The organism is Pseudofrankia saprophytica, assembly GCF_000235425.2.
GTDB classification, from domain to species: Bacteria; Actinomycetota; Actinomycetes; order Frankiales; family Frankiaceae; genus Pseudofrankia; species Pseudofrankia saprophytica.
On the sequence record NZ_KI912266.1, the window covers coordinates 7,122,720 to 7,578,323 of the forward strand.

The 455,604-nt window shown below is 71.4% G+C and carries 386 protein-coding genes and 4 pseudogenes (1 of these 390 cut by a window edge); 182 read left to right on the forward strand and 208 right to left on the reverse strand.

Annotated features, from left to right (window positions below):
• Both FRCN3DRAFT_RS47030 and FRCN3DRAFT_RS0229990 read left to right on the forward strand, forming a co-directional pair.
• Positions 1–1,268 (forward strand): amidohydrolase family protein (locus FRCN3DRAFT_RS47030; RefSeq protein WP_007520855.1); only part of this gene is annotated, 1,268 nt, incomplete at its 5' end.
• Positions 1,269–1,461: 193 nt separating this feature from the next.
• The gene (locus FRCN3DRAFT_RS0229990; RefSeq protein WP_027141066.1) at positions 1,462–2,349 is read left to right on the forward strand and encodes a sterol desaturase family protein; all 888 of its coding nucleotides are present in this window, start codon (positions 1,462–1,464) and stop codon (positions 2,347–2,349) included.
• Between the two features lie 4 nt (positions 2,350–2,353).
• Here the strand turns inward: FRCN3DRAFT_RS0229990 and FRCN3DRAFT_RS0229995 are convergent, their stop codons facing one another.
• The 4 genes from FRCN3DRAFT_RS0229995 to FRCN3DRAFT_RS0230010 form a co-directional block, all read right to left on the reverse strand.
• On the reverse strand, positions 2,354–2,863 hold the full coding sequence (locus tag FRCN3DRAFT_RS0229995; RefSeq protein ID WP_007509688.1) for a pyridoxamine 5'-phosphate oxidase family protein: 510 nt from the start codon (positions 2,861–2,863) through the stop codon (positions 2,354–2,356).
• Positions 2,864–3,024: 161 nt separating this feature from the next.
• Entirely contained in the window at positions 3,025–4,740 is a 1,716-nt protein-coding gene (locus tag FRCN3DRAFT_RS0230000) for an AMP-binding protein (RefSeq protein ID WP_007509691.1), read from the reverse strand.
• A 4-nt stretch (positions 4,741–4,744) separates the two neighbouring features.
• A complete protein-coding gene (locus tag FRCN3DRAFT_RS0230005) occupies positions 4,745–5,614 on the reverse strand; it encodes an SDR family oxidoreductase (protein ID WP_035925390.1) in 870 nt (289 codons plus the stop codon).
• 112 nt (positions 5,615–5,726) lie between these two features.
• Positions 5,727–6,842: an NDMA-dependent alcohol dehydrogenase gene (locus tag FRCN3DRAFT_RS0230010; RefSeq protein ID WP_007509695.1), complete on the reverse strand. Its 1,116-nt coding sequence runs from the start codon at positions 6,840–6,842 to the stop codon at positions 5,727–5,729.
• 346 nt (positions 6,843–7,188) lie between these two features.
• On the opposite strand from FRCN3DRAFT_RS0230010, the gene FRCN3DRAFT_RS0230015 reads away from it, so the two are divergent.
• Positions 7,189–8,052 (forward strand): enoyl-CoA hydratase/isomerase family protein, encoded by an 864-nt coding sequence (locus tag FRCN3DRAFT_RS0230015; RefSeq protein ID WP_007509696.1) that lies wholly within the window; start codon positions 7,189–7,191, stop codon positions 8,050–8,052.
• On the opposite strand, the gene FRCN3DRAFT_RS47035 is transcribed toward FRCN3DRAFT_RS0230015, so the two are convergent.
• Positions 8,049–9,425: an IS630 family transposase gene (locus FRCN3DRAFT_RS47035; RefSeq protein ID WP_007509700.1), complete on the reverse strand. Its 1,377-nt coding sequence runs from the start codon at positions 9,423–9,425 to the stop codon at positions 8,049–8,051. The two genes, FRCN3DRAFT_RS0230015 and FRCN3DRAFT_RS47035, sit on opposite strands and share 4 nt — an antisense overlap.
• A gap of 231 nt (positions 9,426–9,656) precedes the next feature.
• The gene (locus FRCN3DRAFT_RS0230025) at positions 9,657–9,884 is read right to left on the reverse strand and encodes a hypothetical protein (protein ID WP_007509702.1); all 228 of its coding nucleotides are present in this window, start codon (positions 9,882–9,884) and stop codon (positions 9,657–9,659) included.
• Between the two features lie 70 nt (positions 9,885–9,954).
• Here FRCN3DRAFT_RS0230025 and FRCN3DRAFT_RS54425 point away from each other — a divergent pair, with 70 nt between their 5' ends.
• Together FRCN3DRAFT_RS54425 and FRCN3DRAFT_RS0230035 are read left to right on the forward strand one after the other, a co-directional pair.
• The gene (locus FRCN3DRAFT_RS54425; RefSeq protein ID WP_007509704.1) at positions 9,955–10,473 is read left to right on the forward strand and encodes a hypothetical protein; all 519 of its coding nucleotides are present in this window, start codon (positions 9,955–9,957) and stop codon (positions 10,471–10,473) included.
• 38 nt (positions 10,474–10,511) lie between these two features.
• Entirely contained in the window at positions 10,512–11,108 is a 597-nt protein-coding gene (locus FRCN3DRAFT_RS0230035; protein ID WP_007509707.1) for a hypothetical protein, read from the forward strand.
• Positions 11,109–11,377: 269 nt separating this feature from the next.
• Here the strand turns inward: FRCN3DRAFT_RS0230035 and FRCN3DRAFT_RS0230045 are convergent, their stop codons facing one another.
• Positions 11,378–11,821 (reverse strand): hypothetical protein, encoded by a 444-nt coding sequence (locus tag FRCN3DRAFT_RS0230045; protein WP_232794199.1) that lies wholly within the window; start codon positions 11,819–11,821, stop codon positions 11,378–11,380.
• A 268-nt stretch (positions 11,822–12,089) separates the two neighbouring features.
• On the opposite strand from FRCN3DRAFT_RS0230045, the gene FRCN3DRAFT_RS47040 reads away from it, so the two are divergent.
• Positions 12,090–12,287 (forward strand): hypothetical protein, encoded by a 198-nt coding sequence (locus FRCN3DRAFT_RS47040; RefSeq protein ID WP_007509710.1) that lies wholly within the window; start codon positions 12,090–12,092, stop codon positions 12,285–12,287.
• Positions 12,288–12,399: 112 nt separating this feature from the next.
• Here FRCN3DRAFT_RS47040 and FRCN3DRAFT_RS0230050 read toward each other — a convergent pair whose 3' ends face one another.
• On the reverse strand, positions 12,400–15,243 hold the full coding sequence (locus tag FRCN3DRAFT_RS0230050) for a DUF7507 domain-containing protein (RefSeq protein ID WP_007509712.1): 2,844 nt from the start codon (positions 15,241–15,243) through the stop codon (positions 12,400–12,402).
• A 382-nt stretch (positions 15,244–15,625) separates the two neighbouring features.
• Here FRCN3DRAFT_RS0230050 and FRCN3DRAFT_RS47045 point away from each other — a divergent pair, with 382 nt between their 5' ends.
• A complete protein-coding gene (locus FRCN3DRAFT_RS47045) occupies positions 15,626–16,180 on the forward strand; it encodes a hypothetical protein (protein ID WP_007509714.1) in 555 nt (184 codons plus the stop codon).
• Positions 16,181–16,340: 160 nt separating this feature from the next.
• On the opposite strand, the gene FRCN3DRAFT_RS0230060 is transcribed toward FRCN3DRAFT_RS47045, so the two are convergent.
• Complete coding sequence (locus FRCN3DRAFT_RS0230060; RefSeq protein ID WP_007509716.1) at positions 16,341–17,885, reverse strand: class I adenylate-forming enzyme family protein; 1,545 nt, start codon at positions 17,883–17,885, stop codon at positions 16,341–16,343.
• Between the two features lie 592 nt (positions 17,886–18,477).
• Here FRCN3DRAFT_RS0230060 and FRCN3DRAFT_RS0230065 point away from each other — a divergent pair.
• Both FRCN3DRAFT_RS0230065 and FRCN3DRAFT_RS0230070 read left to right on the forward strand, forming a co-directional pair.
• Positions 18,478–19,227 (forward strand): enoyl-CoA hydratase-related protein, encoded by a 750-nt coding sequence (locus FRCN3DRAFT_RS0230065; RefSeq protein WP_007509718.1) that lies wholly within the window; start codon positions 18,478–18,480, stop codon positions 19,225–19,227.
• 107 nt (positions 19,228–19,334) lie between these two features.
• Positions 19,335–20,270: an aldose 1-epimerase family protein gene (locus tag FRCN3DRAFT_RS0230070; RefSeq protein ID WP_007509719.1), complete on the forward strand. Its 936-nt coding sequence runs from the start codon at positions 19,335–19,337 to the stop codon at positions 20,268–20,270.
• Here the strand turns inward: FRCN3DRAFT_RS0230070 and FRCN3DRAFT_RS0230075 are convergent.
• Positions 20,208–21,167: a type II CAAX endopeptidase family protein gene (locus tag FRCN3DRAFT_RS0230075; protein WP_007509721.1), complete on the reverse strand. Its 960-nt coding sequence runs from the start codon at positions 21,165–21,167 to the stop codon at positions 20,208–20,210. The two genes, FRCN3DRAFT_RS0230070 and FRCN3DRAFT_RS0230075, sit on opposite strands and share 63 nt — an antisense overlap.
• 188 nt (positions 21,168–21,355) lie before the next feature.
• On the opposite strand from FRCN3DRAFT_RS0230075, the gene FRCN3DRAFT_RS0230080 reads away from it, so the two are divergent.
• Both FRCN3DRAFT_RS0230080 and FRCN3DRAFT_RS0230085 read left to right on the forward strand, forming a co-directional pair.
• A complete protein-coding gene (locus FRCN3DRAFT_RS0230080; protein WP_007509722.1) occupies positions 21,356–22,663 on the forward strand; it encodes a sensor histidine kinase in 1,308 nt (435 codons plus the stop codon).
• Positions 22,660–23,346, forward strand: a complete 687-nt coding sequence (locus FRCN3DRAFT_RS0230085) for a response regulator (protein ID WP_007509724.1) — start codon at positions 22,660–22,662, stop codon at positions 23,344–23,346. The genes FRCN3DRAFT_RS0230080 and FRCN3DRAFT_RS0230085 overlap by 4 nt, the downstream gene beginning before the upstream one ends.
• Before the next feature lie 18 nt (positions 23,347–23,364).
• On the opposite strand, the gene FRCN3DRAFT_RS0230090 is transcribed toward FRCN3DRAFT_RS0230085, so the two are convergent.
• Positions 23,365–24,174 (reverse strand): SDR family NAD(P)-dependent oxidoreductase, encoded by an 810-nt coding sequence (locus tag FRCN3DRAFT_RS0230090; protein WP_007509727.1) that lies wholly within the window; start codon positions 24,172–24,174, stop codon positions 23,365–23,367.
• Positions 24,175–24,234: 60 nt separating this feature from the next.
• On the reverse strand, positions 24,235–25,446 hold the full coding sequence (locus FRCN3DRAFT_RS0230095) for an acetyl-CoA C-acetyltransferase (protein ID WP_007509729.1): 1,212 nt from the start codon (positions 25,444–25,446) through the stop codon (positions 24,235–24,237).
• A 541-nt stretch (positions 25,447–25,987) separates the two neighbouring features.
• On the opposite strand from FRCN3DRAFT_RS0230095, the gene FRCN3DRAFT_RS0230100 reads away from it, so the two are divergent.
• Both FRCN3DRAFT_RS0230100 and FRCN3DRAFT_RS0230105 read left to right on the forward strand, forming a co-directional pair.
• Positions 25,988–27,214 (forward strand): DUF418 domain-containing protein, encoded by a 1,227-nt coding sequence (locus FRCN3DRAFT_RS0230100; RefSeq protein ID WP_198536051.1) that lies wholly within the window; start codon positions 25,988–25,990, stop codon positions 27,212–27,214.
• Positions 27,215–27,449: 235 nt separating this feature from the next.
• A complete protein-coding gene (locus tag FRCN3DRAFT_RS0230105; RefSeq protein WP_027141071.1) occupies positions 27,450–29,084 on the forward strand; it encodes an AMP-binding protein in 1,635 nt (544 codons plus the stop codon).
• A gap of 349 nt (positions 29,085–29,433) precedes the next feature.
• Here FRCN3DRAFT_RS0230105 and FRCN3DRAFT_RS0230110 read toward each other — a convergent pair whose 3' ends face one another.
• From FRCN3DRAFT_RS0230110 to FRCN3DRAFT_RS0230125, 4 genes are all read right to left on the reverse strand, one after another.
• The gene (locus tag FRCN3DRAFT_RS0230110) at positions 29,434–30,129 is read right to left on the reverse strand and encodes a GntR family transcriptional regulator (RefSeq protein WP_007509734.1); all 696 of its coding nucleotides are present in this window, start codon (positions 30,127–30,129) and stop codon (positions 29,434–29,436) included.
• Positions 30,130–30,638: 509 nt separating this feature from the next.
• Positions 30,639–33,422, reverse strand: coding sequence for an ABC transporter permease subunit (locus FRCN3DRAFT_RS0230115; RefSeq protein ID WP_007509736.1), 2,784 nt, complete (start codon positions 33,420–33,422; stop codon positions 30,639–30,641).
• Positions 33,423–33,749: 327 nt separating this feature from the next.
• Positions 33,750–34,628 carry an ABC transporter ATP-binding protein gene (locus FRCN3DRAFT_RS0230120; RefSeq protein ID WP_007509738.1) on the reverse strand — a complete coding sequence of 293 codons (879 nt, stop codon included), beginning with the start codon at positions 34,626–34,628 and terminating at the stop codon, positions 33,750–33,752.
• 193 nt (positions 34,629–34,821) lie between these two features.
• Complete coding sequence (locus FRCN3DRAFT_RS0230125) at positions 34,822–35,967, reverse strand: thiolase C-terminal domain-containing protein (protein ID WP_007509740.1); 1,146 nt, start codon at positions 35,965–35,967, stop codon at positions 34,822–34,824.
• A gap of 353 nt (positions 35,968–36,320) precedes the next feature.
• Between FRCN3DRAFT_RS0230125 and FRCN3DRAFT_RS0230130 the strand changes: the two genes are divergently transcribed.
• The 4 genes from FRCN3DRAFT_RS0230130 (at position 36,321) to FRCN3DRAFT_RS0230145 (ending at position 39,415) form a co-directional block, all read left to right on the forward strand.
• Complete coding sequence (locus FRCN3DRAFT_RS0230130) at positions 36,321–36,809, forward strand: MaoC family dehydratase (RefSeq protein ID WP_007509742.1); 489 nt, start codon at positions 36,321–36,323, stop codon at positions 36,807–36,809.
• Between the two features lie 165 nt (positions 36,810–36,974).
• Complete coding sequence (locus FRCN3DRAFT_RS0230135; protein WP_007509743.1) at positions 36,975–37,385, forward strand: Zn-ribbon domain-containing OB-fold protein; 411 nt, start codon at positions 36,975–36,977, stop codon at positions 37,383–37,385.
• A gap of 75 nt (positions 37,386–37,460) precedes the next feature.
• Complete coding sequence (locus tag FRCN3DRAFT_RS0230140; RefSeq protein ID WP_007509745.1) at positions 37,461–37,949, forward strand: FAS1-like dehydratase domain-containing protein; 489 nt, start codon at positions 37,461–37,463, stop codon at positions 37,947–37,949.
• Positions 37,950–38,173: 224 nt separating this feature from the next.
• Positions 38,174–39,415, forward strand: coding sequence for a CaiB/BaiF CoA transferase family protein (locus FRCN3DRAFT_RS0230145; protein WP_007509748.1), 1,242 nt, complete (start codon positions 38,174–38,176; stop codon positions 39,413–39,415).
• A gap of 20 nt (positions 39,416–39,435) precedes the next feature.
• Here FRCN3DRAFT_RS0230145 and gad read toward each other — a convergent pair whose 3' ends face one another.
• The gene (gene gad, locus FRCN3DRAFT_RS0230150; protein WP_027141074.1) at positions 39,436–40,893 is read right to left on the reverse strand and encodes a glutamate decarboxylase; all 1,458 of its coding nucleotides are present in this window, start codon (positions 40,891–40,893) and stop codon (positions 39,436–39,438) included.
• 104 nt (positions 40,894–40,997) lie between these two features.
• A complete protein-coding gene (locus tag FRCN3DRAFT_RS0230155; protein WP_007509751.1) occupies positions 40,998–42,341 on the reverse strand; it encodes an ABC transporter substrate-binding protein in 1,344 nt (447 codons plus the stop codon).
• Positions 42,342–42,665: 324 nt separating this feature from the next.
• On the opposite strand from FRCN3DRAFT_RS0230155, the gene FRCN3DRAFT_RS0230160 reads away from it, so the two are divergent.
• Positions 42,666–43,361, forward strand: a complete 696-nt coding sequence (locus tag FRCN3DRAFT_RS0230160; RefSeq protein WP_007509752.1) for a TetR/AcrR family transcriptional regulator — start codon at positions 42,666–42,668, stop codon at positions 43,359–43,361.
• Between the two features lie 90 nt (positions 43,362–43,451).
• Here FRCN3DRAFT_RS0230160 and FRCN3DRAFT_RS0230165 read toward each other — a convergent pair whose 3' ends face one another.
• The 4 genes from FRCN3DRAFT_RS0230165 to FRCN3DRAFT_RS0230180 are packed head-to-tail and all read right to left on the reverse strand — an operon-like array spanning position 43,452 to position 48,855.
• A complete protein-coding gene (locus tag FRCN3DRAFT_RS0230165; protein ID WP_007509754.1) occupies positions 43,452–45,632 on the reverse strand; it encodes an acetate--CoA ligase family protein in 2,181 nt (726 codons plus the stop codon).
• Positions 45,633–45,677: 45 nt separating this feature from the next.
• Positions 45,678–46,532 (reverse strand): enoyl-CoA hydratase/isomerase family protein, encoded by an 855-nt coding sequence (locus FRCN3DRAFT_RS0230170; protein ID WP_007509756.1) that lies wholly within the window; start codon positions 46,530–46,532, stop codon positions 45,678–45,680.
• 49 nt (positions 46,533–46,581) lie between these two features.
• On the reverse strand, positions 46,582–47,643 hold the full coding sequence (locus tag FRCN3DRAFT_RS0230175) for an acyl-CoA dehydrogenase family protein (RefSeq protein WP_007509758.1): 1,062 nt from the start codon (positions 47,641–47,643) through the stop codon (positions 46,582–46,584).
• Positions 47,644–47,646: 3 nt separating this feature from the next.
• Positions 47,647–48,855 (reverse strand): acyl-CoA dehydrogenase family protein, encoded by a 1,209-nt coding sequence (locus tag FRCN3DRAFT_RS0230180; protein WP_007509759.1) that lies wholly within the window; start codon positions 48,853–48,855, stop codon positions 47,647–47,649.
• A gap of 396 nt (positions 48,856–49,251) precedes the next feature.
• On the opposite strand from FRCN3DRAFT_RS0230180, the gene FRCN3DRAFT_RS0230185 reads away from it, so the two are divergent.
• The 8 genes from FRCN3DRAFT_RS0230185 (at position 49,252) to FRCN3DRAFT_RS0230220 (ending at position 59,312) form a co-directional block, all read left to right on the forward strand.
• Positions 49,252–50,499, forward strand: a complete 1,248-nt coding sequence (locus FRCN3DRAFT_RS0230185) for an amidohydrolase family protein (RefSeq protein ID WP_051466413.1) — start codon at positions 49,252–49,254, stop codon at positions 50,497–50,499.
• 120 nt (positions 50,500–50,619) lie between these two features.
• Entirely contained in the window at positions 50,620–51,963 is a 1,344-nt protein-coding gene (locus tag FRCN3DRAFT_RS0230190) for a hotdog family protein (RefSeq protein WP_007509762.1), read from the forward strand.
• Complete coding sequence (locus tag FRCN3DRAFT_RS0230195) at positions 51,960–52,802, forward strand: enoyl-CoA hydratase/isomerase family protein (protein ID WP_106410304.1); 843 nt, start codon at positions 51,960–51,962, stop codon at positions 52,800–52,802. The genes FRCN3DRAFT_RS0230190 and FRCN3DRAFT_RS0230195 overlap by 4 nt, the downstream gene beginning before the upstream one ends.
• Before the next feature lie 4 nt (positions 52,803–52,806).
• Positions 52,807–54,219 (forward strand): acyl-CoA dehydrogenase family protein, encoded by a 1,413-nt coding sequence (locus FRCN3DRAFT_RS0230200; RefSeq protein WP_007509766.1) that lies wholly within the window; start codon positions 52,807–52,809, stop codon positions 54,217–54,219.
• A 56-nt stretch (positions 54,220–54,275) separates the two neighbouring features.
• On the forward strand, positions 54,276–55,139 hold the full coding sequence (locus FRCN3DRAFT_RS0230205) for an enoyl-CoA hydratase/isomerase family protein (RefSeq protein WP_007509768.1): 864 nt from the start codon (positions 54,276–54,278) through the stop codon (positions 55,137–55,139).
• Between the two features lie 276 nt (positions 55,140–55,415).
• Positions 55,416–56,486: an enoyl-CoA hydratase/isomerase family protein gene (locus FRCN3DRAFT_RS47050; protein WP_483414352.1), complete on the forward strand. Its 1,071-nt coding sequence runs from the start codon at positions 55,416–55,418 to the stop codon at positions 56,484–56,486.
• Entirely contained in the window at positions 56,483–58,018 is a 1,536-nt protein-coding gene (locus FRCN3DRAFT_RS0230215) for a class I adenylate-forming enzyme family protein (RefSeq protein ID WP_007509772.1), read from the forward strand. The genes FRCN3DRAFT_RS47050 and FRCN3DRAFT_RS0230215 overlap by 4 nt, the downstream gene beginning before the upstream one ends.
• Positions 58,019–58,247: 229 nt before the next feature.
• The gene (locus tag FRCN3DRAFT_RS0230220; RefSeq protein ID WP_007509774.1) at positions 58,248–59,312 is read left to right on the forward strand and encodes an NAD(P)H-dependent amine dehydrogenase family protein; all 1,065 of its coding nucleotides are present in this window, start codon (positions 58,248–58,250) and stop codon (positions 59,310–59,312) included.
• A 182-nt stretch (positions 59,313–59,494) separates the two neighbouring features.
• On the opposite strand, the gene FRCN3DRAFT_RS0230225 is transcribed toward FRCN3DRAFT_RS0230220, so the two are convergent.
• From FRCN3DRAFT_RS0230225 to FRCN3DRAFT_RS0230235, 3 genes are all read right to left on the reverse strand, one after another.
• Complete coding sequence (locus tag FRCN3DRAFT_RS0230225; RefSeq protein ID WP_007509776.1) at positions 59,495–60,751, reverse strand: ABC transporter substrate-binding protein; 1,257 nt, start codon at positions 60,749–60,751, stop codon at positions 59,495–59,497.
• 89 nt (positions 60,752–60,840) lie between these two features.
• Positions 60,841–62,043 carry a thiolase family protein gene (locus tag FRCN3DRAFT_RS0230230; protein ID WP_007509778.1) on the reverse strand — a complete coding sequence of 401 codons (1,203 nt, stop codon included), beginning with the start codon at positions 62,041–62,043 and terminating at the stop codon, positions 60,841–60,843.
• A gap of 32 nt (positions 62,044–62,075) precedes the next feature.
• Positions 62,076–62,468: a Zn-ribbon domain-containing OB-fold protein gene (locus FRCN3DRAFT_RS0230235; RefSeq protein WP_007509781.1), complete on the reverse strand. Its 393-nt coding sequence runs from the start codon at positions 62,466–62,468 to the stop codon at positions 62,076–62,078.
• A gap of 311 nt (positions 62,469–62,779) precedes the next feature.
• Between FRCN3DRAFT_RS0230235 and FRCN3DRAFT_RS0230240 the strand changes: the two genes are divergently transcribed.
• Positions 62,780–63,391 (forward strand): TetR/AcrR family transcriptional regulator, encoded by a 612-nt coding sequence (locus FRCN3DRAFT_RS0230240; RefSeq protein WP_007509782.1) that lies wholly within the window; start codon positions 62,780–62,782, stop codon positions 63,389–63,391.
• Between the two features lie 41 nt (positions 63,392–63,432).
• Here FRCN3DRAFT_RS0230240 and FRCN3DRAFT_RS0230245 read toward each other — a convergent pair whose 3' ends face one another.
• The 6 genes from FRCN3DRAFT_RS0230245 to FRCN3DRAFT_RS0230270 all read right to left on the reverse strand — a co-directional run bounded on the left by FRCN3DRAFT_RS0230245 (position 63,433) and on the right by FRCN3DRAFT_RS0230270 (position 70,900).
• Entirely contained in the window at positions 63,433–63,756 is a 324-nt protein-coding gene (locus FRCN3DRAFT_RS0230245; RefSeq protein ID WP_007509784.1) for a Rieske (2Fe-2S) protein, read from the reverse strand.
• A gap of 93 nt (positions 63,757–63,849) precedes the next feature.
• Positions 63,850–64,635 (reverse strand): SDR family oxidoreductase, encoded by a 786-nt coding sequence (locus FRCN3DRAFT_RS0230250; RefSeq protein WP_007509786.1) that lies wholly within the window; start codon positions 64,633–64,635, stop codon positions 63,850–63,852.
• The gene (locus FRCN3DRAFT_RS0230255; RefSeq protein WP_007509788.1) at positions 64,632–65,909 is read right to left on the reverse strand and encodes an amidohydrolase family protein; all 1,278 of its coding nucleotides are present in this window, start codon (positions 65,907–65,909) and stop codon (positions 64,632–64,634) included. The genes FRCN3DRAFT_RS0230250 and FRCN3DRAFT_RS0230255 overlap by 4 nt, the downstream gene beginning before the upstream one ends.
• A 105-nt stretch (positions 65,910–66,014) precedes the next feature.
• Positions 66,015–66,722, reverse strand: coding sequence for an ABC transporter ATP-binding protein (locus FRCN3DRAFT_RS0230260; RefSeq protein WP_007509790.1), 708 nt, complete (start codon positions 66,720–66,722; stop codon positions 66,015–66,017).
• A complete protein-coding gene (locus FRCN3DRAFT_RS0230265; protein ID WP_007509792.1) occupies positions 66,712–69,615 on the reverse strand; it encodes a branched-chain amino acid ABC transporter permease/ATP-binding protein in 2,904 nt (967 codons plus the stop codon). Before FRCN3DRAFT_RS0230265 ends, FRCN3DRAFT_RS0230260 begins: the two co-directional genes overlap by 11 nt.
• A 67-nt stretch (positions 69,616–69,682) precedes the next feature.
• Positions 69,683–70,900: an ABC transporter substrate-binding protein gene (locus tag FRCN3DRAFT_RS0230270; RefSeq protein ID WP_007509794.1), complete on the reverse strand. Its 1,218-nt coding sequence runs from the start codon at positions 70,898–70,900 to the stop codon at positions 69,683–69,685.
• Positions 70,901–71,595: 695 nt separating this feature from the next.
• On the opposite strand from FRCN3DRAFT_RS0230270, the gene FRCN3DRAFT_RS0230275 reads away from it, so the two are divergent.
• The 4 genes from FRCN3DRAFT_RS0230275 to FRCN3DRAFT_RS0230290 all read left to right on the forward strand — a co-directional run bounded on the left by FRCN3DRAFT_RS0230275 (position 71,596) and on the right by FRCN3DRAFT_RS0230290 (position 75,696).
• The gene (locus FRCN3DRAFT_RS0230275; protein WP_007509796.1) at positions 71,596–72,816 is read left to right on the forward strand and encodes a CaiB/BaiF CoA transferase family protein; all 1,221 of its coding nucleotides are present in this window, start codon (positions 71,596–71,598) and stop codon (positions 72,814–72,816) included.
• A gap of 254 nt (positions 72,817–73,070) precedes the next feature.
• Positions 73,071–73,889 carry an SDR family NAD(P)-dependent oxidoreductase gene (locus FRCN3DRAFT_RS0230280; protein ID WP_007509798.1) on the forward strand — a complete coding sequence of 273 codons (819 nt, stop codon included), beginning with the start codon at positions 73,071–73,073 and terminating at the stop codon, positions 73,887–73,889.
• A 353-nt stretch (positions 73,890–74,242) separates the two neighbouring features.
• Positions 74,243–74,626, forward strand: coding sequence for a hypothetical protein (locus tag FRCN3DRAFT_RS56665; RefSeq protein ID WP_007509802.1), 384 nt, complete (start codon positions 74,243–74,245; stop codon positions 74,624–74,626).
• Between the two features lie 101 nt (positions 74,627–74,727).
• Complete coding sequence (locus tag FRCN3DRAFT_RS0230290) at positions 74,728–75,696, forward strand: TIGR03621 family F420-dependent LLM class oxidoreductase (RefSeq protein ID WP_027141080.1); 969 nt, start codon at positions 74,728–74,730, stop codon at positions 75,694–75,696.
• A 147-nt stretch (positions 75,697–75,843) separates the two neighbouring features.
• On the opposite strand, the gene FRCN3DRAFT_RS0230295 is transcribed toward FRCN3DRAFT_RS0230290, so the two are convergent.
• Complete coding sequence (locus tag FRCN3DRAFT_RS0230295) at positions 75,844–76,599, reverse strand: SDR family NAD(P)-dependent oxidoreductase (RefSeq protein ID WP_035925402.1); 756 nt, start codon at positions 76,597–76,599, stop codon at positions 75,844–75,846.
• 52 nt (positions 76,600–76,651) lie between these two features.
• Here FRCN3DRAFT_RS0230295 and FRCN3DRAFT_RS0230300 point away from each other — a divergent pair, with 52 nt between their 5' ends.
• Positions 76,652–77,413 carry a sugar phosphate isomerase/epimerase family protein gene (locus tag FRCN3DRAFT_RS0230300; protein ID WP_007509808.1) on the forward strand — a complete coding sequence of 254 codons (762 nt, stop codon included), beginning with the start codon at positions 76,652–76,654 and terminating at the stop codon, positions 77,411–77,413.
• 11 nt (positions 77,414–77,424) lie between these two features.
• Here the strand turns inward: FRCN3DRAFT_RS0230300 and FRCN3DRAFT_RS0230305 are convergent, their stop codons facing one another.
• Entirely contained in the window at positions 77,425–78,972 is a 1,548-nt protein-coding gene (locus FRCN3DRAFT_RS0230305; protein WP_007509809.1) for a class I adenylate-forming enzyme family protein, read from the reverse strand.
• On the reverse strand, positions 78,969–79,763 hold the full coding sequence (locus tag FRCN3DRAFT_RS0230310) for a class II aldolase/adducin family protein (RefSeq protein WP_007509810.1): 795 nt from the start codon (positions 79,761–79,763) through the stop codon (positions 78,969–78,971). The genes FRCN3DRAFT_RS0230305 and FRCN3DRAFT_RS0230310 overlap by 4 nt, the downstream gene beginning before the upstream one ends.
• A 147-nt stretch (positions 79,764–79,910) precedes the next feature.
• On the opposite strand from FRCN3DRAFT_RS0230310, the gene FRCN3DRAFT_RS0230315 reads away from it, so the two are divergent.
• Positions 79,911–80,459, forward strand: a complete 549-nt coding sequence (locus FRCN3DRAFT_RS0230315) for a TetR/AcrR family transcriptional regulator (RefSeq protein ID WP_007509811.1) — start codon at positions 79,911–79,913, stop codon at positions 80,457–80,459.
• A gap of 146 nt (positions 80,460–80,605) precedes the next feature.
• Here the strand turns inward: FRCN3DRAFT_RS0230315 and FRCN3DRAFT_RS0230320 are convergent, their stop codons facing one another.
• On the reverse strand, positions 80,606–81,433 hold the full coding sequence (locus tag FRCN3DRAFT_RS0230320) for an SDR family oxidoreductase (protein WP_007509812.1): 828 nt from the start codon (positions 81,431–81,433) through the stop codon (positions 80,606–80,608).
• A 135-nt stretch (positions 81,434–81,568) separates the two neighbouring features.
• On the opposite strand from FRCN3DRAFT_RS0230320, the gene FRCN3DRAFT_RS0230325 reads away from it, so the two are divergent.
• The 4 genes from FRCN3DRAFT_RS0230325 to FRCN3DRAFT_RS0230340 all read left to right on the forward strand — a co-directional run bounded on the left by FRCN3DRAFT_RS0230325 (position 81,569) and on the right by FRCN3DRAFT_RS0230340 (position 86,887).
• Entirely contained in the window at positions 81,569–82,693 is a 1,125-nt protein-coding gene (locus FRCN3DRAFT_RS0230325; RefSeq protein WP_007509813.1) for an acyl-CoA dehydrogenase family protein, read from the forward strand.
• A gap of 83 nt (positions 82,694–82,776) precedes the next feature.
• Positions 82,777–84,039: an acyl-CoA dehydrogenase family protein gene (locus tag FRCN3DRAFT_RS0230330; protein ID WP_007509814.1), complete on the forward strand. Its 1,263-nt coding sequence runs from the start codon at positions 82,777–82,779 to the stop codon at positions 84,037–84,039.
• Positions 84,040–84,304: 265 nt separating this feature from the next.
• A complete protein-coding gene (locus FRCN3DRAFT_RS0230335) occupies positions 84,305–85,621 on the forward strand; it encodes an amidohydrolase family protein (protein ID WP_007509815.1) in 1,317 nt (438 codons plus the stop codon).
• A 141-nt stretch (positions 85,622–85,762) separates the two neighbouring features.
• Positions 85,763–86,887 carry a CaiB/BaiF CoA transferase family protein gene (locus FRCN3DRAFT_RS0230340; RefSeq protein WP_007509816.1) on the forward strand — a complete coding sequence of 375 codons (1,125 nt, stop codon included), beginning with the start codon at positions 85,763–85,765 and terminating at the stop codon, positions 86,885–86,887.
• 126 nt (positions 86,888–87,013) lie between these two features.
• Here FRCN3DRAFT_RS0230340 and FRCN3DRAFT_RS0230345 read toward each other — a convergent pair whose 3' ends face one another.
• The 4 genes from FRCN3DRAFT_RS0230345 to FRCN3DRAFT_RS0230360 all read right to left on the reverse strand — a co-directional run bounded on the left by FRCN3DRAFT_RS0230345 (position 87,014) and on the right by FRCN3DRAFT_RS0230360 (position 91,039).
• Positions 87,014–87,820 carry an SDR family NAD(P)-dependent oxidoreductase gene (locus FRCN3DRAFT_RS0230345; protein WP_007509817.1) on the reverse strand — a complete coding sequence of 269 codons (807 nt, stop codon included), beginning with the start codon at positions 87,818–87,820 and terminating at the stop codon, positions 87,014–87,016.
• 147 nt (positions 87,821–87,967) lie between these two features.
• Complete coding sequence (locus FRCN3DRAFT_RS0230350; RefSeq protein WP_007509818.1) at positions 87,968–88,960, reverse strand: aldo/keto reductase; 993 nt, start codon at positions 88,958–88,960, stop codon at positions 87,968–87,970.
• Positions 88,957–89,775, reverse strand: coding sequence for a sugar phosphate isomerase/epimerase family protein (locus tag FRCN3DRAFT_RS0230355; protein ID WP_035925406.1), 819 nt, complete (start codon positions 89,773–89,775; stop codon positions 88,957–88,959). Before FRCN3DRAFT_RS0230355 ends, FRCN3DRAFT_RS0230350 begins: the two co-directional genes overlap by 4 nt.
• A gap of 226 nt (positions 89,776–90,001) precedes the next feature.
• Positions 90,002–91,039 carry a zinc-dependent alcohol dehydrogenase gene (locus FRCN3DRAFT_RS0230360; RefSeq protein ID WP_007509820.1) on the reverse strand — a complete coding sequence of 346 codons (1,038 nt, stop codon included), beginning with the start codon at positions 91,037–91,039 and terminating at the stop codon, positions 90,002–90,004.
• Between the two features lie 98 nt (positions 91,040–91,137).
• On the opposite strand from FRCN3DRAFT_RS0230360, the gene FRCN3DRAFT_RS0230365 reads away from it, so the two are divergent.
• A complete protein-coding gene (locus FRCN3DRAFT_RS0230365; protein WP_007509821.1) occupies positions 91,138–91,857 on the forward strand; it encodes a TetR/AcrR family transcriptional regulator in 720 nt (239 codons plus the stop codon).
• Here the strand turns inward: FRCN3DRAFT_RS0230365 and FRCN3DRAFT_RS0230370 are convergent.
• Both FRCN3DRAFT_RS0230370 and FRCN3DRAFT_RS0230375 read right to left on the reverse strand, forming a co-directional pair.
• Positions 91,819–94,296, reverse strand: coding sequence for a CaiB/BaiF CoA-transferase family protein (locus FRCN3DRAFT_RS0230370; protein WP_007509822.1), 2,478 nt, complete (start codon positions 94,294–94,296; stop codon positions 91,819–91,821). The two genes, FRCN3DRAFT_RS0230365 and FRCN3DRAFT_RS0230370, sit on opposite strands and share 39 nt — an antisense overlap.
• Complete coding sequence (locus FRCN3DRAFT_RS0230375) at positions 94,283–95,830, reverse strand: AMP-binding protein (protein ID WP_007509823.1); 1,548 nt, start codon at positions 95,828–95,830, stop codon at positions 94,283–94,285. Before FRCN3DRAFT_RS0230375 ends, FRCN3DRAFT_RS0230370 begins: the two co-directional genes overlap by 14 nt.
• A gap of 211 nt (positions 95,831–96,041) precedes the next feature.
• Between FRCN3DRAFT_RS0230375 and FRCN3DRAFT_RS0230380 the strand changes: the two genes are divergently transcribed.
• The 5 genes from FRCN3DRAFT_RS0230380 to FRCN3DRAFT_RS0230400 all read left to right on the forward strand — a co-directional run bounded on the left by FRCN3DRAFT_RS0230380 (position 96,042) and on the right by FRCN3DRAFT_RS0230400 (position 101,437).
• On the forward strand, positions 96,042–96,968 hold the full coding sequence (locus FRCN3DRAFT_RS0230380) for an enoyl-CoA hydratase (protein WP_007509824.1): 927 nt from the start codon (positions 96,042–96,044) through the stop codon (positions 96,966–96,968).
• A 4-nt stretch (positions 96,969–96,972) separates the two neighbouring features.
• Complete coding sequence (locus FRCN3DRAFT_RS0230385) at positions 96,973–97,923, forward strand: sucrase ferredoxin (protein WP_007509825.1); 951 nt, start codon at positions 96,973–96,975, stop codon at positions 97,921–97,923.
• Between the two features lie 133 nt (positions 97,924–98,056).
• The gene (locus FRCN3DRAFT_RS0230390; protein ID WP_007509826.1) at positions 98,057–99,523 is read left to right on the forward strand and encodes an aldehyde dehydrogenase family protein; all 1,467 of its coding nucleotides are present in this window, start codon (positions 98,057–98,059) and stop codon (positions 99,521–99,523) included.
• 178 nt (positions 99,524–99,701) lie between these two features.
• Positions 99,702–100,892 (forward strand): cytochrome P450, encoded by a 1,191-nt coding sequence (locus tag FRCN3DRAFT_RS0230395; protein ID WP_007509827.1) that lies wholly within the window; start codon positions 99,702–99,704, stop codon positions 100,890–100,892.
• Positions 100,893–101,128: 236 nt separating this feature from the next.
• Positions 101,129–101,437 carry a hypothetical protein gene (locus tag FRCN3DRAFT_RS0230400; protein WP_007509828.1) on the forward strand — a complete coding sequence of 103 codons (309 nt, stop codon included), beginning with the start codon at positions 101,129–101,131 and terminating at the stop codon, positions 101,435–101,437.
• A gap of 95 nt (positions 101,438–101,532) precedes the next feature.
• Here the strand turns inward: FRCN3DRAFT_RS0230400 and FRCN3DRAFT_RS0230405 are convergent, their stop codons facing one another.
• The 5 genes from FRCN3DRAFT_RS0230405 to FRCN3DRAFT_RS0230425 form a co-directional block, all read right to left on the reverse strand.
• Positions 101,533–102,075 (reverse strand): PIN domain-containing protein, encoded by a 543-nt coding sequence (locus tag FRCN3DRAFT_RS0230405; RefSeq protein WP_007509829.1) that lies wholly within the window; start codon positions 102,073–102,075, stop codon positions 101,533–101,535.
• Positions 102,076–102,078: 3 nt separating this feature from the next.
• Positions 102,079–103,167 carry an ImmA/IrrE family metallo-endopeptidase gene (locus tag FRCN3DRAFT_RS47055; protein WP_007509830.1) on the reverse strand — a complete coding sequence of 363 codons (1,089 nt, stop codon included), beginning with the start codon at positions 103,165–103,167 and terminating at the stop codon, positions 102,079–102,081.
• Between the two features lie 70 nt (positions 103,168–103,237).
• Entirely contained in the window at positions 103,238–104,173 is a 936-nt protein-coding gene (locus FRCN3DRAFT_RS0230415) for a zinc-dependent alcohol dehydrogenase (RefSeq protein ID WP_007509831.1), read from the reverse strand.
• The gene (locus FRCN3DRAFT_RS47060; RefSeq protein ID WP_007509832.1) at positions 104,170–104,766 is read right to left on the reverse strand and encodes a VOC family protein; all 597 of its coding nucleotides are present in this window, start codon (positions 104,764–104,766) and stop codon (positions 104,170–104,172) included. The genes FRCN3DRAFT_RS0230415 and FRCN3DRAFT_RS47060 overlap by 4 nt, the downstream gene beginning before the upstream one ends.
• The gene (locus tag FRCN3DRAFT_RS0230425) at positions 104,767–106,479 is read right to left on the reverse strand and encodes a thiolase C-terminal domain-containing protein (protein ID WP_007509834.1); all 1,713 of its coding nucleotides are present in this window, start codon (positions 106,477–106,479) and stop codon (positions 104,767–104,769) included. It lies immediately after the preceding gene.
• A gap of 66 nt (positions 106,480–106,545) precedes the next feature.
• Between FRCN3DRAFT_RS0230425 and FRCN3DRAFT_RS0230430 the strand changes: the two genes are divergently transcribed.
• Genes FRCN3DRAFT_RS0230430 through FRCN3DRAFT_RS0230440 form a run of 3 tightly spaced genes read left to right on the forward strand, consistent with a single transcriptional unit; the run spans position 106,546 to position 109,689 of the window.
• Positions 106,546–107,886, forward strand: coding sequence for an acyl-CoA dehydrogenase family protein (locus FRCN3DRAFT_RS0230430; protein ID WP_007509836.1), 1,341 nt, complete (start codon positions 106,546–106,548; stop codon positions 107,884–107,886).
• 53 nt (positions 107,887–107,939) lie between these two features.
• Positions 107,940–108,926, forward strand: a complete 987-nt coding sequence (locus FRCN3DRAFT_RS0230435) for a phosphotransferase family protein (protein WP_198536182.1) — start codon at positions 107,940–107,942, stop codon at positions 108,924–108,926.
• Between the two features lie 58 nt (positions 108,927–108,984).
• Positions 108,985–109,689, forward strand: coding sequence for a GntR family transcriptional regulator (locus FRCN3DRAFT_RS0230440; RefSeq protein ID WP_007509839.1), 705 nt, complete (start codon positions 108,985–108,987; stop codon positions 109,687–109,689).
• 44 nt (positions 109,690–109,733) lie between these two features.
• On the opposite strand, the gene FRCN3DRAFT_RS0230445 is transcribed toward FRCN3DRAFT_RS0230440, so the two are convergent.
• Positions 109,734–111,257 carry a class I adenylate-forming enzyme family protein gene (locus FRCN3DRAFT_RS0230445; RefSeq protein ID WP_007509841.1) on the reverse strand — a complete coding sequence of 508 codons (1,524 nt, stop codon included), beginning with the start codon at positions 111,255–111,257 and terminating at the stop codon, positions 109,734–109,736.
• 575 nt (positions 111,258–111,832) lie between these two features.
• On the opposite strand from FRCN3DRAFT_RS0230445, the gene FRCN3DRAFT_RS47065 reads away from it, so the two are divergent.
• Positions 111,833–112,051 carry a hypothetical protein gene (locus FRCN3DRAFT_RS47065; RefSeq protein ID WP_007509845.1) on the forward strand — a complete coding sequence of 73 codons (219 nt, stop codon included), beginning with the start codon at positions 111,833–111,835 and terminating at the stop codon, positions 112,049–112,051.
• 41 nt (positions 112,052–112,092) lie between these two features.
• A complete protein-coding gene (locus FRCN3DRAFT_RS50000) occupies positions 112,093–112,473 on the forward strand; it encodes a PIN domain-containing protein (protein ID WP_157845277.1) in 381 nt (126 codons plus the stop codon).
• 111 nt (positions 112,474–112,584) lie between these two features.
• Here FRCN3DRAFT_RS50000 and FRCN3DRAFT_RS0230460 read toward each other — a convergent pair whose 3' ends face one another.
• From FRCN3DRAFT_RS0230460 to FRCN3DRAFT_RS0230470, 3 genes are all read right to left on the reverse strand, one after another.
• Entirely contained in the window at positions 112,585–113,772 is a 1,188-nt protein-coding gene (locus FRCN3DRAFT_RS0230460; protein WP_007509850.1) for a cytochrome P450, read from the reverse strand.
• Between the two features lie 484 nt (positions 113,773–114,256).
• Positions 114,257–115,366 carry a phosphotransferase family protein gene (locus FRCN3DRAFT_RS0230465; protein WP_007509852.1) on the reverse strand — a complete coding sequence of 370 codons (1,110 nt, stop codon included), beginning with the start codon at positions 115,364–115,366 and terminating at the stop codon, positions 114,257–114,259.
• On the reverse strand, positions 115,359–116,657 hold the full coding sequence (locus tag FRCN3DRAFT_RS0230470; RefSeq protein WP_007509854.1) for an acyl-CoA dehydrogenase family protein: 1,299 nt from the start codon (positions 116,655–116,657) through the stop codon (positions 115,359–115,361). The genes FRCN3DRAFT_RS0230465 and FRCN3DRAFT_RS0230470 overlap by 8 nt, the downstream gene beginning before the upstream one ends.
• 173 nt (positions 116,658–116,830) lie before the next feature.
• On the opposite strand from FRCN3DRAFT_RS0230470, the gene FRCN3DRAFT_RS0230475 reads away from it, so the two are divergent.
• Positions 116,831–118,237, forward strand: a complete 1,407-nt coding sequence (locus tag FRCN3DRAFT_RS0230475; RefSeq protein WP_007509856.1) for an aldehyde dehydrogenase family protein — start codon at positions 116,831–116,833, stop codon at positions 118,235–118,237.
• A gap of 325 nt (positions 118,238–118,562) precedes the next feature.
• Here FRCN3DRAFT_RS0230475 and FRCN3DRAFT_RS0230480 read toward each other — a convergent pair whose 3' ends face one another.
• The 8 genes from FRCN3DRAFT_RS0230480 to FRCN3DRAFT_RS0230515 form a co-directional block, all read right to left on the reverse strand.
• The gene (locus FRCN3DRAFT_RS0230480) at positions 118,563–119,984 is read right to left on the reverse strand and encodes a carboxylesterase/lipase family protein (protein ID WP_007509857.1); all 1,422 of its coding nucleotides are present in this window, start codon (positions 119,982–119,984) and stop codon (positions 118,563–118,565) included.
• A gap of 166 nt (positions 119,985–120,150) precedes the next feature.
• Positions 120,151–120,906: an SDR family NAD(P)-dependent oxidoreductase gene (locus FRCN3DRAFT_RS0230485; protein WP_007509859.1), complete on the reverse strand. Its 756-nt coding sequence runs from the start codon at positions 120,904–120,906 to the stop codon at positions 120,151–120,153.
• A gap of 106 nt (positions 120,907–121,012) precedes the next feature.
• Positions 121,013–121,753 carry an SDR family NAD(P)-dependent oxidoreductase gene (locus FRCN3DRAFT_RS0230490; RefSeq protein ID WP_007509861.1) on the reverse strand — a complete coding sequence of 247 codons (741 nt, stop codon included), beginning with the start codon at positions 121,751–121,753 and terminating at the stop codon, positions 121,013–121,015.
• Positions 121,754–121,852: 99 nt separating this feature from the next.
• Positions 121,853–122,608 (reverse strand): SDR family NAD(P)-dependent oxidoreductase, encoded by a 756-nt coding sequence (locus FRCN3DRAFT_RS0230495; protein WP_007509863.1) that lies wholly within the window; start codon positions 122,606–122,608, stop codon positions 121,853–121,855.
• 127 nt (positions 122,609–122,735) lie between these two features.
• Positions 122,736–123,572, reverse strand: a complete 837-nt coding sequence (locus FRCN3DRAFT_RS0230500; protein WP_007509865.1) for a TauD/TfdA dioxygenase family protein — start codon at positions 123,570–123,572, stop codon at positions 122,736–122,738.
• 22 nt (positions 123,573–123,594) lie between these two features.
• Entirely contained in the window at positions 123,595–123,936 is a 342-nt protein-coding gene (locus tag FRCN3DRAFT_RS0230505) for a hypothetical protein (RefSeq protein WP_007509867.1), read from the reverse strand.
• Positions 123,937–123,950: 14 nt separating this feature from the next.
• A complete protein-coding gene (locus FRCN3DRAFT_RS0230510; RefSeq protein WP_007509870.1) occupies positions 123,951–125,246 on the reverse strand; it encodes an aromatic ring-hydroxylating oxygenase subunit alpha in 1,296 nt (431 codons plus the stop codon).
• A 176-nt stretch (positions 125,247–125,422) separates the two neighbouring features.
• Positions 125,423–126,613 (reverse strand): CaiB/BaiF CoA transferase family protein, encoded by a 1,191-nt coding sequence (locus FRCN3DRAFT_RS0230515; RefSeq protein ID WP_007509872.1) that lies wholly within the window; start codon positions 126,611–126,613, stop codon positions 125,423–125,425.
• Between the two features lie 312 nt (positions 126,614–126,925).
• Between FRCN3DRAFT_RS0230515 and FRCN3DRAFT_RS0230520 the strand changes: the two genes are divergently transcribed.
• The 5 genes from FRCN3DRAFT_RS0230520 (at position 126,926) to FRCN3DRAFT_RS0230540 (ending at position 132,206) form a co-directional block, all read left to right on the forward strand.
• Positions 126,926–127,894: a TIGR03621 family F420-dependent LLM class oxidoreductase gene (locus tag FRCN3DRAFT_RS0230520; protein WP_027141084.1), complete on the forward strand. Its 969-nt coding sequence runs from the start codon at positions 126,926–126,928 to the stop codon at positions 127,892–127,894.
• Between the two features lie 58 nt (positions 127,895–127,952).
• Positions 127,953–128,873 carry an HpcH/HpaI aldolase/citrate lyase family protein gene (locus tag FRCN3DRAFT_RS0230525; protein ID WP_007509876.1) on the forward strand — a complete coding sequence of 307 codons (921 nt, stop codon included), beginning with the start codon at positions 127,953–127,955 and terminating at the stop codon, positions 128,871–128,873.
• A 160-nt stretch (positions 128,874–129,033) separates the two neighbouring features.
• On the forward strand, positions 129,034–130,485 hold the full coding sequence (locus FRCN3DRAFT_RS0230530; RefSeq protein WP_007509878.1) for an aldehyde dehydrogenase: 1,452 nt from the start codon (positions 129,034–129,036) through the stop codon (positions 130,483–130,485).
• 237 nt (positions 130,486–130,722) lie between these two features.
• The gene (locus FRCN3DRAFT_RS0230535; protein ID WP_007509880.1) at positions 130,723–132,018 is read left to right on the forward strand and encodes a cytochrome P450; all 1,296 of its coding nucleotides are present in this window, start codon (positions 130,723–130,725) and stop codon (positions 132,016–132,018) included.
• The gene (locus FRCN3DRAFT_RS0230540) at positions 132,018–132,206 is read left to right on the forward strand and encodes a ferredoxin (protein WP_027141085.1); all 189 of its coding nucleotides are present in this window, start codon (positions 132,018–132,020) and stop codon (positions 132,204–132,206) included. Before FRCN3DRAFT_RS0230535 ends, FRCN3DRAFT_RS0230540 begins: the two co-directional genes overlap by 1 nt.
• Positions 132,207–132,379: 173 nt before the next feature.
• On the opposite strand, the gene FRCN3DRAFT_RS0230545 is transcribed toward FRCN3DRAFT_RS0230540, so the two are convergent.
• The 3 genes from FRCN3DRAFT_RS0230545 to FRCN3DRAFT_RS0230555 form a co-directional block, all read right to left on the reverse strand.
• Complete coding sequence (locus FRCN3DRAFT_RS0230545; RefSeq protein ID WP_007509884.1) at positions 132,380–132,670, reverse strand: DUF1330 domain-containing protein; 291 nt, start codon at positions 132,668–132,670, stop codon at positions 132,380–132,382.
• 104 nt (positions 132,671–132,774) lie between these two features.
• Complete coding sequence (locus tag FRCN3DRAFT_RS0230550; protein WP_007509886.1) at positions 132,775–133,680, reverse strand: LLM class F420-dependent oxidoreductase; 906 nt, start codon at positions 133,678–133,680, stop codon at positions 132,775–132,777.
• Between the two features lie 9 nt (positions 133,681–133,689).
• Positions 133,690–134,904 carry a cytochrome P450 gene (locus FRCN3DRAFT_RS0230555; protein WP_007509888.1) on the reverse strand — a complete coding sequence of 405 codons (1,215 nt, stop codon included), beginning with the start codon at positions 134,902–134,904 and terminating at the stop codon, positions 133,690–133,692.
• A gap of 294 nt (positions 134,905–135,198) precedes the next feature.
• Between FRCN3DRAFT_RS0230555 and FRCN3DRAFT_RS0230560 the strand changes: the two genes are divergently transcribed.
• The gene (locus FRCN3DRAFT_RS0230560; protein ID WP_007509890.1) at positions 135,199–137,685 is read left to right on the forward strand and encodes a CoA transferase; all 2,487 of its coding nucleotides are present in this window, start codon (positions 135,199–135,201) and stop codon (positions 137,683–137,685) included.
• Between the two features lie 262 nt (positions 137,686–137,947).
• Positions 137,948–139,333, forward strand: a complete 1,386-nt coding sequence (locus tag FRCN3DRAFT_RS0230570; RefSeq protein WP_007509892.1) for a TetR/AcrR family transcriptional regulator — start codon at positions 137,948–137,950, stop codon at positions 139,331–139,333.
• Between the two features lie 246 nt (positions 139,334–139,579).
• Here FRCN3DRAFT_RS0230570 and FRCN3DRAFT_RS0230575 read toward each other — a convergent pair whose 3' ends face one another.
• Together FRCN3DRAFT_RS0230575 and FRCN3DRAFT_RS0230580 are read right to left on the reverse strand one after the other, a co-directional pair.
• Positions 139,580–140,788, reverse strand: coding sequence for an amidohydrolase family protein (locus FRCN3DRAFT_RS0230575; RefSeq protein ID WP_027141087.1), 1,209 nt, complete (start codon positions 140,786–140,788; stop codon positions 139,580–139,582).
• 168 nt (positions 140,789–140,956) lie between these two features.
• Positions 140,957–141,490 carry a nuclear transport factor 2 family protein gene (locus FRCN3DRAFT_RS0230580; protein ID WP_007509896.1) on the reverse strand — a complete coding sequence of 178 codons (534 nt, stop codon included), beginning with the start codon at positions 141,488–141,490 and terminating at the stop codon, positions 140,957–140,959.
• A gap of 147 nt (positions 141,491–141,637) precedes the next feature.
• Between FRCN3DRAFT_RS0230580 and FRCN3DRAFT_RS0230585 the strand changes: the two genes are divergently transcribed.
• Positions 141,638–142,525, forward strand: coding sequence for an LLM class F420-dependent oxidoreductase (locus FRCN3DRAFT_RS0230585; RefSeq protein ID WP_007509898.1), 888 nt, complete (start codon positions 141,638–141,640; stop codon positions 142,523–142,525).
• A gap of 166 nt (positions 142,526–142,691) precedes the next feature.
• Here FRCN3DRAFT_RS0230585 and FRCN3DRAFT_RS0230590 read toward each other — a convergent pair whose 3' ends face one another.
• Positions 142,692–143,723 carry an SDR family NAD(P)-dependent oxidoreductase gene (locus tag FRCN3DRAFT_RS0230590; protein WP_027141088.1) on the reverse strand — a complete coding sequence of 344 codons (1,032 nt, stop codon included), beginning with the start codon at positions 143,721–143,723 and terminating at the stop codon, positions 142,692–142,694.
• Positions 143,724–143,824: 101 nt separating this feature from the next.
• Here FRCN3DRAFT_RS0230590 and FRCN3DRAFT_RS0230595 point away from each other — a divergent pair, with 101 nt between their 5' ends.
• Entirely contained in the window at positions 143,825–144,217 is a 393-nt protein-coding gene (locus FRCN3DRAFT_RS0230595) for a nuclear transport factor 2 family protein (protein ID WP_007509901.1), read from the forward strand.
• A gap of 80 nt (positions 144,218–144,297) precedes the next feature.
• Here the strand turns inward: FRCN3DRAFT_RS0230595 and FRCN3DRAFT_RS0230600 are convergent, their stop codons facing one another.
• Positions 144,298–145,881: a flavin-containing monooxygenase gene (locus tag FRCN3DRAFT_RS0230600; RefSeq protein WP_027141089.1), complete on the reverse strand. Its 1,584-nt coding sequence runs from the start codon at positions 145,879–145,881 to the stop codon at positions 144,298–144,300.
• A gap of 347 nt (positions 145,882–146,228) precedes the next feature.
• Here FRCN3DRAFT_RS0230600 and FRCN3DRAFT_RS0230605 point away from each other — a divergent pair, with 347 nt between their 5' ends.
• The 3 genes from FRCN3DRAFT_RS0230605 (at position 146,229) to FRCN3DRAFT_RS0230620 (ending at position 149,597) form a co-directional block, all read left to right on the forward strand.
• The gene (locus FRCN3DRAFT_RS0230605) at positions 146,229–147,755 is read left to right on the forward strand and encodes an acyl-CoA synthetase (protein ID WP_007509905.1); all 1,527 of its coding nucleotides are present in this window, start codon (positions 146,229–146,231) and stop codon (positions 147,753–147,755) included.
• A 148-nt stretch (positions 147,756–147,903) separates the two neighbouring features.
• Positions 147,904–148,404, forward strand: coding sequence for a DinB family protein (locus FRCN3DRAFT_RS0230610; protein ID WP_007509907.1), 501 nt, complete (start codon positions 147,904–147,906; stop codon positions 148,402–148,404).
• Positions 148,405–148,814: 410 nt separating this feature from the next.
• Positions 148,815–149,597, forward strand: a complete 783-nt coding sequence (locus FRCN3DRAFT_RS0230620) for a hypothetical protein (RefSeq protein WP_131803431.1) — start codon at positions 148,815–148,817, stop codon at positions 149,595–149,597.
• 953 nt (positions 149,598–150,550) lie between these two features.
• Here FRCN3DRAFT_RS0230620 and FRCN3DRAFT_RS0230625 read toward each other — a convergent pair.
• The 3 genes from FRCN3DRAFT_RS0230625 to FRCN3DRAFT_RS52065 all read right to left on the reverse strand — a co-directional run bounded on the left by FRCN3DRAFT_RS0230625 (position 150,551) and on the right by FRCN3DRAFT_RS52065 (position 152,096).
• Positions 150,551–151,153, reverse strand: a complete 603-nt coding sequence (locus FRCN3DRAFT_RS0230625; protein ID WP_007509911.1) for a DUF3885 domain-containing protein — start codon at positions 151,151–151,153, stop codon at positions 150,551–150,553.
• Positions 151,153–151,716: a hypothetical protein gene (locus tag FRCN3DRAFT_RS47075; RefSeq protein ID WP_007509913.1), complete on the reverse strand. Its 564-nt coding sequence runs from the start codon at positions 151,714–151,716 to the stop codon at positions 151,153–151,155. Before FRCN3DRAFT_RS47075 ends, FRCN3DRAFT_RS0230625 begins: the two co-directional genes overlap by 1 nt.
• A gap of 113 nt (positions 151,717–151,829) precedes the next feature.
• The gene (locus FRCN3DRAFT_RS52065) at positions 151,830–152,096 is read right to left on the reverse strand and encodes a tetratricopeptide repeat protein (protein ID WP_342435387.1); all 267 of its coding nucleotides are present in this window, start codon (positions 152,094–152,096) and stop codon (positions 151,830–151,832) included.
• A gap of 99 nt (positions 152,097–152,195) precedes the next feature.
• Here FRCN3DRAFT_RS52065 and FRCN3DRAFT_RS0230635 point away from each other — a divergent pair, with 99 nt between their 5' ends.
• Entirely contained in the window at positions 152,196–152,819 is a 624-nt protein-coding gene (locus tag FRCN3DRAFT_RS0230635) for a SigE family RNA polymerase sigma factor (protein ID WP_007509914.1), read from the forward strand.
• Positions 152,816–153,979, forward strand: coding sequence for an MTB12 C-terminal domain-containing protein (locus FRCN3DRAFT_RS0230640; RefSeq protein ID WP_007509916.1), 1,164 nt, complete (start codon positions 152,816–152,818; stop codon positions 153,977–153,979). Before FRCN3DRAFT_RS0230635 ends, FRCN3DRAFT_RS0230640 begins: the two co-directional genes overlap by 4 nt.
• On the opposite strand, the gene FRCN3DRAFT_RS47080 is transcribed toward FRCN3DRAFT_RS0230640, so the two are convergent.
• Together FRCN3DRAFT_RS47080 and FRCN3DRAFT_RS0230655 are read right to left on the reverse strand one after the other, a co-directional pair.
• Entirely contained in the window at positions 153,954–155,342 is a 1,389-nt protein-coding gene (locus FRCN3DRAFT_RS47080; protein ID WP_232794332.1) for an HNH endonuclease signature motif containing protein, read from the reverse strand. The two genes, FRCN3DRAFT_RS0230640 and FRCN3DRAFT_RS47080, sit on opposite strands and share 26 nt — an antisense overlap.
• A gap of 897 nt (positions 155,343–156,239) precedes the next feature.
• Positions 156,240–157,289: a cyclase family protein gene (locus tag FRCN3DRAFT_RS0230655; protein WP_007509919.1), complete on the reverse strand. Its 1,050-nt coding sequence runs from the start codon at positions 157,287–157,289 to the stop codon at positions 156,240–156,242.
• Between the two features lie 251 nt (positions 157,290–157,540).
• Here FRCN3DRAFT_RS0230655 and FRCN3DRAFT_RS47085 point away from each other — a divergent pair, with 251 nt between their 5' ends.
• Complete coding sequence (locus FRCN3DRAFT_RS47085; RefSeq protein WP_007509921.1) at positions 157,541–158,254, forward strand: TetR/AcrR family transcriptional regulator; 714 nt, start codon at positions 157,541–157,543, stop codon at positions 158,252–158,254.
• 48 nt (positions 158,255–158,302) lie between these two features.
• Here the strand turns inward: FRCN3DRAFT_RS47085 and FRCN3DRAFT_RS0230665 are convergent, their stop codons facing one another.
• From FRCN3DRAFT_RS0230665 to FRCN3DRAFT_RS0230690, 6 genes are all read right to left on the reverse strand, one after another.
• A complete protein-coding gene (locus FRCN3DRAFT_RS0230665; RefSeq protein ID WP_007509923.1) occupies positions 158,303–159,076 on the reverse strand; it encodes an SDR family NAD(P)-dependent oxidoreductase in 774 nt (257 codons plus the stop codon).
• Between the two features lie 13 nt (positions 159,077–159,089).
• On the reverse strand, positions 159,090–159,869 hold the full coding sequence (locus FRCN3DRAFT_RS0230670) for an SDR family NAD(P)-dependent oxidoreductase (RefSeq protein ID WP_007509925.1): 780 nt from the start codon (positions 159,867–159,869) through the stop codon (positions 159,090–159,092).
• Positions 159,866–160,723, reverse strand: coding sequence for an enoyl-CoA hydratase-related protein (locus FRCN3DRAFT_RS0230675; protein ID WP_007509927.1), 858 nt, complete (start codon positions 160,721–160,723; stop codon positions 159,866–159,868). Before FRCN3DRAFT_RS0230675 ends, FRCN3DRAFT_RS0230670 begins: the two co-directional genes overlap by 4 nt.
• Complete coding sequence (locus tag FRCN3DRAFT_RS0230680) at positions 160,716–160,910, reverse strand: ferredoxin (protein ID WP_007509929.1); 195 nt, start codon at positions 160,908–160,910, stop codon at positions 160,716–160,718. Before FRCN3DRAFT_RS0230680 ends, FRCN3DRAFT_RS0230675 begins: the two co-directional genes overlap by 8 nt.
• 39 nt (positions 160,911–160,949) lie before the next feature.
• On the reverse strand, positions 160,950–162,236 hold the full coding sequence (locus FRCN3DRAFT_RS0230685; RefSeq protein WP_007509931.1) for a cytochrome P450: 1,287 nt from the start codon (positions 162,234–162,236) through the stop codon (positions 160,950–160,952).
• A 157-nt stretch (positions 162,237–162,393) separates the two neighbouring features.
• Positions 162,394–164,412 (reverse strand): alpha-ketoacid dehydrogenase subunit alpha/beta, encoded by a 2,019-nt coding sequence (locus FRCN3DRAFT_RS0230690; protein WP_027141092.1) that lies wholly within the window; start codon positions 164,410–164,412, stop codon positions 162,394–162,396.
• A 196-nt stretch (positions 164,413–164,608) separates the two neighbouring features.
• Between FRCN3DRAFT_RS0230690 and FRCN3DRAFT_RS0230695 the strand changes: the two genes are divergently transcribed.
• The 9 genes from FRCN3DRAFT_RS0230695 to FRCN3DRAFT_RS0230735 all read left to right on the forward strand — a co-directional run bounded on the left by FRCN3DRAFT_RS0230695 (position 164,609) and on the right by FRCN3DRAFT_RS0230735 (position 174,891).
• Positions 164,609–165,766, forward strand: a complete 1,158-nt coding sequence (locus FRCN3DRAFT_RS0230695) for an acyl-CoA dehydrogenase family protein (protein ID WP_007509934.1) — start codon at positions 164,609–164,611, stop codon at positions 165,764–165,766.
• A gap of 37 nt (positions 165,767–165,803) precedes the next feature.
• On the forward strand, positions 165,804–166,163 hold the full coding sequence (locus tag FRCN3DRAFT_RS0230700) for an EthD domain-containing protein (protein ID WP_007509936.1): 360 nt from the start codon (positions 165,804–165,806) through the stop codon (positions 166,161–166,163).
• Complete coding sequence (locus tag FRCN3DRAFT_RS0230705) at positions 166,163–167,131, forward strand: quinone oxidoreductase family protein (RefSeq protein WP_007509937.1); 969 nt, start codon at positions 166,163–166,165, stop codon at positions 167,129–167,131. Before FRCN3DRAFT_RS0230700 ends, FRCN3DRAFT_RS0230705 begins: the two co-directional genes overlap by 1 nt.
• A 121-nt stretch (positions 167,132–167,252) precedes the next feature.
• Positions 167,253–168,503: an amidohydrolase family protein gene (locus tag FRCN3DRAFT_RS0230710; RefSeq protein ID WP_007509939.1), complete on the forward strand. Its 1,251-nt coding sequence runs from the start codon at positions 167,253–167,255 to the stop codon at positions 168,501–168,503.
• A gap of 21 nt (positions 168,504–168,524) precedes the next feature.
• Positions 168,525–169,082: a MarR family winged helix-turn-helix transcriptional regulator gene (locus FRCN3DRAFT_RS47090; RefSeq protein WP_007509941.1), complete on the forward strand. Its 558-nt coding sequence runs from the start codon at positions 168,525–168,527 to the stop codon at positions 169,080–169,082.
• Positions 169,039–169,977: a 3-carboxyethylcatechol 2,3-dioxygenase gene (locus FRCN3DRAFT_RS0230720; protein ID WP_007509947.1), complete on the forward strand. Its 939-nt coding sequence runs from the start codon at positions 169,039–169,041 to the stop codon at positions 169,975–169,977. Before FRCN3DRAFT_RS47090 ends, FRCN3DRAFT_RS0230720 begins: the two co-directional genes overlap by 44 nt.
• 164 nt (positions 169,978–170,141) lie before the next feature.
• Positions 170,142–171,827: an FAD-dependent oxidoreductase gene (locus FRCN3DRAFT_RS0230725; RefSeq protein WP_007509949.1), complete on the forward strand. Its 1,686-nt coding sequence runs from the start codon at positions 170,142–170,144 to the stop codon at positions 171,825–171,827.
• Between the two features lie 28 nt (positions 171,828–171,855).
• The gene (locus FRCN3DRAFT_RS47095) at positions 171,856–173,676 is read left to right on the forward strand and encodes a flavin-containing monooxygenase (protein WP_007509951.1); all 1,821 of its coding nucleotides are present in this window, start codon (positions 171,856–171,858) and stop codon (positions 173,674–173,676) included.
• A gap of 186 nt (positions 173,677–173,862) precedes the next feature.
• On the forward strand, positions 173,863–174,891 hold the full coding sequence (locus FRCN3DRAFT_RS0230735; RefSeq protein WP_007509953.1) for an alpha/beta hydrolase: 1,029 nt from the start codon (positions 173,863–173,865) through the stop codon (positions 174,889–174,891).
• A gap of 275 nt (positions 174,892–175,166) precedes the next feature.
• On the opposite strand, the gene FRCN3DRAFT_RS0230745 is transcribed toward FRCN3DRAFT_RS0230735, so the two are convergent.
• A complete protein-coding gene (locus tag FRCN3DRAFT_RS0230745) occupies positions 175,167–175,571 on the reverse strand; it encodes a hypothetical protein (RefSeq protein ID WP_007509957.1) in 405 nt (134 codons plus the stop codon).
• Between the two features lie 330 nt (positions 175,572–175,901).
• Here FRCN3DRAFT_RS0230745 and FRCN3DRAFT_RS0230750 point away from each other — a divergent pair, with 330 nt between their 5' ends.
• The gene (locus tag FRCN3DRAFT_RS0230750) at positions 175,902–176,120 is read left to right on the forward strand and encodes an SAM-dependent methyltransferase (protein WP_007509959.1); all 219 of its coding nucleotides are present in this window, start codon (positions 175,902–175,904) and stop codon (positions 176,118–176,120) included.
• Positions 176,121–176,251: 131 nt separating this feature from the next.
• Here FRCN3DRAFT_RS0230750 and FRCN3DRAFT_RS0230755 read toward each other — a convergent pair.
• The 3 genes and pseudogenes from FRCN3DRAFT_RS0230755 to FRCN3DRAFT_RS0230770 all read right to left on the reverse strand — a co-directional run bounded on the left by FRCN3DRAFT_RS0230755 (position 176,252) and on the right by FRCN3DRAFT_RS0230770 (position 181,519).
• Positions 176,252–177,145 (reverse strand): annotated as a pseudogene (locus FRCN3DRAFT_RS0230755) (IS982 family transposase).
• Positions 177,146–177,351: 206 nt separating this feature from the next.
• Positions 177,352–180,678, reverse strand: a complete 3,327-nt coding sequence (locus FRCN3DRAFT_RS0230765; protein WP_007509963.1) for an AAA family ATPase — start codon at positions 180,676–180,678, stop codon at positions 177,352–177,354.
• Between the two features lie 400 nt (positions 180,679–181,078).
• The gene (locus tag FRCN3DRAFT_RS0230770; RefSeq protein ID WP_007509964.1) at positions 181,079–181,519 is read right to left on the reverse strand and encodes a hypothetical protein; all 441 of its coding nucleotides are present in this window, start codon (positions 181,517–181,519) and stop codon (positions 181,079–181,081) included.
• A 244-nt stretch (positions 181,520–181,763) separates the two neighbouring features.
• Here FRCN3DRAFT_RS0230770 and FRCN3DRAFT_RS54430 point away from each other — a divergent pair, with 244 nt between their 5' ends.
• From FRCN3DRAFT_RS54430 to FRCN3DRAFT_RS54435, 3 genes are all read left to right on the forward strand, one after another.
• The gene (locus FRCN3DRAFT_RS54430) at positions 181,764–181,922 is read left to right on the forward strand and encodes a hypothetical protein (protein WP_157845278.1); all 159 of its coding nucleotides are present in this window, start codon (positions 181,764–181,766) and stop codon (positions 181,920–181,922) included.
• Between the two features lie 54 nt (positions 181,923–181,976).
• Positions 181,977–182,192, forward strand: a complete 216-nt coding sequence (locus FRCN3DRAFT_RS0230780) for a hypothetical protein (RefSeq protein WP_007509966.1) — start codon at positions 181,977–181,979, stop codon at positions 182,190–182,192.
• Positions 182,193–183,807: 1,615 nt separating this feature from the next.
• Positions 183,808–183,972 (forward strand): hypothetical protein, encoded by a 165-nt coding sequence (locus FRCN3DRAFT_RS54435; RefSeq protein ID WP_007509968.1) that lies wholly within the window; start codon positions 183,808–183,810, stop codon positions 183,970–183,972.
• 118 nt (positions 183,973–184,090) lie between these two features.
• Here the strand turns inward: FRCN3DRAFT_RS54435 and FRCN3DRAFT_RS0230790 are convergent, their stop codons facing one another.
• From FRCN3DRAFT_RS0230790 to FRCN3DRAFT_RS47100, 6 genes are all read right to left on the reverse strand, one after another.
• Positions 184,091–184,801: an IclR family transcriptional regulator gene (locus FRCN3DRAFT_RS0230790; protein ID WP_232794204.1), complete on the reverse strand. Its 711-nt coding sequence runs from the start codon at positions 184,799–184,801 to the stop codon at positions 184,091–184,093.
• Positions 184,802–184,865: 64 nt separating this feature from the next.
• Positions 184,866–185,918, reverse strand: a complete 1,053-nt coding sequence (gene dmpG / locus FRCN3DRAFT_RS0230795; protein WP_007509972.1) for a 4-hydroxy-2-oxovalerate aldolase — start codon at positions 185,916–185,918, stop codon at positions 184,866–184,868.
• Positions 185,918–186,856: an acetaldehyde dehydrogenase (acetylating) gene (locus FRCN3DRAFT_RS0230800; RefSeq protein WP_007509974.1), complete on the reverse strand. Its 939-nt coding sequence runs from the start codon at positions 186,854–186,856 to the stop codon at positions 185,918–185,920. Before FRCN3DRAFT_RS0230800 ends, dmpG begins: the two co-directional genes overlap by 1 nt.
• On the reverse strand, positions 186,853–187,653 hold the full coding sequence (locus FRCN3DRAFT_RS0230805; protein ID WP_007509976.1) for a 2-keto-4-pentenoate hydratase: 801 nt from the start codon (positions 187,651–187,653) through the stop codon (positions 186,853–186,855). Before FRCN3DRAFT_RS0230805 ends, FRCN3DRAFT_RS0230800 begins: the two co-directional genes overlap by 4 nt.
• Positions 187,650–188,519 (reverse strand): alpha/beta fold hydrolase, encoded by an 870-nt coding sequence (locus FRCN3DRAFT_RS0230810; RefSeq protein ID WP_007509977.1) that lies wholly within the window; start codon positions 188,517–188,519, stop codon positions 187,650–187,652. The genes FRCN3DRAFT_RS0230805 and FRCN3DRAFT_RS0230810 overlap by 4 nt, the downstream gene beginning before the upstream one ends.
• Positions 188,516–190,315: a bifunctional 3-(3-hydroxy-phenyl)propionate/3-hydroxycinnamic acid hydroxylase gene (locus tag FRCN3DRAFT_RS47100; RefSeq protein WP_007509980.1), complete on the reverse strand. Its 1,800-nt coding sequence runs from the start codon at positions 190,313–190,315 to the stop codon at positions 188,516–188,518. The genes FRCN3DRAFT_RS0230810 and FRCN3DRAFT_RS47100 overlap by 4 nt, the downstream gene beginning before the upstream one ends.
• A 367-nt stretch (positions 190,316–190,682) precedes the next feature.
• Between FRCN3DRAFT_RS47100 and FRCN3DRAFT_RS0230820 the strand changes: the two genes are divergently transcribed.
• The 6 genes from FRCN3DRAFT_RS0230820 (at position 190,683) to FRCN3DRAFT_RS0230845 (ending at position 197,824) form a co-directional block, all read left to right on the forward strand.
• Entirely contained in the window at positions 190,683–192,359 is a 1,677-nt protein-coding gene (locus FRCN3DRAFT_RS0230820) for a class I adenylate-forming enzyme family protein (protein WP_007509981.1), read from the forward strand.
• A gap of 125 nt (positions 192,360–192,484) precedes the next feature.
• Positions 192,485–193,600 (forward strand): acyl-CoA dehydrogenase family protein, encoded by a 1,116-nt coding sequence (locus FRCN3DRAFT_RS47105; protein WP_007509982.1) that lies wholly within the window; start codon positions 192,485–192,487, stop codon positions 193,598–193,600.
• Positions 193,584–194,759, forward strand: a complete 1,176-nt coding sequence (locus FRCN3DRAFT_RS0230830) for an acyl-CoA dehydrogenase family protein (protein ID WP_007509983.1) — start codon at positions 193,584–193,586, stop codon at positions 194,757–194,759. Before FRCN3DRAFT_RS47105 ends, FRCN3DRAFT_RS0230830 begins: the two co-directional genes overlap by 17 nt.
• A gap of 76 nt (positions 194,760–194,835) precedes the next feature.
• Positions 194,836–196,029, forward strand: a complete 1,194-nt coding sequence (locus tag FRCN3DRAFT_RS0230835; RefSeq protein WP_007509984.1) for an acyl-CoA dehydrogenase family protein — start codon at positions 194,836–194,838, stop codon at positions 196,027–196,029.
• The gene (locus tag FRCN3DRAFT_RS0230840; protein ID WP_007509985.1) at positions 196,026–197,060 is read left to right on the forward strand and encodes a phosphotransferase family protein; all 1,035 of its coding nucleotides are present in this window, start codon (positions 196,026–196,028) and stop codon (positions 197,058–197,060) included. The genes FRCN3DRAFT_RS0230835 and FRCN3DRAFT_RS0230840 overlap by 4 nt, the downstream gene beginning before the upstream one ends.
• A complete protein-coding gene (locus tag FRCN3DRAFT_RS0230845) occupies positions 197,057–197,824 on the forward strand; it encodes an SDR family NAD(P)-dependent oxidoreductase (protein WP_007509987.1) in 768 nt (255 codons plus the stop codon). The genes FRCN3DRAFT_RS0230840 and FRCN3DRAFT_RS0230845 overlap by 4 nt, the downstream gene beginning before the upstream one ends.
• Positions 197,825–197,851: 27 nt before the next feature.
• Here FRCN3DRAFT_RS0230845 and FRCN3DRAFT_RS0230850 read toward each other — a convergent pair whose 3' ends face one another.
• Together FRCN3DRAFT_RS0230850 and FRCN3DRAFT_RS0230855 are read right to left on the reverse strand one after the other, a co-directional pair.
• A complete protein-coding gene (locus FRCN3DRAFT_RS0230850; protein WP_007509989.1) occupies positions 197,852–198,286 on the reverse strand; it encodes a nuclear transport factor 2 family protein in 435 nt (144 codons plus the stop codon).
• Between the two features lie 75 nt (positions 198,287–198,361).
• Entirely contained in the window at positions 198,362–199,108 is a 747-nt protein-coding gene (locus FRCN3DRAFT_RS0230855) for an SDR family NAD(P)-dependent oxidoreductase (RefSeq protein ID WP_007509991.1), read from the reverse strand.
• Positions 199,109–199,257: 149 nt separating this feature from the next.
• Here FRCN3DRAFT_RS0230855 and FRCN3DRAFT_RS0230860 point away from each other — a divergent pair, with 149 nt between their 5' ends.
• A complete protein-coding gene (locus tag FRCN3DRAFT_RS0230860; protein ID WP_007509993.1) occupies positions 199,258–200,403 on the forward strand; it encodes an acyl-CoA dehydrogenase family protein in 1,146 nt (381 codons plus the stop codon).
• A complete protein-coding gene (locus tag FRCN3DRAFT_RS0230865; RefSeq protein WP_007509994.1) occupies positions 200,400–201,701 on the forward strand; it encodes an acyl-CoA dehydrogenase family protein in 1,302 nt (433 codons plus the stop codon). The genes FRCN3DRAFT_RS0230860 and FRCN3DRAFT_RS0230865 overlap by 4 nt, the downstream gene beginning before the upstream one ends.
• Before the next feature lie 88 nt (positions 201,702–201,789).
• Here FRCN3DRAFT_RS0230865 and FRCN3DRAFT_RS0230870 read toward each other — a convergent pair whose 3' ends face one another.
• Positions 201,790–203,349: an MFS transporter gene (locus FRCN3DRAFT_RS0230870; RefSeq protein WP_007509995.1), complete on the reverse strand. Its 1,560-nt coding sequence runs from the start codon at positions 203,347–203,349 to the stop codon at positions 201,790–201,792.
• Between the two features lie 136 nt (positions 203,350–203,485).
• Between FRCN3DRAFT_RS0230870 and FRCN3DRAFT_RS0230875 the strand changes: the two genes are divergently transcribed.
• From FRCN3DRAFT_RS0230875 to FRCN3DRAFT_RS0230935, 13 genes are all read left to right on the forward strand, one after another.
• Entirely contained in the window at positions 203,486–204,256 is a 771-nt protein-coding gene (locus tag FRCN3DRAFT_RS0230875) for a TetR/AcrR family transcriptional regulator (RefSeq protein WP_007509996.1), read from the forward strand.
• Complete coding sequence (locus tag FRCN3DRAFT_RS0230880) at positions 204,253–205,206, forward strand: zinc-dependent alcohol dehydrogenase (protein WP_007509997.1); 954 nt, start codon at positions 204,253–204,255, stop codon at positions 205,204–205,206. The genes FRCN3DRAFT_RS0230875 and FRCN3DRAFT_RS0230880 overlap by 4 nt, the downstream gene beginning before the upstream one ends.
• Positions 205,203–205,679: a VOC family protein gene (locus FRCN3DRAFT_RS0230885; RefSeq protein ID WP_007509999.1), complete on the forward strand. Its 477-nt coding sequence runs from the start codon at positions 205,203–205,205 to the stop codon at positions 205,677–205,679. The genes FRCN3DRAFT_RS0230880 and FRCN3DRAFT_RS0230885 overlap by 4 nt, the downstream gene beginning before the upstream one ends.
• Positions 205,676–207,028, forward strand: coding sequence for an alpha/beta hydrolase domain-containing protein (locus FRCN3DRAFT_RS0230890; RefSeq protein ID WP_007510001.1), 1,353 nt, complete (start codon positions 205,676–205,678; stop codon positions 207,026–207,028). Before FRCN3DRAFT_RS0230885 ends, FRCN3DRAFT_RS0230890 begins: the two co-directional genes overlap by 4 nt.
• 44 nt (positions 207,029–207,072) lie before the next feature.
• Positions 207,073–208,092 (forward strand): DUF2889 domain-containing protein, encoded by a 1,020-nt coding sequence (locus FRCN3DRAFT_RS0230895; protein WP_007510002.1) that lies wholly within the window; start codon positions 207,073–207,075, stop codon positions 208,090–208,092.
• A gap of 119 nt (positions 208,093–208,211) precedes the next feature.
• Positions 208,212–209,513 (forward strand): acyl-CoA dehydrogenase family protein, encoded by a 1,302-nt coding sequence (locus FRCN3DRAFT_RS0230900; protein WP_007510004.1) that lies wholly within the window; start codon positions 208,212–208,214, stop codon positions 209,511–209,513.
• Positions 209,514–209,566: 53 nt separating this feature from the next.
• Complete coding sequence (locus tag FRCN3DRAFT_RS0230905) at positions 209,567–210,562, forward strand: phosphotransferase family protein (protein WP_051467297.1); 996 nt, start codon at positions 209,567–209,569, stop codon at positions 210,560–210,562.
• 1 nt (position 210,563) lies between these two features.
• Positions 210,564–211,541 (forward strand): NADPH:quinone oxidoreductase family protein, encoded by a 978-nt coding sequence (locus tag FRCN3DRAFT_RS0230910; RefSeq protein ID WP_007510008.1) that lies wholly within the window; start codon positions 210,564–210,566, stop codon positions 211,539–211,541.
• Between the two features lie 418 nt (positions 211,542–211,959).
• Entirely contained in the window at positions 211,960–213,252 is a 1,293-nt protein-coding gene (locus FRCN3DRAFT_RS0230915) for an ABC transporter substrate-binding protein (protein ID WP_007510011.1), read from the forward strand.
• A 296-nt stretch (positions 213,253–213,548) separates the two neighbouring features.
• Positions 213,549–214,841: an ABC transporter substrate-binding protein gene (locus FRCN3DRAFT_RS0230920; protein ID WP_007510013.1), complete on the forward strand. Its 1,293-nt coding sequence runs from the start codon at positions 213,549–213,551 to the stop codon at positions 214,839–214,841.
• Positions 214,842–215,131: 290 nt separating this feature from the next.
• A complete protein-coding gene (locus FRCN3DRAFT_RS0230925) occupies positions 215,132–216,421 on the forward strand; it encodes an ABC transporter substrate-binding protein (RefSeq protein ID WP_007510015.1) in 1,290 nt (429 codons plus the stop codon).
• A gap of 343 nt (positions 216,422–216,764) precedes the next feature.
• The gene (locus tag FRCN3DRAFT_RS0230930; protein ID WP_007510017.1) at positions 216,765–218,060 is read left to right on the forward strand and encodes an ABC transporter substrate-binding protein; all 1,296 of its coding nucleotides are present in this window, start codon (positions 216,765–216,767) and stop codon (positions 218,058–218,060) included.
• Between the two features lie 353 nt (positions 218,061–218,413).
• Positions 218,414–219,676 (forward strand): ABC transporter substrate-binding protein, encoded by a 1,263-nt coding sequence (locus FRCN3DRAFT_RS0230935; protein ID WP_007510019.1) that lies wholly within the window; start codon positions 218,414–218,416, stop codon positions 219,674–219,676.
• Positions 219,677–219,708: 32 nt separating this feature from the next.
• On the opposite strand, the gene FRCN3DRAFT_RS0230940 is transcribed toward FRCN3DRAFT_RS0230935, so the two are convergent.
• Entirely contained in the window at positions 219,709–220,398 is a 690-nt protein-coding gene (locus FRCN3DRAFT_RS0230940) for a TetR/AcrR family transcriptional regulator (protein ID WP_063630185.1), read from the reverse strand.
• 178 nt (positions 220,399–220,576) lie between these two features.
• Between FRCN3DRAFT_RS0230940 and FRCN3DRAFT_RS0230945 the strand changes: the two genes are divergently transcribed.
• The 4 genes and pseudogenes from FRCN3DRAFT_RS0230945 to FRCN3DRAFT_RS57945 form a co-directional block, all read left to right on the forward strand.
• Complete coding sequence (locus FRCN3DRAFT_RS0230945) at positions 220,577–221,635, forward strand: acyl-CoA dehydrogenase family protein (protein WP_007510023.1); 1,059 nt, start codon at positions 220,577–220,579, stop codon at positions 221,633–221,635.
• Complete coding sequence (locus FRCN3DRAFT_RS0230950) at positions 221,619–222,794, forward strand: acyl-CoA dehydrogenase family protein (RefSeq protein ID WP_007510025.1); 1,176 nt, start codon at positions 221,619–221,621, stop codon at positions 222,792–222,794. Before FRCN3DRAFT_RS0230945 ends, FRCN3DRAFT_RS0230950 begins: the two co-directional genes overlap by 17 nt.
• Positions 222,795–222,906: 112 nt before the next feature.
• Positions 222,907–223,704, forward strand: coding sequence for an enoyl-CoA hydratase (locus FRCN3DRAFT_RS0230955; RefSeq protein ID WP_007510027.1), 798 nt, complete (start codon positions 222,907–222,909; stop codon positions 223,702–223,704).
• A 176-nt stretch (positions 223,705–223,880) separates the two neighbouring features.
• Positions 223,881–224,111 (forward strand): annotated as a pseudogene (locus tag FRCN3DRAFT_RS57945) (DUF2784 domain-containing protein); the annotation flags it as partial.
• 279 nt (positions 224,112–224,390) lie between these two features.
• Here the strand turns inward: FRCN3DRAFT_RS57945 and FRCN3DRAFT_RS0230965 are convergent.
• The 7 genes from FRCN3DRAFT_RS0230965 to FRCN3DRAFT_RS0230995 form a co-directional block, all read right to left on the reverse strand.
• Positions 224,391–225,950: an alpha/beta fold hydrolase gene (locus tag FRCN3DRAFT_RS0230965; protein WP_007510032.1), complete on the reverse strand. Its 1,560-nt coding sequence runs from the start codon at positions 225,948–225,950 to the stop codon at positions 224,391–224,393.
• A 298-nt stretch (positions 225,951–226,248) separates the two neighbouring features.
• A complete protein-coding gene (locus FRCN3DRAFT_RS0230970; RefSeq protein WP_007510033.1) occupies positions 226,249–226,917 on the reverse strand; it encodes a response regulator in 669 nt (222 codons plus the stop codon).
• A complete protein-coding gene (locus FRCN3DRAFT_RS47110; RefSeq protein ID WP_007510035.1) occupies positions 226,914–228,227 on the reverse strand; it encodes a sensor histidine kinase in 1,314 nt (437 codons plus the stop codon). The genes FRCN3DRAFT_RS0230970 and FRCN3DRAFT_RS47110 overlap by 4 nt, the downstream gene beginning before the upstream one ends.
• A gap of 195 nt (positions 228,228–228,422) precedes the next feature.
• Positions 228,423–229,241, reverse strand: a complete 819-nt coding sequence (locus FRCN3DRAFT_RS0230980) for an acyl-CoA dehydrogenase family protein (RefSeq protein WP_007510037.1) — start codon at positions 229,239–229,241, stop codon at positions 228,423–228,425.
• A gap of 2 nt (positions 229,242–229,243) precedes the next feature.
• Entirely contained in the window at positions 229,244–230,419 is a 1,176-nt protein-coding gene (locus tag FRCN3DRAFT_RS0230985) for an acyl-CoA dehydrogenase family protein (protein WP_007510039.1), read from the reverse strand.
• Positions 230,416–230,967, reverse strand: coding sequence for a nuclear transport factor 2 family protein (locus FRCN3DRAFT_RS0230990; protein WP_007510040.1), 552 nt, complete (start codon positions 230,965–230,967; stop codon positions 230,416–230,418). The genes FRCN3DRAFT_RS0230985 and FRCN3DRAFT_RS0230990 overlap by 4 nt, the downstream gene beginning before the upstream one ends.
• Before the next feature lie 28 nt (positions 230,968–230,995).
• Positions 230,996–232,207, reverse strand: a complete 1,212-nt coding sequence (locus FRCN3DRAFT_RS0230995) for a metal-dependent hydrolase family protein (RefSeq protein ID WP_007510041.1) — start codon at positions 232,205–232,207, stop codon at positions 230,996–230,998.
• A gap of 476 nt (positions 232,208–232,683) precedes the next feature.
• On the opposite strand from FRCN3DRAFT_RS0230995, the gene FRCN3DRAFT_RS0231000 reads away from it, so the two are divergent.
• From FRCN3DRAFT_RS0231000 to FRCN3DRAFT_RS0231020, 5 genes are all read left to right on the forward strand, one after another.
• Complete coding sequence (locus tag FRCN3DRAFT_RS0231000; RefSeq protein ID WP_083401367.1) at positions 232,684–234,171, forward strand: aldehyde dehydrogenase family protein; 1,488 nt, start codon at positions 232,684–232,686, stop codon at positions 234,169–234,171.
• An 18-nt stretch (positions 234,172–234,189) separates the two neighbouring features.
• A complete protein-coding gene (locus FRCN3DRAFT_RS0231005) occupies positions 234,190–234,627 on the forward strand; it encodes a carboxymuconolactone decarboxylase family protein (protein WP_007508052.1) in 438 nt (145 codons plus the stop codon).
• A gap of 2 nt (positions 234,628–234,629) precedes the next feature.
• The gene (locus tag FRCN3DRAFT_RS0231010) at positions 234,630–235,493 is read left to right on the forward strand and encodes an NAD(P)-dependent oxidoreductase (RefSeq protein WP_007508053.1); all 864 of its coding nucleotides are present in this window, start codon (positions 234,630–234,632) and stop codon (positions 235,491–235,493) included.
• Between the two features lie 219 nt (positions 235,494–235,712).
• Positions 235,713–237,221 (forward strand): tetratricopeptide repeat protein, encoded by a 1,509-nt coding sequence (locus FRCN3DRAFT_RS0231015; protein ID WP_007508054.1) that lies wholly within the window; start codon positions 235,713–235,715, stop codon positions 237,219–237,221.
• A 41-nt stretch (positions 237,222–237,262) separates the two neighbouring features.
• Positions 237,263–238,654: a tetratricopeptide repeat protein gene (locus FRCN3DRAFT_RS0231020; RefSeq protein WP_051466417.1), complete on the forward strand. Its 1,392-nt coding sequence runs from the start codon at positions 237,263–237,265 to the stop codon at positions 238,652–238,654.
• Positions 238,655–238,733: 79 nt separating this feature from the next.
• Here the strand turns inward: FRCN3DRAFT_RS0231020 and FRCN3DRAFT_RS0231025 are convergent, their stop codons facing one another.
• From FRCN3DRAFT_RS0231025 to FRCN3DRAFT_RS0231045, 5 genes are all read right to left on the reverse strand, one after another.
• On the reverse strand, positions 238,734–239,873 hold the full coding sequence (locus FRCN3DRAFT_RS0231025) for an acyl-CoA dehydrogenase family protein (RefSeq protein ID WP_007508056.1): 1,140 nt from the start codon (positions 239,871–239,873) through the stop codon (positions 238,734–238,736).
• Between the two features lie 21 nt (positions 239,874–239,894).
• On the reverse strand, positions 239,895–240,671 hold the full coding sequence (locus tag FRCN3DRAFT_RS0231030) for an enoyl-CoA hydratase/isomerase family protein (protein WP_007508057.1): 777 nt from the start codon (positions 240,669–240,671) through the stop codon (positions 239,895–239,897).
• A gap of 92 nt (positions 240,672–240,763) precedes the next feature.
• Complete coding sequence (locus tag FRCN3DRAFT_RS0231035; RefSeq protein ID WP_007508058.1) at positions 240,764–241,864, reverse strand: acyl-CoA dehydrogenase family protein; 1,101 nt, start codon at positions 241,862–241,864, stop codon at positions 240,764–240,766.
• Positions 241,851–242,792, reverse strand: a complete 942-nt coding sequence (locus FRCN3DRAFT_RS0231040) for an acyl-CoA dehydrogenase family protein (protein ID WP_007508059.1) — start codon at positions 242,790–242,792, stop codon at positions 241,851–241,853. Before FRCN3DRAFT_RS0231040 ends, FRCN3DRAFT_RS0231035 begins: the two co-directional genes overlap by 14 nt.
• Positions 242,793–243,216: 424 nt before the next feature.
• The gene (locus FRCN3DRAFT_RS0231045; protein ID WP_007508061.1) at positions 243,217–244,812 is read right to left on the reverse strand and encodes a class I adenylate-forming enzyme family protein; all 1,596 of its coding nucleotides are present in this window, start codon (positions 244,810–244,812) and stop codon (positions 243,217–243,219) included.
• Positions 244,813–244,887: 75 nt separating this feature from the next.
• Between FRCN3DRAFT_RS0231045 and FRCN3DRAFT_RS0231050 the strand changes: the two genes are divergently transcribed.
• Positions 244,888–245,931, forward strand: a complete 1,044-nt coding sequence (locus FRCN3DRAFT_RS0231050; protein ID WP_007508063.1) for a ferredoxin--NADP reductase — start codon at positions 244,888–244,890, stop codon at positions 245,929–245,931.
• A 74-nt stretch (positions 245,932–246,005) separates the two neighbouring features.
• On the opposite strand, the gene FRCN3DRAFT_RS0231055 is transcribed toward FRCN3DRAFT_RS0231050, so the two are convergent.
• The 5 genes from FRCN3DRAFT_RS0231055 to FRCN3DRAFT_RS0231075 all read right to left on the reverse strand — a co-directional run bounded on the left by FRCN3DRAFT_RS0231055 (position 246,006) and on the right by FRCN3DRAFT_RS0231075 (position 252,538).
• Positions 246,006–247,070, reverse strand: coding sequence for a CaiB/BaiF CoA transferase family protein (locus FRCN3DRAFT_RS0231055; protein WP_027141100.1), 1,065 nt, complete (start codon positions 247,068–247,070; stop codon positions 246,006–246,008).
• A gap of 131 nt (positions 247,071–247,201) precedes the next feature.
• Positions 247,202–248,164, reverse strand: coding sequence for an LLM class F420-dependent oxidoreductase (locus tag FRCN3DRAFT_RS0231060; RefSeq protein ID WP_007508066.1), 963 nt, complete (start codon positions 248,162–248,164; stop codon positions 247,202–247,204).
• Positions 248,165–248,193: 29 nt separating this feature from the next.
• Entirely contained in the window at positions 248,194–249,699 is a 1,506-nt protein-coding gene (locus FRCN3DRAFT_RS0231065; protein ID WP_007508067.1) for a FadD3 family acyl-CoA ligase, read from the reverse strand.
• Between the two features lie 62 nt (positions 249,700–249,761).
• The gene (locus tag FRCN3DRAFT_RS0231070) at positions 249,762–250,937 is read right to left on the reverse strand and encodes an amidohydrolase family protein (protein ID WP_007508069.1); all 1,176 of its coding nucleotides are present in this window, start codon (positions 250,935–250,937) and stop codon (positions 249,762–249,764) included.
• 29 nt (positions 250,938–250,966) lie between these two features.
• Positions 250,967–252,538, reverse strand: coding sequence for an AMP-binding protein (locus tag FRCN3DRAFT_RS0231075; protein WP_007508071.1), 1,572 nt, complete (start codon positions 252,536–252,538; stop codon positions 250,967–250,969).
• A 79-nt stretch (positions 252,539–252,617) separates the two neighbouring features.
• On the opposite strand from FRCN3DRAFT_RS0231075, the gene FRCN3DRAFT_RS0231080 reads away from it, so the two are divergent.
• Positions 252,618–253,349, forward strand: a complete 732-nt coding sequence (locus FRCN3DRAFT_RS0231080; RefSeq protein WP_007508073.1) for an enoyl-CoA hydratase/isomerase family protein — start codon at positions 252,618–252,620, stop codon at positions 253,347–253,349.
• A 102-nt stretch (positions 253,350–253,451) separates the two neighbouring features.
• Here the strand turns inward: FRCN3DRAFT_RS0231080 and FRCN3DRAFT_RS0231085 are convergent, their stop codons facing one another.
• The 3 genes from FRCN3DRAFT_RS0231085 to FRCN3DRAFT_RS0231095 all read right to left on the reverse strand — a co-directional run bounded on the left by FRCN3DRAFT_RS0231085 (position 253,452) and on the right by FRCN3DRAFT_RS0231095 (position 257,641).
• On the reverse strand, positions 253,452–254,666 hold the full coding sequence (locus tag FRCN3DRAFT_RS0231085) for a CaiB/BaiF CoA transferase family protein (RefSeq protein WP_007508075.1): 1,215 nt from the start codon (positions 254,664–254,666) through the stop codon (positions 253,452–253,454).
• Between the two features lie 31 nt (positions 254,667–254,697).
• Positions 254,698–256,137, reverse strand: coding sequence for an aldehyde dehydrogenase family protein (locus tag FRCN3DRAFT_RS0231090; RefSeq protein WP_007508076.1), 1,440 nt, complete (start codon positions 256,135–256,137; stop codon positions 254,698–254,700).
• Positions 256,138–256,435: 298 nt separating this feature from the next.
• On the reverse strand, positions 256,436–257,641 hold the full coding sequence (locus FRCN3DRAFT_RS0231095) for an amidohydrolase family protein (protein WP_007508079.1): 1,206 nt from the start codon (positions 257,639–257,641) through the stop codon (positions 256,436–256,438).
• 731 nt (positions 257,642–258,372) lie between these two features.
• Between FRCN3DRAFT_RS0231095 and FRCN3DRAFT_RS0231100 the strand changes: the two genes are divergently transcribed.
• From FRCN3DRAFT_RS0231100 to FRCN3DRAFT_RS0231115, 4 genes are all read left to right on the forward strand, one after another.
• Positions 258,373–258,747, forward strand: a complete 375-nt coding sequence (locus FRCN3DRAFT_RS0231100; RefSeq protein ID WP_007508083.1) for a hypothetical protein — start codon at positions 258,373–258,375, stop codon at positions 258,745–258,747.
• A gap of 240 nt (positions 258,748–258,987) precedes the next feature.
• Positions 258,988–261,891, forward strand: coding sequence for a branched-chain amino acid ABC transporter permease/ATP-binding protein (locus FRCN3DRAFT_RS0231105; RefSeq protein WP_007508085.1), 2,904 nt, complete (start codon positions 258,988–258,990; stop codon positions 261,889–261,891).
• Positions 261,888–262,652, forward strand: a complete 765-nt coding sequence (locus tag FRCN3DRAFT_RS0231110; protein WP_007508087.1) for an ABC transporter ATP-binding protein — start codon at positions 261,888–261,890, stop codon at positions 262,650–262,652. Before FRCN3DRAFT_RS0231105 ends, FRCN3DRAFT_RS0231110 begins: the two co-directional genes overlap by 4 nt.
• A 127-nt stretch (positions 262,653–262,779) precedes the next feature.
• Complete coding sequence (locus FRCN3DRAFT_RS0231115) at positions 262,780–263,703, forward strand: TIGR03619 family F420-dependent LLM class oxidoreductase (RefSeq protein ID WP_007508090.1); 924 nt, start codon at positions 262,780–262,782, stop codon at positions 263,701–263,703.
• 36 nt (positions 263,704–263,739) lie between these two features.
• Here the strand turns inward: FRCN3DRAFT_RS0231115 and FRCN3DRAFT_RS0231120 are convergent, their stop codons facing one another.
• Both FRCN3DRAFT_RS0231120 and FRCN3DRAFT_RS57950 read right to left on the reverse strand, forming a co-directional pair.
• On the reverse strand, positions 263,740–264,483 hold the full coding sequence (locus FRCN3DRAFT_RS0231120) for an SDR family oxidoreductase (RefSeq protein WP_007508092.1): 744 nt from the start codon (positions 264,481–264,483) through the stop codon (positions 263,740–263,742).
• Between the two features lie 48 nt (positions 264,484–264,531).
• Positions 264,532–267,024 (reverse strand): acyl-CoA dehydrogenase family protein, encoded by a 2,493-nt coding sequence (locus FRCN3DRAFT_RS57950; protein ID WP_007508094.1) that lies wholly within the window; start codon positions 267,022–267,024, stop codon positions 264,532–264,534.
• Between the two features lie 276 nt (positions 267,025–267,300).
• On the opposite strand from FRCN3DRAFT_RS57950, the gene FRCN3DRAFT_RS0231130 reads away from it, so the two are divergent.
• Positions 267,301–267,957: a GntR family transcriptional regulator gene (locus FRCN3DRAFT_RS0231130; protein WP_007508096.1), complete on the forward strand. Its 657-nt coding sequence runs from the start codon at positions 267,301–267,303 to the stop codon at positions 267,955–267,957.
• 58 nt (positions 267,958–268,015) lie between these two features.
• On the opposite strand, the gene FRCN3DRAFT_RS0231135 is transcribed toward FRCN3DRAFT_RS0231130, so the two are convergent.
• The 6 genes from FRCN3DRAFT_RS0231135 to FRCN3DRAFT_RS0231160 form a co-directional block, all read right to left on the reverse strand.
• The gene (locus FRCN3DRAFT_RS0231135; protein WP_007508098.1) at positions 268,016–268,798 is read right to left on the reverse strand and encodes an SDR family NAD(P)-dependent oxidoreductase; all 783 of its coding nucleotides are present in this window, start codon (positions 268,796–268,798) and stop codon (positions 268,016–268,018) included.
• 58 nt (positions 268,799–268,856) lie between these two features.
• Entirely contained in the window at positions 268,857–269,615 is a 759-nt protein-coding gene (locus FRCN3DRAFT_RS0231140; RefSeq protein ID WP_007508099.1) for a sugar phosphate isomerase/epimerase family protein, read from the reverse strand.
• A 20-nt stretch (positions 269,616–269,635) separates the two neighbouring features.
• The gene (locus tag FRCN3DRAFT_RS0231145) at positions 269,636–270,376 is read right to left on the reverse strand and encodes an SDR family oxidoreductase (protein ID WP_007508101.1); all 741 of its coding nucleotides are present in this window, start codon (positions 270,374–270,376) and stop codon (positions 269,636–269,638) included.
• A 137-nt stretch (positions 270,377–270,513) separates the two neighbouring features.
• Positions 270,514–271,713 (reverse strand): cytochrome P450, encoded by a 1,200-nt coding sequence (locus tag FRCN3DRAFT_RS0231150; protein ID WP_007508104.1) that lies wholly within the window; start codon positions 271,711–271,713, stop codon positions 270,514–270,516.
• A gap of 310 nt (positions 271,714–272,023) precedes the next feature.
• A complete protein-coding gene (locus tag FRCN3DRAFT_RS0231155; RefSeq protein WP_007508106.1) occupies positions 272,024–273,097 on the reverse strand; it encodes an NAD(P)H-dependent amine dehydrogenase family protein in 1,074 nt (357 codons plus the stop codon).
• Entirely contained in the window at positions 273,094–274,722 is a 1,629-nt protein-coding gene (locus tag FRCN3DRAFT_RS0231160) for a thiolase C-terminal domain-containing protein (protein ID WP_007508108.1), read from the reverse strand. The genes FRCN3DRAFT_RS0231155 and FRCN3DRAFT_RS0231160 overlap by 4 nt, the downstream gene beginning before the upstream one ends.
• A gap of 387 nt (positions 274,723–275,109) precedes the next feature.
• On the opposite strand from FRCN3DRAFT_RS0231160, the gene FRCN3DRAFT_RS0231165 reads away from it, so the two are divergent.
• Both FRCN3DRAFT_RS0231165 and FRCN3DRAFT_RS0231170 read left to right on the forward strand, forming a co-directional pair.
• Complete coding sequence (locus tag FRCN3DRAFT_RS0231165; RefSeq protein WP_007508109.1) at positions 275,110–275,778, forward strand: TetR/AcrR family transcriptional regulator; 669 nt, start codon at positions 275,110–275,112, stop codon at positions 275,776–275,778.
• 380 nt (positions 275,779–276,158) lie between these two features.
• The gene (locus FRCN3DRAFT_RS0231170) at positions 276,159–276,938 is read left to right on the forward strand and encodes an SDR family oxidoreductase (protein WP_007508111.1); all 780 of its coding nucleotides are present in this window, start codon (positions 276,159–276,161) and stop codon (positions 276,936–276,938) included.
• A gap of 90 nt (positions 276,939–277,028) precedes the next feature.
• On the opposite strand, the gene FRCN3DRAFT_RS0231175 is transcribed toward FRCN3DRAFT_RS0231170, so the two are convergent.
• The 3 genes from FRCN3DRAFT_RS0231175 to FRCN3DRAFT_RS0231185 all read right to left on the reverse strand — a co-directional run bounded on the left by FRCN3DRAFT_RS0231175 (position 277,029) and on the right by FRCN3DRAFT_RS0231185 (position 279,971).
• The gene (locus FRCN3DRAFT_RS0231175; protein ID WP_007508113.1) at positions 277,029–278,207 is read right to left on the reverse strand and encodes a thiolase family protein; all 1,179 of its coding nucleotides are present in this window, start codon (positions 278,205–278,207) and stop codon (positions 277,029–277,031) included.
• A gap of 116 nt (positions 278,208–278,323) precedes the next feature.
• Positions 278,324–279,187 (reverse strand): acyl-CoA thioesterase, encoded by an 864-nt coding sequence (locus tag FRCN3DRAFT_RS0231180; protein ID WP_007508115.1) that lies wholly within the window; start codon positions 279,185–279,187, stop codon positions 278,324–278,326.
• A 7-nt stretch (positions 279,188–279,194) separates the two neighbouring features.
• On the reverse strand, positions 279,195–279,971 hold the full coding sequence (locus FRCN3DRAFT_RS0231185; RefSeq protein ID WP_007508117.1) for an SDR family NAD(P)-dependent oxidoreductase: 777 nt from the start codon (positions 279,969–279,971) through the stop codon (positions 279,195–279,197).
• 191 nt (positions 279,972–280,162) lie between these two features.
• Between FRCN3DRAFT_RS0231185 and FRCN3DRAFT_RS0231190 the strand changes: the two genes are divergently transcribed.
• Complete coding sequence (locus FRCN3DRAFT_RS0231190; RefSeq protein WP_007508119.1) at positions 280,163–281,149, forward strand: LLM class flavin-dependent oxidoreductase; 987 nt, start codon at positions 280,163–280,165, stop codon at positions 281,147–281,149.
• A 178-nt stretch (positions 281,150–281,327) separates the two neighbouring features.
• Complete coding sequence (locus FRCN3DRAFT_RS0231195) at positions 281,328–282,512, forward strand: cytochrome P450 (protein ID WP_027141104.1); 1,185 nt, start codon at positions 281,328–281,330, stop codon at positions 282,510–282,512.
• Between the two features lie 106 nt (positions 282,513–282,618).
• Here FRCN3DRAFT_RS0231195 and FRCN3DRAFT_RS0231200 read toward each other — a convergent pair whose 3' ends face one another.
• Entirely contained in the window at positions 282,619–283,005 is a 387-nt protein-coding gene (locus FRCN3DRAFT_RS0231200) for a cupin domain-containing protein (RefSeq protein ID WP_007508122.1), read from the reverse strand.
• A gap of 127 nt (positions 283,006–283,132) precedes the next feature.
• Here FRCN3DRAFT_RS0231200 and FRCN3DRAFT_RS47115 point away from each other — a divergent pair, with 127 nt between their 5' ends.
• The 3 genes from FRCN3DRAFT_RS47115 to FRCN3DRAFT_RS0231215 all read left to right on the forward strand — a co-directional run bounded on the left by FRCN3DRAFT_RS47115 (position 283,133) and on the right by FRCN3DRAFT_RS0231215 (position 285,344).
• On the forward strand, positions 283,133–283,588 hold the full coding sequence (locus FRCN3DRAFT_RS47115; RefSeq protein ID WP_007508125.1) for a Zn-ribbon domain-containing OB-fold protein: 456 nt from the start codon (positions 283,133–283,135) through the stop codon (positions 283,586–283,588).
• 10 nt (positions 283,589–283,598) lie between these two features.
• A complete protein-coding gene (locus FRCN3DRAFT_RS0231210; RefSeq protein ID WP_007508127.1) occupies positions 283,599–284,744 on the forward strand; it encodes a thiolase family protein in 1,146 nt (381 codons plus the stop codon).
• A gap of 123 nt (positions 284,745–284,867) precedes the next feature.
• Entirely contained in the window at positions 284,868–285,344 is a 477-nt protein-coding gene (locus FRCN3DRAFT_RS0231215) for a hypothetical protein (protein ID WP_007508129.1), read from the forward strand.
• A gap of 15 nt (positions 285,345–285,359) precedes the next feature.
• On the opposite strand, the pseudogene FRCN3DRAFT_RS0231220 reads toward FRCN3DRAFT_RS0231215, so the two are convergent.
• The 3 genes and pseudogenes from FRCN3DRAFT_RS0231220 to FRCN3DRAFT_RS0231230 form a co-directional block, all read right to left on the reverse strand.
• Positions 285,360–286,926, reverse strand: a pseudogene (locus FRCN3DRAFT_RS0231220) (class I adenylate-forming enzyme family protein).
• On the reverse strand, positions 286,923–288,137 hold the full coding sequence (locus FRCN3DRAFT_RS0231225) for a CaiB/BaiF CoA transferase family protein (protein WP_007508133.1): 1,215 nt from the start codon (positions 288,135–288,137) through the stop codon (positions 286,923–286,925). The pseudogene FRCN3DRAFT_RS0231220 and the gene FRCN3DRAFT_RS0231225 overlap by 4 nt, the downstream one beginning before the upstream one ends.
• A gap of 186 nt (positions 288,138–288,323) precedes the next feature.
• Positions 288,324–289,337, reverse strand: coding sequence for an NAD(P)-dependent oxidoreductase (locus FRCN3DRAFT_RS0231230; protein ID WP_007508135.1), 1,014 nt, complete (start codon positions 289,335–289,337; stop codon positions 288,324–288,326).
• Positions 289,338–289,661: 324 nt separating this feature from the next.
• On the opposite strand from FRCN3DRAFT_RS0231230, the gene FRCN3DRAFT_RS0231235 reads away from it, so the two are divergent.
• The 3 genes from FRCN3DRAFT_RS0231235 (at position 289,662) to FRCN3DRAFT_RS0231245 (ending at position 293,610) form a co-directional block, all read left to right on the forward strand.
• Positions 289,662–290,816, forward strand: a complete 1,155-nt coding sequence (locus tag FRCN3DRAFT_RS0231235; RefSeq protein WP_007508137.1) for a thiolase family protein — start codon at positions 289,662–289,664, stop codon at positions 290,814–290,816.
• Positions 290,817–291,327: 511 nt separating this feature from the next.
• Positions 291,328–291,960, forward strand: a complete 633-nt coding sequence (locus FRCN3DRAFT_RS0231240; RefSeq protein WP_007508139.1) for a TetR/AcrR family transcriptional regulator — start codon at positions 291,328–291,330, stop codon at positions 291,958–291,960.
• 180 nt (positions 291,961–292,140) lie between these two features.
• Entirely contained in the window at positions 292,141–293,610 is a 1,470-nt protein-coding gene (locus FRCN3DRAFT_RS0231245; protein ID WP_035925430.1) for a DHA2 family efflux MFS transporter permease subunit, read from the forward strand.
• A 251-nt stretch (positions 293,611–293,861) separates the two neighbouring features.
• On the opposite strand, the gene FRCN3DRAFT_RS0231250 is transcribed toward FRCN3DRAFT_RS0231245, so the two are convergent.
• On the reverse strand, positions 293,862–295,469 hold the full coding sequence (locus FRCN3DRAFT_RS0231250; RefSeq protein ID WP_007508142.1) for a FadR/GntR family transcriptional regulator: 1,608 nt from the start codon (positions 295,467–295,469) through the stop codon (positions 293,862–293,864).
• 573 nt (positions 295,470–296,042) lie between these two features.
• On the opposite strand from FRCN3DRAFT_RS0231250, the gene FRCN3DRAFT_RS47120 reads away from it, so the two are divergent.
• From FRCN3DRAFT_RS47120 to FRCN3DRAFT_RS0231300, 10 genes are all read left to right on the forward strand, one after another.
• Positions 296,043–297,254, forward strand: coding sequence for a cytochrome P450 (locus FRCN3DRAFT_RS47120; protein ID WP_051466421.1), 1,212 nt, complete (start codon positions 296,043–296,045; stop codon positions 297,252–297,254).
• The gene (locus FRCN3DRAFT_RS0231260; protein ID WP_007508146.1) at positions 297,251–297,448 is read left to right on the forward strand and encodes a ferredoxin; all 198 of its coding nucleotides are present in this window, start codon (positions 297,251–297,253) and stop codon (positions 297,446–297,448) included. The genes FRCN3DRAFT_RS47120 and FRCN3DRAFT_RS0231260 overlap by 4 nt, the downstream gene beginning before the upstream one ends.
• Before the next feature lie 63 nt (positions 297,449–297,511).
• A complete protein-coding gene (locus FRCN3DRAFT_RS0231265) occupies positions 297,512–298,828 on the forward strand; it encodes a cytochrome P450 (RefSeq protein ID WP_007508148.1) in 1,317 nt (438 codons plus the stop codon).
• Complete coding sequence (locus tag FRCN3DRAFT_RS0231270; protein ID WP_007508150.1) at positions 298,825–299,715, forward strand: LLM class F420-dependent oxidoreductase; 891 nt, start codon at positions 298,825–298,827, stop codon at positions 299,713–299,715. Before FRCN3DRAFT_RS0231265 ends, FRCN3DRAFT_RS0231270 begins: the two co-directional genes overlap by 4 nt.
• A complete protein-coding gene (locus FRCN3DRAFT_RS0231275; protein WP_007508152.1) occupies positions 299,712–299,921 on the forward strand; it encodes a ferredoxin in 210 nt (69 codons plus the stop codon). Before FRCN3DRAFT_RS0231270 ends, FRCN3DRAFT_RS0231275 begins: the two co-directional genes overlap by 4 nt.
• Positions 299,914–300,750 (forward strand): SDR family NAD(P)-dependent oxidoreductase, encoded by an 837-nt coding sequence (locus FRCN3DRAFT_RS47125; protein ID WP_007508155.1) that lies wholly within the window; start codon positions 299,914–299,916, stop codon positions 300,748–300,750. Before FRCN3DRAFT_RS0231275 ends, FRCN3DRAFT_RS47125 begins: the two co-directional genes overlap by 8 nt.
• Positions 300,747–301,679 (forward strand): alpha/beta hydrolase, encoded by a 933-nt coding sequence (locus FRCN3DRAFT_RS0231285; protein ID WP_007508157.1) that lies wholly within the window; start codon positions 300,747–300,749, stop codon positions 301,677–301,679. Before FRCN3DRAFT_RS47125 ends, FRCN3DRAFT_RS0231285 begins: the two co-directional genes overlap by 4 nt.
• Entirely contained in the window at positions 301,676–302,554 is an 879-nt protein-coding gene (locus FRCN3DRAFT_RS0231290; protein ID WP_007508159.1) for a TIGR03619 family F420-dependent LLM class oxidoreductase, read from the forward strand. The genes FRCN3DRAFT_RS0231285 and FRCN3DRAFT_RS0231290 overlap by 4 nt, the downstream gene beginning before the upstream one ends.
• A 122-nt stretch (positions 302,555–302,676) precedes the next feature.
• The gene (locus tag FRCN3DRAFT_RS0231295; protein ID WP_007508161.1) at positions 302,677–303,924 is read left to right on the forward strand and encodes an amidohydrolase family protein; all 1,248 of its coding nucleotides are present in this window, start codon (positions 302,677–302,679) and stop codon (positions 303,922–303,924) included.
• Positions 303,925–304,122: 198 nt separating this feature from the next.
• Complete coding sequence (locus FRCN3DRAFT_RS0231300; RefSeq protein ID WP_232794205.1) at positions 304,123–305,373, forward strand: ABC transporter substrate-binding protein; 1,251 nt, start codon at positions 304,123–304,125, stop codon at positions 305,371–305,373.
• Between the two features lie 88 nt (positions 305,374–305,461).
• Here the strand turns inward: FRCN3DRAFT_RS0231300 and FRCN3DRAFT_RS0231305 are convergent, their stop codons facing one another.
• From FRCN3DRAFT_RS0231305 to FRCN3DRAFT_RS0231315, 3 genes are all read right to left on the reverse strand, one after another.
• On the reverse strand, positions 305,462–306,280 hold the full coding sequence (locus FRCN3DRAFT_RS0231305; protein WP_007508164.1) for an SDR family NAD(P)-dependent oxidoreductase: 819 nt from the start codon (positions 306,278–306,280) through the stop codon (positions 305,462–305,464).
• Between the two features lie 89 nt (positions 306,281–306,369).
• Positions 306,370–307,554: a thiolase family protein gene (locus tag FRCN3DRAFT_RS0231310; protein ID WP_007508166.1), complete on the reverse strand. Its 1,185-nt coding sequence runs from the start codon at positions 307,552–307,554 to the stop codon at positions 306,370–306,372.
• Positions 307,555–307,559: 5 nt separating this feature from the next.
• Entirely contained in the window at positions 307,560–308,006 is a 447-nt protein-coding gene (locus tag FRCN3DRAFT_RS0231315; protein WP_007508167.1) for a Zn-ribbon domain-containing OB-fold protein, read from the reverse strand.
• A gap of 285 nt (positions 308,007–308,291) precedes the next feature.
• Here FRCN3DRAFT_RS0231315 and FRCN3DRAFT_RS0231320 point away from each other — a divergent pair, with 285 nt between their 5' ends.
• Positions 308,292–309,317, forward strand: a complete 1,026-nt coding sequence (locus tag FRCN3DRAFT_RS0231320; RefSeq protein WP_007508169.1) for an LLM class flavin-dependent oxidoreductase — start codon at positions 308,292–308,294, stop codon at positions 309,315–309,317.
• Positions 309,314–311,770 carry a CoA transferase gene (locus FRCN3DRAFT_RS0231325; RefSeq protein WP_007508171.1) on the forward strand — a complete coding sequence of 819 codons (2,457 nt, stop codon included), beginning with the start codon at positions 309,314–309,316 and terminating at the stop codon, positions 311,768–311,770. Before FRCN3DRAFT_RS0231320 ends, FRCN3DRAFT_RS0231325 begins: the two co-directional genes overlap by 4 nt.
• A 173-nt stretch (positions 311,771–311,943) precedes the next feature.
• Here FRCN3DRAFT_RS0231325 and FRCN3DRAFT_RS47130 read toward each other — a convergent pair whose 3' ends face one another.
• Together FRCN3DRAFT_RS47130 and FRCN3DRAFT_RS54440 are read right to left on the reverse strand one after the other, a co-directional pair.
• Positions 311,944–313,107: a cytochrome P450 gene (locus tag FRCN3DRAFT_RS47130; RefSeq protein WP_007508173.1), complete on the reverse strand. Its 1,164-nt coding sequence runs from the start codon at positions 313,105–313,107 to the stop codon at positions 311,944–311,946.
• Between the two features lie 326 nt (positions 313,108–313,433).
• The gene (locus tag FRCN3DRAFT_RS54440) at positions 313,434–313,586 is read right to left on the reverse strand and encodes a hypothetical protein (RefSeq protein WP_157845280.1); all 153 of its coding nucleotides are present in this window, start codon (positions 313,584–313,586) and stop codon (positions 313,434–313,436) included.
• Between the two features lie 789 nt (positions 313,587–314,375).
• Here FRCN3DRAFT_RS54440 and FRCN3DRAFT_RS0231340 point away from each other — a divergent pair.
• Entirely contained in the window at positions 314,376–315,683 is a 1,308-nt protein-coding gene (locus FRCN3DRAFT_RS0231340; protein WP_007508177.1) for an MFS transporter, read from the forward strand.
• Between the two features lie 133 nt (positions 315,684–315,816).
• Here the strand turns inward: FRCN3DRAFT_RS0231340 and FRCN3DRAFT_RS50010 are convergent, their stop codons facing one another.
• Positions 315,817–316,473 carry a Rieske (2Fe-2S) protein gene (locus FRCN3DRAFT_RS50010; protein ID WP_007508180.1) on the reverse strand — a complete coding sequence of 219 codons (657 nt, stop codon included), beginning with the start codon at positions 316,471–316,473 and terminating at the stop codon, positions 315,817–315,819.
• A gap of 247 nt (positions 316,474–316,720) precedes the next feature.
• Between FRCN3DRAFT_RS50010 and FRCN3DRAFT_RS0231355 the strand changes: the two genes are divergently transcribed.
• On the forward strand, positions 316,721–318,361 hold the full coding sequence (locus tag FRCN3DRAFT_RS0231355; protein WP_007508182.1) for an amidohydrolase family protein: 1,641 nt from the start codon (positions 316,721–316,723) through the stop codon (positions 318,359–318,361).
• Between the two features lie 33 nt (positions 318,362–318,394).
• On the opposite strand, the gene pepN is transcribed toward FRCN3DRAFT_RS0231355, so the two are convergent.
• From pepN to FRCN3DRAFT_RS0231385, 6 genes are all read right to left on the reverse strand, one after another.
• Positions 318,395–320,914 (reverse strand): aminopeptidase N, encoded by a 2,520-nt coding sequence (gene pepN, locus FRCN3DRAFT_RS0231360; RefSeq protein WP_007508184.1) that lies wholly within the window; start codon positions 320,912–320,914, stop codon positions 318,395–318,397.
• A 9-nt stretch (positions 320,915–320,923) separates the two neighbouring features.
• The gene (gene hsaB, locus FRCN3DRAFT_RS0231365; protein WP_007508187.1) at positions 320,924–321,487 is read right to left on the reverse strand and encodes a 3-hydroxy-9,10-secoandrosta-1,3,5(10)-triene-9,17-dione monooxygenase reductase subunit; all 564 of its coding nucleotides are present in this window, start codon (positions 321,485–321,487) and stop codon (positions 320,924–320,926) included.
• Positions 321,466–322,356, reverse strand: a complete 891-nt coding sequence (locus tag FRCN3DRAFT_RS0231370; protein WP_007508189.1) for an SDR family NAD(P)-dependent oxidoreductase — start codon at positions 322,354–322,356, stop codon at positions 321,466–321,468. The genes hsaB and FRCN3DRAFT_RS0231370 overlap by 22 nt, the downstream gene beginning before the upstream one ends.
• Before the next feature lie 12 nt (positions 322,357–322,368).
• Complete coding sequence (locus FRCN3DRAFT_RS0231375) at positions 322,369–323,484, reverse strand: LLM class flavin-dependent oxidoreductase (RefSeq protein WP_007508191.1); 1,116 nt, start codon at positions 323,482–323,484, stop codon at positions 322,369–322,371.
• A 51-nt stretch (positions 323,485–323,535) separates the two neighbouring features.
• Positions 323,536–324,660 carry a CaiB/BaiF CoA transferase family protein gene (locus FRCN3DRAFT_RS0231380; protein WP_007508192.1) on the reverse strand — a complete coding sequence of 375 codons (1,125 nt, stop codon included), beginning with the start codon at positions 324,658–324,660 and terminating at the stop codon, positions 323,536–323,538.
• Positions 324,661–324,757: 97 nt separating this feature from the next.
• Entirely contained in the window at positions 324,758–325,960 is a 1,203-nt protein-coding gene (locus FRCN3DRAFT_RS0231385; RefSeq protein ID WP_007508194.1) for a thiolase family protein, read from the reverse strand.
• A 287-nt stretch (positions 325,961–326,247) separates the two neighbouring features.
• Here FRCN3DRAFT_RS0231385 and FRCN3DRAFT_RS0231390 point away from each other — a divergent pair, with 287 nt between their 5' ends.
• Complete coding sequence (locus tag FRCN3DRAFT_RS0231390; RefSeq protein ID WP_007508195.1) at positions 326,248–327,441, forward strand: amidohydrolase family protein; 1,194 nt, start codon at positions 326,248–326,250, stop codon at positions 327,439–327,441.
• Positions 327,442–327,710: 269 nt separating this feature from the next.
• Here the strand turns inward: FRCN3DRAFT_RS0231390 and FRCN3DRAFT_RS0231395 are convergent, their stop codons facing one another.
• The 5 genes from FRCN3DRAFT_RS0231395 to FRCN3DRAFT_RS0231415 form a co-directional block, all read right to left on the reverse strand.
• A complete protein-coding gene (locus FRCN3DRAFT_RS0231395; RefSeq protein ID WP_007508197.1) occupies positions 327,711–328,424 on the reverse strand; it encodes an ABC transporter ATP-binding protein in 714 nt (237 codons plus the stop codon).
• Between the two features lie 143 nt (positions 328,425–328,567).
• The gene (locus FRCN3DRAFT_RS0231400; RefSeq protein ID WP_007508199.1) at positions 328,568–329,350 is read right to left on the reverse strand and encodes an EthD domain-containing protein; all 783 of its coding nucleotides are present in this window, start codon (positions 329,348–329,350) and stop codon (positions 328,568–328,570) included.
• Positions 329,347–333,282: an indolepyruvate ferredoxin oxidoreductase family protein gene (locus tag FRCN3DRAFT_RS0231405; RefSeq protein WP_007508201.1), complete on the reverse strand. Its 3,936-nt coding sequence runs from the start codon at positions 333,280–333,282 to the stop codon at positions 329,347–329,349. Before FRCN3DRAFT_RS0231405 ends, FRCN3DRAFT_RS0231400 begins: the two co-directional genes overlap by 4 nt.
• On the reverse strand, positions 333,279–334,529 hold the full coding sequence (locus FRCN3DRAFT_RS0231410) for a metal-dependent hydrolase family protein (RefSeq protein ID WP_007508203.1): 1,251 nt from the start codon (positions 334,527–334,529) through the stop codon (positions 333,279–333,281). The genes FRCN3DRAFT_RS0231405 and FRCN3DRAFT_RS0231410 overlap by 4 nt, the downstream gene beginning before the upstream one ends.
• Before the next feature lie 169 nt (positions 334,530–334,698).
• Complete coding sequence (locus FRCN3DRAFT_RS0231415) at positions 334,699–335,775, reverse strand: Zn-dependent alcohol dehydrogenase (RefSeq protein ID WP_007508205.1); 1,077 nt, start codon at positions 335,773–335,775, stop codon at positions 334,699–334,701.
• A gap of 424 nt (positions 335,776–336,199) precedes the next feature.
• Here FRCN3DRAFT_RS0231415 and FRCN3DRAFT_RS0231420 point away from each other — a divergent pair, with 424 nt between their 5' ends.
• Entirely contained in the window at positions 336,200–337,015 is an 816-nt protein-coding gene (locus FRCN3DRAFT_RS0231420) for an SDR family NAD(P)-dependent oxidoreductase (RefSeq protein ID WP_007508207.1), read from the forward strand.
• A 72-nt stretch (positions 337,016–337,087) separates the two neighbouring features.
• Entirely contained in the window at positions 337,088–337,276 is a 189-nt protein-coding gene (locus tag FRCN3DRAFT_RS0231425; protein ID WP_007508209.1) for a ferredoxin, read from the forward strand.
• A gap of 249 nt (positions 337,277–337,525) precedes the next feature.
• On the opposite strand, the gene FRCN3DRAFT_RS50015 is transcribed toward FRCN3DRAFT_RS0231425, so the two are convergent.
• Both FRCN3DRAFT_RS50015 and FRCN3DRAFT_RS0231435 read right to left on the reverse strand, forming a co-directional pair.
• Positions 337,526–338,185 carry a TetR/AcrR family transcriptional regulator gene (locus FRCN3DRAFT_RS50015; protein ID WP_232794208.1) on the reverse strand — a complete coding sequence of 220 codons (660 nt, stop codon included), beginning with the start codon at positions 338,183–338,185 and terminating at the stop codon, positions 337,526–337,528.
• Between the two features lie 146 nt (positions 338,186–338,331).
• On the reverse strand, positions 338,332–339,519 hold the full coding sequence (locus FRCN3DRAFT_RS0231435; protein WP_007508213.1) for a cytochrome P450: 1,188 nt from the start codon (positions 339,517–339,519) through the stop codon (positions 338,332–338,334).
• 164 nt (positions 339,520–339,683) lie between these two features.
• Between FRCN3DRAFT_RS0231435 and FRCN3DRAFT_RS0231440 the strand changes: the two genes are divergently transcribed.
• Positions 339,684–340,160, forward strand: a complete 477-nt coding sequence (locus tag FRCN3DRAFT_RS0231440) for a VOC family protein (protein WP_007508215.1) — start codon at positions 339,684–339,686, stop codon at positions 340,158–340,160.
• A 3-nt stretch (positions 340,161–340,163) separates the two neighbouring features.
• On the opposite strand, the gene FRCN3DRAFT_RS0231445 is transcribed toward FRCN3DRAFT_RS0231440, so the two are convergent.
• A complete protein-coding gene (locus FRCN3DRAFT_RS0231445; protein WP_007508216.1) occupies positions 340,164–340,604 on the reverse strand; it encodes a cupin domain-containing protein in 441 nt (146 codons plus the stop codon).
• A gap of 268 nt (positions 340,605–340,872) precedes the next feature.
• On the opposite strand from FRCN3DRAFT_RS0231445, the gene FRCN3DRAFT_RS47145 reads away from it, so the two are divergent.
• Positions 340,873–342,009: a phosphotransferase family protein gene (locus tag FRCN3DRAFT_RS47145; protein WP_007508218.1), complete on the forward strand. Its 1,137-nt coding sequence runs from the start codon at positions 340,873–340,875 to the stop codon at positions 342,007–342,009.
• A 61-nt stretch (positions 342,010–342,070) separates the two neighbouring features.
• Here the strand turns inward: FRCN3DRAFT_RS47145 and FRCN3DRAFT_RS0231455 are convergent, their stop codons facing one another.
• The 10 genes from FRCN3DRAFT_RS0231455 to FRCN3DRAFT_RS0231500 form a co-directional block, all read right to left on the reverse strand.
• A complete protein-coding gene (locus tag FRCN3DRAFT_RS0231455) occupies positions 342,071–343,312 on the reverse strand; it encodes a cytochrome P450 (protein WP_007508220.1) in 1,242 nt (413 codons plus the stop codon).
• A 142-nt stretch (positions 343,313–343,454) separates the two neighbouring features.
• Complete coding sequence (locus tag FRCN3DRAFT_RS0231460) at positions 343,455–343,868, reverse strand: nuclear transport factor 2 family protein (RefSeq protein ID WP_007508222.1); 414 nt, start codon at positions 343,866–343,868, stop codon at positions 343,455–343,457.
• 12 nt (positions 343,869–343,880) lie between these two features.
• Positions 343,881–344,672 carry an SDR family NAD(P)-dependent oxidoreductase gene (locus FRCN3DRAFT_RS0231465; protein WP_007508224.1) on the reverse strand — a complete coding sequence of 264 codons (792 nt, stop codon included), beginning with the start codon at positions 344,670–344,672 and terminating at the stop codon, positions 343,881–343,883.
• Positions 344,669–345,847 carry an aromatic ring-hydroxylating oxygenase subunit alpha gene (locus tag FRCN3DRAFT_RS0231470; protein WP_007508225.1) on the reverse strand — a complete coding sequence of 393 codons (1,179 nt, stop codon included), beginning with the start codon at positions 345,845–345,847 and terminating at the stop codon, positions 344,669–344,671. The genes FRCN3DRAFT_RS0231465 and FRCN3DRAFT_RS0231470 overlap by 4 nt, the downstream gene beginning before the upstream one ends.
• The gene (locus FRCN3DRAFT_RS0231475) at positions 345,844–347,319 is read right to left on the reverse strand and encodes an amidohydrolase family protein (protein ID WP_007508227.1); all 1,476 of its coding nucleotides are present in this window, start codon (positions 347,317–347,319) and stop codon (positions 345,844–345,846) included. Before FRCN3DRAFT_RS0231475 ends, FRCN3DRAFT_RS0231470 begins: the two co-directional genes overlap by 4 nt.
• Positions 347,316–347,675 carry a nuclear transport factor 2 family protein gene (locus FRCN3DRAFT_RS0231480; RefSeq protein ID WP_007508229.1) on the reverse strand — a complete coding sequence of 120 codons (360 nt, stop codon included), beginning with the start codon at positions 347,673–347,675 and terminating at the stop codon, positions 347,316–347,318. The genes FRCN3DRAFT_RS0231475 and FRCN3DRAFT_RS0231480 overlap by 4 nt, the downstream gene beginning before the upstream one ends.
• Positions 347,672–348,547 carry an SDR family NAD(P)-dependent oxidoreductase gene (locus FRCN3DRAFT_RS0231485; RefSeq protein WP_007508231.1) on the reverse strand — a complete coding sequence of 292 codons (876 nt, stop codon included), beginning with the start codon at positions 348,545–348,547 and terminating at the stop codon, positions 347,672–347,674. The genes FRCN3DRAFT_RS0231480 and FRCN3DRAFT_RS0231485 overlap by 4 nt, the downstream gene beginning before the upstream one ends.
• Positions 348,544–348,825 carry a lipoyl domain-containing protein gene (locus FRCN3DRAFT_RS0231490; RefSeq protein ID WP_007508232.1) on the reverse strand — a complete coding sequence of 94 codons (282 nt, stop codon included), beginning with the start codon at positions 348,823–348,825 and terminating at the stop codon, positions 348,544–348,546. Before FRCN3DRAFT_RS0231490 ends, FRCN3DRAFT_RS0231485 begins: the two co-directional genes overlap by 4 nt.
• Positions 348,822–349,811 carry an alpha-ketoacid dehydrogenase subunit beta gene (locus FRCN3DRAFT_RS0231495; RefSeq protein ID WP_007508234.1) on the reverse strand — a complete coding sequence of 330 codons (990 nt, stop codon included), beginning with the start codon at positions 349,809–349,811 and terminating at the stop codon, positions 348,822–348,824. The genes FRCN3DRAFT_RS0231490 and FRCN3DRAFT_RS0231495 overlap by 4 nt, the downstream gene beginning before the upstream one ends.
• A complete protein-coding gene (locus FRCN3DRAFT_RS0231500; protein ID WP_007508236.1) occupies positions 349,808–350,836 on the reverse strand; it encodes a thiamine pyrophosphate-dependent dehydrogenase E1 component subunit alpha in 1,029 nt (342 codons plus the stop codon). The genes FRCN3DRAFT_RS0231495 and FRCN3DRAFT_RS0231500 overlap by 4 nt, the downstream gene beginning before the upstream one ends.
• A 124-nt stretch (positions 350,837–350,960) precedes the next feature.
• On the opposite strand from FRCN3DRAFT_RS0231500, the gene FRCN3DRAFT_RS0231505 reads away from it, so the two are divergent.
• The 4 genes from FRCN3DRAFT_RS0231505 to FRCN3DRAFT_RS0231520 are packed head-to-tail and all read left to right on the forward strand — an operon-like array spanning position 350,961 to position 355,220.
• Positions 350,961–351,722 carry an SDR family NAD(P)-dependent oxidoreductase gene (locus FRCN3DRAFT_RS0231505; protein ID WP_007508238.1) on the forward strand — a complete coding sequence of 254 codons (762 nt, stop codon included), beginning with the start codon at positions 350,961–350,963 and terminating at the stop codon, positions 351,720–351,722.
• Positions 351,723–351,782: 60 nt separating this feature from the next.
• On the forward strand, positions 351,783–353,264 hold the full coding sequence (locus FRCN3DRAFT_RS0231510) for an aldehyde dehydrogenase (RefSeq protein ID WP_027141112.1): 1,482 nt from the start codon (positions 351,783–351,785) through the stop codon (positions 353,262–353,264).
• Positions 353,261–354,226 carry a TIGR03619 family F420-dependent LLM class oxidoreductase gene (locus FRCN3DRAFT_RS0231515; RefSeq protein ID WP_007508242.1) on the forward strand — a complete coding sequence of 322 codons (966 nt, stop codon included), beginning with the start codon at positions 353,261–353,263 and terminating at the stop codon, positions 354,224–354,226. The genes FRCN3DRAFT_RS0231510 and FRCN3DRAFT_RS0231515 overlap by 4 nt, the downstream gene beginning before the upstream one ends.
• A gap of 16 nt (positions 354,227–354,242) precedes the next feature.
• Complete coding sequence (locus FRCN3DRAFT_RS0231520) at positions 354,243–355,220, forward strand: sucrase ferredoxin (RefSeq protein WP_007508244.1); 978 nt, start codon at positions 354,243–354,245, stop codon at positions 355,218–355,220.
• 34 nt (positions 355,221–355,254) lie between these two features.
• Here FRCN3DRAFT_RS0231520 and FRCN3DRAFT_RS0231525 read toward each other — a convergent pair whose 3' ends face one another.
• The 3 genes from FRCN3DRAFT_RS0231525 to FRCN3DRAFT_RS55490 form a co-directional block, all read right to left on the reverse strand.
• Positions 355,255–355,929 carry a response regulator gene (locus tag FRCN3DRAFT_RS0231525; protein ID WP_007508246.1) on the reverse strand — a complete coding sequence of 225 codons (675 nt, stop codon included), beginning with the start codon at positions 355,927–355,929 and terminating at the stop codon, positions 355,255–355,257.
• Entirely contained in the window at positions 355,926–357,296 is a 1,371-nt protein-coding gene (locus tag FRCN3DRAFT_RS0231530; protein ID WP_007508249.1) for a sensor histidine kinase, read from the reverse strand. Before FRCN3DRAFT_RS0231530 ends, FRCN3DRAFT_RS0231525 begins: the two co-directional genes overlap by 4 nt.
• 75 nt (positions 357,297–357,371) lie before the next feature.
• Positions 357,372–357,623, reverse strand: a complete 252-nt coding sequence (locus tag FRCN3DRAFT_RS55490; protein WP_198536054.1) for a hypothetical protein — start codon at positions 357,621–357,623, stop codon at positions 357,372–357,374.
• On the opposite strand from FRCN3DRAFT_RS55490, the gene FRCN3DRAFT_RS0231535 reads away from it, so the two are divergent.
• Positions 357,616–358,272 carry a CPBP family intramembrane glutamic endopeptidase gene (locus tag FRCN3DRAFT_RS0231535; protein ID WP_198536055.1) on the forward strand — a complete coding sequence of 219 codons (657 nt, stop codon included), beginning with the start codon at positions 357,616–357,618 and terminating at the stop codon, positions 358,270–358,272. The genes FRCN3DRAFT_RS55490 and FRCN3DRAFT_RS0231535 overlap by 8 nt on opposite strands.
• A gap of 386 nt (positions 358,273–358,658) precedes the next feature.
• Here the strand turns inward: FRCN3DRAFT_RS0231535 and FRCN3DRAFT_RS0231540 are convergent, their stop codons facing one another.
• Both FRCN3DRAFT_RS0231540 and FRCN3DRAFT_RS47150 read right to left on the reverse strand, forming a co-directional pair.
• The gene (locus FRCN3DRAFT_RS0231540) at positions 358,659–359,510 is read right to left on the reverse strand and encodes a class I SAM-dependent methyltransferase (protein ID WP_007508254.1); all 852 of its coding nucleotides are present in this window, start codon (positions 359,508–359,510) and stop codon (positions 358,659–358,661) included.
• Positions 359,485–360,228 carry a helix-turn-helix domain-containing protein gene (locus tag FRCN3DRAFT_RS47150; RefSeq protein WP_007508256.1) on the reverse strand — a complete coding sequence of 248 codons (744 nt, stop codon included), beginning with the start codon at positions 360,226–360,228 and terminating at the stop codon, positions 359,485–359,487. The genes FRCN3DRAFT_RS0231540 and FRCN3DRAFT_RS47150 overlap by 26 nt, the downstream gene beginning before the upstream one ends.
• A gap of 141 nt (positions 360,229–360,369) precedes the next feature.
• Here FRCN3DRAFT_RS47150 and FRCN3DRAFT_RS0231555 point away from each other — a divergent pair, with 141 nt between their 5' ends.
• Positions 360,370–363,093: a VIT domain-containing protein gene (locus FRCN3DRAFT_RS0231555; protein ID WP_007508258.1), complete on the forward strand. Its 2,724-nt coding sequence runs from the start codon at positions 360,370–360,372 to the stop codon at positions 363,091–363,093.
• A 95-nt stretch (positions 363,094–363,188) separates the two neighbouring features.
• Here the strand turns inward: FRCN3DRAFT_RS0231555 and FRCN3DRAFT_RS47155 are convergent, their stop codons facing one another.
• The 9 genes from FRCN3DRAFT_RS47155 to FRCN3DRAFT_RS0231595 form a co-directional block, all read right to left on the reverse strand.
• Positions 363,189–363,623 carry a nuclear transport factor 2 family protein gene (locus tag FRCN3DRAFT_RS47155; protein WP_232794209.1) on the reverse strand — a complete coding sequence of 145 codons (435 nt, stop codon included), beginning with the start codon at positions 363,621–363,623 and terminating at the stop codon, positions 363,189–363,191.
• A gap of 74 nt (positions 363,624–363,697) precedes the next feature.
• Positions 363,698–364,879, reverse strand: a complete 1,182-nt coding sequence (locus tag FRCN3DRAFT_RS0231565; protein ID WP_007508261.1) for an aromatic ring-hydroxylating oxygenase subunit alpha — start codon at positions 364,877–364,879, stop codon at positions 363,698–363,700.
• A gap of 139 nt (positions 364,880–365,018) precedes the next feature.
• The gene (locus FRCN3DRAFT_RS0231570) at positions 365,019–366,194 is read right to left on the reverse strand and encodes an ABC transporter substrate-binding protein (protein ID WP_232794210.1); all 1,176 of its coding nucleotides are present in this window, start codon (positions 366,192–366,194) and stop codon (positions 365,019–365,021) included.
• A 359-nt stretch (positions 366,195–366,553) separates the two neighbouring features.
• The gene (locus FRCN3DRAFT_RS0231575; protein WP_007508263.1) at positions 366,554–367,756 is read right to left on the reverse strand and encodes an amidohydrolase family protein; all 1,203 of its coding nucleotides are present in this window, start codon (positions 367,754–367,756) and stop codon (positions 366,554–366,556) included.
• Positions 367,757–368,071: 315 nt separating this feature from the next.
• Positions 368,072–369,316: an acyl-CoA dehydrogenase family protein gene (locus FRCN3DRAFT_RS0231580; RefSeq protein ID WP_007508264.1), complete on the reverse strand. Its 1,245-nt coding sequence runs from the start codon at positions 369,314–369,316 to the stop codon at positions 368,072–368,074.
• A gap of 4 nt (positions 369,317–369,320) precedes the next feature.
• A complete protein-coding gene (locus tag FRCN3DRAFT_RS0231585; protein WP_007508265.1) occupies positions 369,321–370,526 on the reverse strand; it encodes an acyl-CoA dehydrogenase family protein in 1,206 nt (401 codons plus the stop codon).
• The gene (locus FRCN3DRAFT_RS58315) at positions 370,523–370,957 is read right to left on the reverse strand and encodes an acyl-CoA dehydrogenase family protein (protein ID WP_232794211.1); all 435 of its coding nucleotides are present in this window, start codon (positions 370,955–370,957) and stop codon (positions 370,523–370,525) included. The genes FRCN3DRAFT_RS0231585 and FRCN3DRAFT_RS58315 overlap by 4 nt, the downstream gene beginning before the upstream one ends.
• Complete coding sequence (locus FRCN3DRAFT_RS58320; protein WP_232794212.1) at positions 370,933–371,556, reverse strand: hypothetical protein; 624 nt, start codon at positions 371,554–371,556, stop codon at positions 370,933–370,935. Before FRCN3DRAFT_RS58320 ends, FRCN3DRAFT_RS58315 begins: the two co-directional genes overlap by 25 nt.
• Positions 371,553–372,806 carry an acyl-CoA dehydrogenase family protein gene (locus FRCN3DRAFT_RS0231595; RefSeq protein ID WP_007508269.1) on the reverse strand — a complete coding sequence of 418 codons (1,254 nt, stop codon included), beginning with the start codon at positions 372,804–372,806 and terminating at the stop codon, positions 371,553–371,555. The genes FRCN3DRAFT_RS58320 and FRCN3DRAFT_RS0231595 overlap by 4 nt, the downstream gene beginning before the upstream one ends.
• A 66-nt stretch (positions 372,807–372,872) precedes the next feature.
• On the opposite strand from FRCN3DRAFT_RS0231595, the gene FRCN3DRAFT_RS0231600 reads away from it, so the two are divergent.
• The gene (locus tag FRCN3DRAFT_RS0231600; RefSeq protein ID WP_007508270.1) at positions 372,873–373,724 is read left to right on the forward strand and encodes a FadR/GntR family transcriptional regulator; all 852 of its coding nucleotides are present in this window, start codon (positions 372,873–372,875) and stop codon (positions 373,722–373,724) included.
• 50 nt (positions 373,725–373,774) lie between these two features.
• On the opposite strand, the gene FRCN3DRAFT_RS0231605 is transcribed toward FRCN3DRAFT_RS0231600, so the two are convergent.
• The 3 genes from FRCN3DRAFT_RS0231605 to FRCN3DRAFT_RS0231615 form a co-directional block, all read right to left on the reverse strand.
• Entirely contained in the window at positions 373,775–375,214 is a 1,440-nt protein-coding gene (locus tag FRCN3DRAFT_RS0231605) for an aldehyde dehydrogenase family protein (RefSeq protein WP_007508272.1), read from the reverse strand.
• Positions 375,215–375,354: 140 nt separating this feature from the next.
• A complete protein-coding gene (locus FRCN3DRAFT_RS0231610) occupies positions 375,355–376,197 on the reverse strand; it encodes an SDR family oxidoreductase (protein ID WP_007508274.1) in 843 nt (280 codons plus the stop codon).
• A gap of 43 nt (positions 376,198–376,240) precedes the next feature.
• Positions 376,241–377,947 carry an N-acyl-D-amino-acid deacylase family protein gene (locus FRCN3DRAFT_RS0231615; protein WP_007508276.1) on the reverse strand — a complete coding sequence of 569 codons (1,707 nt, stop codon included), beginning with the start codon at positions 377,945–377,947 and terminating at the stop codon, positions 376,241–376,243.
• A gap of 239 nt (positions 377,948–378,186) precedes the next feature.
• Between FRCN3DRAFT_RS0231615 and FRCN3DRAFT_RS0231620 the strand changes: the two genes are divergently transcribed.
• A complete protein-coding gene (locus FRCN3DRAFT_RS0231620) occupies positions 378,187–378,897 on the forward strand; it encodes a TetR/AcrR family transcriptional regulator (RefSeq protein ID WP_007508278.1) in 711 nt (236 codons plus the stop codon).
• 178 nt (positions 378,898–379,075) lie between these two features.
• Here the strand turns inward: FRCN3DRAFT_RS0231620 and FRCN3DRAFT_RS0231625 are convergent, their stop codons facing one another.
• The gene (locus FRCN3DRAFT_RS0231625) at positions 379,076–381,982 is read right to left on the reverse strand and encodes a branched-chain amino acid ABC transporter permease/ATP-binding protein (protein ID WP_007508280.1); all 2,907 of its coding nucleotides are present in this window, start codon (positions 381,980–381,982) and stop codon (positions 379,076–379,078) included.
• A 339-nt stretch (positions 381,983–382,321) separates the two neighbouring features.
• Between FRCN3DRAFT_RS0231625 and FRCN3DRAFT_RS0231630 the strand changes: the two genes are divergently transcribed.
• The 4 genes from FRCN3DRAFT_RS0231630 to FRCN3DRAFT_RS0231645 all read left to right on the forward strand — a co-directional run bounded on the left by FRCN3DRAFT_RS0231630 (position 382,322) and on the right by FRCN3DRAFT_RS0231645 (position 387,087).
• Positions 382,322–383,797, forward strand: a complete 1,476-nt coding sequence (locus FRCN3DRAFT_RS0231630) for an aldehyde dehydrogenase (RefSeq protein WP_007508283.1) — start codon at positions 382,322–382,324, stop codon at positions 383,795–383,797.
• A gap of 48 nt (positions 383,798–383,845) precedes the next feature.
• Entirely contained in the window at positions 383,846–384,202 is a 357-nt protein-coding gene (locus FRCN3DRAFT_RS0231635) for a DUF4286 family protein (protein ID WP_007508285.1), read from the forward strand.
• The gene (locus FRCN3DRAFT_RS0231640) at positions 384,199–385,707 is read left to right on the forward strand and encodes an aldehyde dehydrogenase family protein (RefSeq protein ID WP_007508287.1); all 1,509 of its coding nucleotides are present in this window, start codon (positions 384,199–384,201) and stop codon (positions 385,705–385,707) included. The genes FRCN3DRAFT_RS0231635 and FRCN3DRAFT_RS0231640 overlap by 4 nt, the downstream gene beginning before the upstream one ends.
• Before the next feature lie 108 nt (positions 385,708–385,815).
• Complete coding sequence (locus tag FRCN3DRAFT_RS0231645) at positions 385,816–387,087, forward strand: cytochrome P450 (protein WP_007508289.1); 1,272 nt, start codon at positions 385,816–385,818, stop codon at positions 387,085–387,087.
• Between the two features lie 144 nt (positions 387,088–387,231).
• Here the strand turns inward: FRCN3DRAFT_RS0231645 and FRCN3DRAFT_RS57960 are convergent.
• A pseudogene (locus tag FRCN3DRAFT_RS57960) lies at positions 387,232–387,366 on the reverse strand (alpha/beta hydrolase fold domain-containing protein); the annotation flags it as partial.
• A gap of 917 nt (positions 387,367–388,283) precedes the next feature.
• Here FRCN3DRAFT_RS57960 and FRCN3DRAFT_RS0231655 point away from each other — a divergent pair.
• The 3 genes from FRCN3DRAFT_RS0231655 to FRCN3DRAFT_RS0231665 all read left to right on the forward strand — a co-directional run bounded on the left by FRCN3DRAFT_RS0231655 (position 388,284) and on the right by FRCN3DRAFT_RS0231665 (position 390,367).
• Positions 388,284–388,907 carry a GNAT family N-acetyltransferase gene (locus tag FRCN3DRAFT_RS0231655; RefSeq protein ID WP_007508292.1) on the forward strand — a complete coding sequence of 208 codons (624 nt, stop codon included), beginning with the start codon at positions 388,284–388,286 and terminating at the stop codon, positions 388,905–388,907.
• A gap of 316 nt (positions 388,908–389,223) precedes the next feature.
• The gene (locus FRCN3DRAFT_RS47165; protein ID WP_198536056.1) at positions 389,224–389,790 is read left to right on the forward strand and encodes an RNA polymerase sigma factor; all 567 of its coding nucleotides are present in this window, start codon (positions 389,224–389,226) and stop codon (positions 389,788–389,790) included.
• Positions 389,783–390,367, forward strand: coding sequence for a hypothetical protein (locus FRCN3DRAFT_RS0231665; RefSeq protein WP_007508296.1), 585 nt, complete (start codon positions 389,783–389,785; stop codon positions 390,365–390,367). The genes FRCN3DRAFT_RS47165 and FRCN3DRAFT_RS0231665 overlap by 8 nt, the downstream gene beginning before the upstream one ends.
• A gap of 50 nt (positions 390,368–390,417) precedes the next feature.
• Here FRCN3DRAFT_RS0231665 and FRCN3DRAFT_RS0231670 read toward each other — a convergent pair whose 3' ends face one another.
• Together FRCN3DRAFT_RS0231670 and FRCN3DRAFT_RS54445 are read right to left on the reverse strand one after the other, a co-directional pair.
• Positions 390,418–393,042, reverse strand: a complete 2,625-nt coding sequence (locus tag FRCN3DRAFT_RS0231670; RefSeq protein WP_007508298.1) for a CHAT domain-containing protein — start codon at positions 393,040–393,042, stop codon at positions 390,418–390,420.
• A 124-nt stretch (positions 393,043–393,166) separates the two neighbouring features.
• A complete protein-coding gene (locus FRCN3DRAFT_RS54445; RefSeq protein WP_157845281.1) occupies positions 393,167–393,337 on the reverse strand; it encodes a hypothetical protein in 171 nt (56 codons plus the stop codon).
• Between the two features lie 42 nt (positions 393,338–393,379).
• Here FRCN3DRAFT_RS54445 and FRCN3DRAFT_RS0231680 point away from each other — a divergent pair, with 42 nt between their 5' ends.
• Both FRCN3DRAFT_RS0231680 and FRCN3DRAFT_RS0231685 read left to right on the forward strand, forming a co-directional pair.
• Positions 393,380–394,510: a S8/S53 family peptidase gene (locus FRCN3DRAFT_RS0231680; RefSeq protein WP_027141117.1), complete on the forward strand. Its 1,131-nt coding sequence runs from the start codon at positions 393,380–393,382 to the stop codon at positions 394,508–394,510.
• A 116-nt stretch (positions 394,511–394,626) separates the two neighbouring features.
• Positions 394,627–395,058, forward strand: coding sequence for a hypothetical protein (locus tag FRCN3DRAFT_RS0231685; RefSeq protein ID WP_007508302.1), 432 nt, complete (start codon positions 394,627–394,629; stop codon positions 395,056–395,058).
• Positions 395,059–395,229: 171 nt separating this feature from the next.
• Here FRCN3DRAFT_RS0231685 and FRCN3DRAFT_RS0231690 read toward each other — a convergent pair whose 3' ends face one another.
• Positions 395,230–395,868, reverse strand: coding sequence for a helix-turn-helix domain-containing protein (locus tag FRCN3DRAFT_RS0231690; protein WP_051466425.1), 639 nt, complete (start codon positions 395,866–395,868; stop codon positions 395,230–395,232).
• A 272-nt stretch (positions 395,869–396,140) separates the two neighbouring features.
• Here FRCN3DRAFT_RS0231690 and FRCN3DRAFT_RS0231695 point away from each other — a divergent pair, with 272 nt between their 5' ends.
• A complete protein-coding gene (locus FRCN3DRAFT_RS0231695; protein ID WP_007508306.1) occupies positions 396,141–397,889 on the forward strand; it encodes a bifunctional NAD(P)/FAD-dependent oxidoreductase/class I SAM-dependent methyltransferase in 1,749 nt (582 codons plus the stop codon).
• A gap of 98 nt (positions 397,890–397,987) precedes the next feature.
• Here FRCN3DRAFT_RS0231695 and FRCN3DRAFT_RS0231700 read toward each other — a convergent pair whose 3' ends face one another.
• Complete coding sequence (locus tag FRCN3DRAFT_RS0231700; protein WP_007508307.1) at positions 397,988–398,812, reverse strand: class I SAM-dependent methyltransferase; 825 nt, start codon at positions 398,810–398,812, stop codon at positions 397,988–397,990.
• Positions 398,813–398,930: 118 nt separating this feature from the next.
• On the opposite strand from FRCN3DRAFT_RS0231700, the gene FRCN3DRAFT_RS47170 reads away from it, so the two are divergent.
• The 3 genes from FRCN3DRAFT_RS47170 (at position 398,931) to FRCN3DRAFT_RS47175 (ending at position 401,520) form a co-directional block, all read left to right on the forward strand.
• Positions 398,931–400,094: a serine hydrolase domain-containing protein gene (locus FRCN3DRAFT_RS47170; RefSeq protein ID WP_007508309.1), complete on the forward strand. Its 1,164-nt coding sequence runs from the start codon at positions 398,931–398,933 to the stop codon at positions 400,092–400,094.
• Positions 400,087–400,599, forward strand: a complete 513-nt coding sequence (locus tag FRCN3DRAFT_RS0231710) for a pyridoxamine 5'-phosphate oxidase family protein (protein WP_007508311.1) — start codon at positions 400,087–400,089, stop codon at positions 400,597–400,599. Before FRCN3DRAFT_RS47170 ends, FRCN3DRAFT_RS0231710 begins: the two co-directional genes overlap by 8 nt.
• 627 nt (positions 400,600–401,226) lie before the next feature.
• Positions 401,227–401,520 (forward strand): YdeI/OmpD-associated family protein, encoded by a 294-nt coding sequence (locus FRCN3DRAFT_RS47175; RefSeq protein ID WP_007508313.1) that lies wholly within the window; start codon positions 401,227–401,229, stop codon positions 401,518–401,520.
• A 245-nt stretch (positions 401,521–401,765) separates the two neighbouring features.
• On the opposite strand, the gene FRCN3DRAFT_RS0231720 is transcribed toward FRCN3DRAFT_RS47175, so the two are convergent.
• Both FRCN3DRAFT_RS0231720 and FRCN3DRAFT_RS0231725 read right to left on the reverse strand, forming a co-directional pair.
• Complete coding sequence (locus tag FRCN3DRAFT_RS0231720; protein WP_035930381.1) at positions 401,766–402,887, reverse strand: glycerophosphodiester phosphodiesterase; 1,122 nt, start codon at positions 402,885–402,887, stop codon at positions 401,766–401,768.
• 409 nt (positions 402,888–403,296) lie between these two features.
• Entirely contained in the window at positions 403,297–403,725 is a 429-nt protein-coding gene (locus tag FRCN3DRAFT_RS0231725) for a hypothetical protein (protein WP_007508317.1), read from the reverse strand.
• 91 nt (positions 403,726–403,816) lie between these two features.
• Between FRCN3DRAFT_RS0231725 and FRCN3DRAFT_RS0231730 the strand changes: the two genes are divergently transcribed.
• The gene (locus FRCN3DRAFT_RS0231730; RefSeq protein ID WP_007508319.1) at positions 403,817–404,395 is read left to right on the forward strand and encodes a TetR/AcrR family transcriptional regulator; all 579 of its coding nucleotides are present in this window, start codon (positions 403,817–403,819) and stop codon (positions 404,393–404,395) included.
• A gap of 66 nt (positions 404,396–404,461) precedes the next feature.
• Here the strand turns inward: FRCN3DRAFT_RS0231730 and FRCN3DRAFT_RS0231735 are convergent, their stop codons facing one another.
• Complete coding sequence (locus FRCN3DRAFT_RS0231735) at positions 404,462–405,508, reverse strand: ABC transporter substrate-binding protein (protein WP_007508321.1); 1,047 nt, start codon at positions 405,506–405,508, stop codon at positions 404,462–404,464.
• A gap of 158 nt (positions 405,509–405,666) precedes the next feature.
• On the reverse strand, positions 405,667–406,536 hold the full coding sequence (locus FRCN3DRAFT_RS0231740) for an alpha/beta fold hydrolase (RefSeq protein WP_007508323.1): 870 nt from the start codon (positions 406,534–406,536) through the stop codon (positions 405,667–405,669).
• A gap of 24 nt (positions 406,537–406,560) precedes the next feature.
• Here FRCN3DRAFT_RS0231740 and FRCN3DRAFT_RS0231745 point away from each other — a divergent pair, with 24 nt between their 5' ends.
• Positions 406,561–407,724 carry an amidohydrolase family protein gene (locus FRCN3DRAFT_RS0231745; protein WP_007508325.1) on the forward strand — a complete coding sequence of 388 codons (1,164 nt, stop codon included), beginning with the start codon at positions 406,561–406,563 and terminating at the stop codon, positions 407,722–407,724.
• 59 nt (positions 407,725–407,783) lie between these two features.
• Here the strand turns inward: FRCN3DRAFT_RS0231745 and FRCN3DRAFT_RS0231750 are convergent, their stop codons facing one another.
• Positions 407,784–408,710 (reverse strand): hotdog family protein, encoded by a 927-nt coding sequence (locus tag FRCN3DRAFT_RS0231750; RefSeq protein ID WP_007508326.1) that lies wholly within the window; start codon positions 408,708–408,710, stop codon positions 407,784–407,786.
• Positions 408,707–409,534 carry an SDR family oxidoreductase gene (locus FRCN3DRAFT_RS0231755; protein WP_007508328.1) on the reverse strand — a complete coding sequence of 276 codons (828 nt, stop codon included), beginning with the start codon at positions 409,532–409,534 and terminating at the stop codon, positions 408,707–408,709. Before FRCN3DRAFT_RS0231755 ends, FRCN3DRAFT_RS0231750 begins: the two co-directional genes overlap by 4 nt.
• A gap of 295 nt (positions 409,535–409,829) precedes the next feature.
• On the opposite strand from FRCN3DRAFT_RS0231755, the gene FRCN3DRAFT_RS0231760 reads away from it, so the two are divergent.
• A complete protein-coding gene (locus tag FRCN3DRAFT_RS0231760) occupies positions 409,830–410,519 on the forward strand; it encodes a TetR/AcrR family transcriptional regulator (RefSeq protein ID WP_007508330.1) in 690 nt (229 codons plus the stop codon).
• 55 nt (positions 410,520–410,574) lie between these two features.
• Here the strand turns inward: FRCN3DRAFT_RS0231760 and FRCN3DRAFT_RS0231765 are convergent, their stop codons facing one another.
• The 4 genes from FRCN3DRAFT_RS0231765 to FRCN3DRAFT_RS0231780 form a co-directional block, all read right to left on the reverse strand.
• Entirely contained in the window at positions 410,575–410,823 is a 249-nt protein-coding gene (locus FRCN3DRAFT_RS0231765) for a hypothetical protein (protein WP_007508331.1), read from the reverse strand.
• A 133-nt stretch (positions 410,824–410,956) separates the two neighbouring features.
• Positions 410,957–411,592: a cysteine hydrolase family protein gene (locus FRCN3DRAFT_RS0231770; protein ID WP_007508334.1), complete on the reverse strand. Its 636-nt coding sequence runs from the start codon at positions 411,590–411,592 to the stop codon at positions 410,957–410,959.
• Between the two features lie 4 nt (positions 411,593–411,596).
• Positions 411,597–412,520, reverse strand: coding sequence for an SDR family NAD(P)-dependent oxidoreductase (locus tag FRCN3DRAFT_RS0231775; RefSeq protein ID WP_007508336.1), 924 nt, complete (start codon positions 412,518–412,520; stop codon positions 411,597–411,599).
• Between the two features lie 76 nt (positions 412,521–412,596).
• A complete protein-coding gene (locus FRCN3DRAFT_RS0231780) occupies positions 412,597–413,880 on the reverse strand; it encodes a CaiB/BaiF CoA transferase family protein (RefSeq protein ID WP_007508338.1) in 1,284 nt (427 codons plus the stop codon).
• Between the two features lie 246 nt (positions 413,881–414,126).
• Here FRCN3DRAFT_RS0231780 and FRCN3DRAFT_RS0231785 point away from each other — a divergent pair, with 246 nt between their 5' ends.
• On the forward strand, positions 414,127–415,758 hold the full coding sequence (locus FRCN3DRAFT_RS0231785; RefSeq protein WP_051466427.1) for a FadD3 family acyl-CoA ligase: 1,632 nt from the start codon (positions 414,127–414,129) through the stop codon (positions 415,756–415,758).
• A gap of 243 nt (positions 415,759–416,001) precedes the next feature.
• The gene (locus tag FRCN3DRAFT_RS0231790; protein ID WP_007508341.1) at positions 416,002–417,075 is read left to right on the forward strand and encodes an Hsp70 family protein; all 1,074 of its coding nucleotides are present in this window, start codon (positions 416,002–416,004) and stop codon (positions 417,073–417,075) included.
• Positions 417,076–417,108: 33 nt separating this feature from the next.
• Here the strand turns inward: FRCN3DRAFT_RS0231790 and FRCN3DRAFT_RS0231795 are convergent, their stop codons facing one another.
• A complete protein-coding gene (locus tag FRCN3DRAFT_RS0231795; protein ID WP_007508343.1) occupies positions 417,109–417,774 on the reverse strand; it encodes a TetR/AcrR family transcriptional regulator in 666 nt (221 codons plus the stop codon).
• Positions 417,775–417,900: 126 nt separating this feature from the next.
• On the opposite strand from FRCN3DRAFT_RS0231795, the gene FRCN3DRAFT_RS0231800 reads away from it, so the two are divergent.
• The gene (locus tag FRCN3DRAFT_RS0231800) at positions 417,901–419,244 is read left to right on the forward strand and encodes a hypothetical protein (protein ID WP_007508346.1); all 1,344 of its coding nucleotides are present in this window, start codon (positions 417,901–417,903) and stop codon (positions 419,242–419,244) included.
• Positions 419,245–419,255: 11 nt separating this feature from the next.
• On the forward strand, positions 419,256–420,779 hold the full coding sequence (locus tag FRCN3DRAFT_RS0231805) for an acyl-CoA reductase (RefSeq protein ID WP_007508351.1): 1,524 nt from the start codon (positions 419,256–419,258) through the stop codon (positions 420,777–420,779).
• A gap of 242 nt (positions 420,780–421,021) precedes the next feature.
• Here FRCN3DRAFT_RS0231805 and FRCN3DRAFT_RS0231810 read toward each other — a convergent pair whose 3' ends face one another.
• The 6 genes from FRCN3DRAFT_RS0231810 to FRCN3DRAFT_RS56695 all read right to left on the reverse strand — a co-directional run bounded on the left by FRCN3DRAFT_RS0231810 (position 421,022) and on the right by FRCN3DRAFT_RS56695 (position 424,549).
• On the reverse strand, positions 421,022–421,402 hold the full coding sequence (locus tag FRCN3DRAFT_RS0231810; protein WP_007508352.1) for a PIN domain-containing protein: 381 nt from the start codon (positions 421,400–421,402) through the stop codon (positions 421,022–421,024).
• On the reverse strand, positions 421,402–421,662 hold the full coding sequence (locus FRCN3DRAFT_RS0231815; protein ID WP_027141120.1) for a hypothetical protein: 261 nt from the start codon (positions 421,660–421,662) through the stop codon (positions 421,402–421,404). Before FRCN3DRAFT_RS0231815 ends, FRCN3DRAFT_RS0231810 begins: the two co-directional genes overlap by 1 nt.
• A gap of 222 nt (positions 421,663–421,884) precedes the next feature.
• A complete protein-coding gene (locus FRCN3DRAFT_RS0231820) occupies positions 421,885–422,184 on the reverse strand; it encodes an Rdx family protein (RefSeq protein ID WP_007508356.1) in 300 nt (99 codons plus the stop codon).
• The gene (locus tag FRCN3DRAFT_RS0231825) at positions 422,171–423,046 is read right to left on the reverse strand and encodes an SDR family NAD(P)-dependent oxidoreductase (RefSeq protein WP_007508360.1); all 876 of its coding nucleotides are present in this window, start codon (positions 423,044–423,046) and stop codon (positions 422,171–422,173) included. Before FRCN3DRAFT_RS0231825 ends, FRCN3DRAFT_RS0231820 begins: the two co-directional genes overlap by 14 nt.
• 151 nt (positions 423,047–423,197) lie before the next feature.
• Positions 423,198–424,127 carry a cytochrome P450 gene (locus FRCN3DRAFT_RS47180; RefSeq protein ID WP_232794215.1) on the reverse strand — a complete coding sequence of 310 codons (930 nt, stop codon included), beginning with the start codon at positions 424,125–424,127 and terminating at the stop codon, positions 423,198–423,200.
• Entirely contained in the window at positions 424,043–424,549 is a 507-nt protein-coding gene (locus FRCN3DRAFT_RS56695) for a hypothetical protein (RefSeq protein WP_007508364.1), read from the reverse strand. The genes FRCN3DRAFT_RS47180 and FRCN3DRAFT_RS56695 overlap by 85 nt, the downstream gene beginning before the upstream one ends.
• 628 nt (positions 424,550–425,177) lie before the next feature.
• Between FRCN3DRAFT_RS56695 and FRCN3DRAFT_RS47185 the strand changes: the two genes are divergently transcribed.
• The 7 genes from FRCN3DRAFT_RS47185 to FRCN3DRAFT_RS47205 all read left to right on the forward strand — a co-directional run bounded on the left by FRCN3DRAFT_RS47185 (position 425,178) and on the right by FRCN3DRAFT_RS47205 (position 436,932).
• Positions 425,178–425,972: a peptidylprolyl isomerase gene (locus FRCN3DRAFT_RS47185; protein ID WP_007508365.1), complete on the forward strand. Its 795-nt coding sequence runs from the start codon at positions 425,178–425,180 to the stop codon at positions 425,970–425,972.
• 624 nt (positions 425,973–426,596) lie between these two features.
• Entirely contained in the window at positions 426,597–427,751 is a 1,155-nt protein-coding gene (locus FRCN3DRAFT_RS50020; protein ID WP_007508367.1) for a Gmad2 immunoglobulin-like domain-containing protein, read from the forward strand.
• Between the two features lie 201 nt (positions 427,752–427,952).
• Positions 427,953–428,738, forward strand: coding sequence for a sugar phosphate isomerase/epimerase family protein (locus FRCN3DRAFT_RS47195; RefSeq protein WP_051466428.1), 786 nt, complete (start codon positions 427,953–427,955; stop codon positions 428,736–428,738).
• A 196-nt stretch (positions 428,739–428,934) separates the two neighbouring features.
• Positions 428,935–430,866, forward strand: a complete 1,932-nt coding sequence (locus FRCN3DRAFT_RS53575) for a DUF6884 domain-containing protein (RefSeq protein WP_157845282.1) — start codon at positions 428,935–428,937, stop codon at positions 430,864–430,866.
• A 405-nt stretch (positions 430,867–431,271) separates the two neighbouring features.
• The gene (locus FRCN3DRAFT_RS0231865; RefSeq protein WP_007508373.1) at positions 431,272–433,833 is read left to right on the forward strand and encodes a tetratricopeptide repeat protein; all 2,562 of its coding nucleotides are present in this window, start codon (positions 431,272–431,274) and stop codon (positions 433,831–433,833) included.
• A gap of 86 nt (positions 433,834–433,919) precedes the next feature.
• The gene (locus FRCN3DRAFT_RS0231870) at positions 433,920–434,933 is read left to right on the forward strand and encodes a phosphotransferase family protein (protein ID WP_027141122.1); all 1,014 of its coding nucleotides are present in this window, start codon (positions 433,920–433,922) and stop codon (positions 434,931–434,933) included.
• Positions 434,934–435,639: 706 nt separating this feature from the next.
• Positions 435,640–436,932: a helicase-related protein gene (locus FRCN3DRAFT_RS47205; protein WP_232794216.1), complete on the forward strand. Its 1,293-nt coding sequence runs from the start codon at positions 435,640–435,642 to the stop codon at positions 436,930–436,932.
• A gap of 161 nt (positions 436,933–437,093) precedes the next feature.
• Here FRCN3DRAFT_RS47205 and FRCN3DRAFT_RS55500 read toward each other — a convergent pair whose 3' ends face one another.
• Complete coding sequence (locus tag FRCN3DRAFT_RS55500; RefSeq protein WP_116439376.1) at positions 437,094–437,735, reverse strand: hypothetical protein; 642 nt, start codon at positions 437,733–437,735, stop codon at positions 437,094–437,096.
• A gap of 133 nt (positions 437,736–437,868) precedes the next feature.
• Between FRCN3DRAFT_RS55500 and FRCN3DRAFT_RS0231885 the strand changes: the two genes are divergently transcribed.
• From FRCN3DRAFT_RS0231885 to FRCN3DRAFT_RS0231895, 3 genes are all read left to right on the forward strand, one after another.
• Positions 437,869–439,932, forward strand: coding sequence for a sensor histidine kinase (locus FRCN3DRAFT_RS0231885; RefSeq protein WP_198536057.1), 2,064 nt, complete (start codon positions 437,869–437,871; stop codon positions 439,930–439,932).
• Positions 439,929–440,648 (forward strand): response regulator transcription factor, encoded by a 720-nt coding sequence (locus tag FRCN3DRAFT_RS0231890; protein ID WP_007508384.1) that lies wholly within the window; start codon positions 439,929–439,931, stop codon positions 440,646–440,648. Before FRCN3DRAFT_RS0231885 ends, FRCN3DRAFT_RS0231890 begins: the two co-directional genes overlap by 4 nt.
• An 85-nt stretch (positions 440,649–440,733) precedes the next feature.
• Positions 440,734–441,969: an MFS transporter gene (locus tag FRCN3DRAFT_RS0231895; protein ID WP_083401360.1), complete on the forward strand. Its 1,236-nt coding sequence runs from the start codon at positions 440,734–440,736 to the stop codon at positions 441,967–441,969.
• Positions 441,970–442,175: 206 nt separating this feature from the next.
• Here the strand turns inward: FRCN3DRAFT_RS0231895 and FRCN3DRAFT_RS0231900 are convergent, their stop codons facing one another.
• From FRCN3DRAFT_RS0231900 to FRCN3DRAFT_RS0231945, 10 genes are all read right to left on the reverse strand, one after another.
• A complete protein-coding gene (locus FRCN3DRAFT_RS0231900) occupies positions 442,176–442,967 on the reverse strand; it encodes an SDR family NAD(P)-dependent oxidoreductase (protein ID WP_007508387.1) in 792 nt (263 codons plus the stop codon).
• A gap of 85 nt (positions 442,968–443,052) precedes the next feature.
• A complete protein-coding gene (locus FRCN3DRAFT_RS0231905) occupies positions 443,053–443,886 on the reverse strand; it encodes a TauD/TfdA dioxygenase family protein (protein ID WP_007508389.1) in 834 nt (277 codons plus the stop codon).
• A 45-nt stretch (positions 443,887–443,931) separates the two neighbouring features.
• Complete coding sequence (locus tag FRCN3DRAFT_RS0231910; protein ID WP_007508391.1) at positions 443,932–444,537, reverse strand: carboxymuconolactone decarboxylase family protein; 606 nt, start codon at positions 444,535–444,537, stop codon at positions 443,932–443,934.
• 287 nt (positions 444,538–444,824) lie between these two features.
• Positions 444,825–445,151, reverse strand: coding sequence for a hypothetical protein (locus FRCN3DRAFT_RS0231915; protein WP_007508393.1), 327 nt, complete (start codon positions 445,149–445,151; stop codon positions 444,825–444,827).
• 39 nt (positions 445,152–445,190) lie between these two features.
• Positions 445,191–446,474 carry an aromatic ring-hydroxylating oxygenase subunit alpha gene (locus tag FRCN3DRAFT_RS0231920; protein ID WP_007508395.1) on the reverse strand — a complete coding sequence of 428 codons (1,284 nt, stop codon included), beginning with the start codon at positions 446,472–446,474 and terminating at the stop codon, positions 445,191–445,193.
• Positions 446,475–447,082: 608 nt separating this feature from the next.
• The gene (locus FRCN3DRAFT_RS0231925; RefSeq protein WP_007508397.1) at positions 447,083–447,553 is read right to left on the reverse strand and encodes a (2Fe-2S)-binding protein; all 471 of its coding nucleotides are present in this window, start codon (positions 447,551–447,553) and stop codon (positions 447,083–447,085) included.
• A complete protein-coding gene (locus tag FRCN3DRAFT_RS0231930) occupies positions 447,546–448,469 on the reverse strand; it encodes an FAD binding domain-containing protein (protein ID WP_007508400.1) in 924 nt (307 codons plus the stop codon). Before FRCN3DRAFT_RS0231930 ends, FRCN3DRAFT_RS0231925 begins: the two co-directional genes overlap by 8 nt.
• Positions 448,469–449,680 (reverse strand): cytochrome P450, encoded by a 1,212-nt coding sequence (locus FRCN3DRAFT_RS0231935; RefSeq protein ID WP_007508401.1) that lies wholly within the window; start codon positions 449,678–449,680, stop codon positions 448,469–448,471. Before FRCN3DRAFT_RS0231935 ends, FRCN3DRAFT_RS0231930 begins: the two co-directional genes overlap by 1 nt.
• Positions 449,681–449,876: 196 nt before the next feature.
• Positions 449,877–450,830, reverse strand: a complete 954-nt coding sequence (locus FRCN3DRAFT_RS0231940; RefSeq protein ID WP_007508403.1) for an SRPBCC family protein — start codon at positions 450,828–450,830, stop codon at positions 449,877–449,879.
• Positions 450,830–453,139, reverse strand: coding sequence for a xanthine dehydrogenase family protein molybdopterin-binding subunit (locus tag FRCN3DRAFT_RS0231945; RefSeq protein ID WP_007508405.1), 2,310 nt, complete (start codon positions 453,137–453,139; stop codon positions 450,830–450,832). Before FRCN3DRAFT_RS0231945 ends, FRCN3DRAFT_RS0231940 begins: the two co-directional genes overlap by 1 nt.
• A 263-nt stretch (positions 453,140–453,402) precedes the next feature.
• Here FRCN3DRAFT_RS0231945 and FRCN3DRAFT_RS0231950 point away from each other — a divergent pair, with 263 nt between their 5' ends.
• Positions 453,403–454,014: a TetR/AcrR family transcriptional regulator gene (locus tag FRCN3DRAFT_RS0231950; RefSeq protein ID WP_007508408.1), complete on the forward strand. Its 612-nt coding sequence runs from the start codon at positions 453,403–453,405 to the stop codon at positions 454,012–454,014.
• Here FRCN3DRAFT_RS0231950 and FRCN3DRAFT_RS0231955 read toward each other — a convergent pair.
• Positions 453,947–455,604 carry the 3' portion of a FadR/GntR family transcriptional regulator gene (locus tag FRCN3DRAFT_RS0231955; RefSeq protein WP_007508410.1) on the reverse strand. Its footprint extends 79 nt past the window's final position, so 1,658 of the gene's 1,737 nt are visible here — the last part of the coding sequence; its start codon lies beyond the right edge, outside the window; it ends in the stop codon at positions 453,947–453,949. The two genes, FRCN3DRAFT_RS0231950 and FRCN3DRAFT_RS0231955, sit on opposite strands and share 68 nt — an antisense overlap.

Sequence of the window (455,604 nt, forward strand, 5' to 3'; positions counted from 1 at the left end):
CGGTCGCCGGCGACCTCGACCGCCACACGCTCGACCGGATCGTCGCCGACGTGCCCGTACGCGTGCAGCACCGCTCCGGCGCGCTGTGGGTCCTCAACTCGGCCGCCCTCGCGGCGCTGCGCGTGCCCACCGGGCACCCGGCCGGCGGACGCGCGGCCGGCGGGCACACGGCCGGCACGCGTCTGGCCCGCGGGCGCACCGCCGGTGATGACGCCGCGGCCGGCCTGCCGGCAGACGGCCGCTTCTTCCGGGAGGACGACCGGCTCGGCCGGCTGCTGGCCGCGGCGGGCGTCGGCGGCGTGGTGGAACGGGCGGACCTCGCCGCCGTCGGCGCCCGGCTGGCCGGCCATGGCGTCACCGGCGTCACCGACGCGACCGCCACCACCGGCCCGGCCCAGGTCGCGACGCTGCGGGCCGCCGTCGGGGATGGGTCGATCCCGCAGCGCCTGGTGCTGACCGGTCCGCCCGACCTGACCGCGTCGCCGCTCCCTCCCGGCGGGGACGCGCCCCGCCGCCCCATGATCTGGTGGGATCCTCGGAGCTCTGGCACGGAGAAATCCACCAGATCATGGAACAGCGGGGCCACCCGGATCGGGTTCGGCCCGGTGAAGATCGTGTTGGACGACGGGCAGCCGGTCGACCTGGACGAGCTCGCGGCGACGGTGCGGGCGGCGCGCGCGCGGGGGCGGCGGATCGCGGTCCACTGCGTGACCCGGCTGCAGCTCGCGCTCGCGCTCGCCGCGCTGGACGCGGGTGGCGGCGCGCTGCCCGGCGACCGGATCGAGCACGCGGCGGTGCTACCGCCCGACCTCGCCAGGCCGGTCGCCGACGCCGGCCTGACCGTGGTCACCCAGCCGCACTTCCTCGCCGAGCGCGGGGACGCCTACCTGCGCGACGTCGAGCCGGACGACCTGCCCTGGCTGTACCGGTGCGCCGGCCTGCTCGCCGCCGGCATCCCGCTGGCCGCCGGCACGGACGCCCCGTTCGGCGGCGCCGACCCGTGGGCCTCGATGCGGGCCGCCGTGCGCCGCCGGGCACCATCCGGGCAGGTCATGGGCCCGGACGAGGCGCTGTCCCCGGCCCGGGCGCTCGCCCTCTACCTCGGCGACCCGGCCGACCCGGGCGGTCCGCCGCGCCGGGTCGTCCCCGGCGCGCCAGCCGACCTGTGCCTGCTCGCCCAGCCCACCAGGGCGGTGCTCGCCGACCTCGACCCCGGCCCGGCCGTCCTCACCCTGGTCGCCGGCGCCGTCGTCCACCACGCCGACTGACCTCCTGCCGGCTGGCCCCCTGCCGACCGCCGACTGATCGCCGGCCGGCCGCCGGGTGGTCGGTGACTGGCCGCTGACCGGCCGCCAAGCCGGCCCGATGTCCGACACCTCCCGGCGTCGCATACCGGTTGTTCTGCGGCGTTCCCAGACAGGTCGGCTGCCGGACACCAGTAGGACACGTAAAGTCCATGTCATGGTCAACGGCTTCCCGCTGCACGGCCCACGATCGGCCGCGCGGCGGCTGGGCCCCGCCGGCGCCATCCTCCTCGAGGCGGGCGGGCGCGCTGCCCGGCCGGGCGCCGCCCCCGCGCGGCGGGCTCGGGCCGCTGTGCGCGCGCGCCACCACCGGTTCGTGCGCCTCCTCGACCCGCCGGGGCCGCATGGCCGCGCGACCGAGGTCAGCACCCTGCCCGGCGCGCTGCGTCGCTTCCTGGAGCATCCGCGCCCGCCGGTGCTGATCGGCGTCGTCGCGACGCTCGGGGCCGCGCGCGCCGCGCGCGGTGACTTCCGCCGGTCCGACGCGGTGGTCGCGGTCGGTGCCGTGGCGGTGCAGCCCTTCGTGGAGTGGGCGATCCACCGCTTCGTGCTGCACGCGCAGGCGCAGGGGCGGTACGGCCGTGCCGCCTACCGGGCAGCCGGCTGGGGACACGCCCAGCACCACCGCGACCCGGCGAACCTGAACTCGATGTTCATGCGGGGGCAGGACATGCTCGGCGCCGGCGCGGTCGCGCTCGCGGCCGGCGCCGTCGGCTCACCGCGGCTGGCCACCGGGATGTTCTGCGTCGGCGCGGCGGTGCTCGCCTACGACTGGACGCACTTCCTGATCCACACCCGCTACCAGCCCCGCTCGGAGTTCTACCGGCGGGCGTGGCGCAACCACCGGCTGCACCACTACCGCAACGAGCGCTACTGGCTGGGCGTCACGTCCCCGGTCGCCGACGCGGTGCTGCGCACCAACCCGGCGCGGGACGCCGTCGCCGTCTCCCCCGCCGCCGCCAGCCCGGAGGTCCATCCCCCGGACGGCGGCCGGCCGCGCGCCGGCGCCTCGCCGAGGACCGCCGGCGCCGCCGGTCAGGGGTAGCTAGCTACATCCCGGTCTTGCGGAAGTCCCAGCTAACGATCTTCTCTGGGACGAGCTTCAGCCAGGCGTGCCGGCCGTCGTAGTGGAACTTTCCGTTGCCGTACTTGTCACCGAACAGCCGCTCGGGCTCGGCGAGCAGGTCGGCGGCGGCCGCGTCGCCGGTGCGGGGAACCTCGCCGACGACGCCTACGTGGCCGATCAGCTCGACACCGCGTAGCTCACCGAAGCCGTGGCCGGTGTCGATGATGACCGACACCCGCGGGTCACGGTTGAGATCCGTCCAGCGCTGGCTCTTGACGATGCTGTTCAGCCACAACGCCGACCCGTCCCACACGAACCACAGCGCCGAGGTGTGCGGGGCGCCGTCGGCCCCGACCGTCGAGACCCGACAGGTCCGCTCCTCGGCCAGAAACGCGTCGATCTCGGCGGGCGTCATCGCTATCCGCCGCCCACGCCGCTGCTGACGCGGGGCGGTCCCGGGCGCCGAGCCTTCCGCCGTGGTGTCGACACTCATCGTCGTCCCATCCCTTCGTCGACCGCCGGCCGGTGCCACCGGCGCGTGGGAGGTTTCGTTCCCATTGGCGAGAATAGTGCTCTCACCAGCGCGGGCGCGCGGCGCGGCGCCCCGCGGACGCCCCGCGGGGCTGGGCCGGCAGGGACCCGAATCACGACGTCCTAACGCGCGGGGGCGGGCTCCTGGGCGGCTGGCAGTGTCGGCGGCGGTGCGGGCGTCGATGTCATCCGCTCGAGCGCCCACTGGCGCAGGGTCGCCTTGGCGACCTTCTCGAGGGTGGCGCGGGGCAGCGCGTCGACGACATGGACCGCGCGCGGCACCTTGAAGTCGGCGAGCGAGGCCTGGCAGCACGCGACGATCTCGGCCGCCAGCGCGTCGTGGTCGTCGCCGGCCGCGTCGGTGACGGTCACGAACGCGACCGGGACCTCCTGGCGGACGGGATCCGGCCGGGCGACGACGGCGGACTCGCGCACCCTGGGCACGGTGTTGATGACCCGCTCGATCTCGGCGGCGGCCACGTTCTCGCCGCTGACCTTGAGCATGTCCTTCGACCGGCTCGAGAAGCGGATCGCGCCGCTCGGCAGCAGCGTCACCTCGTCGCCGGTCCGGAAGTAGCCGTCCTCGTCGAAGGCGGCGGCGGTGGCGGCCGGGTCGCCGAGGTAGCCGGCGAACAGCGACAGGCCGCGCACCCCGCCGACGCGCAGCTCACCGGTCTCGCCGCCGGCGGCGTCCCGGCCGTCGGCGAGCCGGATCCGCACGTCGTAGCCGGGGGCCGGGCGCCCGATCGTCCGGGGTTCCGGCTCGGGTGCGTCCGGCTCCCCGATGACGACGGTGGTGACGACCTCGGTCATGCCCCAGGCGCTGAACAGCCGCAGGCCGAACAGCCGCTCCAGCTCGGGCATCTCGAGGCCGAAGATCCAGCTGCGGTAGGTGTGCTCCGCCGGCACCGGCATCCGCGGCAGAACCTGGATCATGATGCCGACCAGGCCGGTGACCGTGCAGGCGTTGCGGATCGAGGTGTCCCAGAACCGGCTGGTGGAGAACTTCGGCACCAACACGACCGTCCCGCCGACCCACAGCGTCGGCAGCATCTGCCAGGTCAGGGCGTGGGTGTGGAACAGCGGCGCGAAGACGAGCATCCGGTCGTCGTCGCGCAGCTTCCAGTGCGCGGCACCGGTGCGCGCCGCCCACAGCGCGTTGGCGTGCGTGTAGAGGACGGCCTTCGGCCGGGCGGTGGTGCCGGAGGTCAGCTGGACCGACAGCGGCGTCGCCGGGTCCGGCGGGCGGGCCACCGGCAGCGCGGCCGGGTCGCCGCGCAGGTCCGGGACGAGGCCGGTGGCCGGGTCGAGCAGGACGCGCCAGCGAAGGCCGGCGGCCGTGGGGCCGTCGGCGAGGCCGAGGCGCGGGTCGGTGACGATGCCGACGGCGCCGACCAGGCCGGCGGCGTGCGCCAGCTCGTCCTCGACGTAGCGGGTGTTCACGTCGACGGCGATCGCGCCGAGGCGGGCGCAGGCGAACCAGACGTGCAGGAAGGCCGGGCTGTTGTCCAGGTGCAGGATGACGGCGTCGCCGGGCCCGACACCGCGGGCGGCGAGCCCGGCGGCGGTCGCCTCGACGTCGTGGGCGAACTCGGCGTAGGTCCAGGTCGCCCCGACGCCGTCCGGCGGGTCCCAGACCAGGAACGGGTGGTCGCCGCGGCGGGCGGCCCGGTCCGCCAGCAGCGCGGGGACGTCCATCGCGACGAACGGGTGCAGCGGCGGCAGCACGATGTTCCGGGCGTCGATGTTCTGGGCGTCGACGTTCCGGGCGTCGATCCCGGTCTCCCGCCCGTCCGTTCGCGCGCCGGTGATCGCCTCCGGGGTGTCGCCGCTCGCCACCAGTTCAGCCCTCCTCTGGGACGACGCCGCGTAACCCGTCGGCGCCGAACACCGAGCCGAGCAGCGGGGAGAAGTCCGGCCCGCGGCGCAGGCAGTGCCCGCCGTCGATGTTGATCACCTGACCGGTGAGCCAGGTCGACTCCGGGCCGACGAGGAAGCGGATCAGGTCCGCGACGTCCTCCGGCTCGCCGGGCCGGCCCAGCGGCGTGCAGCGCATGTAGTCGTCGAGCACCTCCGGCATGGCGAAGATCGTCTCGACGAGGTCGGTGCGGATAAGGCCGGGGCGCACGCAGTTGACCCGGACGCCGCTCGCGCCGAGCTCGTCGGCGGCGAGCTGGCACAGGTGGTCGACACCGGCCTTGGAGACGCCGTACGGGCCGAACCAGCGATGGGTGTTGCTGGCGGCGATCGAGGACACCCCGACGATCGAGCCGCGCCCGGCGCGGGCCATCGGGCGGGCACCGTACTTGATGGCCAGCAGCGTGCCGGTGATGTTGAGATCCACCGTCTCGCGCCACTTGGCGACGTCGACCTGGGTGAGCGGGCTGATGACGTTGTTGCCGCCGGCCACGGCGACGACGGCGTCCAGCCCGCCGGTGATCTCGCAGGCGGCCGCGACGGCGGCCGCGACGTCCTCCTCGACGGTGACGTCCGCGACCAGGCGGCGGATCTCGGCGCCCGGGGCGGCGGCCGGCTCGATCTGCTTCACCGCGTCGTCGAGCCGGCTCGCGGTCCGCCCGCAGATCAGCACGTTCGACCCGTCGGCCGCGAGGCGGCGGGCGACCGCGAGGCCGATCCCGCCGCCACCGCCCGTGACCAGCGCCGTCGTGCCTTCCAGCGGTCGGGCGCCTTCCAGCGGTCGCGTGCCTTCCATGGGCCCGGGCGCAGCCATCGGCGTTCTCACGTCTCCCGTCGTCACAGTTGGTTTGTCGGCGATGGCGATGCCCGCGGACGGCCTGGAAGCGGACGGCCCGGAAGTGAACGGCCTAGAAGACCAGCGCGCCGCGCAGGATGCGGCCGGCCTCCAGGTCGGCGTAGCCCTCGTTGACCTGGTCGAGGGAGTACGTCTTCGTGACCAGCTCGTCGAGCTTCAGGATCCCGGCCCGGTACAGGTCGAACAGCTTCGGGATCTGCACCCGCGGGCTCACCGAGCCGTACACGGTGCCGCGGAGCTGCTTGTTCATCATCGCCATCATGAACAGGTTCATGTCGACCTGACCCTGCGCCATCGGCGCAACCGACGTGACCACGCAGGTGCCGCCCTTGGCGGTGAGCGTCAGCGCCGGCTCGAGCAGGCTGCCGAGCATGACGCCGAACGTGCAGATGACGACGTCGCACATCGCGCCGCCGGTGAGCGGACCCGTCCCGGCGATCGCCTCGTCCAGCGACGAGAAGGTATGGGTCGCGCCGAAGCGCAGCGCCTGCTCTCGCTTGAACTCCACCGGATCGACGCCAATGATCTTGGCCGCTCCGGCGATCTTCGCGCCCTGCACGGCGTTGATGCCGATGCCACCGACGCCGAGAACGGCGACGGTGTCGCCCGGGCGGACCTCGCCGCGGTTGACGGCGGAACCGAACCCGGTCGCCACGCCGCAGGAGACCAGCGCGACGGCGGTCCACGGGATGTCCCGGTCGACCTTGATGACGGACGACTCGGCGAGCAGCTGGTACTCGGCGAACGCGCCGAGCTGCGTGTAGCGGGCGACGGGCGTGTCACCGTACCGGTGGGCCACCCGGCCATCGGTGATCATTCCGAGGTCGAACAGCTTCGCCCCCACGTCGCACAGGTAGGCCCGCCCGGACCGGCAGGGCTGGCACTGCCCGCACGACGGGACGAACGACATCGCGACATGGTCACCGGGGGCGACCGACGTGACCCCCTCGCCGACGGCGACGACCTCACCGGCACCCTCGTGGCCACAGACGACCGGATAGTGCGGCATCGGCATGTCGCCGGTGCGGGCGTGCTCGTCGGAATGACACAGGCCGGTCGCGCGCAGCTGGATGAGAACCTCGCCGGCCCGTGGGTCGTCCAGCTCGATGGTCTCGATCTTGTAGTCCTGACCGGGGCCGAACAACAGCGCCGCTCGTGTGCTGACCATGCCAGCCGTCCTCTCATGAGCCGTCCGACCGCGCGTGTCACCGGCGCGGCTTCCCGCACTCCCGCGCGGCCCGTTCCGGCGCCCGGCCTGGTCCGGCGGGGCAGTTGGTCTCATACCCCGGAGCGCGATCGGGTAGATCATTGCGCGGTCGGAAACCCGGTGCCGTGGGAGTCTGACGGTTAGTCAGAATGACGCACCCCGCCATCAGGCGCGACCAATCTCCTCAGACGGGCTCACGCGGGCTCGCCGACCGCACGCGCCATGCCAACCAGCACCTCCCGACAAGTTCACATATTGTCTTCAATATCCAATCTTAGTTTGGGATCCGCGGCAAGGAGACATCCCGATGGACGGCAACGCGGGCAACGTGGGGGGTGCGGCTACCGGCGCCGCTGGGCGGGCTGGCGCGGCACGCCCGCCGGAGGGCGACTGGCTCGGCACCCCCTACCTGCGGTTCGAACGCCGGGGCAGCCTCGCCGTCTGCGCCGTGGACCGGCCGAAGGCGCGCAACGCGATGACCGCGTCGATGTACTTCGGCGTCCGCTACGCCGTCGACCTGGTCAACCGTGACCCGGACCTCGCCGGCCTGCTGATCACCGGTACTGGCGACGTCTTCATCCCCGGCGGCGACCTCGGCCACAACGCGCCGGACGACTGGGGCGGTCCGATGCTCTTCGGCATGGACAACACGCCGTTCGACGCGGTCCGCCACTCCCGCAAGCCGGTGGTCAGCGCCGTCAACGGCATCGCCCAGGGCGGCGGCCTGCTCATCGCGATCATGTCCGACCTCGCCGTCGCCAGCGACCGGGCCACCTTCCGCGCCCCGGAGGTCTACCGCGGCATCGCCGACACCGGCTACGCGCAGTATCTGCCCGCCCAGATCGGCCCAGCCCGGGCGAAGGACATGCTTTACACGGGCCGCGTCGTTACCGCCGCCGAGGCGCTCGACTGGGGCCTGGTCGCCCGGGTCGTTCCGCACGACGAGGTCATGGACGCCGCGCTGGAAGGCCTACGGGCCTGCTGCCGAGGCGGCCCGGAGGCCCGCGCCGACGTCAAGCGCGTCATCGGCACCCACTACGGGACCTACGACCGCATGACCATGGACAAGAGCGTTTTCGGGTCCGAGGCCCGCGAGGGCTGGCTCGCCTTCTCCGAACGCCGCGACCCCGCCTGGGTCCCAGCGGACCTCCGCACCGGCGGCCGTCTCTAGTGTTCCCCGTCAGAAATCTCGCTGGCCAGGTTTGCCTTGTTGTTGGCTGCCGATGGGTTGATCTTGGTGAGGTAGTCGGCGAGGGAGGCGAGGATCTCGTCGGCGGTCTTGGTCCAGGTGAAGGGCCGGGGGTCGCGGTTCCAGGTGTCGATCCAGGTGCGGATGTCGGTCTCGAGGGCCTGGACGGAGGTGTGGACGCCTCGGCGGATGAGCTTGTCGGTGAGCAGGCCGAACCAGCGTTCGACCTGGTTGATCCAGGAGGAACCGGTCGGGGTGAAGTGGACGTGGAAGCGGGGATGGCGTTCCAGCCAGATCCTGATCTCGGGGGTGTTGTGGGTGGCGTAGTTGTCGCAGACCAGGTGCACGTCCAGGCCTGCCGGGACGGCCTTGTCGATCGAGACCAGGAATTTGCGGAACTCGATGGCGCGGTGGCGGCGGTGCAGTTCCCCGATGACGGTGCCGTCGGCGATGTTGAAGGCGGCGAACAGGCTGGTGATGCCGTGGCGCAGGTAGTCGTGGGTGCGCCGCTCGGGCATGCCGGGCATCATCGGCAGGACCGGCTGGGAGCGGTCGAGCGCCTGGATCTGGCTTTTCTCGTCGACGCAGAGCACGACCGCCTTCTCCGGCGGGTTGTGGTAAAGGCCGACGACGTCGACGACCTTGGCCACGAACTGCGGGTCGGTCGAGAGCTTGAAGCTGTCCTGCAGATGCGGTTTGAGGTCGAAGCGTTTCCAGATCCGCCCGATCGTCGAGGGCGACAGGCCGGTGCGTTTCGCCATCGACGCCCGCGACCAGTGCGTGTCCGCCCCGGGCGTCGTTTCCAGCGTCGCGACGATCACGTCCTCGACCTGGTCGAGCAGAATCGACGGGGGCCGGCCCACCCGCGGCTCGTCGGACAGCCCGTCGAGGCGACGTTCGGTGAACCGGGTCCGCCATCGCAGCACCGTCGACTCGTCGACGCCGAGCTCGGCGGCGACCCGCCGATCAGTCCCGCCCTCAGCGGCGCGCAGCACGATCCGTGCCCGCAACGCGAGGAACTGGGCCGTCTTCGCCCGCCGCGCCCAGCGTTCCAACTGGACCCGCTCGGGCTCGGACAGCACAAGCTCCGCGGCCTTCGACCGACCCGACGGAGCAGCATCCTCCAGACCAGCCAACCGGCCACGGGCGAACGACCGCCGCCAGCGGCCCGCCGTCCGCAACGACACCCCGACCGACGCGGCCACTTCCGGGTTCGACAGGCCCTCCGCCGCCGCCAACACGATCCGCGCCCGCTCCACGACCCGGCGATCCACATCGCCCAGCCGCCGGACCAACTCGCCACGCTCGTCCTCAGACAGGACGACCTCAACCGCAGCAGAGCCGGAACGCACCATAGCGACAGAGTAGTACTTACCCGCCTAATTTCTGACGGGGCACACTAGTGCTGTGACCGCCAAGGTCAGCCCGTCGCCTTGATCGGCGCTGGCGCCCCCTGGTGGCTACGAAACCGGCCCGGTTACGACCACCACAGGGCTCAAATAGCGATCATGGGGACGCCAGGACCGGGCGAACCCTGTCGGAGGCGGCACTAGCCGGCAGATCGGCGCCGACGTCAGCCGCTGCCGCTAGGCGCCTTTGCCGCCGTCATCGTCATCGTCGGTGGTCTCCTCGGGGACGGCGTCGGGGCGATGAGCGGTCAGCCACGCGTCCACGTCGGCCTTGAGCCAGATGCGCATGTGGTCGGCCGTGCCTGCGGGCGCGGGGTAGGACGGGCGCCGGGTGAGCTGGTACGCGCGCGTACGGCCCACCTTTAGGCGCTTCATCAGGTAGCCGATGGTTACGAAGCGCTCCACCTTGCGGACGGTAGGACTGATGGGTGCGACACTGTCGGGTACGACAGAGCCGGGAGCGTCAGGAGGAGCCGTGCCCAAGCAGGACTGGACGTCCAACCAAGACCAGGCAGCAGAACACGAGCCAGCCGGGAGACTCACATCGACCGGAGCCGACGAGCCGGCCGCGCCAGCGACCGCGCCGCACGACACGAGGGGACCCCGGACCCGCCGTGCCGGGCTGGCCACCCGTCTCGGCCCGCACGGCGCTCGTCCGGCCAGCCCGGCTCGGGTGGGTGCGGCGCCCGAGGCGGAGGAGATCCCGTGGGCGGACGAGGTGGCGGCGGCGGTCGCCACGGTCGGCCTCGCACTGTCGCCCCCCGGGGAGCGAACCGACGACGACCAGCGGCCGGACACCGACCGCCAGCCGGATCCCGCGACGGCCCCGGCCGCCGAGGACGGCGCCGCCGCGACGACCGCCACGACCGCCACGACCGACGAGGCCGACGAGGCCGACGACGAAATCGAGCCGGAGGACTTCGCCGAGTCCTTCTTCTGGCGCTCGGCGGTCCACGACGGCCCGGCGACGCCGTGGCGCTCCCTGTTCAGCTGACGGGCGGGCGACCAGTGGTGGCGACGGAGGGCGCACACGTGTTCATCACCAGGCACGACACCAGTGAGGACGGGGAGACGGTCGTGGGTAGCGCGGCACGGGTCGTCGTGCCGGACACCGAGAGCATCAGGAGCGCGGGAAACACGGAAGACGCCGGGCGGGCGGGGCGGTCCCAGCTGGTCAGCCTGGCGCTGCCCGACCGGGCCGGCCTGCTGCTGCGGCGAGCCCCCGGGCCCGCGACCCCGGAGCACGCCGGCCGCCTGGTCGAGCGGCGGTCCCGGGCGGTCGTCGGGGACGCGTGGGCCGACCTGCACTTCGTCGAGCTGGCGCGGGGCGAGCTCGTCCGGGTGGCGCTGAGCATGGCGAGGCTCGCGCATGTCCGAACCGTCGTCGTGTGCCCGGCGGGGGTCTCGCCGGGGCGGACCGCGCTGGCGCTGGCGGTCGCCGGCATGCTGCAACAGCGGCGGGCGAGCCAGGCGCCGGTCGTGACGTGCGCGGTGTGCCCGCCCCTCGGTGACGGCAGGACGGCCATTCCGCACGAGGTCCGGGTCGCGGCCGCCGGCCAGGTCCAGGAACGCCTCGTCTGGGAGATCGTCACCTGGGACGACCTAAAATCAACTACCCTGGTGAACTAGCAGGTATGACCGACACGCAAGCACTGCGGGTGGTGCTGTATTGCTGCCGTACCACCGCGTGGAGGCTTAGCGATCCCTTCGGTACGGCCTCGGACGAGGATTTTGCGGAGGCTCTTAGCGCCAAGCGGGAGTCGTAGCCCGCAGTCAGGTCACAGTGGGACCAGGGAAACCTGATCCCACTGGCGACCCGACTGGAGTACGACGACGTTGGACACCGTCGCTCCTTGTTCGCTGGCCTTCTCAACGGTCCAGTCGGCAACCGAAAATCTTTAGCAGGACATATAGCCTCCGTCGGGATCCGCGGACACGTCCAGGCTAAAGTCGCGGGGATCCGGCCCGAGCACATCGTCCGGTCCATCGTCGAAGTCACCTGGAAACATCACAGACAGAAACACGGCGACACCGTCGACGGACTTAGAGAAGCACAGTCTCGCGCCGTACCAGACCCGTTGACCGGGATAGATGTCGTCGGCGTCCTTCAGCGTCCAGCCTGCTGCGGGCGCAGCGTGACGGTAGAACTCCGCCACCTCAGTGACCGTGTTGTCCGCGGGGCGGTAGGTCCGGCTCGCATACGGGGTGCCCGAGCTGTCGCCACAGCCGTAGCCGGCACCCCGATCCGCAAGAGTCGCACCGACGGGACGCACTCCAAGCACTGAAAGGTTGTTCAGGCTCTTGGCAAGGCGCATATCCTCGGCCGTGCATTCGTCCTCCACGTCGGGCAGCGTCAGGCAGCCCGGCCATCAAGAGTGCTCCCACCGGCAAACAGAACATCATCACGGCCGACGTCGTCCGACCACGGCCTCTGTTCGTCACGACGTAAGGATAGGCGGCAGCGCAAGTGAGCACGAGGCCATCCGACCACAGCGCTGCCGAGCGACTACTCCTCAAACCGCTCCTGGTAGATGGCGTCTGCGCCTTTATAGAAGCCGGAGCGGTAGGACGGTGTATCGCGACCGGTGTGACGCAGGGGAGTGCGTAGCCATGGCCGATGCAGCGCCACAGGCCGTCCTGGACGAGAAGGTCGACGTCGAGTACCGGCAGTTCTTCGTCAAGGACGAGGGCTTCTACGAAGCCTGCGTAGACGGACGGTTCGAGACCCCGTCGTGGCTTGCGGCGGGGTCCCGACCTTCTTGGCCCCATCCCACCACGCCCGGGGCTCGACAGGAAGTGATCACATAGCCCTGCGCCCGCAGGTCGGCTAGCTCGCGGTCGATCGGCTGACAACTCGGCCTGCCCGGAAGGCGCCCGTCGCCGGGCAGCCTGGCCGGGCCGCGACGTCGTTCACCGCGGGCTACCCGAAGAGGGGCGGGATCCGGATCTTCCCGATGTCGATCTTCCATTCCCGGTCGCCAGATGGTCCGGGTGGACCTGGCGGTCCGGGAGGTCCGGAAGGTCCGACCGGCCCTGCCGGTCCGGCGGGCCCAGCCGGTCCGGCAGGCCCGGCAGGCCCGGCAGGCCCAGGCGGCCCGGCAGGCCCGGCAGGCCCAGGCGGCCCGGCAGGCCCGGCAGGCCCAGGCGGTCCGGCGGGGCCGGTGCCGGAGCGCAGCAGAACCGACGTGGTTGAAGGCTTCGAGGTCACCGTGGCACCGAACGGTGGTGTCGCGCTCGCGGTCGCCACGTTCTCGACTTTCCGCGCGTCGACGTCGGCCTGCGTGGTCACGTAGTTCGCCGTGCAGATCGTCGTCGCGGTGACGGCCAGTGTCGTCACCGGGCAGTCCACGGCCGACAGGCCGGACATCGGGTCGTTCACCACGAGGCCGGTGAGTGCGACCGGGCCGCGGTTGGTGATGATGTAGAGGTAGGTCAGCCGCTCACCCGCGGCGGTGAAGGACGTGGCGTTGACGGTCTTCACCAGCGACAGGACCGGTACCGACAGCGTCACGATCGACGGCTCGGAGACGACCGGCGGACCCGACGGCGGCGTGCCCGCCGCCCAGGCGCTGTTGCTGAACCCGCCCCGGTCGGCGTCGGCCTGCGTCGTGACATAGCTGGCGGTGCAGGTCGTCGACTGGCCCGGAGCGAGGCTCGTCGCGGCGCAGCGCACCGGTGACACACCTGCCAGAGCGTCGTACACGACCACGTTGGTCAGCGGCTGGCTGCTGGTGTTCGTCGCGACGTAGGTGAGGTCGATCGGCTCACCCGGGCCGGTGAACGACGTCTGGACGATGGACTTTCCCAGCGAGATCGTCGCCCTCGGCAGCAGGGTCGCGGACGTCTCCGCGGGCGCCGAGATTGCCGGGGGCCCGGACGGGGACTGCCCGGTCACTATCGACGGGGACTGCCCGGTCACTACCGCCTGGCTGTCCACCGAGCCCCGGGCGACGTCCTGGTTCGTGATGCTGTAGTCGGCGGTGCAGGACATCGTCACGCCGGGCAGCAGCCCGTCGACGGGGCAGGAGATCGACCCGGTTTTCAGAGCCTCGGTGATTCTGATCTTCCCCAAGGGGAGATTGCCGGTGTTCGTCACCAGGTAGGTGTAGTGCAGGACCTGCTGTGTGACGGGGACGGTGGCTGGCGCCACCTGCGCCACGAGGGCGATGGCGGGATTCGGCTGCTGCGCGGGCCGGCCCGGTGTCGTCGTGACCGCCGGGGCGGAGGTCACCGGCGGCGAGCCGGCCGCCGCTCCGTAGGCGAACGCGTCGTTGCGGACCTGGCCGACGTTCGCGGCCGCGTCGGTGGTGAGGTAGGAGGCGGTGCAGGTCATCGCCGCGCCCGGGGCCAGCGTCGTCGCCGGGCAGGCGACCGGGGTCAGCCCGGGCAGGCCGTCCACGACGCGGACGCCGGACAGCCCGACGGGACCGGTGTTCGTCACCTGGTAGGAGTAGTCCAGCCGCTGGCCCGCGCCGACGAACTCGGCCGGCGCGGCGGACTTGGCCAGGGAGATCGCGCCGGCCGTGGGGGGGATGGGCCCGGCGCCCTCTCGTCGCCCGGTGGCGACCGCCGGCGGCAGGGTGGTCAGCTCGCCCGTCGGCGTGGTGGCGACGAGGCGGGCCACGTCCGAGATGAAGCCGGCGTCGACGTCGGCCTGGGTCGCGACGGTCTTGACCGTGCAGAAGCCCGTGTTGTTGATCGGGCCGCCGGGGCCGGCTGGGGGCACCGTCTTGGCGCAGAGCACGCCGGGGGCAGCCTGTGACGATTCCAGCGTGAGGTCGGTCAGCGTGACGTTTCCGGTTCTGACAAACTGGTAGGTGAAGGTGACCGGATCACCGGCCTTGCTGAAAGAGGTGGCCGAGCCCCCAAAACCTATCCCGATGCTCAGGTTCTGGAAGGCGTGCGCGAAGACGGTCGTGGCCGCCGACGTCCACCTGCCGGTGGCGAGCCGGCCGGTGACGACGGCAGTGATGTAGATCGATCCTCGGTTCACGTCCGTCTGGGTCGTCGTGGTCAGGCTGTTGCAGTTCATGGACTCACCGGGAGCGAGTTCCCCCTTGGGGCAGAAGAGGTCGGTGCCCGGCGGTGTCGTCGCCTGGATGGAGATCTCCTGCAGCGGCGTGGCACCAGTGTTGGCGACGACGAAGGTGACGGTCAGCGGAGATGACTGGGAACCAGGCGGGATAGAGAAGACGGGCGGAACTGCCGGGCCCACGACGCTGATCGAACCGGTCAGGGGTGGGAGCGTGGAGCTGGCGGAGCTGTGCGCCGGCGCCGAGGTCACCGGCGGGCCGGACGGCGGCGTGCCGTTCGCGACGGCGGTGTTCTCGACCCGCCCACGATCGACGTCCGCCTGGGTCGTCACGTAGGTGGCGCCGCAGGTGCTGGTTCCCCCGGGGGCCAGCTCTGTGGCCGAACAGGTCACCGGCGACACGCCGGCGAGCGCGTCGTGGACGACGACGTTCGTCAGCGGCGTGTCCCCGCTGTTCGTCACCAGGTAGGAGTAGTCGAGCGTCTGGCCGACGCCGGAGAACGAGCCCGGCGCCACGGACGTGGCCACCGTGATCGCGGGAGCCGGCGTCGCCGCGGCAGCGGACGGACCGCCGGGAGCGGGCGGTGTCGCGGCCATGGCCGGGGCCGCCGCGGCCGCCGCGGCCGTCAGCACGGTCAGCGCGACCACGGCCGGCACGAGCCAGGCCAGCGGGCCCGCGGATCCGGCCGACGCGAGCAGACGCGTCCGGCCCCGCGGTAGACGTCTCGACATGCTCGCTCCTCGGCCTGGACCGCCCGCCGACGCCCGGGACTCCGATGGGCCGGCAGCGGACGTCGATGGACCAGCACAGCGCGGTCATGCGTCCCAGCTAGTTACGGGACACGCCGGCGATGATTACACAGAGTGATCGAGCGTCGCGGAACTCGTGCGCGGCGCGTCGTCGCCGTCGGTGAGGTGGCCAGCGTGTCGGTGGCAACGGGCCATCCTGCGGCCCTCGTGCCGAGTCGGCCCGCGTGCGGCCGGCCCGGCGGGTCCGCGCCGAGCCGTTCGCGACGGTGTCAGGTGTCCGTCCCGATTGGTCATCCCTCACCAGGTTCATGAAAGAATCAGCAGGTCAATGGGGCGAGGGCTCTGGCGAAAGGCGGGCGAGCTCGTGGACACCACACTCGACGCCGCCGACCAGCCCCGCGCGCAGGCGGCTCTCGCCGGAGTCCAGCTGCTCGCCGCCGGGTACCTGGGGCTCAGCGTGGTGGCGCTGCTCGCGGCCCTCGTCCTGCGCGGCCAGGTCCCGATGGTCTACGCCGCGGCCGGCGGCCGCGTCCTGTCCGGCATCGTCGTGGTCATACTCTCCCGACGCGCCGCCCGCGGGATCCGCCAGGCGTTCCAGCGGCTGCGGATCGTCTCCGCCATCATCACCGTCACCGTCACGCCCGTGCTCGTCATGCCGCGCCTGCCGGGCTGGCTGAAGCTCGAACACGTCGCCTGCGGCCTGCTCATGCTGACCGTCGTCCTGCGCGTCAACGGCCACCGCCTCCGCTCGGCCTTCGCCACCGCCGTACCGGGCGCGGCCGACGGCACGCGCCAGCCCGGGCGACACCGTCAGCCCCGCCGCCACGACCCGACCGCGGCCCTGTTCAGGTCGGCCGGCCGGGGCGGCGGCCCGCCGAAGGACCCACAGCTGCCGCTGGCCGATTCGGTCCCGACGTAGCTCGGAGAGGATCCGGGACGACCGGTCCGGGACGCGGGAGCCGGCCCCCGTCAGGGGCGGCGCCCGGAGTCGGCCGGTCGGGTCGAAGGCGCGGCCGTCGTCGCGGACGTCCAACGCGTCGGCCTCCACCGATCCGTGGAGACCGACGGACCGGCGCGCCTCAGGAACCGACCGGCTCGTCCTCGGCTCGATCGGCGACGAGCTGGGCCACCTGGTTGCGCAGGAGCTTGCCGGTGGGGGTGTACGGAAGCTCCTCGACGAAGACCACCTCGTCGGGGGTGCGGGAGCCGCGCAGGCGGGCGCGGACATAGTCGCGCAGTTCGTCGGCGGTCGCCGTCTCGTCGGGCAGGACGACGACGGCGGCGATGATCTTCTGGCCCCAGGTGTCGTCGGGCGCGCCGAACACGGCGACGTCGCGCAGCTTCGGGTGCCGGCCGAGGACGTCCTCGATCTCGGCGGGGGCGATGTTCTCGCCGCCGCGGATGATGGTGTCGTCGCTGCGGCCCGTGATGAACACGTAGCCGTCGGCGTCGAGGTAGGCGCCGTCCTTGGTCGGGAACCAGCCCTCCTCGTCGAGTACCGAGCCCAGGCCCTCGTACTCGCCGGACACCTGCTCGCCGCGCACCCACAGCAGGCCAGGCTCGCCGACGCCGACCGGGTTGCCGGCCTCGTCGCGGATCTGGAACTCCACGCCAGGCACCGGACGGCCGGCCGAGCCAAGCCGGGCCCGCACCGCGGGGTCGTCGGAGGAGAACGCCTCGCGGTGGTCGTCGGGGCCGAGCACGGCGATCGTCGAGCTGGTCTCGGTCAGGCCGTAGGCGTTGACGAACCCGGTGTCCGGGAACGCGGCGAGCGCGGACTCGAGCACCTGTCCGGGCATCCGGGCGCCACCGTAGGCGAGGGAGCGCAGGTGCGGGGCCTCCGCCGGCTTGCCGTCGAGCAGCTCGACGATCCGCACCAGCATCGTCGGCACCAGCATGACGTTGCTGATCCGCTCGACGCGGACCGTGTCGAGCCAGACCCGCGCGTCGAAGTTCGGCAGGTAGCACAGCCGACGGCCTGAGTAGATGTTCGTCAGCACCGTGCCGACGCCCGCGATGTGGTACGGCGGGACGCTCACCAGGATCGCGTCGTCCTCCTCCGCCGAGGCGAACTCGACCGTCTGCAGGACGTAGGAGATCAGGTTCGAGTGCCGCAGGATGACCCGCTTGGGCGCGGACGTGGTGCCGCTGGTGAACAGCAGGACGCCGGTGGCGTCCGGGTCGACGTCCAGCGGGTCGAGGTCCGCGAACGGGTCCGCGTCGGGCAGCGGGGTGGCAGTGGCGGCGAACCACTCCTCGGTGGTGACGAGGCCCGCGACGCCGTCGACGCCCTCGACCGCGCCCCGGTAGACCTCGTCCGCGATGACCAGGGCGGCGCCGAGCTGGGCGATCTGGCCACGCAGCTGCTCGGCGGACAGGCGGTAGTTCAGCGGCGCGATCGGCACTCCGGCGGAGGCGGCGGCGAACAGGACGACGGGGAACGCCGGCCCATTGACGCCGATGAACGCCACCCGCTCGGCACCGGACGCCTTGATCGCGGCAGCGCCGGCGGCGACCCGGGCCCCCAGCTCCTCATATGACAATCCGCCACCGGAGCGCGAGCCCAGGGCGATTCGCTCGCCATAGGCGCCGCGGGCCATGTCCAGCAGCATCGCGATCGTCATCCGCACTCCCGCTCGTCAAGGGCCACAGGCAGACCGAGCGACCGCCTGCGACGCGCCCGCGGCGCGACACGGAAAGCCTGCTCAGGCCTGGGCATCAGTGTCTAGACGCTTGCATCCGGCGGTCAGGGCGCGCAACTGTTCGCAGCGATCGTCACAGGTCCGCCGGCGTGGCCGTCACACGTCTTTTAGCAGGAACCGCCGGCCGCCAGCCGGAAAAGATCGTCGTTCTACGATACGTACCGCCCGACATTCCTGGCGGCGCCAGGGCGGCGGCCACCCCCGGCCTGCGCTCACGGCGCCGATCCCGCCTGAACGACAGCCGGATGCCGGGGAAGGCGGCGCCACCCGAGGTTTGCCGATCATGCCGGTCACGCCGGTCGCCACGGGCACGCGCGCCGGTGGCCAACCCCTGATAGGAATCAAGTTCTAGGGGGCGAGACCTCGGCCGCCGCGGCCGTCGGGACGCGGATCGTCGGGCGACGTCCGTTGATTGCCGTTCTTTTAGGTAAGAATGTGGTTCTGGCCCTCGGCCAGCCACGCCCACGAACCAGCGACGCCACCCAGCGCGTCAGCGCCCGCGAAGGAGCTGCACATGTCCGTCGACGTCGAACGGCGTGGTCCGGTCACCGTCGTCACCATCAACCGGCCGAACGCCGGCAACTCGCTCGACGGCGCCACCATGACCGGGATCGGCTACGCCTTCGAGGAGGCGGCGAAGGACAACGAGGTCCGTGCCGTCGTCCTCACGGCCGCCGGCGAGAAGATCTTCTGCGCCGGCATGGACCTCAAGGCCTTCGTCACCCCGGGCGCGATGGAGGTGCAGGGCCCCGGCCTGGGCATCTTCATGCGGCAGGCGTACCCCAAGCCGATCATCGCGGCGGTCAACGGCACCGCCGTCGGCGGCGGCTTCGAGCTGGCGCTGTTCTGCGACCTCATCGTCGCCGCGGAGACCGCCAAGTTCGGCCTGCCCGAGGTCTCCCGCGGCCTGATCGCGGCCGGCGGCGGCACCCGCCTGCCGACCCGGGTGCCGCTCGCCTTCGCGCTCGAGCTCGGCCTCACCGGCAAGCCCGTCATGGCCGCGCGGCTCTACGAGGTGGGCCTGGTCAACCGGGTCGTCCCGGCCGCCGACGTGCTGACGACCGCGCTCGAGCTCGCGGACGCGATCGCGGACAACGGCCCGCTGGCCGTCCAGGTCACCAAGGCGCTGATGCACGGCGAGGTGCCGGCGGCCGACTGGGACGGCATCGGCAAGGCCGTGGCCCCGGTCTTCGCCAGCGAGGACGCCAAGGAGGGGGCGACCGCGTTCGCCCAGAAGCGCAAGCCGAACTGGGTCGGCCGCTGACCAGGCGCTGACCAGGCGCTGATGGGTGGCGAGCCGGGCCCGCGTACGCGGGCCCGGCTCGCGCCGGCGCCCGCCGGCGCCCGCCGGCGCCCCGCCATACTGGCCCGGTGGAACCCATCGCGCCGTCCGGGCGGCAGCTGGAGCTCAGCCATGCCGACAGCACCGTCACGATCGTCGAGGTCGGCGGCGGGCTGCGTGACTACCGGGTGGGCGGCGTCCGGGTGCTCGACGGCTACCCCGCCGACGCCATGGCGCCGCACAGCAGCGGCCAGCTGCTCGCGCCCTGGCCGAACCGGATCGCCGGCGGACGCTACCCATGGGGCGGGAAGACCCAGCAGCTCCCGATCAGCGAGGCCAAGACCGGCAACGCGATCCACGGCCTCGCCCGCTGGTCGGCCTGGGAGCTGGAGCGGACCGGCCCCGCGGCGGCCACCGCGTCGTTCGTGGTGCGTGCCCAGTCCGGCTACCCGTTCACCGTCGCCGTCAGCGCCGCATACCGACTCGGCGACGACGGCCTGACGGTCGCCATGACGGCGACCAACCTGTCGGCGACCCCCGCACCGGTCGGCCTGGGCGCCCATCCGTATCTGCTGGTTCCCGGGCCGGGCGGCGCGCCGGTGCGCGCCGACGACGTCACGCTCACCCTGCCGACGGAGCGGGTGCTGCTCGTCGACGACCGGTTGATCCCGACCGGGACCCAGGACGTCGCGGGTGGGCCGTTCGACTTCCGCGCCGCGCGCCCCGTCGGGCCGCTGATCATCGACCACTGCTTCGCCGCGCCGCGCCGCGACCCCGACGGCCGCGCTCGCGTCGTCCTCGCCGCGCCGGCCGGCGGCGGGTCCGTCACCGTCTGGATGGACGAGGCCTGGGACTACATCCAGGTGTTCACCGGCGACACGCTCAGCGCCCACGAGCGGCGCCGCAGCATCGCCGTCGAGCCGCAGACCTGCCCCGCTGACGCCTTCAACTCCGGTGAGGGACTACGCGTCCTGGAGCCCGGGGAGAGCTTCGGCGGCTCCTGGGGCATCTCCCCCGACCTGTGACACCGTCGTCCCACCATCCAGGTCCGTGAACGCCCCGCCTCGTTTCATCCCGTCGTCGATCCCGTCGTTGATCCCATCGTCGCCACGGCGCGCGCCGGCGGGAGCGGTACGGCGGTGGGGCCCGACGAGCAGGCAGCCGGCGACGGCGGCGATGGCCGCGAGTGTGCCGAGACCGGACTCGCCGGCAAGGTAGGCGAGGGCACTCGGCGAGGAGGCGACGACGATGGTCGAGGCGTAGTCCACCACGGAGTTGACCATGTTATGGGCGACGGCGACCGGCCAGATGCTGCCGCTGGCGTCGCGAAGCCACGCATAGAAGACCCCGGCGCAGGTGACCGCGAGAACCACGACGGGCGTGATGATCCACCGGCTCCCGTCGGCGTCGTAGCTGGCCGTCATGGTCAGCAGCGGAACGTGGAAGAGGCCGTGCAGGAAACCGGTGGCCACGGCCGCCCGGTTCCGGGGAAGGATGGACTGCAGCCGTGGCAGCAGGAAGCCCCGCCAGCCGATCTCCTCCCCCAGGATGACGACCGTGAACACCACGACCGTGAGGAAAAGGTCGGGCAGGGAGATGAGGACCTCGTGCACGCCGATCATGCCGGCCGCCCAGGCGATGACATACGGAACCGTGACCACCGCGGCGGGAACCAGGATGGCCGCCGGCCATAGTCGCCAGCCCGGCCGGTTCAGGCCCATGCCGGCCCAGATCTCCCGCCGACGGCCACGGGGCGTGAACCCGAAGGTCACGGCCACCACCGCGAGGGTCGGCACGAAAATCGACAGAAGCGGTGCTGGTCCGTCCCGACCCGGGAACAGGAGTGCGATGGCGATGACGGCGGCGTAGACGAGACCGATGAAAATCGTCGCCTGGCGCACCGCGGAACTGCGGCCGATCATGAATGTCTCCCGGTTCAGGCCGGCACCGACGCCGACCGGTCACCTGGAGAATCACGGTTGCGACCCGGCCGCCACATCGGGCGCGGGTCGCCGGCCTTCCTCACTTCAGAAGGACGTCCAGACCGGCGGCGTCATCCTTGCGAACGATTCCTGGGCGGGCGGCCTCCACATACGCTCCGCCCGTGGCCATGTCGACGCAGGTGCGGACCGCCCGTTCGCGGGCGGGCGGCACGATCGACGCCGCTCGTGGCAAGGTCCTGCTGCTGCTCGGCTCGGCCCTGCGTTCGCCGCGTTCCTCCCTTGAGGCCGCTCGTTCGCCGCGGGTGCCGCGGGTGTCACGCTCGCCGCGCCCGCGGTTGCTGGACAGCGTCGTCGCCGTCCCCGTCACGGTGGTCGTCGCCTGGCTGGTCGCCCATGTCGCGTGGCGGCAGACGGGGTTCGAGAGGCCTGACGCGCTCACCGTGGCGCTCGCGGTCGCGGGCACGGTGGTGATCGCCTGGCGGCGGGTGTACCCGCTCGCCGCGGTGACCGTCTGCACCTGCGCCATCGTCGTCATGACGCTGCGCGGGCACGACGTTACCGATGTGCTCCCACTCGTCGCCTGCGTGCTGCTGCTCTCGCTCGCCTACCATGGCGACCCACCGGCCGCGGCGGCCGGCCTCGGCATCGGTGCCGCCGGGTTCGGGATCGTCGTTCTCGCCCATCCGCCTGGGCTGGGGCCGGACAACGTGAGCTGGACGTACGGCCTCATCGGGGCGTCCTGGCTGAGCGGCCGGCTGCTGCGCGACCGCCGGGCCATGCTGGTGGCGCGGGCCGACACCGCCGAGCAGCGGGCGGCGGCCGAGGCGGACCGCGCGGCCCTGCTGGTGTCCGAGGAGAGGCTGCGCATAGCCCGGGAGCTGCACGACATCCTGTCCCACACGGTCAGCGTCATCGCCGTTCAGGCGACCGTGGGCGAGCACCTCGCGAACACCGACCCGGACGCCGCTGGACGGTCTCTCGGAGTCATCGGGGCGACCAGCCGCGACGCCCTCGACGAGCTACGCCGGCTGCTCGCGGTTCTGCGTGACGAGGGTGGCGAACCGGATGAGGACACCGCGGACCCGGTACACAGCCTCGCCGACGTCGAACCCCTGGTCCGCCGGTTCCAGGACGCCGGGCTGACCGTGCGGGTCGCGGTCGAGGGCGTGCCGCGGACGCTGTCCTCGGCGGCCGAGGCGTGCGGGTACCGCATCGTCCAGGAGGCGCTGACAAACGTCCTGCGACATGCCGGCGGAACCGCCGCCGACGTCGTCCTCGTCTACCGCCCCGATGCCCTGCTCGTGACGGTGAGCGACGACGGCAACGGAACGATCGTGGCGCCCGCCCGCGCTGGTCACGGCATTACCGGCATGCGGGAACGGGCCGCGCTCTTCGGCGGCGGGTTCAGCGCGGCCCCTCGCCCCGGCGGCGGTTTCGAGGTCCGCGCCGAACTGCCCCATCCGGAGCGCCCGTGATCAGAGTCGGGGTCGTCGAGGACCAGGAACTCGTCCGTAGCGGCTTCGTCGCGTTGCTCGACTCCGCGCAGGACATGGAGGTGGTCGGCCAGGCCGGCGACGGGCTGGAGGCCGTCGCGCTGGCCCGCCGCTGCCGGCCGGACGTGCTGCTGATGGACATCCGGATGCCCCACCTCGACGGCGTGGCCGCGACCAGGCGGATCGCGGAGGACCCGGCCACGGCCGACACCCGCGTGCTCATCCTGACCACCTTCGAGATCGACCGGTATGTGCACGAGGCTCTGCGCGCGGGCGCGAGCGGGTTCCTCCTCAAGGACGTCACGGCGGCCGACCTGCTGGCCGCGGTACGCGTCGTCGCCGCGGGCGAGGCACTGCTGGCGCCGCGGATCACCCGCCGGCTCATCACCCACTTCGCCACGGTGCCGGCGCCTTCCGCCCGTCATCAGGAGCTGGTGGGCCGGCTGACCTCCCGTGAGCGGGAGCTGCTCGCCGCGGTCGCCCAGGGCATGTCGAACGCCGAGATCTCCCAGCGGCTGTTCATCAGCCTGGCCACGACCAAGACCCATGTCAGCCACCTGCTCGACAAGCTCGGAGCGCGCGACCGCGTGCAGTTGACCATCCTCGCCTACGAGGCAGGAGTGGTGCGGCTCGGCCAGACCCCGCTCCCGGAGGCGGCGCCGTAGTTCACGAGATCAGCCAGTTCAGAAGTCGCTGCCGCCGTCGACGTTGATGTCGGCGCCGGTCATGTACGAGTTGGTCCTGGAGCCGACGAAGGCGATGACCGGGCCGATCTCCGCCGGGTCGCCCGCGCGTGGCAGGAACGCCGGGTGCCCGAAGTCCTCCCTGATGACGCGCATCGCGTCGGTGAGACTGTCCGGGTCGATGCCGCGGCTGGCGGGCAGCGCCCGCAGGTAGCCCTTCATGCCCTCGGACAGGTACGAGCCGGGCGAGACGGTGTTGACGAGGATCCCGTCGGGGGCGAGCGACTGCGCCAGGTTCTTGCTGAGGCTGGTCAGCGCCGCCTTGGCCGCCGTGTAGGCGACCAGGCCGGGCGACTGCCGTCGGGTCGAGTGCGCCGAGACGTTGACGATCCGGGCCCAGGCGGCGGCGCGCAGCAGTGGCAGCGCGGACCGCACCGTCCGCACCGCCGACAGCGTGCCGATGTCGAACGTCGCGACCCATTCCGCGTCGTCGGACCCCTCGAACCCCTTGATGCCCACCTCGACCGGCCCGGCCGCGTTCACGAGCACGTTCAGCTCACCCCAGCGGTCGTCCACCTCCGCGAAGGCGGCGGTCACCGACGCGGCGGCGGTCAGGTCGGTGACGATCCCGACCGCCTCGGCCGCGCCGAGCGCGAGCGCGCGTTCGGTGGTCTCGTCGAGCGCCGCCTTGCCGCGGGCGAGCACGGCGACACGCGCTCCCTCACGAGCGAAGCTCTCGACGGCCGCCCGACCCATCCCCTTCGAGCCCCCGCTGACGACGACGGCCGCGCCGCCCAAGCCAAGGTCCACCGGGTCTCCTTCTCCAACTTTCGCCAGTCCAGCTTTTCGCCAGCTCAGCTTTTCGCCAGCTCAGTCGAGCTTCTCGAAGATGGCGGCGATGCCCTGGCCGCCGCCGATGCACAGGGTCTCCAGGCCGTAGCGGGCGTCCCGCCGGTGCATCTCGTGCAGCAGGGTCGCGAGGATCCGCCCGCCGGTCGCGGCCACCGGGTGGCCGAGCGAGATGCCCGAGCCGTTGACGTTGATCCGCTCCCAGTCGGCCTCGGTCACGCCCCACTCCCGGGTGCAGGCGAGCACCTGGGCCGCGAACGCCTCGTTGACCTCGATCAGGTCCAGGTCGGCGAACTTCAGCCCGGCGCGCTCCAGCGCCTTCGCCGTCGCCGGCACCGGGCCGATCCCCATGGTGCGCGGCGGCACCCCGGCGACCGCCCACGAGACCAGCCGGGCCAGCGGGCGCAGCCCGAGACGTTCGGCCTCCTGCGGGTGGGTGACGATGCAGGCCGACGCGCCGTCGTTCTGGCCACTGGCGTTGCCGGCGGTGACGGTCGCCTCCGGGTCGCCCTTACCCATGATCGGTTTGAGCCTGGCCAGGGTTTCCAGCGAGGAGTCCGGCCGCGGGTGTTCGTCGGTGGTGACGACCACGCTTTCCCGCTTGCCGGGGACGGTGACCGGGATGATCTCGTCGTCGAACTTCCCGGCCCGCTGCGCGGCGACGGCCCGCTGATGCGAGCGCAGCGCCAGCTCGTCCTGCTCCGCCCGAGGGATCGAGTACTGGCTGCGCAGGTTCTCCGCCGTCTCGATCATCCCGCCCGGCACGGGGAAGTTCCTGCCGCCCGCGGTGACGCGCCCGCGCGCGAGCGCGTCGTGGAAGGTCAGGCCCCCGCCGCGCACGCCCCAGCGGCTCTCGTGGGAGAAGAACGGCGCGTTGCTCATGCTCTCCGCGCCACCAGCGATGATCAGATCGCTGACACCGGTCTGCACCTGCATCGCCGCGGTCACCAGGGTCTGCACCCCGGAGCCACAGCGACGGTCGACCTGCAGGCCGGGAACCTCGACCCCCAGCCCCGCGTCCAACGCGATGACCCGACCCAACGCCGGGGCCTCCATGCTCGGGTAGCAGCAACCGAACAGCACGTCGTCGACGTCCGCCGCCCCGAGCCCCGTCCGCTCCACCAGCGCACGCACCACCGCCGCACCCAGCTCGTGCACGGCCAACGGCCGCAACGAGCCGCCGTAACCACCCACCGGGGTTCGCACCGGACTGCAGATCACAGCGTCACGCATTCGTCCTCCACCGACAGTCCCGCGGCCAACGGCCTCGCCGGCTCGTGGCGGAGCCGACATCTGGTCGGTCCACGGTGACGCCCGAAGGCACCGCCCCGCAAACGGTCTCTCCCGACCGGCGGCGTCCGAAGGCAGCCGACCGCAAGACAGATGATCGGGGTCGCCGTCGACCGGCGTTCGGCGGCGACCCCGACGGGCCCACCATACGCAGGTTATATACATTATTCAACCAATGCTGGGAGCGGTTCGAGGGAGGGCCAACGGGTGAGCAGGTCGTCGCGCATCGCCCTGGCGAGCTGCCCCAGTTCCGCCAGCTCGCCGCCGCGGGCGGTCAGCTCGCCGAGGGTTCCAGGACGGCCGAGGGTTCCGAGACGGTGAACGAGCCGCTGGCGGGCCGTCGCCGTGCCCCACCGCCAGTCGCGGTCGGGGATCTCGGCCAGGTGGTCGGCGGTCCACCCGAGTAGTCCGGATCAACCAAAGTCGAGAGAGTGGCGGCCTTCGGCCGATGTGCCGGCGGTGGTGGACGGCCTTTATTGTCCTGGTGACGTCGACACTGTCCAGACCCACGACTCCCGAGTCGCGCGCCCTTGGGCCCGACCTCGCACGTGGATTCATGCTGCTGTTCATCGCCCTGGCGAACTCGCACTATTTCCTGCGCGGATCATCGGTGCTCGGCGGTTACCCGCGGGACGGCTCGGGTGCCGACGCGGCTGTCATCTGGCTGATCTCGACCTTCGTCGACGGCCGGGCGTTTCCGATGTTCGGGCTGCTGTTCGGGTATGGAGCCGCCCAGATCGTGCGCCGGAACGAGGCGCTCGGGCCGCGCTCCGTGCGGCATCTGCTCTGGCGCCGCGGAGCGGTGCTGGTGACCGTGGGTTTCCTGCACGCGGTGCTGCTCTATGCCGGCGACATCCTGAGCGCATACGGAGTGCTGCTGCTCGTCGGAGCCTGGCTCGTACGCTGGAAGGACAGCAGGCTGCTGGTGACCGCCTTCCTGTTCTTCCTACTCACCGCGCTGCCGAGCGGCGCGTTCTCGACAATAAGCACCGACCCGCCAGATGTTTCGATGCTCCCGCCGAATGTCGGCACCATGATCGCCGAGCGGGCGCAGGTGTCCTCCTTCATCGCCCTTCTTGGGCCTGTCGGCTTCGTGTGCCCGTTCGCGGTCGGACTGTGGGCGGGGCGCCGGCGCATCCTGGAACAGCCGGAGCTGCACCGGACGTTCCTGCTCGTCACGGCGTCGGTCGGGATCGGCGCCGCCGTGCTCGGCGCGCAACCGATCTCGCTTGTCCTCGCGGGCGCGGAAACGCCCCCCGACCAGCAGTCGCTCGAGTTCCTGGCCGCCCTGCACAGCGCGACGGGGGTCCTGGGCGGGTTCGGCTACGCCTCGTTGTTGTCACTGGCCGCCGTCCGGCCTCAATTCCCAGAGCGCCCGCGGCCGGTGGTCGACGCGATCGCCGCCGTCGGCCAGCGATCGATGACCTGCTACCTGGCACAGTCCGTGGTCTGGACCGTCGCCTTCACTCCCTTCCTGCTCGACCTCTCCGGCACCTTGTCCGCGACCGCCACCGCAGGCCTCGCCATCACGACATGGCTCCTCACCGTGGTCCTGGCCGACCGGATGCGGCGAGCGGGGCGCCGCGGACCGTTCGAGGTCCTGATCCGGGCCGTCACCTACCACCAATCGCCGAACCGAAGCCTGCACCGGCAGTCCGATGGCCTTTCCCCGGACAGGGACCGCGTAATGATCACTGAGGCCGACCGCTAGCTCTGGATCGCATCGAGGCGGGCACGCCAGCGCCGTCCTGCCCCCGCCGCTGAGGCGCGCCCGACCGTCACCAGGGAGGTGGACGCCAGATGGATAAGATATACAATCAGGCGTCACGACCCAGGCGGACGCCGGGGCGGCCAGCCGCCGTCGCCACCACTGACCAGCGATCAACAGCGTTGTGTCCCTGGTCCACAAGACCCGTCCGCCCGACGACGAGATGCGGGAGAGCCACGTGACCGACGGCGTCTGGGGTAGCGCTCCCCGGCACACCACCACCGCGCTGCTGCTGGCACGCACCGAGAAGGACCCGGACTCGGAGTACCTCGACGTGAACGGCGCCAAGTTCAGCGCCGCCGAGGTCGCCCAGACGGCCGCGGCCCTCGGTGCCGCGCTGGTGGGCGAGCTCGGCGTCCGGCCGGGCGACCGGGTCGCGAGCCTGCTGGAGAACTCGCCGGAGGCGATGCTCGTCTGGTGGGCCACCCAGTGGGCCGGCGGCATCGCGGTGCCGATCAACACCGCCTACAAGGGCGAGTACCTGCGTCACCAGCTGCGTGACTCGGGCGCGACCGTGCTCGTCGTCGCGGCGGACCTGGCCGACCGGGCCCAGGCCGTCACCGGTGACATCGAAGCGCTGCGCCACGTCGTGGTGACCGGGCCGGATCCGGTCGAGTTCCCCGGGGCCACCGCCCACCGCTGGGACGACCTGGCGAGCGCGAACCCGCTCGCCGCCCCGGTCGAGCGCCGGCCGTCGGACCTCGCGACCTTCATCTACACCGGCGGCACGACCGGCCCGTCCAAGGGCTGCATGCTCAGCCACAACTACCACGAGGCGCTGGCCACCCAGATCGGCGTCACCTGGGGGCGGACCGCCGACGACGTGCTGTGGACGCCGCTGCCGCTGTTCCACTACAACGCGCTGACCACCGCCGTTATCGGCGCGTTGGTCTTCGGCGGGCGCTCGGCGATCTACCGGAAGTTCTCGGTCTCGAACTTCTGGCCGGAGATGAACCGCGCAGGCGCGACCCTGACCTCGACGCTCGGCACGATGGCCTATCTGCTGGCCCACGATGTCGACCGGCCGGAGATGCCGAAGTCCGGAGCGCCCGAGGCGAACACGTCGCTGCGGATGATGGGCGCGGCCCCGCTGCCGCCCGAGGTCGACGACATCCTGCGCGGCCGGTTCGGCATCGACACGTTCTCCGGCGCCTACGGCGTCACCGAGGCCAGCCTCATCTCCACCCTGCCCCCAGGCATCCGCAACAAGCCGCGCGCCGCCGGAATGATCAACAAGGACTACTTCGACGTCCGGATCTTCGACGACGAGGACAACGAGCTGCCCAGCGGCACCGACGGCGAGATAGTCATCCGCCCGAAGCTCGCGCACGTCATGTTCGAGGGCTACTGGGGCCGGCCGGAGGCGACCGTCGAGACCAGCCGGAACTGGTGGTACCACACCGGCGACATCGGCCGGATCGACACCGACGACTTCCTCTTCTTCATCGACCGCAAGGCCGACTACCTGCGCCGACGTGGCGAGAACATCTCCAGCTTCGACGTCGAGCGCATCCTGATGGGCCACGGTGAGCTCGCCGACGTCGCCGTGCACGCCGTCTTCAGCAAGCTCACCGAGGACGACGTGAAGGTCACGGCGACCCGCGCGGCGGGCTCGACGCTCACCGAGGAGCAGCTCTTCCGCTGGTGCGTGGACGCGCTGCCGTACTTCGCGATCCCCCGCTACATCGAGTTCCGCGACGAGCTGCCCCGCAGCCCCGTGGGCCGCGTCCTCAAGCGTGACCTGCGCACCCAGGGCGTCACTCCCACCACCTGGGACGCCGAGGCCGCCGGTATCACCTACGAAAAGCGCTGACCCACCGCTCGGGCGGAGTTCTCCATCCCAGGGAACCGAGAATTCCACCCCAACCTGGCGGTTATCGGGCCGCCCGCTCCACACGCCCCGCCAACCTGGGCATACAACGCTCAGTAGTCAGCTGTGCGCGGCTGAACGGGCCGCTGACGGCCCGAAAATCCTCACCAGGGTGACGGGCTGGACCCACGACGACCGCCCTGGTCGCCCCACGCGCCCCGCGCGCATCGGATCGTGTCAGATGAGAGCGCCAATAGGCACCGCCATCTGACACAGCTCGCCGCCTGGGATTCTTTTCGTGTCAGTTGGGGGTGTGTATAGGCACCAGGATCTGACACGATTCAGCGCCGGGTCAGTCCTCGGGGGTCCAGAGGATGTTGCGGGACTTGAGGAGGTCGACGACGAGGTCGCCGTGGCCGCGCAGCATCTTGACGAAATCCGCGGAGGCGCGCTGGCCGTTGCGGGCCTTGATGGCACGGTTGACCGCGGCGATGCCGCGTTTCTGTGGCTGGATCGTGCCGGGAACGAGGGCGAAGAAGTTGCCCGGAATGACGCCCGTCATCAGCCGGCCGAACGACGACAGCCGCGGCGACTGCGCCATCGCGAAGATCTGCCGGAGGTAGGCCTCGTTGGCGTGCAGGACGTCGTCGGGGTCCTCCGCGTCGCGCAGCGCGCGCTCGGCCGTGGACAGCGCCTCGATGCCGTCGTCGTCGCCGCGCTCGGTGGCCCGCTCGGAGGCCAGGCCGTAGAGCTGGCCGAGCAGGGCGTAGTGGTCGCGCACCGAGTTCAGGTCCAGGCCGTGGACGAACGCGCCGCGGTGGGGCTCGATCGAGATCCAGCCCTCGCTCTCCAGCGCGATCATCGCCTCACGCACGGGAATGCGGCTGACGCCCAGCTCCTCGGCGATCTCGTCCTGGCGGACGTGGTCGCCCTGGCGCAGGGTGCCGGCGAAGATCAGGCCCCGGATGTGGTCGGCGACCTGGCTTCCGCTGCTCCTGCGGTCGACGACGGAGCGCTTGCCCGGTGCGTGGTGCGCAAGCGGGCTCACCGCGGTCGCCGTCCGGCGGTTGGGAGGAATGGCCGGCTCCTTCAGCTCATGTCCAGGGTGCCGAGTTGCTGGCTCCTTCGACTGGGTCGAGCGAAACGCCTACCCATCAGTCCGCACGCGGACCAGTGGATACCCCCACAACCGCGAGAGCGCGTCGAGGGGTCCGGGAGTCTGGGTCCCCGCCGTGCCCTCGATGGCCTCGACAGGGCCTTTCTCCACGAAAGGCAAGCGGGCCGGTCCGCAAGCCGGCCGAGACCGACACACAGCTGACCCACCGCGTTCCCACGCGGGCAGCGGACCGCGGAGAACTTGCAGGAAGTATACGACTGGGTCGTGGCGGTGCCGTCGCTCTGGGCGTTCGGCCGGACATCGCGTCCGTCACTTTTGTCCCATCGGTACCACCCTTACCGTCATATCCGGCCGTGCCGTGCCGTGCCGCGCCGTCCGGCCGTACCGCGCCGCCGGGGCGGCCCAAGCCCTCAGGGCCACCCAAGCCCTGAGGGTGGCCCTCATGGTGCGATGTCGGCGGGTCGGGCGCCGGCCGCCGCCGTCTCGGCCGTCTCGGCCGTCTCGGGAACGATGCCCAGGTAGGCGGTGGCCAGGCGCTCGGCGTCGACCTCGGCCGCGGGGCCTGTCCAGGTGATGTGGCCGACGGTCAGGAACGCGACCCGGTCGGCGATGGCCAGCGCGTCGCGGGTCTTCTCCTCGGCGATCAGCAGCGCGGTGCCCTGGCTCTGCAGCTGCCGCAGTGCATTGAAGATCTGCTCGATGATGAGCGGCGCGAGGCCGAGCGATGGCTCGTCGGCGACGAGCAGCTTCGGCGGACGCACCAGCGCCGGCGCGAGCGTGAGCATCTGCTGCTCACCACCGGACATGGTGCCCGCCGCCTGGTTGCGCCGCTCCTTGAGCACCGGGAAGGCCGCATATGCGGCCTCCCGCTCCTCGGCCGCGCGCAGCCACAGCGTCAGGTTCTCCTCGACCGTCAGGTCGGGGAAGATGCCGCGGCCCTCGGGCGCGAGGTACACGCTGTCGCGCTCGCGCCGCCGTGCCGGCACCCCGGTGACGTCCTGGCCTGCGAGCCACAGCTCGCCCGCGCGGGCGGGGACCAGGCCGCCGACGACCGAGCACAGCGTCGTCTTGCCGGCGCCATTGCTGCCCAGCAGCGCGACCGCCTCGCCGGGACCGACGGTCAGGTCGATGCCGTGCAGGACCTCGATCTCGTCGTATCCGGCCTTCAGACCGGCGATCCGCAGCACCGGCTCTGCCGCCGGCGCCCCGCCACCGTCCGCGGCCGCGGCCGCGCCGGCGACCGGAGACGTCGTGGCGACCCGCGGCGCCACCGTGCCGAGCGAGCCCGCCCCGGCCTGCCGCTGCCTGGCGGCCTTGCGCGCGGCCCGCTCGCGCATCGCCCGCGAACCGGCGGACAGGCCGCCCTCCGGGTCGCGCGCGAGGCCGATCGCGCCGAGACCGAACAGCATCTGCATGAAGTAGCTCGACGCCGGGACGCCCTCGAGCGCCTGCGGGGCGAGCACCATGACCAGGCCCGCCAGCACCGCGCCGGCCGGCCGGCGGATGGAAAGGGTGACCGTGGTGGCCAGCCAGACCAGGCCCAGCAGGACGTCGTAGTCGGTGTTGGTGACCCGGCCGCGGCTCGCCGCCAGCATGACGCCACCGAAGCCGGCGATGCCCGCGGAGATCACGAACACCAGCAGCTTCATCCGGTCGACGGCGATGCCGCTGGTGCGCGCGCCAGCCTCGCTGGACCGGACCGCGAGCATGGCGCGCCCGGTGCTGGAGGAGCGCAGCGCGTGCACGACCCACACGCCGAGGCCGACCAGCACCAGCATGAGCAGCACCAGCCAGCGCGGGTTGGTCAGGTCGATCCCGCCGATGTGCCCCGGGTTGACCGGCCAGCCGCCGGAGCCGTTGGAGATGCTCCGGATCTGGAAGAGCAGGTTCTGCCCGACGTAGGCGAGCGCCAGCGTCGACAGCGCCAGCGGCAGGCCGCCGAGCCGGCGGGTGGGCAGCGCGACGATCAGACCGACGACCGCCGAGACCAGCGTGCCGGCGATCAGCGCGGGCAGGAACGGCACGCCGGCGTCGAGCATGATGCCCGCGGTGAAGGCTCCGGTAAGCACGAAGGCCGCCTGGGCGAGGCTCACCATGCCGCCGATGCCGGTGACGACCGTGAAGGACAGCAGCACGATCGACGTCGCCAGGCCTTGGGCGAGCAGGCCGGCCCAGAAGTCGGTCGCGCCAAAGCCGGTGTAGGCCAGCAGGCCGATGGTGCCGATTCCCCAGAGGATGCGCCGCTGCCACGGTGATCCGTGCTCCCGCAGCGCGTCGGCCGGCGGTTTCTCCTCCTGCGTCGTGCCGGCGCTGCGGCCGCGCTCCGCGCCGAAGTAGATCAGCAGACCGAACAGGATGATGAACGGCACCGCGGTGCGGAACCCGGTGATGTCGAGGTCGACGTAGCCGTCGACCAGGTTCTGCGCCACGCCGAGCAGCAGGCCACCGAGCATCGCGATCGGGATCGAGGCCATCCGGCCGAGGACCACGGCCGGGATCGAGATGAACAGCAGCGTGTTGTAGCTGAACGAGCTCAGGCCGAACATCGGCGCGAGCAGCACGCCCACCAGGCCCGCGAGCCCACACGAGGTGATCCAGGAGACGGCGGACGCACGGTCCGGGTCGACACCGCGCAGCGCGGCGAGGTTCGGCCGGCTGACCGAGGCGCGCATCTCCAGGCCGATACGGGTGTGGCGGACCAGGTAGTAGAGCAGCCCCGCCGAGAAGATCGCCGCGCCAAGCATCGCCAGCTGGTCGCTGTCGATGACCAGGCCGTCGCCGATGACGTGGATCTTCTTCGGGCTCGGGCCGAGGCCGGGGATCCGGTAGACGTCCTCGATCGCGGGCAGATCCCAGTGCGCCTTGTCCTTCAGCAACGCCACGATCCACAGCCCGAGCGAGGGCAGGGCGATCAGCAGGCCGAGCGAGGCCACCATGCGGGCGGCGATCGACGCCTCCCGCAGCGGGTTGAACAGCACCCGGTGCAGCAGCCAGCCCAGCAGGGGTGCGAATATGCCGATACAGATGATCGCGCTCGGCACGATCGGCAGGCCCTGGCCGGTGTTCAACTGGAAGAACAGGTAGGCGGTCGAGAACGCGACGCCACCCTGGCCGAAGTTGAAGACACCGGACGTCTGATAGCTCAGCGTCAGACCGGACGCGAGGATCGCGTATAACGCGCCGGTGACCAGCCCCGAGACCACCAGGTTGAAGAACTCGGTCACGAAACCCTCCTTATGGCGTCCGCGCATGAGGCCGCGCGGACGCGGCGTCCGGAAACCCGGTACCGGCGGGCGGGCAACCGCCGTGACCGGGGTGGAGCTGCACTGCCGCGCCGCTACCGACGTGCCGCTGGTTCTGTGTCACTGGTTCCGTGCCATTGCCGACTTGCCGACTCGCTGCCTTGCCGACTTGCTACCTTGCCGACTCGCTGCCTTGCCGCTGGTGACTGTTGCTTCCTCTGTTGCTTACTTCCGGACGAGACCACCGGGGGCGGAATCGGACGTCACGTCGTCCGCGTCACCATTCCGCCGTGGCCGACGGCGCCGGCGCTAGCCGAGGTAGGCGTCGCGGACCGCCTCGTCGGCCTGGATCTGCGCCGGCGTCCCCTCCGCCAGCACCGAACCGAGGTTGAGCACGGCGATCCGGTCACACATCCGCATGACGAAACCGGCGTCGTGCTCCACGAGCAGGACCGCGGTGCCCTGACCGCGCAGCGACTGGACCAGGTCACCGAAGCGCTCGGACTCGGTGTGGTCGAGCCCGGAAGTCGGCTCGTCGAGCAGCAGGAGCTTCGGGGTATCGATGATCGCCCTGGCCAGCTCGACGAGGCGTTGAAGTCCGAGCGGCAGCGAACCGGCGGCGACCCGGCGGCTGTCGGCCAGGCCGCACCACTCGAGCACCTCGTCCACCTGCTCACGGCGGGCCTTCTCCAGCGAGCGTCGCTTCGGCCAGGCGACCAGGTCGGCGAGCACGCCGCCACCACCGCCGCGCCACTCCAGCGCCGCGAGCACGTTGTCCTCGACGGACAGCCAGCTGAACACCTGGGCCCGCTGGAAGGTGCGGCGCATCCCGAGGCGCGAGCGGCCGGTGGAGGTCAGCCTCGTGATGTCCTGGCCACCGAACTCGACCTTGCCGGTCGTCGGCGCGGTGATGCCGGAGATGACGTCGAACAGCGTGGTCTTGCCCGCACCGTTCGGGCCGATCAGCCCGCGCACCATTCCCGGCTCGACGTCCAGCGAGACGTCGGTGAGCGCCTGGACACCGCCGAACCGCTTACTGATGCCGGTCAGGCGCAGCAGTGGCTCGACGACGGCCGTCGCGGCCGCTCCGGCCGGTGACGGCCGTGGCGTCGGTGTCGCGGCCGTCATCGACTCGGTACCGCCCAACGACTCGATACCGCCCAACGACTCAGTACCGTCAGACGACATGGAGCCTCCCGGTGCAGCCATACGGCAGGTGAGAGTGGATACGATATGCAATCTGACCCGGATGTAACAAGGGTCACGTCCGGCTCGGCTCCCGGCGCCGCCACCAGCGGCGGTGACCAGCACGAACGGCGCCCGCGCACGCTAGACCCCCGCGCACCGGGCCAGCGCGCGCCGGACGAAGGGGCCGGCGGCATCAGTCGACGCCCAGCAGGACGGTCGAGGTGGATGAGAACCAGCCGCCGGTCCCGTTGACGCACGCCACCCTGGCGCCGGGGACCTGCCGGCCGGCCGCCTCGCCGCGCAGCTGCCGGACGGCCTCCACCAGCAGGAAGATGCCGCGCATCCCGGGATGGCAGGCGGACAGGCCGCCGCCGTCGGTATTGGTCGGCATCCGCCCGCCGACCCGCATCGCGGCGCCCTCCAGGTAGGCGCCACCCTCGCCGCGGCCGCAGAAACCGAGTGCCTCGAAGGTGAGCAGCACCGTCGAGGTGAAGGAGTCGTAGAACTCGCAGACGTCGACGTCGGCCGCGGTGAGCCCGGCGCGCTCGAACGCCAGCTTCCCGGACACGGCGGCCGGCGACACCGTGAAGTCGGTCCACTCCGACATCGTCGTGACGTTGCTGGCCGTACCGGTGCCGAGCACCCGCACCGCGGGCCGCGGCAGGTCGGCGGCCCGCTCGACGGAGGTCAGCACCACCGCGCCGCCGCCGTCGCTGCGGATGCAGCAGTGCAGCTTGGTGAACGGCGTGGCGACCATCGGGGCGGACAACACGTCGTCGACCGTGATCGGGTCCCGGTACATCGCGTCCGGGTTGAGGCTCGCGTTGTACCGGGTGTCCACGGCGATGTTCGCAAGCTGCTCGATCGTTGTGCCGAACTCGTGCATGTGCCGGCGGGCCGTCATCGCGTACTTGGCGATGAGCGTGTGCCCCCACGGAGCCTCGAACTGGCTCGGGCCGCGGGTCGACAGCGACAGGTTCGCGGTGCGCAGCCGCTTCTTCAGGTCCGCGCGGGCCGTCGAGCCGTACACCAGCAGGACGGTGTGCGCGGTGCCGGCCTTGATCGCGTCGACGGCGTGCTCGAGCATGACCTCCCAGGTGGAGCCGCCGACACTCGTCGAGTCCACCCAGGTCGGGCGCAGGCCGAGATATTCGGCCAGCTCGACCGGCGCCAGCACGCCAAGCCCGGTGGAGCCGAAGCCGTCGACGTCCGCGTGGCTGAGGCCCGCGTCAGCGAGCGCGCGGGCGGCCGCCTGGTAGTGCAGCGCGAACGGGGTCGCGTTGTCGACCCGCCCGCAGTCCGACAGCGCCGCGCCGACGACGGCCACCTGCCCCGTCATACGTCCTCCTCGCCCCTCACCAGTTTGGTACTGCTACATCCGACCGATCCACCCGGTACCGGCCACCTACGGCCCACCACCCGGCGACCAACGCCGACAGGATCGCTCCCACACCGGCCACGACCCGCCCGCCTACCCCGGCGGGCGCCGGACCCGTCCCCGTTCCGCCGGTCCGACGGAAATCCTTGGAAACTCGGCCTGATTCGAATTTTGTATATACTATCCGATCACAGATCAGGCGCCTCCGCAACCGGCGCCAGCTCCGGGCAGCTCCGCTCCTGGACGGCACCGCTCCGGACACGCACTACCCCTGGACAAGCACCGCCCCTGGACAAGCACCGCAGGGAGAGCGCATGGACGACGCAACAGCGACCGCCGAGGCCGCCGAGGCGGGCACCGATCCGGAGACGGAGAAGGGCGCCGCCTGCTTTGAGGACCTCGAGGTGGGCGGGAAGGCGCCGGTACGCACCCGCACGCTGACCCGCACGGACCTGGTCCGCTACGCCGGCGCGTCACACGACTTCAACCCTCTGCACCACGACGACGAGCGGGCGCGCGCCGCCGGCATGAAGAGCGTCTTCGGGCACGGCATGTTCTCCGCCGGGATGCTCGCGACCGCCCTCACCGACCTCGTCGGCATCGGTAACCTGCGCGGCTACAAGGTGCGCTTCACGACGCAGGCCTGGCCGGGCGACGTGCTGAGCACCGACATCACGGTGACGAGCAAGGACGAGGCCACCGGCCTCGTCGAGCTCGACTGCCAGCTGGTCAACGCGGAGGGCGCGGCGGTCGTCGCCGGTTCCGCGGTCGCCAAGCCCGTTCGCGGCCGAGCGAGCGAGTGAAGTGGTCGTCCGAGGCGGACCTCCCAGATCGGCTACGCAAGCTCCGCCGATCCGGCGGGGACCCCGGAGGACGGCCGTGAGCAGGGGTCCCCGGCCACTCGCGAAGCGACGGCTGGGGGGGCCGATGAGTGAGCGAGGAAGCGAACCAGAGATGAGGAGGCGGGCATGAGTGGTCCACGGTTCGATCTGCCGACGATCGAGGAGGAGACCGCGCCCTGGTGGGACGCCGCCCGCAAGGGCGAGCTGCTGATCCGCCGCTGCGGTGACTGCGCCAGGGCGCACCTCTACCCCCGCCCGTTCTGCCCCTCGTGCTGGAGCCAGAACGTCACCTGGGAACGGGCCGCTGGCACCGGCACGCTCTACACCTGGTCCGAGGTGCGGGTGAACGACCTGCCGCCGTTCAAGGCCCGGGTGCCCTACATCGCGGCGATCGTCGACCTCGACGAGGGCCCGCGGCTGGAAACCAACATCGTCGACGTGACCGAGGCGGACCTGGCGATCGGCATGCGCGTCAAGGTCGACTTCCGGGCCGACGACGAGGCCGACCTGACGGTCCCCGTCTTCCGCCTCGCCTGAGGCCCGAGCCCGAGCCGGGGCCCGAGCCGGGCCCGGGCCCCGCACGTCTCCCGCCTGTGTCCTGAGGAGAGCACCGTGAGCGCGACCGACTTCATCGGCACCCAGCTCCCGCCGGCGACCGTCGTCGTCGAGCGGGGCGCCGTCGCCGCCTTCGCCGAGGCCGTCACCGACGCCTCGGCCGTCTACCAGCGGGCCGACGCGGCGGTGGCGGCGGGCTTCGAGACCATCCCCGCGCCGCCCACGTTCACGTTCGCCGCCCGGCTGCTTGGCGCGTTCCCCGACCTGCAGCCCGCCCGCCCCGACGGCGCCCTCGACACCACCGAGATCATCGCCGCGCTCCGCAAGGACGGCGGCCTGATCCTGCACGCCGAGCAGGAGTTCACCTACCACCGCCCCGTGCTCGCCGGCAGCACCGTGCGCGTCACCGGCGAGGTCGAGGACGTCCGCGTCACCACCAACAGCCGCGGGAAGCAGATGACCTTCGTCCGGCTCCGCTCCGACACCCGCGACGAGGCCGGCGAGCTTCTCGTCACCGAGGTCATGACCCTCCTGCACCGCGCCTGACCGCGAACTGTGGCTGCTGAACGTCTCCCTGGACCAGACCATCGACCACAGTTCATCCCGCCGGATCAGAGTGTGGCTGCTGGGCGAGCGTATGGACACGATGACCGACCACAGGTCGGCAGCAGAGCGGCACCTCGCCCGCGGGCCGGGTGGCGGTGGTCGCATTTGCCGGGTCGGACGGCGTGAACGATGCGGCTCGATGACGACCACGGAATGATGACGACGTGACGACCCCCGCCGCGACGACGCCCGAGACCGTCCCCGCCGCCCCCGGAGCCCCCGGAGCGCTGCCGCTCGCCGGGCTGCTCGTCGTCGGCCTGGAGCAGGCCGTCGCCGCGCCGCTGGCGACCCGGCACCTCGCGGACCTCGGCGCCCGCGTCGTCAAGGTGGAGAACCCGAACGGCGGCGACATGGCCCGCTCGTACGACGGGGCCTGGCACGGCGAGATCGGCGCGCACTTCGCCTGGCTGAACCGGGGCAAGGAGTCGTTCGCCGTCAACCTGCGCGACCCGCGCGGTGCCGCCGCGCTGGAGGAGCTGGTCGCCCGCGCGGACGTCGTCGTGCAGAACCTCGCCCCGGGCGCCGCCGCGCGCCGAGGGCTCGCCGCCGAACAGCTGCACGCGAAGTACCCGCGGATCATCGCCGTCGACATCTCCGGCTACGGCGAGGGCGGCCCGCTGTCCCACAAGCGCGCCTACGACCTGCTGGTCCAGTCGGAGTCCGGTTCCTGCGCCATCACCGGCCACGAGGGGCACCCCGCGAAGGCCGGCGTCCCGCTCGCCGACATCGGCGGCGGGATGTACACGCTGACGTCGGTGCTCGCCGCGTTGCACGCGCGCACCACGACCGGCCGGGGTGCCGCGATCCAGGTCGGCCTGTTCGACGCGGCCGTCGAGTGGATGGGCTACGCGCTCAACTTCACCATGGGCTCGGGCCTCGTCCAGGAGCCCAACGGCGTCAGCTCCCCCGCCGTCTCCCCCTACGGCAACTACAAGACGGCCGACGGCCAGGTGCTCGTGCTCGGCACCACGAACAACGGCGAGTGGCAGCGGCTGGCCCGCGAGGTCCTCGGCCGGCCCGACCTCGCCGACGACCCCCGGTTCACCGAGAACGACGACCGGGTCGGCCGGCGCGCCGAGCTCGACGTCCACCTCGCCGCCTGGGCGAGCTCCGTGACCCTCGAGGACGCCCGCGAGCGGCTGGACAAGGCCGGCATCGGCAACGCCCGCCTCAACACCGTCCCCGACGTCATCGACCACCCGCACCTGGCCGCCCGCGACCGCTGGCGCGAGGTCTCCTCCCCCGCCGGCCCCATCCGCGCCGTCCTCCCGCCCCCGGTCAACAAGGACTGGACCTTCCCGATGGGTGACATCCCGGCCCTGGGCGCGCACACGGCGTCGATCCTCACCGAGCTCGGCCGCACCCCCGACGACCTCGCCGCCCTCCGCGCCGGCGGCGTCATCTGAAGGACCGCACACAGGCCTGACTAGTGGTGGAAGCCGGTGCTGGCTGGCTCGGCACCGGCCGGGGTCGGGTGGCCCGAGGCCGCGAGGCGGTCGACGACGCGGCGCAGGTCCGTGGCCAGGTGGTCGGCCAGGTCCGGGCCGAACCCGTTGCGGACGACGACCCGCAGCACGGCGAGCTCGTCCAGCGCCGGCGGGAAGCGGTAGGCGGGGACCTGCCAGCCGCGGGTCCGCAGCAGCTCCGAGATGTCGAACACGCTGAACTCGGCCGCGCGGGCGTCGCGGATCGTGAACGCGAACGCGGGAATGCCGGTGGCGCCATCGGAGACGAGCTCGAAGGGATCCATCGCGGCGATCGTGTCGGAAAGCCGGGCCGCGACGTCGCGGCAGCCCTGCATCACCTGGCGGTAGCCCTCGTGGCCGAAGCGCAGCAGAGAGTAGTACTGGGCGACGACCTGCGCGCCGGGGCGGGAGAAGTTGAGCGCGAACGTCGGCATCGTGCCGCCGAGGTAGTCGACGTGGAAGACGAGCTCCTCGGGCAGGTGGTCGTGGTCGCGCCAGAGCACCCAGCCGACGCCCGGGTACACCAGGCCGTACTTGTGGCCCGAGGCGTTGATCGACGCGACCCGGTCGAGCCGGAAGTCCCAGACGAGGTCCGGGTCGCAGAACGGGGCGACGAAGCCACCGGAGGCCGCGTCGACGTGCACCGGCACGTCCGGGCCGCCGTCGGCCGCGAGCCGGTCGAGCGCGGCGGCGATCTCGGCGACCGGCTCGTACGTCCCGTCGAACGTCGAGCCGAGAATCGCGACCACGCCGACCGTGTTCTCGTCACAGTGCCGCGCGGCCTCGTCCGCCGTCAGGTGGGTACGGCCGGGCGCGAGCGGAACGAGCCGGGGCTCGACGTCCCAGTAGCGGGCGAACTTCTCCCAGCAGACCTGCACGTTCGCGCCCATCACCAGGTTCGGCCGGTCGGTGGGCAGACCGGCGGCACGCCGTCTGGACCGCCACCGGCGGGTCATGGCGAGGCCGGCGAGCATGCATGCCTCCGACGAGCCGGTCGTCGAGCAGCCGACCGCGTCGCGGGCGTCGCGCGCGTGCCACAGGTCGGCGAGGATGTTGACGCAGCGCGCCTCCAGCTCGGCGGTCTGCGGGTACTCATCCTTGTCGATCATGTTCTTGGCCGCGCACTCCGCCATCAGCCGGTCGGCGTGCGGGTCCATCCAGGTGGTGACGAACGTGGCCAGGTTCAGCCTCGCGTTGCCGTCGAGCATCAGCTCGTCACGGACCAGCTGGTAGGCGGTCTCCGCGTCCAGCGGCCCGGCCGGGAGCCGGTACCGGGGCAGCTCACCACCGCCCGCGGCGCCACCCGCGACGCCGTCCGCGACCGCGCCGCCCGGCGGACGCGTCGACCACCGCAGCTGCGGCCGCACCGCCAGCCGCGCGTCCGCCTGCTCCCCCATCGCCTGCCTGTGCAGTGCCACCCCGCCAGGCTATGGGGCCTCGAGCCCAGCGGTCGCCAAGGGGCGCCAACGGGTTCCGCGGCGCCTTGCGACGCCGCGGAACCCGGACACTCCGGATACCCCGCTCAGCCCTCGATGGGCGTGGAGGCGACGGCGCGGAACTCGGTGGGCTGGCCCTTCTCGTCGAGGGAGGTGACCAGGCCACCGCGGACGCAGACCGCCGGGGTCGCCGGCGCCGCCTTGCCACCGCAGCGGAACTTCATCGGGTCGGCGCCGGGCAGGTCCTTCTCCGGCATGGACTTGATCGCGGCGGTGATCGACGCCGGGGTGATGTCGCCGGAGATGCCCTCGGTCGCCGTCTGCAGCGCCGCGACGACGGTGAACATGCTCAGCGAGCCCTGGCGGTTGACCTGGATGTTCTTGCCCTTGCCGTAGGTGTCGACGATGGCGGAGAACAGCCGGGTCGACGGGTTGTCCGTGCCGACCGGGGCGGTCGCCGAGACGGTCACGCCCTTCAGCACGGAGCCCGGAACCGCCTTGCGGAGGGCATCGGTAACGCATTGCGAGATGGCGACGACCGGGCCGGTGAAGCCGACGGAGTGCAGACCGTTGAGGCCGGCGATGCAGAACGAGTCGCTCCCGATCATCTGCACGACCCGTGGGCCGGCGGTCGCGATGCGCTGCATCTGCGGCGTCATGTCGGCGGTGCCCGGCGGGACCGGTACGAGGTCCAGCTTGATGCCGGCTGCCTTGAAGGCGGCGGGCGCGACCGTCTGGTAGATGCTCATCACGGCCGGTACGTCGATGGCGACGACGGACACCGTGTCGACCTTCTTGTCCTTGGCCAGCTGGATCGGCAGGCTGACCAGGGAGAACAGCGCGTCGGCCAGGACGAACGTCGAGTCCTTGTCGGTCAGGATCGAGGCCGCGTTGGCGCCGCCGAAGAGCACTGGGATGTGCGCCTGGTGCAGCGGCTCCCACATGCTCTCCACGACGGAGGACGACCCGACGACGACCGCGGTGACGTTCTTCTCGACCATCTGGTTCGCGCAGTCGGTGCCCTTGGCCGGGTCGGCGAGGGCGTCGCACTTGACCAGCTCGATCGGGTGCCCGCCGATGCCGCCCTTGCGGGCGTTGAGATAGGCGACGGTCGTGTCGGCGACGGGACCCTCGAAGGAGAGGTCCGTGACGGAGCCTTTGCCGTCCGAGATCATCCCGATCCTGACGGGTGTGCCCTTCGCGGGGTTCAGGGCACCGAGCACCTGGTCCGCGCCGGCCGTGCTGGCGGTGGCCGCCGGGGCCGCGCCGCCCTCGCCGTCGCCGTCGGAGCCGCCGCAGGCCGCGAGCAGCAGGCTCGCCGCGAGGGTGGCTAACGCGGCTAATGCGGCTGACACGCGGACGGGCCCGCGCGCCCGCCGGCGCCCTCGGTGGCCGGACGGGCTGTTGGCTGGTATCTCTATAGCGTGCATGCGGTATCCCTCGACTCGCCGGAGTTAGGGAGTGAATGCTTGCGTAGCATGGTCATTTGGTCAACGGATTGACAAATGCCCTGGATAAATGAACCAGGAAGCCGCGGTCACGTCACGTCACGAGAACGGAAGATCCCGGGTCAGGTCGGCCGCCGCCAGCCGACGGGCGACGACGGCCGAGCACAGCGAGGACGGTTCAAGCCGACGGCTGAGCGGCGCCCGACGGTATGATTTTCCGATGGTGGCTTGTCGCCCGTCGGCTCCGGAGGCCTTAGCCAGGCGGCGCGCTACCAGGGCGCGCGTGGGGCAGGAGAGTGTCCTGCCGTGACGGCGGAAGCTCGACCCCGCCTGCGAGCCGACGCGCGCCGCAACCGCGATCGGATCATCGCCACGGCCACCCAGGCATTCGCCGACGACGGGCCCGACGTGCCCATGGAGGAGATCGCCCGGCTCGCCGCCGTCGGTGTCGGCACGCTCTACCGCCACTTCCCCGACCGGGAGGCGCTGGTCGTCGCCGTCGTGCGCGACAGCCTGGCCACCTCGCTCGCCAGGGCCCGCGCGGCGGCTGACGAGAGTGGTTCCGACGCGACCCGGTCCGACGAGACCCGGTCCGACGAGACCGGATCCGATGGCCGTGCCTGGGACGCACTGGTACGCAGCCTCAGCCCGTCGCGCGAGCTGCGGCTCACGATGCGGCTGACCGTCCTGTTCTCACCGGCGATGGCGGCGGCCGTGCGTTCCGACCCGGCCATCACCCGGATCCGCCGCGAGTATGCCGAGGCGCTCGACGCCCTGATCCGCGCGGCCCAGACCGAGGGGTCACTGCGGCCCGACGTCGGCTCCGGCGATGTCGCCCACCTGCTCGCGCTCGCCGCCTACAGCCTCAGCCGCGGCCCCGACACGACGGCCGAGATCGCCTTCGATCGCGCCCGCGCCATCATCCTCGACGGCCTACGCGCCCGCCCCACGACGCCACTGCCCGGCCGTCCCCTGACCACGACCGACCTCGCCGCCGAATAGCGCCGGCCGACGCGCCCGCCACCCGGCAGGTGTCGGGGGGTTCGGGTGTCGGAGTCCGGGTGTCGGGTCGGGGCCCCGCCAGGGCCCGAGTCAGGGCCGCTTGGCCGGGATGACGAGGGCGTCGACGGCCACGACGCCCTGGCCGGCCGGCCGGACCAGGATGGGGTTGATGTCGAGCTCGGAGATGGCGTCGCCGAGGTCGAGGGCGACCGACTGCAGGCGCAGGATGACGTCGACGAGGGCGTCGACGTCGCCGGCGGGACGGCCGCGGGTGCCGCGCAGGATCTTCACGCCCTTCGTCGACTCGATGACCTTGCGGGCGCGGTCCGCGTCGAACGGCGGGACGGCGAAGGCCACGTCGGCGAACACCTCGGTGAACACGCCGCCGAGGCCGAAGGTGATGGTCGGGCCGAACGGGTGCTGGTGCGACAGGCCCAGGATCACCTCGGCGACCGCGTCGGTCACCAGCTGGGCGACGAGCACACCGTCGATCGCCGCCTCGGGCGCCGCGCTCGCGGCGGTGGCCAGCAGCCGGTCGTAGGTCGCCCGGACGGCGTCCTCGTCGCCGACGCCGACGGCGACCAGCCCGAGGTCGGACTTGTGCGCGATGTCCGGCGAGACGATCTTCATGACGACCGGCAGGCCGAGCTCGACGGCCGCCGCGACGGCGTCGTCGGCCGACGTGACGACCCGCTCCCCCGCGACCGGGATGCCGTAGCCGGCGAGCAGCTTCTTCGAGTCGACCTCGTTGAGGGTCGCCCCGGCCCCGGCCAGCAACTCCCGGCCCGCGGCCGCGGCGGCGGGCCGTTCGGCCGGCGCCGGAACGCCGGTCGCCGCCTGGTCGTCGTCGAACGGGCTGCGGTACGCGCGCACGAACCGCGAGTACCGGCCAAGCTCCGAAAGCCCGCGCACCGCCGCGTTGAACGAGTGGAACACCGGCACGCCGGCCTCGCACAGCGACCGGTAGGAGTCGTCGCGGATCGGCGAGATCCACGCCGCGACCACCGGCTTGCCCTCGCCCGCCAGGAACCTCTGATGCAGCGCGATGAGGTCGCGCGACAGTGCGTCGCTCATGCCGGGGAACACGCCGGTGATCGGCGCGAACAGCACGTCGGTGTTCGGGTCGTCGAGCATCAGTTGGAGGACTTCGCGGTTCTCCGGGCGGGCGGTGATGACACCGCCGGAGTCGACCGGGTTGTCCCGGCGCAGGTACCAGGGGATGTACTTCTCGAGGGCGTCGACCGTCGTCTGCTCGAACTTCGGGATCCTGACGCCGGCGGCGCCGAACAGGTCGGCGACGTGCGAGGCGGTGCCGCCGGACATCGCGTAGACGGCGATCCCGCCGGGGCCGTCGACGAGCCCGGTCTGGCAGAACATGTTCGAGATCTCGATGACCTCGTCGAGGTCGTCGACCCGGATGACGCCGTACTGGTCGAACACGGCGTCGTGCACGGCGTCGGGACCGGTGAGGTGGCCGGTGTGCGCGGCGGCCATCACCCGGCCCTCCTCGCTACGGCCGATCTTGATGGCGACGATCGGGATGCCGGCCTTCGCGCAGGCGTCGGCGGCGCGCAGGAACGCCCCGCCGTTCTGGAAACCCTCGACGTAGGTCGCGATGGCGCCGACGTTCGGCCGGTTCGCGGCGAGGTAGCCGGCGAAGTCGGCCCACTCCAGGTCGGCCTCGTTGCCGATCGTCGCCCAGATCTCGATGCCGACGCCGAGGGCCTGCGCCTGGGTGATCGGGCGGCCCTGGTAGCCGGACTGGGTGATGATGGCGAGCTTCTTGCGGCTGGGCAGCTCGTCCGGCCATGGCTCGAAGATGTTGAGGTTGGTGTTCGGGCCGAGCACCCGGGTGGCGCCGCTGGCGAGCTCCCGCAGCCTCGCCTCGGCGGCGTCGCCCTCGGCCGTGCCGAGCTCGCTGAAACCAGCGGAGAAGACGACGACGAAGCCGGCGTTCCGGCTCACCGCCTCCTCGACGACCGGCAGCGGGTCGCGCACCAGCACGATGACGATGTCCGGGTCGGCGGGCAGCGCCGTGACGCTCGGGTAGGCCTTCACACCGAGGATGTCGGGCTTCTTCGGGTGCACCGGGATGACCTCGGCGCCGAGCGCGCCCAACCGCTGGGAAACCTGCGTCCACTGCGCCCGCTGCGGGCTTCCCTCGGTGTCGGACGCACCGACGACGGCGACGACGCGCGGCGAGAACAGCCGCGACCAGTCGACGTGCCGTAGCTCGGGGTGCCGTAACTCGGGGTGCCGCGGCTCGGGCATGACACAGACCTCCTCGACGTACGGGCTGACGGCCGGCGGCGGATCTCAGAAGCCGCGGAAGTGGGTGGGTCGGCGTTCGACGAAGCTGGCGACGCCCTCGTTCGCGTCGACGGTGTTCGACATGACGTCGACGATCCAGGCCTCCTCCTGGGCGAGGGTGTGCCGTTCGACGTCGAGCGACCGGTTCAGCAGCCATTTGTTCGCGCTGTGCGCCCTCGTCGGCCCCGCGGCGAGCCGCCCGGCGATGTCGGCGACGGTGGCGTCGAACTGGTCCGCCGACACCGACCGGGTGATCAGCCCGATCTCGGCGGCGCGCGGCGCGGGAACGTCCTCGGCGAGCAGCACCAGCTCGCGCGCGCGGGTGAGGCCGACCAGCCGCGGCAGCAGCCAGGTACCCAGCCCGTCGACGGCGAGGCCGCGGCGGGCGAAGACCTCGATGAACTTCGCCTTCTCGGTGGCGACGACGATGTCGCAGGCGAAGGCGATGTGCGCGCCGATGCCGGCGGCGGTGCCGTTGACGGCGGCGACGACCGGCTTCTCGCAGTCCAGGATGGCGTGGATGAGGCGGATCGCGCCGCGCAGCATCGCGCGCCGCACGTCACCGACCAGCTTCTCCGGGACGTCGTCCGGCCGGGCCGGCGGCGCGGACTGGTTGCGCAGGTCCGCCCCGGTGCAGAAGAACCGTCCGGTCGCGGTCAGCACGACGCAGCGGACCGTCGGATCCTCGTTGAACTGGTCGAGCCAGGCGATGATCTTCTCGCGCTGGTCCGCGGTGAGCGCGTTGCCGGCGTCCGGCCGGTTCAGCGTGATGGTCGCGATCCCGTCGCTGACGTCGAGCGTGATCTCCGGAGGCGGGACGTCCGAACCCTCGACACCCTCGACGACGGCCGAGCTGGTCATGCGGCCTTCCTTTCCATGTCTCTGACAGCCTCCATGGACGGAAGGGTGATCACGCTGCCATCCACTTCGGCCGGGTAAGCGAGTGCGCGACCGTGTCGGCCGCCTCCTCGGGAGTGGTGAACGCGTTGCGCAGGACCCACGCCCGCTTCAGGAAGAGGTGGATCGTGGTCTCCCACGTGAAGCCCATGCCACCGTGCACCTGGATCGCCGTCTTGGCGTTGCGCGACGCGGCGTCGGCCGCCAGCACCCGGGCGCCGGCGATCGCGCGGACCGGGTTGAACGTCGGATCCGCGTAGCCGTCCTCGAACCCTTCGTCGGACCCGGCGCCCATGCCGGCGTCGTCGAGCGCGACCGCGGCCGCGTCGACGGCGACGCGCGCGACCTCGGCCCGGGTGAACGCCTCCGCGAGCAGGTGCTTCACGGCCTGGAAGCCACCGATGACCCGGCCGAACTGCTCGCGCTGCTTGGCGTACGCGGTCGCGAGCTCGACGGTCCGCGTCGCGTTGCCGGCAAGCAGCGCCGAGGCGAGGATCGAGCCGCGCAGCAGCCAGCCGCGCGCCAGCTCCGGCCCGCCGACCTGCTCGCCGGCCGGCACCGCGTCGGCGAGCCACATCGGCGTCGCCGGGTCGAGCGGGTTCGGCACCGGCCTGCCCTCGACGGTGTCCGCGGGTGTCCGCCAGACGCCCTCGTCGTCGACGACGTAGACGTCGGAGGCGAGGTCCAGATGCGGGATCACCCATGGGCCGCCGGCGCGGGCCGGCCCCGAGCCCGCCGGCGGGCGGGTGACGACGGTGGCGAACGCCTCGCCCGCGCCGACCCGCTCGTCGAGGTCCGCGACGAGGGCGGCCGCGACCAGCGGCCCGGGGACCAGCTCGGCCCCGAGCACCTGGAAGACCAGGCCAGCATCGGCCACCCCGAGCTCCAGCCCGCCGCGCTCCTCCGGCTGGGTCATCGTGAACGCGCCGAGCTCGGCGAGCGCCCGCCACGCGGCGCGGTCGAAGCTCGCCGCGTCCGTCCAGTTCCGGGTCGCATCCAGCGGGAGCCGCTCGCCGCACAGGTCGCGGACGGTCGCCTGCAGGGCAAGGCCGTCCTCGTCGAGATCGAAGTGCACCGCTCACCGCTCCCTGGGCAGGCCGAGGACGCGCTCGGCGATGATGTTCTTCTGGATCTGCGAGGTGCCGGCGCCGATGCTGATCGCGAAGGCGTGCAGGTGCTCGATGATGTGGCGCCCGACGGGCAGGTCCGTGCCGTCGCCCAGCGGCAGCGCGTCGAGGCTGATCGCGTAGCGCTCCAGCACCTTCATCGCGACCTCGCCGAAGTGGTGGATCGCCTCGGAGTAGGTCAGTTTGAAGGCCGACCCGCCCGCGGGCGGAACGCCGCCGCCGCCGGCCGCGCGGGTGACGTTGCGCCGGGTCAGCGCCCACATGGCGTCGAGCTCGGCGGCGACCTGGCCGATCTCCCGGCGGATCGCGTCGTCGTCCCAGGCCGTGCGTCCCGGGCCGTGGCCGAGCGTCTTCGCGAGCGTCGCCAGTTCCTCGACCATCGTCATCGCGGTGAGCAGCTCGCGCACCAGCGACGTCCCGCGCTCGAAGCTGAAGGTCACCATCGCGACCCGCCAGCCGTCGTTCTCCCGCCCGACGAGGTTCTCCACCGGGATGCGAACCTCGTCGAGGAACATCTCGGCGAACTCGCTCTCGCCCTGGATGGTGCGCAGCGGGCGGACGTCGATGCCGGGAAGGTCCATCGGCATGATCAGCCAGCTGATGCCGCGGTGCTTGCCGGCGTCCGGGTCGGTGCGGACCAACAGCTCGCAGTAGTCGGCGGCGAAGCCGTAGGACGTCCAGATCTTGCTGCCGGTGACGACGTAGTGGTCGCCGTCGCGCACGGCCCTGGTGCGCAGGCTCGCCAGATCGCTGCCGGCGCCTGGCTCGGAGAACCCCTGGCACCAGATCGACTCGCCGCGCAGGATCCGCGGCAGGTGGAACGCCCGCTGCTCGTCGGTCGCCTCGGCGATCAGCGTCGGGCCGGCGTGCAGCTGGCCGACGAAGTGCACCCCGAGGTCGGGGGCGCCGGCCGCCGCCGACTCGGCGAGGAAGATCAGCTGTTCGGACGCGGTCACGCCGCGGCCGCCGTAGGCGGCCGGCCAGTCGATGCCGGCGTAGCCGGCGTCGAAGAGCATCCGCTGCCAGCGCTGGTCGTAGGCCTTCTTCGCCGTCCAGTCACCGTAGGCGGGTGGCGGGCCGAGGACCGGCAGGTTCTCGGCGAGCCAGGCGCGCACCTCCTTGCGGAACCTCGCGTCGGACTCGGAGTCCCGCAGCCGCATGCTCCACCTCGTCTCGCCGGCAGACCCGGCCTCGCCCCGGCCCTGGAACGGGCTCCGGGCGCGCGGCTTCACCACCGCCGCGTGCCCTTCGCCCGCACAAGCGCCCACGCCGGAGTGGGCGGGGGCTATTCCCCCTCCGGCGCCGCCCCCACCCGCGACGCCGGTTTTGTCGGCGGCGTCGCGAACGGTTGGCCGGGCAGATCGTATACATTATGCTAGCGCAGCGGACCGCCGCGACACCAGCGACAACCGCGATCCGCCGGCATCGGCGGGACGGCGGCGAGCTCGGTGACCGCGGACGCCGCCTGGGCGCACACAGCGGCGCGCCGGTCGGACGAGCGCGGTCGGACGAGCAGTGACGAGCAGTACTCAGCCGGATCGGTGGTGCATACGGCCATGACAGACCTGACGACAGAGCAGCTCCCGCAGGTGGTGGGCGGGCCCGACGTCGACGCGTCGGTCCTGGCGAAGATCCCGGACCTCATCGACATGGACGCGCACGTCGTCGAAGCGCCGGACGTGTGGATTTCCCGGCTGCCTGCGAAGTACCGCGAGCAGGGTCCGCGCATCGTGATGGCCCCGGCCGGCGAGGTGAAGCTCGTCGGCTCCAGCTACATCGAGGCTCCCGGCACCGACGGTCCGGACGTGGCCTGGTGGAGCTACGAGGGCCGGATGACGAGCCTCAAGCGCTACATCGCCGCGGCCGGTGTCCCCGCCGACGAGGTGACGATGGACGGCATCACGTTCGACGACATGCGCCCCGGCTGCTGGAAGGTGGCCGACCGGATCGCCGACATGGACATCAACGGGGTGGCCGCCCAGCTGGCCTTCCCGAACTACCCGCGGTTCTGCGGACAGATCTTCCTGTGGGGCAAGGACAAGGAGCTGTCGAAGCTCTGCGTCGAGGCGTACAACGACTGGATGGTCGAACAGTGGTGCGGCACGTCGGGCGGGCGGCTGCTCCCGCTGTGCATCGTGCCGCTGTGGGACGTGAACCTGGCCGCCGCCGAGGTGCGCCGCAACGCCGCCCGCGGCGTGCGGGCCGTCGCGTTCACTGAACTTCCGTCCTACCTGGACCTGCCGAGCCTGCACTCGGGGTACTGGGACCCGTTCTTCGCCGCCTGCGCGGAGACCGGCACCGTCGTCGCGATGCACATCGGGTCGGGCACCAAGGTCATGCAGACCGCGCCTGACGCCCCCGAGGCCGTGCAGGCGACGGTCCTGTTCAGCAACAGCGCCGGCAGCCTCGTCGACTTCCTCTTCTCCGGCGTGCCGCACCGCTTCCCCGACCTCAAGCTGATGTACGCCGAGGCCCAGATCGGCTGGATCCCGTACGTGCTCGACCGGGCCGACGACGTGTGGCTGACCCACCGCGGCTGGGCGCACGGCCAGCTGCACTGCCCCGAGCCGCCGTCGACCTACTACCGTCGCCAGGTCTACAGCTGCTTCTTCAAGGACCCGGTGGGCGTCGACCTGCTCGACCGGATCGGCATCGACAACGTCGTCTTCGAGACCGACTACCCGCACCAGGACGGCACCTGGCCGCAGTCGAAGAAGGCCGCCGCCCAGCAGTTCGGCCACCTGCCCCAGGCGGACATCGACAAGATCGCCTGTGGCAACGCGGCCAGGCTCCTGGGGCTGTGACATTGGTTCGCTCCGGCGACCTCCGCGCCAGCTCGGTTGCTCGGTCCTGACCATTACGAGCGGGGTTACCGCATCCACCGTCAGGTAGTCGGCCGTAAGACCCCGAAAGGCGGCCCATCCGTGGTCACGAATGCCAGCGACGCCACCGCGACCAAAGCCGAGGACGCGAACCCCGCCACAGCGGATGGCAAGACCAAGGCCCGGGAGCCCCGGCCCGGCGGGACGATCACCGACGAGGGGATCGCACGGCTGCGGGCCCGGATCGGCATCGCCGAGCCGCACACCGCCCCGCCGCAGTACCGGCGCCCGAACGTCGACGCGTTCCGCAACGTGGCCCGCTGCTACGGCGACGACAACCCGCTGTGGTGCGACGAGGACTACGCGACCGCGTCGAGCTGGGGCGGGCCGATCGCCCCACCCCCGCTCGTCGGCGGCGACACCCTCATCGGCGAGGACGAGGTCACCAGCATTCCGGGCCACCTCCGGGACGTGATGAAGGGCGACCCGCTGCGCGGGGTGCACGCCTTCTACTCGGGGGCGTCCCGGGAGTGGTGGGCGCCGCTGCGGCCGGGGCTGCGGGTGTTCCGCCGCAACGCCCTCGTCGGGGTGCACGACAAGGTGAGCGAGTTCGCCGGCCGCGCGGTCCACGAGTGGGGCGGCCAGGTCTTCATGGACGAGACCGGCACGCCGCTGTCCGGGCAGTACCGCAACATGGTCCGCACCGAGCGCCGCAAGGCCCGCGAGCGCGGCAAGTACGCGAAGATCGAGCCTCAGCGGTACACCGACGAGCAGATCGCCGAGATCGAGGCGGCCTACGACGCCGAGGCCACCGCCCGCCGCGGCGGCGACCCGCGCCACTGGGAGGACGTCCAGATCGGCGACACGATCGGGCCGATGGTGAAGGGGCCGCTGCGGGTCACCGACATGGTCTGCTGGCACGTCGGCATGGGCATGGGCCTCTACGGTGTCGCCCCGCTGCGCCTCGCGCTGGCGAACCGCCGGCGTATCCCGGGCTTCTACTACCGCGACGACCTGAACATCCCGGACGTGCAGCAGCGGGTGCACTGGGACCCGGAGCTCGCCCGCCGCGCCGGCAACCCGACGACCTACGACTACGGCCGGATGCGCGAGACCTGGCTCATCCACCTGTGCACCGACTGGATGGGCGACGACGCCTGGCTGTGGAAGCTCTCCTGCGAGTTCCGCAAGTTCAACTACGTCGGCGACACGCAGTGGCTGCGCGGCACGGTCGTGAGGAAGTACCTGGCCGAGGGCGGCCGGCCCGCCGTCGACCTCGAGTTGACGGCGACCAACCAGCGCGACGAGCTCACCACGCCCGGAACGGCAACGATCCTGCTGCCCAGCCGCGAGCACGGCGCCATCCGCCTACCCGACCCGCCCGGCGGCACCGGCAACCTCCAGAACACCCTCGACGCGATCGCCGAACGGTTCAAGGACCTGTGAGCGCCGTCGTGAGCGAGGACGCCGCCGACAGCCCCGGGTACGCGAGCGCGCCAGGGCTGGACGTCGTCCTCGACGGGCCGGTGCTGCGGCTGACGCTGGACCGGCCGACGAAGCGCAACGCGATCAACGACGCGATGATGTACGGACTCATCGACACGATCGCCCAGGCCGGCACCGACGAGGCCGTCCGGGTCATCCTGCTGCGCGGCAACGGCGAGAACTTCTGCGGCGGTGCGGACATCGTCGCCCGCAACAGCGCCGGCGGCCCCAGGCCCCGGGCGGGCTCGATCCAACGCCGGCTGCCGTTCCAGGCGCACCGGCTGATCCCGCTGATCTGCACGGTGCAGACCCCGGTGGTGTGCGCGGTGCAGGGCTGGACGACCGGGATCGGCCTGGCGCTGGCCGTCGCCGCCGACGTGACTGTCGCCGCCGCGGACACCCGGTTCTGGGCGCCGTTCTCCGAGCGCGCCTTCACCCCGGACAGCGGCCTGACCTGGTTGCTACCGCGCCGGGTCGGCGAGGTGCGCGCACGGCGGATGCTGCTGCTTGGCGAGCGGGTCGACGCGGCCACCGCCGTCGACTGGGGCCTGATCCACGCCGTCGCCGCGGCCGAGGAGCTCGACGCGACCGCGGGCGACGTCGTCGCCCGGCTCGCGGCCGGACCGACGGTGGGGCTCGGCCTGACCAAGTGGCTGATGCACGTCGGCGCCTCGGCCAATCTGGACGACCACCTGCGCAACGAGGCCTTCGGGATGGAGCTGTCGTCGCGCAGCGAGGACTTCCGCGAGGGCCTGGCGGCCTTCGCGGCGAAGCGCTCTGCCAACTTCAAGGGGCGGTGACGGGATGTCGGTGACGACGCCGGACGCGGCCGGCACCCCGGACGCGGTGCTGCCCAAGGGCGCGGCGGACGCGAAGGGGCCGGTCGGGCCGAACGGGCGGCTGCTGCTCGCCGCGGACGCGACGCCGGAGGAGGCCCGCGCCAAGGTGCGGGAATGGGTCGAGGCGAACGTGCCGGTGACCTGGCGCGAGGCCGCCGCGGCCGGCGGGCGGGCGGCGATCCGGAAGGTGCGCAGCCGGGCGGACTACGAGCGCTGGTACCCGGTGTTCGGCGTCTCCGGCCTGGTCGCGGCCCGCTGGGCGCCCGAGTACGGCGGCCTCGGCCTGTCGTCGGGCGCCGCCAGGGCCGCCGACGAGGAGCTGCGCCCGTACAACCTGGGCCGGCTCAACCCGCTGGGCCTGGCCAACGCCGCCACCGCGCTGTTCGCGCACGGCACCGAGGAGCAGAAGCGCCGCTTCCTGCCGCCGATCGTGCGCAACGAGGAGGTGTGGTGCCAGCTGTTCTCCGAGCCCGGCGCCGGCTCCGACCTCGCGTCGCTGGCCACCCGCGCCGTCCGCGAGGGTGACAACTGGATCGTCACCGGCCAGAAGGTCTGGACGACGTGGGGCTTCCTCGCCGACTACGGCGTGCTGCTCGCCCGTACCGACCCGGACGTGCCGAAGCGGGGCGGCATCACCTACTTCCTCATCGACATGCACCAGCCGGGCGTCGAGGTGCGCTCGCTGCGGCATGTCACCGGCGAGGTCGACTTCTGCGAGGTCTTCCTCGACGACGCGGTCGTCCCGGACAGCCAGCGGCTCGGCGCGGTCGGCGACGGCTGGCGGGTCGGCAACTCCACCCTGTCCGGCGAGCGGCAGATGGTCTCCGGCTCCGGCTCAGGTGGCGTCGACCGGATCGGCGGCTCGGGCGCGCTGCACCTGGTGAAGCTCGCCAAGGAGGTCAGCGCCGCGGGCCGGCCAGGCGGCTGGGACGAGCCGACCGTCCGCCAGGAGATCGCGCACCTCTACAGCGAGGAGCGGATCCGGGCCTGGAACAACGAGCGCATCCGCGCCCGGCTCGCCGCCGGGCTCGCGCCGGGGCCGGAGAGCTCGATCGGCAAGGTCCACCAGGGTGACCTCAACCAGCGCACCCAGGCGCTGGCCGCCGACCTGCTCGGCGCGTACGGCGCCGCGTGGGAGTCGGACTTCATCCCCGGTACCGAACACGCCGGGGCGGACGGCGCCCCGCTCGAGCCGGCCGAGGTCTACGCCGAGTCCCTCCCCCACGAGGTGAAGGGCATGCTGCGCAGCCGGGCCAACACGATCGAGGGCGGGACGTCCGAGGTCAACAAGAACATCCTCGCCGAGCGCGTGCTGGGCCTGCCCCGCGAGCCCGACCCGCACCGCGGCAAGGCCTGGAAGGACGTCCCCCGCAGCTGACCGCGCCCTCGCGGGGTCGCCCTCGCAAGGTCTCTACCTAGTCGGAGTCGGAGCAGATGTCCGAGGAGTACCAGACCCTTCGGGTCAGTCGGGACGGGCCCGTCGGCTGGCTCGAACTGAACCGGCCGAAGGCCGGCAACGCCATGGACGGCGTCATGTTCGACGAGCTGCCGCGTGCCTGGGCCGAGCTCGACGCCGACCCGGCGGTGCGCGTCATCGTCAACGTCGGCGCCGGCCGCGACTTCTGCACCGGCCTGGACGTCGTCCAGCTCAGCCGCGACCCGGGCGCGCTGCGCGAGCAGTCCCGGCGGACCAAGCGGTCCGAGCTGCGGATCACCGGCTGGCACTGCGGGGTCGTCAAGCCGGTGATCGCCGCGATCCAGGGCCGGGTCGTCGGCGGCGGCCTGCACTTCGTCGCGGACGCGGACGTCGTCATCGCCGCGTCCGACGTCGCGTTCATCGACTCGCACGTGTCGGTCGGGCAGGTGACCGCGTTCGAGGGCATCGCGCTGACCCGTAAGCTCGCTGCCGAGACGATCATGCGGCTGGTGCTCGCCGGCCGGCACGAGAAGCTCGGCGCCGCCCGGGCCTACCAGCTCGGCATGGTCAGCGAGGTGGTCGAGGATCCGGCCGAGCTGCGCGAGCGGGCCGCGGACCTGGCCGCGAAGATCGCCCGCAACTCGCCGGCGGCGATGGCCGCGACCAAGCGCGCCCTCTACCGCGCGCTCGAGGACGGCCTGACGGCCGCCTGCCAGGCCGCGGCCGCCGACCTTGTCGGCCTGTGGGGCCATCCCGACCAGGTCGAGGGCCCGGCGGCGTTCGTCGAGAAGCGCCCGGCGCGGTGGGCACCGCTCGACCGGGAGGCGGAGCACGAGAAGGTGCTCGCCTCGCGGCAGCCAACAGCGGAGCGTGTCAGATGAGCCCGTCTATGGGCTTCCCCATCCGACACAGTCCAACGGACGGCCTGAGGTTTGTGTCGGATGGGCAAGCCCATGGGCTCGCCCATCCGACACGCTTCGGCCTCGGCGGCAGGGTTGGGCCGGAGCGGAGTTCGCCGGCGGCCCACCCCTCACCCCTCCCGCGGCCGGCTGGCGCCTCAGCGGCCCGCACAGCCGTACATGTCCGAACACTCTCTGTGTCTACAGCGGGGCTGCGGCCCGTTCCCATTCCAGATCCCGAAGAAACGGCCTAGGAGGATGAGCGTGACGGACTCGTCGGCGACCAGGGCGGCGTCGGGGGCGCCGGGGACGCCCGCGACCGCGGCCGACTTCGACCACGTGTACCCCGGCTACGAGACGCTCGTCGTCGCGCGCCGCGGCCACGTCGGCTGGCTCATCTTCAACCGGCCGAAGCAGTTGAACGCGATGAACAACCGGATGCGCGACGAGCTGGCCAAGGCCTGGCTGGAGCTCGACGGCGACCCGGAGATCCGGGTCATCGTGCACACCGGCGAGGGCCGGGCGTTCCAGACCGGCGTCGACGTGGCCGAGATCGCCACCGACGGCCTCGGCATGGAGCGCTACCGGGCGGAGGCCGAGGTCTTCGACCTGCATTTCACGGCCTGGCACCAGAAGGTCGAGAAGCCGGTCATCGCGGCGGTCAACGGGCTGTGCGGCGGCGGCGGGTTCCACTTCGTCGCCGACGCGGACATCGTCATCGCCGCCGCGGACGCGAAGTTCTTCGACCCGCACGTCTCCGTCGGCCAGGTGGTCTCGTTCGAGCTGATGGCGCTGCTGCGCAAGATGCCGTTCGAGCCGGTGATGAGGATGGCGCTGGTCGGCGCGCACGAGCGGATGCCGGCGGCCCGCGCCTACGAGCTGGGCATGGTGAGCGAGGTCGTCGACCCGCCGGTACGGCTGCGCGAACGGGCCGCCGAGATCGCCGAGCTGGTCGCCCGCAACTCGCCGGTGGCGATGCGCGCGACCAAGCGGGCGCTGTGGGGGGCGCTGGAGGACGGGCTGACGGCCGCGTGCAAGGCCGGCGCCACGCACCTCGTCTCCGTCTGGGGCCACGCCGACCAGGTCGAGGGCCCGGCGGCGTTCGTCGAGAAGCGTCCCGCCAAGTGGGCCGACCTGGAGCAGGAGCCGAAGCCGGCCACCGCCCTCGCGGCCGCGAAGCGGGCCGACGAGCGGCCCGCGGCCCCGGCCCAGCCGGCGAGCCCGTCGAGCCCGGAGCGGTCGTCGAGGTCGGAGGGATCGTCGAGGTCGGAGGGGTCGTCGAGGTCGGAGGGGTCGGAGGGGTCGGAGGGGTCGGAGGGGTCGGCATGAGGCTCGTCGACCTGCTGGAATCGCGCGAGGGCGACGAGGCGACGCCCGCGGTCTTCGTCGAGGACGAGGAGACGACCCGGGCGGCGCTGCGCCGCGGCGCCGAGGCACTGGCCACGGTGCTGCGGACGGCCGGGGTGCGCCCGGGCCATCCGGTCGCGGTGATGCTGCCTGGCGGGGCCGAGGTCGTCGCCGCGATGTTCGGCGTGTGGACCGCCGAGGCCGTGTACGTGCCGCTCAACCCGCGCACGTCGGACGCGGAGATCGCCTACCTGGTCGAGGCGGTCCGCCCGGCGGCGATCGTCACGATGCCCGACTGGGCGGACCGGGTCACCGGCGGCGCCCTGCCGATCGTCGTCCACGCGGGTACGAACGGCGGCGAGCTGGCCTGGGCCGAGGCGGTGCCGGGCCGGCGCACGCCCGCGGACGTGCCCGCACACGACGCCGACATCGCGCTGGTGCAGTTCACATCCGGCACGACCGGCCGGCCCAAGCCGGTGCTGCTGCGACACTCGGGCTACCTGGCGCTCCTGGAGCCGGTGCTGGCCAAGCTCGTCGGCGACGCGGCGAAGGACAGGCTGGCCCAGCGCAAGGCACCGATGCCGAACCTCATCCCGACGTCGATGGCGCTGTCGGCCGGCATCTACAACGTGCTGTTCGCGTTCCGCGTCGGCGCGCCGGCGGTCATCATGCCGACGTTCACGACGAAGGCGTTCACCAGGGCCGTCGCGAAGCACCAGATCCGCTCGACGGTGCTGCCGCCGGCGGCGATGAACATGCTGACGGACGACCCGTCGGTCATCTCGCTCGCGCCGCTGCGTTACGTCCGCGGCATCACCGCGCCGCTCTCGCCGCTGCGCGCCCGGCTGTTCAAGGACAAGTTCGGCGTCACGGTGCTCAACTGCTATGGCCAGACGGAGATCGGTGGCGAGATCGTCGGCTGGAACGCGGCGGACGCGCGGGCGTTCGGCGAGTCCAAGCTCGGCTCGATCGGCCGGCCGCACGCGGGGGTGACGCCGCGCATCGTCGGCCCGGACGGGGGCGAGGTCGAGCCGGGCGGGCAGGGCGAGCTCTACGTCCGCACGCCGGCGGTGTCCGCTGGATACGCCGACGGCAAGGCGCTCGGCGACCGGCTCACCCCGGACGGCTGGTTCCGCACCGGCGACATCGCCCGGATCGACGAGGACGGCTTCCTCTGGATCGAGGGCCGCGTCTCCGACATGATCAACCGCGGCGGGCTGAAGGTCTTCCCCGGCGAGGTCGAGGAGGTCCTCCGCCTCTCCCCCACGGTCGCCGACTGCGCCGTCGTCGGCATACCGGACGACCGGCTCGGCGAGGTCCCCTGGGCCTTCGTCGTCACCCACTTGGGCGCCGACTTCGACCCGGCGGCCCTCGCCGCGGCGGCGCGGGAGAAGCTCCTCCCGTACAAGGTGCCGGCCCGCTTCGTCCAGCTCGACGAGCTCCCCCGCACCGAGGTGGGCAAGGTCCGCGCCGCCGACCTCATCGAACTCGCGGCCGAACTCGCGCCGAGCTGACCCAGCCAGACTCCGCCGAAGCCGCCGCTCCCACCGGGACCGGCGGCTTCGCCATGTTCGGACCTGGGCGGGACGCGACGGTCGCGGATCGGCTGGCGCACAGCATGTCCAGCCGACCGTCCCCGGTCTGCGCGGTCTGCGCGGCCCTGGCCGGATTGGGTGCACGATGTCCGCGAGGTAGTTATGTTGTACTCGGTTCAAAAAACCGAGCTGACCTGCGGAGGCGATCGTGGCGTATCGAGTCATCCACTGGGCAACCGGTGTGGTCACCAAGGAGGCGGTGATCGGCGTGCTGGGCCATCCCGACCTGGAGGTGGTGGGGGCCTGGGCCCGCTCCGCGGACAAGGACGGCCGGGACCTCGGCGAGCTCTACGGGTTAGACCCACTCGGCGTGCAGGTGACCAGCGACAAGGACGCGGTGCTCGCCACGCCCGCGGACTGTGTCTGCTTCACGGTTGGGCGCAACTGGATCGACAACCCGATGGAGACGTTCGGGGACCTGCTGCGGATTCTCCGGTCCGGCAAGAACGTGGTGAACCTGTGGTGGCCCACGCTGGTCTATCCCCGCGCGCAGGACGACAAGCTCTTCAAGGACCTCGAGCAGGCCTGCCTCGACGGCGGGTCGTCCTTCCTCACCGTCGGCATGGATCCCGGCTACGGAACCGCGGCGCTCGCCCTGTCCGCGCTCGGCCTGGCCCGCGAGGTCAAGAGCGTCGAGATGCTCCAGTTCATGAACAACGCCTACTGGGAGGGCGAGGGCATCACGAGGTTCTTCGGTTTCGGCCAGCACGACACCGCGCACACGCCCATCCTGCAACCAGGCGTTACCACGGGTTATCACGCGACGACGCTACACATGTTGGCGGACGCCATCGGCGTGGAAATCGAGGACATCGTTGAGGAGAGCAGCGTCATCTACGCCGACGAGGCCTTCGATGTCGCGTCGGGCCACATCCCCGCCGGCACCATCTCCGGTCTCCAGTACCGGGTCAAGGGCATGGTTGGCGGGGAGGCTCGGGTCATCGTCGGGCATGTGGAGAGACTCCGCGAGCAGGACTTCCCGGAGTTCGAGTTCAAGGGCGACGGCTACCGGGCCGAGGTGACGGGCGAGCCCTGCATCCGCCTGGACATGACCGTGTCCGCCCCTGCCGGCTTCGTCGGTGACCCGATCGCCGTCGCCTCGGCGATGAGCGTCGTCAACGCCATCCCCCAGGTGTGCGCCGCCGCGCCGGGAGTCCTCTCCCTGCGTGATGTCGCGCCCTTCCCCTCGAAGAACTCGACCATCAAGATCTAGGCCGGCCGGCACTGCCCCGATCTGGATCGGGCTTGTACCGGACCTGTTCGGGCTCGGACCTGTTGGGGCGGCGCGGCCAGCCCGGCGGGCGCGCCGCGAGTTTCGCGGCGGCCCGCCGGATCCTGACCATCGAGCCCCGTGCGGGCAACCTGGTGCGGGCCACCCGATGAAAGGCCGCCGAGCTAGCCGGTACCGAGCCGGGTGCCGCACCACTGGTTGGGGTCGGGCCCGTCGGAGCTGGGCACGACGTCGAAGGCGGTCCCGGCCTGGTTGACCCGGACGAAGCTGTAACAGAGGTTGGCCTCGCCGAAGCGGCTGAGATCGGTGGTGGGGATCAGGCCGCCCGCGTTGTAGTTCTTTTCCGCCCGCAGGTTGTCGATGAAGGCGTCGCGGGTCGGGCAGGCTCCGGCGAGCTCCAGGCCGTGGAGGAACTCGTCCGTCGTGATGTAGGCGGCGAGCGCGACCTCGTTGTCAGTCTGGCCCAGCTCCGGCGCGTAGTCGCTCATCGCCTGCCGGTAGGTGCGCAGCGCGGGTGAGTCCGCGCTGAAGGGAATGTGCGGCGTCAGGACCGACATCCCAGCCATATTGGCGCCCTGCGTGGCGAGGAGCTGTGAGTCGTAGCCGGAGGTGGTGAGCGTGACCTTGAACGTCAGCCCAGCCTGCTTGGCCGCGGTGTAGACGGGGAGGAAGTCGTCGGCCGACAGAATGCTGACGAGAGCGTCCGCGTTGCTCGCCTCGACCTGGGTGACAACCTTGGCAGGGCTGGTGACCCCGGCCGTGTAGACGATCGAATCCGCCACCGCGATGCCCTGGGACCGCAGGCTCTCCGTGAACAGCTTGACCAGTCCCTGCGCCGACTGTGACATCGTGTCGTTGTAGACCAGAGCCACCTTCGTCGCGCCGAAGCGCCGCGCGTAGAGCCCAAACGTGGTGATGGCGGAACCGGCCGACTGCAGCGAGCCGAACGTGAACATGTTCCGGTGCTGCGTCCACGCCTCCTCGCCGGGCAGGCCAGCGATCGGTATGCCGTCCTTGTCCAGCTGGTCCGCCGAGCCGGAGACGACGATGCTCTCGGCGAGAAGTCCGAAGACCCCGGCGTGCGTCAGCAGGTCCTGGGCGGCGAGGGTGAACCCGTTCGTGCTCCCCTGGTCGTCGCGCCAATCGAGGACGATCTTGCGTCCGTTGACGCCGCCCGACGCGTTCGCGAGGGCGACCCGGGCCTGCACGCCGCTGCGGGCAAAACGAAACCCGACAGCGATGGCGCCGCTGTCGGGATAGACCAACCCGACCTTCACCTCGGTCGGGGTCACCCCTGGGCTGCCGCAGGCCGCGTTGCCGGTCGCCTGGTCGGACTTCGAGCAACCGGCCACAGCGAGGGGAATCACGACGCCGGCCGCGGCGACCGCCGCCCAGCCACGTCGACGTAAGTGCACTAACACGTTTTCAACTCTCTGCTGATATGGGAAAGGGCGCCCGGCAAGGTTCAGTGCCGGGCGCCTTCTTGCTGGTGGGAATTCCGTGCGATTCCTTAGGCAGCCGCCTTTTCCAGGACGTGCACGCCGCAGGCGCTGCCGAGTCCTATGACGTGGGCGAGGCCGACCCTGGCCCCCTCGATCTGGCGGTCCCCGGCCTCGCCGCGCAGGTGGTGGCAGATCTCCCAGACGTTCGCGATGCCGGTCGCCGCGATCGGGTGCCCCTTGGACTCCAGCCCGCCGCTGACGTTCACCGGCGTCTTGCCGTCACGCCAGGTCGCGCCCGAGTTGAAGAAGTCGACCGCGCCGCCCTCTGGGCACAGCATCAGGTTGTCGTAGTGCACCAGCTCGGCCGTGGCGAAGCAGTCGTGCAGCTCGACGAGGTCGAGGTCCTCCGGGCCGATGCCGGCCTGCTCGTAGGCCCGGGTCGCCGCCTGCCGGGTCAGCGTGTTGACGTCCGGCAGCACCTGGCAGCCCTCGCGCCAGGGGTCGCTGGTGAGCACCGACGCGCTGATCTTCACGGCGCGCCGGCGCTGCTCGAGGGACAGCGTCCGCAGTTTGCTGTCGCTGACCACGACCGCCGCCGCGGCGCCGTCGCAGTTCGCCGAGCACATCGGCCGGGTGTTCGGGTAGGCGATCATGACATCATTCATGATCTCTTCGAGGGTGAACCGCTTCGAATAGGCCGCCAGGGGGTTCAGCGTCGAATGCGCGTGGTTCTTCTCGGAGATCCTGGCGAACAGCTCGAAGTTGGCTCCCCCATACCGGTGCCCGTACTCCAGGCCGATCTGGGCGAACACCCCCGGCATCGAGTCGGTGCCGACCCTGCCGTCCAGCGAGGTGAGCGCGCCGAAACGGCCGTCCGGCACCCAGGTGTCGCTTTCCTTCCGACGGTTGACGGGGCCCAACAGCCCGGCGCCGGAGAGCTTCTCGACCCCGACGGCCAGGCCGAGGTCGGCCTCCCCCGCCTTGATCGCCATGATCACGGTACGCAGCGCGGTCGCGCCCGTCGCGCAGGCGTTGGCGACGTTGTAGACCGGGATTCCCGTCTGACCGATCTGCTTCTGCAGCTGTTGGCCAAAGGCGGAGGTCCCCGCCATCAGGCTGCCGGCGGCGAGCACGTCGATGTCGGTGATCCCGACCCCGGCGTCGCCGAACGCGGCGAGCGCGGCCTCGGAGGCCAGGTCGACCGTGTCCTTGTCCCGGTGCTTGCCGAACTTCGTCATCGAGATCCCGAGGATCCAGACGTCCTGGGTCACGGCGGACATTCCTTTCGTCTTGGCGAGCCCGCCTAAGCGGGCTCGAACCCGTAACCGACGGCCTCGACGCCCACGCCGTCCGTGCCCACGGAGACGGTGGTCAGCCGCACCTCCATACCCGTCCGCACCTGCCCTGGATCGGGCTGGACATTCACGATGTTTCCGCGCACGATCGTGCCGCCGCAGTCGACGACGGCGGCGACGAACGGCACCTGAATTCCCGGCCCGGCGGTCGACACGATCGTGTAGGTGAGCAGCGTTCCCTTTCTCGGGATGTCGACCTGGTGGAAACCGATGGCCCCGCACGAGGCGCACGCGTTGCGTCGGTCGAAGAATCGCGCCCCGCACCGTTCGCACTCGTGGGCGACAAGATGGGGATCGTCGGAGAGAACCAGATAGTCCACCAACGGGACCCGATCAGCCACGGACAACTCCCCACGCCAGGGTGCGCGTCACGACGACGTCACACGAATCGCTCATACGATTGCCCCGCGCCGGCCGTGACGCACTTCACCGCGACCGGCTCCACCAGGGCGACAACCGGGGCCCGACATGGGCGCCGCCAGCCGCGCCGGGACGCTCGGTGGGGCGCCGTCCTCCCGGGGCGTGCCGCCACCAAGGGGCTGAGGCCGGCCACGCGCCCGCTCTTTTCGGCCGGGTCGCGTGACGCGGCGGGTGACCACGCCGGTATATTTGGTCAATGACTACCCCACCCACACCGCGGCGGGCCCGCCTTATGCAGGCGCGCTCCCGCGAAACTCGACGCCGCTTGGTGCGTGCCGCACTGCGCCTGTGGTCCGAGCGAGGCTTCGAGACCGGGATCGAAGAAACGACGGCCGAGGAGATTGCCCAAGCCGCCGGAGTCACGAAGGGGACCTTCTACTTCCACTTCGCCCATAAGGAGGAAATTCTTCTCGAAATGGGCTACGAGACCGCCTCCGTCCTCAGCGAGGAGGCGGCCCGCTGCATCAAGGCGAATCGGGGTCTCGAGGAGTCGCTGCGTTCCCTCATGAACGCGCTGGCACGCAACATCAAGGCCGCCGACCCGGCGGCCGTCATCCGCGCTCTCGCCGAGTTCCGACGCCCTCGCCGGCCCGACAGCGAGATACCTCCCCCTGACCCGGCCTTCGCCGAGGCCTTCGAGACGCTGTTCGCGCGAGCGCAGAAGGAAGGCGAGGTGACCGACCAGGTCGAGCCGGCCGAGATGGCGCAGATCCTGGAGGCCCTGGTGCTGGACTCCATTCTGGAATGGGCCCAGGGCCGGACCGGTCGACTCAATCTTGCCCTGCACCGCCGGACGGCCATCGTGCTCGCGGGGCTGCATCCGGACAGCACCCTCTCGCTCTGACGCCCGGCCGGCGGTTCCACTCATCTTCTTGTCTTCTTGCGTCAGATCTGGATCTGGACGACGTCGTCCTGAACACGGGTGGGGAAGACCATCAGATCCTGGTTGAATCCGTCTGAGGACGAGGGCCGGACACAGGCGCCAGAACGCACGTCATACCTGCTGGCGTGTGTGGGGCAGATGATGAAACAGCCCTCGTCCAGTGCGCGCCCACCCAGCTTGCTGCCCTGGTGGGGGCAAAGGTTCTGGAAGGCGTAGAACTCGCCGTCCACGTTGGCGACCGCCACCGGGAAGCCATCCACGTCGACAGTCGTCGTCTCGCCCGGCTCGATGAAGTCCACCGGCAGGGCGTCATAGAACTCGGCCACTAAAGAATCTCCGGCACCAATCGCCCTAAGAGCCAAAGGGCATGCTAAAACGATCTTCTTTCGCATGCCCGTCGGCCATTTCCTCTGGGATCACTAGTAGCTGCGGGCGCGGACGACGTCGAGCTTCTGGCCACGAGGTCGGGTGGCGATGAAGACGTGGACGTCGGCCACGCTTTCGACGGTCATTCCGCCGTGCTTTCCGATCACCCGGTTGACCGTTCCCTCCGCCTGGAGACGCGGCCACACCAGATGGGTGTGCTCCCCGCTGTCCTCCCAGTCGGTCGAACCGCCGCCCTCGCCGAGCGCCACGCCCTGGATGAGGGTCGTGACCCGGATCTCCTCCTTCTCGAACTCCAGGCCCAGGGCCTGGCCGAGCGCCTCCAGACCCGCTTTGGTCGCCTTGTAGATGGACTCGTACGGGAACACTTCGAGGGTCACCTCGGACGAGGTGTTGATGATGTCGCCGCCGCCCGCGGCCCGCAGCAGGGGAATCGCCGCCCGGCACGTGTAGACCGGGCCCAGCAGGTTGGTGCGCGCCACCCGGCCGATGTCGTCGTCGGTGAGCGCCTCGAACGGGCACGGGCGGTGCAGGCCGGCGTTGTTGATGAGGACGTCGAGCTTCCCGAACTGCGCCTCGATGGCCTCGAACGCGGCGCGCACGCTGTCCGGGTCGCCAACATCGGTCGTCACGCCGACGGCGCGCGGCCCTAACTCCTCCTCCAGCGCCTTCAGCCGGTCCGCCCCCCGTGCCAACAGGACGACGGAGGCGCCCTCGGCCGCGAACCGCCTGGCGATCGCCAGGCCGGACCCGCTGGTCGCGCCGGTTACCGCCACCACCTTGCCGGCGAGCTGTCCCTCGCCGCCGCCAGTCGCGCTCATGGGACGAGCACTCCGATCCCGGCCGCCTCGTTGCGCCGCCGCCATTCGTTCTTGGACATCCGGGTGGTGTCGACGTGCGCGTTATGCGCCCGCGCCCGCAGCGCGCCGACCGTGGCCTCTTCGCGCGGAATCGCGGTGAAGGGGTCGAAACCGAAGAACCGGCAGGCGTTCTGCCAGGTGATCTTGTGGGTCTCCTCCTCGGTCACCGCCGCGTCGACCAGCTCGCTCCAGAGGATCTCCGGCGACTCGGGCCAGGTCGTGTCCGTGTGCGGGTAGTCGGACTCCCACGCGATGATGTCGATGCCGATCTCGTGCCGGTTCTTCAGCCCGATCGGGTCGGTGATGAAGCAGCCCAGGACGTGCTCACGGAAGATCTCCGACGGCAGCCGGCCGCCGAAGTCGTTCCGCAGCCACAGCTGGTTCTTCACGTGCCGGTCGGCCCGCTCGAGGTAGAACGGGATCCAGCCGATCCCGGCCTCGGAGAAGGCGATCTTGAGGGTCGGGTACTTCAGGAGCACCCCGCCGAAGATCAGGTCCTGCGCGACCAGGGTCATGATCTGCGTGGACAGGATGATCGAGTGGTCCGCCGGGGCCTCCTTCGGCAGCTTGAGCAGGCCCATGCCGCCGCCGATGTGCAGGCAGAGCACCGTTCCGGTCTCGACGACGGCGTTCAGCAGCGGGTCCCAGTGACCGGACAGGAGGCTCGGGTATCCCTGCGCGTGCGGGGCCTCCAGGAAGCTGACCGCCGGGCAGCCCTTCGCCGCGAGCCGGCGGACCTCCGCCGCCGCGAGCTCGGGGTCCCACATCGGCAGCATCCCGATCGGGATGAACCGGCCGGGAGCACCGGCGCACCACTCGTCGATGTGCCAGTCGTTGTAGGCCTGGAGCATGATCAGAGAGAGCTGCTTGTCCGGCGCCTCGGCGAACGTCCTGGCGTTGTAGCCGGCCATGCTGGGGAAGCACATCGACGCGAGCACGCCGTTGGCGTTCATGTCGTCGATCCGGGCGTTCAGGTCGAAGCACCCGGGCCGCAGCTCGGTGTAGGTGCCGGGGTCACGGCCCCACTCCTCGGCCGGCCAGCCGACCGTGGCGGCCATGCCGAACGGCGTCGACGTCGCCGCGCCCTGGAAGACCCACTGGTCGATCCCGTCGGCGTTGCGGATGACCTTCGGTGCCTGGTCCCGGTACTTGGCTGGAACGTGCCTTTCATACATGTCGGGCGGCTCGATCGAATGATCATCGATACTGACCAGGATCATGTCTTCTTTGTGCATCGGCACGCGACCTTCCGTGCTCCACAGTCGGCACTGTCGGTATTTAAACTCAGTTTAACTACGATTCGGGCCGCCCGCCAGTGGCGGGCGGCCCGAATCCGCTGGTCAGGCGTCGACGTCCTGCCCCAGGTAGGCACGTTCGACCTGGTGGAGGTTCTGCCTCGCCTCGTCGGCCGAGCCCGACCAGACCACGCTCCCGCGCTGCAGGATGTATGCCCGGTCGGCGACGGCCAGCGCCTGCCGGGCGTGCTGCTCGACGAGCAGCACGCCCGCGCCCCGTTCCGCCGCCGCCCGCAGGGCCTGCATGAGCCTGGCGACGGGCTTGGGGGCCAGCCCCAGGGAGAGCTCGTCGGCGAGCAGGACCGCGGGCTCGGCCGCCAGCGCCCTGGCCGTCAGGAGCATCCGCTGCTCGCCCCCTGACAGCAGGCCGGCCCGCCGGCGCAACAGCGGCCTGAGCTCGGGAAACAGCTCCAGGGCCTGCTCCACGGGCCCCTGGCCGATGCGCAGGTTGTCGTGCACCGAGAGCCGGGAGATGACCGAGCGCTCCTCCGGGATCACGCCCAGGCCGTCGCGCACCCGGCGGTGCAGCGACGCCTTCGTCGGGTTGCCCCGCCAGTGGACCTCCCCGCCGAGGCCGGGAAGCGCCCCGGCAAGGGTCAACAGCGTCGTCGTCTTGCCGGCGCCGTTCGGTCCGAGCACGACGACGATCTCGCCCGGATACACGTCGAGGCTGACGTCCCGCACGCACGGGATCCGCCGGTAGCCGGCGAACAGGCCCCGTGCCCGCAGCACCGCCGTGGACTCATCGGGCATCGCTGACCACCTCCTGCGGGCGCTCGTCCTGGACGCGCGCCTCCCCGACGGGCTCCTGCGCGCGCTCGCCCTCCGGCTCCGCCGCGCGCTCCTCGCCGAGATAGGCGGCGACCACCCGCGGGTCGACGCGGATCTCGGCCGGTGTCCCGGTCGCGATGACCTTGCCGAAGTCCATGACCACGAGGCGGTCGCACACCCGGTTGAGCATCGGGACGTCGTGCTCGACGAGCAGCACGCCGATGCCCCACTCGTCGACCAGCCGCAGCAGCAGGTCGGACAGCTCCTGGGTCTCCGTCTCGTGCAGCCCGGCGGCCGGCTCGTCGAGCAGCAGGATCGACGGCTCGGTCGCGATGGCCCGGGCGATCGCGACCTGCCGGCGGCGGCCGTAGGGCAGCTCGGAGGGCACCCGGCGCAGATCCTTCGCCAGCTCGAACATCTCGATCGCCGACCGGGCGGCCGGCGTCAGCTCGGTGTGCCGCGGCCGCACCAGGTCGGTCAGGTAAGCGGCCGAGTCGCGCGGGTCGGAGGCGGTACGCAGGTTCTCCAGCACCGTCAGCTGGTCGAACAGCTCGAGCGACTGGAAGGTCCGCCCGACACCCAGGCGAGCACGGCGGCGGGCGTTCAGGCCGTCGATCCGGACACCGTCCACCAGGATCTTCCCGTCCTGGATGCGGTTGAAGCCGGTGACCGCGTCGATGAAGGTCGTCTTGCCGGCGCCGTTCGGCCCCATCAGGCCGACGATCTCGCCCGGACGCACCTGGATGGACACGCCGTCGAGCGCCTGCACCCCGCCGAAACGGACCGAGACGTCCTCCACCTCCAGCACCCGCGGCGTGACCCGGCGCGGCACGGCGGGGGTGGCCTTCGCCATGGCCTTCCGCAGCGCCACGCGCGCCGCGTCGGTCGCGTCGTCCGCTGCCGCCGGCTTCGGGCCGTCGGCGGTCGGGTCGGCCCCGTTCGGGTCGGCCCCGTCCGCGTCGGTCGTGACGCCGGCTCCGTCCGCGGCACCGGCGTCGTCGGGCGACGTGGCGCGCCGGAAGGGAAGGCGCCCCCACGGCAGCTTCCAGGTGACGACCCAGGCCGCCAGGCCGTTGGGGTACTGGATCAGGGTCGGCACCAGCAGCACCGCGAGGCCGAGCGTCACGTACTGGTTGGCCGAGCCGCTCGTGATCAGCTCGCCGAAGATCTTGGGGGTGACGCCGCCAGCGATGCTGAGGCCGGCGGCGACGCCGCCGACCAGGAACCCGACGCCGCTGATCACGGTATTGATGATCACGGCGATCGAGTTGAAGACGTTGAACTGGCTGAAGTCGACATAGGTCGTCTGGAAGGCCAGCAGGACGCCGCCCAGCCCCGCGATCGCCGCCGAGAGGGCGAACGCGTAGAGCTTGGCGCCGTACACGCTGATCCCCAGCGAGGCGGCCGCCCGTTCGTTCCCCCGGACCGCCACCAGCCGTCTTCCCGAACGCCCCCGCCTGATGTTCCCGGCCACCAGCCCGGCCAGCACCAGCGCGACGAGGCAGGTGATGGCGTAGCGCTTGGGGTGGTTGACCGCGTCGATGTCCCAGCCGAACAGCGTCGGCGGATCGACGACCGTACCCTCGAGGCCCCCGGTGAGCGGGACGCTCTGGAAGAGGATGCTCTGGAACGAGTAGGCCAGGCCGAAGGTCGCGATCGCGAGGTGGATCCCGCGGGTCCGCAGCGCCGGCAGCCCGATGAGGATCCCGACGGGCACGGCCGCGGCGACACCGATGACCAGTGCCAGCAGGAACGGCAGGCCGGCCACCGCGGCCAGCCGGGAGGCGACGTAGCCGCCCCAGCCGGCGAACGCATACTGCGCCAGGGACAGCTGGCCGGCGTAGCCGGTCACGACCACGAGCGACACGCAGATGATCGCCCCGATGGTCGTGGCGGTCAGCGCGTCGTTCCAGGTCGTGGGCGTGACCAGGATCAGCACCGCCATCGCCACGACGGCCACCACCAGCCAGCGCGGCCGCGGGCGCCCGGTGCCGATCTCTGGGAGCAGCTCGTTCACGTGGCTGCGCAGCGGCAGGCTCTGGCCCCGGGCGACGAGCACCAGGATGACGAACAGGAACGGGACGGCGTCGCTCCAGCCCGAGGCGTGCACGTAGTTGGTGATCTCGGACTGGGAGATGCCGATGACCAGCGACGCGAGGAGGGCGCCGGCGAAGGAGTCGAACCGGGCCATCATGGCGGTGGCCAGGGCCGGGATGATCAGCAGGACGAGGGTGTTGATGTCCAGCCCGGCGATCGGCGCGATGAGAATGCCCGCGAGGCCCGCGAGCATGGCGCCGAGGGTCCAGTTGATCACAGCGATCACGTCGGGTGAGTGGCCCATGAGCTGCGCGCCGCGCTCGTTCTCGGCCACCGCCGAGGTGATGGCGCCGAACCTGCTGTACCGGTAGACCAGCCAGAGGGTCGCCGACACCACGATGGCGATACCGAGCAGGACGAAGCGGTCCAGCCCCACCGCCGCTCCGCCCACGGGGCTGACGCTCCTGGTCGGCAGGAACGACGGCACGATGCGGATCGAGGTCCCGAACACTATTCGGCCGAGCTGTTGCAGCACGACCATCACGCCGAGGGTCGCGATCACCCTGGTCAGCGGCGGGGCATGCCGCAGCGGGCGCATGACCAGAAGGTGCATGAGCGTGCCGACGGCGCCGGAGATGAGTAGTGCCAGCACGACCGACGGCGCGACTGGCAGACCGGCACTGACGTGCAGGTCGTAGTAGGCGAGGGCGCCCACGGCGGCGAACGCGCCGTGGGCGAAGTTGAGGACGCCGGACCCTCGGTAGATGAGGACCAGGCCCTGACCGGCCAGGGCGTAGATGGCTCCCAGCCCCAGGCCGAGGAAAAGAAAACGGATCACTGGACCACCCCCTGCCCGCGGGTCGTCACCGACCCGCGGGCATCGCGGCTTTCGGGCATCGTGATCGTTACGGCTTCGGCGTGAAGACGGGCACGTAACCGTCGGACGTCTGCACGAGCTTGCCGTCCTTCACGACACCTTCGATGATCTGGTGGTTGAAGAGGCGGCCGAGCCCGGGGAAGTCGAAGTCCTTCGTCGTGGTGTAGCCCTCCGGCAGAAGGCCGAACACGTTGAAGTTCGTGAGCTTGCCGAAGGCATCGAGCACCGAGGCCCGGGTGACGTCGCCCTTGATGGTGCGCGCGACCTGCGCGAAGGCCCAGGTACCCATCCAGGCGTTGAGGCTGACCTGGTCGATGTCCGCCTTCGGCTGGTACTTGGCCATCTCGTCCCTGAAGCGCTTGATGCCCGGCATGTCACTGGTCACCAGCGGGAGGCCCGCCGCGACGAGCAGACCGTTGGCCTTGGTACCGAGCGACTTCAGGGTGTCCTCGGTGAGCGACCCCGCGCTGGCGGACAGCTTCTGGGTGAAGTTCCCGCTCTTGGCCACGTTCAGCCACGCGGCGACGTGGGTCGGCATCATGGCCATCGCCACGCCGTCACCCTTGGCCCCGGCGGTCACGACCGGCGTCAGGTCGGTGGCGGTCACCTCGACCGGGATACCGCCCATGAGCTTGAGGCCGCGGCCCTGCTGCAGCGTGATCGTGTTGAATCCCACCGCGGCGGCCGCCGCGGCGACGTTCGTGTAGGCGACCTGGATGTTCTTCGCACCGTTGTCGGCCAGGACGGTCCCCAGGCCTGCGCCGTCCGAGCCCGCGAGCGGGAAGGAGTTCGGCGAGGAGAGAGTCGACTGGGAGCTCGGCTGTGAGGCGATGTTCGGCACCTTCGCCGCGTTCAGAATCGTGTTGGTCTGCTCGGGGAAGGCCTGGTAGTCGCCGACCTCCGCGATCACGTCCTTGTCCGCGACCAGGTTGCGGGCGCAGGTCGTCGCGGCCGTCGGGCTCTCGGTGCCCTTGGCGTCACACACCTTCACCTTGAGCGGGTGCCCGTTGATGCCCCCCGACGCGTTCACCGCCGCGGCGGCTGCCTGCGCGGCCTGGTAGGCCTCGGTGCCGGGCGTGACGCTGGTGAGGGTCGTGATCACTTCGATGGTGATGGGTGACCCGGTGAGCCCGCCGCTCGCCGAGTCCGCACCCTTGGAGTCGTCGCCGCCACCGCCACAGGCCGCGACCAGGGCCGCTAACAGGCCGGCAGCAGCGGTCACCGAAATCAACTTGTTGTTCTTCACGCCGGGACTTCCCTTCCAAGTACGACTTGCTTCGAGATGGCGCTAGAGACTGCTTCGACGGTCGTTTGAGCTCGACGCGATGACCCGCGGGGTTTCGGCGGCTCCACGCGAGTAGGGCTCGCTCGGAGCCCGGATGGCCCTAGATCGTCTTCTTGGCCGCCGGACGGCGGGGCTTGGCCATGGCCCGCGGTCGCGCCGGCCACACGCCAACTCCTCCCGGGCGCGGACCCCCAGCCCCCGAGCCGGGTTTGTACTGAGTACAAGATCTGAGGGGTAATGTTTAGCAGGTGGCGGGAGGTCACACAAGACCTCGCCGTCAAACTCCCGCCCCGCCAGGACGCCTGGACGCCGGCGCGGGCCACCGCCAGGGCCGGCGGGAGCCGTCACCAAAGGTGCTCGCACGATCACCCAGTGACCGCACCGCCAGCACATCCCCGCCACCGGGACACCCTCGCGCCAGACGAGTCACCCACCCCGCGACGTCGCCGACAGGCACCATGCGCTCGCCATGCACTCACCACGGGCTCGGGGGCGACCACACGCGGAAGTCGGCCGGCTACGAACCCATCCCCCACGGGACCCAGCCCTTGCGTTCTTGTACTCAGCCTAACTACGTTGTCCAGAGACGAGCCGTTCGCCGACCCACACAGCGTCCGGCCGGCTTCCACGCCGTTCGCAGGAAGGACCGGGGATCAGTGCAGCAGCCGATGGCAGGCGTCAAGATGATCGAGGTCGCCCAGTTCACGTTCACCCCGGCGGCCGGCGGAGTCCTCGCCGAGTGGGGCGCCGACGTGATCAAGGTGGAGCATGCCGAGCGGGGTGACGCGCAGCGCGGGATGGTGAACCACCCGAAGGACGGCACGTTCCACCCGATCATGGAGCATCCCAACCGCGGCAAGCGCAGCATCGGCCTCGACCTGGAGAACCCCGCCGGATACGCCGTCCTGCTCGAGCTGGTCAAGGACGCGGATATCTTCCTCACCAACTTCCTCCCGGACGCGCGCCGGCGGCTCGGTATCGAGCTCGAGGACATCCGCAAGGCCAATCCGGACATCATCTATGTGCGCGGGAGCGCGCACGGCCAGCGCGGGCCGTGGGCGGAGAAGGGCGGGTACGACGGCTCCTCGTTCTGGTGCCGCATGGGCAGTGCCTGGGGTGTGACGCCGCCGGACAGCCCGCGGGTCCTCACCATGCCGGGCGGCGCCTATGGCGATTCCATGGGCGGGATGACGATCGCCGGCGGTATCGCGGCCGCGCTCTACGGCCGGGCGGCGACCGGGGAGCCGTCCGTGATCGATGTTTCGCTGATGAGCGTCGGGGCGTGGGCGTTCGCGCTCGATCTCAGCAACGCGGCGCTGACCCGCGGCGAGAAGACGCCGATATCCATCAACGAGATGATGGCGAACGCCCCGTTGAACCCCACCGTCGGTCATTTCCGGACCTCGGACGGGCGCTGGATCAACTTCACCATGATCCAGCCGTTCCGTTACTTCGCCGACGTCTGCCGCCACCTCGGCCTGGACGAGCTCATCGACGACGAACGCTTCAACACGGCCCAGAAGCTCATGGCCAACGCGACCGCGGCCGGCCAGTACATCACCGAGGCCATCGCCCAGAAGCCGTTCGCCTACTGGAGCAGTCACCTGCAGACCATGGAAGGTCCGTGGGCTCCGGTGCAGGGCCCGCTCGACATCCTGGACGACCCCCAGATGGAGGCCAACGGCTACATCCGGCCGGTCCTGGACAGCGAGGGCAAGGAGCGCCGGCTGATCGCCAACCCGGTCCAGTTCGACTCCCAGCCACCCGAGACCAGCCGCGGGCCGCTGTTCGCGGAGCACACCGACGACCTGCTGCGCGAGCTCGGCCACTCCGAGGACGAGATCCTCGAGCTCAAGATCGCCGGTGCCGCCACCTGACGCGACCTGGCGCCGCTTCGACCAGGGCTGACCCGGCCGTACCACCCGCGTCATGAGCTTGATCGGCAGATCTGTACCCGGATCCGAACCAGCGAGGGCTCGGAACTCGGATTTGGGTACAGTCCTGGCGATCTTCGTCATGCGAGGCGGCGGGCGTCGCCGTGAACGGCGCTCGACGGCGAGGAACCGAAGAACCGAGTCTGCCCGCCGAGACCTGCTGCGCTGACATCTACTGCCCTGAGAGAGGCATACACGTGAGCTTCACGATCGATCTCGGCGAGCGCACGGCTCTCGTCACCGGCGGCGGGCAGGGCGTGGGGCGGGCGGTCTGCCTGTCCCTCGCGGCGGCGGGCGCCAGGGTGCTCGTCAACGACTTCGTGCCCGACCGGGCGGACGGGGTCGTCAAGGAGATCGAGGCCGCCGGCGGCTCCGCGCTGGCCCGCCCCTTCGACGTCTCGGACTACGCGGCCGTGACCGCGGCGATAGGCGCCGACACGGTGGACATCCTGGTCAACAACGCCGGAAACGCCGGACCCGGCGGCTGGGACGTGAAGGACCCGGCCGCAGGCTCCAAGGGGGTCTCGGTCAGCGTCGGGGCGTTCGCGACCACCGAGCCGGCCGACTGGGACCGCTACTTCGCCGTGAACCTGTACGGGGTGCTGAACTGCACCCGCGTGGCGCTGCCCAACATGCTCGCCGCCGGCGAGGGCCGGGTCATCACGATCGTCTCCGACGCCGGGCGCGTCGGCGAGGCGAACATGGCCCCCTACTCGGCCGCCAAGGCGGGCGCCGCGGGGTTCATGCGGGCGCTGGCCCGCGAGGTCGGCGGTCAGGGGATCACGGTCAACAGCGTGGCGCTCTCCACCGTGGACACTCTCGGGCTCGAGGAGATGGCCAGCACGTCGGCCGAGATGGCCGACCGCCTGCGCCGCCAGCTCAAGCGGTACATGGTTCCCCGGCTGGGACGGCCCGACGACGTGGCCGGCCTCGTCACGTTCCTCGCGAGCCCGCTCGCGTCCTGGATCACCGGCCAGACCTACCCGGTGAACGGCGGTTACTCCGTCTCCGCGTGAGGGTCTTCGTATCGGCGTGAGGGCCGCCGTCTCGGCGTGAGGGCCTCCGTTCTGGCTTCGATACCCAGCGGTTTCGCGCCGCTAGGCGATCTTCCGTTGGTCTGGAGGGCGCGGCCGATCCGGCCCGCGACTAGTCTTTCGTCATGATTGGCGTGGGAATCAGCGGGTTGTCGAAGTTGCTCGGCGGGATGCTCGTCGCCGGAGCCGTGCTCGCCGGCTGCTCCAGCGACACGAGCGAGCCCACCGGGTCGCCCTCGGCGCCCTCGTCGCCCTCACCCGCCCCATCCCGGTCGCCGGTGGCATCGCCGGCCTCATCTTCGGCGTCATCGCCGGCGGCGCCTCCGTCAGCGTCGGTGTCCCACTCGCCCCTGCCGCGGGACGCGCACCCACCGCTCGCCGGCTTCGGCGAGGTTCACGACCTCGGCACGGTGGCGAGCGTCGACGGCACCGTGCTCCGGCTCGACCCGAAGGCCTACGTCCACTGCGCTCCGCAGGCCGGAGACGACACCGGGACCTGCCTGGACGGTTACCGGATCGACGACGTCGGGACCCAGACCCGCGAGTACGTGCTGGCGCCGACGGTCCGGGTCACGTACTCGGTGGGACCCGAGGAGTACGAGACCGGCGACCTCACGGACCTGCGGAAACTGATCGCGTCCGCTCCGGACAAACTGATGATGCTTCAGCTCGACGCGGCGGGGCTTGTGACCGCCGTCGGCCAGCCCTGGCTTCCCTAGCCCGGACCCGGACCGCCCCGCCAGCTCCAAACGATCACAGAAGTCGGACTGAGTCAACGATCGTGGACCGGCGGCAGTCCCTTGTTCTAGAGTTCACGATCATGGCGAGTTCGAGGGCCTTCCGATTCGCGGTGCAGGCGACCAGGGCGCGTTCCGGCGGTGAGTGGCGAACGCTCGCCCGCCGGGTCGAGGACCTGGGGTTCTCCACGATCTTCCTGGCGGACCACTATCTGGGTCGTGGGCCGGCGAGCAGCGAGGCCCGCCAACCGCCGCAGCATCTCGCGCCGATCACCGCGATGGCCGTCGCCGCGGCCGTGACCGAGACGCTGCGGATCGGCTGCCGGGTCTTCTGCGTCGACTACCACGTGCCGGCCGTGCTGGCGAAGGAGGCGGCCACCCTCGACCTGCTGTCGGACGGGCGGCTGGAGTTCGGCATCGGCGCCGGGTGGAGCGCGCCCGAGTACCGGGCGATGGGACTGGAGTTCGCGCCGGGGCCGCGGCGGATCACCAAGCTCGAGGAGGTGATCGCGCTGTTCAAGGAGCACTGTGCGGGCGAGGAGCTGGACCGGCACGGCGAGTTCGTCGAGGTGAGCGGCTACGCCGGACTGCCCCTGCCCGTGCAGCGGCCGCACCCGCCGATCATGATCGGCGGCGGGAAGAAGCGGGTGCTGACGCTCGCCGGCCGGCAGGCCGACATCGCGAGCATCGCGAACGTGCCGTTCACACCCGTGAACGACGACGGGCTGACCCCGCACCAGGAGGCGGAACGCCGGATCGGCTACGTGCGGGACGCGGCCGGCGAGCGGTTCGCCACGCTCGACGTCGAGGGCTCCCCGTTCTTCACCCGGGTGACCGACGACCCGGAGGGCGCGCTCGCGCCGGTCGCCGAGGCGATGGGCATGCCGCCCTCCGAGCTGCGCAACCACCCCAACGTCCTGGCCGGCACCGCCGACGAGATCATCGACCTGCTGGAGCTGCGGCGGGAGGCCTTCGGGGTCAACTACGTGAGCGTCCAGCAGTCCGACGCGGAGGCGTTCGCGCCGATCGTCGCCCGGCTGGCCGGGAAGTAGGTCCCTGGAGGGCCAAGGGCGTGCGAAAATGATCTTCTTCGCACGCCCGGCCGGGGTTCCCGCCGGATCGCGAAGCCGGGGTTCCTGCCGGATCGCCGAAGGCGATCTGGCAGGTCTGCTGGCAGGTCCGATTGTCCCCAGGATCACTCAGCGGGCCGTGTAGCCGCCGTCCACCGGGAGCAGCACGCCGGTTATGAACGACGACTCGTCGCTCGCCAGGAAGAGCGCGGCGGCCGCCAGTTCCTCCGGCATGCCCCACCGCTTCATCGGCTGCGGCGGGATCAGGTCGGCCGGCGGGGTCGAGCCGGGCTCCCCGCCGGCGAGGCCCGTCCAGACCATGCCGGGGCAGATCGCGTTCACCCGCACCCCCTTGGTGGCGTAGTCGAGCGCGGCCGACCTGGTGAGCTGCACGACCCCGCCCTTGGCCGCCGCGTAGACCGCCTGGTTCTTCATCCCCACCAGGCCGGTGACGGACGCCGTGTTGACCACCGAGCCGCCGCCGGTGCGCAGCATGGCCTCGATGCCGTGCCGCATGCCGAGGAAGACGCCCTTGAGGTTGACCCCTACGACGTCGTCGAAGATCTCCTCGTCGAACTCGGCCAGCGGGCGGCGCGGGCCGCCGAAGCCGGCGTTGTTGAACAGCACGTCGAGGCCGCCGAATTCGCGCTCGGCGGTTTCGATCATTCGTACGACGTCATCGTTCCGTGATACGTCGACATGAACCGCGACCGCTCCGTCACCGATCTCAGCAACGACGTCCTTCTCTTTTCCACTGATGTCCGCGCATACCACGCGAGCACCTTCACGTGCAAAGAGGAGGGCTGTCGCGTGCCCTATTCCTGAACCGGCGCCGGTGACCACGGCGACCTTTCCGGCAAGCCGACCCGTCTTTTCTTCGCTCATGTGAGGAAGTATAGTACGACGGTATATCCGAGGTCGATTTCGAGGAGACCATATGGCGACGGTCGAGTTCGCGCTGAGCCCCGACACGATGTGGGACGTCGACACTGACGCGATGGCCGACGCGACCCAGGCGGCCGGCTTCTCGGCGCTCGGGCTCGTGGTCGGCCGGGCGGACGAGACCGCCGCGGCCGCGTTCGACAAGGTCGGGCTGCGCTGCCACGAGCTGATGGTGCTGCTGTACACCGGGCGAGACGACGTCGTGCTCCGACACGCGGCCCGGCTCGCCACCTCGGCGGCGGCCGTACGGGCCGAGTGGGTCGTGGCGACGTTCCTCGCGCCGCTCGGCGGGCAGACGCTGGACCTTCTCAAGCGGAGCGCGGACATCTTCGCCGAGGTGGGAGCGCGGCTGGCGGTGGAGTTCAGCCCGGGTGGCGGGGTGACGTCGATCGACGAGGCGCTCGAGGTGGTCGAGGCCGCGGGCCCGGAGCGGGCCGGCGTGCTGATCGACAGCTGGCACTTCTTCCGCGGCGGCGCTCCCTGGGAGCAGCTCGAGCAGGTCCCCCTCGACCGCGTCGCGTACGTGCAGCTCGCCGACGCGGTGCCGCCGATCTCCGACGACGCGATGAGCGAGACCGGGAACCGGCGGGCGCTTCCGGGTCAGGGCGAGCTGGACCTGGCCCGGTTCGTCGGGACGCTGCGCGACCGCGGCTACGACGGGCTCGTCAGCGTGGAGGTGCTGAACGAGGAACTGCGCCGCCGCCCGCTGGAGCTGCCGCAGGCGGCCATGGCGGCGACGGCGCCCTACTGGCGCTGACGGCGGGCCGCTCACGCCGAGCCGATCCGGAACCGGCGGACCTTGCCGACGCTGGTGCGCGGCAGCTCGTCGATCAGATGCCACTCGCGCGGGCGGGCCGCCGGCGGGAGGTTGCCGGTGGCCCAGGCCGCCACCTCGTTCAGGTCGGGCGGGGCGCCCGCGTCCCGCGGCACGAGGTAGGCGACGGGAACGACGTCGCGGGTCGGGTCCGGCCTGGCCACCACCGCGGCCTCCAGGACGCCCGGCGCCTGCGCCAGGACCGACTCCACCTCGGTGAGGCTGACGTTCTCGCCGGAAACCTTGATCACGTCGTCGAGCCGGCCGACGAAGCGCAGCCGCCCGTCGGCGTCGGCCGCCACCAGGTCCCCGGTCGTGAACCAGCTCGTCCCATCCGGAAGGTCGGTGAACGACCGGCTGTTCGTCGCCGGGTCGTCCAGGTAGCCCGCGAAGAGGTCCACGCCGCGCACCCCACGTACCCGCAGCATGCCGGGCGCCCCCGTGGCGGCGGGACCGCCGTCCACCGGGTCGACCACCGCGATCTCGCGGTCGCCGAGCGGCTCGCCGATCACGTCGTGCCGCAGCGGGACGCTGGTGTCGCCGGTGACCGCGGCGATGGTCTCGGTCATCCCGTACAGCTGGCGGGGCCGGCACCCGACGATCGCGGCGAACCGCTCGTAGTGCTGCTCCCCGAGGCTCTGCGCGAACCACACGTGCCGCAGCCGCAGCGGCGGGAGCTCGGTCGGGCAGCGGGCGAGGATCATCCGGATCGGCGCCGCGAACAGGCTCGCGTGCGTCACGCCGAGCTCGTCCGCCTGCCGCAACCAGCGGGACGCGGAGAACGCGTGGGTGAGCGCGACGGCGGCGCCGGTCGCGATCGCCGGGGCGAAGCAGTAGTACTGCGCGTTCGCGTGGAAGAGCGGCAGCGTGACGAGCCAGCGGTCCTCGGGGCGCAGGCCCACGGCCGCGGCCATGGCCGTGCCGACCGTGCGGTAGTTCTCCTGCGTCAGCACGACGCCCTTCGGCTCGGACGTGGTGCCCGACGTGAACATCACCGCGAGCCGGTCGGACGGGCCGATGCCGGCCGCGGCGGCGGCGACGGGCTCGCCGCCGGAGAGCGGGCCCCCCGGTGCCACGTCGGCGGCCGTCTCGGCGAGCTCGACCACCACGGGAACCGCGCCGGCGGCGCCCGCGTGGTAGGCGTCCGCGCGGGCGGCGGCGCACAGGGCGACGGCCGGCCGGATCCGGCGGACCTGGGAGGCGATGTCGCGCGCCGTCGACGCCGGGTCGGCGGGCACGATCCAGGCGCCCAGCCGGGCGGCGGCGAGCCAGGCGGCGACGAAGGCCGGGCAGTTGGCGAGCGCGAGGTGCACGCACGAGCCGGGCCCGACCCCGGCGGCCCGCAGCGTCCCGGCGGTCTCGGCCACGACCTCGTCGAACTCCTCGTACGAGTACGCGTTGATCGCGTGGTCGTCGCGAAAGAGCAGGAAGAGCCGGTCGCCGTGGCCGGCCACGGCCGCGGACCACAGCTCGTGGAACGTCGCGGAAGGCACGGGCGTCATTCCGCGTAGGACGGGTCGAGCCGTTCGATCTTCCGCAGCAGCGCGGGCCACTCGCGGTCGTGCGAGCCGGCGAGGTCGCGCAGCCACTGGCGGACGGTCAACGCGACGACCTCCGGCGGCGGGATGGTGAGCGGCTGCCCGCTGGACAGCGCCAGAAGCTGCGCCCGCGCGGCCTTCTCCAGGTAGAAGGTCTCCGTGATGGCGTGCCCGACGCTGCGGCCGACCGTGATCGTCCCGTGGTTGCGCAGGATCAGGCCGGCGTGGTCGCCGAGGTCGCTGACCAGGCGCTCCCGCTCTCCCGAGGCGAGCGCGATGCCCTCGTAGTCGTGGTAGCCGAGCCGGTCGTGGAAGCGCATCGCGTGCTGGGTCAGTGGAAGCAGCCCGTCGGCCAGCGTCGAGAGCGCCATGCCGGCCTCGGTGTGCAGATGCACCACGGCGTGCGCGTCCTCGCGGGCGGCGTGGATCGCGCCGTGGATGACGAAGCCCGCCGCGTTCGGCCGGAACGGGCTCTCGCCGATGACCGTGCCGTCCAGGTCGATCTTCACCAGGCTGGACGCGGTGATCTCGTCGAAGCCAAGGCCGAGCGGGTTGACCAGGAAGTGGCCGCCAAGGCCGGGTACCCGCGCCGAGATGTGGGTGTAGATCAGGTCGTCCCAGCCGAAGAGCGCGCACAGACGGTACGCGGCGGCCAGATCGCGCCGGACCTGCCGTTCCTCGGCCGACATCGGCCCGGCCTCGGCGACCCGCGTGACGGGCAGCTCGAACGACGCGTACTCGGTGACCGATGCCATGACTGCCCACCGTCCGGCTAGGCTGAACTGAACGTTCAGTTCAATGTGTCAACCGGGCAGGTGCCGTGTCAACCGGCCAGCGCGGCATCAACCGGGCAGCGCGGCGTCAACCGGGCAGCTCAGCGCCAACAGAAAGGAGCGCCAGCCATGGCGGCACGAGCCGAGTCGGCGATCCTCGACGCGGCGTACGCGCTGCTGGTCGAACGCGGGCTCGAGGCCACGACGGTCGAGGCGATCGCCGCGCGGGCGGGCGTGAGCAAGGTGACCATCTACAAGTGGTGGCCCAACCGCGCGGCGGTGATCATGTCGGCGTTCCTGCGCGAGTCCGCGGACCTGCTGCCCTACCCCGAGCACTTCCAGCTACAGCAGGTCGAGGACCGGCTGCTGATGATGACCGCGGCGTTCCGGGGCGCGACCGGGACCGCGATGGCGGCGCTGATCGCCGCCGGCCGGTCCGACCCGCAGCTCGCCGAGGCGTTCCGCGACGGCTACATCAACGCGCGGCGGCGCCAGGGCATCGCGATCGTGCGGGCGGCCATCGCGGCCGGGGAGATTCGGCCCGCCGATCCCGACGTGGTGCTCGACCTGGTGTACGCGCCGCTCTACTTCCGACTGATGGTCGGGCACAAGCCGCTGGACGAGGACGACGTGCGCGAGCACGTCCGGTTGGTGCTCGCGGCGCTGCGCCCCGCCTAAAGGGCCAAAGAGTATGCGAAAATGATCTTCCTTCGCATACTCGGCGGCCGCCCTCCCCAGGGTCACTAGAGGGCCGACATGAGGCCCCCGTTCCCGCTGACGTCGGGGCGTCCGCGGGACCGAGGGCCTCTCGTGGTCAGACCGAGTCAGATCGTGGTCTCGGACATCAGGAAGTCGATGACCGGCTTGCCTGGCGCCCACGAGCCGCCCATCGAGGCCTTCACGTGGCCGTAGTCGACCAGGAGGCTCTCGCCGCTGATGCCGAAGGCGGCGTCGCTGTTCAGGAAGGCCATCACGTTGGCCATCTGCTCGGGCTGCAGCTGCTCCGTCCCGGTCGCCTCGCGGTACTGCTGGTCGAAGCCACCCCAGCCGTTCGCCCGGGCGAGCGGGGTGTCGGTCGGGCCGGGGCAGATCGCGTTGATCCGGATGTGCTTGCTGGCGAACGGGTAGGCCTGCCGGGCCACGTAGGCGTTCACGGCCTGCTTGCTGAACATGTAGGTGTCGGTCTTCTCGTGGGCCTGCACCCAGGCCTCGGCGTCCTCGTAGGAGGTCGTCGCCAGGAAGTCCACGAGCCGGTCCAGGTGGTTCTGCCAGCCGAGACCGGCCACCGACGAGATGAAGCAGATCGCCGAGCCGGCGCCGAGCCGACCGTCCTCGATCAGCTTCTCGATCAGGTGGCGGTGCGAGATGAAGTTGACCCGCATCGTCCCGTCGCCGCCGCCGATGCCGGCGGCGGCGAACACCGCGTGCACCGGTCCGGCCACCTGGTCGAGCGCGGCGTCGATGCTCTCCCGCTCCATCAGGTTGACCTCGATCGCCTTCGCGACGGAGTAGTCGACGGGCGCGCGGTCCAACACCGTGACCTCTGCCCCGAGGGCCGCGACCGCCCGCGCGGCCGCGGCGCCCATGCCGGTCGCGCCGCCGATTACCAGGACATGCTTCCCGTCGTAACGGAAGGGCTGTGTGTCACCCATCACTCTCCAACCTCCCGGCTCGCCAGTCCGCTCTGGTCCGCGCTAGAACTGCTCAACACGGTAAATTATACTGAGTTCAAACTTTGGGTGCCAGGCTGGCGCATCGCGGCGCAAGACCGTCCGAAGGGAACAGGCATGGATCCTGATCTCAGCCCCGATCAGCGGCTCCTGCGGGAGACCACTGAGCGGTTCATCGAGGCGAACCTGCCGCTGGACAAGCTCCGTGAGCTGATCGACGCGGGCGGCCAGGTCGGCCCGTCCTACTGGCGCGACGGCGCCGAGCTCGGCTGGTTCGCCTTCCTCGCCCCGGAGTCACTGGGCGGCGGGAGCGTGTCCGGCGACGGCGTGCTCGACGCCGTCATCCTCGCGGAGCTGCGCGGCCGGTACCTGCAGCCAGGCACCTTCATCGACACCAACCTCGCCGTGGCCACCCTCGCGCGCGAGGGCTCGGAGGAGCAGCGGGCGAAGGTCGTGCCGACGCTGATCTCCGGCGAGGCGGCCGTGGCCTGGGCCGTGGCGGACCCGGCCGGCGACTGGTCCGGTTCCGCCGGGGTCGACTGCGAGCCCACCCGCGGCGGGTACCGCCTCACCGGCCGCAAGGGGCTCGTGGTCGAGGCGCAGTCGGCGCAGTGGCTGCTCGTGACGGCGGCGGCGCCCGACGGGCCCACGCAGTTCCTCCTGCCCACGGCCACGCCGGGCGTGACCGTGGAGGTGCTGACCGGCCTCGACCTCAGCCGCCGGCTCTGCGAGGTCCACTTCGACGACGTCGAGGTCGACGGCTCCGCGCTGGTGGGCACCCTCGGTGGGGCGGCGGCCGCCGTCGACGCGCAGCTGCTGCTCGCCGGCGTGCTCGCCACCGCGGAGACGGTGGGCGCCATGCAGCACCTGTTCGACCTCACCGTGCAGTACTGCAAGGACCGCGTCGCCTTCGGCCGGCCCATCGGCTCCTTCCAGGCGGTCAAGCACCAGCTGGCCGACACCAGCCTGGCGCTGGAGATGAGCCACGCCGTGGCCAGCGGCGCGGCGCGCGAGGCCCAGCAGGATGGTCGCGGCGCGGCGCACGCCGCGAGCATGGCGAAGGCGTTCGTGGGTGACGCGGCGGTCGAGCTGGCGCACAAGTGCTGGCAGCTTTTCGGCGGCATCGCCTACACGTGGGAGCACGACTTCCACCTGTATCTCCGTCGGCTGACGACCGACGCGTCGCTGTACGGGTCGCCGGCCTGGCACCGGGAGCGGATCTGCCAGCTGGCCGGTCTCTGAGACGTCGAGATGGCCTCCGGGCACGCAAAGAAGATCATTTTCGCGCGCCCTTTGGCCCTGTGACTCCGGAAACGAGGAAATCCATGACCGACACACCGGAGATCGAGGAGTACCGCGAGCGGGCCAGGCAGTGGCTCGCCGCGAACCTCGAGCCGCGCCACCCGGGCCAGGGCGCGCACGGGCGCGGCGGCACCCAGCAGAACGACGAGGGCTTCCAGGCGGAACGAGCCCTGCAGAAGAAGCTCTACGAGGCCGGCTACGCGGGCATCAACTGGCCCAGCGAACACGGCGGCCAGGGTCTCTCCGACCGGCACGCCCGCGCTTTCGCTGAGGAGGCCGCCCGGTACCGGATGCCCGATCTCGGCCACGCGGGCGGCACGACGTACGGCCCGTGCGGGCAGACCATCGTCCGGCACGGCTCACCGGAGTTCCTGGCCCGGCACGTCCCGCGGATGCTCGCCGGCGACGAGCTGTTCGTCCAGCTGTTCTCCGAGCCGAGCGCCGGCTCCGACATGGCCGGCATCACGACCCGTGCGGTGCGCGACGGTGACAGGTGGTTGATCACCGGTTCGAAGATCTGGACCAGCGGCGCCCACCAGGCCGACTACGGGATGTGCCTCGCCCGGACCGACTGGGACGCCCCCAAGCACCGCGGCCTCACCTGGTTCGCGGTACCCCTGCGGGCCAAGGGGGTGACCATCCGCCCCATTCGCGAGATCACCGGCGACGCCGAGTTCTGCGAGGAGTTCCTCGACGAGGTCGAGGTCGGCGACGACGCCGTGATCGGCGAGGTCAACCAGGGCTGGACCGTGGCACAGACGCTGCTGCTCGTCGAGCGGGGCGCCGGGCGCGACGACCCGGTGAACCTGCCGACGACCCAGGCCGCCGATGTCGACCCGTTCCTGCTGGACGTGATCCGCGCCGCCGGCCGCGCCCAGGATCCGGTAGCCCGGCAGGCGCTCGCCCGGATCCACACCGCCGACTGGGCCAAGGGACAGCTCGGCCAGCGGATCACCGGCTTGCTGCGGTCGAGCGAGAAGCCCGCGGCCGGCGTCGCCTCTTACTGGAAGCTGGCGGCCGGCGTGTACAACCCGGAGCGGGCGCGCCTGGTCCTGGAGATCGGGCAGGGGCTAGGGCTTGCCTGGAAGGACGGGGACGAGGAGGGGCAGCACGCCGCCCTGGACTACCTGAACAGCCGGGTGTGGTCGATCGCCGGCGGCTCCAACGAGATGCAGCGCAACGCGATCAGTGAGCAGGTCCTCGGCATGCCCCGGGAGCCGAGCTTCGACCGGGGCAAACCGTTCCGTGAGGTCGTCAACAGCGCCCGCGAGTGGTTCAGGAGCTGATCGGGTAACGGGGCCTGGGTGAATCTCGTGGTCATTCCGCCCCGGCCCCGGGCGGAATGACCACGGAAGAATTTCGCGGCCGAGCCCGCCAGCCGGCGAAAAGTGGCGTGGCGGCGTCCTGCGCCACCTCGGCCGGCTCTGCCGTGCGCAAAGTCGCCCGACGACGCGGCGGCATTGCCACGCAAAGTGCGGGCCACGACACCTTGAGGTGGGGTGGCGCGCGAGGCGCCGGCATAGTTAAACTCAGTTCAAATACGCAGTGTCCATGAACTCCCAGGAGGGCCCGTTGGCCGACACGCCCCAGCTCGGATCACGCGGTATCTACGTGGCGGATGTCGAGCAGAGCCTCCCGTACGGCATTTTCGATGCCGACCATCACCTCTACGCGCCGGACGACGCCGTGACGCGCTATCTGTCCGCCGACATGGTCGAGCGGGCCTGGCTGCCCGGCGAGCCACGCATGCTCACCGAGGAGGAGCACGACGAGGACGAGGAGGTCGACCACGAGCGGCGGACGCTCGGGGTCCACTCCGCGCCGGAGGGCGGCTTCGGCGGCGTCGACCTCTCCCAGGTCTCCGGGATGGCCGGCAACATCCCGATCCCGGGCGCGATGCTCAACAAGCTCAACCCCATGAAGGACCTCGACCAGCTCAGCCGTGAGCAGCTCGTCGAGCGGTACAACGCGATGCGGCCGGCCTTCGAGAGGAAGGACCCCCGTCTGTCGCTCATGGACCTTCAGAACGTCGAGGTCGCGGTCCTGCACACGGTCGGCACCGGCTGGGAGAGCGCCTTCGGGCGCGGTGACATCGAGGCCGGCTACGCCGTGAACCGGGCGTACAACGACTGGCTCTGGGAGGACTGGGGCTACGCGCACGAGGGCCGCATCCTGGTCCCCGTGCCGATCCCGCTCCTCGACGTCGACCTGGCGGTCGCCGAGCTCAAGCGGTCGCTCGAGCGCGGCGCGAAGTTCGTCGACCTGCAGCCGGGCCCGGCGTGGAACGGCCGGTCGCCGTTCGACCCCTACTTCGACCCGTTCTGGAACCTGGTCAACGAGTCGAACACGCGGGTCGCCGTCCACCTCGGTGGGACCTACGCGCGCCACGGCGGCGAGTGGGGCGAGAAGCCGGACGCCCGCTACGTGGAGTTCAACGGGTTCCAGTGGGTGGCCTACTGGGGCGACCGGCCGATCATGGACACCCTCACCGCGATGTTCTACCACGGCATGTTCGGCCGGTTCCCGAACATCAAGGTGCTCATCGCCGAGTTCGGCACCGTCTGGCTGCCCTACCTGCTCCGCAAGCTGGACCACGCCATGCTGCTGGGCCGCAAGCCCAAGTGGGGTTCCCTCCCCGGCCGGCCGTCCTCCGTCTTCAAGGAGCGGTGCGTCATCGCCCCGTTCCCGGAGGAGGACATCAAGCGGGGCATCGAGACCGTCGGGATCGACTCGCTCGTGTTCGGGTCCGACTTCCCGCACTCCGAGGGTGTTCCGGACCCGATGCAGTACGTCTCGCTGCTGAAGGGCCTCGACGACCTCTCCATCCGCAAGATCATGCGCGACAACCTCGTCCGCTTCATGGGTTAGGGACACGGCGTGGGTTGGCGGTTCGGCACGTTCATCGGCTAGAGGTCCAGCACGACCACCGTGCCTCCGCCGCCGCGAAACAGCGGCGGTGGAGGCACGGTCGTTAGGATCTGCCACGTCTTCGGTACTTCAGGAGAAGCGATGTCCGAGAAGAGACTGCCGCTGTCCGGCGTCACGGTGCTGGACCTCACCCGGCTGCCGCCCGGTGGTTTCTGCACCGTGCTGTTGGCCGACCTGGGCGCCGACGTCATTCGGGTGGAATCTCCAAAGGGCCGGCCGTTCGACGGCCCGATCGGGCTGAACCGTGGCAAGCGTTCCGTGGCCGTCGATCTTCGGCACCCCCGTGGGCTCGAGGTACTGCGGCACCTGGCCGCGCACGCCGACGTTCTCGTCGAGAACGAACGGCCCGGCGCCATGGACGAGCGCGGGTTCGGCTACTCCCACGCCTCCAAGGAGCTGCCCGCGCTGGTCTGGTGCTCGATATCCGGATACGGCCAGGACGGGCCTTATGCGGACTGGTCCGGGCACGATCTGTCTTTCGCGGCGCATTCCGGCCTGCTGACCGCGCTGAACCCTGGCCTGCCGTGGCACCCGCAGCTGATCCTGCCCATCCCGGTGGGCGCGCTCATGGCCGTCGTCGGCATCCTCGCCGCCCTGCGCGAGCGGGACCAGACCGGCTCGGGAAGCCAGCTCGACATCAGCCTGTCGGAGTCGGCGACCTGGCTGCTCTCCTCCGCCGACGGAACGTTCGAGGCGGGCGGCCGCGGCGTGCCCATCGGCCCCGACCGTCGGCTCTACGAGTGCGCGGGCGGCAGCTGGGTCGCCGTGACCGCGGCCGAGCCGCGCACCTGGGCGGCGCTCGTCGAAGGACTCGGCCTGCCGGACCTGGTCGGCACGTTGCACCGGTGGGACGACTGGGACGCCGTGACCGAACGGCTCGCCGCCGTCCTGCGGACCCGCCCCGCCGACGACTGGGTCGCCGAGCTGGGGCCGCGCGGCGCCAGCGTCGTCCGCGTCAACCGCGGCCCGGACCTGGCGGCGGACCCGCACGCGGCGGCGCGCGGCACGCTGCGGCAGGTTGGCGACCTGCTCGTTCCCCGCTCCCCCATCCGGATCCGCGACACGGAGGGCACACGGCCGGCCGCCGAGAGCTACCCGCCGCCCCCGGCCGGCGAGCACACCCGGGCCGTCCTCGCGGAGGCCGGGCTGGACGCCGCGCTGATCGACGAGCTCGTCGCGTGCGGCGCCGCCGGCCGCCAGCCCTGACCTTCCCCGGCGCGACCTCGGTCGTCAACCCAGCCCTGTACGCCCCCATGTTCGTCTTCGAGGTGACCACCGGCCTGTGGCTGCTGATCCGAGGCGTCCGGGGAACCGCGTTCCCAGACGGTTGGGCTAACGGTTGGGCTGGTCGAGGACCCTCTCACCGAAGACGTCCTTGGTCATCTCGTCAATCATCAGGATCCTGGCGCGCCGTCCATCGCCCGCCGCGTCGACTGTCTGGCCCTGATTGTGGACGGGGCCGTGCGGAAGGCGTGTCACTCCGGCGTCGGCCACATCGTGCGGGGTCGCCCAGTCGGTCGGCTCCGGCAGTCCCTTTTCCGCCAGCAGAGCCCGGAAGGCCGGTGTATCGGTCTTGCCGAGCACCAGGTTGAGCACATCGACGTTGTAGGGGCGCAGCTCGGCCCACAGGGACTCACCGAAACACAGTTCGAAGGCCTTGCTCCCCGCGTAGGCCGCCATGAAACTGCCGCCGCCGTAGGCCGCGCCGGAATTGACCAGCAGCAGTCCGCCGCGCCGACGCGCTCGCATGCGTCCGCCGAAATGGTGACACAACCGCATCATCGTCAGCACGTTGATGCGCATCAGGTTCAGCCAGGGCTCGACGTCGGTGTCGAGGAAGTGCGCTCCGTTGGGGTCGGCGCCGGCGTTGGCGACGTACAGCCCGATCTCGCGGTCGCCCACTGCTTCAACGACCTGCTGGGCGCCGTCTTCGGCTGCCAGGTCCACCGACGCCGCGACGCATTCGACGCCCGTTTCGGCGCGGATCGACCTGGCCAGGTCCGTCAACGGCCCCAACCGGCGCGCGAGCAGGACGGAAGGTATCCCCTCGGCGGCGATGCGCCGGGCGAATGCCTGCCCGGTCCCCTCGGAGGCGCCGGTGATTACTGCCCACGGTCCATATCTTTCCGCGAATGTCACGAGGTTCCTCTTCTTCGGTCCGCGGCCCCCAGGCCGCCAGTACTCGCGCTCACCGACCACGCCGCACGGCGTCGCCCACCACCTGAGACCTCTGCGTGTGATCCTCGATCACGAAGGCTCAGGAAGGCTCAGGAAGGCTCAGGAAGGCTAGGCCTCCCGGGCGACGATCGCGTCGACGGCCGCGACCTCGTCCGGGGTGAGCTGCCATCCGGCGGCGGAGGCGTTGGCGATGATCTGTTCGGGCTTCGTGACACCGACCAGGACCGACGCGACGGTCGGCTGGGAGGCGACCCACGAGATCGCGAGCTCGAGCAGCGAACGCCCTCGTTCCTCGGCGAAGGCGGTCAGCTGCTCGACGGTGGCGAGCCGCTCGTCGGACAGCGGCGGGCGCCGCGCCATGATCCCCTGGCGGAGCATGGTGCTGACCATCGCGTCGGCGCCGAGCCGTGCGTCGGGCGGCGGTGGTACACCCCGGCGGTACTTGCCAGTGAGGAGTCCGCTGGCGAGGGGGAAGTAGGCAAGCACGGCCAGGTCATGGCGGGCCACCGCGTCGAGCACGTCCTGCTGGGGTCGCTCCAGCACGCTGTACTGCACCTGGCAGGACCGGTACGGCGAGAACGACGACCGAGCCGCGGTCTCGGCGGCGTCGTCCAGCATTTCACCAGTGAAGTTGCTGCAACCGACCTCGCGCACCTTGCCGGCGCGCACCAGCCGGTCGAGCGCCTCGAGGATCTCCTCGATGGGCGTATCGGGGTCGGGCTGGTGCTGCTGGTAGAGGTCGATCCGGTCCGTTCCGAGGCGTCGCAGGCTGGCCTCGACGGCGGCCACGATGCGCGCCGCGCCCCGCTGATCCGGATCGGCCTCGCTCTGGTTGAGGAACTTCGTGGCGATGATCGCCTCGTCCCGGCGCTGGCCGAGCGCCGCGCCGATCAGCTCCTCGGAGTGCCCCTCGCCCAAGAAGGACGTGATGCTGTATTCCTCGGCGGTGTCGAAGAGGTTGATACCCGCGTCGAGGGCGGCGTGCACGATCCGATCGACCTCGTGTTTGTCGCAGCCAGCGCCGAAGAAGTCCGTACCGAAGTTGTTACCGCCGAGACCGACGACGGATACCTCCAGGCTGCCGATACGCCGACGATTCACTGGACGTCCAGCTGGGCGAGGAGCTTCCGGGCGGCGTCGACGCATGCGCCGAGCCTTTCGTGCGGACCTACGCCGGCGTCGGCCCGCGAGCGGAGCGGCACCTCGAGTCCGATCACAAGCTGACGCGGCAGCGCGTCGAGTATGTCGAGCAGTGGTAGGTCGCCGGTGCCCGGCACCATCCGCTCGAAACACGCCTCTTCCATGTAGTTGGGAATGGTGGGCACAAGCGGGGCGTCACTGAGCTGGATGTACCCGATCAGGTCGGGATCGATCGCGGCGACCTCGGCCGGGCTGGAACCGGACCGCACGAGGTGCATCGTGTCGATGAGGAGCCGGAAGTCCGGCCTGCCCACTGCCCGCACGGCGTCGAGCGCGGTCGGGAGGTCTGCGATCGTGAGACCGGGCGCGAACTCCAGCGACGTCTCCATCCCAGCCTCGGCGGCCAGCTCGGCAAGTACGCCGAACTGGTCGACGCTGCGGTTGAGGTCCGGGTCGAAGGTGACGGTGTTGACCCGCTGGGCACCGAGCTCGGCCATGATGGCGACGTCGCCCGCGAGATCGCGCATGTTCATGCCGGGTTGGAGTACGAATCCGTCGCCGAGCGACACCGTCACGCCCCGGTCGCGCAGGGCGGCGACCGTCTCGCGCCGCAGGGCTGCATCGTCTCGGAGTGAGTAGGACGGGTAGCCGTACGGATTCGGTAACGCGCTCAGGGCGAGGGCGACGTACCGCAGTCCGAGGTCGGCGGCCAGGCCGACGTATTCAACCGGCGGAAGTCCCATCACGCTTAGCGGCTCGATCGACAGTCGTTCCATCGTGCTCCCTCTCATAATCCACGGTCCTTGGGCCACGCCACGCCGCGACCGTGAGGCTGGCCGTGGTGCCCATCAGGTCGGCCATGGTCGCCCTGCGACGTTGCCGCCGGAGTCCGTCCGGTGCCTGGTGATTTCGGCGGTGCGGGCCTGGCGTAGCCGACGGTTGTCGGTGTCCATCAGGCAGCGGTAGCGGGCCTCGTGCCGCGTGGCCCCTCGACGCCGCACATCACGCGACCTCTAGTGAGACGCGCACGGCGTCCTTGCCTTCAACCCTCCTGTCAGCGAGCGCCAAAGCTTCCTCGAACTGCTCCAGGGGAAAGGACTCGCCCGCCAGTTCCACGGTGGGGACCTTGCCTTCATTGATCATCGAGCACGCGAAGCTCAGGTCGACGCCGCCACCTGGCAGCACGGTGAGGTTCCGCAGCGGGATCTGGTTGATGTCGAAGCCGTCCAGCGGGCGGTCCTTCATCCCGGCGGCCACCACCTTCCCGCCGGGTCGCACCAACTCGAAGGCCGTGATGAACGATCCGGGATGGCCGGAGGCGACGTCGAGCACGACGTCCGCCATCCTGCCGCCGGTCGCCTCAGCGACACGGGTCACCGGATCCTCGTCCTGAAGGTCGATAGCATGGTCCGCTCCGACGCGGAGTGCGGTGTCGAGGCGCAACCGGTCACGTGACAGACCGACGGCGATGATCGTGCCCACGCCCTGTGCTCGGGCGGCAACGATGGCGGCGAGGCCCATGTGGCCCGGACCCAGGACGACCAGTGACTCCCCGGGTTGCGCGGGGCGTACGAAGGTCGCCGAGTTGGACAGGCACTCATAGACGGTGAGCTGGGTCGCAGGTAGGTCATCGCGGAGCTTCTGCACCTCGGAGCCCGGCACGATCTCCATGTAGTCGGCGTAGCCGCCGAACTGCCCGGAAGCCTCATCGATCGGGAAGTCGAACCCGTAGACGCGCGATCTCCCGTCGGCCGTCCTGACGTAGGAGCGGACACCCACCCGGTCCCCCTCCCGCACGCCGAACTCCGCGGCCGCGTCGGGAGAGATCTGCTCGATCCGGCCGACGATCTCGTGGCCCGGAACCGTGGGGAACACTCCCCCAGACGGCACCGGCGCATGACCCCTGAACTGGTCGACGTCGCTGTGACAGATCCCGACCGCTTCGACCCGAAGCACGGCGCAGCCGGGCCGGAGCTTGGGCTTCGGGACCTCGCGGAGCTCCCAGGTCTCATCACCGTTGAACACGATCGCGCGTGGCAACCGGGCCTCCAGAAGTTGACTAGCCAGAGTTACCTGGCGGGTGCCCGACAAGTTAGCACTTCTCTGGCGCATGCCAGGGATTTGCTATCGTCCTGACAGTGGTTGGACATCCGGAGCGGCGAACGCAGGTCGAGCGCCGTGCCGCGTCCGAAGCGGCGTTGCTGCGAGCCGCGGCCGAGCTGATCGCGGAACGTGGGTTCGAGCGGACGTCATTGCGCGGCATCGGCGCCCGCGCCGGGACGAGCCGAGAGATGCCCGCCTACCACTTCGGGTCGAAAGAGGCCTTGATCACCCGGCTGGCCGAACGCGCCCACGAGCGCACGATCGAGGCAAGCGCCGAGGCTCTCACGCGCGCCGGCCGGCGAGCCGAGGAGCTCTCCGCCCTCGAGGCGCTTCGCGTGATGATCGAGACCTACCTCGAGGTCTTCATCGCCGCCGACGCACCCGAGGAACGCGCGGTGGTCGTGATGTGGGGCGCGACGTTCCCGTCCGACTCCCCGCTGCCCGCCGCCGTACAGGCGGACCGGCAGACACATCGCGACCTTGCCGAGACCATCCGAGCCGGCCAGCAGGACGGGTCGATCCGCGCCGACGCCGACGCGGACGCCGCCGCCGTGCTCGTCATGGGGATGGCCCGGGGCATCGCGGCCCTCTCCCTCGCGCATCCCGACGCCGCCGACCCGGCCAAGGTCCAGGGCCTTTGCGGTGCGGCCATCACCGCCTTGCTCCAGGGCCCGAGCCCCACGGCGCCGGACAGCCCAGAAACGGCGGCCCGCTCGTCAGGTCAGCCGCTGGAGCTGAGGAAGAGCGTCGGGTAGACAGACCACGTTCTCGCTCGCGAGCGTCCGCATCTCCGGCTCGGAGACCCCCAGCTCGGTGAGGATCTCCACGGCCTGGGAGCCGACGGCGCCGGGGCTCGCGCCGACCCGCGGCGGCGTCTCCGACAGCCACCGGCCGATGCCCGGCCGGGCCACGTCCCTGCCGTCCACGCCCCGCTCGAAGTAGACGACACCGCGCCGGTGCAGGTAGTCGACCGCCTCGTCGATGGCGACCGCCGGCTGGGCCGCGATGCCGGCCTTCTCCAGCGCCGCGACCCAGTGCTCGGCCGGTTCGGCGGCGAACCGCGCGGCGAGCAGCCCGGCCAGGGCGCCACCCGGGGAATGCCAGTCGGCCGTCGCCTCGCCGGGCTCGATCTCCACCGTGGCCAGGAGTGTCGGGAGATCCGCCTCGTGCGCGACGAGGAAGAACCACCGGTCCGAGGCCGAGTAGAAGCGGTAGAGGGCGTTGTCGCCGTACTCGTTGCGCGCCGCGTCAGGCCGGCCGCCGGCCGTGGCGTCGGGACCGGCACCGAGTACCTCGGCGCGCCCGCCGTCCCGCGGTGCCTGCGCCTCCGCGGTCAGATAGACGGCCTGGTGGAGCGTCGAGCCCTGGACGAGCGAGGCACCGACCTTCTGGCCTCCGCCGCCGCGAAGCCGCGCGTAGAGGGCTACGGCCGTGGCGTAGGCGCCGAGGATGCCGGTGTCGGCGTCGTTGATCGGCGTTGGCTGGTACAGGGTCCAGCCGAAGCGCGACCCGTACCGCCAGCTCATGCCCGTCGCCGCGTTGCACTGGTTCTCGTAGCCCCGGCGGTGCGCCCACGGGCCGGTGAGGCCGTAGGCGGTGATGGAGCAGTAGACGATCTGGGGATTGAGCGCGCTGGCCCGCTCGTAGTCGATGCCGTACCGGGCCTGCGACTTCGGGGTGAAGTTGGTGACCAGCAGGTCGGCCGCCTGGATCAGGTCCCCCGCGAGCTTGCCGCCGGCAGCGCTCTTCGAGTCGAGCAGGATGGTGCGCTTGCCGCGGTGGAGCTGGCCGACGATGCCGTCGGTGACGGCCGGGACCGGGTTGCCGACCTTGATGACGTCGGCACCGAAGTCGGCAAGCAGCCGGGCGGCGGTCGGGCCGGCCACGGCCTGGCTGACGTCGATGGCCTTGTAGCCCTCCAGCGGCAGGTCCAACGGGCTCGCCGTCTCCCCCGAGAGGGCGGGCACACCGGACGCCGCCGACCCGGCGGCCAGCAACTCGGCGAGGATCGCGTCGCGGTCCTGGTCGGGCAGGTGCCGCGGCCGTGGCGCCGGCGCCGCGGGCAGGTCGAAGCCCCGGCCGGGCAGGACGACCGGGCCGGCCAGCGGGTCGTCGAGGGTCACCACGGCGCCGGACCGGGAGGCGTGCTCGGTGGCGACCCACTCCGCCGGGGAGCGGACCATCGAGACCGGCATCTCCGCGCTGGTCGCGACCTCGTCCCACCACGCCGCCGGGTGCGAGCGGACCAGGTCGGCGAACATCGCCATGATCCGGTCCCGCTTCTCCATCGAGAAGGTCCGGGCCGCGACGTCGATCAGGCCCTCTCGCTCCCAGTCCCCTGCCACCCCGGCCGCCACGAGCAGCGGGATGACGAACTTCGAGTAGGGCGACAGGTCGACGATGCCGCCGTCCGCGCACGCGTAGGTGAGGTCGCGCAGCATGTGGTTGTCGCCCATGAGCGGGTTCTCGTACACCCGCATCCCGAGCATGGTGCTGTAGGCCTCGGCGTACGCCTCAGCGAGCGGGATCTCGATCCGCTGGGCGCGCCCGGTGCGCTCGCGGGCGATCAGCGCCATGACGACGGACACCGCGCCCATCAGGCCGCCGAAGTTGGAGGCGGTGGTGATCGGCGTGAAGAGCGGCGCCGCCGGATCCTCGACCTTCGCCCTCTTGCGGCCAGAGGGGTCCCAGTGCTCCCTGAGCGGCCGGTACCCGGCGACGGCGGCGTGCAGAACGCCTTCCCAGGCGGCCACGCCCGCCTTCTCGTCGTCGGACGCGAAGCCCGGCAGCGAGCAGTAGATGAGCCGCTCGTTCAGGTCCGCCGCGGCCGCGGGACCGAGGCCGAGGCGGTCCATGACGCCGGGCCGGAAGTTCTCGACCACGACGTCGGCACGCGCGACGAGGTCGCGCGCCGTGGCCCGGTCGGTCTCGCCGCGCAGGTCCAGCGTGATGCGCCGCTTGCTCCGGTTGAGGAAGGCGTCCGCCGGCCCGAGCGACCGGGCGGCCCGGGGAGAGTCGACGTGCACGACGTCGGCGCCCGCCTCGGCCAGCAGCAGGGCGGTCAGCGGCCCCGCGATCTGGTGGCCGAAGTCCACCACCCGGACCCCGGCCAGCCCTACGCCGGCCTCGCCCACGCCGGCACCGAGGCTGGCACTGGCACTGGCACTGGCCTCGCCCGGGCTAGTTGACCGCACGGTCGCGGCCCTCCCAGTAGGGCGCGCGCAGCTTGAACTTCTGCAGCTTCCCGGTCGCCGTGCGCTCGAGCGCGCCGCGCAGCTCGACGGAGGTGGGGCACTTGTAGTGCGCCATCCGGTCCCGGCAGAACGCGATCAGCTCGGCGGGAGTGAGCTCGGCCCCCGGTCGCAGCACGACCAGGGCCTTCACGGTCTCGCCCCACTTCTCGTCCGGTACGCCGATCACGGCGGCCTCGGCTACCGCCGGGTGCTCATACAGGCAGTCCTCGACCTCGATCGACGACACGTTCTCGCCGCCGGTGATGATGACGTCCTTCTTGCGGTCCGTGATCGACAGCAGCCGGCCGTCGAAGCGGCCGCCGTCGCCGGTGTGGAACCAGCCGTCGTCGATCGCGGCAGCGGTCTGCTCCGGCTGGCGCCAGTAGCCCTCGAAGACATGGTTGGACCGGGCGAGCACCTCGCCCGCGGCGTCGATCCGCAGCCGCACCCCCAGCGCCGGGGCGCCGGCCTGCGACAGCAGCTTCGCCCGCTCGTCGGTGGGCAGGTACTCCCAGCCGGGACGGGCCCGGTTGATGGTGAGCAGCGGCGAGGCCTCCGTGAGGCCGTAGATCTGGATGAACTCCCAGCCGAGGAGCTCCTCGACCCGGGCGATGACCGCGCTGGGCGGCGGCGCGCCGGCGACGACCATGCGCACCTTGTCGCGGCCCGGGACCGGCAGGCCGGCCGCCACCCGCGCCGCCGCGGCATCGAGGATCGAGGCGACGACGGCGGGCGCGCCGCACAGCAGCGTCACGCCCTCCTGCTCGACCCGGGAGAGGATGTCCTCGCCGTCGATCTTGCGGATCACGATGTGCGCCCCGCCCATGCCCGTCACCGCGTAGGGCATGCCCCAGCCGTTGACGTGGAACATCGGCAGCGTGTGCAGGATGACGTCCCGGTCGGTCACCGTCGTGTGCCAGCCGAACGACGTGGCGTTCAGCCAGCAGCTCCGGTGGGTCAGCTGGACGCCCTTGGGACGCGCCGTCGTGCCCGACGTGTAGTTGATCGTGCAGATCGCGTCCTCGTCGGGCTCCCAGGGCGCCGGTACCGCTCCCGGCGGCGCCGGGGCGAACAGCTCGGAGTCGGCCACCCCGTCCAGGACGATCCGTTCCTTCGCCGTCACGCCGGACAGCACCTCGTCGAGCTCCGGGTCGACGAGCAGGAGCGACGTCCCCGAGTGCTCGACGATGTAGGAGATCTCGTCCGCCGTCAGCCGGTAGTTGATCGGCACCAGCGTCCGGCCGAACCCGCTCACCCCGAAGAAGCTGATCAAAAAGCGCGCGCTGTTCGGGGACACGATCCCGACCCGCCCGCCGGCGGGGATCCGCAGCCGGTCCAGCGCCAGCGCCATCCCACGGGCGCGCGCCGCGACCTGCCGGTAGGTGAGCCGCCCGAGCGACCCCGGCCGGCCCGGCTCGTCGACCACCGCGAGGCTCTCCGGATAGACCGTCTCGGCCCGATCCAGGAAGTCGGCGACCGTCAGGGCAACCTTCATCAGCCAGTCCCTCCTTTGACCGGGTTGAAACTACCGGTTCTTCAACTTAGTGTAAATATGGGCGGCAACAGTCCAGGCAGGACAGGCGCGGCCAGCCAGGCGCGGGCCAGACGGGCGCCGGCCCGGACGCAGGTCAGCGGCACCTCGCCCAGACGCGGGCGTGGGAGTTCAGGTCCAGGGCGGGGTCCATGTCCAGGGTGGAAAGGCGCTGATGATCGACTCGAAGTATCAGTACCTCACGTACGAGTCCCTCGACGAGGGAACGATCGTACGGATCATGCTCAACCGGCCGGAGACGCGCAACGCCCAGAGCCGTGGGCTTCTGGTGGAGCTCGGCGAGGCGTTCCTGCGGGCCGAGGCGGACGACACCGTCCGGGTCGTGATCCTCGGCGGCCACGGCCCGATGTTCTCCACCGGCCACGACATGGGCTCGAAGGAGGGCCGGGCGGACCACACGCCCGGGCCGAACCAGCACCCGTCGGCGAGGGTCAACGGCGCCACCCGACAGGGCGCCGAGAAGCTGATGCTGCAGGAGTGGCACCACTTCTTCGAGAGCACCCGCCGGTGGCGCAACCTCCGCAAGATCACGATCGCCGCCGTGCACGGGCAGGTCTACGCCGCCGGCCTCATGCTGATGTGGGCGTGCGACCTCATCGTCGCGGCCGAGGGGACGACCTTCGCCGACATGGTCGGGACCCGCCTCGGCATGTGCGGGATGGAGTACTTCGCCCATCCCTGGGAGTTCGGCCCGCGCAAGGCCAAGGAGCTTCTGCTGACGGGCGACTCGATCGATGCCGACGAGGCCCACCGGCTCGGGATGGTCTCCAAGGTCTTCCCGGCCGACGAGCTGGCCGACAGTGCCGTGGCCTTCGCGCGGCGCATCGCCAGCCTGCCCACCATGGCGGCGCTCCTGATCAAGGAGTCGGTCAACCAGACCGTCGACAACCAGGGCTTCTACAACGCGCTGAACGCCTGCTTCACCCTCCACGAGCTCAACCACGCGCACTGGGCCTGGGTCCACGAGGGCGGGTTCCCCGTCGCCACGCCGGACCAGGACGGCGTCCCCGACTGGCGGACCAGCCCGCCGGTGCTCCCGGCGCTGCGCGACGCCGTCGCCGCCCCCGGCCCGGTCGGCTGACGCGATGGCGAACACGACGTGGACCATGCCACCCGAGGTGGATCCGGAAGCGAAGATCAGGTGTAGCGACTTCTCGCGGGTGGCGTCCCTGTCCCCCGTCGGGAGCAGTGGCACGTACCCGGGTTTCCTGCTGCTCGAGCTGCCTCTGCCGTGGCCGCACGACATCGGCGAGACGCCCGAGGCGGCGGCGATCGCCCCGCTGCTCGGCCCGCTCGGCTACCGGTTGCAGGCCGTCGTCCCGGCTGACCCGGACGCCCGCCCGGAGGACCGGCGCGTCATCCTGCACGCCCGGCCGGCGGGGGACAGCCTGTTCGCGGGCTACCGCCGGTTCGAGCGCCCGGTCGGCGCGTCGCTGCCCGGCGCCGTCGCCGACCTGCTCGCGCTCGCCGCCGGCCCGGCGCCGTCGTACCTGGAGACCGACGGGATCGACGTCCTGGTCTGCGGCCACGGCCGGCGCGACGCCTGCTGCGGACGCCTCGGCGCGGGCCTCGCCACCCGGCTCACGGCCGCCGGGGCGCCCGACGGCGTCAACTACTGGCGCACCAGCCACCTCGGCGGCCACCGCTTCGCCTCGACCTTCCTCGTGCTGCCGCAGGGCTCGGCCTGGGCCTACGGCGACGAGGACCTCGTCGAGACGGTCCTGCGACGCAAGGGCGAGTTCGCCGACGTCGCCGACCACTACCGCGGCTGCTGCGGCCTGAAAGGCCCGCAGACGCAGGCACTCGAGCTCGAGGTCCTGCGCCAGGTCGGCTGGAGCCTGCTGGACTCCCCCCGCGCCGGCTCGTTCGACGGCTCGCGCGCCGAGCTGTCCTGCGTGTATGACGGCGAGACGGTCACCTGGTCGGCCGACGTCCAGCCCGGGCGTTCCCTCCCGGCTCCCGACTGCCAGAGCCCGCCCGCATCCGCCACCAAGAGCCAGACCGAATGGGCGGTCTCGGCGATCAGCCGCGGCTAGTGCCCCCGGAACAGCCGGACCTACCAGATCGCTTCGCGATCCGGCAGGAACCCCGTCCGGGCGTGCACACAAAGATCATTTGCGCACGCCCTTTGGCCTCCAGCACCTGCCCTTTACCTGACGGAGGAACTACATGACTTTCGCGGGACTGAACGTCGCGAAGCTGCTCATCGACGGTCAGCTCGTCGACGCGGAGGGCGGCGCCACCTACGAGAACATCAACCCGGCGACCGAACAGTCGATCGGCGTGGCGGCCGACGCCTCCACGGGCGACATCAACGCGGCCATCGCCGCGGCCCGCAGGGCCTTCGACGAGACCAGCTGGAGCACGGACGTCGCGTTCCGGGTCCGCTGCCTGCGCCAGCTGCACGAGGCGCTGGCCAAGCACGCGGAGCCGTTCAAGGCGATGATGACGGCCGAGGTCGGCCTGCCCACCAAGATGGTCGGCTCCACCTTCGACATGCCGGTGGAGAACGTCGGCTGGGTGACCGACCTGCTGGAGAAGTACGAGTTCAGCCAGGACCTCGGGCTCGGCAACATCGAGGGGTTCGGCGCCCACCGCTGGACCGAGCGGGAGCCCTACGGTGTGGTCGGCGCGATCGTGCCGTGGAACCAGCCGCTCCAGGTGGCCCTGGCGAAGGTGGCGCCGGCGCTGGCCGCCGGGAACACGGTGATCCTGAAGGGCCCGCCGACGACGCCGTGGTGCGTGAGCGCCCTGGGCAAGCTCGTCGCCGAGTACACGGACATCCCTGCCGGCGTCTTCAACGTCATCACCAGCTCGGCCAACGACCGCGGCGAGGAGCTGATCACCGACCCGCGCGTCGACCTGATCAGCTTCACCGGCTCGACCGCCGTGGGCCGCCGCATCATGGAACTGGGCGCCCAGACGGTGAAGAAGTGCTTCCTGGAGCTCGGCGGGAAGTCCCCGAACATCGTCTTCGAGGACGCCGACCTGCGCACCGGGATCGGCATGTCGACCTTCATGGTGTGCCTGCACGGCGGCCAGGGCTGCGCCACGCTGTCGCGCCTGCTGCTGCCGCGGTCCATCTTCGAGCAGGGCGTGCAGCTCGCCAGCGCGATGCTTTCGGCGATGCCGTACGGCGACCCGCTCGACCCGAACAACGTGATGGGCCCGCTGAACAGCGCCCGGCACCGCGACCGCGTCGAGGCCATGGTCGACCGGGCGATCGCGTCCGGTGCCACGCCGGTCGTCGGTGGCCGCCGCCCGCCGCAGCTGGAGACGGGCTACTACTTCGAGCCGACGCTGTTCGCGGACCTGCCGGAGGACGCGGAGATCGTCCAGAACGAGGTCTTCGGCCCGGTCCTCGTCATACAGGCGTTCGAGGACGAGGACGACGCGGTCCGGATCGCGAACAACACCATCTTCGGCCTCTCCGGCGCCGTCTTCTCCGGCGACCACGAGAAGTCCAAGCGCGTCGCCCGCAAGATCCGGGCCGGCACGATGATCGTCGACGGGGGCATCTACTACGGCTCGGACGTCCCCTTCGGCGGCTACAAGCAGAGCGGCATCGGCCGCGAGATGGGCACGATCGGCTTCGAGGAGTACCTCCAGGTGAAGGCGCTGTGCGAGCCGGCGTGATCGTCACCGGCCGCGAGGCCCGACTCGTGGAACGGGCCGCGCCGGCCGGCGCGGGCGCCGCCGCGGCTGCCGCGGCTGCCGCGGCTGCCGCGGCAAAGAACATCGGGGCACAGAACGTCGGGGCACAGGACGTCCCAACAGTGTTATCCGCACGCGTACTTGTTGAGAGGAGCTCCGCGTGACCGCTGCCACGGATATCTACTACGATCCGTACGACTTCGCCATCGACGAGAATCCGTATCCGGTCTGGAAGCGGATGCGCGAAGAGGCGCCGCTCTACTACAACGAGCGCTACGACTTCTACGCGGTCTCGCGCTACGTCGACGTCGAGGCCCTCTCGGTCGACTGGCAGACGTACACCTCGTCCAAGGGCATCCTGATGGAGATGGTCAAGGCGGGGATTCCGACCCCGCCCGGCCTGTTCATCGCGGAGGACCCGCCCGAGCACGACATGCACCGGCTGCTCCTGAGCCGAGCGGTCACCCCGAAGCGGGTGCTCGTCCTGGAGAACCGGATCCGCGAGCTGTGCGCGGAGTACCTCGACCCGCTGGTCGGCAGCAGCCGGTTCGACCTGATGCAGGACTTCGCCAGCCAGCTGCCGATGCGGGTCATCGGCGCCCTGGTCGGCATCCCCGACGAGTACCTGCTGAACCTGCGCGACCACGTGGAGGAGTCGGCCCGGCTCAAGGAGGAGAAGCCGCAGGACTCCCAGCGGCTGCCCAGCATCGGGGAGCCGTACGCCCCGTTCCTGGAGTACAAGAAGTCGCACCCGGACGACGACTTCCTCACCACGCTGATCCAGGTCCGGTTCAAGGACGTCCTCACCGGTGAGGAGCGCGGTCTCACCGACGCGGAGATCCTCAACTACGTCGGCATGCTCTACGCCGCCGGCGTCGAGACGACGGCCCGGCTGATCGGCTGGTTCGGCAAGACGCTCGCCGACAACCCGGACCAGCGCGCCCTGGTGGTAGCGGACAGGTCCCTCGTCAAGAACACGATCGAGGAGACCCTGCGCTACGAGGTGCCGTCGCCCATCCAGGTGCGGGTGACGACCAGGCCGGTCGAGCTGCACGGGCAGACCGTGGACGCGGGGAAGATCATCACCTTGATGACCGGAGCGGCGAACCGTGACCCGGCCGCCTTCCCGGACCCCGACACCTTCGACATCCGCCGGAAGATGGACGCCCACATGACCTTCGGCAAGGGCGTCCACTACTGCTTCGGCGCCGCCCTGGCCCGCATCGAGGGCCGGATCGCGCTGGAAGAGATCCTGGACCGCTTCCCGAAATGGGATCTCGACCTGTCCGGCGCCGAACTCATTCACACCGCCACGATCCGTGGTTACCACAAACTGCCCGTGGTGCTCTGAACCCCCGAATACCCGAATACCCGAACGTCCCCACGCCACGTCACGCGTCCCCACCCCGGACGCGCGAGCCGTTCATGATCTGGTGGAATCCTCGGAGCCATAACTCCCAAAATCCCACCAGATCATGAGACGCGGCGACCCGCCCGCGGTCGACATCCGGCCGCGGGCGGGCGCGTCTGTACCGACCTCCAGATGGTCGTCTTCGTCGCTCTCGTCCTTGACAAGGAGACACAACGTTGCAGATCAAGAGCGGCGCCCGCCTGCGTAGCCAGGTCGATTCCACCGAACTCGTGGTCGTACGTCCGATTCCCGGGGAGGTCGCGCTGACCTGCGGCGGCCATCCGATGATCGACGTCAAGGCCGAGCCCCAGCCCGGTCTGGCCGTTCTGGACGGTGCTACTGGCGAGACCCAGCAGGGCAAGCGCTACATCCTCGCCGACACCGGCCTGGAGATCCTGGTGACGAAGCCGGGCACCAGCGCCCTCGCCATCGGCGCCCAGCCCCTCGTCCTCAAGGAAGCCCGTCCCCTCCCATCCAGCGACTGACCGATCGAGCTCGGTCCACGAAGGAGGCCAACGCCCGAACGAGGCCGCCGCCCGCTCAAGGCCGCCGTCAGAACGAGATCAGCGTGTGATCGAGGTCAGCGCCCGATCCACTTGTCGAAGGCGGGCCGGTCGGTGACGCCGGGTGGGCCGCCCCGCTGGTGGATGCGCAGCGTCTGGAGGTAGCCCCACATGGTGTCGGGCTCCACCAGGCCCGCTCGGACCGCGACGTGGAGGAGATGCCAGGTCCGCACGACGCGGATGCCATGCCGCGTCGCGAGCCGGACCGCATCGTTGTCGTCGGTGACGAAGTAGCCATCGACCTGGCGGTAGATCATGATGGCCAGCGTCTCGGCCTCGCCGAGATGCCGATGTGGGCGGTCGCCGGGGCTCGCGAGTTCTTCGCGGAGACGCCTGGTGTCCTGGAGTTCCGCCGCGTTGGGAAACCAGGGCGACCCGAAGATGCCCTTGGCGGCCCTCAGCGCAGCGAGTTCGGGCCGCCGCGCGGAGGCGTCGCACTCGGTCGCGACCGTGGCGCACCAACGGCCGTTGCCGTTGGCCAGCCGCTCCAGCAGGTCCATGCGGCTGAGGATCGCGAAGTTGATCAGAACCGTGGTGTCCGGGAAGAGAAGGACGGTCACTCCTCAGAGGCCCAGCGCCGCGGAAAGATCGTCGACGTTCACCTCGGGCACGGCGGGCACGTCGACCTCCAGCGCGTCGGGGTCGATGCCGAGCATCCAGGCGAGCGTGCCCTTGCCGAGGGTGCCGGACTCGATGCCGGCGAGGTGCGCTTCCTGAAGCGGGAGCGGGAAGCGGCGGCGCGCGGCGGCGTCCATGCGCAGGGTGATCTCGTCGAAGCTCGCGCCGACGGCCCAGTGACGTCGCAGCAGGCGTTGGGTGGGCTGACTGGCCCATTCCCGGAGGATGGCCGGCAGCTCACCGTTCAGGGCGTTCAGCCTGCGGGCGAGCGCATCGATGGACACCCCCCACTGCCACAGGATCTCGGCCAGGCCGGCCGCGTCCAGCGAGTTCCAGTCGATCGAGGCGAGCAGCACGCGCGGAAGGAGCAGGTCGGCGGCGAACGCGTTCGCCGCCGCCTCGTGCCGGTCACGCTCGGCTTCGGAAATTCCTTGATCGTGGTGAGCGAGCGCGAGGTGGCCCAGTTCGTGAGCCATCGACCAGTTCTCCCAGAACCAGTTGCCCGTGGCCGGCAGGACGATCACTCGATGCCCACCGAGCGTGAACGAGTACGCGGTGGACAGTTCGGCGACCCGCACGACGTCGACGCCGAATCGGGCCTCCAGCCGATCCGCGAACGGCCGCACGAAGTCCTCGCCCAGCGCGGCCCGGACCCGGTCGGCGGTGGCCGGGAGCTGGGAGACAGGTTTCGCCTGGAGGCCGCCCTGGCGATACGTCAGCGCGACGTCGCGCAGCACCTGGTCGTCGGCCTCGCGGTCGGGGACGTCCCGCCGGCCCGTCTCGTGGTCGAACCGGTGCCGCGCCGCGACCACCAAGCGGTTCGGGTCCGGCTGCCCGGTGATCAGCCAGTGAATGTCGGCGTCCAGCTCATCGGCCAGCCGAGCCACCTCGATCGAGGAGAAGGCCCGTTTCCCGTTCAGCGCACGCGAGAACGCGTCGGGAGTCATCCCGATCTTCTCCGCGAGATCCCGGTGCAGGGCACCAGGGCGGGCGCGCCCGATCAGCTCCAACGCCCGTTCTCCGATGCCGTGCATGCGACCACGCTACCTGATCGATTGGCAAAATCCCAAGTCGGACGGTCGGGTTGGCGGTCGGAATGGGAGATCAGGGTTCGACGACGACACGGAAGACGCCCTTGGACCGGTCGCGGGCGGTCTCGAAGGCGGCGGGCGCCTCGTCGAGCGGGTAGCGGCGCGAGATCAGCAGCTCGGGCAGGGCGGGGCGGGACGCCAGCAGGTCCGCCACCTCGGCGAACTCCCGGCGCCCGCCGTGGGCGCTGTAGCCGAGCGACGGCCGCAGGGCGACCTCCTTCAGCGCCAGCTGCGAGTGCGGCAGCTTCGCGTCCTCGAGGATGCCTGCGTAGACGACCGTCCCGCGCTGCCGGGCCAGCTCGATGGCCCGGTGCAGGGCGCTCTCGCTGCCACCGGTCTCGACGACCACGTCGTAGAGCCCGCGCGGGATGCCGGCGCCGAGGCGCTCGCGGGCCTCGTGCTGGTGGGGGTGGCGGGCCTCGATCGCGACCTCGTCGGCGCCCAGGGCCTGCGCCGCCGCCGCGGCGAGGATGCCGATCGCGCCGGCGCCGACCACGGCCACGCGGGTACCGGGCCCGACGCCGCCGAGACGGCAGGCGTGCCAGGCCACCGAGCCCGGCTCGACCAGGCAGGCGTCGCGGACCGCGAGCCCGGCGGGCAGCGGCAGGACCGCGCGGCGCGGGGCGCGGAAGTACTCGCTCATCCCGCCGGGCGCCGTCATTCCGAGCGCGCTGTGCAGCAGGGTGTCGCAGAACTGGTAGTTGCCGTCGTCGCAGTGCGGGCAGTTCCCGCAGCCGGTGATCGCCTCGACGGCGACGGGCGTGCCGTCGGCCAGCACGCCGGAGATCTCGTGGCCCGCGACCTGTCGGCTTCCGTAGCGCAGGTACAGGAAGTCCGACGCGCAGATGCTGACCGCCGCCACCTTGATCAGCTCACTGTCACCGTCGTCCGCTGGCTCGTCGACCTCGACCACCTCGACGCCCGGCGGCGCGTTGCGTACGGCCTTCACGCGCCCGCCTCCTGGCTGTCCGCCGACGACAACGGCGAGGCCGGCCGTTCTGGCGCTGCCGCCGGTGCCGGCGGTGCGGGTGAGGTCGGTGGTGCAGGTGGTGCCGGCGGTACGGGCGGTGCCGCCAGCAGCACCCGCATGTCCCGCAGCACCGAGCGGTTGACCACCTCGATGCGCAGCCCCGCGCTCGTCGTGTGGTACGCGAACCCGCTCGGGCGCGTCGGCCCCGCCCCGCAGGTCTCCAGCGGCAGGCCGGCCTCGGTCAGTGCCCGGGACGAGGCGACGAGATCGTCCACGAAGTAGCCGATGTGATGGATCGCGCCGCCACGCGAGGGCATCCAGGTCGTGCCCGGCACCTGTTCGATGAGCTCCAGGAGCGGCTCGTCGAGCGAGTAGACCATCCGCAGCAGCACCGTCGTCTCCCCCGCCGGCGTCCAGACCGCCGTGGGGTGCTCGACCGCCGGCATCCAGCGGTAGCCGGCCAGGCGCGTGAGCTGCTCCATCGACCCGGCGAGGTCCTGGACGACGACGCAGGTGTGGTACAGGTCCGCGGCCCTCAGGGGTGACAGGGGTAACGGGCAGGGCTCGTTCATCTAGGACCTCCGCAGCAGGATGGCGCCGGCCGGGGCGAGTCCCCCGGTGCTGACGGCGGCGACCGAGCATCCGTCGACCTGGCGGGCCCCACCCTCGCCGCGCAGCTGGACCACCGCCTCGTGGATCATTCCCATGCCGTGCGTCCGGCCGGCCGACAGCTGGCCGCCGTGGGTGTTCAGCGCCACGACCCCGTCCTTGAGGGCGATGTTGTGACCACCGGCGACGAAGTCGGCGGCCTCGCCGATCCCGCAGAATCCCAGGGCCTCCAGCCAGGACAGGCAGTTGAAGGTGAACCCGTCGTACAGCTCGGCCACCTGGACGTCGGCCGGCCGCAGCGACGTTCGGGACCACAGGTGCGCGGACGGCCCGAGGGTCTGCGGCTCGTGGCTGGTCGTGCTCTGGTGCCACAGGAAGCGCTCGGTGATCTGGGTGCCGACCGCCTCGACCAGGACGGGCGGCTTGGGGCGGTCCTGGGCCGTCTCCACCGCGGAGACGATGACGGCGAGGCTCGCGTCCATCGGCACGTCACAGTCGTAGAGCCCGAACGGAGTCGTGATCATCCGGGCGCTCAGGTAGTCGTCCATCGTCATGGGCTCGCGGTAGACGGCGTCGGGATTGAGCGCCGCGTTCGCCCGCTGGTTGATCGCGATCCAGCCCAGCGCCTCGCGCGTCGCGCCGTAGCGGTGGAAGTAGTTCGAGGCGATCATCGCGAGGTTGAGGGCGACCGAACCGACCCCGTAGGGGGCGACGTACCCCTGCGGTCCCGCGACCCGACCGGTCCTGCCGATGCCGTACGGGCTGCCGCCTCCGGGGTTGGCCGCCCGCTGCTGGGCGGCGTAGGTGGCCTGCCACACCGTCCGGAAGCACAGCACGTGGCGGGCCAGGCCACTCGCGACGGCGAGCATCGCGGCGACGACGGCGCCGCCGGGGCCGAAGGTCTCCGAGCCGCCGTTGTACCAGGTCGGCCGGATGCCGAGGGCGTCCGCGACCACCATCACGCCGCCCTCGGTGAAACCGCCAATCAGCTCGCCGCCCGGATAGGTCGACAGCCCGTCGATGTCGGACAGCTCGAGACCCGCGTCGGCGACGGCGGCCTTGGCCGCCGCGACCGCGAGCGTGAGCGGCGGCAGCATGAGCCGCCGGCCGACCGGGGACATGCCGATCCCCGTGATCGCCACCCGGTCCTCGAACTTGTCGGCCCGCGCCATCGGCCGCACGTACCGGGCGTGCTCACCCGGCGCGATCGGGTCGTCCGGGAGGTCTCCGAACGCCTCGCCATCACCATCGCCGGGCCGGACCGGCGCGAACACCGGTAGCCACACGTCCTCGGCGGGCTCGAACCGGACGCGCACGCGCTGCCCCACCGCCGCCCCGCCCGGCGGCACGTCCACCAGGTTCGTGACCAGCCGGGCCCTGGGGTCGTCGTCGAGGGCGACCGAGCCGACGACGAACGGCGGCGGGAAGGCCGGCTCCCACGGCTGGTGGTTGACGGTGACGCCGACCACGGTGCCGAGCCCGCTCACCTCGGCGGCGCCGAGGCGCTCGGAGTGGCAGTAGCAGCAGACCGGCTGGGGCGGGTGCACCAGCGACGCGCAGTCCTGGCACCGCTGGATCCGCAGGACGCCGTCACGGCCCGCGGTCCAGTAGAAGCCGTTGAGATCGTCGAGGGCCGGGAATGGCCGGGCGGGCGGAGGGCTCGCGTCGGACGTCATGGCCAGATAATATATTTGCTACTTGCTACTTGAGAAAGTGGCTGGGCCATCCTCGGGAGGTACGCAGTGTGGGATTTCGAGACCGAGCCCGAGTTCCAGGAGAAGCTGGACTGGGCGGAGCAGTTCGTGCGCGAGGAGGTCGAGCCCCTCGACGCGCTGTGGCGGCACAAGGTGTTCGAGCGTCCGGTCGACCCGACGCTGGCCCGCATCGTCGGACCGCTCAAGCAGCAGGTACGTGACCATGGGCTCTGGGCCTGCCACCTTGGCCCCGAGCTCGGTGGCCCGGGCTACGGACAGGTGAAGCTCGCTCTCCTGAACGAGCTCATCGGGCGCGCCGCCTGGGGCCCGGTCATCTTCGGCACCGCCGCGCCCGACACCGGCAACGCCGAGATCCTCGCCCACTACGGCACCGACGAGCAGAAGCGCCTCTACCTGCAGCCGCTGCTGGACGGCGACATCGTCTCGTGCTTCGCCATGACCGAGCCCCAGGGCGGCTCCGACCCGAGGGTCTTCACCACCACCGCCGTCCGCGAGGGCGACGAATGGGTGATCAACGGTCTGAAGTTCATGGCCTCGCACGCCAAGTGGGCCGCGTTCTACATCGTCATGACCGTGACGAACCACGACGTCGACATCCACCGCGGCGCGTCGATGTTCATCGTGCCGGCCGACACGCCTGGCATCGAGATCGAGCGCAACATGGCGCTGTTCGGCCACGAGCCGGTCGGTGAGGGCACGCACGGCCTGGTCCGCTTCACCGACGTCCGGGTGCCGGCCGAGAACATCCTCGGCGGCGAGGGGCAGGCCTTCGCCATCAGCCAGACCCGGCTCGGCGGCGGGCGCATCCACCACGCGATGCGCACCGTGAGCCAGGCCCGCCGGGCGCTGGACATGATGGTCGAGCGGGCGCTGAGCCGCGAGACCCGCGGCAGCGTGCTCGCCAAGAAGCAGTCGGTGCAGAACTACATCGCCGACTCCTACGCCGAGCTCATGCAGTTCCGCCTCTTCGTGCTGTACGTGGCCTGGCGGATCGACAAGCTCAAGGACTACCAGGCCGTGCGGCACGACATCGCCGCGGTGAAGGTGCTCACCCCGCAGGTGATGCACAACATCACCCAGCGGTCGCTGCAGGTGCACGGCGCCCTGGGGACGACGAGCGACCTGCCGCTGAACGAGTGGTTCTCCGGGTCGATGATCCTGGGCCTCGCCGACGGGCCCAGCGAGGTGCACCGGCTGACGGTCGCCCGCAAGGTGCTGAGCGAGGGCAAGGCCACCGACGGCCTGTGGCCGACGCAGTGGCTGCCGCTGCGGCAGGAGGCGGCCCGCAAGAAGTTCGCAGAGTTCCTCGAGCCAGCCGAGTTCCTCGAGCCAGCGGAGCTCCTCGAGCCGCAGGACGCGGGCGCGTGAGTGCGGTCGTGAGCAGCGCGTCGACCATCGACGTCGACGCGCTGGGAAGCTGGATGGACTCGCGCGACCTGCCGGGACGGGGCCTGCCGGTCGAGGCTCGGCTGCTGTCCGGCGGGCGGCAGAACGAGATCTTCGAGATCCGGCGGGGCGACTTCGCCGCGGCGCTGCGCAAGCCGCCCGCGGCGGCGCCGGCCGAACGTGACGCCGGGATCCTGCGGGAGTGGCGCCTCATCGAGGCGCTCACCGGGACCGACGTGCCGGTCGCCGACGCCATCGCCGCCTGCGACGACCCGAGCGTGATCGGCCGCCCCTTCTACCTGATGGACGTGGTCGACGGCTGGTCGGTGATGAACACGCCGGGCTGGTGGGCGCCGCCGTTCGACACCGACCTCGCCGCCCGCGGCGAGCTGGCGCACGAGCTGATCAACGGCATCGTGCTGATGGGCGCGGTCGACTGGAAGGCCCGCGGCCTCGGCGACCTCGGGCGGCCGGACGGCTACCACGACCGGCAGGTCGAGCGCTGGACCCGCTTCTACCAGCGGATCCGGGCCCGCGAGGTCCCGGGGCTCGACGAGGCGACGGCGTGGCTCGCCAACCACCGGCCGCTCGACTTCGTGCCGGGCATCATGCACGGCGACTACCAGTTCCCGAACGTCATGTTCCGCCACGGCGCACCCGGGCGGCTCGCGGCGATCCTCGACTGGGAGATGGGCACGGTCGGCGACCCGAAGCTGGACGTCGCCTGGGCGCTGCACAGCTGGCCCGAGGACCCCACCGGACCGTCGGACAACGAGTACCTCGTCGGCATGCCGTCCCGGTCCGCGCTCCTCGCCTTCTACGCCGAACGCTCGGGCCGGCAGGTCGATGACTTCGACTACTACCTGGTACTGGCAAAATGGAAACTCGCGATCGTGCTGGAGCAGGGCTACCAGCGCGCGAACGGCGATCCGAAGCTCGAGGACTTCGGTGGGTACGTGGTCAAGTACATGCGGGAGGCGGCGGAGATCGCCGAGTCCAGCGACTACCCAGCGGTGTCGTGACGGAGGTGGGGACGGTGCCCGTCACATCTGCCGCGTCGGCTGATCGCGGAAGCGGCCTGTGAGCACACGCGACGTCGACCCGAGTGCGATCCGCAGGTTCGCCTCGGGTCGGCGGGCCTACGGCAACCTCAAGGACGAGGCGGCCGACTTCATCCGGGACGCGATCGTCTCCGGCGCGTTGCCGCCGCGCAGCAAGGTCGATCAGGACGAGATCGCGGACACTCTCGGGATCAGCCGCGCCCCGGTCCGCGAGGCCCTCATCGAGCTGGCGCAGAAGGGCTTCGTCGACGCCGTGCCCCGCCGCGGCGCGTTCGTCGCCGACGTCACCGTCGAGGACATCGAGGACCACTACGAGGTGGTGGCGCTGGTCTCGGGGATGACGGCGAAGCGAGCGGTCAAGAGGTTGACGCCGGTGGAGCTCGCCGAGCTCCGCCGGCTGCACCAGCAGATCGCCACGACCGACGACGTGACCCAGGTGCAGGCACTCAACCGCCGGTTCTTCCACGTGATCGCGAATGCCGGGAGATCGCCGCGCCTCGACACGATCCTGCGGTTCCTCGGCGGCGCGCTGCAGGGCAGCTTCTACTTCGACGCGCCCGGGTGGGTGGGCAACGAGGCGACCTACCGGGAGCAGATGCTCGGCGCGATCGAGGCGGGCGACGTGGTGGCGACGGCGCGGATCAGCGAGGAACACGTGCGTTCCTGCGCCGCCGTCACCACCAGCCACCTGCGCACCCGCGGCTACTGGCCCGACACCACGTAGGTCTCCGGCGGCCGCCGGGCCAGCCGCGGGCGACGCGGGCGACGCTACTGCTCGCCGGGGCCGGGATTCTCTCTGAGCTCGGCGAGGGCGCTTCGGTTGATCTTGCCAGTGTCGGCGCGGCCCAGGTCGTCGGCGAGCTCGAAGGTCCTGGGGACCTTGTAGCCCGCGAGATGGCTCTTGCAGTGAGAGCGGAGCGCGTCCGCGAGGCCGTCCCGGCCGGCCTCTGGCCGTGGTTGGACGATGGCGTGCACCCGCCGGCCCCATTCGGCGTCGCGCAGGCCGATCACCACGGCGTCCTCGACGTCCGGGTGCCGCAGCAGGGCGGCCTCGACCTCGGAGACGTAGACGTTGGCCCCGCCGGTGACGACCATGTCGGTTCGGCGGTCGGCGATGTAGAGATAGCCGTCCTCGTCCACCCTGCCGAGGTCCCCGATCGAGACGTAGCCTCCCGGCCGGGTACGCGGCGCCGCGTGGCCGATGTACCGGACGTCCCGCGTTCCCTGGACCGGACGGAAGTAGAGCTCGCCCACCTCCCCCGCCGGCAGTTCCGCTCCGTCCTCGTCGACGACCAGGACCTCGGTTCCCGCCGGGCGCCCGACACTGCCCGGATGCCGCAGCCACTCGTCGCCGCGAATCTGCGCGCTGCAGACTCCCTCCGAGGATCCGTAGCCCATGATGAAGCGTTCCGGGCCGACGATGTCGATCCATTCCCGAACCACCCACTCCGGGCAGGCGCCCGCGCCCTGGATGACTCGGCCGAGACTGGAGAGATCCCTTTCGCGGATGCCCGGGCTACGCAACAACCGGGTCAACATGGTCGGCACGAATGCCGCCATGACGACTCTTTCCTTCTCGATGAGATCCAGTACCTGTTCCACGTCGAACCGGGATACCAGAACGTTCCGGTAACCGTCCACGAGGGTGTGGTGCAGCATGGCGAAGCCCTGCGTGTGGTAAAGCGGCGAGCAGACCAGGTTCACGGGATGACGAGTGCCGGCGGTGTCCCCGAAAAGGGCGGGGCCGACCGCTCGCGCGCCTGAGGGCACGATCGTCGACGTCGAGGAGGCGATCAGTTTCGGCGCCCCGGTCGACCCACCCGACGCTATGAGCCACGCCGGGCTCGACACGACCGACGGGAGTCGCGCCGGCGGGGCCGCGTCGGCGGCGCCCATCAGCTCGTCGGCGGCCACCTCCTGGTCAGCGGCGGGTCGACCGTCCACCACGACCACGGCCGGGCCGGCCAACTCGAGCAGCCGCCGGCGCTCGGGCCCCGGCAGGCCAGGGCGTAACGGCAGCACGGTCGCGCCCAGTCGCCAGGCGCCGAGAGTGCAGACGACGTGCGCGCAGCGATTGGGCAGCTCGACGCAGACGACGTCCCCGGGCTGTATCCCAAATCCGTTCAGCCGGGCGGCCACCAGATTGCCTCGCCGCGCGAGCTCACCCCATGTCAGGGTCTCGCCACCTAAAGCCGTGGTCGTCAGGGCAATGAGTTCTGGATGCGCGGCGGCCAGCTCGTCCATGCGCTCCGGCCAGGTCAGGTGACCCACCGGCGCGGTCATCGCGGTCATGAGCCGATTCTAGGACGCGGTACGCGGACGATCCACGAAACGACGGCCCGCGAGAATGACGGCGCGCGGGAATTCGCCAATTCGGTTTCACCACGACGGCGGACGAGCAGACGTGCCACTCGATGGCGATCATTGTCCCGGACGGAACCCGTCGGCGAGGGATCCGTGACCGGCCCGAAGCCAGGCGCACATGATGACGACCGCCGAGTTCCGCCGCGTCACGCCGGAGCGTGGATGCGCCAGCCGGTCTTCTCTGCCAGGCTCACCGTCTCCGCCAGATCTTCGGGAACCGGCATCGGGAATCCCGAGCCCGCGAACGATCCGATGGCCGGCCGGTGACAGGCTCCGGACCAGTGCGGTGTTCGAGAGGGTGGGCACCCAGGCCGATGTTGACCAGGTTCGAGCGGGTCACTACTGTCGCAGCCAGCAGGGACGCACCCGACAGTCCAGCCGGACATGCGACGACCTATACGCCGACTCGGGCCGCCGAAGGAGAAACGGCGCAGGTGCCGCCTGCCGTCGCCGCGCAGCGAAATGGACGGCCCTGCTATCGCCTTCCAAGTAGGATTGGAGCCGTGCCGGTGACCAAGGTGTCGCTCACGCTCGACTCAGACCTGGTGCAGGAGGCCCGCGAGCGGGTCGGGCCGAGGGAGCTTTCCGCCTACATCAACGCCGCTCTGCGGCAGCGGCTGCAGCACGATCGGCTGGCTGAGTTCCTCGCTGCCTCAGACGAGGAAGCTGGCCCTGTCCCAGAGGAGGACATCGAGGAGGCGCGTCGGTGGTTCCGGCCGTGACGAGGCGGCGTCCACCCAGCGGCCCACTCGGTATCCCGTTCGTGCTCGACACCGGTGCGGTGATCGCGTTGTCCCGGCTCGACAAGACGGCGCGAACGATGCTCGCCGCCGCTCTGCGTGAGCAGTCTCAGGTCTGGGTTCCCGCTCCCGTCATCACCGAGCTCGTCCGCGGCAATCAGCGGCGAGATACCGCCGTCAACCGCGTGTTGAAGTCCGTCAGCGATGTCCATCCGCTCGACGAACCGCTCGCGCGGGAGGCCGGCAGGTTGCTCGCCGGTGGCGGCACGGCAGTGGACGCCATGGTGGTGGCGACCGCGCAACGTGTCGCGGGCGCCGGCTCAGTGGTGATAATGACGAGCGATCCCCGTGACATCACAGCACTTGCCGCGGACGACTCACGGATACGAGTGGCGGCTGCATGACCCCGTCTTCCCGGGTCGTACGCGGCGTTCTCCCCGGCTCTGCCTGCGCCCGTCGTGGCGAGCGTAGGCAGAGCCGGTCGCGCGAGACGGGTGACCACGGCCGTACGGCGTCTACAGGGTGATGGGCAGGTGCTTGTGGCCGCGGACTGTGCTGGTGTGCAGCATCTCGACGCCACCCCGGTCGATCTCCCACTTCGGGAAGCGGCGCAGCGTCTCCTCCAGCGCGACGCGCGTCTCCATCCGGGCAAGCGCCGCGCCGAGGCAGAAGTGGATGCCATGGCCGAGGGAGACGTGGCCGTCGACCTTGCGGCGGATGTCGAACCGGTCTGGGTCGGGGAACCTGCGTTCGTCGCGGCCGGCGGACGCGGTCAGCAGCAGCACCTTGGACTTCGCCGGGATCGTCACGCCGTGCAGCTCGACGTCGCGCAGGGCGGTGCGGCCCTGCACCGCCGACGGCGCGGCGTAGCGCAGCAGCTCCTCGACGGCGTTCGGGATCAGTCCCGGGTCCTCGGCGAGGTCCGCGCGCGCCTCCGGGTTCTCGGCGAGGATGAGGCCGGCCCAGCCGACCAGCCGGGCGACGGTCTCGGTCCCGGTGCTGACGAGCAGGCAGGCGAAGTCCGTCGCCTCCTCGCTGGTCAGCCGGCGGGTGCCGCCGTCCTCGGTGCGCATCTCGGCCTCGACCAGGGCGGTCATCATGTCGTCGCGTGGGTTCGCACGGCGGGACTCGATCGCGTCGCCGAAGTAGTCGTACAGCTTGATCTGGGCGCCGAACGAGATGTCGTTGACGATGCCCTTGTTCTCGTCGATGTGAAACGCCTGGTCGATCGTCCGACGAATCTCCTCGCGGTCGGCCTCCTCGACGCCGAGCAGCTCGGACATGACCCTCGACGGCAGCTGGGCCGAGAACTCCTGGACGTAGTCGAAGCCGGCGGAGCCGAGGTGCGGGTCGAGCAGCTCTGCGGACACCGACCGGATGTAGGGCTCCAGCTCGGCGATGCGCCGCGGGGTGAAGGCCCGGGAGACCAACAGCCGGATCGCGGTGTGCGCCGGCGGGTCCTTGAAGATCATGAATCCGGTGTCCATCGGCTCCGAACTCATGATCTCCAGCACCGTGCCGTAGACGGAGCTGAAGGTCGCCGGGTCGCGGTGGGCGGCGTCGACATCCTCGTGCCGTGACAGCGCGTAGAAGTCGAGCCGGTCGTTGCGGTAAACGGGCGCCTCGTCGCGCAGTCGACGCCAGACCGGATACGGGTCGACGTCGATCGCCTTGTCAAATGGGTCCCAGTACAGATCGCGCACAGCCGAAACCCTCGCCACCGTGATTATAATTGGTATTTACCTCGACCAAATCGGAGCATAGTCGGCGACGGAGATCCCTCCAGGCGGCGGCGGCGAGGCCTGGTGGGTGGTGCGTCACACCGCATTTCTAATCCCGCCGGCCGAACTACGTCACGACAACATTTCAAAGAGGACGTCGCCCCACACGCCCGGCGTCTCACCTCGTGACACATCGCGCCTACCCTCCGCGTGCGGCGCGACGGATGACCTGGGCGATCGCGCGGGCGGCGCCCAAAACTGTCGTCCATCGGCAACGGCCCGGACAGTCCCATTCGCTACGCCCAAGACGCCGCGGGAGGTCTGAACCCCGCGACGCCGGCTCACCAGGACGGACACGGAGTTCGATCCCGCCGGTGGCCCCGCTTTCCGGCCGAGGAGCCCACCTCGGCGTGGATCTCCGCCGTTAGGCCGTACCAATCGCGACGCATCCATCAATGCGGCACCTTCAGGCGGGCCGGTTTTCGGTCAGGATCCGCAGGGCGCGGCGGGCGAGCATTCTGACGGTTTCGCCGCGGGACGCCATACGTTCATCCGTCGACTCGCCGCGGGCATAGCGGGCGTAGAGCTGCTGGCGGATGACGGCGACCCGCCAGCAGGCGAACGCCTCATACCAGGCGACGGCGGCCAGGTCGAGGTCGCTGCGCGCGGCGTAACGGTCGATGACCTCGGCGCGGGTAGGCAGGCCGAGCGTGTCCATGCCCGGGTCGTGGATGGCGTGGTCGTCGTCCGTGTCGGCCGGGTCGGGCCAGTAGTTCAGCAGGGTGCCCAGGTCGACCAGCGGGTCGGCGAGCGTCGCCATGTCCCAGTCGAAGACGGACGCGACCCGCTCGGGGTGCCCGGGCCGGAACTGGCAGTTGTTGACTTTGAAGTCGTTGTGCACGAGCGCCGCGGCCTGGCTGGCCGGCAGGTGGCGGGACAGCAGGTCGGCGGTCCGCGTCATCGCGGCGTCGTGCGCCGGATCGGCCCATGTCGCGACCCGCCCCCAGCGGTCGCGCCAGCCGGCCAGCTGCCGCTCGAGAAAACCGTCCGGACGTCCGAGCCGGTCCAGGTCGCAGCCGGCGGGGTCGACCGCGTGCAGGTCCGCGAGCGCGTCGACGGTCGCGAGCCCCAGTTGGTGCGCCCCGGCGCGCCCACCCAGCTCGGGCGGGATCACGCCCCACACCACGGTGCCGGGACGGTACTCGGAGACAAGAAAGTCGCTGCCGGCGACGTCCGGGTCGTCGCAGAACAGGAATGCGCGCGGCGCGCGGTCGTAGACCCGCCACAGCCGGGAGAGCACCCGGTGCTCCCGGCGCATGTCGTGCGCTCCCGGCGCCAGGACGCCGAACGGCGGGCGCCGCAGGACGAAACGCCGGTCGCCGAACCGGACGAGGTAGGTGAGGTTGGCCGAGCCGTTCGGGAACTGCGCCACCTCCATCGGCTCGTCGACGCCGAGCCGCGGAGCCAGGTAGTCCCGGATCCCGGCCCAGTCCAGCTCCTGGCCGGGGCGGACGGGGGCGACCTCGGGTGGGATCCCGGGCGCGGGCGGGATCCCCGGCGCGGGCGGTTCAGTCACCGTGGACGGCCCGCTCGATCTGCTCGGCGAACCGTTCGCGCGCGGCGGCCCGGCGCGCCGGCAGGTGCCCCGACGGGAAGGGGCCCGCGGCCGGCTCGAACTGCGCCAGCAACGTACGCGCGAGCGCGGTCCGGTGGACCTCCGTCGGGCCGTCGGCGAGCCCCATCTGGAAGCTTTCCAGCACCCAGGCGCCGAACGGCATCTCGTTGGAGATTCCCAGCGAGCCATGGATCTGCACCGCCCGCGCGGCGACGTCGTGCAGGACCTTCGGCATCGCAGCCTTCACCGCGTGAATGTCGGCGCGCACGCGGTCGTAGTCGTCGTAGCGGTCGATCCGCCAGGCGGTGCGCAGCACGAGCAACCGGAACTGCTCGATCTCGATCCACGAGTCGGCGATCATCGCCTGCACGAGCTGCTTGCGGGCGAGCGGCTCCCCCTTGGTGAACCGGCTCAGCGCCCGCTCGCACATCATCGCGAACGCCTCGCGCACCAGCCCGACGGTCCGCATCGCGTGGTGGACGCGGCCGCCGCCGAGCCGGGTCTGCGCGACGGCGAAGCCCTGCCCGCGCTCGCCGAGCAGATGGTCGGCCGGCACCCGCACGTCCTGGTAGCGGATGTACGCGTGCGCCCCTTCCATCTCCTCGTGGCCCGCGACGCCGACGTTGCGCAGGATCGTGACTCCCGCGGTCTCAGCCGGGACGACGAACATCGACTGGCGGCGGTGCGGTGCCGCGTCGGGATCGGTGACCGCGAGCACGATGAGGAACGACGCGTAGCGGGCGTGGCTGGAGAACCACTTCTCGCCGTTGATCACCCACTGGTCACCGTCGAGCTCGGCCCGGGTGACGAACTGGGTCGGGTCGCTGCCGCCGCCCGGCTCGGTCATCGAGAAGGAGGACATGATCTCGCCCGCGACGAGCGGCTCGAGGTAGCGCTTCCTGAGCTCGTCGGTGCCGTAGCGGGCGAGGACCTCCGCGTTGCCCGAGTCGGGCGCCTGGCAGCCGAACACCACCGGCGCGGCGTGCGACCGGCCCAGGATCTCGTGCATGAGCGCCAGCTTGAGCTGCCCGTATCCCGGGCCGCCCAGCGCCGGGCCGAGATGGCAGGCCCAAAGGCCACGTTCGCGTACCTTCTCCTGAAGCGGCGGGATCAGTTCCCGGCGTAGCGGATCACGTAGGTCCCGCGCGTTCGTGACCACCAGATCGACCGGCTGCACCTCCTGGCGCACGAACTCGTCGATCCAGTCGAGCTCCGCCTGGAAATCGGCGTCCGTCTCGAAGTCCCATCCCATGCGCACTCCCTCGCCGTGTCAGACCTCGAGCCCCTCCGAGGAAGCCGAAGCTTGTGCCGGACGCCGGCGGTGCCGCTCGTCGGTTGACGCACGACCAGCGCGCACGTTAGTCAGATTTCAACACAGTTTCAGTGGCACGGGCCGGCGCTCCAGTGCCAGATGCGGAGGAACTCATGTCCGATGTTTCAATGATCATCGGCGGGGAGCGCCGGGCCGCCCCGTCGACCTTCGGCGTCGTCAACCCCGCGACCGGCGCGGTCCACGCCGACGCGCCCGACTGCTCCCGCGAGCAGCTCGACGAGGCGTTCGACGCCGCCGCCAAGGCCTTCCCCGACTGGCGCAAGGACGAGACCGCCCGCCGCACCGCACTGCGGGAGGCCTCGGCACGGCTCGCCGCGGCCGCGGACCGGATCGGCCCGGTCCTCACCGCCGAGCAGGGCAAGCCGCTGAAGGCCGCGAAGATGGAGCCGTTCGCCGCCAGCATGTGGCTGAAGTACTTCGCCGACCTGGAGGTCGGCCGCGAGGTCATCCAGGACGACGCCCGCGCCTACGCCGAGGTCGTCCGCCGCCCCGTCGGCGTCGTCGCCGCGATCACCCCGTGGAACTTCCCGATCGTGCTGTCGGCGTGGAAGATCGGCCCCGCGCTGCTCGCCGGCAACACGATGGTCCTCAAGCCCTCACCGTTCACGCCCCGCAGCACCCTGCTGATGGGCGAGATCCTCGCCGAGGTCCTCCCCCCGGGCGTCCTGAACGTCGTCTCCGGCGGCGACGAACTCGGCAGGTGGATGACCGCCCACCCCACCCCCCGCAAGATCAGCTTCACCGGGTCCGTCGCCACCGGCAAGCACATCGCCACCGCCGCCGCCCCCGACCTCAAAAGGGTCACCCTCGAACTCGGCGGCAACGACGCCGCGATCGTGCTCGACGACGCCGACCCGGCCGTCATCACCGAGAAGCTCTTCCGTGGCGCCTTCGACAACAACGGCCAGGTCTGCTCGGCCATCAAGCGCCTCTACGTCCCCGAGTCCCTGTACGACGACGTCGTCGACGCGCTGGCGGCCCGCGTCGCGCGGGTCAAGGTCGGCGACGGCATGGACCCGGCCTCCGAACTCGGCCCGGTCCAGAACCGACCCCAGTTCGAGCGGGTGTCCGGCCTCGTCGCCGACGCGCTCGCCGGCGGCGCGAAGGCGGCCACCGGCGGCGCACCGATCGACGGCCCCGGCTACTTCTTCGCACCGACCGTCCTGACCGGCGCCGCCGAGGGCACCCGCATCGTCGACGAGGAGCAGTTCGGCCCGGCGCTCCCGGTGATCTCCTACCGCGACGTCGACGAGGTCGTCGCCCGCGCCAACGCCACCATGTACGGCCTCTCAGGCTCGGTCTGGTCGGCCGACCCCGACCGGGCCGCCGGGGTCGCCGAACAACTCGACTGCGGCACCGCCTGGGTCAACACCCACGTCGCCCTCGGCCCGCACCAGCCCTTCGGCGGGTTCAAGTGGAGCGGCCTCGGCGTCGAGAACGGCCCCTGGGGCCTCGCCGGCTTCACCGAGATCCAGGTCCAGTACCGCGCCAAGAAATGACGACAGCCGGACCTGGCTGACGGCCGGGCCAGCCCCACCAACGGGCAGGCTCGGTCGTCGGCCGGGGCGGCGAGCAGGCCGCGCGGACGCCGCCCCGGCCGGTGCGGCGGGCAGATCAGTCAGACGCCACCTCGGCCGGAGTGCCGCGCAGATCAGTCAGACGCCGCGCGGCACCGGCGGCGCGAAACGTCTGACTGATCTTGATTCCGTCGTCGCCGCCCGCCCAGCGGTCGGCTCGGAGGGTCGGCTGGACGGCGAAAAGGAAAAAGATGGTGCGCGGAGATGGCGGGAGCCGGGGCCGCGGGGCGTGGCTTGGTTTAAGGGGTCAGCCGAGGACTGGTTCCCAGATACTGCGGGAGGCCGCTTCTGGGTCGGTGATGAGGGAGGTCGGGACGTCGAAACGGCGGGCGAGGCCGGCCGGGCCGGCGGAGCCGAACTCGGGCCAGCCCGGGTCGCCGTCGGTGGCGAAGGCGACCCAGGCCCTGCGGATCTCCTTCGAGAGCACCACGGCCTCCGCCGGCGTGGGCACGCCGAGCAGCAGGTCGGCCATCCCACCGGCGAGGTTGCCGAAGGTCAGCGGGACGTCCACGGCGTGGCAGGAGCCGAGCACCCCGCCGAACGCCGGCGACGGCCAGGTGAACTCGTAGCCGAACGCGCGGCCGGGGTGGCGGCGGGCGCACCACAGCGACGGCATCCGGAACGTGCGGTCCGACATGATCAGCGTGTGCAGGTCGAGGTCCGAGATGCCGGGGTGGACGGCGCGGTAGTCGGCCACGGCGGTGGCGGGCAGACCGGCGCGTTCGGCGGTCGCGGCCGGATCGGCCTCCTTCAGGCCTTCCAGCAGGGTGAAGAACCGGAACTCGTCGCACGTGAAGCCGACCAGCAGGTCGACCTCGACGCGTAACCGTTCCCACGGCAGGCCCAGCACCAGCTCCCCGTCGAGGATCGGCGCGTACGGCGTGACCTCGCCGGGGACGGCCTGGGCGACGTGGATGGCCTCCGGCGCCACCCCGGCGAGTCCCTCCGCCGTCGCCGGCACGCCCAGCGTCGCGGCGATGCGTTCCGTGACCGCCGTCGCCTCATCCTGGGTCAGCACGACGCCGGCGACGCTCTGCGCGATCGCCCGGCGGAACAGGCCGCGCCCGGCGTCCGCCGCGGTCAGGCAGGCGACCGCCGTGGCGCCGGCCGACTGGCCGAAGATCGTGACGTTGCCCGGGTCGCCGCCGAACCGGGCGACGTTGTCCTGGACCCAGCGCAGCGCGGCCAGCTGGTCGAGAAGCCAGCGGTTGTCCGGCCGGCCGGGCAGCCGGCCGAAGCCCTCGAGGCCGACGCGGTAGTTGAGGCTCACGACGACGGTCCCGGCGCCGGCGAGCGTCGCCCCGTCGTAGCCGGGCTGGGCCGTCGAGCCGATGATGAACGCGCCGCCGTAGAGCCAGACCAGCACCGGCAGGCCGGCGCCGCCCGGGTCGGGCGTCCACACGTTGACGGTGAGGCAGTCGTCGCCGTCGCCGGGCCGCCACAACGGGTCCGGCGCGCCGACGAACGCCGGCTGGGGCACGCCGGGGCCGAAGTGGGTCGCCTCCCGGGTCCCTTCCCAGGGTTCCGGCTCCGCCGGCGCCGCGAACCGGGCCGGGCCGCCGATCGGGGCCGCGTACGGAATCCCCTTGAAGACGTGGATCCCGGTGTCGGTGATGGCGCCGCTGACGGTTCCGTGCGTGGTTAAGACGGTCGGCCCCTTGGTCGGCACAGGCCACCCCCAGTCCCGGGCCGACGGCCGTCCGCCTCTTGACCCGATTCTGCCGTGCTGCGCCGCCGTTTCCGGGCAATGCCGAAATACGCGACCGGTCGGGCATTCCTGGACCGGCCGACCGAGGCCGACGGAGGCTCGCGGCGGCCAGCGGCCGGCCGCCGGCCTAGGTGTTGCGGCCGCCGTTGACGCCGATGATCTGGCCGGTGATGTAGCTGGCCTCGTCGCGGCACAGGAACGAGGTGGCCGCCGCGATGTCCTCCGGCTTACCCGCCCGGCGGACCGGGACCCTGGTGGCGTGCTCCTCGACCGAGGTGCCGAGGTAGCCCTTCTCCTCGGACCTGCGCAGCATCGGGGTGTCGACGAAACCGGGCGGGATCGTGTTCACGGTGATGCCGCTGGGCCCCAGCTCCAGGGCCAGCGCCTTGGTGAAGCCGATCAGCCCGGCCTTGGACGACACGTAGTGCACCATGAACGCCTGGCCGCCCTGGGCGCTGGAAGACGAGATGTTCACGATCCGGCCCCAGCCCGCCGCGGTCATGTCGGGCACGACCGCCTGGCAGCAGTAGAACGGCCCGCTCAGGTTCACCTTGAGCATCTTGTCCCACAGGTCATCGCTGATCTTCAGGAACTTGTTGCTGGCGGTGAGGCCTGCGTTGTTGACGAGCACCAGCACCGGGCCGTATGCCTCGCGGGCGCGGTCCATCGCCGCGTTCACCTGCTCACGGCTCGACACGTCGACGCTGCCGAGGGCGATCGCCTCCCCGCCGTTCTTGCGCGCCTCCTCGGCCACCTGCTCGGCTGCCTCGGCGTTCAGGTCGAGGACGGCGACCGCGAGGCCGTCCTCGGCGAGCCGCAGCGAGATCGCCCGCCCGATGCCCGACCCGCCGCCGGTGACGACCGCTGTCCGTCGCTCGGTCACTACCGCGAACCTCCTTGGTAAAGGAACCTTCCCCATCCAGCCCTATCGGACCGGCGAGGCACGGCGCCCACAGTGGTGATGCAAGGCTCAACAGTCAACGTCGTCGTCAGCGCGCGACGTAGCCGCCGTCGACCGGCATGGCCACGCCGGTCATGAACGAGGACTCGTCACTGGCCAGGAAGAGCGCCGCCGCGGCGAGCTCCTCCGGACTGGCGAACCGGGCCATCGGGTTCGGCACCTTGATGTCCGCGGGCGGCGTGGGACCGGCCTGGGCGGCGGCCATGCCGGTCCAGGTCATGCCCGGGCAGACCGCGTTGACCCGGATGCCGGACTTCGCGTAGTCGAGGGCCGCCGACTTGGTGAGCAGCACGACGCCGCCCTTGGCCGCCGAGTAGCCGCCCTTGCCCTTCCAGCCGACCATCCCGGCGTTCGACGCCGTGTTGATGATCGAGCCACCGCCGGTCCGCAGCATCACGGGGACGGCGTACTTGATGCCGAGGAAGACGCCCTTGATGTTCACCGCGAGGAGGCGGTCGAGCGTCTCCTCGTCGAGCTCGTGGATCGGCCCGAACGGGCCGGAGATGCCGGCGTTGTTGAACAGCACGTCGAGCCGGCCGAACTCGCGCTCCGCCGTCTCGACCATGTTCTGGACCTCGGCGGCCACGGCCACGTCCACCGCCACCGCCACCGCGCCCGCGCCGATCTGCGCGGCCGTGTCCTTCTCGGAGCCGTTCAGGTCCGCGCACACGACCTTGGCGCCCTCGGCCGCGAACAGCAGCGCGGACGCCTTCCCGATCCCGGACCCGGCACCCGTGACGATCGCGACCTTGCCGTCCAGCCTTCCCACGACAACCTCCAGTGGACGCCGATGTCCTTACCGACTGCCCCAGCACCGACTGCCCCAGCGGCCGACGACCGCGACCCAGCCGAAGCCGGGGACGGCGTCCTAGGTGTTGCGGCCGCCGTTGACGCCGATGATCTGGCCGGTGATGTAGCTGGCCTCGTCGCGGCACAGGAACGAGGTGGCCGCCGCGATGTCCTCCGGCTTACCCGCCCGGCGGACCGGGGTCTTCTCGGCGTGGTCGTCGACGCCCCCGCCCAACATGCCGCGCCGCTCCGACTCGCGCAGCATGGGCGTGTCGACGAAGCCCGGCGGGATCGTGTTGACGGTGATCCCCTCGGGGCCGAACTCCAGCGCGAGCGCCTTCGTCATGCCGATGAGGCCGGCCTTCGAGGCGACGTAGTGCGTCATGTACTGCTGGCCGCCCTGGGCGCTCGACGACGAGATGTTCACGATCCGGCCCCAGTGCGCCGCGATCATGTCGGGCAGCACCGCCTGGGTGAGGTAGAAGGGCCCGGACAGGTTGACCGCGATGGTCTTGTCCCAGGACGCGTCACTGATCTTCAGGAACTCCCGGAAGCCGGTGATGCCCGCGTTGTTCACCAGCGCGAGGACCGGACCCATCGAGGCCCGGATGCTCTCGACGGCCGCGTTCACCTGCTCGCGGCTCGACACGTCGACCCCGCCGAAGGCGACGGCCTCGTTCCCCGCCTCACCGATCTCCTCGGCGACCTTCTTGGCCGCGTCGGCGTTGAGGTCCAGGATGGCGACCGCGAAGCCGTCCGCGGCGAGCCGATGGGCGATGGCCCGCCCGATGCCCGACCCACTGCCGGTCACAAGCGCCGTCCGCTGCTCGGTCACTGTGCCGAACCTCCTTTGGTCCTGAATGTGCCCTGGTCAGCCCGTGAACCGAGTGCCCGCGGGCGACCGGCCGCCGCGCGGCGGCCGGTCGCCCGCGGGCACCCGTCCGGATGTGCGGCGACGGCGACTAGGAGATGGCCTCGTCGCCGGCGATCGACGTGCGGTGCATCAGCCGGCTGGAGGTCTCGCCGTAGGGCAGCGCCCGGTGCAACATCCCCGTGTTGTCCCAGATGACGAGGTCGCCTCGCCGCCACTTGTGGCGTACCACAAACTGGGGCTGTGCCGCCCAGGTGAGCAGCCGGTCGAGCAGCGACTCCCCCTCGTCGGCCGGCCGGCCGACCACCTCGCCGGCGGTCGCGCCGAGCAGCAGCGACCGCCGGCCGCTGCGCCGGTGCCAGACGAGCGGGTGTTCCCGGGACGGGATCCGGTCCCAGGACGCCCGCTCCCGTTCCGAGGGGCTTGGGTAGACGCGCAGCTGCGACGCCGCGAAGCTGTGCACCACCCGCACCCCCGCGAGCCCCGCCTTCTCGTCGTCGGGGAGGGCGTCGTAGGCGGCGTAGACGTTGGCGAACTCGGTGTCGCCGTCGTCGTCATGGGAGATCTCCCGCGCGGTCAGCAGCGTGCACTTGTCCGGCACGGTGTCGGTCGCGCCGTCGAAGTGCCACCAGAACGTCGCCTCGCGGTACGCCGCCATCTTGCTCTTCGACGCGTCACGGGTGATCGCCTGAACCTCCGGGTGCCCCTCGACCGCGCCGCGCGCCGGCGGCACGACGTCGCCGAGCAGGCGGCTGAGCGCCACCAGCTCGTCGTCGGTGACGTTCGCCTCCCGGAAGATCACGACGCCCCGCTCGTCGAGGGCCGCGAGCGTGTCCGCGGCGACCGCCGGATCGAGCAGCGCGCCGCCGGTCAGCCCGACGATCTCGACGCCGGTGGTCGGCGTGATCTGCGTCCTGGTGACACTCATCGCGCGTTCGCCCCTGGCCCGCTCAGATGGCGGGTTCGACGGTGGCGTTGAAGAACGCCGCTCCGGAGTCCGGGATGCGAGGCTGCTTGAAGATGTTCACCGGATACGAGACCATGATCATCGAGTAGAGCAGGTGCAGCAGCCGGGTCTCCGCCTCGGGCAGGTCGTTCACGTCGAACGAGTCGAGGTAGGCGATCGCCTCCTCGGCGAGCGGCGCGATCGCGTCGTAGAACTCGCCCAGCTCGTCGATGGTCTTCGTCAGCCGCTTCGCATACCGCTCGGGCCGCGACGCCAGCGCCCAGTCCTCGACCCAGGGCTCGAGGACGCCGAACTTCTCGGGCAAGGTGCCCGTCGTGGTGCTCATCTCGTGGGCTCCTTCTACTTCTCTTTACCGGCCTGGTAAGCGGCGACGGCTTCCCGGACGACGTGGTGGAACTGGCGAATCATCAGCTCCATGTCGGACAGGTGGAACGTGCCCAGCGCGCGGTTGTTCAGCGCCGACCAGGTCGCCTCCACCGTGTTCGTGTCCTGCATCGCGAACTCGATCGTGCTGTCGACCACCAGTTCCTGGCCGAGCCGCTCGGTGACGTTCTTCGGCTCCGGGAAGTAGATGTCGACCTCGTACGAGTGCGTGCCGACCGACTCCGGGATGTACTGGTAGGTGATGTAGTACCCGCGGTGCCACAGCTGGATCGACAGGTTCGGGAACAGCCAGTACTGGTCGTTGCTCCAGTACTGGACGTTGCCCGGGTTGCGCTCCGGGGTCAGGTAGTCGATGTCCTCCGGCAGGTCGTCCGGGCCGAAGATGCCACCGCGGAACAGCCGGTAGACCCAGTCCTGGTCGCGCTGGGCCGGGCCGACGGACCGCGTCCGCTTCTTCAGCGGCGGCGGGCCGGGCACCGAGGTCAGCATGTGCGGGGCGAACAGGTCGTAGTGGTACGAGTCCATCGGCGGGACGAGCTTCTCCGCCTTCGACATGTCGGCGTTGAGGAACCGCCCGTGAACGTACGCCGGGTGGTACCACTCCAACAGGGCGTCGATCCCGATCTTCCAGTTGCCCTTGATGAGGGTCTTGAAGCCCCAGTGGTTGGTGAACTTCTCGAACGGCCACGCCTCGAGCTCGGTGACCAGCTTCTCGCCGAGGAAGTCCCGCAGCGTCGGGGCGTCCTGGCTGAAGTTCACGAAGATGAACCCGGCCAGCACCTCGCAGCGCAGCTGCGGCATTCCCAGCCCGTCCTCGGGCAGTGAGTCGAAGAACTGGTCGCGCTTCGTGACGTAGCTGCACTTGCCGTCGAGCCCGTAGCGCCAGCCGTGGTACTTGCACTGGAACTGGCGGGCGGAGCCCTTGGACTCCTCGCCCGGGTGCTCCTGCCACACGACCTTGTTGCCGCGGTGCGCGCAGACGTTGTGCAGCGCGTAGATCTCGCCGTCGGTGTGCCGGCTGATCACGATCGAGCCAAGGCCCTTGAACTCGCGGGTGAAGAAGGTGCCGTTGCGCGGCAGCTGCTCGACCCGGCCGACCTTCAGCCAGGTCCGCCTGAAGATCGCCTCATGCTCAGCCTGGTAGAACTCCTCTGAGATCGAGTCCTCGTAGCTGACTGGCCCGGTACCAAGCTCCGGGTAATCCAGCGTGTACTTGGCCCGGCCCGTCGCCAGTTTCTCGATGCTGGACATTTCTCCACCCCCTCCAGGGATGATCTCGGACCGGATGGACTCCGGCACCGATCAGCGGTGCTGCGAGCTGCGATGCTGTGATGATCAGAATGTGGATGTGGATCTGACGGGGACGGCGCGTGAACGACGCGACGCGACGGCGTCAGGTTGAAGCAGCCGAGACGTGGCGGGAGCCATCAGACGACGCCGTCCGCGCGCAGCTGGGCGATCTCGTCGGCCGAGCGGCCGAGGATCTGGCCGAGCACCGCGTCGGTGTGCTCGCCGAGCTCCGGGCCGAGCCAGCGGATCTCGCCCGGGGTCTCGGACAGCGCCGGAATCACTCCCGGCACCGCGAGCGGTCCGATCCGGGACTCCTCCACCGTGATCGTCCCGCGGTGCTGGTACTGCTCGTCGTCGAAGATGTCGGCGATCGAGTAAAGCTTGCCGGCCGGCACCTCGGCCGCCCGGCAGCGGGCCACGACCTCGTCGCACGACAGGGAGCCGACCCAGTCGGTAACCAGCTTGTTGACCACGTCGCGGGCCGCCAGCCGGTTCTGCTTCGGCCCGAAGACGTCGGGGGCGGACAGCTCCGGCCGGCCCATCGCCCGCGCCAGCCTCGCGAACATGTCGTCGTGCGAGCAGGCGATCGCCACGAAGTGGCCGTCGGCGGTCCGGTAGTGGCTGTGCGGCACGACGTTCACCGTGTCAGCGCCCATCCGCTCCCGGACATAGCCGTTCTTCTGGTAGGCCGGCGCCAATTCGTCCAGCGCCCGGAAGATCGTCTCGAACAGCGCGATGTCGACGACCTGGCCGCGCCCGGTGGTCTCCCTGGCTCGCAGCGCCATCAGCACCCCGATGACGCCGTACATGCCAGACATGTAGTCGGCGAGCGAGGTGGAGCCGGGCGTCACCGGGATGCCGTCCGGCTCGCCGGCGAGATAGGCCAGGCCCGAGAACGCGTGCGCGATGCGGGCGAAGCCCGGCAGGTCCCGCAGCGGGCCCGACTGCCCGTAGGCGGACACCCGCAGCAGGATCGCGGCGGGGTTGATCTCCTGGATCGCCGGGAAGTCCAGACCCAGCTTCTCCATGACGCCAGGCCGGAAGTTCTCGATGACGATGTCGGCCCAGGCGATCAGCTCGCGGAGCAGCTCCCGGCCGCGCGGGTCGGCGAAATTGATCGTCACCGACCGCTTGTTGCGTGCCTCCGACAGCCAGACGAGCGTGTCGCCACACTCCGTGTCACTGCCGAACCGGCGCAGGTGGTCGCCGACGCCGGGGCGCTCGACCTTGACGACCTCGGCGCCGAACTCACCCAGCACCGTGGCGCAGAACGGGCCGGCCAGGAAGGTGCCGAGATCGAGGACCTTGACTCCGTCGAGCGCATGCATGCCGTGGACCTTCTGACGAGACGGGCGGGCGAGATCGAAGATCGGGTTACCGGCCGGATCAGGGTGAGGCGCGGGGACGCCCTCCACTCTTCCGGCACCACCCGGGCCGGTCGCGGAGGCGGACCACGGCGCCCGGGCGGGCGCGCCACGAGGGCGGGGCTCCCGTCATCACGCCCTCCAGAAGAACGGTCGTCTCTCAGACGAGAATGATCTGCTCGTCTTGATGAGAACGATCAGCGTACGCTGGCGAGAGCGACGTTACCACAAATCGTAGGGCGTCCTATAGTCCTGCGAGCATCGTATAATCAGGGCATGCCAATGGTCCGTCCGTTCCGCTTCGCCGTCCAGGGCACCAAGGCAGCGTCTGGTACCGCGTGGCGCGACCTGGCCCGGAAGGCGGAGGACCTCGGGTACTCGACGCTCTTCGTGGCCGACCACTACCTGGGCCCCGGCCCCGTGGCGCGGGCGGCGAGCATGCCGCCGCAGCACCTGGCCCCGATCGCCGCGATGACCGCCGCCGCCGCGGTGACCACCTCCCTGCGGGTCGGCTGCCGGGTCTTCTGCGTCGACTACCACGTGCCGGCCGCGCTGGTGAAGGAGGCGGCGACGATCGACCTGCTGTCCGACGGCCGGCTCGAGTTCGGCATCGGGGCGGGTTGGAACGGGGCCGAGTACGAGGCCATGGGCCTCACCTTCGCCCCGGCGCCGCGGCGCATCGACAAGCTCGTCGAGGTCGTCGCCCTGGCCAAGGCCCACTGGTCCGGCGAGCCGATCGAGATCAAGGGCGACCACGTCAACGTCTCCGGCTACCGCGGCCTGCCGGCGCCCGTGCAGCAGCCGCGCCCGCCGATCATGATCGGCGGCGCCAAGAAGCGTGTGCTCTCGTTCGCCGCCCGCGAGGCGGACATCGTCAGCATCTCCAACGTGCACTTCACCGCCGTCAACGACGCGGGGCTGACCCCGGCCGAGGAGCTCGCCCGCCGGGTCGACTACGTCCGGTCGGCCGCGCCCGAGCGCGTGGGCGAGCTCGACATCGAGGGCTCACCGTATTTCTCCGAGATCACCACGGACAAGGCGGCGGTGTTCGAGAAGCTGGCCGGGTGGATGAAGACCACGCCGGACGTGACCGCCGCGCATCCGAACGTGCTCGTCGGCACCCCCGACGAGGTGGCCGACCAGCTGCTCGCGCGCCGCGAGGCCTTCGGCATCAACTACGTGACCATCCAGTCCGACCAGCTCGAGAGCTTCGCGCCGATCGCCGCCCAGCTCGCCGGTAAGTAGCCTTCAGCGCCGACCGGCGGGCAGCCCGACCCGGCCGGCCAGGATCACAGGAGGACCCGTGCGCGAACCGCGCGCCCGCCGCTCGGAGCTGGCGACGCCGGCCAGCAGCGAGAAGATGTGCATGAAGGCCGGCTCGTCCGGGGCCGACCTGGTCTTCCTCGACCTGGAGGACGCCTGCGCGCCGGCCGCGAAGGCGTCCGCCCGAGGCATCGCCGTCAAGGCGCTCATTGGCCAGGACTGGGGCCACACGGTCCGCGCCGTCCGCGTCAACGGACTGGACACCGAGTGGTGTCACGACGACATCATCGAGATCGTCACCGGTGCCCGCGAGGCCGTCGACGTCCTGATCGTGCCCAAGGCGCGCTCGGCCCGCGACGTCTGGTGGGTCGACGTCCTGCTCACCCAGCTGGAGACCAAGCTCGGCCTGCGCCGGCGGATCGGCCTCGAGGTGCTCATCGAGGAGGCCGAGGGCCTGTCGAACGCGGCCGAGATCGCCAAGGCCAGCCCCCGGCTGGAGGCCATCATCTTCGGCGCCGGTGACCTGTCGGCGTCGCTGCACGCCCGGGTGAACGGCAACTTCGACCCGCTCGGCGACTACCCCGGCGACTTCTGGCACTTCGCCCGCGTGCAGGTGCTCGCGGCGGCCCGTGGCGCCGGCATCGACGCGATCGACGCGCCCTACCCCGCGTACAAGGACCCCGACGGCTACCGCCGGGCCGCGACGCACGCGAGCCTGCTCGGCTACGACGGCAAGTGGGCGATCCACCCGTCCCAGGTGCCCATCGCGAACGAGGTCTTCGCCCCCACGGCGGCGCAGATCGCCGAGGCCCGCGACTCGATCGAGGTCTACCGCGCCTCCGAGCGCGACGGGGTCGGCGCGATCGGGCGCGACGGCCGGCTCGTCGACGCCGCCCACATGCGCCTGGCCGCCAACGTGCTGCACCGGGCGTCGCTCGCCGGACTCGTCGACGAGGTCTAGACCACCGGAACCAACCCGCCCCTCAGCCCAGGGCCGCCAGGCAACCCGACCCGAGCGCAACCGCCGCTTCAGGCCAACCCGACGCACAGTGCAAGAAGGCAGTAGTAAGGCGCCCTACCGCGCGACCGGCAGCAGGAAGCGAAGGGTAACCGGAGGAACCATGCAGGTTCAGGATCGTCTGTTCATCGGCGGCGAGTGGGTCGCGCCGAGTGGCCCGGACACGTTCGACGTCATCTCCCCGGCCACCGAGGAGGTCATCGCCACGATCGCCGAGCCGACCCCGGCCGACGTCGACAAGGCGGTGGCCGCCGCGCGGACGGCGTTCGACGAGGGCCCCTGGCCCCGCCTGGACCCGGCGGAGCGGGTCGCGGCCATCCGCCGGCTCGCGGCGCTCTACAAGCCGGGCCGCGCCGAGCTCGCCAGCCTGATCACCGCCGAGATGGGCGCGCCGATCAGCTTCGCCAAGGTCGGGCACGTCGCCATCCCGATGTTCATGATGAACGCCTTCGCGGGCATCGCCGAGAACCTCGTCTGGGAGGAGACGCGTCCCGGCTTCTACGGCCAGGACATCCTGGTGCGCAAGGAGCCGGTCGGCGTCGTCGGCGCGATCGTCCCGTGGAACATGCCTATGCACCTGACGATCGGCAAGCTGATCCCCGCGCTGCTCGCCGGCTGCTCGGTCGTGCTGAAGCCGTCGCCGGAGACGCCGCTGGACGCGTACTGGCTCGCCGGCCTGCTGGAGCGGGCCGACATCCCGCCGGGTGTCGTGAGCATCCTGCCCGCCGGGCGGGAGATCGGCGAGTACCTGGTCTCGCACCCGGGGATCGACAAGGTCTCGTTCACCGGCTCCACCGCCGCCGGCCGCAAGGTCGCCGCCGCCTGCGGGGCGAACCTCAAGCGGGTCGGCCTGGAGCTGGGCGGCAAGTCCGCCGCCGTCGTGCTCGACGACGCCGACCCGGCGGCGATGGCCAAGGGCGTCGAGGTCGCCGGCCTGATGAACAGCGGCCAGGCCTGCGTCGCCCAGACCCGGGTGCTGGTCCCCCGGTCGCGCTACGCCGAGTACGTCGACGCGCTCGCCACCATGGTCTCCTCGCTGCCCACCGGCGACCCGACCGACCCCGCCACCGCGGTCGGCCCGCTGGTCGCCCAGCGCCAGCAGGAGCGGGTCCGCGGCTACATCGAGCTCGGCCAGAAGGAGGGCGCCCGGCTCGTCGCCGGCGGCGCCGACCTGCCCGCCGGCGTCGACCGTGGCTGGTACATCCGGCCGACCCTGTTCGCCGACGTCGACAACTCCATGCGCATCGCGCAGGAGGAGATCTTCGGCCCGGTCCTGTCCGTCATCCCCTACACCGACGAGGCCGAGGCGGTCCGGATCGCCGACGCGACCGAGTACGGCCTGTCCGGCTCGGTGTGGACGGCGGACGTCGAGCGCGGCCTCGGGGTCGCCCGGCGGGTGCGCAGCGGCACCTTCGGCGTCAACGAGGCCTACAGCATGGACCCGGCGGCGCCGTTCGGCGGCGTGAAGGCCTCCGGCATCGGCCGCGAGCTGGGCAAGGAGGGCATCGAGGGCTTCCTCGACTCCAAGTCGATCTCGGTCGCCGCCAGCCGGTAACCAGCGCGGCGCCAGACCACGGCCGGACGGTGCCAGGCCGGCCGGCCGTGGTCATCTCGGTCCCGGACGCGTCCCCGGACACGCCTGCCGCGCGGGCGTCGTACGGTAGGTTGGGATAGCAGCTTCCGTTAGCCGAGAATGCTGCTCTCAGCACTTTTCAACGCCGTTGCCCCCTCCGACGGCGGAGAAACAGGTCCCGCGCCCGGCCGGCGTCGCGGTGTTGAAGGGAGCCTTCAGGTGGCGAACGACCTCGAGTCGTTGGACTTCTTCCTCGGCAAGGAGCTTGTCGAGGACCCGTACCCGTACTTCGACGAGCTTCGGTCCAAGTGCCCCGTGCACCGGGAGCCGCACCACAACGTCGTGATGGTCACCGGCTACGACGAAGGCATCGAGGTCCTGCAGGACAGCGAGAACTTCTCATCGTGCACCTCGGTGACCGGCCCGTTCCCGGGATTCCCGGTACCAATCGAGGGTCGCGACGACGTCGCCGAGCTGATCGCGCAGCATCGCGACTCGCTCCCGTTCTTCGACCAGCTGCCGACGATGGACCCGCCGCTGCACACCGACCATCGCGCGCTACTGATGAAGATGATCACTCCTAAGCGCCTCCGCGAGAACGAGGAGTGGATGGGTGTCATCACCGACCGGCTCCTCGACAGCCTTCTGGAGGGCGGCAAGGGCGAGTTCATCGGCGACTTCGCCGGGCCACTGGCCCTCCTGGTCATCGCCGACCTGCTCGGTGTCCCGGAGGAGGACCACGCCGAGTTCGTCGACCACCTGAACCGGGCCGCCAGCGGCACCATCGGCGGCACCAGCGGCGAGTCGCTCTCGCACTCCCCGCTGGAGTTCCTCTACGAGAAGTTCAAGGTCTACATCGAGGACCGCCGCAAGGAACCCCGCGGCGACGTGCTCACCGGGCTCGCGCAGGCGACGTTCCCCGACGGGTCGACGCCCGAGGTGATGGACGCCGTGCGGGTCGCGGCGAACCTGTTCTCGGCCGGCCAGGAGACCACCGTCCGCCTCGTCAGCACCGCGGGCAAGCTGATCGCCGAGGACCCCGAGCTGCAGGCCAGGCTGCGCGCCGAGCCCGGCCTGATCTCGAACTTCCTCGAGGAGACGCTGCGGACGGAGAGCCCGATCAAGGGCGACTTCCGGCTCGCCAAGGTGCCGACGACGGTGGGCGGCGTCGACATCCCCGCCGGCGCCACGCTGATGGTGGTCAACGGCGCGGCCAACCGCGACCCGCGGCACTTCGAGGACGCGGACAAGTTCGACATCAACCGGCCGAACTCCCGCCACCACATCGCGTTCGGCCGCGGCATCCACACCTGCCCCGGCGCCCCGCTCGCCCGCGCCGAGGCCCGGGTCGCGATCGAGCGGCTGCTGGCCCGCACCAGCGACATCCGCGTCGACGAGGCCGTCCACGGCCCCGCGGACGCCCGCAAGTACCGGTACCTCCCGACCTTTATCCTGCGCGGCCTCGGGTATCTGAGCCTGGAGTTCACCCCGGCGGAGAACCCGAGCGAGGCATGATGAAGGTCTTCATCGACGAGGACATCTGCCGTGGGCACGGCGTCTGCGCGGCGGAGTGCCCGGCGGTGTTCGGCATCAGCGACGACGGCTACGGCGAGGTCCTGGTGGAAGAGGTGCCGGCGGATCTCGAGGCGGAGGTCCGCAACGTCGCGGGCCACTGCCCCGAGCGCGCCATCACCGTCGAGTAGGACGCCGACGCGTCGACGGGCGGTGGTGGGCTCAGGCCCACCACCGCCCGTTCGTCGTCATCGGCCAGACCACCGAACCACCAGACCGCCGGACCACCAGGGTCGCCCAGCCCGACGCCCAGGGCCGGGCCGCCCGTCGGCGCTCTTCGTCGTCTCAGCGGCGGCTCTACGTCTCAGAACCCGGTGATGATCGCCGCGTTGCAGTCCGCGGCGGCCTGGCGCAGCGGGATCGCCTTGGCATAGGCCTCGGACGTGTACCAGGCCTTGGCCTCCTCGACCGAGTCGAACTCGAGGATGACCGTCTGGTCGCCGTGCCACTCGCCCTCGAGAACCTCGGTGGCCGGTCCGACGGCGAGCGGCCGCGCGGCGACACCCGCGAACGAGGCCCCCGCGAGCTTCCCGTACTCGGCCATCCCATCCGGGTCATTGATCGCCTCGGTGAACACGACATACGCCTTCGGCATGGCTTTCTCCCTGGATGTCAGCGCAAGATGTCCCGCGGCGATGCAACCACAGCGCTCCGCCAGACGCAGCCGCCGTCCGGACGACGCGATGGGGCCGGTCACGGTCAGGACAGGTACGTCCCACCGAAGGATTCGATGAAGTCGAAGGTCTGCTCGCGCGAGGTGGAGTGGCAGGAGATCACCAACCAGGTCACCCCGATCTTCTCCAGCTCCGCCCACTGCTCGCGGTGCCGGTCGGCGTCCGCCGTCGGCGCCTCGGTGAACGTGGCGTCGTTGTAGGAGGACGTGAAGTCGAGCGGGCCGGGGCGCCCCGCCGCGACGGCCGCGTCCTTGACCCCCTGGATCAGGGTGGCGAGCTGCTCCCGCGAGGTGATCGCCATCGTCTGGGCGGTCTGGGCCACCTGGGGGCTGGCCATCATCGGCAGCCAGCCCTGCGCCTTCTCGGCGGCACGGCGCCGGGCACGGCCCGAGTTGCCGCCGACCCAGATCGGGATCGGGTCCTGGACCGGCTTCGGCCGGGCGATGACGTCGCGGGCGTCGAAGTGCAGGCCCTTGTAGCTGAACGGCTCGCCGCGCCAGTGCAGTGGCAGAACGTCGAGCGCCTCGTCGAACAGGGCGGCCCTTTCCGCCAGGTCGACGCCGAGGGCGAAGAACTCGGACTTCTGGTAGCCGGTCCCCATGCCGAGGATCAACCTGCCGCCGGAGAGCTTGTCGACGGTCGCGGCAGCCTTCGCCAGCGTGAAGGGGTTGTGGTAGGGCGCGACGACCAGGTTCGTCATCAGTCGCAGCCGGGTGGTCGCCGCCGCCGCGAAGCCGAGCGCGACGAACGGGTCGAGGCTCTGGTGCCCGCCCGTCTCCAGCCACCTGGCGCCGGGCACCGGATGTTCGGTGAGCGAGATCGCGTCGAAGCCGGCCTTCTCGGCGGCGGCGGCGACCTCGTCCAGCGGCCCGGCGTGGAGCATGTCGCGGCTGGTCCCGTTGGTCTCCGGGTAATGCAGGATGAAGCGCATATAACCCTCCTACACCGTGCGGATCGGCAGACGCATCCAACCGCGCGTCGTGGACGTGTGATCGAGGACCGCGTTGTCGTAGTCGACGTCCCAGTCGGTCCAGCGCCTGAGCACTTCCTCGAGCACGACGCGGCCCTCGGTGCGGGCCAGCGACGAGCCCATGCAGAAGTGGATCCCGCGGCCGAAGGCGAGGTGCCGCTCCGCCTCCCGGCCGATGTCGAACGTATCCGGGTCGGGGAAGCGCCGCTCGTCCCGGTTGGCCGAGGCGTTGAGCAGCAGCATGATGCTGCCTTCCGGCACGGTCTGGCCATGCAGGTCGACGTCACGGGACAGCACCCGCGCCTGTACCGGCGACGGCGACTCGTAGCGCAGGATCTCCTCGATCGCCTGGTCGACGGTGGACGCGCCGGCGACGATCGCCCGGCGCTGGTCCGGGTGGTCGGCCAGCAGCTGCCCCGTCCAGCCGATCAGCCGGCGGGTGGTCTCGTTGCCGGCGCCGGCCAGCAGCGCGATGTAGAGGAGGATCTCGGTGCGGGTCAGCCGGCGGGTCGTCCCCGTCTCGTCGCGGAACTCGACGGTGAGCAGCGTGGTCATCAGGTCGTCCGAGGGGTGGTCGACCCGCCAGTCGACGTACTCCGCGAAGTCCGCCATCGACGCGCCCAGGTCGGACAGCTTCGGGACCTCGCCCTGAGTGATGTGGTGGCGGGCGTTGCTCCGGTCGCGCAGCGCCTCCTGGTCGCTCTCCGGGATGCCTAGCAGCATGCCGATCACCCGCATCGGGACGAGCGCGCCCAGGTCGGCGACGAAGTCGAACCCGCCGGCGCCGACGAACTGGTCCAGCGTGCGCACGGTCAGCTCGCGCACCCGGGGCTCCAGCGCGGCCATCCGCTTCGGCGTGAACACCCGCGACAGCAACGCGCGGTGCAGGTCGTGGAGCGGCGGGTCCTCGGCCAGGACCATGCCCGGCGGTATCGGCGACCCCGATTTGATCATTTCGAGGACCGAGCCCTTGCCGGAGATGTAGGTCCGGTGGTCGACGAGCGCCTCGTCGACGTCATCCCACCGGCTCAGCGCGTAGAAGCCGTGCCTGTCGTTGCGGTAGAGCGGGGCCTCGTCCCGCATCCGCCTCCACACGGGGTACGGGTCGCTGTCGATCTCCACGTCGTAGGGGTCGTAGTAGATCCCGCGGTCCGCCGTAGCGCCCGCTAAGCCGAGTTCCGCCACGTCTGAACGCCTCCATCCGCCCCGGGGCACCGACCACCGGCCACAGCGGCAGCCAAGCCATATTCGCGGCAGCAGCATGTCACCGATACGAGGGCCGAGGCAACCGCGGTGGACACCTCCGCCGCGCACCGAGCCATCGCCCACGGCCGCCCACGGCCGCTTCCGGTTGCGGGCGCGCAGGCGAAGGGCAGGTCGCCTGTTGCGCGCATGCGTACCGGCCGATGAGTATCTACTCATTAATGATAAATCCGCGGCCTGCCCGGTGCCGGCCGCCGCGAGGCGGAAGGAACGCGGATGACCACCGAGACGACGGGGCAGGGCCCGCTTGCCGGCATACGGGTTGTCGAGGTCGCCTTCGGTACCAGCGTGGTCGGGGCCGGCCTGGCCGGCAGCCTGCCGGGTGCGATGCTGCGCGATTTCGGTGCCCAGGTGACCCGGGTCCGCTCGGCCCGCCGGCCGGCGCTCGACACCGGGGTGGAGTTCGCCCGCGTCTGGGACCGCGGAAAGGAGATCGTCGAGGTCGACGACGACGCGGACCCCGCGGGCGCGGCGGCGACGGCCGCGGCTCTCGCCAGGTCCGCCGACGTCCTGTTCCTCACCGGCGCGGAGGAGGCGATCGAGCGCCGCGGGCTGGGCTATCCGGACCTCGCGCGCGCCAACCCGGCCCTGGTGGTGGTCCGCACCCGCCCCAGCTACTCCGCACGCGGCGCGCTCGCCGACCTGGAGCTGCTGCTCGCCGCCCGCACCGGGCTGCTCACCCAGATCCGGTGCCACCAGCCGGGCCGCCCCGCCTTCGCGGACCTCGCGATCGCGAGCGCGGGCGCGGGGCTCACGGCGACGGTCGGGGCGCTCGCCGGGCTCTACGAGCGGGCCGCGACCGGGCGCGGCGGCTGGGCGGAGACCTCGCTCGCCGACGGCCTGCGCGCCCTGCTCCCCATGATCATCGGCCGGGTCGAGCATCCCTCCCCCACGACGACGCTGCTCTGGAAGGACCAGGGCCCCAAGGAGAGTCTCGCCTACCGGTGCGCCGACGGCGAGTACATCCAGCTCTGGTTCGGCGCCAAGGGCGCGTACGAGGAGTTCCTCGCGTACCTCGGCGAGCCCCCAAGCGAACGCGGCTACAACGCCGACCTGATGAGCGGCGCGATGGTCGAGCGCGGCGCCCGCTGGGCCGCGGCGTTCGCCACCCGTCCCCGCGCCGCCTGGCTCGCCGACCTCGCCGGCCACAACTTCCGCTGCGAGCCGGTGCTGCGCCCCGGTGAGGCGCTCCTGGACGACCACGTGCGCAGCACCGGGCTGGCCGTCGGCCACGACGACCCCGACCGCGGCCGGATCACCGTCCTCGGCCCGATCGCGCGCGTCATCCCAACGGGCCAAGCCGGCCCGCCCAGCACAGCCGGCCCGGCCGGCCCGGCCCGGGCCGCTGGCGCGCCCGCGCCCGGCGGCGCTGGCGAGGCGGGTGCCGGGCGGCTGCTGTCCGGTGTGCGGGTGCTCGACCTGTCCGCCTACCTCGCCGGGCCGGTCGCGACGGCGGTGCTGGCGGAGCTCGGCGCGGACGTCGTCAAGGTCGAGCCGGTGACCGGTGACATTCACCGGAACATGGAGCCCATGTTCGCCGCCGGCCAGCGCGGCAAGCGGGCCGTCGCGCTCGACCTGAAGGCGCCCGGCGCGGCGGGCGTCCTCGCGGCGCTCTTCCGCGACAGCGACGTCGTCCACCACAACGCGCGGGTGGGGCTCGCCGAGCGGCTCGGCTACGACGAGGCCACCGTGCGAGCGGCGAACCCCGACGTCGTCTACTGCCACGCGAGCGGCTTCGGCGCGACCGGCCCGCGCGCGAAGCTGCCGGCCAACGACCACCTCATGCAGGCGCTCTCGGGTGTCGAGGGCTCCCAGGGGGGCGCCGGCCAGCCGCCGACGTTCCTCGTCTGGGGCGCGATCGACTCGGCGAGCGGCTGGGTCGCGGCCTGCGGACTGCTCGCGGGCCTCTACGCGCGCCGCCGTGACGGCGGCGGGCAGTCCGTCAGCACGTCGCTGCTCGGGGCCGGCCTGATGCTGAAGTCCGGCGCGTTCGTCGTCGGCGCCGGCGACCCGGCCGACCCCGGCGCGGGCGGCACAGCCGCCACGGACAGCACAGCCGCCACGGACGGCACAGGCGCCACGGTGATCGCCGGGCCGGCGCTCGACGCCGGCCAGACCGGCTACGGCGCGGCCTACCGGATCTACCAGGCCGGCGACGGCGGCTGGTTCGCCCTCGCGGTCCCGGACGCGAAGACATGGGGACGCCTGCGCGACGCGGTCGCGGCCGGCCTGCCCGCGGGGCGGGGGTCGCTGCTCGCGAACCTGCCCGCGACGCCGCCGCCGCTGCGAGCCTGGCCCGGCGAGCGCCAGCCCGCCGAGGAGATCCTCGAAGCCGCTTTCCATGAGGGCGGCGCGGCGGGCTGGGCGGCCCGGCTGCGCGCCGCCGGCGTGCCGGCCGAGCTGGTCGCCGGGGTGGACCGTTCGGGTTTCGTCGCGAACATCGTCGACGACCCCGTGGACCGCGAGCTGGGCCGCACGGTCGCCTTCGACTGGGGAGCGCGCGGCCTGACCGAGCAGCCCGGGTTCGCCCTGCGCCTGGGGCCCGAGCCCCGCCCCGCCGTCCGGGTCGCGATCCCCGGCCTCGGCGAGCACACCGCCGAGGTCCTCGAGGCCGCCGGCTTCGACGCGGCCGCCCGCGCCACCCTCGCCGCCGCCGGCGCGATCCCCGTCGAGGCGCCGAGCCCCGTCGGCACGTCCGGCTGAGCCTCCCGGCCGTTCCTGGGCGGGTTCGTGGCCGATGGTCGACTTCGGGGACGCCACCATCGCCCACGCTCCAGATTCGCCGGACGAATCGTGGCCGACCATGGTGTCCCTGAACACCACCGTCGACCACGCTCCAGATCTGCCACCTGGGTCGGCGGCGGTCATCGACCATGATCCAGACTTCGGCGTGCTCTGGGTGACCAGTACGGTCCGTGCGTTCCGCGGTCCGTGCGTTCGCTCGGTTTGAGATACTGACAGGATCATGACGAGCGATCCGACCCGCTCGGTGGGCTGGCCAGCGGAGCGGCCAGCGGAGCGGGCGCCCACGGTCGGTGCGGACGTGCCCGCGCCGGAGTCGATCGCCCGGCGCGTCCCGTTCGCCAGCAATCCCGCCGTCGGTCAGCGTGGACGGCTCACCCAGCAGCGCATCGTGGCGGCGGCGCTGCAGGTGTTCGGTGAGGGCGGCTACCACACCGCCAGCGTCGCCGACCTCGCCAAGCGCGCCGGCTGCTCGCGGGTGGCGTTCTACCAGTACTTCTCCAGCAAGGAGGACGTGCTTCGCCAGCTGGCCGGGCAGGTCGCCCGCCAGGTCGGCGCCTCCGTCGAGGCGATGGGGCCACTGACCCCCGACGCGGCGGGCTGGACGACGATCCGCGAGTGGGTGGAACGGTACGCGGACATCTACGAGCACTTCGGCGCGGTGTTCCAGGTCTTCGAGAGCGCGGCGAGGGAGACGTTGAGCCTCAAGGCGCTCAACGTCCACGCGGCGGCGGCGAACATCGCGCTGATCCGGTCCAGGCTCGTCTCGACCACGCTGGCCCCGCACGACGCCGACGCGGTGATCGGACTGCTCCTGGGCGCCACGGCCCGCACCTTCTACTCGGCCGAGATCCTGCGCAATGCCGCCCCGCTGGCGTACCCGCGCACACGGGTCGACGACGCGCTCGCCGACGTCATCCACCGCGCTCTCTTCGGGCTGATTCCCGGCGTGAACGCGCACGGCCGCGGCGCCGACGAGGCGCCGTTCATCGACTTCGACCGCCGGGCGGGCGCGGCGCCGACCCGGCGCTCCGCCCTCACCGACACCGCGCGGGCCACCTACGACGCACTGCTCTCGGCCGGGTACGAGGTCTTCGTCAAGCGCGGGTACCACGGCACCCGCGTCGACGACGTGGCCGCGGCCGCCGGCCTGTCGCACGGCATCTTCTACCGCTACTTCGCCAACAAGGCCGACCTCGCGCGCACGCTCGTGCTGGCCGCGATGACGCCGCTGTCCAGCACGCTCGCCGCGATTCCCACGCCACCCGTGCCCGGGTCGGGAGAGGCCTGGTCGACGGCGGCGCTGCGGGCCTGGCTGCGCACGTACAACGAGACGCAGGTCTCCGAGGCCGGGATCATCAGGATCTGGGTCGACGCGACGCTGCACGAGGCGGCGCTCGGTACCGACGCGGCCGCGGCCCTCGACTGGGGCCGGCGCCAGCTCGCCCACTTCCTGGCGCCGCGCGGCTTCGGCGACGTCGACGCCGAGGCGATCGTGGCGATGGCCCTGCTGGACGTGTTCGGCGGTGGCCACCGCTCGGCGGAGACGCTGGAGGCCGCCGTCCACGTGATCGAGGGCGGCCTGCTCGGCCAGCAGCGCACGTCCTGACCGGCGGGCACGTCCCTGGCCTCATCGCCGAACCAGACTCATCGCCCCCAGCCGGCCGAGCCACTCGCCGCCGGGACCGACCTGCGCCCCATACGGAGACCGCCGGGCCGGCGCCGCGTCATCGACGCGGCGCCAGCCCGGCGCGGTGGTCCCTGTCTTCCGGAGCCAGCTTCCAGCCTCCGGCAGTCGACGTCCGGCTTCCGGAAGCCGGCTTCGGCTTCCGGAAGGCGCGCGGTCCCGCCGCGGTCAGACGCCGGCGGGGCTTTCGAGCCTGGCCGGGTAGCCCAGGAGCTTGGCCATGTTGCCGCCCATGAACTTGGCGACCCGCTCCTCGTCGGGGATGTAGGCCAGCAGGTCCTCGGCGTACTTGGCCGGCTCGGCCAGGCCCTCCGGGTGCGGGTAGTCGGACCCGAACAGGACATGCTCCTCGCCGAGCAGCTCGGCGAGCTCGGCGTAGTTCTCCTCCCAGAAGGGGGAGATGTAGATGCAGCGGCGGATGGCCTCGATCGGGTTCTCCGGGAAGTCCTGCGGCATCTTCTTGTAGAGGTCCTTCATGGCCTTCAGCAACGGCGCCACCCAGGCCGCGCCGTTCTCGATGACCGCGACCTTCAGGTCCGGGAACCGGGTAAGCGCGCCGTGGCAGGCAAGGGCCGCCACGGAGTCCTCGATCGGGCGCCACGCGGACAGCATGCGGAACGCCTGCGGCTGGAACGGCAGGAACTCGCTGTTGTTGCCGTACCAGTCGTTGGTGTACCGCTCATAGCCCGAGTCGGACGAGTGCATGCCGACGACCAGGTTGTTGTCGACGATCTTCTGCCACACCGGGTCGAACTCGGGGAAGCCGAAGGACCGCGAGCCGCGGAAGCCCGGCACGGGCGCGGGCCGGATCAGCACGACCTTGGCGCCGCGCTCGATCACCCAGTCCAGCTCCTCGAGGGCCTTGTCCACGATCGGCAGGGTGATGACCGGCGTGGTGAAGATGCGGTCCTCGTAGTTGAACTGCCACGTCTCGTAGATCCACTCGTTGAGCGAGTGGATCACGGCGTGAATCAGATCCGGGTCGTCGCGCATGCGCTCCTCGACCAGGCTGGCGAGGGTCGGGAACAGCAGCGTGCGGTTGACGCCCTGCTCGTTCATGAGCTCCAGGCGCGCGGCCGGGTCACGGAAGGCGGGAAGTGCCCTGATCGGCGCGCCGAAGATCTCCCGGCGGCTCTTACCGTCCGGATTTCCCTTGCGGTAGTACTCCTCCTGGGCACCGGGGCGCGCGACCACATCGAACGTCGGGTTCGGAATGTAGTTCGAGATCTGCCCCCGCACGACGATCTTCGTGCGGCCGTTCACGTCGACGTAGTCGATGGCGCCCTTGTACCTGTCGGGCAGGTACTTGGTGAGTGCATCGCGCGTCTCGTACAGGTGGTTGTCCGCGTCGAACACAGGGAACCTGGCACTGGTCATGTTCCGACCATAGGCCGTTTCTAACACTCGCGTCAACAGGCCGCTGGCAGCACGGCCGGCGCGGGAATCACGACGCGGTCGGCCGAGCCATGGGCGCGGGCATACCCCTTCGGCGGCAGCCAACACCGCCCGCGCCGGAGCCTCCGACGCGCTCGAACGGGGCTCGGCTCAGGAGTCGGCGCGCAGGCCGCGGAACAGCTCGTAGGAGGGGTCGGCGGTGTCGCGGCTGCCGCCGCCGGGCAGCCGGGCCGACGCCGGGCGGTCCTGCTCGTCGAAGTCCAGGACCCAGACGCGGTGGTCGATCGCCCACCGGCCGCCCCGGCGCGACCAACGGTCCAGGTACCGGCCGACGTAGAGCTCCTCGGTGAAGCCACCGGCCACGGCGGTCCGAAGGCGCACCGTGACGTATGACTCGCTGACCGCGCGGTCGCCCTGGACCTCGATCCCGACGGTCGCGATCTGGTGGGAGTGCGCCGAGCGCCGGAGATGGTTACGCGAGACCTGGTCCACGAAGTCACGGCCCGCGCCCTGGAACACCGACGCGCCGTAGTCCGCTGTGCCGTCCTCGTGCCAGACGGCGTATCCCAGCTCGTCGTCGCGACGGTCCATCGCGCGGCAGTAGTTGTGCAGCTGCTGGCGAATCGCCTCGCGCGCCGCGAGGTCCGCCAGCGCCGCCAGCGTCTGGTCCTCCGTGCCGCTCACCGTCGTGTGACCGCTCTCCGCTCGACGTGGACCATATAGTGCACGGCCAGGTGCATCATATGAACCGTCGACCAGGGTCGCCGGAGCTCGGACACGCCGCCCCGGCGACCGCGACGGGCCCGAGTGAGGACTACGGAGGCTATCCGGATGAGGCTCGGCGTCACCTTCCCGCAGAACGAGCTGGCCGGCGATCCGGACGCGCTCCGGCAGTTCGCGATGGCCGCCGAGCAGCTCGGGTACGACCATCTGCTGCTGTACGACCACGTCGTCGGCGCCGTCCACGGCGTGGACCGGCAGCCACCGTTGCCGGAGCGCTCCTATGACGAGAAGGACCCGTTCCACGACCCGCTGGTCGCCTTCGGCTACCTCGCCGCGGTCACCCGGCGGATCGAGCTCGTCACCGGGATCCTGATCCTCCCGCAGCGCCAGACGGCCCTGGTCGCCCGGCAGGCGGCCGACGTCGATCTGTTCTCCGGCGGGCGGCTGCGACTCGGCGTCGGCATCGGCTACAACCCGGTCGAGTACCACGCGCTCGGAGCGGATTGGTCCACCCGCGGCCGCCGGCTCGACGAGCAGATCCCCTACCTTCGCCGGCTGTGGTCCGGCGAGCCCCATCAGTTCAGCGGCCAGTTCGACCAGATCGACCGCGCCGCCCTGTGTCCACCACCGAACGGGCCGATCCCCATCTGGCTCGGCGGCTCGTCCGAGGCCGCGTTCCGCCGCGCGGCCCGCCTCGCCGACGGGTTCATCTTCGGCTACGGACTACGCGAGGATGCCACCCTCGCCTGGCAGCGGGTCCAGGAGCTGCTGCGCGCGCAGGGCCGCGCTCCGGAGGACTTCCGGGCGTTGTTCAACCTGCTGCCGAGCGAGCCGGGCAGCTGGCTCGGGCAGACGGTGGCGGCCCTCCCGCGGCTGCGCGACGCCGGCGCGACCGACGTCGCCGTGACCAGCGCCCGCAACGGGCTGACCACCCTCGACCAGCACCTCGACTTCATCGCCGAGATGAAGCAGCGAGCCGACGCCGCCCTCGGCTAGTCGACGGCCGCCAGGGTCGCCCCCCACCCATGATCGCTGTGAGCGCGCCCCGGTGGTCGCGGACAGGCCCACATCGTGACCACGGCGGGGCACAAACGGCGATCACGCGCGGGATCGAGCGGGCGAACCCCGGCGGGTCCGGAAGTGCGGGACGTAGTCGACGGCGCTACTCGTAGAAGTGGGCCAGGAAGTGCGTCGACCAGTCCAGGGGATCGCGGGGCACGTAGTAGCCGGTCTCGTCCTGGATGGCCGCCCAGTTGGCGGCGACGTCGTCGACGTCGACCTTGGCCGGGTCGGGGTTGAGGTAGCCCTCCGTGACACCGACGAAGAGCCGCGAGAATCGGCCCCCGCCCGCCAGGTACACCTCACCGCTGACGCCGCACTCCTCGTGCGCCAGGTAGGCGACCATGGGGGCGACGGCGGCCGCGCTCAGGTCCGGGACGGCGCGGAATCCCTCGGTCAGCGGGGCGCTGCCGGGCGGGGCGGCGTCCGCCGGCGCATCGCCCGTCGACGCGGCGCTGGTCGCGGGGGTGTCCGCCGGGGCGCTGTCGGCCGGGGTGCCGTCGGCGGGGGCGCTGGACGCGGGCTTGTTGGCAAGCCGGGTCATCGCGTTCGGGCCGATGACGTTGATCCGGATGTTCTGCTTGCCGGCCGCCGCGGTCATGCTTCGCGCCATGCCGATCATGGATGCCTTCGACGTCGCGTAGCCGAGGTTGTCCGCGAGCCCGAACATGCCGATCGACGTCGTCAGCACGATGCGCCCGTAGCCCTGCTCCACCATGTGCGGCCACGCCGCGCGCACGGTGTTGAACGAGCCCTTCACGTGCACGTCCAGGTGCGCCTCGAGATTGGCGAGGTCGATGTCCGGAAGGCCCGCCCACACCATGTTCCCGGCATTGTTGATCAGGACGTCGATGCGTCCGAACTCGCCGATGGCGGCGTCCACGACCGACTGGCCGCCCTCGACGGTCGACACGTCGCTGAAGTTCGCGATCGCGGTGCCACCGGCGGCACGGATCCCGTCGACGACCCTGTTCGCCGGCGCGGCATTGGCCCCGACGCCCGTCGACGAGCCGCCTAGGTCGTTCACGACCACCTTGGCCCCGAGCTGGGCCAGCAGGACCGCGTAGGCCCGTCCGATGCCACGGCCGGCACCCGTCACCGCCGCGACCCGTCCGTCGAAGGAGATCCTGCTCATCAGGGTGGCACCCTTCCTCTCCACGGCGGGCGCCCGCACCAGGGCGGACGCGACGCTAGGCTTCCTTGTACCGATCGGTCAACTTACTCCGGAGGAGCCGCATGAGCGCCGACTATGCCGATGCCGTCGCACGGATCAGCGACACCATCGCGGCGTACGCGCAGGCCGTGGACGACGCCCGCACCGAGGACGTCGTCGCCACCTTCCTGCCCGACGGGTCGGCGTCCTTCCCCGGCTCGGAGGTGCTGCACGGCCACGACGCGATCCGCGCGACGTACTCCAAGCTGACGCCGGGGGTGCCCCAGCGGCACGTCGTGCTGAACATCCACGTGACCGACTTCGACGGCGAGTCGGCCAGCGCGACGAGCGACCTGCTCTTCCTGGTCAAGGCCGAGAAGGGCTGGAGGGTCCAGCTCGTCGGCCGCTACACCGACCGCCTGCGGGCGAGCGGCGAGGCGTGGCTGTTCGCGAGCCGTGAGCTGGTCTTCGTCTGAGCGGAGAAGCCCGCGCCCGGAGGCACCGTGCGAGGAACAGGCACGGTGCCTCCGGGCGCAGGGCAAGGAAGCCGGCTCGGTCAGCCAAGGAAGCCCGAGTAGCCGCTCTCGACCGTCTTCTCCATCACCCGCAGCAATGCCGGCCGGCCAGCCGGGTTCAGCAGGAAACGCCGTGGCTTGCCCTCCACGTTCGTCCCGTAGTACTGGCCGTGCTCGACGAAGGTGGAGAACGGCAGGGCCTTCGCCATCGTGGCGGCCCATCTCTCCTCGGTCTCGAGCGGGACCTCGATGCGGTCCTGGCCGCGCTCGCGCGCGCGGCAGATCAGGTCGGCGACGAAGTCGACCTGATCACCGCCATAGCGCGGGTTGTTGCCCGCGGCGCCGTGCGGGCCACCCGGGAAGAAGAAGTTCGGGAAGCGGTGGCACATCAGGCCCAGGAAGGTGCGCGGGCCGTCCGCCCAGTACTCGTTCAGGGTCAGTCCGTCCACACCGCGGATGCCCATGCCCAGCATCGCGCCGGTGGCGAAGTCGAACCCGGTCGCCCAGACGATGATGTCGAACTCGCGCAGCCCGTCCGCCGTCTCGATGCCGGCCTCGGTGAGCCGGACGAACGGGTGGCGGCGCGTCGAGACCAGTTCGACGTTCGGCCGGTTGAACATCTCGTAGTAGTCGGTGACGAACGGCGGCCGCAGCGAGCCGTACCCGAGGTCCGGGATGAGCAGATCCGCGACCGCCTGGTCGGCGACGATCCCGCGGATCTTCTCCTCGATGAAGTCGCAGAACTCCTTGTTCGCCTTGGGGTCCAGCATCATGTCTTCGTAGTTGCTGTTCATCTTGGCGAACCCGGGGCTGTTCCAGATCCGCTCGTAGAACTCCCAGCGCTGGTCCTTCGCGTCATCGAAGGTCTTGCGGCCCGACGGCTCGTGCAGGAAGCCCGCGACCGAGACGGCGAGCGTGCTCCTGATCTTCTCGAAGCTCGCCTTGAGCTCGGCCTGCTGCTCGGCGGAGATCGGGTGGTTGTTGAGCGGCGTACACCACGTCGGCGTGCGCTGGTACAGCGTCAGCGACGCCGCCTGCTCGGCGATGACCGGCGCGACCTGCACCCCGGAGGAGCCGGTGCCGACCACGGCCACGCGTTTGCCGGTGAAGTCGACGGCCGTCGCCGGCCACCGGCCGGTGTGGTACTGCTCGCCGGCGAACGTCGCGCGCCCGGGCACGTCCGGGTACTGCGGCACCGAGAGCACACCCGTCGTACTGACCAGGTAGGTGGAGCGGACTACATGCCCGTCCGCGGTCCGCGTCGTCCAGGTCCGCGAGCCCTCGTCCCACTCCGCGGCGTCGACCTTGCTGCCGAATCGGATGAGGCGGCGAAGGTCGAACCGGTCGACCACGTGGTTGATGTAGCGCTCGGTCTCCGGCTGGCCGGCGAACTCCTCGCTCCACTCCCACTCATGCCAGAGCTCCTCCGAGAAGAGGTAGCCGTAGGTGTAGCTCTCGGAGTCGAAGCGGCACCCGGGGTAGCGGTTCCAGTACCAGGTACCGCCCACGCCGTCGCCCTGCTCGAGCAGTTGCACGGAGTACCCGTCACGCTGCGCGCGGTAGAGCTGGTTGATTCCGAGGATGCCCGCGCCCACGATGACGATGTCGACGTCTGCTTTTCCCATGTCTCCCACATCGGTCGCGATCACATCGGTCGCGGCGGTACACCCATAGATCTTTTTGCGCCGAGATTCCCTGCGTCTAGATCTTTTGTACCGACCGGTCCAGAGATTCATGAAGCTATCCCGACGCCCTCTGGAGCGTCAAGGCGACGAAGTTCCCGGCCGAACGGGCCAGGTGGGCCCCGCCTGGCCCGGGACACCGCGGGCACCCGTTGAACCGGCCGGGAGATCCGGCTACCGTCACGCTGTTTGTACCGGCCGGTCCAGAGGCCAGAGGACGCGCGAAAATGATCTACTTCCGCGTACCCGGAGGCCGCTGTCCCCGAGATCGCTAGGTGGAGGCAGGCTCGATGAGCGCTCCGGACATGAACTGGGTCGGCGTCCTCGCCCACCACGCGGACCGCGCTCCGGAGAAGCCCTTCGCCGTCTATGAGGGCGACACCGTCACCTACCGGCACGCCCTCGAGCGCACGACCGCCGTGGCCGCCGGCCTGCGGGCCCGCGGGATCGGCGCGGGCGACGTCGTCGCCCTGCTCGCCTACAACAGCGTCGACTTCCTGACGACGATCTTCGCGGCGAACTATCTCGGCGCGGCCGTCATGCCGCTCAACTGGCGGCTCGCGGCGGCGGAGCTGGAGTACATCCTCGACCACGCCCAGGCGCGCGCGCTCGTGGTGGACCAGGAGCTGGTCGCGCTCGCGACCGACGCGACCAAGCGGCTGCCCGCCCTGGCGCGCGTCGCCATCGCGGCGGCGGCCCCCGACGGATGGGAACGCTTCGCCGACCTCGCCGACGGCTCGGCGCCGCCGGCCGAGCGCGCCCCGGCAGCCGGCGACGACATCCAGCGGCTCATGTACACCTCGGGCACGACCGGACGCCCCAAGGGCGTGATGATCACCCACGCCAACCTCGCGTGGAAGAACTACGCCCACATCACCGAGTTCGGCTTCACCGCCGCGGACATCGGCCTCGCCTGCGGCCCGCTGTACCACGTCGGCGCCCTCGACCTGGTGACCACGTCGATCATCGCGGCGGGCGGGACGACCCATGTTCACCAGACCTTCGACGCCGCCCGCGTGGTCGACGACATCGAACGGTCACGGATCACCGTCGTGTGGATGGCCCCGGCGATGGTCCGCGCGGTCCTCGACCTGCCGGGCGTCGACGGACGCGACCTGTCGTCGGTCCGCGTGCTGATCGGCGGCGGCGAGAAGATGCCGCTCCCGCTCATCGACCGCATCCAGAAGGTCTTCCCGTCGGCGTGGTTCGCCGACGCCTACGGCCTCACCGAGACGGTCTCCGGCGACACCTTCCTCGACGCCGGCAGCATCCGCGCCAAGCGCGGCAGCGTCGGCCGGGAATGCCTGTACCTGGAGCTCGACATCTGGGACGAGGACGGGCGGAGGCTGCCCGCCGGCGAGGCCGGCGAGATCGTGCTGCGCGGGCCGAAGGTCTTCAAGGGCTACTGGCGGGACCCCGAGGCGACCGACCGCGCCTTCGCCGGCGGCTGGTTCCACACCGGCGACATCGGCGTGCGCGACGAGGACGGCTACGTCTTCATCGTCGACCGCCTCAAGGACATGATCCTCTCCGGCGGGGAGAACATCGCCGGCTCCGAGGTCGAGCGCGTCCTCTACGAGCACCCGGCGGTGCTCGAGGCCGCCGTCGTCGGCCGCCCCGACGAGAAGTGGGGCGAGGTCCCGGTCGCCTTCGTCGCTCCCAGGCCGGGTGTTTCGGTGACCGCGGACGAGCTCGTCGAGCACTGCCGCGGCAGCCTCGCGAAGTTCAAGGTGCCGAAGGCGGTCACCTTCATCGACGCCCTCCCCCGCAACCCCTCGGGCAAAATCCTCAAGCGCGAGCTGCGCGGACAGCTGTAACGGCGGTCGCGGGGAGCCGTCGCATGGCGCGCCGTCGCAGGACGAGCCCGTCGCGCGCTGGTCCTCGGTGTTCCGGCCCGGCGCGATGGCCAGCGGGGCCGCGGGACGACGTGCCGGACCGAGAAACCAGCGGGGTACGGTCCTTGGCATGGAGTCGCTTCCGCGCCCACCGGCCCTGCGGGTGATGCACGCGAACACCGCCGGGGAACGCGAGATCCTGGAGGCGTTCCTGGACTTCTACCGGGACGTCGTCGCGCACAAGGCGCTGGGCGTCGGCGACCAGGAGGCCAGCCGGCGGCTCGTACCGTCGGCCACCACGCTCGCGGGCCTGGTGCGGCACCTGACCACGGTGGAGCGCAACTGGTTCCACCGGCTGACGGGCGAGGACCCGGACCTGCCCGAGAACTCGTGGGAACTTACCGACACCGACCTGCTGGACACGCTGCTGAAGGACTACGACCGGGCCTGCGCCGCGTCCCGCGCGGCGGCGGCCGGGTTCGCGCTGGACGACGTCGTGCCGCACCCGGACGCGGGCGAGGTGTCGGTGCGCTGGATCTACGTCCACATGATCGAGGAGACCGCCCGCCACGCGGGCCACGCCGACATCCTGCGCGAGCTCACCGACGGCACCACCGGCGTCCTCGGCTGACCCGTCGCCCGTCAGCCGACGACGAACGCGACAGGCCGCGTCGGACGCTCACACGCTGATCGCCTGGCCGGCCGGACACCCGCCTTTCTGGGTCGACGACGAGATCACCGAGGTCGACTGCGCCCGGGCGAAACGCACCATCGAGAACACGCCCACCTTCATCTGGTCGTGTCGCCGACCTTGTGGCCGGTCAGGTGGCGGCCCAGCGAAGCCAGCGGTGTGAGGTATCGCCGGGAGCCACCGGGATGAGCAACGGCAGTGAGATCGGCTCCGTCCACAGGACCCTTGCGAGTGTCGGAAGATGTCAAGGTGACCTCAGTGGACGCGCTTGACGAGGTGCTACGAGGCATCGTCCGGGTGCGGGTAACCGAGGGTGGTGTTTCCGGGATCGGGTGCTGGGTGACCGTGTCGTGCTGGACATGGCCGATCCGGCGGCACTGCGCTTGCTCCGTGGTGCCCTGGCTGTAGATCAGACCACCGACGGGTACTGCATGTGTGCCGGGGAGCTTGCTTTCGAGTTCTTCGACGGGAGCGGTTGGCGTATCGCCGTCGTGGGTTTTCATCACGGCGCCTCGCTGCGCTGGCAGGGATGGGATGGCGACGTCCGGCTGCGTGACGGTGGCCGGGTGTTGCACTGGCTCGCCGACCACGGCGTTGTCGATCCGCTGGCGCGGGCGGCGAAGCGGCAACGCGCACGTCAGGAGGCACAACTCGCTCAGGAACGCTGGAAGACCGCGGCGCCCGCCGCCGTACGTGACCTTGTGGATCTGGCGGTGGCCGCCAGTGGCTCCAGTGGAGTCCTTCCACGGAGCGTGTGCAGCCTGGTCGGCCGGCGTCTCGCGGAGGCCATCCCAGACCGGGTCGAACGAGCTGCCGCCCTGCTGATCTGGTACGGCTCAGGGACGGGACGCTGTTCCGGCTACCCGGTACACGAAGCGCTGCCGGCATCCGCTCTCAGCGATACGCCGATCGGTGATCTCGTTGAGGCCCTGCAGCTTTTTCCCACCGACGCTCGAATTGTGGCCGGTGCCGTGCGGCATCTCTGCAGCTGGAAGAGCCGCACCCATCAGGCGCGGGACATCACTCGACTGTCGCCTGAGCTGCGGGCACGACTGCTTGCTGTGGCGTGCGAATCGGGCGACGACGACAAGCATCGCCGCGCAGAGCGGTGGCTGGGTGTTTACGCGGGGTGACAGCCGCGCGGCACAAAGTTAGCCCGCATTTGTTGGCACGACAGAAAATACGCCTGCCACGCGAGTCGGCGCGGCACCACAGGTGACCGAGCATTCTTGTCAGCGGGTAAGACCATAGTTTGGGTGCGACCGACTGTGACCGCGACATGGATCTCCGATGATTTTAGAATGGACACGAATCTCCATCGGTCGACCGCCGTTCACCGTTGACCCTGCGCACGGTCGAGGGCATGTCTGCATAGATGATGGCACCACTATTTCTGTCTTCGGTGGAAAGTAGGCCCTCTTCCTCGTTTGTATTGGTGTCGACCCGATACGTCCGGCCGGCGGGACTCGTCCAGATGAAGACGCCTGATTCTGGCTGGTCCAGCGTCCAGCCACCTCGATGGTCAAGGCCTTCATTTGTGGCGTGGCGCAGAGGACCGGGACGCGCGAGCTCCCGCCTGCGGCCCCCGACGGTGGGGCCCGCGGCTTGATCGCTGTTTGTGCACTCGGGTGGTCGCGATCTGGCCCCGCAGGCAACCACGGCAGGGCACAAACCGAGATCACCGAGCGGCTGGCGCGTCGGGCCGGAGCGTTCGCCGTCACAGAACTGCGGAGTGACTTCTCCGTGTGATCGGCTGGTGGGGAAATCGGAGCAGCGCGCCAACGGCACCCAGGATCCGCCCGATCGCCGGGCCGTTCATGATCTGGTGGGATTTTCGGAGTCCCAGCTCCGAAAATCCCACCAGATCATCGACTGCCATCGGTGGCCACGGCTGGCGGCAGGCTCATCACCGTTCACCGTCAACACCAGCCAACCCGGCGGGGCACATGGATATTCTGCCTAGTTGCTGAGGCCTGGGTCGATCTCCCGACCGCTGGCGGATCAAGCGTCTCTGCTCGGACGCCCTTCCTTACAAAATCGTTCCTGCCCGTCCACCGCCACCCGCGCTCGTCTACCGGTTGAGATTTCAAAGCCCAAGCGAGTGCCTGGATAGCCAGGCTCGGTATTGCACCTTCAGGGCGTCTCGTCGCTCTCGTGTTGGGAGGATGACGTCGGCGCCGCCGTCGTAGGGGTGATACAGCCACCCGAGGTCGATCGGCGCGAGGATCACATTTGCGAGTTCGTCGTTTGCGACAGCCCTCAGCACGGCGTCGATCGCGCCCTGCCGCCAGGGCATCACCTCGGCATAGAGCTGGGTGTAGCTACGCCACTCGGGGGCTTCGTCCGGCTCCTCCAGCACGGTTCGCCAGTGCCACGCCCTCGGGGCGATCTGCGAGCGTGTCGGCCAGACCGGAGAACCGGGTTCCACGTTCTCTGTCCACTCGCTGGTCACGACCAGGAGGTCGGGCCCTGGAGCGAGCGCCGACAGCACGGTGTAGTGCCGGCGAAGCACGATGGCGTACTCGGTCTCGTCGGTGGGGTACCGCTTCGACTCGGGAAGGCTGTGGAACCTCACCCATCGGTCCGGGTATCGGTCGCGCAGCCAGTGCGCGACCGGAGGACACTCGGGCCACCGCCGCTCCCACGACTGCGTCAAGGTCGACGCGGTCAGCACCTGGTTCGCCCCCATCAAGCCGTCATGCCGCGCCTGGAGGGCGCCGTGTTGGCGCCGAATGCCGCATGGAATTGCTCGCGGCACGCCTGCTGAACGACCGCCCGAATTTGATCATCGGCTGGGAGTCGCGGGAACTTCCATTCGTCGGCGAGGAGGTAAAGCCGACCCAGTGGCAGGCTGGTGACTGCCTCATCAGGGTAGGGGTCGACCATCCTGTCGTTATCGGCCATCTCGTGGATCTTGTCGAGGACCCATTGCTCGGTCGCGCGTCCCTGGACGTGTAGTTCGGCGATGGTGGTAAAGGTGGTCATGGCGGTCGCGCATTTCCGGCCGCGCTCCGCGGTGTCGAGATCGGACCGGTCCAAGCCGCAGTCGCCCAGGGCTGCTTCGAGCAGGTCGTGAACGGCGCCAAGGTCGCGTCCGCTGAGCCCCGCGAGCTCGGCAAGGGCTTCGCCGTCGTAGCCAGCGACCAGCCAGTGCGCCGCCCACAGCGGGATCGGCTCCACCGGCACTGTGCCCAGGACCCACCAGGCGGCGACAAGCCGCGGCGACGGAGGTTGGTCCGGCCAGTCATCCACGCCCGCATCATCCCGACGCTCGCCGTGCCCGTCGCGCCCATTACCCACGACGGCGGACCCGCGACCACGGCCCACCTCTGCACGACTGCAGGAAATGACACCCTCGACCCTGGTCAAGGGTCACATTTGTGAAGATCGACATATGACGCTGACCTGCACGTTCTTGCCGGCCTGAGGTCGGGGAGTCCTACTTCTGATCGTTTGCCAGCGCAGCACCGGACGTTGACCTGGGGGTTCGGGTGGTTGTCGCCGAGGATCCGGCGGCGGCGGGTGAGGGTGTCCTCGGCCAGTGCTCGGGCGGCGGCGTGGTTGCCAGCCTCGGCCAACCGGATGGCGAGGGTGTGGGCGCCGGACAGCCGCCCGGCAAACCGCACCCACACTCGCCGGTGCTCATAGTGGGACGGCCTGGGCGCGTTTCGGACGGCGGAATGGGACCCGCGAGCGACGCGAGCCAGGAAACACAGAGACCGGAGGCGAGGGTGCGTGCGGATGACAAACGATCATTCGAGGCGTTCATGGGAGAGGCGGCCGGCCGGCTTCTCCTGACCGCTGTGCTGCTGTCAGGTGGCGACCGGGCCGCTGGTGAGGACCTGCTGCAGTCCGCGTTTGAGAAGGTGCTGCGGCACTGGCCCAGGATCGCCGACGACCAGCCCGAGGCCTACGTCCGCCGAGCCCTGGTCAACGGGGCCACGTCCCGATGGCGACGGCTGCGCGCCCGGGTCACCGAGGTGCCGCTGCTCGTCGACGGCGCGTGGACCGTCGATCCGGCCGAGGCGGGCACGGATCACGCCGACCGGCTAACCGTCCGCGACGGCCTGATCCGCGCCCTGCGCGCCCTCCCGCCGAAGCAACGAGCCGTCATCGTGCTCCGCTACGTCGACGACCTGCCCGAAGGCGACGTCGCCGCCGTGCTCGGCTGCTCGATCGGCACCGTCCGCGCCCAGGCTCACCGCGGCCTGTTGCGGCTCCGCAGCAGCGAGCACCTCGCCGGCCTAGGCCCCTATGCCCCGCGCCCGCAGGCCGTGGCGACGCCGACCGCCGACATCCTGACCAACGGGCGCTCTAAGTCTGTCGCCGTCACTGCCGAGGGGGAGAACTGGTGAACCGGATCGACGACACCGACCTGCTCGCCCACCTGCGTGCCCTGCGCACCGACCCGCCGCCGGGCGGCATCCCGCCGACGTTCGGCCCGGCCGTCCACGCGCGCGCCCGCCGGCACCGCTCCCGTGGCCGGCTCGCCGCGGTCGCCGCCGTCGTTGCTGTGATCGTCGCCGGTTTCGCGATCCCCGTCGGCCTGCGCACCGGCTTCACGATCACCCCCGCCCGGACCGTCGACCCCGCGCGGCCCCCCCTCCCGTGGGCCTACGGCGGCCTGACGACCAACTGGCTACCCGCGGGCAGCGTCCACGTCGGCGATGACCACGGCTTCGCCACCCCGGCGTTCGCCGCTCGGGGGCCGGTCCCGCAGGGCCCGGACGGCTGGATCAGCAACCAGTCCTGGACCTACAACAGCGCGTTCGTGCGCCCCGACGGCGGGCAGACCGCCATGATCACCGTCACCGTCGACTGGCTGCCCGACGCCGACGGCTACACCGTCGACAACCTACGAGCCTACTTCCCCGCTGCGACCGGCACCACGGTCGCCGGCCAGCCCGCCCTCCAGGTCGGCGACGGCGTCACCCCCAGCGATCCGAGAGCCCTGGCCAGCGAGCCCCCGCTGCCCGGCGGCGACGGTACCAACGCCCGCTATCAGGGCGCCCTCTACTGGCAGGCCGGCCCGCACGGCCCGACGCTCGGCGTCATCGTCAGCGACGTCGTCCCCGTCGACTGGGCCGAGGTGCGCGCGATCGCCGCCGGGCTGCGCCCCGGCACCCGGCCCGGCGCGGTCGGCGAGGCCGACACGGCAGCGATCCGCGCCGTCGTCGCGGCCGCGTTCACCCCGACCACCCCGGACGACCAGTGGGTCGCCGCCGTCCAGGACGGGCAGGCACTGCTCGCCACCCGCCGGAAGATCCTCACCGACTATCCCGGCTTCGCCGCGACGCTGAAGATTACCGTCAGCCAGCCGGCAAGCGTCGACGCGACCCACGCCACGATCGAGACCGAACTGACCTTCACCGAGCCGAAGCACCCGATCAGCCCGGGCCGCATATCGGACTACGTGACCGACACCATGGTCCGCACCGGTTCCGGCTGGCAGGTCAGCGGCGCCAGCTTTTGTGCCGCGTTCCGAACCATCAGCCTGCTCGAACAGTGTCCCTGAAGCCGTGACCACACGGCGGCCCACCGGTCTCCCGACCGGTGGGCCGCCTGTCTTTTCCGCGAAGCTGCGCCGGCCCCATGCTGCGCGAGATTCTCCCGCGGCGGCGTCCATCGGGAGTGTCTCGTGATCGGTTCCGCCGTCGTCCTCCGGCGCCCGGTCTAATCTGCCGGCTGGGTTTAGAGAGTCGGGATGCGCTTCGTGACTGGTCGCAGGCCGTGACTGCTCTGGAATCACGCCAGTCGGCCGCAACGGCCGAGACGACCTGCGACCCCCGCCTGCACGAACGCGAGAAATGACACCCCCGACCCTGTTTGGCCGAATGGTGATGGCGACACAACAGGCCAAGGTTGTCGAGTGCGGTTCGACCGCCCGTGGCGTGAGCGACCGTATGATCGATATCGCAGCAGGTAGCGGGCATTCCGCAGCCGGGAAAGACACATCGGGTGTCCCGATGTCGGATGAGCCGGGCAAGCGCCGGGGTCGGAATCCGCCGGTGTCCGAGGTCCAGGACAGTGCCGGTGTCCGGGTCGGTCAGGACACGGCGCCAGTTCGCGTCAGCGGCCAGCATCCGGCCGACCGTGGCCGGGATCGGGCCATGGCCGACGAGTTCGGCGGGGTTGTCGTCCAGCCCAGCGAGGGTGCCGACGGCAGCGATGACCTGAATCTCGACCTTCACCAACTCGCGGCGGTTACCCAACAGCAACGCAGCGAGAACGTCCGCGCGCCGGGCGTCGATCGGCCGCCTGTCGCCGTCGGCACGGGCATCGGCTTTCGCGATCCGGTCGATCCGCTCGAAGATCGCGTGTGCGTCGTGGGCCGCCAACGTCGCCGACAGCAGACCCATGCCGTCTTCAAGAGCCTGTACGGCGACGCCACGCTGAGCGTGCGCTTCCTTGCGCCGCCGCGCGGCGGCGTCCGGATCGATCCGAGCGACCATCCGGTGCAGCTTGCGGCGCCACTGCGACGGCGACTTCAACCGGCCGCCGGCCAGCATCTGCGCCTCGACGGTGGCTCGTTGCCCGTCGGACAGCGCCTGGGTGACGTCGTGCAGCGCGAGCAGCCGAGGGTAGTCCAGCTGGCCCGACGTCAACGCGTCGAGCGCGTCGGGCACCTGATGGGCGATATCCCAGGCCCGCGCGAGCCGGCCGGAAGCGGTGCGGGGCGACTGACCCAGCTCGGCGGCGAGGAACTCCGAATAGGGCCCACCGCTCTCGTCGCCGTCGTCGGAAGGCGCCGGCCGAAGCCTGGCCAGGTGGACCTGCGCCCGGATCGTCAAGCCCTGCAGACGGGAGGCCAGCCGGACAAGCTCCACCACCAGGTCAAACGCCGCTTCCTCGGCGCAGCCCGCCAGCCCGGCCGGCATGGCCTCCAGGGCGGTATCCGCCTGGGCGAGCCACCTCAACGGTCCACCTTCAGGCCCCGCGGCAGAAGACACCGCGTCCAGAGACACCGCGCCCGGCTCTTCCGTCGCGGTGACGGGCATCTGAGCGGCGGCGATCGGGCGGGAGGGGCGCGCCGCTGATCGGGACAACGGCCGCCGTGGCGCCGGCGAACTGAACCCAGACGGTCTGGAACCGGTGGGTCGGAGGGAAGGTCCGGACCAGCTGCCCCTGCGCGGCCCAGCGGTATCCGCGGGACCCGCCTGTGGGTCGGGCGACGACGGAGCATGGCCGCCATGCATATCGAACATGGGTTCATGGTAGCTCGGAGGAGGGGGAAATCAACCGCGCCGGAATTCGGGCCAGGCACGGTCGGCGGCGTCGGACCAGCCATTCCGGCCGCCCTCCCCAGTTTAGATGGAGGGGGCAACCGGACCGCACTAACTGGATTTACCCGGAAGACGCGGTTACCGCTTCCCGCACGTTCGACGACACGGAAAAGGAAACGCAACCGCGACTTTCGTGAATCACAGCTGCAAGCGATCCAACCGGGCCGTCAGTATCACCGTCCGGGCCAGACGACGGAAACCCCTGCCAGACCAGGCGGCGATGCGGACGCCCAGCATCCGCACGCATGGGATCACGAACATGATGGGCATGCCGGATGAAGGATGTTCCCGGCCGCCACCGCCGCCTTACCGAAGAGATGACCGACCACGACGACGGCACGGGCGACCCACCGGTGAGCGTGCGCGCTCACGCGGACCACAGGACAACCGGGCGCCTGGCCTGGTTGCCAGCGCGGGTTAGTCACCTGTGACCGTCGCCGCCGCCGGTCCCCGCGTGAGGAAGGCCCACGCGGGTTCCATCACCGGTTTTGCCTACACCGTCGCTATGGGGGTCAGCGGGCCGCCGGCGGCGCCGGGGAGGCGTAGGGGCGGGGCGGTGAGCAGGAAGCTGGTGCGGTTGTTCTCGCGGAGCCAGGCGGCCAGGTCGTGGAGGTACCAGAGCTCACCGAGCGGGATGCCGAGCTTGAACAGGCACAGCTCGTGGATCGGCAGCAGGGTGTGCGGCTCGCGGCTCGCGGGCGCGAAACCCTCGACGGCGTAGTTGTCGGCGATGAGCGCCGACAGCCCGGAGTCGAGGATCCACTGCAGGATCCCGTCGTCCTGCGCGTCGAGGTAGGGGTACATCGCCTGGATACGAGACTCGTCGGGCTTGCCGTTCCACTCCAGGATCTTGGTGGCATACCCGGTGTGGAGGATCACCATGTCGCCGGGGCGGATCTCCACCTTGTCGGCGTCGATGATCTCGCGCAGCGTCTTCCAGCTGACCCCGGTCCACTCCTCGGTGTTCCCGAGATGGTGAGCGATGTCGATCAGCACGGCGCGACCCTGCACGCCGTGCGCGGCCATGTGCTCCAGGCCGAGGTGCCGGGCGAAGCTGAGGCTGCCGCTGCCGTCGCCCTTGGCGTCCTCCTGCGGCCCGATCACGTCCTCGTCAGGCCGGAAACCGTTGTAGTAGACCGGCTCCTCGACCCCGTCGCCGTCCGCGTCGAAGAGCGCGCCCTGGTGAACCAGCGCGTCCCACTGCGTGGAGTACTGCAACCAGAGCGTCACCAGGTCGTCGGACCAGACGTCGGTGAACGAGTAGTGCAGCCGATCCCGCCCGACCACGTTGTAGAAGACGTCGGGCTTGTGCTTCAGGTCCTCCGTGGGCCGCAGGATCGGCGGGTAGCGGCGCTGGTTGAGCGAGCTGCCACCAGGGAGGTCCAGCGGGAGGCTCAGCGAGAACGAACGGCCGGCGGAGATCTCGCGGACGCCCTCGAGCACCTTCTCCGGCGTGATCATGTTGACGCGGCCGAGCTCGTCGTCGTCGCCCCAGTCGCCCCAGTTCGAGTCCTGCGGACGCTGCTTCCAGCGCTTTGCCACTGTTCCTCCTCAGGACCGGGACGGCCACCCGCCCAGCGAACCTAGCCAGTCTTGTACCGAGCGGTCAACGATTTGACGGCCGCGTATCCTGACCGGCGGGGAGACGTACGCAGCGGCACGGGACACGGCCTCCGGCGGCACAGGCCAGCGCCTGACCAGAACTCCTGACCTCAAACGGCACCGGCCCGCACCTGACCGCCAACGACACAGCCAACGACACAGCTGAGCCGAACGGAGCGACCGCGAAGGCCATGACGGAGGTCATTGTTCGGCGCAGCGCCAAGTGGGAGCTGCGCCGCCAGGCGATCATCGACACGTCCGCGCACGTCTTCGCCCAGCGGGGGTTCCACGGCACCAGCACGGCCGAACTCTGCGAAGCCAACCAGGTCGGCAAGGGCGCGCTTTACTACTACATCGGCTCCAAGGAGCAGCTGCTCGTCGCGATCCACGACCGGGTGATGGACGAGGTGATGGTCGGCGCCGACAGGGCGGCGAGCTCGGAGGGCACTCCGCCCGAGCAGCTCGCCCAGCTCGGCGCCGAACTCCTCGACGTCATCCACCGCTATCCCGACCACGTCTGGGTCTTCCTGCACGAGTTCCCCGCGCTCACCGGTGAGAACGCCGAGACGTTCCGGCAGCGGCGCCGGGAATACGAGATGCGCGTCGAGGACATCTTCGAGGCGGGCCAGCGCACCGGCCACTTTCGCGACATCGACCCGCCGATGGCGGCGAAGGCGTGGCTGGGCATGCACAACTACACCTACCTGTGGCTGCGCCCGGGCGGGCGCGTCGGCGTGCTCGACCTCGCCGCACAGTACGCCGACATCTTCGTCCGCGGCATCTCCGCCGCACCGCCGTCCGCCGGCACCGTCACCAGGCCGCCGACGGACGTGGCCGGTACGCCGGCGCCGGCGGTCCCCTCGGCGCGGACGGGCGCGAAGAAGCGGCGTCAGGGCACCGCGTAGCCCAGTAGGCGGCTACGGCTCGGGGAGCCGGCTACGGGCGGGAGCCGGCTACGGCGCGGCGTAACCGCCGTCGACGACGATCGCCGACCCTGTGGTCCACCGTGACGCGTCGCTCGCCAGGTAGGAGTAGGCACCGACCAGGTCGTCGGCCGCGCCGAGGCCGAGCGGGTGCTTCGCCGCGATCGCGTCGATCGCGTTCTGGGGCAGCTCCGTGTGCATTCCGGAGAGGAACGTGCCGGGGCAGACCGCGTTCACCCGGATGCCGTCGCGGGCGTACTCGACGGCGGCGACCTTGGCGAGGTGGATCACGCCGGCCTTGGTGACGCAGTACGGCGCCGAGTGCGACCACGCGGTGATGCCCGCCACCGACGCCGTCAGGATGATCGACCCGCTGCCCTGCTTACGCATGGGTCCCACGGCGGCATGGATGGCGTTGACGGCGCCCAGCACGTTGACCCGGAACGACCGGTCCCAGTCCGCGGTCGTCAGGTTGTGGATGCGCCCGTTCTGCGCGAGCACGCCGGCGTTGCTGATGAGGACGTCGAGCCGGCCGAAACGTTCCACCGCCAGGCGCACGACGGCCTCGACCTGTGCCAGGTCGCTGACGTCGGCGACGGCGGTCTCCGGCTTCGCGTCGCCACCCTCGATGCCCTCCGCCGTCGCTGCCAGCGCCGCCTCGCTGACATCGGCCAGGACGAGGTCGGTGCCGGGCTCGGCCGCGAACGTGCGCGCCAGGGCTGAACCGAGGGTGCCGCCCGCGCCGAGCAGCACCACCACGCGTCGCCCGGAAGGGCTTGGTCGACCGGACTGCTGATCGGACATCTGACCTGACCTTTTACTTGAGTAGGTAGCCGCCATCGACAGTGAGGACGGCTCCGGTGAGGAAATCGGCGGCGGCGGAGGCCAGGAACAGGTAGGCCCCGGCCAGCTCGCCGGGCCGGCCCCAGCGTTGCAACGCCGTGTGGTCCAGGATGGACCGCTCGAGGCGGTCGTTGCTCTTCCAACCGGCGGCGAGCGGTGAGTCGAACCAGCCGGGGGCGACCACGTTCGCGGTAATTCCCCTCGATGCGAGGTCCAGCGCCAGCGCCTTCGCCATGCCCACCAGCCCGGCCTTGGACGCGCTGTAGGCCGCCAGGCCGCGCGCCGGCCGCTCCCCCAGCACGGACCCGGTGAAGATCAGGCGTCCACCCGTGGTCATCACCCGCGCGGCGGCGCGGGCGCCCAGGAAGGCCCCCGTGAGATTGACGTCGAGGACGTCGCGCCACACGTCCGGGTCGGTCTTCAACGGACCGGCGACGACCGGGGAGATGCCGGCGTTGCAGATCCAGGCGTCGACGCCGCCCCAGGCCGCCACCGTGCCGTCGGCCACCGCCTCGTTGAACGCGGCGTCGCGCACGTCACCGTCGAACAGCAGGACCGGGCCGGGCAGGGTGTCGGCGACCGTCTTCAGGTCGCGTTCGGTGCGCGCGACCAGGGCGACGCTCGCGCCGGCCCGGGAGAACGCGTGCGCGAGCAGCTCCCCAAGCCCCCGGCCGGCGCCGGTCAGCACCACGCGTTTACCGCGGACGTCGCCGACGGTCGGAAACGTCGGCGGGATCTCGATCCGGTCACTCATCGCCCACTCCACCGCGGCGAGCGCTTCTCGATGAACGCCGCCAATCCTTCCTTCGTGTCCTCGGAATCGAGCAGCCGCCTGAACTCCTGGTCGGACATCGCTCGCAGCGTGTCATCGTCAGTGGTCGCGGCGGCGCGCACGATGCGGCGGCTGGCCCGCACCGCCAGCGGCGCGGCCGCGGCGATCTGTTCGGCCAGCCGCAGCGCCTCCGTGAGCGCCTCGCCGGGCTCGACGAGCCGGCTGACCAGGCCCAGCGCGAACGCACGCGTCGCCTCGATCGGCTCGCCGGTGAGGATCGCGTCCAGGGCGGCTGCCTGGCCGATCGCCCGCGGCAGCCGGAACAGGCCTCCGGAGGAGGCGACGAGGTTGCGCTTCACCTCGGCGAGCCCGAAGGCCGAGCGGGTGCTGGCCACGACCAGGTCGGCGGCCAGGACGATTTCCAGCCCCCCGGCGGTGGCCAGGCCGTCGACCGCGACGACCACCGGTTTGGCGCGCTCGCGGAACACGAAACCCGCGAACCCGCCGCGGGCGGTCATGAGCGTGTCGAGCTGCCCGGCCTCGATCGCCTTGAGGTCCGCGCCGGCGCAGAACACCGGGCGCGCCTGCCCAGCGGAGTTGGCGCACAGCACGCCCACCCAGACGTCCGGGTCGTTCTCCAGGGCGTCGATCGCCGATTCCAGCCCGACCGCGACGTCGTGGTTGACGGCGTTGCGCGCCGCGGGCCGGTTCAGGGTGATCACCGCGACGTGGTCGGAGACCTCGTAGCGGACAGCCTCGGAAACGGCGCCAGACTCGGACCCGGCGCCAGAGACAGCGCCAGAGGCGGCGCCAGGCGAGGCGTCAGCGTCAGACATCGACGACCGAGATCGCCTGCGTCGGGCAGCCGGTGACAGCGCTGACGAGCTCAGCCGCCGTGTTGCCGTCGGGGTCGACGACGATCGCGATCGCGTCGTCGTCCTGGGCGAAGGTACTCGGCGCGTAGATCAGGCACTGACCGGACCCCATGCACAGGTCACGATCAATCCGTATCTCATGAGCCACGTTGGCTCCTCCACTCGCAGCATCTCGGGCTCACTGGTCTCACGCGACGGGAGTCAGCTCCACGTGCAGGCTCATCAGGCCGTGGAACAGGTAGGTGGGCATGTACTCGTAACGCCGCGCGTCAGCCGGGCCGTGGAACTCCTCGGAAATCTTGATCGCGGACGTGCGGTCGAAGAGCCGCTCCAGGACGACGCGCACCTCGGACCGGGCCAGCGGAGCGCCGGGGCAGGTGTGCACGCCGTGCCCGAACGCCAGGTGCCGGCGCGCGTTCGGGCGCTCCAGCCACAGCGCGTCCGGGTTCTCGAACTGGCGCGGGTCCCGGCCGGTCGCGCCGCCGACCAGCGACACGACGGTCCCCGCGGGCAGGTCCACGCCGCCGAGGGTGGTCGACTTGCGCACCAGCCGGAACATGCTCTTGATCGGCCCCTGGAGGCGCAGCGCCTCCTCGACGAAGCGCGGGATGAGGGAACGGTCCTCCCGAAGCTGCCGCTGCAGGTCCGGGCTGTCCCCGAGCAGCTGCAGGCACGCGCCGAGCAGCCGGACCGTGGTCTCCTGGCCAGCGGCGAACAGGTTGGCCCCGATCCGGGCGACGTCGATCAGGTCCGGGGTGGTCCCGTCCGGGAAGGTCGCCTGCGCCATGCCGGTGAGGACGTCGCCCTGGGGGCTGCTCCGGCGGGCCCCGATGCGGTCGATGAAGTAGTCGTAGAGCGGGTCCAGGGTGTGGTGCCCCATCGACTGCTTCTCATCGGTGCCACCGGGCAGGACGCCGATCCCGGTCTTCTCCAGCAGCATCTGGTGGTCCTCTTCGGGGACCCCCAGCAGGTCGGCGATGACCAGCAGCGTGTAGGGCTGGGCGAAGTCCTCGATGAACTCGCAGGTGCCCATCGCGAGGATCGTGTCCAGCTGGCGGTCGGCCAGCCGCCACATGAACTCCTCGTTCTCCTTGAGGCGCTTGGGCGTGATCAGCCCCATCAGGATGGAACGGTGAGCGGTGTGCTTCGGCGGGTCGAAGGTGACGAGCTGGTCGCTCTGCGGCAGCACGTCCCGGTGCGCCTCGATCAGCTCGGAGATGTCGTCGCCCTGCCCCTTGATCTCGACGGGGAAGGCCGGCCGCGGCCCGGCGATGAGGTTGCACGAGGAGAACGTGTCGGGGTCGCGGAAGACCGCCAGCGCCTCCTCCCAGCCGGCGACCATGGCGACGCCGTACTTCGGCTCGATCCAGACCGGACGGTCGGCCAGCAGGAAGTTGAAGTACGCCCACGGGTCGACCGCGATCTCCTGGTCGCGGAAGAAGTTCGCCGTGCTGAGGTCGGTCAGTTCCGTCATCTGGCTGCTCCGGTTCGGTCGCGCCTGGCGCCGGGTCGCGCTCGGCGTTCGGCAGTGCTCGGCGTTGGGTCCTGCTCGACGTTCGGGTGCGCGCGGGCCGCGCGGCGCGCACGCGTCACGCTGCGCGTCGGTTCGGCGGGCGGCTCGCTCATACGGTCTACGCGCTGGCCGACTCGCGCACCGCGGCGGCGATCCGCTCGACGTCCGGCAGCCAGGCGCGTTCGAGCGACGGCGCGTACGGCGCCGGGGTCGGCTCCGCGCCCACCCGGATCACCGGGGCGTCCAGCGTCCAGAAGCCCTCGCGCACCGCCGCCGCGGCCAGCTCCGCGCCCACGCCGAACGGCGTCACCGCCTCGTGCGCGATGACGAGCCGGTTGGTCTTCGCCAGCGACCCGAGGACCGTCTCGTAGTCCAGCGGCGCGATCGTGCGCAGGTCGATGACCTCGACGCTGATCCCCTCGCCGGCCAGCTGCTCGGCGGCGGTGAGGCAGTTGTGCACCATCTTCGAGTAGGACACCAGCGTGACGTCCGTGCCCTCGCGGCGGATGGCGGCCTTGCCAAGCGGTATCAGCGCGTCGGACGCGGGGCGCGGCCCCTTGCGCCCATAGAGCAGCCGGTGCTCGATGAAGACCACGGGGTTGGGGTCACGGATCGCGCTGCGCAGCAGGCCGTAGGTGTCCGCCGGCGTGGACGGCATGACGACCGTGAGCCCCGGGATGTGCGCGAGCAGGGCCTCGAGGCTCTGCGAGTGCTGTGCGCCGGACGAGCGCCCCGCCCCGAACTGGGTGCGGACGACCAGCGGCAGACTCGCCGCGCCGCCCGTCATGAAGCGCATCTTCGCGGCCTGGTTCATGATCTGGTCGAGGCAGACGCCGATGAAGTCGAGGTACATGACCTCGACCACCGGCCGCAGGCCGGCCATGGCCGCGCCGACGGCGACGCCGATGACCGCGCTCTCGGAGATCGGCGTGTCGCGCACCCGGCCGGGGTACTTCGCCGCCAGCCCCCGGGTCAGGCCGAAGACGTTGCCGCCGGCGCCGACGTCGATGCCGGCGACGAACACGTCGGGGTCGCTGCCCAGCTCGAGGTCCAGCGCGTCGTGCACCGCGTCCATCGTCCGGAAGATCTCGCCGGTCGGCTCGGGCGGCTCCGCGACGGCCTCGCGCGGGCTGGTGACGTAGTGGTACAGCGTCGCCGGGTCGGGCTCGGGCGCGGCGGACGCCGTCGCCACCGCCTTCTCGATCAGCTCGTCGACGTCCCGGTCGATCGTCGCGACCTGCTCCGGCTCCATCCGCCGCGCGAGCACGAGCAGCGGATCGCCGATCTTGGCGGTGTCGACCTCGGTGGCGTCCCGGTATCGCTCCGGGTCGCCCTCGTAGTGACCGTGCCAGCGGTAGGTCTCGGCCTCCAGCAGAACCGGCCCTGCGCCGGCCCGAAGGTCACGGACCAGCCGCGACGTCGTCTGCGCCACCGCGAGGACGTCGTTGCCGTCGACGTGCGCGTAGCCGATGCCATAGCCGCGGGCCCGGTCGGCCAGCGACGCGCGGTGCTGGTCGGCCTCGGGCGAGAACTCGGCGTAGTGGTTGTTCTCGCACAGGAAGATCACCGGCAGGTCCCAGACGGCGGCCAGGTTCACGGCCTCGTGGAACATGCCCTGCCCCACCGCGCCGTCCCCGAAGAAGGCGACGACGACGCCGCCGGCCGAACCGCCAGCGCCAGCGCCAGCCGAACCGTCACCCGCGCCGCCGGCCGCGCGCAGCCGCGCGGCGATGGCGGCGCCGGCGGCGATCGGCAGCCCCGCCGCGACGATGCCGTTCGCGCCGAAGATGCCCTTGCGCGGGTCGGCGATGTGCATCGAGCCGCCGCGGCCGCGGTTCGTCCCCGTCTCGCGCCCCATCAGCTCGGCGAACATCTCGGTGACGTCGAGGCCTTTGGCGATGCAGTGGCCGTGGCCGCGGTGCGTGGACGTGATCACGTCCCGGTCGTCGAGCGGCCAGCAGGCCCCGACCGCGGTCGCCTCCTGGCCGATGGACAGGTGCAGGAAGCCGGGGATCTGGCTGTCGCGATAGAGCACCGACGCCCGTTCCTCGAAGCGCCGGATCAGGCGCATCCGCCGGTAAAGCTCACCCAGCGTCGCCGCATCGGTGCCGATCTCTTCCACGTCGGTGGACGTCAACGCCTGCAGCCTTCCTTCCAGCCTGTGCCCCGCTGGCCCGCACCCGGCCTCGGTGGCCTGGCCGTACCCGGCCAACGGTGACCTGGCCCGCACCTGGCCCGCGGCAGCGCGGCAGGCCGCTTGACATCGGGCGACAACGCGACATTCTTGTACCGCTCGTTCCAAAAATGCAACCCTTCGTCGACGGGAAGCGGCCATGGACTTCGATCTCCCCGAGGAGACGCTCGCCCTCCAGCGCGTGTGCCGCGAGTTCGCGGCCAAGGAGATCGAGCCGCACGCCGCCGACTGGAGCGAGCGTGAGTACTTCCCCGCCGAGATCTTCCCCAGGTTCGCCGAGCTGGGGATCATGGGCATGCTCATCGACGAGGAGTACGGCGGCGCGGACGCCGGCTATGTCACCTACGTCGCCGTGATGGAGGCCATCGGCGGCGCCGACCAGTCGATCGCCGCCGCGTGGAACGCCCACTCGACGATCGCGTCGCTGCCGCTCGCCGCCTTCGGCACCCACGAGCAGAAGAAGCGCTGGCTCGTCCCGCTGGCCACCGGCACGCACCTCGGCGCGTTCGGACTCACCGAGCCGACCGCCGGCTCCGACGCCGCGTCCATCCGCACGAGCGCGGTGCGGGACGGGAACGGGTGGCGGATCAACGGCACCAAGATGTTCATCACCAACGCCGGCACACCGATCAGCCTCGGCGTCACCATCCTCGCGACGACCGGCACCTCGCCCGACGGCAAGAAGCGCTTCGGCACGTTCTTCATCCCGGACGGCACGCCGGGGTACTCCAAGGGAAACGCGCTGCGCAAGCTGGGCTGGCACGCGATGGACACCCGCGAGCTCATCTTCACCGACTGCTGGATCCCCGACGACCACCTGATCGGCGAGGAGGGGAACGGCCTGCGTCAGTTCCTGGAGGTCCTCGACGCCGGGCGCATCAGCGTGGCGGCGCTCGGGCTCTCCCTCGCGCAGGCCGCCCTCGACCTGGCGCTGCGGCACGCGAACGAGCGTGAGCAGTTCGGCAGCAAGCTCTCCCGGTTCCAGGCCATCGGCCACAAGCTCGCCGACATGGCCACCGAGGTCGAGGCCGCCCGCGCGCTGGTGTACCGCGCCGCGTGGCTCGGCGACCGGGGCCGGCCGTTCGCCAAGGAGGCGGCGATGGCCAAGCTCTACACCTCCGAGGTCGCCAACCGCGCGGCCAGCGCGAGCGTGCAGATCCACGGCGGCTACGGCTACGTGCGCGAGTCCGCGATCTCCCGGTTCTACGCGGACGCGAAGGTCCTGGAGATCGGCGAGGGCACCAGCGAGATCCAGCGCAACGTCATCGCACGGCACCTCACGAAACGCACGCCGTGACGGCCGAGACGGACGCCGCGACGGCCCGGCCCGCACGATGATCAAGATCGTCGCGCTCATCAAGCGCCGGCCGGACCTGACACTCGGCGAGTTCCGGGAGTACTACGAGCACCGGCACGCGCCGCTCTTCCACCGCGTGATCCCGGCCGAGGTGGCGGACGCGATCATCCACTACGTGCAGAACCACACGGTCGTGCTCGGCCGCGGCACCACCGAGACGGCGTACGACTGCGTGACCGAGATCGGGTTCCGCGACCGCGCCGGGCTCACGACCTGGAACCGCTGGTACCTCGGCGACGAGGGCCGGGTGCTGCGCGACGACGAGGAGAACTTCATGGACAAGAGCAGGCGGTACGTGCTCGTCACCGAGGAGTCCAACCTCGGGGTCGGCCGCTGATGCTGGCCGCGACGATCACCGCGGCCGACCAGGCCGACCCGCTGTCGGGACTGCGCGTCGGCGACCACCCGGAGCCGGCCGTTCCCGAGGGCTGGAGCCTCGTCGAGGTCAGGGCCGCGTCGCTGAACTACCACGACATCCTGTCGCTGCGCGGGCACGGGCCCAGGAACGCGCCGTTCCCGCGCGTGCTCGGCTCGGACGTGGCCGGCGTCGACGAGGCCGGCAACGAGGTCCTGGTGCACGCGCTGGTGGGCGACCCCGCCTGGACGGGCGACGAGGTGCTCGACCCGAGGATCTCGATGCTGTCGGACTTCCACGACGGCGGGCTGGCCGAGTTCGTCGCCGTGCCGTCCCGCAACCTGGTGGCCAAGCCGGCCGAGCTGTCGTTCGAGGAGGCGGCCTGCCTGCCCACGGCCTGGCTGACGGCCTACCGGATGCTGTTCGTCCTGGCCGGCGCCACCGAGGGCACGACGGTGCTCATGCAGGGCGCCGGCGGCGGCGTGGCGACCGCAGTGATCATGTTGGGCCGCGCGGCCGGCGTGCGCGTCTGGGTCACCGGGCGGTCCGAGGCGAAGCGCTCCCGCGCCGTCGCGCTCGGCGCGGCCGCGGCGTTCGAGCCGGGCGCGCGGCTCCCGGAACGGGTCGACGTGGTCATCGAGACCGTGGGGGCGGCCACCTGGGCGCACTCGATGAAGGCCGTTCGTCCCGGCGGCACGATCGTCGTCGCCGGCATGACGTCCGGGACGAACCCGCCCCTGGACATCGAGCGGCTGTACCTGGCCAACCTGCGGATCGTCGGCACCACCATGGGATCCCGCCACGATCTCGAAGGGCTCGTGAAGATGATCGTGGACCACGGCCTGCGGCCCCCGATCCACGAGGTCATCCCGCTCGCCGACACCCGGGCCGGCTTCCAGGCCATGGTGGACGGCGACGTCTTCGGCAAGGTGGTCGCCCGACCCAAGTAGGTCACCGGAGTAGGCCGCCGACAGATACTTTGAAATCAAACGGTATTGACTCAATACATCCGGGCGAGATAGACACTGATGGACCGGTCGGTACAAGCCGATCATGAACGGATGGTGTGGCATGTCCAAGGATTTCGTTGTCTCCGCCGATGGGCACATCCTCGAGCCGATCGACCTCTTCAAGACCCGCATGCCGGTCCACCTGCGTGACCGCGCGGTCTGGGAGGAGGACATCGAGCTCGAGGAGCCGCTGGTCGAGGGTGGGGCGAAGGTCTTCCGTCGCCTGCACACGCCCGGCTTCGAGGGCTGGACGGTCTCCCGCTACCGGCAGACCTCGGGGCGCACGCCCGACGGCGACCCGGAGACGATCATCGAGGACCTGACGGCCGACGGCGTCGACGCCTGCGTGATGCACCCGAACCTGTCGATCTTCGGGCTGTACTCCGACGACCACGAGCTGTCGATCGAGCACGCCCGGGTCTACAACGGCTACCTCATCGAGCGCTTCCTGCCATACCGGGACCGCATCGCCCCGACCTGCCCGATCCCGCTCACCGACATCGACGACGCCGTCGCCGAGATCGAGCGGGTGACCAGCGCCGGCTTCAAGGCCCTGTTGCTGCCCGGCATCCCGCCGACGACGTACTGGGACCCGGCGCTCGACCGGGTCTGGGACGCGGCCCGCGCCGCCGGCGCGCAGATCTTCTTCCACACCCAGACCGGTGGCGTGAAGATGAAGAACCCGTCGTCCTCGACGATGCGGGTCGTCAAGGAGAACGCCCGGCAGGTGAACCAGCCGGTGACCGCGAAGTCCGCCGCCGAGCGGCTCTACACCCAGTCGGTCCTGTCGACGCTCACGCCGCAGAAGGTGATCTGCGACCTGATCGGCGCCGGCGTGGCCGAGCGGTACCCCGAGCTGCACTTCAACCTGATCGAGTTCAACGCGCACTGGCTGTCCTCGCTCGTCGGCGCCATGGACAAGGCGTGGACCACCGGCATCGGCCAGGACACCGACTGGTGGATCGGCTCCTGGAACGACGAGGCCCCGCCGACCCTCGAGGGCCAGGACACGATGGCGCGGATCTTCCTGCTCAACGAGAAGTGGCCCTACCCGCTCATGCCGAGCGAGTACGTGCAGCGCCAGTTCCACGTCTCGTTCTCCGACGACCTGGCCGCGGTCGCCGCCCGGCACATCACCGGCGTGAGCTCGATCATCTGGGGCAACGACTACCCGCACGCCGAGGGCACGTTCCGGGGCAGCCAGGAGCTGCTCGCCCAGCAGTTCGCCGGCGTCCCGGACGCGGAGCGCAAGGCGATCGTCGGCGGCACGCTCGCCGACGTGATGGGCTTCAAGCAGCCCGCGACAGTCTGAGCCGAGACGAGCCGAACTGACGTGCCCAAGCAATGGAACCGCGATCCGATCCAGGCCGCGTACGACCTGTGGGTCGACAAGGGCTGGGACGACACCGCCGACGGCATGATCGCGGTTACCTCACTGCTGCGGGTACACCAGCTCCTCATGGCGCGCGCCGACGAGATCCTCGCTCCCGTCGAGCTGTCGTTCGCGCGCTATGAGGTGCTCGTCGTCCTGTACTTCAACGAGGACGCGGTGCCGCTGTCGTACCTCGCGAAGGCACTGCAGCTGCACCAGGCGAGCATCACGAACCTCGTCAACAAGCTGGAGAAGCAGGGCTACCTGGAGCGGCGGCCGCATCCGTCGGACCGTCGGGTCACTCTCGCCCAGGCCACCCGCACCGGCCGGGCCCGCACCCGCACCGCCATCCGGCGGCTGAACTCCGAGCTGTTCTCCCAGCTCGGGCTTACCACCGAGGAGACGCGAGCGCTGGTCTCGGTCTTCGCGAAGATGCGCCACGCCTGGGGAGACGCCCAGGAGGACGGAGGAACCGATGCCGCTGGCGCTCTGCTGCATGTCGCACAGTCCCCTGCTTGACATCACCACGCAGCGCCCGGAGCTGGAGGCGGACGTGGCGGGGGCACTCGGCGCGGCCCGCGACTTCGCCGCCGCCGTCGACCCCGACGTCGTCGTCATCTTCGTGCCGGACCACTTCAACGGGTTCTTCTACCGGCAGCTGCCGCCGTTCTGCCTGGGCGTCGCCGCCAGGGCGATCGGCGACTACTCCAGCCTCGCCGGGGACCTGGCGGTGCCGACCGGGCTCGCGCGCGAGCTCGCCGGCGCCGTCCTCGACGCGGGCGTAGACCTGTCGATCTCGCACCGGATGGAGGTCGACCACTCCACCGCGCAGCCGCTGCGTGAGCTCTTCGGCGCCCTGGACGCGCGACCGGTCATCCCGGTCTTCATCAACGCGGCCGCGCCGCCGCTCGGGCCGTTGTCGCGGTCGCGGGCGCTGGGCACGGCGATCGGGCGGTTCTTCGCGGCCCGCGACGAGCGGGTGCTGTTCGTCGGCTCGGGCGGTATCTCGCATGACCCGCCGGTGCCCGCGCTCGACACCGCTCCCGCACCCGTGGCCGAGCGGCTCGTCTCCGGTCGCCCGCTCACCGCCGAGGAGGCGGAGCGCAAGCACATCGGCGCCGCCGCCGAGGGCGAGCGGCTGGCCGCCGGGACGAGCGACCGGCTGCCGCTGACCCCGGACTGGGACGAGGCGTTCCTCGACCTGCTCGGGGCGGGCAAGCTCACCGAGCTCGACGGCTGGAGCAACAACGAGGTCGGTGCCCACGGCGGGGGCGCGCACGAGATCCGCACCTGGATCGCCGCCTACGCGGCGCTGGCCGTCGCCGGACCGTACGAGGTCGGCTACCGCTACTACCGCGCGATCCCCGAGTACATCGCCGGCTTCGCCGTGACCACCGCGCTGCCCACCGGCTGAGCTGACGGCCAGGCTGACGAGCCCTTGCCTCGGTCCGACCACCAAAGGTAATCTCCGTCTGCTGCACTATTAGAACGGGACCGTGCATTATCTGCACAAGCAGATGCCGCGCAGGATCTCCCACGAGATCTCGTGTGCAGGGTCCGCGGCAGTAGGGGCGTGCGATGCACAACAGATACGACGTCGTGGTTCTCGGCTCGGGCGCGGCGGGGCTGACCGCCGCGCTCGCCGCGGCGGTCGAGGGTGCTGCGCGCGTCGCCGTCTTCGAGAAGGCCGAGCTGGTCGGCGGCACGACCGCCCTGTCCGGCGGGACCGTCTGGATCCCCGGCAACCAGCCCGCCCGCGAGCTGGGCGTCGAGGACTCGCTGGCGCGGGGCCGCGAATACCTGGCCAGCCTGTCCAACGGGATGATCCTGCCGGAGCTCGCCGAGGCGCTGGTCGACGGCGGTCCCGAGTACGTCGACTTCATCCACCAGCACACCGAGTTACGGTTCCAGCTCGTCGAGGGCTATCCCGACTACCACCCCGAGCGGCCGGGCGGCCTGCCCGGCGGCGGGCGGTCGATCGAGGTCGGCCTCGTCAGCCTGGCCGACCTCGGCGAGTGGGCGGACCGCATCGCCGGCACCCCGAGCCGGCTGCTCATCCGGGAGACGCCGCTCGGCGGCGGCACCGGAGTGCTCCCGGCCGGCGAGCTCGCGAGGCGCGACCAGGCGGGCGCCGAAGGGCTCGGCCGCGGCCTCGTCGCGGGCCTGCTGGGGGCCTGCCTGCGCCACGGGGTCGAGGTCTTCACCGGCTCCCGCGGGCTGCGGCTGCTGACCACCGACGGCGCCGTCACCGGCGTCGAGATCCAGACTCCCGCGGGTGTCCAAGCGGTCTCGGCCGGCGCGGTCGTGCTCGCCACCGGCGGCTTCGAGTACGACCCGGCGCTGGTCCGCGACTTCCTGCGGGGGCCGCTCACCCGGCCGCTCGGGGCGCCGACGAACACCGGTGACGGGCTGCGGATGGCGATGCGCGTCGGCGCCCAGCTCGGCAACATGCGCGAGGCCTGGTGGGCGCCGGCGGTGAGCTTCCCCGGCCTGCGCCGCGACGGCGGCGCGAACGGGCTGCTCGCCTCGCGCGAGCGGGCGCTGCCCGGGTCGGTCATGGTGAACGGGTACGGCCGCCGGTTCGCGAACGAGGCCGCCAACTACAACGCCTTCGGCGGCGCCTTCCACGAGCTGGACGCGTCCCGTTTCGAGTACCCGAACCTGCCCAGCTACCTGATCTTCGATCAGTCGACGGTCGACCGCTTCGGCGTCCTGGGCGGCGCACCCGGCGCCGCGGTGCCGGCGTGGGTGACCCGCGCGGACACCCTCGGCGAACTGGCGGGAAGCCTCGGCCTGCCGGCCGAGCAGGTCGAGACGACCGTCGCGGCGTTCAACGAGCAGGCCCGCGCCGGTGTCGACCCCGACTTCGGCCGCGGCGAGAGCGCGTTCGACCGGTTTCCCGGCGGCCGCACGACGCTGGACCCCGACTCGACCCACTCGACGCTGGGACCGGTCGAGACCGCGCCCTTCTACGGCGTCCGGGTCGAGTCGTCCCTGCTCGGCACGAAGGGCGGCCCACGCACGGACGGCGCGGGCCGCGTCCTGGACGTCGATGGCGACGTGATCGGCGGGCTCTACGCCGCCGGCAACGTCATGGCGAACCCCACCGGCATGGTCTACGGCGGCGCCGGCGCGACGCTGGCGGTCGCCGGGGTGTGGGGCCGAAATGCCGGCCGCGCCGCCGTGCGCGACCGCGCCGTAGTTCCCATGCGCAACCGCGCCGTTGTTCCCAGCGGCGCGACCGACTCTGTCGGCACTGGCTGAGATCGGCACTGGCTGAGTAGGAGAGACGATGACGCAGACGGTTGACCGCGCCTTCGGGGAGGTCACGGCGCAGGAAGCCGCGCAGATCTTCGCCGGCTGGGTGTCCGACCTGGCGACGGCGGTGCGGGACGGTTCCGAGCCCGCGCTGTCGGACCTGTTCGCCGAGGACGCGACCTGGCGCGACTTCATGGCCTTCCCCTGGGACTTCCATCACACCGTCGGGCGGGACGAGACGGTGCCGCGGTTCCTGGAGCTCGCCAAGGAATGGCGCGCCGCCGACTTCGCGCCCAGCGGGGAGCAGGCGCCCGTCGTCTCCGACGCCGGCATCAACGCCTTCTTCGACTTCACCACCTCCGACCGCGTCGACCGCGCATACGTCCTGCTCGTCGCGAACGGGGAGAAGTTCCGCGCGATGACCCTGCAGACGCAGGTCATCGGCCTGGCCGACCACCCGGAGCGGATCCGGCACCACCGCAAGGAGGGGAAGGTCTACGGCATCGTCGAGGGCCGCACCCGGTGGACGAAGGACCGCGCCCGGGAGGCCGCCTTCGAGGGCGAGGACCCGGCGGTGCTGGTGCTCGGCGCGGGCCACAACGGCCTGGCGATCGCGGCACGCCTCGGTGCCCTCGACGTCCCGACGCTCGTCATCGACAAGGACGCCCGCGTCGGTGACCAGTGGCGGCGGCGCTACGCGTCGCTCGCGCTGCACAGCACCGTCTACGGCGACCACCTGCCGTACATGTCGCTGCCGCCGAACTGGCCCGCGCACACCCCGAAGGACAAGTTCGCGGACTTCATCGAGTCCTACGCGACGCTGATGGACATCAACGTCTGGACGTCCACCACCTTCCTGCGGGGCCGGTACGACGAACAGACGCAGCGCTGGTCCATCCACGTCCGGCGCGGCGACGGGTCGATCCAGGAGCTGCGGCCGCGGCACTTCGTCGTCGCGGGCGGCATGTTCGGCGCTCCGAGGGTTCCCCAGATCAAGGGACTGGAGACCTACCAGGGCATCTGGACGCACTCGGACGAGTTCCAGAACGGCGCCGACTTCCCCGGCAAGAAGGTCCTCGTCGTCGGCGCCGCCGTGTCCGGCCACGAGCTCGCCCACGACCTCTACGAGCACGGCGCCGACGTCACCATGGTCCAGCGCGGCGCGACCTACGTCGTCACCTACGAGTCGTACCACCGCTACTGGTCGACGCTGTTCACCGAGGACATGCCGTACACCCCGGACTTCGCCGACCAGATGACCTACTCGCTGCCCAACGTGCGGGTGGACGAGCTGAACAAACGGCTGGTGAAGGAGGCCGCCGCCGCCGACCGCCCGCTGCTCGACCGGCTCGAGGCCCAGGGCTTCAAGCTCGAGTGGGGACCCGACGGCACCGGCATCATCGGCGCGCACATGTCCGGCCGGGACGCCTACCAGATCGACATCGGCGCCTCCGAACTGATCGCCGACGGCCGGGTGAAGCTCAAACAGGGCGTCGAACTGGCCGAGATCAACGGCAAGACGGTCACCTTCACCGACGGCTCGACCATGGACGACGTCGAGCTCATCGTCTTCGCGACCGGCTACCACCAGTTCTGGGGCCACCTGCAGCCCGTCCTCGGCGCGGCCGCCGAGAAGATCGACAAGGCCTACGGCCGCGCCGCCGACGGCGAGTACGCCAACACCTGGCGCCGCTCCGCCCAGCCCGGCCTCTGGTTCGGCACCGGCTTCATCCGGATGGCCCGCTTCTACACCCGCTTCATGGCCCTGCTCATCAAGGCCATCGAGGAGGGCATCGAACCAGTCGACCCGGAGACGGAGAGCCGACCGGCTCCGGACGGGTCAACCGCGACCTGACGGCGAAACCATTCCGGCAGCCAAGGCCATCCTGACGGGTAGGCCCGTCCTGACGGCCGAAACGTCGGCCTCGCACCGCGGCAGCCGTAGTGATCATCAGGACCGTGTCGCCGTGGTCGTGTTCCAGCCCCGAACCCGACCACGGCGACACGTAAGTCACGATCACCCACCGACGGGAGGACACCCGTGTCTGAGGACTCCGTGCCCGCAGATGCCGCCCCGGTGGGGCCGCCGGAGCCTGCCATCGACGTGAACGCGCGCGTGGAGCCCGGGACCGTGGTGGTCCTCGACCGGCTGGCCCGCTGGGACCTGACCTCGGTCGACACGATCCGCACCTCCTACGGGGCGGTCGCCGCTCCCCCGGCGCCGCCGAAACCACAGGTCACCCGGCTCGACGAGAAGATCCCCGGCGTCGACGGCCGTCCCGACGTGACGGTGCGCTGGTACCGCCCGGCCGGCTCCGACCCCGGTCCCGGGAGCGCCCCGCTTCCCTGCCTGCTCTGGCTGCATGGCGGCGCCTACATCATGGGCAACCTGGACGAGAACGACGACCGCCTCGACCGGATGGTGATCGAGCTCGGCTGCGCGGTCGTCTCGGTCGACTGGCGGCTGGCCCCGGAGCACCCGTACCCGGAGGGTCTGGACGACGCCGAGACGGTCTGGCGCCGGCTCGTCGAGGACCCGGCGGCGTACGGCGTCGACCCGGAACGCCTGGTGATCGGCGGCGCGAGCGCCGGCGCCGGCGTGGCCGCCGGGCTCTGCCTGCGGCTGCGCGAGACCGGCCAGGCACAGCCTGCGCTGCAGCTGCTCATCTACCCGATGCTCGACGACCGCGAGCTCACCCCGTCGATCCGCGCGATCGAGGATCCGGGCCACTGGGGCCTCTGGCACCTGCGCGCCAATCGGCTGTCCTGGGAGGCGTACCTGGGCGGCCTCGCGGGCGACGACGTCCCGCCGACCGCGGCGCCGTCCCGCGCGACCGACCTCTCGGGCCTCGCTCCCGCCTTCCTGAGCATCGGCGACGTCGACGCCTTCCTCGACGAGAACCTCGACTACGCGGCCCGGCTGTCCCGTGCCGGCGTCCCGACCGAGCTGCACGTCTACCCCGGCGTCATCCACGGCGGCTTCGGCGCCATCCCCCGCACCCCCCGCACCGCCCAGCTCCTGCGCGACGTCTACGCCGCCCTGGCAGCCGCCTTCACCGCTGCGGAGTAGTGCCGACCCACGGAGAAGGTCAGGTCGCCGATGACAGCCAGGTACAGGCGTGTCCCGTGATCGGCGTTTCCGGCAGTTTTGACAGATCAGTAGGTCTCGGCGGACGGCCAGCGGTCACGGAAGGTGATCGCCACGGCGTCGATCACGGGCTTCCAGCGGACGGCCCACCGGGCGCGGCCGGTCCCGGTCGGGCTTATCACCAGCATGCGCGGCAATCGGGCCGCCTCTGATCCGATTCTGGGCATCGAAGGTCTCGGCGTCCAGATTGGAGAAAATTATCCTTTGCCGGATCGTCGGCGGGCCATCCGGATGCGCTCGAGTTCCTTGGCGTTCCGCATCTCGACCACCTGACCAACCAAAAAGACAACTACCCCGACCATCACTATTGGCAGACCAACAACGAAAGCGTCGGAGCTGGCGCTTTCCTTGCGATGCGCCATCTCATCGTAATCGGCCCTGCTGGTCGATCCGTTGTAGGTAACGATACACGTATCACCGCGATTCATGAGTTTGCCGTCGCAGGTGACCGGGGAGTTCTGATCAGCCTGACTCTTGAGGCCGATCGCGATGAAAAAGAGCCCAAGAAGTACGATACCCACGGCGAGCATCTTGATGGGAGAACGTTCCTTGGTTCTAATTTCCGCCCCCTCGATGCTGACCGACCGGTAGCCCATGATCATACCGGGCCGGCAGAGTGGGCGGGTGGGGAACGGGCTCGACGAATGCCCGAGCCTCGGGCGTCCTGACCCGGCCCGACGCCCAGGGCGGCGAGTCGACCGAGGCTCAGGTAAGCGTCTACGGGCCCTTGGCCGCAAATCCTGACCCCGCGGCCGGCGGACCGCTGACGCATGTCTGGACGGCGGCTCCAGCTCGAAGGACGCTGGCAATGACACGTGGTGCCGTGCCCGTTCCGGCAGGTGATTCATGCGAACAGCGATGGTTGGCGTCGCCCTGGCCGAGGCCGCGGGGCACTCTTCGCACGGAGGCGCGGCCCGGTTCGTGGATTCCTCGTGCTGTTGGCGGCGGCCTCGGTGGCTTTCTTGGGCGGCCTGGGCCGGGACGTGACCTCCACGTGGGGGTGGTGGTGGGCCACCGCATGGCTGCTGTCCGGAGGCGCCATCGCGCTGCTGTCGGTCGACGTCGCCTTCTGGTATCTGGTCGTCTCCGTCGAGATCGCGCCGGATGCCCGGGTGCTGTACGCGGACAACGACCCAATCGTGTTGGCGTAGGTTGCGCGTCTCACCAGGAGCTTTTCTCAGTCAGGCCAGGTTCTGGTCCAACCCCGCGTCGCACATGGCGCACCGCTTGGCCGCAGTACACCGGAGGTCACGCCGCCTAGATGAGTAAGTCCGAAGTCTGGTCAGTGGTCGTAGGCGATCAGGGAGCGGGTGATGGGTGCGGCGGTCTTGTTGTTGTGCCAGATCGCCGCGGCCATCGCCAACAGTCGCTGGGCGACCCGGACCCCGACGCCCTCGGGCGTGCGTCCGCCAGTTGTTCCAGGTCGAGCTGCCCTTTGAGGGTGTCGTTGATCGACTCCATAAGCTGGCGGACTTTCTTGAGCATCGGTTCGCCGGGACGGATGTCCTCGTCCTTGCGGTGGGGGCGAAGCAGAGGTCGATGTCTCGCTCGCGAGGGCCTTCTCGAGATCCTTCGAGGCGAGTCCCTTATCGGCGATCAGCAGGATCCGGCCCCGCCCGGTGATCAGGGCGGCGTCGCGGTCGAGCATCGCGGCGAGGACCTCACGTTCCCCGATCTTCGGGGTGGCCAGTGCCCACAGGATCGGCATGCCGGTCGGGGTGCAGACCAGGTAGAGCTTGAGTCCCCAGTAGAACCGCGAGTGCGACGCGCAGTAGCCGTAGCCGGCCAAGCCAGCCAGTTGCGACCGCTGCACGGTCGGGCGGGACATCCCGCAGGGAACCGGAGTCGCGTCCGTGATCCAGTGGTTGTCGAACCAGAAGTCGCTGTCCGCGGCAACCGTCCGGATCACATCCTTGACCAGGGGCAACGCCGCCCTCAGTCGCCGGTTGTAGCCGGACTGGACCGGCAGGTAGGGAAGCCTCCCCGCCAGATGCTTACGGGCGTGGCGCAACCAGCGCGCCTCCGAGCGGTGACCGAGCAACGCCTGAGCGACCGCGAGACAGACGAGTTCGGAGTCGCTCAGCCTCGGTGGCCGCCCGGCCCGCCGCCTCGCTCCAATCCGGTCATCGATCTTCACGTACAGTGCGGTCAAGAGGGTCTCCATGCCTTGCGTCACAACTCGACCTTGGAGGCCCTCTCTCCATGCCCGGCCACAGCCCGCCCAGAGTTAGGACTTACTCGTCTAGGCGTGGCCCGCCGGGCGTCAAGCGCGAAAGCACGCGAGGTCCTGGGCTGGCCGCCCCAGCCGATCGAGGAGACGATCCTGGACACCGCGGCCAGCCTGGCCGACCTGGGCCTGCTCCGAGACGCGTAGCCGGCCCTTCATCCGGTTGCCACGCCGGTCTGCGTCTCGAGATCGGCCAGGAACCTCTCGGCGCGGCGGGCGAAGAGGTGGGCCCCCCGTTCGCCGGATCGCACCCGGGCTTCGGCGGCGGCGGCTCGTACGACGTCGACGGGTTCGCCGCGGGCGTGCAGCAGGCGCGCGCGCAGCAACAGGAGAAGTCCTTCGGCATAGCGCTGGCCGTGGGCCCTGATGGCCTGGTCGGCCCGGTCGAGGGCGGTCGCGGCCTTGTCGGGCATCTCGGCTGCCAGCCACATCTCGGCGATCAGTCCGTACCAGTAGGCGAGGCCCCATCGTGGCGGGTCGTCCAGGGTCGCGGCCAGGAGATGTTCGGCCTTGGCCGCGTTGCCGGCCGGGTCGTCGCCGGTGAGGGCACGGGCCCAGTACCAGTCCAGCCGTATGTAGGCTTCCTGCGCGACGCCGGGAAGGTCGGCGTCGGCCGCGACCCACCGCTCGGTCGCGTGCATCGCCCAGGCCGCGTCACCGGCCATCGAGGCGGCCATGGTTTGGTAGCGGGTCCAGCCCGACATCTCAAAGGTGTCTCCCTCGGCCTGGTACACCGTGCCGAGCAGGGACCGCGCCGTCTCGACATCGCCCTGCAGCGCGGTGATCACGGCCAGATAACCGAACCACTCGTCCGGGATCCGCCAACGCCCGAGGTCGTGGCGGCGTCGAATCGGGGCACCCCCGACCTGGCCGGCGAGGTGATACAGGCTTTCCTGAGCCGGCCCTGGGTGCGGGTCGGCCGAGTTCGCGAGCAGCGAGGCAACGCCGTCCACAGTCGTATGACCTAGCCAGCTGAAACACTGATACGCCGAGCCGATGTCGCCGATGTCCCAATTGTGCAGGCCCCAGGCCTGCCGGCCGTACGCCTGGATGATCGGGTCCGCGGACGCCTGGCCTTGCTCATGCAGCCGGCGAGCCCACATCCCACGGTCTTTCTCGGTGTTGACGTAGGCCCCGGTCATTCGAAAAAAGAGAAACTCGGCGGCGGCCGTCTCGCGGCCGAGTTTGCCGGCAAGATATGCGCCCCGTTCCAACAGATCGTACGTCGAGCCACCCATTCCCGGGGGCTCGACGGCGAGGAGGTTGTGCAGCGACAGGACGGACAGTTCCAGCTCCAGCAGCCCTGCCGTCCGGGCGATCTGGACGGCCGATTCCAGGTTCCGATAGGCGGCTGCGAACGCGAGCTTGGTCGCCGCGCGGCGACCGGCGCGCGCCAGTGCCTTCGCGGTGCGCCCCGGGTCGGCCAGGGGACCGGCGCCCCGCAGGTGGTAGGCGAGGCGTTCGGCGACGGACTCGTCGTCCGCATGGATGTCTTCGAGGGCGTCGGCGACGCGCAGATGCAGCTGGACGGCCTGCTGCCGCGCAGTGGTCTCGGTGACCGACTCGCGGACCAGGTCGTGCGCGAAGCGCCACGAGAAAGGGTCTTCCGGCTTGGTCTCCAGGAGACCGAGTGCTTGCAGCGGTTCGAGGCGTTCGAGGCAGTCCGCGATGTCGACGCCGATCGCGCGGGCGAGCAGGTCGAGGCCCACGTCGCGGCCGATGACCGCGGCGATGCGCAGCAGGCCGTGAGCGCTGTCGTCGAGACCGGTCATCCGATCACGGACGACGTCTCGCACGGTGCCCGGCACTCCGGTCCGTGGCGATGCGCCGCCGTCGCCGAGCGAGCCGCCGTCGCCGAGCAGCCGGGACAGCTCCTGGACGAAGAACGGATTGCCAGCGGTGCGGACATGGATGTCGCGGGCGACCTCGGCACCGGGATCGTGGCCGGTTTCGCGGCGGATGAGCTCGGTCACGTCGGTCAAGCCGAGCGGGCCGAGCCGGATCCTGCGGTGGCCGGGCTGCCGGCTGGCCTCAGCCAGCACCCGCGACAGGCTGGAGCCGGGTGTGGGTGCGCGATCGCGCAGCGCACCGATGATCACCGTGCCGGCCGGCAGGCGGCCCGCCAGGTGGCCGAACAGCTGGAGCGAGGCGGCATCGGCCCACTGCAGGTCATCGACGATCAGCAGCATGGGCCGTGGCGCCGAGGCCTGCCCGACGACGGTGACGACCTGCTCGAACAGACGGAACTGCGCACCGCTGTCGAGAATCGCCGGCGCGGCCGCATAATCGTCGTCTCGCGATTCGAGGAGGTCGCCGACCTCACTGGCGAGCCACTTCTCCCGCAACGGCGCGGGCAGGCTGTCGAGAATCGGGCGGAGCGTCTGTTCCCAGGGCCACATCGACGGTGTTCCGTCGCCTTCCAGACACGAACCCCACACGACCAGCGCGCCCCGCCGGCTCGCTTCGGTGGCGATCTCTCGCACCAGGCGGGTCTTGCCCACGCCCGGCTCGCCTTCGACGATGCGGAGCGCTGGGCTGCCGGTGAATGCCATCTCGACGGATTGGCGCAGTAGGGCGAGTTCCTCGGCTCGGCCGACCAGCCCAGCTGCCGTTCGCACCGACGCGCCGTCACCCCCACCGTCCGTACGCGCCACGAGCGGCGACGCCGAGGGCTGCGACAGCACTCGCAGGTGTGCGGCTTGCAGTTCCGGGCCAGGATCGATACCGAGCTCGTCGGCAAGGCGGGCGCGGACCTCGCGGAACAACGACGTTGCCTCCGCCTGACGTCCCGCCGCCCCGAGGGTGGAGATGAGGCTGGTCTGGACGGGTTCGTGGAACGGCGCCATCGATGCGGCCAGCTGCAACGCCGTCAGCACCCGTGCCGGTCGGCGCAGCGACACGGCCAGTTCGGCCGCTTCAGTGCACGCGGCGTAGAACTCGTCGTCGATGGCGGCGAAGATCGGCAGCGCGGTTGACCTGTGCGTGAAACCGTCGCCCGCACGGCCCCGCCAGAGGCCGAGCGATTCAACATAGCGATCGAGCGCCAATTCAAGGCGTTGCTGTGCGAGGGCCTCCTTGGCCGTCTCGACGAGTTCCCGGAAGGTGACGAGATCAAGGGTGCCGGGGGCTGCGGTGAACAGGTAGGCGTTTCCGCGGCGGTGCAGGTAGGAACCGTTTGTACGGGCGGGGACCGCGGGTTCGAGCAGTCGCCGCAACGCGCCGACGTATTTATGGATGACGTTGAGCGCACTGCCGGGGACCTCGTCGTCCCAGATCAGGTCCATCAGCTCGCTCGTGCTGACCGGCCTGCCCACCCGGGCCAGCAGCAAGGCCAGCAGATAAGCCTGTTGCCGGGGACCGGCATTCACTTCGACACCGTCGCACCACACCCGCAACGGACCAAGGACCTGAAGGCGTACGAGAGTCCCACCGGCCAGCCGATCTTCGTTGCCCGGCCGGACAGGATGAACGGGCAGGGCCACGCCGACTCCCGGGTGAAACGACAGATTGTGAAACGACAGATTGCCAGCTAACAAGCCGCCAATATCATCATCTTAGCAGTACGAAATCTGCCAGGTCCACAGTCGATGTCGCTTGCGTCGTTTGATCGGCGGCGCGATGATCCCGGCGCCCTAGCCAGCCGCGCTCGTCGAGGCCGAGATCCCTGCACGGAGGACCGTCCAACCTGACCTTCCTCGACGAGGACCTTTGTCTACCCGGTAGCGTTCGCGCCGAACCCGCCTGTCTCATCTAATCTTGGCAGGTAGGGACGGCCCCGTCGTCCGCCGATCCGCCCGGGCGCGCCGCTGAGAGGTGACGGCGGCTCGGACTCGGTGGCGGTCGTTCGGAGTCGGCAGCAGGCCCACGGTGGTCAGAACGCTGTCACAGGGCCATCCGGCAGTACAGATGGTCACCCGCTGAGTGCGCCCGGCTGGCCAGGGCGGCCAGCTGGAGTAGCACCGCCAGTGCGCCTTCAGGGGTGAGACCCGGGTGCCCGTAGTCGTCCGACCAGGCGAACGCGAGCTCGGGCAGATCTTCGGGAACCACCGCGGCCAAGGCGTCACGCAGGCTGTCCGTCACGGTCACGACCCACTGTCCCTCGTCATCCGGCGACGAAATCAACTGGCAGAAACGGGGTCGGTGTCTTACCTCTTCATGGGTGCAGCCGGTCAGGACGGCTTCCAAGCTGCCCACCGCGAGATGCGGGTCGAGGTTCTTGAGATCGAGCGCGTCAAACAACACCGGGTCCGGTCCGCCCAGCTGATCCAGCACCCGAAGAGCTGTCGCGTCATCGGGAGCCGAGAAGTAGTCGTCCAGAGGCACCGACCAATCCTGGCACCAGACCGATCCCCGGAGTGGATCTCTGCCAGCCCGAGACCGCGTCTCCTTCAACGGTCGGCTGTGGAGCCGTTCTCGCGTGTGCAACCCAGGGGTGGTACCGATCGTGCTGGCGAAGGCCCGGCGCGCCAGCCCGCCAACGCCGTTCCTGCCGCCAATCGGAGGACGCCGCACGAGTTGAATGCTCGTGGGTGCCACCGAACCGAACTGCCTGGCTAGAGTCCGATCCGTGCGCACTGTGTTCGCCTTCCCGGCGGGTAAGCGAGCAGAGACCATCGCCTTACTCGATCGACTCCTGAACCAGCAACGCCATCCGTGGACGCTGGACGGCAACCTCTACATCAACATCGATGACGAGCAGACTGGACACCTCTTCATCGACTGGTAGCCCGACGACGTCGCCGTCGTCGAAGGGGCTGTCGGATACCACCCCACCTGGGCCGTGACGATCGACATCTCCAGCCGAATCGACGGCACCGCCGAGGTCCACAAGATGATCTCACTACTACTACTTGACCACGGCGGCGTGGCGGTGGACGACTACTCCGCCCACCCCTGGACCCAGCAGGAGATCCAGTCTGGCGCCGTGATCGACGGCCTGCGTTTCTTCGACTTCCGAACCTGCCACGAGCTCAACCGCGAACCCGGCCGCTCCTGAGGAAAACCCGCAGGTCGTAGTCGCCGCCAACGCGCAGGTGGAGGCCTTGCCCAAAATCGAGGGTGGCGTTTGGTGTGGTTGCGCAGACCAAGTGTTGATCTCTACCACACCAGGCCGCTTCTTCCCGATTGAAGAGCGCTGCGTTGACCATGACAAGCCTGCCGGCAGCGGTGGCCACCCTGAACAGTCGATGATCTGGTGGGATTTTCGGAGCCGGGACTCCGAAAATCCCACCAGATCATGAACGGCCCAACGATCTGGTGAGATCTTGAGTGGGGCTGGCGCGCTGCTACCGGTTCATGTTCCGGCCTGACCAGCAATCGCGCGCGTGTCGCGATCTTCGCGACGAGGGAGTCGCCGGTACGGCGCTGCCCGTGCGGGAGCTTGGCCAGTTCTGACGAGCCGAACCGGGTGACCAGACCATCTTTGGGAGGTGCAGGTCCGCCGTCACGACGGGCCAGCTGCTGGACGTGTCACGCGGGGCAAGGGCCGCGCTTCCGCCGACCGCGCGAATCCGGCACCCAGTCGATCTGGTCGTCGCTGAAGCCAAGACTCGCTGTCGCGTCGCCTCGTCAGCGCTGTCCCGTGTCTTTCCGTTGGTGTTCAGTGGTCTGACGACCGCTCGCGGCACTTCACGCTCCGACGGCGGATCGTTCGGCGGCCAGGTGTCTCGCGGGCAAATACCGGGGTCAGGTGGTACGCCGGAAAGCCAAGCGCTGACGGTCTTCCCGACGCCGGCTAGGGCGAGGTCGGGCTGCTCGGCCTGCCGCGCCAAGTGCCACAGCCGAGTGCTATAAGTGTCATCTCTGCGGCGTACCGTAAATATCGGGCGCCCATTTTTAGGTGGGGCGGTCAACGGCCAATGGTCGAGTTCGAGAGGGCGTCAGAACCAGACGAGGGCGACGCGACGCGCCTTGCCTCGCCGCCTGGTCGGCCCGGGCCCCGGCAGGATCCTCCCGCTGAGCCCACCGGCCCTCGGCGGCACGATCTCGGCTCGGGCGTCCGCCTCGGCGACGGCTCGCGACCGTCCAGGCGCAGGCGACTCGCCCTGTCGACCGCCGGGACCGTGACGTCGCTGGTCCTGCTGGCCGGCGTCGGCATGACGCTGACCTCCTGTAGCCAGGACGCCGAACTGACCTCGTCAGAGGTCCCGGCGACCACGCCCGCCGAGTCCCTTGCTTCCACCACGGCCACGGACCCCGGTACTGCCCCGGCCCCAAGCACGGCCCCCTCATCGAGCGCGGCCTCGGCCCCAAGCGCTGTCCCGACGACAAGGGCTGTCCCGACCCGACGCGTTACCCCCACCCCCCGCGCGACCCGGCCAGCCGTCGCCGCCGCGGCCACCCCGAGCAGGGCCAGGCCGACCACGGCCGCCGCGGCCGCTCCCAACCAGCCACAACCGCGGCCGACCACCGCCGCCGCGGCAGCCGCGGCCGCCCCAGCCGCGCCCAACCAGCCACAGCCACAGCCGACCACGGCCGCTCCAGCGGCCGCCGCCAACCAGCCACAACCGCAGCCGACCACCGCCGCCGCGGCAGCCGCCCCCAGCCAGCCACCGCCACCGCCGACCACCGCCGCCCCTGCCGGCGGATCGCAGCCGTCACTCGGAGGCTTCGTGTCAAGTTGCATCAACGTCGGCGGCAACAGCCCGGACTGGTGCAACTGCGTCCTGGCGGGTCTTCAGCAGCGGTACTCCGCGGCGGCGTGGGCGGCGTTGTCGACCAGGGAGGCGCAGGACGCCACCGTGGCCGCCGCGGGGAGCTGCTCGCAGTACTACTAGTAGCCGGCGGTCGTCCCACCTGGGACGACCGCCGACCGCCGACCGCCGAGGCGGGGGCGGTTCCGCGATCTCGACAGGGGCGTTCCTTGGGCGGGCGGTGGTCGCGGGCCGCCCCGGCTCACGCCTGGCGGCGTAGCGAGTGGGCGACCTTGTCGGCGGCGCGGCGCATCTCCGGGCCGGCGGCCTCCGCGACGTCCTCGCGGTAGGTGATGAGGTTCAGGCAGGCGCGGGTCGTGGTCCCGGTCATCGGGATCCAGGCCGCGACGGCGTACTGGCCGGCCTCGACCTCCGCGTGACTGCGGGCGAAGCCGCGATCGCGCGCCACCGCGACCTCCTCGGGCTCGCCCACGGCGGGCGGGTCGGACGCCAGGATGGCGTAGCCGGCCGCGCCCAGGGTGAGCGGTGTGCGCATGCCCGGCCGGAAGGCCAGGTGGTGCGACGCCGTCGTCGGCTCCGTCATCGCGATCGCGACCGCGTCCTCGCCCTGCGCGACGAAGAGCATGACCGTCGACTGCAGCCGGTCGGCGAGCGACCGCATGACCGGGCCGGTCGCGTCGCGCAGGGTGGGCAGGAACGCCTCGGCCAGGGTCGCGAGGCGGGCGCCCGGGATGTAGGTGCCCTCGCTGCTGCGGGCGGCGAGGTCGAAGTCGACCAGGGTCTGCAGCACCCGGTAGGCGATCGACCGGTGCACGCCGAGCATGTCGCCGACCTGCTGCACGGTCATCCCCTGCTTTGAGTCGGCGATCGCGAGCAGCACCCGCAGCCCCCTGGCCAGGGTCTGGTTCCCGTCGCGCACCTTGCTCGGCGTGCTCGCCGTCAACTCCGGCACGCTGTTCAGCATAGTTTCGGCCGCGGCGCCGCCCTGCCGGCGCGCGCTGTGACGATGCCGATGCTCAGGATGCCCGGGCCTGCAGGGTGAGCGCGATGTCGGTGAGCATGTCCTCCTGGCCGCCGACGAGCTTGCGCCGGCCGGCCTCCAGGAGGATCTCGCGGGCGTCCACCCCGTACGTCGCCGCGGCGATCTCGGCGTGGCGCAGGAAGCTGCCGTACACCCCGGCGTAGCCGATGGTCAGCGTCTCACGGTCGACGCGCACCGGCCGGTCCTGCAGCGGGCGGACGATGTCCTCCGCGGCGTCCTGCAGCGCGAACAGGTCGCAGCCGGTCTCCCAGCCCAGGATGTTCGCCACCGCGATCAACGCCTCGATCGGGGCGTTGCCGGCCCCGGCGCCGAGGCCGGTCAGCGAGGCGTCGACCCGGAAGGCGCCCTCCTCCACGGCGGCCACCGAGTTCGCGACCGCGAGCGAGAGGTTCTCGTGCGCGTGGATGCCGATCTGCGTGTCGGGCCGCAGCGCCTCGCGGTAGGCACGGACCCGCTCACGGATGTCGTTGACCGTGAGCCGCCCGCTGGAGTCGGTGATGTAGACGCAGTGCGCGCCGTAGGACTCCATCAGCAGCGCCTGCTCGGCCAGCTCCTTCGAGCCGATCATGTGCGCCATCATGAGGAAGCCCGAGACGTCCATGCCGAGGTTGCGGGCCTCGGCGATGTGCTGCGCGGCCACGTCGGCCTCGGTGCAGTGCGTGGCGATCCGGACCGAGCGGACGCCCATGTCGTGGGCGCGGCGCAGGTCGTGGATCGTGCCGACGCCGGGGAGCAGCAGCGTGGTGAGGACGGCGTCCTTCACGTGCGCGGCGGCCGCCTCGATCCACTCCCAGTCGGTGTTGCTGCCCGGGCCGTAGTTCAGGCTCGCGCCGCCGAGGCCGTCGCCGTGCGCGATCTCGATCGCGCCGACGCCAGCGGCCTCGAGGTTGTCGACGATGCGGCCGACCAGCTCCGGCGTGATCCGGTGCCGGAGCGCGTGCATGCCGTCCCGCAGCGTCACGTCCTGGATGTAGGGCTTCGCGGTGGGGGCCGGCGTCGTGGTGCCGGTAGTCGCGGAGTCAGTCATCACGCCGCCGCCTTCGCGCGCTGGGCAATCCGTTCCGCCACGCGCATCGCGGCGGAGGTCATGATGTCGAGGTTGCCCGCGTAGGCGGGCAGGTAGTGGGCCGCGCCCTCGACCTCCAGGAACACGGAGACCTTGGTGTCGACCGGCCCGGCGCCCGCGGGCAGCAGGGTCGCCACCTCGGCCGGGTCGACGGGCGTGAACTGGACCTTCTGCACGAGCCGGTAGCCCGGGACGTAGGTCGCCACCGAGGCGACCATCTCCTCGATCGAGGCCCGCACCCGCTCGTGGTCGGCGCCGCCGATGAGGCACAGGACGGTGTCGCGCATGATGAGCGGCGGCTCGGCCGGGTTGAGGATGATGATCGCCTTGCCGCGCCGGGCCTTGCCGACCTGCTCGATGCCGTGCGCGGTGGTCTCGGTGAACTCGTCGATGTTGGCCCGGGTCCCCGGCCCGGCCGACTTCGACGAGACCGAGGCGACGATCTCGGCGTAGGGCACCTCGGTCACCCGGGACACCGCCGCCACGATCGGGATCGTGGCCTGGCCACCGCAGGTGACCATGTTGATGTTCGGGGCGTCGAGGTGGTCCTCGAAGTTCACCGCGGGGATCACGAAGGGGCCGATCGCGGCCGGGGTGAGGTCGACGAGGCGCAGGTTGTAGGGCTCCAGCAGCTTGGCGTTCGCGATGTGCGCGCCGGCGCTGGTGGCGTCGAGGACGATCTCCACCTCGCCGAACTCGGGCATCTTGATCAGCCCGGCCACGCCCTCGGCCGTCGTGGCGACGCCGAGGCGGCCCGCGCGGGCGAGGCCGTCCGAGTTCGGGTCGATGCCGACCATCGCGACCACGCGCAGGTTCGTCGACCCACGCAGAATCTTGATCATCAGGTCGGTGCCGATGTTGCCGGAGCCGACGATCGCGACCCCCGTCTTCTCCGTCATCCCTCGTCCTTTCTTGAGAACCGGGCCGTCACCGCGCCGAGCGGCGCGATGTCGGCGACGAAGACGTCGCCGGGCGAGACGGAGACCATTGGGCCGAGCGCACCCGAGAGGACGAGGTCGCCCGCGCGCAGCGGCGTCCCGACCTCGATCAGGGTCGCGGCGAGCCAGGCCAGCGCGTTCAGCGGGTCACCCAGGCAGTCGCGGCCGGTGCCGGTCGAGACGACCTCGTCGCCGCGGCGCATCGTCATCGTCACGTCGATGGGCGCCACCTCGTCGAGCGGCGTTCCCGCCGCGCCGACCACGAAGACGCCGGAGGACGCGTTGTCGGCGACCGTGTCGGTGATGCCGATCTTCCAGTCCGCGATCCGGCTGTCCACGATCTCCAGCGCGGGAAACGCCAGCTCCACCGCGGCGCGGACCGCCGCCGGGTCGGAGGCGTCGTCGATGTCGCGCCCGAGCAGGAAGGCGACCTCCGCCTCGGCCTTCGGCTGCAACAGCCGGCCGACGGGGATCAGCTCGCCGTCGGCGTAGCTCATGTCGTCGAACAGGACGCCGAAGTCGGGCCGGTCGACGCCGATCTGGGTCTGCACCGCGACCGACGTGAGGCCGATCTTGCGCCCGATGATCCGCGCCCCCGCCGCGAGCCGGCGCTCGGTGAGCCGCCGCTGCACCTGGTAGCCGGCGTCGATGTCGCCGGCGGGGACCAGGTCGGTGATCGGGGCGCAGGGGATGCCGGACGCGGTCGCGAGCTCCAGCCGGTCGGCGGCGGCCTCGACGGACGTCGTGGTGGCGGTCATCGGTCCCGCCCCAGGAAGCTGTCCCGCCCGAGGAACTCCAGCGCGATCGTGTCGAACTCCTCCTGCTGCTCCCACTGGGGCCAGTGGCCGGCGTTCTTGATGAGGCGGAACTCCCCGGCTGGGATGCGCTCGGCCATGTCGAGGCCGGCCTTCGCCGGGCCGGAGGGGTCGTCGCTGGTCCAGACCACCAGCGTCGGCGCGGTGATCGCGGCCAGCTCCTCGTCGGCGACGAGGTTGCGGCGGCGGACCTCCGGGTCCTGCAGGCAAAGGATGTGTCGCATCGACTCGGCGAAGCCGGGCCGGCTGTAGACGCCACGGCGGATCGCGACGAGCTCGTCGGTGACCGAGGCGGCCGGGTCGGCCATCAGCCACGACAGCCGGGCGCGGATGCGCTCCTCGCTCGGGTCGTCGGCCGCGGCCTGGGACAGCGACCGGATGCGCTCCATCACCTCGGGCGTAGCCATCGTCCCGCCGGGGGTATTGAGGACGAGCCGACCGACGCGCTCGGGATAGCGGGCGGCGAACTTGACCGCGACCCAGCCCCCGAGCGACTCACCCGACAGGTGAACGCGCTCCAGGCCGAGGACATCCAGCAGCCCGACCAGGTGATCGATGTAGTCGTCGATCTCCAGGTCCTTGGTCGTGGTCGTCGTCCACCCGTGCCCCGGGTAGTCGTAGGCGATGACCCGGTACTTGGCGCTGAGGGCGCGCAGGTTACGGGTGAAGGCCTCCAGATGCCCGCCGGTGCCATGCATGAAGACGAACGGCTCCCCGGCACCGCACTCCAGCACCCGGGTCGACCAGTGCCCTACGTCAACATGGCGGACCGTGTAGTCCAGGCCGGCCAGGTCCGTCCACAGCGTCATGCGTTCTCCTTCAGCGCGGGCTCCGTCGCCGCCGAGGCGGGCGCCGCCTCGGGCGGCGCGGCCACCGCGTCGCTCAGCGCGGCCACAGCGGGCACCGCCTCGGGCACCTCCGGCACCGCCGCGGCCACCGCCTCGGGGATGCCGATGGTGGCCCCGAACGCCCTGACCATGTCAGAGGCGGCGTGCGCGGCGCTCGCGCCCGCCACGATGCGGTCTGGACGCAACAACAGCACGGATTCCGGGTGCGCGTCGAACCAGCGCTTGAGCGCGCCGTCCAGGTCGCCGACGACCAGCACCGAGTCGTCGGGCTCGCCGCCGTCCGGCGTCGGGACGTTCCAGCGCAGCTGCACGGCCGGGCGGGCCTCCACCAGGCGGACACCGGCGCCGGCCAGCCTGCGCTGCGCGTCGTCGTCCAGGATCTGACGCGGGTCGTTGTTCCACGCGACGAGGGCGAACCAGGGGCCGAGGGCGTCGTCGAGCTTGGCCGACGGGGTGGCGCGCGTGCTCACGGTCGGCTGGATGAACAGCCGCCCCACCGGGCTGGGCTCGCTCACCGAGCCGACCCGGGTCAGCGCGCCCTCGCGCATCGTCGGCATCGGCTTGAACTTCATCGTCACGATGTAGGTCTTCGCCTTGGGGATGGCGGAGAGTCCCCGGAAGAACAGGTCGCGCGCGAACGCGGCGAACCGGTTGGTCACGGAGACCGCCTGGCCCACCCGGCGGGACAGGTCGATCATCGCGCGGGCGTGGTCGCGCCGCTCGGACTCGTAGGTGTCGAGCAGGTGGTCTCCCGCCAGCCCCTGGCGCACCATCGCGATCTTCCAGGACAGATTGAGCGCGTCGCGGATGCCGCTGTTGTAGCCCTGCCCCTGCCAGACCGGCATGATGTGCGCCGCGTCGCCGACGAGGAAGATCCGCCCGACGCGGAAGTGCTCCGCGAGCCGGGCGTGGTGGTTGTAGACCCGGCGGCGGATGACGTCGACCTTCGCGGTCGGCGGGATGATCGGCGCGAGCAGCCGGGTGAGGAACTCGTCGGCCATCGCGTCCGCCTCGGTCTCGCCGGGCTTGAGCATGAACTCGAACCGGCGGATGCCGTGCGGGATGCTGATCGAGACGTAGGGCCGCTTCGGGTCGCAGCAGACGTACGCGCCGGGGCGGCCGAGCGGGTCGTTGCGGATGTCGATGACGAACCACTGCGCGTCGGCGGTGCTGCCGTCGAAGCGCAGACCGAGCAGCGTCTCGCGGGTCACGCTGGCGCCGCCGTCCGCGCCGACGGCGTAGGCGGCCCGCACCGTCCGCTCGCCGTCCGGCGTCTCGACGGTGATGGTCACGCCGTCGGCGTCCTGCGCGTAGCCCGTGACCCGGGACGAGAAGCGCACGTCGACGTTGTCGAAGCGCCCAAGGCCCTCGAACAGCACCCGGTCGGCCAGCGGCTGGACGAAGCCGTTGCGCCGCGGCCAGCCGAACTCCGCGGTCGGCGGCGCGAGCCGGGCCAGGTCGCGCTGCTTCGCGTCGACGAAGGCGAGCACCTGGTGCGGGATCGTGTGCGGCAGGACGTCGTCGGCCAGGCCCACCGCCTGGAAGGTCCGCAGCGTCTCGTCGTCCATCCCGACGCCGCGGGGGAAGTCGATGAGCGCCGGGCCCGCCTCGAGGACCACGACGCGCAGCCCATAGAGGCCGAGAAGGTTGGCGGTCATCAGCCCGGAGGGGCCCGCGCCGACGACGGCGACGTCGACGTCCGCCGAGCCCGCGGGCAGCGGCGAGCCAGGCTGTGCCGTGCCGACCTGAGTGGACACCTCGACTCCTCGGGTAGGCGGGTGCCGGGTGCGGCGGGTGTCGCGCAGCGCGCTCACCCGCCGCCGTGATCGGCACCGTGCTGATCATCGCCGATCGGCAACTGTGTCAGTAGATGACGCCGTTGTGTCGGTAGACGACGCTGTGCAGTAGGTGCCCTAGCGCGGCAGACGACGTCGTGCAGTCGACGACGCCGCACAGCGGGCAACCGCGTGCAGTATATGCAACCAGATATTCAATAACTGCGAAAAATCTAGTAACGTGCGCCCGACGCGTCAACCCTGCCCGGGCGTCCCAGCCGGTGCGTCCCCCGATGACCCCGCGGGCCGGACGCACGGACGAGGCTCCCCCTCACCGAGGACGTGATCGATGTCGACCGGTCCCCTGCCTGTCTGGCTGGCCCTGTACCCGGCGCGGGTCGACCCCTCGCCGGAGATCACCCACGGGTCGGTCGTCGAGGCGTGGCGGGCCCGGGTCGCCGCGAACCCCGAGCGGGCCGCGGTGCGCTACTTCGACGGCTCGCTGTCCGCGGCCGAGCTGGACGCGCACGCCGACGCGCTGGCCGCCGAACTCCAGGCCCGGGGCATCAGGCGGGGCGACCGGGTCGGCATCTACCTGCAGAACGTGCCCTACTACCCGATCAGCCTGCTCGCGATCTGGAAGGCCGGCGCCACCGCCGTCCCACTCAACCCGATGTACCGCGGGCCGGAGCTGCGCCGCCTGATCGACGACTCGGGCACCACCGGGGTCATCGCGGCCCGGGGCACGGACGCCGAGGTCCGCGAGACGCTCGCCGGCGGCACGGTCGGCTGGGTGCTCTCCGCCTCGTCGCGCGACTTCCAGACCCGCGACGATCCACGCGCCTTCCCGGACCCGGTGGAGCCGGCGCCTTCGCCGGAGGGCGACCTCGGCGCCATCCTCGCCGCGCGGCGCGGGCAGCGCCCCGAACCGGTCGCGGTGGAGCTCGACGACACCGCGTTCATCACCTACACGTCGGGGACCACCGGCCCGCCGAAGGGCGCGCTGAACACCCACCGCAACTACCTGCACGCGGTGCTGAACTACGGCGACTGGCTCGGCCTGGAACCCGGCGACGTCTCGTTCGCCATCGCGCCGCTGTTCCACATCACCGGCCTCTCGCTCAACGCCGGCATCGCGCTGCTGAACGACGCCACCCTCAGCATGAGCGGGCGCTTCGACCCCGCGGTCGTCCTCGACGCCTTCCGCGAGCACGGGGTCACCACGACGATCGGCTCGATCACCGCCTTCAACGCCTTCTTCCAGGTGCCGGCGGCCGGCCCCGAGCACTTCCGGACGATCAGGCTGCTCTACTCCGGCGGAGCGCCGATCCCGCCGTCGACGATCGAGGCGTTCCGCGCCCGCTTCGGCCCCTACCTGCACAACATCTGGGGCATGACGGAGACGACGGGCGGCGGCATCGCCGTGCCGCCCGGCGCCACCGCCCCCGTGCACCAGCCGAGCGGCACGCTCTCGATCGGCGTCCCGGCGCCGAACGTGACGGTCGAGATCATCGATGCCGAGGACAGGTCCCAGCCGCCCGGCGCCGAGGGCGAGCTCGTCTTCACCGCGCCGCAGGTGGTTCCCGGGTACTGGCGCAACCCCGAGGCGACCGCGCACGCGTTGCCTGGTGGCCGGCTGCACACCGGCGACGTGGCCGTGATGGACGCCGAGGGCTGGATCTACCTCGTCGACCGGATCAAGGACCAGATCAACACCTCCGGCTTCAAGGTCTGGCCGCGCGAGGTGGAGGACGTCCTCTACGAGCACCCGGCGGTCTTCGAGGCCGCGGTGGTCGGCCTCCCGGACGAGTACCGCGGCGAGCAGGTGGCCGCCTACGTCTCGCTGCGCCCCGGCGCGACGGCCAGCGAGGACGAGCTCATCGCCTTCACGAAGGAGCGCCTGGCGGCGTACAAGCGGCCGCGGCGCGTCGTCATCATCCCGGCGCTGCCGAAGACCGCGACCGGAAAGATCCAGCGGGCGGTGCTGCGCGAGCAGCCGGGCCCGCGGCTGACGGAGCGGCGCTGACCTGCGCCTTTCCCGCATGTGTTGAAAGTCCTGTTCTTGCGCGCGTCGAGAGCGCGGTGCGGTAGGAGGGTAACTCGTGGTGGCGTATGTCCTGATCTGCTCGGCGTTCCACTCCGGAGGTCGGGATGCTGTCTGAGTTCAACGAGGATCAACGGCTATGGCAGAGCACCGTCCGTGACGTGCTCACCAAGGAGTGCACACCCGCGCTGGTCCGCGCCGTCGCCGACACGGGGGCCGACACCGATGGCCTGTGGCGGACCTACGCCAGCCTCGGCTGGACCCAGCTCGTCGATCCCAGCGAGACCGTCGAGCTCGGGATCGTCCTGGAGGAGCTGGGCCGGGCCGTCGACCCGACGCCGTTCCTGGCGACGATGAGCCAGTTCGTGCCGCTGGCACCCGACGTCGCCGAGCCGACGCAGACCGGCACCGCGGTCCACGAGGGGATCACGGCCCGCCGCGACGGCGACGGCTGGGTGCTCGACGGCACCGCGCACCGCGTGCTCGACGGCGACCGGGCCGACTGGCTCGCCGTCGTCACCACCGAGGGAGTCTTCGCCGTCCCCGCCGCGTCGGTGACGACCCGGCGGGCCGCGATCTTCGACCCGTTGCTGCACGTCGCCGAGGTCACGCTGACCGGCATCCGGGTCACCGCCGACGCGCGGACCGGCGCCGACCCGGCGAAGGCCCGCGAGCACGCCCTCACCGGCCTGGCGATGACCATGGTCGGCGCCAGCCAGCGCGTGCTCGACCTGGTGCTGGACCATGCCAGGACCCGCCAGCAGTTCGGCGTGCCGATCGGCTCGTTCCAGGCGGTCAAGCACAAGGCGGCCGACATGCACGTGGCGATCGAGCGCGCCCGGGCCCTGGCCTACTTCGCGGCACTGACCATCGCGGAAGACGACCCGCGGCGCCGGCTCGCGGCCTCGATGGCGAAGGCGGCGGCCGGCGAATGCCAGTCGCTTGTGTTCCGCCACGGCCTGCAGCTGTTCGGCGGCATGGGCTACACCTGGGAGAACGACCTCCAGTTCGCCCTCAAGCGGGCCAAGGCCGGCGAGGCCCTCCTCGGCGGGGCGGACGAGCACCGATCTCTGATCGCCGAGGAGCACCGATCCCTGGTCGCCGAGGGAAGCCTGTCAGTGACTCCGGGGACGGGGGCCGCCGGAGGTGCGAAAGAAGATCATTCGCATACCTCCGTCAGCGCTCCTGAGAAGGGTGGCGAGCACCGTGCGGCTCACGTTTGACGACGACGTCGAGGAGTTCCGCGCCGAGTTCGTGGCGTTCCTCGATGCGAACGCGCCCAGCGCCGACGAGGCCGACCGCGCGTCGCGCTCCAGCGCCGACGTGCCGGAGTGGGCCCGGCGCTGGCAGCGCCTCCAGTTCGACGCCGGCTGGCTGCTGCCCGGCAACCCGCCCGAGTTCGGCGGCCGGAGCGCGACCATCCTCCAGCAGTACGTCCACCGCGAGGAGCTGTCGAAGCGGCGGATCACCCACAGCTTCAACCCGCAGGGCGTCGGCATCATCGCGGCCTCCGTACTGACCTTCGGCACGCCGGAGCAGAAGCGCCGCTGGGCGGTGCCGCTCCTGCGCGCCGAGATCACCGGTGCCCTCGGGATGAGCGAGCCGGGCGCCGGCTCCGACCTCGCCGGGCTGCGAACCCGGGCGATCCTGGACGGCGACCACTTCGTCGTCAACGGGCAGAAGGTGTGGACGTCGGGCGCGCACGACGCGGATGTCCTGCTGGCCTTCGTGCGCACCGACCCGGACGCGCCCAAGCACAAGGGCATCAGCGTCCTGCTGATCCCGACCGACACCCCCGGGGTGACCCGACGGCCGTTTGGGTCGATCACCAGCCCGGACGACCTTGACTTCAACGAGGTCTTCTTCGACAACGCCCGCGTGCCGGCGGAGAACCTGATCGGCGAGCTGGGCGGCGGCTGGAAGGTCGCCAACGGCTCGCTCGGGCATGAGCGCACCCTGCTGTGGATGCTGTTCGCCGAGCGACTGGCGGACCTGGTCGAGGACTTCCACCCGGTCACGACGCTCGACAAGGACCGCTACGCCACCCTGGTGATGGACGCCCACGCGCTGCGTTGGATGGGGTCGGCGGCGCTCTCCAGGGAGGACCGCGGCGAGCAGGACGTCGCCGCCCTGTCGGTGCTGAAGCTGTTCGGGTCCGAGGCGGCGCAGGCAGGCACGGAGGCGGCGTTCGAGGCGGCGGGCATCGCGGCGCTCGACCACCCGACACGCACCGGCCCGGAGTCGCACCTGACCGCGATGGACTATCTCGGCAGCTGGTTCGAGCGGTACGCCCGCACGTTCGGGGGCACGATCGCCGGCGGCACGTCGGAGATCCAGCGGAACGTCATCGCCGAGCGGGTGCTCGGCCTGCCCCGCGGCTGAGGGCCAAAGGAGGTGTGAAAATGCCCCTCCTTCGCACCTCCGGCGGCCCCTACCCTCGGAAGCACTGAGGAGCCTCATGACCATCGACCTCTCCCCCGAACCGGCCGTCGCCGACCTCGCCGAGCGGACCGCGCGGTTCGTCCGCGAGGTGGTGCTCCCGGTCGAGGCGCGCCACCCGGCCGGCACGCCGTCGGAGGCGGTGCGCCGCGAGCTGCAGGACGCGGCCCGCGGCGCGGGCCTGTTCGCCCCGCACGTCGCCGCCGAGTACGGCGGTCACGGGCTCGACATGCGCGGCCGGGCCGCCGTGTTCGAGGAGGCCGGGTACGCCCTGCTCGGCCCGCTCGCCCTCAACATCGCCGCTCCCGACGAGGGCAACATGCACATGCTGGAGCTGATCGCGACGCCGGAGCAGAAGGAGCGCTACCTTCGCCCGCTGGCGACCGGCGAGATCAGGTCCTGCTTCGCGATGACCGAGCCCGCGCCGGGAGCCGGCTCGGACCCCCGCGCGCTGGCCACCCGTGCCGAGCGGATCAGCGGCGGGTGGCGCATCAACGGTCGCAAGTGGTTCATCACCGGTGCCGACGGCACGGGGTTCGCGATCTGCATGGCCCGCACGTCGGGCGAGCCTGGGGCCGAGGGCGGCGCGACGATGTTCCTGGTCGACGCGGACAACCCCGGCATGAAGATCGTGCGGCACATCGAGACCCTCGACCAGACCTTCTACGGCGGCCACGCCGAGGTGCTCTTCGACAACTGCGACGTGCCCGACGACGCCGTGCTCGGCGAGGTCGACGAGGGATTCCGCTACGCGCAGGTCCGCCTCGGCCCGGCCAGGATGACGCACTGCATGCGCTGGCTCGGCATCGCCAACCATGCCCGCGACATCGCGGTCCGCCGGGCCGGCGAGCGCGAGCTGTTCGGCTCCCGGCTGGGCGAGCTGGGCATGGTGCAGCAGATGATCGCCGACAGCGAGATCGACATCGCCGCCGCGCGGGGCCTCATCCTGCAGGCGAGCTGGGAGCTGGACCAGGGCCGCTCGGGCGCCCAGTCGACGGCGATAGCCAAGACGTTCTGCGCCGAGGCGATCTGGCGGGTGGTGGACCGCTCGCTGCAGATCTGCGGTTCGCTCGGGGTCTCGGGCGACATCCCGCTCGGCCGGTTCCTGCGTGAGGTTCGCCCGTTCCGGATCTACGACGGGCCGTCCGAGACGCACCGGTGGGCCATCGCCCGCCGGGTCCTGCGCCGGCACACCCCGGCGGCGGCCCGATGAGCCCCACCGCCGTCGAAGGGCTCGACCTTCCCGCGCTTGAGCGGTTCCTCGCCCTTCAGGTGCCTGAGTTCCAGGGCAACCTGGACGCCAGGCTCCTGGCCGGAGGCCGGTCGAACCTGACCTACCTGCTCACCGACGGGACGTCGCGCTGGGTGCTGCGCCGGCCGCCGCTGGGCGGGCTCACCCCGTCGGCGCACGACGTGCTGCGCGAGTACCGGGTGATGGCGGCGCTGTCCGGGACCGACGTCCCCGTGGCCAACGCCGTCGCCCATGACGAGGGCGAGACGCTGGGCGTGCCCTTCGCCCTCGTCGAGTACGTCACCGGACCGGTCATCCGCACCGAGGACGAGCTGCACGCCCTGCCCCAGGCGGACATCGACCGCTGCGCGTACGCGCTGATCGACGTGCTGGCCCGGCTGCACGCCCTCGACCCCGAGGCGATCGGCCTGGGGGCGTTCGGCCGCCCGCAGGGCTATCTGGGCCGCCAGATCCGGCGGTGGAACGACCAGTGGCGACGGGTCGGCACCCGGGAACTGCCCGACATCGACGCCCTGCACGCGGGGCTCGCCGCGACCCAGCCGGTGGAGTCCGGCGCGTCGGTCCTGCACGGCGACTTCCGCGTCGACAACGTGATCCTGTCCCCCGACGACCCGGCCGTCATCCGAGCGGTCGTCGACTGGGAGATGGCCGCGCTCGGCGACCCGCTCGCCGACCTGGGCGTGCACATCGCCTACTCGGACCCGGCGTTCGCCCCGGTGCTCGCCGGCTCCGCGGCGTCGACCAGCCCGCGGCTGCCCGGCGCGGACGCCCTGCTCGACCGCTACGCCACGCTCACCGGCCGGGACCTGAGCAACTTCGCGTTCTACCTCGCGCTGGGCTACTTCAAGGTGGCGGTCATCGCGGAGGGCATCTACGCCCGCTACCTGCAAGGTGTGACCCGCGGCGACGGGTTCGAGCTGGTCGGCGAGGCGACGGCGCCGCTGGCCGCGGCCGGCCTTCGCGCGCTCGGAAGGGAACCAGCCAAGTCATGATCAACGTTCTGGACCTGTTCCGGCTGGACGGCCGGGTCGCCGTCGTCACCGGCGCGAGCTCCGGTCTCGGCGCCGGTTTCGCCCGCGCGCTCGGCCAGGCCGGCGCCGACGTCGTCCTCGCGGCCCGCCGGGCCGACCGGCTCGACAAGATCGCCGAGGAGGTGCGGGCGACGGGGCGGCGAGCGCTCACGGTCGCCACCGACGTCAGCGACCCCGACCAGTGCACCGCCCTCGCCGAGGCGGCGGTCGCCGAGTTCGGCCGGGTCGACATCCTGGTCAACAACGCCGGCATCGGCACCGCGGTGCCCGCCCTGCGCGAAAAGCCCGACGAGTTCCGCCAGGTCATCGACGTGAACCTCAACGGCGCCTACTGGGCCGCGCAGGCGTGCGCCCGGGTGATGCGACCAGGCTCCAGCATCATCAACATCTCCAGCGTCCTCGGACTCGTCAAGTCCTACGCCCCGCAGGCCGCCTACGCCGCCAGCAAGGCCGGGCTGATCGGCCTGACCCGCGACCTGGCGCAGCAGTGGTCCGGCCGCAAGGGAATCCGGGTCAACGCCATCGCGCCTGGCTACTTCGCCAGCGAGATGACCGCGGACATCCCGCAGGACCAGCTGATGACGTTCATCACCAACACCAGCCCGCTGGGCCGGCTCGGCGAGCAGCACGAGCTCGACGCCGCCGTCGTGTTCCTCGCCGGCGACGGCGCCTCGTTCATCACCGGAACGACCCTGGCGGTAGACGGCGGCATGAGCGGCCACTGACCGAGCCCACGACCGCCGTGGCCCTGGTCAGCGCACGTCGGCCGGCTTGTTGACGAACCAGACGAGCTTCTCGGTGAGCTTCTCGCTCTTCCAGCCGTCCGGCGTGCGCACGAAGTCATGGAAGTAGTAGCCGCCGCAGAAGCTCGGCTCGGCCAGGCCGGGCAGCTGCATCGGGTTGTAGAACTGGGCGATCACCTTGGCGCGGTCGCCGTCGAGGTCGATCTCCACGTTGGTGACGTAGTGGATCTTCCAGGGTGTCTGGCCGAGGCCCCGCTCGAGCCAGGCCGCCATCTCGTCGCGCTTGCCGACGGGCAGCGTGCTCGACGTCGACGTGTAGTCGATGACCGCCTCGGGGGTGAACACCGACTTCCACAGGTCGAAGTCGTTCGTGTCCACGCCACGGGCATACCGCGCCAGCTGCTCCTGGATCTCGAGCTTGTCGGCGAGCGCCTGCAGGTCCATCGATGCTCCTCGTAATGTTCGCCAGAGGCGCGAGGAAGAGCGTTTTCGCCCCTCCTCCGCCCCTCCGGCCGACGGTCAGCTGACGGTCAGGCCGTTGTCGACGGCGTAGACGGCGCCGGTGATCGACTTCGCCTCGCCCGACGCGAGGAAGGCGAACAGCGCCGCGATCTCCTCGGGCATGGCGACGCCGCGGTAGCCGGCCATCCGGCGGGCGAGGTCCGGGTCCCGGTCCTCGGGGAACGTCACGGTTCTGGCGATGTTGGTCAGGGTGCCGGCCGGCGCGATCGCGTTCACCCGCAGCGGCGTCTTGATGAACTCGACCGCGAGCGACTTCGTCAGCTGGATGAGGCCGCCCTTGCTCGCGGCGTAGGCCGCCGAGTAGGGAACGCCCTGGACCCCGGCGTTGGACGCGATGTTGATGATCGTGCCGCCGGCCGCCAGCAGGTGCGGGATCGCGGCCTGCGACAGGAAGAACGGGCCGTCGAGGTTCACCGCCAGCGTCCGCCGGTACAGCTCGACCGACGTCTCGGTGGTGTGCGCCGGGCGGTAGATCCCGGCGACGTTGCCCAGTACGTCGAGGCGCCCGAACTCCGACACCGCCGCCGCCACCGCCTCGGCGCACGCGGCCGGGTCCGCGACGTCGACGACCCGGACCGACACCGTCCCGCTCGCCAACCCCTTGGTCTCGGCCAGTGAGCCCTCGTCGATGTCGACCGCGAGCACCGACGCGCCCTCGCTCGCCAGCCGGATGGTGATGGCGCGGCCCATGCCGGACCCAGCGCCGGTGATGAGCGTCACCTTGCCGTCGAACCGTCCCGTCATGGCCGTGTTCTACCTCACGAAGTCCGACGGGCGCACCCGTTGGCGAAGTTTGACGTCGAAGTCGACACTTTGCGAACCTGTCGCTGGCGCCACGCAACGATGCTGCTCAGGACCGTCGTGGCCCGACGAGCGGATCGAGGTACTGGACCATGCTGCTGGAGCTGACCCCTGACCAGGAGGTCTTCCGGGAGGCGACCGCGCGCTTCCTGACCGACCGGGTGCCCCCGGACGTGATCCGCCGGCTGCGTGACGATCCGGCCGGCTTCTCGGCGGACTACTGGAGCGCCGGGGCGGAGCTCGGCTGGACCTCCCTGCTCGTCAGCGAGGAGCAGGGCGGCGGCTCGATCAGCGGCGGACCGCTCGTCGACCTGTCCATCCTCGCCCACGAGTTCGGCGCCCGTGCCGCCCCCGGGCCGCTCGCCGCGGCCAACGTCGTCGCGCTCGCGCTGTCGACCTGGGGCGGCGACGCGCACGCGGAGACGCTGGACGCTGTCCTGTCCGGCGCGTCGCTGGCCACCTGCGCGCTCGGCGAGCCCGGGGTGCCCGGCGAGCCGGCTGGCGTGACGGTCCAGGTCCGCGCCGACGGCGGCGACGTCGTCCTCGACGGCACCGCCCGCCCGGTCGAGTCGGCCGCGCGGGCCGCCCACATCCTCGTCACCGCGCGGGTCGCCGGCACCGCCGGCTTCGCCCAGGTGCTGGTACCGGCCGACGCCACCGGGATGACCGTCACCCCGATGCGCTCCGCCGATCTCACCCGCCGGTTCGGGGTCGTCCAGTTCGAGGGGGTCCGGCTGCCCGCCGCGGCTGTCGTCGGTGAGTTCGGCGAGGTCGGCGAGCAGGTCGAGCGCCAGTTCCAGGCCGTCCTGGCGCTGAGCTGCGCGGAGAGCGTCGGCGCGATGCAGACCGCGTTCGACCTGGCCGTGCGGTGGGCGTTCGAGCGGTACTCGTTCGGCCGGCCGCTCGCGTCCTACCAGGAACTCAAGCACCGGTTCGCCGACATGAAGACGTGGCTGGAGGCGTCGCACGCGATCACCGACCGGGCGACGGCCGCGATCGACGCCGGCGCGCCCGAGGCGGCCGAGCTGGTCAGCGCCGCGAAGGCCTACATCGGCGACTACGGCGCCGAGCTGGTCCAGGACTGCGTCCAGATCCATGGCGGTATCGGCCTGACCTTCGAGCACGACCTGCACTTCTATCTGCGCCGGGTCACGCTGAACCGCGCGCTGCACGGCAACCCGGCGAGCCACCGGGCCCGCGTCACCGGCATCTTCGAGAACCTCAAGGAGCTCGCGTGAGCACGTCCGCCGCCGCAGGCGCGGCCAAAGGCACAGCCGCAGCCGCAGGCGAGAGCGTCGAAGACTTCCGGGCCAGGGCGCGCGTCTGGATCCGTGCCAACCTGCGGCCGCTGGAGGTGCACGAGGAGGTCGGCATTCTGCGGGTGACGCGGACCGACGAGGAGGAGCTGGCCGCCGCCGCCCGGGAGCGGGAGGTGCAGCGGATGCTCTTCGACAACGGCCTCGCTGGCATCTGCTTCCCGGCCGAGTACGGCGGGCTGGGCCTCACCGTCGCCCATCAGCGGGCGTTCGACGAGGAGATCGACGGCTATGAGTACCCGCAGCGCATCCAGGTGCCGACGCTGACGCCGTGCGCGGCGGTGCTGCTGGAGTTCGGCACCGAGGAGCAGAAGCTCGCCCACATCCCCGCCATGCTGAAGGGCGAGGAGATCTGGATGCAGTTCCTGTCCGAGCCGTCCAGCGGCTCGGACGTGGCGGCGGCGCTCACCTCCGCGGTCCGCGACGGCGACGACTGGCTGCTCAACGGCTCGAAGATCTGGACGACCGGCGCCTGGTGGTCCGACTGGGCCCTGTGCCTGGCCCGGACGAACTGGGACGTCCCCAAGCACCGCGGCCTCACGGTCTTCATCCTGCCGCTCACCGCCCAGGGCGTCGACGTGCAGCGGATCGAGATGCTCAACGGGCTGAAGGAGTTCTGCCAGGAGTTCATGACCGACGTCCGGGTGCCCGACTCCGACCGCATCGGAGCCGTCGACGACGGCTGGACGATCGGCACCCGCTGGATGTTCCACGAGCGGATGGCCAGCAACTCGCCGTACGTCACCAGCCCCGGCACGAGCGCGCACCACCGGATCGGGCCCGACTGGCTGCTCGACATCGCCCGCGACGCCGGCCGGCTCGAGGACCCGGTGGTGCGGGACCTGATCGGCGAGAGCCGGGTGCTGGACCTGGTCGGGAGCGCGCTGCAGCCGCGGCTCGCCGTCGGCATGACGACCGGCAAGCTGTCGGACCAGTCGGCGGCGATCGCGCGGCTGTTCGCCGGCGTCACCGCGACCCAGCACATGACCAACGCGTTCGACATCGTCGGCGACCGGGGCGCGGCCTGGGTGGAGAGTGACGGCGCCGTGTTCGACGTTGGCCAGGACTTCCTGATGCGCCAGACCGCGACGATCGGCGGCGGCACCACCGAGATGGCCCGCAACGTCATCAGCGAGCGGGTTCTCGGCATGCCCCGCGAGGCCGCGCTCGACCGGGGCCTGGCGTTCCGCGACGTCCCCCGCGGCGCCCGCAACAGCTGAGGCGGGGAAAGGCGAGGCGGGGGCGCGAAACACGCCCCCGCCCGTCAGCGGATCCTGGCCATCTCCCAGCCGGTCGGCTGCTTCCCGGTTAGTCGATCGCGGTGACCGCCGCGACCTGCTCCGCGGCCGTCCGCTCGGACGCGACCCGCGGCGCGGGCATGGCCGAGACGCCCGGGGCCGGGACAACCTGAGCCGGGACAGCCGGGACAGCCGGGGCCGGGGCGTCCGCGATCCTGCGCGGGAGGGCGAGGGCGATGACGCAGCTCGCCAGCGCCGCCCCGCCACCGATCAGCAGGCCGACCCGCAGGCCGCTCTCCGACGGGAGAACCGCCGAGCCGACCGTGGTCGTCATGCTCGACATCACCGTGCCAAGCACCGCGCTCGCGCCGGAGGTGCCGATCGAGCGCATCAGCGTGTTCAGGCCGTTCGCGGCCGCGCCCTCCTCGGCCGGCACCGACCGCATGATCAGGGTGGGCATCGCCGCGTACGAGAGGCCGACGCCGGCGCTGATCACGGCGCAGAACGCGAGCACCCCGGCGGGGCTGCCCATCAGCGGGAGCGCGAGCACGTAGCCGGCGGCCACGACGACGGCGCCGGCGGCCAGGGCGACCCGCGGGCCGCGCCCGGAGATCAGCCGACCGGCGAACGGCGAGACGACCATCATCGCGAGGCCCGCCGGCGCCATCCACAGTCCGGTGGCGAGCAGCGACTGGCCGAGGCCGTAGCCCGTGGCCTTCGGCAGCTGCATCAGCTGCGGAGCGATCAGCGACTGCGCGTACATCCCGAAGCCCAGCGCCACGGAAGCGATGTTGGTGAGCAGCACGGGGCGCCGGCTCATGGTGCGCAGGTCGATCAGCGGGCTGTCGACGCGCAGCTCGAACGCGCCCCAGGCGAGCAGGACGACGACGCCACCGGCGAGCAGGCCCAGCGTGGTGAGGCTCGCCCAGCCCCAGTCGCCGCCCTTCGACACGGCGAGCAGCACGCCGACCAGACCGACCGACAGCAGGACCGTGCCCGGCACGTCGAAGCCACCGACGCCGCGCACCGGCGACTCGGGGACCAGGACGGCGACGAGGGCGCCCAGCAGCAGGCCGATCACGGCGGAGCCCCAGAACAGCACGTGCCAGTCGGCGTTCTGGGCGACCACCGCGCCGATCGGCAGGCCGAGCGCGCCGCCGACGCCGAGCGAGGAGCTCATGATCGCCATCGCGGAGACCATCCGCTTGGGCGGCAGCAGGTCGCGCAGGATGCTCACGCCGAGCGGGATGGTGGCGAAGCCGATGCCCTGCAGCCCGCGGCCCACGACCATCGGCACGATCGACGAGCTCAGCGCGCAGATCAGCGCGCCCACGGTCTGGGTGCCCAGGGCGATCAGCAACAGCCGCCGCTTGCCGAACAGGTCGCCGAGGCGGCCGAACAGCGGGTTGGCGATCGCCCCGACGAGCAGGGTGGCGGTGATCGCCCAGAAGGCGTTGGAGGACGAGGTGTGCAGCAGCGTCGGCAGCTTCGGGATCAGCGGCACCATCAGCGTCTGCATCAGCGACATCGCGGTGCCCGCGGCCGCGAGGACCGCGACGAGGGTGTTCGCCCGCGCCGTGCGACCCGCCACGCTGGCCGGGGCGGTGCCGGTGGTCTTGCTGGCGCTCATGGGCCCTCCCGTTGGTGCGGCACCATAGATATGCACGATGCACATAATATGTATCACGCACATTCGAGAAGCGAAAGCGCCACCGGCCGCGACATGGGGTGACTTCGCCCACCCGACATGCCAGAATCCTGTTCTGATGACGCAGAACGCAGATCGGCTCCTGGCGGTGACGCCGGGTTCCCCGCCTTCCGAGGCGCCGGGCGGCACGCCCGCGGCGACACCGGGCGACCCGTCCGTGGCGGCACCGGGTATCCAGTCCCAGCCGGCCGGCGACGTCGCCGCCCGCACGGCGGCGCGCACGCTCGCCGCGCGCACCGCCGGCTACACGAACGAGGTGCGCCGGCTGCTCGACGCCGGTTTAGAGGTGATCCGGCGCAACGGCATCTCATCACGCCCCCGGGTCGCCGACATCGTCGCCGAGGCGGGACTGTCCAACGACGCGTTCTACCGCCACTTCCCGTCCAAGGACGCGCTGGTCACCGCGCTGATCGAGGACGGGAGCGAGCGGCTGGCCAGCTACACCGCCCACCAGATGAGCAAGGAGCCGACGCCCGCGGGCCAGGTGCGCCGCTGGGTGGAGGCCGTGCTCGGGCAGGCCAGGGGCGAGGTGGCCGCGTCGACGCTGGCCGTGATGTGGAACGGGAGCAGCACCAGGAACGCCACTCCCGGCCTCCACCCGGCCGCCGGGTCGATGTCGGTGCTGCTGCGCGCGCCGTTCGCCGCGCTGGGCAGCGGGCACCCCGAGCCGGACGCGACGCTGGCCGCGTTCGCCGTCTTCGGCGCGTTGTCGGACTTCCTGTGGCGACGGAACGAACCCACCGACGCCGAGATCGACCAGGTCACCGCCTTCTGCCTGCGGGCGGCCCAACCACCGATTCCCCAGCCCAGTCAGGGAGCGCACTCATGAAGGCTGTCCGTTCGGCGGGCGGCGCCGTGTCGGTCATCGACGTCGACCTACCGCCAGGCGAGGGCGACGAGCTGTTGACGATGAAGTCCGCGAGCATCTGCAGCTCGGACCTCATGTACCTCAGATACGGCCTGAGCCAGGTCGTCGGCCACGAGCTCGCCGGAGTCCGCGCCGACGGCACGCCGGTCATCGTCGAGGCGGTGTTCGGCTGCGGCACGTGCGACCAGTGCCAGATCGGCCGGTACAACCTCTGCCCAGTCCATTTCACCCGAGCGCTGGGCGCCAACGCCGACGGCGGCATGGCCGAGCAGTTCCGCGCCCCGAGCCCCCGGCTCGTGCCGGTCCCCGACGGGCTCGCCGTCACGGACGCCTCCCTCGCCGAGCCGGCCGCCGTCTCCTGGCACGCGCTGCGCCTCGCCGGCACCGGCAAGGACACCAGCGTGGCGGTCGTCGGCGCGGGCGCTCTCGGCCTGCTGGCCGTCGCCGGTGCCCGCAGGCTCGGCGCCCCCGAGGTCACGCTCGACGCGCGCCACCGCCACCAGGCCGAGGCGGGTGAGCGCCTGGGTGCGCGGATCGGCGCGGACGGCCGCTACGACGTCGTCCTCGACGCCGCCGGCACCACGGAGAGCCTCGCCCGCGCGATCGAGCTCGTCGGCCCGCGCGGAACCGTGGTCTCGGTCGCCGTCCACATGGGCCCGGTCGAGATCGCCTGGAGCACCCTGTTCCACCTGGAGGCCCGCGTCATCCCGTCCGTGGGCTACTGCACGCACGACGACGGCGCTGGCGGTAGCGTGACCGAGCTGGCGGAGGTCGCGGCAATGCTGGCGGAGAATCCCGAAATCCCCAAGACGCTGATCACGCACCGGTTTCCGCTCGAGGACGCCGCCGAGGCGTTCCGGGTGGCGGGCGACAAGACGACAGGCGCTATCCGAGTGGTGGTGGAGCTGTGACGACGCTACGGCCAGAGGACCAGTTCCACGCCGGGGTCATCGTCGAGGACTTCGAGGGCACCCTCGACCGGCTGACGAAGCTGTTCGGCTTCGAGTGGTGCGACGAGCTGGTGAGCGACGTGGCGGTACGGATCATCACCCCGGACGGCCCCGTGGACACCACCGTCACGACGCGTTTCTCCTACTCGGTGAACGAGCCCCGCCTCGAGGTCATCCGGCCCATTCCCGGGACCGTCTGGGTGCCCGCCGACTCGGGCGTGCACCACCTCGGCTACTGGTCGGACGACGTGCCGGGCGACTCCGCGGCGCTCGCCGCGCTGGGAATGCCGCTGGAGGTCGCCGGCATCGGCCCGGACGGGCAGCCCTACTGGGCTTACCACCGGGGCACCGACGGTCCGCGGATCGAGCTGGTGAGCCGGAGCATCAAGCCGGGGCTGGAGCAGTACTGGGCGCACAGCCGGCGCCCGGCGTGAGCCTGGCGGCGCCGACCGAGCTGGTCGGGCTGACCGGCGGCAAGGGGGTCATGCTCGCCTCGCCGGTACCGGCCGACGTCGCGGCCGTCGGCTACGTCGAGCACGAGCTCGCCGCGGCAGGGACGGCGACCGCCTACCGGGCCGTCGGCGAACTCTCGGCGGACGGCCGCTGGACGTTCGGGCCCGCCGGCTCGGCGCCCTACCGCACCCGGGTCGTCGTGCGCCGCCCGGTCGCGGCCGAGCGCTTCAGCGGCACCGCGGTCGTCGAGTGGCTCAACGTCAGCTCCGGCCACGACGCCGACGTCATCTGGGCGACCAACCACGAGGAGATCACCCGCCGCGGCCACGCCTGGGTCGGCGTGTCGGCCCAGCTCATCGGAGTCGCGGGCGGCCCCGTGCTCGCCTCGCCCGTCGAGGGCGCCGACGCGCCCGGACTCGTGGGCACCGACCCGGAGCGCTACGGCTCGCTCGTCCACCCCGGCGACGGGTTCGCGTTCGACCTGTTCACCCAGACGGCCCGCTCGGTCCGCGACGGGACGCTGCTGGGGGGTCTCACCCCGCGGCTCGTGCTCGCCGCCGGCCAGTCCCAGTCCGCCTACGCGATGGTCACCTACGTCAACGGGGTCGAGCCGCTCGTCCGCGGGCTGTTCGACGGCTACCTGCTGCACAGCCGCGGGCTGGGCGCGCTGAACCTCGCCGCTCCTGGTCAGCCGGCGGGCCTGCACGCGCTGACCGCGACCAGCCCGGTGCTCGTCCGGGAGGACACCACCACCCCGGTACTCATCGTCCAGGCCGAGGGCGACCTGAACCAGGTGCTGCACTCGCTCGGCTCCCGCCAGGACGACCTCGAGCACGTCCGCACGTGGGAGGTCGCCGGCGCCGCCCACGCCGACCAGCACACCGTCGGCCCGTTCGCCGACCTGCTCGGCTGCGGCGTCGACGTCAACGACGCCCCGATGCACGTCGTCGTCAAGGCCGCGCTGCGCGCGCTGGAGACCTGGGCGCGCGGCGGCACTCCGCCGCCCGCCTCGCCGCGGATAACGACCGCGGGCGGCGAGATCGTCCGCGACGGCGACGGCATCGCGCTCGGCGGGATCCGCACGCCACCGGTCGACGTGCCGGTCGACGTGCTGTCCGGCATCCCCGGCCCGAACCCGTCGGTGATCTGCCAGCTGTTCGGCTCGACGATCGCGCTGCCGGCCGCGCGGGTCGCCGAGCTCTACCCGTCGCGCGCGCACTACCTGGCGCGTTACACCGCCGCCGTCGACCGGCTCGTCGCCGACGGCTTCGCCCTCGCCGAGGACCGCGAGGCCCTCCTCGCCTACGCCCAGCCCGACCGGATCTCGTAGCCGCGGGCTTTCCGGGGCCCCGTCGAGCGAGGAGTGATCCGCGCATGAGCACGTCAGCCCAGCCGAACGGCCGCGCGATGACCGGCCCGGCGTCGCCCACCGGCCCGGCGCTCTCGACGCCGCCGCCACGGCCAGGGCTCGTGCGCCGGACGACGACGCACGACTCGCTGCGGCCCGCCGGCCTGTCCGGTCCCGTGATGCTGGACGCGCGTGGCCGGGACGTGCGTGTCGAGGCCGACGGCGCCCTGACCGTCCTGGACGCGGCGCGCCTCGACGCCGAGATCGCCTTCCCCCGCCGGGAGGTCACCCGGATCGGCTTCGACCCGGACGAGCCACGGCTCGCGGCGCTCGTCGGCGTCCGGGCGGCTTCGGGCTTCCGGCAGGCGGTCTACGCCGCCCTGCCCGACGAGCGCGCCAGCCACTCGGTCCGCTTCCAGCTGCTCGACGACCTGCCTACGGCGGTGCTGGTCAGCGGCTACGCCACCCAGTGGGTGGCGCCTGGGCCCTTCCCGCAGTGGCGGCAGGGAATGGCCTCGCAGTACCCGGACCTGTGCGCCGGCTGGGTCACCGACGGCACGATCATCCGCGGGATCGAGGCCACCGGGCGGGTGCCGGCCCCGTTCGGGCCGCCGGTGCCGCCGATCGAGGGCGACGACCCGGACGGCTGGCACGAGGTGGCGCCGCTGCCGGCGCACGGGATGCGCCGGCGCCGTCGGCTCGACGTCTGGCGGGCGGGCGCCGAGGCGCGGGCCGAGTGCTTCTTCCGCGACAGCCACGTCGATCCGGACGGCGTCGAGACCGCGGTGCACGAGTACACCGTGCACGCCACGCTCGACCCGGCGACGACGACGTTCACGGCGTGCACGGCGGAGTTCGGCGCGCTGCCGTGGCCGGAGTGCCCGCTCGCGCTGGCCAGCGCTGGCCGCCTGGTGGGACAGCGCCCGGACGGGTTGCGCCGCGAGGTGCGGGACACCTTCACCGGGGTCACGACGTGCACGCACCTCAACGACACTCTGCGCTCGCTCGAGGACGTCGGCGCGCTGCTCGCCCGCCTACCGGTCTGAGGCGGCCCGCCTCGGCCATGGCCGAGGATCTTCGTTCCGGCAGGCGTTCCGAAGATCCAAACTTGTGTTCGGCATTGTCAGAATCGTATTCTGGCGAAGACGACCAGGAAGGACACACCGTGGCGTGGGACTTCGAGACCGATCCCGAGTACCAGAAGAAGCTGGACTGGGCGAACGAGTTCGTCCGCAGCGAGGTCGAGCCGCTTGACCTCGCGTTCCCGGACCTGCAGTTCGTACCGCTCACCGACAAGCGCCGGGAGCTCATCGACCCGCTCAAGCAGCAGGTCCGCGACCAGGGCCTGTGGGCGACCCACCTGAGCCCCGAGCTCGGCGGCCAGGGCTTCGGCCAGCAGAAGCTGGGGCTGCTCAACGAGATCCTCGGCCGCTCCTCCTGGGCGCCGATCGTCTTCGGCTGCCAGGCGCCGGACACCGGCAACGCCGAGATCATCGCCCACTACGGCACGCCGGAGCAGAAGGAGAAGTACCTCCGGCCGCTGCTCGACGGCGAGATGTTCTCCAGCTACTCGATGACCGAGCCGCAGGCCGGCGCGGACCCGACGCAGTTCACCTGCCGCGCCCACAAGGAGGGCGGCGAGTGGATCATCAACGGGTGGAAGTACTTCTCGTCGAACGCCAAGACCGCGAGCTTCTTCATCGTCATGGTGGTCACGAACCCCGACGTGAGCGCGTACCGAGGCATGTCGATGTTCCTGGTGCCGGCCGACACGCCGGGCATCAACATCGTCCGTAACGTCGGCCTTTTCGGCGAGCCACTGGGCGAGGGCTTCCACGCGCTCATCCACTACGAGGACGTGCGGGTGCCCGAGTCCGCGCTGCTCGGCGGCGAGGGCCAGGCGTTCGCCATCGCCCAGACCCGGCTCGGCGGCGGGCGCATCCACCACGCGATGCGCACCATCGGCCAGGCGCAGCGGCTGCTGGACATGACCTGCGAGCGCGCGCTGTCGCGCACCACCGCGGGCAGCAAGCTCGCGGAGAAGCAGTTCGTCCAGGGCTTCATCGCCGACTCGTACGCGCAGCTGCTGCAGTTCCGGCTGCTCGTCATGTACGTCGCCTGGGAGATCGACAAGTACCAGGACTACAAGCGCGTCCGCAAGGACATCGCCACGGCGAAGATCGTCATGCCGACCATCCTGCACGACATCGCCTGGCGGGCGATGCAGATCCACGGCGCGCTCGGCACCACGAACGAGATGCCGTTCTTCCGGTACATCCACGGCGCCGCCGTGATGGGCCTGGCCGACGGGCCGACCGAGGTCCACAAGATGACCGTCGCCAAGCAGGTCCTGCGCGACTACAAGCCGGCCGAGGGCATGTGGCCGACCGAGTGGATCCCGGGCAAGCTCGACGCCTCCCGGGCCAAGTACGCCAAGTTCCTTGAGCACGAGGTGGGAAACCTGTGAGCGCCGAGACCGAGACCGAAACCACGCTCGACTTCGAGCGGCTCGCCGCCTGGATGGACGCCCAGGGGCTGCCCGGCGCGGGCGCCCCGCTGGAGCACAAGTTCCTCTCCGGCGGCACGCAGAACGAGATCTACCTGCTGACCCGCGGCGACTTCCAGTGCGTCATCCGGATCCCACCGGCCACGGCGCCGGCCGACCGGGACAACGGCATCGTGCGGGAATGGCGGATCATCGAGGCGCTCGACGGCACCGACGTCCCGCACACCGCCGCCGTGGCGGTCTGCACCGACTCGTCGGTGCTCGGCCGGACCTTCTACCTCATGGGCTTCGTCGACGGCTGGTCGCCGATGAGCATGAAGGACCGCAAGTGGCCCGAGCCGTTCAACAGCGACCTGGAGCTGCGCAAGGGCCTGGGCTATCAGCTGGCCGAGGGCATCGCGCTGCTGTCGAAGGTCGACTGGCAGGCCAAGGGGCTGCAGACCCTGGGCCGTCCGGACGGCTTCCACGAGCGCCAGGTCGACCGCTGGCTGCGTTTCTTCAACAGGATCAAGGCCCGTGAGCTCGACGGCATGGACACGGTCACCGAGTGGCTGCGGGGCCACCGGCCGCTCGACTACATCCCCGGCCTGATGCACGGCGACTACCAGTTCGCCAACGTCATGTTCAAGAACGAGGTCCCGGCGAAGCTGGCCGCGCTGGTCGACTGGGAGATGGGTACCGTCGGTGACCCGAAGCTGGACCTGGCCTGGATGATCATGAGTTGGCCGGACGACACGTCTGAACCCACGTCGGGTTACGTCGACCTGCAGGGCATGCCCACCCGCGACCAGATCGTCGAGCACTACGCCAAGGTCTCCGGTCGCCAGGTCGACGACCTTGACTACTACCTCGTCCTGGCCCGGTGGAAGATGGCGATCGTCCTGGAGCAGGGCTTCCAGCGCGCGGGCAGCGACCCGAAGCTGCTCGCGTTCGGGCCGGTCATCGAGAAGTCCATGACGGAGGCGGCCGAGTTCGCCTCGACCACCGACTACAGCTACACGGGGCGCTGACATGCTGGCGGCGGTGTGTGCGGAGAACGGCGCGCCGGAGGTCATCCAGGTCAAGGAGATCGACACGCCGCCGGTAGGCCCGGGCCAGGTCCGGGTCGGCGTCCGGGCGGCGGCGGTCAACTTCCCCGACGTGCTCGTCATCGCGGGCACCTACCAGGTGAAGGCGCCCGTGCCCTTCGTGCCGGGAAGCGAGTTCGCCGGCATCGTCGAGGAGGTCGGCGACGGTGTCACCGGCCTCGCCCCCGGCGACCGGGTGGCGGGGACGGTGTTCGTCGGCGCCTTCGCGCAGCAGGTCGTGTGCGCCGCCGACTCGGTGCGGCCCGTCCCGGACGGGGTGGACGACCGGTCGGCCGCGGCCTTCTCCGTCGGGCACCGCACGTCGTATCACGTGCTGCGCTCGATGGCCCGGGTGCAGCCGGGTGACCGGGTCGTGGTGCTCGGCGCGGGTGGCGGCGTCGGTCTCGCCGCCGTCCAGCTCGCCGTCGCCCTCGGGGCCGAGGTGACCGCGGTGGCGAACTCGTCGGACAAGCTGCAGGCGGCCGCGGCGAACGGCGCGACGACGCTGATCGACAACGAGGCCGAGGACCTGCGGAAGGCGTTGAAGGTCGCGCACCCGGCGGGCGTCGACGTCGTCGTCGACATGGTCGGCGGAGATCTCTCGGAGGCGGCGCTGCGGGCGCTGCGCTTCGACGGCCGCTTCGTGACCATCGGCTACGCCTCGGGGACCATCCCGCGGATCCCGCTCAACCTGGTGCTGCTCAAGGGCGCGCACATCATGGGCTTCCAGATGCGCGACTTCGCCACCCACCGGCCGGACGAGCTGGCCCGTGACGAGCGGGAGCTCATGGAGCTGCTCTCCTCGGGGAAGGTGCGTCCGCACATCGGCGCGGTGTTCGCACTCGCCGACACGGCCGACGCGCTGCGGTTCGTCACCGACGGCAAGGCGATCGGCAAGGTCGTCCTCGACGTCGCGCCCTGAGCGGGACCGGTAGCCCTGTGTCCCCGGTGCGTCCGGCGTGGTGACACCCGGAACCGAGCTTGTCGCCGGGCAACCGGCGCGGCCTTTCTCGGTGTCGCGGTCTGAACCGTTTCCGTGGCATCGGGTTCGGTGGCATCGTGCGCCGCGACATTAAGCACATATCATTTGCGCGCGACTACCCGTGACGGGATGAGGGCGCCCGGCATTCGCCGGGCGCCCCTTTCCGTTGCCTGACAGCGCGGTCGATAGCATCGACTCCGATATCGACGTCAATAGGAGATCCGGGGCCGCGTCATTCCGTGCCGCGCGCTCCGCCGTGACGCGGGGAACACCGCTCTCGGCGCCGGGCCTCCAGGGTGACGGGCGCGAGGCTCACAAGGCCGAGCGGCCGCCATATCTCCAGAGGAGTTTCCCCGCAATGTCGCTACCTCTTCGTCGACGAGCGTTGAGGGCCGCAGCGCTTGCGGCCAGCGCCAGCAGCCTGGCGGCCGGCCTGGTGGCCTGCGGCGGCTCGAGCGACAACGCAGCCGCCGGCACCTGCACCACCACGGCGCCGGGTATCACGCCCACCGAGGTCAAGGCCGGCATGATCTGGAGCGACACCGGCCCGTCCGCCAGCAGCATGCGGGCCTTCCGGGCCGGCGTGGACGCCCGGTTGGAAAGCGCCAACGACGAGGAGGGCGGCGTCTTCGGCCGCAAGCTCAAATACGCTTGGCGGGACGACCGGGCGGACCAGGCGCTCAACCTGAGCGGCACCCAGGATCTCATCAACAATGAGCATGTCTTCGGGCTCATCGCGATGCCCAGCGCGAGCGGCTCCGCCTCGGTGGACTGGCTCAGCCGGCAGAAGATCCCGGTCATGGGCCTGGCCAGCGACCCGAGCTGGCTGGGCAAGACCAACATGTTCTCCTGGTTCTACCTGGGCACCGGCTCCGCCACCACCTGGGGCAAGTACATCCATGACCAGGGCGGGACCCGCGCGGCCGTGTTCGCCGTCGCCTCGAGCGCGTCCAACAACGACTTCAACCAGCAGTACATCGCAAGCCTGAAGGCCAGCGGCGTCCAGGTCGTCAGGACGTTCCAGACCGCCAGCGCGGTCATCAGCTACCCGAACGTCGCGCAGCAGATCAAGGCGGAGGACATCGACGCCATCGGCGGCGTCCTGCTCCCGGAGATGGCGGCGAACCTGCTGCCGGAGCTCCGCAAGGTCGGCCTGGCCCTCGGCGGGAATCTCAAGGTCGCGCTGATGCCGCTCGGCTACGACGGCAGCAGCCTGGCGACGTATGGCACGTCGCTCGCCGGCGCGTCGATCTTCACAGCCGTCAAACCCTTCGAGGTCAACACTCCCGGGCAGCAGAAGTTCAGGCAGGCGATGAACACCTACTCTCCGGAGATCCAGCCGTCGACGCAGGACAGCGCGGTCGACGGCTGGCTCTCGGCCGACCTGTTTATCCGCGGCCTCAAGGAGGCCGGGCAGTGCCCGACCAGGGAGTCGTTCATCACCGGACTGCGCGCCGTGAAGGACTACGACGGCGCCGGAATGACACCACAGGACGCCAACGACCTGTCAACGAACTACCGGGATATCTCGGTCTGCTACTACGCCATCAAGGTCAGCCAGGACGGAAGCCGGTTCGAGGCCGACAGCCAGCCCGAATGCGGCGCCCCGATCAGCCAGGAGCAGATGAACGCCCTGAACCAGCAGCCCTGACGGAGTTACCAGACCGGTGCCGATCGGTCACTCCGCGCGCCGCCCACGGGCGGATCCAGGGAAATTCCGCGTAACGAATCCGAAACGCAGGCATTTGTTTGCACTTCGGCCTCATGTGGATTAAGAGTTCACTACTATCAGCCTCGCCGGGAAGGGCCAGTCACGCCCGAACCGTCGCGCCGGATCCCCCTCCACTGGCGCAAGACAGCGGCTGCTATGGCGCGCGACCCTACCCACGCGGCAGATGCCCGCCCACCCAGACCAGTATCGCCACGACACGTCAAAGGAGACGCGACATGAGGTCGCCAGTCAGATATCGATTAGTGAGAGCGACGGCGCTCGCGATGAGCGCCGGCGGTCTGGCCGCATCCCTGGTCGCCTGCGGCGACCAGTCGGCCGCGGAGGGGGCGGGTGGGGCGTGCTCGACCACGACGCCCGGCATAACCCCCACCGAGATCAAGGCCGGGATGGTCTGGAGCGACACTGGGCCGGCGGCGGGGACCATGCGTTCCTTCCGCGCCGGCGTGGACGCCCGCCTCCACGTCGCCAACGAGGAGGACGGCGGCGTCTTCGGCCGCAAGATCACGTACGCCTGGCGTGACGACCAGGCGGACCAGCAGCTCAACCTCAGCATGGTTCAGGAGCTCCTCGACCAGGAGAAGATCTTCGGGCTCATCTACTCCCCCGGCGCCGGCACCCAGTCGGCAAAGCTCCTGCAGGAACGCAACATCCCCGTCACGGGCCTGGGCAGCGACCCAGTCTGGCTGGGGATGAACAACATGTTCTCGTGGGTGTATCTCGGAGACGGCTCCAGCACGACCTGGGGCAAGTACGTCCACGACCAGGGCGGCACCCGCGCGGGCGTCTTCGCGATCGACACGAACGCCACGAACGGGGACTTCACCCAACAGATCGTGGCGAGCCTGAAGGCGAGCGACGTCAAGGTCGTCAAGATGTTCTACACCGGCGAGATCACCAGCTGGCAGACCGTCGCCCAGCAGATCAAGGCGAACAACATCGACGCCCTCGCCGGCGTCCTGCTGCCGGACGCGGCCTCGAAGCTGCTGCCCGAGCTCGCCAAGATCGGCGTCGCCTTCGGCGGCAGCCTCAAGGTCGCTCAGATGCCCCTGGGCTATGACAACAGCAACCTCGACCAGTTCGGCCGGTCGCTCGCCGGCGCTTCCATCTTCACCGCCATCCAGCCCTTCGAGCTGAACACCCCCGGCCAGCAGAAGTTCGAGCAGGCGATGAGCGACTACGCCCCCGAGATCCAGCCACCGACCCAGGACATGGCCGTCGACGGCTGGATCTCCGCCGATCTTTTCATCCGCGGCCTCGAAGTGGCCGGAAAATGCCCCACCCGGGAGTCCTTCATCGCCGGCCTGCGCGCCGTCAAGGACTACGACGGCGCCGGCATGACCCCCAACGCTCACAACGACCTCTCCACCAACTTCCGGCAGACCTCGACCTGCTACTACGCCATCAAGATCAGCAAGGACGGCTCGAAGTTCGAGCCGACCAGCGACGCGGCGATGTGCGGAAACGTCATCAGCCCGGAGCAGATGGCCGCCCTGAACCAGCAGCCCTGACGACCGCGAAGGCGAGCCGGCCAGCCCCTTGGTGGGGGCTGGCCGGAAAAATTCCGTGTACATCTTTTGAGGGCCGGCACCTTCCGGCATCCCGACGGCCCAGTGAGTACCCGTTCACCGGTACTGGCGTATACAAGAGGAGTAAGCCGCCTCGGAACTGACGTAACGTCGCGCCTGGATCATCGCTCTAGGCGCAAAACGAAGATTACGTCAGCGCGCGGCTCTCCCTGTACGGCGGACACCCGCCCGTCCGAGCGGGTACCGCCGCGATACGCCGAAGGAGCCGCGGCATGTTATCGCCGGCGAATAGCCGATTAATAAGAGCAGCCACCCTCGCCGTCAGCGCCGGTGGCCTGGCCGCGTCGCTGGTGGCCTGCGGCCGCGGGGACGCGAGCGCGGCGGGCGGGGCGTGCTCGACCGCGGTGCCCGGCATAACCCCCACCGGGGTCAAGGCGGGAATGGTGTTCAGCGACACCGGGCCGGGAGCCGCGACCCTGCACGCGTTCAGGGCCGGGGTGGACGCCCGTTTCCACTTCGCCAACGAGGAGGACGGCGGCGTCTACGGCCGCAAGATCACCTATGCCTGGCGTGACGACGGAGCAGACCCGGCACTCAACGTGCCCAGGGTGCAGGAGCTCCTCGACCAGGAGAAGATCTTCGGGCTCATCTACGCCCCCGGCGGGGGCAGGGACTCCGCCAAGCTCCTGCAGCAGCGCAACGTGCCGGTCACGGGCCTCGCCAGCGACCCGGTCTGGCTTGGGTTGAACAACATGTTCTCGTGGTTCTACCTCGGGGACGGCTCCAGCACGACGATGGGCAAGTACATCCACGACCAGGGCGGCTCCCGCGCGGCCGTCTTCGCCATCGGCAGCACCTCCTCCAGCGGGGACTACACCCAGCAGGTCGTGGCAAGCCTGAAGGCGAACAACGTCCAGGTCGTCAAGACCTTCGCCACCAGCCAGATCACCAGCTTTCAGACCGTCGCCGCGCAGATCAAGGCCGCCGGCATCGACACCCTCGCCGGCGTCCTGCTACCGGACGCGGCCGCCAAGCTGCTCCCCGAGCTCGCCAAGATCGGCGTCACCATCGGCGGCAGTCTCAAGGTCGCCGTGATGCCCCTCGGGTACGACAACAACGTCCTCACCCAGTACGGCCCCGCGCTCGCCGGCGCCTCCATCATCACCTCCGTCCAGCCCTTCGAGCTGAACACCCCCGGCCAGCAGAAGTTCGAGCAGGCGATGAGCAACTACGCCCCCGAGATCCAGCCACCGACCCAGGACCAGGCGGTGAACGGCTGGATCTCCGCCGACCTGTTCATCCGTGGCCTGCAGGCGGCGGGACAATGCCCGAGCAGGGAGTCGTTCATCGCGGGCCTGCGCGCCGTCAAGGACTACGACGGCGCGGGCATGACCCCCGACGCCAGCAACGACCTGTCCACCAACTTCCGCCAGACCTCCACCTGCTACTACGCAATCAAGATCAGTAAGGACGGCTCGAAGTTCGAGCCCGTCAGCTCTGCCGCCCTGTGCGGCGACGTCATCAGCCCGGAGCAGCTGGCTGCCCTGAACCAGCAATCCTGACGGCTCGGAGCAGCGCCCGGCCGGCCCCTTGACGGGACGGTCCGGCAAAGACACACGCGGACACTCGGGACGCCGGCGACCACCGGCGTCCCGAGTGTCCGCGGCCCAGCGGCGCGGCGCCCGATGGCGACTCCCCGCGGCCCGGGTACGCCGGGCACCCGCGGGGTGAGGCTCACTACTATCGCTCGACAAGAAGAACCAGCTGTGCGCGAGCCGACGCATCTGTCGCGCTGGCCCCACCTCCGGTGCAGTATCGAGGCCGCGTCGGCGGGCGACTCTCCCGTACAGCGGGCGCTCGCCATTCGGGCGGGCAGCGCCGCGATGATGCCGAAGGAGCCGCGGCATGCTGCCACCCGTCAGGAAACGATTAACCAGAAGCGCCGCGCTCGCGGCCAGTGTGGGCAGCCTGGCCGCCTCCCTCTCGCTGGCCGCCTGCGGCCAGGGAGGCGCGAACGGGGCGGGCGGGGCCTGCTCACCCACGGTGCCCGGCATCACGCCCACCGGGGTCAAGGCCGGGATGGTCTGGACCGACACCGGGCCGGGGGCGGCCACCATGCGATCCTTCCGGGCCGGCGTGGACGCCCGCCTCCACGTCGCCAACGAGGAGGACGGCGGCGTCTACGGCCGCAAGATCACCTATGCCTGGCGTGACGACATGGGCGACCCGGCGCTCAACGTGCCGAGGGTCCAGGAGCTCCTCGACCAGGAGAAGATCTTCGGCCTCATCTACGCTCCCGGCGGCGGCCGTGACTCGGCCAAACTCCTGGAGCAGCGCAACGTCCCCGTCACCGGCATAGCCAGCGACCCGGTCTGGCTGGGGCTGAACAACATGTTCTCGTGGTTCTACCTGGGCGACGGCTCCAGCACCACCTGGGGAAAATACGTCCATGACCAGGGCGGAACCCGCGCGGCCCTCTTCGCCACGGCCCAGACCGCCGGGAACGGAGACTTCGCCTCGCAGATCACGGCGAGCCTGAAGGCCAGTGGCGTCAAGGTCGTCAAGACCTTCTACATCGGCCAGATCACCAGCTACCAGACCCTCGCCGAGCAGATCAAGGCGAACAACATCGACGCCCTCACCGGCGTCCTGCTCCCGGACGCGGCCGCCAAGCTGCTCCCCGAGCTGGCCAAGCTCGGCATCACCCTCGGCGGGGGCCTCAAGGTCGCGGTGATGCCCCTGGGCTACGACGACAACAACCTCACCCAGTTCGGCCGCTCGATCGCCGGCGTGACCGTTCTGACGGCCACCCAGCCCTTCGAGCTGAACACCGCGGGCCAGCAGACGTTCAAGAAGGCGATGAGCGAGTACGCCCCCGAGATCCAGCCGCCGACCCAGGACCTGGCCGTGGACGGATGGATCTCGGCCGACCTGTTCATTCGGGGCCTCGAAGCGGCCGGAAAATGCCCGACTCGGGAGTCCTTCATCGCCGGCCTGCGTGCCGTGAAGGACTACGACGGTGCCGGCCTGACTCCCGACGCCAGCATCGACCTGTCCACCAACCTCCGCGAGACCTCGACCTGCTATTACGCCATCAAGATCAGCAAGGATGGCTCCAGGTTCGAGCCCACCAGCGAGACAGCCATCTGCGGAGATGTCATCAGCCCAGAGCAGATGACCGCCCTGAACCAGCAGCCCTGACGGACCAATGGTCCTGAAGGAGCCAACAGCCAGCCGGTTCCGGAACAGCCCGGCCGGCTCCTTGGTGGTGGCGGTCCGACGAAACTACGCACATCTGGCCCGGGGCACCGGCAAACGCCGGCGCTCCGGGCGCCCCGCGGGGTGAGTGCTCATTACTATCCACGTCCATGACAGGACCCAGCGACGCCCGGGCCGACAGGTCGGCGCAGAGGACTCACCTTTTCCGGCGCAGGACCGTGACCACGTCAACGCGCGCATCCTCCGCGCACTGTGAGCGCTTACCCGCCCAGGCGGCCACGGCCGCTATATGCCCGCGAAACCGCGGCCCGCTGTTACCGCCCAGCAATCGATTAATGCGGGCCGCGGCGGCCGCGTTCAGCGCGGGTGGGCTGGCCGCCTCCCTGGTCGCCTGCGGTGGCGGCGGCTCGAACGCGGCGGGCGGGGCCTGCTCGGCCACGGTGCCCGGCATCACGCCCACCGAGGTCAAGGCCGGCATGGTCTGGAGCGACACCGGACCGGGAGCCGCCACCCTGCGCGCCTTCCGGGCCGGCGTGGATGCCCGTCTCCACGTCCTCAACGAGGAGGAAGGCGGCGTCTACGGCCGCAAGGTCACCTACGCCTGGCGCGACGACCGGGCCGACCCCACCCTCAACGTTTCCATGGTCCAGGAGCTCCTTGACCAGGAGAAGATCTTCGGACTCATCTACGCTCCCGGCGGCGGCAGGGACTCGGCCAAACTCCTGCAGGAACGCAACATCCCCGTCACGGGCATCGCCAGCGACCCGGTCTGGCTCGGGATGAACAACATGTTTTCGTGGTTCTACCTCGGAGACGGCTCCAGCACCACCTGGGGCAAGTATGTCCGCGAACAGGGCGGCACCCGCGCGGGCGTCTTCGCGATTGGCGCGAGCGCGACGAGTGGGGGCTTCACGCAGCAGGTCGTGGCGAGCCTGAAGGCGAACGACGTCAAGGTCGTCAAGACGTTCAACGTCAGCGAGATCACGAGCTACCAGACCGTCGCCCAGCAGATCAAGGCGAACAACATCGACACCCTCACCGGTGTTCTGCTGCCAGACGCGGCCGCCAAGCTGCTCCCCGAGCTGGCGAAGCTCGGCGTCACCCTCGGCGGCAGCCTCAAGGTCGTTCTGTTGCCGACCGGCTACGACGGCAGCAGCCTGGCGACATACGGCAGGTCGCTCGCCGGCGCGTCCATCTTCACCTCCGTCCAGCCCTTCGAGCTCGACACTCCGGGGCAGCGGAAGTTCGAGCAGGCCATGAGCGACTACACCCCGGAGATTCAGCCCCCGACCCAGGGCCTGGCGGTGAGCGGCTGGATCGCGGCCGACCTGTTCACCCGCGGCCTCGAAGCGGCTGGAAAATGCCCGACGAGGGAGTCGTTCATCTCCGGCCTGCGCGCCGTCAAGGACTACGACGGCGCAGGCCTGACCCCCGACGCCAGCATCGACCTGTCCACCAACTTCCGCCAGACCTCGACCTGCTACTACGCCATCAAGATCAGCCCGGACGGCTCGAAGTTCCAACTGACCGGCTCCACGGCCACCTGCGGGGACAGCATCACCCCGCAGCAGATGACCGCCCTCAACCAGCAGCCCTGACCCGGTAGCCGCCAACCCCCGGGGTTCGCCCGTCACCTCTCGGCGTGGCGGGCGAACCCTCCCGAGCAGAAGTCCCACACCTCGTCCGTCGTGAGCGGGTGCGCGCCCTCGCTCTCCCCCGCGACCGCGGTCGACTGGGCGAGGAACATCACCGACTGCATGACCATCGCGGCCGCCCGGCGCGGGCGCAGGCTCGTCCGCAGCTGGCCGACCGCGTCGACGCGGGTCATCAGCTCCGCGAACACGCTGAGCATCGGCTCGTGCGCGGACCTGACCTCGGCGGGGTAGGTCATCAGCAGCTGCGTGGCGAAGTCCGTGAACAGCGGGTGGCGGGTGGACGGATCCGGCAGCGAGCTCTCGAACAGCATCCGGATGGCGACCTCGAGCCCGGTCAGCGGGTCGACCTCGGCACCCGCCGCGATGCGGATCTCGTCCGCGGAGCGGCGCAGGGCGTTCTCGAACAGCGCCAGCAGCAGCTCGTGCTTGCCGCCGAAGTGCTGGTAGAAGCTGCGCAGCGACTGGTGCGACCGGTCGACGACTTCCTGTACGGTGAAGTCGGTCGACCCCTTCTCCAGAATGATCGCCTGGGCGGCCTCGAGGAACTGCTGGACCTTGCGCTCCGCGCGCAGGCGCGCGGCCTTGGTGGAGCGCTCGACGGCACGCTGCTTCCAAGCCGGTTCCTCGCTCAGCGTGCTCACAGCAAGCTCCTGGTCGTGCGCCATGAGTAGAACGTACTCCCCAGCGTGCGTACAGCCATGTGCACTCCTCGCCCCCCTGGCCCGCGGCGCCCGCGAGACCGATGCTTCCGTCTTCGGAGAATGTTATTCTCCATCGGGTCCGGGCGGAATACCGTCAGGAGGCCCTCCGTGGCGCAGATTCCACCAACCGTCGGGAGCCGGCATGCTCTTTGAGCTGGACTCCGACCAGCAGCTGTGGCGCACGACCGTCCGCGATGTCCTCGCGAAGGAGTGCCCGCCCGCGCTGGTCCGTTCCGTCGCCGACCAGGGCGCGGACCCGGGACCGCTCTGGCGGACCTTCACCGGCCTCGGCTGGACCGAGCTGACCGAGGCGACCGAGGCAGTCGAGCTCGCGATCCTGCTCGAGGAGCTCGGCCGGGCCACCGACCCGACGCCCTACCTCGCGACCATGACCTGGTTCACCCCCCTCGCGCCGGGCGTCATCTCCGGCGAGCAGTCCGGTACCGCCGTCCTCGACGGCGTCAGCGCCCACCGTGACCCGCACGGCGGCGAGGGCTGGATCCTCGACGGCACCGGCCATCACGTCCTCGACGGCGACCGGGCCGACTGGTTCGCCGTGGTCACCGACGCCGGCGTGTTCACCGTTCCCGCCACCGAGGCGACCGTCCACCGCGAGAGCGTCTTCGACCCGCTGCTGCACGTCGCCGACGTCAGCTTCTGGCAGGTCAGGGTTGGTGAGGAGAGCAGGACCGGCGCCGACGTCGACCTCGCCCGCGACATCGCGCTCACCGGCCTCGCGCTGACCATGGCCGGTGCCTGCAAGCGGATCCTGGAGCTCACGCTCGCCCACGTCCGCACCCGCGAGCAGTTCGGCGTCCCGATCGGCTCGTTCCAGGCCGTCAAGCACAAGGCCGTCGACATGCACGTGGCGATCGAGCGCGCGACGGCTCTCGCCTACTTCGCCGCGCTGACGATCGCCGAGCAGGACCCGCGGCGCGCCACCGCCGCCGCGATGGCGAAGGCGGCCGCCGGCGAGTGCACGACGGTCGTGTTCGAGACCGGCTTCCAGCTGTTCGGCGGCATGGGCTTCACCTGGGAGAACGACCTGCAGTTCGCGCTGAAGCGGGCGCTGTCCGGCGAGCTGCTGCTCGGCGGCGCCGACGTACACCGGGCCAGGATCGCAGCCGCGCTGCTCGACGCCCCCGCGGTGACCCCGGCGGCCAGCCCAACCTCGGAGGAGCACCATGCGGCTGCGGTTTGACGACGACGTCGAGGCCTTCCGCGCCGAGTTCGCGGCCTTCCTCGACGCGAACCTGCCAGGCGTCGAGGAGACCACCGAGCGGCCGACCTCCACCGCGCACATGCCGGCGTGGACGAGGCGCTGGCAGCGGCTGCTGTTCGACAACGGCTGGCTGCTGCCGGGCAACCCGCCCGAGTACGGCGGCCGGGGCGCCACGCTGCTGCAGCAGTTCGTCCACCTGGAGGAGCTGGGCAGGCGGCACGTCTACCACAGCTTCAACCCCCAGGGCCTCGGCATCATCGCCGCCTCGCTGCTCACGTTCGGCACCGAGGAGCAGAAGAAGCGCTGGGCGGTGCCGATCCTGCGCGCCGAGATCACGGCGGCGCTCGGCATGAGCGAGCCGGGCGCGGGCTCCGACCTCGCGGGGCTGCGCACCCGGGCGGCGCTCGACGGCGACCACTTCGTGGTCAACGGGCAGAAGATCTGGACCTCGGGCGCACACGACGCGGACATCCTGCTGACGTTCGTGCGTACCGACCCGGACGCGCCCAAGCACAAGGGCATCAGCGTCCTGGTGATCCCGACCGACCTCCCGGGCATCACCCGCCGGCCGTTCGGCTCGATCGTCGGCGCGGACGACCTCGACTTCAACGAGGTCTTCTTCGACGACGTCCGGGTACCGGCGGAGAACCTGATCGGCGAGCTGAACAAGGGCTGGCACGTCGCGAACGGCTCGCTCGGCCACGAGCGCACCATGCTGTGGCTCAGCTTCGCCGACCACCTCGACGAGCTGGTCGACGACTTCCGACCGACGTCGGCGCTGGACCGCGACCGGTACGCCACCCTCGCGATGGACGCCCAGGCGCTGCGGCTGCTCGGCTCCGCGGCCCTGGCCCGAGCGTCGCGCGGGGAGGAGGACGTGGCCTCGATCTCGGTGCTCAAGCTGTTCGGCTCCGAGGCGGTCCGCACGTCCACCCGGCACGCGCTCCTCGCGCAGGGACCGGCCGGGCTGACCCGCGACAAGCCGAGCCGGCCCTTCGAGCACCTGAACCTCGACTGGTTCTTCGCCAGCTGGTTCGACCGGTACGCGCGCAGCTTCTCCGGCACCATCGCTGGCGGGACGTCCGAGATCCAGCGCACGATTGTCGCCGAGCGGGTCCTCGGCCTGCCCCGGGGCTGAACCGTCAGGGGCTGAACCATCGGCCCGAGAACATCGGCCGCCGGGCGCGCGAAGAAAGATCATTTTCGCACGCCCTTCGGCCCACCAGCCGAACGGTCATGGGAGTACTGACTTGTACATTCTCTACGACGTCGCCGACAACATCGCGACGATCACGTTGAACCGGCCGGAAGCCGCCAACGCCCAGAACGGCGCGCTGCTGGAGGAGCTCAACGACGCCTGGGTCAAGGCGGCCGAGGACCCGGATGTGAAGGTCATCATCCTGCGCGGCGAGGGCAAGCACTTCTCCGCCGGCCACGACCTGAAGCCGGACCCCTCCACCCCGGCGCCGGCCAAGATCACACTTGAGGACATCTACCGGATCGAGGCCCGGCGCTACCTGGAGTTCTCGCTGCGCTGGCGCAACGTCCCGAAGCCGTCGATCGCCGCTGTCCAGGGCCGCTGCATCGCCGGCGCGCTGCTGCTGTGCTGGCCGTGCGACCTGATCATCGCGGCGGACGACGCGAAGTTCTCCGACCCCGTCGTCGCGATGGGCATCGGCGGCGTCGAGTACCACGGCCACACCTGGGAGCTCGGGGCGCGCAAGGCCAAGGAGATCCTGTTCACCGGCCGGGCGATCACCGCCGAGGAGGCGGAGAAGGTCGGCATGGTGAACAAGGTCGTCCCCCGGGCCGACCTGGACACCGAGACCCGGGCGCTGGCCGCCCAGATCGCGGCGATGCCGTCGTTCGGTCTTCGCCAGGCCAAGCGCGCCGTCAACCAGACCCTGGACGTCCAGGGCTTCTACGCGGCGATCCAGTCGGTCTTCGACATCCACGAGACCGGCCACGGCAACGCGCTCTCGGTGTCCGGCTTCCCGGTCCTGGTCAACCTCGACCAGATGAAGACCACCATCAAGTCCGCCAGCTAGGCGGTCCTCAGCGGCCGGCTCCGTCACCACAGTCCGGCCGCGAGCGTCCGCGGGACGTCGTGGGAGTCCCGTCGGGCGTAGTGGGGCCATGGGAAGGTGCGACGGCCACGGAGGCGGTAGCGTAGAGGTCCGGAAGGCACGCCATGTTGTACGGACTCCTGGCCGACCTCGTGGTGATGATCCACCTCGTTGCCATCGGCTTCATTGCCGCCGGCGGTCTACTCGTCTGGCGATGGCCGCGCGTGCTGTGGTTGCATGTGCCCGCCGTCGGCTGGGGTGTGGCGATCATCTCCATCGGCTTCGCCTGCCCGCTGACCCTGCTGGAGAAATACCTCCGCCGGCTGGGCGGCGAGCACGTGTACCCAGGCCCGTTCATAGATCACTATCTGGCAGGTGTCGTCTATCCCGAGCGGTTCACCTGGCTTGTGCGTGCGCTGGTGGCCGTAGCTGTGCTCGCTGGATATCTGGCCAGCCTGGTCAGGCTGCGTCGCCGACGCCAACAGGCCCAGAAGCGACAGCGGGCGACCCGGGATTCCGCTCGCCGCTCCGGTCGGCCTGCTCGCGGTCGCCGTCCCCTTGGTCCTGCGGGCGACATACGCCGACACACCCGGTGCGCGGGCCTGGTGCACGGTCTTTCTCCTGCTGGCCAGGCGTCTCGCGGGCGGGAGCGTCGGGCCGAAGACCGGTCAGGAGCCGTCGGCGCAGCTGGTGCCGGGCGGGGGCGCGGCGGCGGTGACCAGGTACCGCTGCTCCAGGTCCGCGACGCACCGGGAATTGAAGAAGGCGATGTGGGCGTCGCCGTCATACCTGGCGACGGCCGCGTGCTCGATCTCGTCGGCGACCCGCAGCGCCAGGGTGTAGGGCGCGAGCGGGTTGTGCCGGGTGACGACGAGCAGGATCGGCGGCGTGCCCTGCACGCGCGGTGGCCGCGCGTCGACCCGGGGCGGGTAGGGCCAGCCCAGGCAGCCGGTCAGGTAGTCCCAGGAGTCCGCCGCTCCCCGAGTGTGTGGGGCGAGCGCGCGGATCTCGGTCCGCAGCCGCTGAAGCTCGGCGAAGGCCGCGCCGTCGCCGGCGGGCAGCTCGTTGCGGAAGTCGAGGCAGCCGACGGCCCGGTACGGGTGGTAGTAGGCGGGTCCGAAGTTGTACGGGTAGGCCTGGCCGAACAGGCTGTTGCCCAGCTGGGCCTGCCGAAGCCCGTAGGCGAGGTCGGCCCAGCCGCCGTGGCCAGCCGGAAGGTTGCCGTTCGCCAGCGCGTACATCGTCATGAAGGAGATCTCCTCTCCGGTCACGGGATGGTCGACCCCCGGCGTGGGGATCGGTTCGCGGGTGGCTCGGGCGATCAGCTCGTCGTACACCGCGGCCACGTCCTGGCCATGCAGCGCGCAGTCGGGAGCCCGGTCGCACCACGCGGTGAACCGTCGGAAGCTCTCCTCGACGGCGAGGACCTGTTCACGCACATACCTGGCGGTCGGCACCGAGTGGTCGAGCGGGCTGTCGATGACCATGGCTCGGACCCGGTCCGGGTAGAGGTGGGCGTAGGTCTGCGCGACGAGGCTGGCGTAGGTCCAGGCGAACCAGCTCAGTACCGGCTCGCCGAGGGCGCGCCGGACCGCCTCCGCGTCCCGGGCCTGGCTTACCGCGTCGACCTGTCCGACCAGGGAGGCGCGGCTGGCGCCACCGTCCCCGCCGCCCCGGCAGCTCGCGGCGAGTGCACCGTTGCGGCCGCGTAGCGCGGCGAACGCGGCCTGGTCACTCGGGAAGCGCGTCACGGTGGGGCTGTTGAAGGGCAGCGCGCAGTCGAGGGGAGCGCTGTGCACGGTCGCGTCATGCTCGCCAAGGGTCAGGTCGAGACCGCCGCCACGCGGATCGATGCCGACGAGGTCGAACCGGCGGGCCAGCTCCTCGGCCGGCCCGAGGCCGCCGCTGGACGGGCTGGCGACCTGGTTGACGACCGAGACGCCGGCACCGGGCATGAACAGCAGCGTGCCGATCCGGTGAGCCTGGTCGGTGGCGGGGTGCCGGGCGATCGCGAGCGTCGTCGTGGGTCCGTCGGGGTCGGACCAGTCGAGAGGGACACCGAGCGTCGCGCACCGCGAGGTCGGATCCGTGCGGGGACCGCACGACGTCCACGCCAACGGCGACGCCGCCGCGGCGGCCGGTACGGTGGCCGCCGGCCCGGCCGGGCAGGCACCTGCCAGGATCGGCATGGTCAGCCCCAGCCCCAGCGCCACGCCGAAGGGCGCCATGCGCGTCCGGAACGGGTCCCACCGGCCACCAGCCCCGCCAGACACCCTCCTTCGCGCCGTCGTCGCGGCTGGGCCCTTCGTGGTTCCGCGCCTGGTCCTGGTCCTGGTCCTGGTTTCAGTCTCGGGCACCTGCATGTCGTCCACCTCTCGCGTCCTTCGTGGCATCGCCCTTTCTGGCCATGCGTCGCGAAAGGTAGAAAGCAGCGACGCGACGCGCGTCCCGCCAGCGCGGACGCCGTGATACCGGATTCGCGGTAGGTGCCGCAGCCGCGACGACGGTCGCACGGCGATGCGGAGATCAGGCCTCGGTGGCGGAGACCAGACCGGTCTGGTAGGCGAGTACCACCAGCTGCGCGCGATCCCGCACGTGCAGTTTGACCATCGCCCGGTTGACATGTGTCTTAGCGGTGGCCGGGCTCAGGTGAAGCCGCCCGCCGATCTCCCGGTCGCTCAACCCTTCCGCGACGAGGGCCACCACCTCGGTCTCCCGCGCGGTGAGCACGGCCAGTCGGGCGACATCGGCGCGGTGATGGGCGGGTTGGGCGACGAACGCGGCCACCAGTCGCCGGGTGACCCCTGGCGAGAGCAGGGCGTCGCCCCGGGCCACCACCCGCACGGCGGCGCGCAGGTCGGCCGGCTCGATGTCCTTCACCAGGAAGCCGCTGGCCCCCGCCCGCAGCGCGCCGAACACGTACTCGTCGAGCTCATAAGTGGTGAGCATGATGACGCGGGTCGCCGCCAGCCTGTCGTCCGCGACGATCCGCCGGGTGGCCGCCACCCCGTCCAGCACCGGCATGCGGACGTCCATCAGGACGACGTCCGGCCGGGTCGACACGGCCAGCCCCACGGCCTGCTCGCCGTCGCCGGCCTCACCGACGACCTCGAGGTCGTCGGCCTGTTCCAGCAGGACCCGGAAACCCGCCCGTACGAGGGCCTGGTCGTCGGCAAGCAGCACCCGCACGGTCACGGCCGCTCCAGGGCGGGTAGCCAGGCCCGGACCACGCAGCCAGCCGGATGCCCGGGTCCGACGTCGAGCCGACCGCCGACGGACGCGGCCCGTTCGGCCATCCCGACCAGCCCGTATCCGCCCGCGCTCGGGCCGGTGGACCGCGGGCTCTGCCCATGCCGGGCGCGCCCGGCGGACAACCCTCGGCCATCGTCCGCCACCTCGACCGCCATCCCCTCGCGCTGGTAGTCGATCCTGATCGTCGCGACGCCGGCGCCCGCATGCCGGACCACGTTCGTCAGCGACTCCTGGATGATCCGGTACGCGGCGAGCTCCACCGCCGCCGGCACCGCCCGGGCCTCGCCGACCACGGTCAGATCGACGCGCAGACCGGCGCCGCGCGCGGTGTCGAGAAGCTGCGCGAGCTGATCCAGCCGAGGTGCGGGCGCGGGCGGCGCGTCGAGGGTCTCCCCGCCCGTTGGCGCCGGCCTTCCCGCCGACCAGGCTCCCGATCCGGAGCCCTCCCCCGCGAACGGGGAGCGGGGCGCCGTGCCTGCTCGCGGGTGGCCGGCCGGTTGCCGCAGGACGCCGATCACCACGCGCAGCTCGGCCAGCGCCTGTCGGCAGGTGGCGCGGACCGTCTCGATGGCGGTCCGGGCGACGGCGGGCCGACGGTCCAGCACGTCCGCGGCGACTCCCGCATGCACCGTGATCACACTCACCGTGCTCGCGAGGATGTCGTGCAGGTCCCGGGCTATCCGCAGGCGCTCCTCGTCGACCCGTCGGCAGGCCTCCCACTCCCGCTCCTGCGCTGCCTGTCGGCGCAGGTCGTCGCGCGCCCGGACGGCGTACCCGAGCAGGAACGCGGCGGCCAGCGTGAGACTGCCGTCGGCGCCGGCGTCCAGCAGATAGGCGCCCGGGTGCTCACCGGGATAGGCCCGTCCCGCGAGGTCGGTCGTGAGCAACCAGGCGGCCAGGAGCATGCCGCGACGCATGTTGCCGGACGAGGCCGCGACCGTGAACAGCGCCACCCACAGCGCCGGCGCCGGCGCCCCGCCCGGGAGATCCGCGATGTGGTAGCCGAGCCAGAGAAGCGAGTCCACCAGCAGCACGGTCAGCGGCCAGCGACGCCGTGCCAGCAGCATCGCCGCCATGGTGAGACCGAGCGCGTACGCCGGAGAACCAGGGTTCGTCGTCGCGAGCCCGCCGGGGCCGACCGAGATCCGGTAGGCGATCCACGCGGCGGCGACCGCGGCGACGATGACGTCGGTCAACCAGTCGGGCACGCGGCGTCGCGGCCGGGCCAGCCACCGCCGGCCACCAAGACTCATGGTCACCAACGGTAGAAGAGGTCAGTCCCGGGCACATCGGCCTGCCGCGGGCCCTTCCTGGCACGTCACCTACCGCGGCGGCGGTACTGGCCAACCGGGTACCGCGGCCGCGGTACCCGGTTGGCCGGCCCGCCGGGGTGCGCGCGGGAACGGGCGTCGGCGGCCACCGGCAGCCGGGCTTTGGCCGTTACCCCGCTACAGCTGAGCCAGCCGGGGCGCGACACCCTGGGCACGGATGAGGGCGCCGGCCTGGCGGGTGAGCTCTCGGGAGTTGCCGAGCAGGCCGTCGAGGACCAGGGCGCGGCGGATGTGGTGGTGCAGGGCGTGCTCGGCGGTGAAGCCGATGCCGCCGAGGACCTGTTGGCAGTGACGGGCGGCGTCGAGCGCCGCCTGGCCGGCGGACGCCTTGGCCAGCAGGGAGCCAAGCTCGTCCTCGGCGACCGTGAGCGTGGCCTCGGCGCCCTCCAGGGCGACGTAGGTTTCCGCGAGGCGGTGGCGCACGGCCTGGAACGCCGCGATCGGCTTGCCGAACTGGGCCCGGTCGAGCGCGTGCGTGCGGGCGAGGTCGAGCATCGCCCGGCCGGTGCCGACCAGCCACCAGCCGAGCGCCCGGCGGCCCGCGGCGAGCGCCGCCGGATCGGCGGCCGCCTTCCCGCCGTCGGCCGCGTCCGGATCGACGGCCCGCAGCGGCAGGGCGGCGTCGAGCAGTTCGCCGTCGTCACCCGCGTCCCCGCGCTCCCACACGACGTGGCGGCCGCCGGCATAGGGCAGCGCCACGGCGGCGCCGACGGGCTGGCCCGCGGCGACGAGCAGCACGTCGCCCAGCAGTGAGGCGTGCGCGCCCGTCTCTCCCAGCAGCGAGAAGACCAGCGGGACGGCGACGTCGGGCTCCTCGGCGAGCAGGTCCTCCCAGCCGAGCTCGGCCAGGGCCGCGTCGAGCGCGGCCCCCGCCGGGGTCTCGGTCATGGTCCCGCGCAGCGCCGCGGCGAGCAGCTCCCGTTCCTCCGCGTCCACGGTTACTCCTTGCCCAGGTTGAGGAGCCGGCGGGCGACGATGTTGCGCTGGATCTCGGCGGTGCCGCCGTAGATGGTCGCGGCCCGCGAGTACAGGTACTCGGTGCGCCAGTCACTGTCGGCCAGCTCGATCACCCCGGGCAGCACGTCGCGCGCCGTGTTGGACAGCAGCTGCTCGGCGGTCGCCAGCAGGATCTTGTCCACGGACGTCTCCGGGCCCAGGTTCGCGCCGGCCGCGAGCCGGCGCTGGGTGTTGCGCGAACGGCAGCGGACGGTGTGCAGCGCCAGGTAGGCGGCACCCAGGGCCGCGTCCGTGGTCGCGGTCGGCTCGCTTCCGTCCGTGTCCGCGTCGACGACGAGTCGGTCGAGCCGGGTGAACAGGTAGGTGATCCGGTGCCAGAAGCAGGTGGACCGCTCGTACGGGAGCAGGTCCATCGCGAGGCTCCAGCCGTCGCCTTCCTTGCCGAGCATCCGCTCGTTCGGAATGACGACGTCGTCGAAGAACACCTCGGCGAACTCGTCGACGCCGTGCATGGTGCGCAGCGGGCGGACGGTGATGCCGGGGGTGTCCATGTCGACGAAGAACGCGGTGATGCCGGCGTGGCCGGGCGCGGTGCGGGTGAGCAGCACGCACCGCTGGGCGTACTGGGCGAGGCTCGTCCAGACCTTCTGGCCGTTGATGACCCAGGCGCCGTCCTCGCGCTGGACCGCGCGGGTCGTCAGCGACGCGAGGTCGCTGCCGGAACCGGGCTCGGAGAAGCCCTGGCACCACTGCTCGCGGCCGGACAGCAGCAACGGCAGCATCTGGGCCGCCAACTCCGGCTTCGCGTACGAGATCATCGTCGGGGCGAGGACCTCGACGAGCGAGTAGTTGGTCGCGTCGGTGAGGTCGCGGTTCGCGACCTCCTCTCCTAGCACCGCCCGCAGCACGTCCGGCCCGCCGAGGCCCCCGGCCTCGACCGGCCAGCCGTAGCGCATCCAGCCGGCGTCGAACAGGGCGCGGCGGACCTTGCCGAGCTGGGCGACCTCGGCGTCGAGCGAGTGGTCGGCGGGTTTGGCGAGCTCGGTCGCGCGCTCGTCGAGCCAGGCGCGCACCGCGGCGCGGAACTCCTCGACGGTGACCGTCTCCCCGTCCACCGGCGGGACGAACCCGGCGGGCACCAGCGAGGTCGGGCTCACAGGTTGATCCGCTCGATGACGTGCGGGATGCCGTGGTCGTGCGCGCCGCTGCGGCGGATGAACGTCATGGCCCTGGTGCGCAGCCGCCAGCCGTCGGCGGTGCGCAGGTAGGTGTCCCGGTAGTAGCCGATGCGCATGTCGTGCTTGGAGTGCTCGATGAAGCACAGCGGCTGGGTGCCGGTGGCGTTGATCCCGTCGTCGGCGAAGTCGATGGCGGGCGTTCCGGTCAGGAACAGGCCCTTGGGAGCGGCCGCGACCAGCGCCGGGAAGTCCTTCAGCGCGAAGGTGTCCCCGAAGGCGGTGTAGGTGCCGTCGGGGGTGAAGACCTTGGTCAGGCCGTCGATGTCGCCCTGAGTGATGGTCACCGCGTAGCGGGCGAGGGTCTGCTGGATCTCGACCAGATCCTCGATGCGGTTCGGCTTCACCGTCGCGGTCTCCGGCGCCCGGTTCTCGAACACCGGGCTCTCGGCGACAGGGTTCTCGGCGCCGGAGTTCACGGGCACGGAGTTCTCGGGCACGGGGTTCTCCGCGGCTGGGGTCTCGGACACTGGGGTCTCCGGCGCGCTGGTCTCGGGCTCAGTAGACAAACTGCTTACCACCCTTCATGACGAAGGGGACGCGAGTGAAGACCCGGATGTCCTCGAGCGGGTTGTCGCGGACGGCGATCACGTCGGCGAGCAGGCCCTCGGCCAGCCGGCCCCGGTCGGTGACGTCGATGAGGTCGGCGCCGACGATGGTGGCGGCCTGGATCGCCTGCAGCGGGGTCATGCCACGGTCGACCATGGTGACCAGCTCGTTGCCGTTCTTGCCGTGCGGGATCGCGGGCGCGTCCGAGCCGATGGCGATCTTCACGCCGGCCTCGATCGCGTTGCGGATCGACGCCTTGGCCCTCGGCCAGTCCCGGGCGGCCTTCGCCTGGATCCTCGGGTCGGAGGACTTGAGCACCTCCATGCCGTCGATCAGCGCCTGGGTCGCGACCAGGTAGGTGCCCCGCTTGACCATCAGGTTGATCGTGTCGTCATCGATCATGAAGGCGTGCTCGATGCAGTCGACGCCGCACTCGACCATCTGGGTCACGGCCTCCGAGCCGTGGGTGTGCGCCGCGACCCGCAGGCCGCGCCGGTGCGCCTCGTCGGTGATCGCGAGCACCTCCGCGTCGGAGTAGTGCTTCGCGCCCGCCGGGCCGGTGAGCGTCATGGTGCCGCCGGAACCGCACATCTTGATGACCTGGGCGCCGTGCTTGATCTGGTGGCGGACGGCCTTGATGACCTCGTCGACGCCGTTGGCGAGGCCCTCCTCGACGGTGAGCTGCAGGACGTGCGGGGCGAACTGGCCGAACATCGTCGGGTCGAGGTGGCCGCCGGTCGGGGTGATGGCGTGGCCGGCGGGCACGATCCGCGGGCCGTCGACCCAGCCGGAGTCGATCGCCTTCATCAGCGCCACGTCGAGCAGGTAGCCGCCCGTCTTGCAGAACAGGCCGAGGTTGCGCACGGTGGTGAACCCGGCCCGCAGGGTACGGCGGGCGTTCTGGGTGGCGCGCATCATCCGCAGCGGCGGGTCGTCGCGCATCTGCCCGGTGAACTGGTTCTCGCCGGGGCCGCCCATCAGGAGGTTGAGCTCCATGTCCATCAGGCCGGGCACCAGGATCAGGTCGCCGAGGTCGATGACCTCGCCCTCGGGCTGGCCGCCCAGGCCGACGATGTACTCACCGTCGACCTTCAGGATTCCCGGCCGGATGATCTCGCCGTGGTCGACGTCCAGCAGGCCCGCGGCCTTGAGGGTCAGCATGGAAGTGCTCACCTCTTCCCTTCGAGCCCGGCCAGGATACGACCAGCCAGGTTAGGAGAATCACGTTCTCAGAGTTGAGTGCCAGATTTTCACGTGGTGCGCCGCCGCGTCAAACGTCCCAGCCCGGAGCCCTGACCGCCGTGCAGAAGCCGCGAGCCCTCAACCAGCGCGAATCGGGCCGGGCGCGGGGGCACCCCGACCCCGAAGATCGACTGCACAGTTGATTCTCGCAGGGCGAGAAGCTAGTTTCCCTACAGGAGAACAGAGCCGATCAGCAGTACCTACGGCGGCGCCCGAAACGGTCCACACGCTGGCGCGGGGCGCCTCGGACGCCCGGGCGCCCTCACGGGCAGCCGCGCCGAGGAAGTTCTCACCGTGCCACGGAAGTTCTCACCGTGCCGAGGAGGTTCTCACCGAGGCGAGGAAGTCCTCACCGAGGCGAGGGCACCCGCGACCGTGGAAGGGAAGGTAGCCCGGTGAGCGTCACCGACACCACGAACGCGGCCGCCGGCCCGACGGGGGCCGTCAGCGCGGCCGTCACGGCGCCGCGGCGGCACGAGCACTGGATCAACGGCGTGGCCGCGGCCCCCGCGGGCGGGGCCTACTTCCCCACCCGCAACCCCGCGACCCGCGAGCCGGCCGGCGAGATCGCCGCCGGCACGGCGGCCGACGTCGAGCGCGCCGTCGCCGGGGCGGCGGCCGCCTGGCCCGCGTGGGCGGCGCGGCCCGCCGGCGAGCGCGCCGACGTCCTGCACGCGGTCGCCGACGCGATGGCGGCCGGGGCCGGCGAGCTCACCGAGCTGGAGCGGGCCGACACCGGCAAGACGGACGGTCAGCTCAAGCTCGAGATCGACATGTCGGTCGCGTACTTCCGGTACTACGCCGGGGTGCTGCGCGCGCTGCACGGCCGCACGATCGACCTCGGCGCCGGGGCGCACGCCTACACCCGGCTCGAGCCGTACGGCGTCATCGGGGCGATCACCCCGTGGAACCTGCCGCTGAACCAGGCGAGCCGCGCGCTCGCCCCGGCGCTGGCCGTCGGCAACGCCGTCGTCGCCAAGCCGAGCGAGTTCACCTCGACGTCCACGGTGCGCCTCGCCCGGCTCGCGACCGCCGCCGGGCTGCCGGACGGGCTGCTCAACGTGGTCACCGGCACCGGGCCCGACGTCGGCACCCCGCTCGCCGCTCACCCGCTGGTGCGCAAGGTGGCGTTCACGGGCTCCGTCGCCACCGGGCGCCACCTGGCCCGGGTCGCGGGCGACCGGCTGATCCCGGTGACCCTCGAGCTCGGCGGCAAGTCCCCGGTCGTCGTCTTCGCCGACGCCGACCTCGACCGCGCCGCGGCCGCCGCCGCAGGCGCGATCCAGGCGAACTCCGGCCAGGTCTGCTCGGCCACGACCCGCCTGCTCGTCGAGGACGCGGTCCACGACGAGGTGGTCGCGCGCGTCGTCGAGAGACTCGAGCGGCTCCAGCCGGGGGCCGACTTCGGCCCGATCATCACCGAGGCGCAGTTCACCAGGGTGCTCGCCGCCTTCACCCAGGCCGCGCGGGACGGCATCCTCCCGGTGACCGGCGGCGCCGCCTACGACGACGGCCCGGGCGCGGCCGGCCAGTACGTGCGCCCGACCGTGTACGCCGACGTGCCGCCGACGCATCCGCTCGCCCGCGAGGAGGTCTTCGGGCCGGTCCTCGTCACCCGCCGGTTCTCCGGCGAGGCGGAGGCGCTCGCCTTCGCGAACGACACCGAGTACGGCCTGGTCGCGAGCGTCTGGAGCGGTGACGTCGCCCGCGGGCTGCGGCTCGCCGAGGGGATCCAGGCCGGCCAGGTAGCCGTCAACGGCGGCCCGCTGAACATCGAGACGCCGTTCGGCGGCTACAAGAACAGCGGCTACGGCCGCGAGAAGGGCGTCGAGGCCCTGCACGACTACGCCCAGACCAAGACCATCAGCCTCTCCCTGGGCTAGAGCGAAGGAGCACGGACCGTGGACGATGCGCTGAGCGCCGCGTACGCGCTGCGCAGGGCCATGCTGGGCGACGCCTACGTCGATCGGCAGACCGGCGAGACCGACCCGGTCGCCCGGGATTTCCAGGACCACATCACCCGCCAGGCCTGGGGTGTCTGGACCCGCGGCGGAGCCCTCTCCAACCGGGACCGCAGCCTGCTGGTGCTGGCGATGACCGCGGCTCTCGGCCGGATGGAGGAGTTCCGGCTGCACGCCAGCGCGCAGGCGCGCACCGGCGTGACCGACGCCGAACTCGACGAGCTGCTCTTCCAGGTCGCCGCCTACTGCGGCGCGCCCGCGGCGATCTCCGCTCGCCGCGCCCTGCGCGAGGTACGCGCCGGCCGCGCCGCTCAGGAGGCCGCCCAGGAGACGGCCACCGCCGCGGACAGCGGGTCCGCGCCCGGCGAAGGGGCGTGACGATGACCTCCCCGACGGTTGGCTTCGTCGGCCTCGGCAACATGGGCGCCGCACTCGCCGAAAACCTCGTCAGGTATGGCTTCGACGTCGTCGCCTTCGACGTGGCCGGCCCGGACCGGGCACCCGAGCGTTCCCGGTTCGCGGCCGACCTGGCCGAGGTGGCACGCGAGGCCGACATCGTCGTGTTCAGCCTCCCGGACGGCACCGTCTCCGAGAAGGTCGCCACCGAGGTGGCCGGCGCGGCCGACCGCCGCGTCACCCACATCATCGACACGTCGACGATCGGTGTCGCCGCGGCCGGCCGTATCACCGAGCTGCTCACCGCCGCCGGCATCGGCTATGTCGACGCGCCCGTGTCGGGCGGTGTGGCCGGCGCCAGGGCCCGCAGGCTGGCGGTCATGTACGCGGGCACCGACGACGCCGTCGAGGCCGTCTACTCGGTGCTCGCCGGGCTGTCGGACAAGATCCGCCGCGTCGGTGACCGCGCTGGCCTCGGCCAGGCGCTGAAGCTCGCGAACAACTTCCTGTCCGCCACGGCGCTGGCCGCCACCAGCGAGGCCGTCGCGTTCGGCGTCCAGGCGGGCCTCGACATGAAGACCATGATCGAGGTCCTCAACACCTCCAGTGGCCGCAGCGCCGCCACCGACGACAAGTTCCCGAACGACGTCCTCACCGGCCGCTACGGCTCCGGCTTCGCCAACACCCTCATGGCCAAGGACGTCCGCCTCTACCTGGCCGAGGTCCGCGAGGCCGCCGCTCCGGACACCGTGGGGGCGACGACCGAGGACATCTGGAAGCGCTTCGCCGAAGCCGAGCCAGGGGTCGACTTCACCCGTATCTACCCCTTCGTGGAGGGCTCGGCCTGACCGGAGGCCGAGCCGGCCCGGGTCTCGGGTCCCGGGTCATGGCCTCCTGAATCCATGCCTCCCGTATCCCCTCCGGGTCCGTTAGGGAAGATCTCGTGCCGAACCGTGGCCGTCCGCTTCCTGACACGGCAGGGATGCCCGTTCGCCTTCCCAGTGTTGCGCCACATACGGGACGATATGTGCGCGTAACGGAGCGGCCGGATCGCCAGCGAGGGGACCATGGATCTGCCTGAGCGGACCGACCCGTCGACTGGTATCGGAGACGGCGGCCGCCCGGGTGCCGCTCCGGCGGGCGCCGCCGCCGACCCGCGCGGCTCCTTACCCCTCAACCGCCATCCGCTGGCCGTCGCGATCGGGAACGCCTCCCTGCTGTGCGTCGGGTACGTGATGCTGGGCTGGCGGCGGCGGGCGGTCGCCGTCGGCCTGGTGACGTTCGTGCTCGTCATCGTCCTCGCCACGGCGGTGCGGACCGGGTGGTTCGAGGTCGTCTTCGCCGCGTGGTGGCTGGCTCTCGTCGTGCACGGCTGGCTCCTGGCCGGCGGATGGCCGCGGCGCCGGCGGCGGGCCGGCGGGCGGGCCCGGCTGGTCACCGCGCTCGCGTTCGCGCTTCCGATGCTCGCGGCCGTCGCCCTGCTCCGCCTCGACGTCGCCGGGATCAACTCGGACCTGGCGGGGGCGGTCCGGGACGGCGACTGCCCACGAGCGACGGCGGCCCTGGACGAGAGGTCCGCGGCCCACTACCTGGCCGACCCGCCCGGAGCGGCCCAGGGCGACGTCACCGGGCGGGCCTGCGCCCAGATCCAGAACGCGGACGCCCAGTTCGACGCGGCTCTGGGCGCCGACGATGGCGCGCTGACGCAGGGCTTCAGCGACCTGTCGGGAGTTCTCGCGGACATGCCCGGCCACGAGCGCATGGTCGACAGGGTCCTCGACGGGTTCCTCGACCGCCTGCCCGTGTCGGATGCCTGCGACACCGTGAAGATCCTCGACGGCCTGCGAGCGAGGAAACCGACCGGCGACAGGCTGGACCGCGCCGCCGGCGTCGTCCCCCGGCTGGCGCCCGCGGCCATCGTCGGCTGCGGCGACAGCCTCCTGGCCGCGAGCGACTGGGAGCCGGCACGCACCGAGTACCAGCGGCTGCTCGACCAGTACCCGGGCGACAAGCTCGCGAGCAAGGCCACCGACGGGATCCGCAAGGCGGGCCAGCAGATCGAGCTGGCGCACGTCCGCGACCTGCTGGGAACCGGGACCGGCGGCACACAGCCCGCCTACTGCTCCGGCCCGGCGCCCTACAGCGGCGCCGCCCCGTACCGCGGTGGCAGCCCGAACCGGGCCCTGGTACGCGGCGACAACACGTACGTCGGCAAGCTGCCCCCCGAGTGGTTCACGAACGACGTCGCCGACGCGGTGGTCGTCGTCTGCGCGGGTGACAAGGAGTACGGAGACACGGTCCGCAGCTGCTCCTACGAGTCCACGTTCAGTCCCTTCGGGCAGAGTGTGGCGTTCAAGAAGATCGCGATTCCGATCAAGGTCATCGAAGTCCAGACGGGTCGCGTCGTGTCGGACCTGCGGGTGCAGATCAACGGCGCGAGCTGCCCCGCGTCGATCAGCTACACCACCTCCGGCTACATCGACACCGGCCCGCCCTCGCAGATGTACGTCGACGCCTCGGATGACGCCATCGCAGGCGGGGTGCGGGCAGCGCTCGGGCCCGTGATCGCTCCGTGACCGCCGACCCGGATGGGTCGGCAACTCCTGAGCGCAGTCCGTTGGCCATCGCGGTGGCCAACGCATCCCTGCTGTGCGTCGGGTACGTCAGGCTGGGCTGGCGGAAGCGGGCGCTCGCCGTCGGCCTGGTGACGCTGACGCTCGTCATCCTGCTCGGCACGGCGTTCCGCACGGTCTGGTTCGAGATCGTCTTCGTCGTGTGGTGGTTCGCCCAGGTCGCGCACGGCTGGTTCCTCGCGGGCGGGTGGCCACGGCGCCGACCGCGGGCACGCGTGCGGGCGGGGCTGAGGCCGGCGCTCGCCCTGGCCCTCCCGCTGCTCCTGTTCGTCAGCCTGCTGCGCCTCGACGTCGCGCGGATCAACGGCGACGTCGCGGCGGCGGTCCGGGACGGCGACTGCGCCCGGGCGACGAAGGCCCTGGACCGCCGAACGTGGGCCCACTATCTCGTGGACGGGCCCGGAGCGGTCCGCAGCGACTCCACCGGGCCCGTCTGCAGCCGGATCGAGATCGCCGACGGCCAGTTCGACGCGGTCCTGCGCGGCGACGAAGCGGCCCTGACGCTGGGCTTCGACGGGCTGGCGGACGTACTCGCGGACGCGCCCGGTCACGAGCACATGGTCGACGCAGTCCTCGACAGATTCCTCGACCGCCTGCCACTGCGGGACTCCTGCTACACCGTGACGATCCTCGACAGACTGCGCGCCCGGAAACCCACCGGCGACCTGCTGGACCGCGCGGGCGGCACCGTGCCCCGACTCGCACCCGCGGCGATCGTCGACTGCGGTGACAGTCTCCTGGCCTCCCAGAAGTGGGAGCCCGCGCGTACCACGTACCAGCGGCTGCTCGACGAGTACCCGGGCGACAAGCTCGCGGGCAGGGCCACCGACGGGGCCCGCAAGGCGGGCCAGCAGATCGAGCTGGCGCACGTCCGCGAGCTGCTGAAGACAGGGGCGCAGGGCACGCCGTCCGGCTATTGCGCCGGCCCGGCGCCCTATAGCGGTGCCGCGCCGTACGGCGGCGACGGTCCATACCGCACGCTTTTCATCGGCGGCAGCAAGTACCTCAACGGACTGCCCGCCGAATGGTCGACGCACGACATCGCCGACGCTGTACTCGCGGTCTGCGCCGGGGGAAAGGGCTACGGCGACGCCACGCGGAGCTGCTCGTACGAGTCCCGACCCGGGTCCGACGGCCCCTTCACCGTCACGTTCCACAAGATCGCAATATCCGTCAAGGTGTACGAGGTGCGGACCGCACGCCTCGTGTCGGACATCCGGTTGCAGGTCGACGGCGTGAGCTGCCCGAGCAACATCTTCTGGGGCAGCTTCAGCTACGAGGAGAGCAGGGCACCCGGCGACATGTTCGTCCGTGTGTCGGATGACGAGATCGCCGCCACCGTGCGCGACGCCCTGAAACCGGTGATCGATCCCTGACGGGGACCGGGCGGCGCAGGACGACGGAGGCCGCCCGGTCCAGACGGACGGACGGCCTCCCAGACCGGCACGGGCTGGACTACAGCCCGAGGTCCTTGGCGATGATGGTCTTCATGATCTCGCTGGAGCCGCCGTAGATGCGGCCGACCCGCGCGTCGGCCCAGGCCCGGGCGACCGGGTACTCGGTCATGTAGCCGTAGCCGCCGAACAGCTGCAGGCAGGCGTCGGTGACCCGGCCCTGCATCTCGGTGACGAACAGCTTGACCTTCGCCGCGTCCGTCGGCGTCAGCTCGCCGGCGTCGAGCGCGGTCAGCGCCCGGTCGAGCATCGCCCAGCCGGCCTCGACCTCGGTCGCGCAGCCGGCCAGGACGAACTTGGTGTTCTGGAAGTGGCCGATCGTCTTGCCGAACGCCTTGCGGCCGTTCACGTAGTCGACGGTCTGCCCGACGACGGACGCGGCCGAGGCCTGGGCGTTGACGGAGATGGACATCCGCTCCTGCGGCAGGTGGGAGGTCAGGTAGGTGAACCCCTGGCCCACCTCCCCCAGCAGGTTGGCCACCGGCACCCGGACGTCGTCGAAGAAGATCTCGCAGGCCTCCTGGATGTGCAGGCCGATCTTCTTCATGGGCGCGCCCCGGGAGACGCCGGGCGCGTCCGCGTCGATGACCAGGAGCGACAGCCCGGCGTGCCGCTGGGTCGGGTCGGTCTTCACCGCGGTGAGGAAGACGTCGGCGTTCAGGCCGCCGGTGATGAACGTCTTCGAGCCGTTCACCACGTACTCGTCACCGTCGAGCCGGGCGCTGGCCGACAGGCCCGCGAGGTCGGAGCCCGCGCCCGGCTCGGTGAGGGCCAGGGCGCAGACCAGCTCGCCGCTGGCCAGGCCCGGCAGCCAGCGTGCCTTCTGCTCGTCGTTCGCGTGGTCCACGAAGTACGGCACGCTGATGTCGCAGTGGATGCGCAGCGGGCCGAGGCCGAGACCCAGGCGGCCGGCCTCCTCGGCGACGACAGCGTTGAACAGGTACGAGGCGCCGCCGCCGCCGTACTCCTCCGGGATTCCGAGCCCCAGGATGCCGAGGTCGCCGCACTTGTCGTAGAAGTCGCGCGGCGGCATGCCGCGCTCCTCCCACTCGTCGAAGTGGGCGACGACCTCCTTCTCGAAGAAGGTCCGGACCGCCGCCCGGAAGGCCTCGTGCTCTGGACCGTAGACCGTGCGTCGCATCGGCCGTCCCCTCCGAACCGGTCAGGACTTGCTGGTGAGCTTCTTGACGATGGTGGCGAAGTCCTCCGTTTTGAAGGACTGCTCCTCGGCGTTCGTCGCGTAGTCGAGGCTCGCCATCACCGCCCGTTCCAGGTGGATGTTCAGCAGCCGCTTCGTCGACTCGACGGCCTGGCGGGGCAGGCCGGCGATCTTCTTCGCGCACTCGAGGGCCTCGGCGAACGGGTCGGCGACGATGTGGTTCGCCAGGCCCATCTGCAGCGCCCGCTCGGCGGGGATCTTCGCGCCGGTGAGGGCGTACTCCTTGGCCCAGTGCAGGCTCGTGTGCAGCGGCCAGGTGAGCGGGCCGCCGTCGGCCGCGACCAGGCCGACCTGCACGTGCGGGTCGAGCAGGTACGCCCGCTCGGCCAGGTAGACGATGTCGGACAGCGCCACCAGGCTGCATCCGAGGCCGGCCGCCGGGCCGTTGACCGCGGCCACGACCGGCACCCGGCAGCGCGCCATGCCGAGCACGAGCTCCCGGCCATGCATGATGGTCAGCCGCTGCAGGTCGGGGTCCTGGCGCAGCCGGTCCAGGTAGGCGAAGTCGCCGCCGGCCGAGAACGCCCGCCCGGCGCCGGTGATCACCGCGGCCCGGGCCTCCAGGTCCTCCGACAGCAGCGTCCACACCTTGGCGAGCCCGAGGTGCAGCTCGTGGTTCACCGCGTTGAGGTGGTCCGGTCGGTTCAGCGTGATGATCCGGATCGGGCCGTCGGCCCGGACCTGGATCTCGTCCGGCAGGTCGTAGAGGTTGTCCGACACTGTGTTCCCTTCAGGCCTGGCGGCCGTTTCCCTTCAGGCCTGGCGGCGCCGGAGACCGCCCGCCGCCAGCCACCAGCAGCGTGGCCGCGCGGCTAGCTCGTCGGCAGGCCGAGGATGCGGCCCGCGATGATGTTCTTCTGGATCTGGGACGTGCCACCCATGACGCTCTGCGCCCGGCTGTACAGGTAGGCCTCGAGGTTCTCCCGGTCCCTGGTGCCGGTGACGGCCAGCGCCGCGTGGCCGACGGACTGCTCGACCCAGGTCATGAGCAGCTTGTCCAGCGAGCCGTCCGAGGTGTGCGTGACGCCGTCGAGCTGCTCGGACAGCCGCCGGCGCACGTGCAGCCGCAGCATCTCGGCCTGCACCGCCGCCCAGCGCAGGTCGTCGGGCACCTTCCCGCCGGAGGCGTCGGCCGTCTTCGCGAGCGACCGGACGAGTTTGCCGTAGCGGGCGGAGAAGCCCAGCGTCGAGGGCTCGCGCTCGTGGCCGACGACGGTCATCGCGAGCTTCCAGCCGTCGCCGGGCTTGCCGACCATGTTGGCGGCCGGCACCCGGGCGCCGTCGAAGACCACCTGGCCGAACTCGGCCGACACCCCATTGATCATCTTCAGGGGCCGCTGCTCGACGCCCGGCTGGTGCATCGAGACGATGAAGCCGGAGATGCCCTTGTGCCGGGGCACGTCCGGGTCGGTGCGGGCGAGCACCAGGCACAGGTCCGCGACGTCGGAGTAGCTCGTCCAGATCTTGTGGCCATGGATGACGTACTCGTCGCCGTCGAGCTCGGCCCGGGTGGTCAGCGAGGCGAGGTCCGAGCCGGCGCCCGGCTCGCTGAAGCCCTGGCACCAGCGCTCGGTCCCGTTGATCATTCCCGGCAGGAAGCGCTGCTGGACCTCCTCGCTCGCGTGCCGGCCGAGGCCGTGCGCGAGGTAGCCGAGGCTCGGGCGCGGCGGGGCGCCGGCGATGGCCAGCTCCTCGTCCAGGATGACGTCGTAGACCGGCGGCTGGTCGTGGCCGCCGAACCGCTTCGGCCAGGACAGGCCGAAGAAGCCGCCCTCGTAGAGCGCGGTGTGCCAGCGCCCGGCCTGGTGCCAGTAGTCGTCGCCGGACGCCTTGAACTCGCCGGCGTGCTCGGCCAGCCATGCCCGCAGCCGCGCGCGGAACGCGGCCTCTTCCGGGGAGTCACGAAAGTCCAAGGTCGATCTCCTCAAGACTGGCCGGGATCAGCTCCGCGGACGTCAGCACGCGCCGCAGGAAGACATGCGCGAGGCACTCCCAGGTGTTGCCGATGCCGCCGTGCACCTGGATGGAGGTCTCGCAGATGGTGCGGGCGGCGCGCTCGATGTAGACCTTCGCGACGAGCGCGGCCTGGACGGCCTCGGCCGCCGACAGCTCGTCGACCGCCCACGCCGCGTGCCGCAGCACGCTCACCGAGCCCTCGACGAGCGCGAGCGCCTCGGCGAGCAGATGGGCGATCGCCTGGTACGAGCCGATGGCGTGGCCGTACTGCTGGCGCACCTTGGCGTACTCGACGGCGAGGTTCTGCGCGCCGCGGGCGGCACCCAGCATGTCGGCCGTGGCCGCGACGAGCGCGAGCGCGCGCCACCGCAGCACGGCCTCGTCGTCGAGCTCGCCGACCACCGTGAGCGGGCCGGCCGGCTCGCCGGTCAGCCTGGTCAGGTCGACGCCCTCGGCGGTCGCTCCGACGGCGCCGACGAGCACCTGGGTGCCCTCCAGCGCGAGCAGGCCGCGCAGGCCCTTGGCGTCGACGGCGACGCCGTCCAGGGCGACCGTGGCCGCGCCGGCCGCCGCGGCCTCGAGACCGTCGGGAACGGGCCCATCCGCCGCCGTGAGCCGCGTGTACAGGTCGTCGGCCAGCACCGGGCCGAGGAACGGCACATCGATCAGGCCGCGGGCGAACTCCTCGACGACCAGGGCGACCTCGACGCCGGAGGCGCCGTCGGACCGCAGGGTCCGCCAGCCGGTCGCCGCGATCGCCTTCTCCAGCCTGGCCGCGCGGTCGTCGTCGGCCAGGTCGAGCACGGACCCGGGTCCTAGATCATCCGCCAGCCGGGCGGCCGCGCCCCGCAGCTCACGCTGCTCAGTCGTCAGACGAACGTCCATGCTGCTCCTTGTTTCTGGTTCGCTCCGTGCGGGCGCCGCGCTCCGGCCCCGTCCCTTGCTTCGCTGCGGGACGGGACCTCCGCGCGGCGTCCTCCTCCGCTCACGTGCCCTCCGGCGACCTCCGCTGCGGTCCAACCACGTCGCTTCGCTCGTGGCCGGGCCTCCGCGGAGGCGCGCCTCCGGGCCAGCTCGGTCGCGGTCCGCCGAACCTCACTAAACCGAAGCTGCATCTCCGCGGGGCCACGTCGCTTCGCTCGTGGCCGGGCCCCTGCTGTGGCACGCCTGCGGGCCAGCTTCGTTGCGAGCCGCTCGAGCGTCACGGACTGGGGCTGGCCCTTGCGGAAAGGGCCACATCGCTTCGCTCGTGGTCGGGGCGACGCGGGGGCGCGGCGCTTGAATGTCCTGGGCGGAGGCGGGCCCGCGGTCATCCGGCACTCCGAAGGGACTCTGACGTGAGGGACTCCGGGGCGAGAGCTGCGTCGCGTAAGACGCGGCGCAGCACCTTCCCGGACGGCAGCCGCGGGATCTCGGGGACGAACACCACCTGGCGCGGCCGCTTGTAGGACGCGAGCCGCGTACCGACCAGGGTGAGCAGTTCGGCGGCCAACGTGTCGTCCGACGTGGCGGGCCCCACATCCGCCGCCTGGCCGGCGGCGGACGAGACCGGGGCGGTAGTGGCGGGAGTGGAGGTGGAGGCAGGCGCGGGGGCGGGGGCCGGGGCCACGCGGGTGACGGCGGCGACGATCGCCTCGCCGGCCGCCGCGTCCGGCACGCCGAACACCGCGCAGTCGGCGACGGCCGGGTGGCCGTACAGCACCGCCTCGACCTCGGCGGGCGCGACCTGGAAGCCGCGCACTTTGATCATTTCCTTGCGCCGGTCGGTGAGCCGCACCCAGCCGTCGGCGTCGATGGTGCCGACGTCGCCGGTGCGGTACCAGCCATCGTCGAAGGCGTCCGCGTTCGCCTCCTGGGGCAGGTAGCCGGCCATCAGCGACGGCGATCGGGCCTGGATCTCGCCGGTCTCCCCCGGGCCGGCCGGCTTGCCGGTCTCCAGGTCGACGACGCGCAGCGCCACTCCCGGCGCGGCCTTCCCGACGCTGTCCAGCCGGGCGCCCTCGAGCGGGTTGCAGGCGAGGACGGGCAGCTCGCTCGCGCCGTAGGCGGGCAGCCACCGGACCCCGGCTCGGCGGGTGACGGTCTCGGCGACGCTGGCCGTGACGGGGGTCGCGCCCCACATGATGAAGCGCAGCGACGAGAGGTCGAACGACTCCAGGTCCGGGTGCGAGGCCATCGCGAGCGCGATCGGGGCGACCGCCATCTCGATGGTGATCCGGTCATCCTGGATCGAGCGCAGCAGCGCGTCCAGGTCGAAGCGGCGGTGCAGCCGCATCCAGGTGCCGGTCTCGAGCGCGGTGACGATGTTGAGGATGCCAAGGATGTGCGACGGCGGGGTCGCGACCTGGATACGGTCCGCCGCCGTCATCCCGAGCACGTCGCGCCAGTGGCCGACGGCGGCGGCGAACGAGCCGTGGGTGTGCCGCACGGCTTTCGGAAGCCCGGTCGTGCCTGAGCTGAACACGAACAGCGCGTCCGCGCCGGGGTCTGGGCCAGGGTCGGAGCCGGGAGCGGGAGCCGCTGCCTCGCCGGGAGCGGCCGCGTCGTCGGCGGCGGCGGCGACGGGCTTGGCGGGCTGGGTAAGCTCGACGGGCTCGTCCAGGTGCAGCATCGGCATCAGCTCGGCGAGCACCGGGTGGTCGCCGACGGCGTGTGCCGGCTTGCTGACGGCCAGGGCATGCTCGACGTCACCGCGCTTCCACGCGGGGCTGAGCAGCACGACGGAAGCACCCAGGCGCCAGATGGCCCGGACGGCGATGATGAATTCAGGACGGGTCGACGACATCAGCGCCACGCGGTCACCGGCACGGACCCCACCAGCAGCGAGCCGGTGGGCCAACCCGCCGGTCAGAGCGTCCAGCTGGGCCTGACTGTATGCCTGCTCCTCGAAGACGAGGACCACCATGGAGAGGCTCCCGTCTCGTCGGTGGAAACTGTATTCTCGTCTAGTTAGAACCTTAATACCAGAGGATGTCGTCACATGCCGAGACCTCCGCTGTTCCAGCGTGCGACCGTCACCCGGGTGATCGAGGAGACGGCCGACGCGCGAACGTTCGCGCTCGCCCCGGTCGCGGGCCCGTGGGAGTACCGCGCCGGCCAGTTCTGCACGTTCAAGGTCACGGTCGCCGGCGAGGAGCTGCTGCGCAGCTATTCCATGTCGAGCGCGCCGGAGACCGACGGCGAACTCGCGGTGACCGTCAAGCGCGTCCCGGCCGGCCAGGTGTCGAACTGGATGATCGACAACCTGGCCAAGGGCGACGAGGTCGAGCTGACGAGGCCGCACGGCGTCTTCTGCCTGCGCGAGACCGACGCGCCGCTGATCGGCTTCTGCGGCGGCAGCGGGATCACCCCGGTCATCTCCCTGGCCAAGAGCGCGCTCGCCTCGACGAACCGCCGGGTCCGGCTGCTGTGCGCCGATCGCGACCAGCCGGCCGCGATCTTCTGGCAGGCGCTGACCGACCTGGCCGAGCAGTACCCGGACCGGCTGTCGGTCACCCGCCACCTGGACGTCGAGAAGGGCTTCCTCGACGCGGAGGCCGTCCGCGCCTTCCTCGGCGAGGACACCGGCGCCGACGTCTACATCTGCGGCCCGACGCCGTTCATGGACCTGGTCGAGGCCGCCATCCCCGCGGTGGGGAAGGTCTTCATCGAGCGGTTCGGGGCGACGGCGCCGCTGCCTCCGGAGGAGGACGAAGCCACCGGAGCGCAGGCCGGGGGCACGGGCTCGGCGGCGGCGGCCAGCAAGGTGGTCGAGGGCTCGGTCACGATCATCCTGGGCCGCAAGAAGGTCACGCTCCCCCGCCGGCCTGGCGAGACGTTCCTGGAGAGCGCGCGCCGCGGCGGGCTCACCCCACCGTTCTCCTGCGAGTCCGGCACCTGCGCGACCTGCATGGCCCACGTCGAGGAGGGCGAGGTCTCGATGCGGGTGAACGACGCGCTGACCGACGACGAGGTCGCCGAGGGCTACGTGCTCACCTGCCAGGGCCTGCCCGAGTCGGACAAGGTCGTCGTCAAGTACGAATAGCCAGGCCCAGACACGAACCGAACGCGCCCGGTCGCCCAGCGGCCGGGCGCGTCGCGTTTTGGGTGCCGCGCGGGCTATGCCGCACCGTGTTCACCGAGAGCGGGGGGCGGGCCGTAGACCGGCTCGTAGCCGGCGATGCGGATGGGGCTGCCGATCAGACGGAAGCCGCCGCCCGCGTCGACGACGGTTTCGGGGGCCTCGGCCAGCGCCTCGGGCAGGGAACGCACCGCCGCGATCGGGATGCCCTGGGGCCGCAGCCGCGCCTCCCAGCCGCGCGCGGTGTCGGCCGCCAGCGCTCTGATGACGACCGCCAGCACCTCCTCGCGGTGCGCGGCCCGGTCGGCCATCGTCGGGAAGGCCGCGACCTCCTGTTCGGGTATGCCGGCCTCCGCCACGAACGTCCGCCAGGAGCGGTCGTGCGTCAGGAACATGGCGACGAAGCCGTCCGCGGTCGGGAACAGCTGTGCCGGCACGTAGTACGAGTGCGCGCCGAACGGGTGGCGCACCGGCTCCGCGCCCTCGTTCAGGTACGCCGACACCTTGTAGTTGAGCTGGGAGAGCATGACGTCGCGCAGCGACACCTCGACCTGCCCGCCCCGGCCGGAGATGATCTGCGCGAGCAGGCCCAGCGCGGCGGTCAGGCCGGCGGAGTTGTCCGCCGCCGTGTAGCCGGGCAGCGTCGGCGGGCCGTCCGGTTCGCCGGTGAGCGCCGCGACGCCGGTGGCCGCCTGGATGATGTAGTCGAACGCCGGGTCGTCGTCGGCCCGCAGGCCGTAGCCGGTGATCGCGACGCAGACGAGCTTCTCGTTGTACGGCCGGAGCGCCTCATAGGTCAGCCCGAGCTTGCGGATCGCGGACGGCCGCTGGTTGACGATCAGCGCGTGCGCGCCCGCGGCCAGCTCGTGCAGCCGGTCCTGCCCTTCCCGGGTGGTCAGGTCGGCGACGACGCTGCGCTTGCCGCGGTTGAGGCTGGCGAAGTAGGCGTCGCCGACCTGCCGCGACATGTCGCCCGTCGGCGGCTCGATCTTGGTGACCTCGGCGCCGAGGTCCGACAGCACCATCGAGGCGTACGGGCCGGCCAGTATGTGGCCGGCCTCGAGAATCCTGATTCCCGCCAGCGGCCCCTGGCCGAAGGTCATGCGACCATGTTCCTCGGTCGCATGACCTTCGGCCACCGGCGGCCCCTGGCCGAAGGTCATGCGGTCATGTTCCTCGGTCGCATGGCCTTCGGCCACCGGCGGCACGGGCCCGGTGCCGTCCGCCCCGGTCATCAATCTCGAAGGTCGGCGGCGATCTGGGCGTAGACCTCGCGGGTGCGGCGCTTGGAGGCCACCAGCTCGTCGCGGTTGTCGCCGATCGGCAGGAGGCGCGCCGAGAGGTCGGTGACGCCGGCGTCGAGGAACTGCCTGATCCTGGCGGCGATCATCTCCTCGTCACCGACAGCCGCGAGGTCGCCGACGCCGGTGGCGTCGCCCTGGTCGAGCAGCCGCTGGTAGTTCGGGGAGACCTCGGCCTCGCCGAGGATCCGGTTGGCGCGCGCCTTGGCCTCGTCGACCTGGTCCGGCTGGCACAGGCACATCGGAATGCCCGCGACGATCCGAGGCGCCGGCCGCCCGGCCTCCTCGGCTGCCTTGGTGATCCGCGGCGCGATGTGCTCGCCGATGGCGCGCTCGTCGGCCAGCCACAGCACGGTGCCGTCCGCCTTCTCGCCGGCGATGCGCAGCATCACCGGGCCGAGGGCGGCGACCAGCACCGGCAGCGGCGCGACCGGGGTGAGGCCGAGCGGGTTGTGCACCGTGAAGGTGTCGTTCTCGACGTCGGCGCCCCCGGTGCCCGCCAGGGCGGCGTTCAGCACCTCGAGGTAGTCGCGGGTGAACGCGGCCGGCTTGTCGTAGGGCAGGCCGAGCATGTCCTTGACGATCCAGTGGTGCGACGGCCCGACGCCGAGCGCCAGCCGGCCGTTCGTCGCGGCGTGCGCCGACATCGCGGACCGCGCCAGCGCGATCGGGTGCTGCGGCTGCAGCGGGACCACCGCGGTCCCCAACTCGATGCGCTCGGTCACCGTGCCCATGAGCGCGACGGTGATCAGCGCGTCGAAGTCCGTCGGGACCTGGGGAATCCAGGCGGTGTCCATCCCGGCGCCCTCGGCCCAGCGCACGTCGTCGAGCATCCGCGCGACCTTGCGCGCGGAGTCCCCGCGCTCGGGCCCGATCATCACGCCGAACCGCGCCATCTTCTCCACCTAACTCTTCAGTGCGACGGTCAACGCAGCTGGTCCTTCATGACCTTGCCCGTCGCGTTCAGCGGAAGGGCGTCGAGGAACTCGACGAAACGCGGCGCCTTGAACCCGGCCATCCGCTCCTTGGACCAGGACATGACCTCCTCGGCGGTCACCTCGGCGCCCGCGCGCCGGACGATGAACGCCTTGCACACCTCGCCGAGGCGCGCGTCGGGCACGCCGATGACGGCGGCCTGAGCCACGGCCGGGTGCTCCAGAAGGTATCCCTCGATCTCGGCGGGATAGGCGTTGAAACCGCCGACGATGAACATGTCCTTCTTGCGGCCGACGATCTTCAGGTAGCCACGCTCGTCGAGCGAGCCGAGGTCGCCGGTGTGCAGCCAGCCGTCGGCATCGACGGTCTCGGCGGTGGCCAACGGGTCGTCGAAGTAGCCCTGCATGACGCTGTAGCCGCGGATGAGCACCTCGCCGTCACCGGCGACCGCGACCTCGATCCCGTCGCAGGGCGCGCCGACGGTCGTCGCGATCGACTCGAACGAGTCGCCGGGACGCGACGCCGTCGCGGTGCCGGCCTCGGTGAGGCCGTAGCCGGTCATGATGTGCTGGAACGGCAGCTCGGCCTTCATCCGGCGGATGAGCTCCACCGGGATGTCGGCCGAGCCGGTGACCGCGCAGCGCAGGGATGACAGGTCGTGCTTGCCGCCGGCCTCGAGCAGCGAGTGGTAGATGGTCGGCGCGCCGGGGAGCATCGTGATCTTCTCCCGCTCGACCAGCTCGCCGACCTTGTCCACATCGAAGACGGCGAGCGGCAGGATCGTCGCGCCACGAATGAGTGACGCGACAAGCCCTGCCTTGTAGCCGAACGTGTGGAAGAACGGGTTGACGATCAGGTACCGGTCACCCTCGCGCAGATCCGCCTGGTAGCACCACTCGGAATACAGCCGCAGCGTCTGCCGGTGGTTCATCGTCACGCCCTTGGGGCGCCCGGTCGTGCCGGACGTGAAGATGATGTCGGCGATGTCGCCGCCGTCGACCTCCCGCTCGAACGGCGAGCCGCTCGCGAGGAAGTCCGACTTCAGGTCGAGGTTCGTGACCCCGTCCGGGACCTCGTAGTCGATACCGAGGAAGCCGGGCTGGGTGAGCACCGCCTTGGCCCCGCTGCGCACGATGATGTCGGCGGCCTCGGCCGCCTTGTAGCGGGTGTTGACGGGAACCAGGACACCGCCGGCGGTCAGCAGCCCGAAGGCCGCGATCGCCCACTCGGCCGAGTTCGGCGCCCAGATAGCCACCCGGTCGCCCTTGCCGACGCCCAGCGCGGCGAACGCGCCGGCGGCCCGGCGGACCCGCTCGACCAGCTCGACGTAGGTCAGGCGCAGGTCACCGTCGACGAGCGCCTCGGCGTCGCCGAACCGCTCCGCGGTACTCGCCACCATCCGCGGGATGGTGTCCCACGGCAGCCCCGTGAACGTCGCGCTCTCGGTGCTCCCGGCAATGGTCAAGTCCCCGGCAACCCGGAGGTTCTCTGTCACCTCGACGTCCTCGTCATTCGGTGTCCGAACTGCTCGGTGTCCTGATCCGCCCCGCGCGGCGCTCAGCCGTCGATCAGCTTGGCGAGGTTGCCGCCCATGACCTTGAACTTGTCATCCTCGCTGAGGTCTCCCAGCTCGCTGACATGGGTCACCGGGTCGCCAAGGCCCTCGGGGTGCGGGTAGTCCGAGCCGAACAGGATCCGCTCGATGCCGAGCAGCTCGCCGAGGTCCGCGTAGCTCTCCTCCCAGAAGGGAGAGATGTTGATGTTGCGGCGCATGACGTCGATCGGGTGCTCGTCGAAGCCCTGCGGGTACTTCTTGTAGGCGTCCTTGAGCGACTTCTGCAGCGGGGCGACCCAGGAGGCGCCGTTCTCGATGACGGCGATCTTCAGCTCCGGGAACCGGGACAGCGCGCCGTGGCAGATCAGCGCGGCCACCGAGTCCTCGATCGGGCGCCACATGCTGACCATCTTGAAGACGTCGGGCTTGAACGGCAGGTACTCGCGCTTGTTGGCGTCCCAGTCGCTCTGGTAGCGGACGTAGCCGCTGTCGGACGAGTGCATGCCGACCAGCACTCCGTGCTCGACGACCTTGGCCCAGAACGGGTCGAACTCCGGCAGGCCGAACGAGCGGGAGCCGGCGTGGCCGGGCACCGGCGCGGGCCGGACCAGGATGACGCGGGCGCCACGGGCGACGACCCACTCCAGCTCCTCGATCGCCTTCTCGACGATCGGCAGCGTGATGACCGGGGTGGAGTAGATCCGGTTCTGGTAGTTGAACGTCCAGGTCTCGTGCATCCACTCGTTGAGGGCGTGGACGACGGCGTGCGTGAGCTCCGGGTCGTCGCGCATCCGCTCCTCGAGCAGGCTGGCGAGCGTCGGGAACATCAGCGTCCGGTCGAGGCCCTGCTCGTCCATGAGGGCCAGGCGCGACTCGGGCTCCCGGAACGCCGGGATGGCGCGCATCGGCTTGCCGATGATCTCGCGGTAGGACTTGCCCTCCGGGTTGCCGATCCGGAAGTAGTCCTCCTGGGCGCCGGGCCTGGCGACCACGTCGAACGTGGGGTTCGGGATGTACTCGCTGATCCGGCCCCGGATCGCGATCTTGGTGCGACCGTCGATCTCGACGTACCGGATCGCGCCCTCGAACTCCTTCGGCAGGAACTTGGTGAAGGCGTCCTTGGTCTCGTACATGTGGTTGTCCGCGTCGAAGACCGGATACGGCGAGCGCGTCGACATGAGATCCCTCCTTGCTGAATGCGAGAATCCTATTCTCCGGCCTGTCCGGCCGCAATGTCCCGCCGCAGGACCACCTTCTGGACCTTGCCACTGGCCGTGCGCGGGAAGTCGTCGACCACGCGGATCTCCTCCGGCCACTTCTGCCTGGCCAGCCCCACCCGCTCCAGGTGCGTCCGCGTGTCCCCCAACGTCGGCACCTCGTGCCCCGGCGCGAGCCGCAGCACCGCCACGGCGTGCTCGCCGAGACGCGGGTCCGGGGCGGCCACGACCGCGGCCTCGGCGACGGCCGGCATCGTCAGCAGTGCCTCCTCCACCTCCAGGGCGCTGATGTTCTCCCCGCCGCGGATGATGAAGTCGGCCAAGCGGTCGACGATCGTGAGGTAGCCGTCCTCGTCCAGCACGCCGACGTCTCCGGTGTGGTACCAGCCCTCGTCGTCGAACGCCTTCGCCGTCAGCTCGTCGTCGAGGTAGCCCAGGCACAGGTCCGGGCCGCGGCTGAGGATCTCGCCGTCCTCGGCGAGCTGGATCTCGACGCCCGTCATCGGGTCGCCATCGGTGAAGATCCTCTTCTCGAGCGCGGCGGAGTAGCGCGAGCCGGTGATCGACGGATGCTCCGTGCTGCCGTACGACCGGAAGACGGTGACGCCCAGGTCGGTGAGCCGGGTGGTCACCGCCGCCGGCACCGAGGAACCGCCGAGGCCCGCGTAGCGGATCCCCTCGTGGTGCCTGGCGAGGTCGAAGTCGGGGTGGTCGACGATGCTGGTCATGAAGTAGGTCGCGCCGCCGCCGACGGTGAGACCGTCGGCGAGCAGCTCCAGCACCCTCGCCGGGTCCCAGACGTCCAGCAGGTTGATCGGCATTCCGTCCAGCACCGGGATCAGCAGCGCGTTGAGCATCCCGATGAAGTGTCCGACCGGCGCGCCGGTGAGCTGGGCACCCCGGTCTGGCGCCAGCAGCCCGGCCAGCTGGCGGGTCTCGAAGACCAGCGTCTGGTGGCTGTGCACCACGCCCTTCGGGTCGCGGGTGGTGCCCGAGGTGAACGCGATCACGGCGGGTGAGGCCGGGTCGACCGGGAGCACGCCCTCCAGCGGCTCGTCGGCGAGCAGGTCGTCGAAGTTCACTGTCTCGCCGCGCCGGTCCGAGTCCCGGTCGACGACGCCGACGATCGGCACCTCGGCGCACAGGTCCTCGTGCAGCTCCATCCGGCCGAACCGCTGCGCGGTCACGAACACCTTGGGCCGCGCCGTGCGCAGGATGTAGCCGAGCTCCTTGCGCCCGTAGAAGTGCACGATCGGCACGACGACCGCGCCGAGGAACGTCGACGCCCAGAAGGTCGCCGCCGCCTCCACCCAGTTGGGAAGCTGGACGGCGACCACGTCGCCCGGGCCCACCCCGCGTGCCCGCAGTCCCGCGGCGAGCCGGCGGGCGAGCCGTTCGACGTCGCGAAGCGTCCCCTCGTACGGCCGCACGGCCGAGTGGACCCGGAACTGCGCGTCGGGCGCGGCCTCGAGGCCGGCGGCCAACAGGTCGCCGAGCGTCTCCCGGGTCCACCACCCCTCGGCCTCGTAGCGTTTCACCAGCTCAGGGGGGATGGTTCGCATGCTGGGCGCACACTCCGTTTCCTATGGGACGCTACTCTCACCAGACGAGAACGTTAGTACCAACCGCGGAGAAGGCATAGTGATCGATCTCGAAATCGACGGGGGCCTCGCGGTCGTCACGGTCGACCGGCCCGAGGCGCGCAACGCCATCTCGCCGGCCACGATGGACGAGCTGGAGAAGGCACTCGACGCCGTCGACGCGTCGGGGGCGCACGCTCTGGCCGTCACCGGCGGTGGCGACCGTGCCTTCATCTCCGGCGGCGACCTCAAGGAGCTCGCCACGATCCGGACGAAGGAAGGCGCCGTCGGCATGGCACTGCGGATGCGCGGGCTGTGCGACCGGATCGCCGCGTTCCGCGGGCCCGTCATCGCCGCGGTCAACGGCCACGCCCTGGGCGGCGGCGCCGAGATCGCGGTCGCGGCCGACATCCGGGTCGCCGTGGAGGGCGCCCAGATCGGCTTCACCCAGGTGATGCTCGCGGTCATGCCGGCCTGGGGCGGCGCCGAGCGCCTGGCCGCCGTCGTCGGGCGCGGCCGTGCCCTCATGCTGGCCGGCTCCGGCACCGTCGTCGACGCGGCGGAGGCCGCGCGCCTGGGCCTGGTCGACAAGGTCTTCCCCCGCGCCGAGTTCGACGCCGGCTGGGGGGCGCTGGCCAGATCCCTGGCCCACCGCCCGGCCGCGGAGACCAAGCGCGTGATGTCCGGCGCCCTCGGCCCTCGGGAGGTCGCCGAGGCCTTCGGCGACCTCTGGGTCGCCGACGAGCACTGGGTCGAGGTCGACAAGGTGCTGAACCGGATCCGCGGCAAGTAACGAGCAAGGACGGCGACGGCACCCTAGATATAAGGACGGAAGGGAGGACGCCGGAACGCGTCCTCCCTTCCGTCCGTCTGTGGCCACCGTCGCCGGCACCGGTCAGGTGACGGCGCCGGCTTCCTTGAGCTCGATGATGCGGTCCCAGTCGTAGCCGAGCTCGAGGAGGACCTCCTCGGTCTGGGCGGCGAAGTCCGGCGCCGGGGCCGCGACGGGCGCGGTGACGTCGAACTGGACCGGGTTGGCGACGAGCTCCATCTCCCCGGCGTCGATGATGTACTCGTTGGCCCTGACCTGCGGGTCGGCGCTGACCTGCAGCGAGTCCTGCACCGGGGCCCAGGGCCCGGACAGGGTGGCCAGCCGCTCGGTCCACTCCGCCAGGGTCCTGGTCGCGAACGCCTCCCGCAGCAGCTTGACGCCCTCGGGGGTGTTCTGGCCGATCAGCTCGGCGGTGGCGAACCGGGGGTCGTCGGCCAGCTCCGGCCGGTCGACGTGGCGGCACACGTCCGCCCAGAACCGGCCCGGCTGCAGCATGACCAGCGAGATGTACCGGCCGTCGCTGGTCTTGTACAGCCCGGAGAGCGGGTTGGTCGGCGCCCCGTGCTCGCCGGGCACGATGCCCTCGAAGGCCATGTTGGTGTACTTCGACAGCGCGATCCCGTGGCCCATCGACCAGACCCCGCTGCCCAGCAGCGAGACGTCGACGATGGAGGGCTCGCCGGTCCGCTCCCGGCGGAACAGCGCCGCGGCGATGCCGCCGGCGAGGTTCGTGCCGGAGATCGTGTCGCCGTATGCCGGCCCCGGCGGGTTGACGACGCCGTTCGTGCCGGGCGGCGTCAGGCTCGCGGCGGACGAGCCGCGTGCCCAGAAGGCGGTCATGTCGAACCCGCCCTTCGTGGACTCCGCGCCGCGCGGGCCGAGCGCGCTGCCGCGCGCATAGATGATCTTCGGGTTGACGGCGCGGATGTCGTCGACGTCCACCCGCAGCTTCTCGCGCACCTTCGGCAGGTGGTTCGTCAGGTACACGTCGGCCTGCTTCGCCAGCTCCAGCAGGACCTCCCTGCCGAGCGGGTTGGCGATGTCCAGGCCGACGCTGCGCTTGCCCCGGTTGCTGTGCCAGATGTTCGGGTTCGGCCCGGCGGGGTCGACCTTCATCTTGCCGATCTGGGTAAGCCCTCGCTGCGGGTCGCCGGTCACGGCGTGCTCGATCTTGATGACCTGAGCGCCCCACTCGCCGAGGACCGCCCCACCCGACGGCACGAAGCCGTACATGGCGACCTCGAGGACGCGGATGCCCTCCAGGGGCCGGGCGCTCATCGGCCCGGCCCCTGGTTCACCTTGACCACGCTCACTTGACCGGCACCGCCAGGGTCTTGCGCTCCAGGAACTCCTCCAGCCCGGCGACGCCCATCTCACGACCGATGCCGGACTGCTTGTACCCGCCGAACGGCGAGTCGGGAGCGAACCAGTTGCCGCCGTTGACGCTCACCGTGCCGGTCCGGATCCGCCGGGCGATCGCGATCGCCCGGTCGTCGTCGGCACCGAAGACGGAGCCGGACAGGCCGAAGATCGAGTTGTTGGCGATCGCGACGGCGTCGTCGTCGTCCTCATAGGCGATGATCGCCAGGACCGGGCCGAAGACCTCGTCCTGAGCGATCTCGCTGTCCGGGTCGACGTCGGCCAGCACCGTCGGGGCGTAGAAGAAGCCGGGCCCGTCGAGCCTCTTGCCGCCGGCGACCAGCGTGGCACCGGCCTCGACGGCCCGCTGGACGATCCCGTCGACCTTCTCGCGCTGCTCGGCACTGATCAGCGGGCCGACGTAGGTCTCCTCCAGCGCCGGGTCACCGACCTTGATGTTCTCGATCGTGGCCTTGACCTTCTCGACGAACTCGTCCTTGCGCGAGCTGGGCACGAGCAGGCGCGACGTGACGGCGCAGCCCTGCCCCGCGTGCGAGCAGATCGTCATGGTCGCGATGAGGGCGAGGAAGTCGGCGTCCGCGTCGTCGACCGCGATGAGCGCCGACTTGCCGCCGAGCTCCAGGAAGACCTTCTTGACGGTCTTGGCGGCGACTTCCATGATCCGGCGACCGACCGGCGTCGAGCCGGTGAAGCTGATCATGTCGACGTCGGGGTGGCTGGTGAGCACCTCGGCGACCTCGACCGACGGCGAGGTGATCACGTTGACGACGCCGGCCGGGATGTCGGTCTCGTTGGCGATGATCTCGCCGAGCGCCAGGGTGATCAGCGGAGTCTGCGGCGCGCCCTTGAGGATCACGGTGCAGCCGGCCGCGAGCGCGGGAGCGACCTTCGCGATCGCGATCTGGGTCGGGTAGTTGTAAGGAATGATCGCGGACACGACGCCCGCGGCCTCCTTCTCCACCCAGCGCCGGTTCTTGATCCCGTGGGACTCGACTTCGGGAAGATCCTCCGTGAACGAGTAGCCCGCGGCCAGGTCCGCGTAGTACTTCACGATGTCGATCGGGATGTCGAGCGCCGCGCTGTACGTCATCACCCGCGGATGCCCGACCTCGGCGATCGTCAGCTCACGCAGCTCCTCGCGGTGCTTGACCAGCGCCTGATGCAGCTGGTTCAGGCACCGCACCCGGAACTCGACGTTCGTCGACCAGTCCGTCGTGTCGAACGCCCGGCGGGCCGCCTTCACCGCGGCCACCGCCTGCTCGACCGTCGCGTCCGGCGCCTCGCCGAGAACCTCGCCCGTCGTCGGGTTGAGCGAGACCGTCGTACTCGGCGCCTCGACAAGCTGCCCGTCGATGAGTAAGCCCTTCACGGCAGGTCCCTCGCCCTCTTCTGGTTCGTTCTCGTGATGCGTCCACGCCGATCCTCGCGCAGGACGCACGTCGGGTGGGTCCGGACGCCCGCCACCAGCGCTTCCCTGTGCTGGAAGCTACATTCTCGCCTGACGGGAATCAAGATTTCATGGACTGCCCGGTACAACCGGCCAGCCGGCGCGGGCAGACGGGCGCACACGCCAAGCGCCGGCGCCCGGCGGCCCGGGCACGCACCCCGGGCCGCCGAACCCTACAGCGCCACCGCCGGAGCGGCCACGGTGCGCCCAGCGGCTCCGCTCAGACCGTGGCGGGCAGCGCGACCGGGACGTTCATCAGCTTGGCCAGGTTCTCGCCCATGACCTTGCGGATGAACGGCTCGGGCTGGTCCTTGAGGTCGTCGATGTAGCTGATCGGATTGGCCAGGCCCTCCGGGTGCGGGTAGTCGGAGCCGAAGAGGATGTGCTCCTCACCGAGCAGCTGAGCCAGCTCGGCGAAGTTCTCCTCCCAGAACGGGCTGATGTAGATGTTGCGCTTCAGGGCCTCGACCGGGTTCTCGATGAAGTCCTGCGGCATCTTCTTGTAGAGATCCTTGAGGGTCTTGAGTAGCGGCGCCACCCAGGAGGCGCCGTTCTCGACGACGGCGATCTTCAGCCGCGGGAAGCGGGACACCGCGCCGTGGATCACCAGCGACGCCACCGCGTCCTCGATCGGCCGCCAGGAGTGCAGCATCCGGAAGGCGTTCGGCTGGAACGGCAGGTGCTCGGTGGCCGCCCCGCTCCACTCACCGGTGAAGCGCGAGTAGCCAGAGTCGGACGAGTGCAGGGCGACCAGGATGTCGGCCTCCTGGACCCGCGCCCAGAACGGGTCGAACTCCGGCAGCGCGAACGAGCGCGGCCCCTTGTACCCGGGCACCGGCGCCGGCCGGACCAGGATCACCTTCGCGCCCCGCTCCAGGACCCACTCGAGCTCCTTGACCGCCTCGTCGACGATCGGGAGCGTGATCACCGGGGTGGTGAAGATGCGGTCGAGGCCGTTGTAGTTGAACTGCCAGGTCTCGTAGAGCCACTCGTTGAGCGCGTGGATCGCGGCGTGGGTCAGCTCCGGGTCGTCCTTCATCCGCTCCTCGAGCAGGCTCGCGAGCGTCGGGAACAGCAGGGTCCGCGCGAGGCCCTGTTCCTCGTCCATCAGCTTCAGGCGCGCCGCGGGCTCGCGCCAGGCCGGGATCGCCTTCACCGGCTTGCCGAAGATCTCCCGGCGGGACTTACCGTCCGGGTTGCCCTTGCGGTAGTACTCCTCCTGCGCGCCCGGCCGGGCGACGACCTCGAAGGTCGGGTTGGGGATGTACTCGCTGATCGTCCCCTGGACCACGATCTTCGTGCGGCCGTGGACGTCGACGTAGTCGATCGCCTTCTTGTAGCGCGCCGGCAGGTACTTGGTGAACGCGTCGGTCGTCTCGTACAGGTGGTTGTCGGCGTCGAACACCGGGATGTCAGGACCGGACATCGGGCCTCCCCTGTTGGTCAGTCTGCTCGTCAAAGTTAATTAATAATGCACCTGGCTGGCAGACGCACGGGAGCGGATCCAGGTGGTCACGGTCACGGTCCCCGCGACTAGCCCTACCGGTGGCGAACGGGATCACATTCTGACACGATCGTCGAAACCTGCACTTTGAGGCAACCGTCACGGCACCGGACCCGTCAGCCGAGGCGGGGTACGAGCCCTGGCGCGTACCGCACAACCGGCCGACGATCGGACTCAGCATGATCGGGAATGGCGACCTCTCCGAGGACCCGCCCCCGGCGGACACGACGCCCATGGCGCACCAGGCGGTCGAACCCGGCGGCGACACGCCCCGCGCGGGCGCGGCTACTGTCTACGGACAGCGACGGGCCCGCAGGCCGACCCACGCCACAAGGGTCAAGATGAGTGAACCCACTATGTGAACACTCACTCAGACGCCCGCGACCGACCGCTCTCAGGCCACCCCTGACCCCGCCTGAAGCATCGCCGAAGTGGACGAAAAGCGTCCATTCCAGGCGAACCGTTGACGGAACGGTGTCGAGCATGTATTCACTTAGCGACTGGCAGCCGCTGTGATGCCCGACACACGACGTTACCGCGAGCCCGCGCCCACCGGCGAGCCGTACGCCGCACCCCCGCTGCCCAAGATCGCCAACCGAGGATGACATGCCGCATACCAGGGTCGCTCGCCGCACCGTCGCCTCCAGGCGGTCATGGCGACGTCCCGCGCTGGCGCTGGTGACGACGTCCTCGGCGCCGCGAAGGCCTCGGTGATCGCGATCGACATCCCGGTCGTCGTGGACATCCACCGGAAGCGGGCCCCCGCGGTTTTCGACGCAGCCGGTGTCGACGTCGAGCCGGTGACCATCCCGCCGGATCAGGGCGACCTGACGCCGCGGGCACGACGCACGGCGGCCGATGGCACCAGCCACCCATCATTCACACTGTTCAAGACCGGCGGGGAGACCTACCGTCTTGACATCGACATTGACATCGACACCGGTAGCGGCGTCGCGATCGGCATGTTCACCTCGATGGCCGGCTTCCGTGCGGCGCGACCGCCTGGCCAGTCGCCGATCGAGAACTAGACGTCGCCGATCAAGAGCTTCACAGGGCCGATGCAAAACTGAACAGGCTGTAGACCAAACTCCACCACCACCACCGCCGCTTCCGCGGCCCTGACCCTGGACGCCCCACGACAACGGGGCCGTCCCGGGTGAGGGCCATGGAAGCGGTCCTGACCCGAGAACCGCCGCTCAACGCGGTCCTGACCTGGGACGCCGGCCGCGGAAGCGGTCCTCCCTGGGACGACGTCGGGAGATCCCTTCATGTCACACATCGCCTCGCTCCTGTTGGGGCTCGGCAACGGCGCAGTGTTCGCCGCGCTCGCGCTCGCACTGGTGCTGACCTACCGCAGCTCGGGGGTCATCAACTTCGCGACCGGAGCGATCGCTCTCTACGTCGCCTACACCTACGCGGACCTGCGAGAAGGCGAATTACTGGTTCCGATTCCGGGCCTGCCGACGACCGTCGGCCTGGGAACGGACAGCATTCCCTTCCTGCCGGCGGCGCTGCTCGCGCTGCTGATCGGCGCATTGCTCGGCGCGCTGCTCTACGGACTGGTGTTCCGCAAGCTGCTGGACGCGCCGCCGCTGGCCAAGGCGGTCGCCTCACTGGGCGTCCTGGTCATCATCCAGTCGGTGATGGTGATCCGCGTCGGCGTGGCGCCGGTCAGCGTCGAGCAGATCTTCCCGGCGGACCGCTGGACGCTCGGCTCGCTGACCGTGCTGTCGGACCGGTTCTACCTGGCCGTCGCCGTGATCGTGCTGACTCTGGTGCTCACCGCGGTCTTCCGGTTCACCCGGTTCGGCCTGCTGACCAGGGCCACCGCCTCCTCGCAGACCGGCGCCTACGTCAGTGGCGTGTCCGCGTCGCGGGTGGCGCTGACGAACTGGATGATCAGCTGCGCGGTGGCCGGTGCGGCCGGCATCCTCATCGCGCCGGTCAGCCCGCTCGCGCCGACGACCTACACGCTGTTCGTGGTGCCGGCACTCGCCGCGGCCGTCGTCGGCGGCTTCCAGAACCTGGTTCCGAGCGTCATCGCCGGCCTGGTGATCGGTATGGTCCAGGCCGAGGCGCTCTCGCTCGCCGCGCAGCACTCGTGGCTGCCCAGGACCGGCTCGGCCGAGCTGGTGCCGCTGATCGTCATCGTGATCGCGCTGGTGGCGACCGGCCGGGGGATGCCCGTGCGCGGTGGCCTGGTCAGGCAGCCGCTGGGGCTGGCTCCACGGCCGCGGGCGCTGACGCTGCCGACGATCGCTGGCACCGTCGTCGGCGCCCTGTTCCTGATCTTCCTCCACGGCACCTGGCGCGCCGCCGTCATCGGCACGATCATCGCCGCGGTCATCGGCCTGTCGCTCATCGTCGTGACCGGCTACGCCGGCCAGGTGTCGCTCGCGCAGCTCGCGCTCGCCGGCGCGGGCGCGTTCCTGCTCTCGAACCTCACCCAGAGCTGGCACATCCCCTTCCCGTTCGCACCGCTGCTCGCGGCGCTCGGCGCGACCGTCCTGGGCGTCGTCATCGGCCTGCCAGCGCTACGACTACGCGGGCTCACTCTCGGCGTGGTCACGCTCGCGCTCGCCTACGCCATCGAGGCGGTCTGGTTCCGTAACACCCAGATCGTCAGCACCTCGGGCGCGAAGGTCAGCGATCCGAAGATCTTCGGCCTCAATCTCGGGATCGGCAGCGGGCACGCCTTCCCCCGCCTGGAGTTCGGCTTCCTGTGCCTGTTCGTACTGGTGGCGGTGTCGTTCGGCGTCGCCAAGCTGCGGATGAGCGCCCTGGGCTCGGCCATGCTCGCCGTGCGCGCCAATGAGCGTTCGGCCGCCGGCATCGGCATCAACGTGGTGCGGATCAAGGTCATCAGCTTCGCGATCGGGTCGTTCATCGCCGGCCTCGGCGGGGCGCTGCTGGCCTACCGGCGCGGCGTGGTCACCTTCGACTCGTTCTCCGCGGTCGGCGGCCTGTCGCTGCTGACGGTCGCCTACCTGGCCGGCATCACGTCGGTCTGGGGCGGCATCAACGCCGGCCTGATCGCCAGCACCGGCATCTTCTTCATCGCGATGGACCGCTGGATCCACCTCGGTGACTGGTTCTCCGTCATCACCGGCATCGGTCTGCTCGCCGCCCTCGTCGGTCACCCGGAGGGCCTCGCCAGCGACGCGCACAAGCTCGTCCACAAGGTCAGAGCCCTCCTGGAACGCTGGCGCCCAGCGACACCGGTCGCCCAGCCGGCGCTGGCCGGCGCGGGGGCCGGGGGCTCGGCGACGCCGGCCGCCGCCGCACCCGCTCAGCCCCTGTTCACGGCCACCGCGTCCGCTCCTCTGTCCACGGCGGGCGCGGCGGACACCCAGGCGACGGCGCCGGCCGGCGGTCACGGCGAGGTGCTGGAGGTTTCCGGTCTCACTGTCCGTTACGGCGGTGTGACCGCGGTCGACGGCATCGCGCTACGCGTCGAGCCGGGTAAGATCGTCGGTCTCATCGGCCCGAACGGAGCCGGCAAGACCAGTGCCCTGGACGCCATCACCGGCTTCGCCCGTGCCTCCGGCAGCGTCACGCTCGGCGGCCAGCGCATCGACAAGCTCGCCTCGCATGTCCGGGTACACAAGGGCCTCGCGCGCACGTTCCAGTCCATCGAGCTCTACGAGGAGCTCACCGTCGAGGAGAACGTGTCCGCCGCTCTCAGCGGCGTACGCGGGCACGAACGCCACCAGCGTCTCGCCGCCGCCCTCGCCGTGACCGGCATCGCGGACCGCGTCGACCGCCAGGCCGGCGAGCTCTCCCAGGGCGAACGCCAACTGGTGTCCATCGCCAGGGCCTGCGCCTCGCGTCCGAAGGTGCTGCTGCTCGACGAGCCGGCGGCCGGCCTCGACAGCACCGAGTCGACCTGGCTCGGTGAGCGCATCCGCGGCATCGCCGCGAACGGTACCGGTGTGCTGCTCGTCGACCACGACGTCGCGCTCGTGCTCGGCGTCTGCGACTACATCTACGTGCTCGAGTTCGGCAAGCTCATCGCCGAGGGCACCCCGGCCGAGATCCGGGCGAACCGCGCCGTGGCCGACGCCTACCTCGGCAACACCCACAGCACCTCCGAGCCGGTGGCCGAGAACGAGTCGGCCGCCGCGAACGGCGCCCAGCAGACGGCCAACGAGTCCCCGGCGGTGACGGCATGACCGCGACGGTCGAAACCTCCTCCCCCTCCCCCGCCGGAGTCACGACCGCCCGGCTCCAGACCGTCAGCCTCACCGGCGGCCGCGGCAGCACGACGGCGTTCCGCGACGTCGACCTCGCCCTCGCCCCCGGCAAGGTGCTCGCCCTGCTCGGACCGAACGGCGCCGGCAAGACGACGATGCTGCTCACGCTCGCCGGGCTGCTGGCGCCGCAGAGCGGCAACATCCTGGTCGACGGCGCGAAGCTGCGCGGCGGCCGGCCGGCGGCGGCGAACCGGGCCGGGATCGTGCTCGTCCCCGACAACCGGTCGCTGTTCGTCAGCCTGTCCGTCGAGGAGAACCTGAAGGTGGCGGCCCGGCGCGGCGGGCCGAAGCCCCGGGACATGCTGGCGACCTTCCCGGCGCTCGAGAAGCGGTGGAAGCTCGCGGCGGGCGCGCTGTCCGGCGGCGAGCAGCAGATGCTCGCGATGGCCCGCGCGCTCATCCAGCAGCCCCGGGTGCTGCTCGTCGACGAGCTCAGCCTCGGCCTCGCACCGCTCATCGTCGAGGGCCTCTTCGAGACGGTGCGCGCGATCGCGGCCGACCACGGCTGCTCGGTCGTGCTGGTCGAGCAGTACGCGAAGCTCGCCATGGCGGCGGCCGACGAGGTCGTCGTCCTGGCCCGCGGCCGGATCGCGCTCTCCGGCACCTCGAGCGAGCTCGCCGACCAGGTGGACCGGCTGGAGAACCTCTACTTCGACTCCGCCGACACCACCAGCAAGTAAGTGACCGGGTCCTCCCCTGAGGAGGGCCGAGAATTCGGGCGGGCCGCGCGGAGCAGTGCGCGGCCCGCCTGATCTTTTTCCCTGAGGTTTTGTCCGCAGCAGCAAGACCCGGACGAGGTGAGAATTCATGAGACTGGGATTCGCCATGCCGCATCTGCTGCGGCTGAAGGCCACCTGCCAGCCGTGGGAGGCCGGGGTGACGGGCGCGGACCAGACGCGCCTGGCGAAATGGGCCGAGAAACTCGGCTACGACATGATCGCCGTTCCCGAGCACCACATCATTCCCAGGGCGCACGTCGACCTGTCCGGCCCGCACTATTTCAGCGCCTACCCGGCGATGGCCTACTGGGCGGGGGCCACCGAGAAGATCCGGGTGAACTCCTGCATCGCCATCCTGCCGTTACAGCACCCGATCGTGACGGCGAAGGCGCTCTCGACCATCGACTGGCTGTCCAGCGGGCGGGTGACCGTCACGTTCGCCGTCGGCTGGCTGGAGGAGGAGTTCAGAATCCTCGGCGTCCCCTTCCACGAACGCGGCGCGCGCGCCGAGGAGTACATCCAGGCGATCCTCGAGCTCTGGACCAAGGAGGAGCCCGAGTTCGAGGGGAAATACGTCTCGTTCAAGGACGTCGCGTTCGAGCCCAAGCCGGTCCAGAAGCCGCACCCACCGGTCTGGTTCGGCGGTGACGCCGACCCGGTGCTGCGGCGCGTCGCCCGATACGCGACGGGCTGGTGGCCGTTTCTCACCAAGCCCGAGGACATTCCCGCCAGGCTCGACCTCATCAGGTCCCAGCCCGACTACAACGGCAGACTGACCGAGGTCTTCTACGGCCTGGGCACCGCGCGCGTCGGCGAGGGCCACGCGGTGAACGAGGACCCGAACGCCCGGCCGGGCATGCCCAAACAGGAGATCATCGACCGTCTCGGCTGGTTCGAGGAACTCGGGGTCACGATGAGCTCCGTTCCCATCCCCGCCCTGACCCACATCGACGAGTACTACGACTACACCCAGTGGATAGCCGAGGAGATCATGCCCGCAGTCGGGCACTGAACGCCCACTCCCGACCGCCTGGGCGTCCCACCCTCGTCACGGGAGCGGCGCCAGGACGTACCGAGCCGGGGCACGACCTGGGCTGACGACCAGTTCGGTTCCGGGTTCACCGGTGCGGAGGGTCTCCACGGCGGCGGCCGCGACCTCGTCGGCGGAGAGCATGGGGATGCCCGCGGCCTGGAAGCGGTCGCGGGTCGGCGAGGTCAGAGGTGTGTCGACAAGACCGGGGCAGACGGCGCTCAGGCGGATGCCCTCGCGGGACAGCTTCCCGGACAGGGCCCGGACCAGGCCGATGACGGCGTGCTTGGTCATCGTGTAGATCGGGTCCTGCTCGACGCCCATCAGCGCGGCGTACGAGGCAGTGACCACGATCGAGCCGGCCCCGTGCCGGCGCATCACCGGTAGCGCGGCCCGCAGCCCGTACACGACGGAATGCTGGTTGACTCCGACGACCGCCTGGTACCGGTCGAGGTCGAGCGTCGCCGGGTCCTTGTCGACCGAGTTGATCCCCGCGTTCAGGACGAGCAGGTCCAGCCGCTCGCCGGCGGCCGCCACCATCCGGACAGACAGCTCGGGGTCGGTCAGGTCGCCGACCACCGCGACACCACCGAGCGACGCGGCGACGTCCTCGACCGCCGGCTTTCTGTCCACCAGCACGCAGCGCACTCCCTCGGCCGCCAGCCGCCGCGCGACCGCCTCCCCGATCCCGCCCGCCGCCCCGGTGATGACCGCGACCTCGCCCATCCGCCCACCTCTCGTCACCGTCGTGTCGTGCACCATCGTGGCACCTCGGTCCGGCGCCGCGACGACGCCGGACCGAGCTCGGCCTCAGGACCGGGTGCGACCGCCGCGGGGGACGTTGCGGAAGGGGATGCCGTGGTCGGGGGCCGCCTCGCGCGGCATGCCGAGCACGCGCTCGCTGATGACGTTGCGGGCGATCTCGGTGGACCCGCCGGCCACGGTGCTGATCGTGCGGACCAGGTAGTCCAGGCCGCAGCCGGCGGCCGGGTCGTCGTCGGTCCACGCCGCGCCGATGCCGCCGGCGATCTCGAAGGTGATCGTGTCCCGGCGCGTGCCGAAGTGGCCGGCGAACAGCCGGCCGATCGCCGACGACTGCGAGTGCATCCGGCCCGTGGTCATACCGGCGGCGAGCCTCCGGTTGAGCTGCTCACGCACCACGGACAGCAGCCGCGCCTCGCCGATCAGCTCCCGCGTCCGCGGGTCGTCGAGCCGGCCGAGCCGGGCGGCGATCGGGACGAGCGGCGCGTCGATGCCGGCGCTGCCCCGCCGGGTGTGGCTCGGCCTGGTCGTGAACGGCGAGTTGTTCGCCTGCCGCTCGTACATCATCCAGCTGGTACCGACGGTCCAGCCGCCGTCGACGTCACCGAGACGCTCGCTGTCGGGCACCCGGACGTCGGTGAGGTACTCCTGGCAGAACTCCATCGAGCCGTTGAGCATCTCGATACGGCTGATCTCGATGCCCGGCTGGTGGATCGGCAGCATGAACACCGACAGGCCGCGGTGCTTGGGCACGTCCCAGTTCGTGCGGGCCAGGCACAGCGCCCAGTCGGACCACCAGGCGCCGGTGCTCCAGATCTTCGACCCGTTGAGCACCCACTCGTCGCCCTCGCGGACCGCGGACATGAGCGCCCCGGCGACGTCGGACCCGCCACTGGGCTCGGAGAGGAACTGGATCCAGATCTCATCGCCGCGCAGGATCGCCGGCAGGTGGCGCAGCTTCTGCTCCTCGGTGCCGAACTCGAGGATGACGGCGGCACACGGCGACAACGTCGGCACCTGCAGGTGGCGCGGGAACTCGTAGCCGGCGAGTTCCTCGTTGAGGACCTCCTGGTGCGCCGCGGTGAGGCCCTGGCCGCCGTACTCGCGCGGGAAGGTGATGCCGGCGAGGCCCGCGTCGAACAGCATCCGCTGCAGCTTGCGGGCGCGGGCGACCTCGGCGAGCTCCTGCTCGTCGGTCAGCGTCCGCCGCAGCGTACGGACCGTCTCGTCCTGCTTGAGGTTGCCCTGGATGAACCGGCGGGCCCGCTCCCGGAAACTGTCGAGATCCTCGAGGTCACCCGCCGCGTTCGCCCGCGCCGCCACCGGGCCCGCGCCCTGGGCCGCGGGCGCCTCCTGCGGCTGGGTGTCATCGCTCGGGGCGGCGGCCTGAGCGATGGCGACGGCGGCCAGCCGGCCCAGGTGCTCGTCCGGGGTACCGAACAGGGCGCGGTTGACGGCGCCCCGGCGCAGGAACAGGTGCAGGTCGTGCTCGAAGGTGATGCCGATGCCGCCGTGCAGCTGAACACAGTCCTGCAGCAGCTCGACACCCGGCTCGCCGAGAGCCTTGGCGACGCTGACCAGCTCGTCGGCCTGCGGCGAGCCCGCGTCGACGGCGGCGGCCGCGGCGTCGACGGCGGCGTGCGTCGCCTCCAGCCACATCTTCATGTCGGCGAACCGGTGCTTGAGCGCCTGGTAGGACGCGAGCGGGCGGCCGAACGAGTACCGGTCGAAGGCCCAGTCGACGGTCATGTCGAACGCGCGCTGCAGCGCGCCGACCATCTCGGCGGTGACCAGGACCAGGGCGAGCTGGAGCTGGCGGCGCACGTCCTCGTCGCTGCCGGCGAACTCGCCGACGACGGCCGCACGCGGCAGCCGCACCCCGTCGAAGGTGACCGCGGCGAACCGGCGGGTCAGGTCGAGGGAATGCATCGGCGTGACGGTGACGCCGGCCGCGTCGGCGGGCACGAGCACCTGGGTGAGCCCGTCGCCGGTACGGCCGGTCACCAGCAGGTGGCTCGCCCAGGCGGCCGCCTCGACCGGGCGCTTGACCCCGTCGAGCACGACCTCGTCCCCGTCGGCCCGCACGGTGAGGGTCACGGTGCCGAGGCGGTCGTGCGGGGCCGGCTCGGCCAGGCACCACGCGCCGACCGCCTCGCCGGCCAGGAGGGCGTCGAGGACCTCGGCGTGCCCGGAGGCCGCGTCGGACCGACCGGCGGCCGCGGCCGCCGTCAGCGCGCGAGACAGCGCCGCGGCGACGACGTTCGTCGCGACCAGCGGGCCCGGGGCCGCGTGGGTGCCGAACTCGTAGGCGATCAGGCTCAGGTCGACGACCGGCGAGCCACTGACGCTGCCGCCGCCGAACTCGTCGTCGACGACCAGAGCGGTCCAGCCGAGCTCGGCGCCGGCCCGCCAGTAGTCACGGCCGAACCCCTCCGGGTCGTCGCGCAGCCGGCGCAGCGCGTCCGGCGCGGCCTCCCGCTCCAGGTAGCGCGCCGTGGTGTCACGCAGGATCTCCTGCTCCGAGCTCAGCTCGATCAGCATGGACTCGACACTCCCAGGACGGCTCGTGGGCGGTGGCCCGGGCGGATTGATTCATAATTCACTAAGGCAATCTACGGTCGACGGGGCGGAACGCGCCATGCGCTGTGGGACGGAGGACACGCTCACGCCCGTCCCGCCGGCCGGCGGCCGTATACAGGGAGGCCCCGGCCGGGCGCCACGGCGTCCGGACGCGCCACGGCCAAAGATCGCATACTGTCGATGCCGCCCGACCCACGCCGCCGAACACCATCCGTCACCACCGCGAGGACCAGCACCGTGCCGCCCAGCCGAACCGTCAAACTCACGAAGGCGAGCAACGCCGTCGTCGACTACCTTCTCGAGGAGATCTTCGAAGGGCGGCTGCGCTCCGGGCAGCGCGTCGACCTCGTCGAGGTGGGCGACGCGCTCGGCCTGTCCCGCAGCCCGGTCCGGGAGGGCCTCGTCATGCTGGAGCGGGACGGGATCGTCTCGATCCGGCCGCACCGCGGGGTGTTCGTCGAGCCGTTCGACGCCGAGTCGGTGCTCGACGACTTCGAGGTGATGGGCCTGCTGTCCGGGGTGGCCGTCTCTCGGCTGGCGAACCAGCGTGACCCGGCGGTCATCGCCGAGCTGGAACAGCTGATCGCCGAGCTGAAGGTCACCGAGCCGCTCGATCGCATCGGCGAGATCGTCCAGCAGATCCTGCGCGCCCAGCATCGCGCCGGCGGCTCACGGCGGCTGCGCGCCGAGCTGCGCGCCTTCGCCGGCTTCCTTCCGTGGGTGTTCCGCGTCGAGAGCGGCCTGACGCACGCCGACGTCGTGGCGGAGATGGAGCGGGTCATGAACGCCATCGTCGCGGGCGACGGCGACGGCGCCGCCCGCCAGCGCGTCGCGGACTTCCGCGCCGCGGGCGAACGCGTCGTCTCGGCCCTCACCGCCCGAGGCATCCTCTGACCTGGAGCCCCCGGCCGCGCGGCCACCCCGTCCCGGCCACCCGCCCAACGGCGACGTCCTAGGTTTCCTGGATGCCGCCCATGTGGTGGCCGCCGTCGACGGAGAGGACCTGGCCGGTGATGTAGGAGGCCGCGTCGCTCGCGAAGAAGGCGATCGCCTGGGCCACCTCGTCGGGCCGGCCGACCCGGCCGAGGGGGGTGCCCGCGGCGATGTCGCCCGGGTCGATGCCGGCGACGTCCCAGGCCGCGGCCGCCCGCTCGGAGGCGATCCCGCCCACGGCGACGCAGTTGGCGCGGATGCCGTAGTGCCCCCACTCGGCGGCGGTGACCTTGGTGAACATCTGCAGCGCCGCCTTCGCGGCCGCGTAGTGCGCCCCGCCCCTGACGCCGTAGACGCCGGCGTCCGAGGAGACGTTGATGATCGCTCCGGAGCGCTGCGCGACGAGGTGCCGGCCGGCCTCCCGAGTGCAGAAGTAGGCCGCGCGGACGTTGAGGTCGAAGCTCGCGTCCCAGCCCTTGGTCGGCAGGGTCCGCAGCGGGCCCATCCGGGTGCCGCCGGCGTTGTTGACGAGGATGTCGACCCGCCCGAGCTCCGCGACGGTGCGCTCGACGAGGGCGACGACCTGCTCCTCGTCCTTGATGTTCGTCGGCACCGGCAGGCAGCGCCGGCCGGTGGCGTCGCGCACCGCCGCCGACGTGCGTTCCAGGTCCGCGACGGTGCGGGCGGCGATGGCGACGTCGGCGCCGTGGGCGGCCAGCAGCCTGGCGGTCGCGGCGCCGATGCCGGTGCCGCCACCCGTCACGATCGCCACGCGCCCCGTCAGGTCGTAGGGAGCATCCATAAGGCGAGAACCTCTGCCTTCCTCGACGGTCTGGGGCTGCCGGTCGGGCGGTGGCCGGTCAGCGCCAGAAGCGGGCGGTGGACTCGTAGGCGCGCCGGCAGAACTCGGGGACCGGCAGCTGGCGCAGCTCGGCGGACAGCACCTCGACGCTCACCAGGCCGTCGAAGCCGCGCTCGAGCAGGGTCGAGGCGAACCTGTCCAGGTCCAGCTCGCCGTCGCCCGGCATGGCGCGGCGGTGCAACGTCTCGGACGTGGCGCTGCCGATCGGCGCCGGGGCATCGTCGAACTGCAGGTAGGCGATCTCTGCCAGTGGGATCGTCGCCAGCTCCTCCCAGGTGCTCCGCCCCCGGAAGAAGTGCCAGGTGTCGATCAGCACCCCCGCGCGCTCGACACCGGCGGCGGCCACCACGTCCCTGGCCTCGGAGATCGTCCCGACGAAGCCCATCGGGCTGAACTCGACGGCGAGCCCCGCCCCGGCCTCGGCGAGCACCTCGGCGCAGCGCCGGATCAGCGGCGCGGTCTGGGCGGTCAGCTTCGTCCGGAACCCGGCGAGCACCCAGCGGGCGCTGAGCACGGACGCCGCCTCGGCAAGCCTCTCCGCCTGTGCCAGCGTCTCCTCGGCGTCGTCGCCGATCAGCAGCGCGAGCACCTCGTGGCAGCGCAGCCCGGCGGCGTCCAACGTCTTCGCGGCGGCCGGGGTCGCGTTGCCCGCGGCCATGCCGACGGCGGTGAAGCCCGCCGCCGCGGTGGCCGCGGCAAGGCCCGGGACGTCGATCTCCCATCGCGAGTCGGGAGTCAGCGCGATCTCGACCGTCATGAGTTCTCCTCGACGCGAAGTCAGGCCGGCTGGCGGGGCATGACGGTGACCGACGGGATGGAGCCGCGGCAGCGCAGGACGCCGTCGAGGACGCGCAGCAGCTCGTCGACGTCGAGCAGGGCGCCGGTCTGGTACCCGCGGCTGACCCACAGCGGCCGGACCTTCGCCATGTAGTCCCAGTCCCAGTCGGCGGGGAACTCGCTCTGGTTGGGGCCCTCGCCGCCGGCACAGTCGCCGACGACGACGCGGGTGAAGCCGACGTCGGGGTGCTCGGTGCGGTAGGCCTCGACGAGCTTGTCGAGGGCCGCCTTGCTGACCGCGTAGGCGGCGAACCCGGGCCAGACGGGCGTGAGCGACGCGCTGATCGACGACAGGTAGGCCGCGACGCCGCCGGAGGCCTTCAGATGCGGCAGCGCGGCGGCGGTGATGAGAGCCGCCCCGGTCACGTTCGTGTCGAACGCGCGCCGCCAGGTCTGGGCGTCGACCCGCTCGACCGGGGAGAGCGGGCCGATGCCGGCGCTGTAGACGACGGCGTCGATGCCGCCGAGGCCGGCCGCGGCCTCCTCGATCGCGGCCTGGCAACTCGCCTCGTCGGTGACGTCGCAGGCGACGGCGAGCGTCCCGGGGCCCGCCTCCTTCGCCGCGTCCACCAGCCGCTCACGGCGGCGCGCCAGCAGCGCGACCTGGTCGCCGCGGCGGCCCAGGTCCACGCCGATGCATCTGCCGAGCCCGCTCGACGCTCCGACGACGACAGCCTTCACCAGGGACTCCCTTTCTCGGCCGCCGGCCGCGCGCGGCGGCCGGGCGCGCCCGACTGGGTCCCCAGGTACCCCGAGGGGCGGTCGCCGCGGCCCGGGACCCGGCGGCCGCGCCGCTGCCGACGGCAGACTGCCGGCGGTCAGAGGACGAACGGCAGCTTCTCGTAGCCGCGGACGGTGCTGGTGTGCAGCCGGACGGCGCGGTCCCGGTCGACGTCCCACCTGGGGAAGCGGCGCAGCGTCTCCTCGATCGCGACGCGCGCCTCCAGCCGGGCGAGACCGGCGCCGAGGCAGAAGTGGATGCCGTGGCCGAAGGACATGTGGCTGTCGGACGTCCGGTGGATGTCGAAGCGGTCGGGGTCCGGGTACCTGCGGTCGTCGCGGCCGGCGGAGCCGGTGAGCAGCAGCACCTTCGACATCGCGGGGATCGTCACGCCGTGCAGCTCGACCTCGCGGGTGGTCATGCGGCCCTGGACCGGCGACGGCGGCTCGTAGCGCATCAGCTCCTCGACCGCGTTCGGGACGAGCGCGAAGTTGGCGGCGAGCTCGGCCCGCTGGTCGGGATGGTCGGCGAGCACCGAGCCGAACCAGCCGAGGAGGCGGGCGACGGTCTCCGTGCCGGCGCTGACGATCTCCTGGGCGACGGTCGCGGCCTGCTCGGTGGAGAGGCGGCGGGGGCCGTCCTCGGAGGCGATCTCGGCCTCGGCGAGGCCGGTGATCATGTCGTCGCGGGGTACCTTGCGGCGCGCCTCGATCTGCTCGTGCCAGTACGCCTTGAGCTTCACCGTGGCCGCGCGCGAGATGTCGTTGCTCATCCCGGCGGTCTCGTCGTGGTGAAACGTCAGGTCGATCGTCCTGCGGATCTCCTCGCGGTCCGCCGGGTCGACGCCGATGAGCTCGGAGATCACCTTCGACGGGAGCTGCGCGGCGAAGTCCTGGACGTAGTCGAAGCCGCCCCCGCCGACGTGCGGGTCGAGCATCTCGGCGCACAGGCCGCGGATGGCGCCCTCCAGCCGGGCGACCCGGCGCGGGGTGAACGCCCGGGAGACGAGCGCGCGCAGCATGTTGTGGACCGGGGGGTCGGAGAAGATCAGGAACACGGGCGGCATCGGCTCCGGGCTCATGATCTCCAGGACGGTACCGTGCGCGGAGCTGAACGTCGCCGCGTCGCGGTGGGCCTCGTCGACGTCGGCGTAGCGGGAGAGCGCGTAGAAACCGAACCGCTCGTTGCGGTAGAGCGGTGACTCGGCGCGCATCCGCTCCCACACCGGGTACGGGTCGGTGTCGATCGTCTTGTCGAACGGGTCCCAGTACAGGTCAGCCACGGCCGTCGGCGTCATCTATCAGTCCTTGGGTTTGTCGCGTCCAGCGCGGATGGTCGCGGTCCGTGCGCCGCCCGGTGCGGCCGGCGCGTCGAGCGGCGGCCCGGGCGGGCGGCATGCCCAGCATCGCGCATTTGAACAGTGTCTGACGAGCGAACGCACCCTCCCCCGCATTCGGCGGGGTTGTCAAGGCCCGTCCGGTTTCGCCGGGTCACGAGAGCACGCGTCCGGCCCATCAGGCCTTCCTGGCCGCGGGAGCGCGCTTCGAGCCCGTCGGGCCGGCCGTGCGGGTGCGCGGCCGGCCCGACGGGTGCGGGCAGCTGGTTGGTCAGCGCAGCGCGGTGCCGATGATCTGGGGCAGGTCCAGCGTCGTGCGGATACCCGGAAGCGCCGCGACGACGGCGGGGATCGCGTTGACCGGGCGATGGGCTGTGTAGCCGGGCGTCATCGCGCCCATCTCGTCGAGGGTGAGGGGGAAGCGCAGGGTGATGTCGAGGGGGGCGTCGCCCTCGACGGTCACCCGCCAGCCGGCGTCGAGCGCCAGCTCCCAGGCCGGGTCCAGCTCGGTGGAGCAGAACCAGTGCGCCTTGAACTCCAGCAACGGCGTGCCGCCGCGCAGGCCCGTCACCGTGATGCGCTGCGCGGCCACCGTCCCGGCGGCGATGCGGCCGGCGGCGATGTCGATGTCGCGCGTCGCGACGGCGACCTCGCCCGAGGCGGTGATCTCCTCGAGCGGGACGCCCAACGCATCGGCGGTCAGCGACAGCGACGGGCCGAAGGCCTCGGCCAGGTACGCCGCGCGCCGGTCGTCGAACGCCGCCGGCGGCTGCCCGTAGCCCATCAGGTTGAAGATCATGTCGGGCGAGTCGCGCCGCGACATGTTGGCGTACTCGTTGATGACGATCCGGTCGAGCCGGCGCTGGAGGGAGGAGACCACCAGCGGGATCGCCTCGGAGATGAACCCGGGGCTGGAGCCGGTGCTGTGGATCGAGGCCCCGCCCGCCGCGCAGGCCTTCTCCACCTGCGCACGCAGGGCCGGGTCCATGCTGGCCGGGCGGTGGAACTCGCCGCGAGTGGTGACGATGTTCGCGCCGGACTCGAGCAGCCGGCACACCTCGTCAGCGTCCAGCCGGGCCGGCATGTAGAGGACGCAGTCGGCGCCGAGAGCCACGATGTCGTCGATGCTCGTCGTCGCCGCGACGCCGGTGGTGATGCCCAGTCCCGCGAGCTCGCCGGCGTCCTTGCCCGCCTTGGCGTCGCTGTAGACGTAGAGCCCGACCAGCTCCAGGTTCGGGTGTTCGATGACCGTCCGCAGCGCGCGGGTGCCGATGTTGCCGGTCGCCCACTGGACGACCCGGAGCGGAGCCTGCGGTAACGCGGTGTCGCTGGACGTCGTTGTCATGAGTCTGCCCTCCTGAGAAGGAACGCGCCGCCGGGCGCGCCGCCGCCGGTGGAGACGACCGCGGTGCGGGCGTCGGCGACCTGGCGGGGGCCGGCCTCATGGCGCAGTTGGGTGATCGCCTCGTACAGGAATCCGAAGCCGTGCAGCCGCCCCTCGGAGAGCTGGCCGCCGTGCGGGTTGAGCGGCAGGTCGCCGTCCAGGGCGATCCGCTGGCCCTTGTCCAGCCAGTCCTGCGCCTCGCCGAAGCCGCAGAAGCCCAGCCCCTCGAGCCAGGAGATCGCGTTGAAGGTGAAGCCGTCGTACAGGCAGGCGAGGTCGACGTCGGCGGGGGTCAGGTCGGTACGGGTCCACAGGTGCGCGGCCGGGCCGAGCACCACTGGTTCGTGCGTCATCGTGCCCTGGTCCCAGGAGACGCGTTCGTTGATCTGCGTGCCGACGGCCTCGACCTTGATGGCCGTCTTGGGCAGGTCCGAAGCGGCGTCGGCGGCCGAGACGATGACGGCGACGGAACCGTCGCATGGGATGTCGCAGTCGTACAGGCCGAACGGCGTCGAGACGAGGCGGGCCGACATGTAGTCGTCCATGGTCATCGGGGCCCGGTAGATCGCGTCCGGGTTGCGGGCGGCGTTCGCCCGGCCGTTGAGCGCGATCGCGGCGAGCATCTCCCGGGAGGCGCCGTAGCGGTGCATGTACTGGCTCGCCTGCATGGCGATCCAGCTGGCCGCCGAGATGGCGCCGAAGGGGTGGCGCCACTCGGTGTTCAGGCCGGTGGCCCGGCCGGGCATCCCGCCGAGGCGCAGCTCGCGGTAGGTGGACTCCCATACGGTCCGGAAGCACAGCACGTGCCGGCACAGGCCAGCCGACACCGCGAGCATCGCCTGTACGACCGCGCCCGTCTGACCGGGCAGGTCGCCGCCGCCGTTGAACCAGGTCGGGCGCAGGCGCAGCGCCTCCTCCACGGAGGTGACACCGCCCTCGCTCATGCCCATGCCGACCGTGCCGGGATAGGTCGACAGGCCGTCGATGTCCTCGGGGGTGAGCCCCGCGTCCGCGATCGCCTTCAGGCACGCGTCGGTCGTCAGCGACAGCGGGTCGACCATGAGCCGGCGCCCGATCCTCGAGCGGCCGATGCCGGAGAGGACCACGTCGTGCTCGAAGCGCCGGGGCGACAACGGCGCGCGCGGGGCGGGCAGGTTCGGCTCACCGACGCGGTCCCGGGTCTCGTCGGGCTCGCCGGTCGGCTCGAACAGCGGCAGCCAGACGTCCTCACGCTGCTCGAAGGTGACCTGGACCCGCTGGCCGACGTGCACCTCGGCCGGCTCGCAGCCGACGATGTTGGTCGTCAGGCGGACGTCGTCGCTCTCCTCGATCGCGACCACGGCGACCACGTACGGCGGCTTCATGTCGGGCAGCCACTGCTGGACGTTGACGGTGTAGCCGACGACGCTGGCCCGGCCCGACACCTCCTTCGGCGAGACGGCGCTGCCGCGGCAGGTGGGGCAGACCGGGACCGGGGGGTGCACGAGCGTGCCGCAGTCGTCGCAGCCCTGGATGCGCAGGATGCCATCGGCGCCGGACTTCCAGAACCACTCGCTCGCCGGGATCAGCGCGGGGAGAGGCGGCATCGCAGCTCCTTGTCGACCATGGGACCGCCGGCAGCGGGCGCCGGCAGGCCACCGCGTCGTGGCGTGGGGGTGACGGGCGTACAGGATGACAGGCCTGCACCGTGGGTGGTACCACGTGGTTGTTACCACGTTTTCAACATCGACGTCGAAACAAGAGGCTGGGCCTACGGCGCTGACCTGGGCACCACCAGGCGCGACAACATCGCCAGCTCCGATGACCACACGTAGACTGCAACCGGTTCTCGTTGACCGCCGATGCCGACAGCTGGTGTTGATCCCCGACCGCCGACCTCGACCGCTGGCATGGCGGCCGACGGGAGGCGCCACTACCACCGGCCGTGCCGGCCGACCCGCCGGTCGACGCGGTGGGAGAATGAGGAGCGGGCATTGACGTCGGCAACGCCGGTTGACCGCGACAAGGCGACCGGGCCGCGCTCACGCAAGGGCGCCGCCACCAGGGCCAGGCTTCTCGGGGCGGCCAAGGAGGTGTTCGAGGAGGACGGCTTCCTCGAGGCGCGAATCTCCGACATCGCCGAGCGCGCCGGCCTGTCGCACGGCTCCTTCTACCACTACTTCGACTCCAAGGAGCAGATCTTCCGCGAGGTCGCCATGGCCCTCTCCGACCTGCTGAACGCCCCGCTCAGCACGGTGATCTTCGATCCGTCCTCCACCGCGTCCCCGCAGGACCGCATCCGCGCCGGCAACCGCCGGTTCCTGGAGTACTACCGGCAGGAAGCCAGGATCATCGGCGTCATCGAGCAGGTCTGCCGGCACGACACGCACCTCAACATGATGCGTTTCGAGCACCAGCAGCGCGACCGGGAGCGCATCTCGAGCTCCATCGCGCAACTGCAGCGAAAAGGCTGGGTCGACCCCACCATCAATCCGAAGATCGCCGCCTCGGCGCTCGGCGCGATGGTTACCCGATTCGCCGAGATGTGGCTCGTCCAGGGGCTTTTCAAGCCCGATTTCGACGACGGCGTCGAGCAGTTGACGCAGCTTTTCCTGAACGCGCTGGACCTGCGCGGCGGGCCGACGGACGCGGACGACGCCTAATAGCCTCGGCGGCTGACGCTGACGCTGACGGACGGCGGCCGACCGATGACGGCGGGCAGTCAGTAGCCGGTAGCCGGCGCCCGGCGGCCCCCATCGCCGCTGGACACGGTCACCACCTGGCGTCGCCGAGAGGTCTCTCCCCGTGGTCCGGCCGATCCGCGGACCCGCCGCCTCGCCGGCTCGCGGACCCGACGACCACTGGACCTGGCGCGCGGACCGACGCCGTCGGCTCGGAACATCGCGCGGCGGCCCGCCGAACAATTCCGACTCTGACGTCAACGTCGTACAATTACGCTGCTCCGCCAACGTCCCGCAAAGTCAGGTCTTGAGCGACGAGGCGGGGCGAAACTGGCGACCTCGACATCGAAGGTGGGCACACAATGCGAACGGTTGTGGTCGGCGCCTCCAGTGGGTTAGGACGTGCCATCGGCGTCGCCCTCGCCCAGCGCGGCCAGCAGGTCGCGCTGCTCGCCCGGCGCAAGGACCGGCTGGACGATGCGGTCGCGGAGGCCGGGCCCGGAGCGGTCGCGGTCTCCTGTGACGTCACGGACCAGACGTCCGTCAAGGCGGCGATCGAGGAGGCCGCGGCCGCGCTCGGCGGCATCGACTCGGTCGTCTACGCCACCGGCATCGGCGTCCTGCGGCGGCTGGTCGACCACGACACCGCCGACTGGCACCACGTGTTCGACACCAACGTCATCGGCGCGGCCCACATCACCGCCGCGGCGATCCCGTACCTGACGGAGACGAAGGGCGTCGTCGCCTACCTGTCGTCCATCGCCGGCTCGATCACCGAGCCGTGGCCAGGGCTCGGCTCGTACGCGGTCAGCAAGGCCGCGCTGGACAAGCTGATCGAGGCCTACCGGGTCGAGTACCCGACCATCGGCTTCACCCGGGTCACGGTCGGCAACTGCGTCGGCGGCGAGGGCGGCTCCAGCACCGAGTTCCCGTTCAGCTGGGACCCGCAGCTCGCCGGCGCGGTGCACCCGCTCTGGTTCCAGCGGGACTACGTGAACGCGGACTTCGTCCAGATCGAGGACCTGATCAACGTGGTGCACACCGTCGTCAGCAGCGGCGCCGCGCTCAAGTCGGTCGTCGTCGACGCGCGCCGCTCGCAGCCGCTCCCGATACACGTGCCCGCCCAGCCCGAGAGCTCCTGAGTCCCCGGCGCTCAGAACACCGCACGCGAACGGCCGCCAGGTTGAACCTGGCGGCCGTTCGCGTGTCCTGGCCCACGGGGGCGGCCAGGGTCAGGGGGCGGGAACCTCGATGACGACCGCGCTGGCCATGCCGCCACCCGCGCACATCGCGGACACGGCCTTGCCGCCGCCGCGCCGGCGCAGCTCGTGGGTCAGCGTGATGATCTGACGGGCACCCGTCATCGCGATCGGGTGGCCGAGGCTGCAGCCGCTGCCGAGGTAGTTGACGATCTCGTCGTCGATTCCCAGCAGCTGGCAGGCGGCGGCCGGGACCGACGCGAACGCCTCGTTGATCTCCCAGAGGGCGATGTCCTGGATGGACAGGCCGGCCCGGTCGAGCGCCTTCGGGATCGCCTTGACCGGCGCGAGACCAGTCTCGGCCGGCGGGACGCCGACCGACGCCCAGGACCGGATGATCGCGAGCGCCTCGAGCCCGTTCGCCTCGGCGAACTCACGCGAGGTGAGCACCACCGCGCCGGCGCCGTCGTTCGAGCCGGACGCGTTGCCGGCCGTGATGCTGAAGCCCTCGATCTCCGGGTGCAGCACCCTGAGCTTGGCGAGCCTCTCCATGCTCGTGTCCCGGCGCGGGTGCTCGTCGGTGTCGAAGGACAACGTCGTGCCGTCGCGGCGGGTCACCTCGACCGGGACGATCTCCTCCTTGAACGCGCCCGCGTCGATGCCCGCGACCGCGCGCTGGTGTGACCGCAGCGCCCAGGCGTCCAGGTCCTCACGGCTCAGGCCCGTCGCCACGGCGGCGTTCCAGCCGACCGTCACCGACATGTCGTAGTTCGGGGCCTCGGGCGTGTTGCGGTGGGTGGGCGAGTACCAGTCCTCGATGTCGTCCGTGCCCGGCTTGCGGCGCTTGGCGCGCGGCGACGTGGACGAGGAGTTCGTGCCGCCGGCGACGACCACCCGGTCCATGCCGGTCATGATCGAGGCGGCGGCGGTCTGGATCGCGGCCATCCCGGACGCGCAGTGCCGGTTGTGGGCGACGCCCGGCGCGTTCGTGAGGCCGGCCTCGATCGCCGCGTACCGGGCGATGTCGCCGCCGCCGTACAGGGCCTCGCCGAGGACGACGTCGTCGACGATCTCCGGGTCGATGCCGGCGCGGCGGACGGCCTCGCCGACCACGAGCGTCGCCAGCTCGAACGCGTCGACGTCGAGCAGGGAGCCCTTGATCGCGGTACCCACCGGCGTCCGGGCTGTCGAAACAATCACCGCTTCGTGCACGTCAACAGCGCTCCTTCTCAGGCATGGCGGAACGGGGGCCCACAGCGTCGGGTCAGGTTGGCGTGCGGCGGTGTGGGCCCATGCTTAGAAATTTTGACGTCGATGTCAAGACTTGCTCAGAGGCGGTGGCCGCCGCCCGGCGACGGCGCCATCGGACGGATCATGCTGTCCTGTACGAACGAGGCCACCAGCCCGCCGTCCGCCCGGAAGACGTCGCCACGGCCGTAGCCACGGCCCCGCCCGGCGTAGGGGCTGCGCTGCGCGAGCAGCAGCCAGTCGTCGGCGGGTACCGGCTCGTGGAACGTGATCGTGTGCGACAGCACGCTGGTCGAGATCGTGCGATGCGACTGCGCCTGCCCGACGCCGGGGTGCGGCCGCATGGCCGTCCCGATGAGAAAGCCGTCCGTGACGAACGCGAGCAGCGCCTGGCTGGACAGCGCGTCGCCCGGGGCGCCCGGCCAGCGCGTCCAGACGTCCAGCTCCGCCGGGCCGACAGCCTCCGGGTCGCTGATGTCGACGTCGCCGACGACCCGCACCTGCCAGGCGCCCGGCTCGCCGGACGAGACTTCCCCGTGGCCGGCGCCGACGGCCTCCCCCGGTTTCGGCGGCTCGTGCGCCGGCGCGGCGTCGGCGTGCCGGATGAAGTCGGGGTCGTCCGCCGAGAGCAGGACCAACGACTGGGCGATGACCTTGCCACCCTGGCTGATGCTCACCCCGCTGCTGGCCATGCTGCGCCCGGAGTGCAGGCGCGTCACGGCGACGTCGAGCGGGGTGTCCGGCCGGCCGGCGCGGGCGAAGACCGTGTGCAGGGTCTTGACCGTCTTTCCGTCCTGGCCGGCGAGCGCGGCCGCGATCGACTGGGCGAGCAGCTGCCCGCCGAAGACGACCGGGTTGGGTGAGGCGATGCTGCTCGCGGTGTAGCGGTCCTCGCCCGCCGGCTCTAACGCCAGCGAGCCGAGGACCGCGTCGACGGTGAACACGTACCGCCTACTTGGGTGGGAAGCGCAGCGCGCCGTCGAGCCGGATGTTCTCGCCGTTGAGGTACGGGTTGCGGGCGATGGACTCGACCAGCAGCGCGAACTCCTCCGGGCGGCCGAGCCGCTTCGGGAACTGGATGTCCTTGGTCAGCGCCTCCAGCATCTCCGGACGCACGCCCAGCATCTTCGGGGTGCCCATGGTGCCGGGGGCGATGGCGCACACCCGGACGCCGATCGGCGCGAGGTCGCGTGCCATCGGCAGCGTCATGCCGAGGATGGCGGCCTTGGCCGAGCCGTAGGAGATCTGGCCGGTCTGGCCCTCCAGGCCGGCGAGCGAGCCGACGTTGACGATCACGCCGCGCTGGCCCGACTCGTCCGGCTCGTTGTCGGCGAAGGCGCCCGCGGTGACCAGACGGCTCATGTTGAAGGTGCCGGTCGCGTTCATCGCCAGCGTCTCGATGAACGCCGCCTTGTCGTGGGGCTTGTTGCCCCGGCCGACGGTGCGCCCGCCGCCGACGCCGCCGCCGGCGACGTTCACGAGCAGCGACACGACGCCGAGCGCCTTGCCGGCCTCGATCGCGGCCTGCACGTCCTCGTCGACCGTCGTGTCGCCGCCGACGGCGGTGGCCTGTCCCTCGTCGAACTCCTTGGCGACCGCCTCCGCGGCGTCACCGAACTTGTCGAAGATCACGACCTTCATGCCAAGGCCGACGAGGTGGCGCACCGTCGCCGCGCCGAGACCGCCGCCACCGCCGGTCACGATCGCCACGCGTCCGTTCAGGTCCACGTTTCCAACCCTTCTAGGGAGCCAAGGGATGCCCGAAGAGGATCTTCCTTCGCGCACCCTGCGGCCACTGTCTCCGGAATTTGTTCTTTGCTCGACCCACAGACATTACTGACGCCGACGTCAATGTTGGTACACTCACGCCCCGTGACGGCCGGCGGATGTGACGTCCGCCACAGATGGGGAGCAACCACATGGCGATCTTCACAATGCGGTTCGACTTCCGCAACCCGGCCATCGCCGGGACATCCATGGCCGAGCGCTATGAGGCCGCGTTAGAGATGGCGGCGTGGGCCGACCGGCTGGGCTTCCACAGCGTAGGCCTCTCCGAGCATCATGGCGCCGACGACGGGTACCTGCCCAGCCCACTGACCATGGCGGCCGCCGTCGCCGCCAGGACCAGCAGGTTGAAGATCATGATCGCGGCGCTGATCGCGCCGTTCCACGACCCGCTGCGCCTCGCCGAGGACACCGCCGTCCTCGACCACCTCTCCAGGGGGCGGCTCGAGCTGGTGCTCGGCGGCGGCTACGTGCCCGCCGAGTTCGAGATGTTCGACGTCTCGCCCAAGGAGCGCGCCAGGCGGGTCACCGAGGTCATCCACACCCTGCGCCAGGCCTGGACCGGTGAGCCGTTCGAGTACCGCGGCCGCACGGTGCGGGTCACGCCGGCCGCCCTCTCTCCCGGCGGACCGACGATCACCATGGGCGGCAGTTCCGAGGGCGCGGCCCGGCGCGCGGCGCGCCTCGACATCGGCTTCACCCCGACCGACGCCGCCACCTGGGACCACTACCGCGACGAGCTGGTCACGCTCGGCCGCCCCGACCCGGGCCCCCGCCTCGGCGGCCGCACCGGCGCCTTCTTCCACCTGGCGCGGGACGTCGACGCCGGCTGGGAGCGGATCGCGCCGCACGCGCTGCACGAGTCGAACGCCTATGGCGCCTGGCTCACGTCCGGCGGCAGCGGCACCGCGACCGGCGTCTACGCCTCGGCCGAGTCGACCGAGGCGCTGCGGGCGACCGGCCAGTACCGGGTACTCACCCCGGCCCAGCTCGCCGAGGACCTGCGCGCGCAGGGCCCGTTCGCACTGTGCGTCGTCAATCCACTGATGGGCGGCATCCCGCCGGAGGTCGCCTGGGAGAGCTTGCGGCTGTTGGAGACCGAGGTCATCCCTAAGCTCTGAGGATGCGGCACTCTGTGCCATAGTGGTGTGGAGGGCGCTCCTCAGGGCAGTTCCGGCGCGCACCGGCCTGCCCTGGCCGATGGCCACTCGCCGACACCTGCCGGACGGCGGCCGCGTCGCCACGGGGCGCGCCGCCGTCAGCCGAATCCGGTTTGTCTCCCGAATGAAGGTCGCGGACGTGACGGAACTGTACTGGGACCCGTACGACACGGTGATCGACACCAACCCGTATCCGGTGTGGCACCGGATGCGCGACGAGGTGCCGGTGTACCACAACGAGAAGTTCGGTTTCTACGCCCTGTCCCGGTTCAAGGACGTCGACGACGCGAGCCTCGACCCGGCGACCTTCAGCTCCGCCTACGGCACGGTGCTCGAGATCATGGGCGACCAGCCCTACGACAACGGCATGATCATCTTCACGGACCCGCCGTCGCACACGATGATGCGCGTGCTGGTGTCCCGCGGCTTCACCCCGCGCCGGATCGCCGCGCTGGAGAGCCACATCCGCACGCTGTGCGCCCAGCTGCTCGACGAGCGGGTCGGCAGCGGCGGCTTCGACTTCGTCCAGGACTTCTCCGCGATCCTGCCCTCGATGGTCATCTCCGAGCTGATCGGCGTCGACCCGGCGGACCGCGAGGACGTCCGGAAGCTGATCGACACCACCTTCTACATCGACCCGGAGAAGGGGATGGTCAACGACATCTCCTTCGGGGCCCAGATCAAGCTGCACGAGATCTTCAGCGAGACGATCGAGGCCCGCCGCAAGGCGCCGCGCGATGACGTCATGACGGCGCTGACCGAGGCCGAGATCAAGACCGCCGACGGCACCCGCAAGCTGACCACCAAAGAGGCGACCGACTTCACCAACCTGCTCGTCTCCGCCGGCACCGAGACCGTCGCCCGCCTCCTCGGCTGGGCCTGCGCGCTGCTCGCCGAGCACCCCGACCAGCGCGCCGCGCTCGTCGCGGACCCGACGCTGCTCTCCGGCGCCGTCGAGGAGACGCTGCGGTACGAGGCCCCCTCCCCCGTGCAGGGCCGCACGACCACCCGCGAGCTGGAGATGCACGGGGTCACGATCCCGACGCATTCCAAGGTGCTGCTGCTGACCGCCGCGGCCAACCGGGACGAGCGCAAGTACCCCGACGCCGACACCTACGACATCCGGCGCAAGTTCGACAGCCACGTGAGCTTCGGGCACGGCCCGCACTTCTGCCTCGGCGCCTCGCTCGCGCGGATGGAGGGCCGGGTCGCGCTGGAGGAGGTCCTGAAGCGGTTCCCGACCTGGGAGATCGACCACGACAACGTGCACCGGCTGCACACCAGCACCGTGCGCGGCTACGAGAAGCTGCCGATCCTGCTCTGAGCCCCGCCAGGCGCGGCTGGTGGGCGGACCGTCTCGGGCTCGCCCACCGGCACCGCCGCCCCCCGACCCCGCCGCTCGTCAGCGTTGCCGAGCGGCGGCCCGGGGATCAGTCGGTTCCCGCGGGCTCCTCGCCCCGCGACGGTGGCGGCGCGGTGGCCACGCGGTCGGCACGGGTGCTGGGCGCGCTGATCACGAGAAACCGGACGTCGCCCGGCCCGCGGTTGAAGATCTGGTGAGGCATTCCGGGAGGTATCTCGACACCCCTGCCCGGGGCCAGCGCCACCTCGCCGTCGGCCGTTCGCATGACCGCCTCGCCTTCGAGCACGTAGAAGAACTGGCGCGCCTCGGCGTGGACATGCCATTCCTCCCCCGCGCCCGCCGGGACGCGCTCCTCCACGACGGACAGGCCAGGCTGGTCGACGAGGCGCCACCCGTCCGACACCTCGCCCCATACGTGGTGCGGGGCGCTGAGACGATCGACTGGCTCGGGCATGGCGACATTGTCCCAGCGGGCGATTGGGTCGGGCCTCCCAGCTGGAGATGATCTCCACAACGGTGGTGAGTGCCCGATGGCCTCCTTATACTGACGCCGATATCAAATTTGGAGAAAGGGGGCGGTCTTGACGCAACGCGTCGTCGCGGAAGGCCTGTTCGACTGGCCGTCGGACGAGCCCCGGCTCATCGGGTCGAAGTGTCAGGTCTGTGGCCTGATCGCGTTCCCCGCCTACCCGAACTGCCCGAAGTGTGGCTCCCTGGACGTCGCCGAGACCCGGCTGTCGACGCGGGGCACGCTGTGGACGTGGACCCGGCAGCGGTTCCAGCCGAAGAACCCGCCCTACCTCGGCACCGAGCCGGCGAAGGACTTCGTGGGCTACGGCGTCGGCTACATCGAGCTTCCGGAGGCCCGGGTCGAGGCCCGGCTCGCGGTGGGTGTCGACGAGCCGCTTCAGATCGGCCAGGAGATGGAGCTGACCGTCATCCCCTTCGCCGCGGACGCCGACGGCACCGAGGTGCTGACGTACGCCTTCCGTCCCGTCACCGGGTCCGTCGAGACCCAGTCCGTCGAGAAGAGCTGAGGCGGCCGCCATGGACGACGTCGCGATCATCGGTGTCGGCAGGACCCCGTTCGGCCGGTTCCCCGGCCAGTCCGCTATTCACCTCGGTGCGGCGGCGGTGCGCGCGGCGCTCGCCGACGCCGGTCTGGAATGGAAGCAGATCCAGTTCGGCTTCGCGGGCAGTTTCGAGGTCGACAACCCCGATGCGGTCGTCAACTTCCTCGGCCTGACCGGGATCCCGATCACGGACGTCTACAACGGCTGCGCGACGGCGGCGAGCGCGCTGACCCAGGCGGCGAACACGATCCGCCTCGGCGAGTACGACCTCGGTATCGCGATCGGCATGGACAAGCACCCGACCGGCGCCTTCGCCTCCTACTCGGAGGAGTACGGCCTGCCGGCCTGGTACGGCGAGACCGGCCTGTTCCTCACGCCCAAGTTCTTCGCCATGAAGATCCAGCGGTACATGTACGACCATGGCATCAGCCCGGCGACGCTGGCGAAGGTCGCGGCCAAGAACTACCGCAACGGCGCGATCAGCCCGGAGGCGTTCCGGCGCACCCCCATGAGCGAGGAGCAGATCCTCGGCGCGCGGATGGTGAACGACCCGCTGACGCAGTACATGTTCTGCTCGCCGGACGAGGGCGCGGCCGCCGTCATCCTGTGCAAGGCCAGCGTCGCGCACAAGTACACCAGCAACCCGATCTACCTGAAGGCCTCCGTCGTGCGGACCCGCAGGCTCGGCGCCTTCGAGGTCCACAGCCCGTGGCTACCGCTGGAACGGGACGAGGCACCCACCGTCTACGCCTCCCGGGCCGCCTACGAGATGGCCGGCATCGGGCCCGAGGACGTCGACGTCGCGCAGCTGCAGGACACCGACGCGGGCGCCGAGGTGATCCACCTCGCCGAGAACGGCCTGTGCAAGGACGGCGAGCAGGAACGCCTGTACGCCGAGGGCGCCACCGAGATCGGCGGCAGCCTCCCGGTCAACACCGACGGCGGCCTCATCGCCAACGGCGAGCCGATCGGCGCCTCCGGCCTCCGCCAGGTCTACGAACTGACCAGGCAGCTGCGCGGCACCGCGGGTGACCGACAGATCCCCGGCACCCCGCGCGTCGGCTACGGCCAGCTCTACGGCGCCCCCGGCACCGCCGGCGTCGCCATCCTCTCCCTTTGATCTCCCGCTGATCCGCTGATCTGTCGCTGATCTCTCGCTGAGCCGTCCCGGCCCGGGGTCCTCCCGGGCCGGGCAATCCCCGTCGCAGGGTCCGATCCGTTCGCACACACCAGTGGAGAGGTAATGGCGCCCGCCTTACGTGACGTCGACGAGGTCATCGGTGACTACACCGGCCGATCACGCGTCGTCCTGGAGTACTCGCGACTCATGAAGACGATGGTCGACGCGGCCAAGCAGCCCGGGTTCACCGTCGAGCGCTGGGCACCCGTCGCCGCACTGGTCGACGTGGCGGAGTTCGAGCGGGTCGGCAACTTCAAAGAGGTCATGAGTTGGCCCGAGTACGCCGCCTTCCTGACGACCTGGGCCAGCACCTCCGAGTGGGAGTGCTCGTTCCGGCGGATCACCGAGGCCGGTGGGGTCGTGCTCCTGGAGCTGGAGGAACGCAGCCGGGTCGGCGACCACACCAGCGTCGTCAACTCGGCCACGGTCTATGACTTCGACGAGGCCGGCAAGATCACTCACCTCTCCGTCTACCTCCAGATGGCCCTGCCGGACCCGGAGATGCTGGGAAGCTACGAGGGCATCGAGATCTCGGGATAGCCAGCCGCACCCGTGTCACGCTGCCGGCCGGCCGGCAGGTCCCGCCGGCGGGACCTGCCGGGCCTGCGGGCCTGCGGGACGTCGTCGGCTCGGCTCAGCCGCCGCGGGCGGAGACGAGAGCGCCTCGGTTGACCTTCATCGCCTCGCTGCGCGGGATGGCGTCGAGGAACTCGATCGTCTTGGGGACCTTGTACGCGGCCAGGCGGCTCTTCGCGTAGGCGATGATCTCGGCCTCGGTCGGCGGCGCCGCCCGGTCGGCGGGCTCGACGAGGGCGTGTACCCGCCGGCCCCACTCCTCGTCGCGCAGACCGATGACGACGACGTCGGCTATGGCCGGGTGGTCGACGAGCGCCGCCTCGACCTCGGCGGGGAACACGTTCGCACCCCCGGTGATGATCATGTCGACGCGCCGGTCGGCGAGGTAGAGGTAGCCGTCCTCGTCGAGGTGGCCCATGTCGCCGGCGGTGGCGAAGCCGTCCTCGGTGGTGCGCATCCGGGGAGCGGTGCCGAGGTAGTGGTAACCGCCGACGCTGTTGATGCCAGCGCCGCTACGCAGGTAGACGTCGCCGATCTCCCCGGTCGGCAGCTCGTTGCCGTCGGGGTCGAGGATCCGGACCTCGGTGCCGCGGATGCCGCGCCCGACGCTGCCCTGGTGACCCATCCACTCGTCGCCGAACAGCGCCGTGAAGCCGAGCCCCTCGGTCATCCCGTAGATCATGAAGATCTTCTCCGGGCCGATCAGCTTCGCCCACCGGTGCACCAGCGAAGGCGGCATCGGCGCCGCACCCTGCGTGATCCACTCGATGCTGGAGAAGTCGCGGGCGTCGACGCCGGGAAGGTCGGCGATCCGCTGAAGCATGGTGGGCGCCGCGGTGAACTGCGAGATCCGGTGGCGCTCGATCGCGTCGACGGCCGTGGCCGCGTCGAACTTCGTCAACACGATCAGCCGGTCGCCGGCGAGCAGGTTGTACAGCGTGGTGAACCCGTTGGCGTGGTACATCGGCGCCATCACCAGGACCGACTGGGTCGGGGCCACGGTCCGCCAGGTGGCGACCACCGGGATCGCCATCCGGGCGTCGTAGATCGCCGGTCGCTCGTTGACGATCACCTTCGGCAGGCCCGTCGACCCGCTGCTGCAGATGCCCTGCAGATGCGGAGCCGTGACCTCGGGCAGGTCCGGTACCGGGTCGCCCGCGGTGGCGTCGATCCAGTCGAGGTCCGCCGCGCTCAGGTGGACCTTGGGAGCGATGACCTTCAGGACGCGGGCGAGCTCCCAGTCCGGTACGTCCCAGCGCACCGGCACCGGCACGGCCCCGATCTTCCACGCCGCGAACGCCGCCACCACCATCTGCGGCGAGTTGCGCAGCCCGAGGCCGATGCGGTCCCCCACGCCGACGCCGCGCGCCGCGAACGCCCCGGCGATCTGGCTCGACCGCCGGTCCAGCCACTCCCAGGTGAACGACGACTCGGCGCCGTCGAGCGCGATGCACCACAGCGCCTCGTCCCGCGGCCGCTCGGCGCCGAGCTGGCGAATCCGGCCGCCGATGCTGACCGGGATGACCTCAGCGGCGGCCGTGGTCATGCGACGATGCCGCGCAGCTTGAGGTCCAGCACCGCCTCGAAGTCCAGGCCGAGCTCACCGAGGACCTCGTCGGCGTGCTCGTTGAAGTCGGGTGCTCGCCGCGTCGGCGCCGGCGCGCCGCCGAACTGCACCGGGACGGCGGTCATCTGGAACGGGGTGCCGGCCGCGTTCTCAAGGTCCTGGACGTAGCCGTTCGCCACGCTCTGCGGGTCGGTCGCGGCCTCCAGCGTGCTCTGGACGACCGTCCACTGCCCGGAGAAGTCCGCGAACCGCTCCCGCCATTCCTCGACCGGGCGGGTCGCGAACTCCGCGGCGAGGATCTCGCTCGCCTCCACCTTGTTCGCCATCAGGGACGCGTGGTCGGCGAAGCGCGGGTCGGTCGCGAGCTCGGGCCGTCCGAGCACGGCGCACGCCTCCGCCCAGTAGTGCCCCGCCTGCAGGCAGGAGAAGCCGAGCCAGCGCCCGTCCTTGGTCCGGTAGCTGCCGACCAGCGGGTTGCTGCGGTGTCCCGACGGCGGGCCCTGCCACGGCGTCTTCATGAGCAGCGACAGCGACAGCGCCTGGCCCATCGCCCACAGGCCGGAGCTCAGCAGCGAGACGTCCACGGTGGTCGCCTCGCCGGTGCGCTCCCGGTGGAACAGGGCGCCCATGATGCCGCCGGCGATGGTCATCGCCCCGATCGAGTCGCCGAAGCCGGGGCCGGGTGGGCCGACCAGGACGTCCGAGTCGGACGGGGTGGCGCCCATGGCGACGCCGGCACGCTGCCAGAAGGCGAGGAAGTCGTACGCGCCGCGGTCGGCCTCCGGACCGCGCTCGCCCTGGCCCGTGCCACTCGTGTAGATGATGTTCGGGTTCTGCGCGCGGATGTCGTCGAGCTCAATCTTCAGCTTCTTGCGGACCCGCGGCAGCTTGTTGGTGAGGAAGACGTCCGAGGTGGCGGCCAGCTTGTAGACGATGTCGAGGCCCTCGGGCGAGGTCAGGTCGAGCGCGAGGCTGCGCTTCCCCCGGTTCGAGTGCTCGAACAGCACGTGGACGTTCATGGGGATGCTGACCGTCCCCGAGGTGGCGAGGCCGCGCATCGCGTCGCCGCGCTCGACATGCTCGATCTTGATGACGTCGGCGCCCAGGTCCGCTAACAGCGCGGACGCCGCGGGAACGAACGTGTGCTCCGCGACCTCGAGGATCCGCACGCCCTGCATCACCGCGGTCATCCAGTGCCTCCAGTCGCACACGGCCGGCATCGCGCCGGCCGGAGTTCTAACATTTGCGTCAACTCATACTCCCGGGCCCGACCTGTGCCGCGCAAGCACAGCACCCGTCGCCCTTCAATTACTTACCGTGACGAACTCGACGTCACAGGGCCATCATCGGTCACGGAGGCGGGCTTGGAGGCCGGTTCAGGAAGCCGGCCCAGGAGCCGCCGACGGCGGGAAGGACTGGCCGGACATGGCCGCGAGCGCGTGGACGAGGGACTGGGTGCCGTCGCGGCCGCGGCCCTGACCCTGCAGGGCGACGTAGAGCTGGTTCGCGAGGGCGAGGCCCGGCAGGGCGAGGCGGGCACGCCGGGCCTCGGCGAGCGCGATGCCGAGGTCCTTGACGAAGTGATCGACGAAGAACCCGGGGGCGAAGTTGCCGGCGACGATCCTGGGCGCCAGGTTCGACAGCGACCAGCTGCCGGCCGCCCCGCCCGAGACGGACTCGAGTACCCGCTCCACGTCCAGGCCCGACCGGTAGGCGTAGAGCAGCGCCTCGGTCACGCCGACCATCGTGGACGCGATCAGGATCTGGTTGACCATCTTGGTGTGCTGCCCGGCGCCAGGCCCGCCCTGCCGGATGATCGACTTCCCCATCGCGTCCAGGCACGGGCGAACCGCGTCGACGACCTCCGCCGGACCGCCAATCATGATCGACAGGGTGGCGTTGCGGGCGCCGACGTCGCCACCGGAGACCGGCGCGTCCAGCGCGTGCACGCCGCGCGCCGCGGCCGCCTCGGCGACCTCGATGGCGAGCGCCGGCTCACTGGTCGTCATGTCCACCAGGACCGCGCCGGGCCGAGCGCCGGACAGCGCCCCGTCCGGCCCGAGCAGCACCTCGCGCACGTCCTCGGGGAAGCCGACCATCGAGAACACCACGTCGCTGGCCGCGGCGACCCCGGCCGGGGTGTCGGCCCAGCTGGCGCCCTCGTCCAGCAGCGCCTTGGCGCGGTCCCGCGTCCTGGTGGTCACCGTGAGCGGGTAGCCGGCACGCAGCAGGTGGCCGGCCATGGCGGCGCCCATGACGCCGGCGCCGATCCACCCGACGCGGGTCGACGACGGTGCGGCCGCCGCGGGCGGCGCGATGGCCGGCGCCTCGGCGGAGGACAGCGCCCCGGAGGAGGGTGCGGCGGAAGAGGACGAGGCGGAGGCAGACACGTCTCACCACCCTAATAGTCCGTGGCCAGAGAACCGCCGGACCGGAACCGCCCCCGACCGGAACCGCCTCGCGACCGGAACCGTCCCGCGGCGCGGGCGAGTCACCCATCCGGAACCGGACGTCGCCGACCTTAAATGAGTGTACGTTTACTTATCGGCTGCCGGGCGGGGGCGCCAGGCGCGCCTACCCGCCGGCACCGCGCCGGTATGCGACCAATCGGGGTGATCTGCCCAGCCCCATCGGCGGATCAGGCGACCGCGGTGGCGACTGTCACTACGGTGTTACAAGAGACAACTCCCAGTACTGCTACAGGAGCGGCTGGCATGCGTGACGCAGTGATCGTGGAGGCCGTCCGTACCCCGGTCGGCAAGCGCAACGGCGGACTCTCGAGCGTGCACCCGACCGACCTGTCGGCGCTCGTGCTCGCCGCCCTGGTGGAGCGGGCGGGCGTGGACCCGGCGCTGGTCGAGGACGTCGTGTGGGGCTGCGTCGGCCAGGTCGGCGAGCAGACCTTCGACATCGGCCGCAACGCGGCGCTGGCCGCCGGCTTCCCGGAGACCGTCACCGGCGTCACCGTCGACCGGCAGTGCGGCTCGTCCCAACAGGCCGTGCACTTCGCCGCCGCCGGGGTCGTCGCCGGCCACTACGACGTCGTCATCGCGGGCGGCGTCGAATCGATGTCCCGGGTGCCGATGGGCACCTCGCTGCTCGACAAGTCGCCCTTCGGGGAGCGCTACATGGCTCGCTACGACGGCGTCTTCCCGAACCAGGGCGTCGGCGCGGAGATGATCGCCGAACGCTGGGGCCTGTCGCGCGCCCAGTGCGACGAGTTCTCGATCGCCTCGCACGAGAAGGCGGCCGCCGCGCAGGACGACGGCCGTTTCGACGCGCAGATAGTGCCGGTGACGCTCGCGGACGGCACCGTCATCAGCCGGGACGAGGGCATCCGCCGCGGCGGCACCGTCGAGGGCCTGGCCAAGCTGAAGACCGTGTTCAAGCCGGCCGAGGAGGGCGGCGTGATCACCGCCGCCAACTCCTCGCAGATCTCCGACGGCTCGGCCGCCCTGTTGATCATGACCGGCGAGAAGGCCGCCGAGCTGGGGCTCACCCCCATCGCCCGGATCCACAGCGTCGCGCTCGCCGGCTCGGACCCGGTCATCATGCTGACCGCGCCGATCCCGGCGACCCAGAAGATCCTGGCGCGCTCGGGCCTGGGCCTCGGCGACATCGGCGCGTTCGAGGTGAACGAGGCGTTCGCCTCGGTCCCGCTCGCGTGGCTGGCCGACATCGGCGCCGACGCGAAGGCGCTGAACCCGAACGGCGGCGCGATCGCGCTCGGCCACCCGCTCGGCGGCTCCGGCGCCCGGATCATGACGACGCTGGTCAACCACATGCGGGACAACGGGATCCGCTACGGCCTGCAGACCATGTGCGAGGGCGGCGGCCAGGCCAACGCCACCATCCTCGAGCTGCTCTGACATTGGTTCGCTCCGTGCGGGCGGCGCGCTCCGGCCCCTTCCTTGCTTCGCTGCGGAAGGGACCTCCGCGCGCCGTCCTCCTCCGCTCACGGGCGCTCCGGCGACCTCCGCTGCGGCCCAACCCACTTCGCTGCGCTCATGGGCGGGGCCTCCGCGGAGGCGCGCCTCCGCGCCGCGTGGTCACCCGCCGCTGAACGTCAGCGAACCACAAGCAGCCCGATCCAGCCGACCCAGCGGGGGCACCTCGCTTCGCTCGCGAGCCGAACGATCCAGCAGGCCGGGGCAGAAGGGTGTCTCTGGTTCGCTCCGTGCGGGCGGCGTGCGGCGGAGGCGCGCCTCCGCGCCAGCCCGGTTGCGGCGCGCTTGAACGTTAGGAACTGGCCGCTGGTCGCTGGCCCGCCGGTCGATGGACCGATGGCTGAAGTCGCCTAGCGCTGTCGTCCGGGCGACTGCCGGCAAACCGGCCCCGCCGAGGCTTGACGAGGAAGTGATTGGGCACTAACTTCGAGCCATGGCTACGACGGGCACAAGGCAGACCGCGGACGAGCGCCGCACGTCGGTGCTCGCGGCGGCCGTGGCGGAGTTCGCCCGGGGCGGGCTGGAGGGAACGTCGACCGAAACGATCGCCGCGGCGGTCGGGATCTCCCAGCCGTACCTGTTCCGGTTGTTCGGCTCGAAGAAGGGCCTGTTCCTGGCGGCGGTGAAGGAGACATTCGCCCGGACGGTCGCCACATTCGAGAACGCGGTGGGCGAGCGGACCGGAGACGAGGCCCTGACCGCCATGGCCGAGGCCTACAACGGCCTGTTGGCCGAGCCCAGCTATCTGCTGATGCAGATGCAGGCCTACGCGGCCTGCGGCGACCCCGACATCCGGGCCGCGACCCGGCGAGGGTTCCGTGACCTGTGGTACACCGTCGAGCGCCTTGCCGGCATGGACGTCAACGTGCTGCGCGCGTTCTTCGCCATGGGGATGCTCTGCAACGTCTCCGCGGCCATGGACCTGCCGGCCGTCGACGAGCGCTGGGCTCAGATCATCTGTCCTCCCGACGGGCCAGGCCCGGGCATGAAGGCCACCAAGGAAGCCCTCGGCAAGGGCTTCATGGGCGCGACCACCGAGCCGGATGCCGATGTCGATGCGAACTGAACATCTGGATCATTCCCCGCCGGAGTAGGAAGCGGCCGGTCGCTTCCGGGCATGGACCGACAGCCACCACCCGGGCCCACTCTCGTCCGGGCTCTGTCGCCACCCGCACCTTCGCTGAACAGCCTGCGCTTTTTGTACCCGCACAAGCTAGTGGTCAGTCACTACCTCGAAGGGAAACCGATGACCACCGACCGGAGCCGCCTCACCTGGACCTTCGTGGTCACGTGCATCGCGGCGTTCATGACCTCCCTGGACAACCTGGTGGTCACGATGGCGCTGCCGTCGATCCGTGAGGGCCTGCACGCCAGCCTGGCTGAACTGGAATGGACGGTGAACGCCTACACCCTGACGTTCGCCGTCCTGCTGCTGCCCGCGGCGGCGCTGGGCGACCGCCTCGGCCGGCGCCGCGTCTTCGCCGCCGGCCTGGCCATCTTCACGGTGGCCAGCGCGGGCGCCGCGTTGGCGCCCAGCGTCGGTGCGCTCATCGCGGCCAGGGCCGTGCAGGGCGTGGGCGGGGCGATCGTGCTGCCCCTGTCGATGACCCTGCTGTCGGCCGCGGTCCCCCCGGCACGCCGGGGCGCCGCGCTCGGCGTCTGGGGCGCCGTGTCCGGCCTGGCCATCGCGTTGGGACCGCTCGTCGGCGGGGCCATCACGCAGGGCGCCGCCTGGCAGTGGATCTTCTGGCTGAACGTCCCGCTCGGCCTCGCCGCGATCCCGCTGGCGTTCGCTCGCCTCACCGAGAGCCGCGAGGCCTCCAGCCGGCTGGACATCGTCGGCACCGTCCTGGTCAGCCTGGGGCTGTTCGGGATCGTCCTCGGCCTGGTCCGCGGCCAGGACCACGGCTGGACCAGCACCGGCGTCCTCGGCGCCATCATCGCCGGCGCGGCGGGGCTCGCCGCCTTCGTCGCCTGGGAGCTGCGGTCCGAGCGGGCCGGACGCGCCCCGATGCTGCCGCTGAGCCTGTTCCGCCGGCGCGGGTTCGCCGCGGTCAACGCCGTCTCGGTCTTCTTCTCCTTCGGGATGTTCGGCTCGATCTTCCTGATCTCCCAGTACCTGCAGAACGTCATGGGCTACTCGCCCCTGGGCGCCGGGCTGCGTACCCTGCCCTGGACCGCGATGCCACTGATCGTGGCGCCGATCGCCGGCCCGCTGTCCGACCGCATCGGCGGGCGCCCGCTGATGATCGCCGGACTGACCATGATGACCGGCGGGCTGCTCTGGATGCGCGCCGACCTGGCCCCCGACGCGACGTTCCTGGCCCTGGTGCCCGCCTTCGTCATCGCCGGCATCGGCATGGCCCTGTTCTTCGTCCCGGTCGCCAACGTGGTCATGGGGTCCGTGCCGCCCGAGTACGAGGGGGTCGCGTCCGGGACCAACAACGCGGTCCGCGAGGTCGGCGGGGTGTTCGGCATCGGGGTCCTGGCCTCGGTGTTCGCCGCGGCCGGGGGCTACACCAGCGCCATCGACTTCACCCACGGGCTGCACCTCGCCCTCCTCGTCGGCGCGGCCGTGACGGGCGCCGGAGCGCTCGGTTCCCTGCTCGTGCCCCGGCGCCGAGCGGACACCGTCACCGAGCTCACCGACGACTACGCCGTCGAGCCCGCGTCGGCCCTCGGCCTCGGCCTCGACCTCGAGCCCGCCAAGTCCTGACCGTCCCGCCGCGGAGGTGCTTCGGCCCCTTCGAAGAGCGGCCGGGCGACGGACGGCGAGAGCCGATCGTTCCCACGTCCGGTACAGATCCCGAGAAGGTCAGAGCCCCGTACCCGGCAAGCAGATCCGGGACGGGGCTCTGACCTGTCTCACCAGGCGCGCCCCGGGGCACGCGACAGCCAGTCGGGAATGGCGCGCGGGTGGCGGGCCGTGGGCCGACTCGACGACGTGGTCGTCGACGCTCACCATGACTAGGTCTGCGACGTCCACGGGACACCTTCCTTCTCACCGATGAGGTCGATCACAAGCCGCCGGCCGAGCTCGGAGGACTCGATGTCCGGCGAGTTGGCGTCTAGGGACTGGGCCCAGACACTCGCGGCGCGGGCGCTGTCCTCGGCCTCGAACGCGGCGACCAGTTCCGGGAAGAGCGCGACCAGGCGATGCGTCTCCGCGAGCCACGCAGGGTCGGTCGCGGCGCCGGCCGTGGGGTTCGCCTGGGCGTCCAGGCGGACCCACTGCAGGACCTCGCCGATGACGGCGAGCGCCGGATTCTGGGTGGCCCCGAAGATGATCTGGCGCGCCGTCGTCCAGGCCTCCGACAGGTCGGAGGCGTCCCTCGGCGGTGCCGTCAGGCCCGCGGCGAGCGACCGCAGCGTGGCCAGCGACGCTGGATCCATCCTCGCCGCCGCCAGCTCGATCATGGAAGGCTCGATCATCGCGACGGCGCGGAAGAAGTCTCCCATCGTGGCGTGCCGGGCCTGCATGACAGTGCTGGCCAGCTGCACCGCCACCCGCGGCGACGGATGCCGGACCTGGGGCCCGTTGCGGTCGCCGGCACGCAGGTCGACGAGGAACTCCATTTCCAGGATCCGTAGCGCCTCCCGCAACGTCGGCCGCGAGACCCCGAACTGCGCGGCCAGGTCCGGCAGGCCCGGCAGCCTGTCCCCGTCTCCCAGACGCCCCTCGGCGATGCGGGCCCTGATCTCGTCCGCGACCGTCGCGGCCAACCGGTTCGGCTGCCCCGGTGGGGGATACTGCCCCGGCGCGGCGGGGGCGTTCCGCGGCCGCCACAGTGGCACGACGTCGATCGGCTGGCGGCTGCGCCCCCGGTCGACGAGGAGCGGGCTGGTGACGGCCAGGTAGCCGGCCCATGCCCTTCTCGCCTTCGACCCGTCGCGCCGCAGGGCGGCGTCCAGGAACGCGCTGTGGCACTCGGCGACCGTCCGAGCGATCTGCTCCGCCGACGCCGGGCCAGAGGGGGCGACGGCCGCGTACACCTGTCCCGCGTAGACATCGCGGAAGATTCCGGCGACGAGCCCGACCGACCGGTTGCCAGACCGCTCGGTGACCGCGGTGTCGAACCCCGCCGCGGCCATGACGAACGTCAGCGGATCATCCTCGGCCGCCCGTTCCTGGTCGTGAAGCCGCCCGAGAACGTGCAGGTCCGCGGCGGAGCAGCGAACCGCGAACCGCTCGGCGAGTGGCGGCTCGAGGACCGCCCGGGCATCCTCCAGATCCGCCAGCGTCGTTCCCCGCAGCTGCAGAAGAAGCGCGAGGTAGCGGCCGATCGAGGCGACTCCGGGACGGCGGACGACGGCACCGCCACCGCGACCGCGCCGGACCTCGACCAGCGACTGCGACTCGAGAACCCGCAGCGCCTCACGCACGGTTTCCCGCGACACGTCGAAGGTGGCGGTGAGCTCCGCCTCGGTCGCCAGTTGTTGGTCGGCGACGAGCTCACCGGACAGGATCTGCCGCCGCAGCTCCATCGCGACGAGGTGCGAGACCTTCGCCTCGCGCGGCGCCCGTGCCGACCTGTCCGCGCCTGCCGAGCCGACGTCGGCCGGTTGGGCGATCATGCGATCAGTACCATCGCGCCGCACCGCCGCCGCGCCGCGGCACCGTCCCAGTAGAGGCGTGAGATGTCGTCCGGCCACGGCCACGGCCGCTGGTCTGTCACCGCGAGGCCTCCACGCCTGTCCGCCCATCTGTCCGCCGACGGCAGCAGACAACCGCAGACGAGACACCTCGTCAACTGTTTACCGCTCGCGGAGCGACCCAGGTCGTCAGCGCGAACGGGAAGTTGACGCTTGACGGCCAGCCTCGTCAGATGTTTATGTATGCCATCCGAGATCGACACCGAGAGCACACGGTGGTCGAGATGACGTTCGGCAAGATCCGAAACGTCCGGCGAGGCCGCCCTGCTTCCGGTCTGACTCGGCCGGTCAGGGCAGCCGGGCCCTGCCCCGACCCACGCCTGGGTATCCGCCGCGCCGCCTGGCATTGACGCGTTCACCGCGGGCGCCCTGAGGCGCGAAGGAGGAGCATTTTCGCATCTCCTTTGGCCTTCTGGGCGCTGCTCGAACCCGCCGTTCCCACCCGCCTGGTGAGACACAAACGCCGCACCCTTCGATCACCTGTGGAAGGTCGATATGTCGTACAGCGATCGGGCGCCCGCCGACGAGGAGCGCCGTCGGCTCATGCACCAGCGATCAGCGTGCCCTCGGGATTACTTCGCCGAGCTGCGGGCCCACGGGCCGACGGCGCCGCTGCTCGAGAACGACACCATCACCTGTTTACTCAATCGTCGCGACGTCGAGGACGCGCTGAAGAACTGGCAGGACTTCACGTCCGACTTCGGCGGGGTCATGGGGAGCGAGGAGCCGCTCATCCCCCTCAATGTCGACCCGCCGCTGCACGCGAAGTACCGCCGACTGCTCGACCCCTACTTCGGCCCGCGCAGGATGAAGGCTCTGCAGCCCGCGGTCGAGAAGCACACGAACGACCTGATCGACGCCTTCATCGGCCACGGCGGCTGCGACTTCTCCCAGCAGGTCGCGGTACCGCTGCCGTGCTCGACGTTCCTGAGCCTCTTCGGCCTGCCGCTGGAAGAGCGCGACGCGCTGGTGCGGTGGAAGGACATCATGATCCGCCCGGACGTCGTCGCCGAGGATCCGAGCCAGGCGCAGCAGCTCCAGCTCGAAACGGCCATGGAGATCTACGGCCGGTTCACCGAGGAGATGGCCGACCGTCGCGGGAACCCGCGTGACGACCTGATCACCTATCTCACGCAGGTGGAGGTCGAGGGGCAGAGACTCACCGACAGCGAGATAGTGCGCATCTGCTTCCTGCAACTGTCCGCCGGGCTGGACACCGTGACCATCTCCCTCGAGTGCATCTTCGCCTTCCTCGCCGCCCACGACGACGCGCGCAGGATGCTGGTCGAACAGCCAGGCTCGGAGGTCGACCTCATCGAGGAGCTCCTGCGCTGGGAGACGCCGGTGCAGGCGGTCGGGCGCCAGGCCACCCGGGACATCACGCTCCGGGACGGCACCGTGATCCCCAAGGGGACGGACGTCAACCTCATGCTCGCCTCCGCCAACGTCGACCCGGACGGCCTGGCGGGCGCCGACGAGGTGGACGTGCGGCGCGGCGAGATGCGCAGCTTCGCGTTCGGTGGCGGACCGCACCGCTGCCTCGGATCGAACCTGGCGCGCATGGAGCTGCGCACCGTGGTGCGGGTCTGGCACGACCGAATCCCTGAATACTCCTTGCAGCCGGGCACGGACGTGGAATGGAACAGCTCGCTCTTACGCGGCGTCGACCACCTGCGGCTCGCCTGGCCGGCCGGAGCGGCCGCATGAAGATCTGCATCGACTCCGACCTCTGCGCCGGGCACGCCCGCTGCTGGGAGACCGCGCCCGATCTTGTCGTCGACGACGAGGACGGACGCGGCGTCGTGCGCGCCCCCGGCGCCGACATTCCACCGGAACTCGAGGCGCAGGCCCGCAAGGCAGCCAGCGTGTGCCCGGAAGGCGCGGTCGTCCTCTCGGACTGAGAACTGGGACATCAATAGCCGGCTACCTCGCGCGGGTGCGGGAAATGCCCTGTGGAGCGATTGATGCCGAAGAACGAGAAGGAGACGACCGAAACAATGCCCGACTACAGCACGACCGACTTCTTCCTGGGCCCGGATCTCGTCGAGAACCCGTATCCGTACTTCGAGTACCTGCGCGGCCAGTGCCCGGTGCACCGCGAGAGCCAGCACGGCGTCGTCATGGTCACCGGTTTCGAGGAGGCCGTCGAGATCCAGAACGACGCGGAGCGTTACTCATCGTGCAACTCGGTGGCCGGCCCGTTGTTCCCGTTCCCGGTGCCGCTCGAGGGCGACGACATCAGCGCGCTGATCGAGGCGCATCGCTACGAGCTGCCGTTCAGCGACATGTTGCTGTGCCTCGACCCACCGGAGCACACGGCGCATCGCGGGCTGCTGATGCGGCTGATCACGCCGAAGCGCCTGCGGGAGAACGAGGCGTACATGCGTCAGGTCACCCAGCGCCAGATCGACACGTTCATCGACAAGGGCGGGTGTGATTTCATCCGTGATTTCGCCACTCCGTTCACCCTGCTCATCATCGCGGATCTGATCGGCGTTCCCCCACAGGACCGGGACGGGTTCCTGGAGGGTATGTCCCAGCCCACGGGCGGTGGCGTCGGCAGCACGACGGGCGAGGCGATGGGCGCCAACCCGCTCGCCTGGCTCTACGAGAAGTTCGCCACGTACGTCGAGGACCGCCGTCGCGACCCGCGGGACGACGTGCTCACCGGGCTGGCGACCGCCACGTTCAAGGACGGCTCCCTGCCCGAGGTCATGGACGTCGTGCGCATCGCCGCGATCATCTTCGCGGCCGGCCACGAGTCCAGCACGCGCTTCCTCTCCAGCGCGTTCAGGATCCTCGCCGAGGAGCCGGCGGTCCAGGCCAGGCTGCGCGCCGAGCCAGGGCTCATCCCGAACTTCATCGAGGAGACCCTGCGCATGGAGAGCGTGGTCAAGGGCGACTTCAGGCTCGCCAGGGTCCCGACAGAGGTCGGCGGGACGGAGATCCCCGCCGGCAGCCACGTGTTCCTGCTGCATGGAGCGGCCAACCGGGACCCCAGGAAGTTCGAGAACCCGTCGGAGTTCCAGCTGGAACGCCCCAACGCGCGCCAGCACCTCGCCTTCGGGCGGGGCGTGCACACCTGCCCAGGCGCCCCGCTCGTGCGCAGCGAGGCGGCCGTCGCCATCGAGCAGTTCCTCGCCCGTACCAGCGACATCCGCTTCTCGGAGGAGGTCCACGGCTCCGCCGGGGCGCGCCGGTTCGACTACGTTCCCTCGTTCGTGCTGCGCGGCCTCACCGGCCTCACGCTCGAGTTCGACCCGCGGGGCGCCGCCGCATGACGGACCCTGCCCGTCCGCCGCGGGTCGGGCTTCTCTACCGGCAGACCGACGCGTCGATGCCGCTGGTCGACCTCGCCCACGCCGCCGAGGAACGCGGCTTCGACTGCGTCGTCGTCGGCGAGCACACCCACATCCCGGTCAGCCGCCTGTCCCCGTTCCCCGGCACCGTCGACGGCGAGCTGCCCGACGCATACCCCCATTTCCCCGACCCGTACGTCGCGCTCGCGTTCATCGCCGCGCGGACCTCGCTGCGGATCGCCGCGGGCATCGCCCTCGTCGCCCAGCACGACCCGATCGCGCTCGCGAAGACCATCGCGACGCTCGACCACCTGTCCGGCGGGCGGTTCACCCTTGGCGTGGGGTTCGGCTGGAACCAGGAGGAGCTCGCCAACCACGGGAAGGACTTCGCCGACCGCCGGGAGATCGTCCACGAGCACATCGAGCTGATGCGGGCGCTGTGGACGCAGGAGGAGGCCGAATACCACGGCCAGCACGCCAACCTGGAGCGCAGCTGGTCCTGGCCGAAGCCCGCGCAGGGCTCGGTGCCCGTGCTGCTCGGTGTCCAGGGCGGCGACCGCGGCTTCGAGGCGATCATTGGTTGGGCCGACGGCTGGCTTCCGGGCGGGAGCCACGGGAGGTGGCTGGCCGCGAAGCTCGCCGAGCTGCGCAGCAGGTGGGTCGACGCCGGCCGCCCCGCGTCCGGCCCCATCGTGTGGCCCATGCAGGACGTGGTCGACGACGACCGGCTGCGCGTCCAGCTCGACCGCTTCCACGAGCTCGCGGTCGACCAGGTGGTTCTCGACATCCCGACCACCACCCGCGAGGAGATCCTGCCGCTGCTCGACCGCTACGCGAAGGTCGTCACGGCCGAGTGGGGCCACCGGTGAGGGCCGAGGTCGACGACACCGCCTGCGCCGGCCACGGCATCTGCGTCGGCCACGCTCCCGAGGTGTTCGAGCTGACCGGCGAGGGCTACTCCGTCGTGCGGGTCGACGAGGTCCCGGCCGCGTACGAGGCCGCTGTCCGCCTGGCGGCCAGACAGTGCCCGACGTACTCCATCACGATCACGGAAGGCATGGGCAACGATGGCTGATCAACCAGCGGGCACGTTGAGCGGCAAGGTCGTCATCATCACGGGCGCCGCGTCGGGGATGGGGCGGGCGGCCGCGGTGCGGTGCGCCGAGCTGGGCGCGGCGGTGGTCGCCGCCGACCTGAACGCCGACGGCGCGGCCGCCGTCGCCGGGGCGATCGAGGCGTCCGGCGGTCGCGCGCTCGGCTTCGGCGTCGACCTGACCGTGGAGGACGAGGTGACCGCGCTCGTCGACGCCGCGGTCGCCCGGTTCGGCACGGTGCACGGGCTGCACAACAACGCCTACGCGGTTCATCCGGGAGCGGCGGTCGACCTGGTCAACACGACCCTTCAGGCGTGGGACTGGACGATTCGGACGTGCCTGACCAGCCAGTTCCTGTGCTGCCGCGCCGTGCTCCCCCACATGCTGCGCAATGGAGACGGATCGATCATCAACGTGTCGTCCGGCAACGGGCTGGCCGGCTCGGCGACGTCCGCGGCCTACGGCGCGGCGAAGGCCGGCAGCATCATGCTGACCAAGTACATCGCGACCCAGTACGGCAAGTCCGGCGTCCGGTGCAACACGCTGGTGCCCGGCTGGACCATCGGGACGGGATGGACGGGCGAGGACGACTACACCGACAGCCAGCGGAAGCTGTTCGACCGCGCGCTGGACGACGTGTGCATGCCCCGCCTCGCGCTGCCCGAGGACATCGCCCCCGTCGTGGCGTTCCTCTTCTCCGACGAGGCGAGGTACCTGCAGGCCGCCACCATCGACGTCAACGGCGGCCTGCTGGCCCACATGCCCGGCGCGGCCGGCAGGCCGACCCGGCCCACTCCGGCCACCACATGAGCTCGACGCCGACGCCGATGACGACGGCGAGCGAGCAGGCCCAGGCGATACACCAGCTGCTGCGCGACCAGCGAAGCGCCGCCCGGGCGTCGGCCCCGCCGTCCCGCGCCCAGCAGCTCGCCCTGGCCGACGAGATCGGCGCCAGCACGTCCGAGCCGGACGGGGTGACGTTCGAGGACGTCGACGCGGGCGGGGTGCCCGCGCAGTGGGCGCGGCCCGACGGCGCGCCGACGAGCAGGGCGCTGCTCTACTTCCACGGTGGCGGCTACTGCTTCTGCTCCGTCCGCTCCCACCGCAGGCTCGTCGGGCACCTCGCCAGGGCAGCGGGCCGCCCGGCGCTGAGCGTGGACTACCGCCTGGCGCCCGAGCACCCCCATCCCGCCGCCGTCACGGACGCGCTGACCACCTACCGGTGGCTGCTCGGCCAGGGCTTCGACCCCGCCCACCTGGCCGTCGCCGGCGACTCGGCCGGCGGCGGGCTCGCCATCGCGCTCCTGCTGAGGGCGAGGGACGAGGGCGTGTCGCTCCCGTCGGCCGTCGTGCTCCTGTCGCCCTGGGTCGACCTCGCGATGACGGCCGACAGCCTGACCAGCCGAGTCGACGTCGACGTGCGCCAGAGCCCCGCCGAGACGCGGTGGTGCGCGGGCCAGTACCTCGCCGGTCAGGACCCACGTGACCCCTACGCGTCGCCGCTGCACGCCGACCTCACCGGGCTGCCGCCTCTGTACATCCAGGCCAGCGACTGGGACACGCTCGTCGACGACGCGCACCGCCTGGCCGAGAAGGCCCGGCGCCTCGGCGTCGACGTCCGCCTCGATCTCTTCCCCGAGATGCCGCACGCGCATCAGCTGTGGGCGGGCACCATGCCCGAGGCCGACGACGCCGTCGCCCGCGTCGGCGCGTATCTGCGAGAAAGGGAAACCCCATGACAGGCGCGGCCGCGTTCCCGGGCGTCGGCGTGCTCTATCGCGCGACGGACCAGATGCCTTTTCTCGAGCTCGCGTACGCCGCCGCCGACCGGGGCTTCACCTCACTCGTCCTCGGCGAGCACACCCACATTCCCGTCAGTTCCGACCCCGCCTGCTTTCCCGGCGCCGGGGACACCATTCCCCCGACCTACCCGCGGCTGCTCGACCCGTACATCGCGCTTTCGTTCGTCGCCGCGCGGACCCCCATGAAGATCGCCACCTGTACGTCCCTTCCCGCCCAGCACGACCCGATTGCCCTGGCCAAGGCCCTCGCGACGCTCGACCACCTGTCCGGGGGGCGCCTCACGCTCGGCGTGGGATACGGCTGGAACGCCGACGAACTGGTCAGCCACGGACACGCGTGGAAGAACCGGCGGGCGGTCGTGCGGGAACACGTCGAGCTCATGCGGGCGCTGTGGACCGAGACCGAGGCCGAGTACCACGGCCAGTACGCCAACCTCGAGCGCAGCTGGTCCTGGCCGAAGCCGGCGCAGCCCTCGATCCCGGTGCTCCTGGGCGCGGCCGGACGCGGCCTCGCCATGGAGGCGATCGTCGGGTGGGCCGACGGATGGATGCCGGGCGGAAGCATCAGCTGGATCGCGGACCGGCTCGTGGAGCTTCGACGCCGGTGGGCCGAGGCCGGACGCCCCGCATCCGGCCCGGTCATCTGGGTGGTCCAGGACCCCGTCGACGACGACAGATTCCAAGCCCGGCTGGAACGCCTTGCGTCCCTCGGTGTCGCCGAGGTTGTGGTCGCCTTCGACACGGTGGACAAGGACGAGATCCTGCCGGTTCTCGATCGCTACGCGAAGCTGATCGCGGCGAACGCCGGCTGACCCCGCGACGAACCAAGGCAAAGGCACGGGGCCTGGCGGCACACAGGGCTCGAATCAACAAAGGTTGGGTCCAACAGGGTTGGAATCACACAGACCTGGGGCCAAACAAGAAGGGACCGCTCATGGTCGAGCACGCCATCATCTCGGCGGACGGGCATTTCGTCGAGCCCACGGACCTGTTCACCAGCCGTCTTCCGAAACACCTGCGGGAACTCGCGGTCTGGGAGGAGGACTTCGAGATAGAACCGCTCGGGGACGACGGAAACCACCATTTCCGGAAGCTGCACACGCCGGGCTTCGAAGGCTGGGCATACGCCCGTTACCGTCACCATGACGGAACGCCGCAATGCGGCGACCCCGCCCGGATCATCGAGGACCTCGACCACGAGGGCGTCCGGGCGACGCTGATGCATCCCAACCACGCACTCTTCGGGTTGTTCACTCACGACCATCATGAGCTGTCGATGGCGCACGCCCGGGTCTACAACGACTACGCGACGGAGATCTTCACGCCGTACCGCGACCGGGTGATCGCCACCATGCCCATCCCGATGAGCGATGTCGACGACGCCGTCGCCGAGATCGAGCGGGTGGCCGCCCTGGGAGCGCGGGCGCTCATCCTTCCGGCGACGTCGCCGGTCCCGTACTCCTCACGGCAGTGCGATCGGGTGTGGGCGGCGGCGCAGGCCCACGGGATGATCATCGCCTTCCACGTGGCGACCGGTGGCGTGAAGGTCCGCAAGGACGCGGCGCCGACCCTCCAGGCGATGATCGCCACCGCCCAGGCCCAGAACCACGAGGTGCTGGACGACGAGGTGATCGTCGAACGGTTGATGGGCGCGGCCGTGTTCGGTCCCATGGCCGCGCAGCGGATCGTCGTGTCGCTGGTCGGCGCCGGGGTGCTCGAACGGTTCCCGGACCTGCATTTCCTGCTGGTGGAGTTCAACGCCAACTGGCTCGTCTCGACGATGGCCGCGATGGACAAGGCCTGGACGCTCGGGCTCGGGCAGAACCGCGACTTCTGGGCCGGCACCTGGGACGACGCCCGCGCCGCCGACGACCAGCCGGGCATGGCCCAGCTCTTCCGGCTCAACGAGCGCTGGCCGTACCCCCTCATGCCGAGCGAGTACGTCCAGCGCCAGATCCACGTCTCCTTCCAGGAGGACCCGATGGCGATCGCCTGCCGGCACGTCACCGGCGTCTCGACGCTGCTGTGGGGCATGGACTATCCGCACGCCGAAGGGACCTTCGGGCGCAGCCGCCAGGTCATCGACCACCTGTTCAAGGACGTCGAGCCCGAGGAGCGCCGGGCGATCCTCGGCGGCACGCTGGGCGGCCTGCTGGGCCTGCGGGCCCCAAGCCCGGCCTGAGTCCCGGATCGGGCCTCCGGGCGCGCCCGCGGCTTCGCCACTTCCCCTGTCGGCCTCCGGCGCTTTTCCCGGCGCCCCCTCAGACCGAAGCCGCGCACCCGCTTCGCGCACCGAGACAACCCGCGAGATAGGACGACCATGCAGCGCCTCGGCACCTCCCGTATCGGCATGCCCCGTAGACGACTCCGACACCGTCCGGTGGCGGCGCTCTTAGCCCTGCCCCTGGCCGCGGTCACCTTCCTGGCCGCCGGCTGCGGCGGCGGCGACAGGACCGACACCGCCACCCCCCAGGCCACGGCGTCGACCGCCACCGACGTTCTCGGGGCAGCGAACCCCGCGAAGGGCCAGCCGATCAAGATCGGCATGATCTCGGACGGCAAGTACGCCGCCAGCGACGCCACCGTCGAGGGCCGGGTAGCCGACGCGGTCGTGAAGTGGGTCAACGAGCGCCGCGGCGGCCTCGGCGGCCGGCCGATCCAGCTGGTCACGTGCGAGACCCTCGGCGACCCGGCCAAGGCCACCGACTGCGGCAACAGGATGGTCGAGCAGAATGTGGCCGCCGTCGTCCTCGGCGGCCCGGCGTTCCCGCAGCCCTCCTGGAAGCCGCTGCACGACGCCCACATCCCGACGACCTACTACGCCGCGAGTCTCGACGACATGCTCGCCGACCCCGACAGCACCTTCATCTTCAGTGACCCGGTCTTCAGCGTCGTGCGGCTGCCGCTCGACCTGGCCAAGGAGAAGAAGGCCAAGAAGATCAGCGCCATCGTGATCGACATCCCGGCGGCGGTGAGCATCTACCAGAACCAGGCCAGGTCCCTGTACGCGGCGGCCGGCATCGACTTCGAGCTGGTGCCCGTCCCGCCGGACCAGGCCGACATGACGCCGCAGGCGCAGCGGATCGCGACCGACGGGACCGGCGTCGTCTTCGTCATCGGCGGCGAGCCGTTCTGCACCGCCGCGTTCAGGGCGCTCAGCCAGGTCGGCTACGCCGGCACGACCGCCAGCATCCCCCAGTGCCTGGGCGAGAACACCAGCAAGGCGGTGCCGGGCAGCTTCCTGAAGGGCATGACCATCTCGGCCCAGGCGCCGGCCGACAAGAACGACAGGAGCTACCAGTTGTTCACCGCCGTCGCGGCGACCTACGGCCACGACATCGACATCACCAACGGCGTCGCGATCGGCATGTTCACGTCGATGGCCGGCTTCCGCGAGGCCCTCGAGGGGATCGCGCCCACCGACCTGACCCCGGCGGGCATCATCGCGGCGCTGCGGAAGATGCCCGAGAAGCCCCTGCCGGGCGCCGACGGGGTGAAGTTCCGCTGCAACGGCAAGGCCAACCCGTCGACACCGGCCGTGTGCGTGCGCGGCGGGCTGATCACCGTCCTGGACGACAAGGGCCAACCCACCACCTACAAGCCCATCGGCCAGTCCCCGATCGAGGGCTGACCGGACCGGAAAGGCTCCCGACGGCCCACTGACGCGGCTCGTCGGGGGCCGCCGTGTCCCGCCCCGGCCGCAAGCACCCTGCTGGAACCTAGTCGGGGATGGCGCGCAGGTGCCTGGCCATGGCCAGCGGAGTGACGGTCAGGACGCCGGAGTCGACGGGCAGGGTGACGCCGGTGACCCAGCGGGCGTCGTCGCTGGCGAGGAAGCCGACCGCCGCGGCGACGTCCCAGCCGGTGCCCTCGGTACCGAGCAGTCCGGCCTCCTTGCGCAGCGTGTCGACGTAGGTGGAGGACTGGCCGGGGATCGACAGCACCATCGGCGTGACGATGTGGCCGGGGGCGATGGCGTTGACCCGGATGCCCTGCCGGCCGTGCGCGTACGCCATCTCGACGGTCATGGCGAGCATGGCACCCTTGGCGGCCGAGTAGGCGATCGTGCCGTCGCCGCGCAGCCCGGAGATCGACGCGATGTTGACGACCGAGCCCGAGCCCTGCGCCGCCATCACCGGGAGCGTGTACTTGCAGGCCAGGAACATCGTGCGCAGGTTGATGTCCAGCGCCTTGTCCCAGGCCTCCTCGGTGATGTCGATGACCGTGCCGACCGAGGCCATGCCGATGTTGTTGACGAGGATGTCGATGGTCCCGAACGCGTCGACGGCGGCCTTCGCCATCGCCTCGCAGGTGGCGGCCTTGGTGCAGTCGCCGGCGAAGACCTCCGCCTTGCCGCCCTCGGACTCGATCAGCTTCTTCGTCTCCTCGGCCCGGTCGGCGAACAGGTCGACGAGCAGCACGCTCGCCCCCTCGCGCGCGAGCACCACCGCGCTGGCCTTGCCCGTGCCGACGCCCGGGCCGGGCGTCGAGCCGGCCCCCGTCACGATCGCGACCTTGCCCTCGACCCGACCGGCCATCTGTCGCACCCCTCTCTCGATATCTCGAAACTGGCGATACCTGATCACCGCCCGCCGGCTGGGTCACCGGCCCGCGTGCGCCGTCCGCCCTACGGCATCCGGGTGAGCAGCGCCGCGCCGGCCTCGTAGCCGCCGACGCTGGTGACCGCGGCGACCCGCGCGCCCGCGACCTGCCGCTCGCCGCACTCGCCGCGCAGCTGGCGGACCGCCTCGGCGGTGTGACCGAACGCGGCGTGCAGCCGGCCGCCGGAGAGCTGGCCACCCCAGGTGTTCAGCGGCAGCTCCCCCTCGATGCCGATCCGCTTGCCGCCCTCGACGAACGCACCGGCCTCCCCCGGCCCGCAGAAGCCCATCGCCTCCAGCCACCAGACGGCCTCGATGGCGAAGCCGTCGTAGATCTCGGCCACGTCGACGTCGGCCGGCCGCAGGTCGGTGCGCGCCCACATCGCCGCCGCGGTGGCGTAGCCGACCCGGCCCATGTCCTCCCACTGCTCCCAGCTCGGCCGCCCGTCGACCACGCCGGCCATCGCCTCGATGGCGACCGGCGCCCGCAGGTCGCCGGCCGTCTCGGCGGCGGACACCACGATCGCGGTGGCGCCGTCGGCGGGGACGTCGCAGTCGTACAGGCAGATCGGCGTCGAGATCATCCGGGCCGCCAGGTAGTCGTCGACGGTGAGCGGCGAGCGGTAGACCGCGTCCGGATTGAGCGCGGCGTGCGCGCGCTGGGTCACCGGGATCCAGGCCAGCTGCTCGCGGGTGACGCCGTACTCGTGCATGTACCGGGTGGCGTACGGGGCGATCTGGCAGACGGGCGAGAGCGCGCCGACCGGCAGCAGCCAGGCCAGCGGCCCCGCGGCCGTCGGGTTCGTCGAGCCGTACGCCGGGCGGCCGCCGGCGTTCCGCGCCGCGCTGCCCTCCTTGACCGTGCGCCAGATGACGACGTGGCGGGCCTGGCCGGTGGCGACCGCCATGGCCGGACCGTAGAACGGCAGGCACATCCCCTCGACGATGCCCTGCCGCCAGGACGTGGTGACCCGCAGCGCGTCCTGGATCTCGTAGAGATCGCCGTTGGCGTAGCCCGGGACGTTGGCCTTGCCCCCGCCGGGGAACATCGCGAGCCCGTCGACGTCGTCGAGGGTCAGCCCCGCGTCCGCGACCGCCGCGAGGATCGCGTCGATCGTCAGCTGGAACCCGGAGCGGTCGATCTGGCGCCCGATCGCCGACTGGCCGACGCCGGAGATGACCGCCCGCCGCTCGAACAGCTCGCCGCCCATCCCGCTCACTCCCCACCCTCGGCGCCCTCGGCGCCCTCGGCGCCGGTGACCGCGACGAAGCTGGGAACGGCGTAGCCTCCGGGCCCCGGCTCGAAGCCGACCTCGACGGCCATCCCCACCGCGGCCTCCTCCGGCGGACAGCCACGCAGCCGGCCGAAGACCCGCACGCCCGGGTGGCCGGCGAACTCGACCAGCACCAACGCGTACGGCACCTCCAGCCCGGGCATCCAACGCTGGTAGTTGACGGTGAAGCTGTAGACGCGGCCGCGCCCGGTGATCTCGACGAACCCGACGGCGCGACTCCGGCAGGCGCGGCATATCCCATACGGCGGGAACGACTCGGCCGCGCAGTCGGCGCAGCGCTCCACGAGCAGGCGGCCCTCGGCCGCCGCGGCCCAGAAGGCGGCGGTCTCCTCGGTGACGGCGGGCGGTATGCCTACGGTCGCGCTCACGAATCCCCTCGGGTCGGTGCTGATCCGCCCTGGTCGTCCCGCCTGTCGGAGCGGTGGCGAGGACGACTTGCGGAGTGTACGCTCACTTCGCAATCTAGCGCCACGCCGTCGGTACACGCGCGGGATTCCCGCCCGACCGGCGCACCGGGGCACGGTCTCGCCCGGGCGTGCCCACCCGGCGGCGCTTCACCACAGAGCCGCTTCACACAGAGCCGCTTCATACAGAGCACCGCTGGGCCGGCGGCCCGCGAGCCGCCGCGCCGGCATGTCGCGAAGGAGCCCCGGTTGCCTGACCGCATCGTCTTCGGCGCAGCCGCCCTACCAGAGCCCGAGCGAGGCTGGCTCGAGGCCGTGGAGCGCCTGCCGATCGAGTCCGTCTGGCAGGGCGGCCACATCCTCCCGCCCACCGGGACCGGCGAGGCCATCACCCGGCTGGCGCTGATGACGGCCTGGACCGAGCGGGTCCGGGTGGGCACCGCGATCCTGGTGCTGCCGCTCTACCAGCCGGTGGTGCTGGCCAAGCAGCTCGTCGATCTGGACGCCCGCTCGGGCGGGCGGGTGTCGGTCGGCGTGGGCGTCGGCGGAGAGTTCCCGCTCGAGTTCTCGTCGGTCGGGGTGCCGGTCGCCGAGCGGGGCCCGCGCACCGACGAGGCGATGACGCTGCTGCGCTCCCTCTGGCGTGGCGGCGAGGTCAGCCACCACGGGAAGTTCTTCGACGTCGACAATGTGACGCTGCGCCCGGTCGCCCCACCGCCCGGGGACCGGATGGCGACCTCCGGCCAGCTTGGCGGCCCGCCTTTCCTGGTCTCGGGCCGCAAGGCCCCGGCGATGCGCCGCGCGGCCCGGCTCGGCGACGGCTGGATGCCGTACCTCATGTCACCGAGCGCGTACGCCCGGTCGGTGGAGACGATCCAGGCCGAGGCGGCGGACATCGGCCGCGACCTCGGTGGCTTCGAGTGGATGATGTACGTCTACTGCTCGGTCCGCCACGACGGCGACCGGGCCCGCGCCGACGTCGCCTCGTTCCTCGGCGGGGCCTATGGCGACAAGCCGTCGGCGATGCTCGACCGGATCGCCCCCGCCGGCACACCGGAGGAGGTCGCCGCCCGGTTGCAGCAGTATGTCGACGTCGGCGTGCGCCACTTCATCATCTCGCCGGCGGCGCACGAGAACACCCTCGAGGTCGTCCGGCTCGCCGCCGAGGAGGTCCTCCCCCGCCTGACCCTGCCCGCCACGGCGCCGGCCGGCTCGGCCAGTCCGGCCGGCTCGGCCAGTCCGGCCACCGCGCCTTCCGGGGCGGTGGCGCCGTGACGGCGGCCGGTACCCGGCCATCGGCCGATACCCGGCCGTTGCCCGGTACCCGGCCGTTGGCCGGGCTGCGGGTCGTCGAGGTCGCGGTCGGGACCAGCGAGCTCGGCCTCGGCCTCGCCGGCGGCGTGCCGGGCATGCTGCTCGCGGACCTCGGCGCGCAGGTCGTCCGGGTCGTCGGCCGGACGCGCCCGGCGATCGACGCGGGGGTGCCCTGGGGCGAGGCCTGGCACCGTGACAAGCGGGTCGTCCAGACCGATGACGCCGAGCCGGTACGAGCGCTGCTCGCCGAGGCCGACGCCGCGCTCGTCTACGGGCCCGAGACGCTGGTGGAGGGCCGCGGGCTCGGCCACCTGGACCTGCGCTCCACCAACCCCGGTCTGGTCTACGCCCGCTGCCGCCCCAGCAGGACCTCGACGGGAACCATCGAGGACTACGGCCTGCTCGTCGAGGCCCGCTCCGGCCTTTGCGCCCAGCTCGCCGGCCACCGGCCAGGGCCGATCTTCGTCGACGTCCGAGCGCCGGGCATCGGAACCGCCGGCCTGCTGACCGCCTCGGTCCTCGCGCTGCTACGCCGCCGGGCCGTGACGGGCGTCGGCGGCTGGGCGGAGACGTCGCTCTACGACGGCCTGCTCGCGACGCTCGGCTGCATGATCGGGCGCTCCGAGCGGGCACGGCCCGAGATCGAGGGCTACTGGGAGCTGGGCTCGACCTTCCCGAACTTCCTCTACCGCTGCGCGGACGGCGAGCTGATCCAGGTCTGGTTCGGGGGCAAGGGCATGTACGCCAAGCTCATCGAGGTCCTCGGCGACGAGCCGAGCGTCGAGGGCTACTACACCGACCAGTCCACCGGGAAGCTGCAGGAACGCGCGAAGCGCTGGCGCGCCCCGTTCGCCCTGCGGCCCCGAGACGTCTGGATCGAGCGGCTGCGCGACGCCGGCGTCGCCTGCGAACCGGTCCTCGGCCCCGGCGAGGCGTTACGGGACCCGCACCTGGCCGAGATCGGCCTGGCCGTCACGCGCGACCAGCACGGCCACCGCGAGGTCATGCTGGGCTCCCCGATCGCGGTCGGCCCGCTGCCCGGTTCCGAGCCCCCGGCCGAGACGCCGACCGAGACGCGGGCGCAGGAGCGGCCCGAGGCCCAGGCGGCGAACGTCCAGCCCACGAACGTCCAGGCCACGAACGAGGCGACGACCGAAGGCGCTACCACCCGTACGGGTGCCGCGGCCGCGGGTGCCGCCGGAAACGCGGCGCCGCTGCGCGGGGTGCGGGTGGTCGACTTCTCCGCGTTCGTCGCCGGACCGCTCGCCGCCCAGGTGCTCGCCGACCTTGGTGCCGAGGTCATCAAGGTCGAGCCGCCCGACGGCGAGGCGATGCGGGCCGCCGCCTACGCGGTCGCCGCCTGCCAACGCGGCAAGCGCAGCATCGCGATCGACATCACCGCCCCCGACGCCCGCCCCGTCGTAGAGCGGTTGATCCGGTGGGCCGACGTCGTGCTGCACAACTTCCGGGTCGGCGTCGCCGAGCGGCTCGGCATCGGCGCCGCCGACGTCGCCCGGCTCAACCCGCGCGCGGTCTACTGCCATGCCAGCGCCTTCGGGCCCAGGGGGCCGCGAGCGAGGCAGCCGGGCAACGACGCGCTGATGCAGGCCGTCACCGGCCTGGAGCAGGCCATCGGCGGCGAGGGCAACGAGCCGATCGCCGCGACCTGGATTCCCATCGACGTGACCGGTGGCTGGGTGGCGGCGGGCGGGATCCTCGCCGGCCTGTACGCCCAGGCCGTCGCCGAGGAGGGGCAGCAGGTCGCGACCAGCCTGCTCGGCGCCGGGATGCTGCTGCAGAGCGGCTCCTTCCTGCGCGACGACGCGCTCGTCGCCGGGCCCGCCCTGGACCAGGCGCAGACGGGCTACGGCCCCGGCTACCGCCTCTACCAGGCCGGCGACGGGGAATGGTTCGCGCTGGTGCTGCCGGACGAGCAGGCCTGGACCCGCCTGCGCGCGCTGCTGGGCGGGGGCCAGCCTCCGCCGACCGGGGGGCGGCTCGCGACGTACGCCCCGCTGCGCGGCGGCGCCCACGACGCGGTGGCCCGCGAGGTCGAGAGGCTGCTGGAGAAGGCGTTCGCGAGTGACCCAGCCGCTGACTGGGTGGCCCGGCTGCGCGCCGAGGGGCTGCTGGCCGAGGTGGTCCGGCCGCGCAGCCGTGACGAGTTCCGCCGCGGCATCCTCGACGACCCGCTCAACCGGCAGCTTGGCCGCGTCGCCGCCTACGAGGTCGCGGAGTGGGGTCACTTCGAACAGATCGGCCCGCTCCTCCGCCTCGGCCAGCCGCCGTCGGACGGTCCCACCCTGGCGCTGCCCGGCATCGGCGAGCACAGCGTCGCTGTCCTGTCCGACCTCGGCTTCCGCGCCGAGGACGTCGACGCCCTGCTGGCCGCCAAGATCGTCCGCCAGCTCTAGCCGATCACGGCAGCGGACCTCCGCCCCACCCAAAAGAACTCATGATCGCCGCGGACGTGTTGTCGCGGTTGCGATCTGGCCGGATTCGCGACCGCGGCGACACGGTGGCAGTGATCTACCAATCGCGCGAGTCTTACGGCAGCCTCAGCCTCAGGGCGGCGCGAGTCGGGCGATCACCAGGTCGCGTTGATCTCCTGGATTCCGCCGATCAGTCGGCCGCTCCACCGGACGGCGTCGGCCTCGGGCGCCAGGCGAAGGTGCGGAAACCGCCGGACCAGGCCGGTGACCACGGTCTGGAGCTCGATGCGGGCGAGCGCGGCGCCGAGGCATCGGTGCGGACCATGGCCGAAGACGAGGTGGTTGTTGCCGGCGCGGTCGATCCGCAGTCGGTCGGCGTCGGCGAACCGCCGACCGTCCCGGTTCACGGCGAACTTGTCGACCAGGACCAGGGTGCCCGCCGGAAGCAGGGAGCCGCCGAGATCGACCTGCCTGGTCGTGGCCCGCAGGAGCGGCTCGGCGTGCGGGTGCAGCCGTAGGAGCTCCTCGACGGCGGCGGGGACGAGATCGGGACCGCTGACGAGGGCCTGGTAGGTCTCCACGTCCTGGAGGAGGGAGACGAGCAGGACGCACAGCTGGTTCGAGGTCACCTTGTAGCCGTCGACCAGCAGCTGTACGCACAGCGTCAGCAGGCCCAGCTCCGACAGGTCCTCCTGCTGGTCGAAAAGCGCGACGAGCTCGCTGAGGATGTCGTCCCGCGGGTCCCGGCGCCGCTCGGCGATCAGTTGCCGAAGGCAGGTGACCAGGCCTGTCCAGGCATTCAGCCAGCGCTCGTCGCGGGTGTCGTCGTCCATCACGATCGCCTCTGCCCAGCCGCGGAAATCGGCGTGGACCTGTGGCGGCAGGCCCATCGTCTCGCAGATCACCGCAAGCGGAAGCGGTTCACCCACGCAGCTGACCAGTTCGGCGGGCTGTCGCAGCTCGTCGAGCAGGCCGTCGACCCGGGCGGCGACCGTGACCCGCCAGTGCTCCATCCGCCGTGGGCTGAAGACAGAGGAGACCAGGCCGCGCAGCATTGTGTGCCCGGGCGGATCGATGTTGGGCACATTCTGGCTGCTGGGACATTGACCGCCCTCGACCGCCGGCGCCATGGCCGAATGCACCTGCCCGAGGCTGAACGCCGGGTCGGACAGGACCTTTCTCGCCTCGGCGTAGCCGGTCACGAGGTAGGCGTCACCGCCCCACGGCGTGGTTACCGGGCAGACGGGTCCGTCCAGGCTTGTCAGCCGCGTTGGCGGGTCGGTCGGAGTCGGCAGCGCGAAAGGATAGGTCGGAAGCACGTCACCCTCGCCGGGTCGAGCCGTCTGTAACGAGCCGGTTAATCTTTCTTGCCATCTTCGGCGACGGCACACACAATGCACCTTCCTCGCCGTCGGATCCAGCGGCGAAACACACGGGGCCTCGCATGTGCCTGAGGTTCCCGCCGTTCACGGATATACCCGCCGAAGATGCCTGTGCCGTGCCGTGCCGTACCCGTGGCCCCGGCCCGGGCCCGAAGCCGCGGCCCAGGCTGGGACCGGGCTTCGGATCTCGGGTCACCGGCATCGGCTCCGGCGCGGCGCCCACGGGCGCGGGCGCCGCGCCGGAGCCAGGGGTCGTGCCAGGCTTACTCTCGCGCACCGACCAGGTCGGCGGCCAGGTCGTCGAGGTCGGGCATGGCCACCACCTTGCTCTGCGGGAACACCCTGCTTCGCGGTCCGGGTACTGGCTCCTCCGCGCGCTCGACGAGCGCGGAGGCCACCAGGACCGGATTCGGCATCGTACGTATCTTGACGTGCGGGAACACCCGGCTGCGCGGTGCCGAGGCCGTCTCGGGACGCTCGGCGACGCCCGTTCCGGACGTCACGCGCGAGCACGAAGGATCGATGTTTTCCACTGCCGCCTCCTGCGGTCGACAAAGACTGATCGGGCACACGCGCCGCGGCCCGTCACGGAGATCTTCGGCCTCGCGACCAATGGAGATCATTGGCTTCGCGGCCAACGGAGACCTTCGGCCCCACGGTCGAAGGAACGAGATCCGATCGCTTTTCGCAAGCGTCGGTGAAGTAACCCCGGGTCAGGCGGCGGGGTTCGCGAATGCCAGCTGCTCGTCGGATGGGAACACCGAACCCCGGGGCACGAGATACAGACAGCGGCCGGCCGCGGGCAGAGCCCGCGGGCAGATACATTCTTACGTAGCTGCTTGTCGTCCAGGTTTGGCCGACCGCAGCATGGCACACAGTGGCCAGGCACGCAACACTCCGGAGAACTCTTCCAATACGGGGGTTCAACAGTCACACTGGCGAGGCGATCGCGACAGTCCGGACCACGCCGAGGCCCGACGGCCTATTGCCTTCATCAACTTGCCTTCATCAACCGCCATGCCCGGCCGCGAGCGCCCCGCGTCGGCGGAACGGCCACGTTCCGGCGAGTCCGCAGGTAAAAGCCGTTCAGCGTCGGTCCGTGGCCACCGCGCCAGGAGTGATAGGCGGGCGAGAATTGCCAGCGACGGCGGCCGGCTTTGACCGACAGCGTTCGACAGTGTTGGAGCATCGTTGTTGGAGCGCCGATGAGTCTGTTACAGCAAAATGTCGCGCTGATCGACGAGACAAAGCCGGAGAAGCGGAATCGTGGGCTGTCCAGGCAGTTCTGGGCGCTGTGGGCGGCGGACGGGGTGTCCGCGGTCGGCTCGCAGGTCACCCTGGTCGCGTTGCCGCTCACCGCCGTGACCTACCTGAACGCCAGCCCGGGCGCCGTCGGCCTGCTCCGGGCCGCCGGGTTCGCCCCGGTCATCGTGCTCGCGCTGGTCGCCGGGGCCCTGCTGGACCGCCGGTCGAGCGCCACGGTGCTGCGCTGGTCGAGCTGGGGCCAGGCGGCGCTCATCGGCGTCGTGCCGCTGGCCGCCGCCCTGCACGTGCTGACCATCTGGCCACTGGTGGTCATCGCGCTGCTGGTGAGCTCGCTGGCCGTCTTCGCCGCCCTCGCGAGCCAGAGCACCCTGCCGGAGACCGTCGACGTCGACCAGCTGACGACGGCGAACGCCCGCCTCACGTTCCTGCGCGGGCTCGCCGAGACCGCCGGACCGGCGATGGCCGGCTTCCTCGTCGTCGCGCTCACCGCGCCCACGGCGATGAGCGTCGACGCGGTCTCGTTCGCGGCCGCCGCGCTGATCCTCCTCGGTGTGCGGACCGCCAGGCGCCCGCCAGCCACCGGCACCGGCACCGGCACCGGCACCGCGGCCGGCTCGCTCGGGATCGCCGAGGGCGCGCGGTTCCTCCTGCGGCATCCGATGCTGCGGCGGGGGGCGATCGCCGGCGGAACGCTGAACCTGTTCTCCGGCGTCGGCGCCGCGCTGCAGGTCATCTTCCTGGCCCGCGAGCTGCGGCTGTCCGCCGCCTTCATCGGCCTGCTGTTCGCCGTCCAGGGCCTCGCCGGCATCGCCACGTCCCTGCTCGTCGGCCGGCTGACGCGGTGGACGGGCCTCGGCTGGGCCCTGGTGCTCGGGCTGGTCGCGGAGGGCGCGGGCGCGCTGCTGTTCTCCCTGGCCGCCGGGCCGCACTGGCTCATCCTCGTCACCGCGGGAACGGGGATGGCCGTCGGCGCCATGGTCGTACCGCTCTACAACGTCAACCACATCAGCCTGCGGCAGGCCATCGTGCCCCGCGAGCTGCTCGGCCGGGTCAACGCCTGCGCCCGCACGATCGTCATGGGCACGCTCCCCGTCGGCAGCCTGCTCGGCGGTCTCCTGGCCGCGACGCTAGGCACCAGGCCGGTGCTGGTGGCCGCGGCGGTCTGCATGCTGGCCGCCGGCGGCTGGCTGGCGACCACCGGCGTACCGGCCGTCCGCACCGTGGCCGATGCCCGTCGCCTGGTCTAGATCGGTGTCTGTGCCCTCCCATGGTCGCGATCTGGCCCCGCAGGCAACCACGGCAGGACACGATCGGCGATCACCATCCGCGCCGCGCCGCGGCGGGGCGGGGCGGCGGGAGCGGCGGGGGCGGCGGGGGCGGTCAGGGCTTGTAGACGGCGCCGTCCTGGACGACGACACGGACAGCCGGTAGGGAGCGCGCGGCGGGGCCGGCCACGACCGCGCCGGACGAGGCGTCGAAGCGGCTGCCGTGGCAGGGGCAGTTGATCGTGCCGCCGGAGACGCCGCCGACCGTGCAGCCCTGGTGGGTGCACGTCGCGGAGAAGCCGTGGATCGTGCCGCCGGTGTTGGTCAGCACGATGTTCTGGCCGCCGAGCACGACACCACCCCCGGAAGGGACGTCGCCGACGCTGGCCAGCCGCGTGCCGGCCGGCTTCGGCGCCGCCGCCGTCGTCGCCGGCGGCTGCTGCGCGGGGGGCTGCTGCGCCGGTGGTTGTTGCTGCGGCTGCTGCGGCGGCGGTGGCTGCGCGGCGCCGCCCTGGGGCTGGCCGGCCGGGGCCGCCGACGGGCTCTCGGACGGCGAGGCGGACGGAGTGGTCGCGGTGGGGGACGGCGTGTTCGAGGGGGTGCCGCCCGTCGTCGACGCCGAGGCGGTCCCCGTCGCGGTCGTGGCCGAGTCGCCACCGCCGCAGGCGGCCAGGACGAGACCGGAGACGCCCGCGGCCAGCGCCAGCGAGGAGACCCCTCGACGGGTCAGCAATGGTGACTCGGCGGACGGTGGCGTGGGTTCCTGCGTCATGTCACATCTCCTATCCGCGGCCCTGGTCAGCGGTCCGCACCGTACGGCGAGGCGTGGTAAAGAAGTCGAAAACTGTCGCCCGCCGTACACCAGCGCGGCTGACCTGTGCCGCCAGGCCGCCAGGCCGCCGGGGCGCCAGGCCGCCGGGCCGCCAGGCCGCTGACGACGAGCGCACACCGGTCGATAAGTGAGCGAGTGTTTGCTAATTTTGGGGTGCTCGGTTCGCCGGATGACCGATGGAGCCTCGATGGACCTGTTGCTGCGCAACGCCACGCTGATCGACGGAAGCGGGGCACCGGCCCGCCCGGCGGACGTCGCCGTCACCGGTGACCGGATCTCCGCCGTCACCGAGCCGGGCGGCCTCGCCCCCGAGGCCGGCACCGAGGTCGTCGACCTGGGCGGGCTGGTGCTGGCGCCCGGCTTCATCGACGTCCACACCCACTACGACGCCCAGATCCTCTGGGACGGCGACCTCACCCCGTCGAGCTGGCACGGCGTCACCAGCGTCGTCATGGGCAACTGCGGCTTCGGCGTCGCCCCGACCCGCCCGGAGCACCGCGACCTGATCGTCCGGCTCCTGGAGAACGTCGAAGGCATGTCGATGGAGGCGCTGAAAGCCGGCATCGACTGGTGCTTCGAGACGTTCCCGGAGTACCTCGCCGCGCTCGACGCCCGCGCCAAGCGCCTCAACGTCGGCGTCTTCATCGGCCACTCCCCCCTGCGCCTGTTCGTCACTGGCGGCGAGGAGCGCCCGGCCACGGACGACGAGCTGGCGACGATGCGCCGGCTCGTGCGGGAGGCGCTCGACGCCGGCGCGATCGGGTTCTCCACCTCCCGCCAGCCCGCGCACTCCGGCGCCTACGGTCGGCCCGTGCCGAGCCGGTTCGCCGAGGTCGACGAGGTGTACCAGCTCGCCGAGGTCCTCGGTGAGGCCGGCAAGGGCGTGCTCGCCGTCTCGATCGGCCCCGGCCTGTTCGTCGACCAGTTCTCCGAGATCGCCACCCGCTACGGCATCCCGGTCACGTGGACGGCGCTGGTCACCCGGCCGGAGAAGCCGGGCGCCGCGCTGCGCACCGTCGAGCGCGGGGCCGCCCTACCGGGCGAGGTCTACCCGCAGATCGCCTGCCGGCCGATCGTCATGCAGACCACCATGGACGACCCGACCCCCCTCGCCGCCGTGGACGAGTGGAAAGAGGTGCTCGCGCTGCCGCGGGAGCGGCGGGCGGACCTGTACCGGGACGCCTCCTGGCGGGAGCGCGCCCGGCCGGCGACGCTGGCGGCCTGGGGCCACCGCTGGCACAAGATCGACGTCGAGGAGACGGAGACCCACCGCGACCTCGTCGGCATCCCGCTGGACCGGCTGGCCGCCGAGCACGGCACCACGCCGTTCGACCTGATGCTCGACCTGGCGCTGGCCGACACCGGCACGACCCGCTTCCGGGTCGTCCTGGAGAACGACGGCGACGCCGAGCTGGCGGACCTGCTGGCCGACAGGCGGACCCTGCTGGGCCTCTCGGACGCCGGCGCGCACGCCAGCCAGCTCTGCGACGCCTGCTACTCGACCCACCTGCTCGGCCACTGGGTACGCGAGCGCAAAGCCCTGAGCCTGGAGGACGCCGTCTGGCGGCTCACCGGGCATCCACACCAGGTGTTCCGCGTCGCCGACCGCGGCCTCGTCCAGCCCGGTTTCTACGCCGACCTCGTCGCCTTCGACCCGGACACCGTCGGCACGACGCCCGTCGAGCGGACCCACGACCAGCCAGGCGGCGCCGACCGCCTGCTGGTCCGCAGCACCGGCGTCGAGCACCTCTGGGTCAACGGCGTCGCCACCCGTGCCGCCGGCGAGGAGATCCCCGGCACCACCCCCGGCCGCCTCCTGCGCGCCTGAGCCGACCACTCGCGTCAGCCCTGACGGGCGATATCAGGTCGCGCTGGCGGCGGCGCGGACGGCGAGGGCGCGGCGCAGGTCGTCGGCGCCGTCGGAGGCGGTCCGGCGCAGGCCGGACGGGACGTCGGTGAGCCCCGCGAACGCCTCGGCCCAGCCAAGGGTCTCCGCGGTGACCGCGAGCCGCGGGAAGCACAGGTCGGCGAGCCTCGCCAGCGACATCGTGCCCCGGAACGCCGCGGTCGCCGGCAGGTCGGCGAACCAGCGCCGGGCGTAGGGCGCCGCCAGGTCCTCCTGGCCGGCCACCCAGATCCCGCCGGCCAGCGCGGACAGCTGGTAGTGGGACAGCGTGCTGGCAGGGTCGAGGAGCTCAGCCCACGCCGCGGCCTTCGCGGCCGGGTCGGGGCGCAGCGCCCGGCAGTGGGTCGCGTGCACCAGGCCGGACGCCGTCCGGTCCGCGGCGTAGGCCGCCTCGATCTGGTCGACGGTGAGGTCGCCAAGCGCGGCTCGTCGTTCCAGAACCAGCCAGCTCAGTTCGACGTCGACGGTCAGGCCCGCGAACGGCTCGTCACCCGGGCGCCAGGCGCGCAGCGCGTCGAGGTCGTCGGTGAGACCGACCCAGCCGCGGGCCGCGGTCAGCTGGCCGCTGCCGCCGGGCTTCGCGTCCGCGAGCAACGCCCGGGTCGCGTCGGTGAGGACGGTGAACGCCGCCGTGCGCTCCGGGCCCGGCGCGAGGTACAGGGACACCGCGGCGGTGATCCACGGCAGCAGCCGCGCGGTGACGACGTCGAGCTCGGTCGGCAGGCCGGCCGCGACCGTCCGCACCGCGAGCTCGGGCGACACCAGCCCGTCGGCCAGGCCGGTACGCAGCGCGTTCCATGCCACCACGCGGGCCGTGGCGTCACCGGTCACGGCCAGGACCGCGGGCAGGCGTTCCCAGTGGTCCGCGGCCAGTCGGATCGTGGCCCAGGTCTCGTCGCCGGCGCTCGGAAGCACGAGCTCGCCGGGACCGGCCGCCGGGACCGGCACCGGCTCGCCACCGAGGACGACCTCGGCCCGGGCGCCGTCACCGGGAAGCACGGCGACGGTCATGGCGTGCGGCCGGTCGGCCGCCGGGCCGAACACCGGCGGCTGGCGGCGCAGGACGTCCCCGGACGGCCCGGTCTCGACGGCGACGATGTCCACGCCGGCCAGGCGCAGCCACTCGTGGGCCCACCGCGCGAGGTCGGCGCCGGTGGGCGTGCCCGGGCCCGCCTGGGCGGACCAGGACGCGAGCAGGTCGGCGAACGTGGCGTTGCCATAGGCGTGCGAGCGGACGTGCTCGCGCAGCCCGCCCAGGAACATGTCCTCGCCCAGGTAGGCGGCGAGCTGCCGCAGCACGCTGGCGCCCTTGGCGTAGGAGATGCCGTCGAAGTCGTCCAGGGCGGAGCGGGCGTCCGCGGCGCCGTTGCCGGCGACAGGGTGGGTGGTGGCGCGGCGGTCGGCGGCGTAGCCCCAGCTCTTGCGCGCCGCCGCGAAGTCCGGGCCCGCCGGCAGGCCCGACACCAGCGGGGTGACGCGGCGGGCCAGGTACTCGGCGAAGGACTCGTTGAGCCACAGGTCGTCCCACCAGCGCATGGTCACCAGGTCGCCGAACCACATGTGCGCCATCTCGTGGACGACCGTGTTCGCCCGGCCGAGCAGCTCCGCCTCGCTCGGCCGCGACCGGAAGATCAGCTGGTCGCGGAAGGTGACGCAGCCGGGGTTCTCCATCGCGCCCCAGTTGAACTCCGGGACGAAGGCCTGGTGGTACTCGCCGAACGGATAGCGCACCTCGAACAGCTCGTGGAAGGCGTTGAGGGAGTCGGCGGTCAGCCGCAGAAGCTCGGCCGCGTCCCGGTCGAGCTCGGCCGCCAGGGAGCGCCGGACGTGCAGGCCGAGCGGGATGCCGTCGTGTTCCCCGAGCACCGAATGCCACGGGCCGGCCACCAGGGTGACGAGGTAGGTCGAGATGGGCCTGGTCTCGGCCAGCTCCCAGGTGCCCGGACCGGTCCGGGTCGCCGCGCCGTTGCCGACGACCGTCCAGTCGGGCGGGCACTGGACCCGCACGCTGACGCGGGCCTTCAGGTCCGGCTGGTCGAAGCAGGCGAACCACCGCTTGGCGTTGTCGACCGACGACGTCGCGCACAGATAGGTCCCGCCGTCGGCCGGGTCGACGAACCGGTGCAGGCCCTCGCCGTCGTGCGAGTAGCGCGAGCGCGCCCTGACGAGCAGCTCATGCCGCCCGCCCAGGCCGCGTACCGGCAGCCGGCCCGGGATCCCTGCCCGATCGGCCCCGCCGATCGGGGAGGTCCGGTCGAACGCCTCGACCGGCTGGGGCACGCCATCGAGAACGACCTCGAGCAGCTCCTCGCAGATCAGCTCGACGAACGTCTCCGGCTCGCGGGCGGTGAAGGCGATCGTCGTGCTGGAGACGAAGAAGTCACCCGGCTCGGTGAGATCCAGCTCGATCGTGTAGCGGTCGACGTCGACCGATTCCGCTCGCCGCTGCGCCTCCGGCCTGGTCAACGCCACCATCGGTCCACCCTAGTCGGCCCGGGTCGCCGCCCCGTTCGAGCTGGCCTTCTGGGTGGGCAGGGTCGGCAGGCCGTAGTCGCCGCGGAAGAACAGCAGCGGTCCGTGGTCTCGCAGGATGTGCATCTGGCGGACCGCGCCGACGACGATCTGGTGGTCGCCACCGTCGTACGTGGCGTCGATGTCGCAGTGGACCCACGCGAGGACGTCGTCCAGCACGACCGCGCCGCGATCGGTGGTGTGCCAGGGGACCGCGTCGAACTTGGCCGCGGTCCGGGAGCCGAAGGCCACCGACACGTCCTGCTGGTCCTCGGCCAAGACGTTGACGGTGAACCGTCCGGTCCGCTCGATGCGCGGCCAGCTCGTCGAGCTACGGCCCGGGCAGATCAGCACCAGGGGCGGGTCCAGGGACAGCGAGGTGAAGGACTGGCAGGCGAGCCCGGCCGGAGTCCCGTCGTCGTCCAGGCTCGTGATGATCGTTACTCCGGTGCAGAAGTGGCCGAGCACCCTGCGGAAGGTGGCCGGATCGACGTCGTCGGCCTCGGCGTCGTGCGTCAGGAGAGTGCGCTCGACCATCGTGGGATGTCTCCTTGGACGTCGGCGTTCGGGGCGGCGGCGGCGAGGAGCGGGCGGATGACGGCGTCGACGGCGGCGGGATCGTCGACCGGGGTGCCCGTGGGCCCGCGGTGCCAGCCCTCGGCGATCGCGAGGCGCACGCCCGAGGCCACGATCACCCGGCCGGTGACGTCGGCCGCGAGCGGCGACGCGAGCCACACCAGCGCCGCGGCCACCCACCGCGGGTCGAACCGGCCCTCGCGGGCGGCTTCGCTCTCGCCCAGGCCCACCGCCTCCGTCATCGGCGTCAGCGCCGTGGGGCACACGGCGTTGACGGTCGCCCCGTAGCGGGCGAGCTCCATGGCCGCGACGAGGGTGAACGAGGCGATCGCGCCCTTGGCGGCGGCGTAGTTGGCCTGGCCGACGTGGCCGTACAGGCCCACCGACGAGACCGTGTTGATGACGCGGGCGTCGACGGCGTCGCCCGCCTTCGACCGCTCCCGCCAGTGGCGGGCGGCCCGCTGGGTGACGAGGAACGTGCTCTTGAGGTGCACGCGCAGCACGTCGTCCCAGTCGTCCTCGGACATGTTCACCAGCATCTTGTCGCGGGCGATGCCGGCGTTGTTCACGACGGCGTCGAGGCCGCCCCAGGTGTCGGTGGCGGTCGCGATCAGGGCGTCGGCGCCGGCCGCCGTGGACACGTCACCGACGTGCCCGACGGCCGCGCCACCCGCTGCCCGCACCGCGGCGACGACGTCGGCGACCGCGTCGGCGGCGACGTCGTTGACCACCACCAGCGCACCCTCGGCGGTGAGTGCCTCGACGTAGGCCCGGCCGATCCCCCGGCCGGCACCGGTGACGAGGCACACCCGTCCGTCACACAGACCCATGACGGCGCGCTCTCAGGAGACGGCCGTCGGCGCGGCGTCGTAGGTCACGCCGATGTCACCGCCGACGTCGTGGCGCCGCAGCTCGGGAAGCACCTCGGAGGCGAACAGCTCGAAGCTGTCCTGAGCCTCCTGGGCCGGCATGCCGCCGAAGCACATCGGCACGACGACGCCGCCGGCGTCGGTCATGGTCGCGTACTCGAGCAGCTTGTCCGTGACCTCCGCCGGCTTGCCCCAGACCTGGAGGTCGGCGAGGAAGCCGTTGAACCTCTCCAGCCCGTGCTTCTGGATGTTGGCGGCCAGGCCGGCGTAGTACTCGTAGCCCTCGATCTGGGCGAAGCCGACGTTGTCGAACTCGTAGTGCTCGACCGTCGAGCGGGCCCAGCGCTGGAGGTACACGTCGCGGATCTTGTCGACCTGGGCCTGCTTGTCGCTCACGCCGGCCACGATCACGAGGACCGGCTTCGGAGCCTCATGGCCGTTCAGCTCGAAGTAGCGCTCGCGGTACTTCTTGAGCTCTTCGATGGCGGTGGGCCAGGGCTTCTGGGCGATGACCATCAGCCCGACGCCCATCCCGGCCATGATCTCCATCGACTCCGGCGACACCGCCGAGGCGAACGTGCGGCCCTTGAAGCTGGCCAGGGGCCGTGGCCGGATCTCGACCCGCGGCTGCTGGTAGAGCTCGCCGTCGTACTCCATCACGCCGGTCTCCAGGGCGGTGAGGAGCGCGGCGCTGTACTCCTTGAACCGACGGCGGGACTCGCCCATCGGGACCCGGAAGCCGACGAACTCCTTCTGCCCGAGGCCGCGCCCGAGGCCGAGGATGGCCCGTCCGCCGGAAAGGTGGTCGAGCACCGAGAACTTCTCCGCCACCCGCACCGGGTCGTTCCACGGCAGGACGGTGACCATCGTGCCGAGCTTCACTCGGCTGGTCTGACCGGCCAACCAGGCCAGCACCATCGACTGCTGCGAGGTGAGCTGGTAGTCGGAGAAATGGTGCTCGGACAGCCAGACCGAGTCGAAACCGACCTCTTCGGCGCGGGACGCGAGGCCCAGCTCCGTCCGGTACACGTCCGCGTCAGCCACGTCGCGATCAAGAGCCGCGAACTGAAGGCCAAGTCCTATGTGCATGAGCGCTCACTTTATACGGTAGGCCGATCAGGCGCTAGCCCTCGCAGCGGGTTACCGGACGGCGACAGCCGTCCGCAGACGAGCCACTTCCTCGACCGAGAACCCCCAGTCGGCCAAGGCTTCCTCGGTGTGCTGCCCGGGGGCGGGGGGCGGGCCGGCGACCGCCGGCGGGGTCCGGCTGAAACGGGGAGCCGGAGCCGGCTGGACCACCCCGCCGACCTCGGTGAAGGTCGCGCGGTGGCGGTTGTGCGGGTGGGCCGGGGCCTCGTCCGGATCGAGGACCGGGGCGAAGCAGGCGTCGGTGCCCTCGAGCACGGCGCACCACTCGTCCCGGGTCCTGGTCCGGATCACCGCCGCCAGCCGGGCCTTCGTGGCCGGCCACGACGAGCGGTCGTCCTTTGGACCGGGATCGACCCCGGTCAGCTCGGCGAGCTGCCGGCGGGCTCGCGGGTCGATCGCGCCGACCGAGACGTACCGGCCGTCGGCCGTCTCGTAGGCGTCGTAGAACCAGGCACCGCCGTCGAGGAGGTTGGTGCCCCGCTCGCCCCAGTCGCCGGCCGCCCGCAGCCCATGGATCATCCCGGCCAGGAGGGCCGCGCCGTCGACCATCGCGGCGTCGACCACCTGGCCCCGGCCGGAGCCGCCCGCTTCGAGCAGGGCACACACGATGCCGAAGGCGAGCAGCAGGCCGCCCCCGCCGAAGTCGCCCACGACGTTGAGCGGCGGCACCGGCGGCGCGCCAGCGGGACCGATCATGCCCAGGGTGCCGGCGAGGGCGACATAGTTGATGTCACGGCCAGGCGCCTGCGCGTACGGCCCCTCCTGCCCCCAGCCGGTCATCCGCCCGTAGACGAGCCGCGGCTGCCGGGCCAGGCAGTCGTCCGGCCCGAGCCCGAGCCGCTCGGTGACCCCCGGTCGGAACCCCTCGATGAGCACGTCGGCCCGCTCGACCAGGCGGAGCACGGCCTCCCGCCCGTCGGGGTGTTTCAGGTCGATGCCCACCGAGCGGCGGCCGCGGGCGTTCACGTCCCACAGCGGCGCCTCGGTACCGACGGCGTCGGCCCGGTCGACGCGGAGCACCTCGGCGCCCATGTCGGACAGCATCATGGCCGCGAACGGCCCGGGCCCGATGCCGGCCAGCTCGACGACCCGGAAACCCCTGAGCGCGCCAGTCATACTCCATTGTCCCTGATAAGCGTGCGTTCACTCCAGCAGTTGTCAGGTGAGCGCGCCCACCGTCCGCCGGATCCCTCAAGGCACGGCGGATACGACCTCAGGCGGTGACGGTGACGGTGACGGGAGCGGGGACGTCGAAGACGACGGCGGTGGCCATGCCCCCGCCGGCGCACATGGCGGCCACGCCGGTGCCGCCGCCGCGCCGGCGCAGCTCGTGCACCATCGTGATGATCATCCGGGAGCCGCTCATGGCGACCGGGTGGCCGAGGCTGCAGCCACTGCCGGCGACGTTCACCAGGGTGTCGTCGAGCCCGAGGATGCGGGTGGTGGCCACGGCGACCGAGGCGAACGCCTCGTTGATCTCCCACAGCGCGATGTCGTCGATCGTGAGCCCGGCCCGCTTCAGCGCCTTCGGGATGGCGAGCGTCGGCGCGAGGCCCGTGTCGGCCGGCGGCACGCCCACGGACGCCCACGCGCGGATGACAGCCAGCGGCTCGAGGCCGTGCTGCTCGGCGAACCGGCGCTCGGCGAGCACCATCGCGGCGGCGCCGTCGTTGACGCCGGACGCGTTGCCGGCCGTGATGCTGAAGCCGTCGATCTCCGGATGGATCGGCTTCAGCGCCGCGAGCCGCTCCAGTGAGGTGTTCCGCCGCGGGTGCTCGTCCACGGCGAACGTCACGGTGGTGCCGTCGCGCCGCGGCACGTCGATCGGGAAGATCTCCTCGGCGAAGCTGCCGGCGTCGATGGCGGCGACCGCGCGCTGGTGCGACCGCAGCGCCCAGGCGTCCATCTCCTGCCGGGTGAGCTTCGCCTGCACCGCGGCGTTCCAGCCCACTGTGATCGACATGTCCCGGCACGGCGCGTCCGGGGTCTCGGGGTGGCTGTACGCGAGCCAGTCCTCGTCCCAGTCGTCGGTGCCCGGGATCCGCCAGCGGGAGCCCGGCTTCGTCGAGGCCGACTGCACCCCGCCGGCGATGACCACACGGTCCATCCCCGACCGGATCGACGCCGCCGCGCTCTGCACGGCGGCGAGCCCGGACGCGCAGTGCCGGTTGTGGGCGACGCCCGGCACCTGCGCGATGCCGGCGTTGACCGCCGCGTACCGGGCGAGGTCTCCCCCGCCGTACAGCGACTCGCCGAGTACCACGTCGTCGACGAGCGACGGGTCGATCCCCGACCGCCCGAGCGCCTCGGCCACCGCCTTGGTGCCGAGCTCGAACGCGCTCATCTCGGTGAGCGTGCCCTTGAACGCCGTCCCGATCGCCGTCCGCGCCGTCGAGACAATGACCGCCTCATCCACTGGGCTCGCTCCTCCTGATGTCGGACAGGCTGGTGCCGGACAGGCCAGCTGGACCCGCCGGTCAGCCCGGCGGCCCGCCGCGATCTTCAGTCACAAAGTATATGCTCACTCACAATAAGTTGCCGGACGAAACCGCGCAACCGGACGAGCGGCACCCATCGGGCGATCGATCCGCCCGCTGGTGAATGTGATCCGTTCCACCAGGCCACCGGGAGGCTTGACCCGCAGTCGCCGCAGCTATAGTAAATGAACACTCACTTACTATAGCTGCGGAGGCGGTGGGCGCCGTGGACTACGCTCTGATCGACGCGGACGGGCACTACTACGAGCCCGACGACTGCTTCTCGCGCCACATCGAGGCCAGGTACCGCGACGCCACCATCCGGGTGAGGCGCGGTGAGGACGGCCTCGGCCGGGTCTTCGTCGGTGACCGGCGCACCTTCATGAGCGTGATGCCGGGCGACTACGCGTCGGCCCCCGGCGCGCTGCAGGGCCTGTTCGTTGGCGGGGTCTCCGACGGCTTCAGCCACCGCGACGTCATCAACGCCAAGGACTACCCGGCGTTCACCACGCCGGCCGACCGGCTAACGCTGATGGACTCGCAGGGCGTGCAGGCGACCATCCTGCTGCCGACCCTGGGCGTCGCCGTCGAGCAGGACCTGGCCCACGACGTGGAGCTCACCTACGCCAGCCTGCGAGCCTTCAACCGCTGGCTCGAGGACGACTGGGGCTACGCGACCCGGGAACGCATCTTCGCCGTACCCCTGCTGTCCCTGCTCGACATCGACCACGCGATGGTGGAACTGCGCCGCGTCCTCGACGCCGGAGCCCGCCTCGTCCACCTGCGCCCCGGGCCGGTCGGCGGCCGGTCGCCGGCCCACCCTGTCAACGACCCGTTCTGGGCGACGTGCGCCGAGGCGGGGGTGCCGGTCGTGTTCCACACCTCCAACTGCGGCTACGCCGAGCTCTACGGGGTCCACTGGTCGGAGGACCCGGGCAACCCGTCGCACCTGCAGTCGCCGCTGCAGTGGGCGCTGTGCAACACCGAACGGCCGATCGTCGACACGCTCACCGCGCTCACGCTGCACAACCTGTTCGGCCGGCACCCCGACATCAGGATCCTGTCGATCGAGAACGGCAGCAGCTGGCTGAAGCCGCTGCTCAAGACCGTCGACAAGGCGGCGGCGCTCGGCCGGCGCGGCCCGACGATCGGCGGCGCGCTGCCCGCGAGGCCCAGCGAGGCGCTCACCTCGCACCTGTGGGTCGTCCCGTTCCCAGAGGACGACGTCGACGACCTGATCGGCGTCCTCGGCCCGGACCAGGTGCTCTTCGGCTCCGACTACCCGCACCCCGAGGGCCTGCGCGAGCCGCTCGACTACGTGGCGAGCCTCGCCGGCCAGGACCCGCTCATCACCCGCAAGGTCCTGCGCTCCAACACCGCCGGCCTCCTGCGCATCCCCGACCGGCAGCCCGCGTCCTGACCCGCCAACGCATCAACCGTGTCGGATCACCGCGCCCATAGGCGCGCTAGTCCGACACGCTCCCGCACCGCGGCATCGAAGTGTGTCGGATCTGCGTGTCCATAGACCAGGCCATCTGCCACGGTCCGAGACTCCCGCTGGGTGGACTGGAGAGACCGGCCGGGGTGGGGTGATGGTTTCACCCCACCCTGGGGGGCTTGGCGCCCCAGGGGCCCGCTCAGCCGCACACGCCTGGACACGATCTGTGAGCAGGACCGGCGTAATGGCCGTCAGGCGGCCTCGTCGACGCCACCGAGGTAGAGGCGCTCGATCTCGGACTCGCGGGCCATCAGCTCGGCGGCCGGGATCTCGGCGCGCGCCAGGCCCTCGTTCATGATCAGAGCCCGGTCGACGAAACTCGCGGCGAAGTGGATGTGCTGCTCGACGAGGACGACGCCGGCGGACAGCGCCGTCGCCACCGAGCGCAGCCGTTCCAGGATGCGCTCGCTGACGGCGGGCGCGAGGCCGAACGACAGCTCGTCGATGAGCAGGACGGACGGGCGGCGCCCGACGGTGCGCGCGAGCGCCAGCATCTGCTGCTCACCGCCGGAAAGCACCCCGGCCCGCAGCGGCAGCTTCGGGCGCAGCTCGGGGAAGAGCTCGACCGCCTCGTCCACGTCGACGCCCGCCATCTGCAGGTTCTGGCGGACCGTCAGCGTGCCGAACACGCTGCGACCCTCGACCATGATCCCGATCTGGCCGCGGCTGCGCCGGTAGGACGGACCGGTCAGCGGGACGCCCTCGACGAGCACCTCGCCGGTGTACTTTCCGAGGAAGCCGGCGATCGCCATCAGCGTCGTCGTCTTCCCGGCGCCGTTACGGCCGAGCAGACCGACGATCTCGCCCTTGCCGACCGTGAACGTGACGTCGTGGATCACCGCGAGCGCCCCGTAACCCGCGGTCAGCCCACGCACCTCTAACGCCGCCGCCGTGTCCTGGGTCATCAACGCCTCCGTCTGTCTCATTCCGACGGTGCGCCTGGTCCGCCGGTCGCTGGTTCCTCGATGGATGGGGCCTGTGCGCTGGTGTCGCCGGTCGGCGACGATGGTTCTCGGTCGGCCCGGATGGCGGCCGCCCGTGGGTCAGGTCAGGAGGCGCCCGCCGGCACGCCGGCGAGCAGGACGTCCTCACGGACGGCGAGAAACGTCGTCGGACCGAACAGGTCTGTTCCGGAGCCGTCCAGCGGGTTCTCCTGGAACCAGCGCGCCCTCGCGCGCAGACCGGCCAGCTCGTCGAAGTAGACCTCGTTGACGGCGTCGTAGGCCGGGTCGTCGGCGGCGGCCAGCGGGTGGTTCTGCACGTAGGCGTCGCCGCGCACGCTCTCAGGGATGGCGGTGGTCGTCGCGGTGCCGACGACCCGGACCTGGGCGCCGTGGGCCGCCCAACGCTCGGAGAACTCGGCCCGGGTGAGCCCGGCCGTCCGCCGGGCCAGCGCCAGGTGCTTGAAGGCTCCGCCGCCGGCGGCGAGGTGCCGCTCGAACCAGTCGGCGCCGCGGGCGACCCGCTCCTCGGCGACAAGGGTCACCAGCGTGGCAGGTTCCGGTGCGGCGCCCGCCGCGCCGCGGCCTCCGTCGCCGGTGACGTCCGGGGTCGCGCGCGAGGACTCGAACCGGCCGAGGGCCGCGATGTCGGGAAACCACAGCACGCTCATGACGTCGTAGCGAGGGCGTGGCGCGTCCTCGCCGGGCTCGCCGGGCCCGCCGCCGGCCGGAGTGCTGAGTCCCGGTAGCACGGTGCCGACGACGACCCGGACCGGCCGGACCTCCGGCGGCGCCTCGGCGGCCCGGGTGGCCTCGCGCCACCAGGCCGTCTCGAAGACCCGCGCGGTCAGCGCCGGGTCCCTGCGCGCGAACCGGAACAGCTTGATCATGCATTCCCGCCGACGGTGACCTGCTCGGCCGGCTCGGCCGGCTCGGCCGGCGCGAGCTGGGCGACCTGGGCGCGCCAGCGATCGACGGCCGCCGCCTTGATCGACTCGTAGCCCTTGATCATCTGCGCGGACTCGGCGAGAGTGACCAGATCCGCGTAGGGCCGCCCCGCGGTCAGGTTCCCGGTGACCAGCGCCTCGTACTCCTTGATGACCGCCCTCTCGAGGCGACGGTCCCGGTCGAGGCCGAAGATGTCGAACGGGGTGCCGCGCAGCCGGCGCATCGTTCGCAGCCCGTGGAACATGACCGCCCACGGCCGCGCGGCGGGCAGTTTGTGCTTGAGCCCCATGCGCCGCAGCGACGGCGGGTGCAGGTGGTAGGTCACCTTGTACGGGCCGTCGATGCCGAGGTCGGCGGCGGTCTGGGCATGGTCGGCGAGCAGGTGCAGGCGGGCGACCTCGTACTCGTCCTTGTAGGTCAGCAGCTTGAACCAGCTCTCGGCCACCGCCCGGGTGAGCGCCCATCCGTGGTCGGCGGCGTCTCGCCCGGCAGCGGTGGCCACCAGGCCGAGGAAGCGGGTCGCCCGCGCGGCGTCCTGGTAGTCGATGGCCTGGGCGGCGCGGCGGACGAGCAGGGCGCGCAGGTCGTCGGGCAGCTCGGCCGGCAGGTCGCCCTCGGCGACGAGCCGGCCGGCGGTCGCGACCGCGCCGGGCGACGGGTCGAAGATGCTCGGCTTCGCGGTCGCGGTCGCGACGACGGCACCGGCACCGGCACCGGCACCGGCGTCGGTACCGGCGGTGGCTGCGAGCGCCGCCTCGACGGCGGCGAGGTCGTGTGCGACCCACCGGCCCCAGGCAAAGGCCTCCCGGTTGTCGGCCGCCGCCTTGCCGGTGCGGCCCATCGCCTTCTCGAGGTCGGCCAGCGGCAGCGGCAGCCCGCCGAGCTGGTAGGCCGCGCCGAGCAGCACGATGTTGCCCAGCAGCTGGTTGGCGAACACCTGCTCGGCGATCCGCTTGCTGTCGAGGAACAGGGCACGGCCGTCGCCGACCCGCTCGGCGATCGCCGCACGCATGACCGCCTCATCGGGCGCGGCGATGTCGCGCTGCAGCATCGCCGCCGTGGGGGTGACGGTCACGTCGACGACGGCGACCGTCCGGCCGGGCTGGACCGTCGCGAGGTGCTTGGCCGCGGCGGCCTGCAGGATGTCGCCGGACAGGTACAGGTCGGCCCCGCCTTCGCCCACGGTGGACGCGCCCGCCGCCGCGTCGAGGCCCCCGGCCCGCTTCGGCGAGAGCCGCAGGTGGGAGACGACGGCGCCGGCCTTCTGCGACAGGCCGGTCTGGTCGAGGCCGCCGACCGCGAGCCCCGCGGCCTGCGCCGCCGACGCGATCACCCGGTTGGCGGTGACGACGCCGGTGCCGCCGACGCCGGTGAAGTAGACGCCGAAGCTCTCCGTGATGGGCTGGACGTCCGGCTCCGGGAGGCCGCCGGCCGGCAGGTGGGGGCGGACGTGCTCGGCGGCCTTCTTGCCGGCCGACCCGGTCCCCGACCGGCCGGGCCGCAGCCTGGCGAACAGGCCCGGCTCGCGGGGCGTGATCGTGACGAACGACGGGCAGTCGCCCTCGAGGCAGGTGTAGTCGCGGTTGCACGACAGGTCGTCGACGCGGCGCTTCTCGCCGAACTCGGTGTGGTGCGGCAGCACGGACAGACAGTTGCTCTTGACCGAGCAGTCGCCGCAGCCCTCGCACACCGCCTCGTTGATGACGACACGCCGCGGCGGCTCGGGCAGCAGGCCACGCTTGCGCAGCCGGCGCGACTCGGCGGCGCAGCGCTGGTCGTAGATGACCACCGTCACGCCGGGGACGGACCGCAGCTCCTCCTGGACCTCCTCCAGGTGGTCGCGCCCGAGCACCCGGACGCCGGGGGCGAACCGGGCGCGGCGGCCGTAGTGCTTCGGGTCCTCGGCGCAGACGACGACCCGGCTGACGCCCTCGGCCTCCAGCGCCCTGGTCATCGCCGGGACGTCCATGAGCCCGACGACGTCCTGGCCGCCGGTCATCGCGACCGCAGTGTTGTAGAGGATCTTGAAGGTGACGTTGACGCCGCCGGCGACGCTCGCCCGGATCGCGAGGATGCCCGAGTGCGACAGCGTCCCGTCGCCGAGGTTCTGGATGAGGTGCGGCTCGTCGACGAACGGCGACAGCCCCAGCCACGGCACGCCCTCGGCGCCCATCGGCGTCGGCGGGAGGCTCTTCATCCCCAGGTGGCGGGCCTCGAAGTACATGATCCCGTGGCAGCCGACCCCGCCACCGACCAGCGCGCCCTCGGGGAAGACCGTCGAGCGGTTGTGCGGGCAGCCGCTGCAGAAGCCCGGCGGGCGGGCAGGCAGGTCGACGAGCGGCAGGGTGATGACGGGCCGCGGCGCCGAGGCCGTGACGACCGGGAGCAGCCGCCGGTTCGGCGAACCGTTCGGCGCGCCGTTCGAGGCGCCGTTCGAGGCGCCGTTCGCCGTCGCCGCGGCCACCCTGGCGGCGGCGAGGTCGGGCAGCACCCTCTTCAGGACGGCGGCGACCTTGGACGCGTCCAGTTCGCCGGCCATGGGGACGAGCGGGCGGCCGTCACGCGGGGTCCCTGCCGGATCGGCGGAGCCGATCTGGGAGGTCGCGCGCTTGCCGGCGACCCGGGTCGTGAGCCCGGCCTCGTGCAGGATCGCGCGCAGCTGGGTCTCGACGAACGGCCGCTTCTCCTCGATGACGACGATCTCGTCGACCGAGCGGGCGAACTCGAGGACGGTCTCGCGCCCCAGCGGGTAGGTGACGGCGAGCCGGAGCATCCGGATGCCGACGTCGGCGAGCCGGTCCGCGCCGACGCCGAGGTCCGTCAACGCCTGGGCGACGTCGAAGTAGGTCTTGCCCGCGCAGACGACGCCGAGGCGGGCGCCGGCCGGGGCGCCGACGACGCGGTCGAGCCGGTTGTGCCGGGCGTAGGCCTCCGCGGCGCGCAGCCGCAGGTCGATGACCTGCTCCTCCTGGCCCGGCGCGGCGTGCGGGCCGACCGCCGTCGACGGGATGTGCCGCCACGGCTGGCCGTCGACCGCGTGGCCGGTCGGGTCGCTCGGGGTGTGCCGGTCCACGCCCGCGTCGACGGTGCCGATGCCGTCCGCGACGGAGGTGACGATCTTCAGGCCGGTCCAGGCACCGCTGTACCGCGACATCCGGAACGCGTGCACGCCGAGGTCGAGGATGTCCTGCTGGTCGCCGGGGACGAGCACCGGGACGCAGGCGTCCTCGAAGGTGTACTGGCTGTCGCAGGCGAGGGTGGACGACTTGGCCGACGGGTCGTCGCCGCAGAACATCACGACGCCGCCGTTCGGGCCGGTGCCCATCGCGCCGGCGTGCTTGAGGACGTCGCCGCAGCGGTCCAGTCCTGGCGTCTTGCCGTACCAGGCGCCCACGACGCCGTCGATCGCGCCGTCGTCCCCGCCGAGGGCGCCCCCGGCTGCGGTGCCCCCGTCGGCGGCGTCAGCGGCGAGATCGCCGGGGACGCTGGCCGCGGGGGGTTCCCCTGGGCCCGCCACGTCCCTGCGGGGGGCCAGCAGCGACCGGCCGGCGCCCATCTGGCTGCCCCAGACGGTGGCGGCCGCGAGCTCCTCGTTGAGGCCGGGGCGGTGGCGCACCCGGTGCTCGGCGAGCAGGGCGGCGGACCGCTCGATGGTGAGGTCGAAGGTGCCGAGCGGCGAGCCGGGGTAGCCGGAGACCATGGTCGCCGTCGTGAGGCCGGCGCGCGCGTCCAGCTCGGCGCGCACGACCAGCAGCCGGGCGAGCGCCTCGACGCCGGACAGCAGCGCGGGCTCGGCGGCGACCGGCGCCGGTGCCGCCTGGCCGGGCCCGGCGGCGCCGGGGCCGCCGGCCTGCGTGGTGATGGCCCCGCTCACAGGTACACCAAGGGGTTCACGTAGGCGACCTCGCCGTCCTTGAAGACCAGCCGGCGGCGGTCCGGGTCGCGCAGGACCGAGATGTCCTCGGTGGGGTCGCCGTCGACGACGAGCAGGTCGGCCAGGTATCCCTCGCGGATCTGGCCGGTGTCCAGGCCGACGAGCGGGCCCATGACCCGGGTGGCGGTGTGGACGGCCTCGGCGGGCGTCATGCCGACCTGGTCGACGTAGCGCTCGAGCTCCGCGGCGTAGGTGCCGTGCCTCGTCCACTGGTGGCCGAAGTCGCCACCGGCGACGATCCTGATCCCGGACTCCCGCAGCCGCTGTAACCCCTCGATCTGGGCCTTCAGCTCGTCGCGGTAGCCGGACCGCTCGACCTTCTCCGGCAGCAGGCCCCACGGCTCGGCGTGGCCGTTGACCACCGCGTACAGGTAGTGCAGTCCCGGGCAGACCCAGACGTCGTCGCGGCGGGCCTCCAGGGCGCGCACCGCCTCGTCGTCGAGGAAGCAGGCGTGGTGGATGAGCCGCACGCCGGTGCGCGCGGCCATGGCGACGCTCGCGGACCCGCGGGCGTGCACCGTGATGAAGGCGCCGTGCTTCGCCGCCTCGTCGACGGCGGCCTCGAGCATCTCGTCGTTCATGTAGACGTCGTCGGACGGGAACTCGGGCACGATGCCGTCGCCGGAGATGAACAGCTTGATCGCCCGCGCACCGGCGTCGCACTGCCGGGCGACGATCTCGCGCAGCTCGCGGGCGTCGGCCGCGACCACCGACATCGGCGTGCCGTCGCTGATCGCCCCCGGGGAGGTCACCAGCAGGTTGCCCGGCACGATCCGCGGGCCGGGGATCAGGCCGCGCTCGATCGCGTCCCGCGCGACCACGTCGTCCTGTGGCTGCAGGACGCTCGCGCTGACGATGAGCGTGTAGCCGCTCTCCAGGAAGGTGCGCACGACGGCGGCGACGTCCAGGGTGTGCTCCGCCGGCGGCGAGGCGGCGACGCCGGCGTGGTCGAAGACGAAGTCGAGCGGCCAGCTGATGTGGGTGTGCGCGTCGCCGAGCCCGGGCAGGACGGTGGCCCCGCGCACGTCGACGACCCTGGCCGACACCGCGTCCAGGTCCAGGCGGCCGGGCGTCACCAGCTCGACGCGGTTGCCCTCGATGAGGATGTCGCCGTCGAACGGCCGTTCGTTCGCGTCGCCCGTGCAGGCGAGCACGGATGCGTTCCTGATCAGTGTCCGCGCGGTCATGCGCTCCTCCTTGTCAGGCCGCCTGCCAGGCCGGTGTGCCGTCCGGGCCGCCGCCAGCCGCCAGCCACCGGCCGCTCGCGGGCCATGGGGCGCGCCCCCATGGGTGCTTCCGAGGACAGGAGCCGCCGGAGGTGCGAAGGAAGATCGTTTTCGCATCTCCTTTGGCCATTCAGACGATGACGGTGCGCGTGCCCTCGGCGCCAGCCGTCAGCCGGATGCCCTCGTTGATCTCCGCCAGCTTGATCCGCTGGGAGACCATCTGCCCGAGATCGAGCCGGCCGCTCTCGGCGAGCCGGATGAAGCGCGGGAAGTCGCGCAGGATCTGCGAGCCGCCGACGGGTGAGCCGACCAGCTTCTTGCCGGAGAACACCGCCCCGATCGCGGGCAGGGTGATCGTCGCGTCCATCGCGGGCATGCCGACGAGCGTCACCGTCCCCTCCATCCGGGCCAGCGCGAACGCCTGCTCCATCAGCTTGGGGAAACCAACGACCTCAAAACTGTAGTCCGCGCCGCGCCCACCCGTGAGCGCCTTGACCTGATCTACCGGGTCGGCGGCGGTCGGGTCGACGGTGTGCGTCGCGCCGGCGCGCAGCGCGGCGTCACGTCGCGACGCCGCCAGGTCGATCCCGATGATCACGGCCGCGCCGGCGATCCGGGCGCCCTGGATGACGGACTGCCCGACGCCGCCACAGCCGATCACCGCGACGGTCGACCCCGGGGCGACCTGGGCGGTGTTCAGCGCGGCGCCGACGCCGGTGGTCACGCCGCAGCCGAGCAGGGCGAGCTGCTCGTCCGGCAGGTCCGTCTCGACCGCGACGACGCTCGCCTCGTCGACGACCATCGCCTCGGCGAACGAGCCGCAGCCGCAGACCGCGCGCGCGGTGCGGCCGTCGGCGAGGTCGAACCGGACCGCGGCCTGGACGAGCGGGCCGCGTTCGCAGTGGTTGGTCATGCCGTTCTGGCACCACCAGCAGGAGCCGCAGGCCGGGGAGACGGAGGCGAGCACGCGGTCGCCCGGCCGGACCCGGCGGACCTCGGCGCCGACCTCCTCGACGGTCCCGGTGGCCTCGTGGCCGGGGACGATCGGCAGCCGCAACGCCGAGTGGCCCTCGATGACGTTGAGGTCGGTATGGCAGATGCCGCTGGCGGCGATGCGCACGAGCACGTCGCGCGGGCCGACCGCGGGGACCGGCAGGTCCTCGAGGACGAGCGGCTTGCCAGGCTCGTACGCGACGGCGACCCTCATCGAGGCCCATCTCCTGTCCGTGCTGGCGGCGCGGCGCGCCGCGGTGCCCTGCCCGGGTGTCCCGCCGTTGACGTGCCCCGCCGTTGACATGCGACGCCGGGTGACGTGCGCTGCCGGTGACGCGGGGCCGCGCCGCCGGCTGCCGCCGGGCAGCACGCCAGGCGCGCTCGGCCGGTGGCTGGACACTAGCTCAGTAACCGCTCACTCCACAACCCGAAGCACGCCCGCCAGCGCGGCCCGAGCGCGGGTCGCGTCCGCCCGGAGCCATCTTTACGAGAGCGATGACGGTGGTCGCACGCGGCGGGCGCGGCCGTGCGCCAGCCCGGTAAGTATGTGAGCGCTCTGTTATCATGAGGCCCGCCGGCCCTGCCGGTGAGCTCCTGGCCGGGTCGTGCCGGCCCGCCGAGTCGATCGCGAGGTCCACGTGGGTTCGTTGGCTGGGCGGGTCGCCATCATCACGGGTGCCAGCCGCGGCATCGGCGCGCACATCGCCGAGCGCTTCGCGGCCGAGGGAGCGGCGGTCGCGCTCGTCGCGCGCACCCTCGACCCCGGCACCTCCGCACTGCCCGGCTCGATCACCGAGCTGGCCGAGAAGATCGGGGCCGACGGCGGCCGGGCGGCGGCCATCCAGGCCGACCTCACCTCGCCGGCGGACGTCGAGACGGTCGTGGCGCGCGCCGAGGAGGCGCTCGGCCCGGCCGACATCCTGGTGAACAACGCGGGCGTCAACTTCTACGGGCCGGCGCTAGACATCACGCCGCGCCGCTACGAGCTGATGTTCCGGATGATGGTGCACACGCCGTTCCGGCTCTGCCAGCTCGTGGTCCCCGGAATGGTCGACCGCGGGCAGGGCTGGATCGTGAACATCACCTCCAAGCAGGCCCGCCACCCGCTCGGCCCGCCGTACCCGGACTGGGCGCGTGACGGCTGCGTCCCCTACGGCATGTGCAAGAGCGCGCTGGACCGGCTCAGCACCGGGCTCGCCGCCGAGCTGGAAGGCACCGGCGTCAGCGTGAACGCGCTCGGTACCGCCGGCCTGGTGCTGACGCCCGGCGTCGCCGTCGTCGCTCCGCACACCCCCGACAACGCGCCGGTGGAGCCCGACGAGGCCATGGCCCAGGCCGCGCTCGCGCTGGTCGCCACCCCGGCGGGCGCCGTCACCGGCCGGATCGTCTACAGCATGGACCTGCTCGGCCGGCCCTTCCCGGACGGCCCGTGGGCCGTTTCCGCTACGTTCTGACCCTGCGTCCCGGTCGGGCCGGCGGGGAACGTCACGAGCGAACAACGCGACGAAGCGAAGGAGGGCCTCCTGATGAAGGCCGAGGTCGACCCGCTCCTGTGCCAGGGGCACGCCCGTTGTTGGGACATCTGCCCGGAGGTCTTCTCGCTCGACGAGGAGGGCCACGGCTTCGTCCCGATCCCGGACGTCGCGCCGCAGTTCGAGGCCAAGGCCCGCGAGGCCGCCGACAACTGCCCCGAGCGCGCCATCACGCTGACCTGACCGTGCACCTCCGGGCGCGCGAGGCTCCGCCATCGTCGCGCGCCCTTTGGGCTGACCTGACCGTGCACCCTCCGGGCGCGCGAGGCTCCGCCATCGTCGCGCGCCCTTTGGGCTGACCTGACCGTGCACCCTCCGGGCGCGCGAGGCTCCGCCATCGTCGCGCGCCCTTTGGGCTGACCTGACCGTGCACCCTCCGGGCGCGCGAGGCTCCGCCATCGTCGCGCGCCCTTTGGGCTGACCTGACGCGGGCTAGTCGCCCTGCTCGGCGGCGGGTACGGCAGTTTCCTCTGCCCGCTGCCGGGTGAGGTCGACGAGGGTGCGCAGGAACTGCTCCTGGCCGACGCCGTTGAACGGGTGGCCCTGCATCGTCGAGAACAGGTGATAGCCGCCCAGCGCGCTGACCGCGATCGCGTCGACCACGTCCTCGTCCCGCGGTTCGGTGAGAACCGGCCGTTGCAGCGCGGTCCAGATCGCCGCGCGCAGCTCGGGGACGCGGTCGCCCTCGTTGAGCATGAGCCGGAAGAGCCGGTCGAAACGGCGGATGTCCGCGAGCAGCTGTTCGTAGACGTGCAGGCGGTGCTCCACCGGGTCCACCGACGGGGGAATCGCCGCGCGCCTCTCGGCCATCTCGGCGCGCAGACGGGTGACCTCTCGCTCCACGGCGGCCGTCAGCAGCGCTTCCTTGGACGGGAAATGCCGGTAGAGGCTGCCCGTGCCCACCGCCAGGCCGACGCGCCGCTCCACCTCGCTGATGGTGGCGCCGGTGAACCCGGCCTCGGCGAAGACGTCCATCGCCGCCTCGAGGATCCGGTCACGCGTCGTCCGCCGCGATCCCGGCGGCCGGATGGCCCGGTTCGTGGCCTGCTGGCGCGAGGTCCCCTGATCGGTGGCCCCCTGGCTCGCGCTCACGGCGCCAGACTACGCAGCCGCGACGCGGGCACCGGCGATACGCGCGCCCTGGGCGGACAAAGGGTCGCGCGTCACGGCGTTGCGCGTCACGGCGTTACTCGTCACGGCGTCGCGCGGCACGGCGTCGCGCGGCACGGCGTCGCGCGTCACGTGGGCTCGAAGACGAGCGGGATGGACGCCGGTCCCCGGGCCTGAAGGCTGAAATAGGTGATCTCGGCGCCGGCGGGGACGTGAAAGGGGCCGAGCCTTTCCAACAGCCGGCGGATCGCCACCCGGACCTGTAACCGGGCGAGGTTCGAGCCAACGCAGCGGTGCGGCCCGGCGCCGAAGGTGAGGTGCCGGTTGCGCGGCCGGTGGAGAACCACCTCGTCGGGTCGCTCGAAGACCGCGGGATCACGGTTCGCCGCGCCGAAGAACAGGCCGACCTTGTCGCCCTTCCTGATGGGTCGGCCGAGGATCTCGACGTCCTGGGTCGCCGTGCGGAACATCAGCGGGAGCGGTGTCTCCAGCCGCAGGCATTCCTCGACCAGCGCCGGCACCAGCGAGAGGTCGGCGCGGACGGCCGCCTGCAGGGACGGATTCTCGGCGAGGATCCGCATGGTCGCGCCGATGGCGCTGGCCGACGTGCCGATGCCACCCTGAATGAGCAGCTGAAGGCCGGACAGAAACTCGTGGTCGACGAACGTCTCGCCCGAGTCGTTCAGGCACTGGACGGCGCTCACCACGTCGTCACGCTTCGCCTGGCCGTTCCGGCTCTCGAAGACGCCGGCGGCCCAGGCCCGCAACGTCGCCGCGCCGGCGGCCGTCTTCCGCGGGTCCGACTCGAAGCTGATGGCGCGCGCGGCGGGCTCGACGGCGTGAAAGTCCTCGTCCGTCGCCTGGAACAGCAGCCGGAAGAGGACGGTGCCCGGCAGCTTGCGGGCGAAGTCGACCGCGAGATCGCATCTTCCCGCGTCGACGAACGTGTCGATCAGCTCGTCGGCGACGCCCCTGATCGGGTCTTCGAGGTGAGCGAGTGACGTCACCGTGAGGTGCGGGTTGACCTGGCGGCGGTAGGCGCGCTGGCGCGGCGGGTCCAGCTCGATGGGAACCAGCCGCGGCATCAGGTCGAACCCCGGGCGGGTGATCGACACGCCCTCGGTCGAGGTGAACGTCTCCCAGTCCTGCGCGATGCGCAGCACGAGGTCACACGAGGTCGCTGCCCAGTAGCCGCGACCGCTCTCGACCCAGGTCAGCGGGCCGAGGCCGGCGAGCTCCCGGACCGCGTCCCAGTACGCCGGGCCGGCGACCGCCGGGGACAGGTGGTCGAACGTCGAGGTCGGGTACGGCGCCATCCAGGCCTCCCAAACAGCGATGCAAGGGTAGTCTTGCATGCAACGGGAGGAAAAGTAGCGTCGACGTTTCGGCGCGGTCAACGCCCCTGTGACGGCAGCCGGCGGCGGCCCGCCCGGGGCCGACGGCGCGCCGTGGCTGGCGCGGGTCTCTACCGGGAGCGGTCATGGACGCGGTGCCCTTCCACATCGGCATCACCACCGACGACCTCGGCGCCTCGATGCGGGATCTCACCCGGGCGCTGGGCATCACCTGGACTACGCCCACGGCCGGCGCGGGCCTGTTCCACACCGTCGACGGCGTCCCGCAGCCGCGGCCGACGTCCTGCGTCTCCCGGCAGGGCCCCATTCACCTCGACCTCATCGCGGGAGAACCGGGCACCATCTGGGAGACCGCCGGCCCGCGCCTGCACCATTTCGCCTACTGGACCGACGACCTGGCGGCCGACATCACCCGGCTCACGAGCGACGGCTGGCGCCTGGAGATGACGAAGCCGGACGAGAACGGCCGCCCCGCCCTCTTCGCCTACCTGGTCCGCGCCGACGGCTTCCGCCTGGAACTCATCGACTCCGCCGGCCGCGACGACTACGCCGCCCGCCTGCGCGAACAAGGCCACGAACGAGGCCACGAACAAGGCGAATAAGGCTCAGTCCAGGTCGTAGGGCTTGGGGGTGCCGTCGTGGATCTCGATCCATTCGGCGCCTTCCGGGCCGGCGACCCAGGTGTACTTCTGGTTCGGCGTGAAAACACCCTGGCCCGCCCGGGTGATCCGCCTTCCGTAACGGAGTTCACCGGACAGCACGTAGGTGAGCTGGTGCGTGCCGTGCCGGTGCGGCTTGACCTGAGCGCCAGGACCGACCCTCGACCGGACGACCGTCATGGTCGGCGACAGCAGGATCGTCGTCGAAAGCATGTCGCGCCCGACGGCGTCGAGAAAGACCTCCCGCTGGTCCTCCGGTAACCATTCGGAGAGTTCCTGGTTGCTCCGATACGGCAACGTGTTCGAGTCGTAGAAGAACATCCGTGCCCCGTCCCCTGGCACCCCGTCGTTCGAGTGCCCGGCACGTTCCTCGGTCGCCTCACTCACCTCGTACCCACCTCCCGGCCGCAGTCGCCACCGCCAGGTCACCCGACGGGGCAGCAGTGCCTTCGCCTCAGCCGACGCAAGGGGAGTCTTGTCCTGCCCACCTCCACGGGCAACTGATCAGGTGCGTCGGCGCGGCCGGGTGCCGTAGCCTGCCGCGTGCGTCTGGGCCCGCCCCGCCGCGCGGCCGCCGGTGGGCTCTCCCCGCGACAGGAGTGGCCATGGACTGGGAATTCGTGTCGGCATCCGCGCTCACGGCGGGAGTTCCACGGTGAGCGAGGGGTTGGTCGAGCAGGCGGTGCCGGTGAGCAGGCTGGCCGGGTGGCTGCGGGCGCAACGGCTCCTTCCGGCCGACGCCGACGGCGGCGACCTGGAGGTTGTCCAGCTGGCCGGGGGCGCCTCCAACCTGACGTTCCGGGTGCGCGGCGCGGGACTCGACCTGGTGCTGCGGCGGCCACCGGTCAGCGGCGCGCTGCCGACGGCGCACGACGTCGTGCGGGAGTACCGCATCCAGGAGGCGCTCGCGCCGACCGGGGTTCCGGTGGCGCGGATGGTGGCCGCCTGCTCGGATCCCGAGGTGATCGGCGCGCCCTTCTACCTGATGGGCCACCTCGATGGCGTCATCCACGCGAGCGCGGCCGAGCTGGCCGCGCTGCCGGCCGAGACGGCCCGCCGGGTCGGCCTGTCGCTCGCCGACACGCTGGCCTCGGTGCATGCGGTGCGTCCGGAGCGGAACCGGCTACGCGAGCTGGCCCGGCCGGAGTCGTTCCTCGACCGGACGCTGCGGCGGTGGCGGCGCCAATGGGGGCTCTCCCAGGACCCCGCGCGGCCGCTACCGGGGCTGGACACGCTGTTCGACATCCTGGAACGCGGCCGCCCGCCGGCGGCACCCCGTCGGCTTGTCCACGGCGACTACAACCTGGCGAACGTCATGTACGCGGCCGGCGAACCCAGCCGAGTACTGGCCGTGCTCGACTGGGAGCTGGCCGCTCTCGGCGACGCACTCGCCGATCTGGGCGCACTGCTCAGCTACTGGGGTGACGCGGGCCGGGTCCTGTGGGCCGGCCGCGGTGGCCACCTCGCGGACGCCAACCCCGCGATGCCGTCCGCCACCGACCTGGTGGAGCGTTATGCCCTCACGTCGGCCGCTCTCGCGGACACGTCGGCCGCGGCCGACGCCGCGCCGTCGGACTCCGAGGACGAGAGCACCCCGACCGTCGAGGCGACGTTGCGGCATCTGCCGTACTACGAGGTCCTGGCGACCGTGAAGCTGGCGGTCATCGTCGCCGGCGCCGCCCGCCGGCAGCGCTCCCCCGAGCCCGACCAGATCGACCGGCTGTGGCGCACCGTGTCGTCCCTCACCGACGTGGCGAGCGCCCGCGCCGCCGACGCTCGCCTCGTCGGCTGAACCACGCCGGCGGCGGACCGACGGGCCCGGACCGGCCCGGGCCGGGCCCGGGCCGAGCCGCCTACTCGGCTTCCGCTGGTGACAGCCGAACCCCCGGGGTGAAGGTGATCGGGACGGTGAGCGGGGCGCGGTTGTAGGTCGAGTGGAACCCGACCTCGGCGCCGGGTGCCAGCCGAATGTCGTGCAGGCGGTTGACGAGCTCCTCGACGGCGATGCGCAGGTTCATCCGGGCGAGGTTCGAGCCGGCGCAGCGGTGCGGGCCGGCGCCGAAGGCGATGTGCCGGTTGCGGGGGCGCTCCGCGTCGAACGTCTCCGGGTTCTCGAACTCGTTCTCGTCGTGGTTGGCCGCGGCCCAGTACAGCAGGATCTGCTCGCCCGCCTTGATCTGCTGGCCGTTCACCTCGGTGTCGCGGCGGGCGGTGCGCGCGACCGAGATGAACGAGCTGTCGAGGCGCAGCAGCTCCTCCACCGCGTTCGGGATCAGCTCCGGCCGGGCGCGCAGCAGCTCCGGAATCTCGGGGTGCTCGCAGAACCGCAGCATCGACATGCCGAGGGCGCCGGCCGTCGTGTCGAGACCGCCGAGAATGAGCAGGTGGATGGTGCCGATTGCCTCCGCGTCGGTGATCGGCCGGCCCTCGATCTCGGCGGCGATCACCGCGTCGATCACGTCGCCGCGCGGTCCCGTCTCGCGCCGCTCGGCGATGCGCTCGGCGATCCAGCCGGCGAGCTTGAAGATGCACTCGCGCGCCTCGGGGACGGGCTGCGCGGTCGTGATCGCCCATTCGTTGACCTGGGCGAGGTCCTCCGACGGCGCGTGCAGGGCGAACTCGAAGAAGGCCAGCCCCGGCAGTGGCCGGGCGAAGTCGGCCATGAAGTCACACTCGCCGCGCTCGATGAAGCCGTCGATGAGCCGGTTCACCAGGTCGCGAGTCTGCTTCTCCCACTCGGCGACGACGACGGGCCGGAAGGAGGGGTTGATGACGCGGCGGAACTCGCGCTGCAGCGGCGGGTCGATCGTGACCGGAAGGATCGTGTGCTTTTCCGTCGCCGCGATCGTGATGCCGTCGGCGGAGCTGAACGTCTCCCAGTCCTGGGCGATGCCGAGCACCTGCTCGTAGCCGGTGGCGACCCAGAAGCCGCCATGCTGGTCGCTGTGCGCGACCGGGCAGCGCGAGCGGGCACGCGCCAGCGTCGGATGGAAGTCCTGGGCCAATGCGGCCGACTGGTGGTCGAAGTGGTGCTCGACCCACTCGTCGTCGATCGCGGCCTCGGCCGGGCCTGGCGGCGTCGCCGTCACGTCCATCTTCCACCTCACGAACGTCAGTGGCCTGGACACCGACGGGTCCTCGGCCATTCCGCGAGAAGAATAGCAATAAGTGAGCGCTCGTTTAGCATTCGCCCAGCAGGCGGGGACTCAGCCGGGAGGCACGCGACGCGGTGGGTCGCTATCCCAGCGTGTCTAGCAGGGCCTTCGTGTCGTGGACGAAGGCCTCGATCTCGACGATCTGGCCGCCGCGGATCCGAATCAGGTCGATCATCGGCAGGACGATCGACCGGCCGGTGGCCCGAGCCGTCCACCGGATGACGATCCGCAGCGCGTAAAGATCCTCCGCGCACCGCCAGTACTCGGTGCCCTCGATGCGCTGCTCCCAGTGCTCGCGCATGCCGGCCTGGACGGCGCGGAACGCGTCGAGCCCCCGGTGGACGCCGCCGTGCGGCAGCGACGCCGGTTCCACCAGCACGATGTGGTCCGCGAACAACGTCACCCAGCGCTCGGCCGTCGCCGGGTCGCTCATCGCGTCGGGTCGCCAGGACGCCGCGAGCGTCTCCATCACCTGCTGGGGAGTCAGGCGCTCCATCGCGGTTCCGTCCTAACCGAGGAAGAACTTGCCGCCGTCGTAGGAGATGGTCTGGCCGGTCATGTAGCGGGAGGCGTCACTGGCAAGGAACACGACCGGGCCGGCGACGTCGTCCTCGGTGGCGACCCGCCCGATGAGCTGCATGCGGAACTCCGGGGTGCCCGTCATCTGCTCCTCGCGTTCCAGCACGCCGAGCGCGATCGCCTCGGCCGCCATCGAGCCGACCGACAGCGCGTTGACCCGGATTCCCAGCGGGGCCAGCTCCTTGGCCAGCGACTTCGTCATCGCGATGACCGCGCCGCGGGCCGTCCCGTAGTCGAGCCAGTTGCGCACGCCGTAGGCGGCCGACGAGGTGTGGTTGACGATCGCCGCGCACGGTGACCTGGCGAGCTCTGGGACCGCGGCCTTGCAGAGGAGGAACGTCCCGCGCACCATCACCGCCATCGTCGTGTCCCAGTGCTCGGTCGTCATCTGCGCGAGGGGGGTGTACGTCGTGTCCCGGTAGCGGTTCGGGTTGTTCACCAGCACGTCGAGCCGGCCGAACTCCGCCGTGGCGAACGCGACCGCTCCCTGCGCGCTGGCCTCGTCCGTGACGTCGAGATGGCAGAACCGGGCGGTCCCGCCGTCCTTCTCGATGAGGTCGAGCGTCTCCGCGCCCGCGTCGAGGAACTGGTCGGCGACGACGACCTGCGCGCCCGCGGCCGCGAGGGCGCGGGCATACCCGCGGCCAGCCGCCTGAGCCGCGCCCGTCACCAGGGCGACCCGCCCGGCGAGCGGTTTGGCCAGCGGTTCGGTCCCGTTCATGCCGGCTGCGCCACGGCCGAGCCCAGGACCTGGCGCAGGGTGCGCGCCATGTGCTGCATCACCGGCTCGTTGCGGCCGAACACCAGCGTCTTCGGCACGAACGGCGAGCGCAGCCCGAGGCCGGCCCGCGTCGCCATCTCGTAGTCCTCCTTGTCGACGACCGTCTGGCACGCCCAGCGGACCGCCTCCTCCAGCTCCTTGGCCTCCTGGGGTGAGGCGGGCAGCTCGCGGCGGTAGGCGTAGTGCAGCGCCACCGTCTCGTGCAGACCCTGCCCCGGGTAGATCGTGAAGATCTCCAGCCGGTCGCCGACCACCGAGAAGCTCAGGTTCGGGAAGAGCCGGTAGTTGAGGTTGATCTGGCCGTCGTCGACCGGCCGCCAGTCCTCCTCCGGCGTCTCGCGCAGCCTGTCGACGGTGCGCATCGTCGAGGTCATCAGGGCGTGCTCGCCGTAGAAGTCCGCGATCGAGGTGTTGCTGTAGACCAGCGGGCGGGCGGTCTCGCGGTGCAGGTGGGCGAAGTGGTAGGTCTCGCAGTGGGTGCCCCAGACGACCTTCCAGTTCGTCGCCACCGGGTGCGGATGGGTCGCGGCGATCGGGTGCCAGGTCTCGAAGCCGAACGACGCGAACTGCTCCCCGAGGCCGGCGAGGTACTCGTCCACCGTGAACGGCGCGTCGGGGTTGGCCGACGCGAAGATCATGCCGTGGCGTTCCTCGGCTGGCAGCTCGATCAGCCCGCGGTCCTCGCGGCGCATGTCGGAGAATCCCTCGGCGCCCGGCAGGCCGACGAGCCGGCCCTCCAGGTCGTAGACCCACGCGTGGAACGGGCAGGTGAACCGGCGGGCACCGGTACCGCACCCCGGTTCCACGACCCGCACGCCCCGGTGCTGGCACATGTTGAGGAAGGCCCGCACCCGGCCGGACGCGTCGCGGGTGAGCAGCATCGGCGTGCTGGTCGCGTCGAACGTCAGCCACGAGCCGGGCTCGGGCAGGTCGCGGGTGAGGCCGACGAACATCGGGTAGCGGTTGAAGACGATCCGGCGCTCCAGCTCGAACTGCTCGGGCGACCGGTAGCCGTCCAGCGGCTCCTCCATGGTGTGCTCGGCCAGGTCGGTCGTCCTACGGTCGATGAGGTCCAGGGTCCGCCGGCCTAACTCGCGCTGCATGTGTGCGTTCATGCGGTCCGCTCCAGTTCCCTCGCTCCTGGCTCGCCGGCGGCCCGGTTTGCCGCCTGGATGCGTTCGGCATCCGCCGCGACGGCGGTGCCCGCGAAGAACTCCGGCGACGTGCCGCCGTAGAACCGCACCGCGTTCACGCAGGTGAACTCCTCGAACTGCGCGGGCGTGAGAATGCCGTCCTCGACCAGCTCGTAGGCCTCGAGGAGCGGGTGGGTGAACGACGGGACGTCCCAGTGCCCGAGGTCGGAGCCCATCATCGCCCGCAGTTGGGCACCGAGCGGGTTGACTCGGCTGTCGTAGGCGAGGCCCACCAGCGGGTCGTCGCCCTCGCATCCCCAGTAGAAGCCGCGGACGAACGCGTCCCGGATCTCCTCGGCCGAGCTGACTCCGCTGGCGGCGAAGTCGTCGACCTGGCCGTCCACGGCCGACACACCGGGCACGAGCTGCTCAGGCCGGTAGTGGGCGAGCTCCGGGGCGTGCCTCGTCGCCAGCCGGGCCAGCTCCGCCGGGTCGAGCCGGGCCGGGTCGAGCCGGCCCAGCCCCGCCTTCCCGCGTTTCTCGAACCGCGACACCAGGTCGCCGTAGACCCGCACGCCGCCCGCCACGCCGCCCTCCAGCAGCGCGACCCGCAGGTCGGGAAACCTCGTCATGACCCCGCCGAGGAACAGCGACTTGGCGGTCGCCTCCCCCACCGCCGCGAAATGCCCGGCGGCGTAGGAGTAGTTCGACGGCGAGAAGTGGCCGGTGAACCTGAAGCCGTTCGAATGGCACGACAGCGGGACGCCGAGCTCGACCGCCTTGGCCCAGAACGGGTCGTAGTCGTGGTCGCTGTCGAGCCCGAAGTTGTCGATCCGCTGCAGCCTCGACCGGTACTCGGGTGGCGCGTCGGCGAACGCCGGGATCGGCCGCCAGACGAACGACGGCATCAGCGCCGCCCGCAGCCCGAGCGACACCGCGTGCTCCAGTGCCGCGATCCCCTCGTCCGGGGTGTGCGCCGGGATGACCGCGACCGGGGCGAGCCGGTCGCGGTAGGGCGCGTAGGCCTGCGCGACGTAGGCGTTGTAGAGCCTGGCGAGCCCCACCCGGGTGTCGGGGTTCTCCAGCGACAGCAGCACCATGCCGCGCGACGGGTAGATGACCGCGAAGTCGATCCCGGCCTCGCCGAGCCGCTCGTGGTACAGCGACGGCATGGCGACGGTCGCGTAGTCCAGGGTGTCGCTCGGCGTCCACCACACCGGGCGGGCCGACAGGTGCAGCCGGCGGCGCTCGGCGAGCGACGGCACCCGCTCGCCGGACCCGTCTGCGAGGCCCAGGGCCTTCACCGCCGGGTCGTCGAGCAGCTGGCCGCCGCCGTTGTCGCGCACGAAGTCGGCGAACGCGACACTGATCTCGACGTGGTGCGCGTCGGCGTCGATGACCACGTGGCCGAGGTCCTCCCGGACGCGCCGGGCACTGGTCGACTGTCCGGTCATGACCGGGCCCCCTCGGCGAAGACGAGCATGGTGGCGATCCGTCCGTTCTCGACGCGGATGATGTCGAGGCCGACGGCGACGGCCGTGGGGAACGCCCAGCGGACGTACGCCCGGCTCCAGTCGTGGTGGCTCTCGGGGGGCGTGGCCAGCGTCGCGGTCACGCCGTCGGGCCAGGCGGCGGTGTAGTCGGTGACGTGGTCGGCGAGGGCGCGGCGCCCGCGCACGACCGGCCGTTCGTCCGGCGGGACGAACTCCACCTCGTCGGCGCAGCAGGCCTCGAAGCGGCGCAGCCGCTCCACCGGGTCACGGGTGACCCAGGCCGCCGTCCACTCGGCGAACAGCTCCTCGGGGGTCATCGCCCGCTCCCGGCGCGCAGGCCGGCGAGCGCGACGGCGGGCAGGGTGACGCTCGCACCGCCGTCGGTGGCGAGCACCTGGCCGGAGATCCAGCTCGACTCGTCGCTGGCGAAGAACAGCGCCGCGTACGCGACGTCCCAGCCGGTGCCATGGGTGACCGCGCCGAGCGGCAGGACGGAGGCGGCGGTCTTCTGGATCTCGGTGAGATCCTGGCCGAGCTTCTCGGCGGCGCCCTGGGTGCGCGGCGTCCGCACCGAGCCGGGAACGACGACGTTCACCCGGATGCCGAGCGGCCCGTGCGCCGCGGCCATCTCCTGGGACAGCGAGATCATCCCGCCCTTCGCCGCCGAGTAGGCGGCGAACCCGATCGCGCGCAGCGCGCCGATCGAGGAGATGTTGACGATCGACCCGCCGCCGCTCGCGGCCATCGCCGGGATGGCGAACCGGGACACCTGGTAGACGGACTTCAGATTGATCCGCAACAGGTCGTCCCAGGCGTCCTCGGCCGTGTCCAGGATGCTGCCGGGACGGGAGACGCCGACGTTGTTCACCAGGATGTCGAGCCGGCCGAACGCGTCGAGCGCGGCCTGGGTGAAGCGCTCGCCGTCGGCGGCGACCGTGACGTCGCCGGCGACGACGACGGCGCGACCGCCGGCCTGCTCGATCTCCTTGCGGGTCACCTCGGCGCGGTCGGGAGCGTTGTCGACGAGCACGACGGCCGCGCCGTGCCGGGCGAGCAGCAGCGCGGTCGCCTTGCCGGTGCCGACGCCGGGCCCCGGCACCTGGCCCGCGCCGGTCACGACGGCCACCTTGCCGGCGACCCGCCCGCGGCCGGGCTCGGCCGTCGGCCCTGACTCCTCCAGAACAGTCACGGTCCATCACCTTCGATCAGCGCGAGCGGGGTGAAGACGGGAACGGTCTCCTCGGGTTGGACGAGGATCCGGGACAGCACACCGGTCGCCGGGGCGACCACGACGACGGTGGTCTTCTCGGCCTCGATCTCGGCGATCTCCTCGTCCTCCTCGACCGGGTCGCCCTCGTTCTTGAACCACGCCAGGACGGTGCCCTCGGTCATCCCCATCCCGAACTGGGGCAGGTTCACCTCGGTGGTCACGGGCTGATCGGTGGTCACGGGCTTTTCGGTGGTCACGGGACGGCGAGCTCCTTCGGCGAGCCGAGCAGCGCGGTCGCGGCGGCGGCGATCCGCTCCGGCGTCGGGTACATGAGCCGTTCGAGGGCGGGGCTGAACGGCGGGTGGACGTCCGGGGCGACGACCCGCGCGATGGGAGCACGCAGCGAGGAGAAACCCTCCTCGGCGACGATCGCCGCGATCTCGGCCGCCGCCCCGCAGGTCTTGTGCGCCGGGTCGGCGACGACGAGCCGGCCGGTCTTCTCGACCGACGCGAGGATCGCCCCCTTGTCCAGCGGCACCAGTGTGCGCGGGTCGATCACCTCCAGCTCGACGCCGTGGCTCGCGAGCTCGGCCGCGGCCTTCAGCGCGGCGGGCACGGCGTCGCCGATCGCGACGACGGTGACGTCCCGCCCCTCGCGGGCGACGGCCGCCTTCCCGAGCGGGACGAGATGGTCCCCGTCCGGTACCTCGCCCTTCACGCCCCACAGCCGCAGCGGCTCGAAGAAGACGACCGGGTCGTCGTCGCGGATGGCCGACTTCAGCAGCCCGAGCGCGTCCGCCGGCGTCGTCGGGACGACGATCTTCAGCCCGGGGACGTTCATGAGCTGCGGGTAGGGCCGGTCGGAATGCTGGGCCGCGGTCGCGTTCGCGTACTTCATCGCGGCGCGGAAGACGATCGGCACGCTCGCCTGGCCACCGAACAGGTACCGGTTCTTCGCCGCGTGGTTCACGATCTGGTCCCACGCGACGTACATTAGGTTGGCGATCGTGTAGTCGACGATCGGGCGCAGGCCCGTCATCGCGGCGCCGATCGCGGCACCGGTGAAGCCCTCCTCGGAGATCGGCATGACCGGGACCCGGTCCGGGCCGAACTCGTCGACGAACCCGTTCGTCGGCATCGTCCAGAACCGGCCGTCCTCGCAGAACACGACGACGGTCGGGTCGCGCCGCATCTCCTCGAGCATCGCCTCACGCAATGCCTCGCGGTAGCTCATCGTCCTCATCGCGAGGCCTCCGCCGGCACGGCGGGCACGGCCGGCCCGGCGTCGAGCGGCGTCGCCCAGAGATCCTCGAACAGTTCCGCCGGCGCCGGCTGGGGGCTTCTCTTCGCGAAGGCGACCGCGGCGCGCACCTCGTCGGCGGCGGCCTGGGCGAGCGCCGCGAGCTGGTCCTCGGCGACGCCGCCGGCGAGCAGCCGGGCACGGAGCAGCTCGACAGGGTCGCGCGACCGCCAGTGTTCGACCTCGTCGGGCGGCCGGTGCGAGAGGTCCATGTTTCCGTACTCGGCGTGGTCGCGGTAGCGGTAGGTCCGCGCCTCGACGAGGGTCGGCCCGCCCCCGCGGCGCCCGCGCTCGACGGCGGCGCTCACCACGTCGAACACGGCGGCGACGTCCTGGCCGTCGACGACGACACCCGGCATCCGGTACGCGGCCGCGCGGGCCGCGATGGTGTCGCTCGCCATCGTGTCGGCCAGCGCCGTCGACATCGCGTACAGGTTGTTCTCGCAGACGAACACGACGCCCAGGCCCCAGACCGAGGCGAGGTTCAGCCCCTCGTGGAACGACCCGATGTTGGCGGCGCCGTCGCCGAAGAACGCCAGCGCCACCTGCTCGGTGCCGCGTACGCGCGCGCTGTAGGCGGCGCCGACGGCCTGCGGGATGCCCGCGCCGACGATCGCCGTCTCGCCGAGGCTGCCGACGCCGAAGTCGGCGAGGTGCATCGAGCCGCCCTTGCCGTGGCACACGCCGGTCCGCCTGCCCATCAGCTCGGCCATGAGCGGGCCGAGCGGCGCGCCCTTGGCGATCGGATGGCCGTGGGAGCGGTGGTAGCCGACCATGTAGTCGTCGTCGCGCAGCGCCAGGCACGAGCCGACGACCGTGGCCTCCTGGCCGATACAGATGTGCACCGAGCCGGCGATGCCCTGGCCCTTGCGCACGATGTCCATCGCCGCCTCCTCGAAACGGCGGATGCGCAGCATCCGGCGTAACGCCTCGAGGTCCTGCTCTCTGTTCATCAACCCTGCGTTCATCAACCCTGCTTCTTTCCCCGTATGCACGGCTCAGGGTTCCGCCCGGCACGCATCATCCCTTGCGGGCGGTTTCGATGCAAGGGTACCCTTGCATCCTGTCTGGCCAGCAGCGAGAGAGGTTGCCATGACTGACTTCACGGGACGCGTGGCTGTCATCACCGGCGCCGCGCACGGCATCGGGTCGGAGTACGCGCGGCACTTCGCCGGCCGCGGCGCCCACGTCGTGGTCGCCGACATCGACGGCCCGGCGGCCGAGACCATGACCAAGGAGCTGACGGCGGCCGGCTTATCGGCCAGCACGCTCGTCCTGGACATCTCCGACGCGGAGGCCTGCCGCGCCGCCGTCGACGGGGTCGTCGCCGAGCGGACGTCGATCGACTTCCTCGTCAACAACGCGGCGCTCTACGCCAACCGCGACTTCGCGATCGCCGAGGAGATCGACCTCGGCATGTGGCAGCGGATGATCGACATCAACGTCAGCGGCACGTTCTACATGTGCCGAGCCGCCATCCCGCGCATGAAGGAGCAGGGCTTCGGCCGCATCGTCAACCAGAGCTCGGCGTCGGTCTACGCGACCGTCCCCCGCTCGCTGCACTACTCGATGTCGAAGGCCGCCGTCATCACGATGACGAAGACGCTGGCCCGCGAGCTGGGCCCGTTCGGCATCACCGTGAACGCGATCGCTCCGGGCGTCATCGACACCGAGGCGACGCTGAAGGTCGTGCCCCGCGAGGTCCTGGAGAAGGGCCTCGGCAACGCGGCCCTGCGCCGCATCGGCCACCCGACCGACCTCGCCCCGGTCGTCGGCTTCCTCTGTTCGGAAGGCGCTGGCTACATCACCGGTCAGACGATCATCGTCGACGGTGGCATCAACATGCTCGGCTGACCGCCGCGTCGAGCAGGCGTTGCCGAGTGGACGGACGACGACGAGGGGATGCGGTCAGGCGTGGACCAGCGACTGATGTACCGGGACGCGTTCTTCATCGATGGCGGCTGGGCCGCGCCGAGCGGCCCGGACCGGTTCGGCGTCATCTCGCCGTCGAGCGAGGACGTCGTGGGTGAGGTCCCGCTCGCGACGGGCGGCGACATCGACCGGGCGGTCGCCGCCGCCCGGGCCGCGTTCGACGACGGCCCGTGGCCGCGGATGACGCCGGCGCAGCGCGGCGAGGTCCTCGCCCGCGCGGCGAAGCTGCTGGCCGAGCGCGCGGGCCAGATCGCCGCCGTGACCGTCGACGAGATCGGCTGCCCGGTGAGCAACCCGGCGTCGCAGACCGGGCTGGTGGCGCCGGTGTTCGAGTACTACGCGGGCCTGGCGGCGGCGTTCCCCTTCGAGCGGATCGTGACGGCCGGCCCGCGCGCGGGTCTCGTCACCCAGGAGCCGGTCGGCGTCGTCGGCGCGATCGTGCCGTGGAACGCGCCCGTCACCCTGGCCGCCTGGAAGACGGCGCCGGCGCTGGCCGCCGGCTGCACGGTGGTCATCAAGCCTCCGCCGGAGGCACCGCTGTCGACGTTCGTGCTCGCCGAGGCGCTGCGGGACGCGGGCCTACCGCCGGGGGTCGTCAACGTCGTGCCGGGCGGTCGCGAAGTGGGCGAGCACCTGGTCACCCACCCCGGTACCGACAAGATCGCCTTCACCGGCTCCACCGCCGCCGGCAAGCGGATCATGAGCCTGTGCGGCGAGCAGATCAAGCGGGTCTCGCTGGAGCTCGGCGGCAAGTCCGCCTGCATCCTGCTCGACGACGCCGACGTGGCCGCGGTCGTGCCGACGGTCGTCGGCATCGGGCTGAACCGCTCCGGCCAGGTCTGCGCCGCCCAGACCCGGATCCTCGTGCACCGGTCCCGCTACGCCGAGGCGCTGGAGGCCGCGGGCGCCACCGCGGCGGCGATCCCGCTCGGCGACCCGCACGACCCGGCGACGGTGATCGGCCCGCTGGTCGCCGAGCGGCAGCGGGCCCGCGTCGAGGGCTACATCGGCGACGCCGTGGAGCACGGCGCGCGGGTCGTCACCGGCGGCGGGCGGCCCGCCAACCCGCCGAAGGGCTGGTACGTCGAACCCACGATCCTCGGCGACGTCGACAACGGGATGCGGGTCGCCCGGGAGGAGATCTTCGGCCCGGTGCTGTGCGTCATCCCGTTCGACGACGCCGACGAGGCCGTCCGGATCGCGAACGACTCGCCGTACGGGCTGGCCGGCGGCGTCTGGAGCGCCGACCCGGCGCGGGCGCTCGCCGTCGCGCGCCGGCTGCGCACCGGCGCCGTGAACGTGGGCACCGACTTCCCGCCGTTCCCGCTGGTGCCCTTCGGCGGGTTCAAGCAGTCCGGGCTCGGCCGCGAGCTCGGGCCGGAGGGGCTGGCGAGCTTCCTGGAGCCGCGCTCCATCGGCCTGCCCGCGTCGCTCGCGGAGGCGCTCGCGGGCGGAAACGCATGAGCACCGCCCAGCTCTCGATCCGTTACCTGGCGCTGGCGCCGGCGGACCCCGGCTCGTGGCGCCCGCTGCTCAGCCGGGTAGTCGCCGCCGACCGGGCCGGCATCGACCGGGTGGTGCTCTCCGGTGAGCACGTCGTCTTCGGCGAGCACATGGAGAACTACGCGCGGCCCGAGATCGGCGGCCGCGTCGGCGGCGGGCAGCCGACGGGGCCGGACGGCCACTTCCTCGAGCCGATGACGACCATGTCGTTCCTGGCCGGGATGACGTCGCGGGTGCGGCTCACCAACAGCATCCTGCTCGCCGCGCTGCGCAGGCCGGTCGTGCTGGCCAAGAGCGCCGCCACGCTGGACGTGCTCTCCGGCGGCCGGCTCGACCTCGGTGTCGGCATCGGCTGGCAGCGCGAGGAGTACGAGGCCGCCGGGCTGGAGTTCTCCCGGCGCGGCCGGCTGCTCGACCACACCCTCGAGGTCTGCCAGCTGCTGTGGCGGGAGCCCCGGGCCAGCTACCACTCCCCCGAGTTGTCCTTCGAGAACATCCATCTCAACCCGAAGCCGGTCCAGCCGGGCGGCGTGCCGATCTGGGTCAGCGGAACGGTCAACCCCGGCGCGATGCGCCGCCTCGCCCGGTTCGGCGCCGGCTGGATCCCGTGGGGGCCGGCGTCCGACCGCGCCGCCGACCTGGTCGAGACGATCCCCCGGATGCGCGACGCCGTCGCCGCACACGGCCGCGACCCGCTGGAGCTCGGGATCGCCGGCAAGCTCGCGAACGTGCCCGGCCCGGACGGGACGCCGGAGCTGGGCGCGACGATGGACGGTCTCGCGGCACTGCTCGCGGCCGGGGTCACCGACGTGCGCCTCCAGCTGCCAGTGCCGGATGACACAGCCGCGGCGGAGGACTACCTCACCCCGTGGGTAAGTAGGTTTCGGGAGATGACCGGCGCCGTCCGGGCCGGGATCGGCTGAACGGAAGGTGACCGCCGTGACCGTCGACTCCTCACCACAGGCGACGCCCCCCGACTCCGGCCAGTCCTACCGGTGCGCTCCCTGGACCCAGGCACAGGGAGCGGACCCGATCGGCTCGGCGCTCACCTGCGACCTGTTCGTCCTGATCGAGACGCCGCCGCCGTGGCCGCACGACATCGGCGAGCTACCGATCTTCGCCGGGCTGGCCCGGCGGGGACTGCCACCGGCCAGGCTGCTCGCCGTGCGCCCGTCGATCGACGGGCAGCCGGCCGGCCTGCCCGCGCGGCTCGCGGCGGGCGCGGGCGCCGGGGTGGGTGTGACGATCTGGCGACGTTCCCCGACGGGCGGCTTCACCGGCACCGACCACGTAGTCCCTGCCGGGGACGTCGTCGACCAGATCGCCCGGCTCGTCGAGGCACCGGACGGGCGGGGCCGGCCCGCGCCGCCGGAGGTGCTGATCTGCGGGCACGGCACGCGGGACACCTGCTGCGGCCGGCTCGGCACTCGGCTCGCCCTGGAGGAGACCGGCGCGTGGCCGGACGTGCGCGTCCGCCGCTGCAGCCACACCGGCGGCCACCGCTTCGCCCCCACCGGCTTCACCCTGCCCGACGGGCTGGCGTGGGGATTTCTCGACGCCGACGTGCTCGACACGATCGTCCGCCGGGCCGGCAGGCCGCCGCTGAGCGGCCACTATCGCGGCACCACCGCCCTCGGGATGTGGGGCCAGGTGGCCGAACGCGAGCTCTTCGAACGCTTCGGCTGGGCCTGGCTGGACCACCGGCTCACCTCGGCGAGCACCGACCCGGCGCCCGACGGCCGCTCGGCCACCGTCGACCTGGCCTGGGACGGCCCGTCCGGTCCTGGGCGCGCGACCGCGACGGTCGAGGTCGCCCGCGACCTCCCGGTCCTCGTCTGCGGCGAGCCTCCCGAGAACGCGAGGAAGAGCGCCCCGGACCTGGCTCTGCGTTCCTTCGCCATCGGCGGGGGCGGCTGAGCCGTCGCGCTGGCTGTGGCAGTGGTCTGGGGGCCTACTCGCGGCTGACGGGGCGGTCGGCGCCCGGGGTGACCAGGCCGGTCTGGTAGGCCAGGACGACCACCTGGACGCGGTCTCGCAGGTTCAGCTTCTGCAGGACGTGGGTGACGTGCGTCTTGACGGTTCCCTCGCCGATGAAGAGCTCCCGGCCGATCTCCGCGTTGGACCGACCGAGGGCGATCAGGCGGAAGACGTCCCGTTCGCGCGACGTCAGGTCGGTCAGCTCCGGCGGGGGCGTGGGGCGAGGGATGCGGACGAACTGGCTGATCACCCGTCTCGTGACGGTCGGCGACAGCAGCGCGTCGCCGGTCGCCACGGTGCGGATCGCGGCGATGAGTTGCTCCGGTGGGTCGTCCTTGAGGACGAAGCCGCTGGCCCCGGAGCGGAGCGCCTCGTAGACGTACTCGTCGAGGTCGAACGTCGTGAGAATCAGGACGCGCGCTGACCCGTTCGCCGCGAGGATCTGCTGGGTGGCGTGCAGGCCGTCGAGCTCGGGCATCCGGATGTCCATCAGGATGACCGTCGGGTCACAGCGGGCCGCCAGCCGCACCGCCTCCCGGCCGTTGCTCGCCTCGGCGACGACCTCGATGTCCGGCTCGCGGGCGAGCAGCATGCGAAAGCCCGCGCGGATCATGGACTGGTCGTCGGCTACGAGTACTCGGATGGTCATCGCCCACCGCCAGCGGAACCGTTGAGATCGGCGAGATCTGCGAGATCTGCGAAGTCGGCGCGGCCGGCGAAGTCGGCGCGGCCGGCCACGCCGGAACCGGTGCCCGGCGGGAGCGGCAGGCGCGTCCGCAGCAGGAAGCCCCCGCCGGGAGCCGGACCCGCGGTCATCTCGCCGCCGTAGATCTTCACCCGCTCCCGGATGCCGACCAGGCCATAGCCGATGCTGTCGCCCGGCGATCCGCCGTGCCCGTCGTCGCTGACGTCGATCGACAGCTGGCCCGGCTCGAAGCGGATCAGGACCTCGGCATGGCTGGCGCGCGCGTGCTTGAGGGCGTTCGTGAGCCCTTCCTGGATGATCCGGTAGGCGGAGAGATCGAGCGCCGGTGGCAGCTCGCCGCGCTCGCCCTCGACCCGTAGCCGCACCGGCAGGCCCGCGTGGCGGAAGTCGGCCGTCAGGAGCTCCAGGTTGCCAAGCCCCGGCTGGGGCGAAAGGTCGGGGTGCTCGTCGTCGCGGCGCAACGCGCCGAGCAGGCGACGCATGTCGCCCAGCGCCGTCCGGCCGGTCCGTTCCACACCGCGCAGCGCTTCCTTCTCCTCCTGGAACGCGTCGGGCAGGCCGTGGCGGACGGCACCGGACTGCAGCACGATCACGCTGACCGCGTGGGCGACGACGTCGTGCAGCTCGCGCGCGATCCGGGCACGTTCCTCCGCCACGGCGACCCGAGCCCCGGCGGCGCGCTCACGTTCGGCCAGCAGGGCTCGTTCCTCGGCCGCGGCCGCCTGCGCGGTGCGCTCGCGCAGCGCGAAGCCGGCGAGCCAGGCGATCGCGAACAGCGCGGGCGTGAAGACGAAGTTGTCGGTGTCATGGGCTGGGTCGTTGGAGACGATGATCTCCGTGCCGGCGAGGACGACGGCGAGACCGATGCCGGCCTGCCGGCTGTCCGCGAGCTGCCCCAGCAGCAGGGACGCGACCATTCCCGCCGCGAACACGCCCGCGCTGGCGGTGACGAGGGACCCGTCGACGAACGAGAACGCGCCCGCCAGCAGGAAGACCAGCACTGGCGCCGCGAACCGCCAGCCGCTCGCGCCGCCAGAGCCGGCCACCTCTGGACTACCCGAATCGATCACCGCCGAACCAGCCCGGCCCGAGTCGCCGCGACCTGGCCAACCGCTCCGGACATGACGGCCGAGCAGCGGTATCACGACGAGGACCGTCGCGGGCACGGCGAACCAGCGGGACGCCTGCTCGTCGGCGGGGTCCCGCCACCAGGCGGCGTCGAGAGCGCCCTCAACCGCGGCGACCACGATGAGCAGGTCCAGACCGTGGCTACGGACGAACCACCGCGCGAACGACCACAGGCGCTTCACGCGTCGAACATAGCGCCCTTTAGGGCTCCTCGCCTCCGACCAAAGTAAGAGGCGGCTCCCCCTGGGGTAGGAACGTCAATGTTCCCTTGGCTCGATGACATCGCCTTGTCGCGTCCATAACGTCGTATTCGGCATCACGACCAGACGACCGAAAGGATCGGCGATGACCGCCATGACATCGAGCGCGGCCGGAGAAAGATTGACTGCGCGTACCACCGACGAAAACGCCGCGGAACGTGGCCAGCCGCCGCAGTATTCGCTTCGCCAGATCGGCGCGGTCTGGGCGGCGGCCGCGTTGCCGATGGCATTTCTGTCCTGGGTGGCCACTCCCTGGCTCGCGCACCGGCTCGATGGGCCCGCGCCGCTGGCCCGCGCCCTCCTGCTCTGCATGACGATGGGCCTGGTCTGGCAGTTCCTGCTCGTCGTCATCCTGGTCGCCAGGGAGCAGCGGTCCCTGCGGTGGTCCCGCGTGCGGGACGTGTTGTGGCTGCGTGCCCCGCGCGGCACGCGCACGGAACGTCGCGGCGGGCGGCTCTGGCTCGTGCTCGTTCCATGCCTGCTGCTCTTCGCGGCCGAGGAGTTCCTGCCCATGGCGCCGTATCCGGCGAATCGCGACATGGGGACGTTCCTCGACTCGCCCGCCGGCCAGCAGCTCTTCTCCGGATCATGGAGCTGGTTCGCCCTGGTCGTGGCGCTCGCCGTCTTCAACACGGTGCTGGGTGAGGAGCTGTTGTTCCGAGGTCTGCTGCTGCCCCGCATGAACGGCGTCTTCGGCCGGCGTGACTGGGTCGCGAACGGCGTCCTGTTCGCCACCTACCACCTGCACATGCCGTGGGCCATCTCCAGCGCGCTGTTCGACACGTTCGCTCTCTCCTACCCGGCGAAACGCTACCGCAGCGCCCTCATCGGCATCGCCGTCCACAGCTCCCAGAGCATCGTCATCATCGCGGCGACGCTCGCGGTCGTCCTGAGATAGCCCGCCCGAAACGAGCGCGGAGGTCGACGAGAAATGACGGAAACACCGCCGCCGCCCAGCAGGGACTCGCGCCTACCTCGTCGCACCACCTCGCCCACGTATCGCCGCCGCTCCCAGCTTGGAATGACGCCACGATGAATCCACTGGCCCTGCTCGCGCCCGACTCCGCGATCATTTTCGGACAGAACATCGCGCGGTTCGTCCTCGCCGTCCTGACCGTGACGCTGGGCAGCGTGGCGGCGGTGTTCGGCATCGACGACCCACGCTGGTCGGCCGGAGGCCCGTCCCTCGCCCTGAACCGGCTGACGGCCGGCTCGGTCCCCGGGGGAACCGGCTCCGCTCTCGTCTGGTGCGTCCTGTTGGCCGTGCTCCTCCGTGCCACGGCGCTACGGCTGCCCCGCCTGTGCGTGGGCGACGACCAGCCAGCACGCCGCGGTGTACCGGATCTCCGTGCCCCGCTGGTAGGGGTCGAAGGCGGGGCGGACAGTCTCGACGACCTGGGCGCGGGTCCGCTCGTCGACCCCCTGAAGCGCCCGGCCGACGGGACCGAGCAGGGTGAGGTAGCGAACCAGCTCCGTTTCCGGCAGCGCGACCTCCACGTCGATCGGCTGGATGTCGATGCCGGTCCAGCCGCCCTCGTCGAGGAAATCGCGGACCCGGTCCTCCCGCGCGAGGGCGAACTGGCCGGGCGCGTCCGGGTCGCGGGGCGCCAGGTGTGGCAGGAGCGGCGCCGCGGCCCGCTCGGCCGTCGTCTGGAACGGATTCTCGCCGGGGCTCCGCCAGGTGATGAACCGGATCGTTGCGGTGTCCGTCCCGGCCCGCCGCAGGTTCGCGAAGGCTCGGGGGAAGTCGTCGAAGAACATGACGCCGAAGCGGGAGACGAGCAGCTCGAAGCCGGCCGGTTCGAAAGCGTGCGTGGCGGCGTCGGCGCGGACGAAGCCGGCCGACACACCCGCCCGTTCGATCCGCGCCCGGGCGGCCGCGATCATCGGCTCCGAGACGTCGACGCCCACGCAACGTCCCGCCGGGCCCGCCCGCCGCGCGGCGGCGAGGGTCGTCGCGCCCGTACCGCAGCCGACATCGAGCACGCTGGAGCCGGGAACCACCGCCTCCGCGAGCAGGTCCTCGAACGGCCGGTACATCTCGTCGATCAGGTCCTGCACCACCGTCCAGCCACGCGCGGCGGCGCCATTCCAGAGGGTCTCCTGTGAGTCATCGCGCCCAGGTGCGACTTCCATGGCCGTCTCCATCCTCTGGCCGCAGGTCACCGAAACCGTAACCGGGAGCCAGGCCGAGGCGGACGAGCAGATCGAGCAGGGGAACCGCGGCCGCCGCGATGGCGTCGAGCTCGTCGGCGTCCGGCGTCCGGGCGGCGGCACCCAGGACGAGCGTGACAGTGTCACCCAGCCGGATGGCTGGCACGGCGGTCGCCGCGCCCGCGCCCGCGGGTCCGGGTCCGGGTCCGGGCGCGGGACCGGGCGCTGACGCTGACGCGGCGACCGACGTGGGCGGCCGCGCCGCCGGGCGCCTCGGCGCGCCGCGCTTCCAGAACTCGGCGGGCGCCGCCGCGGGCGGGACGGCCATGGACGCGCGGACGGGACGCGGCGCTCCGACCAGCTCCGTGAGCTGAGGGTCGGACGCGCCGAGCAGTCGCTGCTGGATCTCTGCGAGCGACCGCCCCTCGGACTGAAGCTTCTTGATCGCGGCGAGTTGGAGCACGTGCCGAGGGCCGTAGAGGGCGACGCGGCCACGAGTGGCGACCGGCCGGTCGACCAGGCCGATCGTGGCGTACCAGCGGACGGTCCGCTCGGTCGGCAGCTCGCCGACGCGGCCACTGCTCTGGCCCTCGTAGTTGCCGGCGAGCAGCGCCGCCACCCGGCTGGGGAGCTCCCCGAGGGTCCACGGACCGGCGTCCGCGTACTCCCCCGCGGCCTCGACGTCAGGGTCCACAGTCATGATCCCTGCTCGACATCCCTGCGCGACCTCATGTGGCCATCTTGACAGTGTCATCGTGACACTGTCAAGATGACAGGGCACGCCGGGAACGCCGCTCGTCGGGTCGAGTGGTCGCGGACAGGCGGCGGAGGAAGGGGAACGGTGAGCACCGACCTCGAACGGATCAGCACCGTCGGCATGGTCGACCTGGTCGAGCCGGAACCGCCGGCCCAGGCGGACGCGCCTCGACGGAACGAGGAGGACGGCCTCGGCTGCCTGCGGACCGGGCGCGGCAACCTGCCACTCGACGCGATCGACGTCCAGGCCGCAGTCACCGGCCTCGCGTCGACCATCACGCTCAGCCAGGGCTTTCACAACCCGTACGACGAGCCACTCGAGGCCACCTACATCTTCCCGCTGCCGCCGCGGGCCGCGGTCACCGCGCTACGGATGGAGGCGGACGGCCGGGTCGTCGAGGCCGAGCTCAAGGAACGTGGCCAGGCGCGGGCGGACTACGACACGGCCATCACCCAGGGCAGGCGCGCGTCGATCGCCGAAGAGGAGCGCCCCGGCGTCTTCACCATGCGGGTCGGCAACATCCTGCCCGGCGAGCGGGTCACCGTCCGCCTGACGCTGGCCGGAGAGCTGTCCTACGAGGACGGCGCCGCGACCTTCCGCTTCCCGCTCGTCGTCGCGCCCCGCTACATCCCCGGTGCCCCGCTCGCGGGCGAGCAGGTCGGCGACGGGGTCACGGCCGACACCGACGCCGTGCCGGACGCGTCCCGGATCAGCCCGCCGGTGCTGCTGCCGGGCTTCCCGAACCCGGAGCGCCTCTCGGTGGCCGTCGACATCGACCCGGCCGGCCTGCCGCTGGCCTCCGTCGACGCGAGCCTGCACACGGTCATCACCGAACGACGCACGGACGGCCTGCGCGTCCGGCTGGAGCCGGGCGATCGAGCCGACCGCGACTTCCTGCTGCGCCTGACGTTCGACGCGGACGAGGCAGTCAGCACCTCGCTGTCGGTACTGCCCGACGAGCCTGCGGCGGACGGCGCCACGACCGCGGACGGCGAGACAGCCACTGTCGGCGCGGGCGGCGCGGCGGGCGGCGGGACGTTCGCGCTCACGATCCTGCCGCCGGCCGGTACGACGCGGGCCCGGGACCGGGACGTGGTGATCGTGCTCGACCGGTCCGGCTCGATGGGCGGCTGGAAGATGGTCGCGGCGCGGCGGGCCGCCGGCCGGATCGTCGACACCCTGCGTGGCGGTGACCGTTTCGCGGTGCTGGCCTTCGACAACCGGGTCGACACCCCGCCGGCCCTGCCCTCAGGGCTCGCGCCTGCCAGCGACCGCGCCCGGTTCCGGGCCGTGGAGTTCCTGGCCACCCTGGAGGCCCGCGGCGGGACGGAGATGCTGGAGCCGCTGCGGCAGGCCGCCGCCCTGCTCCGCCCGCGGTCCGAGACGCCCGAGCGCGACCGGGTCGTCGTGCTGGTCACCGACGGCCAGGTCGGCAACGAGGACCAGCTGCTGCGCGAGCTCGCCACCGGCCTCACCGGGGTGCGGGTCCACACCGTCGGCATCGACCGGGCGGTGAACGAGGCGTTCCTGCGCCGGCTGTCCGGCCCGGCCGGCCGCTGCGAGCTGGTCGAGTCCGAGGACCGGCTGGACGACGCGATGCGCCACATCCATCGCCGCATCGACGCGCCCGTGGTCACCGGCCTGCGGCTGCTCCCGGCGGGGCCGGCGGACCTGGCCGTCGACGCCGACTCGCTGAGCCCGGCGCCGCTGCCCGACCTGTTCACCGGTGCTCCCGTCGTCATCACCGGCCGGTTCACCGGCCCGCCGGTGGGGACCGTCACCGTCGCCGGGCAGGCCGCCGACGGGGGTTCTCCATGGCAGACGGCGGCCGCCGCGGCGGCGAGCGGCAACCCCGCTCTCACGGCCCTCTGGGCACGGGCCCGCATCCGCGACCTGGAGGACCGGTACGCGGCCGACCAGGCCGAGCGGCGCGGCCATGAGGCGCTGGAGAAGCGCATCGTCGAGACGTCGCTGCGCTACCGGGTGCTGTCCCGCTTCACCGCGTTCGTCGCCGTCGACCAGCGCGTCGTCAACGAGGGCGGCACGGTCCGCCGGGTGACGCAGCCCGTCGACCTCCCCAGCGGCTGGTCCTACGAGTCGCCGGTCGCCGGCGGGACGCCGGCCGGCGTCCCGCTGTTCGCCGGCAGCGCCGTCGCCGCCAGTTTCGCCGCGCCCGCCGGACCACCGCCCCCGATGTACCAGCCGATGCCTCCGTCGGTCGTTCCTCCCGCGCCTGCCGGGCCCGCGCCCATCCGAGCGCGGCGGGACACCCCGGCGGGCTCGGATGACTTCGACGTGCCTGACTTCCTCGCCAGCGGCCCTCTGAGCTCACCTGCCGCCCCTCGGCCCGGCCCGCGGCCCGGCCCGCGGCCCGGGCGAGGGACCGGCCGTGGCCGGCAAAAGGCCAAGCTGACCACCGGTTCCGGACCGTCCGACGCCGGTGCCGACCCGGGTGCCGGCACGCTCTGGGCGTTCGTCGCCGCCGAGCTGGCGGTGCTGTCCACGGGCGACGGGCCCTCGCCGCGCCGCGGGGCGGCCGACCTGGCCGCGCTCGCCGGCCGCATCCGCGCGGCGCTGCCCGGGTGGCGACGAGCCGGTCAGCACGAGGCGGCGTGCGCGGCGCTGGAGAGGCTCGCCAACCAGCTCACCGCCGCGTCCCCGGACCCGTCGGACGCGGCCCGGCTCTGGGAGCACGCCCGCGCGACCCTGGAGGCCATCCGCGACGGACGCGCCGACCAGCTCACCGACGACCGCTCCTCGCCGGACGCCCCCACGCGCAGGTCACGCCAGGCCTTCTGGAAGCGATGAACGACCGGTTGATCACCACGGACGTGTTGGCGTCGTCGTGCATTCGGTCGAATCACGACCGCGACGACACGTCCGTGGTGATCATGGGCCCGGTCCTAGTCCTCCGCGAGCAGGGCGAGCAGGAGATGTGTGTCCTGCTGGAAGACGCGGATCTCGCGGATGGTGCCGCCGGCGACGGTGAAGACCTCGATGACGTCGACCGTCGCCGAGCGGCCGGTGGCCTTCGCGGTCCAGGTCTGGGTGGTGAGCTGGACGGCGCGGGTCGCGTCGCCGAAGACCAGCGGGTTGGTGATGGCACGGTCCCAGTGGCGGCCGGCCTCGACGTTCATCGCCGCCATGCCGGCCTGGCCCTCGTGCCAGCCGCCATGCGGCAGCGAGTCCGGCTGCTGGACCCGGATCTCCGGGTACATCAGCGCGAACGCGCCCTCGACGTCACCGGACTGGAATCGGCGCGCCATCTCGGTCACCACCGTGGCGGCGTCCGCCGCCGACACGTCGACGCGGTCGGGCTCGGGCTCGTCAGTCAGCAACGGAGCAGCCGGTGAAGGAGCGGTCGGCGACGGAGCGCCGGCGGAGTCGGTGGACCCGACGGAGGAGGTCCCGCTCACGCCGACCCCGCCCCGGCGGCGTGGCGGGCGCGGTGGGCCCCGAGCGCGGCCTCGAACCCGCGGTGCAGGTGCTGCGGGGCCGGCTCGTTGCGGCCGAACACGACCGTGTCGATCATGCCGAGGCGCACGCCCGGCTCGGTGCGGCCGGCCACCCAGAAGTCCTCGCCGTCGACGACGGTCTCGCAGATCCACGGCGCCATGTCGACCGCCTTCGACCGTTCCTCGTCCGTCAGGCCGGGACGCAGGTAGGAGGTGTGCACGACCTCGGAGCTGCTTTCGTCGACCGGGAGGATCTGCCACAGCTCGACGTGCCGCGCGTCGAAGGTGAGGCTGACGTTCGGGAACAGCGCGTACTGGTAGCTGAAGTGCCCGCCGACGTCGCCCCAGTCGGCCTCGGGGCGCTCGCGCAGCTCGACGATCGACTTCAGCGCGGAGCTGTTGCGCAGGTGCCGGCCGAACGGGTCGAACGTCAGCACGCCGCCGACGGCGTAGGTGGCGAGCGTGGTCTTGTGCAGGTAGTTGAAGTGGTAGTTCTCCCGGAAGGTGTCCAGGGTGACCTTCCAGTTGCCGCCCACCTTGTGCACGTGCGGCTCGCTGTGAGGTTGCCAGTCGGCGAAGTCGAGCAGCGCCAGCTCGCCGGCCAGCTCCGGGCCCAGATACTCGTCGATGTCGACCGGTGGGCCGGGCCGCAGCCGGCCGACGATGAGCCCGTAGCCCTCGGTGACCTCGAGTGGGACCAGACCCTTGCGGCTCTTGTCCAGCCCGGTGAAGCCGTCGGGCACCGGCATGCGGCCGAGCTTCCCGTCGAGGCCATAGGTCCAGGCGTGGAACGGGCAGGTCAGCCGGATGGCCTCCCCCGCCCCGTCGACGAGCCGCACACCGCGATGGCGGCAGGCGTTGAGGAAGGCGTGCACCTGGCCGTCGCCGTCCCTGGTCAGCAGCACGGGGGTCCCGAGCAGGTCGACCGTCCGGTAGGTCTCCGGTTCTGGTAGCGCGCCCGACAGGCAGAGGACGAGAGGCTGGTCGAGGAACAGCGCCTCGATCTCCTCGGCCTGCCGCTGCGCCGAGTAGATGTCGGTCGGCAGTTCCATGACGTCGTCGGCCATGTCCGTCGTGCGGTTGTCGATGTGGTCGAGCAACCGACGCGCGAGGCTGTGTTCGAGCGCTTCCCTGTCCACCGCCAGTCCTTCCTGTTCGGTTCGCCCCGTCCGCGCGCCGCCCGGCCCGGACCGGGCCCGCCGTACGGCGGTGCCGGGCCGCGCCGCCGGACACGATGTCCCGGCGGCACGGCCCGGCGCGTCGTGCCGGAGCGCGCGGCTACTGCTGCGGCTTACCCACAATGAACGGCTTCTCGACGGTGACGACGAGCTTGCCGTCCTTGATTTCGCCCTGCGACGCCGACTGGTTCTTCACCCGCGGGATGCCCTGAACGCCCGCGGAGGTGAAGTCGATCGGCGCGGTCGCGCCCTGCGTGTCGAGCGCGGTCTGCTTGTCCAGGTACTCCCGGATCTTCACCGCGTCGACGACGCCGACCTTGGGAATGATGTCCGCGAGCAGCTTGACGCTGAGCCAGGCGTTGATCGCCGAGTCACCGATGGTGTTGGTGATCCCGCCGACCTGCTTCGCGTACTTGGCGACGTCGTCGTTGAACGCGCCGATGGCACCCTCACCGAAGGCGAGCACCACCAGGTTCGGCTGCTTGAGATTCGTGACGGTCTCGACGACCTGCGGCGTGAGCACGATGCTCGGCAGCGCCCACATCAGCTTGGTCAGGCCGATCTGGTTGCAGGTCTGGATCAGCGGGGCGAGTTGACGCGGGTTGATCGCGGCGACCGCGGTGTCCGCGCCGCTCTGCTTGATCTGCAGGCAGGTCGGCTGGAAGTCGGTGGCCGTCAGGCCCAACTTGACCTGGTCGACCGTGACCGACGGCGGGTAGTAGCTGGCCGAGACCTTCGCCGACGACTGCGCGATGGCCGAGTCCGCCGAGATGTAGGCGACGTGCTTGCTGCTCGCCGGCAGCATCTGCGGGAGGATCCGGTAGCCGACGAGAACCGGCTCCAGGATGTAGACGCGCGGGTTCTGCAGGGACGGCGACGCGGCGCCGAGGCTCGCCCAGGAGATCGTGTTGGCCGTGTCCAGCGTCGGGAGCAGGCTCGGCTCCATCGTGCCGTCGTCACCGGACATCATGAGGACCTTGTCCTCGACCAGCAGCTTCTGGGCGCACACCGAGGCACCCTGAGGCGTGTTGTGGTCGTCGCAGACGTCGATCTCGACCGGCCGGCCCAGGATCCCGCCGTTCGCGTTGACCGCCGCCGCCGCGATCTTCGCGGCCTGCGCGACCCACGGCTGGGACACCGCGTCGGTCTGGATGCCGGTCATGAGCCCCAGCTTGATCGGGGCACCGGTCGGCTTGGGCGCGGTGGCGGTGGCCCCGGCGCCGTCGGACTTGTCCGAGTCCGACGAGCTGCCGCAGGCCGCGACGGCGAGCGTCACGCCTAAGAGCGCCGCGACCAGCTGCTTGCGGGGTAAGCGAATCCGGGGTCTTCCAGCCGCGCTCGGCCGAACTACTGACATTTTCATTTCTCCGTATCGTTGAACGCGAAAAGAACGCCTGGAATGGCGGTCTGAGATTTTGAAAAGGGTTCGCACGGGCGCGGTCACCTCGTGGTGAAACCGGCGGCCGGCGGCCGGCGAATGGGCCGACTGGACGGACGCGGGTGCCAGCGGGAACCCGGCCCGGGGGCGCGGGTCCGAGGGCGCGGGTCCGGCGCCGGGTGAGTGGTGGAAAGGGCCGAGCCGGCCGGCCGGGGTACCGACCGGCCGGCCGGCCAAAGCTGTCGACCGGGTGGGCGTTAGGAGATTGCCGCCGGTTCGGCCGGGGTGAAGTTGTAGACGCGAGCCGCGTTCCCGACGGTGATCTTGTGCTGGACGTCCTCGGACAGGTGGCCGAGCCACTTGTTGGCCATCGAGATGGTGTCCGGCCAGGTGGAGTCCGAGTGCGGGTAGTCGCACTCGAGCATCACGTTGTCCTCGCCGATGATGTCCAGCAGCCGGATGCCGGCCTGGTCCTCGATGAACGTGCCGAAGACGTGGTCGTGGAACAGCTTGCGGATGTCGGTGTCCAGGTCGAAGGACGCCGCGCCCTTCGCCTCGCCGCGCTCGTGGGAGGCATTCATGTCGATGTCGAAGCGCGACGCCCAGAAACGCTGCTTGTCGATGACCTGCTCGGCGCGCTCCAGGAAGTACGGAATCCAGCCGATCGAGCCCTCGGAAAGGGCGATCTTCAGGTTCGGGAACTTCGGGAAGATGCCGCTGAACAGCCAGTCGAGCAGCGTGCCCGCCTGGTTCGCCGCCGCCGAGTAGGCCATGAACGCGAGCGTCGGCATGTCCGCCGAGGTGCGGATCAGGTTGGACGACGACCCGACGTGCATCGAGATGACGTAGTTCGTGTCGTTGCAGGCCTGGAACACCGGGTCCCAGTAGTCGGTGTGGATCGACGGCAGGCCGAGCTTCGTCGGGTTCTCCGAGAACGCGATCGACTTGCCGCCGCGCGCCGCCGTCCGCTCGATCTCGGCCGCGGCCGCGGCCGGGTCCCACAGCGGAATGATCATCATCGGGATGAAGCGGCCGGGGAAGTCACCGGCGAACTCCTCCAGGATGAAGTCGTTCCAGGCCTGGACGCAGAGCAGGCCGAGCTCCTTGTCCTTCGCCTCGTGGAACACCTGCCCGCAGTAACGCGGGAAGCTCGGGAACAGGATCGACGAGAGCACGTGCCCCTGGTCCATGTCCGCGACGCGGGCGGCCGGGTCGTAGCAGCCGAGGCGCATGTCCTCGTAGGTGATCGGCTCGGGCGAGAACTCCTCGCGCGACTTGCCGGCGACGGCGTTCAGGCCCGTGGTGACGATCTGGCGGTCCTCGTAGACCCAGAACTCCGACGCGCCGTCCCGGACGATGCGGGGCCCGGTGTCCCGCCAGCGCTGGGGCAGCCGCTCCTGCCACAGCCGAGCCGGCTCGATGAGGTGGTCGTCGACCGAGACGAACCAGTTGAACGACACAGGGCCTCCAGCGGGCGGTCCGCCCGGCCGGCATCGCGGGGACGCCTTCGGCTGGGCGATAGGTCGGACAGAGTTACGGGCTTGCGGAGTTGTTACGGGCTTGCGGAGTTGCGGGCGTATGGAGCCGTGGGCTGCAGGGTTCGGGCCTACGGATGGATCTGCCCTCTAAGAGAGCGAACGCTCACATCCTAGCCAGCCGGAGGCGCGGACGCCAGATCCAGATCGAAGGACCTGGCCGCGACCTGCCGCCCGTCGGGGCGTCGCCCCGACGGGCGGCGTCCCGACGCGGGCGCCACCCGGTGGCACGGCGAGTCATCAAGCCCTACCCGCCGCGTCGGCGTCGAGACGGCGGGCGAGGCGGGCCCGGTGGGCGGCGGGCGAGCCGAACAGGGCGCGAGACAGAGCGGCGCGCTTGAGGTACCGGTGCACGCCGCTCTCCCAGGTGTAGCCGATGCCGCCGTGCAGCTGCATCGCCTTGCCCGCGACGTCGACGGCCGCCGCGCACATGTATGACTTGGCGCGCGACACCGCGACCTCGGCGGCGCTCACGGCGGCCTCATCGACGCCCCCGGCACCGCCGGCACCGCCGGCGACCTGGGCGGCGCTCGCCGCGGCCAGCGCGCGCGTGCCCTCGACGACCAGCCCGCGGCCGACGGAGACCGACACCAGCATGTCGGCACAGCCGTGCTTGACCGCCTGGAACGAGCCGATCGGCCGGCCGAACTGGTGGCGCACGCTCGCGTACTCGACGGTGGCCGCGAGCATCGCCTCGGCGGCGCCCAGGCTGTCGCACGCGACGGCGAGCGCGCCCCGCGCGAGCAGCAGCCGCCCGCCGGCCCGTCCATCGCCGCCGAACCGCCACACCGACCCCGCCTCGACCGGCGCGTCCGTCGCGGCCACCTCGCTCAGGCTCCGGCTGACGTCGAGCACCGGCGTGGCCGTGACCCGCACTCCCCGCTGGCCGGGCGCGACGCGCACGACGACGGGTTCGTCGCCCTCGTCCAGCGCCAGCAGCAGGAGCGTCTCGGCCTCGGCGGCGTCGGGCACGAACTGCGCGCGCCCGGTGAGCCGCCGGGCGCCACCCGCCCCCGCCAGCCGGAACGGGACCGCGGCCGGCAGACCGGCCGGGCCGAGCGGCGCGTCGCCGGTGGGAAGCGCGACCGCGAGCCGCGGCGCGTCGCCGGCGAGCGCTCGCAGCAGGTCGTCACGACCGTCGGCCGGTTCCAGCGCCAGCAGCGCACCCACGCCCAGCACGGCCGTCCCCAGGTACGGTGCCCGCGCGGCGGCGCGGCCCAGCTCCTGGCAGACGACGGCGGTCTCGGCGACGGTGACGCCGGCGCCGTCCAGCTCGTCCGGCACCTCCAGCCCGAGCCAGCCGGCCTCGGCGAGCAGCGCCCAGTCGACCTCGGCGCCGTCCCCGCCGTCCTTGCCACCGGCGGCCGCGAGCAGGTCGCGGGCGACCGCCCGCAGCTCGGCCCGCAGTTCCTCGTCAGCTCCGGCGTCTGCTCCTGGCGCGGCCGTCGGCGCGACGCTGGTCAGCTCGGATGAATGAGCGTTCATGCAGTCACGGCTCCCTGGGCAGGCCGAGGCCCCGTTCCCCGATGATCGTGCGCTGGATCTCGTTCGTGCCGCCGGGGATCGTCCACTCCCACGAGCCGATGAAGTCGAGCAGCCACCTGCCCGACTCCCAGCCACTGGACGCGGGCTTGGCGAGCTCGGTCAGGGCGCCGAGTCCCGCGATCTGGGCGCCGAAGCCGGTCATCCGCTGCAGCAGCTCGCTGTAGTAGACCTTCACGACCGAGGCGTCGGCCGGGCCGACGGTGCCGGCGTCGTGGCGCTCGACCAGGTCGCGGCACAGCGCCCGCAGCCCGGCGATCTCGGTGTCGAACGCGGCGAGCCGGTCCGCCACCAGCGTGTCGTCGATCGGCCGGTGCCCGGCCGTGTCCGGCCGCCTGCAGGTGTCGACGAGCGAGCGCAGACCGACGTTGCCGAGCCGCTCGGCGAGTTCCAGCATGGTCATCCCGCGCTCGGCGGACAGCGTCGCCTGCGCCACCTGCCAGCCGGAGTTCTCCGGCCCGACGAGGTTCTCCGCCGGGATCTCGACGTCGTTCAGGAAGATCTCGCAGAAGTGCGAATCCCCCAGCGCGTTGCGGATCGGCCGCACGTCCAGGCCCGGCGAGCGCATGTCCATCAGGAGGTAGGAGATGCCGCGCCGCTTCGGCGCGGCCGGGTCGGAGCGCGCGAGCAGCAGGCACCAGTCCGCGTGCGCCGCGCCGCTCGCCCACAGCTTCTGGCCGTTGACGACGAACACGTCCCCATCCGAGCGCCTGTCCCGGCGGGCGGTGGTGCGCAGGCTCGCCAGGTCCGAGCCCGCCTCCGGCTCGGAGAAGCCCTGGACCCAGATCTCGCCGTCGAGGATCCCCGGCAGGTGCCGGCGGCGCTGCTCGTCGGTGCCGGCGGTCAGCAGCGTCGCCGCCGCGTGGTGGATCGAGACGAACGCGAGCACCAGCCGGGGCGCGTCCGCGGCGGCGAGCTCCTGGTAGAGCACCATCTGCTCGGCGGCCGACATGCCGCCGCCCCACTCGGCCGGCCAGTGCGGCACGGCGTAGCCGGCGCGGCGCAGCTCCTGGAACCAGGCCTGCTGGAAGGCGACGAACTCGTCGTCGCCGACGCCGGTCTGTGCCCCGCGCCAGTCGGCCGGGACGTGCGCCCGGCACCAGTCACGGACCGCGACCCGCAGCTCGGCCAGGTCGGCCAGTGTCGCGTTCACGCCGCGCCCGTCACGGCGTTCGGGCCGAAGATGCCGGTGAGACCGCGCCGGCCGAGGCGGCTCGCGAGCGCTTCCTGGGTGGCCGAGCGGCCGAGCGGCAGCCGGCGCGGCGGCAGGCTGTAGCGCGACAGCCACGACAGCGTCGTCTCGTCGCAGAACCCCATCGCGCCATGCAGCTGGTGGGTGACCCGGAAGACCGTCTCGGCGGCCTCTACGGCGGCCAGCCGCAGCGCCAGCGCGTCGTCGACGGCCTCGGGCAGCCCCGCCTCGACGCTCCACAGCGCGTAGCCGGCGAGCTCGGCGACTCCTGCCCGCTCGACCTCCGCGTCGGTGAGCTGGAACTGCACGCCCTGGAAACGGGCGAGCGGCTGCCCGAACTGCTCGCGTTCCAGGATGTACGTCCTGGTCAGCGCCATCGCCCGGTCCAGCATCCCGAGCAGCGTCCAGCATCCGAGCACCAGCCCGAGCGCGACGTCGCCGACGGCGGCGGCCTCGGCATCCTCGCCAGCCGGCTCACCGGCGAGCGGCGCGAGGTCCAGGCCCACCACGAACGCCGACTTGCGCGCCGGTACGTCCGGCTCGCGCGCCGTCGCCGCGTACCGCCGTCCGTCGAGGGTGACGGCGGCGAGCCGCAGGTCCAGCCCGGCGACCGCAGCCGCCGGGGGCCGCGGGCGCCACGACGACCAGCGCGTCGGCGTCGCCGCCCGCCGGCCGGCACCAGCCGCTCGGCCACCGGGTACGGCACCGCCCACCAGCCGGCGGCCCGGCACAGCGCCGCCGCCGCCTCCAGCTCGTCGGCACTCCCCCTCGGGTCGAGATCCCAGGCGCCGAGGTCGTCGAGCACCGGCACGACCAGCTCGGCGCGCCGCGCGGGCTCCCGCTCGGCGGTCTGGACCAGCTCGTCTCCGCCGGCCGCCTCGAGCGCGCGCAGCGCCGTCCGGCCGAACTCGGCCGCCTCGTCCGAGAGCTCCATCAGCACGCCGCCACCGGCGGCGAGGCCGTCCACAGCGCCCCCCACGACCGCGGTCATGACGCCGCCCCCGCCTTCGCCGGGGCCGCCGCCCTGGGCTGCGCGGACGTCGGCGCGCCGGAGGCGGCCAGCAGCGCCCGGGAGAGCAGGATGCGCTGCATCTCGATGCTGCCGGAGGAGACGGTCGAGGCCACCGAATAGCGCGCGTGGTCCTCGACCGCGCGCCGCCAGCGCTCCCAGTCCGCGTAGCGAACGCTCTCGCCGGCGTCGCCCGCCGGCTCCGCGGCCGTCACGATCTCCATGAGCACCTCGGCGCTGTCCTGGTCGAGCTTCGTCACCGCGATCCGGTAGGCCGCCGAGTCGACCGGGCTGACCTGGCCCGTCCCCTGCCGGGACACGACCCGGTAGGCGAGCAGCCGGGCGCGCCGGGCATGCACGAGCATCCGCGCCCACCGGCCGCGCAGCTCCGCCGGCAGCTGTTCCCAGGCGTCACCGAGCGCCGCCGGCGCCTCCTGCAGCAGCCGCTCGCAGCGGGCGTAGCGCGCGATGCCGACCCGTTCGAAGGCGAGCACCTCCTGCACGACGGTCCAGCCGCCGTCGACCTCTCCGAGCACGTCCCGCTCGGTGACCCGCACGTCGTCGAAGAACACCTCGTTGAGGTGGTGCGGGCCCATCATGCAGGCGATCGGGCGGACCTCGATCCCCGGCGAGTCCATCGGCACCAGGAAGATCGTCAGGCCCTGCTGCTTGCGCCCGGTCGTCGAGGTGCGGGCGAGCAGGAAGCACCACTGCGCCATGGTGGCGTAGGAGGTCCAGATCTTCTGGCCGTGGATCCGCCAGGCACGGCCGCCGGTGCCGTCACCGCTCTCGTCCGGGCGGGCGGCGGTGCGCAGCGAGGCGAGGTCGGACCCCGAGCCCGGCTCGCTGAAGCCCTGGCACCAGATCACCTCGCCGCGCGAGATCGGCGGCAGGTGCCGGGCGCGCTGCGCGGCCGTGCCGTGCCGCATGATCGTCGGCCCGACCCAGTTGACGCCCATGTACTGGGCGCCGCGCGGCTCGTGGCTGGCCCACATCTCCTCGCGGACGACGGTCTGCTCCCACAGCGACGCGCCGCGGCCGCCGAACTCCTCCGGCCAGGCCATGCACAGCAGGCCCTCATCGGCGAGCAGCCGGCAGAAGTCCTGCGCGATGGCGAGGTCGGCGGGGTTGGCGGTGAACGCGCCGAGGTAGTCGGCGGGCACGTGCTCGCGCACCAGCGCGCGCAGCCGCCCGCGTAACGCGGCCGCCGCTGGGCCCAGGTCGTACTCCATGGACGCCAGACCGTAATGCAGGCCCGCTAGTACGGTCAATACTTATAAGGATAGTAAGATTGAGGTGTGCCGACGAACCGCCGCAGGGCCATCCCCCCGCTACGCGTCGCCGAAGCCATCGCCGCGACGCTGCGCGACCGGATCCTGGCCGGCAACGACGCCGACGGCTACCGGCTGCCCACTCAGGAGCAGCTCGTGGAGGAGTTCGGGGTGAGCTACCCGTCCGTGCGGGAGGCGATCCGGATCCTGGAGACCGAGGGGCTCGTCACCGTCCGGCGTGGCAACGTCGGCGGCGCGGAGGTCCACCGGCCGGACCCGTCGTCCGCCGCTTACCACCTGGGCCTGGTCCTGCAGGCCGGCCGGGTCACGCTCGGCGACCTGGCAGGCGGGCTGCAACTGCTGGAGCCGCTGTGCGCGGCCGAGTGCGCCCGCCGCGACGACCGCGACACGCAGGTCGTGCCGGCACTGCGCGCCAACGTGGACCAGTCGGCCGAGCTGGTCGGGAGCGGGCCCGGCGGCAGCGGGCTCGTCGGCAGCGGCGTCGCCTTCACCGAGACGGCGCGGCAGTTCCACGAGCTCATCGTCGCGTTCACCCCGAACGCGACGGTCCGCCTCGTCGTCAGCAGCCTGGTCGCCCTGTGGTCGGCGCAGGAGGTGCGCTGGGCGGAGCTGCTGACGAGCCGCGGCGAGTACCCCGCGCAGGAGGACGCCCAGGCCGTCGTGCGCACGCACCGGCGCATCCTCGCCGAGATCGAGGCCGGCCGGGCGGCCGAGGCCGAGCGCATCTCCCGCGCCCATCTCGCCGCGTCGCAGGCGCTGCTCGTCGACCGTTTCGACAGCGACATACACGCCGCGTCGACGCGGACCTGGCAGGCCGTCGCCCCGGTCGGGGGCGCGCGGATCTCCAGCCGCGTCTGAGGCTGGAGATCCGCGCCAGCCCGGGGGCCCGCCGTCAGGCCGTCCGCCGGCTAGGAGCCGGACCCGGCGGGGGTGTAGCCAAGGATGCCCTTGGTCTCCAGGTACTCGTGGAAGCCGAACTCGCCCCACTCGCGGCCGTTGCCGCTCTTCTTGTAGCCGCCGAACGGGCAGGCGAAGTCGAACCCGTCGTTGATGGTCACCATGCCGGCGCGGATGCGGCGGGCGACGGCGCGGCAGGCTTCCAGGTCGACGCCCGCGACGTAGCCGGCGAGGCCGTACTCCGTGTCGTTCGCGATCTCGACCGCGTGGTCTACGCCGTCGTAGCCGATGATCACCAGAACCGGGCCGAAGATCTCCTCGCGGGCGATCGTCATGTCGTTCTTGACGTCGGCGAAGACGGTCGGGCGGACGTAGAAGCCCCTGGTCAGCCCGTCGGGGCGGCCGGGGCCGCCGGCGACCAGCGTCGCGCCCTCGTCGAGGCCCTTCTGAAGAAGCGCCTGGATCTTCTCGAACTGGCTGGCGGAGACGACCGGACCGATCGTGACCTCGGTGTTCGGGTCGCCGACCGTGACCCGCTCGGCGGCGGCGCGCGCCGCCGCGATGGCCTCGGCCATCCGCTCGCTGGGCACCAGCATCCGCGACGGGGCGCTGCAGGTCTGGCCCGAGTTGCCCATCATGCTCGCGACGCCCTTGGCCACGTTCGCGGCGAAGGCCTCGTCGTCGAGGATGATGTTCGGGCCCTTGCCGCCGAGCTCCTGGGCCACCCGCTTGACGGTCGGGGCGGCGTTACGCGCGATCTCGATGCCCGCCCGGGTCGAGCCGGTGAAGGAGACCATGTCGACGCCCGGGTGGGCGGACAGCGGCACGCCCACGCTGGGGCCGTCGCCCTGGACCAGGTTGAACACCCCGGCGGGAACACCGGCAGCGGCCAGGATCTCGGCGAAGATCTGCCCGCTGAACGGCGACCGCTCGGAGGGCTTCAGCACCGTCGTACAGCCGGTCGCCAGGGCTGGGAACACCTTCACGGCGATCTGGTTCAGCGGCCAGTTCCACGGCGTGATCAGGCCGCAGACGCCGATCGGCTCCCGCACCAGCAGCAGGCCGCCGCCGCGGTCCTCCTCGAAGACGAAGGTCTCCAGCAGCTCGATCGCCTTGGCGAGATGCCCGATGCCGAGGCCCACCTGGAAGCCGCCCGCGAGCGAGGCCGGCGCGCCCATCTCCTCGGTGAGTGCCGCGCCGAGGTCGGGCATGCGCTTCTGGTACTCGCCTACTACGCGCCGGAGTAACTCCAGGCGTTCCGCGCGGCTGGTGGCCGACCAGGCGGGGAATGCGTCGCGGGCGGCCGCCACGGCGCGGTCCACGTCCGCGGCCGAGCCCATCGCGACCGTGCCGGCGACCTCTTCGGTGGCCGGGTTCACGACCTCGAAGGTCTCCGTGCCGGCCGGGTCGGTCCACTCGCCGCCGATGTAGAACTTCCGGTACTCGCGCATGCCGTCACCCGTTCCTCGCTGGATATCAGGACGGCTCGGGGCTGAACCTCCCAGCAGGACGGACCGGCTCGCCGAGCCTTCTCCATCCAAACCCGCCTCACCGCGAGGACGCAATGCGTCAATGTGGCCGTGGGAAAGGCCTAGCGCGCCGTCCAGCCGCCGTCGACGGCGATCGTCTGGCCGGTGACGTAGCGGCCGGCGTCGCTGACCAGCCACAGCACCGCGCCGACGATGTCCTCGGGGCTGCCGTCATCCGGCAGCGGCGTGTTGCGCCGCAGCCAGGTCTGGCCGCGCTCGGTGTCGTAGAGATCGCCGGTGATCTCGCTGCGGAAGAAGCCGGGGGCGACGGTGTTCACCCGGATCCGGTGCCGCGCCCACTGCACCGCCAGCTCCACCGTCAGGCCCGACAGCCCGGCCTTGCTGGCCGCGTAGGACGCCTGCGGGATGCTCGGGATGCCGACGATGCCGCTGACCGACGACACGTGCACGATCGCCCCGCGCCCGGCCGCCTTCATGTGCCCGAAGACGGCCTGGCTCAGCCGGAACGGCGCGACCAGGTTGAGTCCCAGCGTGCTGAGGATCGCGTCGGCCGTCTCGTCCTCCGCCCGGTCGCGGGAGAAGATGTTGCCCGCCGCGTTGACGAGGATCTCCGGGCCGCCGAGTTCGGCGGCCACCCGCGGGACGACCGTGTCGACCTGGGCCTGGTCGAGCAGGTCGGCGCCGACGGCGAGCCCGCCGATCTCCTTCGCGAGCGCCGCCAGCCGGTCCTCCCGGCGGGCGACGATGGCGACCCGCGCGCCGGCCGCCGCGAGTGCCCGGGCGACGGCGGCGCCGAGCCCCGAGGACGCGCCCGTCACCACCGCCACCCGGCCGCCGAGCCGGAAGCCCTCTCCCGGCAGCGTCCCGTCAAGCGGCGACGTCTGGTCAAGCGGCGTCGTCTCGTCCATGCGCGTCGTCTCGCCGAGCGGCGTTGTCTGCGGCACCGTTCCTCCGGGCTGGGTCGGCTCGTCGTCGAGCGCCGGCACGTCAGCCCGCCGTGACGAGCTGGCCGGGACGGGCGTCGGTGAGCTGGTCATGGTCGACGAGGATCTCCCCGCCGACCAGCGTGTAGTCGTAGCCGCGGGCCCGCTGGACGAAGCGCTGCGCTCCCAGCGGCAGGTCGGCGCGCATCTCCGGCGTGTCCAGGTCGAGCCTCTCCAGGTCGATCACGTTGACGTCCGCGTGCGCTCCGGGCGCGAGCACGCCGCGGTCGCGGATGCCGAACAGCTCCGCGCCCTCGCGGGTGAGCTTGCGGACCGCGGTGGCGATGTCGAGCAGTCCGGTCTCGCGCACCCAGTGCCTGAGCAGATAGGTGGACTGGCCGGCGTCCATCGTCAGCGCGACGTGCGCCCCGGCGTCCGCGACGCCGACGACGACGTCCGGGTTGGTCAGCATCGCGGCGACGGCGTCGAGGCTCTGGTTGAGCACCGGGTAGTAGAGCAGACCCAGGCCGGCGGTGTCGGACAGGAAGTCGAGGAACGCGGCGGCGGGCGACGTGCCGCGCCGGGTCGCCTCGGCCGCCAGGCTGTTCTCCGGCCGGACGTCGTAGCTCGCGGGGCCCGGCGGCAGCAGGTAGAGCTTGCCCGGGTCCTTCGGCGCGAGCGGGCCGGACAGGCTGGTCGGCTCGTTCGCCTGCGCCACCAGCAGCGCCCGGGTGCCCTCGTCGGCGATCGCGGCGAGGCGCTCCGGGAAGGGACGGGCGGCGAGCCGCGCCCAGGCAGGCAGGGTGTCGTACGGGGTACGGCCGACCAGCCCGTAGAGGATGCCGCTGCCGCGGGCGGACGTCTGCGGGCGCAGGTCGGCGCCGCGGGCGCGGGCGGCGGCGACCTGGTCCATCACCCAGGACCACAGGTCCGGCCGGCGGTCGCTCTGCGTGATGGCGAAGCTGAGCGGGCGGCCGGAGGCCCGGCTGACCTCCTCCATCCAGGCGAGCTCGGCGACCGAGTTCCGCCGGGTGGGCCCGTCGCGCTCCCCGATGCGCGCGACGACCTCGATCGTGCCCCTGCCGCGGGCACCGAGCGCGCCGCCGATCGCGGCCAGCTCCTCGGGGCGGGCGAACGTTCCGGGCACCGGCCGGCCGTCCGGGACGGTGTGCATGAAGCTGCGGGAGGTGGAGAAGCCGAGCGCGCCGGCGTCGACAGCCTCGCCGACGAGCGCCGCGATCCGGGCGACGTCGTCGTCGGTGGCGGCCGCGTCCTCGAGGCCGCGCTCCCCCATGACGTAGTAGCGCAGGGCGCAGTGGCCGACGAGGCCGCCGACGTTGACGCCCAGCGCGCGCGACCCGAGAGCGCGCAGGTAGTCGCCGTAGGTCTCCCAGCCCCAGCCGAGGCCGGTCATGATCGTGTCGGCCGGGAGGTCCTCGACGGCCTCCATCATCTCGGCGAGGTAGCGCTCCTGGCCGGGGCGAACCGGCGCGAACGTGACGCCGCAGTTGCCGAGCACCACCGTGGTCACCCCGTGCGAGCTCGACGGGCTGGCCACCGGGTCCCAGAACAGCTGGGCGTCGAGGTGGGTGTGGATGTCGACGAAGCCGGGCGTCACCAGCCGCCCGGAGGCGTCCAGCTCGCGCCGGCCCCGCTCGGCGACCGCGCCCACCTCGGTGACCCGGCCGCCGTCGATCGCGACGTCCGCCTTCCGGGGCGGCGCCCCCGTGCCGTCGACGACCTCGCCGCCGCGGATCACGACGTCATGCATGGCTTCGCTCCCGCCGGGCGCCGCGACCTGGGATCACGGAATAAGTAAACACTCATTTCCTAATGAACCTAAGATCGCCGCCATCCGCGTGTCAAGTCATCGACGTCGACATCGAGATCAGAGACGCGACCCCATGACGGAGACAACACGAGAACCATGATCGGAGCAGGTAAGATAGCGTACGTTCATTCACCTGGCGCCGATTGCCCGACAGAGACAGCGCCATACCAGGAGGACCGATGGCCGACTCGACGGTGGAGCAGACAGTCCCGGAGTCCGGCCCGGCTCCATCCGCCGATGCCGAGCCCGAGGCCAGGCCACGGCCGCGGCGGCTGACCGCCGAGGCGCGCAAGAGTTCCATTCTAAAGGCCGCCCGGCAGGCGTTCGTAGAGACCGGCGATATGAACGGCACCACTATCAAGCAGATCGCCGAACGCGGTGGCATCAGCGAAGGCGTAATTTACCGCCATTTCGAGAGCAAGGACCAGCTCTTCTACGAGGCCGTCTTCGAGCCGCTGCGCCAGGCGATCGACGAGCTGGTGGCCGCCACCGAGGTCGTCGACCTTGACGAGCCGCTGACGCCCGAGCGTCAGCTCGAGACCCTCAACGGCCTGTACCGCCAGCTCATCTCGACGCTGGAGGAGATCCTGCCGCTGCTGGGCCTGGTGCTCTTCGGCGACCCGAAGGTGGCGCGGCGCTTCTACCGCAAGCACTTCACCGTCGCCATGGACCGGCTGGCCGAGGCCTGGCGCGAGGTCGAGGACCGCTACGGCTTCGAGTTCGAGTCCCCGGACATCTCCGCCCGCGCCGTCATGGGCATCGCCCTGGTGCTGGCCCTCGAGAGCCGGCACAACGACCTGTTCAACCGCGACCGCGCGATCAGCCTGGTCACCCAGAGCACCGTCAAGGGCTTCTTCCCCACCCTCGAGCCCACCCGCCGCCGCCGCTGACCGGCGCGCGGCGCCGCGCGGCGCTCCCCACCACCCATGATCGCCGCCTACGTGTCGCCGTCGTCGCGATTCGGCCGAATTCACGACTGCGACAACACGTAAGCGGCGATCAACCGGCCCTGCGGCCGGGCGGGCGTTGGGGGCGGCGGGTAGGGCGGCGCCGTCCCCGCCGGGAGCGTCAGACGCCCTCGGCAGCTACCGGCTCGGGCGCCGCGGTCGCGGGCTCGGGTTCGGCGGCGACCGGTTCGGGGGCGGCGGCCTCGGCGGCGTCGGAGCTCAGCTGGCCGAGGTAGGCGGCGCGCACGGCCGGGTCGCGCAGCACCTCGTCGGGCCGGCCGGAGGCGATGACCTTGCCGAAGTCGAGCACGACCACGTGGTCGCAGGTCGAGGCGACCACGTCGATGTTGTGCTCGACCAGCAGGACCGCCGCGCCGGACTCGGACGCCAGCCGGCGGAACAGCGCGCTCGCGGTGCGCCGCTCGGAGCCGTTGAGGCCGGCCGCCGGCTCGTCGAGCAGCACCGCGGCCGGGCGTTGGGCCACCAGCCGGGCGATCGCCACCATCCGCCGCCGGCCCTGCGGCAGGTCGGCGACGACCGTGTCGAGCACGTCGTCGAGGCCGAGCATCGTCACCGCGGCCGCGGCGGCGTCGGACAGCCGGCCACGGCGCGGGTAGACGAGGTCGCGGACGTAGGCGAGCGCGCCACGGCCGTCGAGCGCCGTGAGGATGTTCTCCCGGACGCTCAGGTCGTCGAACAGCTCCAGGTTCTGGAACGTCCGCCCAAGCCCGAGGCGGGCCCGCACGGGCGCGCGCAGCCCGGTGACGTCGCGGCCGAGCAGCTCGACGGTGCCGCCCGCGGTCCTGGCGAAGCCGGTGAGGGCGTCGATGAGGCTGGTCTTACCAGCGCCGTTCGGCCCGATCACGCCCACGACCCGCCCAGCGGTCAGCTCGAACGACACCCCCCCGACAGCGACCGTGCTGCCGTAGCGCACCTCGATGTCGCGCGCGACGAGCACCGTCTCCCCCGCCGGGACCGGACAGCTCGGCTCGAACGTGGCGGGGCTGGTCGCGGCCGTGGCGCTCGGTGCGCCCGGCTCCGCCAGCCCCTCCAGGTCCGCCGACTCGGTCGACTCGGTCGACCCCGCCGGTCGGCGGCCGGCGAGCCGGCGGACGAGGTGGACCAGGCCGTCCTTGATCGCCGCCTGCGCCGGGATGATGCCGCTGGGCGAGCGGACCATGGCGTCGAGGACGACCAGGCCCGTCGCGATCGGCAGCCACGCGTCGATGGAGCCGACGGACAGCCAGTCCGACACCGCGTTGGCGACCACGCCGCCCGCGGCCGCGGACGCCGAGAAGACCGCCCCGGCGACGTACCCGACGCCGCCGACGACGGTGAACGCCAGCGCCGAGATCGACCGGAACACTCCGTAGCTGGTGAAGTCCGCGATCCGGAACTGGAACGCCGACAGCGCGCCGGCGAGGCCGGCGATCCCGGCCGAGATGGCGAACGCACCGAGCTTCGCGCCCGGCACCGACACGCCGACGGACGCCGCTCCCCGCTCGTTCGCCCGTACCGCGAGGAAGCGCCGTCCTGCCTCGCCGCGGCGCAGGTTGAGCACCGCGATCGCCGCGAGCACGAAGGCGGCGAGGCACACGAGCGCGAACCGGTTCGGGTGCGCGGACGGGCTGATGCTCAGGCCGAACAGCGACGGGTCGTGCACCGTCAGGCCGTCCAGGCCACCGGTCAGCGACGGCTGGGTGAGCACCAGGTTCTCGACCGCGAGCGAGAGCCCGAGCGTGACGATCGCCAGGTTGACACCGCGTACCCGCACCGCCGGGGCGCCGAAGACCACGCCGAGCACGACGGCGGCGACGGTCCCGACCAGCAGGCACAGCAGGAATGGCAGGTGAGCGTCATTGCTCAGCCGGGCGGCGATGAACGCGCCGAAGCCGGCGAGCGCGGCACAGGCGACGCTGATCTGCCCGGCATAGCCGGTGACGACGACGATCGACAGGGCGAGCAGACCGAACAGGGTGCTGTTGATCATCGCTGTCGACCAGGACGGCGAGGCGAACACCGGGATGGCGACGGCGACGAGCACCCAGATGATCGCCGTCACCGGCTTGAACCGGCCGGTGCCGGCCCGCGGCAGCCTGCCGGTCAACGCCTCGCCCCGCCCCGGCAGCGCCGCGCCACCGAGGATGACCGCGACGATGATCACCGCGAACGGGAGCGAGGAGGTAATACCGAGATTGACGTCGTAACGGCGCATCACCGACTCGGCGACGCCGAGAGCCAGCCCGACGGCGACGGTGATCCACACGCCGTTGAACCGGCCGACGAGGGCCGCCGCCATCGCCGGGATCACCAGCAGGGTGAGCGCGTCCGGGGTGAGGCCGATGACCGGGATCAGCAGGATGCCGGCGAAGGCGGCCACCGCCCCGCCGACGCCCCAGGTGATGAGGCCCGTCGGGTGTGGCGAGATCCCGATCGCGCTCGCCGCGACGGGGTTCTCCCGCAGCGCGGTGGCGTTCATCCCGAGCTTGGTCTTGCCGAACATGAGCCACAGGCCGAGGGCGAGCGCGAACGTCACGATGAGGATCGCGAGCGTGTCGTTCGTGATCACACCGCTCGCGATGGTGATCTTTCCGTGCCCGAACAGCGGCGGGAGCAGGTGGGACTCGGTGCCATAGCGCTTCACGACGACGCTCTGCAGCAGCAGCATCAGCCCGAGGGTGGCGACCACCTTGGCCATGTCCGGGCTGTTGCGCAGCAGCCGCACCACGACCAGGTAGAACAGCAGGCCCAGCACGGCGCCGGACGCCACCCCGATGGCCATGGCCGGGGCGACGGGCAGCGACGCGTGCGCGCCCCCCTCGGTGCTGGTTCCCGAGTAGAGGCCGCCGCTACCCGCGCCGCCAGCGTGCAGGTCCCAGAAGATGTAGCTGCCCACCATGCCGATGGCGCCCTGGGCGAAGTTCAGGATTCCCGACCCCCGGTAGACCGCGACCACGCCGAGCGCGACGAGCGCATACGCGCCGCCGCCGGCTAAGCCGATCAGGGCGAACTGCCACAGCTGCGACAACGTCTTTCCTCTCGGCCGCGCCCCCGCCCCGAAGGAGGGGCCAGGGACGTTCGACGGGGAGGGGCGGCTTGCGCCAGCCCCGACGGGCGATGGCGACGGGCGGTGTGGGCCGGCCACGACGGGCACGGCTCACGCCGAAGATCGCGGAGTGTAGTGTAACCGCGATCACATACCGTCGCAAGTGAGCCCTCACATAGTTAGCAGATCGAAAAGAGGCCCAGGTGAGCCGCCACCCGGCTGTCAGCCGGGCACCATCGACCCGTCACCCCCTGTGACACAAGCTAGCGAGCGCTCGCTCTGTAGTGTTACGTTCGGCCGAACGATCCCTGGGAGGGCTGCGTGAGCGACTCGCTGATGTACCGGCGCACGTTCTACATCGACGGCGCGTGGGTGGAGCCGTCGAGCAGCGAGCTGCTCGAGGTGATCTCACCGTCCACGGAGGAGCGGGCCGGCGCGGTCCCCCTGGCCACGACCGCGGACATCGACCGCGCGGTCGCCGCGGCGCGGGCGGCGGCCGACGAGGGCTCCTGGGCCCGCACCAGCCCGGCCGAGCGCGCCGACGTGCTCAGCCGCGCCGCCGCGGAGCTGCGCAAACGCGAGGACGACATCGCCCGCATCACCACCGACGAGATGGGCTGCGCGGCGAGCCAGTCCAAGGCCGCGCAGACGGGCCTCGTCGCCGTCGTCTTCGACTACTACGCCGAGCTGATCCGGTCCTACGAGTTCGAGCGGGTCGTCACCGCCGGCCCCCGGGCCGGGCTGGTGACCTCAGAGCCGGTCGGCGTCGTCGGCGCGATCGTCCCGTGGAACGCCCCGATCACGCTGGCCGCGTGGAAGACCGCGCCGGCGCTCGCCGCCGGGTGCCCGGTGGTGCTCAAGCCCGCGCCCGAGTCGCCGCTGTCGGCCTACGTCTTCGTCGAGGCGCTCGAGGCGGCCGGCGTCCCCGCCGGCCTGATCAACCTCGTGCCCGGCGGCCGCGAGGTCGGCGAGCACCTGGTCACCCACCCCGGCACCGACAAGATCGCCTTCACCGGCTCCACCGCCGCCGGCAAGCGGATCATGAGCCTGTGCGGCGAGCAGATCAAGCGGGTCTCGCTGGAGCTCGGCGGCAAGTCCGCCTCGATCCTGCTCGACGACGCCGACCTCGCCACGGTCATCCCGGCCGTCGTCCACGGCGGCATGCACCTGTCCGGCCAGGTCTGCGGCGCGCACACCCGGGTGCTGATCCCCCGGTCCCGCTACGAGGAGGCGCTCGCCATCGCGGGCGCGGCGGCCGACGCGGAGCCGGTCGGCGACCCGCACGACCCCGCGGTCATCGTCGGCCCGCTGGTCGCCGAGCGCCAGCGCACCCGCGTCGAGGGCCTCATCGCCGCAGCGGTCGCGGACGGCGTCCGCGTCGTCGCCGGCGGCAGGCGGCCCGCGCACCTGCCGAAGGGCTGGTACGTCGCGCCGACGATCCTCGGCGACGTCCACAACGAGATGCGGATCGCCCGCGAGGAGATCTTCGGCCCGGTCCTCAGCTTCATCCCCTACGAGGACTCGGACGGCGCCGACGCGGTCCGGATCGCCAACGACTCGGACTACGGCCTGTCCGGCGGGGTCTGGAGCGGCGACCCGGCGCGGGCGCTCGGCGTCGCCCGCCGGCTGCGCACCGGCAGCGTCGCGGTCAACGGCAGCTACCCGCCCTTCCCGATGGTGCCGTTCGGCGGCTTCAAGCAGTCGGGCATCGGCCGGGAGCTGGGCCCGGAGGGGTTGGAAAGCTTCCTGGAGAAGCGCAGCATCGGTCTCCCACCGTCGCTCATCCCCGGCGCCTGACGCGAAGGCACGGGCGGCGCGGCGCGGCGGAGACGAGAGGAGAGCGCGATGGCTAAGGGGATCATGCTCGTCCAGGCGAGCCCGGCGAGCCCGGAGGTCGAGGACGAGTTCAACAGGTGGTACGACGAGGACCACCTCCCCGATCTCCTCACGATCCCGGGGTTCGTCGCCGCCCGCCGTTTCCGGCTGCGGGAGGGGGGCCACGTCCGGGCGGCCGAGGGCACGCCCCGGTACCTCGCCATCTACGAGATCGAGGCGGACGACCTCGACGCGGCGCTGAAGGCGATGCGCACCCGCCCCGACCGGGGCGCGGTGAGCGACGCGCTGGGGATGAACCCGCCGCCCGTCACCTACATCTACGAGCTCCTCACCGAGGTCGGCAAGACCACCGAGGCCACCGCGTGACGATCGCCCCGGCGGGGGCGGAGGCGCTGGCGCTCCCGTTCCTGAGCACCGGCCCGAAGAGGCTGCTGATCGGCGGCGAGTGGGTCGAGGCGGCCTCCGGCCGGACGTTCACCAGCGTGAACCCGTCGACGGGCGAGGTGATCGCCGAGCTCGCCGAGGGCGACGCGGCGGACGTGGACCGCGCGGTCGCGGCCGCCAGGGCCGCGTTCGAGGCCGGCCCGTGGCGGCGGATGACACCGCGGCAGCGCCAGGACCTGCTGTGGGCGTTCGCCGACGCGGTCCAGCGCGACTTCGAGGAGCTGCGGCTACTGGAGGCGCTCGACATGGGCGCCCCGCTCGGCCGCCCGCGCGCGAAGGCGCGCACCTCCTGGGAGGCCAGCGTCCTGCGTTACTTCGCCGGCTGGGCGACGAAGATCCAGGGCGAGACGATCCAGAACTCGCTGCCGGGGTCCGTCCTCACCTACACCCAGAAGGAACCCGTCGGCGTGGTCGGGGCGATCGTGCCGTGGAACCGGCCGATCAGCAACGCCATCTGGAAGATCGCGCCGGTACTGGCCGCGGGCGCGACGATGGTGCTCAAGCCAAGCGAGGAGGCGAGCCTCGCCACGATCCGCCTCGGCGAGCTGCTGGTCGAGCTCGGGCTGCCGCCCGGCGTGGTCAACATCGTCACCGGCTACGGCTCGACGGTGGGCGCGGCGCTCGCCGAGCACCCGGACGTCGACAAGGTGGCCTTCACCGGCTCGACCGCCGTCGGGCAGCAGATCATCCGGGCCTCGGCCGGCAACATCAAGCGGGTCACCCTCGAGCTCGGCGGCAAGTCGCCGGACGTCGTGTTCGCCGACGCCGACCTGGACCGCGCCGTCCCCGGCGTCTCGATGGGCGTGTTCACGAACTCGGGCCAGGTCTGCTGCGCCGGCACGCGCGTCTACGTCGAACGGCCGATCTACGACGAGTTCGTCGAGCGGATGTCGACGTTCGCGGGCGGGCTGCGCGTCGGCAACAGCGTGGACCCGGACACGGCCATCGGCCCGGTGGTGTCCGCCCGCCAGCTCGAGCGGGTGGTGGGCTACCTCGACCTGGGCCAGGCCGAGGGCGCTCGGGCGACCGCTGGCGGGCACCGGCTGACCGACGGCGACCTGGCGAGGGGCTACTTCGTCGCGCCGACGGTCTTCGCCGACGTCCGCGACGACATGCGGATCGCCCGCGAGGAGATCTTCGGCCCGGTGGCCTGCGTGCTGCCGTTCGACTCCGTCGAGGAGGCCGTGGCCCGGTCCAACGACAGCCCGTTCGGCCTGGCGGGCGGGGTCTGGACCCGGGACGTCGGCAGGGCGCACCGGTTGGCCGGTGAGCTGCGGGTCGGCACCGTGTGGGTCAACACCATGCTCGACATGGACCCGGCCGTGCCGTTCGGCGGCTACAAGATGAGCGGCTACGGCCGCGAGATGGGCGAGCACGCGCTCGACTCCTACCTCAATGTGAAAGCCGTCTGGATCAGAACCGACTGACGACCCCGCGCCCCGTGCCCGCGCCCCGCGCCTCCCGGTTCTTCCGGGCCGCGGGCCGACCTCCGTCCGCTTTCCTGGGTTTTCGAACGTTCCTGTCCTGGAGGAACAATGCAGCCAACGTCCTCGGTGACACCGGACGGCCCGGCGGCGGCCGGCATGGTCGCGGCCGGCGCGCCGATGCCCGACGAATGGTGCCTGCGCGAGTTCGACCACGTCTCCCCCGAGTTAGCCCCGGTCCTGCCGGAGACCCTGGCGCGGATGCGGTCTCTCTGCCCCGTCGCGCACAGCGAGGCGCACGGCGGCTTCTGGGTGTTGACGAAGTACGAGGACGTGCTGCGCGTCGCCCAGGACTGGGAGACGTTCACCTCCACGGAGGGGTTGAACATCCCGCCGTACCGCGGCGAGGTCCGCAACATCCCGGTCGAGGTGGACCCGCCCGAGCAGCGGGTCTACAAGCGGCTCGTCAACGCGCACCTGACGCCGAAGGCGATCGCGCACTGGGAGACGCCGGCCCGCGAGCTGGTCACCCGGCTGATCGACGGTTTCATCGAGCGCGGCGCGTGCGAGTTCATGGACGACTTCGCCCGGCCGTTCCCGAGCACGTCGTTCTTCGACTTCGCGCTGCACGCCCCGCGCGACGAGATCGCGAAGGTCGCCGAGCTGGCGTCCGTGTCCTCGGTGCCCAACCATCCCCGTGCCAAGGAGGGCTGGGCTGGGCTGTCGGCCTGGATCACCAATCTGCTGGCCACGCGGCGGGGATCGGAGCCACGCGGCGACGTCGTCGACGCCGTGCTCGCGGCCGAGTACGAGGGCAGGCCGCTCACCGAGGCCGAGTCCATCGGCATCGTCCAGCTGCTCGTCCTCGGTGGTCTGGAGACCACGGCCGGCGCGCTCGGGCTGATGATGCTGCGTTTCACCCACCAACCTGAGATCCCGGCGCTGCTGCGCGCACATCCGGAACGCATCCCGACCGCCGTCGAGGAGCTGCTGCGCCTCGACTCGCCGTTCATCGCGATCGCCCGCACCGCCACCCGCGACGTCGAACTGGGCGGCCGGGAGATCAAGGCCGGCGACAAGGTCCTGCTGTACTGGGCGTCGGCCAACCACGACGGCGGCGAGTTCCCCGACGCCGAGGCGTTCGACCCGGCCCGCTCACCGAACCGGCACGTCGCCTTCGGCGCCGGCCCGCACCGCTGCCTCGGCTCCAACGTCGCCCGCCTGAACCTGCGGATCGCGCTGGAGGAGCTCACCAGGCGACTCGACGACATCAGGCTGGCCGACGGCGCGGACGTTCATTTCCACAACACCCTCACCCGCTCCCCGCACACCCTCCCGATCACGTTCCGCCCCGGCCCCCGCGTCAGCCAGCGGTCCGCCTGATTCCACGGGCGAACGGTGTGGCGCACGAGCATGGTCAGTCGTCAGTCGTCGGTCTCGCGGGAGAGGTCGAGGGCGGCGGCCAGGACGGCCGTGGCCTCGGTGCGTTCCCGTCGGCTGACAGCAGCCGTGCGCCGCGATCCCGGAGCCGTGGAACGTTCCGGGGAACAGGTGGAGCTCGACTGGAACACCAGCGGCGAGCAGCGCTTGGGCGTAGGCGATGCCCTCGTCGCGCAGCGGGTCGAACTCCATGACCAAGATGTAGGCCGGTGGCAGGCCGGCCGGTAGACCCGGACGGGGACCTCAGGGTGGTCTGGCGACCCGGGGACGTGCACGTCTCGCACGTCGATCCCGGTGGTGTCGTGTTGCTGGCCGCCACGGACCCCAGCAAGGAGTGCCCGGACGCTGGCCAGGTCGGAGAAGTCCAGCATCGGCAGCATCGGGATTACCGCGGCCAGCTCGGGATCGAACCGATAGGTCAACGTCGCCCTCCTGTCGGTACGGCCGGGGAATCTGCCATCCCTCCCGCCAGGCAACGTGTTCGGCGGAAGCGACCGTACGCTAGCGGACATAGCCTATTTGCCGGGCGTCGTCGGGTTCAGGGCGCGGTGCCGTCCGGTGTGCGGAGTGGCGATGACGTGGATCCCAGGGGCGCGTGAAGATTTGGATGAGGCGGTCGCAGCACGGCATTCACCTCGCGGCCCTCAATGCCCGAGGTGCCTGCATACCCTGGCCGATCGGCCGGTCGTACACCGCCGGAACAACTGGGGCAATGCCGAGCCAAGACCGAGGCCCGAGCTGTGGTGGGAATGCCGCCAGTGCGATTGGATCGGCTACCAGCACCACGAAGGCGGACCCTTGACGGCGATGCGACGCCTTGCCGGAGAGGAGGCGACCTGCTTCTTTTGTGGCGAGGAAGAGAGCAACGTCGTCAGTGCCCCGTCGGACGAGGATGGCGGCTATCGACGAGACTGGCTGGTGTGCCTTGCCTGTGGCACCAGCAACCCGCGCCGGTATCTTTCCTGAGCGTCGAGCACGCCCCGCCCACTACCCGGGCGCCGCCCGGTCGGTTGAGATGTTGACCTGGCGCGCCGCTCAGGATAATCCCATGGCAGCTGTCGACTTCGCGACGTGCCCTGGTGGCGTCCGGGAGGCGACGATGTACGGATGCTCCGGGCTGTCGGGGCTGGACTGGGACCATGACGGTTTCCATCTACTCGCCCGACCGCGCCCAGGCGCAGAGCCGCGCCGGCCAGGTCGGCGGTATCCCCCGTCAGCGTGGCGAGGGCCGCCGGCGGGCCGCCGCGCCGTGTTCGCGCCGCGCCATCCGGCGGGCCGTCCCGCTGATCCGCGAGCTGACGCCGCAGGACGGCGAGGCCCTCGACGAGGTGTTCGCCGGCCTGTCGCCGCGCAGCCGCTACCTGCGTTTCCATGCCCCGCTGCACCGGCTGTCCAGCCGGTTTCGCGCGACCCTTCTCGACGTCGACGGCCAGGACCGGCTGGCACTCGTGGCCGTGGTCTGCACGCCGGAAGGCCCCCGCGCGGCCGGGACCGTCCGACTGGCCCGCACCGGGCCGGGTGAGGCCGAGGTCGCCATCGAGGTCGCCGACGCGCTGCACCGGCAGGGCATCGGCCGCCTTCTGCTGACCACCATCGGCCAGCGCGCCGCCGAGCTCGGTCTCGTCTGCCTGACCGCCGAGGTCCTCGCCGAGAACACGCCCGCCCTGGCCCTGTTCCGCTCGGTCTTCCCCGACGGCCCCACCCGGCGCGCGGACGGCATCCTGACCCTCACCTGCCGTCTGGCCGCCGTCTCCCCGACCTGATCGCCCATTCCGGGAATGGCGATGATCGTCGACGACGGATCTCCCCAACCATGTATCAGCGGCGCCACTGACTACTCACCTTCGTCGACAGCACGGCCGCGCCCACCGCGCGCGGCCGTCGCCGGCAGCAGGGGAGGTTGGCGACACGGTGACTGGTGGAACTCGGTCGGCGCCGCGCCCGGAATCCGGGTGTCCGCCGTCGGCGACCGGCCCCGGCGGGGACGACAGGCGGGACGGCCCTGAGCCCCAGCGGGCCGACGCGTCGGCACCAGCGAGCGAGGACGCGACGCTGGCGGAACTGACGCCCGGGGAGCTGGTGAGCCGGATACGCGAGGGCGACCTGTCCGCGTGGCCAGCGCTGAACGAGCGCTACATCGGCCTGCTGTGGGCGGTGGCACGCGGGATGCGTCTCGACGAGATGGATGCCGAAGACGCCATCCAGACGACCTGGCTGCGCCTCGTCGAGAACCTGGGTGCCCTGCGTGATCCCGAGTACGTCGGTAGCTGGCTGGTCACCACGGTCCGCCGGGAGTGCCTGGCGACACTGCGGCGCCGAGTACGGGTCCGCGCGGGCCTCGACCAGACGATCTCCGACGAGCCCGCGCCACCGGACACCGGGCCGGAGGACGTGTTGCTGCTGGCCGAACGGGACGCGGCGCTGTGGCGGGCGTTCCGCCGCCTCGCGCCGCGCTGCCAGCACCTGCTGCGCGTGCTCATGGCCGACCCGCCGCCGAGCTACGCCGAGGTCGCCGCCGCGCTGGACTGCTCCCCCGGCTACATCGGCCCGACCCGAAAACGATGCCTCGAGCAGCTTCGTACCTTGTTGGCCGCCCACGACCAGCCGCCGGGTGGGTCTGATTCCGGGAGCCTGCGCCATGGATGACGACAGCACGGCCGTCCCCGTCCCCGCCGACGCCGAAGACGAGGCGACCGCGAAGGACCTGAACGCCGAAGACGCCGAGCTGCTCGCCGCGCTGCGCCGGGTCGCGACCGAGGTCGACCCCGTCTCCGACCGGGCTCGGCAGGCCGCCCGTCTCGCGATCACCTTCCTCGACCCCGATGGGGAGCTGGCACGGCTTGTCGCCGCTTCCGGCGACGAGCTGGCGGACGCGGGCCTGACCGGTGGGACGTCAGCATCTGGACGCGTCGACCCGCGGGGACGGCTCGCGCTGCGCGCGGGTGAGCCCACCGAGGGTGCGCCGCTGGTGCTGTCCTTCGCCGCGTCCGACGTCTACATCGACCTGGAGATCACCGGCCGCGGGCAGCAGGTCGACATCGTCGGCCAGGTGGTCGGCACGGCCGAGTCCACCTGCGTCATCGAGGACGCGGGCGGCGCCCGCGACGTCGCGGTCGACACGCTGGGGCGGTTCTTCGTGGAAGGGCTGCGTCGCGGGCCCATCCGCCTACGGTGCCGCTCCACCAACGGGGCCACCGTGACGACCGCGTGGACCACGGTGTGAACGCGCACCGGTCGGTCCGGCCGCGACGCACCGCCGCGCCTCCGACCGGGCTAACGTCCGAGCGCCACGAACGCCAGTCCCGCCGCGAGCCCCGCCGGATCGTCGACGGCCACGGCACGAGCGACCGACAGCGCCTGTGCGAGGTCGACGCCGGCGCGCAGCCGCGCGTGCACCTCGACCATGAGCGGGGCGGTCGCCGCGTCGTTCACCGGCACGACGCTGGCCAGCAGGCTCGCTGTGCCCTTCGGGATGAGCGCACCCACCATGCCGACCAGCTCGTCGGCGCCGACTGGTACCCCGACTGCGGACTCGCAGCTCGCGAGCACCAGCTGGTACGGCGCGCGGCGCAGGCGAGCGAGGTCGTAGACGGTCAGCGGCCCGTCGTCGAGCCGCAAGGACGAGAACAGTGGGCTGTCCGCGCGGAACGTGCCATGCGCCGCCACGTGCGCCAGCCAGGCGTCGTCGAGCAGGGCCAGCGTCCGCTCCGCCGTCGCCTGGCCGTCGCGCAGGACGACTGGGCCGGGGTAGCCGGTCGCGATCTGGCGTACCTCGGCGGCCGTCCCCTCCAGCCCGGGTCCGACCACGAGGGCGACCCTGCGCCGCCGCGGTGGGGTGGCCCGGTGCGCGGCGAGCCAGGCCGTCGCCGACGGGGCTACCCGGACCGCGCTCGTCCGCAGGCTGGGGAGCAGGGACCAGGGCACCGCGTGCAGGCTGCCGGGCGGCACCACGAGCACCGGCCCACCGTCGAGCTCGCGGGCGGCGGCGCCGAGGAGGGTCTCCTCGAGCAGCTGGCCGGCGGCCGCGAGCCGGCCGGTGAAGCCGGGCGGTGGCTGACCCAGCGCCAGTCGACGGAGAAGGAAGCGCGCAAACTGCACCTCCCGCTCGGCCGCGCGCACCGAACCGGCCGGGTGCAGCCGCACTCGGCCGTTGGCCACGGTCACCACGTGCAGCAGCCCGTCGAGCTCGATGATCTCCAGCAGGCGCAGCTCGCCAAGGGCCGCGACGATCTCGGCGATCGACGGGCGGGCGGGACCGGGCCCGCTCATGGGCGAGCGGACCGCCTCCACCCGGCGGGTGCGGGCGCGGATCGCCGCCTCCAGCCGGATCCGTCGGCCATCCAGGCCGCCGGTCGGCCGCCCTTTTTCCCGCGCCACGTCGAGCGCCTGCCCGACAGCGCGCAGCGCGGCGAGATCCGCGGTCAGCTGGGGATCGTCAGGGGGGCGGGCAGCCGGCATCGCGAAGGCGCTGGCACGCCAGCGCTCGCTCCAGCGCAACAGCATCCGGGCGTCGCGGCGGCGCAGCGCCAGCCGCTGCGCGACGGCGGCCAGCTGGGCGCCGTGGGCGGTGGCATGCGCCCGCAGCTCCTGCGCGCCAAGGTGGCGCAGCTGGTCCTCGACAGCGGCGAGGCCGCGGCCGCAGGCCAGCAGCGTCTCCCGGTCCTGGCCCCGGCCGTTCGCCCACAGCGCCTTCGCGAGCCAGCCGGTGGCGCGGTCGATCGCGGCGCCCGAACGCCGGAACCCCGCGGCGAGCCCGAGCAGGGTCTCCGCCTCACGGCCGCCTTCGAGCGCGAGCCGGCCGGCGAACAGGTACGCCCGGGCGGCCTCGGCGGCCCGCAACTCGCCGAGCCGGTGCGCGAGGTCCGCCGCGCGGGTGGCCAGCCGCGCGTCACGGGCCCCGGTCGCATGCTGTGCGCTGAGCAGGACGAACGACGCACGCAGCTGCCACCAGGTCCGGGCCTGCTGGCGGAACAGGTCATGCGCCGCCGCGGCGCGCTGGGCGGCTACCGCCGGGCTGGCCGCGGCGAGCGCCGCGGTCGCCGCTGCGAACAGCAGCTCCGCCTTGCGGGTGACCTGCACGTTCTCCTTGGCGGCGGCCGCGATGGCTCCGTCGGTCTCCCGCAGCGCGTCGGCGGCCAGGCCTGCGGCCAGCAGCACGTTGCACCGGTCGATCGCGAGCTCGGGCTCGGACGTGGCCAGCGCGGCGTACCGCTCGGCGGCCCTGTCGAGCAAGCGCAGCGCGGTGGGCAGCTCGCCGCGGCGCTGGGCGACCCGTGCCCTGCTGTGCCACGACCAGGCGATCTCCAGGTCCTGGCCGGCGGCCGTCAGCAGTCGTTCGGAGATCACGAAGTCCCGCTCGGCCCTGTCTGTCTGACCGAGGGCGAGGTAGGACATGCCACGGTGGGTGCGGCACCGTCCCTCCCACATGGGGTCACCCGCGGCGCGCAGCAACGTCGTCGCCCGTCCCAGGTCGCGCAGCGCCTCGTCATGGCGCCCGAGAACGCCGAGCACCGCGCCGCGCCGCATCAGGACCTGACCGCCGAGCAGCCCGTCGCTGTGCCGGGCAGCCGCGTCGAGCTGCCTGAGGCCGGCGGCGGTATGGCCGTTCAGCGCCAGGGTCGTCCCCATCGTCGCCCGCACGTCGACCAGGCGGCGGGGATCCCCGCAGGCCCGCGCCGACCGCATCGCCGCGCGCAGCTCGGCGACCGCCTCGTCAGCCCGACCGCTGTCGCGCGCCACGATCCCGAGCGTCTGGTGGGCGACGGAAAGCGCGCACGGGTCCGCGGAGGTGTCGAGCCACCTTGACGCCGCCGCCACCGCGTCGAGGGGCCGGGACAACGCGAGCGCCAGCAGCGCGGCGTGATCAGTGGCGGTATCGCCGTGGACGGGCCCGCCCATCAGTCAGGAGGGCGTCGAGCCCGCCATGGACGGCTCCGCCCCGTTCCCCCCATGCCATCAACCTTAAGACCAATCCACACGACCACCACGTCATTGGCCGAAAGGGAGCTAAGCCCACATGACATCACGCGACGAACCACCAGCCCAGGAGCCAGGCCCCCGGCCAGCCCGCGGCGGCGGCCCCGGCGGCCCACCTCAGGACGAAGATCGACGTGCGGCGCGCCGGCGCCGGCGCGACCGCCGCCCGCCGACCCTCCAGCAGATCCGGCAGGCCGGACTGGTCATCGCCTATCACGGGGCGCAGGTCAACCAGCCCGCGGGATGGGGAGACGACGGGGTGGACACCTTCTATCGCGAGGAGCACCTCGTCGTCCGGGACGACTACGTCGACCGGGTCCTTCAGGTGCTCGACCTGGTCGACACCAACCGCGACCTCGCGCGCGAACGCGAGCGGCGCGTCCGGGGCGTCGTCGACGGACTCCATCTCGTCCGGATCGACCGTCCGGTCGAGGGAGCGCTGGCGCAGGTCACCGAGCGGCTCGGGATCGGCGTCGCGGCGCCGGACTACCTGCTGTCGATCACGGTTGGTGGCTTCTGCCCGGCGAGTGAGCCCGAGGTCCCACCCGTCGGGAGCCCTCCCTGGCCCCCGCCCGCGGCGGATCCCACCGCCGGCGACGGCGTGCGCGTTCTGATCCCCGATACGGGACTGGACCCGACCGCGTCCACCACCTATTCCTGGCTGCAGGGGCTGACGGGCGATGTCGACACCCGGATCGAGATCCCGCGCTCGGGGCCGCACGTCCTGCGTCCCTATTCCGGGCACGGGACGTTCATCGCGGGTGTCCTGAGACGCGTGGCGCCGATGGCCACGGTGATCGTGCGGGACATCTTCAGCCCCGTGGGCACCGCCTTCGAGACCGATCTCATCCCGGAGCTGGTGGACCTCATCGCCCTCGACCAGCCGGACGTCATCAGCCTCTCGGCCGGCACGACGGTCCTGAACGGGACGCTGCCGCTGGTCCTGCAGTGGTTCCAGAACGACTACCTCCCCGCGGTCGGAGGCCTGGCACTAATCGCGGCGGCCGGGAACAACGCCAGCTGCGAGCGGTTCTACCCGGCCGCCTTCGACCCGGTGTTCGCCGTCGGCGCGCTGGACGCGGCGCAGTCTCAGCGCGCCCCCTACAGCAACTACGGCTCGTGGGTCGACGTCCTCGCGCCCGGGACGGAACTCGTGAACGCCTTCCCGACCGGGACCTACACGACCACCGAGACAAGCTCACGGGGGCAGGTCAGGAACTTCACGACCGGCCTCGCCAGGTGGTCCGGCACCTCCTTCGCCACGCCGATCCTCGCGGGGTTGACCGCGGCCCGCATGTCGGCGGCGCAGGTGGATGGCCAGACGGCGGCGCAGTATCTGGTAAGCAACGCGCCCGTGGTCCAGGGAGTCGGCAGGGTATTGCTTCCCTGACCGTGCGAAAAATGTTCGGAGGTGGCAGAGAAAAACCGATCCCGATGTATCAGGGAAGACCGCGGATCCCTCTCATTGTCGAGACCATCGGTTCTCCACCATGAAAGGGCAGAAAAATGCCAGAAGCAAATGACGCGGAGCTGACCCGGGTATTCACCGCGTCGGTCAGCGCCGCCCCCGCCGTCGAGGACGGCGAGCCGAACACCGCCGCTCCGGGCTCTCCCGCGGCCGCGCAGTTCTACCTCTTCGTCGAGGGAGTGGCCGGCAACGTCCTCGGCAACAGCGGCGCGAACTACACGCTCTACCTGGACGCCGTCGCCGAAACCACGGGCGCCCCCGCGCTCAGCCAGTTCACGCTGGCACAGGAGTTCTCGCCGACCACCTGGGTGCCGGGTGGCCTCGCCGGGAACTTCGTCACCCAGCAGGTGTTCACCGTCCCGGTCCCGACCGGCGCCCGCGGGCATGTCTACCGCTACAAGGCCAGGCTGGTCGGCGTCAGCAACAACACCGTCTCGCACAGCAGGAGCAACGAGTTCGTGTTGGTCTGACCGCTCACGACTCGTCATTCGCGGAACCATCGGCTGGTTGCCAGGGGCAGGGGGACTGGCAACCAGCCGCCGCGCGTGCCCGCCGAACCGGACGCCCACAGGAGAAACGGCTTCGCGACGGAACCAGGCAGCGGGAACGCTGTACGTCAGGAACGCTGTATGTCAGGAACGCTATGCGTCACGAGCGCTATGCGACGGGGTGGACCGGGCGCGGATGTGGACGCGTTCGCCCTGGGGTCCGACGAGGCTGAGAATCTCGGCGGGGCGAGGGGTCGGGTTGCTGAAGGCGTGCGGGACGCGGGTGTCGAACTCCGCCACCTCGCCGGCGGCCAGCACGAGGTCGTGCTCGCCGAGCTGCAGGCGCAGCCGCCCGGACAGGACGTAGAGCCAGTCGTAGCCCTCATGGACCTTCTGTTCCGGCTCATAAGGGGGCCAGTGGGCCGGGATGATCATCTTGAATGCCTGTAGGCCGCCGGGCCGGCGGGACAGTGGGATGACCGTCATCCCGTTCCGCACGAACGGTCGCGGGTGGATGCGCGGGTCCGCTGTCTGCGGATGACCGACCAGCTCGTCGAGCGGGACCCGGTAGGCCCGAGCCAGCGGTAGCAGCAGCTCCAAAGTCAGTTTGCGCTGGCCGGACTCCAGCCGCGACAGCGTGCTGACCGAGATCCCGGTCGCCTTCGACAGCCTCGGCAGCGTCAGGTCGCGCTCCTGGCGCAGCGCGCGCAGCCGCGGGCCCACCGCCGCGAGCACCCCGTCGAGATCCATCTCGTCGTCGTCCGGCGCCCAGGTGTCCGGGGCGTCCAACATCCCTGGCACGTCCGTCCTCGGTCCGTCGGCCTTCCTCGGCCCGTCGGCCTTCCCCGTCCGCACGCCCGGCTCCCCACGGTTCGTCACGCCGGAAGTTTGCCATCCTGGCAACGTTGTTTGTCAAATCCCACCTCGATACCGGACAGTCCGATGGCGGGCGCGGGACGTCCGCGCCAGCGGCGTCGACGACGGTGCTGGCTGACGGCAGAGCCGGCCAGCGCTGGCCAGTGACGGCGACCCGCCCGCGTCGCCGCGGATCCGAGGAGGAGCACATGACGATCGAGACCAGCCAGGTCCCGGCGGTCGAGGCGGGGACGGCCGACGAGCGGCAGTACGACGTCGTCGTCGTGGGTGGCGGCCCGGCGGGGCTCTCCGCGGCGCTCACCCTGTCGCGGGCGCGGCGCTCGGTGCTGGTCGTCGACGCGGCCGAGCCACGCAACGCCCGCGCCGGGCACGTGCACAACTACCTGGGCCGGGAGGGCACACCTCCGCGCGAGCTGCTCGCCATCGGCCGTGCCGAGGTCGCCGGCTACGGCGGCGAGGTCGTCACCGCGACGGTCACCGCCGCCGAACACCTCGACGACGAGGGCGGTGTGGGCGAGGGTGCCGGTCCGCTCTTCCGGGTCTCGCTCGCTGACGGCCGGACGGCACGGGCCCGGCGGCTGCTCGTCGCGACCGGCCTCGTCGACGAGCTGCCCGACGTGCCCGGCCTCGCCGAGCGGTGGGGCCGCGACGTCCTGCACTGCCCGTACTGCCACGGCTGGGAGGTCCGCGACCAGGCGGTCGGCGTGCTCGCGACCAGCGAGCTCGCGGTCCACCAGGCGCTGATGTGGCGGCAGTGGACCCCGGACGTGGTCCTGTTCCGCCACACCGCGCCCGACCTCGCCGAGGAGCAGGCCGAGCAGCTCGCCGCCCGCGGCATCGCCGTCGTCGAGGGCGAGGTTGCCGCGCTGGAGGTGGCCGACGACCGGCTCGTCGGCGTCCGGCTGCGCTCCGGCGAGGTCGTCCCCCGCCAGGCGGTGACGGTCGCGTCGCGGCTCACCGCCCGCGCCGACCTGCTCGCGCCGCTGGGCCTGCGGCCGACCGAGGCGCGCATCGGCGAGCTGCTCGTCGGCGACCGCATCGAGGCGGCCCCGGCCGGCGCCACCTCGGTGCCCGGGGTGTGGGTGGTGGGCAACGTCGCCGACGTCCAGGCACAGGTCATCTCGTCGGCCGCCTCGGGCGTCACGACCGCCGCGGCGCTCAACGCCGACCTCATCGCCGAGGACACCCGCGTCGCCGTGGAGGCGTACCGCTACCAGCGGGTCTTCAGCGAGCAGGCCTGGAGCGAGCGGCACCGGGCGCGTTCGGCCGCACACCCCGACAGCGACGACCCGAGCCCGACGCTGGCCGCGACGGCCGCCGGCCTGCTGCCCGGCACGGCACTCGACGCCGGCGCCGGCACGGGCGCGGATGCCTGCTGGCTCGCCGCCGGCGGCTGGAAGGTCACCGCCGTCGACCTGTCGAGCGCCGCCCTGGAGCGCGCCGAGTCCCGAGCCGCCCGGCTCGGCCACGCCATCACCTGGGTCCAGGCCGACCTGGCCGTCGAGCCGGCCCCCTCCACCTTCGACCTGGTCACCGCCCACTACCTGTGCCTGCCGCCGGCGCAGCGGCGCACCCTGTTCGCCCACCTCGCCGACGCCGTCGCCCCCGGCGGCACCCTCCTCCTCGTCGGCCACGCCCCGGGCGACGGCGGCCACGGCCACGTCGCCGGCCACGGGCACGGCCACGAGCACGAGCACGAGCACGAGCGAGAAGGATCGGCTCCCCAGCCTCCTGGCGGGGTCGGTGAGGCAGGCCCCGCGGCCCCCGACCCGCACCTCGCGGAGGTCGCCTGGGACGCCGCCGACATCGCCGCCGGCCTCGGCCCCGGCTGGGTCATCGAGACCGCCGAGATCCGCCCCCGGGCGGCCGAGCGCCGGGGCAACGGCCCAACCCACGACTCGATCGTCCGTGCCCGACGCGACGACGCGGCCCGGTAGGTAATCCCGGCGCGCCGGCCAAGGGGCGAAGCCTCGCCGCCCTGTCGTTCTCCGGCGCCTGTCGTCCTCCGGTGCCGGACTGTTCCGGCGCCGGTCGCTCAGGCGCCGGTGGCGCGTGTGGCGGTCGCGACGGCCGTGGTGAAGCCCATCGTGAAGGCGCCGCCCAGGGCGTCGATCGCCGCGCCGATGGCGGGGAGCAGCGCGGCGAGCCTTTCTGGCGAAAGGAGCCTGTGGTCGCTGTGGGTCGGCAGCTGGTCGAGCCACTCGTCGCGGGTGTAGCGCCGCTCCCAGTCGAACCGCCATGCCTCGGGGTCGTCGAACGCCCCCGCACGCCGGATGCCGTCGGCCGCCCTGCCCACCGCCGTCGCGGGACCACCGGCGGCGGGACCGGTCAGGTGGCCGCCTTCGAGCTCCGGGGCCACCCGCCGATAGACCGCCGAGAGCTCCTCCGCCACGTCGGTGGACGGTCGGCCCAGGTTCCAGAACACGGCCAGTCGGCCGCCCGGCCGCAGCAGCCCCGCGGCCTTCGCCGCGCCCGCGACGGGGTCCACCCAGTGCCAGGCCTGTCCGGAGATCACCGCGTCGAACGACCGACCGGCCGGGTCCCACGCCTCGAACGGAGCCACCTCGACGTCGACACCGTGCCGCCGCGCCACGCCAGCCATCCGTGCGTCGACCTCGACCCCGAGGACCCGGCAGCCAGCGGCCAGGAACTGCCGCGCGGCGATACCGGTCCCGCAGCCGACGTCGACGACGTCGGGACCCGGGCTGCCCGCGACGATCCGGCTCACCAGCTCCTCGGGATACCGGGGGCGGGACCGGTCGTACTTCTCGGCGTCGGCGCCGAACGACTCGGCCCGCGCCCGGTTCCGGTGAAGCTCGGCTTCCGGCGAAGGCGTCTCCCCGGGCTCCGTGGCGGCCATACGCCGACCCTAAGCCAGCCGTATGCCGTGGCGGCGGGCCATCAGCTTCCTTCACCGACGGCTGACTCGACCGATGAGTCGTACCGGCCATGCCAGTCCAACGGGTATGGACGAGCGCATGAGCGCGAACAACCTCCAGGCACGCGTGCAGGCCGCGATCGACCGGATGGTCCGGGACGGCGCGGAGGTGGGGCTGCAGGTGGCCGTCGTGCGGCACGGTCAGCTGGTCGTCGACGCGGTGGCTGGTCAGCGCGACGCCGGGCGGCGGCTCCCGGTCCGGCCCGACACGTTGTTCTACGCGGCCTCCACCGCCAAGGGGGTGGCATCCGCGGTGGCGCACGTGCTCGTCGAGCGGGGCGTGCTCACCGACGACCTGCGGATCGCCGAGGTCTGGCCCGAGTTCGGTGCCCACGGCAAGCGGGACGCGACACTGCGACACGTGCTGCTGCACACGGTGGGCGTGCCGGCGCCGCCGTACGACACGACCGTCGAGCAGTTGTGCGACTGGAACCACATGTGCGCCGCGCTGGCCGGCTCCGAGCCGTGGTGGGTGCCCGGCGCGCGGTTCGGCTACCACGCCCAGACCTTCGGCTTCCTGCTCGGCGAGACCGTCCGCCGCGCCTCGGGTCGCCCACTGTCGTGGTGGCTGCGCGAGGCGGTCACGACGCCGCTCGGGATCGAGGACGACGTGCACTTCGGCGTCCCCGAGGCCCTGCTGGTCCGAGTCGCGCACCAGCACCGGCCTACCGGACCGCCGCCGGAGCCGGGCTCGCCGGAGCCGGGCTCGCCGGCCGACCGGGCGGTTCCACCGGCCATCCGGCCCGACGCGGACCTCGCCAACCGCCGCGACGTGCTCACGGCCGACCTCGTCTCCACCGGCACCATGACCGCCCGTGGGGCGGCGCGCGTCTACGCCGCCCTGCTCGGCGACGTGGAGGGCGTCGCCCTGGTGTCGCCGGCGCGCCTCGCGGCCATGGCGACGCTCAGCCACGAGGGGTGGGACGAGGTCATGGAGGTGCCCACCACCTGGACGTTCGGGTTCAGCCCCTACCGGCCAGGCGGCGCCAGCTCGCGGCCCGGATCGACCTTCGGCATGGTCGGGTCGAACGGCTCGGCGGCGTACGCCGACCTCGACTCGGGCGTGGCCGTGGCGGTGATGCGGAACCGGTTCAGCCAGGATCTGTCCGCCGCGGCCGAGATCGACCGCATCGTGGCCGACGCGTTCCCCGGCTCCGCCAGGCCGGACAAGCCAACCACCGACGATCGGAGTAACGATGGATGACCCGGTGACCCAGCTCGACGAGCGGTTCAGCGATCCCGACAGCCAGCCCACCACCTGGGCCGCGGCCCGGGCCGTGCTCGAGGCGGCCCAGATCAGCTGGATCTCGACCGTGCGGGGCGACGGGCGACCGCACGTCACGCCACTGGTCGCGGTGTGGCTCGACGAGGCGCTTCACTTCACCACCGGCCCGACGGAGCAGAAGGCGATCAATCTCGCCACGAACCCCAACGTCGTGCTGACCACCGGCAGCGACGCCTGGGACCAGGGGCTCGACGTGGTGGTCGAGGGCGAGGCGGTCCGCGTCACCGACCGGGCATCCCTCACCCGGCTCGCCGCGGCCTGGCGGACCAGGTGGGACGGCAGCTGGAAGTTCGACGTCGCCGACGACGGCTTCCACCACGAGGCCGGTGGCCTGGCGCTCGTCTTCGCGGTCCGGCCGACGAAGATCCTCGCCTTCGGCAAGGGCACCTTCACCCACACCCGCCACCTGCCCCGGGCCCGCTGACTGGTTCGATGTTTCCAGCCCGGCCGGGCACTGGCTCGCGTACAGCCACGAAACTCGAGTACTGCCCGGGCGGGCGGGTGGAATCGGGAGCGCGGCGGTCCCGCCCGGTCGGTGGTGCCGGAGCAGGTCGCTCAGCTTCGACCGCGTCACCATCCCCGGAGCGCCCGGCCATTTCGCAAAATAAGATCAGGCTGACAATCTCGCTGGTCGACAGCCCGCCACCACCGGCCAGCTCTACCGCCGTCAGGCCCTGCTCCACCTGCCCCCTGCAGCCGAACACTGCAAGCCGACGCGTCCCGGCTCGTGTCCCACCAGCATTCCACCACTCGCCAGCCACCGGCCCTGAAGCCAGAGTCCCCGACGATCGCACGGCGAGAAGCTGCCGGTGATCCGGTGGGATTTTCGGAGCTGGGACTCCGAGGATCTCACCAGATCATGAACGGCCCAGCGATCTGATGGGATCTTGGGTGCGGCCTGGCGCGCTGCTACGGTTTTCCCACCAGACGATCAGATGGAGAAGTCGATCCGCGGCTCTCTGGCGGCGAACCCACGGGTCAAGTTCTGAAATGCCCCGGAACATCAGAACCTCCGGACACGCCAGGGCGGTTCGGTGGGAGCATCATCGTCGTGGCGGATGATCGGGACCTGGTTCCGGACGAGTTGTTTGAGGCGCTCAGCCGCGCGGACGCCTGGTCGCAGTGGGAGGAGCAGACGGCAGAGGTTCGGTCGGTGTACGTCCGCTGGGTAGCGAAGCCGAGAAGAGCCAGCGAGCGACGCTCGCGAGCCGACGTGACGGCCTACTACGCATTCCATGGGGCACTCGACAAGGCCATTAAACGGCCGGGGGTGTGGAATGCCCTGCTCAAACTGCTCGGGGAGGCCGACACAGGGGATACGCAGACCGGGAACACGGATTCCTGACAGGCGCACGCCCGGACGGCCCGCCGAGACGCCCGCGGGGCGTACTCCCCTGCACGAACCAACAAATGTGCGCCTTGACCGGATGTCGGCGGCCGGGGACGACTTCTGCTCCCGGGCCTCCAACCACGTGGTCACCGCGGCGCTCGCGGCGGACGGGCTGCGCCGCAGGACGGATGGTGCGCCGGCCGGGAGTCCGGTGGTTGGTCCCGGCCGGCCGCCATCGTGCTGGTGCGTGCCGAGGGCGGTCAGCCGCCCAGGAAAGCGGCGCGGGCGAGGATGCCGACGTCGGTGTTGTCGGTGAACAGGCCGTCGATGCCGGTCCTGAGGAAGGTCACCTGCTCGTCGATGGCCCGGCCGTAGTCGCTGGCCACCGTGCCGACGCGGTAGTCGGTGGGCAGGAAGCTGTTCTCGGCGCGGAACGTGTACGGGTGCAGGACGAGACCGGCCTTGTGCGCGTCGGCGACGAGCGTGGTCGGGGTGCCGAGGTTGCCGCTGGCGTCCCGCGGGATGATCTGGTTCTTGTCGGGCCCGATGCCGTTCGCGTACGTCGCGATCGTCTTCAGGCCGGCCGGGGTGATCAGGTCCGCGTAGGTGCGCGGGTCGCCGGCGTCGACCAGGTCGAACGGGGCGCCGGCGGCGCTGAGCAGCTGCACGGCGCGGGCCTTCAGGCCGAGCTTGCGCAGCTGGCCCAGGTTCTTCGTCTCGAAGGACTGCACGAACACGGGCGCGTTCTTGTCGTTGAGGCCGTAGCGGACCAGCGTGTCCAGCAGCCGCTTCTCCAGCGCGAGCCCGGCCTTCTGGAAGTAGGTCGGGTGCTTGGTCTCCGGGTAGACGCCGATCTCCCGGCCGAGCTCCGCCGACAGGCGCCCCCGCAGGTCGAGCACCTCGATCAGCGTCGGGATCTCGAAGCGGCCGTTGTAGAGCGTGTTGTGCTGGCGGACGTCCGGGATCCGCTCCTTGGCGCGCAGCGTCTTGAGCTCGGCGAGCGTGAAGTCCTCGGTGAACCAGCCGGTCAGGGCGACGCCGTCGAGCGTCTTCGTCACCTTGCGGGCGGCGAACTCGGGGTGGTCGGCGACGTTGGTCGTGCCGCCGATGTCGGGCTCGTGCCGGCAGACGAGGTGGCCGTCCTTGGTGGCGACGAGGTCCGGCTCGACGAAGTCGGCGCCCAGCCGGGCGGCCAGTTCGTACGAGGCAAGGGTGTGCTCTGGCCGGTAGCCGGACGCGCCGCGGTGCCCGATCACCAGGGTCGCAGGCCGCCCGGGCTTGCCCTGCCCGCTGCCCGCCCCGGCGGCAGCGGCGGCAGAGGCGGATGCGGCGGCGAGGACGGGTGCGGCGGCCAGGCCGGCGATCACACCGCGACGGCCGATCACGCGCCGGCTCGTGGCGGGCCGGTCCTGCTCGGTCAGATCCTCGGCGGCGAAGTCTTCCGTGCGACGATCCACAAGGTCTCCAGCGCGGCGACGTCGGCCATCGACGCCGGCGCGCCGCACAAGCCAAGCAACGACGAAGAACGTCAACGCTGCGCGCGTCTGGCCCGCAACCGTCGAGCAATCGTCCGTGGCATGAACCAGGCCGTCCTCGGGTCCCGGGCGCGACGCGCCAACGCGCCAACGCGCCAACGACTTCTCCAAACGCGGCGCCTCAGAAACCCCGGCGAGAAATCGACCTAGCGTCCTCAGCCAACCACCTTGATCGGCACCGACGTGTTGTCAGCGTCGGGATTTCGCTGCGATCGCGACGCTGACAACACGTGCACGGCGATCTCCTGGGGTGGCGTCAGGCGAGCAGGGCGGACCGGGTGGCCGCGGTGACGAGGGCGTCGCCGGTGTAGGCGACGCCGCCGATACCCCAGCCGCCGTCGGGGGCGTTGAGGATGTTGACCCAGGTGTCGTCGCGGCCGTGGCCGTCCACAGTCAGGTCGTCGACGATGTCGGTCGCCGCGGCGATGAACGCGGCTCGGCTGGCGGGGTCGGGCAGGCCGATGTTCGGCAGCTTGAGCTCCACCATCACGAGCCGGCGATGGACGCCGCCGGCATAGATGTCCTGGGGGTCCAGGACATGGACGGTACCGCCGACGATGCTGGTGAAGAACGGATTGCCGGTCGCCTCGCTGGCCGCCATCAGGGCCTCGGTCAGCAGCGGGAGGATCTGGCGCTCGCCGGTCTCGGTGAGTTCGCCGCGCGGGGCGGTGACGGTGATGGGCATGAAGGTCTCCGCTTCGGTTGCTAGTACGTACGTACTAGCGATTACCCTGCACTAGGATGGTCGTACTAGTCAAGGCGTGCGGAGGTGCGTTGTGGCCGACACCCGTGGCCGGATGGTCGACGCGACAGTCCAGGCGCTGCAGCGCCGCGGTGTGGCCGGGATGTCGTTCACCGACGTTCTCCGTGACAGCGGCGCCGCCCGCGGCGCGATCTACCACCACTTTCCCGGCGGCAAGGCGCAGCTCGTCGCCGAGGCGGCGACGCGCAACGGCGAGGACGTGCGCACCGGTCTGGCCGCGCTGCCGGCAGGCGACCCGCTCGTCGTGGTCACGGCGTTCCTCGACGCCGTCCGGCCCGTGCTGGCCGCCTCGGCGACGGGCGGTGGCTGTGCGGTCGCGGCAATCAGCGTCGCCGATGGTGAGGGGGAGCCTGGCGACACGAACCTCCGGCGCACCGCCGCCAGCATCTTCGCGTCGTGGACCCGGACGCTGGCCGAGCGGATGGCGGCGGCTGGGCTTCCGCCCGACGAGGCGGCCGGCCTGGCCACCGCCCTGCTCATGCTTCTCGAAGGCGCCCACGTCCTGTGCCGTGCCGCCGGAACCCTCGAGCCCTTCGAGCAGGCCGCGCACACCGCGACGGCCCTCGCCCGCGCCCGCTACGAGAGCCGCTGACGCGGCACGTCGGCCAACACCCAGCGTCATCCACCGAGGCGCGGGCGGAGCCGGAGCCGGCGCCGGTCAGCGCACCTCGACGGATTCGCCGCCCGACCACTGGCGCAGGACGAGGTAGCGGCCGTGCAGGGCGCCGCGGTCGTGCTGGCCGAAGGAGAGCAGGGTGCCCTCGTGACCCTCGGCCGCCGGGACCCACTTGATCTGTTCCAGGCCCTCACGGACGCCGGCGCGGGTCAGCTCGGGAGCGCGGGCGATGCCCTCGACGACGAGCCGGCCCAGGTCGAAGCCCTTGGCGACGGCCGCCGAGCGCTCCGGCGGGACGCCGAGGCGGTGGCGCAGCGCGGCGAGCGTCGCGTTGTCGTCGGAGTACATGTCGATGTACGTCCAGCCGTCGATCGCCTGGGCGACGCCGGGCTGGCGGCCGAACATGCCGGCCGAGTTCATCACCCGCGGGCCGTCCCAGCCGGCCGCCGCCGCGGCGAGACCCGTCGCGGAAGCCGTCCGCCCCAGCCCCAGGTAGACGAGCGCGTCGACACCGGCGCCGAGGACCTGCCCGACCTGCGCCGTGACGTCCTCGGCGAGCGGCGGCAGCACCGCGGTCGCCGTGACGGCGAGGCCTAGCAGGTCCGCCTGGGCGGACAGGAACCGCAGGTAGCGCCGCCCGATCGGCGACCGGTCGTGGACGACGCCGAGGCGCCGGGCGCCGAGCGCGGCCAGGCGCTGGGCCAGCACGACGCCCTCGTCCTCGTGCGAGCCGACCTGCAGGTGGAACATCCACTCGCCGCGGGCCCGCTCCGTCCCGGCCCAGTTGATCGTCGCGATCCGGTGGTGCTCGGCCAGCGGGGCGGCGACCAACGCGTTGTCACCGATCGCCGGTCCGACGACCAGCAGCACATCCTCGTCGACGAGCCGGGCGAAGGCCCGTTCGACGGCCGCCGCCGTACCGGACGGCAGGCCCAGGCCATACGCGGGGACGAGCTCGACGTCCCGGTCGAGCCGGCCGCCGGCGACCGCCTCGTCGGCGACGAGGCGCAGCCAGCGGGTGAGGTCCGTCGGGCTCGGCGGCCCGTCCGCGAGGTCGTCCAGTACTCCCACCCGCACCGGCGCCGCCATCGCACACCCCGTCCCGAAAACCACAAAGAGAGTAAATGCCTACTTATCGAGCAGCGACTGATCGCCAGTCCGCCGCCGGGCCGCCCCGAGGAGAGGTGAGACGACCGGCCTGTGGGCCGGCCCGCGACGGGGCCGGCCCACGGGTACCGGTGGGCCGCTCAGGCGGAGGCCTCGCGCCACCACTCGAGCAGCGACGGCGCGAGCAGCGGCCAGCGGGCGAACAGGCCCTCCTTGGCCGCCTCGGGGGTGTGCCGGTCGGCCCACTCGGTGTCGCCCCACGGGGGCTCGCGCAGCAGGGCGTTCGGCAGCGCGGCGGCGATCTTCTCGGACGTCTCGCGGCGGTGGTGGATGTCGCTCGCACCGCTGCGCAGCACCAGCGTGGGCAGGTCGAGCTTGGCGGCCTCCGCGTCCGACAGGCCGGGGACCAGCGCCTTGTCGTCGGGGCAGTAGACCGCCATCCAGCGCTCCAGGGTGGCCATGAACGTCTGCCGGTCCTGGTCGAGGATGCGCTGGCGGTTGCCCGGGTTGGCCTCGATGACCTCGGCCCACTCGGGCAGCGCGGCAACGGCCTCCATGCCACCGTTCCACGCCGCGACGAACGAACCGGAGCAGTAGTGCACGCCGAGGCTCATCAGCCCGTAGATACCGCCGCTGATCCACCAGATCGCCAGCCCTGCGGCGATGTCGCGGTGGCGGGCCGCGGTCAGCATCGAGACCCGGGAGCCGCCGGAGCCGCCGGCGATGATCGTCTGCCCGAGCCCGAGCTGACGGATCAGCCCGCCCAAGGCATCGGCCTGCATCTGGGATTCGGATTCGCCGGTAAAACACACATCCGAGGCGCCGGTGTTGGGACGGTCCCAGATCAGGGCCCGCCCGCCGGTTCCCTCGGCGAGTGCCGTGGCCAGCTCACGGATACCGGGCGTGTCCTTACTGTAACGGCCACCCGGAGTGATCGCCCATGCCTGACCGTCGCCCGAGCCGACGATCTCATAGGAGATCGATAAACCGTCTACGGTTGCGTATGCCATGGGGAAAATCTAGCATTGACGTCTATGTCGAAGGACGGCTTATTTATCGTAGACGCCGACTCCCACTGGTCCGAACGAGCCGATCTTTTCACCAGCCGAGCGCCCGCCGCCTACAAGGACCGGGTACCCCAGCCACGTGACGTGAACGGTGTGCCGACCTGGGTCATGGACGGTCACCCTATGGGGCACTTCAGCCCCGGTGGCGTCATCGCCCGGGACGGCAGCAAGGAAGAAGCCGACAAGGCCCTGTTCCACTGGACATTCGACCAGATCCACCTGGGTGCGCACGACCCCAAGGTCCGCATCGGCGTCCTGGACGACCTTGGCATCGACGCCCAGATCATTTTTCCCAGCACGATCGGCCTCGGCGGCCAGGACCTGGGCACGTCCGCCGACCCGGAGCTCACGAAGCTGACCATCCAGATCTACAACGACGAGATGGCCGAGATCCAGGAGCAGTCCGGCAACCGGCTGCTCCCGCTCCCGCTGATGCCGGCCTGGGACATCGACTTCTGCGTCACCGAGGCGCGCCGGGTGGCCGCGCTGGGCGCGCGCGGCGTGAACATGACCTCGGACCCGCAGGACCTCGGCTCCCCCGACCTCGGGGACCCGGCCTGGGACCCCTTCTGGGAGGCCTGCACCGAGCTCCAGCTGCCGGTGCACTTCCACATCGGCGCGAGCGTCACCGGCATGACGTTCTACGGCAAGTACCCGTGGCCGTCACACGACGCCAACACCAAGCTCGCCATCGGCGGCACGCTGCTGTTCATCGGCAATGCGCGGGTGGTGACGAACCTAATCCTCTCCGGCATATTCGACCGGCACCCCGACCTACAGACCGTGTCGGTGGAAAGCGGCGTCGGCTGGATTCCGTTCATTCTCGAGACGCTCGACTACGAGATGAGCGAGAATGCTCCCCGCCAGCTGGCCGCGATGAAGAAGCCGCCGTCGGAGTACTTCAGGAGCAACATTTACGCGACATTCTGGTTCGAGAAGAACCAGGGCAAGCTGGCGGCGCTCGTCGAGGCCGTCGGCGAGGACCGCATCCTGTTCGAGACCGACTTCCCGCACCCGACCTGCCTCTACCCCGCCCCGCTCGAGGCCGTCGCGGACAAGATGAACACGATCTCGCCCGAGGCGAAGGCCAAGATCCTCGGCGAGAACGCCCGCAAGCTCTACCGCCTCTGACACCCACGTGAACCCGCCGGTGCCGAGGCAGGCGGCTGCCTCGGCACCGGAGTGGGCATTCACATACTGCTGATGTCAGGGAAGCTCCGCGTCACCGCGTGGACCGCGAGCCGGTCCTCGGCCCCGGCGTCGCGTACCTCCACCACTCCGAGGCCGTCAGACACCCGCGCCGTCGCGACCGCGGGCCCCCGCCGCACCGGGCTCAGGAACCGCAGCAGCATCGAGGAAAGTGGCACCCCGGGGGTGAGCGACAGGGCCGCCTCCTCGGCTGCGAGTGCGATCAGCCCGCCGTTGACGGTGTCCGACGAGTTGAGCCCGTTCTCCGTGCGCGCCACCGCGGCGACCCCCGGCGCGCGCACCTCGCAGCCGGCGTGCTCGGCCAGTGGGCCGCGCAGCGGCGGGCGCGGGAAGCGCAGCGTCTCGTCCTCGTCCTCCCAGCGCAGCGGCGGCATGACCAGCGACGGATCCCCCGCCGTCATGAACGCCGCCGTGCCCAGCGCCAGCGGCGTCCCGTCGGGGCGCCGGAAGTCGGTCGCGATGACGACGACCGAGCGCCCCGACTTGACCAGCCGACCGGTCACCCGGATCTCGGGCGTCTCCCAGGAACGGGTGTTGAGCTCCACGCCGAGGTCGAGCGTGACGGGCACCCGCGGCGCCAGCACGCCGATGGACAGTCGCCCACCGAGGTAGTCCGTCCAGATGGCCAGCGCCGCCATCCGCACGCAGGTCGTTCCCGGCACGTACAGCTCGGGCACCATCGGAATCGAACCGTGCAACTCGTCGCCGACGCGGCGCACGAAGACCCGGATCGGCGCGAAGACGTGTTCCTCCGGGGCCACGTGCCGCACGTGCCGGGCACCCGGGATGCCCGGCACGTCGGCGGCCGAGACCGCGCCCGTCAGCGGGGGCGGGCCGCCCGGCGCCGGCCGGCCAGCGACGTCACCGACGAGGTCACCGGTCGTGCCGAGGTCATGCGCGGGGCTCAAAACTTGCCCAGCAGGAAGCGGACGGCCCCCGTGTCCGCCGGCCACGTCTCGGTGTTGCCCGCGGCGAAGTGGCCGGCGTCGGTGATCAGTGTGATGCCGCTGATCCCGGCGGCCGCGTCGGAGCACAGGAAGACCAGCGGGTAGCCCTGCTCCAGCGGGGTGGCCGCCTCGATGCCGACCTCGGCCCGGTAGCCGGCGCCGAACCCGAGCCAGGTCTCGGCGTTCGCCCGCGCCAGCGGCGTGTCGGTCGGCCCGGGGCAGATCGCGTTGATCCGGATGCCGCGCTTGAGCAGCGGCAGCGCCTGGGTCGCGACGTAGGCGCAGACGGCCTGTTTGCTCCACATGTAGTCCGCGTGCTTGCGCTCGATCGCCCACGCCGACGCCTCCTCGAGGTCGGCGATGGCCAGGTACTCCTTCAGCTCGTCGAGGCTGCGCTCCCAGCCAAGCCCGGCGGCCGACGAGATGAAGCCGATGGCCGAGCCGCGCGGCAGCCTGTCCGCGGCGAGCAGCTTCTCGAGCAGGTAGCGGTGGCCGAGGAAGTTGGTCTTCTCGATGCCCGGCGTGCCGTCGGCGACCCCGGCGGCGCACAGCACCGCGTGGACCGGGCCGCCGAGGGTGCCGAGCGCCGCGTCGATCGACGCCGGGTCGCGCAGGTCGACGGGGACGGCCTTGACACCGGGCACGGTGATCTCGGCGATGTCCAGGACGGTGACCTCGGCGCCGGCGGCGAGCGCGAGCTCGGCGGCGGCCGCGCCCATACCGGTGGCGCCACCTACCACCAACACGTGCTTGCCGTCGTAGCGGAACGCGTCGAATAACGACATGTCGACTCTCCCTGACATAGTTGGCGCGAGGCCCGCATAGCCGGGGCCCCGGTGGCCATGGTGAAACTGGAGTACTGGGTACCTGGTATGGCTGGCGCCCGGCGGCGGCCGGCGACCCGTCCCGGGCGGCCGGCGATCTCGCCGTACCGATGGGCACGCATCCGACCGGCCAGTCCGGCCGGTCGGTACTGGCGGGATCGACACGCCCAATTTAATTTTAACGTCGACGTCAATGACAATCCACCGGTAGACTCGTCCCACACCGTCGGTGGGAGGAATTTCGTGGAGGATAACCGTGACGTCCACGGATGACGTGTCCACGGCAGCGCCGGCGGACCGGGAGAAGACCGGGGGGCCGCGCTCCCGCAAGGGCGCCGCGACCAGGGCGCGGCTGGTCAGGGCGGCGAAGGCCGTGTTCGAGGAGGACGGATTCCTCGACGCGCGAATCTCCGACATCGCCGAGCGCGCCAGCCTGTCACACGGCTCCTTCTACCATTACTTCGACTCCAAGGAGCAGATCTTCCGCGAGGTCGCGATGGATCTCGCCGACCTGCTCCAGTCGCCGCTGTCCACCGTCGTCTTCGACGCGACCTCGACGGCCTCCCCCGCCGACCGGATCCGCCAGGGCAGCCGCCAGTTCCTGCGTAACTACCAGGCCGAGGCCCGCATCATCGGCGTCATCGAGCTGGTCTGCCGTTACGACCGGGAGCTGAACATCTCCCGCCACGAGCACCTGCAGGAGAGCAACCCGCGGGTCATGCGGATGATTCGTCAGCTCCAGCAGCGCGGCCACATCGACCCGGCGCTGGACCCGGAGCTGGCGCTGCCGGCACTCGGCGCGATGATGAACCGATTCGCCGAGATGTGGTTCGTACAAAAACTGTTCGACTATGAGTTCGAGGAGGGCGTCGAACAGTTGGCAAAGCTTTTCCTGAACGCCCTTCGGATCACCGAGACCCCCGCGGGCCAGGCCGCCGCCGAATAGTCGGCGGCGGCCGGCTCCGTGCCGGGGAGAATCAGGAATCAGTCAGACGGCGGAATCAGTCGGACGACGGCAGCGGCTTGGCCTGCGCGATGGACATCGCCTCGCCGTGACATACCGGCTCTCCCGCGCCCGCCTTGGCTATGAGCACCTGCGCGTCGCACACCGCGCAGGTGTAACGCTTGCCCAGCGAGACCGGGCCGCCCGGGCGCAGTTCGAGGCTCGACTCCGCCGAGATCCGGACGACGACCGCCTCCGTCCCGGTCGCGTCATCCCGCAGCCGGGCGCCGGCCTTCAGCGCTGTCATGCGTCCTCCAGTCGTTACTCGCTCGCCACGGGAAGGTCACCAGCTGGCCCGTGGGCCATCTCACGCTAGAAGATTTTGACTCTGACGTCAACTTCGCGTTCCGTGGCCGGGAGGTCCGCCGCCGCGACACCGCTCAGCCGGCGGCGTCCTTCTCCCACGCGGCCAGGACGTCGTCGGTCGTGACGATGGTGGCGCACAACGACAGCGAGTTGCGAATCAGGATGTCGCGGTACTCCATCGGGAAGCCAGCGATCGCGTCGCGCGGGACGACGACCTGGTAGCCCAGGTTCACCAGGTCGAAGACCCCCGCCGGGATGGCGACGTTGGTCGACACCCCGACGATAACAACGGTCCTCGCCCCGAGGTTGGTCAGCAGCGCGCCGACGTCGGTGCCCCCGGCGGGCGAGACGCCGTGCAGCCGGACCGAGACCAGGTCGGACGGCTCCTGCCCGATCTCGTCGAGCACCTGGACCGCCGGGGTGCCGAGCAGCTGCCTGACCGGCGACTTCTCCGTGCCGAGGAACAGCCGGGCGTTGGTGCTGGCGCCCAGCCCGTCGGGCCGGCGCGCCGCGATGCAGTGCAGCACGCCGGCGCCCGCGGCCCTGGCGCCGGCGGCCAGCCGCGCGACGTTGGCGATCATTCCCGACGCGCGTGCCACCTCGGCGAGCGCCGGCAGGGAGCTGGGCGTGCCGATGACGCCGTTCTGGCACTCCTGGGTGAGCAGGACCGTGTGCGCCGGCCGTAACAGCTCGGTGAGGTCGACCGCCATGGCGTCAGGACTGGGCGAAGCGCAGGCCGGCGCCCCGGGTCTCGAACACGTCCTGCGCGAGGATCTCACCGAGCTTCGTCGCGTCCCACCGCTTGCCGCCGGAGGCGACGGTCGCCCGCTCCGTCCAGCCGCGCATCCAGATGATCCGGTCGTCGATGACCCGGATGACCTGGCCGGTCACATGGTCGGCCTCGTCGCTGGCGAGCCAGGCGACCAGCGGGGAGCTGTTCGACGGGTCCATCGGATGGAACTCGCCGTCGGGAACCTCGTCCGGCTCGAACGCCTCCCCCATGCCGGGGATGGTGGCGGTGATCCGGGTGAGGCCGGCGGGGCCGACCGCGTTCACGGTGACGCCGGTGCGCTGCAGCTCCAGCGCGAGCGTCAGAGTGAGGCCGACGATGGCCGCCTTGGCGGCGGCGTAGCCGGACTGGCCGAAGTTGCCGCCCAGGCCCGCGCCGGAGGTGGTGTTGATGATCCGGCCGGCGACCTTGCCGCCCGAGGACTTCGCCACCGCTCGCCAGTACTTCACCGCGTGGTGGGAGGTGGCCCAGGTGCCGCGCAGGTGGACCCGGATGACCGCGTCGAAGTCCTCCGGCGGCATGTTCCAGATCACCGCGTCGCGCACGATGCCGGCGTTGTTCACCAGGATGTCGAGCTTGCCGAAGGTACTGACGGCCCGCTGGACGAGCTCGCCGCACTGCTCGGCGTCACCGACGTCGGAGTAGTCGGTGACGGCCGTGCCGCCACGCTTCTCGATCAGCGCGACGGTCTCGTCGGCCGCTCGGCCGGCGCCCTCGCCGCGCACCGAGCCGCCGAGGTCGTTGACGACGACCTTCGCGCCCTGCTTGGCCAGTTCCAGGGCGTGGCCACGGCCGATACCGTGCCCGGCACCGGTGACGATCGCGACCTTGCCGTCGAGCAACCCCATTGCCCGCCCCTTACGTCGGTCAGCCCAGCCAGCTGATCAAGATTTTGTATAAAATATCATAAGTGAATGACGGCCGTCACGCCGCTCCGCCCGCGTCGGCGTCGGCGCCGCCGTCCGCGTCGGCCACCTTGCCGAAGGCGCCGGCCGCGCGCAGGCTCGCCACCTTCGCCTCGTCGTAGCCGAGGACGCCCGCGAGCACCTCGGCGGAGTCCTCACCGGGCGACGGCGCCGGCCCCTGTGGCTCCGGGTTGCGGCCGTCGAAGCGGACCGGGAACGGCAGCTGGTCGATGACGAACTTCGACGCGGGCAGCCAGGGCAACCGGTCCCGGAACTGCGGGTCCTCCATGATCGACTTTGGGGTGTTCACCGGCGCGATCGTCGTGTTGTGCTCGCCCGCGAACCGGATCCACTCCGCCGTCGTCCGGGTGGCGAAGATCTTGACAAGCTCGACGCGTGTCTCGGTGTCGCCGCGGGCGTGGTCGGCGAACTCGGCCCCGGGGCGGCGCTCGAAGAGGTCGAGCCGGCCGACGCCCTCACAGAAGTTCCGCCAGAACTTGCGCTCGGAGGCCATGAACAGGATGTGGCCGTCCGCCGAGGGATAGATCTGGTAGCGGACCCCGTCCTCCATGCCGGCGGTTCCCGGGGTGCGCCGCTCGTAGTTGTCGACCGGGTTGCCGGTCACCTCGTCCTCGGGCCGCTCGTAGGCGCGCCAGCTCTCGCTGCGCAGCCAGTCCATCGCGGCGGCGGCATCGGCCTGGCCGACCTCGACGTGCGACCCCTGCCCGGTCTCGCGCGCCGCGAGCACCGCCGCGACGAGCGCGAACGCGCCGAACAGCGGGCCGGCGTGGATGCCGATCGAGGCGTGCTCCGGCAGGTAGGTGAACCCGTCATCGTCGACCGCCGGCTTCACGACACCCGCCCAGGTGTCGTAGGCGATGCCGTGGCTCGGCAGGTCGCGGTACGGGCCGGAGGCGCCGTAGCCGGAGATGGAGCACATGACGATCTTCGGGTTGATCTCGCGCAGCGCGGCGAAGCCGAGCCCACGCCGGTCGAGCGCCCCCGGCCGCATCGCCTCGACGACGGCGTCGGCGCCGCGCACGAGCTCCCTGAAGACCTCGATGCCCGCGTCGGTGCGCAGGTCGAGCTCGATCGAGCGCTTGCCCCGGGAGATGTGCCAGTGCAGCAGTGACACGCCGTGGATGAACGGCCAGACCATCCTGCGGACGTACTCGCCGCCCGGTGGCTCCACCTTGATGACGTCCGCGCCGAGGTCGGCCAGATGGGTCGTCAGCGCGCCCGGGCCGAGCATCGACACGTCGACCACGCGTACCCCGGCCAGCGGGGCGGTCGCATCCGGCATCAAGCACCTCGCAGGTCATCGGTTCACTCGTAGGCCATCGGTTCAACGGATCGCGGGCGCAGCCGCCGTCGCACGGCGCACCACCGATCAGTACGCCATCGGTTCGCTTCCCAAGCAAGCGATTGGTCAAATATCGACGACAGATGTCGATCCGCCAATCGATATTGCATACCTTATATAATCTACGAGCTCGGCGCAGCCGATGCGCTCATGACGGGTGCCTTCTCGACGGCGAAGGGGCGGCAGATGGACGAGGCGGTTGGCACGACGGCGGACCCGGAGGCCTCGGAGGCCACGGAGCGGGTGCCCGCGACGATCCCCGCCGCGCTCGCCAGGGCGGCGGCCAGCTGGCCCACCGCCGAGGCCGTCGTCGACGGCGAGGAGCGCCTGAGCTTCGCCGACCTCGACGCCCAAACGGCCGCCGTGGCCCGGGCGCTCGTCGCCAGCGGAGTGCGGGCCGGTGACCGGGTCTCGGTCTGGGCGCCGAACGGCGCGGCCTGGGTGCGGGTCGCCCTTGGCGTCTACCGCGCGGGCGCGGTCCTGGTACCGATCAACTCGCGCTTCAAGGGCCAGGAGGCGGCGCGGGTGCTGCGCACCTCGGGCGCGCGGCTGGCGTTCCTCGTCGACGGCTTCCTCGACACCGACTACCTCGCGATGCTCGCCAAGCACCGCGACGATCTCGACGCGCTCGACGAGATCGTGCTGCTCGCGGCGCCTGCCCGCCCCGGCGCGACGGGGTGGGACGAGTTCCTCGCCCGCGCCGAGCTCGACCCGGACGGCGCGCTCGCCGCCACCGTCACCGCTCGCACGGCGGCGCTCGACGGCGACGACGTCTGCGACATCGTCTTCACCTCCGGCACCACCGGCGCGCCCAAGGGCGCGATGCTCACCCACGGCGCGTCGACCCGCGTCTACACGGCCTGGTCGGACGTCGTCGGCCTGCGCCGTGGCGACCGTTACCTGCTCGTCTACCCGTTCTTCCACACCGCCGGGCTGAAGTCCGGGATGCTCGCCTGTCTCCTGGCGGGCGCCACACTGCTGCCGCACCCGGTCTTCGACGTGCCGTCCGTGATGAAGAAGGTCACCGAGGAGCGGGTGACGATGTTGCCCGGCCCGCCGGCGATCTACCAGACGATCCTGAACAGCGACCTGACCGGCTACGACCTGTCGAGCTGGCGGCTCGCCGTCACCGGCGCCGCGGTGGTGCCGGTCGAGCTGGTCCGCCGGCTGCGCTCGGAGCTCGGCCTGCGCACGGTCGTCACCGGCTACGGCCTGACCGAGACGACCGGGACGGCGACGATGTGCCGCCACGACGACGACCCGGAGATCGTCGCGCGCACCTCCGGCCGGGCGATCCCCGGCGTCGAGGTCCGCGTCGTCGACGACGCCGGCACCCCGCTGCCACCGGGCTCCCCCGGCGAGATCGTCATCCGCGGCTACAACGTCATGAAGGGCTACTTCGACAACCCGGAGGCGACGGCGGAGGCCATCGACGCCGACGGCTGGCTGCATTCCGGCGACATCGGGATCCAGGACGAGGCCGGCAACGTCACGATCACCGACCGCAAGAAGGACATGTTCATCGTCGGCGGCTTCAACGCCTACCCCGCCGAGATCGAGGCCGCTTTGCTGGAACGCGGCGACCTCGCCCAGGTCGCCGTCGTCGGCGTCCCCGACGACCGGCTCGGCGAGGTCGGGGTGGCGTTCGTCGTCCCGCGCGCCGGCGCGGCCGTCGACCCGGCGGAGGTCATCGCCTGGAGCCGCGCCCGGATGGCGAACTACAAGGTCCCCCGCCGGGTCGAGGTCGTCGACGCCCTCCCCATGAACGCCACCGGCAAGGTCGTCAAGTTCGAGCTACGGACGCGGGCCACCGCCTGACCGGAGAGCCGCGGGGCCGTGGCAGGTGTCCGAGTGGGTCGACCGCCTCTTCTGGGCGGTTCGGTCACGGTGGGCGTTCGCCTTTCCCGACGTCTGTGGTAATCATGACGACGCCGCCCCGTAACCCGGGCCAGGGCCCACGGCGGCCGGGACAAACAAGGTATGCGCGGGGCTACCGATGGGGTTGTCCAGGACTCGATGCCGTTCCTCGATGGGGACGAACCGGCGAGAGGACGGACCGGAATGGCGCGCGAATGGCTGTTGGCCGTGGATCTGGGCACGACCTGGACCCGGGCCGCCTACACGACTTCCGACGGCGGCGCCCCGGTCGTCGTCCGGGTGCCGGCGACGCAGCTGGCCTGGTTCCCGACGGCCGTCGCCCGTTCCTCCGACGGGCGCTGGCTCGTCGGGGACGCGGCGCGGTCGCGCCGCATCGGCCGCCCCGACTGGTACTGGAGCGACGTCAAGCGGGAGCTCGGCCAGGACGAGCCGAGGCTGGTCGGTGGGCATCCGTTCGCTCCGGTCGAGGCCGCCGCCCAGCCAGTGCTGCACGCCGCCCGGCTGGCCCGCCGCCAGGCCGGACGCGGATTCGACCGGCTCGTGCTGTCCGCGCCGGTCTGCTTCTCGGCTGACCAGCGCGCCGCGCTGCTCGAGGTCGGGGAGAACGCCGGCTTCGCCCCCGAAACCGTCACGATCGTCGACGAGGCGGCCGCCGCCGCCCGGTCCGCACTCGGGCCGCGACCCGAGGACGGCACCTGGGTCGTCATCGACATCGGCGGCGGAACGTTCGACGCCGCCCTCGTCTCGGCCGACCGGGGTGTGGCCAACGTGCTCGACCAGGTGGGCGACGACGCGGCGGGCGGCCGCGCCCTCGACACGGCGATCGTCGCGCGGCTGCGCGACCGCTACCAGATCGAGGACGCCGACGGCGAGGCGGAACGGCGCCGCGCCCTCTACCTGCGCGACGCCGCTCGGATGCTCCGCGAGGAGCTGTCCGAAGGCCGGGCGGCGGACGTCTTCCTGCCGGACCTCCTGTTGGAGCTCAGCCTCACGCCCGCGCAGTTACGGGACCTGGTCGAGCCCGTCATGGCCCCGGCCATCGAGAGCTGCTCGGCCATGCTGGCTCGCAACGACCTGAGCTGGGAGAAGATCAACGCCCTGGTGCTGGCCGGCGGCGCCACCCGCGGCCCGACGGTCCGCGCCCAGTTCGCCGCGCTGGCGCCGCTGCGCGACGCCGCCGCCCCGGAGCTCGCCGTCGTCCTCGGCCTGACGGTCCCCACCGAGCCGTCCAACCGGACGATTCTCTCGGTCGGGTAGCGATTCTCTCGGTCGCGTAGGGAATCCGCTCTTTCAGGCCCGCAGCGCGCGCAGGAAGAGGCGGACGGCGGCCTCGACGCGGTGGTCCGCCTCGACCGGGTCGGGCAGGACGCCGAACGAGGCGAGCCGGGCGGGCGCGCTGGAGACCATGCCGACGTATAGGTCGGCCAGCGTCTCGGGATCGTCGGTGAGCGTGATCGCTCCGGCGGCGGCGTGGCGGCGCAGCAGATCGGCGACCAGGCGCTGACGGGGTGAGCCGCCGGCGGCGCCGAGCTGGATCCGGTGGGCGAGCTCGGGGAACCGGTCGGCCTGGGCGATCGCGATCCGGCTGACCTTGATCATTGACGGGTCGAGGGCGCGGTGTAGCGCGGCCTGGCCGATGGCGGTGAGTGCGCCTTCGAGGTCGTCGAGGTCGGGCGGCTCGGGTTCTGGGAGCGGCCAGTCGGGTCGGCCCATGGCCCAGTGGAAGACCGAGGTGAACACGGTGTCCTTGCTGGGGAACCGGGCGTAGAGCGAGGCCTTCGTGGTGCCGGCGGCCTGGGCGATGGCGTCCATCGAGGTGCCCTCGTAGCCGTTCTCCAGGAACAGCCGCAGCGCGTGCTCGCGGACGTCCCGGTCGAGCCGCGCCGCCTGTTCGCGGGTCGGCCGGCCGCCACGGCGCGGCGTGGCCGTCGGGCGCGCGTCCGGTGGGGACGTCATGACCTCCAGTCTGGCAGACCTGGGCGCGGATCCCGGCAATAACTAGACTCGCGAGTCTGGTTAAAACTAGACTTCTCGGTGTAGTAACCCCGCCAGGAGCCGCACCGACCTCAGAAGAGGGGCGTCATGTCCGTGACGACCAGGACGACCAGGACGACCAGCAAACCGGCTACCAGCCAGGCGGCCGCGCTCGGCGAGGCCACCGTGGCGGCGCTGGATGCCCGTTTCCAGGAGCGCCGAGCGCAGGTCCCAGTGCTCGCGCGGCGCGCCAAGGCCGAGGGCGTCGAGGAGATCCGGTCCGCGCAGGACATGGTCGGGCTGCTGTTCCCGCACACGACCTACAAGAGCTACCCGGAGACGATCGTCTCCAGGGGACGGTGGAAGCAGCTGAACCGCTGGTTGGACTCGGTGTCGACCTACCGGGTGGCGGATGTGGACGTGGCGGGTGTCGAGGATCTGGATGGCTGGATCGCGCGGTTGGAGGAGCACGGCCATCTGGTGTCGAGTTCGTCCGGCACGTCGGGCAAGGCGTCGTTCCTCAACAAGACGATGGCCGACCGGGAGGCCTCCGGTCAGAACCTGCTCGACAGCCTGAGCTGGCTCGGCATGCCGCCGGCAAGGGAGTGGCACGTCGTACCGGTCGGGCCGGACACGGGCATCAGCTCGGCGATGTACATCCGCGACGTCTTCCTGAGCAACTACCGCCGCCACGACGCGCTGCCGCTGCCGGAGTCGAAGCCGGTCACCGACCATCACAAGTACATGGCCCGTCTCGGCGCGATGCGGCGGGCGATCGCGGATGGCACCGCCTCACCGGACGAGGTCGCCGCGTTCGAGGCCGAAGGCGCGGCCAGGCAGGCCGACGTCGAGGACCGGCTCCAGTTCCTGGCCGAGCAGGTGATCGCGCACAGGGACGAGAACATCTTCTTCAACTCGATGTTCCCGATGCTCTACCGGCTCAGCGAGATACTGCGCGAGAAGGGCGTGGCGCCTGGTGACATCACCGGCGCCAACGGCCTTCAGGTCGCCGGCGGGCTGAAGGGCATGACCCTGCCGCCGGACTATCGCGAACGCATCTTCGAGCTGCTCAACATCCAGCCGAGCCGCTTCCTGCACTACTACGCGATGCAGGAGGTCAACCTGCGCAGCGTGAAGTGCCTGTCCGGCCGTTACCACGTGCCGCCGGGGCTGGTCCTGTTCGTGCTCGACAAGTTCGGCGAGACGCTCGCGCCGCTGTCCGACGGCCAGGTCGAGGGCCGGGCCGCCTTCTTCGACTTCTCCGTCGACGGCCGCTGGGGCGCCACGATCAGCGGAGACCAGATCATCGCCGACTTCGGCGTCTGCTCCTGCGGCCGCGAAGGGCCGACCGTGGCCGAGGACATCACCCGCTACAAGGACCTTCCGGACGGCGACAAGATCACCTGCGCCGGCACCATGGACGCCTACGTCCGCGGCTTCATCGACAACTGAGGGAGCGGCACATGACCATCACCGAATCCACCGCCGGTGCCGCCGCCGTCTCCCCCTCGGCCTCCTCGGCCGCCCCGGCCGCCCCGGCTGCCCCGACCGCCTCGCCCGGTCTCGCGCCGTCCGAGTCGGTGAGGCCGAAGAAGCTGAAGGTTCCGCACGTCATCCGCGGCAAGGTCGTCTGGGGCGAGGACGTCGAATACCTGTCGCGCGACTTCGGCGTGCCGTTCGTGACGCCACGGATCAACTTCAACGAGCTGATCACACCGCGCACCCAGCAGGGGCCGGCGTTCGACGTGCCGGTGACCGACATCATCGACTACCTCGTCGAGGTCGCCCAGCATCTGGACCTGGAGCGCAACCCCTATCTGCAGGAGTCGCTGGAGCTCACGGCGCAGGTCAGCCAGATGCCCCGGCGGATGATCGAGAGCACCTTCCGCCGGCCCGGCCAGTTCCTCACCCGCCAGTCGATGGAATTCCGGCTCGAGAAGACGTTCCGCGACCCGCGGGTCCTTGACGGTTGGGTGGAGCACACCGACTTCAACGGCCGGACGACGCGGATCCGCGCGTTCCCGCCGCGGCTCGTGCACATGCTCGCCGGCAACTCCCCGTCCGGCGCGATGACGTCGATCGCCGACGCGGCACTGGTCAAGGCCATCAACGTGTTCAAACTGCCCTCGGCCGACCCGTTCACCGCCGTCGCAGTACTACGCACCATGGCCGACATAGACCCGGAGCACCCGGTCCTGCGCTCGATGTCAGCCGTCTACTGGCGCGGCGGCGACGCCAAGATCGAAAACATCCTCTACCGCGCCCAGTACTTCGACAAAATCATCGGCTGGGGCGGCGGCGCCGCGATCAACAACATCATCAAGTACACCGGTCCGGGCTTCCACCTCGTCGCCTTCGACCCAAAGGTCTCCATGGCGATCCTCGGCCGCGAAGCACTCGCCTCCGACGAGACCATGCGGGAGGTCGCCGAACTCGCCGCCACCGACGCGACGGTGTTCAACCAGGACGCCTGCCTCGCCGCCCGGCACATCGCCGTCGAATGCGACGCCGACGACGACGAGGAGCTGGAACGCCTCGACCGGTTCTGCGCGGTGCTACGCGACCGGCTGAACGTCGACCGCGAATTCGCCAGCGCCGTCGGCCCCGCCACCCCCAGCGACATCCGCGAAGCCGCCGAGGGCATGCGCTACCTCGAACCCGACTACCGCGTCTGGGGCGACTACGACGGCTCCGGCCTCGTCGTCCGCTCCCCCGAACCCGTCGACTTCCACCCGACGAACAAGACCGTCAACGTCATCCCGGTCGCCTCACTCACGGAGGCGACCCACTTCGCGAACGTCGCGACGCAGACCGTCGGCGTCTACCCACCCGAGCGCAAGGCCGAGATCCGCGACCTACTCGCCACCGCCGGCGTCCAGCGGGTAGTCCGGCTCGGCAGCGCGATGACCGGCACCATGGGCAACCCGCACGACGGCATGTACCCCCTTCACCGCTTCGTCAACTGGGTCGCCGACGACGACGCCTGAGGCGCTCCCGTTGCCGGACGCTCCGCGCCCGCAACCGGGCAGCGCCTGTCGGGCACTGAGCCCAACCTCCCAGATCGGCTTCGCCGATCCGGCAGGAACCCTGCTCCCCACGTAGTTCCGGACCCTGGCCTATGGCGGTGGTCGGGCTGGATCAAGATCGGCAATGTGGTCGCGTTGGCCCCAGCGCTGAGGCGCCGTCACCAGCGGTCGGTGGGTTGCGCGGTTTTCTCACCAGGACGGCGTCAGGCTGCCGTCAGGTCGATGACCTCGAACGGCTGATCCTTCCACCGGGCCGGATCAGCTGTGGCGATCTTTGCCCCCACGGGTCGCTCGGGGCTCGGCCCGGCGGCGTGGCGGGTGTGCGCCGTTGCCCAGCTGGTGTCGCGCGCGACGGCGAGCGCGGCCGACAGGGTCAGATCGAGGACGACGATGTCGCGTAGAGACGCGATGTGCTCTGCAACGCCGCGCCGGACCCTGTCCGCCTCCACCAGCGCGCAGGTCGGAGCGTAGAGGTGCCAGCCCGGGAGGTTGTGCGCGTTATGAATCAACGTGGACGCGACGATGTTGCCGCGCCCAGCAGCAAGCATCGCCGAGTCGTCAAAGACGACATGGTGCTGCTCCATCACCGGCTCGCCTGCGCCTGCGCGATGCGCCGGTCGAGGTCCGCCTGGTGCTCGGTCAGTTCCTCGTCGGTCGGGTCATAACCGTTCCACGCCTTGAGGATGGCGCGGGCCTCGCTCGACCGGGCGGCGCGCTCGTCCGGCGTAAGGAGAGAGTTGGCGAGCCTGGTGAGATAGGTGCGCAGCGACATGCCCTCGGCCTCCGCGGCCCGAGCGAGCACGTCCCGCACCTCGACCGGGACGCCGATGATGGCGTCAGCCATGCGCTGCCCCCTCGGCACAACTCCGACTCTGCGCGGGTACAGATCCGCGCCCACCTCCGAATCGTCCACGACCGACTCGGCCACCGACAAGGCGTGGGTCATTTCCGCCTCCCTCTGCCCGCTAAGGACTGATGGGTCCAGCACTGTCGGATGGGACAGTACCCGCTGACGGAACAAAGATCAAACAGCCGTTACCGTCGGCATTAGCCCAGGCAGAAGGCCTTAGGCGTCTGAGTGGCCCAAGCTGCGTCCTGGCGCGACAAGGTCTCGAACGGCGCGCTTCACGGCGGTCGGCTCGGGGAAACCCTGCTCACGCCGGTCCCAGACCACGGTGCCGTCAACCCGGACGACGAACACTCCGCCGGTGCCGGGAACGAGCGCCACGGCGCCAAGGTCGGTCTCGAACGTCGAGAGCAGCTCCTGCGCGAGCCAGGCCGCCCGCGGCAGCCACCGGCACCGCGTGCAGTACTCGATCTCCAGTCTCGGCTTTGCCGCGCCTGCCGGCGTCTCAACCGGCGGCATGGGAGGCGGCCGCCTGGTCCACGTCGGCGAGCACAGCGGCGAGCCGGGCACGTGCCGGCCGGAAGCTGTCGGCGTGGGTGAGGATCCGCACCCGATTGGCCTCGATGCCGGCGATCGCGATCTCGGCGACCTGCGCGGCGGTGAGCACCTCGCCCGGGATGGGCTGCCGGGAGCCCGTGGCGCTCGGGGTGACCGGGGTGACCGGTTCGGAGGTCTCGGCTCCGTCGGGACGGATCGCCGCCGACGTCGCGACGAGCGGGGTGTCCACGAGGCCGGGGCAGAGGGCGCTCGCGCCGACCTCGGGCGCCGCCGCGCGCAGCTCCGCGTCGAGGGTCTCGGTGAGGCCGACGACGGAGTGCTTGACCGCGCTGTACGGGCCGAGGCTGGGCACCCGCATCAGCCCGGCGGCGGACGCGGTGTTGAGGAAGTGGCCGCGGCCCTGGGCGATCAGGGTCGGGGCGAAGGACCGCACCCCGTTGGCGACGCCGAGCAGCAGGACGTCGATGAGCCATCGCCACGTCTGCGGCGCCTGCTCCCACATCGGCGCCTGCTTGCCGACCACGCCGGCGTTGTTGCAGACGACGTCGACCCGGCCGAACCGTTCGAGGGTGGCGGCGGCGAGCGCCTCGACGGCGTCGGGGTCGCGTACGTCGGTGACGACCGTGGCGACGCCGGCACCGGCCGCGGCGAGCGCCTTCGCGTGGGTGTCGGCCAGGGTCGCGGCGGCGCGGTCCAGCGGTTCGGGACGCACGTCGGCGAGCACGACGGAAAGCCCACGGGTGGCGAACGCCTCCGCGAGCGCGTACCCGATCCCGCTCGCGCCCCCGGTCACCACCGCGACCTGCCCGGCCTCGATCTTCACGGTCCACCTACTCCCACCGGCTGTTGCTAGATCAGGTTGCGACGATACGACGCCCCGGCGGCCCGGCGCCTGACTTCCAGAGCCATGTCCGTCAGGTTCCAGGGCCACGTCCGTCAGGCAGCCGTCAAGCCGTCAGGCAGCCGTCAAGCCGTCAGGCAGGCGTGAAGGCGACGGGTAGGGCTGTCAGGCTGCGTACGACCACGGTGGGCTGCCAGACCAGTGCGTCGGCCGGCACGGCGAGGGTGAGGTCGGGGATCCGGTCGAGCAGCACCGTGACCGCGGTACGCGCGACGGTCTCGGCCACGTCCTGGGACGGGTAGGGGCAGCGGTGCGGCCCGCTGCCGAACGCAAGGTGCGCCTGACTGTCACCGGGTCTGACCGTCTGGTCCGGGCGGACCTGCGGATCGGCGTTCGCCGCCGCGACGGACAGCACCAGCAGATCGCCGCGCCGGATGTGCTGTCCGCCCAGGTGGACGGGACGGGTCGCCCAGCGGCCGAACGCGTTGGAGAACGGCGGGTCCTCCCAGAGCACCTCGGCCAGGGCGTGCGCGACGGAGCGCCGCCCACCGGCGACCGGCACCGCGAGCCGAGGATCGGTGAGCATCAGCCGCAACGTGTTCCCGATCCAGGCGGTCGTCTTGGCCTGGCTCATCAGGAGCAGCATGATCAGATCCTCGAACACCTCGTCGTCGGTGAGCGCGGTCGGATGGGCCGCGAGCCCGGACAGCGTGTCCACTCCCGGGTTCGCCCGGCGCGCGGTCGTGTACGGGCGCACCATGGCGCGCAGCCGCGTCTCCGCCGCGCGCGCCTCGCCTGGCTGCATGAGCATGGCGGTCACGTCGGCCAGGAATGCCGCTGTATCCGCCGGCGAAAGCGCCAGCAGGGCCGCCCCCACCGCCATCGGGATCCGCGCGGCGTACTGGCCTATCAGCTCGGCCTTACCGTCACCCGCAAAGGCGTCGATCAAGCCGTCGGCGATCCGCTCACAACGCCGCGTCAGCTCGAACAGGTCGACAGCACCCAGCGCCTCGTCGACCGCGGCGGAATGCCGCTCGTGCTCGGCACCGTCCGTCGAGAGCACTGTGTCGGTCCAGGCGACGGGGGGCGCAGCGGCCAGTGCGGCGGCGCCAGGTCCCAGGCATTCCAGGTCCGGGAGTCCTTGCCGAAAAGGTCAGACTGGCCCGCGACGTAGTGCAGTTCCCGGTAACCGATCACCAGCCAGGCCGGGACGTCGTCATCCAGCAGCACCGGGGCGACCGGGCCGTGCTTGGCTCGCAGCTGCCGGTAGACGGCATGAGGGTCCCGGTGGAACGCCTCTCCATATAACCGGGTCGCGGCCGCATGGACCGGGTAGCGACGCGCCAGGTCGGCGGCGCGGGCCGCCTTATCCGAGCCGTGCTGGGCATAGCCCAGCCGAATCGTGTCCGGATCCGGATCCGCCAGCGACGGGGTCGATGGGGCCGGGGTCAATGGGACCGGGACATGCGCGTTCGTGTCGGTCATCGCGCCCTCCTTCGGCGGACCGCGACGGCTCGGCTCACGCGGGGCCGTTCCCGTCGTGAGTCAGGCCCACGGCCGCGGTTGGTACGTACAGCCGAGGGCAGTCGCAGAGATCGCGACCAGCCTCGCAGCATTCGTCGCCGCTCGCTCGAATCGCGATCAGTCAGCGTCAGATCCAGCCTGGGAGCGACGGACGCCACGCGGACCGGCGGTAGCATGACCGGCGGGTTCTGGGGCAACGGACGTGCGGGGGCGGGATTCCATGGCGCACTGGTCGGGAGAGCCCACAAGTTCCGAGCCGGGACCCGCACAGCCAGGACCCGGGCAGCCAGGACCCGGGCAGCCGGCACCCGGGCAGCCGGCACCCACGCCCGGCCCCATTCCTGACGGCCAATCCCAGGCGGGTTACCCACCGCCGGGATATCCACCGCCGGGATATTCACCGCCGGGATATTCACCGCCGGACCATACCCAGCCCGGCTATCCGCCTCCGGGCTACGCCCAGCCGGGTTATCCGCCGCCGGGGTACGGCCCGCCGCGGCCGGGAGTCGGACCGCCTGGGGCGCCGCCGTGGCCCCCGGCCGGTGGCCCGGGCCGACGCCGGCGCCGGCGTGGCGTCATCGCCGCGATCGTGGGCGCGGCGGTGGTCGTCCTGGCCTCCGTGATCACGGTCATGGTCATAGTCGTCACCCAGGTGACTCGGGAGGTACACAACGCGGTCGAAACCGCCGAGCAGAGCCAGAGCCCCTCTGCAGGCGCTCCCGCCGGCACCGTTCCCACGGGTTCGGCTCCCACGGGTTCGACCGACAACGCGTCAACCAGCTCTGTTGGCGACTGCGTCTACACCAGAGAGACCTCTGCCTCCGGTTCCCAGATCAGCCGTGGTGGGGCGCTGCCGCCGTCCGCCGCGACGGTCAGCACCAAGCCGGCGACCATGACGATCAGCACCAACTATGGCGTGATGGTCTTCGCGCTGGACCCGGAAAAGGCACCGTGCACCGTGCATGCGCTCCTCTTCCTGGCTCAGCAGAAGTACTTCGACGACACCACCTGCCACCGCGAGACCCACGGCCCCGACGCCGGGATCTACGTCCTTCAGTGCGGTGACCCGACCGCCACGGGCACCGGTTCGCCCGGGTTCACGTACAAGAACGAGAACACCACTGGCGTCACCTACGGCCGCGGCGTGATCGCCATGGCCAACGCCGGAGCGGGCACCAATGGCAGCCAGTTCTTCATCAACTACGCCGACCCATCCCAGGCAGGCGCCCAGGCCCTGGCCGGCGGCTACACCGTCTTCGGCCAGATAACCCAGGGCCTGGACGTCCTCGACAGGATCACCCAGCCCGGTGTCGAAGGCGGCGCCGCCGACGGCGCGCCCGCCAGCAAGCCTCAGATCCTCACCATCACCATCACCCAGCAATAGCGCGCTTTGTCCCGTGCCGCCGCCTGAGGGATCGCGGTCCCGCTCAATCCCACGACCGTCCCAAACCCGATCTCCTCCGCGCCGAGCTCGAAGTCCTCCTCAACCACGCGATCAGCATCGGCCGCCTCGACCAGGACGGCGCCGTCCTCCTACGTTCCTGGTTCGACGGCATCCACGACCGCATGGCCCCCTACCAGCCCGGCATCGACAACCCAACCGAGTTCGAATCCGCACTTCTTCGGTTCAGCATCGAAACACTCACCGTCCGCCGATAGCGGCCTTCGGGACGGAGATATCGACGGCGCCCCGCGGCCAATCCGGTCGGTTCAGCTTGCGGCCCTTGCGGCCTCGTCAGCCGCCGATTCGGAGACCGGCTCGGCGAACGGTCGTTCGCGCTCGGCTGCGACGACCTCGCGGGCGAGTTCCGCCTCGGACACGTCGAACGCTTCGGGAGCGCTGGTGCGGAGACGGCCGGATCCACTCCGGGTCGAAGGTCGCGACAGGGTGTGCCGAGTTTCCGGTGAACGAGCCCCTTCTTGCCCGTTGTCGCGGATTCCGGAAAGCGGTGACATAAGAACGGTGACATGAGGGTGATGCCGGCAGCGGTTCCACCTGGAGGCGGCGATGTTCGTTCTCACGAGAAGACGCTGGGCCGTGGTTTCCCTCGCGGTCGTGCTGGCCGCCGCGCTGGTGACCGGGGCCGTCTGGCTGTTCGCGGTCAGGGACGGCGGCGGAACCTCGTCGCCGACCGACCATGCCACCACCAGCGTCACGCCGGGGCCGTCGAGCACACTCGGCGGCGAACCGACGCCGACCTCCACCACCGCGACGACGACGACCGTCCGGGTCTATTTCCACCGCGGTTCGGCCGACGCCGACCAAGTCGAGGCAGTGACCAGGACCGTCCCCCGCACCGCCATGCCGGCGACGGCGGCCCTCGGCCAGCTGCTGGCCGGGCCGACCGAGGCGGAACGCGCCGCCGGGTACACCTCGTTCTTCTCCGCGCGGACGGCCGGGACGCTGCACCGGCTGACCGTCGAGAACGGGGTCGCCTACGCGGACTTCGCCGACCTCCGCCAGATCATTCCCAATGCGAGTTCCAGCTACGGTTCGGCCGCTCTGCTGGCCGAACTGAATGCCACGCTCCGCCAGTTCTCGACTGTCCGCTCGACCATCTACTCGTTCGACAACGACGCTGTGGCTTTCTACTCGTGGCTGCAGTTGGTGACGCCGCGGGTCGAGGGCACGAACGCGGTCGCGGGCGTTTACGCCGCCCGCCAGTTCCTGGCCGATGTCGCGGGCATGACCGACCCGGCCGGCACTGCGTTCCGCGTGGTGGGCGCGGACAACGCCGAGGTGGACGTTTACCCACGGAGTGAGAACGGCGCTCCGGTGAAGGCCGCGGTGACGACGGTGTCGCTGCGCCGAGGCACCGCCTCGTGGTCGGTGACGGGCGCGGCCACGGCGACGATCGTGGTCGACGAGCCGGCTCGAGCCGCGACGGTCGTCTCGCCGCTGCGGGTCCGTGGCCGCGCGCTGGCCTTCGAGGGCACGGTGGCCGTGCAGGTCCTGGGCGGTCCCGAGGCGGCGGTCAAACGCCTCGGCGAGGGGTTCGTGACGGGTGGCGGCGACGTCTCGCGGCCCTTTGAGGGTAGCGTCTCCTTCAGCCCGAGGCCCTCCGAACGAGGCTGGGTCGTCTTCGCCGAGCGTTCCGCCCGCGACGGTTCGGTGTGGCGGCTGACAGCGGTCCCGGTGCTGTTCGGCCCGTCCAGCCAGTAGAAGCCCCCAGCGACCGCGGACTGCTTCCAGAGGTACACAGCCTCCGTGAGGTTCTTCGGACCTGTCTTCACGTGAGGACATCATCGACAGGCGTCGAGCCTCTACGGGTATGATCCGCGAACAGCCAGGACAACAGGAAACGATGTGTTGATTTCTTTTCACCCGTCTCTTTCCGGAGGTCAGCCGGTCGCCTGGCCGGAGATGGTCAACCTGGCCGGGGAGGCAGGATTCACGGCGGTCGAGGTCCCGTTGCGGGATGCCTACCGCGACGGCGCGCCCAGAACCCGCGACCTGCTCGCGGAAGCGGGAATGGCGGCGGGTGGCGCCCGTTTCCCCGTCGAGTTCAGGGCCGACGACCGGACCTTCGCCGAAGATCTCGCCGCGCTTCCCGCGCTGGCGGGGTTCGCCGCGCGGATCGGTGTCCGTGTCATGTGCCGATCGGTCCCGCCGTCCTCCGATCTGCCCATGCATCTGGCGCTGCCCATCATCCGCGGGCGGCTCGTCCTCTGCGCCCGCGTGCTGGAGGAGGCGGGTATCAGGTTGGCGCTCGAGTTCCACAGCCCTCTGCACCTGCGGCGTGCCCGTCCTCACGAGTTTCTGTGGAGAATGGAGGACACGCTGTCCTTCGCTCGTTCCTGTGGCGAGAACGTCGGGCTGCTGCTCGACTCCTGGCACTGGTATCACGCCGGCGCCGGAACGGCGGAAATACTGGCGGCCGGCGGCGACATACTGTGCGTCGAGGTCGCGGACGCCGCGAGCCTTCGTCCGGCGGACGTCCGTGATGACCAACGGCTTCTGCCGGGCCGCGGGGTGATCGATTTTCAGGCTTTCTTCGGGGCCCTGAGGTCAGTCGGTTACGACGGCCCGCTCACGCCGGAGGTGATCGGTTACCGGCATCCCGGACCGCCCGTCGACGCGGCGCGGGCGGCGTTGGATGCCACTCTGTCGGCACTTGATCGCCACCCTTCGTCGCCCGTGGCATCCTGAAATGACCCTGTCTTCGCTCACCTCCAGCGCACGCGGATCGCGCGCCGGGCAGCGCCCGTAACCGTCGTATGGTCCCTGCCCAGGACGGTGGCGTGGCGTGACGCGCGGTCGGCGGCGGCCGCCAGCGGTTGGACACGACTTCCAACGGGCCACGGAGAACCAGATATGGCCCGAGGTGGAGAATCCACGCATGACGGTGTGGTCACTGCTGGAGACCTGCATTCGTGACCTTGATGAACCGATCAGGCGCGGTGACATCGTCCGTTGGTTCCGCGAGCACCATCCCGAGGTGAACGAGCGCACGCTCGGAGTGCACATCCAGGGCGCCGTCGAGAACGCGCCGAACCGTGCGACGAGTCAGTTCAGCCGTCGCGCGCCGCTGTTGCGCCGGACGGACCATGGCCTCTATGCGAAGGCCACGGGCGATCTGGTGCCAGAACTGTCACCTGACTCTGCCGAGCCGCCGTCGCCGTCGCCGTCGCCGTCCGGCAGGATAGCCGCCGATCTGGTGCTGATTGGCTGTGTGAAGACCAAGCAAGCCCGGGCGGACCGGGCGGCGGATCTGTTCGTGAGCCCGCTGTTCGCCGGTAGGCGTGCCTATGCGGAGGGCAGCGGGCTGCCCTGGTACGTGCTCAGCGCGAAGTATGGCCTGCTCGCGCCTGACGACGTGATCGGCCCCTACGATGTCTACCTACCGGACCAACCGGCTGGCTATCGTCGAGCCTGGGGCCAGTTTGTCGGCATGCAGCTCGCCTCCCTGCTGGGAGACCTGCGCGGCCTGATGATCGAGGTCCATGCGGGCGCCGTCTATCTCGATCCGCTCCGTAGCCCGCTCGAGGAACTGGGCGCACGGCTCTCGGCCCCGCTGGGTCACCTTCGCCTTGGCGAACAACTGGCCTGGTATGGAATCACCCCGCCACCCGACGAACATCTCGAAGCCGCCGATGACCGGCTGCCACGCACCGAGGTCGCCGCGCTGACGGCCGAGCTCACAGAGCAGCGGAGGTCACGCACCCCCACCGAGTTCCTCGCCAGTGACCGGCAGGCGCTGGACAAGCCAGGGCTCTACACCTGGTGGGTCGACGGTCCGGGCGCGCGCGATCTGACTGCCGGCCTCGGTGAGCGCGTCGCCGCCGGTCTGATCTACGCCGGCCAGGCAGGTGCTCGGCGCTGGCCCAGTGGGCGCAGGTCCACCAGCACACTGTGGACCAGGATCTCCGGAATGCACCTGGGTGGACGAGCCCGGTTCTCCACCTTCCGGCGCTCTCTGGCCGCGGCCCTGGGCGGCGCGCTCAACCTGACCGACGATGACGACCCCCAGCTCGACACCTGGATCGAACAGCACCTACGCGTCATCACCGTTCCCGTCGCCGACGTCGACGAACTCGGCCAGTTGGAAGCCACCGTTCTGGCCGTGCTCGACCCGCCGCTCAACCTGGATGGCCGGCCGGCGACACCTCTGCGCGAACGCCTGCGAGAGCGCCGTGCCTCCCGGCCGCTACACGACGACAAGACAGACGACGGGCCGTCACCTGGGCCGGAACCGACCAACGGTGGACGAGAAAGTGCAGGGCGCATGGTGAGCGGTACCTACCGCGAGGGCGACGGGGCGAGCGTCGATTTCGACGCCGCGCGCGCGGCATGGGCGGACGCCGGGCGGGAGGTGCTCATCTCGGTGGCTCGCCGATATCACGCCGTGATCACCTACGCGGAACTGGCCGAAGAGGTCCAACGGTCGTCGGGCATCCGGACCAGGATGCTGATGATGCACTGGATCGGAGGCGTGCTCGGCCGCGTTGCCGACGAGTGCCAGTCCAGACATGAACCCCTGCTGTCCGCGCTGTGCGTCCATCAGGACGGCACGGTGGGCGACGGCTACGGCGGCGCGGTCGAGACCAACCGCGGCTACCGACCCGACGACCTCGACGAGCATGCCGCCGAGGAACGCCTCGCCTGCCACCTGCATTTTGGCGCCGCGCTGCCACCGGATGGCGGCCGACCCGCCCTCACGCCGCAGCTCGCAGCCCGGCGCGAACGACAGATCCGCCAGCAAGCCCCGGCGCCTGCGCTCTGCCCCACCTGCCACACGCAGCTCCCGCTGAGCGGCCAATGCGATACCTGCACGTAGGAGCAACGCTCAGCTCGAACGTCATCCGATGAGTCTTGTCACGACCCGTTGGCGGAACGCTGCCGATGAGGCGTCCGTCGGTTCAGGGCCGTCAGCTGCAACAGGTGCGGCGGGGGCTACGCGCAGGCCTCAGCAAACCCTCGGTGGCTCCGGCCGAAAGGCGTCGAAGGAGTCAACAACCAGCCGGGGCCGGCACGCGCCGACAGGGCGTGCTCATCAGTTCCACGCCAGATACCTGATGGCTACACCACTGACGGGTCCGTCAGCTTGTCGACGGGAAGGTGTCGGATTGCGTGGTTCAGTCAGCCGAGGCGGGATGGGCGTGGTTGGATGCGCAGGGCGATCGTCGAGTTACGGTGACGATTGGTAGCTACACATTGATGGCTGCTTCACCGGAGGTCGTGGATGGCGATCGCGCCGCGGTTTCGCCGGGTGGCGGCGTTGCAACGGGAGTTTGTGGACCGGGAACCGTTGCTGGACGCGTTCACGAACGAGATCGAACGGGTCCGGGCGGCGATGGCCGCTGGCGAGTCCACGCCCCGGGTGCTGAACATGACCGGCGTCGGCGGGATCGGGAAGTCGCGGTTGCTTCGGGAGCTGCGGGTCCAGGCCCCGGAGGGCTGGCGGACCGCGGCGTTCGATCTCCAGGTGCCGGCGATGCGGCAGCAGGAGGACGCCCTCGCCGTTCTGCGCGCCGAGTTCGGCAAACAGGGGGTGCGGTTCGATCGGTTCGACATCGCCTACGCGGTGCTGTGGCAGCGCATTCACCCGCACCTGCGGATCAGCCGGGAGACGCTGCCGTTCGTCGAGGAGAGCGGCGTGCTCACCGAGATCATCGATTCGGTCGCCGGTATACCCGTGTTCGGCACCGCGCTCGGACTCTTGAAGGCCGCGGAGCGGGTGACCTCGGATGCGCGTCGTCGCCATCGGATCAGTCACGACGAGACCTTGTCGTCGCTCGACGACCTGCCGAACGCCGAGGTCGCCGACGCCGTCACCTTCCTGTTCGCCGAGGACCTGCGCGACGCGTCTGCCAGCCGCCCCTATGTGCTGACGATCGACACCTACGAGGCGCTGGTGCCCGCTCCGACTCGCTCGGGACGGACGCAGCTCGCAGATGTCTGGCTACGCGATCTGGTCGCCCAGCTCGACTGCGGCCTGGTCGTCATCGCCGGCCGAGAGCCGCTGCGCTGGGATGCCTACGACGCCGACTGGCATGGACTGGTCCGAGCCTGCCCGGTCGACGAGCTGCCGATGGAGGCGCGACTGACGTTGCTCGGCGCCTCTGGGGTGGCCGAGGAGGGTGAACGGAGGCGGCTCGCGAGAGCGAGTGCGGGGCTGCCGTTCTACCTGCACCTCGCTATCGACACGGGCGACGGCAGCACAAACGCCGAGGGTACGGGTCCGATGCGGGCCCGGACGGCGACGCAACGGGAGATCCTGCAACGCTTCCTGCAGCATGTAGCGGCCGACGAGGTGCGGACGCTGGAGGTCCTCGGCGTCGCAAGGATCTTCGATCAGGAGATTTTCCAGACGTTGACGGCGGCGCTGCGGCTTCCCGGACATGTGACGGCCTGGGAGTCGATCTCGTCCTACTCGTTCGTCTACCCGGCCGGCGACCAGCTCCGGTTCCACCAGCTCATGGCGGGCGCCCTGCGCGACCGACTGTCCGCGCCGGCTCGCCTGGAACTCCACCGGCTGCTGCGCGATGCCTGGGAGCAGCGTGCCTTCGAGGACCCCGCAGAAGGTGGCATCACCGATCAGGAGAGGTCCCGGAGCCTGGGCGGGCGAATGCTGGCGGACCCGGTCGCGTTCCGGGAACTGGTTTTCCATGCGCTGCACGTCGGGGAGATCACCGGAGTCGAGCTGCTCGACCTGGTCGAGGTGGCGGTGCGCGGCGGGGCTGACGGCGCCGCTGGTGGCGTGCTGACCGACCTGCGCGAGTTTCTGCGGGAGAACCCAGTCCGAGCAACGTCGGATCTGACCGAGACCGCGCGGGTGATGGACGTCGAGACGCTGCTTCGCCGCGGCGAGGCCACCCAGGCACTGGAGCTGACCCCGGACGAGAACTGGGATGTCAGCCAGTCTGTCGGGGCACGGCTCGCCGTCGCCGCCGGCCAGGCACGCCGCATCGCGGGCCAGACGACGGCCGCTCTGACGATCTACAACCGAGTGTGGGCCGGCCAGGACGACACCGCTCGGATGGGCGCCGGCCTGTGGGCTGCTGACCTGCACATGTGCCAGGGGCGGTTCGTCGAGGCGGAACGGTTCGCGACCGCGCTGGATGCGATCGCCGAGCGACGGCATCCGGAGTGTCGCGGTGACGTGGCCCGGCTGCGTCACCTGGCGTATCGGTTCGCCTTCGACTTCCCGGCATCGGACCGTCTTCTCGACGAGGCGGCGGCCTACTACCAGGCGGCCCGGTCCTACCTCGGGAACGCGAACATCAGGACCAACCGGGCCGAGTTGCTCGCGTTCGTCGACGCGCCGGCCGCGATCCCCGAGGCACGGGCGGCCATCGAGGTCCAGACCGAGATCGGCGCGCAGCACGAGTTGGGTAAGTGCCACACGGCGATCGCCGTTGCCGAGCTGCGGCTTGGCAACCTCGATCGGGCCGAGGCGGCGTTCGACGCGGCGGTCGAGGCGTTGACCCGGGCAAGCTATCGATCGGGGCTTGCTCGGGCAAGGTTGTACCGAGGGGCGTTGGAGGCACGACGCGGCGAGGTCGGCCTCGCCCGGGAGTCGGCGCGCTGGGCGGTGAGCGAGCTGGAGGCCGCGGAGGTGTATCCGACGCTGGTGTTGTGCGCCGGAGCCGCGCTGCGAGAGCTTGGAATCGAGGACGAGTACGTGACGGACGCCTGCCAGCGCGCCGAAAGCGCCATCCAGCCATTCGACTCTCTCGACGCCATGAAAGGTCGCATCGACGTGCTCACCCGCGACCTGCTCGGCTTCGGCGGGGCCGCCTGATGACGAGTTCCGATCCGCCGACATCGAGCTCGACTGGTTCCACGGCCGAGAATGTCCCAGCGACTGCCGCAGCCGTCGACGAGACGATGCCGGTCGCGCCACGCGCGGCCACGAACGAGCCGGACGAGCTGTATCGGCTGGCGTTGGCCTGCACCGACCGGAGCGCCGGCTTCTACAACCACAACGTCCGCATCGAGACACCGACCGGGCGCGTCGTGGTGCGCATCCCGATCCCGGGGGCCGACACCATGGACCTCACGATCTGGCCAGAGGCCGCGGTCGTGAGCGCCCTCCACCCGGCCATCCCTCGGGCGCCACGACTTCTCCACGCCAGCATCGACCCCGCCTACCAGATCGTCGAATGGGTCGATGGCGACGTCCTCGACGTGATCGCACCCCGTGGCAAGCGCGTGCCCGAACATGTCATCCCCGACGTCGGCGCCCTGTTCGCCCAGCTCGGCCAGGTCCCGCTCGACCAGCTCCCACCGCTCCCCGCCGGCTGGCCCACCGACGGCGACACCACCGCGTTCGCCCAGCGCCTCTCCACCATCACCGCAAACGTGCACGCCGCCTTCTCCGACGAGTTCGGCGACCTCTTCAAAGCTCTCCGCTTCCCGGCCGACCCCCTCGAACCCATCCTCGACCGCTGGAAAACCCTCTCCCCCAGGCCGTTCCGCCTGCTCCATACCGACATCCACCGCAAGAACCTGATCGTGAAGGGTGGGGCGACGTACTTCCTCGACTGGGAGCTGGCTCTCTGGGGCGACCCGGTCTACGACCTGGCCGTCCACCTCCACAAGATGGCCTACCAGCCTGACGAGGAAGAGCTCGCCAGAGCGGCCTGGCGAAACGCCCTCCCCCCGGAGGCAGCCGTCGAGTGGACCCGAGACCTCGCCACCTACCTCGCCCACGAACGCGTGAAGTCCGCCATCGTCGACACCGTCCGCTACACCAAACTCATCGCCGCCGGCTCGGAGACACCCGCCGCCGAGGCCGCCCTGCTGGACAAACTCACCGCTAAGCTGCACGCCGCTCACGCCGTTTGGCGCACTGGACATGCCCCTAACCGTGGCGATATCGAACACCGGGTCCGCGGCTGATACACCTGCTCTACGCGCCCGGAGGTACGGTCAGAAACTTCGGAAGCTCGACGACTGGTCCTTGGACGCCGCGGGTTTCCGAGTACCCGGACGCCGAGGCTACCCTTCTCGACTAGCTCGCGGGCAAGCTGCGGGCGACCCACCCGGTCTGGGGAACAAAACGGTCCGTTGACCGCTCGTGGTCGAGGCGCACCTGCGCCACAATCCCGCAGAGCCCTTGACCACGCTATGTCCGAAGACTGCCGGGCATAAGCCACGGTGCTGACGAAGTGCCAGCACAAGCTCACCGCATGGCCCTTTACCCGCTGCGCTCGTCGGCGTCAGCCTAGTTGGGAATTTTGTCGGCCAGGTGGACATCATCGCCGGGAATGTTCCGTTGAGTAGGGCAGGAGCCACGGTGTCGCGCAGAGCAGTGGTGACTCGAACAATTTCCCGGTGTGTAGCGATCTATTCGTCGAAAGCGGCGAAAGCGGCAACGATCTCACGTTGGGTTCGCAGTGGTGGAATAACAACAGGAAGCGTCTTCATAGCGTCGACAGCGAGAATGTCGATCACCTTACCCGTCACGACGTCAGCGACCCATCGCTGGACTTCCGGATGCCGCAGACAATAGTTTAGGCAGCCGACTGGGCCCGCGGTCAAGGGCGTCACCGCCGGTCTGTCCGCGCAGGACGCGGGGGCGGCCGTGGTCGACAGCGCCCACCCCATGATCTATTCGCTGGCTCCGCCACCCGCGTCGCCGCCGGGCGAGATCGAGCTGGACTACGTCGGGTCGGTCGCGAACGCGGCGAAGGTGCTCGCCTTGCTGCACCAGGGCGAGAAGCGGCTGGTCTTCTGCGATTCGAAGAAGACCGTCGAGGAGCTCGGCCAGGCGCTGCGCTCCCTCGGCGTGACGACGTTCCTCTCGCATGCGTCGTTGTCGGTCGACGAGCGGCGCCGGTCCGAGGATGCCTTCGCCCAGGCGCGCGACTGCGTCATCGTCTCGACGAGCACGCTGGAACTCGGCATCGACGTCGGCGACCTCGACCGTGTCGTCCAGATCAACGCCCCGGCGACCGTCGCCTCGTTCCTGCAGCGTCCCGGCCGCACCGGGCGGCGCGCCGACACCGTCCGCAACTGCCTGTTCCTCGCGCTGTCCGAGCCCGCGCTCATGCAGGCCGCCGGCCTGCTGCTGCTCTGGGGCCGCGGCTGGGTCGAGCCGGTTCCCCCCCCCCCCCCCCGCCCGGAGCCGCGCCACATCGTCGCCCAGCAGGTGCTCGCCTACTGCCTGCAGGAGAACCGCGTCGGCGACCGGCTCTGGGCCGAGGAATGGAACGGCCTCGCCCCGTTCGACCGATCCGCCGAGCCGATCGTGCGCCACCTCGTCCGGATGGGCTACCTCGACTCCGACGGCGGCATGCTCTTCGTCGGCCCGGAAGCCGAGCGGAAGTTCGGCCATCGGCACTTCTCCGAGCTGACCGCCGACCCGGTCCTGCTCACCGACCCGGTCGAGGGCCCGCGCCTGCTGCTGCTCGCCGGCCGCAGCTGGCGCGTCACCCACATCGACTGGAAACGCCGCCGCTGCTTCGTCGAACCCGCCGACAGCGGCGGCCGCGCCCGCTGGCTCACGTCCACCGTCGGCGCCTGCTCGTTTCCGCTGACCAGGGCGATGCGCGAGGTACTACTCGGCGCTGACCCCCCGGTCTCACTGACCCGTCGCGCGACCGAGCACCTCGCGGCAGTCCGTGAGACCCATCTCGACGTCGTCCACCCCGCCGGAACAATGATCGTCCGCACTGAGGACCTTACCGACGTCCGCTGGTGGACCTGGGCCGGCGAACGCGCCAACCGCACCCCGCCGCCACCCTCAGCGACCTCGCGGACCCCAACCAGGCCCCCACCGCCGCCTACCTGCGGCTACGCACGGACCTCACCCCCGACATGTGGCGAGCGGCCACCACCGACGCTGCCGCCCGTCTCTGCCTCCCCCTCGTCACCGAGGAGGCGCTGGCTGGCCTGAAGTTCAGCACCGCCCTCCCGCCCCGTCTGGCCGAAGCCACCCTTGCCAGCCGCATGTCGGACCTCCCCGCCGCCACCACGGTCCTGTCCGAACCCGTCCGCTTCACCCTCCTGCCCGCCTGGCCCCGCGGCACAGACAGCGACCGTCGATGCGAGTCCAGCTCAGGCGTGGGGGCGCCGGGCCAGGCGGAGGCCCAGGGTGCCGTACGTCGCGACCAGCCAACCAGCGCTGGCAAACGTGTACGGAACGATGCCGGCGATGTTCTTGATCGGGATCATGACGATCAGCCAGAGGCTCGCGACGAGCAGATGCCAACGCAGGGAGCCGGTCCACCGGTCCGCCTTCGCGACCGCGGCGCCAACGAAGATCATGCCGAGCATCGACAGTGGCCAGCACACGTCCACGACCTGGAGCCAGGTCGGCTCGTTGGCCGGGTGGCGGTATGTGAACGCTCCCAGGGTCCACACGATCGCGGGCACGAGCAGCACCAGCTCGACGACCGGGAACGCGCGGCCCCGGCGGGTGCCGGTCGCGCCGGTCGACAGCAGCACCAGCATCAGGCTCACCAGGCCGAGCTGGAACATCAGGCCGCCGAGGTTCTCCCAGGTGTTGATGGTCTTGTCCATCTGGTCACCGGCGATCACGGTGCCCACCGCCCACGCGACGGCCCCGGCGGCCAGCGCGATCCCGGCGGGTCTGGTGCGCCCGGTGGGCGGCGGGAGGGGCGAGGACGGCGCGGACGGCGCGGACGGCGCCGGCGCCGGCGCCGGCTGGAGGTGGCTTGGTTCGAGGTGAATGCTCATGGGGTCGACGGTCGCGGCCCGCCGTCCCGGGATGCCAGGGAGCACCGTCCAGATCGGTCCCGCCCGCTGTCCCGGCCGGGTGCGGGACACCGGTCCCGGGACAGCGGGACGGCGCGGTTGGCACGCTGTGCGGGTGCCACACACTCACGACCGCCGGCTGGCCGCCGCGGTGTTCGCCCTGTCCGCCGTGTGCGCGCTCGCGACCGTCGGCGGCTTCTGGTGTGAGGCGCTGGAACCCGACGCGCACCGCCCCGGTCCGCTCGCGTTCGCCGCGTGGGGCGCGACGCTGCCGGGGCTCGCGCTCGCCATCGCCGCCGCGTTACTCGCCGCGCGACTGCCCCGCCACCCGATGACCTGGATCCTCGCCGTCGGCGGGCTGGTCGCCTGCGTCGACGGGTTCACCGCCGCGTACGCGGGGCTCTCCGTCCTGCGGCACTCCGGCGGACTGCCGTTCACCGCGCCCGCGGTGTACGTCGGCGCCCGGTTCGGGCCGATGACGAACCTGGTCGTGCCGCTGATCCTGCTGTTCTTCCCCGACGGCCGGCTACCGTCGAAGCGATGGCGCCTGCCAGCCGCGCTGTCCATGGTCAGCACCTGCCTCACCGTGCTGGTGCTCCTCACCGTGCCATGGGAGGTCATGTCTGGCGGCGAGCCGCGTGCTCCGGGCCTCGCCGGCATCGACCTCGACCCGACCACACCCGCGCTGCCTGCGCGCTACTGGGATTTCGCCCAGCCGGTGGTCGGCGGGTGCCTCGGGCTCAGCCTGCTGGTCCCGCTCGCGGCGTTCGGCTGGCGGTTCCGCCACTGCGATCCGCAGCGGCGTGCGCAACTGCGCTGGCTGCTGCTCGGCGGCGGGCTCAGTCTCCTCCTGCTGCTCGTCGCGCTCGTGACCGAGGGCTGGGTCAACGACGGCGTCTTCGCGTTGTCGGTGATGGTCGTCGCGGCGGCCGTCACCGTCGCGATCACCCGCTCCCGCCTGTACGACGTCGACGCCGTACTCGGCTGGACCCTGCTGTACGGCGCGGTCGCGGCGACGGTCATCGCGCTGGACGTCGCGGTCTTCGTAGGCGCTCGCGCGTTCGTCGACCAGCCGGTGGCATCGGCCGCCGCGGCCGGCGTGGTCGCGGTTCTCTACGGCCCGATGCGCCTGCGGATCCAGCGCCTCGTCACCCGGCTACTGCGCGGGCGTGGTGACCCGTACGACGTGGTGTCGGCGCTCGCGCGGCGCCTCGAGGAGACCAGCGGCCCCGACGAGCAGCTGCTCGCCGTGGCGCGGGCGGTGTCGATGGCGTTCCGCTCCCCGTACGTGCGAGTCGAGCTGGACCGCGCCGACGGGCACACCGTCGTCGCCGAGCACGGCGACGCGCGTTCCGACGTCATCGTGCTGCCCTTCACGTACCGCGGGGCGTCGATCGGCCGGCTCGCGCTGGTCGTCCGGCGCGCGACCAGGCTGTCAGAAAACGATCAGCGGCTGCTCGCCGACATGGTGCGGCAGGCGGCGGCCGCCGCGCGGGCGACGGCGCTCACCGAGGAGCTGCAGCGCAGCCGGGAACACCTCGTCACCGGGGTGGCCGAAGAGCGCCGCAGGCTGCGCCGCGACCTGCATGACGGGCTCGGCCCGGCGCTGGCCGGCGCGTCGCTGAAGATCCAGGCCGCCCGCAACATCGGCACCCACGACATCGGCACCCACGACCCCGCCAGGGCCGACGCCATCCTCGGCCAGGTCAGCGACGAGCTCGACGCGGTGCTCGCCGACGTGCGCCGGCTCGTGCACGGCCTACGGCCGCCGGCGCTCGACCAGCTGGGCCTCGAAGGCGCGGTGCGCCAGCAGGCCGCCCGGTTCGCCGGCGCGTTCGCCGTCACCGTCACGGTGGACGGCGACCTGTCGGAACTACCCGCCGCCGTCGAGGTCTCGGCCTACCGGATCGTGGGCGAGGCCCTCGCCAACGTGGCCCGGCACGCGCGGGCCCACCGATGCGCGATCCACCTGTCGGCGCTGCGGCCAGGCCTGACCGTAGAGATCACTGACGACGGCCGGGGCGTCGGGGCCGATGGTCTGGTCGGCGTCGGGCTCGTCGCGATGCGCGAACGCGCCGAGGAGCTGGGCGGCAGCTGCACGGTCGCCGACGGCGTTGACGGCGGGACGCTGGTCCGCGCGGTACTGCCCTGCGCCGCCGATGATGTGATGGCGGCATGAGTACCCAGCCGAAGCCCGAGCCCGGGGCCGGGGCCGGGGCCGGGGGCGAGGATGGGGGCGGAGGCGCCGCGGTGCGAGTGCTTCTCGCCGACGATCACCCCGTCTACCGCGACGGCCTGCGCATGCTGCTCGACTCCACAGGCAAGGTCGACGTGGTCGCCGTGGCGGCCGACGGCAAGGAGGCGGTCGCGCTCGCCCACGAACTGCGACCCGACGTGGTCGTCATGGACCTGCAGATGCCCGAGCTGGACGGCATCGAGGCCACCCGCCAGATTCTCACCGCGCTGCCGGGAACCGGCGTGCTCGCCCTGACGATGCACGACGGCGACGAGAGCGTCTTCGCGGCGATGTTGGCCGGCGCCCGTGGATACCTTCTCAAGGGCGCCAACCAGCACGAGATCCTCCGTGCCATCGCCGCGGTCGCGAGCGGGGAGGTCATCTTCGGGCCGGCGCTGGCGGCCCGGGTCACCGCCTACTTCACCACGCTGGCCACCGCGGCCCAGGCAGCATCGGAGCCTTTCGGGCAGCTGACAGCCCGGGAGCGGGAAGTACTGCGACTGGTCGCGGCCGGGCTGTCCAACGGGCAGATCGCCGAGCGGCTGTTCCTGTCGCCGAAGACGGTGCGCAACAACGTGTCCAACGTGTTCAGCAAGCTGCAGGTCGCCGACCGGGCACAGGCGATCGTCCGCGCCCGGGAAGCCGGTCTGGCCCGGTAGTACGCGGCCGTCGGCATTCCCTACGGGTGTTAGGTCGGGCGGTGGGCGGGGCCTGTGGGGTGTTTGGGCTGTTCAGATGGGTTCCATGCCTGCCGAACCCTTGTATGGACGACGTCGCCTTTCTCGCAGGGTCGCGTTCGTCGTGGGCTCGGCGACGTTGATCCTGACGTTCCTCGCGTCGGGTACGCCGATCCCGCTGTACAGCACCTATCGGCTCGAGGACGGCATCACGAACTCGGGCTTGGCGCTCACGACCGTCGTCTACTTCACGATGACGGCGCTCTCGCTCCTGCTGCTCGGTCGGCTGTCCAACCATCTCGGCCGTCTCCCGGTCGGCGTTGCCGCCCTGCTGAGCTCGATCGCCGGCGGACTGGTGCTCATGCACGCCGCGGCGCTGCCGGTGCTGGTCGTCGGCCGGGCGCTGCAGGGGATCGCCTGTGGGGTCGCGTCGAGCGCGCTTGGCTCCTACGTCATCGACACCGCGCCCGAGGCGCCTCGCTGGCTGGCGGCGCTGATCACCAGCATCGTTCCGCCGTTGGCGGTCCCCCTCGGGGCCCTGCTGTCGGGCGCGATCGTCGAATACGGGCCGGCGCCCCGGGTGCTGACCTACAGCATCGTGGTCTGCGCCCTCGCCGTGGGCGTCGCGCTGCTGCTGGCCTGTCCGGAGAGCGTCGAACGACGCGACCCCTCGGTGGCGCTGCGAACGCTGCGGCCACAGGTCCGCGTGCCAGCCGGTGCCGGAAGGCCGCTGTTCGTCGCCGGCACGGTCGCGGTCGCGACCTGGTCGCTGGGAGGCTTCTTCCAGGCGTTCGCGCCCAGCCTGACCGCGGACCGGCTCGGCACCGAGAACACCTTGGTCGTGGCATTGGTCTTCGCGTCGCTGTCGGTGCTCTCCCCGATCGGCGGGGTGTTGACGGGCCGGCTGCGGCCGGCACCTTCGGTCTGCCTCGGGCTCGGGCTGTTCGCGACCTGTGCCCTCGTCGTCGCGCTCGCCGTGCGCAGCGGGACGATCGTGCCCTTCCTGGTGGCGAGCTTCGCCGCGGGCATCGGGCAGGGCATCGCCTCCGCGGGCGGTATGCGCGGCGTGCTGGCCAGGACCGATGCGGACGACCGTGCGGGTGTCCTGGCGACCATCTTTCTGATCTCGTACTGCGGAGCGGCCGTTCCCGGCCTGATCACCAGCCGGCTTGCCGGTCACGTGAGCCTCGTGCACATCACCTTCGGCTACACGGTCCTGGTGGTCATAGCCTCCGCTCTCGCGATGCTTGCCAGCCGCACTCCGCCGACCCGCCTGGACGCTCCCGCCGTCGAGCCAGGCTGACGGTGCCCCGGGCGGCGCGCCGGGCGGCGCGCCGGACCAGTGCCATGTCCGACGATGTTCACCGTTCGGAACGATCTTTCGAAGAGTCGGTCAGACGGTGCACGTCGTCGGCGACGTGCACCGTCTGACTGATCTTGATTCCGCTGGAGCCAGCGACTGGGATCAGCGACTGGTAACAGCGACGGCGAACATCCGCTGGCGGGGCGTTAGAAGACGGCGGAGGTGGTGTTGCGGCCGCCGTTGACGCCGATGATCTGGCCGGTGACGTAGCTGGCCTCGTCGCGGCAGAGGAAGGCGCAGGCGGCGGCGATGTCCTCGGACTGGCCGCCGCGGCGCACCGGGGTGCGGGCGATGACCCCGTCTAGGCCTTCCGGACCGAGGCGGCCCTTGGCGGCGTTGCGCTCGGTCATCGGGGTGATGATGAAGCCGGGCGGGATCGTGTTCACGGTGATGCCGAACTCGCCGAGTTCCAGGGCCAGCGACTTGGTGAAGGTGATGACGCCGCCCTTGGACGCCGAGTAGTGCGTCATGAGCTGCTGGCCGCCCTGGGCGCTCGATGACGAGATCGTCACGATCCGGCCCCAGTGCGCCGCGATCATGTCGGGGACGACGGCCTGGCAGGAATGGAACGTCCCGGTCAGGTTGACGTCGATCAGGGCCTGCCACTGCTCGGCGGTGATGTCGAGGAACCGGCGGAAGCCCTCGCGGCCGGCCGACGTCACCAGGATCGTGGCGGGGCCGTACAGCGACTTGATCTCCGCGACGCCGGCGTCGATCTGCTCGCGGCTGGTGACGTCGACGGTGACCGGGTGCGCCTCACCGCCCGCGGCGGCGATCTCGTCGGCAACCGCCTTGGCGTTGCCCGGGTCCAGGTCGAAGACGCCGACCTTCGCGCCGTCGGCGGCTAGGCGCAGCGCGCAGCCGCGCCCGATGCCCGATCCGCCGCCGGTGACGATGGCGACCTTGCCGCCCAGGCTGTCGCTCGGTGCCGCGGTCATCTGCGCGTGGTTTCCCTTCAGTCGATCAGTCGATGGCGGCTGCGTCGGTGGCTGCCGCGCCGGGCTCCAGGCAAGCGCCCAGCGCCTAGGCCACGGCTTCCTCGCCGACGAGGGTGGTGCGGTGCATCAGGCGGCGGGAGGCGGCCGTGTAGGGCTGGGCACGGTGCAGGATTCCCGTGTTGTCCCAGATCACCAGGTCGCCGCGGTGCCAGTGGTGGCGCAGCGAGAAGTCGGGCTGGGTCGCCCAGTCGAGCAGCCGGTCGAGCAGGGCGCGGCTTTCGTCCTCGGCCAGGCCGACGACGTGGTCGGCGGTGGCGCCGACCAGCAGCGACTTGCGGCCGCTTCGCCGGGTCCACACCAGCGGGTGTTCCCCGGAGCGCACCTTGTCCCAGGCGGCACGCGCCTTCGGCGACGCGTCCGGGTTGGCCAGCCGCTGCGTCGCCGCGAAGCTGTGCACCACCCGTAGCTCGGCGAACCGGGCCTTGTCCTCGTCCGACAGCGCCTCGTAGGCGGCATAGAGGTTGGCGAACTCGGTGTCGCCGCCCTCGGTGGCGACCTCGAGCGCGGTCAGCAGCGTGGCCTTCTGCGGGACCAGGTCGTTCGCGCCGTCGATGTGCCAGAAGAACGTGCCCGCCCGGTAGGCCGCGAGCGTGCTCTGCGCCGGGTCGAGGGTGATCGCCGAGACCTCCGGGTGGTCCTTCTCGCCACCCATCGGGGCCACGACCACCTCGCCGAGCATCCGGGAGAGCGTCACCAGGTCGGCGTCGTCGATGTGCGCCTCGCGGTAGACGACGACGCCGTGCTCGTCGAGGTACCTGCGCAGTTCGGCGGCGACCTCGGGAGTGGCGAGCTCCGGCCCGGTACGGCCCGTGATCTCGACGCCTACCTGGGGGCTGATCGGGCTGACGCTGACGGACATGGTCTCTCCCGTCCGGTCACGGCGCGGGCACGCGCCCGCACCCGGCTATGCGGTGGTCGACTCGGTCGACTGGCGGCGGGCGACGGCCGCCAGCATGTCGTCGTCGATGTCGATCTCGAAGGAACGCAGCAGGTAGGCGAGCGACTCGTACGCGCCGACCGTGAAGATCACGTCCAGGATCTGCTTGACCTCGAGCTTGTCCGCGAGGACGGCCCAGGTCCCGTCGCCGATCTTGCCGACGCCGACCAGCTCGTCGACGGCGCGCAGCAGCGCCGCGTCCAGCGGGTCCCACAGCGGGGCGTCCGGGCCGAGCGCGATCCGCTGGATCTCCTCGTCCGACAGCCCAGCGTCCCGCCCGAGGAAGGTGTGCTGCAGCCACTCGTAGCCCGCCCCGCGGTCTGCGGCGACCCGCAGCACCAGCAGCTCGCGCTGGCGCGGCGTCAGGGTGCTCGTCGACAGGATGTGGCCGTTGAAGGTGAAGAACGCCTGCGCCAGCGTCGTGTGGTACGCGTAGACCCCGAGCGTGTTCAGGGCCTTGGAACGGCCCTCGGGGGACAGCTTCGCGGGCGCGCCCGGTGGCTCGAGCGCGGCCAGCACCTGCCGCATCTCCTTGGGCCACTGCTTCAGCGGGAGCGGATCGATTCGAGCCATGTCAGGTGAGTCCCCTATATCAAGATCGCCTGCCGGTGTGGGCGACGTTCCCAGTCTTTCGCGAAGCGGGTCGCCGCGTCGACCGAAGCCGAGCTGATAGGAGCCATGGTCATCGGGGGGCAGGAGGAGGTGGAACAGAACCGGCCGGTGCCGGCGTCACCATGTCAACGGGGCTGGTCAACATGGCTTCGCCGGCACCGGCCAGGGCCGCGCCGGCCCACGAGGAGCCGGTGGCAGCGAGCCCGGATCCGTCCGCCCAAGGGATCTTCTGATCCGCCGGGGACCGGTCAGACCGCGGGGGCGAGGACGTTCGAGATGTGCGCGGCGCCCGCGTCCGGCACGCGCGGCTGGCGCCACGCCTCGACCGGGAACGAGATCGTGCACAGCGAGTAGTACAGGAGAAGCAGGTTGTAGGCGTCCTCGGGGAGGTCGTCCAGGTCGAACTTGTCGAGGTAGGCAAGCGCGTCCTGCATACGCGGGAAGACCACGTCGTAGAACGTCTGCATCTCGTCCATGTTCGAGCCGTACCGCTTGGCGAACCGGTCGTCCTCGGCGGCGAGGCACCAGTCGGTGAACGGCTCCAGATCCGCGAAGTCCGCGGGCAGCTTGGCCACGGGTGGCTCCTTCTCAGTCAGCCTCGGTCAGCCGGGCGATCAGACCAGCGCCGGGGACGGCTTGGCGCCAGGGGTGGTCTTGACGTACTCGGCGCAGAAAGCGCGGGCGGTCTGGTGCAGGTGACGCAGGAGGACCTCCTGGTCGTTCAGCGGGAACTCGCTGACCGCCCGGGACTCGAGCATGCTCTGCGTCGCCTCGAGGGTGTTGGCGTCCTGCAGGCCGTACTCCTTGAACGTCGCCGCCGCCAGCTCCTGGCGCAGCCGGTCCGTCGCGTTCTTCGGCGGGGCGAAGTACAGCGCCGCCTCGAAGGTGTGACGGTTCACCGCGGTCGGCCAGTAGTGGTACGTGAGGTACCAGCCCGGCTCCCAGACGAGGATCATGAAGTTCGGGAAGAACACGAACGAGTCGACGCCCCAGGCCTTGTGCCGGGCGGGGTTGAGCGCCGGCGGCAGCTCGATGTCGAACGGCTTGTCCCACGGGCCGAACAGGCCGGTGCGCAGCTCCCGCTCGATCGGCTTGACCATCTTCGGGTCCTTCGGCGGGGACATGCCGCCCCAGCTGGAGACCATCGAGTGCGGGCCCTCGATCTGGTAGGACAGGGCCTCGTAGCCGTACTGCTGCAGCTTGCGGGACTCCTCCGCGGTCGCCTGGCGGTTGTGCAGCACCGGCGCGTGGTAGAACTCCGCGAACGCGTCGATGAACAGCTTCCAGTTGGCGCCGATGTCGGACTTGTACTTGTAGACCGACGTCATCTCGCCCCAGGGGTAGCCCTCGAGGCCGGCCGCGAGCGGGCCGAGGTACTCGACGAGGGACTGGGTGCCGTCCTTGTCGAAGTTGATGAAGATGAAGCCCTGCCAGACCTCGCAGCGCACATCCGCGAGGCTGTACTTCGCCTTGTCGAGGTCGAAGAACTCGGACTCCTGCTGCACGAAGGTGCAGGCGCCGCCGAGGTCGTACCGCCAGGCGTGGTACTTGCAGATGAACTGCCGCGCCGTGCCGGACGTCTCCTCACGCGGAAAGTCCTGCCAGACCAGCTTGTTGCCGCGGTGGCGACAGACGTTGTGAAACGCCTGGATGCCTTCCGCGTTCCGCACAATGATCACCGAGGAGCGAGCGGCGTCGATCTCTTTGGTGAAGTAGCTGCCTACCTTCGGAAGCTGCTCGACCCGGCCGACGTTGAGCCACGTCTTGCCGAAGATCGCCTTGCGCTCGAGCTCATAGTGCTCGGGCGAGATCGAGTCCTCGTACGAGGCATCCGCCGTGCTCAGGTCGGGATAGTGCTGGGTCCAGCTGCCCTCAGCTGGCTTCGGGAAGTGAGCCATGTTCGCGCGGTTCCTTTCCGTACCCCGGACTGGAGGCCATGGTAGCAGTCCTCTCTGGTGTTGAGAAGGACGTTCTCATCCGGTGAGTGTAGACCCCCGCGGGATGCGCCAATGCCCTCACGCCGCCGGCGGCGCGGCGACGAGCATTCCGACGCTTCCTGGCCATGGCCACCATGTACCGGCGGCTACGCCGCTGGCCGGCCACGCCGCTGGCCGGCCACGCCGCTGGCCGGCCACGCCGCTGGCCGGCCACGTCAACGGGTCAGCACGCCACCGCGCCTGCGACCGCGCCACTGGCCGGCGTGTCACGGCGCCGGTCACGGAGAGCGCCAGTCCCCGCACGGCTGAGCGGGCCATAGCGGCCCGCGATGGACCGGATCCACGCCCAGGTTGGCCGCGCGTCGCGGTCCTCGCGGGTGGCTGGCGCCGCGCCGCTCCGACTGTGTCGGATGGGCAGGTCTATAGGCACGCTGAACTGACGCACTCCGAACCATCGGGTGCGAACTGTGTCAGCTCAGCCTGCCTATGGACCCGCCCATCCACCACGATCTGGACATGGATGGCGGTCCCGGCGCGGCGGTGCCCCTCGGTGGGGCCGCCGAGCGCCGTCAGGCCCTCTCGGCGGCCTGGTGGACCGCCGCGAGGATGCCCTGGTAGCCGGTGCAGCGGCAGAAGTTGCCGGACAGGCCCTCGCGGATCTCCTCGTCGGTCGGCTTCGGGTTGTCGCGCAGGAGCGCCGTGATCGACATGACGAAGCCGGGGGTGCAGAAGCCGCACTGCAGGCCGTGGCAGTCGCGCATCGCTGCCTGGACCGAGGACAGGGTGCCATCGGGAGCGGCGATGCCCTCGACGGTCGTGACGTCGAGACCGTCGGCCTGGACGGCGAACATCAGGCAGGAGCGGACGGCCGCGCCCTCGACCAGCAGAGTGCAGGCACCGCAGGCGCCGTGTTCGCAGCCGAGATGCGTGCCCGTAAGGCCGCAGCGTTCCCGCAGGAAGTCAGCCAACGTCATCCGCGGCTCGGCGGTCCTCTCGATCGTCTCGCCGTTCACCGTCAGTCGGACCGGCAACTCAGCCATCGATCGCTCCCGTACTCGCCGCCGTGACGCCAGCCCGGTCGGAGCCAGCCGCTTCCGCCCTCGCCGTCGCCCAGGCCCGCGCGACCAGCTCGGCGCCGACCCGGACGCGGTAGTCCGCCGAGCCCTGCAGGTCGGCGGGGATGTCCTCCAGGCCGCTCATGGCCAGCCGGCCGAGCTCGGCCGCGTCCAGCTCGCCGACCCGCTGGCCGACGGCGGCCGCCTCCGCCACCGGCGCGCGCAGCGGCGTCGAGCCAAGGCCCAGCATCCCGATCGCGGCGCGCGCGACCCGGTCGTCGCCGTCCAGCTCGAGGCCGACGACCACGCCGGCGATCGCGAAGTCGCCGGCCCGGCGGGCGAACTCCTCGACCGCGAAGCCGCACCGGCCCGTCCACACCGGGAAGCGCACTCCGACGAGCAGCTCGTCCGGCTCCAGCGCCGTGCTCCACAGGCCGGTGAAGAACTCGGCCGCGGGGATGACCCGCCGGCCGGCGGAGGCCGAGAAGGCCTCCAGCTCGGCGTCGAGCGCGAGCGCGACGGCTGGGTACTCGGCCGCCGGGTCTGCGTGCGCGATCGAGCCGCCGAGGGTGCCGCGGTTGCGGATCTGGAAGTGCCCGATCAGGGGCGTCGCCCGGGCGAGCAGCGGCACCGCGCGGGCAACGCCCGGATCAGCCCCGACGGCGGCCTCGGTCGTGCCGGCGCCCACGTACAGGCTCGGGCCGTCGACCGTGATGCCGCGCAGCTCGGCCAGCCGGGACACGTCGATCAGGTGGTCGAAGTAGGCCAGGCGCAGCGACAGCATCGGCACCAGGCTCTGGCCGCCGGCGAGGATCTTGGCCTCGTCGCCCAGCTCGGCGAGCAGCGCGGCCGCCTCGTCGACGCTGCTGGGACGGTGGTATTCGAACCGCGCGGGCTTCATCAGCCGACCACGACCGGCAGGGACTCCCAGCCGCGCACGGTCGAGGTCGACGCGATCTTCGCCGCCTCCCAGTCGACGTCCCAGCTGGGGAAACGCTTCAGGATCTCCTCCAGCGCGACCCGGCCCTCCAGGCGGGCGAGCGCGGCGCCGAGGCAGTAGTGACCGCCGAGACCGAAGGTCAGCTGCTGGCCGATGCGGCGGCGGACGTCGAAGGCGTTCGGGTCGGGGTAACGGGCCGGGTCGCGGTTCGCGCTCGCGATGATGAACATCATCGCCGAGCCCGCGGGGACCGTCTGGCCGTGGAACTCGACGTCCCTGGTGACGTAGCGGCCGATGGCGTGGCCGGGTGGCTCGAACCGCAGCAGCTCCTCGATCGCGCCCGGGATCAGCGACGGGTCGGCCACCAGCTCGGCGCGGGCCTCGGGGAACTTCGCGAGCGTCGAGGTGGCCCAGCCGATCAGCCGGCCGGTGGTCTCGTTGCCGGCGCCGGCGACGACGGTGACGTAGGTCAGGATCTCGTCGCGGGTCAGGGTGCGGGTGACGCCGTTCTCGTCGGTGAACTCGTTGGTCAGCAGCTCGGTCATCAGGTCGTCGGACGGGTTCTCGCGGCGCCAGTCGATGTAGGGGCCGAAGATCTCGCCGGACAGGAGCGGGCCGTCGGAGAGGTCCATCTGGCCGCCGGCCTCGGTGCGCAGCGCGTCGTTGCCGGCGTCGCGGATGCCGGCCTGGTCGGCCTCGGGAATGCCGAGCAGCATCCCGATGACCCGCATCGGGAACTCCTTGGCGAAGGCCTCGACCATGTCGAACCGGCCCGCGCCGACCAGCGGGTCGAGGGTGCGGACGCAGAAGTCGCGGACCTTCGGCTCGAGCCCGCCGATCCGCTTGGGGGTGAAGACGCGGGACAGCAGCTTGCGGTGCAGGTCGTGGGCCGGCGGATCCTCGAAGATGAGGGTGCCCGGCGGTAGCTCGATCCCGGACTTGATGATTTCCAGGATGCCGCCCTTGGCGGACGAGAACGTCTTCCAGTCGGGCAGGCCGCGCTCACAGTCGGCGAAGCTGCTGACGGCGTAGAAGTCGTACTGCTCGTTGTAGTAGAGCGGGACGTCCTCCCGCAGCCGCTGGAAGATCGGGTAAGGGTCGTCGGCGTAGGCGCGGTTGTACGGGTCCCAGGCGATGTCGGTGGCGGTGGCGGTGGCGGTGTCGGTGCTCACGGTCGTCGTCCTCCGGAGGGCCGCGCGCTCGGAAATGCCGAGCCCGGCGCGAGAAGGGGAATGCGGACGGGTGGTCCAGGACGGTTCGGCGGGGCTTCTCTGACGACAGCGTCAGAGGTTGGGCACGGTTGGCTGTTCGGCACGGTCAGACCTTGGGCTCGGTCAGGCCTTGAGCACGGTCAGGCCTTCGGCACGGTCAGGTGTTGCGCACGATCAGCCAGATGACCAGCCCGACGACGGCCGCGCCGACGAGCACCGGCAGCGCCCGCTTGGCCAGCGGCCCGGCGACGACGCCGAGCAGGCTCACCGGCTCGGCCTCGGCGGTCCGCGCCGGCGCGGGTGCGGCGGGCCGTGGCGTCGATGCGGGTACGGCGGGCGGTGGCGTGGGTGCCGGCACCGTCGCGACCGCACCGGCCGCCGCCGCCGCCGACGGCGGCGGCGGCGGCGGGGTGGCGGCGAGCCCCGNGGGTGCCGGTGCGGATGCCGACGCGACGGGCTGGGCCGAGGGCGTCGCCTCGCTGGCGGCCGGCGAGGCGAAGGAGTGGAAGGAGTGGGTGGCCCGACCAGCGGAGCCGGTGGAGCCGTCCGCCCCAGCCGGCCCCGACGCTTCGGCGGGGCCGGCCGAGATCGCGGGGCCGGCCGAGGCGGCGGGGCCTGTGGGGCTGGCTGGCTCACCGGGACTGACGTCGGCCGGTCCGGCGGTGCCGGCCGCGACCACGTCGGCCTCCAGGTTGCGGACGAACTGGGTGACCAGCTTCCCGCTGACGTCGGCCAGCACGCCGCGGCCGAACTGCGCGGCCTTGCCGGAGATGGTCAGGTCGGTGACGAGGTGGACGGCGGTGCCGTCGCCGTCGGGGGTGAGCCCCATGGTGACGACGGCACTCGCGTTGCCCTGGCCGCGAGACTCCTTGCCGTCGGCCTTGATGACGGCGCGGTGGGTCTCGGCGTCCTTCTCCCGGAAGGTGGCCTTTCCCTTGTACTGGGCGACGATCGGGCCGACCTTGACCTTGACGGCGCCGTGGAAGTCCTCGCCGTCGACCGAGAGCAGTTGAGCGCCCGGCATACAGGGTGCGATCCGCTCCGGGTCGGTCAGTAGCTCCCAGGCAGCCTCGACTGGCAGTGCGACCCGGAATTCGTTCACCAGCTCCATCAGTGCCCCGCCTCGGTGAGTAGCGCAACAATCGCGGCCGGACTCGCCGGCAGGTCTGTGATCTTCACGCCGAACGGCGACAGCGCGTCGGCGACGGCGTTGATGACGGCCGGCGGAGCGCCGATCGCCCCGCCCTCGCCGGCGCCCTTGTGGCCACCCGGGCCGGGCGCCGGCGTTTCCATGTGGCCGTACTCGATGTCCGGCACCTCGGTCGTCGTCGGCAGCAGGTAGTCGACGAACGTGCTGGCCAGCGGGTTGCCGTCGTCGTCATAGACCATGTGCTCCAGCAGCGCGCCGCCGATGCCCTGGACCGTGCCGCCGGCGATCTGCCCCTCGACGATGTTCGGATTGATCATAGGCCCGACGTCCTCGCCGACGATGTAGCGCAGCAGGGTCACCTTGCCCGTGACGACGTCGACCTCGCAGGTGCAGACGTGGGTCGCGTTGGACCACAGCATCGGAGCCTTGGCGGTGTACTCGGCGCTGGCCTCGACCCCGCCCGGCCCGGCGAGCTCCGCGATCTGCGCGTAGGTCATCGACAGCGACGTCCCGGTAACGCTCGCCTGACCGTCGCCGATCTCGATGTCCTCCGGAGCGACACCGAGATGCGCGGAGGCGAGCTCGGCGAGCTTCGCCCGCAGGACCGACGCCGTCTCGGCCACCGCGCCGGCCGTCGCCGAGCCGCTGCGGCTGCCGGCGGTGCCGGAACCGAACGGCGTCACCGACGTGTCGCCCTGGATGGTGTCGACGTTGTGGAGGCTGACGCCGAGGGCGTCGGCGGTCAGCTGGATGACGGTGGTCTCCAGGCTGTTGCCCGCCGAGCCGCCGTTGACGATGACGGTGACCTGGCCCGACGGGTCGATGCGGATGACCGCGCCCTCGCAGGCGTAGTACGGCTGGCCGGTGGCGGTCGGCTCGATGTAGGTGCAGGTGCCGACCCCCAGGTAGCGCCCGGCCGCGCGGGCAGCCGCCTGCTCGGCGCGGAACGCGTCGTAGTCGAGCATCTTCAGCGCGAGCTCGAACGTCTCCAGCGGCGACGAGTGGTCGTACGGCGGCATGCCGGCCGGGTTCGGGTAGGGCAGCTCGTCACGGCTGAGCATGTTGCGGCGGCGCAGCTCCACCGGGTCGAGGCCGAGGTCGCGGGCGGCGATGTCGAGCAGCAGCTCGCGGGCGACCGACTCGAACTGCCAGGGCCCGCGGTAGGCGTGGCGCCCGGCGGTGTTCGAGAAGACCGACGTCGTCGACCAGGTCGCGAGCGGCACCTTGTACGGGCCGGGGAAGAGCAGCCCCACGGCGGCGGCCGCGCCGACCGGCCACGGCGTCGGGTACGCGCCGACGTCCTGGGTGTGCTCGATGCCGGCGGCGAGGATCGTGCCGTCGGCGGCGAAGGCGATCCTGGCGTGGCCGTGCTCGTGGCGGGCCTGGCCGGCGGCCATCAGGTTCTCCCGCCGGTCCTCGATCCACTTGAGGGCGGCCGGGACCTTGCGGGAGGCGAGCAGGATGCACATGTCCTCGCGCATCGGCACGACCTTCTGGCCGAAACCGCCACCGGTGTCGCGCATGAGGACGCGGACGCGCTCGGGTTCGAGCCCCAGTAAGCGGGCGCCGAAGGCGCGCACCTCATGCGGAGTCTGGGTCGCCGCCCAGACTGTCAGCTCCCCGCCGTCGGCGGCCCATTCGACGACCATGCCCCGGGTCTCCATGGGGACGGGGGCGTAGGCCTGCTGGTAGAAGGTCTCGTCGGCGACATGCGCGGCCGAGGCGAAGGCGGCCTCGACGACCGACGGCGGCGGGCCAGCCAGGCCACCCGCGACGTTGTTCGGGAACTTCGGGTGAACGAGGTTGTCCGAGCTCTGGGCGACGCGATAGTCGGCCACGGCGGTCAAGGGCTCGTAGTCGACCTCGACCAGCTCGACGGCGTCCTCGGCTATGTAGCGGTTTTCCGCGACGACCAGCGCGACCGGGTCACCGACGAACCGGACCTCATCGACGGCGAGCGGCGGACGCGGGGTGTCCGGCACATTCGGGCCGTAGGAGGAGTACCACTGCTCGTGCACCTCAGAGTTCAGGTCGGCGGCCGTGAAAACGGCGCGTACTCCGGGAAGCGCGAGCGCGGCGGACACGTCGATCTCGTTGATCAGGGCACGGGCGAACGGGCTGCGCACAAAGCAGGCGTGCAGCATTCCCGGCCGTTGGATGTCGTCGACGAAGGTTCCATGCCCGGTGAGCAGCCGGCTGTCCTCGACCCGTGCCACCCGGCTGCCCGTGTAGCGGGTCGACGGTGACGGGGCCGTGGCCGTGTCGGTCATCGATCTGGCTCCTCGCGTCGCGTCGCGGCATGCTGGTGGTGCCGGGGCTGGTGGTGCTGGGTGCTAGCGGTGCCTGGTGCTAGCGGTGCTGTGGCGGCGGGCGCGGGGCCCTCGGGCGAGTCTCGTGCTGAGCGCTCGCCCAATCGTTATGCTGGGCGCATGCCTACCTTCCCGTCGCCCCATACGTCAAGGGGTGCGGCGTCCGGGCTGGTAGGGGCACGGGTGCCCGAAGGGTCCCGGCCGGCGGCACGGAACGCCGCGTCATGACCACCCCCCGCCGGATGGGCGCGTCGGACTCGAAGACCAGAGCCGCGCTGCTCGACGTCACCGCCCAGATCATGATCGAGGAAGGCTACGCCGCGGCGACCTCGCGGCGGGTCGCGGCGAAGGCCGGCGTCAAGCCCGCGCTCGTGCATTACTACTTCCGCACGATGGACGACCTTTTCCTCGCGCTCTTCCAGAAAGGCGCCGAACTAAATCTGAGGCGCTACGAGCAGGCGCTTGCCTCGGAAAAGCCGCTGCGAGCGCTCTGGGAGCTCTCCAGCGAGCCGGTGGGCACCGTCCTGCTGTCGGAGTTCCAGGCGCTGGCGAACCACCGCAAGGCCATCCGCACCGAGATCGCCGACTACGCGGAACGCTTCCGCGCGCTCCAGATAAAGGCCCTCACCGGCCTTCTCGCGGACGCCGGCGTCGACGTCGAGGCGGTACCGCCGGCGGTGGTCACCCTCGTCGTCGTCGGCATAGCCCGGATCCTCATCTCGGAGGACATTCTCGGCGTCACCACCGGCCACGAGGAGACCCTCGCGCTCATCGAGCGGCACCTGACCCAGCTCGAGTCCGCCGCGGCGGGCGCGGGCGAGAAGACGGTTCCGTAGGGGTCACCGGCCGGACGACGCCGACGGGCTCATCAATGACGTCGACCATGAGGCGGTTGGCGTAGTCGTGGGACTCGGCGAAGGGGACGTTGACGTCGAGGAGGGCCGCCCAGCACCCGCGGGCCCGGCCGGGGTCGCGGGCGACCAGGGCGTCGACCAGCTCGGCGAACAGCGGGACGAGGCGGCTGGTGACGGCGGCCCACGAGTCGTCGGGCGGTACGTTGACCGCCGGCCTCGTGCCCAGGCGCACCCACTGGAGGATCTCGGCGACCACGGTGAGGGCGGGGTTGCCCGTCGTGCCGAAGGCGACGGCGGTGGCGCGCCGCCACGCGTCGGAGAAGCGGGGGATGTCATCGGCCGCGGTCGCCATCTCCGCCACGAGCGACCGCAGCGCCGCGAGCGACCCGTCGTCGATCCGGGTGGCCGCGAGCTCCATCATCGCGGGCTCGATGAGGCGGACGGCGTGGAAGTAGTCGCCGAGGGTGACCTGGCGGGCTTCGAGCACCGTGCCCGCGAGCTGGGCGGCGACCAGCGTGGACGGGTGGTGAACCTGGGCGCCGGCGCGATCGCCGGCCCTCAGTGTCAGTAGCGACTCCATCTCCAGGATCCGCAGCGCCTCGCGCAGCGTCGGCCGGGAGACGCCGAACTCGGCGGCGAGGCCCGCCAGCGACGGCAGGCGGTCGCCGTCGGCGAGGCGGCCCTCGGCGATGCGGGCCCGGATCTCATTGGCGACGACGGCGGCCATCCGCTGTGGCGGCGCCGCGGCACCCGCGAACGTCCCGCCAGCGGACGCCCCGCCGGTGGAGGTCCCGCCCGTGGACGTTCCCGCGGACGCGCCGCCAGTGGACGCGCCGTCGGAGTGGGCGCGCCACAGCGGCACGACGTCGATCGGCACCCGGCCGCGGCCACGGGGAACCAACAGCCGGCCGGTGGACAGCAGGTAGCCGCTCCAGGCCTGGCTCGCCGCGGCCGCCTCCCGCTGGCGAGCGGCCGCGAGGAACGCGCCGTGCGCGGCGACGATCCGCCGGCCGATCCGCTCGGCGGACCGCGGGTCCGCGGCGTCCAGCGCGGTGTACACCTGACCGGCGTGAATCACCCGCAGGATGCCGGCGATCACCGCGATCGAGCGGTTCCCGGAGAGGTCGGTGACGGCCTGGTCGAAGGTCGAGACCGCGGTGACGAACGCGAGCAGGTCGCCCGCGGCGCGCTCGTTGTCGTGCAGCGTGGCGAGGTGGTCGAGCGCGTCGTCGCCGGGGCGCAGGGCGAGCTGCCCCGCCGCGGGCGGCTCGAGCACCGAGCGGGCCTCCTCCAGCTGTTCCAGCGTGGTACCGCGCAGTTGCAGGAGGAGGGCGACGTAGCTTCCCGCGGAGGTCAGGCCGGGGCGGCGCACGACGGCCCCGCCGCCGCGGCCTCGGCGGACGTCGAGCAGCGACTGGGCCTCGAGGATCCGCAGCGCCTCGCGCAGCGTGTCGCGGGAGACGTCGAAGGCCGCCATGAGCTCGGCCTCGGGCGGCAGCCGCGCGTCGGCGGCCAGCGTGCCGCGCAGGATCTGGCGGCGCAGATCGGCCGCCAGCACATGCGCGATCTTCT

Coding starts and splice junctions, on each gene's coding strand:
- FRCN3DRAFT_RS0231075 (WP_007508071.1), bottom strand. CDS start 252,538: ATGCGAACCATCCCCCCTGAGCTGGTGAAACGCTACGAGGCCGAGGGG.
- FRCN3DRAFT_RS58315 (WP_232794211.1), bottom strand. CDS start 370,957: ATGCTGGACCGGGCGATGGCGCTGACCAGGACGTACATCCTGGAACGC.
- FRCN3DRAFT_RS0231780 (WP_007508338.1), bottom strand. CDS start 413,880: ATGCCGGATGCGACCGCCCCGCTGGCCGGGGTACGCGTGGTCGACGTG.
- FRCN3DRAFT_RS0230155 (WP_007509751.1), bottom strand. CDS start 42,341: ATGCACGCTATAGAGATACCAGCCAACAGCCCGTCCGGCCACCGAGGG.
- FRCN3DRAFT_RS0231305 (WP_007508164.1), bottom strand. CDS start 306,280: ATGGCCGGTCGGGTCGAGGGCAAGGTCGCGATCGTGACGGGGGCCGGC.
- FRCN3DRAFT_RS0231245 (WP_035925430.1), top strand. CDS start 292,141: ATGACCACCGACCGGAGCCGCCTCACCTGGACCTTCGTGGTCACGTGC.
- FRCN3DRAFT_RS0231045 (WP_007508061.1), bottom strand. CDS start 244,812: ATGGTGGTCCTCGTCTTCGAGGAGCAGGCATACAGTCAGGCCCAGCTG.
- FRCN3DRAFT_RS0231400 (WP_007508199.1), bottom strand. CDS start 329,350: ATGATCAAGCTGTTCCGGTTCGCGCGCAGGGACCCGGCGCTGACCGCG.
- FRCN3DRAFT_RS0231670 (WP_007508298.1), bottom strand. CDS start 393,042: ATGGGCGGGCCCGTCCACGGCGATACCGCCACTGATCACGCCGCGCTG.
- FRCN3DRAFT_RS0230625 (WP_007509911.1), bottom strand. CDS start 151,153: ATGGGGGCGAACCAGGTGCTGACCGCGTCGACCTTGACGCAGTCGTGG.
- FRCN3DRAFT_RS0231355 (WP_007508182.1), top strand. CDS start 316,721: ATGGACCTGTTGCTGCGCAACGCCACGCTGATCGACGGAAGCGGGGCA.
- FRCN3DRAFT_RS47170 (WP_007508309.1), top strand. CDS start 398,931: ATGAGCGCGAACAACCTCCAGGCACGCGTGCAGGCCGCGATCGACCGG.
- FRCN3DRAFT_RS0231270 (WP_007508150.1), top strand. CDS start 298,825: ATGACGGACCCTGCCCGTCCGCCGCGGGTCGGGCTTCTCTACCGGCAG.
- FRCN3DRAFT_RS0231105 (WP_007508085.1), top strand. CDS start 258,988: ATGTCACACATCGCCTCGCTCCTGTTGGGGCTCGGCAACGGCGCAGTG.
- FRCN3DRAFT_RS47080 (WP_232794332.1), bottom strand. CDS start 155,342: ATGCCGGCCGGGCTGGCGGGCTGCGCCGAGGAAGCGGCGTTTGACCTG.
- FRCN3DRAFT_RS0231140 (WP_007508099.1), bottom strand. CDS start 269,615: ATGACGGTCGAGATCGCGCTGACTCCCGACTCGCGATGGGAGATCGAC.
- FRCN3DRAFT_RS0231410 (WP_007508203.1), bottom strand. CDS start 334,529: ATGACCGCGCGGACACTGATCAGGAACGCATCCGTGCTCGCCTGCACG.
- FRCN3DRAFT_RS0231475 (WP_007508227.1), bottom strand. CDS start 347,319: ATGACCGGACAGTCGACCAGTGCCCGGCGCGTCCGGGAGGACCTCGGC.
- FRCN3DRAFT_RS0230315 (WP_007509811.1), top strand. CDS start 79,911: ATGGCGGCACGAGCCGAGTCGGCGATCCTCGACGCGGCGTACGCGCTG.
- FRCN3DRAFT_RS0231235 (WP_007508137.1), top strand. CDS start 289,662: ATGCGTGACGCAGTGATCGTGGAGGCCGTCCGTACCCCGGTCGGCAAG.
- FRCN3DRAFT_RS0231870 (WP_027141122.1), top strand. CDS start 433,920: ATGCCGGTCGCGCCACGCGCGGCCACGAACGAGCCGGACGAGCTGTAT.
- FRCN3DRAFT_RS0230165 (WP_007509754.1), bottom strand. CDS start 45,632: ATGCCCGAGCCGCGGCACCCCGAGTTACGGCACCCCGAGCTACGGCAC.
- FRCN3DRAFT_RS0230550 (WP_007509886.1), bottom strand. CDS start 133,680: ATGCGCTTCATCCTGCATTACCCGGAGACCAACGGGACCAGCCGCGAC.
- FRCN3DRAFT_RS0230130 (WP_007509742.1), top strand. CDS start 36,321: ATGGACGACGCAACAGCGACCGCCGAGGCCGCCGAGGCGGGCACCGAT.
- FRCN3DRAFT_RS0231135 (WP_007508098.1), bottom strand. CDS start 268,798: ATGGATGCTCCCTACGACCTGACGGGGCGCGTGGCGATCGTGACGGGT.
- FRCN3DRAFT_RS47110 (WP_007510035.1), bottom strand. CDS start 228,227: ATGAGTCTTGGTGGCCGGCGGTGGCTGGCCCGGCCGCGACGCCGCGTG.
- FRCN3DRAFT_RS0230520 (WP_027141084.1), top strand. CDS start 126,926: ATGCCAATGGTCCGTCCGTTCCGCTTCGCCGTCCAGGGCACCAAGGCA.
- FRCN3DRAFT_RS0230340 (WP_007509816.1), top strand. CDS start 85,763: ATGTCCGAGAAGAGACTGCCGCTGTCCGGCGTCACGGTGCTGGACCTC.
- FRCN3DRAFT_RS56695 (WP_007508364.1), bottom strand. CDS start 424,549: ATGACCGACACGAACGCGCATGTCCCGGTCCCATTGACCCCGGCCCCA.
- FRCN3DRAFT_RS0231695 (WP_007508306.1), top strand. CDS start 396,141: ATGACGATCGAGACCAGCCAGGTCCCGGCGGTCGAGGCGGGGACGGCC.
- FRCN3DRAFT_RS0230445 (WP_007509841.1), bottom strand. CDS start 111,257: ATGACCGCGATGACCGCGCCGGTGGGTCACCTGACCTGGCCGGAGCGC.
- FRCN3DRAFT_RS0231710 (WP_007508311.1), top strand. CDS start 400,087: ATGGATGACCCGGTGACCCAGCTCGACGAGCGGTTCAGCGATCCCGAC.
- FRCN3DRAFT_RS0231155 (WP_007508106.1), bottom strand. CDS start 273,097: ATGACAACGACGTCCAGCGACACCGCGTTACCGCAGGCTCCGCTCCGG.
- FRCN3DRAFT_RS0230915 (WP_007510011.1), top strand. CDS start 211,960: ATGTCGCTACCTCTTCGTCGACGAGCGTTGAGGGCCGCAGCGCTTGCG.
- FRCN3DRAFT_RS0231040 (WP_007508059.1), bottom strand. CDS start 242,792: ATGGACGTTCGTCTGACGACTGAGCAGCGTGAGCTGCGGGGCGCGGCC.
- FRCN3DRAFT_RS0230850 (WP_007509989.1), bottom strand. CDS start 198,286: ATGGACCTGCAGGCGCTCGCCGACAAGCTCGAGATCCAGGAGCAGCTG.
- FRCN3DRAFT_RS0231110 (WP_007508087.1), top strand. CDS start 261,888: ATGACCGCGACGGTCGAAACCTCCTCCCCCTCCCCCGCCGGAGTCACG.
- FRCN3DRAFT_RS0231755 (WP_007508328.1), bottom strand. CDS start 409,534: ATGTCGTTATTCGACGCGTTCCGCTACGACGGCAAGCACGTGTTGGTG.
- FRCN3DRAFT_RS0230670 (WP_007509925.1), bottom strand. CDS start 159,869: ATGAGTGACCGGATCGAGATCCCGCCGACGTTTCCGACCGTCGGCGAC.
- FRCN3DRAFT_RS0230075 (WP_007509721.1), bottom strand. CDS start 21,167: ATGATCGGCCGCAGTTCCGCGGTGCGCCAGGCGACGATTTTCATCGGT.
- FRCN3DRAFT_RS0231200 (WP_007508122.1), bottom strand. CDS start 283,005: ATGCCCGAGCCAGTCGATCGTCTCAGCGCCCCGCACCACGTATGGGGC.
- FRCN3DRAFT_RS0230180 (WP_007509759.1), bottom strand. CDS start 48,855: ATGCGGCTGCGGGACTCCGAGTCCGACGCGAGGTTCCGCAAGGAGGTG.
- FRCN3DRAFT_RS0230720 (WP_007509947.1), top strand. CDS start 169,039: ATGCCGCTGGCGCTCTGCTGCATGTCGCACAGTCCCCTGCTTGACATC.
- FRCN3DRAFT_RS0230905 (WP_051467297.1), top strand. CDS start 209,567: ATGGACGCCCAGGGGCTGCCCGGCGCGGGCGCCCCGCTGGAGCACAAG.
- FRCN3DRAFT_RS0230705 (WP_007509937.1), top strand. CDS start 166,163: ATGCTGGCCGCGACGATCACCGCGGCCGACCAGGCCGACCCGCTGTCG.
- FRCN3DRAFT_RS0231015 (WP_007508054.1), top strand. CDS start 235,713: ATGGATCTGCCTGAGCGGACCGACCCGTCGACTGGTATCGGAGACGGC.
- FRCN3DRAFT_RS0231925 (WP_007508397.1), bottom strand. CDS start 447,553: ATGGCTGAGTTGCCGGTCCGACTGACGGTGAACGGCGAGACGATCGAG.
- FRCN3DRAFT_RS0230385 (WP_007509825.1), top strand. CDS start 96,973: ATGGCGAACACGACGTGGACCATGCCACCCGAGGTGGATCCGGAAGCG.
- FRCN3DRAFT_RS0230995 (WP_007510041.1), bottom strand. CDS start 232,207: ATGCTGACCCTCAAGGCCGCGGGCCTGCTGGACGTCGACCACGGCGAG.
- FRCN3DRAFT_RS47120 (WP_051466421.1), top strand. CDS start 296,043: ATGTCGTACAGCGATCGGGCGCCCGCCGACGAGGAGCGCCGTCGGCTC.
- FRCN3DRAFT_RS0230475 (WP_007509856.1), top strand. CDS start 116,831: ATGTCCGATGTTTCAATGATCATCGGCGGGGAGCGCCGGGCCGCCCCG.
- FRCN3DRAFT_RS57950 (WP_007508094.1), bottom strand. CDS start 267,024: ATGCTGATCGAGCTGAGCTCGGAGCAGGAGATCCTGCGTGACACCACG.
- FRCN3DRAFT_RS0231170 (WP_007508111.1), top strand. CDS start 276,159: ATGCGAACGGTTGTGGTCGGCGCCTCCAGTGGGTTAGGACGTGCCATC.
- FRCN3DRAFT_RS0231700 (WP_007508307.1), bottom strand. CDS start 398,812: ATGGCCGCCACGGAGCCCGGGGAGACGCCTTCGCCGGAAGCCGAGCTT.
- FRCN3DRAFT_RS0231580 (WP_007508264.1), bottom strand. CDS start 369,316: ATGAACGCTCATTCATCCGAGCTGACCAGCGTCGCGCCGACGGCCGCG.
- FRCN3DRAFT_RS0231095 (WP_007508079.1), bottom strand. CDS start 257,641: ATGTCCGGTCCTGACATCCCGGTGTTCGACGCCGACAACCACCTGTAC.
- FRCN3DRAFT_RS0231790 (WP_007508341.1), top strand. CDS start 416,002: ATGGCGCGCGAATGGCTGTTGGCCGTGGATCTGGGCACGACCTGGACC.
- FRCN3DRAFT_RS0230310 (WP_007509810.1), bottom strand. CDS start 79,763: ATGGCATCGGTCACCGAGTACGCGTCGTTCGAGCTGCCCGTCACGCGG.
- FRCN3DRAFT_RS0231190 (WP_007508119.1), top strand. CDS start 280,163: ATGGCGATCTTCACAATGCGGTTCGACTTCCGCAACCCGGCCATCGCC.
- FRCN3DRAFT_RS0230570 (WP_007509892.1), top strand. CDS start 137,948: ATGACGAGCGATCCGACCCGCTCGGTGGGCTGGCCAGCGGAGCGGCCA.
- FRCN3DRAFT_RS0230930 (WP_007510017.1), top strand. CDS start 216,765: ATGCTGCCACCCGTCAGGAAACGATTAACCAGAAGCGCCGCGCTCGCG.
- FRCN3DRAFT_RS0231495 (WP_007508234.1), bottom strand. CDS start 349,811: ATGAGGACGATGAGCTACCGCGAGGCATTGCGTGAGGCGATGCTCGAG.
- FRCN3DRAFT_RS0230010 (WP_007509695.1), bottom strand. CDS start 6,842: ATGGTCAGCACACGAGCGGCGCTGTTGTTCGGCCCCGGTCAGGACTAC.
- FRCN3DRAFT_RS0230320 (WP_007509812.1), bottom strand. CDS start 81,433: ATGGGTGACACACAGCCCTTCCGTTACGACGGGAAGCATGTCCTGGTA.
- FRCN3DRAFT_RS0231120 (WP_007508092.1), bottom strand. CDS start 264,483: ATGGTGCACGACACGACGGTGACGAGAGGTGGGCGGATGGGCGAGGTC.
- FRCN3DRAFT_RS0231260 (WP_007508146.1), top strand. CDS start 297,251: ATGAAGATCTGCATCGACTCCGACCTCTGCGCCGGGCACGCCCGCTGC.
- FRCN3DRAFT_RS0230545 (WP_007509884.1), bottom strand. CDS start 132,670: ATGCCGAAGGCGTATGTCGTGTTCACCGAGGCGATCAATGACCCGGAT.
- FRCN3DRAFT_RS0230700 (WP_007509936.1), top strand. CDS start 165,804: ATGATCAAGATCGTCGCGCTCATCAAGCGCCGGCCGGACCTGACACTC.
- FRCN3DRAFT_RS0230295 (WP_035925402.1), bottom strand. CDS start 76,599: ATGAGCGAAGAAAAGACGGGTCGGCTTGCCGGAAAGGTCGCCGTGGTC.
- pepN (WP_007508184.1), bottom strand. CDS start 320,914: ATGGTGGCGTTGACCAGGCCGGAGGCGCAGCGGCGAGCGGAATCGGTC.
- FRCN3DRAFT_RS0230945 (WP_007510023.1), top strand. CDS start 220,577: ATGCTCTTTGAGCTGGACTCCGACCAGCAGCTGTGGCGCACGACCGTC.
- FRCN3DRAFT_RS0231240 (WP_007508139.1), top strand. CDS start 291,328: ATGGCTACGACGGGCACAAGGCAGACCGCGGACGAGCGCCGCACGTCG.
- FRCN3DRAFT_RS0230200 (WP_007509766.1), top strand. CDS start 52,807: ATGTCGGTGACGACGCCGGACGCGGCCGGCACCCCGGACGCGGTGCTG.
- FRCN3DRAFT_RS0230530 (WP_007509878.1), top strand. CDS start 129,034: ATGCAGGTTCAGGATCGTCTGTTCATCGGCGGCGAGTGGGTCGCGCCG.
- FRCN3DRAFT_RS0231285 (WP_007508157.1), top strand. CDS start 300,747: ATGAGCTCGACGCCGACGCCGATGACGACGGCGAGCGAGCAGGCCCAG.
- FRCN3DRAFT_RS0231010 (WP_007508053.1), top strand. CDS start 234,630: ATGACCTCCCCGACGGTTGGCTTCGTCGGCCTCGGCAACATGGGCGCC.
- FRCN3DRAFT_RS0231655 (WP_007508292.1), top strand. CDS start 388,284: ATGACGGTTTCCATCTACTCGCCCGACCGCGCCCAGGCGCAGAGCCGC.
- FRCN3DRAFT_RS0230185 (WP_051466413.1), top strand. CDS start 49,252: ATGACAGACCTGACGACAGAGCAGCTCCCGCAGGTGGTGGGCGGGCCC.
- FRCN3DRAFT_RS0230065 (WP_007509718.1), top strand. CDS start 18,478: ATGTCCGTCGACGTCGAACGGCGTGGTCCGGTCACCGTCGTCACCATC.
- FRCN3DRAFT_RS0230855 (WP_007509991.1), bottom strand. CDS start 199,108: ATGACGGGACGGTTCGACGGCAAGGTGACGCTCATCACCGGCGCTGGG.
- FRCN3DRAFT_RS0230870 (WP_007509995.1), bottom strand. CDS start 203,349: ATGAGCGCCAGCAAGACCACCGGCACCGCCCCGGCCAGCGTGGCGGGT.
- FRCN3DRAFT_RS0231115 (WP_007508090.1), top strand. CDS start 262,780: ATGAGACTGGGATTCGCCATGCCGCATCTGCTGCGGCTGAAGGCCACC.
- FRCN3DRAFT_RS0230060 (WP_007509716.1), bottom strand. CDS start 17,885: ATGACGATCGCGATGCTGCTGGACATGGCCCGCGGCGCCTATGGCGAG.
- FRCN3DRAFT_RS0231160 (WP_007508108.1), bottom strand. CDS start 274,722: ATGCCGCCTCTCCCCGCGCTGATCCCGGCGAGCGAGTGGTTCTGGAAG.
- FRCN3DRAFT_RS0231725 (WP_007508317.1), bottom strand. CDS start 403,725: ATGCCCATCACCGTCACCGCCCCGCGCGGCGAACTCACCGAGACCGGC.
- FRCN3DRAFT_RS47060 (WP_007509832.1), bottom strand. CDS start 104,766: ATGAACGAGCCCTGCCCGTTACCCCTGTCACCCCTGAGGGCCGCGGAC.
- FRCN3DRAFT_RS0230835 (WP_007509984.1), top strand. CDS start 194,836: ATGACCATCGACCTCTCCCCCGAACCGGCCGTCGCCGACCTCGCCGAG.
- FRCN3DRAFT_RS0231920 (WP_007508395.1), bottom strand. CDS start 446,474: ATGGCTCACTTCCCGAAGCCAGCTGAGGGCAGCTGGACCCAGCACTAT.
- FRCN3DRAFT_RS0230820 (WP_007509981.1), top strand. CDS start 190,683: ATGTCGACCGGTCCCCTGCCTGTCTGGCTGGCCCTGTACCCGGCGCGG.
- FRCN3DRAFT_RS0230500 (WP_007509865.1), bottom strand. CDS start 123,572: ATGAGTGTCACCAGGACGCAGATCACGCCGACCACCGGCGTCGAGATC.
- FRCN3DRAFT_RS0231905 (WP_007508389.1), bottom strand. CDS start 443,886: ATGTCCGTCAGCGTCAGCCCGATCAGCCCCCAGGTAGGCGTCGAGATC.
- FRCN3DRAFT_RS0231310 (WP_007508166.1), bottom strand. CDS start 307,554: ATGGGCGGCGAGCTGTTCGAGCGGCGGGCGGTCATCTCCGGCGTCGGC.
- FRCN3DRAFT_RS0231910 (WP_007508391.1), bottom strand. CDS start 444,537: ATGGCTCGAATCGATCCGCTCCCGCTGAAGCAGTGGCCCAAGGAGATG.
- FRCN3DRAFT_RS0231765 (WP_007508331.1), bottom strand. CDS start 410,823: ATGACAGCGCTGAAGGCCGGCGCCCGGCTGCGGGATGACGCGACCGGG.
- FRCN3DRAFT_RS0230710 (WP_007509939.1), top strand. CDS start 167,253: ATGTCCAAGGATTTCGTTGTCTCCGCCGATGGGCACATCCTCGAGCCG.
- FRCN3DRAFT_RS47125 (WP_007508155.1), top strand. CDS start 299,914: ATGGCTGATCAACCAGCGGGCACGTTGAGCGGCAAGGTCGTCATCATC.
- FRCN3DRAFT_RS0230095 (WP_007509729.1), bottom strand. CDS start 25,446: ATGCGTGACGCTGTGATCTGCAGTCCGGTGCGAACCCCGGTGGGTGGT.
- FRCN3DRAFT_RS0231665 (WP_007508296.1), top strand. CDS start 389,783: ATGGATGACGACAGCACGGCCGTCCCCGTCCCCGCCGACGCCGAAGAC.
- FRCN3DRAFT_RS0230605 (WP_007509905.1), top strand. CDS start 146,229: ATGAGCGCTCCGGACATGAACTGGGTCGGCGTCCTCGCCCACCACGCG.
- dmpG (WP_007509972.1), bottom strand. CDS start 185,918: ATGACTGACTCCGCGACTACCGGCACCACGACGCCGGCCCCCACCGCG.
- FRCN3DRAFT_RS0230935 (WP_007510019.1), top strand. CDS start 218,414: ATGCGGGCCGCGGCGGCCGCGTTCAGCGCGGGTGGGCTGGCCGCCTCC.
- FRCN3DRAFT_RS0230250 (WP_007509786.1), bottom strand. CDS start 64,635: ATGAGCGCGACTGGCGGCGGCGAGGGACAGCTCGCCGGCAAGGTGGTG.
- FRCN3DRAFT_RS0230260 (WP_007509790.1), bottom strand. CDS start 66,722: ATGCCCGATGAGTCCACGGCGGTGCTGCGGGCACGGGGCCTGTTCGCC.
- FRCN3DRAFT_RS0230805 (WP_007509976.1), bottom strand. CDS start 187,653: ATGACCGCCACCACGACGTCCGTCGAGGCCGCCGCCGACCGGCTGGAG.
- FRCN3DRAFT_RS0231440 (WP_007508215.1), top strand. CDS start 339,684: ATGGACGCGGTGCCCTTCCACATCGGCATCACCACCGACGACCTCGGC.
- FRCN3DRAFT_RS0231055 (WP_027141100.1), bottom strand. CDS start 247,070: ATGACCTTCGGCCAGGGGCCGCTGGCGGGAATCAGGATTCTCGAGGCC.
- FRCN3DRAFT_RS0230585 (WP_007509898.1), top strand. CDS start 141,638: ATGAGGCTCGGCGTCACCTTCCCGCAGAACGAGCTGGCCGGCGATCCG.
- FRCN3DRAFT_RS0231250 (WP_007508142.1), bottom strand. CDS start 295,469: ATGATCGCCCAACCGGCCGACGTCGGCTCGGCAGGCGCGGACAGGTCG.
- FRCN3DRAFT_RS0230255 (WP_007509788.1), bottom strand. CDS start 65,909: ATGCACAAAGAAGACATGATCCTGGTCAGTATCGATGATCATTCGATC.
- FRCN3DRAFT_RS0231050 (WP_007508063.1), top strand. CDS start 244,888: ATGCCGAGACCTCCGCTGTTCCAGCGTGCGACCGTCACCCGGGTGATC.
- FRCN3DRAFT_RS0230910 (WP_007510008.1), top strand. CDS start 210,564: ATGCTGGCGGCGGTGTGTGCGGAGAACGGCGCGCCGGAGGTCATCCAG.
- FRCN3DRAFT_RS0231425 (WP_007508209.1), top strand. CDS start 337,088: ATGAAGGCCGAGGTCGACCCGCTCCTGTGCCAGGGGCACGCCCGTTGT.
- FRCN3DRAFT_RS0230425 (WP_007509834.1), bottom strand. CDS start 106,479: ATGACGTCCGACGCGAGCCCTCCGCCCGCCCGGCCATTCCCGGCCCTC.
- FRCN3DRAFT_RS0231215 (WP_007508129.1), top strand. CDS start 284,868: ATGGCGCCCGCCTTACGTGACGTCGACGAGGTCATCGGTGACTACACC.
- FRCN3DRAFT_RS0230305 (WP_007509809.1), bottom strand. CDS start 78,972: ATGACGCCCGTGCCTTCCGCGACGTTCCACGAGCTGTGGTCCGCGGCC.
- FRCN3DRAFT_RS0230435 (WP_198536182.1), top strand. CDS start 107,940: ATGGACTCGCGCGACCTGCCGGGACGGGGCCTGCCGGTCGAGGCTCGG.
- FRCN3DRAFT_RS0231415 (WP_007508205.1), bottom strand. CDS start 335,775: ATGAGGGTCGCCGTCGCGTACGAGCCTGGCAAGCCGCTCGTCCTCGAG.
- FRCN3DRAFT_RS50020 (WP_007508367.1), top strand. CDS start 426,597: ATGTTCGTTCTCACGAGAAGACGCTGGGCCGTGGTTTCCCTCGCGGTC.
- FRCN3DRAFT_RS0230515 (WP_007509872.1), bottom strand. CDS start 126,613: ATGCATGCGCTCGACGGAGTCAAGGTCCTCGATCTCGGCACCTTCCTG.
- FRCN3DRAFT_RS0231505 (WP_007508238.1), top strand. CDS start 350,961: ATGACTGACTTCACGGGACGCGTGGCTGTCATCACCGGCGCCGCGCAC.
- FRCN3DRAFT_RS50010 (WP_007508180.1), bottom strand. CDS start 316,473: ATGACGCAGGAACCCACGCCACCGTCCGCCGAGTCACCATTGCTGACC.
- FRCN3DRAFT_RS0231395 (WP_007508197.1), bottom strand. CDS start 328,424: ATGACCCAGGACACGGCGGCGGCGTTAGAGGTGCGTGGGCTGACCGCG.
- FRCN3DRAFT_RS0230685 (WP_007509931.1), bottom strand. CDS start 162,236: ATGACGGAACTGACCGACCTCAGCACGGCGAACTTCTTCCGCGACCAG.
- FRCN3DRAFT_RS0231480 (WP_007508229.1), bottom strand. CDS start 347,675: ATGACCCCCGAGGAGCTGTTCGCCGAGTGGACGGCGGCCTGGGTCACC.
- FRCN3DRAFT_RS0230950 (WP_007510025.1), top strand. CDS start 221,619: ATGCGGCTGCGGTTTGACGACGACGTCGAGGCCTTCCGCGCCGAGTTC.
- FRCN3DRAFT_RS0230050 (WP_007509712.1), bottom strand. CDS start 15,243: ATGTCGAGACGTCTACCGCGGGGCCGGACGCGTCTGCTCGCGTCGGCC.
- FRCN3DRAFT_RS0231895 (WP_083401360.1), top strand. CDS start 440,734: ATGCCTGCCGAACCCTTGTATGGACGACGTCGCCTTTCTCGCAGGGTC.
- FRCN3DRAFT_RS0230600 (WP_027141089.1), bottom strand. CDS start 145,881: ATGGGAAAAGCAGACGTCGACATCGTCATCGTGGGCGCGGGCATCCTC.
- FRCN3DRAFT_RS0231455 (WP_007508220.1), bottom strand. CDS start 343,312: ATGGACGTGACGGCGACGCCGCCAGGCCCGGCCGAGGCCGCGATCGAC.
- FRCN3DRAFT_RS0231865 (WP_007508373.1), top strand. CDS start 431,272: ATGGCGATCGCGCCGCGGTTTCGCCGGGTGGCGGCGTTGCAACGGGAG.
- FRCN3DRAFT_RS47085 (WP_007509921.1), top strand. CDS start 157,541: ATGACGGAGGTCATTGTTCGGCGCAGCGCCAAGTGGGAGCTGCGCCGC.
- FRCN3DRAFT_RS0230125 (WP_007509740.1), bottom strand. CDS start 35,967: ATGACGGGGCAGGTGGCCGTCGTCGGCGCGGCGCTGTCGGACTGCGGG.
- FRCN3DRAFT_RS0231085 (WP_007508075.1), bottom strand. CDS start 254,666: ATGAGCGCCCGGCCCCTGGAGGGCATCCGCGTCCTCGAGGTCGCCATG.
- FRCN3DRAFT_RS0230470 (WP_007509854.1), bottom strand. CDS start 116,657: ATGGGATGGGACTTCGAGACGGACGCCGATTTCCAGGCGGAGCTCGAC.
- FRCN3DRAFT_RS0231685 (WP_007508302.1), top strand. CDS start 394,627: ATGCCAGAAGCAAATGACGCGGAGCTGACCCGGGTATTCACCGCGTCG.
- FRCN3DRAFT_RS0231340 (WP_007508177.1), top strand. CDS start 314,376: ATGAGTCTGTTACAGCAAAATGTCGCGCTGATCGACGAGACAAAGCCG.
- FRCN3DRAFT_RS0231375 (WP_007508191.1), bottom strand. CDS start 323,484: ATGCACATAGGACTTGGCCTTCAGTTCGCGGCTCTTGATCGCGACGTG.
- FRCN3DRAFT_RS0230330 (WP_007509814.1), top strand. CDS start 82,777: ATGACCGACACACCGGAGATCGAGGAGTACCGCGAGCGGGCCAGGCAG.
- FRCN3DRAFT_RS0231465 (WP_007508224.1), bottom strand. CDS start 344,672: ATGAACGGGACCGAACCGCTGGCCAAACCGCTCGCCGGGCGGGTCGCC.
- FRCN3DRAFT_RS0231435 (WP_007508213.1), bottom strand. CDS start 339,519: ATGGCGCCGTACCCGACCTCGACGTTCGACCACCTGTCCCCGGCGGTC.
- FRCN3DRAFT_RS0230675 (WP_007509927.1), bottom strand. CDS start 160,723: ATGTCTGACGCTGACGCCTCGCCTGGCGCCGCCTCTGGCGCTGTCTCT.
- FRCN3DRAFT_RS47105 (WP_007509982.1), top strand. CDS start 192,485: ATGCTGTCTGAGTTCAACGAGGATCAACGGCTATGGCAGAGCACCGTC.
- FRCN3DRAFT_RS0231605 (WP_007508272.1), bottom strand. CDS start 375,214: ATGCGCGAGTACCGGAAGTTCTACATCGGCGGCGAGTGGACCGACCCG.
- FRCN3DRAFT_RS47095 (WP_007509951.1), top strand. CDS start 171,856: ATGACGCAGACGGTTGACCGCGCCTTCGGGGAGGTCACGGCGCAGGAA.
- FRCN3DRAFT_RS0230170 (WP_007509756.1), bottom strand. CDS start 46,532: ATGACCAGCTCGGCCGTCGTCGAGGGTGTCGAGGGTTCGGACGTCCCG.
- FRCN3DRAFT_RS0231740 (WP_007508323.1), bottom strand. CDS start 406,536: ATGGCATACGCAACCGTAGACGGTTTATCGATCTCCTATGAGATCGTC.
- FRCN3DRAFT_RS0230800 (WP_007509974.1), bottom strand. CDS start 186,856: ATGACGGAGAAGACGGGGGTCGCGATCGTCGGCTCCGGCAACATCGGC.
- FRCN3DRAFT_RS0231460 (WP_007508222.1), bottom strand. CDS start 343,868: ATGGAGCGCCTGACTCCCCAGCAGGTGATGGAGACGCTCGCGGCGTCC.
- FRCN3DRAFT_RS47055 (WP_007509830.1), bottom strand. CDS start 103,167: ATGCACGGCATCGGAGAACGGGCGTTGGAGCTGATCGGGCGCGCCCGC.
- FRCN3DRAFT_RS0231645 (WP_007508289.1), top strand. CDS start 385,816: ATGCAGCCAACGTCCTCGGTGACACCGGACGGCCCGGCGGCGGCCGGC.
- FRCN3DRAFT_RS0230390 (WP_007509826.1), top strand. CDS start 98,057: ATGACTTTCGCGGGACTGAACGTCGCGAAGCTGCTCATCGACGGTCAG.
- FRCN3DRAFT_RS0231775 (WP_007508336.1), bottom strand. CDS start 412,520: ATGGGGTTGCTCGACGGCAAGGTCGCGATCGTCACCGGTGCCGGGCAC.
- FRCN3DRAFT_RS55500 (WP_116439376.1), bottom strand. CDS start 437,735: ATGAGCATTCACCTCGAACCAAGCCACCTCCAGCCGGCGCCGGCGCCG.
- FRCN3DRAFT_RS0231225 (WP_007508133.1), bottom strand. CDS start 288,137: ATGACCGCGGTGATGCAGGGCGTGCGGATCCTCGAGGTCGCGGAGCAC.
- FRCN3DRAFT_RS0230120 (WP_007509738.1), bottom strand. CDS start 34,628: ATGTCGTCTGACGGTACTGAGTCGTTGGGCGGTATCGAGTCGTTGGGC.
- FRCN3DRAFT_RS0230380 (WP_007509824.1), top strand. CDS start 96,042: ATGATCGACTCGAAGTATCAGTACCTCACGTACGAGTCCCTCGACGAG.
- FRCN3DRAFT_RS0230845 (WP_007509987.1), top strand. CDS start 197,057: ATGATCAACGTTCTGGACCTGTTCCGGCTGGACGGCCGGGTCGCCGTC.
- FRCN3DRAFT_RS0230325 (WP_007509813.1), top strand. CDS start 81,569: ATGGATCCTGATCTCAGCCCCGATCAGCGGCTCCTGCGGGAGACCACT.
- FRCN3DRAFT_RS0230725 (WP_007509949.1), top strand. CDS start 170,142: ATGCACAACAGATACGACGTCGTGGTTCTCGGCTCGGGCGCGGCGGGG.
- FRCN3DRAFT_RS0231060 (WP_007508066.1), bottom strand. CDS start 248,164: ATGGCGCGGTTCGGCGTGATGATCGGGCCCGAGCGCGGGGACTCCGCG.
- FRCN3DRAFT_RS0231745 (WP_007508325.1), top strand. CDS start 406,561: ATGTCGAAGGACGGCTTATTTATCGTAGACGCCGACTCCCACTGGTCC.
- FRCN3DRAFT_RS0231615 (WP_007508276.1), bottom strand. CDS start 377,947: ATGCATGACGTCGTGATCCGCGGCGGCGAGGTCGTCGACGGCACGGGG.
- FRCN3DRAFT_RS0231265 (WP_007508148.1), top strand. CDS start 297,512: ATGCCGAAGAACGAGAAGGAGACGACCGAAACAATGCCCGACTACAGC.
- FRCN3DRAFT_RS0230940 (WP_063630185.1), bottom strand. CDS start 220,398: ATGGCGCACGACCAGGAGCTTGCTGTGAGCACGCTGAGCGAGGAACCG.
- FRCN3DRAFT_RS0230135 (WP_007509743.1), top strand. CDS start 36,975: ATGAGTGGTCCACGGTTCGATCTGCCGACGATCGAGGAGGAGACCGCG.
- FRCN3DRAFT_RS0231635 (WP_007508285.1), top strand. CDS start 383,846: ATGGCTAAGGGGATCATGCTCGTCCAGGCGAGCCCGGCGAGCCCGGAG.
- FRCN3DRAFT_RS0231900 (WP_007508387.1), bottom strand. CDS start 442,967: ATGACCGCGGCACCGAGCGACAGCCTGGGCGGCAAGGTCGCCATCGTC.
- FRCN3DRAFT_RS0231950 (WP_007508408.1), top strand. CDS start 453,403: ATGACCACCCCCCGCCGGATGGGCGCGTCGGACTCGAAGACCAGAGCC.
- FRCN3DRAFT_RS47150 (WP_007508256.1), bottom strand. CDS start 360,228: ATGACTGTGGACCCTGACGTCGAGGCCGCGGGGGAGTACGCGGACGCC.
- FRCN3DRAFT_RS0230920 (WP_007510013.1), top strand. CDS start 213,549: ATGAGGTCGCCAGTCAGATATCGATTAGTGAGAGCGACGGCGCTCGCG.
- FRCN3DRAFT_RS0230965 (WP_007510032.1), bottom strand. CDS start 225,950: ATGGCGCCCTTCGGCGTGGCGCTGGGGCTGGGGCTGACCATGCCGATC.
- FRCN3DRAFT_RS0231805 (WP_007508351.1), top strand. CDS start 419,256: ATGACCATCACCGAATCCACCGCCGGTGCCGCCGCCGTCTCCCCCTCG.
- hsaB (WP_007508187.1), bottom strand. CDS start 321,487: ATGGTCGAGCGCACTCTCCTGACGCACGACGCCGAGGCCGACGACGTC.
- FRCN3DRAFT_RS0230335 (WP_007509815.1), top strand. CDS start 84,305: ATGAACTCCCAGGAGGGCCCGTTGGCCGACACGCCCCAGCTCGGATCA.
- FRCN3DRAFT_RS54440 (WP_157845280.1), bottom strand. CDS start 313,586: ATGCCGAATCCGGTCCTGGTGGCCTCCGCGCTCGTCGAGCGCGCGGAG.
- FRCN3DRAFT_RS0230510 (WP_007509870.1), bottom strand. CDS start 125,246: ATGTCCAGCATCGAGAAACTGGCGACGGGCCGGGCCAAGTACACGCTG.
- FRCN3DRAFT_RS0230595 (WP_007509901.1), top strand. CDS start 143,825: ATGAGCGCCGACTATGCCGATGCCGTCGCACGGATCAGCGACACCATC.
- FRCN3DRAFT_RS0230560 (WP_007509890.1), top strand. CDS start 135,199: ATGACCACCGAGACGACGGGGCAGGGCCCGCTTGCCGGCATACGGGTT.
- FRCN3DRAFT_RS0231210 (WP_007508127.1), top strand. CDS start 283,599: ATGGACGACGTCGCGATCATCGGTGTCGGCAGGACCCCGTTCGGCCGG.
- FRCN3DRAFT_RS0231690 (WP_051466425.1), bottom strand. CDS start 395,868: ATGTTGGACGCCCCGGACACCTGGGCGCCGGACGACGACGAGATGGAT.
- FRCN3DRAFT_RS0231930 (WP_007508400.1), bottom strand. CDS start 448,469: ATGAAGCCCGCGCGGTTCGAATACCACCGTCCCAGCAGCGTCGACGAG.
- FRCN3DRAFT_RS0230665 (WP_007509923.1), bottom strand. CDS start 159,076: ATGTCCGATCAGCAGTCCGGTCGACCAAGCCCTTCCGGGCGACGCGTG.
- FRCN3DRAFT_RS0231785 (WP_051466427.1), top strand. CDS start 414,127: ATGGACGAGGCGGTTGGCACGACGGCGGACCCGGAGGCCTCGGAGGCC.
- FRCN3DRAFT_RS0231540 (WP_007508254.1), bottom strand. CDS start 359,510: ATGGAAGTCGCACCTGGGCGCGATGACTCACAGGAGACCCTCTGGAAT.
- FRCN3DRAFT_RS47195 (WP_051466428.1), top strand. CDS start 427,953: ATGGTCAACCTGGCCGGGGAGGCAGGATTCACGGCGGTCGAGGTCCCG.
- FRCN3DRAFT_RS47040 (WP_007509710.1), top strand. CDS start 12,090: ATGGCCGATGCAGCGCCACAGGCCGTCCTGGACGAGAAGGTCGACGTC.
- FRCN3DRAFT_RS0231515 (WP_007508242.1), top strand. CDS start 353,261: ATGAGCACCGCCCAGCTCTCGATCCGTTACCTGGCGCTGGCGCCGGCG.
- FRCN3DRAFT_RS0230540 (WP_027141085.1), top strand. CDS start 132,018: ATGAAGGTCTTCATCGACGAGGACATCTGCCGTGGGCACGGCGTCTGC.
- FRCN3DRAFT_RS0230840 (WP_007509985.1), top strand. CDS start 196,026: ATGAGCCCCACCGCCGTCGAAGGGCTCGACCTTCCCGCGCTTGAGCGG.
- FRCN3DRAFT_RS0230505 (WP_007509867.1), bottom strand. CDS start 123,936: ATGAGCACCACGACGGGCACCTTGCCCGAGAAGTTCGGCGTCCTCGAG.
- FRCN3DRAFT_RS0231070 (WP_007508069.1), bottom strand. CDS start 250,937: ATGTCGACGCGCTCGCCGTATCCGGTCTTCGACGCGGACAACCACATG.
- FRCN3DRAFT_RS0230080 (WP_007509722.1), top strand. CDS start 21,356: ATGTCGACGCAGGTGCGGACCGCCCGTTCGCGGGCGGGCGGCACGATC.
- FRCN3DRAFT_RS0231810 (WP_007508352.1), bottom strand. CDS start 421,402: ATGGAGCAGCACCATGTCGTCTTTGACGACTCGGCGATGCTTGCTGCT.
- FRCN3DRAFT_RS0231795 (WP_007508343.1), bottom strand. CDS start 417,774: ATGACGTCCCCACCGGACGCGCGCCCGACGGCCACGCCGCGCCGTGGC.
- FRCN3DRAFT_RS0230290 (WP_027141080.1), top strand. CDS start 74,728: ATGGCGAGTTCGAGGGCCTTCCGATTCGCGGTGCAGGCGACCAGGGCG.
- FRCN3DRAFT_RS0230215 (WP_007509772.1), top strand. CDS start 56,483: ATGAGGCTCGTCGACCTGCTGGAATCGCGCGAGGGCGACGAGGCGACG.
- FRCN3DRAFT_RS0231380 (WP_007508192.1), bottom strand. CDS start 324,660: ATGACTGGCGCGCTCAGGGGTTTCCGGGTCGTCGAGCTGGCCGGCATC.
- FRCN3DRAFT_RS0230745 (WP_007509957.1), bottom strand. CDS start 175,571: ATGATCATGGGCTACCGGTCGGTCAGCATCGAGGGGGCGGAAATTAGA.
- FRCN3DRAFT_RS0231025 (WP_007508056.1), bottom strand. CDS start 239,873: ATGCGACGCACGGTCTACGGTCCAGAGCACGAGGCCTTCCGGGCGGCG.
- FRCN3DRAFT_RS47050 (WP_483414352.1), top strand. CDS start 55,416: ATGAGCGTGACGGACTCGTCGGCGACCAGGGCGGCGTCGGGGGCGCCG.
- FRCN3DRAFT_RS0230895 (WP_007510002.1), top strand. CDS start 207,073: ATGAGCACGTCAGCCCAGCCGAACGGCCGCGCGATGACCGGCCCGGCG.
- FRCN3DRAFT_RS0231295 (WP_007508161.1), top strand. CDS start 302,677: ATGGTCGAGCACGCCATCATCTCGGCGGACGGGCATTTCGTCGAGCCC.
- FRCN3DRAFT_RS0230610 (WP_007509907.1), top strand. CDS start 147,904: ATGGAGTCGCTTCCGCGCCCACCGGCCCTGCGGGTGATGCACGCGAAC.
- FRCN3DRAFT_RS0231800 (WP_007508346.1), top strand. CDS start 417,901: ATGTCCGTGACGACCAGGACGACCAGGACGACCAGCAAACCGGCTACC.
- FRCN3DRAFT_RS0231500 (WP_007508236.1), bottom strand. CDS start 350,836: ATGAACGCAGGGTTGATGAACAGAGAGCAGGACCTCGAGGCGTTACGC.
- FRCN3DRAFT_RS0231100 (WP_007508083.1), top strand. CDS start 258,373: ATGGCGACGTCCCGCGCTGGCGCTGGTGACGACGTCCTCGGCGCCGCG.
- FRCN3DRAFT_RS0231770 (WP_007508334.1), bottom strand. CDS start 411,592: ATGGCGGTCGACCTCACCGAGCTGTTACGGCCGGCGCACACGGTCCTG.
- FRCN3DRAFT_RS0230015 (WP_007509696.1), top strand. CDS start 7,189: ATGGACGGCAACGCGGGCAACGTGGGGGGTGCGGCTACCGGCGCCGCT.
- FRCN3DRAFT_RS0230860 (WP_007509993.1), top strand. CDS start 199,258: ATGCTGCTGGAGCTGACCCCTGACCAGGAGGTCTTCCGGGAGGCGACC.
- FRCN3DRAFT_RS0230005 (WP_035925390.1), bottom strand. CDS start 5,614: ATGGAAGGCACGCGACCGCTGGAAGGCGCCCGACCGCTGGAAGGCACG.
- FRCN3DRAFT_RS47035 (WP_007509700.1), bottom strand. CDS start 9,425: ATGGTGCGTTCCGGCTCTGCTGCGGTTGAGGTCGTCCTGTCTGAGGAC.
- FRCN3DRAFT_RS0231290 (WP_007508159.1), top strand. CDS start 301,676: ATGACAGGCGCGGCCGCGTTCCCGGGCGTCGGCGTGCTCTATCGCGCG.
- FRCN3DRAFT_RS0231945 (WP_007508405.1), bottom strand. CDS start 453,139: ATGACCGACACGGCCACGGCCCCGTCACCGTCGACCCGCTACACGGGC.
- FRCN3DRAFT_RS0230880 (WP_007509997.1), top strand. CDS start 204,253: ATGAAGGCTGTCCGTTCGGCGGGCGGCGCCGTGTCGGTCATCGACGTC.
- FRCN3DRAFT_RS0231890 (WP_007508384.1), top strand. CDS start 439,929: ATGAGTACCCAGCCGAAGCCCGAGCCCGGGGCCGGGGCCGGGGCCGGG.
- FRCN3DRAFT_RS0230590 (WP_027141088.1), bottom strand. CDS start 143,723: ATGAGCAGGATCTCCTTCGACGGACGGGTCGCGGCGGTGACGGGTGCC.
- FRCN3DRAFT_RS0231150 (WP_007508104.1), bottom strand. CDS start 271,713: ATGACGCCGACGGCCGTGGCTGACCTGTACTGGGACCCGTTCGACAAG.
- FRCN3DRAFT_RS0229990 (WP_027141066.1), top strand. CDS start 1,462: ATGGTCAACGGCTTCCCGCTGCACGGCCCACGATCGGCCGCGCGGCGG.
- FRCN3DRAFT_RS0230695 (WP_007509934.1), top strand. CDS start 164,609: ATGGACTTCGATCTCCCCGAGGAGACGCTCGCCCTCCAGCGCGTGTGC.
- FRCN3DRAFT_RS0231370 (WP_007508189.1), bottom strand. CDS start 322,356: ATGGGTCTGTGTGACGGACGGGTGTGCCTCGTCACCGGTGCCGGCCGG.
- FRCN3DRAFT_RS0230810 (WP_007509977.1), bottom strand. CDS start 188,519: ATGACGCTGTGGACGGACCTGGCCGGCCTGGACTACACGGTCCGCCAT.
- FRCN3DRAFT_RS0230205 (WP_007509768.1), top strand. CDS start 54,276: ATGTCCGAGGAGTACCAGACCCTTCGGGTCAGTCGGGACGGGCCCGTC.
- FRCN3DRAFT_RS0231815 (WP_027141120.1), bottom strand. CDS start 421,662: ATGGCTGACGCCATCATCGGCGTCCCGGTCGAGGTGCGGGACGTGCTC.
- FRCN3DRAFT_RS0230575 (WP_027141087.1), bottom strand. CDS start 140,788: ATGACCAGTGCCAGGTTCCCTGTGTTCGACGCGGACAACCACCTGTAC.
- FRCN3DRAFT_RS0230300 (WP_007509808.1), top strand. CDS start 76,652: ATGGCGACGGTCGAGTTCGCGCTGAGCCCCGACACGATGTGGGACGTC.
- FRCN3DRAFT_RS0230375 (WP_007509823.1), bottom strand. CDS start 95,830: ATGAAGGTTGCCCTGACGGTCGCCGACTTCCTGGATCGGGCCGAGACG.
- FRCN3DRAFT_RS0230240 (WP_007509782.1), top strand. CDS start 62,780: ATGCAGGCGCGCTCCCGCGAAACTCGACGCCGCTTGGTGCGTGCCGCA.
- FRCN3DRAFT_RS0231470 (WP_007508225.1), bottom strand. CDS start 345,847: ATGAACGCACACATGCAGCGCGAGTTAGGCCGGCGGACCCTGGACCTC.
- FRCN3DRAFT_RS0230875 (WP_007509996.1), top strand. CDS start 203,486: ATGACGCAGAACGCAGATCGGCTCCTGGCGGTGACGCCGGGTTCCCCG.
- FRCN3DRAFT_RS0230925 (WP_007510015.1), top strand. CDS start 215,132: ATGTTATCGCCGGCGAATAGCCGATTAATAAGAGCAGCCACCCTCGCC.
- FRCN3DRAFT_RS0231525 (WP_007508246.1), bottom strand. CDS start 355,929: ATGACCATCCGAGTACTCGTAGCCGACGACCAGTCCATGATCCGCGCG.
- FRCN3DRAFT_RS0231820 (WP_007508356.1), bottom strand. CDS start 422,184: ATGCCGCCGGTTGAGACGCCGGCAGGCGCGGCAAAGCCGAGACTGGAG.
- FRCN3DRAFT_RS0231735 (WP_007508321.1), bottom strand. CDS start 405,508: ATGGCGGCGCCGGTGCGGGTGGGAGTACTGGACGACCTCGCGGACGGG.
- FRCN3DRAFT_RS0231595 (WP_007508269.1), bottom strand. CDS start 372,806: ATGGAGTACGACCTGGGCCCAGCGGCGGCCGCGTTACGCGGGCGGCTG.
- FRCN3DRAFT_RS58320 (WP_232794212.1), bottom strand. CDS start 371,556: ATGACCGCGGTCGTGGGGGGCGCTGTGGACGGCCTCGCCGCCGGTGGC.
- FRCN3DRAFT_RS0229995 (WP_007509688.1), bottom strand. CDS start 2,863: ATGAGTGTCGACACCACGGCGGAAGGCTCGGCGCCCGGGACCGCCCCG.
- FRCN3DRAFT_RS0231620 (WP_007508278.1), top strand. CDS start 378,187: ATGGCCGACTCGACGGTGGAGCAGACAGTCCCGGAGTCCGGCCCGGCT.
- FRCN3DRAFT_RS47205 (WP_232794216.1), top strand. CDS start 435,640: ATGATCTATTCGCTGGCTCCGCCACCCGCGTCGCCGCCGGGCGAGATC.
- FRCN3DRAFT_RS0230355 (WP_035925406.1), bottom strand. CDS start 89,775: ATGGAACGACTGTCGATCGAGCCGCTAAGCGTGATGGGACTTCCGCCG.